384 protein-coding genes, 7 tRNA genes, 3 pseudogenes and 2 riboswitches (2 of these 396 only partly in view) are annotated in these 461,373 nt (G+C 71.5%); of the genes and pseudogenes, 227 read left to right on the top strand and 167 right to left on the bottom strand.

Translation table 11 applies throughout. The features are described 5' to 3' along the window. Positions 1-406, bottom strand: partial view of a fumarate hydratase gene (locus ACR68M_RS12045; RefSeq protein WP_441250457.1) — the 5' portion only. It extends 1,286 nt beyond the left edge of the window; only the first 406 of its 1,692 coding nucleotides appear in the window; its start codon is at positions 404-406; its stop codon lies off the left edge, out of view. 207 nt (positions 407-613) lie between these two features. On the opposite strand from ACR68M_RS12045, the gene ACR68M_RS12040 reads away from it, so the two are divergent. Continuing rightward, a complete protein-coding gene (locus ACR68M_RS12040) occupies positions 614-1,294 on the top strand; it encodes a DUF1707 SHOCT-like domain-containing protein (RefSeq protein ID WP_441251588.1) in 681 nt (226 codons plus the stop codon). 290 nt (positions 1,295-1,584) lie between these two features. Continuing rightward, complete coding sequence (locus ACR68M_RS12035) at positions 1,585-1,977, top strand: WhiB family transcriptional regulator (RefSeq protein ID WP_441250456.1); 393 nt, start codon at positions 1,585-1,587, stop codon at positions 1,975-1,977. Between the two features lie 130 nt (positions 1,978-2,107). Here the strand turns inward: ACR68M_RS12035 and glpX are convergent, their stop codons facing one another. Then, positions 2,108-3,148 (bottom strand): class II fructose-bisphosphatase, encoded by a 1,041-nt coding sequence (gene glpX / locus ACR68M_RS12030; RefSeq protein WP_441250455.1) that lies wholly within the window; start codon positions 3,146-3,148, stop codon positions 2,108-2,110. 259 nt (positions 3,149-3,407) lie between these two features. Between glpX and ACR68M_RS12025 the strand changes: the two genes are divergently transcribed. Beyond that, positions 3,408-3,887 carry a DUF4245 domain-containing protein gene (locus ACR68M_RS12025; protein WP_441250454.1) on the top strand — a complete coding sequence of 160 codons (480 nt, stop codon included), beginning with the start codon at positions 3,408-3,410 and terminating at the stop codon, positions 3,885-3,887. Between the two features lie 64 nt (positions 3,888-3,951). On the opposite strand, the gene ACR68M_RS12020 is transcribed toward ACR68M_RS12025, so the two are convergent. Together ACR68M_RS12020 and ACR68M_RS12015 are read right to left on the bottom strand one after the other, a co-directional pair. Then, positions 3,952-4,560, bottom strand: coding sequence for a malonic semialdehyde reductase (locus ACR68M_RS12020; protein ID WP_441250453.1), 609 nt, complete (start codon positions 4,558-4,560; stop codon positions 3,952-3,954). 119 nt (positions 4,561-4,679) lie between these two features. Continuing rightward, positions 4,680-4,922 (bottom strand): exodeoxyribonuclease VII small subunit, encoded by a 243-nt coding sequence (locus tag ACR68M_RS12015; protein WP_441250452.1) that lies wholly within the window; start codon positions 4,920-4,922, stop codon positions 4,680-4,682. A gap of 70 nt (positions 4,923-4,992) precedes the next feature. Between ACR68M_RS12015 and ACR68M_RS12010 the strand changes: the two genes are divergently transcribed. Beyond that, positions 4,993-5,499 carry a GNAT family N-acetyltransferase gene (locus ACR68M_RS12010; RefSeq protein ID WP_441250451.1) on the top strand — a complete coding sequence of 169 codons (507 nt, stop codon included), beginning with the start codon at positions 4,993-4,995 and terminating at the stop codon, positions 5,497-5,499. Positions 5,500-5,519: 20 nt separating this feature from the next. On the opposite strand, the gene xseA is transcribed toward ACR68M_RS12010, so the two are convergent. Together xseA and ACR68M_RS12000 are read right to left on the bottom strand one after the other, a co-directional pair. Beyond that, positions 5,520-6,728, bottom strand: a complete 1,209-nt coding sequence (gene xseA, locus ACR68M_RS12005; protein ID WP_441250450.1) for an exodeoxyribonuclease VII large subunit — start codon at positions 6,726-6,728, stop codon at positions 5,520-5,522. A 9-nt stretch (positions 6,729-6,737) separates the two neighbouring features. Continuing rightward, positions 6,738-8,090: an APC family permease gene (locus ACR68M_RS12000; protein WP_441250449.1), complete on the bottom strand. Its 1,353-nt coding sequence runs from the start codon at positions 8,088-8,090 to the stop codon at positions 6,738-6,740. A gap of 75 nt (positions 8,091-8,165) precedes the next feature. Between ACR68M_RS12000 and ACR68M_RS11995 the strand changes: the two genes are divergently transcribed. Further along, complete coding sequence (locus tag ACR68M_RS11995) at positions 8,166-9,140, top strand: 4-hydroxy-3-methylbut-2-enyl diphosphate reductase (protein WP_441250448.1); 975 nt, start codon at positions 8,166-8,168, stop codon at positions 9,138-9,140. A 131-nt stretch (positions 9,141-9,271) separates the two neighbouring features. Further along, a complete protein-coding gene (gene ppgK / locus ACR68M_RS11990; protein ID WP_441250447.1) occupies positions 9,272-10,030 on the top strand; it encodes a polyphosphate--glucose phosphotransferase in 759 nt (252 codons plus the stop codon). 16 nt (positions 10,031-10,046) lie between these two features. Here the strand turns inward: ppgK and ACR68M_RS11985 are convergent, their stop codons facing one another. Next, a complete protein-coding gene (locus ACR68M_RS11985; RefSeq protein ID WP_441250446.1) occupies positions 10,047-10,640 on the bottom strand; it encodes a DUF6542 domain-containing protein in 594 nt (197 codons plus the stop codon). Positions 10,641-10,769: 129 nt separating this feature from the next. On the opposite strand from ACR68M_RS11985, the gene ACR68M_RS11980 reads away from it, so the two are divergent. The 4 genes from ACR68M_RS11980 to ACR68M_RS11965 all read left to right on the top strand — a co-directional run bounded on the left by ACR68M_RS11980 (position 10,770) and on the right by ACR68M_RS11965 (position 12,984). Further along, a complete protein-coding gene (locus ACR68M_RS11980; RefSeq protein WP_441250445.1) occupies positions 10,770-11,156 on the top strand; it encodes a glyoxalase in 387 nt (128 codons plus the stop codon). Positions 11,157-11,230: 74 nt separating this feature from the next. Further along, on the top strand, positions 11,231-12,304 hold the full coding sequence (ychF, locus tag ACR68M_RS11975) for a redox-regulated ATPase YchF (protein WP_441250444.1): 1,074 nt from the start codon (positions 11,231-11,233) through the stop codon (positions 12,302-12,304). Positions 12,305-12,451: 147 nt separating this feature from the next. Then, positions 12,452-12,733, top strand: a complete 282-nt coding sequence (locus ACR68M_RS11970; RefSeq protein ID WP_441250443.1) for a type II toxin-antitoxin system Phd/YefM family antitoxin — start codon at positions 12,452-12,454, stop codon at positions 12,731-12,733. Next, positions 12,730-12,984, top strand: coding sequence for a Txe/YoeB family addiction module toxin (locus ACR68M_RS11965; RefSeq protein ID WP_441250442.1), 255 nt, complete (start codon positions 12,730-12,732; stop codon positions 12,982-12,984). The genes ACR68M_RS11970 and ACR68M_RS11965 overlap by 4 nt, the downstream gene beginning before the upstream one ends. 71 nt (positions 12,985-13,055) lie before the next feature. Here ACR68M_RS11965 and ACR68M_RS11960 read toward each other — a convergent pair whose 3' ends face one another. From ACR68M_RS11960 to sigJ, 5 genes are read right to left on the bottom strand one after another with little or no spacing between them, the layout of a single operon-like run. Then, positions 13,056-13,316 carry a Txe/YoeB family addiction module toxin gene (locus tag ACR68M_RS11960; protein WP_441250441.1) on the bottom strand — a complete coding sequence of 87 codons (261 nt, stop codon included), beginning with the start codon at positions 13,314-13,316 and terminating at the stop codon, positions 13,056-13,058. Further along, positions 13,313-13,570 (bottom strand): type II toxin-antitoxin system Phd/YefM family antitoxin, encoded by a 258-nt coding sequence (locus tag ACR68M_RS11955; protein WP_441250440.1) that lies wholly within the window; start codon positions 13,568-13,570, stop codon positions 13,313-13,315. The genes ACR68M_RS11960 and ACR68M_RS11955 overlap by 4 nt, the downstream gene beginning before the upstream one ends. A 55-nt stretch (positions 13,571-13,625) precedes the next feature. After that, complete coding sequence (locus ACR68M_RS11950) at positions 13,626-14,297, bottom strand: NAD(P)-dependent oxidoreductase (RefSeq protein ID WP_441250439.1); 672 nt, start codon at positions 14,295-14,297, stop codon at positions 13,626-13,628. A 23-nt stretch (positions 14,298-14,320) separates the two neighbouring features. Continuing rightward, positions 14,321-15,175 carry an NAD(P)H-binding protein gene (locus tag ACR68M_RS11945; RefSeq protein WP_441250438.1) on the bottom strand — a complete coding sequence of 285 codons (855 nt, stop codon included), beginning with the start codon at positions 15,173-15,175 and terminating at the stop codon, positions 14,321-14,323. A gap of 27 nt (positions 15,176-15,202) precedes the next feature. Then, the gene (gene sigJ / locus ACR68M_RS11940; protein ID WP_441250437.1) at positions 15,203-16,159 is read right to left on the bottom strand and encodes an RNA polymerase sigma factor SigJ; all 957 of its coding nucleotides are present in this window, start codon (positions 16,157-16,159) and stop codon (positions 15,203-15,205) included. A gap of 265 nt (positions 16,160-16,424) precedes the next feature. On the opposite strand from sigJ, the gene ACR68M_RS11935 reads away from it, so the two are divergent. Continuing rightward, positions 16,425-18,476 (top strand): phosphocholine-specific phospholipase C, encoded by a 2,052-nt coding sequence (locus tag ACR68M_RS11935; protein ID WP_441250436.1) that lies wholly within the window; start codon positions 16,425-16,427, stop codon positions 18,474-18,476. 36 nt (positions 18,477-18,512) lie between these two features. Here ACR68M_RS11935 and ACR68M_RS11930 read toward each other — a convergent pair whose 3' ends face one another. From ACR68M_RS11930 to ACR68M_RS11915, 4 genes are all read right to left on the bottom strand, one after another. Beyond that, positions 18,513-19,199, bottom strand: coding sequence for an HAD-IA family hydrolase (locus tag ACR68M_RS11930; protein WP_441250435.1), 687 nt, complete (start codon positions 19,197-19,199; stop codon positions 18,513-18,515). 58 nt (positions 19,200-19,257) lie between these two features. Beyond that, positions 19,258-19,704, bottom strand: a complete 447-nt coding sequence (locus ACR68M_RS11925; RefSeq protein WP_441250434.1) for a deaminase — start codon at positions 19,702-19,704, stop codon at positions 19,258-19,260. Then, complete coding sequence (locus ACR68M_RS11920) at positions 19,701-20,387, bottom strand: RibD family protein (RefSeq protein WP_441250433.1); 687 nt, start codon at positions 20,385-20,387, stop codon at positions 19,701-19,703. The genes ACR68M_RS11925 and ACR68M_RS11920 overlap by 4 nt, the downstream gene beginning before the upstream one ends. A 161-nt stretch (positions 20,388-20,548) precedes the next feature. Beyond that, a complete protein-coding gene (locus tag ACR68M_RS11915) occupies positions 20,549-21,133 on the bottom strand; it encodes a pyridoxamine 5'-phosphate oxidase family protein (protein WP_441250432.1) in 585 nt (194 codons plus the stop codon). 243 nt (positions 21,134-21,376) lie between these two features. Here ACR68M_RS11915 and ACR68M_RS11910 point away from each other — a divergent pair, with 243 nt between their 5' ends. From ACR68M_RS11910 to ACR68M_RS11900, 3 genes are all read left to right on the top strand, one after another. After that, positions 21,377-21,532: an SPOR domain-containing protein gene (locus tag ACR68M_RS11910; protein ID WP_441250431.1), complete on the top strand. Its 156-nt coding sequence runs from the start codon at positions 21,377-21,379 to the stop codon at positions 21,530-21,532. 22 nt (positions 21,533-21,554) lie between these two features. Further along, complete coding sequence (locus tag ACR68M_RS11905; RefSeq protein ID WP_441250430.1) at positions 21,555-22,040, top strand: (deoxy)nucleoside triphosphate pyrophosphohydrolase; 486 nt, start codon at positions 21,555-21,557, stop codon at positions 22,038-22,040. 247 nt (positions 22,041-22,287) lie between these two features. After that, complete coding sequence (locus ACR68M_RS11900; protein ID WP_441250429.1) at positions 22,288-25,020, top strand: SpoIIE family protein phosphatase; 2,733 nt, start codon at positions 22,288-22,290, stop codon at positions 25,018-25,020. On the opposite strand, the gene ACR68M_RS11895 is transcribed toward ACR68M_RS11900, so the two are convergent. Beyond that, positions 25,008-25,250 carry a hypothetical protein gene (locus tag ACR68M_RS11895; RefSeq protein ID WP_441250428.1) on the bottom strand — a complete coding sequence of 81 codons (243 nt, stop codon included), beginning with the start codon at positions 25,248-25,250 and terminating at the stop codon, positions 25,008-25,010. The two genes, ACR68M_RS11900 and ACR68M_RS11895, sit on opposite strands and share 13 nt — an antisense overlap. A gap of 225 nt (positions 25,251-25,475) precedes the next feature. Further along, positions 25,476-28,241: a PKD domain-containing protein gene (locus tag ACR68M_RS11890; protein WP_441250427.1), complete on the bottom strand. Its 2,766-nt coding sequence runs from the start codon at positions 28,239-28,241 to the stop codon at positions 25,476-25,478. A 468-nt stretch (positions 28,242-28,709) separates the two neighbouring features. On the opposite strand from ACR68M_RS11890, the gene ACR68M_RS11885 reads away from it, so the two are divergent. The 14 genes from ACR68M_RS11885 to ACR68M_RS11820 all read left to right on the top strand — a co-directional run bounded on the left by ACR68M_RS11885 (position 28,710) and on the right by ACR68M_RS11820 (position 49,574). Continuing rightward, complete coding sequence (locus tag ACR68M_RS11885) at positions 28,710-31,208, top strand: SpoIIE family protein phosphatase (RefSeq protein WP_441250426.1); 2,499 nt, start codon at positions 28,710-28,712, stop codon at positions 31,206-31,208. 132 nt (positions 31,209-31,340) lie between these two features. Beyond that, positions 31,341-33,080, top strand: coding sequence for an ABC transporter family substrate-binding protein (locus tag ACR68M_RS11880; protein ID WP_441250425.1), 1,740 nt, complete (start codon positions 31,341-31,343; stop codon positions 33,078-33,080). A 268-nt stretch (positions 33,081-33,348) separates the two neighbouring features. Beyond that, complete coding sequence (gene typA, locus ACR68M_RS11875; protein ID WP_441250424.1) at positions 33,349-35,217, top strand: translational GTPase TypA; 1,869 nt, start codon at positions 33,349-33,351, stop codon at positions 35,215-35,217. Positions 35,218-35,647: 430 nt separating this feature from the next. Continuing rightward, entirely contained in the window at positions 35,648-37,282 is a 1,635-nt protein-coding gene (locus ACR68M_RS11870) for a peptide ABC transporter substrate-binding protein (RefSeq protein WP_441250423.1), read from the top strand. 135 nt (positions 37,283-37,417) lie between these two features. Beyond that, a complete protein-coding gene (locus ACR68M_RS11865; protein ID WP_441250422.1) occupies positions 37,418-38,344 on the top strand; it encodes an ABC transporter permease in 927 nt (308 codons plus the stop codon). After that, positions 38,337-39,269 carry an ABC transporter permease gene (locus ACR68M_RS11860; protein ID WP_441250421.1) on the top strand — a complete coding sequence of 311 codons (933 nt, stop codon included), beginning with the start codon at positions 38,337-38,339 and terminating at the stop codon, positions 39,267-39,269. The genes ACR68M_RS11865 and ACR68M_RS11860 overlap by 8 nt, the downstream gene beginning before the upstream one ends. Positions 39,270-39,286: 17 nt before the next feature. Then, the gene (locus tag ACR68M_RS11855) at positions 39,287-40,336 is read left to right on the top strand and encodes an ABC transporter ATP-binding protein (protein ID WP_441250420.1); all 1,050 of its coding nucleotides are present in this window, start codon (positions 39,287-39,289) and stop codon (positions 40,334-40,336) included. Then, a complete protein-coding gene (locus ACR68M_RS11850; protein ID WP_441250419.1) occupies positions 40,329-41,375 on the top strand; it encodes an ABC transporter ATP-binding protein in 1,047 nt (348 codons plus the stop codon). Before ACR68M_RS11855 ends, ACR68M_RS11850 begins: the two co-directional genes overlap by 8 nt. A gap of 161 nt (positions 41,376-41,536) precedes the next feature. Beyond that, entirely contained in the window at positions 41,537-43,174 is a 1,638-nt protein-coding gene (locus ACR68M_RS11845) for a peptide ABC transporter substrate-binding protein (protein WP_441250418.1), read from the top strand. 66 nt (positions 43,175-43,240) lie between these two features. Further along, complete coding sequence (locus ACR68M_RS11840) at positions 43,241-44,164, top strand: ABC transporter permease (protein ID WP_441250417.1); 924 nt, start codon at positions 43,241-43,243, stop codon at positions 44,162-44,164. Next, positions 44,157-45,185: an ABC transporter permease gene (locus ACR68M_RS11835; RefSeq protein ID WP_441250416.1), complete on the top strand. Its 1,029-nt coding sequence runs from the start codon at positions 44,157-44,159 to the stop codon at positions 45,183-45,185. The genes ACR68M_RS11840 and ACR68M_RS11835 overlap by 8 nt, the downstream gene beginning before the upstream one ends. Before the next feature lie 15 nt (positions 45,186-45,200). Continuing rightward, complete coding sequence (locus ACR68M_RS11830; RefSeq protein ID WP_441250415.1) at positions 45,201-46,265, top strand: ABC transporter ATP-binding protein; 1,065 nt, start codon at positions 45,201-45,203, stop codon at positions 46,263-46,265. Then, positions 46,255-47,388 (top strand): ABC transporter ATP-binding protein, encoded by a 1,134-nt coding sequence (locus ACR68M_RS11825; protein ID WP_441250414.1) that lies wholly within the window; start codon positions 46,255-46,257, stop codon positions 47,386-47,388. Before ACR68M_RS11830 ends, ACR68M_RS11825 begins: the two co-directional genes overlap by 11 nt. Positions 47,389-47,609: 221 nt before the next feature. Continuing rightward, positions 47,610-49,574, top strand: a complete 1,965-nt coding sequence (locus tag ACR68M_RS11820) for a BTAD domain-containing putative transcriptional regulator (RefSeq protein WP_441250413.1) — start codon at positions 47,610-47,612, stop codon at positions 49,572-49,574. 49 nt (positions 49,575-49,623) lie between these two features. On the opposite strand, the gene ACR68M_RS11815 is transcribed toward ACR68M_RS11820, so the two are convergent. The 11 genes from ACR68M_RS11815 to ACR68M_RS11765 all read right to left on the bottom strand — a co-directional run bounded on the left by ACR68M_RS11815 (position 49,624) and on the right by ACR68M_RS11765 (position 63,155). Continuing rightward, complete coding sequence (locus tag ACR68M_RS11815; RefSeq protein ID WP_441250412.1) at positions 49,624-50,100, bottom strand: ricin-type beta-trefoil lectin domain protein; 477 nt, start codon at positions 50,098-50,100, stop codon at positions 49,624-49,626. 170 nt (positions 50,101-50,270) lie between these two features. Beyond that, positions 50,271-51,344, bottom strand: a complete 1,074-nt coding sequence (locus ACR68M_RS11810; protein ID WP_441250411.1) for an ABC transporter ATP-binding protein — start codon at positions 51,342-51,344, stop codon at positions 50,271-50,273. Positions 51,345-51,363: 19 nt separating this feature from the next. Next, positions 51,364-52,431, bottom strand: coding sequence for an ABC transporter ATP-binding protein (locus ACR68M_RS11805; RefSeq protein WP_441250410.1), 1,068 nt, complete (start codon positions 52,429-52,431; stop codon positions 51,364-51,366). 108 nt (positions 52,432-52,539) lie between these two features. Beyond that, positions 52,540-53,520, bottom strand: coding sequence for an ABC transporter permease (locus ACR68M_RS11800; protein WP_441250409.1), 981 nt, complete (start codon positions 53,518-53,520; stop codon positions 52,540-52,542). Between the two features lie 150 nt (positions 53,521-53,670). After that, positions 53,671-55,446, bottom strand: coding sequence for an ABC transporter substrate-binding protein (locus ACR68M_RS11795; RefSeq protein ID WP_441250408.1), 1,776 nt, complete (start codon positions 55,444-55,446; stop codon positions 53,671-53,673). Between the two features lie 114 nt (positions 55,447-55,560). Beyond that, positions 55,561-56,589: an ABC transporter permease gene (locus tag ACR68M_RS11790; protein WP_441250407.1), complete on the bottom strand. Its 1,029-nt coding sequence runs from the start codon at positions 56,587-56,589 to the stop codon at positions 55,561-55,563. Positions 56,590-57,078: 489 nt separating this feature from the next. Beyond that, positions 57,079-58,809 (bottom strand): ABC transporter family substrate-binding protein, encoded by a 1,731-nt coding sequence (locus ACR68M_RS11785; RefSeq protein WP_441250406.1) that lies wholly within the window; start codon positions 58,807-58,809, stop codon positions 57,079-57,081. A 237-nt stretch (positions 58,810-59,046) separates the two neighbouring features. Beyond that, positions 59,047-61,251, bottom strand: coding sequence for a peptidoglycan binding domain-containing protein (locus tag ACR68M_RS11780; RefSeq protein WP_441250405.1), 2,205 nt, complete (start codon positions 61,249-61,251; stop codon positions 59,047-59,049). 343 nt (positions 61,252-61,594) lie between these two features. Beyond that, positions 61,595-62,026, bottom strand: a complete 432-nt coding sequence (locus tag ACR68M_RS11775; RefSeq protein ID WP_441250404.1) for a DUF6113 family protein — start codon at positions 62,024-62,026, stop codon at positions 61,595-61,597. Continuing rightward, a complete protein-coding gene (gene mshB, locus ACR68M_RS11770) occupies positions 62,023-62,922 on the bottom strand; it encodes an N-acetyl-1-D-myo-inositol-2-amino-2-deoxy-alpha-D-glucopyranoside deacetylase (RefSeq protein ID WP_441250403.1) in 900 nt (299 codons plus the stop codon). The genes ACR68M_RS11775 and mshB overlap by 4 nt, the downstream gene beginning before the upstream one ends. A gap of 38 nt (positions 62,923-62,960) precedes the next feature. After that, positions 62,961-63,155 (bottom strand): DUF2304 family protein, encoded by a 195-nt coding sequence (locus ACR68M_RS11765; protein WP_104818165.1) that lies wholly within the window; start codon positions 63,153-63,155, stop codon positions 62,961-62,963. 295 nt (positions 63,156-63,450) lie between these two features. On the opposite strand from ACR68M_RS11765, the gene ACR68M_RS11760 reads away from it, so the two are divergent. The 5 genes from ACR68M_RS11760 (at position 63,451) to ACR68M_RS11740 (ending at position 69,365) form a co-directional block, all read left to right on the top strand. Beyond that, the gene (locus ACR68M_RS11760) at positions 63,451-65,559 is read left to right on the top strand and encodes an alpha/beta fold hydrolase (protein ID WP_441250402.1); all 2,109 of its coding nucleotides are present in this window, start codon (positions 63,451-63,453) and stop codon (positions 65,557-65,559) included. A 148-nt stretch (positions 65,560-65,707) separates the two neighbouring features. Then, positions 65,708-66,661 (top strand): ABC transporter ATP-binding protein, encoded by a 954-nt coding sequence (locus ACR68M_RS11755; protein WP_441250401.1) that lies wholly within the window; start codon positions 65,708-65,710, stop codon positions 66,659-66,661. Then, positions 66,658-67,380, top strand: coding sequence for an ABC transporter permease (locus ACR68M_RS11750; RefSeq protein WP_441250400.1), 723 nt, complete (start codon positions 66,658-66,660; stop codon positions 67,378-67,380). The genes ACR68M_RS11755 and ACR68M_RS11750 overlap by 4 nt, the downstream gene beginning before the upstream one ends. Before the next feature lie 8 nt (positions 67,381-67,388). Then, positions 67,389-68,615 carry a sensor histidine kinase gene (locus ACR68M_RS11745; RefSeq protein ID WP_441250399.1) on the top strand — a complete coding sequence of 409 codons (1,227 nt, stop codon included), beginning with the start codon at positions 67,389-67,391 and terminating at the stop codon, positions 68,613-68,615. 135 nt (positions 68,616-68,750) lie between these two features. Then, the gene (locus ACR68M_RS11740) at positions 68,751-69,365 is read left to right on the top strand and encodes a response regulator (RefSeq protein ID WP_441251587.1); all 615 of its coding nucleotides are present in this window, start codon (positions 68,751-68,753) and stop codon (positions 69,363-69,365) included. Between the two features lie 17 nt (positions 69,366-69,382). Here the strand turns inward: ACR68M_RS11740 and ACR68M_RS11735 are convergent, their stop codons facing one another. Together ACR68M_RS11735 and ACR68M_RS11730 are read right to left on the bottom strand one after the other, a co-directional pair. After that, positions 69,383-70,264: a transglutaminase family protein gene (locus ACR68M_RS11735; RefSeq protein WP_441250398.1), complete on the bottom strand. Its 882-nt coding sequence runs from the start codon at positions 70,262-70,264 to the stop codon at positions 69,383-69,385. 46 nt (positions 70,265-70,310) lie between these two features. Continuing rightward, the gene (locus tag ACR68M_RS11730; protein WP_441250397.1) at positions 70,311-71,309 is read right to left on the bottom strand and encodes a GNAT family N-acetyltransferase; all 999 of its coding nucleotides are present in this window, start codon (positions 71,307-71,309) and stop codon (positions 70,311-70,313) included. Positions 71,310-71,440: 131 nt separating this feature from the next. Between ACR68M_RS11730 and fdxA the strand changes: the two genes are divergently transcribed. Both fdxA and dapC read left to right on the top strand, forming a co-directional pair. Beyond that, the gene (fdxA, locus tag ACR68M_RS11725) at positions 71,441-71,767 is read left to right on the top strand and encodes a ferredoxin (protein WP_441250396.1); all 327 of its coding nucleotides are present in this window, start codon (positions 71,441-71,443) and stop codon (positions 71,765-71,767) included. Positions 71,768-71,850: 83 nt separating this feature from the next. Then, complete coding sequence (gene dapC, locus ACR68M_RS11720; RefSeq protein ID WP_441251586.1) at positions 71,851-72,948, top strand: succinyldiaminopimelate transaminase; 1,098 nt, start codon at positions 71,851-71,853, stop codon at positions 72,946-72,948. Positions 72,949-73,012: 64 nt separating this feature from the next. Here the strand turns inward: dapC and ACR68M_RS11715 are convergent, their stop codons facing one another. Next, positions 73,013-73,750 carry a hypothetical protein gene (locus ACR68M_RS11715; protein ID WP_441250395.1) on the bottom strand — a complete coding sequence of 246 codons (738 nt, stop codon included), beginning with the start codon at positions 73,748-73,750 and terminating at the stop codon, positions 73,013-73,015. Positions 73,751-74,131: 381 nt separating this feature from the next. Then, positions 74,132-75,160: a hypothetical protein gene (locus tag ACR68M_RS11710; protein ID WP_441250394.1), complete on the bottom strand. Its 1,029-nt coding sequence runs from the start codon at positions 75,158-75,160 to the stop codon at positions 74,132-74,134. Between the two features lie 169 nt (positions 75,161-75,329). Here ACR68M_RS11710 and dapE point away from each other — a divergent pair, with 169 nt between their 5' ends. Beyond that, positions 75,330-76,406, top strand: a complete 1,077-nt coding sequence (gene dapE, locus ACR68M_RS11705) for a succinyl-diaminopimelate desuccinylase (protein WP_441250393.1) — start codon at positions 75,330-75,332, stop codon at positions 76,404-76,406. A gap of 64 nt (positions 76,407-76,470) precedes the next feature. Then, complete coding sequence (locus ACR68M_RS11700; protein WP_441250392.1) at positions 76,471-77,283, top strand: TIGR00730 family Rossman fold protein; 813 nt, start codon at positions 76,471-76,473, stop codon at positions 77,281-77,283. Between the two features lie 42 nt (positions 77,284-77,325). On the opposite strand, the gene folP is transcribed toward ACR68M_RS11700, so the two are convergent. Continuing rightward, positions 77,326-78,138: a dihydropteroate synthase gene (gene folP / locus ACR68M_RS11695; protein ID WP_441251585.1), complete on the bottom strand. Its 813-nt coding sequence runs from the start codon at positions 78,136-78,138 to the stop codon at positions 77,326-77,328. A gap of 187 nt (positions 78,139-78,325) precedes the next feature. Here folP and ACR68M_RS11690 point away from each other — a divergent pair, with 187 nt between their 5' ends. Both ACR68M_RS11690 and ACR68M_RS11685 read left to right on the top strand, forming a co-directional pair. Next, on the top strand, positions 78,326-78,727 hold the full coding sequence (locus ACR68M_RS11690; protein ID WP_441250391.1) for a DivIVA domain-containing protein: 402 nt from the start codon (positions 78,326-78,328) through the stop codon (positions 78,725-78,727). Then, complete coding sequence (locus tag ACR68M_RS11685) at positions 78,724-79,302, top strand: DNA-3-methyladenine glycosylase I (RefSeq protein ID WP_441250390.1); 579 nt, start codon at positions 78,724-78,726, stop codon at positions 79,300-79,302. Before ACR68M_RS11690 ends, ACR68M_RS11685 begins: the two co-directional genes overlap by 4 nt. A 224-nt stretch (positions 79,303-79,526) precedes the next feature. Here the strand turns inward: ACR68M_RS11685 and ACR68M_RS11680 are convergent, their stop codons facing one another. Then, positions 79,527-80,327: an enoyl-CoA hydratase-related protein gene (locus tag ACR68M_RS11680; protein ID WP_441250389.1), complete on the bottom strand. Its 801-nt coding sequence runs from the start codon at positions 80,325-80,327 to the stop codon at positions 79,527-79,529. Between the two features lie 294 nt (positions 80,328-80,621). Here ACR68M_RS11680 and ACR68M_RS11675 point away from each other — a divergent pair, with 294 nt between their 5' ends. Further along, a complete protein-coding gene (locus tag ACR68M_RS11675) occupies positions 80,622-80,789 on the top strand; it encodes a DUF3117 domain-containing protein (RefSeq protein WP_014137929.1) in 168 nt (55 codons plus the stop codon). A 132-nt stretch (positions 80,790-80,921) separates the two neighbouring features. Here the strand turns inward: ACR68M_RS11675 and ACR68M_RS11670 are convergent, their stop codons facing one another. Continuing rightward, the gene (locus tag ACR68M_RS11670) at positions 80,922-81,611 is read right to left on the bottom strand and encodes an O-methyltransferase (protein ID WP_441251584.1); all 690 of its coding nucleotides are present in this window, start codon (positions 81,609-81,611) and stop codon (positions 80,922-80,924) included. A gap of 173 nt (positions 81,612-81,784) precedes the next feature. Between ACR68M_RS11670 and sigE the strand changes: the two genes are divergently transcribed. The 4 genes from sigE to ACR68M_RS11650 all read left to right on the top strand — a co-directional run bounded on the left by sigE (position 81,785) and on the right by ACR68M_RS11650 (position 85,091). Further along, positions 81,785-82,615 (top strand): RNA polymerase sigma factor SigE, encoded by an 831-nt coding sequence (gene sigE / locus ACR68M_RS11665; protein ID WP_441250388.1) that lies wholly within the window; start codon positions 81,785-81,787, stop codon positions 82,613-82,615. After that, positions 82,612-83,658, top strand: a complete 1,047-nt coding sequence (locus ACR68M_RS11660; protein ID WP_441250387.1) for a zf-HC2 domain-containing protein — start codon at positions 82,612-82,614, stop codon at positions 83,656-83,658. The genes sigE and ACR68M_RS11660 overlap by 4 nt, the downstream gene beginning before the upstream one ends. Before the next feature lie 153 nt (positions 83,659-83,811). After that, a complete protein-coding gene (locus ACR68M_RS11655; RefSeq protein WP_441250386.1) occupies positions 83,812-84,231 on the top strand; it encodes a sec-independent translocase in 420 nt (139 codons plus the stop codon). 173 nt (positions 84,232-84,404) lie between these two features. Next, positions 84,405-85,091, top strand: a complete 687-nt coding sequence (locus ACR68M_RS11650) for a hypothetical protein (protein ID WP_441250385.1) — start codon at positions 84,405-84,407, stop codon at positions 85,089-85,091. A 75-nt stretch (positions 85,092-85,166) separates the two neighbouring features. On the opposite strand, the gene ACR68M_RS11645 is transcribed toward ACR68M_RS11650, so the two are convergent. After that, on the bottom strand, positions 85,167-86,351 hold the full coding sequence (locus ACR68M_RS11645) for a tyrosine-type recombinase/integrase (protein WP_441250384.1): 1,185 nt from the start codon (positions 86,349-86,351) through the stop codon (positions 85,167-85,169). 596 nt (positions 86,352-86,947) lie between these two features. Here ACR68M_RS11645 and ACR68M_RS11640 point away from each other — a divergent pair. After that, a complete protein-coding gene (locus ACR68M_RS11640) occupies positions 86,948-87,253 on the top strand; it encodes a hypothetical protein (protein ID WP_441250383.1) in 306 nt (101 codons plus the stop codon). A 168-nt stretch (positions 87,254-87,421) separates the two neighbouring features. Here the strand turns inward: ACR68M_RS11640 and ACR68M_RS11635 are convergent, their stop codons facing one another. The 5 genes from ACR68M_RS11635 to ACR68M_RS11615 form a co-directional block, all read right to left on the bottom strand. Beyond that, positions 87,422-88,582, bottom strand: a complete 1,161-nt coding sequence (locus ACR68M_RS11635; RefSeq protein WP_441250382.1) for an Mrp/NBP35 family ATP-binding protein — start codon at positions 88,580-88,582, stop codon at positions 87,422-87,424. 56 nt (positions 88,583-88,638) lie between these two features. After that, positions 88,639-89,268 carry a DUF1003 domain-containing protein gene (locus tag ACR68M_RS11630; RefSeq protein WP_441250381.1) on the bottom strand — a complete coding sequence of 210 codons (630 nt, stop codon included), beginning with the start codon at positions 89,266-89,268 and terminating at the stop codon, positions 88,639-88,641. Further along, positions 89,258-90,550: a magnesium transporter MgtE N-terminal domain-containing protein gene (locus tag ACR68M_RS11625; RefSeq protein ID WP_441250380.1), complete on the bottom strand. Its 1,293-nt coding sequence runs from the start codon at positions 90,548-90,550 to the stop codon at positions 89,258-89,260. Before ACR68M_RS11625 ends, ACR68M_RS11630 begins: the two co-directional genes overlap by 11 nt. A gap of 63 nt (positions 90,551-90,613) precedes the next feature. Beyond that, complete coding sequence (locus ACR68M_RS11620) at positions 90,614-91,444, bottom strand: MerR family transcriptional regulator (RefSeq protein ID WP_441250379.1); 831 nt, start codon at positions 91,442-91,444, stop codon at positions 90,614-90,616. Between the two features lie 51 nt (positions 91,445-91,495). Continuing rightward, positions 91,496-92,053 (bottom strand): hypothetical protein, encoded by a 558-nt coding sequence (locus ACR68M_RS11615; protein ID WP_441250378.1) that lies wholly within the window; start codon positions 92,051-92,053, stop codon positions 91,496-91,498. A 137-nt stretch (positions 92,054-92,190) separates the two neighbouring features. Here ACR68M_RS11615 and ACR68M_RS11610 point away from each other — a divergent pair, with 137 nt between their 5' ends. Continuing rightward, positions 92,191-93,123 (top strand): DMT family transporter, encoded by a 933-nt coding sequence (locus ACR68M_RS11610; RefSeq protein ID WP_441250377.1) that lies wholly within the window; start codon positions 92,191-92,193, stop codon positions 93,121-93,123. A gap of 57 nt (positions 93,124-93,180) precedes the next feature. Here the strand turns inward: ACR68M_RS11610 and corA are convergent, their stop codons facing one another. Beyond that, on the bottom strand, positions 93,181-94,296 hold the full coding sequence (gene corA, locus ACR68M_RS11605) for a magnesium/cobalt transporter CorA (protein WP_441250376.1): 1,116 nt from the start codon (positions 94,294-94,296) through the stop codon (positions 93,181-93,183). A gap of 435 nt (positions 94,297-94,731) precedes the next feature. Here corA and ACR68M_RS11600 point away from each other — a divergent pair, with 435 nt between their 5' ends. Then, on the top strand, positions 94,732-95,382 hold the full coding sequence (locus tag ACR68M_RS11600) for a suppressor of fused domain protein (RefSeq protein ID WP_441250375.1): 651 nt from the start codon (positions 94,732-94,734) through the stop codon (positions 95,380-95,382). A 126-nt stretch (positions 95,383-95,508) separates the two neighbouring features. Here ACR68M_RS11600 and ACR68M_RS11595 read toward each other — a convergent pair whose 3' ends face one another. The 6 genes from ACR68M_RS11595 to ACR68M_RS11570 all read right to left on the bottom strand — a co-directional run bounded on the left by ACR68M_RS11595 (position 95,509) and on the right by ACR68M_RS11570 (position 101,639). Further along, positions 95,509-96,123 carry a MarC family protein gene (locus ACR68M_RS11595; RefSeq protein ID WP_441250374.1) on the bottom strand — a complete coding sequence of 205 codons (615 nt, stop codon included), beginning with the start codon at positions 96,121-96,123 and terminating at the stop codon, positions 95,509-95,511. A gap of 76 nt (positions 96,124-96,199) precedes the next feature. Beyond that, complete coding sequence (locus ACR68M_RS11590) at positions 96,200-97,060, bottom strand: PHP domain-containing protein (RefSeq protein ID WP_441250373.1); 861 nt, start codon at positions 97,058-97,060, stop codon at positions 96,200-96,202. Between the two features lie 102 nt (positions 97,061-97,162). Further along, on the bottom strand, positions 97,163-97,801 hold the full coding sequence (locus ACR68M_RS11585; RefSeq protein WP_441250372.1) for a DUF6758 family protein: 639 nt from the start codon (positions 97,799-97,801) through the stop codon (positions 97,163-97,165). A gap of 229 nt (positions 97,802-98,030) precedes the next feature. After that, positions 98,031-98,177: a hypothetical protein gene (locus ACR68M_RS11580; RefSeq protein WP_441250371.1), complete on the bottom strand. Its 147-nt coding sequence runs from the start codon at positions 98,175-98,177 to the stop codon at positions 98,031-98,033. Between the two features lie 256 nt (positions 98,178-98,433). Next, positions 98,434-99,309: an alpha/beta fold hydrolase gene (locus ACR68M_RS11575; protein ID WP_441250370.1), complete on the bottom strand. Its 876-nt coding sequence runs from the start codon at positions 99,307-99,309 to the stop codon at positions 98,434-98,436. 89 nt (positions 99,310-99,398) lie between these two features. After that, positions 99,399-101,639 (bottom strand): DEAD/DEAH box helicase, encoded by a 2,241-nt coding sequence (locus tag ACR68M_RS11570; protein ID WP_441250369.1) that lies wholly within the window; start codon positions 101,637-101,639, stop codon positions 99,399-99,401. Positions 101,640-102,264: 625 nt separating this feature from the next. Here ACR68M_RS11570 and ACR68M_RS11565 point away from each other — a divergent pair. Continuing rightward, complete coding sequence (locus tag ACR68M_RS11565; protein WP_441251583.1) at positions 102,265-102,969, top strand: ferritin-like fold-containing protein; 705 nt, start codon at positions 102,265-102,267, stop codon at positions 102,967-102,969. Between the two features lie 16 nt (positions 102,970-102,985). Here ACR68M_RS11565 and ACR68M_RS11560 read toward each other — a convergent pair whose 3' ends face one another. The 3 genes from ACR68M_RS11560 to ACR68M_RS11550 all read right to left on the bottom strand — a co-directional run bounded on the left by ACR68M_RS11560 (position 102,986) and on the right by ACR68M_RS11550 (position 104,400). Beyond that, positions 102,986-103,267 (bottom strand): hypothetical protein, encoded by a 282-nt coding sequence (locus tag ACR68M_RS11560; RefSeq protein WP_441250368.1) that lies wholly within the window; start codon positions 103,265-103,267, stop codon positions 102,986-102,988. A 119-nt stretch (positions 103,268-103,386) separates the two neighbouring features. Then, on the bottom strand, positions 103,387-103,614 hold the full coding sequence (locus ACR68M_RS11555) for a DUF3107 domain-containing protein (protein WP_441250367.1): 228 nt from the start codon (positions 103,612-103,614) through the stop codon (positions 103,387-103,389). Between the two features lie 129 nt (positions 103,615-103,743). Then, positions 103,744-104,400 carry a TetR/AcrR family transcriptional regulator gene (locus ACR68M_RS11550; RefSeq protein WP_441250366.1) on the bottom strand — a complete coding sequence of 219 codons (657 nt, stop codon included), beginning with the start codon at positions 104,398-104,400 and terminating at the stop codon, positions 103,744-103,746. A gap of 255 nt (positions 104,401-104,655) precedes the next feature. On the opposite strand from ACR68M_RS11550, the gene ACR68M_RS11545 reads away from it, so the two are divergent. The 5 genes from ACR68M_RS11545 to moeZ all read left to right on the top strand — a co-directional run bounded on the left by ACR68M_RS11545 (position 104,656) and on the right by moeZ (position 110,775). After that, positions 104,656-105,564 (top strand): alpha/beta fold hydrolase, encoded by a 909-nt coding sequence (locus ACR68M_RS11545; protein WP_441250365.1) that lies wholly within the window; start codon positions 104,656-104,658, stop codon positions 105,562-105,564. A gap of 302 nt (positions 105,565-105,866) precedes the next feature. Further along, positions 105,867-107,453, top strand: coding sequence for a DUF3492 domain-containing protein (locus tag ACR68M_RS11540; protein ID WP_441250364.1), 1,587 nt, complete (start codon positions 105,867-105,869; stop codon positions 107,451-107,453). Continuing rightward, on the top strand, positions 107,453-108,322 hold the full coding sequence (locus tag ACR68M_RS11535; protein ID WP_441250363.1) for a hypothetical protein: 870 nt from the start codon (positions 107,453-107,455) through the stop codon (positions 108,320-108,322). Before ACR68M_RS11540 ends, ACR68M_RS11535 begins: the two co-directional genes overlap by 1 nt. An 86-nt stretch (positions 108,323-108,408) precedes the next feature. Further along, entirely contained in the window at positions 108,409-109,368 is a 960-nt protein-coding gene (locus ACR68M_RS11530) for an NAD-dependent epimerase/dehydratase family protein (protein WP_441250362.1), read from the top strand. Positions 109,369-109,596: 228 nt separating this feature from the next. After that, positions 109,597-110,775, top strand: a complete 1,179-nt coding sequence (gene moeZ, locus ACR68M_RS11525) for an adenylyltransferase/sulfurtransferase MoeZ (protein ID WP_441250361.1) — start codon at positions 109,597-109,599, stop codon at positions 110,773-110,775. 76 nt (positions 110,776-110,851) lie between these two features. On the opposite strand, the gene ACR68M_RS11520 is transcribed toward moeZ, so the two are convergent. Next, the gene (locus tag ACR68M_RS11520) at positions 110,852-113,491 is read right to left on the bottom strand and encodes a flippase-like domain-containing protein (RefSeq protein ID WP_441250360.1); all 2,640 of its coding nucleotides are present in this window, start codon (positions 113,489-113,491) and stop codon (positions 110,852-110,854) included. A gap of 134 nt (positions 113,492-113,625) precedes the next feature. On the opposite strand from ACR68M_RS11520, the gene ACR68M_RS11515 reads away from it, so the two are divergent. The 4 genes from ACR68M_RS11515 (at position 113,626) to ACR68M_RS11500 (ending at position 122,230) form a co-directional block, all read left to right on the top strand. After that, entirely contained in the window at positions 113,626-113,958 is a 333-nt protein-coding gene (locus ACR68M_RS11515; protein WP_441250359.1) for an MGMT family protein, read from the top strand. A gap of 186 nt (positions 113,959-114,144) precedes the next feature. Then, the gene (locus ACR68M_RS11510; protein WP_441250358.1) at positions 114,145-117,504 is read left to right on the top strand and encodes an ATP-dependent helicase; all 3,360 of its coding nucleotides are present in this window, start codon (positions 114,145-114,147) and stop codon (positions 117,502-117,504) included. A 158-nt stretch (positions 117,505-117,662) separates the two neighbouring features. Next, complete coding sequence (locus tag ACR68M_RS11505; protein ID WP_441250357.1) at positions 117,663-120,848, top strand: UvrD-helicase domain-containing protein; 3,186 nt, start codon at positions 117,663-117,665, stop codon at positions 120,846-120,848. A 257-nt stretch (positions 120,849-121,105) separates the two neighbouring features. Then, positions 121,106-122,230, top strand: coding sequence for a PP2C family protein-serine/threonine phosphatase (locus tag ACR68M_RS11500; protein ID WP_441250356.1), 1,125 nt, complete (start codon positions 121,106-121,108; stop codon positions 122,228-122,230). A 4-nt stretch (positions 122,231-122,234) separates the two neighbouring features. Here the strand turns inward: ACR68M_RS11500 and ACR68M_RS11495 are convergent, their stop codons facing one another. Further along, complete coding sequence (locus ACR68M_RS11495; RefSeq protein ID WP_441250355.1) at positions 122,235-123,188, bottom strand: endonuclease/exonuclease/phosphatase family protein; 954 nt, start codon at positions 123,186-123,188, stop codon at positions 122,235-122,237. Between the two features lie 73 nt (positions 123,189-123,261). On the opposite strand from ACR68M_RS11495, the gene ACR68M_RS11490 reads away from it, so the two are divergent. The 5 genes from ACR68M_RS11490 (at position 123,262) to nudC (ending at position 130,105) form a co-directional block, all read left to right on the top strand. Continuing rightward, complete coding sequence (locus tag ACR68M_RS11490; RefSeq protein ID WP_441250354.1) at positions 123,262-123,861, top strand: PadR family transcriptional regulator; 600 nt, start codon at positions 123,262-123,264, stop codon at positions 123,859-123,861. A 54-nt stretch (positions 123,862-123,915) separates the two neighbouring features. After that, positions 123,916-124,689, top strand: a complete 774-nt coding sequence (locus ACR68M_RS11485; RefSeq protein ID WP_441250353.1) for an ABC transporter ATP-binding protein — start codon at positions 123,916-123,918, stop codon at positions 124,687-124,689. Next, the gene (locus ACR68M_RS11480) at positions 124,686-127,544 is read left to right on the top strand and encodes an FtsX-like permease family protein (RefSeq protein ID WP_441250352.1); all 2,859 of its coding nucleotides are present in this window, start codon (positions 124,686-124,688) and stop codon (positions 127,542-127,544) included. Before ACR68M_RS11485 ends, ACR68M_RS11480 begins: the two co-directional genes overlap by 4 nt. A gap of 115 nt (positions 127,545-127,659) precedes the next feature. After that, positions 127,660-129,060, top strand: coding sequence for a dipeptidase (locus ACR68M_RS11475; RefSeq protein ID WP_441250351.1), 1,401 nt, complete (start codon positions 127,660-127,662; stop codon positions 129,058-129,060). Positions 129,061-129,205: 145 nt separating this feature from the next. Further along, entirely contained in the window at positions 129,206-130,105 is a 900-nt protein-coding gene (gene nudC, locus ACR68M_RS11470) for an NAD(+) diphosphatase (protein WP_441251582.1), read from the top strand. Between the two features lie 119 nt (positions 130,106-130,224). Here nudC and ACR68M_RS11465 read toward each other — a convergent pair whose 3' ends face one another. Beyond that, on the bottom strand, positions 130,225-130,713 hold the full coding sequence (locus ACR68M_RS11465) for an ATP-binding protein (protein ID WP_441250350.1): 489 nt from the start codon (positions 130,711-130,713) through the stop codon (positions 130,225-130,227). A 161-nt stretch (positions 130,714-130,874) separates the two neighbouring features. Here ACR68M_RS11465 and ACR68M_RS11460 point away from each other — a divergent pair, with 161 nt between their 5' ends. Beyond that, the gene (locus ACR68M_RS11460; RefSeq protein ID WP_441250349.1) at positions 130,875-131,681 is read left to right on the top strand and encodes a GntR family transcriptional regulator; all 807 of its coding nucleotides are present in this window, start codon (positions 130,875-130,877) and stop codon (positions 131,679-131,681) included. Positions 131,682-131,782: 101 nt separating this feature from the next. On the opposite strand, the gene ACR68M_RS11455 is transcribed toward ACR68M_RS11460, so the two are convergent. Continuing rightward, positions 131,783-132,040 (bottom strand): mycoredoxin, encoded by a 258-nt coding sequence (locus ACR68M_RS11455; RefSeq protein ID WP_441250348.1) that lies wholly within the window; start codon positions 132,038-132,040, stop codon positions 131,783-131,785. Positions 132,041-132,292: 252 nt separating this feature from the next. On the opposite strand from ACR68M_RS11455, the gene ACR68M_RS11450 reads away from it, so the two are divergent. From ACR68M_RS11450 to ACR68M_RS11435, 4 genes are all read left to right on the top strand, one after another. Beyond that, positions 132,293-134,575, top strand: coding sequence for an ATP-dependent DNA helicase UvrD2 (locus ACR68M_RS11450; protein ID WP_441250347.1), 2,283 nt, complete (start codon positions 132,293-132,295; stop codon positions 134,573-134,575). A gap of 283 nt (positions 134,576-134,858) precedes the next feature. Further along, on the top strand, positions 134,859-135,314 hold the full coding sequence (locus tag ACR68M_RS11445) for a hypothetical protein (RefSeq protein ID WP_441250346.1): 456 nt from the start codon (positions 134,859-134,861) through the stop codon (positions 135,312-135,314). Between the two features lie 166 nt (positions 135,315-135,480). Further along, positions 135,481-135,843: a WhiB family transcriptional regulator gene (locus tag ACR68M_RS11440; RefSeq protein ID WP_441250345.1), complete on the top strand. Its 363-nt coding sequence runs from the start codon at positions 135,481-135,483 to the stop codon at positions 135,841-135,843. 149 nt (positions 135,844-135,992) lie between these two features. Continuing rightward, positions 135,993-136,241, top strand: coding sequence for a hypothetical protein (locus ACR68M_RS11435; RefSeq protein ID WP_441251581.1), 249 nt, complete (start codon positions 135,993-135,995; stop codon positions 136,239-136,241). A gap of 143 nt (positions 136,242-136,384) precedes the next feature. Here ACR68M_RS11435 and ACR68M_RS11430 read toward each other — a convergent pair whose 3' ends face one another. Both ACR68M_RS11430 and ACR68M_RS11425 read right to left on the bottom strand, forming a co-directional pair. Further along, a complete protein-coding gene (locus ACR68M_RS11430; RefSeq protein ID WP_441250344.1) occupies positions 136,385-137,722 on the bottom strand; it encodes an ABC1 kinase family protein in 1,338 nt (445 codons plus the stop codon). 197 nt (positions 137,723-137,919) lie between these two features. After that, entirely contained in the window at positions 137,920-139,002 is a 1,083-nt protein-coding gene (locus ACR68M_RS11425) for a ThiF family adenylyltransferase (RefSeq protein WP_441250343.1), read from the bottom strand. Positions 139,003-139,386: 384 nt separating this feature from the next. On the opposite strand from ACR68M_RS11425, the gene ACR68M_RS11420 reads away from it, so the two are divergent. After that, positions 139,387-139,917 (top strand): M48 metallopeptidase family protein, encoded by a 531-nt coding sequence (locus tag ACR68M_RS11420; RefSeq protein WP_441250342.1) that lies wholly within the window; start codon positions 139,387-139,389, stop codon positions 139,915-139,917. Positions 139,918-139,926: 9 nt separating this feature from the next. On the opposite strand, the gene ACR68M_RS11415 is transcribed toward ACR68M_RS11420, so the two are convergent. Both ACR68M_RS11415 and ACR68M_RS11410 read right to left on the bottom strand, forming a co-directional pair. Further along, on the bottom strand, positions 139,927-140,493 hold the full coding sequence (locus ACR68M_RS11415; RefSeq protein ID WP_441250341.1) for an NUDIX hydrolase: 567 nt from the start codon (positions 140,491-140,493) through the stop codon (positions 139,927-139,929). Next, positions 140,490-142,034 (bottom strand): zinc-dependent metalloprotease, encoded by a 1,545-nt coding sequence (locus tag ACR68M_RS11410; protein ID WP_441250340.1) that lies wholly within the window; start codon positions 142,032-142,034, stop codon positions 140,490-140,492. The genes ACR68M_RS11415 and ACR68M_RS11410 overlap by 4 nt, the downstream gene beginning before the upstream one ends. A 162-nt stretch (positions 142,035-142,196) precedes the next feature. On the opposite strand from ACR68M_RS11410, the gene ACR68M_RS11405 reads away from it, so the two are divergent. The 4 genes from ACR68M_RS11405 (at position 142,197) to ACR68M_RS11390 (ending at position 145,389) form a co-directional block, all read left to right on the top strand. Continuing rightward, positions 142,197-143,345 carry an NAD-dependent epimerase/dehydratase family protein gene (locus ACR68M_RS11405; protein WP_441250339.1) on the top strand — a complete coding sequence of 383 codons (1,149 nt, stop codon included), beginning with the start codon at positions 142,197-142,199 and terminating at the stop codon, positions 143,343-143,345. Positions 143,346-143,455: 110 nt separating this feature from the next. Then, complete coding sequence (locus ACR68M_RS11400) at positions 143,456-143,896, top strand: molybdenum cofactor biosynthesis protein MoaE (RefSeq protein ID WP_441250338.1); 441 nt, start codon at positions 143,456-143,458, stop codon at positions 143,894-143,896. 164 nt (positions 143,897-144,060) lie between these two features. Further along, positions 144,061-144,264 carry a hypothetical protein gene (locus ACR68M_RS11395; protein ID WP_441250337.1) on the top strand — a complete coding sequence of 68 codons (204 nt, stop codon included), beginning with the start codon at positions 144,061-144,063 and terminating at the stop codon, positions 144,262-144,264. Positions 144,265-144,306: 42 nt separating this feature from the next. Next, positions 144,307-145,389 carry a YlbL family protein gene (locus ACR68M_RS11390; protein ID WP_441250336.1) on the top strand — a complete coding sequence of 361 codons (1,083 nt, stop codon included), beginning with the start codon at positions 144,307-144,309 and terminating at the stop codon, positions 145,387-145,389. A gap of 64 nt (positions 145,390-145,453) precedes the next feature. Here the strand turns inward: ACR68M_RS11390 and ACR68M_RS11385 are convergent, their stop codons facing one another. Continuing rightward, on the bottom strand, positions 145,454-146,017 hold the full coding sequence (locus tag ACR68M_RS11385; protein ID WP_441250335.1) for a PPA1309 family protein: 564 nt from the start codon (positions 146,015-146,017) through the stop codon (positions 145,454-145,456). A gap of 178 nt (positions 146,018-146,195) precedes the next feature. On the opposite strand from ACR68M_RS11385, the gene ACR68M_RS11380 reads away from it, so the two are divergent. From ACR68M_RS11380 to ACR68M_RS11370, 3 genes are all read left to right on the top strand, one after another. After that, positions 146,196-149,102 (top strand): UPF0182 family membrane protein, encoded by a 2,907-nt coding sequence (locus ACR68M_RS11380; protein WP_441251580.1) that lies wholly within the window; start codon positions 146,196-146,198, stop codon positions 149,100-149,102. A 79-nt stretch (positions 149,103-149,181) separates the two neighbouring features. Then, positions 149,182-149,255 (top strand) — tRNA-Met (locus ACR68M_RS11375). A 388-nt stretch (positions 149,256-149,643) separates the two neighbouring features. Further along, positions 149,644-151,593 carry a tetratricopeptide repeat protein gene (locus ACR68M_RS11370; protein WP_441250334.1) on the top strand — a complete coding sequence of 650 codons (1,950 nt, stop codon included), beginning with the start codon at positions 149,644-149,646 and terminating at the stop codon, positions 151,591-151,593. A gap of 31 nt (positions 151,594-151,624) precedes the next feature. Here the strand turns inward: ACR68M_RS11370 and ACR68M_RS11365 are convergent, their stop codons facing one another. Next, positions 151,625-152,035, bottom strand: a complete 411-nt coding sequence (locus ACR68M_RS11365) for a Fur family transcriptional regulator (protein ID WP_441250333.1) — start codon at positions 152,033-152,035, stop codon at positions 151,625-151,627. Positions 152,036-152,141: 106 nt separating this feature from the next. Here ACR68M_RS11365 and ACR68M_RS11360 point away from each other — a divergent pair, with 106 nt between their 5' ends. After that, positions 152,142-153,623: a catalase gene (locus ACR68M_RS11360; RefSeq protein ID WP_441250332.1), complete on the top strand. Its 1,482-nt coding sequence runs from the start codon at positions 152,142-152,144 to the stop codon at positions 153,621-153,623. An 88-nt stretch (positions 153,624-153,711) separates the two neighbouring features. On the opposite strand, the gene hisN is transcribed toward ACR68M_RS11360, so the two are convergent. From hisN to ACR68M_RS11335, 5 genes are all read right to left on the bottom strand, one after another. Next, positions 153,712-154,509, bottom strand: a complete 798-nt coding sequence (gene hisN / locus ACR68M_RS11355) for a histidinol-phosphatase (protein ID WP_441250331.1) — start codon at positions 154,507-154,509, stop codon at positions 153,712-153,714. 71 nt (positions 154,510-154,580) lie between these two features. Then, the gene (locus ACR68M_RS11350; RefSeq protein ID WP_441250330.1) at positions 154,581-154,904 is read right to left on the bottom strand and encodes a DMT family transporter; all 324 of its coding nucleotides are present in this window, start codon (positions 154,902-154,904) and stop codon (positions 154,581-154,583) included. A 116-nt stretch (positions 154,905-155,020) separates the two neighbouring features. Further along, positions 155,021-156,076, bottom strand: a complete 1,056-nt coding sequence (gene rsgA / locus ACR68M_RS11345) for a ribosome small subunit-dependent GTPase A (protein ID WP_441250329.1) — start codon at positions 156,074-156,076, stop codon at positions 155,021-155,023. Positions 156,077-156,092: 16 nt separating this feature from the next. Continuing rightward, a complete protein-coding gene (aroA, locus tag ACR68M_RS11340) occupies positions 156,093-157,412 on the bottom strand; it encodes a 3-phosphoshikimate 1-carboxyvinyltransferase (protein WP_441250328.1) in 1,320 nt (439 codons plus the stop codon). 54 nt (positions 157,413-157,466) lie between these two features. Next, positions 157,467-158,174 carry a M50 family metallopeptidase gene (locus tag ACR68M_RS11335; protein WP_441250327.1) on the bottom strand — a complete coding sequence of 236 codons (708 nt, stop codon included), beginning with the start codon at positions 158,172-158,174 and terminating at the stop codon, positions 157,467-157,469. Between the two features lie 110 nt (positions 158,175-158,284). On the opposite strand from ACR68M_RS11335, the gene ACR68M_RS11330 reads away from it, so the two are divergent. From ACR68M_RS11330 to def, 8 genes are all read left to right on the top strand, one after another. Next, a complete protein-coding gene (locus ACR68M_RS11330) occupies positions 158,285-159,046 on the top strand; it encodes an SOS response-associated peptidase (RefSeq protein ID WP_441250326.1) in 762 nt (253 codons plus the stop codon). A 20-nt stretch (positions 159,047-159,066) separates the two neighbouring features. Beyond that, on the top strand, positions 159,067-159,720 hold the full coding sequence (locus ACR68M_RS11325; RefSeq protein ID WP_441250325.1) for an alpha/beta hydrolase family protein: 654 nt from the start codon (positions 159,067-159,069) through the stop codon (positions 159,718-159,720). A 277-nt stretch (positions 159,721-159,997) separates the two neighbouring features. After that, complete coding sequence (locus tag ACR68M_RS11320; protein WP_441251579.1) at positions 159,998-160,729, top strand: sigma-70 family RNA polymerase sigma factor; 732 nt, start codon at positions 159,998-160,000, stop codon at positions 160,727-160,729. Continuing rightward, positions 160,726-161,019: a mycothiol system anti-sigma-R factor gene (rsrA, locus tag ACR68M_RS11315; RefSeq protein ID WP_441250324.1), complete on the top strand. Its 294-nt coding sequence runs from the start codon at positions 160,726-160,728 to the stop codon at positions 161,017-161,019. The genes ACR68M_RS11320 and rsrA overlap by 4 nt, the downstream gene beginning before the upstream one ends. A gap of 204 nt (positions 161,020-161,223) precedes the next feature. Then, on the top strand, positions 161,224-162,660 hold the full coding sequence (locus ACR68M_RS11310) for an HD-GYP domain-containing protein (protein ID WP_441250323.1): 1,437 nt from the start codon (positions 161,224-161,226) through the stop codon (positions 162,658-162,660). Next, positions 162,657-163,949 carry an HD-GYP domain-containing protein gene (locus ACR68M_RS11305; protein ID WP_441250322.1) on the top strand — a complete coding sequence of 431 codons (1,293 nt, stop codon included), beginning with the start codon at positions 162,657-162,659 and terminating at the stop codon, positions 163,947-163,949. Before ACR68M_RS11310 ends, ACR68M_RS11305 begins: the two co-directional genes overlap by 4 nt. Positions 163,950-164,027: 78 nt before the next feature. After that, positions 164,028-165,008 carry a tetratricopeptide repeat protein gene (locus ACR68M_RS11300; protein ID WP_441250321.1) on the top strand — a complete coding sequence of 327 codons (981 nt, stop codon included), beginning with the start codon at positions 164,028-164,030 and terminating at the stop codon, positions 165,006-165,008. An 83-nt stretch (positions 165,009-165,091) separates the two neighbouring features. Beyond that, the gene (def, locus tag ACR68M_RS11295; protein WP_441250320.1) at positions 165,092-165,748 is read left to right on the top strand and encodes a peptide deformylase; all 657 of its coding nucleotides are present in this window, start codon (positions 165,092-165,094) and stop codon (positions 165,746-165,748) included. Positions 165,749-165,814: 66 nt separating this feature from the next. Here the strand turns inward: def and ACR68M_RS11290 are convergent, their stop codons facing one another. The 3 genes from ACR68M_RS11290 to ACR68M_RS11280 form a co-directional block, all read right to left on the bottom strand. Then, a complete protein-coding gene (locus ACR68M_RS11290; RefSeq protein ID WP_441251578.1) occupies positions 165,815-166,810 on the bottom strand; it encodes a ribonucleotide-diphosphate reductase subunit beta in 996 nt (331 codons plus the stop codon). A gap of 29 nt (positions 166,811-166,839) precedes the next feature. Continuing rightward, a complete protein-coding gene (locus ACR68M_RS11285; protein ID WP_441250319.1) occupies positions 166,840-169,242 on the bottom strand; it encodes a ribonucleoside-diphosphate reductase subunit alpha in 2,403 nt (800 codons plus the stop codon). Positions 169,243-169,403: 161 nt separating this feature from the next. Further along, positions 169,404-169,534, bottom strand: a riboswitch (cobalamin riboswitch). An 81-nt stretch (positions 169,535-169,615) separates the two neighbouring features. Continuing rightward, on the bottom strand, positions 169,616-170,107 hold the full coding sequence (locus ACR68M_RS11280; RefSeq protein WP_441250318.1) for a GNAT family N-acetyltransferase: 492 nt from the start codon (positions 170,105-170,107) through the stop codon (positions 169,616-169,618). A gap of 310 nt (positions 170,108-170,417) precedes the next feature. On the opposite strand from ACR68M_RS11280, the gene ACR68M_RS11275 reads away from it, so the two are divergent. Then, positions 170,418-171,416: a helix-turn-helix domain-containing protein gene (locus ACR68M_RS11275; protein ID WP_441250317.1), complete on the top strand. Its 999-nt coding sequence runs from the start codon at positions 170,418-170,420 to the stop codon at positions 171,414-171,416. On the opposite strand, the gene ACR68M_RS11270 is transcribed toward ACR68M_RS11275, so the two are convergent. The 6 genes from ACR68M_RS11270 to ACR68M_RS11245 all read right to left on the bottom strand — a co-directional run bounded on the left by ACR68M_RS11270 (position 171,380) and on the right by ACR68M_RS11245 (position 179,487). Next, on the bottom strand, positions 171,380-173,005 hold the full coding sequence (locus tag ACR68M_RS11270) for a LamG domain-containing protein (RefSeq protein ID WP_441250316.1): 1,626 nt from the start codon (positions 173,003-173,005) through the stop codon (positions 171,380-171,382). The genes ACR68M_RS11275 and ACR68M_RS11270 overlap by 37 nt on opposite strands. Positions 173,006-173,106: 101 nt before the next feature. Continuing rightward, positions 173,107-175,443 (bottom strand): family 20 glycosylhydrolase, encoded by a 2,337-nt coding sequence (locus ACR68M_RS11265; RefSeq protein WP_441250315.1) that lies wholly within the window; start codon positions 175,441-175,443, stop codon positions 173,107-173,109. Positions 175,444-175,578: 135 nt separating this feature from the next. Next, a complete protein-coding gene (locus ACR68M_RS11260; RefSeq protein ID WP_441250314.1) occupies positions 175,579-176,325 on the bottom strand; it encodes a histidine phosphatase family protein in 747 nt (248 codons plus the stop codon). Positions 176,326-176,524: 199 nt separating this feature from the next. Further along, positions 176,525-178,156, bottom strand: coding sequence for a monocarboxylate uptake permease MctP (gene mctP / locus ACR68M_RS11255; protein ID WP_441250313.1), 1,632 nt, complete (start codon positions 178,154-178,156; stop codon positions 176,525-176,527). Next, positions 178,153-178,452, bottom strand: coding sequence for a DUF3311 domain-containing protein (locus ACR68M_RS11250; protein WP_441250312.1), 300 nt, complete (start codon positions 178,450-178,452; stop codon positions 178,153-178,155). The genes mctP and ACR68M_RS11250 overlap by 4 nt, the downstream gene beginning before the upstream one ends. 240 nt (positions 178,453-178,692) lie before the next feature. After that, positions 178,693-179,487, bottom strand: coding sequence for a GntR family transcriptional regulator (locus ACR68M_RS11245; protein WP_441250311.1), 795 nt, complete (start codon positions 179,485-179,487; stop codon positions 178,693-178,695). A gap of 352 nt (positions 179,488-179,839) precedes the next feature. Between ACR68M_RS11245 and ACR68M_RS11240 the strand changes: the two genes are divergently transcribed. The 7 genes from ACR68M_RS11240 (at position 179,840) to ACR68M_RS11210 (ending at position 189,416) form a co-directional block, all read left to right on the top strand. Further along, on the top strand, positions 179,840-181,126 hold the full coding sequence (locus tag ACR68M_RS11240) for an extracellular solute-binding protein (protein WP_441250310.1): 1,287 nt from the start codon (positions 179,840-179,842) through the stop codon (positions 181,124-181,126). A 126-nt stretch (positions 181,127-181,252) separates the two neighbouring features. Next, entirely contained in the window at positions 181,253-182,251 is a 999-nt protein-coding gene (locus tag ACR68M_RS11235; RefSeq protein WP_441250309.1) for a carbohydrate ABC transporter permease, read from the top strand. Positions 182,252-182,331: 80 nt separating this feature from the next. Beyond that, the gene (locus ACR68M_RS11230) at positions 182,332-183,123 is read left to right on the top strand and encodes a carbohydrate ABC transporter permease (protein ID WP_441251577.1); all 792 of its coding nucleotides are present in this window, start codon (positions 182,332-182,334) and stop codon (positions 183,121-183,123) included. A gap of 7 nt (positions 183,124-183,130) precedes the next feature. Then, positions 183,131-184,678, top strand: coding sequence for a glycoside hydrolase family 3 protein (locus tag ACR68M_RS11225; RefSeq protein ID WP_441250308.1), 1,548 nt, complete (start codon positions 183,131-183,133; stop codon positions 184,676-184,678). Positions 184,679-184,975: 297 nt separating this feature from the next. Next, complete coding sequence (locus ACR68M_RS11220; protein WP_441250307.1) at positions 184,976-186,283, top strand: extracellular solute-binding protein; 1,308 nt, start codon at positions 184,976-184,978, stop codon at positions 186,281-186,283. Positions 186,284-186,420: 137 nt separating this feature from the next. Next, a complete protein-coding gene (locus ACR68M_RS11215; RefSeq protein ID WP_441250306.1) occupies positions 186,421-187,479 on the top strand; it encodes an SIS domain-containing protein in 1,059 nt (352 codons plus the stop codon). Between the two features lie 416 nt (positions 187,480-187,895). Continuing rightward, positions 187,896-189,416 (top strand): sensor histidine kinase, encoded by a 1,521-nt coding sequence (locus ACR68M_RS11210; protein ID WP_441250305.1) that lies wholly within the window; start codon positions 187,896-187,898, stop codon positions 189,414-189,416. Positions 189,417-189,772: 356 nt separating this feature from the next. On the opposite strand, the gene ACR68M_RS11205 is transcribed toward ACR68M_RS11210, so the two are convergent. Further along, on the bottom strand, positions 189,773-190,024 hold the full coding sequence (locus ACR68M_RS11205; RefSeq protein WP_014138019.1) for a WhiB family transcriptional regulator: 252 nt from the start codon (positions 190,022-190,024) through the stop codon (positions 189,773-189,775). A 375-nt stretch (positions 190,025-190,399) separates the two neighbouring features. Continuing rightward, positions 190,400-191,371: a diacylglycerol/lipid kinase family protein gene (locus tag ACR68M_RS11200; protein ID WP_441250304.1), complete on the bottom strand. Its 972-nt coding sequence runs from the start codon at positions 191,369-191,371 to the stop codon at positions 190,400-190,402. A gap of 82 nt (positions 191,372-191,453) precedes the next feature. On the opposite strand from ACR68M_RS11200, the gene ACR68M_RS11195 reads away from it, so the two are divergent. Continuing rightward, the gene (locus ACR68M_RS11195) at positions 191,454-191,855 is read left to right on the top strand and encodes a hypothetical protein (protein WP_441250303.1); all 402 of its coding nucleotides are present in this window, start codon (positions 191,454-191,456) and stop codon (positions 191,853-191,855) included. 65 nt (positions 191,856-191,920) lie between these two features. Here ACR68M_RS11195 and ACR68M_RS11190 read toward each other — a convergent pair whose 3' ends face one another. The 5 genes from ACR68M_RS11190 to sodN form a co-directional block, all read right to left on the bottom strand. After that, complete coding sequence (locus ACR68M_RS11190; RefSeq protein ID WP_441250302.1) at positions 191,921-192,964, bottom strand: RNA polymerase sigma factor SigF; 1,044 nt, start codon at positions 192,962-192,964, stop codon at positions 191,921-191,923. A 115-nt stretch (positions 192,965-193,079) separates the two neighbouring features. Beyond that, entirely contained in the window at positions 193,080-193,493 is a 414-nt protein-coding gene (locus tag ACR68M_RS11185) for an anti-sigma regulatory factor (protein WP_441250301.1), read from the bottom strand. Positions 193,494-193,734: 241 nt separating this feature from the next. After that, positions 193,735-194,208 (bottom strand): N-acetyltransferase family protein, encoded by a 474-nt coding sequence (locus ACR68M_RS11180; protein WP_441250300.1) that lies wholly within the window; start codon positions 194,206-194,208, stop codon positions 193,735-193,737. Positions 194,209-194,260: 52 nt separating this feature from the next. Next, on the bottom strand, positions 194,261-194,626 hold the full coding sequence (locus ACR68M_RS11175; RefSeq protein WP_441250299.1) for a nuclear transport factor 2 family protein: 366 nt from the start codon (positions 194,624-194,626) through the stop codon (positions 194,261-194,263). Positions 194,627-194,763: 137 nt separating this feature from the next. Then, positions 194,764-195,159 (bottom strand): superoxide dismutase, Ni, encoded by a 396-nt coding sequence (gene sodN / locus ACR68M_RS11170; protein ID WP_441250298.1) that lies wholly within the window; start codon positions 195,157-195,159, stop codon positions 194,764-194,766. A 197-nt stretch (positions 195,160-195,356) separates the two neighbouring features. Here sodN and sodX point away from each other — a divergent pair. Continuing rightward, positions 195,357-195,680, top strand: a pseudogene (gene sodX / locus ACR68M_RS11165) (nickel-type superoxide dismutase maturation protease); the annotation flags it as partial. A 46-nt stretch (positions 195,681-195,726) separates the two neighbouring features. Here sodX and ACR68M_RS11160 read toward each other — a convergent pair. The 4 genes from ACR68M_RS11160 to ACR68M_RS11145 all read right to left on the bottom strand — a co-directional run bounded on the left by ACR68M_RS11160 (position 195,727) and on the right by ACR68M_RS11145 (position 199,141). Next, positions 195,727-196,308, bottom strand: coding sequence for a CGNR zinc finger domain-containing protein (locus tag ACR68M_RS11160; protein WP_441250297.1), 582 nt, complete (start codon positions 196,306-196,308; stop codon positions 195,727-195,729). Positions 196,309-196,412: 104 nt separating this feature from the next. Further along, positions 196,413-197,213 (bottom strand): amino acid ABC transporter ATP-binding protein, encoded by an 801-nt coding sequence (locus ACR68M_RS11155; RefSeq protein ID WP_441250296.1) that lies wholly within the window; start codon positions 197,211-197,213, stop codon positions 196,413-196,415. Beyond that, positions 197,210-198,178: an amino acid ABC transporter permease gene (locus tag ACR68M_RS11150; protein WP_441250295.1), complete on the bottom strand. Its 969-nt coding sequence runs from the start codon at positions 198,176-198,178 to the stop codon at positions 197,210-197,212. The genes ACR68M_RS11155 and ACR68M_RS11150 overlap by 4 nt, the downstream gene beginning before the upstream one ends. Before the next feature lie 33 nt (positions 198,179-198,211). After that, the gene (locus ACR68M_RS11145; RefSeq protein WP_441250294.1) at positions 198,212-199,141 is read right to left on the bottom strand and encodes an ABC transporter substrate-binding protein; all 930 of its coding nucleotides are present in this window, start codon (positions 199,139-199,141) and stop codon (positions 198,212-198,214) included. 975 nt (positions 199,142-200,116) lie between these two features. On the opposite strand from ACR68M_RS11145, the gene ACR68M_RS11140 reads away from it, so the two are divergent. Together ACR68M_RS11140 and ACR68M_RS11135 are read left to right on the top strand one after the other, a co-directional pair. Continuing rightward, a complete protein-coding gene (locus tag ACR68M_RS11140) occupies positions 200,117-201,313 on the top strand; it encodes an NAD(P)-dependent malic enzyme (RefSeq protein ID WP_441250293.1) in 1,197 nt (398 codons plus the stop codon). Positions 201,314-201,418: 105 nt separating this feature from the next. Next, positions 201,419-202,381, top strand: coding sequence for a zinc-binding dehydrogenase (locus ACR68M_RS11135; protein ID WP_441250292.1), 963 nt, complete (start codon positions 201,419-201,421; stop codon positions 202,379-202,381). Positions 202,382-202,442: 61 nt separating this feature from the next. Here the strand turns inward: ACR68M_RS11135 and ACR68M_RS11130 are convergent, their stop codons facing one another. The 6 genes from ACR68M_RS11130 to ACR68M_RS11105 all read right to left on the bottom strand — a co-directional run bounded on the left by ACR68M_RS11130 (position 202,443) and on the right by ACR68M_RS11105 (position 210,871). Next, positions 202,443-203,459 carry a helix-turn-helix transcriptional regulator gene (locus ACR68M_RS11130; RefSeq protein ID WP_441250291.1) on the bottom strand — a complete coding sequence of 339 codons (1,017 nt, stop codon included), beginning with the start codon at positions 203,457-203,459 and terminating at the stop codon, positions 202,443-202,445. Between the two features lies 1 nt (position 203,460). Then, positions 203,461-204,357, bottom strand: coding sequence for a DUF4097 family beta strand repeat-containing protein (locus ACR68M_RS11125; protein ID WP_441250290.1), 897 nt, complete (start codon positions 204,355-204,357; stop codon positions 203,461-203,463). Positions 204,358-204,518: 161 nt separating this feature from the next. Further along, positions 204,519-204,698, bottom strand: a complete 180-nt coding sequence (locus ACR68M_RS11120; RefSeq protein WP_057226968.1) for a DUF6104 family protein — start codon at positions 204,696-204,698, stop codon at positions 204,519-204,521. 123 nt (positions 204,699-204,821) lie between these two features. Further along, the gene (locus tag ACR68M_RS11115; RefSeq protein ID WP_441250289.1) at positions 204,822-208,571 is read right to left on the bottom strand and encodes a multifunctional oxoglutarate decarboxylase/oxoglutarate dehydrogenase thiamine pyrophosphate-binding subunit/dihydrolipoyllysine-residue succinyltransferase subunit; all 3,750 of its coding nucleotides are present in this window, start codon (positions 208,569-208,571) and stop codon (positions 204,822-204,824) included. Positions 208,572-208,866: 295 nt separating this feature from the next. Next, on the bottom strand, positions 208,867-210,012 hold the full coding sequence (locus ACR68M_RS11110; RefSeq protein WP_441250288.1) for a HAMP domain-containing sensor histidine kinase: 1,146 nt from the start codon (positions 210,010-210,012) through the stop codon (positions 208,867-208,869). A 121-nt stretch (positions 210,013-210,133) separates the two neighbouring features. Next, positions 210,134-210,871: a response regulator transcription factor gene (locus ACR68M_RS11105; protein ID WP_441250287.1), complete on the bottom strand. Its 738-nt coding sequence runs from the start codon at positions 210,869-210,871 to the stop codon at positions 210,134-210,136. Positions 210,872-211,521: 650 nt separating this feature from the next. Here ACR68M_RS11105 and ACR68M_RS11100 point away from each other — a divergent pair. From ACR68M_RS11100 to ACR68M_RS11090, 3 genes are all read left to right on the top strand, one after another. Beyond that, complete coding sequence (locus ACR68M_RS11100; RefSeq protein ID WP_441250286.1) at positions 211,522-212,262, top strand: rhomboid-like protein; 741 nt, start codon at positions 211,522-211,524, stop codon at positions 212,260-212,262. Positions 212,263-212,415: 153 nt separating this feature from the next. Next, positions 212,416-214,812, top strand: coding sequence for an endopeptidase La (lon, locus tag ACR68M_RS11095; RefSeq protein ID WP_441250285.1), 2,397 nt, complete (start codon positions 212,416-212,418; stop codon positions 214,810-214,812). 115 nt (positions 214,813-214,927) lie between these two features. Then, positions 214,928-215,476, top strand: coding sequence for a GtrA family protein (locus ACR68M_RS11090; protein ID WP_441250284.1), 549 nt, complete (start codon positions 214,928-214,930; stop codon positions 215,474-215,476). Here the strand turns inward: ACR68M_RS11090 and ACR68M_RS11085 are convergent. Further along, a complete protein-coding gene (locus tag ACR68M_RS11085; RefSeq protein ID WP_441250283.1) occupies positions 215,466-216,494 on the bottom strand; it encodes an ABC transporter permease in 1,029 nt (342 codons plus the stop codon). The two genes, ACR68M_RS11090 and ACR68M_RS11085, sit on opposite strands and share 11 nt — an antisense overlap. 143 nt (positions 216,495-216,637) lie before the next feature. On the opposite strand from ACR68M_RS11085, the gene ACR68M_RS11080 reads away from it, so the two are divergent. Together ACR68M_RS11080 and ACR68M_RS11075 are read left to right on the top strand one after the other, a co-directional pair. Further along, a complete protein-coding gene (locus ACR68M_RS11080; RefSeq protein ID WP_441250282.1) occupies positions 216,638-217,111 on the top strand; it encodes a MarR family winged helix-turn-helix transcriptional regulator in 474 nt (157 codons plus the stop codon). 88 nt (positions 217,112-217,199) lie between these two features. Then, on the top strand, positions 217,200-218,750 hold the full coding sequence (locus tag ACR68M_RS11075; protein ID WP_441250281.1) for an MDR family MFS transporter: 1,551 nt from the start codon (positions 217,200-217,202) through the stop codon (positions 218,748-218,750). Between the two features lie 89 nt (positions 218,751-218,839). On the opposite strand, the gene ACR68M_RS11070 is transcribed toward ACR68M_RS11075, so the two are convergent. Together ACR68M_RS11070 and ACR68M_RS11065 are read right to left on the bottom strand one after the other, a co-directional pair. Further along, on the bottom strand, positions 218,840-219,079 hold the full coding sequence (locus tag ACR68M_RS11070; RefSeq protein WP_441250280.1) for a hypothetical protein: 240 nt from the start codon (positions 219,077-219,079) through the stop codon (positions 218,840-218,842). 19 nt (positions 219,080-219,098) lie between these two features. Then, a complete protein-coding gene (locus ACR68M_RS11065; protein ID WP_441250279.1) occupies positions 219,099-220,265 on the bottom strand; it encodes an anion permease in 1,167 nt (388 codons plus the stop codon). Between the two features lie 434 nt (positions 220,266-220,699). On the opposite strand from ACR68M_RS11065, the gene ACR68M_RS11060 reads away from it, so the two are divergent. Beyond that, positions 220,700-222,217 carry a C40 family peptidase gene (locus ACR68M_RS11060; protein ID WP_441250278.1) on the top strand — a complete coding sequence of 506 codons (1,518 nt, stop codon included), beginning with the start codon at positions 220,700-220,702 and terminating at the stop codon, positions 222,215-222,217. Positions 222,218-222,262: 45 nt separating this feature from the next. Here the strand turns inward: ACR68M_RS11060 and ACR68M_RS11055 are convergent, their stop codons facing one another. The 3 genes from ACR68M_RS11055 to ACR68M_RS11045 form a co-directional block, all read right to left on the bottom strand. Continuing rightward, positions 222,263-224,551, bottom strand: a complete 2,289-nt coding sequence (locus tag ACR68M_RS11055) for an FdhF/YdeP family oxidoreductase (RefSeq protein ID WP_441250277.1) — start codon at positions 224,549-224,551, stop codon at positions 222,263-222,265. An 83-nt stretch (positions 224,552-224,634) separates the two neighbouring features. Then, positions 224,635-226,608: an FAD/NAD(P)-binding protein gene (locus ACR68M_RS11050; RefSeq protein WP_441250276.1), complete on the bottom strand. Its 1,974-nt coding sequence runs from the start codon at positions 226,606-226,608 to the stop codon at positions 224,635-224,637. After that, entirely contained in the window at positions 226,605-227,531 is a 927-nt protein-coding gene (locus ACR68M_RS11045; RefSeq protein ID WP_441250275.1) for an amino acid ABC transporter permease, read from the bottom strand. The genes ACR68M_RS11050 and ACR68M_RS11045 overlap by 4 nt, the downstream gene beginning before the upstream one ends. A gap of 591 nt (positions 227,532-228,122) precedes the next feature. On the opposite strand from ACR68M_RS11045, the gene ACR68M_RS11040 reads away from it, so the two are divergent. The 3 genes from ACR68M_RS11040 (at position 228,123) to ACR68M_RS11030 (ending at position 230,863) form a co-directional block, all read left to right on the top strand. Next, positions 228,123-229,040: an ABC transporter substrate-binding protein gene (locus ACR68M_RS11040; RefSeq protein ID WP_441250274.1), complete on the top strand. Its 918-nt coding sequence runs from the start codon at positions 228,123-228,125 to the stop codon at positions 229,038-229,040. Then, complete coding sequence (locus ACR68M_RS11035) at positions 229,037-229,801, top strand: amino acid ABC transporter ATP-binding protein (RefSeq protein WP_441250273.1); 765 nt, start codon at positions 229,037-229,039, stop codon at positions 229,799-229,801. The genes ACR68M_RS11040 and ACR68M_RS11035 overlap by 4 nt, the downstream gene beginning before the upstream one ends. 210 nt (positions 229,802-230,011) lie before the next feature. Continuing rightward, the gene (locus ACR68M_RS11030) at positions 230,012-230,863 is read left to right on the top strand and encodes a fumarylacetoacetate hydrolase family protein (RefSeq protein WP_441250272.1); all 852 of its coding nucleotides are present in this window, start codon (positions 230,012-230,014) and stop codon (positions 230,861-230,863) included. A 94-nt stretch (positions 230,864-230,957) separates the two neighbouring features. Here the strand turns inward: ACR68M_RS11030 and ACR68M_RS11025 are convergent, their stop codons facing one another. After that, positions 230,958-231,725 (bottom strand): TetR/AcrR family transcriptional regulator, encoded by a 768-nt coding sequence (locus tag ACR68M_RS11025; protein WP_441250271.1) that lies wholly within the window; start codon positions 231,723-231,725, stop codon positions 230,958-230,960. A gap of 139 nt (positions 231,726-231,864) precedes the next feature. Between ACR68M_RS11025 and ACR68M_RS11020 the strand changes: the two genes are divergently transcribed. The 6 genes from ACR68M_RS11020 (at position 231,865) to ACR68M_RS10995 (ending at position 238,283) form a co-directional block, all read left to right on the top strand. After that, positions 231,865-233,574 (top strand): DUF885 domain-containing protein, encoded by a 1,710-nt coding sequence (locus tag ACR68M_RS11020; RefSeq protein ID WP_441250270.1) that lies wholly within the window; start codon positions 231,865-231,867, stop codon positions 233,572-233,574. 280 nt (positions 233,575-233,854) lie between these two features. Further along, positions 233,855-235,267 carry an MFS transporter gene (locus ACR68M_RS11015; RefSeq protein WP_441251576.1) on the top strand — a complete coding sequence of 471 codons (1,413 nt, stop codon included), beginning with the start codon at positions 233,855-233,857 and terminating at the stop codon, positions 235,265-235,267. A 65-nt stretch (positions 235,268-235,332) separates the two neighbouring features. Then, a complete protein-coding gene (locus tag ACR68M_RS11010; protein WP_441250269.1) occupies positions 235,333-236,262 on the top strand; it encodes a carbohydrate kinase family protein in 930 nt (309 codons plus the stop codon). Between the two features lie 193 nt (positions 236,263-236,455). Then, positions 236,456-237,397, top strand: a complete 942-nt coding sequence (locus ACR68M_RS11005) for a trypsin-like serine peptidase (RefSeq protein WP_441250268.1) — start codon at positions 236,456-236,458, stop codon at positions 237,395-237,397. A 34-nt stretch (positions 237,398-237,431) separates the two neighbouring features. Further along, positions 237,432-237,824: a helix-turn-helix domain-containing protein gene (locus ACR68M_RS11000; protein ID WP_441250267.1), complete on the top strand. Its 393-nt coding sequence runs from the start codon at positions 237,432-237,434 to the stop codon at positions 237,822-237,824. A gap of 48 nt (positions 237,825-237,872) precedes the next feature. Beyond that, a complete protein-coding gene (locus ACR68M_RS10995) occupies positions 237,873-238,283 on the top strand; it encodes a VOC family protein (protein ID WP_441250266.1) in 411 nt (136 codons plus the stop codon). Between the two features lie 14 nt (positions 238,284-238,297). Here ACR68M_RS10995 and ACR68M_RS10990 read toward each other — a convergent pair whose 3' ends face one another. Then, positions 238,298-238,813 (bottom strand): hypothetical protein, encoded by a 516-nt coding sequence (locus tag ACR68M_RS10990; RefSeq protein ID WP_441250265.1) that lies wholly within the window; start codon positions 238,811-238,813, stop codon positions 238,298-238,300. 123 nt (positions 238,814-238,936) lie between these two features. Between ACR68M_RS10990 and ACR68M_RS10985 the strand changes: the two are divergent. Beyond that, a pseudogene (locus tag ACR68M_RS10985) lies at positions 238,937-239,517 on the top strand (Uma2 family endonuclease). Positions 239,518-239,620: 103 nt separating this feature from the next. On the opposite strand, the gene ACR68M_RS10980 reads toward ACR68M_RS10985, so the two are convergent. The 3 genes from ACR68M_RS10980 to ACR68M_RS10970 all read right to left on the bottom strand — a co-directional run bounded on the left by ACR68M_RS10980 (position 239,621) and on the right by ACR68M_RS10970 (position 240,847). After that, entirely contained in the window at positions 239,621-239,815 is a 195-nt protein-coding gene (locus tag ACR68M_RS10980; RefSeq protein WP_441250264.1) for a hypothetical protein, read from the bottom strand. 589 nt (positions 239,816-240,404) lie between these two features. Continuing rightward, on the bottom strand, positions 240,405-240,641 hold the full coding sequence (locus tag ACR68M_RS10975) for a hypothetical protein (RefSeq protein WP_441250263.1): 237 nt from the start codon (positions 240,639-240,641) through the stop codon (positions 240,405-240,407). Between the two features lie 134 nt (positions 240,642-240,775). Next, a tRNA-Arg gene (locus ACR68M_RS10970) sits at positions 240,776-240,847 on the bottom strand. Between the two features lie 148 nt (positions 240,848-240,995). Between ACR68M_RS10970 and ACR68M_RS10965 the strand changes: the two genes are divergently transcribed. From ACR68M_RS10965 to ACR68M_RS10805, 33 genes are all read left to right on the top strand, one after another. Next, entirely contained in the window at positions 240,996-241,457 is a 462-nt protein-coding gene (locus tag ACR68M_RS10965) for a response regulator (RefSeq protein WP_441250262.1), read from the top strand. Positions 241,458-241,557: 100 nt separating this feature from the next. Further along, positions 241,558-243,219, top strand: coding sequence for an arginine--tRNA ligase (argS, locus tag ACR68M_RS10960; RefSeq protein WP_441250261.1), 1,662 nt, complete (start codon positions 241,558-241,560; stop codon positions 243,217-243,219). 184 nt (positions 243,220-243,403) lie between these two features. Continuing rightward, complete coding sequence (lysA, locus tag ACR68M_RS10955; protein WP_441250260.1) at positions 243,404-244,795, top strand: diaminopimelate decarboxylase; 1,392 nt, start codon at positions 243,404-243,406, stop codon at positions 244,793-244,795. Between the two features lie 130 nt (positions 244,796-244,925). Further along, positions 244,926-246,218: a homoserine dehydrogenase gene (locus ACR68M_RS10950; RefSeq protein ID WP_441250259.1), complete on the top strand. Its 1,293-nt coding sequence runs from the start codon at positions 244,926-244,928 to the stop codon at positions 246,216-246,218. A gap of 8 nt (positions 246,219-246,226) precedes the next feature. Next, positions 246,227-247,315: a threonine synthase gene (gene thrC / locus ACR68M_RS10945; protein ID WP_441250258.1), complete on the top strand. Its 1,089-nt coding sequence runs from the start codon at positions 246,227-246,229 to the stop codon at positions 247,313-247,315. Positions 247,316-247,653: 338 nt separating this feature from the next. Beyond that, the gene (gene thrB / locus ACR68M_RS10940; RefSeq protein WP_441250257.1) at positions 247,654-248,568 is read left to right on the top strand and encodes a homoserine kinase; all 915 of its coding nucleotides are present in this window, start codon (positions 247,654-247,656) and stop codon (positions 248,566-248,568) included. Between the two features lie 608 nt (positions 248,569-249,176). Next, positions 249,177-251,300, top strand: coding sequence for a transcription termination factor Rho (gene rho, locus ACR68M_RS10935; RefSeq protein WP_441250256.1), 2,124 nt, complete (start codon positions 249,177-249,179; stop codon positions 251,298-251,300). A 187-nt stretch (positions 251,301-251,487) separates the two neighbouring features. Continuing rightward, complete coding sequence (locus ACR68M_RS10930; RefSeq protein WP_441250255.1) at positions 251,488-252,726, top strand: LCP family protein; 1,239 nt, start codon at positions 251,488-251,490, stop codon at positions 252,724-252,726. A gap of 135 nt (positions 252,727-252,861) precedes the next feature. Next, positions 252,862-253,098, top strand: a complete 237-nt coding sequence (gene rpmE / locus ACR68M_RS10925) for a 50S ribosomal protein L31 (protein ID WP_441250254.1) — start codon at positions 252,862-252,864, stop codon at positions 253,096-253,098. A 157-nt stretch (positions 253,099-253,255) separates the two neighbouring features. Further along, positions 253,256-254,335, top strand: coding sequence for a peptide chain release factor 1 (gene prfA / locus ACR68M_RS10920; RefSeq protein WP_441250253.1), 1,080 nt, complete (start codon positions 253,256-253,258; stop codon positions 254,333-254,335). 24 nt (positions 254,336-254,359) lie between these two features. Beyond that, complete coding sequence (prmC, locus tag ACR68M_RS10915) at positions 254,360-255,226, top strand: peptide chain release factor N(5)-glutamine methyltransferase (protein WP_441250252.1); 867 nt, start codon at positions 254,360-254,362, stop codon at positions 255,224-255,226. Between the two features lie 55 nt (positions 255,227-255,281). Beyond that, complete coding sequence (locus tag ACR68M_RS10910) at positions 255,282-255,929, top strand: L-threonylcarbamoyladenylate synthase (protein WP_441250251.1); 648 nt, start codon at positions 255,282-255,284, stop codon at positions 255,927-255,929. A gap of 44 nt (positions 255,930-255,973) precedes the next feature. Beyond that, a complete protein-coding gene (locus tag ACR68M_RS10905) occupies positions 255,974-256,612 on the top strand; it encodes an arsenate reductase/protein-tyrosine-phosphatase family protein (protein WP_441251575.1) in 639 nt (212 codons plus the stop codon). A gap of 101 nt (positions 256,613-256,713) precedes the next feature. Next, positions 256,714-257,988, top strand: coding sequence for a serine hydroxymethyltransferase (glyA, locus tag ACR68M_RS10900; protein ID WP_441250250.1), 1,275 nt, complete (start codon positions 256,714-256,716; stop codon positions 257,986-257,988). A gap of 183 nt (positions 257,989-258,171) precedes the next feature. Continuing rightward, entirely contained in the window at positions 258,172-259,509 is a 1,338-nt protein-coding gene (locus ACR68M_RS10895) for an MraY family glycosyltransferase (RefSeq protein ID WP_441250249.1), read from the top strand. Positions 259,510-259,888: 379 nt separating this feature from the next. Next, entirely contained in the window at positions 259,889-260,233 is a 345-nt protein-coding gene (locus ACR68M_RS10890) for a hypothetical protein (RefSeq protein ID WP_441250248.1), read from the top strand. Positions 260,234-260,497: 264 nt separating this feature from the next. Next, entirely contained in the window at positions 260,498-261,328 is an 831-nt protein-coding gene (gene atpB, locus ACR68M_RS10885; RefSeq protein WP_441250247.1) for a F0F1 ATP synthase subunit A, read from the top strand. Between the two features lie 85 nt (positions 261,329-261,413). Then, positions 261,414-261,647, top strand: coding sequence for an ATP synthase F0 subunit C (gene atpE, locus ACR68M_RS10880; protein WP_345290108.1), 234 nt, complete (start codon positions 261,414-261,416; stop codon positions 261,645-261,647). A gap of 43 nt (positions 261,648-261,690) precedes the next feature. After that, on the top strand, positions 261,691-262,245 hold the full coding sequence (locus ACR68M_RS10875) for a F0F1 ATP synthase subunit B (protein ID WP_441250246.1): 555 nt from the start codon (positions 261,691-261,693) through the stop codon (positions 262,243-262,245). Beyond that, positions 262,242-263,057 carry a F0F1 ATP synthase subunit delta gene (locus ACR68M_RS10870; protein WP_441250245.1) on the top strand — a complete coding sequence of 272 codons (816 nt, stop codon included), beginning with the start codon at positions 262,242-262,244 and terminating at the stop codon, positions 263,055-263,057. The genes ACR68M_RS10875 and ACR68M_RS10870 overlap by 4 nt, the downstream gene beginning before the upstream one ends. Positions 263,058-263,210: 153 nt before the next feature. Further along, positions 263,211-264,785: a F0F1 ATP synthase subunit alpha gene (atpA, locus tag ACR68M_RS10865; RefSeq protein ID WP_441250244.1), complete on the top strand. Its 1,575-nt coding sequence runs from the start codon at positions 263,211-263,213 to the stop codon at positions 264,783-264,785. A gap of 32 nt (positions 264,786-264,817) precedes the next feature. After that, a complete protein-coding gene (locus ACR68M_RS10860) occupies positions 264,818-265,732 on the top strand; it encodes a F0F1 ATP synthase subunit gamma (protein WP_441250243.1) in 915 nt (304 codons plus the stop codon). 3 nt (positions 265,733-265,735) lie between these two features. Further along, positions 265,736-267,181: a F0F1 ATP synthase subunit beta gene (gene atpD, locus ACR68M_RS10855; RefSeq protein ID WP_441250242.1), complete on the top strand. Its 1,446-nt coding sequence runs from the start codon at positions 265,736-265,738 to the stop codon at positions 267,179-267,181. A gap of 187 nt (positions 267,182-267,368) precedes the next feature. Next, positions 267,369-267,749: a F0F1 ATP synthase subunit epsilon gene (locus ACR68M_RS10850; protein ID WP_104818316.1), complete on the top strand. Its 381-nt coding sequence runs from the start codon at positions 267,369-267,371 to the stop codon at positions 267,747-267,749. Positions 267,750-267,877: 128 nt separating this feature from the next. Next, positions 267,878-268,378 carry a DUF2550 domain-containing protein gene (locus ACR68M_RS10845; protein ID WP_441250241.1) on the top strand — a complete coding sequence of 167 codons (501 nt, stop codon included), beginning with the start codon at positions 267,878-267,880 and terminating at the stop codon, positions 268,376-268,378. Positions 268,379-268,423: 45 nt separating this feature from the next. Next, positions 268,424-268,801, top strand: a complete 378-nt coding sequence (locus ACR68M_RS10840) for a VOC family protein (protein ID WP_441250240.1) — start codon at positions 268,424-268,426, stop codon at positions 268,799-268,801. Positions 268,802-268,821: 20 nt separating this feature from the next. After that, positions 268,822-269,394: a cob(I)yrinic acid a,c-diamide adenosyltransferase gene (locus ACR68M_RS10835; RefSeq protein ID WP_441250239.1), complete on the top strand. Its 573-nt coding sequence runs from the start codon at positions 268,822-268,824 to the stop codon at positions 269,392-269,394. A 52-nt stretch (positions 269,395-269,446) separates the two neighbouring features. Next, positions 269,447-269,725 carry a hypothetical protein gene (locus ACR68M_RS10830; protein WP_441250238.1) on the top strand — a complete coding sequence of 93 codons (279 nt, stop codon included), beginning with the start codon at positions 269,447-269,449 and terminating at the stop codon, positions 269,723-269,725. A gap of 22 nt (positions 269,726-269,747) precedes the next feature. Beyond that, entirely contained in the window at positions 269,748-270,968 is a 1,221-nt protein-coding gene (locus ACR68M_RS10825) for a sensor histidine kinase (protein ID WP_441250237.1), read from the top strand. Then, positions 270,965-271,624 carry a response regulator gene (locus tag ACR68M_RS10820; protein ID WP_441250236.1) on the top strand — a complete coding sequence of 220 codons (660 nt, stop codon included), beginning with the start codon at positions 270,965-270,967 and terminating at the stop codon, positions 271,622-271,624. Before ACR68M_RS10825 ends, ACR68M_RS10820 begins: the two co-directional genes overlap by 4 nt. Before the next feature lie 155 nt (positions 271,625-271,779). Then, positions 271,780-272,646: a 3-hydroxyacyl-CoA dehydrogenase family protein gene (locus ACR68M_RS10815; protein ID WP_441250235.1), complete on the top strand. Its 867-nt coding sequence runs from the start codon at positions 271,780-271,782 to the stop codon at positions 272,644-272,646. A 286-nt stretch (positions 272,647-272,932) separates the two neighbouring features. Beyond that, positions 272,933-273,319, top strand: a complete 387-nt coding sequence (locus tag ACR68M_RS10810; RefSeq protein ID WP_441250234.1) for an STAS domain-containing protein — start codon at positions 272,933-272,935, stop codon at positions 273,317-273,319. A 77-nt stretch (positions 273,320-273,396) separates the two neighbouring features. Further along, complete coding sequence (locus tag ACR68M_RS10805; RefSeq protein WP_441250233.1) at positions 273,397-275,595, top strand: ATP-binding protein; 2,199 nt, start codon at positions 273,397-273,399, stop codon at positions 275,593-275,595. A 22-nt stretch (positions 275,596-275,617) separates the two neighbouring features. Here ACR68M_RS10805 and nucS read toward each other — a convergent pair whose 3' ends face one another. Then, on the bottom strand, positions 275,618-276,277 hold the full coding sequence (gene nucS, locus ACR68M_RS10800; RefSeq protein ID WP_441250232.1) for an endonuclease NucS: 660 nt from the start codon (positions 276,275-276,277) through the stop codon (positions 275,618-275,620). Positions 276,278-276,819: 542 nt separating this feature from the next. Here nucS and ACR68M_RS10795 point away from each other — a divergent pair. Continuing rightward, on the top strand, positions 276,820-277,212 hold the full coding sequence (locus tag ACR68M_RS10795) for an SCO5389 family protein (protein WP_441250231.1): 393 nt from the start codon (positions 276,820-276,822) through the stop codon (positions 277,210-277,212). An 87-nt stretch (positions 277,213-277,299) separates the two neighbouring features. On the opposite strand, the gene ACR68M_RS10790 is transcribed toward ACR68M_RS10795, so the two are convergent. Next, positions 277,300-278,427 carry an LLM class flavin-dependent oxidoreductase gene (locus ACR68M_RS10790; protein WP_441251574.1) on the bottom strand — a complete coding sequence of 376 codons (1,128 nt, stop codon included), beginning with the start codon at positions 278,425-278,427 and terminating at the stop codon, positions 277,300-277,302. Between the two features lie 327 nt (positions 278,428-278,754). Between ACR68M_RS10790 and ACR68M_RS10785 the strand changes: the two genes are divergently transcribed. Beyond that, the gene (locus tag ACR68M_RS10785; protein WP_441250230.1) at positions 278,755-279,096 is read left to right on the top strand and encodes an ATP/GTP-binding protein; all 342 of its coding nucleotides are present in this window, start codon (positions 278,755-278,757) and stop codon (positions 279,094-279,096) included. Positions 279,097-279,108: 12 nt separating this feature from the next. Here the strand turns inward: ACR68M_RS10785 and ACR68M_RS10780 are convergent, their stop codons facing one another. Together ACR68M_RS10780 and ACR68M_RS10775 are read right to left on the bottom strand one after the other, a co-directional pair. Then, positions 279,109-279,876, bottom strand: coding sequence for an ABC transporter permease subunit (locus tag ACR68M_RS10780; RefSeq protein WP_441250229.1), 768 nt, complete (start codon positions 279,874-279,876; stop codon positions 279,109-279,111). Between the two features lies 1 nt (position 279,877). Beyond that, positions 279,878-280,879, bottom strand: coding sequence for an ABC transporter ATP-binding protein (locus ACR68M_RS10775; RefSeq protein WP_441250228.1), 1,002 nt, complete (start codon positions 280,877-280,879; stop codon positions 279,878-279,880). Between the two features lie 92 nt (positions 280,880-280,971). On the opposite strand from ACR68M_RS10775, the gene ACR68M_RS10770 reads away from it, so the two are divergent. Next, on the top strand, positions 280,972-281,760 hold the full coding sequence (locus ACR68M_RS10770; RefSeq protein WP_441250227.1) for an alpha/beta fold hydrolase: 789 nt from the start codon (positions 280,972-280,974) through the stop codon (positions 281,758-281,760). 58 nt (positions 281,761-281,818) lie between these two features. Here the strand turns inward: ACR68M_RS10770 and ACR68M_RS10765 are convergent, their stop codons facing one another. From ACR68M_RS10765 to mce, 4 genes are all read right to left on the bottom strand, one after another. Then, positions 281,819-283,105, bottom strand: coding sequence for an esterase-like activity of phytase family protein (locus tag ACR68M_RS10765; protein WP_441250226.1), 1,287 nt, complete (start codon positions 283,103-283,105; stop codon positions 281,819-281,821). A 201-nt stretch (positions 283,106-283,306) separates the two neighbouring features. After that, positions 283,307-284,236 carry a cellulose-binding protein gene (locus tag ACR68M_RS10760; protein ID WP_441250225.1) on the bottom strand — a complete coding sequence of 310 codons (930 nt, stop codon included), beginning with the start codon at positions 284,234-284,236 and terminating at the stop codon, positions 283,307-283,309. A 108-nt stretch (positions 284,237-284,344) separates the two neighbouring features. After that, positions 284,345-288,670, bottom strand: a complete 4,326-nt coding sequence (locus tag ACR68M_RS10755; protein ID WP_441250224.1) for a hypothetical protein — start codon at positions 288,668-288,670, stop codon at positions 284,345-284,347. A 454-nt stretch (positions 288,671-289,124) separates the two neighbouring features. Further along, positions 289,125-289,556 (bottom strand): methylmalonyl-CoA epimerase, encoded by a 432-nt coding sequence (gene mce, locus ACR68M_RS10750; RefSeq protein WP_441250223.1) that lies wholly within the window; start codon positions 289,554-289,556, stop codon positions 289,125-289,127. Positions 289,557-289,842: 286 nt separating this feature from the next. On the opposite strand from mce, the gene ACR68M_RS10745 reads away from it, so the two are divergent. Both ACR68M_RS10745 and meaB read left to right on the top strand, forming a co-directional pair. Beyond that, positions 289,843-291,030 carry an acetyl-CoA C-acetyltransferase gene (locus ACR68M_RS10745; RefSeq protein WP_441250222.1) on the top strand — a complete coding sequence of 396 codons (1,188 nt, stop codon included), beginning with the start codon at positions 289,843-289,845 and terminating at the stop codon, positions 291,028-291,030. 76 nt (positions 291,031-291,106) lie between these two features. Next, complete coding sequence (gene meaB / locus ACR68M_RS10740) at positions 291,107-292,069, top strand: methylmalonyl Co-A mutase-associated GTPase MeaB (protein WP_441250221.1); 963 nt, start codon at positions 291,107-291,109, stop codon at positions 292,067-292,069. On the opposite strand, the gene ACR68M_RS10735 is transcribed toward meaB, so the two are convergent. Further along, the gene (locus ACR68M_RS10735) at positions 292,050-292,988 is read right to left on the bottom strand and encodes a helix-turn-helix transcriptional regulator (protein ID WP_441250220.1); all 939 of its coding nucleotides are present in this window, start codon (positions 292,986-292,988) and stop codon (positions 292,050-292,052) included. The two genes, meaB and ACR68M_RS10735, sit on opposite strands and share 20 nt — an antisense overlap. A 64-nt stretch (positions 292,989-293,052) precedes the next feature. Here ACR68M_RS10735 and ACR68M_RS10730 point away from each other — a divergent pair, with 64 nt between their 5' ends. Together ACR68M_RS10730 and ACR68M_RS10725 are read left to right on the top strand one after the other, a co-directional pair. Beyond that, entirely contained in the window at positions 293,053-293,538 is a 486-nt protein-coding gene (locus tag ACR68M_RS10730) for a hypothetical protein (RefSeq protein WP_441250219.1), read from the top strand. Continuing rightward, positions 293,535-294,095: an NIPSNAP family protein gene (locus ACR68M_RS10725; protein WP_441250218.1), complete on the top strand. Its 561-nt coding sequence runs from the start codon at positions 293,535-293,537 to the stop codon at positions 294,093-294,095. Before ACR68M_RS10730 ends, ACR68M_RS10725 begins: the two co-directional genes overlap by 4 nt. Positions 294,096-294,124: 29 nt before the next feature. Here the strand turns inward: ACR68M_RS10725 and ACR68M_RS10720 are convergent, their stop codons facing one another. From ACR68M_RS10720 to ACR68M_RS10700, 5 genes are all read right to left on the bottom strand, one after another. After that, entirely contained in the window at positions 294,125-294,646 is a 522-nt protein-coding gene (locus tag ACR68M_RS10720; protein ID WP_441250217.1) for a MarR family winged helix-turn-helix transcriptional regulator, read from the bottom strand. Positions 294,647-294,733: 87 nt separating this feature from the next. Further along, complete coding sequence (locus ACR68M_RS10715) at positions 294,734-295,555, bottom strand: AIM24 family protein (RefSeq protein WP_441250216.1); 822 nt, start codon at positions 295,553-295,555, stop codon at positions 294,734-294,736. Further along, entirely contained in the window at positions 295,555-296,205 is a 651-nt protein-coding gene (locus tag ACR68M_RS10710) for an AIM24 family protein (RefSeq protein WP_441250215.1), read from the bottom strand. The genes ACR68M_RS10715 and ACR68M_RS10710 overlap by 1 nt, the downstream gene beginning before the upstream one ends. Continuing rightward, positions 296,205-296,843, bottom strand: a complete 639-nt coding sequence (locus ACR68M_RS10705; protein ID WP_441250214.1) for an AIM24 family protein — start codon at positions 296,841-296,843, stop codon at positions 296,205-296,207. The genes ACR68M_RS10710 and ACR68M_RS10705 overlap by 1 nt, the downstream gene beginning before the upstream one ends. A gap of 72 nt (positions 296,844-296,915) precedes the next feature. Continuing rightward, entirely contained in the window at positions 296,916-297,692 is a 777-nt protein-coding gene (locus ACR68M_RS10700) for a DUF2127 domain-containing protein (RefSeq protein WP_441250213.1), read from the bottom strand. A 165-nt stretch (positions 297,693-297,857) separates the two neighbouring features. On the opposite strand from ACR68M_RS10700, the gene ACR68M_RS10695 reads away from it, so the two are divergent. After that, a complete protein-coding gene (locus tag ACR68M_RS10695; RefSeq protein ID WP_441250212.1) occupies positions 297,858-298,178 on the top strand; it encodes a DUF3817 domain-containing protein in 321 nt (106 codons plus the stop codon). 81 nt (positions 298,179-298,259) lie between these two features. On the opposite strand, the gene ACR68M_RS10690 is transcribed toward ACR68M_RS10695, so the two are convergent. Continuing rightward, complete coding sequence (locus ACR68M_RS10690; RefSeq protein WP_441250211.1) at positions 298,260-299,906, bottom strand: M4 family metallopeptidase; 1,647 nt, start codon at positions 299,904-299,906, stop codon at positions 298,260-298,262. A gap of 508 nt (positions 299,907-300,414) precedes the next feature. On the opposite strand from ACR68M_RS10690, the gene ACR68M_RS10685 reads away from it, so the two are divergent. Then, the gene (locus ACR68M_RS10685) at positions 300,415-300,933 is read left to right on the top strand and encodes a MarR family winged helix-turn-helix transcriptional regulator (RefSeq protein WP_441250210.1); all 519 of its coding nucleotides are present in this window, start codon (positions 300,415-300,417) and stop codon (positions 300,931-300,933) included. A 58-nt stretch (positions 300,934-300,991) separates the two neighbouring features. Next, entirely contained in the window at positions 300,992-301,324 is a 333-nt protein-coding gene (locus tag ACR68M_RS10680; protein WP_441250209.1) for a DUF3817 domain-containing protein, read from the top strand. A gap of 49 nt (positions 301,325-301,373) precedes the next feature. On the opposite strand, the gene ACR68M_RS10675 is transcribed toward ACR68M_RS10680, so the two are convergent. Then, a complete protein-coding gene (locus ACR68M_RS10675) occupies positions 301,374-302,342 on the bottom strand; it encodes a hypothetical protein (protein ID WP_441250208.1) in 969 nt (322 codons plus the stop codon). Between the two features lie 209 nt (positions 302,343-302,551). Here ACR68M_RS10675 and ACR68M_RS10670 point away from each other — a divergent pair, with 209 nt between their 5' ends. Beyond that, a complete protein-coding gene (locus ACR68M_RS10670; protein ID WP_441250207.1) occupies positions 302,552-304,237 on the top strand; it encodes an acyl-CoA mutase large subunit family protein in 1,686 nt (561 codons plus the stop codon). 140 nt (positions 304,238-304,377) lie between these two features. On the opposite strand, the gene ACR68M_RS10665 is transcribed toward ACR68M_RS10670, so the two are convergent. Together ACR68M_RS10665 and ACR68M_RS10660 are read right to left on the bottom strand one after the other, a co-directional pair. After that, positions 304,378-305,730, bottom strand: coding sequence for a sensor histidine kinase (locus tag ACR68M_RS10665; protein ID WP_441250206.1), 1,353 nt, complete (start codon positions 305,728-305,730; stop codon positions 304,378-304,380). Then, positions 305,727-306,413 (bottom strand): response regulator transcription factor, encoded by a 687-nt coding sequence (locus ACR68M_RS10660; RefSeq protein WP_441250205.1) that lies wholly within the window; start codon positions 306,411-306,413, stop codon positions 305,727-305,729. Before ACR68M_RS10660 ends, ACR68M_RS10665 begins: the two co-directional genes overlap by 4 nt. 64 nt (positions 306,414-306,477) lie before the next feature. Between ACR68M_RS10660 and ACR68M_RS10655 the strand changes: the two genes are divergently transcribed. The 3 genes from ACR68M_RS10655 to ACR68M_RS10645 all read left to right on the top strand — a co-directional run bounded on the left by ACR68M_RS10655 (position 306,478) and on the right by ACR68M_RS10645 (position 309,028). Continuing rightward, a complete protein-coding gene (locus tag ACR68M_RS10655; protein ID WP_441250204.1) occupies positions 306,478-307,638 on the top strand; it encodes a UDP-N-acetylglucosamine--N-acetylmuramyl-(pentapeptide) pyrophosphoryl-undecaprenol N-acetylglucosamine transferase in 1,161 nt (386 codons plus the stop codon). Continuing rightward, on the top strand, positions 307,635-308,633 hold the full coding sequence (locus tag ACR68M_RS10650; protein WP_441250203.1) for an SDR family NAD(P)-dependent oxidoreductase: 999 nt from the start codon (positions 307,635-307,637) through the stop codon (positions 308,631-308,633). The genes ACR68M_RS10655 and ACR68M_RS10650 overlap by 4 nt, the downstream gene beginning before the upstream one ends. A gap of 152 nt (positions 308,634-308,785) precedes the next feature. Next, positions 308,786-309,028, top strand: coding sequence for a hypothetical protein (locus tag ACR68M_RS10645; RefSeq protein WP_441250202.1), 243 nt, complete (start codon positions 308,786-308,788; stop codon positions 309,026-309,028). 21 nt (positions 309,029-309,049) lie between these two features. Here the strand turns inward: ACR68M_RS10645 and ACR68M_RS10640 are convergent, their stop codons facing one another. Beyond that, on the bottom strand, positions 309,050-309,715 hold the full coding sequence (locus ACR68M_RS10640; protein ID WP_441250201.1) for a TetR/AcrR family transcriptional regulator: 666 nt from the start codon (positions 309,713-309,715) through the stop codon (positions 309,050-309,052). A gap of 420 nt (positions 309,716-310,135) precedes the next feature. On the opposite strand from ACR68M_RS10640, the gene ACR68M_RS10635 reads away from it, so the two are divergent. From ACR68M_RS10635 to ACR68M_RS10625, 3 genes are all read left to right on the top strand, one after another. Continuing rightward, complete coding sequence (locus ACR68M_RS10635) at positions 310,136-311,149, top strand: tetratricopeptide repeat protein (protein ID WP_441250200.1); 1,014 nt, start codon at positions 310,136-310,138, stop codon at positions 311,147-311,149. Positions 311,150-311,825: 676 nt separating this feature from the next. Beyond that, a complete protein-coding gene (locus ACR68M_RS10630; protein ID WP_441250199.1) occupies positions 311,826-312,500 on the top strand; it encodes a DUF6230 family protein in 675 nt (224 codons plus the stop codon). A 186-nt stretch (positions 312,501-312,686) separates the two neighbouring features. Beyond that, positions 312,687-313,196 (top strand): DUF6114 domain-containing protein, encoded by a 510-nt coding sequence (locus ACR68M_RS10625; RefSeq protein ID WP_441251573.1) that lies wholly within the window; start codon positions 312,687-312,689, stop codon positions 313,194-313,196. Positions 313,197-313,626: 430 nt separating this feature from the next. Here ACR68M_RS10625 and ACR68M_RS10620 read toward each other — a convergent pair whose 3' ends face one another. Continuing rightward, positions 313,627-314,157, bottom strand: a complete 531-nt coding sequence (locus ACR68M_RS10620; protein WP_441250198.1) for a hypothetical protein — start codon at positions 314,155-314,157, stop codon at positions 313,627-313,629. On the opposite strand from ACR68M_RS10620, the gene ACR68M_RS10615 reads away from it, so the two are divergent. Next, positions 314,156-314,689 carry a hypothetical protein gene (locus ACR68M_RS10615; protein ID WP_441250197.1) on the top strand — a complete coding sequence of 178 codons (534 nt, stop codon included), beginning with the start codon at positions 314,156-314,158 and terminating at the stop codon, positions 314,687-314,689. The two genes, ACR68M_RS10620 and ACR68M_RS10615, sit on opposite strands and share 2 nt — an antisense overlap. A gap of 78 nt (positions 314,690-314,767) precedes the next feature. Here ACR68M_RS10615 and pyk read toward each other — a convergent pair whose 3' ends face one another. The 7 genes from pyk to ACR68M_RS10580 form a co-directional block, all read right to left on the bottom strand. Beyond that, positions 314,768-316,198 carry a pyruvate kinase gene (gene pyk / locus ACR68M_RS10610; RefSeq protein WP_441250196.1) on the bottom strand — a complete coding sequence of 477 codons (1,431 nt, stop codon included), beginning with the start codon at positions 316,196-316,198 and terminating at the stop codon, positions 314,768-314,770. 107 nt (positions 316,199-316,305) lie between these two features. Continuing rightward, a complete protein-coding gene (locus tag ACR68M_RS10605; RefSeq protein WP_441250195.1) occupies positions 316,306-317,514 on the bottom strand; it encodes an acetate kinase in 1,209 nt (402 codons plus the stop codon). Next, on the bottom strand, positions 317,511-319,637 hold the full coding sequence (pta, locus tag ACR68M_RS10600) for a phosphate acetyltransferase (RefSeq protein WP_441251572.1): 2,127 nt from the start codon (positions 319,635-319,637) through the stop codon (positions 317,511-317,513). Before pta ends, ACR68M_RS10605 begins: the two co-directional genes overlap by 4 nt. 180 nt (positions 319,638-319,817) lie before the next feature. Further along, positions 319,818-322,238 (bottom strand): 1,4-alpha-glucan branching protein GlgB, encoded by a 2,421-nt coding sequence (glgB, locus tag ACR68M_RS10595; protein ID WP_441250194.1) that lies wholly within the window; start codon positions 322,236-322,238, stop codon positions 319,818-319,820. Between the two features lie 33 nt (positions 322,239-322,271). Beyond that, entirely contained in the window at positions 322,272-323,747 is a 1,476-nt protein-coding gene (locus ACR68M_RS10590; RefSeq protein ID WP_441250193.1) for a maltokinase N-terminal cap-like domain-containing protein, read from the bottom strand. Positions 323,748-324,004: 257 nt separating this feature from the next. After that, the gene (treS, locus tag ACR68M_RS10585) at positions 324,005-325,708 is read right to left on the bottom strand and encodes a maltose alpha-D-glucosyltransferase (protein WP_441250192.1); all 1,704 of its coding nucleotides are present in this window, start codon (positions 325,706-325,708) and stop codon (positions 324,005-324,007) included. Beyond that, complete coding sequence (locus tag ACR68M_RS10580) at positions 325,705-327,660, bottom strand: alpha-1,4-glucan--maltose-1-phosphate maltosyltransferase (protein WP_441251571.1); 1,956 nt, start codon at positions 327,658-327,660, stop codon at positions 325,705-325,707. Before ACR68M_RS10580 ends, treS begins: the two co-directional genes overlap by 4 nt. 916 nt (positions 327,661-328,576) lie before the next feature. Between ACR68M_RS10580 and glgP the strand changes: the two genes are divergently transcribed. Then, a complete protein-coding gene (gene glgP, locus ACR68M_RS10575; RefSeq protein ID WP_441250191.1) occupies positions 328,577-331,276 on the top strand; it encodes an alpha-glucan family phosphorylase in 2,700 nt (899 codons plus the stop codon). A 63-nt stretch (positions 331,277-331,339) separates the two neighbouring features. On the opposite strand, the gene ACR68M_RS10570 is transcribed toward glgP, so the two are convergent. Together ACR68M_RS10570 and ACR68M_RS10565 are read right to left on the bottom strand one after the other, a co-directional pair. Then, the gene (locus ACR68M_RS10570; RefSeq protein WP_441250190.1) at positions 331,340-333,172 is read right to left on the bottom strand and encodes an ABC transporter ATP-binding protein; all 1,833 of its coding nucleotides are present in this window, start codon (positions 333,170-333,172) and stop codon (positions 331,340-331,342) included. After that, a complete protein-coding gene (locus tag ACR68M_RS10565; RefSeq protein ID WP_441250189.1) occupies positions 333,169-334,971 on the bottom strand; it encodes an ABC transporter ATP-binding protein in 1,803 nt (600 codons plus the stop codon). The genes ACR68M_RS10570 and ACR68M_RS10565 overlap by 4 nt, the downstream gene beginning before the upstream one ends. A 264-nt stretch (positions 334,972-335,235) precedes the next feature. Here ACR68M_RS10565 and ACR68M_RS10560 point away from each other — a divergent pair, with 264 nt between their 5' ends. The 3 genes from ACR68M_RS10560 to ACR68M_RS10550 are packed head-to-tail and all read left to right on the top strand — an operon-like array spanning position 335,236 to position 338,784. Beyond that, the gene (locus ACR68M_RS10560) at positions 335,236-336,654 is read left to right on the top strand and encodes a family 2B encapsulin nanocompartment shell protein (protein WP_441250188.1); all 1,419 of its coding nucleotides are present in this window, start codon (positions 335,236-335,238) and stop codon (positions 336,652-336,654) included. Positions 336,655-336,689: 35 nt separating this feature from the next. Beyond that, positions 336,690-337,883 (top strand): family 2 encapsulin nanocompartment cargo protein terpene cyclase, encoded by a 1,194-nt coding sequence (locus ACR68M_RS10555; protein WP_441250187.1) that lies wholly within the window; start codon positions 336,690-336,692, stop codon positions 337,881-337,883. Between the two features lie 46 nt (positions 337,884-337,929). After that, on the top strand, positions 337,930-338,784 hold the full coding sequence (locus tag ACR68M_RS10550; protein ID WP_441250186.1) for a geranyl diphosphate 2-C-methyltransferase: 855 nt from the start codon (positions 337,930-337,932) through the stop codon (positions 338,782-338,784). 43 nt (positions 338,785-338,827) lie between these two features. Here ACR68M_RS10550 and glgX read toward each other — a convergent pair whose 3' ends face one another. Further along, positions 338,828-341,032 (bottom strand): glycogen debranching protein GlgX, encoded by a 2,205-nt coding sequence (glgX, locus tag ACR68M_RS10545; RefSeq protein ID WP_441250185.1) that lies wholly within the window; start codon positions 341,030-341,032, stop codon positions 338,828-338,830. Positions 341,033-341,278: 246 nt separating this feature from the next. On the opposite strand from glgX, the gene ACR68M_RS10540 reads away from it, so the two are divergent. The 6 genes from ACR68M_RS10540 (at position 341,279) to ACR68M_RS10515 (ending at position 348,126) form a co-directional block, all read left to right on the top strand. Continuing rightward, the gene (locus tag ACR68M_RS10540; protein WP_441250184.1) at positions 341,279-342,466 is read left to right on the top strand and encodes a L,D-transpeptidase; all 1,188 of its coding nucleotides are present in this window, start codon (positions 341,279-341,281) and stop codon (positions 342,464-342,466) included. Positions 342,467-342,640: 174 nt separating this feature from the next. Continuing rightward, positions 342,641-343,900 (top strand): L,D-transpeptidase, encoded by a 1,260-nt coding sequence (locus tag ACR68M_RS10535; RefSeq protein ID WP_441250183.1) that lies wholly within the window; start codon positions 342,641-342,643, stop codon positions 343,898-343,900. Positions 343,901-344,042: 142 nt separating this feature from the next. Next, the gene (locus ACR68M_RS10530) at positions 344,043-345,257 is read left to right on the top strand and encodes a L,D-transpeptidase (protein WP_441250182.1); all 1,215 of its coding nucleotides are present in this window, start codon (positions 344,043-344,045) and stop codon (positions 345,255-345,257) included. A gap of 47 nt (positions 345,258-345,304) precedes the next feature. Beyond that, positions 345,305-346,540, top strand: coding sequence for an Ig-like domain-containing protein (locus ACR68M_RS10525; RefSeq protein ID WP_441250181.1), 1,236 nt, complete (start codon positions 345,305-345,307; stop codon positions 346,538-346,540). Between the two features lie 187 nt (positions 346,541-346,727). Beyond that, positions 346,728-347,195 (top strand): ATP-binding protein, encoded by a 468-nt coding sequence (locus ACR68M_RS10520; RefSeq protein WP_441250180.1) that lies wholly within the window; start codon positions 346,728-346,730, stop codon positions 347,193-347,195. A 280-nt stretch (positions 347,196-347,475) separates the two neighbouring features. Continuing rightward, complete coding sequence (locus ACR68M_RS10515) at positions 347,476-348,126, top strand: histidine phosphatase family protein (RefSeq protein ID WP_441250179.1); 651 nt, start codon at positions 347,476-347,478, stop codon at positions 348,124-348,126. A gap of 535 nt (positions 348,127-348,661) precedes the next feature. Here ACR68M_RS10515 and ACR68M_RS10510 read toward each other — a convergent pair. From ACR68M_RS10510 to gcvT, 8 genes and pseudogenes are all read right to left on the bottom strand, one after another. Beyond that, the gene (locus tag ACR68M_RS10510) at positions 348,662-349,657 is read right to left on the bottom strand and encodes a threonine ammonia-lyase (protein ID WP_441250178.1); all 996 of its coding nucleotides are present in this window, start codon (positions 349,655-349,657) and stop codon (positions 348,662-348,664) included. Further along, positions 349,654-350,364 (bottom strand): D-alanine--D-alanine ligase family protein, encoded by a 711-nt coding sequence (locus ACR68M_RS10505; protein WP_441250177.1) that lies wholly within the window; start codon positions 350,362-350,364, stop codon positions 349,654-349,656. Before ACR68M_RS10505 ends, ACR68M_RS10510 begins: the two co-directional genes overlap by 4 nt. Positions 350,365-351,155: 791 nt before the next feature. Further along, on the bottom strand, positions 351,156-351,404 hold the full coding sequence (locus ACR68M_RS10500) for a hypothetical protein (protein ID WP_441250176.1): 249 nt from the start codon (positions 351,402-351,404) through the stop codon (positions 351,156-351,158). 263 nt (positions 351,405-351,667) lie between these two features. Beyond that, positions 351,668-351,916 (bottom strand): annotated as a pseudogene (locus ACR68M_RS10495) (transposase); the annotation flags it as partial. A gap of 113 nt (positions 351,917-352,029) precedes the next feature. After that, on the bottom strand, positions 352,030-353,397 hold the full coding sequence (locus ACR68M_RS10490; RefSeq protein ID WP_441250175.1) for an L-serine ammonia-lyase: 1,368 nt from the start codon (positions 353,395-353,397) through the stop codon (positions 352,030-352,032). Positions 353,398-353,565: 168 nt separating this feature from the next. After that, entirely contained in the window at positions 353,566-354,834 is a 1,269-nt protein-coding gene (gene glyA / locus ACR68M_RS10485) for a serine hydroxymethyltransferase (protein WP_441250174.1), read from the bottom strand. A gap of 139 nt (positions 354,835-354,973) precedes the next feature. Further along, positions 354,974-355,351 (bottom strand): glycine cleavage system protein GcvH, encoded by a 378-nt coding sequence (gene gcvH / locus ACR68M_RS10480; protein ID WP_441250173.1) that lies wholly within the window; start codon positions 355,349-355,351, stop codon positions 354,974-354,976. A gap of 107 nt (positions 355,352-355,458) precedes the next feature. Continuing rightward, positions 355,459-356,592, bottom strand: coding sequence for a glycine cleavage system aminomethyltransferase GcvT (gene gcvT / locus ACR68M_RS10475; RefSeq protein ID WP_441250172.1), 1,134 nt, complete (start codon positions 356,590-356,592; stop codon positions 355,459-355,461). Positions 356,593-356,791: 199 nt separating this feature from the next. Further along, positions 356,792-356,896, bottom strand: a riboswitch (glycine riboswitch). Positions 356,897-357,060: 164 nt separating this feature from the next. Between gcvT and ACR68M_RS10470 the strand changes: the two genes are divergently transcribed. From ACR68M_RS10470 to ACR68M_RS10395, 16 genes are all read left to right on the top strand, one after another. After that, entirely contained in the window at positions 357,061-357,840 is a 780-nt protein-coding gene (locus ACR68M_RS10470; RefSeq protein WP_441250171.1) for an enhanced serine sensitivity protein SseB, read from the top strand. A gap of 142 nt (positions 357,841-357,982) precedes the next feature. After that, positions 357,983-358,708: an enhanced serine sensitivity protein SseB C-terminal domain-containing protein gene (locus ACR68M_RS10465; RefSeq protein ID WP_441251570.1), complete on the top strand. Its 726-nt coding sequence runs from the start codon at positions 357,983-357,985 to the stop codon at positions 358,706-358,708. A 626-nt stretch (positions 358,709-359,334) separates the two neighbouring features. After that, entirely contained in the window at positions 359,335-360,330 is a 996-nt protein-coding gene (locus tag ACR68M_RS10460; RefSeq protein ID WP_441250170.1) for an ABC transporter permease, read from the top strand. 110 nt (positions 360,331-360,440) lie between these two features. Beyond that, a complete protein-coding gene (locus ACR68M_RS10455) occupies positions 360,441-362,210 on the top strand; it encodes an ABC transporter substrate-binding protein (RefSeq protein WP_441250169.1) in 1,770 nt (589 codons plus the stop codon). Between the two features lie 119 nt (positions 362,211-362,329). Next, complete coding sequence (locus ACR68M_RS10450) at positions 362,330-363,328, top strand: ABC transporter permease (protein ID WP_441250168.1); 999 nt, start codon at positions 362,330-362,332, stop codon at positions 363,326-363,328. Next, on the top strand, positions 363,325-364,410 hold the full coding sequence (locus tag ACR68M_RS10445; RefSeq protein WP_441250167.1) for an ABC transporter ATP-binding protein: 1,086 nt from the start codon (positions 363,325-363,327) through the stop codon (positions 364,408-364,410). The genes ACR68M_RS10450 and ACR68M_RS10445 overlap by 4 nt, the downstream gene beginning before the upstream one ends. Before the next feature lie 58 nt (positions 364,411-364,468). Then, entirely contained in the window at positions 364,469-365,503 is a 1,035-nt protein-coding gene (locus ACR68M_RS10440) for an ABC transporter ATP-binding protein (RefSeq protein ID WP_441250166.1), read from the top strand. Between the two features lie 157 nt (positions 365,504-365,660). Further along, complete coding sequence (locus tag ACR68M_RS10435) at positions 365,661-368,477, top strand: PKD domain-containing protein (RefSeq protein ID WP_441250165.1); 2,817 nt, start codon at positions 365,661-365,663, stop codon at positions 368,475-368,477. Positions 368,478-368,607: 130 nt separating this feature from the next. Further along, positions 368,608-370,071, top strand: a complete 1,464-nt coding sequence (locus ACR68M_RS10430) for a PKD domain-containing protein (RefSeq protein WP_441250164.1) — start codon at positions 368,608-368,610, stop codon at positions 370,069-370,071. A 31-nt stretch (positions 370,072-370,102) separates the two neighbouring features. Next, positions 370,103-372,910, top strand: coding sequence for a PKD domain-containing protein (locus ACR68M_RS10425; RefSeq protein ID WP_441250163.1), 2,808 nt, complete (start codon positions 370,103-370,105; stop codon positions 372,908-372,910). A gap of 130 nt (positions 372,911-373,040) precedes the next feature. Further along, positions 373,041-375,572 (top strand): right-handed parallel beta-helix repeat-containing protein, encoded by a 2,532-nt coding sequence (locus tag ACR68M_RS10420; protein ID WP_441250162.1) that lies wholly within the window; start codon positions 373,041-373,043, stop codon positions 375,570-375,572. Between the two features lie 92 nt (positions 375,573-375,664). Beyond that, positions 375,665-378,499: a PKD domain-containing protein gene (locus tag ACR68M_RS10415; RefSeq protein WP_441250161.1), complete on the top strand. Its 2,835-nt coding sequence runs from the start codon at positions 375,665-375,667 to the stop codon at positions 378,497-378,499. Positions 378,500-378,588: 89 nt separating this feature from the next. Further along, a complete protein-coding gene (locus tag ACR68M_RS10410; protein WP_441250160.1) occupies positions 378,589-381,360 on the top strand; it encodes a PKD domain-containing protein in 2,772 nt (923 codons plus the stop codon). An 80-nt stretch (positions 381,361-381,440) separates the two neighbouring features. After that, positions 381,441-382,301 (top strand): methyltransferase domain-containing protein, encoded by an 861-nt coding sequence (locus ACR68M_RS10405; protein WP_441250159.1) that lies wholly within the window; start codon positions 381,441-381,443, stop codon positions 382,299-382,301. Between the two features lie 177 nt (positions 382,302-382,478). Then, positions 382,479-383,270 (top strand): hypothetical protein, encoded by a 792-nt coding sequence (locus ACR68M_RS10400; RefSeq protein WP_441250158.1) that lies wholly within the window; start codon positions 382,479-382,481, stop codon positions 383,268-383,270. A gap of 69 nt (positions 383,271-383,339) precedes the next feature. Continuing rightward, complete coding sequence (locus ACR68M_RS10395) at positions 383,340-383,999, top strand: trimeric intracellular cation channel family protein (RefSeq protein ID WP_441250157.1); 660 nt, start codon at positions 383,340-383,342, stop codon at positions 383,997-383,999. Here the strand turns inward: ACR68M_RS10395 and ACR68M_RS10390 are convergent. Then, on the bottom strand, positions 383,935-384,756 hold the full coding sequence (locus ACR68M_RS10390; protein ID WP_441250156.1) for an IclR family transcriptional regulator: 822 nt from the start codon (positions 384,754-384,756) through the stop codon (positions 383,935-383,937). The genes ACR68M_RS10395 and ACR68M_RS10390 overlap by 65 nt on opposite strands. 111 nt (positions 384,757-384,867) lie before the next feature. On the opposite strand from ACR68M_RS10390, the gene ACR68M_RS10385 reads away from it, so the two are divergent. The 19 genes from ACR68M_RS10385 (at position 384,868) to ACR68M_RS10295 (ending at position 410,611) form a co-directional block, all read left to right on the top strand. Continuing rightward, positions 384,868-386,052 carry a cysteine desulfurase family protein gene (locus tag ACR68M_RS10385; RefSeq protein WP_441250155.1) on the top strand — a complete coding sequence of 395 codons (1,185 nt, stop codon included), beginning with the start codon at positions 384,868-384,870 and terminating at the stop codon, positions 386,050-386,052. Between the two features lie 40 nt (positions 386,053-386,092). Beyond that, complete coding sequence (gene mnmA, locus ACR68M_RS10380) at positions 386,093-387,229, top strand: tRNA 2-thiouridine(34) synthase MnmA (protein WP_441250154.1); 1,137 nt, start codon at positions 386,093-386,095, stop codon at positions 387,227-387,229. Positions 387,230-387,266: 37 nt separating this feature from the next. Further along, positions 387,267-387,794: a TIGR00730 family Rossman fold protein gene (locus ACR68M_RS10375; RefSeq protein ID WP_441250153.1), complete on the top strand. Its 528-nt coding sequence runs from the start codon at positions 387,267-387,269 to the stop codon at positions 387,792-387,794. A gap of 2 nt (positions 387,795-387,796) precedes the next feature. Further along, positions 387,797-388,486, top strand: coding sequence for an SDR family oxidoreductase (locus ACR68M_RS10370; RefSeq protein WP_441250152.1), 690 nt, complete (start codon positions 387,797-387,799; stop codon positions 388,484-388,486). A gap of 24 nt (positions 388,487-388,510) precedes the next feature. Next, positions 388,511-389,521 (top strand): methionine synthase, encoded by a 1,011-nt coding sequence (locus tag ACR68M_RS10365; protein WP_441250151.1) that lies wholly within the window; start codon positions 388,511-388,513, stop codon positions 389,519-389,521. 63 nt (positions 389,522-389,584) lie between these two features. Continuing rightward, positions 389,585-391,837: an NAD-dependent DNA ligase LigA gene (ligA, locus tag ACR68M_RS10360; RefSeq protein ID WP_441250150.1), complete on the top strand. Its 2,253-nt coding sequence runs from the start codon at positions 389,585-389,587 to the stop codon at positions 391,835-391,837. Between the two features lie 305 nt (positions 391,838-392,142). Then, on the top strand, positions 392,143-393,774 hold the full coding sequence (locus tag ACR68M_RS10355) for a putative bifunctional diguanylate cyclase/phosphodiesterase (protein ID WP_441250149.1): 1,632 nt from the start codon (positions 392,143-392,145) through the stop codon (positions 393,772-393,774). 117 nt (positions 393,775-393,891) lie between these two features. Continuing rightward, positions 393,892-394,188 (top strand): Asp-tRNA(Asn)/Glu-tRNA(Gln) amidotransferase subunit GatC, encoded by a 297-nt coding sequence (gene gatC / locus ACR68M_RS10350; protein ID WP_035845952.1) that lies wholly within the window; start codon positions 393,892-393,894, stop codon positions 394,186-394,188. A 5-nt stretch (positions 394,189-394,193) separates the two neighbouring features. After that, a complete protein-coding gene (gene gatA / locus ACR68M_RS10345; RefSeq protein ID WP_441250148.1) occupies positions 394,194-395,687 on the top strand; it encodes an Asp-tRNA(Asn)/Glu-tRNA(Gln) amidotransferase subunit GatA in 1,494 nt (497 codons plus the stop codon). After that, on the top strand, positions 395,684-395,923 hold the full coding sequence (locus ACR68M_RS10340; protein WP_441250147.1) for a hypothetical protein: 240 nt from the start codon (positions 395,684-395,686) through the stop codon (positions 395,921-395,923). The genes gatA and ACR68M_RS10340 overlap by 4 nt, the downstream gene beginning before the upstream one ends. Positions 395,924-395,999: 76 nt before the next feature. Next, positions 396,000-397,511 (top strand): Asp-tRNA(Asn)/Glu-tRNA(Gln) amidotransferase subunit GatB, encoded by a 1,512-nt coding sequence (gene gatB / locus ACR68M_RS10335; protein ID WP_441250146.1) that lies wholly within the window; start codon positions 396,000-396,002, stop codon positions 397,509-397,511. A gap of 254 nt (positions 397,512-397,765) precedes the next feature. Next, positions 397,766-397,954 (top strand): hypothetical protein, encoded by a 189-nt coding sequence (locus tag ACR68M_RS10330; RefSeq protein ID WP_441250145.1) that lies wholly within the window; start codon positions 397,766-397,768, stop codon positions 397,952-397,954. Positions 397,955-398,082: 128 nt separating this feature from the next. Further along, positions 398,083-401,148, top strand: coding sequence for a helix-turn-helix transcriptional regulator (locus ACR68M_RS10325; RefSeq protein WP_441250144.1), 3,066 nt, complete (start codon positions 398,083-398,085; stop codon positions 401,146-401,148). Between the two features lie 246 nt (positions 401,149-401,394). Continuing rightward, complete coding sequence (locus ACR68M_RS10320) at positions 401,395-404,496, top strand: putative bifunctional diguanylate cyclase/phosphodiesterase (RefSeq protein ID WP_441250143.1); 3,102 nt, start codon at positions 401,395-401,397, stop codon at positions 404,494-404,496. A gap of 311 nt (positions 404,497-404,807) precedes the next feature. Next, positions 404,808-406,661: an acetolactate synthase large subunit gene (locus ACR68M_RS10315; protein WP_441250142.1), complete on the top strand. Its 1,854-nt coding sequence runs from the start codon at positions 404,808-404,810 to the stop codon at positions 406,659-406,661. Positions 406,662-406,748: 87 nt separating this feature from the next. Beyond that, on the top strand, positions 406,749-407,273 hold the full coding sequence (gene ilvN, locus ACR68M_RS10310; RefSeq protein WP_441251569.1) for an acetolactate synthase small subunit: 525 nt from the start codon (positions 406,749-406,751) through the stop codon (positions 407,271-407,273). 107 nt (positions 407,274-407,380) lie between these two features. Then, positions 407,381-408,379, top strand: a complete 999-nt coding sequence (ilvC, locus tag ACR68M_RS10305; protein ID WP_441250141.1) for a ketol-acid reductoisomerase — start codon at positions 407,381-407,383, stop codon at positions 408,377-408,379. A gap of 216 nt (positions 408,380-408,595) precedes the next feature. Continuing rightward, a complete protein-coding gene (serA, locus tag ACR68M_RS10300; RefSeq protein ID WP_441250140.1) occupies positions 408,596-410,176 on the top strand; it encodes a phosphoglycerate dehydrogenase in 1,581 nt (526 codons plus the stop codon). A 255-nt stretch (positions 410,177-410,431) separates the two neighbouring features. Next, entirely contained in the window at positions 410,432-410,611 is a 180-nt protein-coding gene (locus ACR68M_RS10295) for a hypothetical protein (protein ID WP_441250139.1), read from the top strand. Positions 410,612-410,707: 96 nt separating this feature from the next. Here ACR68M_RS10295 and ACR68M_RS10290 read toward each other — a convergent pair whose 3' ends face one another. Beyond that, positions 410,708-411,967, bottom strand: coding sequence for an MFS transporter (locus ACR68M_RS10290; protein ID WP_441250138.1), 1,260 nt, complete (start codon positions 411,965-411,967; stop codon positions 410,708-410,710). Positions 411,968-412,141: 174 nt separating this feature from the next. After that, positions 412,142-412,798: an NAD(P)-dependent oxidoreductase gene (locus tag ACR68M_RS10285; RefSeq protein ID WP_441250137.1), complete on the bottom strand. Its 657-nt coding sequence runs from the start codon at positions 412,796-412,798 to the stop codon at positions 412,142-412,144. 193 nt (positions 412,799-412,991) lie between these two features. Here ACR68M_RS10285 and ACR68M_RS10280 point away from each other — a divergent pair, with 193 nt between their 5' ends. Next, complete coding sequence (locus tag ACR68M_RS10280; RefSeq protein WP_441250136.1) at positions 412,992-413,351, top strand: winged helix-turn-helix transcriptional regulator; 360 nt, start codon at positions 412,992-412,994, stop codon at positions 413,349-413,351. Positions 413,352-413,435: 84 nt separating this feature from the next. Here the strand turns inward: ACR68M_RS10280 and ACR68M_RS10275 are convergent, their stop codons facing one another. The 5 genes from ACR68M_RS10275 to ACR68M_RS10255 all read right to left on the bottom strand — a co-directional run bounded on the left by ACR68M_RS10275 (position 413,436) and on the right by ACR68M_RS10255 (position 418,964). Next, positions 413,436-414,770: a class II 3-deoxy-7-phosphoheptulonate synthase gene (locus ACR68M_RS10275; protein ID WP_441250135.1), complete on the bottom strand. Its 1,335-nt coding sequence runs from the start codon at positions 414,768-414,770 to the stop codon at positions 413,436-413,438. Between the two features lie 111 nt (positions 414,771-414,881). Continuing rightward, positions 414,882-415,820, bottom strand: coding sequence for a prephenate dehydratase (gene pheA, locus ACR68M_RS10270; protein WP_441250134.1), 939 nt, complete (start codon positions 415,818-415,820; stop codon positions 414,882-414,884). Between the two features lie 42 nt (positions 415,821-415,862). Next, positions 415,863-417,035 (bottom strand): LeuA family protein, encoded by a 1,173-nt coding sequence (locus ACR68M_RS10265; protein ID WP_441250133.1) that lies wholly within the window; start codon positions 417,033-417,035, stop codon positions 415,863-415,865. A gap of 112 nt (positions 417,036-417,147) precedes the next feature. Beyond that, a complete protein-coding gene (locus tag ACR68M_RS10260; RefSeq protein WP_441250132.1) occupies positions 417,148-418,326 on the bottom strand; it encodes a pyridoxal phosphate-dependent aminotransferase in 1,179 nt (392 codons plus the stop codon). A 50-nt stretch (positions 418,327-418,376) separates the two neighbouring features. Then, positions 418,377-418,964, bottom strand: a complete 588-nt coding sequence (locus ACR68M_RS10255; protein WP_441250131.1) for a cysteine hydrolase family protein — start codon at positions 418,962-418,964, stop codon at positions 418,377-418,379. 342 nt (positions 418,965-419,306) lie between these two features. Between ACR68M_RS10255 and ACR68M_RS10250 the strand changes: the two genes are divergently transcribed. Continuing rightward, a complete protein-coding gene (locus ACR68M_RS10250; protein WP_441250130.1) occupies positions 419,307-421,208 on the top strand; it encodes an FAD/NAD(P)-binding protein in 1,902 nt (633 codons plus the stop codon). A gap of 59 nt (positions 421,209-421,267) precedes the next feature. Here the strand turns inward: ACR68M_RS10250 and ACR68M_RS10245 are convergent, their stop codons facing one another. From ACR68M_RS10245 to leuC (ACR68M_RS10235), 3 genes are all read right to left on the bottom strand, one after another. Next, positions 421,268-422,179 carry a LysR family transcriptional regulator gene (locus tag ACR68M_RS10245; protein ID WP_441250129.1) on the bottom strand — a complete coding sequence of 304 codons (912 nt, stop codon included), beginning with the start codon at positions 422,177-422,179 and terminating at the stop codon, positions 421,268-421,270. A 93-nt stretch (positions 422,180-422,272) separates the two neighbouring features. Beyond that, on the bottom strand, positions 422,273-422,857 hold the full coding sequence (gene leuD, locus ACR68M_RS10240) for a 3-isopropylmalate dehydratase small subunit (RefSeq protein ID WP_441250128.1): 585 nt from the start codon (positions 422,855-422,857) through the stop codon (positions 422,273-422,275). 14 nt (positions 422,858-422,871) lie between these two features. After that, positions 422,872-424,272 carry a 3-isopropylmalate dehydratase large subunit gene (gene leuC, locus ACR68M_RS10235; protein WP_441250127.1) on the bottom strand — a complete coding sequence of 467 codons (1,401 nt, stop codon included), beginning with the start codon at positions 424,270-424,272 and terminating at the stop codon, positions 422,872-422,874. A 525-nt stretch (positions 424,273-424,797) separates the two neighbouring features. Between leuC (ACR68M_RS10235) and ACR68M_RS10230 the strand changes: the two genes are divergently transcribed. Next, positions 424,798-425,355 (top strand): response regulator transcription factor, encoded by a 558-nt coding sequence (locus ACR68M_RS10230; RefSeq protein WP_441250126.1) that lies wholly within the window; start codon positions 424,798-424,800, stop codon positions 425,353-425,355. 58 nt (positions 425,356-425,413) lie between these two features. Here the strand turns inward: ACR68M_RS10230 and ACR68M_RS10225 are convergent, their stop codons facing one another. Then, a complete protein-coding gene (locus tag ACR68M_RS10225) occupies positions 425,414-426,421 on the bottom strand; it encodes a TauD/TfdA family dioxygenase (protein ID WP_441250125.1) in 1,008 nt (335 codons plus the stop codon). A gap of 636 nt (positions 426,422-427,057) precedes the next feature. Here ACR68M_RS10225 and ACR68M_RS10220 point away from each other — a divergent pair. Continuing rightward, the gene (locus ACR68M_RS10220; RefSeq protein WP_441250124.1) at positions 427,058-428,755 is read left to right on the top strand and encodes an FAD-dependent oxidoreductase; all 1,698 of its coding nucleotides are present in this window, start codon (positions 427,058-427,060) and stop codon (positions 428,753-428,755) included. 213 nt (positions 428,756-428,968) lie between these two features. Further along, on the top strand, positions 428,969-432,298 hold the full coding sequence (locus ACR68M_RS10215; RefSeq protein ID WP_441250123.1) for a S8 family serine peptidase: 3,330 nt from the start codon (positions 428,969-428,971) through the stop codon (positions 432,296-432,298). Here the strand turns inward: ACR68M_RS10215 and ACR68M_RS10210 are convergent. The 4 genes from ACR68M_RS10210 to ACR68M_RS10195 form a co-directional block, all read right to left on the bottom strand. Beyond that, complete coding sequence (locus tag ACR68M_RS10210) at positions 432,239-432,673, bottom strand: GtrA family protein (protein WP_441250122.1); 435 nt, start codon at positions 432,671-432,673, stop codon at positions 432,239-432,241. The genes ACR68M_RS10215 and ACR68M_RS10210 overlap by 60 nt on opposite strands. Further along, positions 432,670-433,641 (bottom strand): glycosyltransferase family 2 protein, encoded by a 972-nt coding sequence (locus tag ACR68M_RS10205; protein WP_441250121.1) that lies wholly within the window; start codon positions 433,639-433,641, stop codon positions 432,670-432,672. Before ACR68M_RS10205 ends, ACR68M_RS10210 begins: the two co-directional genes overlap by 4 nt. Positions 433,642-433,852: 211 nt before the next feature. After that, positions 433,853-436,360: a YfhO family protein gene (locus ACR68M_RS10200; protein ID WP_441250120.1), complete on the bottom strand. Its 2,508-nt coding sequence runs from the start codon at positions 436,358-436,360 to the stop codon at positions 433,853-433,855. A gap of 56 nt (positions 436,361-436,416) precedes the next feature. Continuing rightward, entirely contained in the window at positions 436,417-438,474 is a 2,058-nt protein-coding gene (locus tag ACR68M_RS10195) for a PIG-L family deacetylase (protein ID WP_441250119.1), read from the bottom strand. A 144-nt stretch (positions 438,475-438,618) separates the two neighbouring features. Between ACR68M_RS10195 and ACR68M_RS10190 the strand changes: the two genes are divergently transcribed. The 4 genes from ACR68M_RS10190 to cimA all read left to right on the top strand — a co-directional run bounded on the left by ACR68M_RS10190 (position 438,619) and on the right by cimA (position 443,516). After that, positions 438,619-439,656, top strand: coding sequence for a 3-isopropylmalate dehydrogenase (locus tag ACR68M_RS10190; RefSeq protein ID WP_441250118.1), 1,038 nt, complete (start codon positions 438,619-438,621; stop codon positions 439,654-439,656). A gap of 153 nt (positions 439,657-439,809) precedes the next feature. Beyond that, positions 439,810-440,922: a branched-chain amino acid aminotransferase gene (locus ACR68M_RS10185; RefSeq protein WP_441250117.1), complete on the top strand. Its 1,113-nt coding sequence runs from the start codon at positions 439,810-439,812 to the stop codon at positions 440,920-440,922. A gap of 92 nt (positions 440,923-441,014) precedes the next feature. After that, complete coding sequence (locus ACR68M_RS10180) at positions 441,015-441,581, top strand: Uma2 family endonuclease (RefSeq protein WP_441250116.1); 567 nt, start codon at positions 441,015-441,017, stop codon at positions 441,579-441,581. Between the two features lie 324 nt (positions 441,582-441,905). Beyond that, positions 441,906-443,516: a citramalate synthase gene (gene cimA, locus ACR68M_RS10175; protein ID WP_441250115.1), complete on the top strand. Its 1,611-nt coding sequence runs from the start codon at positions 441,906-441,908 to the stop codon at positions 443,514-443,516. Between the two features lie 110 nt (positions 443,517-443,626). Here cimA and ACR68M_RS10170 read toward each other — a convergent pair whose 3' ends face one another. The 8 genes from ACR68M_RS10170 to ACR68M_RS10135 all read right to left on the bottom strand — a co-directional run bounded on the left by ACR68M_RS10170 (position 443,627) and on the right by ACR68M_RS10135 (position 454,572). Next, on the bottom strand, positions 443,627-444,211 hold the full coding sequence (locus ACR68M_RS10170) for a GTP-binding protein (RefSeq protein ID WP_441250112.1): 585 nt from the start codon (positions 444,209-444,211) through the stop codon (positions 443,627-443,629). Continuing rightward, a complete protein-coding gene (locus tag ACR68M_RS10165) occupies positions 444,192-444,905 on the bottom strand; it encodes a DUF742 domain-containing protein (protein WP_441250114.1) in 714 nt (237 codons plus the stop codon). Before ACR68M_RS10165 ends, ACR68M_RS10170 begins: the two co-directional genes overlap by 20 nt. Before the next feature lie 161 nt (positions 444,906-445,066). Beyond that, positions 445,067-445,480: a roadblock/LC7 domain-containing protein gene (locus tag ACR68M_RS10160; RefSeq protein WP_057232378.1), complete on the bottom strand. Its 414-nt coding sequence runs from the start codon at positions 445,478-445,480 to the stop codon at positions 445,067-445,069. 10 nt (positions 445,481-445,490) lie between these two features. Then, a complete protein-coding gene (locus tag ACR68M_RS10155) occupies positions 445,491-449,012 on the bottom strand; it encodes a nitrate- and nitrite sensing domain-containing protein (protein ID WP_441250113.1) in 3,522 nt (1,173 codons plus the stop codon). Between the two features lie 366 nt (positions 449,013-449,378). Next, positions 449,379-449,963 carry a GTP-binding protein gene (locus ACR68M_RS10150; RefSeq protein WP_441250112.1) on the bottom strand — a complete coding sequence of 195 codons (585 nt, stop codon included), beginning with the start codon at positions 449,961-449,963 and terminating at the stop codon, positions 449,379-449,381. After that, positions 449,944-450,396 carry a DUF742 domain-containing protein gene (locus ACR68M_RS10145; RefSeq protein ID WP_441250111.1) on the bottom strand — a complete coding sequence of 151 codons (453 nt, stop codon included), beginning with the start codon at positions 450,394-450,396 and terminating at the stop codon, positions 449,944-449,946. The genes ACR68M_RS10150 and ACR68M_RS10145 overlap by 20 nt, the downstream gene beginning before the upstream one ends. A 152-nt stretch (positions 450,397-450,548) precedes the next feature. Then, on the bottom strand, positions 450,549-450,962 hold the full coding sequence (locus tag ACR68M_RS10140; RefSeq protein ID WP_057232378.1) for a roadblock/LC7 domain-containing protein: 414 nt from the start codon (positions 450,960-450,962) through the stop codon (positions 450,549-450,551). Between the two features lie 10 nt (positions 450,963-450,972). Continuing rightward, positions 450,973-454,572 carry a sensor histidine kinase gene (locus ACR68M_RS10135; RefSeq protein ID WP_441250110.1) on the bottom strand — a complete coding sequence of 1,200 codons (3,600 nt, stop codon included), beginning with the start codon at positions 454,570-454,572 and terminating at the stop codon, positions 450,973-450,975. Positions 454,573-455,222: 650 nt separating this feature from the next. Here ACR68M_RS10135 and ACR68M_RS10130 point away from each other — a divergent pair. The 8 genes from ACR68M_RS10130 to ACR68M_RS10095 all read left to right on the top strand — a co-directional run bounded on the left by ACR68M_RS10130 (position 455,223) and on the right by ACR68M_RS10095 (position 458,615). Continuing rightward, on the top strand, positions 455,223-455,447 hold the full coding sequence (locus tag ACR68M_RS10130) for a hypothetical protein (RefSeq protein WP_441250109.1): 225 nt from the start codon (positions 455,223-455,225) through the stop codon (positions 455,445-455,447). A gap of 128 nt (positions 455,448-455,575) precedes the next feature. Then, positions 455,576-456,376 carry a fumarylacetoacetate hydrolase family protein gene (locus tag ACR68M_RS10125; protein ID WP_441250108.1) on the top strand — a complete coding sequence of 267 codons (801 nt, stop codon included), beginning with the start codon at positions 455,576-455,578 and terminating at the stop codon, positions 456,374-456,376. Next, positions 456,369-457,883: a glutamate--tRNA ligase gene (gltX, locus tag ACR68M_RS10120; RefSeq protein WP_441250107.1), complete on the top strand. Its 1,515-nt coding sequence runs from the start codon at positions 456,369-456,371 to the stop codon at positions 457,881-457,883. The genes ACR68M_RS10125 and gltX overlap by 8 nt, the downstream gene beginning before the upstream one ends. A gap of 188 nt (positions 457,884-458,071) precedes the next feature. Continuing rightward, positions 458,072-458,143, top strand: a tRNA-Gln gene (locus ACR68M_RS10115). 30 nt (positions 458,144-458,173) lie between these two features. Then, positions 458,174-458,246 (top strand) — tRNA-Glu (locus ACR68M_RS10110). A 22-nt stretch (positions 458,247-458,268) separates the two neighbouring features. After that, positions 458,269-458,344, top strand: a tRNA-Glu gene (locus tag ACR68M_RS10105). Between the two features lie 72 nt (positions 458,345-458,416). Further along, positions 458,417-458,492 (top strand) — tRNA-Glu (locus tag ACR68M_RS10100). Positions 458,493-458,540: 48 nt separating this feature from the next. After that, a tRNA-Gln gene (locus tag ACR68M_RS10095) sits at positions 458,541-458,615 on the top strand. A 130-nt stretch (positions 458,616-458,745) separates the two neighbouring features. On the opposite strand, the gene ndgR is transcribed toward ACR68M_RS10095, so the two are convergent. Beyond that, on the bottom strand, positions 458,746-459,459 hold the full coding sequence (gene ndgR / locus ACR68M_RS10090; RefSeq protein WP_104818425.1) for an IclR family transcriptional regulator NdgR: 714 nt from the start codon (positions 459,457-459,459) through the stop codon (positions 458,746-458,748). Between the two features lie 227 nt (positions 459,460-459,686). Between ndgR and leuC (ACR68M_RS10085) the strand changes: the two genes are divergently transcribed. Next, positions 459,687-461,108: a 3-isopropylmalate dehydratase large subunit gene (leuC, locus tag ACR68M_RS10085; RefSeq protein ID WP_441250106.1), complete on the top strand. Its 1,422-nt coding sequence runs from the start codon at positions 459,687-459,689 to the stop codon at positions 461,106-461,108. Between the two features lie 6 nt (positions 461,109-461,114). Beyond that, positions 461,115-461,373, top strand: the beginning of a protein-coding gene (gene leuD, locus ACR68M_RS10080) for a 3-isopropylmalate dehydratase small subunit (RefSeq protein WP_441250105.1). It continues 338 nt past the right edge of the window; the window shows 259 of its 597 coding nt (coding positions 1-259); the start codon lies at positions 461,115-461,117; its stop codon lies beyond the right edge, outside the window.

Genomic DNA, 461,373 nt, shown 5'->3' with positions numbered 1-461,373 from the left:
CGCCGCGCGCGATCGCCGACTCGTCCGAGCCCTCGGTGAGCACGTTCTGCCCGCGCTTGCCCATCACGATCGCGGTGCCGGTGTCCTGGCACATCGGCAGGATGCCACCGGCCGAGATGTTGACGTTCTTCAGCAGGTCCAGCGCGACGAAGCGGTCGTTCGGGCTGGCCTCCGGGTCGTCCAGGATGCGCCGCAGCTGGGCCAGGTGCGCGGGGCGCAGGTAGTGCGAGATGTCGTGCATCGCCTCGGCGGTGAGCAGCCGCAGAGCCTCCGGCTCGACCTGGAGGAAGGTGCGGCCCCCGGCCTCGAAGGTGCTGACACCCTCGGAGGTCAGCTTCCGGTACGGGGTCGGGTCGGCCCCGAGGGGAAGAAGGTCGGAGTACGCGAACTCTGGCGTGGGAGCCATGGGGAGGTCCTTAACTGATCCGGCTGCGTCGACGAAGCACCCTCAAGGGTAGGCGGCGCCCGACGGCCGCAGGCGTACAGGTGGGCCTTCGTGACCGGGGTCACGCGCAACAGTGCCGAACGGCAGTTCGGGAAGGGGCTCGGTGGCTAGTCTTGTGACGTGGAGAACACGCCGTCGCAGGACGACCAGAGCCAGCCGCCCGTACCGATGACCAAGCCCGCGCCGACACCCGAGCCGGTGCCGGTCGCGAGGCCCGAGACGGCTCCGGTGGCCGAGGCCGATCTCCGGGCCTCCGACGCCGACCGCGAGCGCATCGCGGAGCTGCTCCGCGACGCCTACGCGGAGGGCCGGCTCACGGTCGAGGAGCACTCCGAGCGGATCGAGGCCGCGTACGGCGCCCGGACGCTCGGCGAACTTGCGCCGCTGACCCGGGACCTGCCCGCGCACCGGCCGATCTCGATGGCGAAGGCACCGCTCGCCGGGCCCGCGCCGCTGCCCCCGGCCCGCAGCGAGTCGCCGTCGATGCTGGCGATCTTCGGCGGCGCGAGCCGGAAGGGCCGCTGGCGGGTGGGTTCGCACCTGAAGGCGGTGGCGATCTTCGGCGGGGTGGAGATCGACCTCTCGGACGCGGTCTTCGAGTCCCCCGAGGTGGTGATCGAGGTGACGGCGGTGTTCGGTGGCGTCGACATCAAGGTCCCGGAGAACGTCAGCCTCCAGGGCTCGGGCGTGGGGATCTTCGGCGGCTTCGACGTCAAGGAGCAGACCTCCGCCGACCCGTACGCCCCGGTGGTGCGGATCAAGGGCATGGCGGTCTTCGGCGGGTGCGAGGCAAAGCCGCGCCGGGGCAAGAAGCTCAAGGAGTGGGTGCGCAAGCAGCTCGGGGAGTGACCCGGGAGTGACTGCGGAAGTGACGAAGAGCCGCTGGTCATCCGTCAACTGCCCGGTGGGCACTTGACTCCGGCGCGAGTGCACTCCGTAGTCAGTTGCGTGCGGTGTGCATGAATCGGGATACGGCGGGGTAGTTCCTGACGCACATCGTTTCTTGTACGGCTGTGACCCCGGGGACAGCCGACGCCGCTCCGGCCGAGGCCGCGGCGGGCGTCGTGGCGGGGTGCGCGCGGGGCAGCCGGGCAGATGCGAGCCTTCCCCCGAGTCTCGAGTCTCGTCAGGAGTAAGCCGTGCTGCATCCGATCGAGTCCAGCACCCGTAGTGCCAACGTGGCGGTCCGGCGCACGCCCGCCGCCCCGGCGGGCGGCGGGACGCAGCAGCTCGACCACCTGGACGACAACCCCTGGCACTCCGGCGCGGCCTGCCGCCGCGACGAGGCAGGGCTGTTCTTCGCCCCCTCGAAGGAGCCGACCGCCGCCCGGCTGGCCCGCGAGGAGCAGGCGAAGCAGGTCTGCGCACGCTGCCCGGTGCTGCTGGAGTGCAGGGAGCACGCACTCGCCCAGCCGGAGCCGTACGGCGTCTGGGGCGGGCTGACGGCCGCCGAACGCCGGGTGGTGCTGGCCCGGCGCCGCCGCCGCGAGTCCGAGCTGCGCGTCACCGCACCACGCCGCATAGCGGGCTGAAACCAGCGCCTGCGAGCTGCACGACCGGCGAAACCGGAGGGGCGCGGGGAACTGCGCGAGGCGGAAGGCACGGTGCTGTTGCCTTCCGACTTCGTGCAGTTCCCCGCGCCCCTCGTGGTGCCCGCTGCTGCTAGTTGGCGCGGTCGAAGTCGATCGCGCTGTACGCCCGGAGCTTGGACAGCCGGTGCGTGGCGTGGACCTCGCGGATGGTGCCGCTCTTGGAGCGCATCACCAGCGAGCTGGTGGTGGCGGTCTCCTGGCGGTAGTGGACACCGCGCAGCAGCTCGCCGTCGGTGATGCCGGTGGCGACGAAGAACACGTTCTCGCCGCTGACCAGGTCGTTGGTGGTGAGCACCCGGTCGAGGTCGTGGCCGGCGTCCAGCGCCTTCCGCTTCTCGGCCTCGTCCTTGGGCCACAGGCGGCCCTGGATCACGCCGCCCATGCACTTCATCGCGCAGGCCGCGATGATGCCCTCGGGGGTGCCGCCGACACCGAGCAGCAGGTCGACGCCGGTGCCCTCACGGGCGGTCATGATGGCGCCGGCCACGTCGCCGTCGGTGATGAACTTGATCCGGGCACCGGCCTCGCGGACCTCGCGGACGAGGTTCGCGTGCCGGGGGCGGTCGAGGATCATCACGGTGACGTCCTCGACGGCGCTGCCCTTGGCCTTGGCGACGCGGCGGATGTTGACGGCCGGGGGAGCGGTGATGTCGACGAACTCGGCGGCCTCGGGGCCCGCCACGAGCTTGTCCATGTAGAAGACGGCGCTCGGGTCGAACATCGTGCCGCGGTCGGCGACGGCCAGCACCGCGACGGCGTTGGCCATGCCCTTGGCGGTCAGCGTGGTGCCGTCGACCGGGTCGACGGCGACGTCGCACTCGGCGCCGGTGCCGTCGCCGACCCGCTCGCCGTTGTAGAGCATCGGGGCTTCGTCCTTCTCGCCCTCACCGATGACGACGATGCCGTTCATCGAGACGGTCGAGACGAGGGTGCGCATGGCCTTGACGGCTGCGCCGTCGGCGCCGTTCTTGTCGCCGCGGCCGACCCAGCGGCCGGCCGCCATGGCCGCCGCCTCGGTGACGCGGACGAGTTCGAGCGCGAGGTTCCGGTCCGGAGCCTCGGGGGCAACCTCAAGGGCGCTGGGAAGGTGGTGGGGGTACTGCGTGGTCATCGTCGATACCTCTCTGTACGCGACGGCCAGTGAGCGCCCGACTACTGCCTGGTCGAACGCCGTGCTGAGGGTCATGCGATCGTATCTGTCTCTGAGATGACTGTCTGTGGCGCATGTCCCCCTCACCTGCGATTGTGTGCCGGTATGCGCCCATTCACCCGTCCGGGAGGACCCGGGTGTCGGGTTCCCGACGGCGATGGGTCACCATGAAGGGGTGGCAGGCAAGAGCAGCATGAGAGGCCGGCAGACGGTACGGGACATGATCCTGTCGATGCTGGCGGTCGGCGCCGTGGGCGCCGGAGCGTACGTCTTCATCCCGCACGCGTCCTCGGGGGAGGGCATCCGCGCGGTCGACTACCGCTCGTCGCTCGCCTCGGCGAAGCGCGCGGCGCCGTATCCGCTGCTCGGCCCGGAGGGGCTGCCGGGCGGCTGGAAGGCGACCTCGGTCGAGTACCAGAAGGACCCGAAGGGCCACGCGGTCTGGCACCTGGGCTTCGTCACCCCGGCCGGCCAGTACGCCGCCGTGGAGCAGAGCGACGCGGCGCGCGACGAGGTGCTCAAGGCCGTGGTGCCCGGTAACCAGCCCGACGGCGACGCGACCGTCGGCGGCCGGGCGTGGCAGCGGCTCCAGGGCGAGCACTACCGGGCGCTGACCGTACAGAGCGGCACCGCGACGACCGTCGTCACCGGCACGGCCGGGTACGAGGAGCTCTCGGAGCTCGCGCAGTCCCTGAAGTAGACCGGAACGCGCGGAAGGCCCCCACCGCCCGGTGGGGGCCTTCCGCGCATCCAGCTCCAGCGGCTCAGACGGAGGTGACGACCTCGTCGTAGGCCAGGCGCTCGCCACGGGGGTAGAAGGCACCCTCGCCCGGCTTGCCGATGTTGACGACGGCGAGTGCCGAGTGCTTGCCGTCGGCGAAGAAGTCCTTGTTCAGGCCCTCGGCGTCGTAGCCGCCCATCGGGCCCGCGGCCAGGCCGGCGGCCCGGATGCCGATGAAGAAGTACGCCGCCTGGAGGGCGCCGTTCAGTCGGGCCGAGCCCTCGCGGGCGGGGCGCTCGGTGAAGAAGTCCTTCGCGTTCGGGTAGACCGGGAAGAGACGCGGCAGGTGCTCGTGGAACTCGTTGTCCACGGCCAGGATCGCGGTCAGCGGGGCACCGGCGGTCTTGGCCTTGTTGCCGTCGCTCATGTGCTGCACGAGACGCTCGCGGGCCTCGGGGGTGCGGACCAGGACGACGCGCAGCGGCGACTGGTTCATGGCGGTCGGAGCGAACTTGACCAGGTTGTAGATGGCCTCGATCTGCTCGTCGCTGACGGGCTCGTCGGTGAAGGCGTGAGCCGTGTGGGCCTCCCGGAAGAGGAGGTCCTGGGCGGCGGCGTCGAGGGCGATGTGGTCGTTGGCTACGGTCGTCATGGCTCTGCTACCTCAATGTCTGAATGCGTCTGCGTCTTCGGGGCGGCGGACCATGCCGTCGCACGAGTGACAACCGTAGGTGAAGCTTCAACTATTCCGCCGCCCCGGAGTGAGCCGCGTCACTCCCCGGGCTCGCCGCCCTCCGCCGCGATCGCCGCGTCCAGCCGGGCCCGCGCACCGTCCAGCCAGCGCTGGCAGACCTTCGCCAACTGCTCGCCGCGCTCCCACAGCGCCAGCGACTCCTCCAGCGACACCCCGCCCGCCTCCAGCTGCCGCACCACCTCCAGCAGGGCGTCCCGCGCCTGCTCGTAGCCGAGGCTGTCGTCGCCGCCGCTCTGCCGGTCCTTCTGCTGATCTGCCATGGCGCCAGCGTAGGGGCTGCACCCGACAAACCAGGTGTGCCCGGCGGCGGGGGCTCGGTAGCCTCCGGCCATGATCCTTGTGCGCCCAGCGACCCCCGACGACGCCCCTGAACTGGTCCGGCTCCGCGGCCTGATGTTCGCCGCGATGGCGGCGGCCGGCGGCCGACCGCCGGCCGATGAGACGGACGGCCCGGCGCCCTGGCGCGCGGTGGCCGAAGGCATCATCCGCGAACGCCTCGCGAGCGACCGGCTGACCATGCCTACCTTCGTCGTCGACGACCCGGCCCACCCCGGGCGGCTGGCCTCCTGCGCCGTCGGCGCCGTGGAGCAGCGCCTCCCCGGCCCCGGCCACCCCGACGGCCTGTTCGGCTTCGTCTTCAACATCTGCACCGACCCGGACAGCCGCCGCAAGGGCTACGGCCGCGCCTGCACCGAGGCCCTGATCGACTGGTTCGACGCCCACCGCGTCACCCGGATCGACCTGCACGCGACCAAGGACGGCCAACAGCTCTACCGCGACCTCGGCTTCCACGAACACTCCGTCGCGCTCTCAAGGGCTCGCACACTCACGAGCTGAGGTGGCGCCTGCCGGTCGGTCTAAGGCTTGACCGTCACCCCGAAGCCGCCCTCGGCGACCCGCGCGTGCAGCTCCTCGCCCGCCGTGAGCTGCGCCGGGTCGGTGACGACGTGCCCGTCGGCCCGCTGGAGCACGGCGTAGCCGCGCTCCAGCGTGGCCAGTGGCGAGAGCGCCACCACCCGGGCCAGCGTGTGTCCGAGGTCGGACTCGGCCGCGTCGAGCCGGTGGCCCAGGCAGCGGCGGGCGCGCTCGGCGAGGGCCGCGACCTCGCTCTCCGGCCCGTCCACCAGCCGGTGCGGAGCAGCCAGCACCGGGCGGCTGCGCAGGCTCGCCAGCCCGTGCTGCTCCCGCTCGACCCGGCCGAAGACGTGCCGCCGGGCCCGGTCGCGCAGCTGGTGCACCCGGGCCAGCTCCTCGCCGACGTCGGGCACCACGCGCTTGGCGGCGTCCGTCGGCGTCGAGGCCCGCAGGTCGGCGACGAAGTCCAGCAGCGGCTGGTCGGGCTCGTGCCCGATCGCGCTCACCACCGGCGTCCGGGCGGCGGCGACGGCCCGGATCAGCCCCTCGTCGGAGAACGGCAGCAGGTCCTCCACGCTGCCACCGCCCCGGGCCACCACGATCACGTCCACCTCGGGGTGCTCGTCCAGCTCCCGGACGGCGGCGGTGACCTGGGTGACGGCACTGACGCCCTGGACGGGGACGTTCCGGATCTCGAAGCGGACGGCGGGCCAGCGCCGCCGGGCGTTCTCCAGCACGTCCCGCTCGGCCGCCGAGCCCCGGCCGGTGACCAGCCCGATGCAGTGCGGGAGGAACGGCAGCGGCCGCTTCCGGTCGGCGGCGAACAGGCCCTCCGCCGCCAGCCGCCGCTTCAGGTGCTCCAGCTGGGCGAGCAGCTCGCCCAGCCCGACCAGCCGGATCTCGGAGGCCCGCAGCGAGAGCGTGCCCCGGGCGGCGTACCACTCGGGCTTCGCGTGGACGAGGATGCGTGAGCCCTCCTGCACGACGTCCGCCACGCGCTCGTACACGGCCCGGAAGCAGGTGACGGTCAGCGAGACGTCCCGCTCGGGGTCGCGCAGGGTCAGGAAGACCACCCCGGCGCCGGGCCGTCGGCTCAGCTGGGTGATCTGGCCCTCCACCCAGACCTCGCCGAGCCGGTCGATCCAGCTCCCGATCAGGGCGGAGACCTTGCCGACGGGGATCGGAGCTTCCGGTGAGCTGCTGTTCGCCATGCGACGAGGCTAGCGGGCGGGGCTGACGGGCCGCCCGCGCTGCACCAGCAGCACCATCAGCCCGACGGCCAGCCACCCGGCGCCGACCAGCTGCGCGGTGCCCGAGGCCTCGACGATCACCGCGACGGTCACCGCCACCCCCAGCGCCGGGACGACCACGTGCCGCAGCACGTCCCGCGAGCCCTGCCGCACCGCGTACCAGCCGATCACCGAGGCGTGCAGCAGTACGAACGCGCAGAGCGCGCCGACGTTGACCACCGAGGTCAGCTGGTCCAGCCCGTCGTCCCGGCGGGCCGCCCACACCGCCGCGACCAGCGTCACGGACGCCGCCGTGAGCAGGGCGAGCCGGGGCACCCCCGAGCGCCGGTCGACGCCGGCCAGGGCGCGGGGCAGCCGCCCCTCGCGGCCCATCGCGAAGAGCAGCCTCCCGGCCGCCGCCTGCCCGGCGAGCGCGGCGAAGGCCGCCCCGACCGCCTTGCTGAGCGCGACGAGGGTGTGCAGCCAGTGCCCGATCGAGACGTCGACCGTCCGGTAGAAGGCGGAGCCCTGCGCGGCCGGGTCGGCGGCCAGCTGCTGCGGGGTCGACGGCTCCAGCAGCGCGGCCAGGTAGGTCTGCGCGACGAACAGCAGCCCGGCCAGCGCCAGGCACCACAGCACCGCGCGGGCGACCGCCTCCGAGGCGCCGACGGCCTCCTCCACGAACGACGCGATCGCGTCGAAGCCCAGGTACGAGAGCACCGCGACCGACACCGCCGAGACCACCGCCGTCAGCGAGAAGCCCCCCATGCCTGTCAGCGGCGTCCACCACCCGCGCACCGCGCCGCCCCGGGCCAGCACCACCACGGCCGACACCACGAAGACCGCCAGCACCACGATCTCCAGCGCCAGCACGGCGAAGCCGACCGCCGCCGCCGTCCGAACCCCGAGCAGGTTGAGCGCCGTGGTGACCAGTACCGCCGCCACCGTCCACACCCACCGCGACACGCTCGGCACCAGCGAGTTCAACGCGATCCCGGAGAACAGGTAGGCGACGGCCGGGATGAGCAGGTAGTCGAGCAGCGCCATCCACCCCGCGATGAAGCCGGGCCCCTCGCCCAGACCGGCCCGTGCGTAGGCGAACACCGAACCGGCCTGCGGCACCGCCCGCACCATCTGCGCGTACGAGAACGCGGTGAAGCCCATCGCGACCGTCGCCACCAGGTAGACCGCCGCGACGGCGCCGTGGCTCTTGGCGTCGAGCACGCCGAACACCCCGACGGGCGCCATCGGGGCGATGAACAGCAGCCCGTACACCATGAGGTCGCGCACGCCGAGGCTGCGCCTGAGGCCGGCCGGCCCGCTCTGCTCGTTCAGCTCACTCATGGCCCAAGTCTGATCACTTCCGACCACTCCCGCCGCGCTGTCCTGCGCACGCACGACAGTCCGTACCATGGGCGCATGTCCAACACTGCTCAGCGCCGCGTCCTGCTCGCCGCTCCCCGGGGCTACTGCGCGGGTGTCGACCGCGCCGTCATCGCCGTCGAGAAGGCCCTGGAGCAGTACGGGGCGCCGATCTACGTCCGCAAGCAGATCGTCCACAACAAGTACGTCGTGCAGACCCTGGAGAAGCAGGGCGCGATCTTCGTCGACGAGACGGAGGAGGTGCCCGAGGGCTCGATCGTGGTCTTCTCGGCGCACGGCGTCGCCCCGGCCGTCCACGACGAGGCGGAGGCGGGCAAGCTCGCCACCATCGACGCCACCTGCCCGCTGGTGACGAAGGTCCACAAGGAGGCCGTCCGCTTCGCCGACGAGGACTTCGACATCCTGCTGGTCGGCCACGAGGGCCACGAAGAGGTCGTCGGCACGATGGGCGAGGCCCCGGACCGCATCCACCTGGTGGACGGGCCCGAGGACGTCGCCAACGTGAAGGTCCGCGACGAGAGCAAGGTCGTCTGGCTCTCCCAGACCACCCTGTCCGTCGACGAGACGATGGCCACCGTCGGCGAGCTCAAGAAGCGCTTCCCGCTGCTGGTCAGCCCGCCCAGCGACGACATCTGCTACGCCACCCAGAACCGCCAGGTCGTGGTCAAGCAGATCGCCCCCGAGACCGACCTGCTGATCGTCGTCGGCTCCAAGAACTCCTCCAACTCCGTCCGCCTGGTCGAGGTCGGCCTGGAGTACGGCGCCAAGGCCGCCCACCTGGTCGACTTCGCGGACGAGATCGACGAGAGCTGGCTCGACGGCGTCACCACCGTCGGCCTGACCAGCGGCGCCTCGGTGCCGGAGATCCTGGTCGAGGGCGTCCTCGCCTACCTCGCCGAGCGCGGCTACGGCGATGTCGAGACCGTCAAGACGGCCGAGGAGCACCTGATCTTCTCGCTGCCCAAGGAGCTCCGCCGCGACCTGCGCGCCGAGGCCGCCGGCAAGCTCTGACCGACCGCTCCGCCGGATGCCCGGGGTTCACGCCGAACCCCGGGCATCCGGCTTTCCCGATCGGCGGGCGAGGTCGCCCCCGCGCCCGTACTTTTGTGCACAGGCTGTGGACGACGGAGGGCGGCAGGGCAGTGACCGAAACATCGGCGGCTTCAGTGTTCGGGGTGGACATCGGCGGCTCCGGCATCAAGGGCGCACCCGTCGACCTCGCCCGCGGCGTCCTTGCCCAGGAGCGCCACAAGGTGCTGACCCCGCACCCCGCCTCCCCGGAGGCCGTCGTCGCCGCCGTCCGCGAGGTCGTCCAGCACTTCGACCACCACGGGCCGGTCGGCCTCACCTTCCCCGGCGTGGTGGTCGGCGGCCACACCCGGACGGCCGCCAACGTCGACAAGGGCTGGATCGGCCTCGACGCGGCCGGGCTCTTCCGCGAGTCCCTCGACCTGCCCGCCGTCGTGCTCAACGACGCCGACGCGGCCGGACTCGCCGAAATCACCCACGGCGCCGGACGCGGCCGCGACGGCGTCGTCCTGGTTCTCACCTTCGGCACCGGCATCGGCAGCGCCCTCTTCGTGGACGGCGCCCTCGTACCAAACACCGAACTCGGCCACCTTGAGATGCGCGGCAAGGACGCCGAACGCCGCGCCTCCGCAGCCGCCCGGGAGCGCCACGAACTCACCTGGGCCGAATGGGCCGTCCGGGTCGACGAGTACCTCGACCTGGTCGAGCGGCTGTTCTCGCCGCAGCTGATCGTCATCGGCGGCGGCGCCAGCCGCAAGCACGACAAGTTCCTCCCGCTGCTCAGCCCCCGGGAAGCCGAGGTCGTCCCGGCGGTGCTGCGCAACGACGCGGGGATCGTCGGCGCGGCGATGGCCGCGGCGGCGGCCCGCTGATCTACGGCCCGCTGGCCTACCTGCTCCGCCGGAAGCGCCGCTGCGCCAGATACCGGGCCGCCACGATCAGGGCCGCCAGGGACGTGCCGGTGAACAGCCAGCCGGCCCGCAGCGCGAGGCCGCTCGCCAGTGCCACCACCTGGGCGGTCACGCCGGGGGCGGAGACCGGGCCGAGCAGCAGCAGGGCGGCGGCGAAGGCGATCGGGCCGCTGATCGGGGCGGCCGGGAGGTCGGCGAGCCGGACGCGTACGGCGAGCTGGAAGCAGACCACCAGGTAGCCCAGCCCGAAGAACACGCCCAGCCCGCCGAAGACCACCCGGTCGACCAGCGCGAACGCCACCGTCCCGGCCACCGCGAGCACACCCGTCCCGACGGCGGTCAGCCGGGCCGGCGGGCCGCCGCGCGGCCGGCCCCGGGCCCCGAGCCCCGGCGGCAGCCGGAGCCGCAACCGGAGCCGCACTCGGGAGGCGGCCGCACCGGCGGGCGGCCGGTACCGGGCCGGGGGCCCCTGCTCGGGGGGCGAGGCCGGCCCCGGTACGGCGGCCTCGGCGGCGCCGGTCGGCGGTCGGCGTCTGGGCCCGGGGGGCTGGGTACGGATGCTCTGCTCCACCCACCCAACGTACGGTCCGATCATCGCCACACTGTGTAATGGCCGCATTCGGGCGTACTTCGTGTCTCCGAACGGAGTACCGTACGGGCCGTACCAGCCGATCAACTGACGATCCTTCAGGGGGCTGCCGTGGCCGAGAGCGCGTACTCCTTCGCCGGTCTGCACCACGTCCAGCTGGACATCCCGGTGGGGGCCGAGGAGCTGTGCCGGGAGTTCTGGTCCGGCGTGCTGGGGATGGTCGAGGTCGAGAAGCCGCCGGTGCTCGCGGCACGCGGCGGATGCTGGTTCCGCGGCGGCGGGGTCGAGATCCACCTCGGCGTGGTCGTCGACTTCACCCCGGCGCTGAAATCCCACCCGGGCATCCTGGTCGCCTCCCTCGACGCGCTGGCCGACCGGCTGGCCGCGCACGGCCTCCCGGTTCACTGGGACGACAACTTCCCGGGGTACCGCCGCTTCCACTCCGCCGACCGGCTGGGCAACCGCCTGGAGTTCCTGGAGCCCACGGCCGCCGTTTAGACCCGTGCCCGTAGACTGGGTGACCGGCCCGTACGGTGCCGCTCGACTCCTCCAAGCCCACGGGACTGCGCTTCATGTCGCTCACGATCGGAATCGTCGGCCTGCCGAACGTCGGCAAGTCGACCCTTTTCAACGCCCTGACCAAGAACGACGTGCTGGCGGCCAACTACCCGTTCGCCACCATCGAGCCCAACGTCGGCGTGGTCGGCGTCCCGGACGCGCGGCTGAACAAGCTCGCGGAGATCTTCGGTTCGCAGCGCATCCTCCCGGCGACGGTCGACTTCGTCGACATCGCGGGCATCGTCCGCGGCGCCAGCGTCGGCGAGGGCCTGGGCAACAAGTTCCTCGCGAACATCCGTGAGTCGGACGCCATCTGCCAGGTCATCCGCGCCTTCGTCGACCCCGACGTGGTCCACGTCGACGGCAAGGTCTCGCCCAAGGACGACATCGAGACCATCAACACCGAGCTGATCCTCGCCGACCTCCAGTCGATCGAGAAGGTGCTCCCGCGGCTCCAGAAGGAGTCCCGCCTCAAGAAGGAGTCGGCCGCCACCCTGGCCGCCGCCGAGGCCGCCCAGAAGATCCTGGAGAGCGGCAAGACCCTCTTCGAGGCCGGCTTCGACGCCTCCTCCGTCCGCGAGCTGCACCTGCTCACCACCAAGCCCTTCCTCTACGTCTTCAACGTCGACGAGGACGAGCTGACCGACGAGGACTTCAAGAACGAGCAGCGCGCCCTGGTCGCCCCCGCCGAGGCCATCTTCCTCAACGCGAAGATCGAGTCCGAGCTCATCGGCATGGACGAGGACGAGGCCCTCGAACTCCTCCAGTCCATGGGCCAGGAGGAGACCGGCATGGCCACCCTCGGCCGCGTCGGCTACGAGACCCTCGGCCTCCAGAGCTACCTCACCGCAGGCCCCAAGGAGACCCGCGCCTGGACGATCAAGAAGGGCGCCACCGCCCCCGAGGCCGCCGGCGTGATCCACACCGACTTCCAGAAGGGCTTCATCAAGGCCGAGGTCATCTCCTTCGACGACCTCGTCACCTGCGGCTCCATCGCCGAGGCCCGCAGCAAGGGCAAGGCCCGCATCGAGGGCAAGGAATACATCATGCAGGATGGCGACGTGGTGGAGTTCCGCTTCAACGTGTGATCGATTGCGTGCTTTCTGTTGAATGACCTGTCGAACGTGCAGGTCACATGGGGCCCACCTCCTCCGGGGGTGGGCCCCAGCGCTTTACCGTGCTGACTGCCGTTATGAGTGGTACGTTATCCGGTACCACTTATAAGGGGGTGCGTCGTGTCCATCACCGCGAGCGAGGCCCGCAAGGACCTCTTCCCGCTCATCAAGAAGGTCAACGACGATCACGACGCCATCGAGATCGTCTCCAAGCACGGGAATGCCGTGCTCATCTCGGCTGATGACTATGCCGCTCTGCGTGAAGGCTCCTACCTGCTGCGGTCGCCGGCGAACGCTCGCCGTCTGCTCAAGGCGTACGAGAACGCATTGGGTCGCGTCAACCTCGCCGAGCATGAGCTGATCGATCCTGACGCTGCAGAGATGGAGCAGGGCACAGCGTGAGGGTCGTCTTCGAGGAGCAGGGCTGGGAGGACTACACGTCCTGGCTCAAGAACGACCGCAAGATGCTCCTTCGGCTCAACAGGCTCATCGAGGACACGCTCCGCGATCCATTCGCCGGGATCGGCAAGCCCGAGCCGCTGAAGTACCACCTGCCGGGCGCCTGGTCGCGACGGATCGATGACGAGCACCGCCTCGTCTATCTCGTCATGGATGAGGAGATCATCGTCTTGGCCGCTCGCTACCACTACTGACCACCGTCTTACCGTCAGCTTCTGACCGTGTGTGTGCTGACTTGGGCCTCGAAAAACGGTGTTTCCCCAGGTCAACTCTCGTAGTGGTAGCGGCACTGGGCGATCAGGACCGAGTCGTCGGTGACCTTGTAGATCAAGCGGTGCTCGTCGTTGATCCGTCGTGACCAGTAGCCCTGGAACCCGTGCTTGAGCGGCTCCGGTTTGCCGATCCCCTCGTTGCCGTTGCGTGCGATATCGGCGATGAGTGTGTTGATCCGCTTGAGGATCCGGCGATCCTGGACCTGCCACCACAGGTAGTCCTCCCAGGCGCGGGAGGCGAAGGTGATCTTCACTCCGGATTCGCCAGCTCACGTACCGTCCCGCCGCCGCTCTCCAGTTCCTCGATGGAAGCCAGGAGGCGTCGCGCGTTCGCGGGGCTGCGCAGCAGGTAAGCGGTTTCCTTCAGCGACTCGTAGTCCTCCAGTGAGACGATGACGACCGGCTCGTGTCCGGCGCGGGTGATCACTATCTCCTCGCGGTCGTCCGTGACGGCGTTCAGCACCTCGGCATACCGTGCGCGTGACTCCGAGTAGGTCATCGTCTTCATGGTCCACCTTTCTGAGTACAGGAAACTGTACGTCCGTACCTGCGCTTCAACAAGCTCAGTCGGCGATGCCCAGGGTGCGGCCGATCGTGTCGGGGTCGTGGAGGGTGTGCAGCATGCAGTGGGCGACGTCGGCCCGGGAGATCTTCGAGCCGCCGCGCAGGTTCTGCTCGTAGGCGATGCGGTAGTCGCGGGTCAGTGGCTTGTCGGTGAGCTGTGGAGGGCGGATGACGGTCCAGTCCAGGCTGCTTGCGTGCAGGACGTCCTCCATCAGGGCCAGGTCGGCGTAGTGGGCGCGGAGGACGGTCTTCACCATCGGGCTGAGCAGGTGCCGCATGACGAACCCGTCGCCGGGGTCGTGGCGGGGCGGCCTCGGGCGGGCGGGTGAGGGCACTGTCCCGATCGGTGCGGCGCTGACCACGACGATGCGTCGTACGTCGGTGGCCGCCATCGCGCCGACGATGGCCCGGGTGCCGTGTTCGGCGACCCCGACTCCCGACTTCCCCACTGCGCCGAGCCCCGACAGGACGGCGTCGGCCCCTTCGACGGCCGAGCGCAGGGTCGCCGCGTCGGCAGTCGACAGGTCGGCCTGGACGACCCGGGCTGCGGTCCGGCCGGTGAGCTTCGCGGGGTTGCGCACCACCGCTGTGACGTCGTGGCCCTCGGCCAGTGCCTGGTCGAGGAGTTGGCGGCCGATTCCTCCGGTGGCCGCGAAGACGGTGAGCTTCATCTGTCCTTACCTCCTACGGGCGTTCAGCCGCGGAATGCGGCTGCGTGGTCGGCTGCCCAGTCGGCGAAGGTGCGCGCCGGGCGGCCGAGGATCTTCGCCACCTCGCCGGTGGCGGGGTGCTGGGGGCGGTCTAGGTGCCGGGCGTACCGGGCCATCAGCGCCGCGACGAACGGCGCGGGCAGGCCGTAGCGGATCATGCCCTGGGCGGCGGTCTCCGGCGGGACTTCCTGGAGGCGCAGCGGTCGGCCGAGCGCGTGGCCGATGATGCCGACCGTCTGCTCGTGTGTGAGCGTCTCGGGGCCGGTCAACTCCACGCGCCGACCCACCAGTTGATCGGTCAGGAGGGCGCAGGCGCCGGCCTCGGCGAGGTCCCGCTCGTCGAGCAGCGACTCCTGGAACCGCGCGTACGGGTAGCGGACGATGTCGCCGCCCCGGATCTGTTGGCCCCAGGCCTGGAGCGTGTTGCCGGCGAAGGAGCTCGCCCGCAGGCTGGTCCACTCCAGGCCGCTGCCGACGGCGGCGTCCTCGGCCTCCTTGTTGAAGTCCCCCCGGAAACGGGAGGGTTGTTCGTCGAGCGGGTCGTCGACGTTCAGCGCGGTCAGCGCCACGATCTTCCGTACGCCCCGCTCCCGGGCCCGCGCGACGAGCGCGGCCGAGGCTGCGCCGACCGCGCGCGGGTGCAGGAACAGCGCGGTGACGCCGTCCAATGCGGAGTCGAGGGCGGGGTTGGCCTGGGCGACCTCGACCCCGCCGGGCAGGCCGAGGGCCCGCGCGGGCCCGGGGTTGCGGGTGACGGCCCGGACGGCCGCGCCCCGGGTCAGGAGGAGATCTACGAGCCGGCGTCCGACGGTGCCCGTTGCTCCGGTTACCAGGATCATCTCGCTGCCTCTCGGCCCACGCGGCTCTCAGCTCACGTGGGTCAGCTTGTCGGGGTTGGTCACGAAGTAGATGCCGCTGACCTGTTCGCCGTCCGGCGCCAGGTCGAGGACGAGCACGGCGAACGGCACGTCGCTGGCGAACAGCAGGGCCGAGGGGTCGCCGTTGACCAGCCCCCAGCGGACCTGCACGCCGTCGGGTGCGCGGTTCGCGCCACCGGCCAGCAGCCGGGCGACCTTGTCGCGGCCGTGGACCGGCCGGGGCCCGGCGGCCGTCGCCTTCCCGCCGCCGTCGGCCCAGAGGGTCACGTCCGGTGCCAGCAGCCGGAGCAGCACCTCCAGGTCACCACCGGCGACGGCGGCGGCGAAGTGCTCGGTCACCTGCTGCCGCACCTGCGGATCGGTCCGGAACCGGGGCCGGCGGGCCTGGACGTGCTCGCGGGCGCGGTGGGCGGTCTGCCGTACGGCGGCCGGGCTGCGGCCGAGGATGGCCGCCGTCTCGGTGTGGGCGTAGCCGAAGACCTCGTGCAACACGAACACCGCCCGTTCCAGCGGGGTGAGCGTCTCCAGGACGACCATCAGCGCCATCGACACCGAGTCGGCGTGCTCGGTCGCATCGACCGGGTCGGCCGCGTCGGGGGCGGGTGCTGCGAGGCCCGCGGGTGCGAGGGCGGTGACCAGGGGTTCGGGCAGCCACGGGCCGAAGTAGCTCTCCCGTCGGCGGCTGATCTCGGCCTGGCGGGCGAGCGCCCGGTTCACCGCCATCCGGACCAGGTAGGCGCGCGGATGCTCGATCGGCCCCGCGTCCGGGCTCTCGACCTGGGAGACCCGGGAGACCCAGGAGAGCCAGGTCTCCTGGAGGACGTCCTCGGTGTCGGCGACCGTGCCGAGCAGGTTGTAGACCATCGAGAACAGCAGCTCCCGGTGGTCGGTGAAGACGTGCGTCGCGGCGTCGATGCCGCGCGGCGCGGTGTCGGACTCGGACATCGTGGGTCTCCTCTCGCGTCCGGATCCTGAGAGTCGCAGGAGCCGGAGAGTGTGACATCGGCGTGAGGAGCGTGATCCACGCCTCGTGACGCGCCCGCGATCCGGTCGCGGGCGGGCCGTCGTCACTGACGGACGGTCATCGACGTTCCCGGTTCACGGAGGGTTCGCCGCCCGGCTCACCTGGGGGCGCGGGTCGTTCGCGCGGGCGTGGCGACACTGGCCCGGCAGTCGCCGCGTACCGGATGAGCAGGAGAGACGTACCCTCATGACCGATCTCAACCGTCGAAGGTTCATGCAGCTGGCGGGCGGCACGGCCGCCGCCTCGCTGCTGTCCACCAGCATCGCCCGTGCTGCCGAGATCCCGGCGAACCGCCGTACCGGGAGCCTGCAGGACGTGGAGCACATCGTCGTCCTGATGCAGGAGAACCGTTCCTTCGACCACTACTTCGGGGCGCTGCGCGGTGTCCGTGGGTTCGGTGACCCGCGGCCGGTGGTGCTGCCGAGTGGGAAGTCGGTCTGGTACCAGTCGGACGGTACGAAGGACGTGCTGCCGTTCCGGCCGCAGGCGGACAACCTCGGGATGCAGTTCCTGGAGGACCTCAACCACGACTGGAACGGCGGCCACAAGGCCTGGAACCAGGGCAAGTACGACAAGTGGGTACCGGCCAAGACCGCGACCACGATGGCGTACCTGACGCGTGAGGACATTCCGTTCCACTACGCGCTGGCCGACGCGTTCACGATCTGCGACGCGTACCACTGCTCGCTGGTCGGTCCCACCGACCCGAACCGGTACTACATGTGGACCGGCTGGACCGGGAACGACGGCACCGGCGGCGGCCCGGTCATCACCAACGCCGAGGCCGGGTACTCCTGGACGACCTACCCCGAGCGGCTGGAGCAGGCCGGGGTGAGCTGGAAGATCTACCAGGACGTGGGCGACGGCCTGGACGCCGCGGGCGGCTGGGGCTGGATCGGCGACGCCTACCGGGGCAACTACGGCGACAACTCGCTGCTGTACTTCGACAACTACCGCAACGCCAAGCCGGGCGACCCGCTCTACGACAAGGCCCGGACGGGTACGGACGCGAAGGCCGGGGAGGGGTACTTCGACATCCTGAAGGCGGACGTCAAGGCGGGCAAGCTGCCGCAGGTCTCCTGGATCGTCGCCCCCGAGGCGTTCACCGAGCACCCCAACTGGCCCGTCAACTACGGCGCCTGGTACATCGCGCAGGTGCTGGACGCGCTGACCGCCGACCCCGAGGTGTGGGCGAAGACGGCGCTGGTCATCACGTACGACGAGAACGACGGCTTCTTCGACCACGTCGTGCCGCCGTACCCGCCGGCCTCGCGGGCGCAGGGGCAGACCACGGCCGACTCCACCCTGGAGATCTACCGGCCGAAGTCGCCCACGGACCGGAACGTCGCGGGTCCGTACGGCCTCGGGCAGCGGGTGCCGACCTTCGTCGTCTCGCCGTGGAGCAAGGGCGGGTACGTCTGCTCCCAGACCTTCGACCACACCTCGATCATCCAGCTGATCGAGCGGCGCTTCGGCGTGCACGAGCCGAACATCTCGCCGTGGCGCCGCGCGGTGTGCGGTGACCTGACGGCGGCCTTCGACTTCGGACGCACGGACGCCACCGTCCCGGCGCTGCCGGACACCCGTGGCTACCTCCCGCCGGACCGCGACCGGCACGCCGACTACGTCCCGACGCCCCCGGCCAACCCGGCGCTGCCCAAGCAGGAGCCCGGACTGCGCCGGGCCCGCCCGCTGCCGTACGACCTGCTGGTCGACGGCCACCTCGGCGCGGACGGCCGGCTGCGGACCGACTTCGCCAGCCACGGCGCGGCCGGTGCGAGCTTCTACGTGACCTCGGCGACCAACCCGGACGGCCCGTGGAGCTACACCGTCGGCGCCGGGCAGCAGCTGTCGGACAGCTGGAGCGTCAGCGGCGCGTACGACTTCACGGTCTACGGCCCGAACGGCTTCCACCGGCAGTTCAAGGGGCGGGCGCGCGGCCCCGAGGTGGTGACGCGTCAGGACCCGGAGAGCGGGCAGCTCCGGCTGACGCTCACCAACGAGGGCACCGAGCCGGTCCGCCTGACCGTCCGGGACGCGTACGGCGCGAAGCCGCCCGTGCCGTACCAGCTCCGGCCCGGCGGGCGGGTCGTGCACCTGGCGCCGACCGGGAACAGCCACGGCTGGTACGACCTGTCGGTCGTCTCGGACCGGGACGGCGACTTCCTGCGCCGGCTGGCCGGCCACGCCGAGACGGGCCGCGCGAGCACGAGCGACCCAGCGATCGCAACGCACTGAGAGGCCCGCTGAGAGGGCCCGGCAGGAGACGTGCGGTCACGGTCGCAGGGTGACCGTGACCGTGCCGTCGGGCCCCGGGGTGATCCGGACCTGGTCGAGGGTGTCGACGTGCGCCGTCGGGTGGTGGGCGGCGGCGCGCGGGCCGACCCCGACGACCGGCATCCCGGCGGCGAGCGCGGCGGCGATGCCGGCCTCGGAGTCCTCGAAGGCCAGGCAGTCGGCGGGGGCGAAGCCCAGCTCGGCGGCGCCCTTGAGGAAGCCCTCCGGGTCGGGCTTGCTCGCGCTGACCGACTCGGCGGTCACGGTGACGGGCGGCATCGGGAGCCCGGCGGCGGCCATCCGGGTGCGGGCGAGGGCGGCGTCGGCCGAGGTGACCAGGGCGTGCGGGTGGCCCACGAGGGCGGCCAGGAAGGCGGCGGCGCCGGGGATCGGCACGACGCCCTCGGTGTCGGCGGTCTCCTCGGCGAGCATCAGCCGGTTCTCGGCGAGGTTCTGCTCCATCGGGCGGTCGGGCAGCAGGATGGCCATGCTGAGGTGGCCCTGGCGGCCGTGCACGACGCGCATCGTGGCGTCAGGGTCGAGCCCTTGCCGCTCGGCCCAGCGGCGCCAGCAGCGTTCGACGACCGCGTCGGAGTTGACGAGCGTGCCGTCCATGTCGAGCAGGAGAGCACGGGGCCGGAGGCTGATGGTCCGGGGGACGGCCGGGGGGACGGTCTCGGGCATGCTGGCTCCTCGGGATCGTTTAGTTTGTTCCTCCACCATACAAAACGATGGGGGAGAACTACCCCAGAAGATGCGCATTGACGGCCCGCGCGGCCTCGGCCAGCTCGGCCAGCTCGACCACCTCGACCCCGGCGGCCGTCAGCAGCGCTGTCCCCTGGCAGGCGGCGACGAAGAGCTCCGGCTCCCGCCAGCCGACCACGACCCGGGGCACGCCGGCCGCGACGATCAGCTCGGCGCAGGTGCGTGGCCGGGAGGCCCGCTGCCCGCACGGCTCCAGCGAGCTGTAGACCGTCGCGGTGCGCAGCCGTGGGTCGCCGGTCGGCAGCTTGCCGAGCGCGGTCTCCTCGGCGTGGCCCACCGCGTCGAGCTCCCGGCTGTACCCCTCGCTGAGCACGGTGCCGTCGGCGCCGACGATCACCGCGCCGACCGAGAACGCCGTCGCGGACGGCGGGCAGAGCCGGGACAGCTCGACGGCGCGGGCCAGCCACTGCAGGTCTGAGCTCACGAGGCGGACTCCTTGGGGGCGTACCGGAGCAGGACGACGTCTCCCACAGTACGTGCCCCCAGCAGCCGCATCCGCCGCCCCGGACCGCCGGGGAAGGCCGCCGGGCCGACGAACCTCGGGGCCGTCGGCTGCCCGACCAGCAGCGGTGCGACGGCCAGCTGGAGTTCGTCGGCCAGGCTCTCGGCGAGGAACTGGGTGTGCACGCCGCTCCCGCCCTCCACCATCAGCCGCCCGATGCCGCGCCGGCCCAGGTCGTCCAGCACCGCGCCCAGCTCCACCCGCTGCCCGGTGGCCACCACCTCGGCCGTCGCGCCGAGCCGCGTGCGCAGCGAGGGTGCGGCGGCGGCCGTCGTGTAGACCACCTTCGCCCCGCCGGTGTGCCAGAAGTTCAGCCCCGGGTCGAGCTCGCCGCTCCCGCTCAGGGTGACCTTCAGCGGGTACTCCGGCTCTCCCTCCGCGACCCTGGCGGCCCGCCGCCCGGGGGAGTTGACCAGCAGCCGGGGGTTGTCGACCCGCAGGGTGTTGCCGCCGACCAGCAGCGCGTCGCAGGAGGCCCGCACCTCGTCGACCCGGTCGAAGTCCTCCGGGTTGGAGAGCAGCAGCCGCTCCGCCGACGCGTCGTCGAGGTATCCGTCGACCGACATGGCGGCGCTCAGCAGGACGTACGGGCGGGCGGCTGCCATCGCGGGGTTCCGTTCACTCGGGGTCGGACTGCCACCGTACGGGCCGCGCATACGGGTCGCGCGTACGGGAGCTGTTCGCCCGAAGACACGGCGGCGTACGGTCGTTGTTCGCTGGTTCGCCCTGAACTGACCTTCCGGCAGACCGAGTTCGCTGCCCGGGGTCAGTTGGCCCGGGGCGGCACCGGCAGTGGCAGTGCGGGCAGCCCGTCGATGCTGGTGCCCACGTACTCCTTGCCCTCGCAGTAGGTCGAGAAGTTCTCCTCACCCTTGCGGTCGAAGTACTCCGCGTGCATGTCGCGGTCCTCGCGGTAGTCCATGATCGGGACGGCGAACCCGCAGGAGTCGCTGACCCGCTCGGCCCGCACGAGCACCACGGCCCGCAGCCCGGAGCCGTCCACCGACGGGTCGAAGTGCCGCATCAGACCGTCGAACCGAGGGTCGTCCCGGAAGACCGGCTCGCCCCGGCCGTGCACCCGCACCACCGTCGGCGGCCCGGTGAACGCGCACCACATCAGGGTGATCCGCCCGTTCTCCCGCAGGTGCGCGATGGTCTCGGCGGTGCTGCCGCCGAAGTCCAGGTACGCCAGGGTGAGTTCGTCCAGCACGACCAGCGTGCCCGAACGGCCCTTGGGGGACACGTTGACGTGGCCGTCCTCCGTCAGCGGCGCGGTGGCCGTGAAGAAGACGGGCTGGCTCTCGATGAACTTCCGCAGACGTCCTTCAATGCACTTGTAAGTCTTTCCCATGGGACCGATTGTGGCCGCCGAACCAGCCCGACAGGGAGGGGATTTGCCGGTTGTCCCGAATGGCGATACGTCAGTTCTCATACTTCGAGACGCCATGGACGGGCCGGGCGCTCTGCCCTTACCTCCCGTTAACAGGTTGCGTACCCGTCGGTAGCAACCCGGTCGTACTGTCTGACCCGCGCCGGAGGCCCGGTCCGCCCCCCACCGGGCCGGGCCCACCGCCCCGGCGGCTACGGTCAAGGCATGACCACCACGTACCGGGTGATGCGGCAGGACGACAACGGCAACCGCTACCTGCTCGCGAAGGGCCTGACCCGCGCGGCGGCGGAGGCCCTCGCGGCCGAGTACGAGGCACGCGGCCACAAGCAGCTCTACTGGGTCGAGCCCGAGGACGGCTAGCGGCCGCATAGGGTCGTCCACCATGAGCGCGATGAACCCGATGAACCCGATGAACCCGATGAACCCGATGAAGCCGATGAAGCCGGTAGACGCCACCGGCCCGACTGCGGACGCGACGGAGAACCGGATCGTCGTCGGCGGCGCCCTCGTCCACCACGGCCGGGTGCTGGCCGCCCGCCGCAGTGCGCCGCCGGAGGTCGCGGGGTACTGGGAGTTCCCCGGCGGGAAGGCCGAGCCGGGGGAGACGCAGGAGCAGGCGCTGGAGCGCGAGCTGCACGAGGAGCTGGGGGTCAGGGCGCGGGCGCTGAGCCGGCTGCCCGGGGCGTGGGTCGTCCGCCCGGGGCTGGAGCTGCGGATCTGGGCGGCCGAGCTGGTCGAGGGTGAGCCGCAGCCGCTCCAGGACCACTCGGAGGTCCGCTGGCTCGGTCTGGACGAACTCACCGAGGTCGACTGGCTCGCCCATGACCGCGAGGTGCTCCCGTACGTTGCCGAGCTCCTGGCGGGCTGAGCTCCCGGCAGGCTGAGCTGCGGGCTGAGCGGCGCTGCGTACGGCGGGGGGCTACTCCAGGTAGGTCAATCGGAAAAGATGACCCAGAATGCCGGGATATCCAGTCATTCCACGGGGTATGTCACTGTTCGACAGCGTTCGTCACCATTGGTGAGGCGGGGCCCGGCCGTCGCAGCGAGGGTGTGGAGCGCCCCGGGCCCCGGCACCTCCGCCGGGGCTCGCAGCCCGAGAGCCGGAGGCCCCGTAGGTGTCGAGTACGGGTAGCAACAAGGGCGGCGCCCCCGCCCGCGCCCGCCTGCGGCGTCGCACGCCCGCGCCCGATGCGGTCCAGGGCGCCCGCAGCTCCCCGCAGCCGATGCTCCGCCGCCGCAAGGAGGCCCCCCTCACGCCGCCCACGGCCGAGGCGGCGGCGTACTCCGCGCCGACCGTCCGGGGCCGCCCGGCGGCGCCCTTCCCCGGCAGCAGCGCCCCGCACGCCCAGCGCTTCGGCGAGCACACCCAGGGCAGCCTGCTCGACGTCGTCAAGGTCGCCATCGGCATCCTCGACACCGCCGGGCGGGTGGTGCTCTGGAGCCCGGCCGCCGAGCAGCTGCTCGGCTGGCCGAGCGAGCTGCTGGTCGGCCGCCGGATCGACGAGCTGATCGGCAGCGAGACGCTGGTCGGGCAGATCCGCACCGCCATCCAGGACACCCTGCGCAACGGCAGCTGGCACGGCCTCACCGAGCTGCACCACCGTGAGGGCCCGCTGGTCGCCGTCGAGGCCCGGATCTCGATGCTGGTCGACGGTGACGGCACCCCCTTCCTCCAGGTCGCCCTCGCCGAGGCCGCCACCCTCCAGGCCGTCGAGCGCGACCTCGCCGTCCGGGACGCGCTCTTCGAGCAGTCCCCGCTCGGCATCGCCGTCCTCGACACCGAGCTGCGCTACACCGCCGTCAACCGCACCCTCGCCGAGATGAACGGCCTGCCCGCCGAGGACCACGTCGGCCGGACCACCGGCGAGACCCTCCCCGAGCGCGCCGCCGACGAGATCACCGCCATCCAGCGCCAGGTGCTGGCGACCGGCGAGCCCGTCATCGACGTCACCCTCGCCTCCCCGAGCACCGCCCGCTCCGGCTTCCGATCGATCTCGTACAGCCGGATGACCGACCGGGCCGGCAAGGTGCTCGGCATCTCCGGCACCGTCATGGACGTCACCGACCGGTACCGCGCCATCGCCAAGGTCGAGCACGCCCGGCGGCGGCTCTCGCTGCTCAACGAGTTCGGCTCCAGGGTCGGCGACCTGCTCGACGCGACCCGGATCGCCCAGGAGCTGGCGGGGGCCGTGGTGCCCAGGCTCGCGGACTTCGCCGCCGTCATCCTGCTCCAGGCCGTCGCCCACGGCGACGACCTGCCCCGGCACGGCCACGACCGCCGCACCTCCCTGCTCCAGCTCGGCGTCGCCTCCGTGCAGGACGGCGCCGAGGTCGAGGTGATGCTCCGGCGCGGCGCCCGGATCACCTTCGCCGAGGACTCCTCCTTCGGCCGGGTGCTGCGCACCGGCGTGCCCGAGCTGCTCTCCGGCCCGGCCGAGCTCAGCGATCTCACCTACCCCGGCGACCCGAAGGTGCAGGCCGCCCACGAGCTCGGCGTGCACTCCCGGCTGGTCGTGCCGCTGCGGGCCCGGGGCATCGTGATCGGCCTGCTGGTGGTCAGCCGCTCCGGCTACCGCGAGGGCTTCGACCGCGACGACCTGGCCTTCACCGTCGAGCTCGCCGACCGCGCGGGCAGCTCCCTCGACAACGCCCGGCTCTACGCCCGCGAACGCACCGCCGCACTCACCCTCCAGCGCACCCTGCTGCCCCAGCAGGTCCCGCAGCCGCACGGCGTCGAGGTCGCCTACCGGTACGTCCCCGGCAGCAGCGGCACCGAGGTCGGCGGCGACTGGTTCGACGTCATCCCGCTGCCCGGCGACCGCACCGCGCTGGTGGTCGGCGACGTGATGGGCCACGGCCTGCGCGCCGCCGCGACGATGGGGCGGCTGCGCACCGCCGTCCGCACCCTGGCCGGGCTCGACCTGGAGCCCGAGATCCTGCTGCGGCACGTCCACGAGCTGGCCGACGACCTCGCCCAGGGCCCGGACGAGGCGCTGCTCGCCACCTGCGTGTACGTCGTCTTCGACCCCGCCACGCGCAAGCTCATCGCGACCAAGGCGGGCCACATCCCGCCCGTCCTGATCGTCCCGAAGGAGCCGGTCGAGGAGGCCAGCCGGATCGGTAGCGCGCTGACCGGCGGTGTCGGCCAGATCCTCGACCTGCCCTCGGGCGCGCCGCTCGGCGTCGGCGGGGTGCCGTTCGAGTCGATCGAGCTGGAGATCCCGGAGGGCAGTCTGCTGGCGCTGTGCACCGACGGGCTGGTCGAATCCCGGGACAAGGACCTCGACGTCGGGCTCGGGCGGCTGCTGACGGTGCTGGAGCAGCCGCACGCCTCGATCCAGCAGGCCTGTGAGGCGGTGCTGGAGACGATGGAGCAGGGCCGCGAGCCGGACGACGTGGCGCTGCTGCTGGCCCGGCTCGGCCGGGGCCAATCGGGCATCCCCACCGCCGGGTGGACGCTGCCCGCCGAGCCGACGGCCGTCTCCCGGGCTCGCCGCCTGGTGCGCGGGACGCTGGCCGAGTGGGAGGTCGAGCGGCTGACCGACACCGCCGAACTCCTGGTCAGCGAGCTGGTCACCAACTCGGTCCGCTACGCCAGCGCCCCGATCGGCGTCCGCCTGAATCTCGGTGACACCCTGCTGGTGGAGATCTCCGACCCGCTGCCCGACCCTCCGCGCGAGCGCCACGCCGCCGAGGCGGACGAGGGCGGCCGGGGCCTGGAGCTCGTCCGCCGGCTGGCGCTGCGCTGGGGCACCCGCGCGGAGGGGATGGGCAAGGTCGTCTGGTTCGAGCTGTCCGTCGACGGCGTCGAACCGGACGGGTCACTCCCGGACGATCACCTGGTGTAGCCCTGGACGTCCACCAGGACGTCGGTGCTGCCACCGAAGTTGTGGACCGCGATGTAGCTGTCGGCGGAGACGGGCACCCACGCGAGGTTGGGCACGGTCTGCCCGGCGGCGAAGTTGAGCGTTGAGGTGCCCGGCCGGGCCTGGTCCGCCGCGTACGCGGTCAGGTAGCCGCCGCCGGTCGGGCGGGTGGCGGTCAGGTTGACCAGGACGGCCGCCGTGCCGTCCGGCACCCCGGCGGTGCCGGTGACCTTCAGGCGGGCGGTGCCGCCGTGACCGAGAGCACGAGCGAGGTCAGCGCCACGGTGCGTTGGTGACGCAAGAGTTGATCCCCCATGGATGCGACGACCGGGCGCTCCGCCCGGTCCGGTGGGCCAACTGGGAGTTGGCCCACCGGAGTTGATCATCCGTGGCTGACGAACCGGTGTACGGGGGCCGGCCTGCCCCCGAGCATCGGCTTAGTTCTCGTAGCCCTGGATGTCGACCAGGACGTCGGTGTTCCCGCTGTGGTTGTAGACCTCGATGTAGCCGTCGGAGGAGACCGGGACGAACGCGAGGTTCGGGACGGTCTGGCCGGGGGCGAAGTTGAGGATCGACGTCAGGGGGCGGGGCGAACCGGCCGCGTAGGCGGTCAGGAAGCCGGCGGCCGTCGGGTTGGTGGCCGTCAGGTTGACCAGGACGCCGGTCGCGTGCTCCGACACCCCGGCGACGCCGGTGACCTTGACGCGGACGGTGCCTCCGGCGCCGAGCGTGCTGTGGTTGACGCGGGTGTCGAGCAGGCGGGTCGGGGTGACGGTCTGCAGCGGGCCGGTGGCGGAGACCGGGGCCGAGTAGAAGGCCTGGATGTCGGCGATCAGGTGGACGCTGCCGTTGTGGTTGTAGAGCGTGACGGTGCCGTCGGCGTCGATCGGCACCGTGACCTGGTTGGCGATGGTCTGGTTGGCCGCGAAGTTGAGGCTGGAGCTGCTCGGCGGGTTGCCGTCGGGGGCAGCGGTGACGTACCCGCCCTGGGTGGGCTGGGTGGCCGTCAGGTTCAGCACCACCGCGCGGGCCACGTCCGGGAGCAGGCCCGCGCCTCCCCGGACCTTGACCTTGATGGTGTCGCCACCGCCGAGCGGGCCGTGGGTCGCCCGGGTGTCGAGCACCCGGGTCGGGGTGACGGACCCGATGAAGTTCCCGGCGCCGACGGTCGGCACCTGCAGGCCGTAGTAACCGGCGATGTCGGCGACGAGGTCCACGCTGCCGTTGAAGTTGTAGAGCGAGACCTTCCCGTCCGGCCCGACCGGGACGACGACGGCGTTGGCCACGGTCTGCCCGGCGGTGAAGTTCAGGCTGGAGACGGTCGGGCGGACGGATCCGCTCGGGAAGGCGGTGACGAAGCTGCCCGCCGTCGGCCGGGTCGCCGTCAGGTTGAGCAGTACGGCCGACACCTTGCCGGCCTCCGGGAGACCGGCGACACCGGCGACCTGTAGCTTCAGCACCTGGCCACCGCTGACCGGCGCCCCGCTGCCCGGCAGCCCACTGCCCGCACGGGTGTCGAGCACCCGGGTGGGCCGCATCGGGACGAACTGGTCGGTGATCGTCACGACCTGGCCGAACGACCCCTGGCGGCCCTGGGTGTCGGTGACGGTGGTGAGCACCATGTACTGGCCGGACTTGGCGTAGGTGTGGGTGTCCTGCGTGGTGGCCGGGGTGCCGTCGCCGTAGTCGAAGGTGGTGGTCGCCACCGGCCACGGGCTGGTGGTGCCGGTGGTGTCGGCGCGCACGTGCCTCAGGTCGGTGCTGTCCTGGGTGACCTTCAGCATCGGGTGCACCGGCGCCGGGCCGGTGATGGTGACCACCTGGGTCTGCTTGGCGGTCTGCCCCAGGCTGTCGGTGCCGGTGGCCGTGACGGTGTAGCTGCCGGCCTTCGGGAAGGCGTGGGTGAGCGGCGAGACCGCGCCCGTGACGACCGTGCTCTTGTCGCCGAAGTCGACGGAGACCTTGGTGTCGGTCGACCAGGCGGAGTTGGCGGTGAACTCGACCAGGGCGTCCAGCGGGTGGCTGATGTCGGGCTGCGGGGTGACGGCGAGCCGGAGGTGCAGGGCCGGGGCCTGGAACTCGGTGGCACCGCGGTCGTGGGTGCCGGTGCCCTTCACCAGCGGGTCGTGCACCCGGGCCAGGCCCAGCAGGTCGGTGTCCTGCTCGCCGGGCGCGCTCGGGTCGGCGGAGTCGATCAGCACCGAGCCCTCGGTGTTGCCCAGCAGCGTCTTGGCGGGCGCGGCGAGGTCGTGTGCGCCCTGGCCGCTGGCCTTCTGGAAGTCCTCGGCGTTGGCGTAGAGCGTGCTGCCCCACTTGTACGGCGACGGCTGCTGGGTGCTGACGACGTTGTAGTCCGCCTTGGTGCCGGCGGTCGAGTCGGCCGCGACCGCCAGGCCCACGGGGGTGGCGCCGCCGCCGCCGTCGGCGTCCTGCTCGGCGAAGACGTTGTTCTCGACGGTGGTCGCCGACGCGGCGCCCGAGATCTCGACGGCGGGGCCGTTGGAGTGGTTCACCGTGTTGCCGGTGATCACCGTGCCGGTGGCGCCCTTGACCGAAATCCCGTCACCCTGCGCGCGGTTGACGAGGTTGGTGGTGATCACGGCCCCGGTCACACCCTGGGCGACGGCCACGGCATCGCCCGTCGTGTAGCTGAGCTGACTGTGGCTCAGCGTCACGTCGCTGCTAGCCCCGGTGATCAGCACACCGGGGTGGGTGCCCTTGTCGCCGCCGTCCTGCGCGACGGAGACGTCGTCCAGGGTGATCTTGCTGGACCCGGTCACGACCACGGCGCCCTCGGTGCCCTTGGTGACGAGGTGCCGCACGGCGACGTCGTGCACGCCGTCCAGCGTCAGGCCGTGCACCCCGCTCAGGTCGGCGTACGGGGTCAGGTAGTTCGGACGCTGGTCCGGCCCCTCGAAGGTGATCGGCGCGCCCGGCGTACCCGAGCGCGTCAGGTGGACGTCCCCGGCGTAGAAGCCCGGGGCGATGTGCACGGTCTGGCCCGCCTGGGCCACGGCCGCGGCGGCCGAGACGGTGCAGAACGGAGTCGCCTTGCTGCCCGCCACGGCGTTGTCGGAGCAGGTGGCGGCGGCCTTGTCGACGTACAGGTCGAGCGTGTCGGCGTGGGCGACACCGACGAGCGGCAGCCCGGTGGTGACCGAGACGACGAGAGCCGCTATGGCGGCGGTGCGGTTGTGACGCACGGAGGATCCCCCTGAGGACGTGGAAGCACGGGTCAGCAAACAGGACTGCTGAGTGGCGGCTCAGGTTGTACTGGCGGAAGAGAAGAATTGCGGCGGGCGGTGCGGCCGGACACTCCTCGGCCGCACGACACCCGCCAAGTCGGGTACGTCGTGCGCCGACCGCCCGGCTTCTCCGGGTCCGATCTCCCCTCGCACGACAGGCCGATCTTGCCAGATCCGTGCGTGGTTCGAACAGGCGGGACCGGGTAAGGACCTCCGGAGGGACAGCCCGATTCGATGTTGTGATGTAAGGGACGTGTGCGCCTGCGCTCCGATGATGAATACTCGGTCTTCTCGACATCCGGATGGGCGCGGGTTGGAGGGGTCGGTCCGTTGAACAGCATCCCGGCGTGGAGTGTGCCGAACGGCAGCGGTCATGCCGCCGTACCCGGGCAACCTGGGCCGGCACAGCCACAGCCAGACTTCGCCGTGCCGGGCCCCGCGCGGGCGCCGCAGGCCGACGGTGACCTCCCCGGCGGCTGGGGGTACGGGCAGCCCGGTTCGATCTACGACTACATCCGGGTCGCCACCTTCGCGCTCGGCTCCGACGGGCTGATCAGCCAGTGGAGCAGCCGGGCCGCCGAGTTCTTCGGCGTGCCCGCGACCGAGGCGGTCGGCGCCGACCCGGTCACCGCCTTCGTGCCGCGCGAGCTCTGGCAGCGCGGCCGGGCCCGGCTGGAGCGCATCCTCGCGGGCGAGGAGTGGATCGGCACCGCGCCCTACCGCGACGCCGAGGGCGCCGAGGGCCTCGCCGAGCTGTACGCCATGCCGGACACCGGCACCCCGGGCGCCGCCGGCGCGACCTGCCTCGCCGTCGACCTCGGGCGGCTGCGCCGGATCGAGACCGACCTCGCCGCCTCGGAGGCCGTCTTCGGGCAGACCCCGACCGGCTTCTTCCTCTTCGACCTCGACCTGCGGCTGCAGCGGGTCAACGACGCGTTCGCCGTCGGAATGGGCCTGCCCAGGGCCGAGTTCGAGGGCCTGACGCCGTACGACCTCTTCCTGACCGGCGAGGCCGAGCGGCTCAGCCTCGCCCTGCGCAAGGTGCTCGCGAGCGGCGAGCCGATGCTCGACCTGCGCTTCACCGGCGCCGTCCCCCGGCCCGTCGGCGGGCTCGCCCCCGGCCGGGGCGAGCCGCTGCGCGAGGGCGTCCGCCGCTGGGCGATCTCGCTCTACCGGCTGAACAGCTCGGCCGGGCACCCGATGGGCGTCGCCGGCCAGGTGCTGGACGTCACCAGCCGCCACGTCGCCGAGCGCGAGGCGGCGGGGGTGCGGCGCAGCCTGGCCCTGCTCAACGAGGCCAGCACGCACATCGGCTCCACCCTCGACCTGGAGACCACCGCCAAGGAGCTGCTCGACGTCATCGTCCCGCAGTTCTGCGACGTCGCGACGGTCGACCTCTACAGCGCCCTGCTCAGCGGCGACTCCGGCCCGATGTCGGCCGCGCCCGGCCAGGGCGACGGCTCCGGCGAGCTGCGCCGCGTCGCCGTCTCCAGCGTGGTCGGCGGTGCCTCCAGCGTGCTTGCGGCCGAGGGGTCCGTACCCGTCGCCGAGGCCGGTGGCACGCTCTGCTATCCGCGCCGCTCCCCGCACGCCCGCGCGCTGCGCACCGGCCGCAGCGTCGTCCCGCAGCCGGGCCCCGACCCGCTGCTGCGCTCGACCCTGGTGGTGCCGCTGGTCGCCCGCGACCAGGTGCTCGGGCTCGTCCAGCTCTCCCGGGCGATCGGCAGCGAGCCGTTCGACGCGCGGGACGTCGCGATCGCCGAGGAGCTCGTCGCCCGCGCCGCCGTCTGCGTCGACAACGCCCGGCTCTACCGCCGCGAGCACGAGCGCGCCCTGATCCTCCAGCGCAGCCTGCTGCCCCCGGGCAACCCGGCCGCCACCGGCCTGGAGATCGCCCGCCGCTACCTGCCCAGCAACAACAACACCGAGGTCGGCGGCGACTGGTTCGACGTCATCCCGCTGCCCGGCAGCCGTACCGCGCTGGTGATCGGCGACGTGATGGGCCGCGGCCTGCGCGCCGCCGTCGCGATGGGCCAGCTGCGCACCGCCGTCCGCACCCTCGCCATGCTCGAACTCGACCCGGCCGAGGTGCTCACCGCCCTCGACGAGATCGCCCGGGGCCTCGGCGGCGACACCAACTCGCCCGGCGAGGAGTACGAGCTCTACCTCGCGACCTGCGTGTACGCCGTCTACGACGCCGTCACCCAGCGCTGCGTCTTCGCCAACGCGGGCCACCTGCCGCCCGCCCTGCTCGGCCCCGGCGAGCCCGCCCGGATGCTCGACGTGCCGCCGGGCCTGCCGCTCGGCGTCGGCGGCGAGCCCTTCGAGGAGGTCGAGATCGAGCTCCCGGACGACGCGGTGCTCGCCCTCTACACCGACGGCCTGGTCGAATCCCGCAAGCACCAGCTGGACGACGGCCTGCGGGCCTTCCGGACGGCCCTCTCGAACGGCTCCAAGCAGCTGGAGCAGCTCTGCGACGAGGTGCTCGACGAGCTCATCCCGCACCACGGCGAGGACGACATCGCCCTGCTGATGGCCAAGGTCCAGCCCCTCCCCGAGGACGCGGTGGGGGACTGGCGCCTGCCGTCCGAGCCCACCTCCGTCTCCAAGGCCCGCGAGCTCGCCTGCGGCTGGCTCCTGGTACGCGGGCTGGACGAACTGGTCGACACCACCGAACTCCTGGTCAGCGAGCTGGTCACCAACGCCCTCCGGCACGGCCACGGCGAGATCCGGCTCCGCCTCCTGCGCGACCGCACGATGGTCTGCGAGGTCTGGGACGACGGCTACGCCCAGCCCAGACAGCGCCGCGCCCAGGAGACCGACGAAGGCGGCCGGGGCCTCCAGCTCGTCAGCCTGCTGGCCGAACGCTGGGGCAGCCGCCGCACCCCCAACGGCAAGATCGTCTGGTTCGAACTCACCCTCTGACGCCGGTTGCTCCGGGTGGGTAGTCCTGTGGCCGCTGCCCGCCGTGTCACCCCCGGTGGGCAGCTGCGGTGGCGTTCAGTGGTCAACCGGCCCTATTTTCGGGTCGGCTGACCAACCGACGGAGGACAGCGCATGCGCGCCAGCCAGGTCACCGCCGCGGCCCTCGCCCTGCTGCTCGCGGGTGCTCTCACCGCCTGTTCGGAGCAGGCCGCCCCCACTCGGGCGGCCTCCGACATCACCGCCGCCGACCGCTCCGGGATGCAGGACGGCGGCACCCTCCGCTGGGCCCTCGACACCGTCCCCACCACCCTCAACGTCTTCCAGCCCGAGGCCACCGCCGACTCCGAGCTGCTCGCCGAGGCCGTCCTGCCGGTGCTGTTCCGGAGGGACGAGCACGCCCACCCGGACGCCGACCCCGCGTACCTGGCCGCCGCCGAGTCGACCCCGGACGGCCGGAGCCCGCAGACCGTCACCTACCGGCTCAACCCGTCGGCGGTCTGGAGCGACGGCACCCCCCTCTCGGCCGCCGACTTCGTGGCCCAGTGGCACGCCCTCTCCGGCGCAGACCCGGCCTTCCACGGCGAGCACCCCGCCGGGTACGCGGCGATCGCGGCCGTCGCCCAGGGAGCCGACCCGCACCAGGTCAAGGTCACCTTCAAGCAGCCGTACGCCGACTGGCAGGCCCTCTTCAGCCCGCTCTACCCGGCCGCCGTGACGAGCACCCCGGCCGCCTTCAACCAGCCGCTGGCCGCCGCCTTCCACACCTCGGCCGGCCCGTTCGCCGTCCGGGCGTACGACGCGGCGAGCGGCAGGGTGAGCCTCGCCCGCAACCCCCGCTGGTGGGGCGACCGCGCGAAGGCCGAGGCGATCGACTTCCTGGCCACCCCGGCCGCCGCCCGGCTCGACGCGCTGGAGCACGGCAAGCTCGACATCGCGGCCCTCACCACCGCCGTCGACCGCGCGCAGGCCGCGGCGGGCGGCGCAGCCGCCGCCCCGCCGGACGCCGCCGCGCTGGCCCAGGCCTCCGCCCAGGCGCTCAAGCGCGCGGAGTCCCTCCCGGGGCTCACCCTGCACCGGGCCCCCGCCGCCGCCTTCACCCAGCTGACCCTGAACGCCGACCGGGGCCCGCTCGCCGACCTCGCCGTCCGCCAGGCCGTCGCCCACGCGGTCGACCGGGGCAAGGCGGCGGCCGCCGCGCTCGGCCCGCTCGGCCTCCCGGCCGAACCGCTCGGCAACCACCTGCTGATGGCGGGGCAGGAGGGCTACCGGGACAACAGCGCCGCCGCCGGGGCGGACTCCGCCGCCACCCTGCTCGACCGGGCCGGCTGGCGGCAGAGCGGGAGCACCCGGAGCAAGGACGGCAAGGAGCTCACCCTCGGCCTGCTGGTGCCGGATGGCTCCGTCACCGCCGAGCGCACCGCCGAGGCCCTGACCGCGAGCCTGGCCGCCGTCGGCGTCACGCTGCGCCCGCAGGCCGTCCCCTTCGAGGCCTTCGTCAACGACCACCTCGCGACCGGCGACTACGACCTGGCCCTGTTCTCCTGGCCGGCCGCCACCCATCCGGCCGACGAGGAGCGCCCCCGCTATGCCAAGCCCCGGCCGGGCACCGACGGCATCCCGGTGGTCGGCCGCAACTACGCCCGGACGGGCACCGAGGAGATCGACCAGCTCTTCGACCGCGCCGCCGCCACCCTCGACCCGGCCGCCCGGCTGGCGCTGCTCCAGCAGGCCGACGCCCGGATCTGGCAGCTGGCGCACTCCGTCCCGCTCTACCAGCGCCCTGATCTGGTGGCCGTCCGCAGCACGGTGGCGGGGGCCGGGGCCTTCGGTTTCACGACCCCGCGATTCGCCGACATCGGCTTCCGCAGCTAGCCGGGCCGGGGGGCTCCGCCGACCCCGCAAAATTGTGATCTTGAGCGCACCCGCCCGTCCGGACCTGCCCGTTTCTGCCCCTCTGGGATGTTCCCCGTACGATAGGAGGAAGCCGTGGCATGTAGTGCCCGGCGGGTGGACCGGTAGTAGCAGGCGGAACGGGTGGTGGCGATCAACACGGATCGCAAGTCGCCCGCGGCGAAGACGCTGATCAACGCTGAACGCAGCCGGGCGCCGAAACCCACGATTCCGGGAGAGTCCGCTCAGCATGCCCACGCGCAATGACATCCGCAACGTTGCCATCGTCGCCCACGTCGACCACGGCAAGACCACTCTGGTCGACGCCATGCTGAAGCAGGCCGGCGCCTTCGCTGCCCACCAGCACCTCGACGACCGAATGATGGACTCGAACGACCTGGAGCGCGAGAAGGGCATCACCATTCTCGCGAAGAACACGGCCGTCAAGTACCACCCGAAGGAGGGTGGCGCTCCGATCACGATCAACATCATCGACACCCCCGGCCACGCCGACTTCGGTGGCGAGGTCGAGCGCGGTCTCTCGATGGTGGACGCGGTCGTCCTCCTCGTCGACGCCTCCGAGGGTCCGCTGCCGCAGACCCGCTTCGTGCTCCGCAAGGCCCTGACCGCCAAGCTGCCGGTCATCCTCTGCATCAACAAGACCGACCGTCCGGACTCCCGGATCGACGAGGTCATCAACGAGACGTACGACCTCTTCCTGGACCTGGACGCCACCGAGGACCAGATCGAGTTCCCGATCGTCTACGCCTGTGCGCGTGACGGCGTCGCCTCGATGACCAAGCCCGAGAACGGCACCGTGCCGCCGGACAGCGACTCGCTGGAGCCGTTCTTCTCGACGATCCTCGCGCACGTCCCGGCCCCGACCTACGAGGAGGACGCGCCGCTCCAGGCCCACGTCACCAACCTCGACGCCGACAACTTCCTCGGCCGCATCGCGCTCTGCCGTGTCGAGCAGGGCGAGCTGCGCAAGGGCCAGCAGGTCGCGTGGATGAAGCGTGACGGTTCGGTCCAGCAGGTCAAGATCACCGAGCTGCTGATGACCGAGGCGCTCACCCGCAAGCCGGCCGAGGTCGCGGGCCCCGGTGACATCTGTGCCGTCGCCGGTATCCCCGACATCATGATCGGTGAGACCCTCGCCGACCTCGAGAACCCGATCGCGCTGCCGCTGATCACGGTCGACGAGCCGGCCATCTCCATGGTCATCGGCACCAACACCTCGCCGCTGGTCGGCAAGGGCGGCAAGGGCCACAAGGTCACCGCCCGCATGGTGAAGGACCGCCTGGACCGCGAGCTGGTCGGTAACGTCTCGCTCCGCGTGCTGCCGACCGAGCGTCCGGACGCCTGGGAGGTCCAGGGCCGTGGCGAGCTGGCGCTGGCCATCCTGGTCGAGACCATGCGCCGGGAGCTCTTCGAGCTGACCGTCGGCAAGCCGCAGGTCGTCACCAAGGTCATCAACGGCAAGACCCACGAGCCGGTCGAGCGGATGACCATCGACAGCCCCGAGGAGTACCTCGGCGCCATCACCCAGCTGATGGCGACCCGCAAGGGCCGCATGGAGACCATGACGAACCACGGCTCCGGCTGGGTCCGCATGGAGTTCATCGTCCCGTCGCGTGGCCTGATCGGCTTCCGTACGCAGTTCCTGACCGACACCCGTGGCACGGGTATCGCGCACTCCATCTTCGAGGGCCACGAGCCGTGGTTCGGCGAGCTCCGGATGCGCAACAACGGCTCGCTGGTGGCCGACCGCGCCGGTGTCGTGACGCCGTTCGCGATGATGGGGATCCAGGAGCGCGGCACGCTCTTCGTGGAGCCCACCACCGAGGTGTACGAGGGCATGATCGTCGGCGAGAACTCGCGCCAGGACGACATGGACATCAACATCACCAAGGAGAAGAAGCTCACCAACATGCGTGCCGCTTCCTCCGACACCACCGAGAACCTGGTGCCGCCGCGCAAGCTCTCGCTCGAGCAGAGCCTCGAGTTCTGCCGCGAGGACGAGTGCATCGAGGTGACCCCGGAGACGGTGCGCATCCGCAAGCTCGTCCTGGACCAGAAGGAGCGCGGCCGCACGGCCTCGCGCGCCAAGAAGAACTGACGCAGCACCCTTCGGCGCCGGCCGGCGTCCCTCCCCTTCGGGAGGGCGCCGGCCGGCGCTTTTTCGTGGGCGACGCACGTCACGCTCCGCTGTCAACGCGCGTAGTGAGCTGACGGGCCGTTGTCCGGTTATCGGACGTGACCGCCCGTCATGCATGGCAACTGTCCGTTTAGTACCTGTCTGCGTATGTCTTGAATGTCCGTTTTCTGGCATCCGAGTGTCTTTCATGTGACCAAATTGAGATCGGTAATGGTCGGGTTCGTATCCGAGAGTGACCGATAGTGGGTGAAGTCGAGCTCGGGTCAAGGGTTACGCGCAGGGGTGCGCGCCGGAACCTCGGGCGAGGAAGCACCGGCAGGTCTCGGCGCCGACGCCGGCCACACAGCACGGTGCTCTCCACGTTTGCAACACGGATTCAGGAGGCACACCCATGCGCGGTGCCAGCCAGGCCAAGTGGGTCGTCGCAGCAGTTGCGGTCGCCCTCGCCGCTACCGCCTGCGGGAGCAGCACGTCCAGCAGCGGTGGTTCGAGTGGCGGCGCGGTCAACGCGCAGGGCACGTTCAGCTACCAGAGCGCCGAGCCGCAGAACCCGCTGCAGCCCGCCAACGCCATGGAGAACCAGGGCGGCCGCGTCATCAAGCAGCTCTTCAAGGGCCTGGTCGACTACGACCCCACCACCTCGAAGCTGCGCAACCAGGTCGCCGACAAGATCGAGACGACCGACGCCCAGCACTACACGGTCACGCTGAAGACCGGCTGGACCTTCCACGACGGCACGCCCGTCACCGCGAAGTCCTTCGTCGACGCGTGGAACTGGTCGGCGAACGTCAAGAACAACCAGATCAACTCCGACTGGTTCTCCGACATCGCGGGCTACGACGCCGTCCACCCGGACAAGGGCGAGCCGACCGCGAAGGAGATGTCCGGCCTCAAGGTCGTCGACGACACCCACTTCACCATCGCGCTGACCGGCCCGGTCTCGTACTTCCAGTACAAGCTCGGCTACACGGCCTTCTCGCCGCTCCCGACCGCGTTCTACACGGACCCGGCGAAGTTCGGCCAGAACCCGATCGGCAACGGCCCGTACAAGTTCGTCTCCTGGGAGCACAACAAGGCCATCACGCTGGCCGCCTACGACAAGTACACGGGTGTCGACAAGGCGAAGAACGGCGGGATCGTCTTCAAGAACTACACCCAGGCCGAGGCCGCCTACAAGGACCTGGTCTCCGACAACCTGGACGTGCTGGACCAGGTCGACCCGAGCGACCTGGCCTCCTACAAGTCCGACCTGGGCGACCGCGCCGTCGACCAGGCCCAGGGCGCCATCCAGAACATCTCCTTCGCGATGTACCAGCCGCAGTGGCAGGGCGTCGACAAGGCGAAGGTCCGTCAGGGCCTCTCGATGGCGATCGACCGCGCCACCATCACCAAGACGGTGCTGAACGGCTCGCGCCAGGCGGCCGACTCCTGGGTCGCCCCGGGTGCCATGGGCTACAAGGCGAACTCCTGCGGTGAGTTCTGCACCTACGACCCGGCCAAGGCCAAGCAGCTCGTGACCGAGGGCGGCGGCGTCCCGAACAACAAGCTGACCATCGTCTACAACTCGGACGGCGGCCACAAGGAGTGGGTGGACGCGGTCTGCAACTCCATCCGCCAGGCCACCGGCGTGGAGTGCGTCGGCGACCCGAAGCCGGACTTCAAGACCGCGCGCGACATCATCAAGAAGAAGCAGGTCAGCAGCATGATGCGGACCGGCTGGGTGCAGGACTACCCCCTGAACGCCAACTTCCTGCGTGACGTCTACGGCACCGGCGCCGCCGCCAACGACGCGGGCTACTCCAACCCGGAGTTCGACAAGCTCGCCGCCGAGGCGGACAAGGCGACCTCGGTCGAGAAGACCGCGGACCTCTACCAGCAGGCCGAGGCCCAGCTGGCCAAGGACATGCCGGCCATCCCGCTCTGGTACTACAAGACCACCGCGGGCTACTCGAACAACGTCCAGAGCGTGAAGTACGACTCGTTCGGCGACCCGGTGTTCTCGCAGGTCGAGGTCAAGCAGAAGTAATCAGGTCGGCACCGCACGGCTTGAACCGATACGGCCGGTGCCCCTCCCCGCCTCACGAGGGCGGGGCAGGCACCGGCCGTTGTCACGCCCTCTGACTCGGGATCACAGCCCGTCAGAGCTTTGGATGGAGGCACGATGGGGCGCTTTGTCGCGAGGCGACTGCTCCAAATGATCCCGGTCTTCCTGGGAACGGTCACCCTGATCTTCTTCATGGTGCACGTCCTGCCGGGCGACCCGGTCGCCGCGATGTGGGGCGACAAGGCAGCGGACCCGGCGCAGATCGCTGCGTTCAAGCACGAGCGGGGCCTGGACCAGCCGCTGATCCAGCAGTACTTCACGTACCTGGGCCACCTGTTCACCGGTGACTTCGGCAAGGCGATGGACGGCCGCCCGGTCCTCGACAAGATCGAGGCCGCCTTCCCGGTGACGATGCGCCTCGCCATGATGGCCTTCGCCATCGAGGTGGTGCTCGGTGTGACGATCGGTCTGTTCGCCGGCCTGCGCCGCGGCAAGACCTTCGACAAGTCGACCCTGGTGCTGACGCTGCTGCTGATCTCCATCCCGGTGCCGGTGCTGGGCTTCATCTTCCAGAACGTCTTCGCCATCCAGCTGAAGTGGGTCACGCCCACCGTGCAGGACTCGATGGACATGAGCCAGCTGATCCTGCCCGCCTTCGTGCTGGGCTCGCTGTCGCTCGCGTACGTCGCCCGGCTCACCCGGACCTCGATAGCCGAGAACATCAAGGCCGACTACATGCGCACGGCCGTCGCCAAGGGCCTGCCGAAGCGCAAGGTCATCGGCACGCACCTGCTGCGCAACTCGATGATCCCGGTGGTCACCTTCCTCGGCACCGACCTGGGCGCCCTGATGGGCGGCGCGATCGTCACCGAGGGCATCTTCAACGTCAAGGGCGTCGGCTTCGAGCTCTACCACGCCATCAACCTGAAGGAAGGCGCCACCGTCTCCGGCTTCGTTGTCGTGCTGGTGCTCGTCTACCTCGCCGCCAGCCTGATCGTCGACCTGCTCTACGCGGTCCTGGACCCGAGGATTCGGTATGCCTGACGTGCTCGAGAAGACCCCCGCGGCCCCGGCCGCCCTCGCGGCCAAGTCGGAGACGCCGGAGAAGCCCCGCAGCCTCGGCTCGGACGCCTGGCAGGACCTGCGCACCCGCCCGATCTTCATCCTGTCCTCGCTGCTGATCCTGCTGCTGATCGCCTTCGCGATCGTGCCGAGCCTGTTCACCTCGGTCGACCCGCGCGCCGGTGACCTCCAGCACCACTTCCTGACCAAGCCGAACTACACGCACCTCTTCCAGGCGGACTGGTTCGGCTACGACGGCCAGGGCCGCTCGATCTACGCCCGGATCATCTACGGCGCCCGCGCCTCGGTCGTCGTCGGCATCTGCGTCACGGCCGGCGTGACGATCCTCGGCGGCATCACCGGCATGGTGGCCGGCTACTTCGGCGGCTGGGTCGACACCCTGATCTCCCGGGTGACCGACATCTTCTTCGGCATCCCGCTGCTGCTCGGCGCCCTGGTGGTGCTCAACGCCTTCAGCTCGCGCACCGTCTGGAGCGTCGTCTTCGCGCTGGTCGTGCTCGGCTGGACGCAGATGACCCGCGTGATGCGTGGCTCGGTCATCACCGTCAAGCAGGCCGACTACGTCACCGCCGCCAAGGCGCTGGGCGCGGGCACCGGCCGGATCATGCTCAAGCACATCCTGCCGAACGCGATCGCCCCGGTGATCGTCGTCGCGACCATCGCGCTGGGCGGCTACATCGCCACCGAGGCGACGCTGAGCTTCCTCGGCATCGGTCTCCAGGACCCGACCATCTCCTGGGGCATCGACATCAACTCGGCCCAGAAGGTCATCCGCACCGCGCCGTTCGCGCTGTTCTTCCCGGCGGGGGCGCTCAGCCTCACGGTGCTGGCCTTCATCATGCTCGGCGACGCCGTGCGTGACGCCCTCGACCCGAAGCTGCGCTGAGAGAGAGGCGACGCACCATGACCACAGTGACCGAGAAGCCCGTACAGACCGACCGCCTCACCCCCGGCACCCCGCTGCTGGAGGTCCGGGACCTGCACGTCGAGTTCAAGACCCGGGACGGCATCGCCAAGGCCGTCAACGGCGTCAACTACTCCGTCAGCGCCGGTGAGACGCTCGCCGTGCTCGGCGAGTCCGGCTCCGGCAAGTCCGTCACCGCGCAGACCATCATGGGCATCCTGGACATGCCCCCGGGCCGGATCGCCTCGGGCGAGATCCTCTTCCGGGGCCAGGACATGCTCAAGATGTCCAACGAGGAGCGCCGGCAGATCCGTGGCCGGAAGATCGCGATGATCTTCCAGGACGCGCTCTCCTCCCTCAACCCGGTGCTCAGCGTGGGCTACCAGCTCGGCGAGATGTTCCGGGTGCACCAGGGCGCTTCCCGCAAGGAGGCGAAGGCCAAGGCGATCGAGCTGATGGACCGGGTGCGCATCCCGGCCGCCGCGCAGCGGGTGGGGGACTACCCGCACCAGTTCTCGGGCGGTATGCGTCAGCGGATCATGATCGCGATGGCGCTGGCCCTGGAGCCGGATCTGATCATCGCGGACGAGCCCACCACGGCTCTGGACGTCACCGTCCAGGCGCAGGTGATGGATCTGCTGGCGGAGCTCCAGGCCGAGTACCACATGGGTCTGATCCTGATCACCCACGACCTCGGCGTGGTCGCCGACGTCGCGGACAAGATCGCCGTCATGTACGCCGGCCGGATCGTCGAGACCGCCCCCGTGCACGAGCTCTACGCCAACCCGGCGCACCCGTACACCAAGGGCCTGCTCCGCTCGATCCCGCGCCTGGACCAGAAGGGCGAGGAGCTCTACGCGATCAAGGGCCTGCCGCCGAACCTCCTGAAGGTCCCGGCCGGCTGCGCCTTCAACCCGCGCTGCGACTTCGCCACCGACCTGTGCCGCACCGAGATCCCCGCACTGCACCAGGTCACCGACAAGGACGGCGCCGAGCGCGCCGGCCGCCGCAGTGCCTGCCACCTCTGGAAGGAGACCCTCCATGGCTGAGCAGCCCATCCTTGAGGTCAAGGACCTGGTCAAGCACTACCCGCTGAGCCAGGGCGTCCTCTTCAAGAAGCAGATCGGCGCCGTCAAGGCCGTCGACGGCATCAGCTTCGAGCTGATGAAGGGCGAGACCCTCGGCATCGTCGGCGAGTCCGGCTGCGGCAAGTCGACGCTCGCCAAGGTGCTGATGAACCTGGAGCGCGCCACCTCCGGCCAGGTGCTCTACAAGGGCGAGGACATCTCCAAGCTCTCGGGCGCCGCGCTGAAGGCCGTCCGCCGCAACATCCAGATGGTCTTCCAGGACCCGTACACCTCGCTCAACCCCCGCATGACGGTGGGTGACATCATCGGCGAGCCGTACGAGATCCACCCCGAGGTCGCGCCGAAGGGCGACCGCCGCAAGGCGGTGCAGGACCTGCTGGACGTCGTGGGCCTCAACCCGGAGTACATCAACCGGTACCCGCACCAGTTCTCCGGCGGCCAGCGCCAGCGGATCGGCATCGCCCGGGGCCTGGCGCTCAAGCCCGAGGTCATCATCTGCGACGAGCCCGTCTCGGCCCTGGACGTCTCCGTCCAGGCGCAGGTGATCAACCTGCTGGAGCAGCTCCAGACGGACTTCGAGCTGTCGTACATGTTCATCGCGCACGACCTCTCCATCGTCCGCCACATCTCCGACCGGGTCGGCGTGATGTACCTCGGCAAGATGGTCGAGATCGGCACCGACGAGCAGATCTACGAGCACGCCACCCACCCGTACACCCAGGCACTGCTCTCCGCCGTGCCGGTGCCGGACCCGACGGCGCGCGAGACCCGCGACCGGATCGTCCTCTCCGGGGACATCCCCTCGCCCGCCAACCCGCCGTCCGGCTGCCGCTTCCGCACCCGCTGCTGGAAGGCCGAGGCGCGCTGCTCGGAGGAGCTGCCGCTGCTCGCGGTGCCCTCGCTGCTGAGTGGCCCGGCCGCGCACGAGTCGGCGTGTCATTTCGCGGCGGAGCGCGAGATCGGGCAGAGCGCCGAGGTGCGGGTTCCGGCCACGGCCTGACCCTCCCTCAACCAGTCGGAAACCTGTCGGACCCACAGCTGACGAGCTGTGGGTCCGATGGCGTTTCAGCGGACACCCATCCGGCGGTACAGCGGTCGCGCCGCCGTGGTGGGGCGCTTCTCATGGGGTGTGATGCGTTACACATCCCGAGGAGGAGTTCCATGCCTGCAGCCGTCCGAGTGCGCTGGGCCGTGATCGTGGCGACATCCGTGGCCCTGGTGGCCACCGGGTGCAGCAGTAGTAAGAGCAGCAGCGGCGGTGGCGGCGGGAATGCCGGCGGCATTGTCCAGGCATGGTGGGGTGATCCGCAGAACCCGCTCGAGCCCGTGAACACCAACGAGGTGAACGGTGGGGCGGTGCTCAACATGATCTTCACGGGCCTGGTCGCCTACGACCCCAAGACCAGCAAGCCCAGCAACGCCAACGCCGACTCGATCACCTCGGCCGACCAGCAGAACTGGACGGTCAAGCTGAAGCCGGGCTGGAAGTTCAGCGACGGCACGGTGGTGACCGCGAACTCCTACGTGGACGCCTGGAACTACGGCGCGCTCTCCACCAACAAGCAGCTCAACAGCAGCTTCTTCCAGTACATCCAGGGCTACACCGACGTCGCGCCGTCCTCGGGCAGCCCCAAGGCCCAGACCATGTCGGGCCTCAAGGTCGTCGACGACAACACCTTCACCGTCGCGCTGACCCAGAAGTTCTCCACCTGGCCGGCGACGCTGGGCTACTCGTCGTACTACCCGGTGCCCAAGTCCTTCTTCTCCGACCACGCGGCCTACCTCAACAAGCCGGTCGGCAACGGGCCGTACGAGATCACCTCCTGGACGCGCAGCCAGAAGATGCAGCTGCGGCCGTTCGCGGACTACAGCGGCGACCAGAAGGCCAAGAACGGCGGCGTCGACCTCAAGGTCTACACCGACACCAACGCCGCCTACGCCGACCTCCAGGCGGGCAACCTGGACGTCGACAACGGCATCCCGAACAGCGCCCTGAAGACCATCCAGACCGACCTCAACAACCGGTACCTGAACACCCCCGCCGGCATCATCCAGACCATCTCCTTCCCGCTGTACCAGCCGCAGTGGAGCACCGACGGCGCCAAGCTCGTCCGCCAGGGGCTCTCGATGGCGATCGACCGGCCCACCATCACCAAGGTCGTCTTCAACGACACCCGCACCCCGGCCACGGACTGGACCTCGCCGGTGCTCGGCGCGTCCGGCGGTTACAAGGAGGGCCTCTGCGGTGCGGAGTGCACCTTCAACGCGGACAAGGCCAAGCAGCTGATCCAGCAGGGCGGCGGGATCCCCGGCGGGCAGCTGACCATCAGCTACAACGCCGACGGCCCGCACAAGGAGTGGGTCGACGCGGCCTGCAACAGCATCAACAACGTCATGGGTGACACCAAGGCGTGCGTCGGCCGCCCGGTGGGCACCTTCGCGGACTTCCGCAACCAGGTCACCTCCAAGCAGATGACCGGCGCCTTCCGTACCGGCTGGCAGATGGACTACCCGCTGATCCAGGACTTCCTGCAGCCGCTGTACTTCACCAACGCCTCGTCGAACGACTCGCACTACAGCAACCCGCAGTTCGACGACCTGGTGAGCAAGGCCAACGCCAACCCCGACCAGGCGGCTGCCGTCGGCCAGTTCCAGGACGCCGAGAAGCTGCTGGTCACCGACATGCCGGTGATCCCGCTCTGGTACCAGAACGGCACCGTCGGCTGGTCCTCGAAGGTCTCGAACGTGCTGCTCAACCCGTTCAGCGTCCCGGTCTACAACGAGATCACCGTCAAGTAGTCGGCGGCGGCGGCTGGGCCCGGCGGGTCCGGCCGCCGCCCTTCCGGCGGCCCCCTGGAGGTTCGCATGGGACGCTACGTCATCAGACGCCTGCTCCAGATGATCCCGGTGTTCATCGGGAGCACCTTCCTCATCTTCGTCATGGTCCACGCGCTCGGTGACCCGGTGAACGCGCTCTTCGGGGACAAGGCCCCGGACCCGGTCATCGCGGCGCAGATCCGCGAACAGTACAACCTGAACGACCCGCTCTGGCTCCAGTACCTCAAGTACATGGGCAAGCTGTTCACCTGGGACTTCGGAAACACCTTCAGCGGCCAGTCGGTCACCTCGCTGCTGGCCATCGCCTACCCGGCGACGATCAAGCTCACCGCGGTCGCCTTCGCCATCGAGGTGGTCTTCGGCATCGGGTTCGGCCTGATCAGCGGGCTTCGCCGCGGCGGGATCTCGGACAACAGCGTGCTGATCCTCACCCTGATCGTCATCTCCATCCCGACCTTCGTCACCGGCTACGTCCTCCAGTACCTGCTGGGGGTGAAGTGGGGCTGGTTCCCCGCGACGGCCGGCGAGGACCTGACCATCGACTCGCTGATCATGCCGGGCGTGGTGCTGGCCTCGGTCTCGCTCGCGTACGTCGCCCGGCTCACCCGGACGACCGTCGCTGAGAACTCGAAGGCCGACTACGTGCGCACGGCCACGGCCAAGGGTCTGCCGCGCCGCCGGGTCGTGATCAACCACCTGCTGCGCAACTCGCTGATCCCGGTCGTCACCTTCCTCGGTACCGACCTGGGCGCCCTGATGGGCGGTGCGCTGGTCACCGAGCGGATCTTCAACATCCACGGCGTGGGGTTCTACCTCTACCAGGGGATCGTCCGTCAGAACACCAACACCGTGGTCGGGTTCGTGACCATCCTGGTCATCGTCTACCTGGCGGCCAACCTGCTCGTCGACCTGCTCTACGCGGTCCTGGACCCGAGGATCCGGTATGCCTGACCAGGAAAGATACAACGAGTCGGACCCACTGGCGGAGGCCGGCACCGGTGACGAGGAGATGCCGAGTGCCGTCGAGAACCGCACCATGGACCTCGGCACCATGGAAGCCCAGACTTTAATCAAGTCGGAGCGGTTGCAGGACCACCCGGAGACCCCGGCCGTGGACGAGCGGGTCGAGGCGCGCAGCCTCTGGCAGGACGCGTGGCGTGACCTGCGCCGCAACCCGATCTTCATCATCTCCGGGCTGCTGATCATCTTCCTGGTCGTCATGTCGATCTGGCCCGGCCTGTTCACCTCGACGGACCCGCTCAAGTGCGATCTGTCGAAGGCCCAGCAGGGCGCCGAGTCGGGGCATCCGTTCGGCTTCGACAACCAGGGCTGCGACGTCTACTCCCGTACGGTCCACGGCGCGCGTGCCTCCATCACCGTGGGCGTCTGTGCCACGGCCGGCGCCGCCCTGACCGGCACCGTGCTGGGCGGCCTGGCGGGGTTCTTCGGCGGCTGGGCCGACTCGGTCATCTCGCGGGTCGCGGATGTCTTCTTCGGCATCCCGATCCTGCTGGGCGGTCTGGTCTTCCTCTCGGTGATCCCGAGCCGGTCGATCTGGATCGTGGTGGCGTTCATCGTGGTGCTCGGCTGGCCGCAGCTCGCCCGTATCGGCAGAGGCGCCGTCATCACGGCCAAACAGCAGGACTACGTCACGGCGGCGCGGGCGCTCGGCGCCGGCAACCCCAGGCTGATGCTGCGGCACATCCTGCCCAACGCGGTCGCGCCGATCATCGTCGTCGCCACCATCGCGCTCGGCACGTACATCTCCCTGGAGGCCACGCTGAGCTTCCTCGGGGTGGGGCTCAAGCCGCCGACGGTCTCCTGGGGCATCGACATCTCCTCGGCCGCCGGCACCTTCCGCAACGCGCCCCACATGCTGCTCTACCCGGCAGGGGCGCTCAGCATCACCGTGCTGGCGTTCATCATGCTCGGCGACGCCGTCCGCGACGCCCTCGACCCCAAGCTGCGCTGAGAGAGGGCCAACGACATGAGTACCAGTCTGAGCAGCGCATCGGCCGGCCATCGGGAGGCCACCGCCGACTCCCAGGACGCGCCGCTGCTCGAAGTCCGTGACCTGCACGTGGAGTTCCGCACCCGGGACGGCATCGCCAAGGCTGTCAACGGGGTCGACTACTCCGTCCGGGCCGGTGAGACGCTCGCCGTGCTCGGCGAGTCCGGCTCGGGGAAGTCCGTCACGGCGCAGGCGATCATGGGCATCCTGGACAGCCCGCCCGGCCACATCACCGGGGGGGAGATCGTCTTCAAGGGGCGCGACCTGCTCAAGCTGGGCACCGAGGAGCGGCGGAAGGTCCGCGGCGCCCAGATGGCGATGATCTTCCAGGACGCGCTCTCCTCCCTCAACCCCGTGCACAGCGTCGGCACGCAGCTCGGCGAGATGTTCCGGGTGCACAAGGGTGCCTCCCGCAAGGAGGCGAAGGCCAAGGCGATCGAGCTGATGGACCGGGTGCGCATCCCGGCGGCCGCGCAGCGGGTGGGGGACTACCCGCACCAGTTCTCGGGCGGTATGCGTCAGCGGATCATGATCGCGATGGCGCTGGCCCTGGAGCCGGATCTGATCATCGCGGACGAGCCCACCACGGCTCTGGACGTCACTGTCCAGGCGCAGGTGATGGATCTGCTGGCGGAGCTCCAGGCCGAGTACCACATGGGTCTGATCCTGATCACCCACGACCTCGGCGTGGTCGCCGACGTCGCGGACAAGATCGCCGTCATGTACGCCGGCCGAATCGTCGAGACCGCCCCCGTGCACGAGCTCTACGCCCGCCCCGCGCACCCGTACACCCGAGGGCTGCTGGACTCCATCCCCCGCCTGGACCAGAAGGGCGAGGAGCTCTACGCGATCAAGGGCCTGCCGCCCAACCTGCTGCGGATCCCGCCGGGTTGTGCCTTCAACCCCCGCTGCCCGCGGGCCCAGGACATCTGCCGGCAGGAGATCCCCCAGCTCTTCAAGGTCAGCGAGGCCGACGGGGCCGAGCTGCCTGGGCGGGGCAGCGCCTGCTTCTTCTGGAAGGAGACCCTCCATGGCGAGTAACGGAGCCAGCCCGCTGGGCGCCGCCGTGCCGGAGGAGACCGCGTTCGCGAAGGAGGTGGCGCGCGGTGAGCCGATTCTCGAAGTCCGCGACCTGGTCAAGCACTTCCCGCTGACGCAGGGGATCGTCTTCAGGAAGCAGGTCGGTGCGGTCAAGGCCGTGGACGGTGTCTCCTTCGACCTCGTCCAGGGGGAGACGCTCGGCATCGTCGGCGAGTCCGGCTGCGGCAAGTCGACGCTCGCCAAGGTGCTGATGAACCTGGAGCCGGCGACGAGCGGCTCGGTGAGGTACAAGGGCGAGGAGATCTCGAAGCTGTCGGGTGCTGCGCTGAAGGCCGTCCGCCGCAACATCCAGATGGTCTTCCAGGACCCGTACACCTCGCTCAACCCCCGCATGACGGTGGGCGACATCATCGGCGAGCCGTACGAGATCCACCCCGAGGTCGCGCCGAAGGGCGAGCGCCGCAAGGCGGTGCAGGACCTGCTCGATGTGGTCGGGCTGAACCCGGAGTACATCAACCGGTACCCGCACCAGTTCTCCGGCGGCCAGCGCCAGCGCATCGGCATCGCCCGCGGCCTGGCGCTCAAGCCGGAGATCATCATCTGCGACGAGCCCGTCTCGGCCCTGGACGTCTCGGTGCAGGCCCAGGTGATCAACCTGCTGGAGCAGCTGCAGAACGAGTTCAACCTCTCGTACATGTTCATCGCGCACGACCTCTCCATCGTCCGCCACATCTCCGACCGGGTCGGCGTGATGTACCTCGGCAAGATGGTCGAGATCGGTACCGACCTGGAGATCTACGAGCACGCCACCCACCCGTACACCCAGGCACTGCTCTCCGCCGTGCCCGTCCCGGACCCGAGGGCGCGCGACGCCAGGGACCGGATCGTGCTGGAGGGTGACGTACCCTCGCCCGCCAAGCCGCCGTCCGGCTGCCGCTTCCGCACCCGCTGCTGGAAGGCCCAGGAGAAGTGCGCAGCGGAGGAGCCCTTGCTGACCATCCGTTCGTGGGTGCAGGGGCTGGCGGCGCACGACTCGGCGTGCCACTTCGCGGAGGAGCGCGAGATCGAGCTGACCGCCGAGCAGCGCGCCGCCCAGGCCGAGGCCCAGCGCGAGAAGGAGTAGAGCGAGGGCGGTAGGAAGCCGAGCATGTACATGGAGGGGGAGTGGGGAAATGCCCGACTCTCCCTCCATTTGGCTGACGAAATCCCATGTGTCGTATCAATGGATCGTGGCCAAGCGGATATTGGAAACGACTGACGGGGCGAGGGTCGATGTGAGTACCATCCTCCAGTCGTATCGCCGACAAACTATTAGTTGCGGGCGTTTCGCTGGGGGGAATCCAGATGCGTTTCGGCGTGCTCGGGCCTGTGGAGATACGTGATGACAAGGGCGAGCGGCCCGTCCGGGGGGCGAAAGGCCGGGCGCTGCTGGCCGCCCTGCTGTGCCGGCCGAACCAGCCGATCTCGCTCGGCTTTCTGCACCAGGCCTTGTGGGGCCACGCGCCACCCCCGACTGCAGCGGCTTCGCTGCAGAACCATGTAGGACGGCTCCGGCGGGCTCTGGGCGAGGAAGGGGAGCACCGTCTCCGCGCCACCGCCTGCGGGTACGTGCTCAAGGTCCATGACGGTGAGTTGGACAGCCAGAACTTCGCAGTGCTGCTGGAAGCAGCCCGAACGGCCAGGGCTACCGAGGATTGGCAGAACGTCAGTCTTCGTACCGCATCGGCATTGCGGTTGTGGCGGGGCGAGCCGCTGGCGGACCTACCGGATGCCATCGCGCTGCGCGCAGAGGTGGAGCACCTGTCCCAGGGGCGCCTTCAGGCGGTGGAGTGGCATTTCGAGGCCGAGCTGCATCAGGGGCGGCACGGCGAGCTGGCGCCCGACCTCAGCCGTTGGATCGCCAGATACCCTTTCCATGAGGGTCTTCACGCCTGTCTGATCACGGCCCTCTATCGCGGCGGGCGGGAGGCTGAGGCACTCCGTGCGTGCGAGGACGTCAGGGTCCGCCTGGGAGAGGAGCTGGGAGCAGCTCCAGGGGCCTTGCTGAGCGAACTCCATCAGCGGGTGCTGGCCGGTGACCCGGCGCTGCGTTGGCAGGCGGAGGAGGGCCCTCCCCGCCGGAGGGCGAGCTCGGAGGTGCGCGGACGGAGTGCCGCGGTGGCCGAGCACCGACCTGCCCAGCTTCCCCATGACATCCAGGATTTCACCGGGCGTCGGAGAGAGGTCGGGAGGCTTGCCGAACTGCTCGCCACATCTGTCGAAGGTGCTCCGCAGGTGGTGGTCATCACGGGGATGGGCGGCGTCGGCAAGACCGTCCTGGCCGTCCACGTGGCACAGCGAGTACGTCACCTCTTTCCCGACGGCCAGCTCTTCGCGAACCTGCACGGCTACAGCGACAGCTGCCCGCGTGATCCTCATGACCTTCTCCCTGTGTTCCTCGCCAGTCTGAGTGGCGAGACCGGCCCGGCGACCGGCCGGTCGCTCCCGGAACACCCGGATGATCGGGCGACTTCGCTGCGGAGTGCGTTGGACGGCCGCCGGGTACTGATGGTGCTCGACAACGCCCGGGATGCCCGTCAGGTCCTGTCGCTGCTCCCGGGGACGAGTGGGTGCGCAGTGATCGTGACCAGCCGTCGCACACTCACCGATCTGTCGGCCGGCGAGCAGATGCCACTCGCGCCATTGGACCGAACCGACCAGCACGCCCTGCTCGAGGTGTTCTGCGGACGGGACCGGGTCCAACAGGACCAGGACGGTGCCAGGGAACTGCTGATCGCCTGCGGAGGCCTCCCGCTTGCCATGAGGATCGCTGCTGTCAGGCTCGCGACCCGCCCGACCTGGACGCTGACTACGATGGCGCGGCAGTTCCGTGTCGGCTCCGGCCGACTCCGTGCGCTGGCCACCGGACGGCTCGACCTTGAGACTGCGTTCTCCTCCAGTTACCAGGTCCTGCGTGAGAGCGAACAGCAGACGGAGCAGGGGGCCGCCCGTGCCTTCCGGCTGCTTGCACTGCTGCCGGACGAGCGCTTCGGGGTTGGGCAGGTGGCCGCGCTTCTCGATTGTCAGCCGGGCCGTGCGCTGGAGCTCCTGGAAATCCTGGTGGACGTACACCTGGTGGAGAGCCCCGCGGCGCTGTCGTACCAGCTGCACAGCCTGCTGCGTGAGTACGCGGTCGGGCGCCTGATGGCGGAGGAAAGACCCGAGTTGCTGGACCTGGCCCGGCTACGGCTCGTGGTAGCCGGGGAGCGGGAACGGACAGGTGCAGGAGGGGTCCGTTCGCACCGGGCTCCGGTGGTTGCCGGAGGCTGACGGGCCGCCAGGACTCCTGGCGGCCCGTCAGCCGTCACTCACTGCGTGATCACCAGTAGAGCACGCGCCACTGCTGGCTGGACGCGTTGTTGCGACCCACGCAGGCGGCCGACTTGGAGTAGGCGGTCAGGTAGCAGCCCTTGCTGCTGTAGATGACCGTCCAGGCGCCCTGAATCGAGGTGTAGCTCCAGTCCTGCCCGTACCCGGTGCCGTTGGTGTTGCCGCATCCCGTCGTGAAGGCGTCGGAGTAGTTGTCCGTTGTCAGACAGAGGTTGACAGATCCGCTGCTGAGGCTGATCAACTTCGACTGCTGGTTGGCCCAGTACTCATTCTTGCTGGCCCCACAAGTTGCCTGTCCGATGTCCTCGACATTTCCCCAGGAGTCGACAGTGGCGGAAAGGCAGAGGCCTGTCGCCTGATTCTGGATTTCGATACCCGTCGCTGCCGAGGCAGGGGAGGAGGCGTAACCGACGGCGGCGAGAGAGAGGGCGGAGACGACCGAGGCGGCCTTCGCGAATCGGGACATGACGAGCCCTTCGTTGGCGGAGAGGGAGCGCCGGGATCACTGACGCGATCTCGGCTCAGCCATCGTCTGAGGAACCGCCAACAGGTCACCAACACGAAGCCAACGGCGGTGATCTGCCTCGGGAACGACAATGGGCCCCGGAGCGATGCTCCGGGGCCCATTCTCTTGGATCAGCTGTTGGCGTCCCGGGGCTCCGGGATGGTGGCCAGGCCGCCGTCCTCGGGGAAGTGGCAGGCCGTCAGGTGGCCGTCCAGGTTGCCGGAGAGCTGGACGAGCGGGGGCTCCTCCGTGGCGCACTTGTCCTGCGCCTTCCAGCAGCGGGTGCGGAAGCGGCAGCCCGACGGCGGGTTGATCGGCGACGGGACGTCACCGGTCAGGCGGATGCGCTCGCGGTTGTCGTCCGGGTCGGCCTCGGGGACGGCGGAGAGCAGCGCGTGGGTGTACGGGTGCCGGGGGCTCTCGTACAGCGACTTGCGGTCGGCGATCTCGACGATCTTGCCGAGGTACATGACCGCGACGCGCTCCGAGAAGTGCCGGACGACGGCGAGGTCGTGGGCGATGAAGAGGAAGGCGATGCCCAGGTCCCGCTGGAGCTCCTGGAGCAGGTTGACGACCTGCGCCTGGATGGAGACGTCCAGCGCGGAGACCGGCTCGTCGGCCACGATCAGCTTCGGGCTGAGCGAGAGCGCGCGGGCGACGCCGATGCGCTGACGCTGGCCGCCGGAGAACTCGTGCGGGAAGCGGTTGTAGTGCTCGGGGTTGAGACCGACGGTCTCCAGCAGCTCCTGCACCCGCTTCTGGATGCCACCGGCCGGGTTGATGCCGTTGATCTCCATCGGGGCGCCGATGATCGCGCCGACGGTCTGGCGCGGGTTCAGCGAGGAGTACGGGTCCTGGAAGATCATCTGGATCTCGGACCGGATCGGCGCCAGCTGCTTGCGGTTGGCGTGCGAGATGTCCTGGCCCGCGTACGTGATGGTGCCGGCGGTGGGCTCGTAGAGCCGGGTCACCAGGCGGCCGAGGGTCGACTTGCCGCAGCCGGACTCGCCGACCAGGCCGACCGACTCGTTGGCGTTCACGGTGAGGTCGACGCCGTCCACCGCGTGCACCGCGCCGACCTGGCGCTTGAAGAGGAAGCCGTCCATCACCGGGAAGTGCTTCTGCAGCCCGGAGAGCTCAAGCAGGGGGGCACCGGTGGCGGGGGTCTTGCCGCTGGCCTTGTCGAGGGTCACTTCGTTGCTCATGATCGGTAACCGGTCCCTCTCAGCCGAGCCGCGGCTGGATCTGGTCGATGAAGATGTCCTGCTTCTGCCCGGCGGACAGGTGGCAGGCGGTGGCGTGGCCGGTCTCCGGGGAGAGCGGGGGGCGGTCGGTGGTGCACCTGCCGCCGACCACGAGCTCGCGGTGGTCGCAGCGCGGGTTGAACGGGCAGCCCGTCGGCAGGTTGATCAGGCTCGGCGGGGTGCCGCGCACCGGCCGCAGCGGTACGTCGACCGGGCCGGTCAGGTTGGGCATCGAGGAGAGCAGGCCCCAGGTGTAGGGGTGCTGGGGGGCCTTCAGGACCTCGCGGACGGTGCCGCGCTCGACCGCGCGCCCCGCGTACATGACCATGATGTCCTGGGCGGTGCGGGCGACCACGCCGAGGTCGTGGGTGATCAGGATGATCGCGGTGCCCATGTCCTGCTGCAGGTCCTTGAGCAGGTCGAGGATCTGCGCCTGGACGGTGACGTCCAGCGCGGTGGTGGGCTCGTCCGCGATGACCAGGGCGGGGTCGCAGACCAGCGACATGGCGATCATCGCGCGCTGGCGCATGCCGCCGGAGAACTGGTGCGGGTAGTCGTCGACCCGGGTCTTGGGCTGCGGGATGCCGACCTTCGTCAGCATCTCGATCGAGCGGTCCCGCGCTTCCTTCTTGCTCGCACCGGTGTGCTTGCGGTACGTCTCGCCGATCTGCTGGCCGATGGTGTGGAACGGCGACAGCGCGGTCAGCGGGTCCTGGAAGATCATCGCCATGGTCTGGCCGCGGAGCTTCTCCAGCTCCCGGTTCGGCGCGCCGACGAGCTCCTGGCCGGACAGCTTGATCGAGCCGGTGATCTCGGTGTTGACCGGGTTGTGCAGGCCGAGGATCGCCAGGTTGGTGACCGACTTGCCGGAGCCGGACTCACCGACGATGCCGAGCGTGGTGCCACGCTCGACCTCGAAGGAGAGGTTGTCCACGGCCCGGACCACGCCGTCCTCGGTACTGAAGCGGACCGAGAGGTCGCGGACTGAGAGGAAGGACGAGCTGCCGCCGGGGGCGGCCGTCTCCTCGGGCTTGGCCTGGGTGGTCATGGACAGGGCTCCTCGGTGTGGTACGTGAGGTCGGAACGGCGGGGCGGCCAGGGGTGTCGGCCTGTCGGGCCAGGACGGTCAGGCCATGACGGGGCAGGCCGGGACGGGTCAGGCCAGGCGGATGCGCGGGTCGATCATGGCGTAGGCGGCGTCCACGAGGATGTTGAAGAACACGATCAGCGCGGCGGCCACCATTGTCACACCGACCAGCAGCGACAGGTCGGACGAGCCGTAGGCGTCGATCGCGAGGTTGCCGAGGCCGTGCAGGTTGAAGGTGGTCTCGGTGATGATCGCGCCGCCGAGCAGCACACCGAGGTCGATGCCGAAGACGGTCACGATGGTGCCCATGGCGCCGCGCCAGGCGTAGCGGAGGAAGACCGTGCGGCCCGACATGCCCTTGGCGCGAGCCGTCCGGACGAAGTCCTCGGAGAGCTGCTCGACCATCGAGGAGCGCGTCATACGGGTGTAGTTGGCCGTCCAGATCAGCGAGAGCACGATCCACGGGACGAGCAGGCCGGTGAACCAGGCGACCGGGTCCTCGGTGATCGGGGTGTAGCTGGGCTGGGCCAGCCAGTCGGTCTGGTAGACCAGGAGTGCGAGGGCCAGCGGGCCGGCGACGTAGATCTGCATCGAGGAGGCGATCAGCGAGGCGGAGCTGGCGATCTTGTCGGAGGCGGTGCCCTGCTTGTGGGCGGCGAGCATGCCGGTGCCGATACCGAAGATCAGGAAGACGACCACGGAGCCGAGCGTCAGCGAGAGCGTGGTCGGGAAGCGGTCCAGCAGGATGTTGGTGATCATGTCCTGCTTGACGAACGAGTACCCGAAGCAGGGGGCGTCGCAGTGGCCGTTGCCGCCGAAGTCCCTGCCGGTGAAGATGCCGCTGAGCCAGTCCCAGAACTGCAGCGGTACCGGCTTGTCGAGGTTCATGCTGTGCCGGATGAGGGCCAGGTTCTCGGGGGTGCAGACCTTGCCGCAGGAGAGGCGCGCCGGGTCCGCCGGGATGGCGAAGAAGAGCGCGAAGGTGACCATGCTGATGATCAGCAGGATGACGAGTGCGCCGAGGGAACGGCGGACGAGGAAACGGAGCATGGGTCGGGCTCTCCTGGTCGGGGCGCCGGCTGCGAGTGCGGTGGGCGGGAGCAGGGCGGGTGGGGCAGATGGGCCGGGTCGGCGGGGCCCGCCGCTCCAGGGGTGTGGAGCGGCGGGCCCCGACCGGGGGTTACCGCTGGGTGATCAGGGTCACTTGACCCAGATGTTCAGCGGGTACTGCAGGCCCTGCTGGGTGTCGAAGCTGACGCCGCCGAGGCCCGAGCCGTAGAGGCTGAGCGAGCGCTGGTAGACGTCCGGGATGGAGACGGCCTTCTTCTGCAGGTCCTGGTCGATCTTGGCCCAGGCCTTGCCCGCCGCGTCCGGGTCGGCGATCTTCGCAGCGGCGTCGATCGCGGCGTTGATGTCCTTGTCGTCCAGGTGGGCGTAGTTGGACTGGCCCTCACCGATGGCGCTGCCCTGCCAGACCGGCTGCAGGGAGGTGTAACCGGTCGGCCAGTCGGCGCCCCAGCCGCCCCAGTACAGGTCGAACTCGTTCTTGACCTGGCCGATGGAGTCGTAGTACGTCTTCGCCGGCAGCGGCTTCGGGACGAACTTGAAGCCGGCCTGCTCGAGCGCGATACGGATCGCCTCGGTGATCTTCTGCTGCAGCGGGGTGTCGTTGTACGCGTAGACGATGGTCTGGCCGACCGCGTTCGCGTCGGTGAGCAGCTTCTTGGCGGCCACCGGGTCACCCTGCGGCTTCTTCAGGGTGTCGAACGGGTCGCTCGGCTCGTAGCCGAGGACGGTCGGGCTCATGTACGTGGTGGCGTAGTCGCCGTAGCTCGTGCCGCCCGAGAGCTGACGCGTCTGCTGGTGCGGGAACGCGCGGACCAGCGCCTCGCGGACCTTCGGGTCCGTGATGCGGGTGTTGTTGATGAAGTAGTAGTCCACGTACGGCGTGAGGCCGTTGAGGGTACGGTCCTTCAGCTTCGCGTCGTTCTTGACCTGGTCGACGAACTCCGGCGCCACGGTGTTGTGGAACGAGAAGGCGTTCTTGTCGGCGCCGTTGTCGGCCATGAAGCGCTGGGTGGAGTCCTTCGGCTGGACGCCGAAGGTCATGTGCCACTTGTCCGGGTACGCGTTGCGGATCGGGTCCGTGGCCGGGTCCCAGTTGGGGTTGCGCTCGAGGTCGAGCGACTTGTCGGTGACGTGCTCGACGACCTGGTACGGGCCCGAGGAGAACGGCTTCTTGTCGTACGCCTCCTTGGTGTCGTGCGCCTTGGGCACGATCGCGTAGCCAGCCATCGCCAGGGTGAAGTTGGCGTCGGCGTGCGCGTCCTTGAAGGTGTAGATGACCGTCTTGGCGTCCGGGGTCTGGACGGCGTCCAGCTCCTTGCCGTCGTACGGGCCCGGGTAGGCGTCGCGGTACTTGTCCGGGCTACCGGTCAGCCAGCCCTGGATGTAGATCGGGCCGGACTTGATGAACGGCGCGAAGGTGCGCTCGATCGAGTACTTGACGTCAGCCGAGGTGATCGGGCTGCCGTCCTGCCACTTGATGCCGTCCTTGAGCGTGAACTTCCAGGTCTTGCCACCGTCGGTGGTGGTGCCGGTGTCGGTGGCGAGGTCACCGACCAGCTTCTGCGAGCCGTCGGCAGCGACCTTGTAGCCCGTCAGGCCACGGGAGAACAGCAGCGCCGCCTCGGCGTTGTAGTTCAGGTAGATCTGACCCGGGTCCAGGTGCGAGAAGTCGTCGCGGTCGATCATGTCGACCGTGCCGCCCTTCTTCGCGCCGGCCTGGGCGACGGCCGGGCCGACCGAGTCGGCGGCGGTGCCGATGGCGACCTTGGAGGTCTCGACCTTCGACGCGCTGGGCGCAGCGCCGCTGCCACCGGTGGAGCCGTTGCCCGAGGAGCAGGCCGTCGTGACGGTGAGTGCCCCGACAACCATGACGGCGGCTGCGAGCCTCCGCGACTTGCTTGCGTTCATGTTCATCCTGCCTAAGTGGAAGATGCCTGGTTATTCGGTGGGTTGCCCGGGGCGGGCGTGCCGGTCCCCCCGGAGTCTGTGGGTGCCGCGAGGTGCGGCGCCGTCAGCGCTCGGTCAGCGCTTGGTCTTCGGGTCGAAGGCGTCTCGCACGGAGTCGCCCAGGAGGTTGAAGGCCAGTACGAAGATCACCATTGCGATGCCGGGGACCAGCAGGAAGGCCAGGTCGCTGCGCAGGTAGGTGGCGGCGTCAGCGAGCATCCGGCCCCAGTCCGGGGTCGGCTCGTGAACGCCGACGCCCAGGTAGGACAGGCCGGCCTCGGCGGTCACGAAGGCCGGAAGTGCCAGGGTGGACTGCACCAGGATCGGCGTCCACAGGTTGGGCAGCAGCTCCTTGAAGATGATCCGGGCCGGCGAGGCGCCGGTCACCTTCGCGGCCTCGACGAACTCGCGCTCACGCAGCGACAGCGTGGTGGCGCGCAGGATGCGGGCCAGCGACATCCAGCCGAGCAGGGACAGCACGATCGTCACGGCGACGAACGGCAGCCAGGTCGGGATGTCCTCCTCCGGGGCCACGAACAGGCCGGTGACGATCGGCATGGTCGCGACCAGGAAGATCTGGGAGGGGAACGACATCAGGATGTCGATCACGCGGCCGATGAGGTAGTCGGTCTTGCCGCCGATGTAGCCCGCCGCGATGCCGAAGCAGATGCCCAGCGCGGTGGTCAGGATCGTGGTGGCGAACGCGATGATCAGCGAGGTCCGGATGCCGTAGACGAGCTGCATGAACACGTCGCGGCCGAGACCGGGCTCCAGACCGAGCCAGAAGTCACCGCTGATACCGCCGTTGGCCCCGACGGGCAGAGCGGAGTCCGTCAGCAGGGTCGGGTCGTTCTGGCCGTACGGCGTGGTGGCGTCCTTGCCGTACATCATCGAGATCAGCGGCGCGGCGATGGCGATCAGGATGAAGACCAGCACGATCACGGCACTGATGACGCCCGTGCGGTCGCGCTTGAAGCGGCGCCACATGAGCTGGCCAGGGGACAGCCCCCGGAAGACCGGGCCGTTGGCGGCCTCGGTCTGGCTGGGGGTGTCGGCCGTCCCGAGGGTGTCGGCCTCGGTCGGGGCCTGAGTGGGGTTAGTCATGGTGCTGGAGCTCCCGCCCGGGGTGTAGCGGCTGCAAAAAAGGTGATCGCACGGACTCTTGCAAGTCGTTTATCGAACGTCAAGAGTTCCTCAGTTGCTGGCCACGCATTTCTTGCTTTGTGTTGGAATGTCAACCACTTCGTAGTTCCAGACATCTTGACAAGCGCTGACCGAGACGGACATAAGCGGACATACCGCCATCAATGCAGTTCACGCGTCCGTAACGCGACTCGGTCAACTCCGTTATCAGGACACAGGCTTCTCGTGGCAGGCCATGCAACGCGCGTAGATCGCATGTCCGATTTGAGCGGTACGAACTATTTGTGCGTTGCATTTGGGTGTCCGATTATCGGACACTACTGTTTTTGGGTGCGTCGGTGGAATATCCGGCCCCCCTTGTTTGGCAATTTCACGCCACTGGCGAGTATTCGCCTCATATTGCAGTCCCGGTGAGCCCCTCCCGCGCCCCCGGTCCTGCTTGTAGCGGTGCTACTTCAGGAAGCCGATGTTCTCGTAGACGAAGTCCGACAGCCCCGGCGCCCCGAGGTTCGCGATGTTCCGGCGGATTCCGTAGACGGACGGGCGTTGGTAGAGCGGGACGATCCCCGCGACCTGCCAGGCCTCGGCGTCAGCCCGGTTGAGGGCCTCCGCCTCCGTCTCGGGGGTGTCGGCCATCGCGGCGTCGGCCATCGCCTTGTCGAGGGCCTCGCTGCCGGTCTGGGCGTAGTTGGAGCTGGAGCCCTGTTGGAAGGTCGCGGTCGAGCTGCTGGCCGGGAAGGGTGTGCCCAGCAGGGCGAAGGCCGTCAGGTCGAAGTTGCGCTTGTTGACGTACTGGCTGAAGAAGTCCCCCGCGACCACCGGCGTGACGTTGACCTTCACGCCGATCTTCTCCAGCATCCCGGTGATCAGGGTGCCCTCGTTGGCGGCCAGCGAGTTGCCCGCCGGGATGATGAAGTTGAGCTCCAGCTCCCGGCCGTCCTTGCTCCGGGTGGTGCTGCCGGTCAGCCGCCAGCCCGCGTTCTGGAGGGCGACCGCGGCGGCCGAGGAGTCGTAGCGGCTCAGGCCGGCGGAGTTGTCCCGGTAGCCGTTCTGGCCGGGCACCAGGAAGTGGTTGTTCATCGGCGTGTAGGGCCAGTCCAGCCCGTCCAGGTCGGAGCGGGTGATCACCTCGCGGTCGATCGCCTGGAAGATCGCCCGGCGGACGTTGGCGTCGTCCAGCGGCGGGCGCTGGGCGTTCAGCACCAGCTGACGCAGGTTCGGCCCGCCCGCCCGGCGCACCTCGCCGCCCGGGGTGGCCAGGATCTGGCGGTAGCCCGCCGCGTTCGGGCCGTTGTTGAAGAAGTCGAGCTTCCCCTTGGCGAAGGCGGCCGGCATGTCGCCGGTGTTGACGGCCTTGAAGACGATCCGGTCCAGCATCGGGCGGTCGCCCCACCACGCCGGGTCGGCCACCACCGTGACGGTCTGGGCCGTCCGGTCGATCGTGCCGACCTTGAACGGGCCCCCGGAGACCGGGATGGCGCCCGCGAAGGCGGTGTTGAACAGCTCGGGCGTGCCGATCCAGGCGGCCGGGAGCAGCGGCGAGTTGGCGGCGTTGTTGAACATCGACTGCCACTCGGAGAACGGCGTCCGGAAGGTCATCACGGCCTGGAAGTCGTCCCGGCCGCGCTCGACGCTGTCGACCTGGTCGAAGCCGGTGGTGGAGCCCGCCTTGAAGGCCTTGTCCTTGCCGTTCTGGGCCTGCCAGGTGGCCTGGAGGTCGCGCCAGCTGATCGGCTTGCCGTCGGACCAGTGCGCCAGCGGGTTCAGCGTCCAGGTGACGACCTGCCTGCCCTGCACGGTGGTGGCCTCGGCGCTCACCAGGTAAGCCTTGTCGGGCGTCTGGGTGCCACCGGCGTCGGAGTGCCAGAAGCTCGGCAGCAGGGCCTTCATGACGTCACCGGTGGACGTCTCGGAGCCGTCCGCGTGCAGCGGGTTCCACTGGGTGGAGAACTGGTCGATGGCCCAGTTGAGGGTGCCGCCCTGGCGCAGCTCGGCGCGCGGGTGCCCGTTCATGTCGAGCTGGGTCATCCGGGGGGCGTCGTCGCCGCCGGAGAACGCCGTGCCGCGGCCGGCCGGTGCGCTGTCGCCCCCGCTGTCGACGGCGCACGAGCAGAGCGTCAGCGAGAGGGCCAGGGCCGATGCGGCGGCGGTGAGGGCGTGCGTGAGCCGGGACTTGGACAACGGGGGTTCTCCCTGCGGAGCGGGCGGGCCGGGCTCGGCTGGCCGGCCAGGGTCGCTGGCTTGGTGGCACATCCTGCTGACGGGGGAACAGCTTGTCGACCAGGAGGGGATCAAGTCTTGGTAACGCGGGCCGCCGGGGGAGCTTTGCCCGGTTATGGTCCGCCAGTGGCGAGGACTGGCCAGCCGGGCCGCGCCGCGGGGCGGCGGGGCCCGGCGGAAGGGGTCAGACGGGAGGGGTCAGGCGGGGAACTTGAAGCTCCGCTCCTTGACCGGCTTGTCGAGGACGGAGGTGATGCCGTCGGCGACGTCCTGCGGGGTGATCGCCTTGCCCTTGGTCTTCGACTTGTCGAAGACGCCCTTCAGCGCGCCGCCCAGCTTGTCGTAGTCCCAGGTGAGGGCCAGCTTGCCGGAGGCGTCCGGCGCGATGGTCAGCACGTCGGCGGCGACGGCCTTGGTGAACTCGAACTTCTTCGTCCCGGCCGTGACCGTCACGGGGCCCGTCAGCACCGGCTTGCCGAGGGTGTCGGCGGCGGCCTTCAGGGCGTCCGCGGAGATCTTCGGCTGAGCGGCCGTCACCGGCACCGTCAGCACGGTGTCGTCCTTGCCCGCCGCGCGGTCGCGGTAGGCCTGCTCGACCTGGTCGAGCGCGGCGGCGGCGTCCACGGTCTGGCCCGCCTTGCCGGGGACGATCTCGGTCTGCCCGTCCGGGGTGAAGCGGACGAAGCCCTCCTGGAGGCCCTGGCCGGACTTGGCACCGACGGCGTCCAGGGCGGCCTTCAGCTTGGCCCGGTCGACCTTGACCTCGGGGGCTACGGCCTTGCTGGAGCCGCTCAGCGAGCTGATCACGTCGACGGGGTTGTAGCTGTGCGAGGTGAGGGCGTCCACCGTCGCGGTGGTGTCGAAGCTGAGCCCGGCGGCGGTCGGGTCGAGGTCGACCGTCTGCGCGCCGATCTTGAGCTTGACCGCCCGCTGGCCCGCCTTGCCGACGCTGCCGTCGAGCAGGCTGAGCGCCTGGTCACGGGCGTCGCCGCCGATGTCGGTGCCGAGCACGGTGGTGCCCTCGGGGATGTCCGCCTGGTTGAGCATCAGGCCGGTGCCGTAGGCGGCGGCGCCCGCGAAGAGCAGGCCGCCGACGGCGTACGCGGCGAGCTTGGGCGCGCGGCTGCGGCGCCGGGGCGCGGCTGCGGGCTCGTCGTCGACGTCCGGCTCGGGCTCGGGCACGATCTCGACCGGCGGCACCGGGCCCTGCGGGGCGGCGCTGCCGAGGTTGCCGGGGAAGGGCGGCGCAGGCTCGTACGAGACGTCGGCGAAGCGGCCCTGCGGCGCCTTGGGGGCGGCGGTGGCGAAGGGGTCGGCGGTGCCGAACGGGTCGGCGGGGGCGGCCGGGCCGGGGCGGCGGGTGCCGGTCGCGAACGGGTCGGCCGGGGCCTGCCGGGCCGAGCCGAAGCTGTTCGCGGTGGGCAGGCCGGGTATGGCGCCCTGCGGGGGGAAGTCGTCCTGGATCGGCTCGAAGCCGCCGATCTGGGTGTCCTCCGGCTCGCCCTGCCCCTGCGGCGGGCGCGGCATCCGCAGCGCCCGGGTGGCGTCCACCCCGGCGGCGGCCGGCCGGTCGGCGAAGGGGTTGCCGCCGTTGCCGTTGTTACTGCCGTTGTTGCCGCCCTGGGTGGGGCGGGTGGCGAACGGGTCGTTGCCGTACGGGTCGGCGCCGCGGCCCGCACCGCCCTGGCTGTCGGCCGGGCCCGCGAACGGGTTGGCCCCCCGGCCGGGCCGGCCCTCGCGCTGCGGCGCGGCCGCGTACGGGTCGCCGGGCAGCGGCATGCTGCCGGTGTCGCCGAACGGCGTGGCGGGCGCGCCCGTCGGCACCGGCGCGGCGGGCTGCTGAGGCTGCTGGGGCTGGGCGGCGGCCGGGCGCTGGGCGCCTGCGGCAGCCGGTACGGGGGCCGGGCCGCCCTGGGTCCTCTGCCGGGGCTTGAACCACTCGCCGGTGGACTCGGAGGAGGACGGCGTGGCGGGCTCCGCCTGCTCCCACTCCTTGGGCAGGTTCGGCGGCGTCGCCGTGCGGGCGGCCGGGTCGACCATGCCGAGCACGGGGGAGGAGGCTGCCGCCGAGCGGTGCCGGGGGCCGGACGGCTCGGCCGGCGGCTCCTCGTTCCGCACCGTCGAGCGCACCACGACGGGCGGGATCGGCCGCGAACCGGGGATGTTGATCCGCACCCGGGTCGTCAGCGTGGTCTCCGTCCGGGGCACGTCCTCGTCCGCGCCACCGAGCGCCGAGCCCTGCGGGCCGTCCTCGGGGAGGCCGGGCGCGCCGAAGCCGTTCGGCAGCCCGGTGCCGTACGGCGGGGTGCCCGACGGGTACGCGTCAGGGCTGCCCTCGGGCCTGCGGCCGGGGCCGCCCTGGCGGGGCGACGGGTACGGGCTGTCAGATTCGCGGCTGCTCAATGCTGCTCTGCTCCGGGTTCGCGGCCGCACCGTGGACGGGCGACCGCGGGTTGTGGGGCGCCAGACCGCATCGGCGGCGACTGCCGCCGCGTGACGAACCTGACCGACCCCTCCGACACCAGCTCTTCTTCGTGTGGGCCTGCGGCACGCCGCCCGCCTCGCGATTGGGCTGAAGGTACCTGCTGTTCCTTCCTCCGCGCCCGCCGGGGCCGACCTGTCGCGGCACCACAATACTGGGAAGACCAGGAAGGCGAACTGGTTCGGACAGATCCTGATACGTCCGGTTCCTCCGGTATGCCCCCGTGGGAGCCGTCTCCTGACTGCCCGTCGCGGCGGCCCGCGCTCAGCGCCCCGCGCCCGGAGCGCCGAACCCGAAGCCGGAGCGGGTCGGCAGCGTGGCGCAGATCACCCCGGAGATCGCCCCGAGGAAGAGGAAGCCGTACGAGGTCAGGCCCGCCGAGAGCACGAAATCGCCCTCCGGCCTGGGCGCCATCATGACCAGCAGCACCAGGAACCAGCCCGTCATCGGCGCCCCCGCGCCCAGCTTGGTGCCCGTGAAGCGCAGCCCGCCGTAGAAGACGGCCACGGTCGCCGCCAGCGCCAGCAGCATCCCGCCAGGCGCCCACAGTGCCTGCACGAAACATCCGCAGAGCGAGACCGCCGCACCCAGCAGGAACAGCACCACGTACGCCACGATCCGGGCCCCGCGCTGCGGTTGCGGCTCGGCGAGCCGCTCGGCGCGGGTGCCCAGCAGTGCGATCAGCGGGTTCGTCACCGCAGGGCCTCCGCGTCCAGCCCGGCGAAGAGGTCGGTCTCCGGGTGCTCCGGGCCGGGCCGGCCGCGCACCAACTGGTAGTACTCGGTGGCGAGCAGCGGCTGCCCGAGGTCGTTGCTGAGGGCGAAGAACTCGCCGTCCACGGTGACCTGGGTGGCGTGCGCCGCCATCGCGGCGGCCTTCGCCCCGGCGTACGCCGTGCCGTCCACCACCGTGGTCACCACCTCCGGCTCGACCACCCCGGGCACGTCCGCGAGCGTCGCCACCCCGGGGAAGGCCGCCTTCAGTGCGGCGGCCCGCAGCCCGGCCTCCACGACCGGGCGCGGCACCCGGTTGTAGTAGACCTTGGCGACCTGCCAGGCGGCCCCCAGCTCGGGCCGGTGCGCCGGGTCGGCCGCCAGCTCGTACGCCCGCAGCGCGACGCGGTGGGTCTGGATGTGGTCCGGGTGGCCGTACCCGCCCTCCTCGTCGTACGTCACCAGGACCTGCGGGCGGGTCTCGCGGACCACCGCGACCAGGTGGTCGGCGGCCTCGTCGAGATCGGCCCGCCAGAAGCAGCCGGGTACGTCGTTCTCCGGCACGCCCATCATCCCGGAGTCCCGGTACCGGCCCTGGCCGCCGAGGAAGCGGTGGTCGGTGACGCCGACCAGCCGCATCGCGGCTGCCAGCTCGCCGACCCGGTACGCGCCGAGGGTGTCCTCCCGATCGGCCGTCAGGTGGGCCAGCTCGGGCGGGATCACCTCACCGCCCTCGCCGAGCGTGCAGGTCACCAGCGTGACCGAGGCACCCTCGGCGGCGTACCGGGCCATCGTGGCGCCGTTGTTGATCGACTCGTCGTCGGGGTGGGCGTGCACCAGGAGCAGGCGGCGGTGCGGCTGGTCGGTGGCAGCGGTCATGGCAGCAGCCTAGCGACCAGCCCGGCGGCCGGCCCCGGTCAGAGCTTCAGGCCATTGATCATCCCCGCGACGTTGCTGGTCACCTGCTGGATCGACGGGGCGATCGAGCTGGACGCGAGGTAGAAGCCGAGCAGCGCGCAGACGATCGCGTGCGAGAGCTTCAGGCCGGAGCGGCGGATCATCACCACCACGATGACCAGCATCAGCATGGCTGCGGAGATGGACAAAGCCATGACGGCTCACACCCCTTCTCGGGTGCGCCGACCCGGTGGGGGCGGCGGTCGGGACGAGCGGGACAAGCTGTCGATCCGTCAGCCGGGTGAACGGGACGCTCCGGCTCCGCATCGATCACCCAAGGAATACCCGATCGGTGAGGATTGCATTACTTACCGTGAGGCCGCACGGGCCGGAGCACGGGAGCGTCCGGGGGCGCATGCCCCGGTGGGAGGCCGTATGGGGGCCCGGCAGGGTGACTTCCCGCATTTGCTCCGAACGAGTGAGCGGTGTCGCCCCATAAGGTCTGATGCCATGAGCACCGATACCTCCGCTGCCACCTTCCCCCGCCAGTACGCGCGCACGCTGCACTACTCCGTCGGCGCGCCCCGTTCGTTCGCCGTCGCACCCGACGGCTCGCGGGTCACCTTCCTGCGGTCCCGCGCCGGTGACCGTGCCAACCTGCTCTGGACCCTCGACCCCGCCACCGGCGAGGAGCGCGCCGCCGCCGACCCGGCGGTGCTGCTCGGCGGCGGCGAGGAGGACCTCTCGCCCGCCGAGAAGGCCCGCCGCGAGCGCAGCCGCGAGGGGTCGGCCGGCATCGTCGGCTACGCCCTCGACGGCTCCGGCGCGCTGGCCGCCTTCGCCCTCTCCGGCCGGCTCTTCGCCGCGGACCTGACCACCGGCACCACCCGTGAGCTGCCCGCCGCCGGGCCCCTCGTCGACCCGCGCCCGGCCCCCGACGGCTCCTGCGTCGCGTACGCCAACACCGCCGGCGAGCTGCGCGTCAGCCGCACCGACGGCAGTGGCGACCGCGCGCTCGTCACGCCCGAGCGGGACGGCGTGACGTGGGGGCAGGCCGAGTTCATCGCCCAGGAGGAGATGGACCGGGACCGGGGCTACTGGTGGTCGCCCGCGAGCGACCGGCTGCTCGTCGCCCGCGCCGACGACGCGGCCGTCCAGCGCTGGTGGATCGCCGACCCGGCCAACCCCGGCAGCACCCCGGCCGAGGTCGCCTACCCGGCGGCCGGGACGGCCAACGCCGAGGTCGGCCTCTGGGTGGTCGGGCTCGACGGCGAGCGGGTCGAGGTCGTCTGGGACCGCGAGGCCTTCCCGTACCTGGCCCGGGTGCACTGGTCGTCGAACGGCGCCCCGCTGCTGCTCGTCCAGGCCCGGGACCAGCGCAGCCAGCAGTACCGCACCGTCGACGTCGTGACCGGCGCGACCGAGCTCGCCCTCGCCGAGCAGGACGACATCTGGCTGGAGCTCTTCGGCGGCGTGCCCGCCTGGACGCCCGCCGGGGAGCTCGTCCGGATCAGCGACGAGACCGGCCCGCGCACGCTCGTCGTCGGGGAGAAGCACCTCACCGACGACACCCTGCACGTCCGCTCGGTGCTCGCCGTCACCGACGACGCCGTGTACTTCAGCGCCGCCGCCGGCGCCGCGGACACCGAGCGGGCGCCCGGCTGGTTCGGCCTGTTCCGGGCCGGGGCCGACGGCGTCACCCCCTTCGGCACCGACGCCGCGCGCTCGGCCGTCCACGCCGGGGGCGTCACCGTGCTCTCCAGCAGCTACCTCGACCGGCCCGGCGCCGTCGTCACGGTGGAGCGCGACGGCGCGGAGACCGTCACCATCGCCTCGTACGCCGAGACGCCGCTGATCACCGCCCGCCCGCAGTTCCGCTTCGCGGGGGAGCGCCGCATCCCCTGCGCGGTGCTGCTGCCCACCGGGTACGACCGGGACCGCGACGGCCTGCTGCCCGTCCTGATGGACCCGTACGGCGGCCCGCACGGCCAGCGGGTGGTGCAGGCGCACAACCCGCACCTCACCTCGCAGTGGTTCGCCGACCAGGGCTTCGCGGTGGTCGTCGCCGACGGGCGCGGCACCCCCGGCGGCAGCCCCGCCTGGGAGAAGTCCATCGCCTTCGACTTCGCCGGGGCCACCCTGGACGACCAGGTCGACGCGCTGCAGGCGCTCGCCGGGGAGTTCCCGCTCGACCTCGGCCGGGTCGGCATCCGCGGCTGGTCGTACGGCGGCTACCTCGCCGCGCTCGCCGTGCTCCGCCGCCCCGACGTCTTCCACGCGGCCGTCTCCGGCGCCCCCGTGACGGACTTCGCGCTCTACGACACCCACTACACCGAGCGCTACCTCGGCCACCCGGCCGAGCGGCCCGAGGTGTACGAGGCGAACTCGCTCATCCCGCTCGCGCCCGGCCTGGAGCGCCCGCTGATGATCGTGCACGGCCTCGCCGACGACAACGTCGTCGCCGCGCACACCCTGCGGCTCTCCTCCGCGCTGCTGGCCGCCGGGCGCGCGCACACCGTGCTGCCGCTCAGCGGGGTCACCCACATGACCCCGCAGGAGCAGGTCGCGGAGAACCTGCTGCTGCTCCAGGTGAAGTTCCTCAAGGACTCGCTGGCGTAGTCGAACGGGGGTGCGGGGCACCGCCCCGCACCCCCGTTTCTGACATCCGTCATACCGAGGACACGACACCGCACACTGCCGACGGGCACCCCGCTCGCGGGAATCTTGGGAGGTCAGCCTTTCAAGGCCTTCGGGAGAGGACGCGGGGATGAGTACAGGGATCAACGGAGGCGGTGAGGTCGCCGCCTTCCGCAACGTCAGCAAGAGCTACGGCCGGGTCAAGGCGGTGAACGGCCTCGACCTGGTGCTGCGCCCCGGCGAGACGGTGGCGCTGCTCGGCCCCAACGGCGCGGGGAAGTCCAGCAGCCTCGACATGCTGCTCGGCCTGCGCGAGCCAGACCAGGGCAGCGTCTCGATCTTCGGCGGCTCGCCCCGGGCGGCGATCGAGGCCGGCCGGGTCGGCGCGATGCTGCAGAGCGGCGGCCTGATGGCCGACGTCAAGGTCCGCGAGCTGGTGAAGTTCGCCTGCGACGTCCACCCGCGCGGCCACCGGCCGGAGGAGGTGCTGCGCAGCGCGGGCATCAGCGAGCTGGCCGACCGCCGGGTCGACAAGCTCTCCGGCGGCCAGGAGCAGCGCGTCCGCTTCGCCCTCGCGGTCGCCGGGGCCAACGACCTGATCGTGCTGGACGAGCCCACCACCGGCATGGACGTCTCCGTCCGCCAGCAGTTCTGGGCCGCCATGCGGGCCCAGGCCGACGCCGGGCGCACGGTGCTCTTCGCCACCCACTACCTGGAGGAGGCGGACTCGATCGCCGACCGCGTCCTCGTCCTGCACAAGGGCCGCCTGATCGCCGACGGCACCTCCGCCGAGATCAAGGCCAAGGCGGGCGCCCGCCGCATCACCTTCGAGCTCCACAGCTCCGACGGCCCGGCCGACGAGGCCGCCCTGCGGGCGCTGCCCGGCACGGTCAGCCTGGACGTCACCGGCCGCGCCGACGGCGTCCGCACCGTCCGGATCCGCAGCACCGACGCCGACGCGGGCGTCGCGGGCCTCTACAAGGCCGGGTTCTACCCGCACGGCCTGGAGGTCACCAGCCTGGGCCTGGAGCAGGCCTTCCTGACCATCACCGGCGAGGCCGACGACCTGGAGAGTGCCCAGTGACCACCCTGATCCAGCTGGAGATCCTGCGGACCCTGCGCAACAAGCGCTACCTGCTCTTCACCGTCCTCTACCCGGCGCTGCTGTACGTCTTCTTCATCAGCGCCTACAGCGGCGGCAGCGTCGCCGGGGGCATCCCCGCGAAGTCGTACTTCATGGTCTCGATGGCCACCTTCGGCGCGGTCGGCGCCGTGCTGACCGGCAGCGCGCAGCGGATCTCGCTGGAGCGCAAGACCGGCTGGGTGCGGCAGCTGCGGCTCACCGCGCTGCCCGGCCGGGCGTACACCTTCTCCAAGATCGCCGCCTGCGCCGTCACCACGCTGCCCGCCATCCTGGTCGTCTTCGTGATCGGCGCCTTCGAGGGCGTCTCGCTCGGCGGCGCGCAGTGGCTCGGCCTCGGGCTGGCGCTCTGGCTCGGCAGCTTCGTCTTCGCGGCGCTCGGGGTGGCCCTCGGGTACGCGGCCCAGCCGGACGCGGTGCAGCCGATCGTGATGATCACGTACATGCTGATGGCGCTCTTCGGCGGCACCTGGTTCCCCGTCGGCGACTCGCTCAAGACGTACGCCCGCTTCAACCCGGTCTACCTCTACAACCAGCTCGCGAGCTTCGTGCAGCCGGGCCACTCGCTGGACCTCGGTGTCGTCGCCGGGCTGGCCGGCTTCCTGGCGCTCTTCGTCGGCGCCGCGGCCTACCTGTACCGCAGGGACACCAAGCAGGCATGATGACCGTCATGCCCGAGACGCCCCTGACCAGCCGCCCCGACGACACCGGAGCGCAGCGGCGGGGGCGCCTCTACGTCTCCCCGGGCCAGCCGATCGAGAACCGCCGCCAGTTGGTGGTCAAGCTCTCGTGGATGTCCATCTGGATGATCTACCTGCTCTACCCCGTCACCGATCTGACGAGCGGTGGCCACACCACCGCCGGGCAGGTCGCCGGCTGGCTGGCGCTGGCGGTCTTCCTGGGCGGGTACCTCACGCTGATCGGCCTCCGGTCCGTCCGGCCGGGCCACAAGGAGCGGGACTACCTGATCGTCGGGCTGCTGCTGGCGATCGCGCTGGTGACGCCCTTCGCGCTCGGCGAGCCGTGGCTGACGCTGTTCACGTACGGGTCGGTCTGCGTCGGTGCGGTGCTGCCGCCCCGGTACGGGCTGCCCGGGGTGGCCGGTGTGACCGTGGCGGCGCTGGTCGTCTCGCTGCTCGTCCACGCGCACCCCGACACGATGGTCGCGATCCTGCTGCCGTGCTTCCTCAGCGGCCTCGCCCAGACCGGCCTGCAACGGCTCATCGGCACCATGAAGGAGCTGCGGGAGGCCCGCGCCGCCGTGGCCCACCTGGCGGCCGCCGAGGAGCGGCTGCGCCTCGCCCGTGACCTGCACGACCTGCTCGGCCACTCCCTCTCACTGATCACCCTCAAGAGCGAGCTCGCCGGGCGGCTGATGGACCAGAGCCAGGACGCCGCCGCCCGCGCCCAGGTCGCCGACATCGAGCAGGTCGCCCGGCAGTCCCTGATCGACGTCCGGGAGGCCGTCGGCGGCTACCGCAGGCCGACCCTGCCGGTCGAACTGGCCGCCGCCCGGACGGCCCTGACGGCGGCCCAGGTCGCCCTGGAGGCCGACCCGGAGGTGGCCGAGGGCCGCCCCGGGCTCGGCGGCGAGGAGGCCGGGGCACTGGCCTGGGCCCTGCGCGAGGCCGTCACCAACATCGTCCGGCACGGCGAGGGCGCGACCCTCTGCACCGTCACCGTCGACGAGACCTGGGAGGGCGAGGGCGACCACTACGCCGTCCTGGAGGTCACCGACAACGGCCGGGGCCCCGGCAAGTCCGCGCCGGGCAACGGGCTGTCGGGCCTGGAGGAGCGGCTAGCCCTGGTCGACGGCCGCCTGGAGACGGGCCCCGGGCCCCGCGGCAGGGGCTTCCGGCTGCGGGCGCTGGTGCCGCTGCGGCGGGTGTCCGCCTGACACATCCGGCTGGCCCCCCAGAGGCGCGGGGAACGCCGAAGAACGGGAGTGACGGTGGTGCACGGTTGATCGCGCAGTTCCCCGCGCCCCTGTTCGGCTTGCCCTGTTGCCTAGGCTGGCTGCATGACTGACGAGATGCCACGGAGTGTGCGGGTCCTGCTTGCCGAGGACCAGGGGATGGTGCGGGAGGCGCTCGCGGCGTTGCTCGGGCTCGAAGGGGACATCGACGTGGTCGCGCAGGTGGCCCGGGGGGACGAGGTCGTCGACGCGGCGATCGCGCACGGCGTGGACGTCGCCGTGCTGGACATCGAGATGCCCGGGATGACCGGGATCGACGCGGCGGCCGAGCTGCGCCGCCGCAGCCCCGGCACGAAGGTCGTGATCGCCACCACCTTCGGGCGGCCCGGCTACCTGCGGCGGGCGATGGAGGCCGGGGCGGACGGCTTCCTGGTCAAGGACGCCCCCGCGTCGGAGCTCGCGCAGGCGATCCGCCGCGTCCTGCGCGGCGAGCGGGTGATCGACCCGACCCTGGCGGCTGCGGCCCTCGCCGAGGGCGCCAACCCGCTGACCACGCGCGAGCGCGACGTGCTCGCGGCGGCGGCCGACGGCGCGGTGAACGCGGAGATCGCCCGGCGGCTGCACCTCTCGGAGGGCACCGTCCGCAACTACCTCTCGATGGCCATCCAGAAGACCTCCGCCCGCAACCGCGCCGAGGCCGTCCGTGTCGCCCGCGAGAAGGGCTGGCTGTAAGGCCTGCGGCGGGCGGCTCAGTTGAGCCGGTGACGGGCTGCGCGGGCCTCGTGGCGGACGCGGGCGGCCGCTTCGGGGTCGAAGGCGTCCAGGATCTCCGCGTAGGCGTCCATCTCGGTCGCACCGGCGAGGAAGTCGCCGGTGCGGACGAGGAGTTCGGCGCGCTCGAGGCGGAGCTGGGCGGGGTGGCGGGGGAGCAGCAGGGAGAGCTCGGTGGCCCAGAGCTGGGTGCGGGCGTGCTCGGGGCGCTCGGTGGCCCAGCTGCGGATGTTGCCGAGCACCCGTAGTACGACGTCCAACGGGGCTGCGGGCGTGAGGAGTTCGGGCGAGAAGTGGTGCCCGGTGCTGAGCGTCAGCTGCGCGGCGTCGTCCAGGTCGAGCAGCCGCCCGCCGTGGTACGGGTCGGCGAGCACGTACTCGTTGCCGCCGCCCGGACCGCCGACCGCGACGATGAAGTGGCCGGGCAGGGCGACCCCGTGGACGGTCAGCCCGGCGCGGGCGGCGACGGCCGTCCAGACCAGCGAGAGCATGATCGGCAGGCCGCGCCGCCGCCGCAGCACGTCCGGCAGCAGTGAGGACTCCAGCCGCCGGTAGTCCGCCGGGCGGCCGTGGAAGCGCTCCCGCCCGCCCAGCACGGCGGCCAGCAGGGCGGCCGTCTCCTCGGGCGTGGCGGGCGCCCGCTCGGCGACGACCAGCCTGACCGCCGCGGCGTGCCGGTCGATCGCCGCCTGGCAGGCCGCCAGCAGGGCCTCCAGGGTGGGCGGCTCCTCCGCCAGCACGTCGGCCGGGTTCGGCGGCGCGAGGGTGTGCTCGGCGGCGGCGAGCAGGCAGAGCAGCACCGCGTCCGGGTGCTCGGCCCTCGCCTCGGTACGGAAACGTGCTCTGCTCTGCTCGGTCACAGCAGCCTTCAGTTTTCAGTCAGTGTCCGGTGGGTCGGTGCTGCCGCTACCGCTGGGGAAGGCGGGCGTAGTGGTAAGTGTGACTGGTCGTGAAGCCGAGCCTGTCATACAGGGCGACGGCTCCGGCGTTGTCCGCCTCGACCTGGAGGTACGCGCCGGTGGCGCCCTCCTCGGCGGCGCGGGAGGCGAGCACGGCCGTCAGGGCGGTGGCCAGGCCGGTGCGGCGGGCCTCGGGGGCGGTCTCCAAGGCGCTGAAGTGCGCCCACGGCCCGTCCACCACGCAGCGCCCGATCGCCAGCGGGGCGCCGCCCGCCGGGTCCGGGGCGGTGGCGAACCAGACCGACGGGCCGCCGTGCAGCACCTGACGGGCCGCCGCCTCGGCGGCCGGGCCGCCGCCGACCCGGTGGTAGCGGGACATCCAGTCCGGGCCGGCGGTCCGCGCCAGCCGTACGCGTTCGTACCCGCCGCCGGCCCGGACCAGCGGCGCGAGCGGGGCGGTCTGCACCAGCGCGGGGGTGAACGGGGCGCCGAGGCCGTCGATCGCGGGGGAGCCGGGAGTGGTGATCTCGATGACGCCTGGCAGGCCGCGCGCGGCGTACCAGCGCTCGACGGCGGCCAGCGCCTCGGGCAGCGGCAGGCCGGGATCACCGAGCGCCTGGCAGGAGTTGGCCCGGCTGGTGAAACCGGCGGCGGCCCGCAGCGTCCACTCGCCGAGCTGCTCCCGTTCGACGGCCGGCCAGCTGCGGGTGGCGAGTCGCTGAAGGGCCGTCGGATCGGCTTCCGGAAGGGCGGCCCGACGGCCCGGGAAGAGAGGTACGGTCTTTGCGGCGATCATCAGCTGCTCGGGGAAGGAGACCGGCTCGCGATCACGGGGGATCACCGTCACGACCTGGCCGTCCCAGGATGCGAGCACGCCGACCACATCGCGGAACACCGGACGCCCCTGAACGACCTCCGAAACGCGTCGTACGGACACCCGTCGTCCCACGTCAGAGCGGTCTATCCGGACCTCTGCGCGGCCGCCTCCGGGGGCTTCGCCGATCATCTGGGGCACCTCCTGTGCAATTGCGGTCTCTGACCCGCGATACTAGGGGCGGGCATCGACGACGCCGCGCGCACCCGCGCACGCAAGCAAACAGTTTGGGCACCACAGCCCTTCCGAGGAGGAACGACAGCGTGACCTACGTCATCGCGCAGCCTTGTGTCGACGTCAAGGACAAGGCGTGCATCGAAGAGTGCCCGGTCGACTGCATCTACGAGGGGGCGCGCTCTCTCTACATCCACCCGGATGAGTGTGTCGACTGTGGTGCATGCGAGCCGGTCTGCCCGGTCGAGGCGATTTTCTACGAGGACGACACTCCTGAGGAGTGGAAGGACTACTACAAGGCGAACGTCGAGTTCTTCGACGACCTCGGTTCGCCCGGTGGGGCCTCCAAGCTCGGCATGATCGACAAGGACCACCCGTTCATCGCGGCCCTCGAGCCGCAGAACGCCGAACACTGATCGGTGGCAGCTGAGCTGTGAGCACCAACAACGCTCCGCACGCGCCGCTCCCGGGCCACCCGGGGGCGGCGCGGCGCCCGTTTTTGAGTTCTAAGGTGTCGGACCTTCTGCCGGTCTTCCCGTGGGACAAGCTGGAGCCGTACAAGGCCACCGCCCTGGCGCACCCGGGCGGGCTCTGCGACTTCTCCGTCGGCACCCCGGTGGACCCCGTCCCGGAGGTGATCCAGAAGGCGCTGGCCGCCTCGACGGACACCCCCGGCTACCCGACGGTCTGGGGCCCGGTCGAACTCCGCCGGGCGATCGCCGACTGGATGCACCGCCGGCTCGGTGCGTCGATCGGTGTCGAGGCGATCCTGCCGACCATCGGCTCCAAGGAACTCGTCGCCTGGCTGCCGACCCACCTCGGCCTCGGGGCGGGCGACCAGGTCGCGTACCCGCGGCTGGCCTACCCCACGTACGAGGTCGGGGCGCGGCTGTGCGGCGCCGAGCCGGTCGAGTACGACGACGTCTCGGAGCTGGACCCGGCGCGGGTCCGGCTGCTCTGGCTGAACTCGCCCTCCAACCCGACCGGCCGGGTGCTGGCGCCCGCCGAGCTGCGGCGGGCCGTCGAGTGGGCGCGGGAGCACCGGGTGCTGCTGGTCAGCGACGAGTGCTACCTCGAACTCGGGTGGGAGGCCGAGCCGGTCTCGGTGCTGCACCCCGAGGTCTGCGGCGGCGACCACGAGGGCCTGCTCGTGGTGCACTCGCTCTCCAAGCGCTCCAACCTGGCGGGCTACCGGGCCTCCTTCGTCGCGGGCGACGCGGTCGTCGTCCGCGAGCTGCTGGAGATCCGCAAGCACGGCGGGATGATCGTGCCGGCGCCGGTGCAGGCCGCGACGATCGCGGCGCTCGGGGACGACGCGCACGTGGCCGAGCAGCGGGAGCGCTACGCGGCGCGGCGGGCCGCCCTGCGGGGTGCGCTGGAGGCGTACGGCTTCCGGATCGAGCACTCGGAGGCCAGCCTCTATCTGTGGGCCACCCAGGACCGTCCCTGCTGGGACACCGTGGCCGAGCTGGCCGGGCTGGGCGTCCTGGTCGCCCCGGGCGACTTCTACGGGCCTGCGGGCGCGCAGTTCGTGCGGGTCGCCTTCACGGCGACCGACGAGCGCGTCCAGGCCGCGGTGGAGCGCCTCCGGGCCTGACGCATCCGGTGGTGAAGCCCCCAGGGGCGCGGGGAACTTCCCCGCGCCCCTGTTCCGGTTGCTGTCAGCCGCCCAGGCCCGGGACGGGGAGCGCGCCGCCGAGCAGGTGGGTGATGGCGTCGGTCGGGTTGGAGCCGAGCGGGAGCGAGCCGCCGCCGAGGCGGTGGCCGTCCTGGCCGCCCGTCAGGGAGTCCAGCGGCAGGGCCTTGGTGAGGCCGGAGGTGGGCAGGCCGGAGGTGGGCAGGCCCGAGGTGGGCAGGCCGCTGGTGAGCGGGCCGGTGGGGAGGCCCTGGGTCAGACCGGCGGTGGGCAGGCCGTGGGTCAGGCTGCCGAGCGGGTTGGTCGCGGTGGCGGACCGCTGCGGGCCGGCGACGGGGTTGAGCTTGCCGGTGAGGGCCGGGCCGGCCCGGTCGAGGAGCTTGGGCGCGACGGTGGTCGCGATGTTGGCCAGGGTGCCGGTGGTCGCGGCGGTCTTGGCGGCGGGGGCGGTGATGTTGCCGAGGGCCTTGTCGGCACTGGGCAGGGCGGCGGCCACGGTGTGACCGGTGGCGTCGGCGGTGGCCGGTACGCCTGCCGCGACGGTGGCCGCACCGGTGGTGCCCGCAGACTGCCCCAGCTCGTGGGTCGCTCCCTGCACCGTGGCGGACGGGTCCGGCGCGTCGGCCTGGGTGATGCCGGACGTGAGATCGCCCTTCGGCACCAGGTCGAGGGCGGAGGCGGACCCGGCCGCGACCAGGGGGGTCGCTCCGGCCGCGACGAGCAGCGCGGCCTGGGCGATCCGGCGCGAGAGGGGGAGGGACATGGTGCTCCTAAGAGGTGAGGTTGCCCCGTCTGGTCGGGCACGGGGGTCGTCCGCACTGGCGGACGACGTGTTTACCGCTGGAGGAGCCAGAAGGTTTCGGCCGGAAAAGGTAAAGCACAACTAAAGATCTGACGATCCTTTTTCCGGCATCACGGACATTTCCCTCGCTCGGCCGAAGGCTGAGGAAACGTCACTCCCCTTGGCGTGCAAGGGGAGTGGGAGGGGTACGGACAGCCGGGTGGAGCGCGCGCCCCGGAGTCTCCCGCCGTCCACCTGGATTGACAGGAATCACCCGTCGGGCGGTAACTCGATCACCAGTCCGTCAACGGCCGATCCGCCCCGAACAGGTTCAGCTCTCCGCCGGTTCGGCCCTTCGCCGGCTCAGCTCTTGGAGGCCGGTGCGCCGAGCGTGACCAGCACCTGCTGGGCGGAGGCACCGCCGGCCTGCGCCTGCCAGCCGTCGCGGGGCTTCTCGAAGCGCCAGACCTTGCCGTCGTACGCCACCGCGCCGATGCCCAGCTCCTGGGCGTGCGCCACGGCCCACTGCGCGACCGCCCAGCCGCCCTGCCGCTGCGCGTCCGGGCCGCCGTCCGAGCCGGTGGCCGGCTGTGGGGTGACGGCCAGCACCGCGCGCGGGTCCTTGTCGGCCTTCGCGGCGGGCGCCGCCGAGACCGCCTTGCCGAACTCGCGCCGCACCCGGTCGGAGACGTCCTGCGGCTGGTGCGCGGCGACGGCCGCAGCCGGGGTCGCGGCCGGGGTCGCCGCTGGGGCCGCCGCGTCACCGGGCGCCGCGCTGCCGGAGGCGTCCGGCGGGGCGTAGAAGGCGTGCACCACGCAGTTGAGCGCGGCCGGCTCCCGGCCGCTGAAGACGGAGGCCAGCAGGGTCGCGTTGGTCTCGTGCTTGGCGTACGCCTGCGGGTAGCCGCTCTTCTGCACCTGCTGGGCCGCGTCGGTCAGCGGCAGCCGGGCGTAGCCGGGCACCTTCACCAGGCTGTCGAGGAACTTGTTGGTGGCGTAGACCGGGTCCTTGATCTGCTCGACGGTGCCCCAGCCCTGCGAGGGCCGCTGCTGGAAGAGCCCGACCGAGTCGCGGTCGCCGCCGTCCAGATTGCGCAGCTTGGACTCCTGCATCGAGGTCGCGAGCGCGATCGTCGCCGCCCGCTCGGGCAGGCCGCGGGCGAGGGTGACAGCCGTGATGGTGGCGGCGTTCGAGGCCTGGGCCAGATCCAGCGAGCCCTGGCCGGCCGCAGCGTTGATCTTGCAGCCCTCCGGCGGCGTGACGAAGTCGCCCCGCTTCAGGTAGTACACCCCGGCGCCCATGGCGACCGCGACGACGACCACACCGACCAGCACCGCGCGCAGCGGCCGACGCCGACGCCCGGCCCCGCCATCCTCCGCCTTGTCGGCCACCGCCACTCCCTCTCGCCTGCAGTTCTGTCCCGGACCTCGCCCGCCTGTCGCCCGCACCCTACCTACTCGGACGGTTGTACGGGGAGCGCGGTTGCGGGTGCGCTCCGACACGTCGGCCCGCACTGACCCGGGCGGGTGACGCGAGGGTGCACCGATAGGCTGGGCGACCATGAGCAGCCTCGACACGCCCCTGGACCTGACCCTCGACGGCGGCGCGCTGACCGCCCGCCTGGTCGACTTCCCCTCCGTCAGCGGCGACGAGCAGGCGCTCGCCGACGCCGTCGAGACCGCGCTGCGCGCCTACCCGCACCTCACCGTCGACCGGTACGGCAACAACGTCGTCGCCCGGACGAACTTCGGCCGCGCCGAGCGGGTGCTGATCGCCGGCCACCTGGACACCGTGCCGATCGCCGACAACGTGCCCAGCCACGTCGAGGGCGACCTGCTCTACGGCTGCGGCACCTCGGACATGAAGTCCGGCGTGGCGGTGCAGCTGCGCCTCGCCGCGACCCTGACCGACGCCAACCACGACCTGACGTACGTCTTCTACGACTGCGAGGAGATCGAGGCCGCCCGCAACGGGCTGGGCCACCTCGCCAAGCACCACCCCGACTGGCTGACCGCCGACTTCGCCGTCCTGATGGAGCCCAGCGGCGCGATGGTCGAGGGCGGCTGCCAGGGCACCATGCGGGCGCAGATCACCCTCACCGGCACCCGCGCGCACGCCGCCCGCAGCTGGCTCGGCGACAACGCCATCCACCACGCCGCCGAGGTGCTCGGGCGGCTCGCCGCGTACGAGCCGCGCCGGGTCGAGATCGACGGCCTGGAGTACCGGGAGGGCCTCAACGCCGTCCGGATCGACGGCGGCGTCGCGGGCAACGTCATCCCCGACGAGTGCGTCGTCACCGTCAACTTCCGCTTCGCCCCGGACCGTACGGAGGCCGACGCCGAGGCGCACATCCGCGAGGTCTTCGACGGCTACAAGATCGATGTCACCGACTCCGCCCCCGGCGCCCTGCCGGGCCTCGGCGGGCCCGCCGCCCAGGCCTTCCTGGCCGCGACCGGCGGCCAGGCCCGCGCGAAGTTCGGTTGGACGGACGTCGCCCGTTTCAGCGCCCTCGGCGTACCGGCCGTCAACTACGGCCCCGGCGACCCGAACCTGGCCCACAAGCGCGAGGAGCACTGCTCGCTCTCGGCCATCGCCGAGGTCGAGGACCGCCTGCGCGCCTGGCTCACCAGCTCCTGACCGTCACTTCTCGTTCGCCCGCTTATTGCCTGAATTCGGCCCGTCCCAGGAGTACGGTTCCGTCATGACAGGCACTGGAGACGAGAAGCACGACGACCCTGCCCAGAACCCGTACGGGGTCGAGCCGGAGCGGAAGAAGGCCTGGCCGGAGAAGCAGAAGGGCCCGGTGCTGCTCCGGCGCGACCAGGTCGGCACCAGCACCACGGACCAGCGGCTGCTGGACACCACCGGCCCGACCGACTGGCTGCACACCGACCCGTGGCGGGTCTGGCGGATCACCTCCGAGTTCGTCGAAGGCTTCGGCGCGCTGGCCGAACTGCCCACCGCGATCAGCGTCTTCGGCTCGGCCCGGACGCCGGTCGACTCCACCGACTACGCGGCCGGGGTGGCCATCGGCCGGGCCCTCGCCGAGGCCGGGTACGCGGTGATCACCGGGGGCGGCCCCGGCGCGATGGAGGCCGCCAACCGGGGCGCCTCGGACGCCGGCGGCCTCTCCGTCGGCCTCGGCATCGAGCTGCCCTTCGAGCAGGGCCTCAACGAGTTCGTCGACCTCGGGCTGAACTTCCGCTACTTCTTCGTGCGGAAGACGATGTTCGTGAAGTACTCGCAGGGCTTCGTGGTGCTGCCGGGCGGCCTCGGCACCCTGGACGAGCTCTTCGAGGCGCTCACCCTCGTCCAGACCAAGAAGGTCACCCGCTTCCCGGTGATCCTCTTCGGCACGGCCTACTGGGGCGGCCTGGTCGAGTGGCTGAAGAACACCCTGGTCGCCGAGGGCAAGGCCTCCCCGGCCGACCTGGAGCTCTTCCACGTCACCGACGACATCGACGAGGTGCTCGCCGTCCTGGAGCGGAGCCGCCGCCCCAACGGCGACATCTGAGACCGGTCGGTCCGATCCCTCCGGGCGCGCGGCGCCCAGCCGTTACGCCAGCCCGCGACGGGCGACGGCCGGCGGCCGGGTGCCGCGGATCGAGGCGACCATGTCGAGCACTTGCCGGGTCTCGGCGACCTGGTGCACCCGGTAGACCTGGGCGCCCAGCCAGGCCGAGACGGCCGTGGTGGCCAGCGTGCCGAGCAGCCGCTCGTCCACCGGCTTGTCGAGGGTCTCCCCGACGAAGTCCTTGTTGGAGAGCGAGACCAGCACCGGGAAGCCCGTCGCGGTCATCTCCGGCAGGCGGCGGGTGGCCTCCAGTGAGTGCCGGGTGTTCTTGCCGAAGTCGTGCCCCGGGTCGATGATCAGCGCGTCCCGCCGGACGCCCAGTGCGGCGGCCCGCTCGGCCAGCCCGACGGTCACGTCCAGGATGTCCGCCATCACGTCCGGGTACCCGACCCGGTGCGGCCTGGTCCGGGGCTGCACGCCGCCCGCGTGGGTGCAGACCAGCCCGGCGTCGTACCGGGCGGCGACCTCGGCCAGCCGCGGGTCGACCCCGCCCCACGCGTCGTTGAGCAGGTCGGCCCCGACCTCGCAGACCGCCTCGCCGACCTCGTGCCGCCAGGTGTCGACGCTGATCACCACCTCGGGGTGCCGCTTGCGCAGCTCGGCGACGAACGGCACCGTCCGGCGCAGCTCCTCCTCGACGGTGACCTCCTCGCCGGGCCCGGCCTTGACGCCGCCGATGTCCAGGATGGCCGCACCCTCCGCGACGGCGCGGTCGGCCGCGGCGAAGGCGGGTTCGTCGGCGAAGGTCGCGCCCCGGTCGAAGAACGAGTCGGGCGTGCGGTTGACGATGGCCATGATCACCAGCTCGTCGTCGCCGAACTCCAGCGGGCCCAGGCGCAGTGCCACCGGTCTCTCCTCCACAGCTCCACCGGGTGCAATGATGGGCCCCGGCCTTATGCAGGCTCCATGCTCGCATCATCCGGGCCGGGGCCCGAGGACCGGGCCGACCGGGCGGGACCGGGAGCTATCGGGAGGACTGCACGTGTTCTGGGTGATCGTGGCGGCGATGGTGGTGGTGGTCGGCGGCACCGCGCTGGTGGCCCTCGGCGGAGGCGGCTCGCTGCCGGAGGCGGAGCACGACCGGATCGCCGCCCGGCTCCCGCAGGACCGCCCGCTCGCCAAGGCCGACGTCGACGGCATCCGCCTGCCGATGGCCCTGCGCGGCTACCGGATGGACGAGGTCGACGACGTGCTCGACCGCCTCGGCGCCGAGATCGCCCTCCGGGACGAGCGGATCGCCGAGCTGGAGGCCGGCGGAGCCGTCCGCGGCGCCGTCGAGGCCACCGCGCAGGGCGGCACCGAGCCGCTGCCCGGCCTGGAGGACTTCGCCAAGGTCGTCAGCGTCGAGAAGCACACCGCGCCCTCCGGCCCGGACCACCGGTGAGCACCCCGTCCGGCGCCGTCCGGGGCGCCGACGGCCTGCTGCGGTGCCCCTGGGGCGACTCGGCCGACGACTACCGCGAGTACCACGACACCGAGTGGGGCCGGCCCGTCCACGGCGACCGGGCCCTGTTCGAACGGATCTCGCTGGAGGCCTTCCAGTCCGGCCTCTCCTGGATCACCATCCTGCGCAGGCGGGAGGGCTTCCGGGCGGCCTTCGCCGGCTTCGACCCCGCCAAGGTCGCCGCGTACGGCCCCGAGGACGCCGAGCGGCTGCTCCAGGACACCGGGATCATCCGCAACCGGGCCAAGATCGCGGCCACCATCGCCAACGCCCGCGCCGCCCTGGAGCTCCAGGACGGCGGCCTGGACGAGCTGATCTGGCGCTTCGCCGCCGACCCGGACCGCCCGGCCCCCCGCACCCTGGCGGACGTACCGGCCGTCACGCCCGAGTCGACGGCGCTGGCGAAGGAGCTGAAGAAGCACGGCTTCCGCTTCGTCGGCCCCACCACCGCCTACGCCCTGATGCAGGCCTGCGGCCTGGTCGACGACCACCTGGCCGACTGCCACGCCCGGTAGCCGCCGCAGAGCGGCCCCAGGGCGCACGCAACCGGTGAACCCAGGGCGCGGGGAACTGCGCGAAGGCGGAAGGGACGGCGCTGTCGTTTCGAAGCATCGCCGCACTTGCACCTCCCGGGGGCGCGGGGAACTGCGCGAAATCGGGAGTGACGGACCTGCGCCTTCCGCCCTCGCGCAGTTCCCCGCGCCCCTTGGCCCTGCATGGCCGAGGTCCTGGCGAGGCCTTAGCGGCCGAGGTACTTCGGCTGCTCCTTGGCGATGAACGCCTGCACCGCGATCCGGTGGTCCTCGCTGTCGCCGGCCAGCGTCTGCAGCTCGTCCTCCTTGTCGAGCAGCTCGCTCAGCGAGTGCGAGGCGCCGTACGCCAGCGACTCCTTGATCGCGCCGTACGCGACCGTCGGACCGTCGGCCAGGCGGCGGGCGAACTCGCGGGCGGTGTCGGCGAGTTCGGCGGCCGGGACGACCTGGGTGGCCAGGCCGAGGGCGAGTGCCTCGGGGGCCTTGACGGTGCGCGGCAGCATCAGCAGCTCGGTCGCCCTGGCGTGCCCGACGAGCCGGGGCAGCGTCCACGACGCGCCCGAGTCCGAAGTGAGTGCGATCCCGGCGAAGGCGGTGTTGAAACCGGCCGTGTCGGCGACGATCCGGAAGTCGCAGGCGAAGGCCAGCGAGGCGCCCGCGCCCGCCGCCACACCGCCGACGGCGGCCACCGTCGGCTTGCGCATCCCGGCGAGCGCCCGGACCAACGGGTTGTAGTGCTCCGCCACGGTCCGCAGAGCCCCCTCCCCGGTCTTCGCGGCGCGCTCCAGCTGGCCGAGGTGCTCCTTGAGGTCCTGGCCCACGCAGAAGGCCTTGGAGCCGCTCGCGGTGAGCAGCACGGCCCGCACCGCGCTGTCCCCGGCGGCGGCGACGACGGCGTCCCGCAGGGCGACCTTCGTCGGGACGTCCAGGGCGTTCATCGCGTCGGGCCGGTTGATGGTGATGACGGCCAGGCCGCCGTCGAGTTCGTACAGCACGGAGTCGGACATCGGCGAGGGCTCCCAGGGGGTTCGTGGGCAGGGACGCCTCAGCATGCCCGAGCCCGGCGGGCGGTGGGGAGTGTGAGCTGCGGCACCTTCACGCGGCGGCTCAAATCCGGTGCGGGCGGGGCTTCCGGTGGGTAGGAGGCTGCTGGAGAGGGGGCCTGTGGAGGCGGCCGGGAGCGTGACGTTGGTCATCGGGCCGCCGCATGCGGGATAATGGCTTCCGATCAATGCGTTCGATACCGGCGGTGGACGGACTTGCCGGTACGTAGCTTTGCAGTTGCAGGAAGGGGAACGAGCATGGCGGCCATGAAGCCGCGGACGGGTGACGGCCCGCTCGAGGTCACCAAAGAGGGGCGGGGCATCATCATGCGCGTTCCGCTCGAAGGCGGCGGGCGCCTCGTTGTGGAGCTCACGCCCGATGAGGCGGACGCCTTGGGTGAGGCCCTGAAGAAGGCCTGCGGCTGACGCAGCGGGTGCTCTCTCATCTCCTGGAGATGCGTGCGGAGCCCGGTCCGGTACCCACCGGACCGGGCTCCGTGCTTTTCCGGGGCCGGGAGCACGGGCCACGAGCACGGGCCAGGAGCACGGCTCAGTGGCTCAGTGGCGCTTGACTGCGCAGAGCAGCCCGTCGCTGACCGGCAGCAGGGCCGGCAGCAGCAGCTCGCTCTCCCGCACCTCGCGGACCAGCTCGCGGACGGCGTGGGTCTGCGGGTCGCGGTGGTCGGGCGCGGCGAGGCGGCCCTCCTGGAAGACGCCCTCGAAGCAGACCATCCCGCCGGGGCGCAGCAGCCGCAACGATTCTGCAAGGTACGCCGCCGATTCGGCCGGGTCACCGTCGCAGAAGACGAGGTCGTACTGGCCGTCGGCGAGCCGCGGCAGCACGTCCAGGGCCCGCCCGGGGATGAAGCGTGAGCGGTTCGGGGCGAAACCGGCCGCGTGGTACGCCTCGCGGGCGAACTGCTGGCGCACCGGCTCGGCGTCGACGGTGGTGAGTACGCCGTCCGGCCGCATGCCGCGCAGCAGGTAGACGCCGGAGACGCCGGTGCCGGTGCCGATCTCGGCGACGGCCTTGGCGTCCAGTGCGGCGGCGAGCAGCCGGAGGCAGGCACCGCCGCTCGGCCCGATCGCCCGGATGCCGGTCCGTGCGGAGAGGGCTCGGGCGTAGGTCAGCACCGCGTCCTCACCGACGTAGGTGTCGGCGAGCGCCGCATGCGCGGACCCGTACTCGGTGATGGCTGCCTCTCCTGGAGCTCTGACGGGCGGTCGGCCGGCCTCGGGGTGCCGGATGTCGATATTTCCTGGCACAGATTACTGGCCGGGCGGGAACCGCGTTCGATGACCGGCCGTTGGTCCTGAAGGAAAGGGGTGATCGGCCCACGCACGATCGCCGGAGACCCCCCGGGGCCGGGCGGTGGGCGGCGGTCGAGCGCTTTTATCCAGATCCGACGGGTGAGGTGGATATGGTGGTGGCCCTGCTGGGCAGAAGAGCCGACCGAGGAGGTGTGGCTGAGGGCGACGCCCCTGTGCTGCGGCCTCTCCGCGGCCTTGCGTCGGTCCGTACGCCGAAGCCCGTGATGAACAAGTCCGCGCAAACCCCCCTGGACAAGTCGACCGCAGCCGACGACGCGGTGATTGTCGCTCCCGCCCCGCATGTCGCCTTCGCCGAGGGCCCCGACGCGCAGACGTGGACGCCTCCCAGCTGGGAGGAGATCGTCGAGGCGCACAGTGCCCGGGTCTACCGGCTGGCCTACCGCCTGACGGGCAATCAGCACGACGCCGAGGACTTGACCCAGGAGGTCTTCGTCCGGGTGTTCCGCTCGCTCTCCACGTACACGCCGGGCACCTTCGAGGGCTGGCTGCACCGGATCACCACCAATCTCTTCCTCGACATGGTCCGCCGACGCCAGCGGATCCGCTTCGACGCCCTCGGCGACGACGCGGCCGAGCGGCTGCCGAGCCGCGAGCCGAGCCCGGCGCAGCACTTCAGTGACACCCACTTCGACGCCGACGTCCAGCAGGCGCTGGACACCCTCGCGCCCGAGTTCCGGGCCGCGGTGGTGCTCTGCGACATCGAGGGCCTCTCGTACGAGGAGATCGCCGCGACGCTCGGGGTGAAGCTCGGCACCGTGCGCAGCCGCATCCACCGTGGCCGCTCGCACCTGCGGGCCGCTCTCAAGCACCGCGCACCCGGTGCCGCTCCCGGCCGTGTCCGCCGCGGTGGCACGGCCGAGCCGGTCGCCGTCGGCGCCGAGGCGGGCCCCTCCGGCGGTGGTGAACGGGGGCGCTCGTGACCAGCGCCAACCCGTCCGGCCCGACGGGCCTCGAACCCTCCGGGCGCTCCCGGCGCGGCTCGGGCTGGGCGCAGCTCGGGCGCCGTGGCGAGGCCGTGGACCAGGCCGCCGCCATGCGCGGGCTGCCGGTGCAGCCCGCCGATCCGCTGCCCGACGAGCACCACCTGGGCGAGCGGCTCTCGGCCTTCGTCGACGGTGAGCTCGGCCACGACTCGCGCGAGCGTGTCCAGTCCCACCTGGCGACCTGCCCCGAGTGCCTCTCCGAGGCGGACGAGGGCCGGGCCGTCAAGCACCTGCTGACGCACACCGGCACCCCCGGCCCGTCCGCGACGCTGATGTCCCGCCTGATGGCCGTCGCGGCCCTGCCGGACGACGAGCCGGGCGGCTCCGGGCCCGGCGGATCAGGTTCGGGCAGCTCCGGTTCCGGTGGCTCGGCCACCGCCGCGCTCGGCGCGGCGGGCACGATAGGCGGCAGCCGACTGACCGGCGGGTCGTTCGGCCGTGGCGCCGGCGCCTCCTTCGGCGCGGGCGCGCTCGGCGCGCAGTCGCCGCTGCCCGGCGTCGACCCCCGGGCCGGCCGCAGGCCGCAGCAGCCCGGCTACGGCCAGGCGGAGCAGCGCGGCCAGGCCGATCAGCACGCCCAGCGCCAGGCGGCGCCCAGGCCCGCCCCGGCCCGCTCCGAGCGGCGTGGGCCCGGCGGGCTGGGCTCGCTGATGCCCGCCGCGGTGGCCCGTCCGGCCGCGCCGCGCGCCCGGCGGTTCGTCTTCGCCGCCGCCGGGGCCTTCTCGGTCGCGGCCGTCACGCTCGGCGGGGTCGGCGGCGTCTCCGGCCTGCTGGCGGGCGACGACCAGCAGCACGGTTCGGCGGTGAACCCGGCCCGGGTCGGCGGCGGCGCACCCGTCGTCCCCATCACGGGTGAACTCTCGGTCGACTTCCCGGTCTACCCCGTACGGGCGTCGCACGGCGCGGGCGCCGTCCCGCAGGCGCCGTACGGCGGCCAGGCCGACGCCGACCACGTCATCCCGCAGCACCTGCTGCGCTGAGCCCGGCCCACGGTGACCTGGGATCGGCCACCGGTTGAACTTTGCCCCGGCTTCATCAACTCGGGGGCCAAAGTCCGGCCGGTGGCCATTACGCTGTAGAGACCGCTGACCTTCGAGCTCATCGGGTTCGTCCATCAGGAGCTGGGAGCTTACGTGTTCTCCGACATAGGCCCACTCGAGGTCGTGACGCTCGTCATCATGGCCGTCGTCATCTTCGGGCCGGACAAGCTGCCCAAGCTGATCCAGGACACGATGGGCTTCATCCGGAAGATCCGGTCCTTCGCGGACAGCGCCAAGGAGGACATCCGCTCCGAGCTCGGCCCGGAGTTCAAGGACTTCGACTTCGAGGACCTGCACCCGAAGACCTTCGTCCGCAAGCAGCTGCTCGGCGGCAACGAGGACCCGCTCGGGTTCAAGGAGATCCGCGACGGGCTGGACTTCAAGTCCGTCCTCAACGACGAGCCGCCGAAGGCCGCGCCCGCCGACCTCACCAAGAGCCCCTCCCCGGCCCCGGCGACGGGCGACCCGCTGGTGAAGGGCGAGCGCCCGCCGTTCGACCTCGACGCCACCTGAGAGCCCTCGCGTACGGCTGCGCCGGGCTTTCCGGTGCGCGCCGCTATTGTGCTTACGTCTCCCGGTGTGGGCCAGGTCACGGCTGTTCCGGCCGCGATCTCCCGGGCGGGAGCGTCGGCGTGCGCCACCATGGAGCCCGCTGCGCAGGGAACAGGTGTCGAGGAGGCCCGGGGATGGACGCGAGGAGCAGTGCGAGCAGCACGGCCACGGCGGGGGAGCAGGGCGCGGCGGTGGTCGGCGCCCAGGCCGGTCCGCCGGCCGATCCGATGGCGCCCTACCTGGCCGCGGACTTCCCCTGGTACGGCCTGGACGACGGCTGGACGGGCCGCCGCTGGCTGATGCAGGCCGGTGCGGGCACCGCCCGGGGCGGGCAGCGCACCGGCGTCGACTACGGCACGCTCGGCCACGGCGAGGAGCCGGCCAAGAGCTACGAGGCCCGGGACGTCCGCCGGTTCGCGGTGGTGGTCACGATGGGCCGCCGCGACGTCCGGCGCAGCGCCGACAACACCGGCACCCTGGAGGCGACCTCGGCCTCCTCCGCCGCCTGGCTGGCCGGCTCCGGCCTGCTCGCCGCGACCTGGCCGGGCCAGCTCGACCGGGCCCTGCGGCAGGACTGGCTCGACCAGCAGACCGCCCTCGCCTGGGACCTCGCCGACGACCTCGACGGCCCCGGCTGGTCCACCCTCACCCTCCCCGTCAACGGCCTCCCGCAGCCCTTCCGCTACCGCGAGTCCGAATACGGCTGGGTCCTGGCCGGCGAGGCTCCCGGAGTCCTCCTGGGCGCCTACGGCCGAGGCATCAGCGCCTACGGTGCCGGCTTCGGCACCGTCACCGACCTGACGGCCTACACGGCCCGCTGACCTGCTCGCGCAGGCACCGGAGCGTCATCCCCAGGGGGGTGACGCTCCGGTGCGTCTCAGCGGGTCAGAACTTGTTCAACTCAGCTCATCGGGCCTCTGATCAGCTGACTTATCGTCAGCATTGGGCCCCGGGGCCGTCGCTGGGCCGTCAGCCGGGTCGGGGCCGCCGAGGGCCTGGTCGATCGCGGCCTTCGGGCGGTTCTCGGCGTCGGGCATCAGGTGGGTGTACGAGCGCAGGGTGAACCCGGGATCGCGGTGCCCCAGGTACACGCTCAGGGCCTTGATGCTCTCCCCGAAGCGCAGCAGGACCGAGGCGTAGAAGTGCCGCAGCGCATGCATTCCGTTCTCGCGGCCAGCCGGGATGCCGGCGGATTTGAGAGCCGGGCGCCAGATCTCGACGTTGAAGCGATTGCGGTTCAGGTTGCGCTTGTTGGCGTCCACGAAGAGCAGGTCCGCCGAGACGGGCCGACCGTCCACGCTCCGCCAGGGCAGGGAGATGGTGACCGGCGGGTGCACCGCGAGGTGGGCCCGGAGAGATGCTGCCACCGAGTCGGGGAGCGGGACGGACCGGGTCTTCCCGCCCTTCGGCAAGGAGAAGACCGGGCGGTTCCTGATCAGTCGGACCTGTCGGACGACGTTCACGACGCCCTTGGTGAAGTCGATATCGTCCGCCGCCAAGCCGAAGATCTCCCCCTGACGCAGGCCGCAACCTGCCCCCAGGTCCACCATGGGCCTGAGCCTGGCCGGGACGGCAGCCCGTACACCGAGGACCCACTCACGGGACCAGGGCACGAGGCGCCGAGGAGCAAGCTTCGGCGGACGCACGGAAGTTGAGCGACACGGGTTGCTCGGGATGAGCCGGTCCTCGACCGCAGCGGTGAGCATCGTGCTCAGGTTAGCGAAGATCACCCGCTGCGAAGCCGGAGCGAGCCCGCCAGCGGCCAGCTTCACCAGCCACTCGCGGATGTCGGATGGCCGAAGCGCACTGAGCGGCCGGGTGCCGAGGTGCGGCACCACGTGAAGCCGGATGCGCTGCTCGGTACTGACGTACGACTGCGGGTCCATGGTCAGCGAGGCCAGCCACTTTTCGGCGTGCTGCCTCACGGTGATCCGTCCGGCGTTGGGGTCGATGTACTGGCCGCGTGCCATGTCGGCTTCGAGCTGCGCGAGCCACTGATCGGCCTGCCGCTTCTGGCGGTCGGGGAAGCTCTTGGACTTCTCGGTGCCGTCGGGGCCGATGTACCGGGCGCGGTAGCGCATGCCGGTGCCGTGGCGGTCGGTCTTGACCCTGACGGGCTTGCCGTTGGGGCCGGGACTTCCGGGGCAAGCGCCATGACGACGTGACGGCCGTGATCGGTCGATTCGCCTTGATGTAAGAGCAGTGAGTTGGGAAGGGCAGAGAGGAGGAGTGGAGGTGGGAGGGGTGTTACGAGTTTCGCTACTTAATCAAGGCTCGCTGCGCTCGCGGCGCTGGCCCGCCGCTCGCCGTCGCTCCTGTCTTCGCCCCGCTTCGGCGGCGCCGGCCGCGCCAGCTGCTGGCGCCTTGTGCCGAGTGGATGTTCAGACCCCGCCGTGGCCGGGGGCGGGCGGCTCCACGGTTTTACCCACCTGCCAGGACCGGTACCCGCACTGAGCAAGAACGGGGGGCCACTCGGCCAAATTGCGGTCAGGCCCAGAAGCCCCTGACCGAGTCGCAACAGCTTACGGCCCCCCGATCATGCTCGGACCCAGACCAGACAGGACACCGGCCAAAACCGCTCCACCACCCGCGAGGCCAAGGGCCGGAGGGCCTTCTAAGCTGGACACAGGGTCTGGTTTTTCGTCGTACGTGGGCGGTAAGTGGCTCGGAGGTCTCCATGCCAGAGCAAGCAGGTCGTTTCGAACGGTTCGGGGTTTCGATCATCAGATCCCCTGTAACGCTTCTGCTCGCTGCGTTAGGCGTACTTGTGACGGTATTGGCACTGAGCGGGGCACTTGTCGCGAGCGTCCTGGCCGTGGCGTTGACGCCGCTAGTAGTGCTGTATGCCGCTATGCGTCGCGACTACAGCGCACGGATTCACGGGATCCCCAAGATGTGGACTAAACCGTGGCGTTGGAGCGGTGACGAGATTTCCCAGGGCTGGCGCGAATGGGCAGGTTTCGCAACTTCGGCGCAAAGCTGAGCCCTTGTCCACCTAAACGCACTAGACGGCCCCGGGAGGCGAGTCCCGGGGCCGTCTCTGGGCCGTATGGGGTCAACCAGTGCCAATCAACGTTGACAACTAGCGACGGTATAGATGCTGGTCAGAGAGCCGAAGCGGTGTTCGGTCGCTGGTCAGCCGAGTGCCTGATCAGAACTTGTTCTTCGGGGTCAGCCCCAGGGACAAGCCGGAGAGGCCGCGCTGGCGGCCGCTGAGCTTGCCGGCGACGGCGCGGAGGGCGGCGCCGGCCGGGGAGTCGGGGGCGGCCAGGACGACGGGGGTGCCGTCGTCGCCGCCCTCGCGGAGGCGGACGTCGATCGGGATGGAGCCGAGGACGGGGACGGTCGCGCCGACCGAGCGGGTCAGGGCTTCGGCGACGATCTGGCCGCCGCCGGTGCCGAAGACGTCGACGATCTCGTCGCAGTGCGGGCACGGCATGCCGGCCATGTTCTCGATCACGCCCACGATCTTCTGGTGGGTCTGCAGCGCGATGGTGCCCGCGCGCTCGGCGACCTCCGCGGCGGCCATCTGCGGGGTGGTGACGATCAGGATCTCGGCGTTCGGCACCAGCTGGGCGACGGAGATGGCGATGTCACCGGTGCCCGGCGGGAGGTCGAGCAGCAGCACGTCCAGGTCGCCCCAGTAGACGTCCGCGAGGAACTGCTGGAGGGCGCGGTGCAGCATCGGCCCGCGCCAGACGACCGGCGTGTTGCCCGGGGTGAACATGCCGATCGAGATGACCTTCACGCCGTGCGAGGACGGCGGCATGATCATGTCCTGGACCTGGGTCGGGCGGCCCTCGACACCCAGCATCCGGGGCACGCTGTGCCCGTAGATGTCGGCGTCCACCACGGCGACCTTCATACCGTCGGCGGCCATCGCGGCGGCCAGGTTGACCGTCACCGAGGACTTGCCGACGCCGCCCTTGCCGGAGGCGACCGCGTAGACCCGGGTCAGCGTGCCGGGCTTGGCGAACGGGATCTCCCGCTCGGGCGCCCCGCCGCGCAGCAGGGTGGAGAGCTCCTTGCGCTGCTCGTCGCTCATCACGTCGAGCTCGACCTCGACGGCCGTGACGCCCGCGACGGCGGTGACGGCCTCGGTCACCCGGCTGGTGATCGTCTCGCGCATCGGACAGCCGGACACGGTCAGGTAGACCGCGACGCGGACGGTGCCGTCGTCGTCGATCTCGACCGATTTCACCATCCCGATCTCGGTGATCGGACGGTTGATCTCCGGGTCGTTGACGGTCGCGAGTGCCTCGCGTACGGACTCCTCCGTCACGCCGACCGCAACCTCTGTCTCGTTGGCCATGCCTTGATGGTACGGCTCGCCGGATGGCGGATAACTCGGCAGTAGGGTGCTGCCGGTCACAGCATCTCGGACGCGTCCCGCCGCTCGTCGATCTCCTTGAGCAGTGACTGCAGCTCGGAGCGGATGAAGTCCCGGGTGGCGACCTCGCCGAGGCCCTGCCGCAGTGCGGCGACCTCGCGGGTCAGGTACTCGGTGTCGGCGATGTTGCGGTCGCTGCGGGCCCGGTCCTGCTCCATGTTGACGCGGTCCCGGTTGTCCTGCCGGTTCTGCGCGAGCAGGATCAGCGGCGCCGCGTACGAGGCCTGGAGGGAGAGCACCAGGGTGAGGAAGATGAAGGGGTAGTTGTCGAACCGCCAGTCGCTGGGCAGCGTGGTGTTCCACAGCACCCAGATGACGATGATGATCGTCATCCAGACGATGAACCGCCCGGTGCCGAGGAAGCGGGCGATCCGCTCGGAGAGCTTGGCGAAGGACTCCGGGTCGTACGTCGGCAGCGTCAGCAGGCCGGGGCGCGAGGTGCGCGGCTGGTCGAGCCTGGCGCGGGCCGAGCCGCCGGACTGCTCGGCCCGGGGCGTGCTCTTGCCCTCGCGGACGCGCAGCTCCCGCAGCTCACGCAACTCCCGCAGCTCACCCTGGAGGCGCTGGCGCGGGCTCTCCTCCCGACGCCCCTTGCGATCAGCGTCCACCGACTTCCTCGCTCTCGTGCCTGTGGTCGTTGTCGCCGTGCAGTGCGGCCTCGCGCCAGTCCTCGGGCAGCAGGTGGTCCAGCACGTCGTCGACGGTGACGGCGCCGAGCAGGTGGTCGGACTCGTCCACCACCGGCGCCGCGACCATGTTGTACGTCGCGAGGTAGCTGGTGATCAGCGGCAGCGGGGTGTCCGGCGGCAGCGGGTCGAGGTCGTCGTCGACCAGCGAGCCGACCAGCGTGTACGGGGGCTCGCGCAGCAGCCGCTGGAAGTGCACGGTGCCCAGGTACTTGCCGGTCGGCGTCTCGTTCGGCGGCCGGCAGACGTACACCTGGGCGGCGAGCGCGGGCTTGTTGTCGGCGATCCGGACGCGGGCCAGTGCCTCGGCGACGGTTGCGTCCGGCTCCAGCACGATCGGCTCGGTGGTCATCAGACCACCGGCGGTGTCCTCCTCGTACGAGAGCAGCCGGCGCATCTCGGCGGCGTCCTCGGGCTCCATCAGGCGCAGCAGCCGCTCGGCGTCCTCCTCGGGGAGGTCGGAGAGCAGGTCGGCGGCGTCGTCCGGGTCCATCGCCTCCAGGACGTCGGCGGCGCGCTCCTCCTTGAGCTTGCCGATGATCTCGATCTGGTCGTCCTCGGGCAGCTCCTCCAGGACGTCGGCGAGCCGGTCGTCGTCGAGGGCGGCGGCGACCTCGGCGCGGCGCTTGGCGGACAGGTGGTGCATGACGTTGGCGAGGTCGGCCGGGCGCAGTTGCTCGAAGGTGGCCAGCAGGTTGGCCGCGCCCTGGCCCTCCTCGGCGAGCGCGAAGCCGGTCACCGCCGACCAGTCCAGCGTCAGGGTCTCGCCCTTGGCCTTCCGCAGCCGGCTGACCTTGCCGGTCTGGACGAAGACCTTGGTGATCTCCCACTCGCGGACGCGGGTCTGCACCATCGCGACGTCGAGGACGGTGACCTCTTCGTGCGTCTTGGTGCGGGTGACGGTGCGGTCGAGCAGCTCGGCCAGCACGAGCGTCTCGGAGGGGCGCTGTTCGAAGCGCCGCATGTTGATCACACCGGTGGTGAGCACCTGGCCGGATTCGAGACTGGTCACCCGGGTCATCGGCAGGAAGATCCGCCGTCGGGCGACCACTTCGACCACCAGCCCGAGCACGCGTGGCGGTCGGCCGCCGATCCGCAGTGACACCACGACGTCGCGGACCCGGCCGACCTGGTCACCGTTCGGGTCGAAGACGGCGACTCCGGAGAGATGCGAGATGAAGACCCGGCTGCCTGGCCCTGCCATGGACTCCCTCGTCTCTCCGGTTGTTCCGCGCCTAGGCTACCTGGGCCGGAACCCGTCAGCCCGTCAGCTCCCGCCCTGGGCGGCCGTGACCGGCGTCTGGAGTTCGGTGACCCAGGTGGACGGATCGCCCTCGCACTCCAGGTACAGCTCACGGGCGTAGCCGGTCGGGCGGTGGCCGGTGGCGTCGATCCACCGGGCGAGGGTCTGCGAGGTGGGCAGCACGCCGTCGAGCGAACCCCGGTGGACGATGGTCGCGGCCTGCTCGATCGCGGGCAGGTCGACCACCGCGAAGCCGGGGTCGCCGGCCGGTGCCGAGCCGACCGGCTCGGCGACGTGGACGGTGACGGCGCCGTCGGCGGCGTCCTGGTAGTACGCGATGCTGGGCCCGACCGGGGTGAGACCGGCCTCGGCGACCCGACGGCACAGCTCCCCGAAGAGCGGCCCGATCACGGGGGTGATGTCCTCGGGCTCGTAACTCGCGGCGGTGGCGCTGAGCTCGGCGACCCGGACACCGGGGATGCGCTTGAGCACGACGTCGTCGGTGGGCATCCGGCCCTCACTCTCGATCGTCCGGAGCCTCGCCTCGACCCTGGTGAGCCGGGTGGCCGTCTCGGCCACCACCGCCTCCAGCTCGGCCTGCCGCAGCCTGAGCATGCCGCGCAGCTCCTCCGCGCCGACCTGCTCGTCGAGGATCGACCGCACCTGCTGGAGCGTGAAGCCGAGGTCCTTCAGGGCGATGACGCGGTTGAGCTGAGCCAGCTGGGCGGCCTCGTAACAGCGGTAGCCGTTGACGGGGTCGACCCGGGCGGGCCGCAGCAGCCCGATGGCGTCGTAGTGCCGGAGCATCCGGACGGATACCCGGCCGTGCTTGGCGAAGTCTCCGATGGTGAACATGGTGAGTCCGAGTGAAGGGCCTGACACGGTGTCATGGTCAAGCGGCGTGAACTAGCGGGAGCGCAGCCGCTTGAGGACCAGCTTCGGCAGCCCGGCCGGGATCGGCCGGCGGGTGGTGACGGGCGACTCCATCGGGGCGGCGGCGTGCGAGGCCTCCGACATCGCGCCGGGCTGCTCGCTGAGCGGGCCGGACGGCGCCAGCCGCAGGACGCGGCACTCGCGGGCCCAGCGGTCGCCGATGGTGTCGGTGTCGGGGGCGTTCAGGCGCTTGCCCTTCAGCTCCTCGACCGCACCGAGCCAGCCCTCGCTCTGCGGCGTGAGTTCGCTCACCTCGGCGGGCCAGGCGGTGAGCCGCCCCCACTTGTCCTTGCTGCGGACGGTCACCGTCGCGGTCGCACCGGCGGTCAGCCCGTGCAGCGGCTGCTCGGCGCCGTCGCCGACCACCACCACGGCCCCGTCGTGCCAGGCGTGCCACAGGGCCCGGCTCTGTGACTGGCCCTCGGCCAGCACCCAGAGCAGCCCGGACTTCTTCGCGGCCTCCTCCAGGAGGGCCCGGTCGTGCAGCGCGCGCTCGTCGGGGGAGGGGGCGGCGGTCGTCGTAGGCTCCATGACGCACCAGGTTACGGCGTCCGGCCCACCCTGTCCGGAGGGTGTCTCACGGCTCAGGATGACAGTGTCATGACTCGTTGATACCCCTTACCTTTGTACTGTCCCCGCCGCCCCGCCCGACCCCCAGGAGGAGAGCTGTGCCCACCGCCGCCCGGCCTGACACCGCAGCTCAAGCCCCCTCCCAGGTCGAAGCCGCCGCTCACGCCCCGCTCCCCAAGGCGGACCTGCTGCTGCTGGCCGTGTCGATCGGCGGGATCTCGCTCTCCGCACCCCTGATCAGTGCCACGGCGGCCCCCGCGCTCGCCATCGCTTTCTGGCGCAATGTCATGTCGGTCGGCGTGCTCGGCCCGTACGCGCTGCTGCGGCACCGCGCCGAGCTGCGCGGCATCGGCCGCCGCCCGCTGCTGCTCGCGATCGCCGCCGGGGTGCTGCTGGCGGTGCACTTCGCGCTCTGGATGCCGAGCCTGCGGCTGACCTCGGTCGCCTCGGCGACGGCACTGGTCACCACCACCCCGCTGTGGACGATCCTGCTGATGCGGCTCTTCGGCACCAGAGCACCACGGCTGGTCTGGGCGGGCATGTGCGTGGCCTTCGCGGGCGTCCTGGTGCTGACCGGCGTCGACCTCTCGCTCTCCTCCAAGGCCCTGGTCGGCGACGCGCTGGCGCTCGGGGCCGGGCTGGCGGCGGCGGGCTACATGCTGCTCGGCGCCGAAGTCCGACGGACCGTCAGCACCACGGCGTACACGCTGGTCTGCTACACGACCACCGCCGTCGTGCTGCTCGGCGTCTGCCTCGTGACGGGCACCGGGCTCTCCGGCTGGTCCGCCGGGGTGTGGTGGCAGATCGCCCTGCTGATGGTCACTGCCCAGCTGCTCGGCCACTCGCTGAGCAACCGCGTCGTCCGCACCCTCGGCCCGTCCGTCACCTCGACGGCGATCCTGCTGGAGACCCCCGGCGCAGCCCTGATCGCCGCCGTCTGGCTCGGCCAGTGGCCCCCGGCGGCGGCCTACCCGGCCGTCGCCGTCATCCTGCTCGGCCTCGTCCTGGTGGCCAGGGGCGGCCGCCGCTGACGCCTGGCCCAGCCACGCAAATGCCCCTGGGTCAGCCAGGTGCGTGGAGGTGCTGCGTCAGAGCCAGCCGTTGCGGCGGAAGCCCCGGTACATGCCGATGCAGATGACCGTGATGGCGCCGAGCACGATCGGGTAGCCGTAGCGGTGGTGCAGCTCGGGCATGTAGTCGAAGTTCATCCCGTACACGCCGGTGATCATGGTGGGCACCGCGAAGATCGCCGCCCAGGCGGTGATCTTCCGCATGTCCTCGTTCTGCGCGACGGAGACCTGCGCCAGGTTCGCCTGCAGCAGCGAGTTGAGCAGCTCGTCGAAGCCGTGCACCTGCTCGGTGACGCGGGCCAGGTGGTCGGCGACGTCCCGGAAGTACTTGCGGATGTCCGGGTCGACCGGGCCCTGCACCGACTCGGAGAGCTGCTGCATCGGCCGCAGCATCGGCGTCACGGCCCGCTTGAACTCCAGCACCTCGCGCTTGAGCTGGTAGACCCGCCCGACGTCCGCCCCGCGACCGCCACGGTTGGCGAAGACGTCGATCTCGATCTCGTCCACGTCGTTCTGCAGCCGCTCGGCCACCAGCAGGTAGTCGTCGACCACCTGGTCGGCGATCGCGTGCAGCACCGCCGACGGGCCCTTGGTGAGCAGCGCGGCGCCGTCGAGGTCGCCTTCGAGGCGGTGGCGCAGCTCCTTGAGCGAGCTGTGCGCGCCGTGCCGGACGGTGATCACGAAGTCCGCGCCGACGAAGACCATCAGCTCGCCGGTGTCGACCACCTCGCTGGTCGGGGTGAGCTGGGCGTGCTCCACGTACCGGACGGTCTTGAAGACGGCGAACAGCACGTCGTCGTACCGCTCGACCTTGGGCCGCTGGTGCGCGTGCACCGCGTCCTCGACGGCCAGCGGGTGCAGGCCGAAGCGCTTGGCGATGCCCTCGAACTCGGCCTCGGTGGGCTCGTGCAGACCGATCCAGCTGAACGATTCGGCTTGCTGCTGCTTGGCGAGCCGGACCCGCTGGACGGCCTCGCGCGGGCTGCAACTCTCGCCGGCCCGTCGGCCCTCCTGGTACACGGCGCAGTCGACGACGGCGGATTCGCCGTGGCCGGGGCGCAGGAGGTCGAAGGGCTCGTCGGTCCGGCGGCGCTGGGGACGGACGGCGGCACGCAGGTTGTTGATCATCGACATGGCTGGCTCCTCAGGGCAGGAGTCGTCGCACGGTGGCGCGCGGTGGCAGTCATGGTGCGACGGCGGGGGTACACCGACGGGAAGGGCCGGTGCCCACGCTCAGTCCTGTGCCTTGCTGGGGCGCGATGTGGACGGCGGGGCTCCGGCGAGGGCGCTCTCCCGGCCTGCACTGCGACGCCTTGTCGGATCAGCCTGATCGGTCGGACGGACTGGTGACGGACCGTCGGATCAGCGGTACGAGCGGCGAGGACGATGCGGCCGGGCAGAGCTGCCGGTACTGCATGGTCGGCTGGTATCCACCACAACCACCTCCTTCGAGCCGCTTGCCCTGGAGATGAGCATCCCCGGTGCCAAGTGGCCCACACTAACAGTTGGCCCCCCGCCGCTGCTGGGGTGTTCTCGGGCCGGGCCGCCCGAAGGTCTAGGGTCGGGTCCATGGCGCACGACTTCCCCCTCTTCGGTGACTTCTCGGACGGCTCCGGCTCCGGCCCCGACGAGCTCTCACGCGAGTCCGTCCTGGCCGCCGTCGAGGCCCGGCTGCTCAGCACCTTCGGCGAACCCACAGGTCGGGCGGGTGTCACCTTCCTCGGCGCCGACCGGATCGAGGTGCTGCGGTTCGGCCCGGACGCCGACGGTCTGGTCCGGTACGCGACCCTCGGCATGGCGGCCGCACCGATGGCCGACCCGTCGGCGATGCTGGCCGATCCGGTGCAGGGGCCGCGCGCGGAGTTGGTGCTCACCGTCCGTGGGGGGCGTGACGACGTCGTCCGCACGCTGGCGACGTTCGCGGCCACTCCGCAGGTGGAGGGCCTGGTCGTGGCCCCCGGCGGCTCGCTCGACCTCGGCCGGCCGCTCTGGGAGGGGGCACCCTTCACCTCCGTGCTGGCCGCCGAGCCGGGCGGTCTCGTCCCCGACCTGGAGCTCGCCGCCCCGGCCGCCCCCGTCCACTTCCTCCCCCTGCTGCCGATGACCCCCAACGAGGCCGCCTTCAAACGCGTCCAGGGCGCCGCCGCCCTCGAAGAACGCTGGCTCAGCCACGGCACAGACCTCCGTGACCCGCAGCGGCGCGGCGTCCCCTTGGACTAACGCAACTGGCTGGCCCCAGGGGCGCGGGGAACTGCGCGAAATCGGGAGTAATGGTCCGGTGCCTTCCGCCCTCGCGCAGTTCCTCGCGCCCCTGGAGGTGCATGGTCGGTCCAGGTGCGAAGCCCGTCAGGGGTGGGTCTCGATGAAGCCGAAGACGCCGCTGGCGACCAGCTGGACGGCGATGGCCGAGAGCAGCAGCCCGGAGAGCCGGGTGATCAGGACGACGCCGCCCTCCTTGATGATCCGGATGATCACGAGCGAGAAGCGCATGGTCAGCCACATGACGATGTGCATCGCGACGATCGCCGTCCAGACCGCGAAGTCCTGGGCGCCGCCGTGGGCGCCCTGGACGGCGAGGATCACCGCGACGATCGCGCCGGGCCCGGCGAGCAGCGGGGTGCCGAGCGGGACGAGGGCGACGTTGACGTCCTTGGTCTGGGTCGGCTCCTCGATCTTGCCGGTGAGCAGGTCGAGGGCGATGAGCAGCAACAGGATGCCGCCGGAGATCTGCAGTGCGGGGATGGAGACGTGCAGGTAGTCGAGGATCTGCTGGCCGAAGAGGCCGAAGGTGGTGATCACGCCGAGCGCCACGGCCGCCGCCTGCCAGGCCATCTTGCGCTGCACCTTGTGCGCCCGCCCGGAGGTGAGGGCGAGGAAGATCGGGATGGTGCCCGGCGGGTCCATGATCACGAAGAGGGTGACGAAGAGCGACCCGAAGGTCGTCAGGTCGAAGAAGCTCATGGGGCGGTGCTCGGATCTGCCGGGGGTGCGTCGCTCATGTCACGTATTGTCCGATCGCGCCACGGGTGACGCACCCTCAGCGGGTGATCGGCTCGGCGCCGGTGGCCTGGGCGAGCAGCTGCTCGTACGCCGCTGGGTCGGTGGTGTGCTCGCCGAGCCGGACGGTCTTCCGGCTGCCGTGGTAGTCGCTGGAGCCGGTGGTGAAGAGGCCCAGCTCGGCGGCGAGGCCGGTCAGGTGGGTGCGGGCCTGCTCGTCGTGGTCGACGTGGTCGACCTCCAGCCCGGCCAGCCCGGCCGCCGCGAGGTCGGCGATCACCTGGTCGGAGACGGTGTGCCCGCGCTTGACCGCCCCGGGGTGGGCGAAGACCGGCACGCCCCCGGCGGCCCGGACCCGCCGGACGGCCGCCGCCGGGTCGGTCTCGTGCTTGCGCACGTCGGCCCGGCCGCCGTTGGCGAGCCACTCGGCGGTGAAGGCGTCCGAGACCGTCTCGACCACGCCCGCCTCGACCAGGGCGCTGGCGATGTGCGGGCGGCCGACCGAACCGTCGCCGGCGATCCGCTGCACCTGTTCCCAGCTGATCTCCGCCCCCAGCTCGCGGCAGCGCTCGACGATCGCCCGGCCGCGCCGGAAGCGGTCCGTCCGGACGAGCTCGCGCTCGGCGGCGAAGGCCGGCTCGGCGGGGTCGAAGAGGTACGCCAGCAGGTGCATGCTGATGCCCCCGACCTGGCAGGACAGCTCGGCGCCGGGCACCAGGGTGAGCCTGCTGCCGCTCGGGAGGGCGTGCACGGCCTCGGCCGCCTCGACGTGACCGGAGACCGTGTCGTGGTCGGTCAGGGCGACCACGTCCAGCCCGGCGGCCACGGCTGCCGCGACCAGCTCGGCGGGGGTGTCGGTACCGTCGGAGGCGTTGCTGTGGGCGTGCAGGTCGATGCGCACTGGCTCTGGACTCCTGGGGTGGGCTGGCAGCTCAGCCCAGGATAGAGGCCGCCTTGATCCGCCCGGAATCCGTCCGGACGCGCCTGGTCAGGTCGGGTCGGCTCAGGTCAGCAGGCGCGGCGAGAGCGCACCGCAGGGGAGCAGTTCGAGCTCGGCCCCCGCGTCCCGCAGGTCGGTGAGCACCAACTCGTCGTACATCATCAGCCCGGACTGCTCGGGCCAGACGATCGCCCAGAGCCAGAGCCCGCGTGCCTCGCCGACGAAGACGGCGCGGTCGGACGCTGCGTCCGGCACGTGGAACATCGGCGTCGGCCGCCCGGCGGCGAGCAGCTTGGCGTCGGCGGGCTTGTAGAGCGAGACGGACTCGCCCGGGTCGGGCCCGGGGAGCCCCGCGTACCGGGCGCCGAGGCCGACCCCGAGCTCCTCCGCGACGAGCACCAGCTCGCCGAAGCCGCCCAGCGGGGCGGGCCCGGAGCAGGCGACGGCGGTGGCGCGGGCGCCGGAGAGGTCGTCCCCCGCGTGGGCGATGCCGGTGTAGAGCCAGCCGACGGGCAGCGGCCAGGGCAGCCAGACGGGGATCTGCGACCGCGTGACGGCCACACCGAGGGCCTCGATGCTCGGGGGCAGCACCGGCTGCATCGGGTGCACGGCGCCGTGCTGGTCACACTGCCAGGTGTCGGAGAAGAGTCCGGGCGCCCGGACCCGGCCGGCGCACCTCGGGCAGCTTGGCTCGCCCCTCATAACCGACAACGGTCCTCCCTCCGGAGCGCCGCGTCAAGGACGATCACCCGTATGGGGCGCGTCGCGGTGCCGTGCAGTCCTAAGGGGATGTCCCGTGACGCGTACCGGCAAACCCGCCCGGTGCCGGGCCCGAACACACTGACGCCCCGTCATCCTCCGATGGGTCGGATGACGGGGCGTCAGTGGGGTATCGGAGGCTCGGACGGGGCGTCGGCCCGTCCGGCGCCGGTCAGACCGCCTTGCACGGGCGGATCAGGAGGCGCTCGCCGGTACGGGCGGCGGCATCCACGAGCTCGCGTACGGTCGCGGCGTCGGCGATCTGGGTGTCGGTGGCGGAGCCCTGGATGTCATCCAGGCGGAGGATCTCGAAACGCATGGGCCTCTCCTTCTCTGACCTCGGTGGCTCCCGAGGCTCGTTCGGTTCGGTCGTTGTTGCTGGTGCCTCAGCAACCAAGGTGCCGGGCTGCGGCTAACGGGCGATTGCCTGCCCGTTAAGTCCCGGTTTCGACGTCAGTGTCAACGGGGCAGCGTGGATCAATGATTCCCGGACAGAATCAAATATTACCCGAGCTAAAGACTTTTGTCCTGTGCTATGTCAACTCGGCGTGATGTGGATCACAGTGCGAGTGGGTCTACCGCCAGAAACCGGCCAGTGCGGCGGCGGTCTCGGCGGGCTGCTCGGCGTTGGGCGAGTGCGCCGCGTCGACGATCACGACCCGGTCGGCGCCGAGGCGCTCGGCCATCGCGGACTGCTCCTCGACCGGCCAGGCGTAGTCGCGGATGCCGGAGAGCACCAGCTTGGGCAGCGGCACGGCGGCCAGCTCACCGACCCGGTCGGGGGCGGAGATCAGGTGGCTTCCCATGGCGATCAGAGCCTCGGGGAGGTTGGCCAGCCAGCGGCGGTGCAGGAAGTCGGCGATCTCCGGGCGCAGCGCCGGGGCACCCTCGTCCATCTGCTGCATGATCTGCCAGATCGACTCCAGATCCATCGAGGCCAGGGCGTCCACCAGCAGCTTCGTGCGGGCGGCCTCGCTCGGGTCGATCGCGCCGGGGCCGGTGGAGAGCAGCGTCAGCGAGCTCCAGGGCAGCTCCCCGCCCGCCCGCAGGACGGCCTCGCGGACGACCTGGCCGCCGAACGAGTGCCCGAGCAGGTGCAGCAGGCCGTCGCCGCCCAGCTCGCCCGGCCCGCCCGGCCCGCGCAGGGCGGCGGTCAGGGCGAGCACGTCCTCGGCCAGCTCGCCGACGGCGTACGCGGCCTGGTCGGCCGGGCCGCCGGTCTCGTACTGCCCGCGCTGGTCGACCGCGACGACGCGGTAGCCCGCCAGGGCCAGCGGCTCCAGGAGGGCGATGAAGTCCTCCTTGCTGCCGGTGAAGCCGGGCACCAGCAGGGCGGTGCCCTTGGCGGGCCCGGCGGGCTCGGCCAGGTGGGCGGCGAAGCTGCCCCGGGCGGTGCTCAGCCGCAGGGCCTGGGCGCAGGAGGGGAGGACGAGGAACGGCGGGGTGCTCATCGGGGCGGGCTCCTTGCGGGGCGAAGGGCGCGAAACGGGCGGGTCGGATCGTATCGATCCGGCCCGCCCGTCCGTGATGGACCGCTCGGTCAGCTCTCCGGCGTCGCCTCGGTGGCGGCCGGACGGCGGGCACGGGTGCGGCGCTTCGGGGCCTCACCCTCGGCCGGAGCCTCCGCCGGAGCGGTTGCGGCGGCCTTGCGGGTGCGGGTCGCCTTCTTGGCCGGCGCGGCGGGTGCCTCGGGAGCCTCCGCCGCGACCTCGACGACCTCGACCGCCTTGACGGCTGCGGTCTTCTTGGCAGCGGTCTTGCGGGCGGCGGTCTTCTTCGCCGGGGCCTTGGGGGCCTCGGCCACCTCGACCGGCTCGACGGCCTCGACAACCGCGACCGCCTCAGCGACTGCGGTCTTCTTGACGGCGGTCTTGCGGGTGCGGGTCGCCTTCTTGACCGGCGCCTCGACCACCTCGGCCACCACGGCCACCTCGACGACCGCGACCGGCTCGACGGCTGCGGTCTTCTTGGCAGCGGTCTTGCGGGTGCGGGTCGCCTTCTTGACCGGCGCCTCGACCACCTCGGCCACCACGGCCGGCTCGACGGCCTCGACGACCGCGACCGCCTCGGCGGCCGGGGAAGCCACTGCGGCCTTGCGGGTGCGGGTCCGCTTGGCCGGAGCCTTGGCGGGGGCCTCGACGACCGGTGCCTCGACGACCGGTGCCTCGACGACCGGTGCCTCGACCACGGGGGCCTCGACGACCGCGACCGGCGCCTCGACCACGGGAGCCTCGACCACGGCGGTCTCGGTCACCACGGCCGCGGGGGCGGCGTTGCCACGGGAGCGGCGGCGACGGCGACGCGGTGCGTCGCCCTCGGCCGGAGCCTCGGCGGGGATGCCCACCACGGCCGACGTCTCGACGACGGCGGCGGCAGCGGAGCCCGCGCCGCCCCGCGTCCGGCGACGCTCACGCGGCTGCCGGGCCGCGCGCTCGGCGGGCTGCTCCGCAGCCGGCGCCGCCGCCGGGGCGGAACCGCCACGGCCGCCGCGCTCGCCGCTGCGCTCGCCGCCGCGCTCACCGCCGCGCTCGCCACGGCCGCCACGGTCGCCGCGCCCACCGGCACCGCCGGAGCGCGAACCGCGCCCGCCGGTCTCGCCCAGGTCCTCGACGGCCTCCGCGCCGAGCCCGGCGCGGGTGCGCTCGGAGCGCGGCAGGATGCCCTTGGTGCCCGGGGCGATCTTCAGCAGCTCGTACAGGTGCGCCGAGGTGGAGTAGGTCTCCTCCGGCGCGTTGAAGTTGAGGTCCAGCGCCTTGTTGATCAGCTGCCAGCGCGGGATGTCGTCCCAGTCGACGAGCGTCACGGCGGTGCCGGAGGCCCCGGCGCGGCCGGTGCGGCCGATCCGGTGGAGGTAGGTCTTCTCGTCCTCGGGGCACTGGTAGTTGATGACGTGCGTGACGCCCTCGACGTCGATGCCACGGGCCGCGACGTCGGTGCAGACCAGCACGTCGACCTTGCCCGCACGGAAGGCGCGCAGGGCCTGCTCGCGGGCGCCCTGGCCGAGGTCTCCGTGCACGGCCCCGGCGGCGAAGCCACGCTGGGTCAGCTCGTCGGAGACGTTGGCGGCGGTGCGCTTGGTGCGGCAGAAGACCATCGCCAGCCCGCGGCCCTCGGCCTGCAGGATGCGCGAGACCATCTCCACCTTGTCGAGCGAGTGCGCCCGGAAGATGTGCTGGGTGGTGTTGGCCACGGTGTGGCCGGTGTCGTCCGGCGCGGCGGCACGGATGTGCGTCGGCTGGCTCATGTAGCGGCGGGCGAGGCTGATGACCTGGCCCGGCATGGTGGCCGAGAACAGCAGGGTCTGCCGCTTGGCGGGCAGCATGGTGATGATCTTCTCGACGTCGGGCAGGAAGCCCAGGTCGAGCATCTCGTCGGCCTCGTCGAGGACGAGCGCGCGGACCTTCGACAGGTCGAGCTTGCGCTGCCCGGCGAGGTCGAGCAGACGGCCCGGGGTGCCGACGATGATGTCGACGCCCTTCTTGAGCGCCTCGACCTGCGGCTCGTACGCGCGGCCGCCGTAGATCGCGAGAACGCGGACGTTGCGGACCTTGCCGGCCGTCTGGAGGTCGTTGGTGACCTGGGTGCACAGCTCGCGGGTCGGGACGACGATCAGCGCCTGCGGGCTGTCGCTGAGCTGGTCCTCGGTGGCGCGGCCGGCGTCGACGTCCGCGCGGACGATCGCACGCTCGATCAGCGGGAGGCCGAAGCCGAGGGTCTTGCCGGTGCCGGTCTTGGCCTGGCCGATGACGTCGTGACCGGTCATCGCGACCGGCAGCGTCATCTCCTGGATCGGGAAGGGGTGGACGATGCCGACGGCCTCCAGGGCCTCGGCGGTCTCCGGGAGGATCCCGAGCTCTCGGAAGGTGGTCTTGGTGGGTTCAGCGGTGGTGGACAGGGTGCTGCCTCTTCCATGTGGTGGGGCCGAGAGCGAGAGGGCGGCGGGCAGCCTGCGGCTGCGTACGGGCCTTCCGGCCCTGTCGCAGTTGCTGGTCGCACAACCGCGCCGGCCCCTGCGGCCTGCCCGTCACGGACGGCCTGTCAGAAGGCTCGTCGTGCGGCGGCGTGGGGGAGGATTCCCTGCGGGGCCATGCGCGGGACCTTCGCCGAGCGGCGCGGTCCGCGGCGACCCTCGCTCGGCCACTGATGCGGTGCCAAGGCTTGAGGTCCAAGCCGAGGTCGGAGCCGATCGGGTCTCCGACCGGGCATCCGCGTACATGAGGCCGGTGTCCGTACGGAGCACTCACGTGCTGCCTGGGTACATCGGGCCTCCCTACCACCATACAGTCAGGCGGCGACTCGAACACGTGACGCGTCTTACTCCGTCCGTGGCCGTCGGCGCACACGGGCGCGCCGGGCGCGAGGGTCTAGGGTGGCGAGCCATGGAGACTCAGCAGGACGGGACCTCGATGGCAGGCGGCACCTCGCTCGGTGCGTGGACGAGCTGTGCGGCCGACCCGGGCTACCGGGCGGCGGTGCTGGACCTGCTCGGTGCCCTCGCGTACGGCGAGCTGAGCGCCTTCGAGCGGCTCGCGGAGGACGCCAAGCTCGCCCCCGGCCTGCCCGACAAGGCGGCGCTGGCCCGGATGGCCTCGGCCGAGTTCCAGCACTACCAGCTGCTGCACGACCGGCTCGCCGAGGTCGGCGCGGACCCGACCGAGGTGATGACGCCCTTCGTCGAGCCGCTGGAGTCCTTCCACCGGATGACGGCGCCCTCGGACTGGCTGGAGGGCCTGGTCAAGGCGTACGTCGGCGACGCGATCGCCACCGACTTCTACCGCGAGGTGGCCGTCCGGCTGGACGACGACACCCGGGAGCTGGTGCTGCGGGTGATGTCCGACACCGGGCACGCCCAGTTCGCCGTCGACCGCCTGCGGCAGGCGATCAAGGAGGACCCCCGGGTCGGCGGCCGGCTGGCGCTCTGGGGCCGACGGCTGATGGGCGAGGCGCTCAGCCAGGCGCAGCGGGTCGTCGCCGAGCGCGACGCCCTCTCCAACCTGCTGGTCGGCGGGGCCCAGGTGCAGGGCTTCGACCTGGTCGAGGTCGGCAAGATGTTCAACCGGATCACCGAGGCCCACACCAAGCGGATGGCCGTCCTCGGGCTCGCGTCCTAGTCAGGCTTCAGCAGGTCTAGGCGTGCCGGTGGCGGCCTCGGGGGCGGGGCTCGGCGAGGTCAGGGCGGGCCAGTACGGAGACCAGCAGCGCCGAGCCGATCGCCGCCAGGGCAAGTGACAGGCCGGGCAGGCGCCCGTCCAGGGCGTAGCGGGAGATCACGCCGCCGAGCAGGGCGGCGACCACGCCGGTGGTGAGGGTCAGACTGCGCGGGCCCGGATACCAGCCGGGCAGCAGCACCACGGCGCCGATGCCCACGGCGAGGCCGATGAGGGCGAACACGGTCGACTCGACGTACACGGGCTGCCTCCCTGGGTGGTCCCTTGCGGAGCCCTTACCCAGCTGTCACCCGGATACGCCGGTGGATACGCCAGTGCCCCGGCCCCCTGGTGCGGGGGCCGGGGCACTGGACGGGTGCATCAGAGGGTGCCGAAGCCCACCTTGCGCACGCTGGGCTCGCCGATCTCCACGTACGCCAGGCGCTCGGCCGGGACGATGACGCGGCGGCCGTGCTCGTCGGTCAGCGTGAAGAGCTTCGCGGTGCCCTCCAGTGCCTTGGCGACCGCGCTCTCGATCTCTTCGGCAGTCTGCGTGCTGTCGAGAACGATCTCTCGAGGCGCGTGCTGCACGCCGATCTTGACCTCCACGGCTTCCGTCCCTCCGGGGTTGCAGGCATCCATGCGCAGAAGCCTCCGAACTGCTGTTCGTGGACCTTGCGCCGTACGGCTTCACCTTAGAGCACCAGCTTCGCCCGGAGGCGAAGCTCCGCTGATCGGCTACTCGGCGGTGCCCTCCGGCAGCTGGTCGACCGGGTGCATCGGGAAGCCCTTCAGACCGCGCCAGGCCAGGCTCGCGACCAGCCGCACGGCCTCGTCGCGCGGGATCTCCAGACCCTGCGAGAGCCAGTAGCGGGCGGTGATCTGGGCCATCCCGCAGACACCGGCGGCCAGCAGCTTGGACTCGTGCTCGGGGAGGTCGGTGTCCTCGGCGATGACCTTGCTGACCAGTGTGGCGCTGGCGTCCGAGGCCCGTTCGACCCGCTCGCGGACGGCGGGCTCGTTCGTCAGGTCGGACTCGAAGACCAGGCGGAAGGCACCGGACTCGCTGGAGACGTAGTTGAAGTACGCGTCCATCGTCGCCGCGACGCGCATCTTGTTGTCGGCGGTCGCCGAGAGCGCGTTGCGGACCGCGTCGACGAGGGCGTCGCAGTGCTTGTCGAGCAGCGCGAGGTAGAGCTCCAGTTTGCCGGGGAAGTGCTGGTAGAGCACGGGCTTGCTGACGCCGGCGCGGTCGGCGATGTCGTCCATGGCCGCAGCGTGGTAGCCCTGGGCGACGAACACCTCCTGCGCGGCCCCGAGCAGTTGTTCCCGGCGGGCGCTTCGCGGCAGGCGGGCACCGCGCGGGCGCTCCTGCGCCTCCTGGATGGCCGTCACGGGCGCTCCTCACTTCACGGTCTGCGGCAGCGCGCCCACGGATTGGACGGTGTGCCGTGCATAGCTGGCAAGGTGGTCGATTCTACTTTTCAGTAACTGGATCTGTGCCGGTCGAAGCCGAGAAAACCGCGAGACACCCTTGTCGGGAGCCCACAATACGGGCCTGACCTGTGCCGTCCAGGGGTTGAGACCGTGCAGTACGAGACCCTCCGGGGGCAGCGGCGGCGCGAGGGCTCCTCATTACCATCGTGCTCCATGAGTACTGAGCAGCAGGTGACGGCCCCGGCCGAGCCTCCCCGTACCGTCGCCGTCCCCGGAGCCGTGCTGGCCGTGACCGGGCCGCCCGCCGGGAGCGATCAGCTGCCCCCGGCGCTCTTCGTGCACGGGCTCGGCGGATCGACGGACAACTGGACGGAGCTGATGGCCGAGCTCGCCGACGTGGTCTCGGGCGAGGCCGTCGACCTGCCAGGCTTCGGCTGGTCGGAGCCCCCGCTGGACGGCGACCTCTCGCTGTCCGGGCACGTCCGCGCGGTGATCGGGTACCTGGAGGCCTCCGGCCGGGGCCCGGTGCACGTCTTCGGCAACTCGCTCGGCGGCGCGGTGGCCGTCCGGCTCGCCGCGCTCCGCCCCGACCTGGTGCGCAGCCTGACGTTGATCTCCCCCGCCCTGCCCGAGCTGCCGCCGCAGCGCACCGCCTGGCCGACCGGCCTGCTCGCCGTCCCCGGCATGCCCGCGCTGCTCCAGCGCGCCCAGCGCAGTGCCCCGGACGCGGAGCAGGCGACCGACCGCCTGCTCCGGCTGGTGTACGGCGACGCCCCGGGCGTACCGGCCGAGCGGCGGGCTCGCGCGGTCGCCGAGTACCGCCGCCGGGCGCAGCTGCCGCACGCGCTCCAGGCACTGGTCGGCAGTGCGCGCGGCATCGTCTCGGCCTACACCCAGCGCGGCGAGCAGTCGCTCTGGCGACAGGCCGAGCAGGTGCGGGTGCCGGTGCTGCTGGTCTACGGCCTCAAGGACAAGCTCGTCTCGTACCGCTCCGCCCGGCGGGCCTGCGGCGCGTTCGCCGACGCCCGGCTGCTGGTGCTCCCCGACTCGGGGCACGTCGCGATGATGGAGCACCCGGAGCAGGTCGCCCGCGCGGCGAGGGAGCTGCTGGCGCGCAGCTGAGGCGCCTCGCGGGGCCGCCGGCAGGTGGCCGAACGCGGGCCGGAGCGTGAGGTAACGCGGGTTCACTCGATCAGGTGGCAACCAGGCACGTGACCGATGGGTGGGTGGGCCCGCGCTCTACCTTCGTGGTGTCGGACCGAACAGGTGTGGGGGAGAGGCAGCCGTCGAGCGTCCTGGGGGCGGCTGCACAGGGGCGTCGAGCGTACGTCCCGGGTTGCCGTGGCCGTGGGGAGCGGCGGCGGGCCCGTGGCCCTCCTTCTGAGTGCCGGCGTCATCGAAACCGCTCTGCTCTGGAGGTCGTCGTGCGCATTGCTCTGATCACCGAGGGCGCCCACCCGTACGCACAGCGTGCCGGTGAGGGCTGGTGCAGGCGCCTGGTGGAAGGGCTCTCCGAGCACGAGTTCCAGGTGCACCTGCTCGCCACCGACGCCCAGCCCGAGCCCGAGGCTGAGCGCACTCCGGGCCGGTCGCCCGCCGTGCACGAGCTGCCGATGTGGGGGCGGCGACCCGCCGGCCGGGGCCCGTCCGCCCCGGCCCGGCGCCGGTACGGCCGCGCGTACCGGGCCTTCGTCCGGGCACTCGTGCTGCCCGGCGAGCGCGGCTCCTTCGCCACCGGGCTGTACCAGCTCGCGGCGCTCGCCCGGCAGGACGGCGCCCTGCCCGCCTTCCTCGCCTCCGGGCACGCCCGGCGCATCCTCGAGCGCGAGTGGCGCGCCCCCGGCGCGGACACCGCCGCCGGGCAGCCGCTGGTCCGGGACGTGCTCGTCGCCGGTGACCTGCTGGAGCAGTGCCTGCGCCCGCTCGCCGCCCCCTGGTACGGCATCGAGGAGGGCCGCCTCGGCGCCGTCGACCTCTGCCACGTCGTCGGCGGCGGCCCGGCCGCCCTGCCCGCCCTCGTCGCCAAGCACCTGCACGGGGTGCCGTTCGTCGTCACCGAGCACGGCCTCCACCTGCGCGAGCAGTACCGCAGCTACCGCACCGCGCCGTACCGCTGGCCCGTCCGGGCCCTGCTGCTCGCCTTCTTCCGGCTGCTCACCGAGGAGACCTACCGGCAGGCCGCCGTGCTCACCCCCGGCAGCAGCTACGACCAGCGGTGGCAGCAGCGCTGCGGGGCCGACCCGGCCCGTACCCGGGTGGTGCACGAGGGCACCGAGGCCGTCGGCCGCAAGCCCGCCGGGCCCGAACCGGAGCTGCCCACCCTGGTCTGGGCGGGCGCACTGGAGCCCGGCCGCGACCCCGAGCTGATGCTGCACGCCTTCGCCCGCATCCGGGCCGAGGCGCCCGAGGCCCGGCTGCGGATGTACGGCGAGGAGGGGGTGCCCGGCTACCTCGCGCACTGCCGGGCGATCGCCGAGCGGCTCGGCCTCGGCACGGCCGTCAGCTTCGACGGGCGGCCCGCGTCGACCGCGGCTGCCTGGGAGGCGGGCAGCGTGCTGGTCTTCTCCGCACTCACCCAGCGCAGCCCCCGGCTGCTGGCGGACGCCATGCTGAGCGGGCGGGCGGTGGTCACCACCGAGGTCGGCGTCGCCCGCGAGGTGGTCGGGCCCACCGGGCTGCTGGTGCCGCCGCGCAGCCCGCAGCCGCTGGCCGGAGCCTGCCTGGCGCTGCTGCGGGACGAGGAGCGGCGGGCCCGGCTCGGCCTGGCCGGCCGCCTGCGTGCGCAGGAGCGTTTCGCCGTGGAACCGGTGGTCACCGCCTTCCGCGAGATCTACCTGGAGCTGGTCTCGCACTGGCCCGCCTTCCCGGCCGGTGACGGCTCGGAGGGCGATCCCGTCCGGCCCTTCGCCCGGCCCGCCGAGTACTGGATCGCCGGAGCCCGGCCCACCGCCGCCCCCGACGCTGCCTCGGACGCCGCCCCCGAGCCAGGAGCGTTGGCGGAGGCAGTCTGATGGCCCGCCCCCCTGAACCCGCCGACCCCGTACGCGAGCTCATGGCCCGCCACCGGGCCCTCTGCGAACAGGCCGTCGACCCCCTGGAGATCGCCGCCGCACTCGAGGACTCCGGCTTCGGCCCGGCGGAGGCCGCCGCCTACCGCCACGCGGACGTCTTCAGCCTCGCGGAGGAGCTCTACGCCCGCGTCCCACGCTGCGTGGGCATTGCCTCGGAGCAACGGGAGCCCCGCTCGCTCAAGCGCCTCCGCGTGACCAGGAGCCGTAGCGGAGCGGTGATCGCGACGGTGCCCTCCGTTTCGCGCACGCAGTTGATGAGCAGTTCCTCGCGCCCCTGGACGCTTCGCGTCCTCGCAGCTCTGCTGGCCGTTCCCCTGATCGTGGCGAAGCCGGGGGTCGGGGTGGCTGGGTTGGCCGGGGTGGGGTTGGCCGAGGGGGTGGCGGGGTGGCTGCGGCATGCGGCTCGGGGGCATCTCGGGTCGGCGGTGACTCTGGCGGAGTTCCGGGCTGGGATGCGGCCGGTGCTGCCGGTGGCGGTACTGCTCCAGCTCGCGGTGGTGCTGCTGATCGGCTTCGCCGCGCTGGCCGTGCTCGCCGCCCCCGGCCCGGGAGGGCCGCTGCGCCAGGCGGCGGTGGGGGCGACGCCGGTGCAGTGGGGCACGCTCGCGGCCCTCGCGCTGCTGCAGCTGCTGACCGTGACGCTGTCCCGGATCCGCCCCGCCGTCGCGTTCGCCGCGCTCGTACCGGCCGGGGCGGGCTTCGCCGTGTCGGCCTCTCCCACTGCCGGGCTGCTCGCCTGCGGCGCGGTCGCCGCACTACTGCTCCCGTACGTCTGGGCGCTGCTCGGGCGGCCCGAGAACTGCGGCTGAACACTGCCCGACGCGCGCTCCCCGACGCGCTCCCCGACTTACTCCCCGACCCCGACTTCACTTCACCGACTGGAAGGACACCCGCGATGAGGGTGCTGCTACTGGGTGCCGACGGCTTCATCGGCCGTCGGGTCGCCGACCGGCTGCTGGCCGATCAGGATCTGACGGTCACGGTGCTCGGCCGACGCGACTCGGCCGACATCCGCTTCGACCTGACGGCGGGCAGCCCGGGGGCGCTGGCCAGGTTCCTGGACGCGGCGGCCCCCCAGGTGGTGATCAACTGCGCCGGGGTCACATACGGGACGTCCCGCTCGCTGATCAAGGCGAACACGCTGGCCGTCGCGACGGTCTGCGAGGCGATCCGGCGCAGCCGGGAGCCGGCCCGGCTGGTGCACGTCGGGTCGGCGGCCGAGTACGGGCCGATGCCGGCGGGGGTGCCGATCCCGGAGACGGCCGAGCCGAGGCCGGTCGGGCCGTACGGGGTGTCGAAGCTGGCCGGGACGGAGCTGGTGCTGACCTCGGGGTTGGACGCGGCGGTGCTGCGGGTCTTCGACGTGGTGGGGCCCGGTTCGCCGACGGCCTCGCTGTTCGGGCGGCTGGCGGAGGGGCTGCGGCGGGCGCTGGAGCAGGGCGAGAAGGTGGTGCGGATGCCGGACCTGTCCGGATACCGGGATTTCGTCGACGTACGGGACGTGGCGCGGGCGATCCAGGCGGCGGCGGTCTCGGCCGCGACCGGGTTGATCAACGTCGGCAGCGGCCACGCCGTCCGGGCCCGGGATGCGGCTCAGCTGCTCGTCCGCGCCTCCGGCTTCGAGGGCACCATCAGCGAGGATGCCCGTCAGGTGCTGCTGCCCAGCCAGTCGCCGCACCCGGGGCCGCCGGGCCCGGACGCGCACCGGCCGCTGGAGCCGCGGGCCGTGGTGGAGCCCGTGCAGTGGCGGCAGGCGGACGTCAGGACCGCTCGGGACCGTCTCGGATGGCGGACACAGGTGCCGTTGGAGGAGTCGCTCGGGGACATCTGGCTCGAAACGGCCTGCCGGGTCTGACTCCGGCCCGACGGGGTGTCCGGCCCCGCGCAGCCGCTCTACCAGGGGTTTGCCCAGGTGGCCGACGTTCTTCGTCAGAATCCCAGCATCCGACGCCAGGTGTCTTGGCATTCGGACATGCTGTCTCGGAATAGCGAGGCCGAGTGACACTGTTGGCTTAGCTGAATCGAAGCTCTTGCTAGATCTTCCGATCTGATGACCACCTGACTGACGACCATCGGAGTCCCCGTGTCGCTGCCACCCCTGGTCGAGCCGGCCGCCGAGCTCACCATCGACGAGGTCCGCCGGTACTCACGCCACCTGATCATCCCCGACGTCGGGATGGCCGGGCAGAAGCGGCTGAAGAACGCCAAGGTGCTGTGCGTCGGCGCCGGCGGCCTCGGCTCGCCGGCCCTGATGTACCTGGCCGCCGCCGGTGTGGGCACGCTCGGCATCGTCGAGTTCGACGTCGTCGACGAGTCCAACCTGCAGCGTCAGATCATCCACGGCCACTCGGACATCGGCCGTTCCAAGGCCGAGTCGGCGCGGGACTCGGTCAAGGAGATCAACCCGTACGTCGACGTGGTGCTGCACGAGGAGCGCCTCGACAACTCCAACGTGATGGAGATCTTCTCCGGCTACGACCTGATCGTCGACGGCACGGACAACTTCGCCACCCGTTACCTGGTGAACGACGCCGCGGTGCTGCTCGGCAAGCCGTACGTCTGGGGCTCGATCTACCGCTTCGACGGCCAGGCGAGCGTCTTCTGGGCCGAGCACGGCCCGTGCTACCGCTGCCTCTACCCCGAGGCGCCGCCGGCGGGCATGGTGCCGTCCTGCGCCGAGGGTGGCGTGCTGGGCGTGCTGTGCGCGTCCATCGGGTCGATCCAGGTGACCGAGGCGATCAAGCTGCTGGCCGGTGTCGGCGAGCCGCTGGTCGGCCGGCTGATGATCTACGACGCGCTGGAGATGACGTACCGCCAGGTCAAGGTCCGCAAGGACCCGAACTGCGCGCTCTGCGGCGAGAACCCGACCGTCACCGAGCTGATCGACTACGAGGCCTTCTGCGGCGTCGTCTCCGAGGAGGCCCAGGCGGCCGCCGCGGGCTCGACGATCACCTCGAAGCAGCTCAAGGCGTGGATGGACGAGGACGAGGACATCTTCCTCATCGACGTCCGCGAGCCGAACGAGTACGAGATCGTCAACATCCCGGGCGCCGTGCTCATCCCGAAGGACCAGTTCCTGATGGGCAACGCGCTGGAGCGGATGCCGCAGGACAAGAAGATCGTGCTGCACTGCAAGACCGGCGTGCGCTCGGCCGAGGTGCTGGCCGTCCTCAAGGCGGCGGGCTTCTCCGACGCCGTCCACCTGGGCGGCGGCGTGGTCGGCTGGGTCAACCAGATCGAGCCGCACAAGCCGATCTACTAGCCGTACGAGCTGGGCCGTTGATGCGTGAGGGGCCGGTCGCCAGGGTGGCGACCGGCCCCTCACGCATCTGCCGGTCCTACAGCGCGCCCCGGCGCTGCAGCATGTTGTACGAGATCCAGCCCGGGATCACCGGCAGCCAGAAGGTGAGCGCCCGGTAGAGGAAGACGGCCGGGGTGGCGACGGTCGGCGGCAGGCCGGAGAAGGTCAGGGCGCCGACCAGGGCGAGCTCGACCGGGCCGATGCCGCCGGGGGTGGGGATGGCGGAGCCAGCCGCGTTGGCGGTCAGGAAGACCACCGCGACGGCCGAGAAGCTCATCGAGCCGCCGAAGGCCTGGATCGAGGCGTCCAGGCAGGCGGTGAAGCTCAGCGTCAGCAGGATGATCCCGCCGAAGCCGGTGACCAGCTTGCGCGGGGTCTGCATCAGATCGAGCATCCGGGGCACGACGCCGAAGAAGAGCGAGCGCACCCGCGTCACGACGAAGCGCCGCAGCGGGCCGACGGCGGCCACGACCAGCGCCATCACGGCGGCGGTCAGCACCCCGATGATCACCGCCCGGGAGGCGCCGAGATCACCGCTGGTCTGGCTGCCGGTGATCAGGCCGAAGCCGAACAGCAGCAGCAGGTGCCCGGCGAGCCCGGCCAGCTGCGAGGCGCCGACGCTGGCGACCGCCTGGCCGGAGCGGATGCCCGCCTTCTGGAGGTAGCGGGTGTTGAGCGCGATGCCGCCGATCGCGGCGGGCGCGACCAGCTTCACGAACGAGCCGGCGACCTGCGCGGCCACCGTCCGCCGGAAGGGCAGCCGCTCGGGCACGAAGCCGGTCAGGCTCATCGACGCGGCGATGTACGTCAGCGCGGCGGCGGCCAGTGCGGCGGCGGCCCAGGCCCAGTTCATGTGGGAGAGCCTGAGCTGGGCCGGTTTGATCGTGGTCAGTGCCAGGTAGGCGGCGAAGGCCAGCGCGATCACCATGATCAGCGCCTTCGGCCGAAGCCGCTCCAGCTTCGCCGGCTCCAGCGGAGCCTCCGGGGCGATCTGCAGGATCTGCCCGCGGATGCGGCTCAGCAGGTCCTCCCCGGCGGTCGCGATGTCCTCCTCCGCCTGCTGCTGGGTGCGCTCGCCCGAGGCGACCTGCTCCAGGGCCAGGGCCTGCGCGGCGGCCTTGCGCTCCTTGCCCAGCCGGGAGAGGTCGATCCTGGTCTGCCGGCTCAGTCCGACCGGCTGGAGCAGCGGCAGCGAGGCGGCCACGCGGTCGGCGCCGAGCACGGCGTTGGCCGTGGCGACGGCCCGCTCGGGGCCGATCCGCAGCGCGAAGGTGGTGAGCAGCTGGGCGATGTCGATCCGCAGGGTCAGGTCGCCCGCCGCGATGTCGCCGCCTGAGAGGTTGACCAGGCAACCCGTCACGTCGTCGACGACCAGCAGGGATTCGCCGGTGAGCCGCCGGTGGGCGATCCGCCGCTCGTGCAGCCTGCCGACGGACTCCCAGAGCGAGGCCATCACCTGGTCGGTGATCTCCTCCTCCGGCAGTTCGTCGAGGGTGCGGCCGGGCACCTGCTCGTAGACCAGGATGGCGGCGTCCGGCCCGAGCTCGGAGGTGGCGACCAGCTGCGGGGCGCGGGCCCCGGAGGCGGCGGCCGCGTACGCGATCAGTGCCTCCTGCTCCAGCGCCTGCCGCAGCGACTGTGGGCTGCGGCGGACGGCGACGGAGCGCAGCCGCAGGCGGCGCCAGGCGCGGTAGAAGAAGCCGGAGGCCTGCTGCTCGCGGTCGATGATGTGGACGTCGAGCGGTGGGCCGTCCTGCTGCTCGACGTAGTAGCGGCGGGTGCCGCCGGGGGCGTCGGGCGCGCGGTGGGCGCCGGCGGGGGAGAAGCCGACCTTCCGCAGGCCGATCATCAGATGGTTGCCGGTCGGCCGGATGTTCGGCGAGCCGATCGCGTACAGCGTGCCGTACGCCACCGACCAGCCGATCAGCACGGTGAGGATCAGTGAGAGCAGCGTCGTGTAGCCGCTGACCAGCTCGGTCATCCCGCTGAGGATGACCACCACCCAGAGGGCGACCCGCCAGCGCGGACGGCTCGACATGCCGACGGCTGTCATGTACGCGATCACCGGGGCGAGATAGCCGTGCACCGGGTCGGTCAGCGTCTGCCCGCCGTCCGGCGGGAGCTGCGTCAGCGCCTCCCGGATCGCCGAGGGCGCGCCCGCCGCGACCCACCAGTCGACGCCGAGCGAGACGCCGTACGCCAGCACCGAGGCGAGCACGCCGTCGGCGACCCGCAGCCCGTCACGCTTTATCAACCGCTCGACCGCGAAGGCCAGCGGCACCGCGAGCACCGCGACGCTGGAGACCAGCGCGGCGACGGTGCTCAGCACACCGGGGATGCGGTGGGCGTTGGTGGAGATGTCGTTCTCCAGGCCCGAGGTCGTGGAGACCGCGAACCTGGCGACCAGGAACAGCGCGATGATGCCGAGCAGCCCGGCCAGCAGCCGGATCAGGTCCGAGGGCCGGTGCGCGCGGGCCGCGAGCAGCGGTTCGTCCACGGCGAGGTCGTCGCCGGTCGGTGGCACGTACTCCCCCTCGTGCGGTCCCTGGTGCTCCGCCTCCTCGTGCGGTTCCGGGTGCTCCGCGTCGGCCGGATCGACCTGGTCAGGGCCCTCGGACGGGTCGCCGAGGGGGGCCTGTGAGCCCTCGTCCGCGTCCACGTCTGCCGTCCCGGTCATCTGGTCTTGTCCTCGTATCACCACTCACCGCCCCGAAGATGGTGGCATGCTCCGGGCGCCTGCGCTGGACAGGGGGCGTATCGGGCGCGGCGAATCCCCCGCACGGCGCCCTCGGATCGACCGGATGAGGAACAATGCCGCAGATGACGGACAGTACAGGCGAGACCCCGCCGCCCTACGTCGAATCGGTGCTCGACCTCACCGAGCGCATCCCGGTGGGCCGGGTGATGACCTACGGCGACGTCGCCGAGTACCTCGGCCACGGCGGCCCCCGGCAGGTCGGGCGGGTCATGGCGCTGTACGGCGCCGCCGTGCCGTGGTGGCGGGTGATCCGCGCCGACGGCCGGCCGCTGCCCGGCCACGAGGACCGGGCGCTCGCCAACTACCGGGTGGAGGGCACCCCGCTGCGGACGGTCGCGGGCGAACCCCGGGTCGATCTCCGCCAGGCCCGCTGGGACGGCAAGTAGCACCGCCGGTACAAGTAGCACCCCCGGTATCTGCACCGCCCGCAGCACTCCCACGCGTGCCGTCGGGCGCACCCGCAGGCGGGCGCGCCCCCTGCTGCCCGGAGTCGGGTGCGATGCGGGCTCGGGCGCGGCAGGATCGTAGGCTCGGTGCTTGGCGGACGCTCCGCCCCGATCCCGAGGACGTCGTTGAGTTCCCCCTTCCGTCTGGTGCGCAGCCCCCTCGCGCAGCCCGAACCGCCCGTGCTGGACGCGTACCAGCAGGCGGTGGCCGAGCACGCGGGCGGGCCGCTGCTGGTGCTCGCGGGCCCAGGTACGGGCAAGACCACCACGCTGGTCGAGTCCGTCGTCCGGCGGATCGAGCGCGGCACCGACCCGGAGCGGGTCCTCGTGCTGACCTTCAGCCGCAAGGCCGCGATGGAGCTGCGCGACCGGATGACCGCCCGGCTCGGCAGCACCGGGGCCCCGCCGCAGGCCACCACCTTCCACTCCTTCTGCTACGCCCTGCTGCGCGCCCACCAGACCCCCGAGGCGTACGCCGAACCGCTGCGGCTGCTCTCCGGCCCCGAGCAGGACGTGATGGTCCGCGAGCTGCTCGCCGGGGGCGCCGAGGACGCCCGCGACGGCATCGGCCGGATCCGCTGGCCGCTCGACCTGCGGGCCTGCCTCACCACCCGGGGCTTCGCCGACGAGGTCCGCGCCGTGCTGGCCCGCAGCCGCGAGCTCGGCCTCGGCGAGGCCGAGCTGAGCCGGTTCGCCGAGGGCGTCCAGCGCCCGGACTGGGCCGCCGCCGCGCACTTCCTCGCCGAGTACCTCGACGTCCTCGATCTGCGCGGCGTGCTCGACTACGCCGAGCTGGTGCACCGCGCGGTGCTGCTCGCCGAACGCGCCGAGATCGGCGCCGCCCTGCGCGAGCGGTACGAGGTCGTCTTCGTCGACGAGTACCAGGACACCGACCCGTCCCAGGTCCGCCTGCTGCGGGCGATCGCGGGCGGTGGCCGCGACCTCGTCGCCGTCGGCGACCCCGACCAGTCGATCTACGCCTTCCGCGGCGCCGACATCAACGGCATCCTCGACTTCCCGCACGCCTTCCCGACGGCCGACGGCAGCCCGGCGGAGGTCAAGGTGCTGCGGGTCGCCCGGCGCTCCGGCGCCGTGCTGCTCGCCGCCACCCGGGAGCTGGCCCGCCGGATGCCGATGGGCCGGCTGCCCGCCGACAAGCTCGCCCAGCACCGGGCCCTGCTGCCCGCCCGCGAGGGCGGCCGGGCCGAGGTCTACACCTACCCCACCCCCGGCGCCGAACTCGACAGCATCGCCGACCTGCTCCGCCGCGCCCACCTGGAGGACGGCGTCCCCTGGGGCGAGATGGCCGTCCTGGTCCGCGCCGGCGCCCGCTCGATCCCCGGCGTCCGCCGCGCCCTCGGCGCGGCCGGCGTCCCGCTGGAGATCGACGGCGACGACCTCCCCCTCCGCGAGGAGCCCGGCGTCGCCCCCCTGCTGCTCGCCCTCCGCATCTGCGCCGAACCGGTCGAGGCCTGCACGGCCGAGCTCGCACGCACCCTCCTCACCGGCCCCCTCGGCGGCCTCGACGGCTCCGACCTGCGGCGGCTCGGGCGAGCGCTCCGCGAGGAAGAACGTAGAACGCTTCGCCGCGAGGTGCAGTTGCACCTCCAGGGGCGCGAGGAACTGCGCGGAGGGGGCACCCCCGGCCGAAGGCTGGGGGAGGAAGAGACGGCGCCGCAGTCGGCAACTGTGCGTGCTGCGGATGAGTTGATCCGAGAAGCGTTGGCAGAGCCCGAGCAGCTGGTCGCGATGGACGGCACGCCCGCCCGGCGGGCCCGGGATCTCGGGATGCTGCTGCGGAAGGTGCGGGAGCTGCTCGCGGGCGGCGGCGGTGCCGAGGAGGCGCTCTGGGAGCTGTGGGACGGCAGCCGCCGGTGGCGGGAGCGGCTGGAGCGCGCCGCCCTTCGCGGCGGGACGGCCGGGCGCAACGCCGACCGGGACCTGGACGCGCTCTGCGCGCTGTTCGAGACCGCCGCGCGGGCGGAGGAGCAGCTGGCCGGCCACCGGAGCGCGCTGGACTTCCTCGCGGAGCTGGAGGCGCAGGACATCGCCGCCGACACCCTCACCGTGCGGGCCGTCCGCCCGGAGGCCGTCCGGCTGATGACCGCCCACCGCTCGAAGGGGCTGGAGTGGCGGGTCGTCGTGGTCGCCGGGGTGCAGGACGGCCTCTGGCCGGACCTGCGCCGCCGTGGCTCGCTGCTGGAGGCGGACCGGATCGGCCGGGACGGGCTCGCCGAGCCGCTCTCCCCGGCGGCGCTGCTCGGCGAGGAGCGGCGGCTGTTCTACACCGCCGCGACGCGGGCCAAGGACCGGCTGATCGTCACGGCGGTGAAGGCCCCGGCCGAGGACGGTGACGAGCCGTCCCGCTTCCTGCGCGAGCTCTACCGCGAGGAGATCGACCCCCGTACCGGCAAGGTCCGCAGCCGTACGCCGCAGGTCACCGTCGAGGACGTCACCCAGCGGCCGCGCCGCCCGCTCGCGGTGGCCGCGCTGGTCGCCGAGCTGCGGGCCGTCACCGTCGACCCGGGCCGCAGCCCGGAGCTGCGGCGGGCTGCCGCCGAGCGGCTGGCTCAGCTGGCCGGGGCACTGGACGAGGACGGCGCCCCGCTCGTCCCGGCCGCCCACCCCGACCGCTGGTGGGGGCTGACGGACCGCACCGAGGCGCCCGACCCGCTGCGGGAGACGGGGGTGCCCGTGCGGCTCTCCGGCAGCGGGCTGGAGCAGTTGGAGAGCTGCTCGCTCCAGTGGTTCCTGGACAAGGACGTGAAGGCGGCGGGCACCACCACGGCCGCCCAGGGCTTCGGCAACGTGGTGCACGCACTGGCCGACGAGGTCGGCTCCGGGCGGACCCCGGCCGATCTCGCCGTCCTGATGGAGCGGCTGGACACCGTCTGGGACGCGCTCGCCTTCGACGCGCCGTGGAAGTCCCGGCAGGAGAAGGACCAGGCGCGGGCCGCCCTGGAACGCTTCCTGCACTGGCACGTCCTGGAGCGCGGCCGCACCACCGTCGCCACCGAGCACGGCTTCGACCTCACGCTGCCCGTCGGCGGTATCGAGATCCGCATCCGGGGCTCGATGGACCGGGTGGAGCGGGACGAGGCCGGGCAGGCGTACGTGGTCGACTTCAAGACCGGCAAGCAGATCCCCACCGACAAGTCCCTGCCCGACCACAAGCAGCTCGCCGTCTACCAGCTGGCCGTCGAGGGCGGCGCCCTGGCCGACCTCCCCGGCTTCGAGGACGGAGCCCGCTCCGGCGGCGCCGAACTCGTCCACCTGCGGGAGCCCGCGAAGGGCGACGCCGGGTCGCCCAAGGTGCAGCAGCAGGCGGCGCCGGACGGCGAGCCGTGGGTCGCCGACCTGCTCGCGGACGCGGCGGGCCGGGTGCTGGCCGAGCGCTTCGTCCCCACCACGGGGGAGGGCTGCGCGCGGTGCTCGTTCCGCAGCAGCTGCTCGGCGCAGCGCGACGGGCGTCAGCTCATCGACTGACGTCACGCAGCGGGCCAGCCACAGACAGGGGCGCGGGGAAATGCGCGAAGCCGGACGGCACCGGACCGTTACTCCCGATTTCGCGCAGTTCCCCGCGCCCCTGGGTCGGCCGGCTGGGTAGGAAGGTGATGTCTGCGGGACCGGTTAGGTTTGGCGTTGTGGCTCCCGTACTGACCGACCCCGAGCAGCTCAAGGAGCTGTTGGGCATCCCGTTCAACCCCGAGCAGGTCAAGGCGATCGGGGCGCCGATGGAGCCGGCGGTGATCGTGGCGGGGGCCGGGTCGGGGAAGACCACGGTGATGGCGGCCCGGGTGGTGTGGTTGGTGGGGTCGGGGGCGGTCGGGCCGGAGGAGGTGCTCGGGCTCACGTTCACCAACAAGGCGGCGGGGGAGCTGGCCGAGCGGGTGCGGACGGCACTGCTGCGGGCCCGCGTGCTGGACCCGAACGAGGAGACGCTCGGCGAGCCGGAGATCTCGACGTACCACGCGTTCGCCGGGCGGCTGCTCAAGGAGCACGGCCTGCGGATCGGCATCGAGCCGGACACCCGGCTGCTCGCGGACGCCACCCGCTTCCAGCTCGCGGCGAAGGTGCTGCGTTCCGCGAAGGGCCCGTACCCGGCGCTGACCGGCGCGTTCTCGGGGCTGGTCGCCGATCTGACGGCGCTGGACAGCGAGCTGGCCGAGCACCTCGTGGAGCCGGCCCGGCTGCGGGCGTTCGACACCGCGCTGCTGGACGAGCTCGCGCTCGCCAAGCTCAGCAACGACGACCTGCGGGCCCTGCCGGTGACCTCGCGGGCCCGGCTGGAGCTGCTGGAGCTGGTCGAGGAGTACCGGCGGCGCAAGCAGGCGGCGGGGCTGATGGACTTCGGCGACCAGATCGCCGCCTCCGCCCGGCTCGCCCAGGGGCGGCCGGAGGTCGGGGCGCTGCTGCGGGCGCAGTACCGGGTGGTGCTGCTGGACGAGTACCAGGACACCTCCGTCGCCCAGCGGCTGATGCTCGCGGGGCTGTTCGGCGAGGGCCACGCGGTGACGGCCGTCGGTGACCCGTGCCAGGCGATCTACGGCTGGCGCGGCGCCTCGGTGGCGAACCTGGACGACTTCCCCCGGCACTTCCCGCGCAGCGGCGGCGCCCCCGCCCCCCGGTACGCGCTGAGCGAGAACCGCCGCAGCGGTGGCCGTCTGCTGGCCTTCGCCAACCACCTCGCGGCGCCGCTGCGGGCCATGCACGCGGGCGTCGAGGCGCTGCGCCCGGCCCCGGACGCGGAGCAGGAGGGGTTCGTCCGCTGCGCCCTGCTGCCTACCCACGCGGAGGAGATCGACTGGCTGGCGGATTCGATCGCGCACCTCGTCCGGACCGGCACCGCGCCGGGCCGGGTGGCCGTGCTCTGCCGGGGCGGGGTGGCATTCCCCGACATCCACGCGGCGCTGGTCGCCCGGGAGGTGCCGGTCGAGGTGGTCGGGCTCGGCGGGCTGCTGCAGCTGCCGGAGGTCGCGGATCTGGTCTCGGTCTGCGAGGTGCTGCACGACCCGACGGCCAATGCCGCGCTGGTGCGCCTGCTGATCGGCCCGCGCTGGCGGATCGGGCCGCGCGATCTCGCCCTGCTCGGCCGCCGTGCCACCGAGCTGGTCCGGACGGCCCGCCCGGACGGGGTGGACGCGCTGGCGGCCGCCGTCGCCTCGACCGACCCGACCGAGATCGTCTCGCTGGCGGACGCGCTGGAGGCCTTCCTGGACGCGGAGCAGCCCGACGAGCTGCCGTTCTCGCCGGAGGCGAAGGTGCGGTTCGCCCGCCTCGCGCTGGAGATCCGGGAGCTGCGCCGGGTGCTGGCCGAGCCGCTGATGGACGTGCTGCACCGGGTGCTCGCGGTGACCGGCCTGGAGGTCGAGCTCTCCGCCTCCCCGCTCGCGCTGGCCGCCCGCCGCCGGGAGACGCTGCACAGCTTCCTGGACGTCGCCGCCTCCTTCGCCGACCTGGACGGCGACCCGGGCCTCTCCGCCTTCCTGGCCTTCCTGCGCGCGGCGCAGGAGTACGAGCGCGGCCTCGACAACAGCCTGCCCGGCGGCGAGGACACCGTGAAGGTGCTCACCGCGCACAAGTCCAAGGGCCTGGAGTGGGACGTGGTGGCCGTCCCGGGCCTGGTCAGGGACGGCTTCCCGAGCAGCAAGGGCCGCGAGCGCTGGACGAGTACCAAGCGGGTGCTCCCGCACGCCCTGCGCGGTGACGCCGCGACGCTGCCCGATCTCGACACCTGGAAGCCGAAGGAGATGACGGCCTTCAAGAAGGAGATGGCCGAGCACTCGAAGACGGAGGAACTGCGGCTCGGGTACGTCGCGTTCACCCGCCCCCGCTCGCTGCTGCTGGCCTCCGGGCACTGGTGGGGGCCGAGCCAGAAGCGCCGCCGCGGCCCGTCCGCCTTCCTGGACGAGTTGCGCGCGCACTGCGAGCTGCCGGGCTGCGGCGAGGTCGAGCACTGGGCCGAGCCGCCGCTGCCGGACGCCGAGAACCCCGCCCTCTCGACGTCCGTAGAGACGCCCTGGCCGCTGCCGCTTGACCCGGCCGCGCAGACCGCCCGGCGCCGCGTCGCCGAGGTGGTGCACCGTCGGCTGGCGGGCGAGCCGGCCCCCGAGCCGGAGCGGCTGGCCCCCGAGGACGAGCGGCAGGTCGCCTCCTGGGACCGTGATCTGACCGCCCTGCTCGGCGAGTTGGCCCGCTCCCGGCGCGCCGTCCGCGAGGTGCCGCTGCCGCCCTCGCTCTCCGCCACCCAACTCCTGCGGGTCGCGGCCGACCCGGACGGCTTCGCCCGGGAGCTGGCCCGCCCGATGCCGCGCCCCCCGCAGCCCGCCGCCCGCCGGGGCACCCGCTTCCACGCCTGGGTGCAGGCGCAGATCGAGCCGCTGATGCTGATCGAGCCGGGCGCCCTGCCGGGCGTGGACGACGACGGCGTCGAGGACGAGCGCGATCTCGAGCGGCTGAAGGAGGCTTTCCTGCGCAGCCCGTACGCGGGGCGGCGGCCGCACCGGGTCGAGGCGCCGTTCCAGCTGATGCTCGGGGGGCGGGTGGTGCGCGGCCGGATCGATGCGGTGTACCGGGAGCGTGACGGTGGCTCAGGGTCACCGGATTCGGTGCGTTACGAGGTGGTCGACTGGAAGACCCACCGCGAGGAGACGGCGGACGCGCTGCAACTGGCCGTCTACCGCCTGGCCTGGGCCGAGCAGGCGGGCGTGCCGCTGGAGCAGGTCACGGCTTCCTTCCTCTACGTGCGCAGCGGCCGGGTCGAAACTCCGTCAGGACTTCCTGGCCGGAAAGAGTTGACCGGGCTCCTGATCGGGAATAGTGAAGAATGAGTCACTGAGAGCATCCAAGTCGTCACAGCATCGTGCGAAACCTGTGCACAGTGCACTTTTCGCGCCTATTGTGGGGTCGGTAACCGGTCACCCCCGTACTCCGGCCGCCAGCGAGGCCCGTAGTCCCTAACCCTCAGTCATCACCGCAGGTGTCCCCTGGCACCGGCCACCTTCTGCTGGAGAGACCGAAGTTGAGTGCGACCGGATGGATCAGAGCGCGGCTCGGGGGGCCGACCCCGGGAGCCGTACCAGGCGCCGTGACCGGCACCTGGCCCAGGACCGCCCTAGCGCTGCCGTACATCGGCATGCTGCTGGTGGTCTCCCTCGACTACCTCAGCAACACCGAAGTGACGGTCGAACCGGCCCTCACCGCCGTCCCCGCGCTGGCCGCCGTGGTCAGCCGGCGTACCTGGTACCCGCTGCTGATCGGGCTCTGCACCGAGGCCGCGGCCTTCCTGATGGCCTTCTACGACGACGTGCTGGGCGAGTCCGTGCACAGTGCCACCGTCTTCGCGATCGCCCTGGTCGCCGGGATCGGCTGGGTCAGCGTCACCCTGCGGCTGCGCCAGGAGCGGGCGCTCGCCGACGCGCAGGTGGTGGCCGAGATCGCCCGCCGGGTGCTGCTGCGCTCCGTCCCCGACCGGGTCGGCAGCGTGCGGGCCGCCGTCCACTACGCCGCCGCCGCCGCGCACGCGTCGATCGGCGGTGACCTGTACGAGATCGTCAACACCCGGCACGGCGTCCGGGCGGTGGTCGGCGACGTCCGGGGCAAGGGGCTCAACGCCGTCGAGACGGCGGCCGCCGTGCTCGGCGCCTTCCGCGAGGCCGCGCACCAGGAGCCGGCCCTGGAGAAGGTGGCCGGCTGGCTGGCCGTCAGCCTCGACCGGGCCCTGCACGAGAACGACCACCCGGGCGTGGAGGAGGAGTTCGTCACCCTCGTCCTGATCGGCGTCGGCCCCGACGGCGCCGCCGAGATCGTGAACTGCGGCCACCCCGCACCGCTGCTGCTCCGGGCCGGGGAGCCCGTCCGCGCCCTGGAGCTGGCCGAGACCGTCCCGCCGCTCGGCGTCCTCGACCCGGCCGACGTCCACCCGCCCGTCCAGCGGATCGCCATCCGGCCCGGCGACCGCGTCCTCCTCTTCACCGACGGCGTGATCGAGGCCCGCAACCGCCAGGGCACCTTCTACCCCCTCGCCGAACGCCTCCCGCACTGCGCCACCGGCGGCCCCGTCGAAGTCCTCCACCGCCTCCACGAGGACGTCGTCCGCCACGTCGGCCGCACCCTCGGCGACGACGCCGCGATGCTCCTCCTCCAGTACGAGCCGCACCCTCTCCCGCACCAGGCCGGGCAGCTGGCGGCGGAACTTCACGCAGCCGGCTAGCAGGTCAGAGCGAGACCTGTACGACCAGGGGCCGGTGGTCCGAAACGCCGGTCCGGGGGGCCTCGGCGGAGCCGACCGAGCTTCGGGGGACGCCCATCGCCAGGACGTGGTCGAACTGGACCGCCGGGCGGTGGGAGGGGTAGGTCGGGGTCTTCGCCAGGTCGTACCAGCCGTGCAGGCGCGGGCGAGGCTCGCGGACGCGCCGCCGCCGGGGGCCGGGCTGGAGGATGCGGGCCTGCCGTGCGGCGCGGGCGTCCCGGACGCGGTCGCGGGCGCCGGTGCTGCCGAGCACGGTGCGCGGCACCGCGCCGATCAGGTTGAAGTCGCCGAGCACCAGGCAGGGCCTCGGCAGATCCGCGACCCACCGGCGGATCGCGGCGAGCTGCGCCATGTTCCAGCCCGGCACGAACGACAGGTGCGTCGCGACGACGGTGAACTGCCCGCGCTCGCCCTGGAGTACGGCGGCGAGCGCCGCCCGGGGCTCGTCCGGCACGGGAGTGAGGCCGCGCCGCCCGGCGACCCGCAGCGGCAGCCCGAACGGCGCGGGGGCGAACCGGCGGGCGCGCCAGTGGTGCACCGGCAGCCGGGTCAGCAACGCGGTGCCGTACGAGGGGAGTTCGGTGGCGGTGCCGACCTCGGACGGGCCGTAGACCGTCAGGCCCGGCCGGGCCGGGTCGGTCAGCCAGCCGGCCAGCGGGGCCGGGCGGCCGTGCAGGGCGGCGGCGAACCGCCAGTCCGCGGCGCCCATCGCCTTCGCGGCGACGGCGGCCTGGTCGGTGAAGCCGGAGCGTTCCTGGTGGCGGTCGACCTCCTGGAGCGCGAGCACGTCCGCGTCCAGGGCGGCGATCGCCTCGCTCAACGGCTCTCCCGGCTCGGCGGTCAGCGGCAGCGGGGTGCCGTCCGGGGCGAGGGGTTGACCGTGCAGCAGGTTGAAGGTGGCGATACGCAGCTGGGTCACCGTACGACCGTACCGGTTCGCGAGCGCACCGGTGGCTTGAGTCCGGGGCACATACCGGGTATACATACTCGGTATGTCCATCCGTCACGGTCTGCTCGCCCTGCTCGACCAGGGCCCGCGCTACGGCTATCAGCTGCGCACCGAATTCGAGGCCCGCACCGGCGCCACCTGGCCGCTGAACGTCGGCCAGGTCTACACCACGCTGGGCCGCCTGGAACGGGACGGCCTCGTCGCACCGCACGGTGAGGACGAGGAGGGGCACGTCTACTACGCCGTCACCGATGCAGGACGCACGGAACTGCGCTCCTGGTTCGACAGCCCGGTGCTCCGGACCACTCCGCCGCGCGACGAGCTGGCGATAAAGCTCGCGATGGCCGTCACCGTGCCCGGGGTCGACGTCACCGGCGTCGTCCAGGGCCAGCGCAGGCACAGCATGAAGGCGCTCCAGGACTACACCCGGCTGAAGGGCCAGGCGATCGCCGCCGACGCGGGCAGACAGGAGGACCTCGCCTGGCTGCTGGTGCTGGAGCAGCTCATCTTCCAGACCGAGGCCGAGATCCGCTGGCTCGACCACTGCGAGAGCCGCCTCGTCCAGCGGGCCGCCGAGCCGCCCGAGCCGCCCGGGGCGACCGAAGCCCCGGCCAAGCCCAAGCGCCGCCGCAGCCTCCTCTAGAACGCGCACGTCACCAGTTCGCCCGAACCGCAACGAACAACCGCAGGGGGAAAGTTGACCACCTCACAAGCCGAAGGCAACGCCGCGCCGGTGCTCTACCTGGAGGGCGTCACCCGCGTCCACGGGCATGGCACGACCGAGGTGCACGCGCTGCGTGGAGTCGATCTCAAGGTGCACCCGGGGGAGTTCGTCGCCGTGATGGGCCCCTCCGGCTCCGGCAAGTCCACCCTGCTGACCCTGGCGGGCGGGCTGGACAGCCCGACGGCCGGCCAGGTGCTGGTCGAGGGCGTCGCCCTGGGCTCGCTCAACCGCAAGCGGCTGGCCCAGGTCCGCCGCCGGTCCATCGGGTACGTCTTCCAGGACTACAACCTCATCCCCGCGCTGACGGCCGCCGAGAACATCGCGCTGCCCCGCGAGCTGGACGGCATATCCAGCCGTGCCGCCCGCCGGGAGGCCCTCGCCGCGCTGACCGAGCTCGGCATCGAGGAGCTGGCCGACCGCTTCCCCGACAACATGTCCGGCGGCCAGCAGCAGCGCGTTGCCATCGCCCGCGCCCTGATCGGCGACCGCCGCCTGGTGCTCGCGGACGAGCCGACCGGCGCCCTCGACTCGACCACCGGCGAGGCGGTGCTCGCCGTGCTGCGGGCCCGCTGCGACGCCGGGGCCGCCGCCATGATGGTCACCCACGAGGCCCGGCACGCTGCCTGGGCCGACCGCGTGGTCTTCCTGCGGGACGGCCTGATGGTCGACCAGAGCGTCAGTCGGGACGCCGCCAGTCTGCTGGTCTCCGCCGCGACCAACAGCATCAACGGGCCGGTGGCCGAGTGAAGCTCACCGCCTGGCGGGTCGCCCTCCGCATCGCCCGCCGCGACGCCCTGCGGGCCAAGGGTCGCAGCGCGCTCGTCCTCGCCATGATCGCTCTGCCCGTCCTCGGGGTGACGGGCGCCGACGTGTTCTACCGCAGCGGGCAGCTGACGCCGAGCGAGACGGCCGTCCGCACGCTGGGCGGCGCCGACGCCCTGGTCTCCGTCCTCAGCCCGGGGATCATCGCGACCCAGGCCCCGAACGCCGACGAGGGCCGCAGCGGCCGGAGCCCCGTCCCGGGCACGGTCGCCACCCCCGAGCAGCAGAAGAGCCTCAGCACCGACGCGACGGTGCTGGTCAAGCAGCTGCTGCCGACCGGCAGCGTGCTCATCCCGGTGGCCGTCGGCAACGGTGGTGTCACCAGCACCAAGGACGGCCAGCTCCGGGTCAGCACCGCCGAGGCCGACCTCACCGACCCGGTCTGGCGCGGCAAGCTCAACCTGACCGGCGGCCGCGCCCCCGCAGCGCCGCAGGAGATCGCCGCCACCCAGCACTTCCTCGACGAGGCCGGTCTGAAGGTCGGTGACACCACCACGGTGCGCGGCCTCGAAGGCAAGCCCTTCACCATCACCGCTGCCGTCGAGTACCCCGGCTCCCTCAAGAACGACGCGCTGATCGGCCGCCCCGGCAGCCTGCTCGCCCCACTCGCCGACAAGCGCGGCGACACCGGCGACCGGGCAGTCGGCAAGGCCGACGACTGGCTGGTCAAGCTGCCCGCCGGCGCCGTCCTGGACTGGCCGAAGGTGCTGGAGCTCAACAAGTACGGCTTCACCGCGACTTCGCGCACCGTCCTGTTCGACCCGCCCGCCCGCTCGCAGGTGCCGTACTTCGTCGATCAGGACAGGTACCAGGGCGAGAACGGGATGAGCAACACCGTCGTGGTGGCGCTCGGCACCGTCGCCGGCATGGCGCTGCTGGAGATCGTCCTGCTGGCCGGCCCGGCCTTCGCCGTCGGCGCCCGCCGCTCGCGCCGCCAGCTCGGGCTGCTGGCCGCCGGTGGCGGTGACCGCTCGCACGTCCGGGCCGTGGTGCTCGGCGGCGGCGTGGTGCTCGGCCTCGCCGGGGCCGTCACCGGGGTGGTGCTCGCGATCGTCTCGGTCGCGGCCGTCCGCCCGCTGGCCGAGATGTACTCCGGGTCGCGCTTCGGCCACTTCGGCCTGGAGCCGCTCGACCTGCTCGGCATCGCCGCGATCGGCCTGGTCACCGGCCTGCTGGCGGCGATCGTCCCGGCCGTCCAGGCCTCCCGGCAGGACGTCGTCGAGGCGCTCACCGGCCGGGGCTCGGTCAAGCCCGCGAGCCGCAAGCTCGCCCTGCTGGGCCTGCTCATGGTGGTCGGCGGCGCCGCGCTCGCCCTCGGCGGCCAGGCCTTCGGCCACCGCACCACGGCCGTCCTCGGCGGCTCGATGATCGCCGAGCTGGGCATGGTCGCCTGCACACCCGTCCTGGTCGGCCTCTTCGGCCGCCTCGGCCGCTGGCTGCCGCTCAGCCCCCGGCTCGCCCTGCGCGACTCCGTGCGCCACCGCGGCCGCACCGCCCCCGCCGTGGCCGCCGTGATGGCGGCGGTCGCCGGCACCGTCGCCGTCGGCATCTACAGCGCCAGCAACGACCAGCAGAACCGCGAGCACTACGAGGCGAGGCTGCCCAGCGGCGGCGTGGCCATCTCGCTCGGCTGGTCGCGCGACGTCGACACCAGGACGCTGTCGCAGCAGGCCGACGCCGTCGAGCGGTCCATCCCCGCCCTCGGGGCCCGGGGCGACATCTTCCAGACCCACTACAAGGGTGACTGCCGTACGTCGCGCGAGTGCGGGAGCGTCGACATCGTGCTCCCCAAGGAGCGCCGCTGCCCGGCCAACGACCCGGACGTGACCCAGCAGCTGAGCCCGGCCGACTTCAACCGGCTGAGCCAGGACCCCCGCTGCCGCAACCAGACCTACTACAGCGGCGGCTACGGCTCCGTCCCCTCCGGCGACGCGACGGTGCTGCGCAACCTGTTCGGGGTGAAGGACCCGGCGGCCGAGCAGGCGCTCGCCCAGGGCAAGGCGGTCGTCTTCGACGCCAAGTACCTCAAGGACGGCAAGGTCACCATCGGCCTCCAGGACCCGTGGAAGGCGACCGCCACCGGTGCCTCGGTCGGCCCCGGCGGGGTCGTCGCAGAGAGCAGCAAGCCGCAGACGCACCTGGTCACGGTCGACGCGGTGCTCACCACCGCACAGGTCCAGGCCGGTGCCGCGCTGATCACGCCCGAGACGGCCCAGCGGCTGGGCATGACCACCAGCCCGAGCGGCGCCGTCTGGCTGCCCACCGCGGCGCCCTCCAGCTCCTCCGAGCAGAAGGCCATCGCGGCCGCTAGCAAGATCAGCTCCGAGGGCGAGGTCCAGGTCGAACGCGGCTACCGCTCCCAGCAGACGCTGACCATGATCGGCCTGAGCGGCTTCGCCGCCGTCGTCGCACTCGGCGCCGCCGGCATAGCCACCGGTCTCGCGGCCGCCGACTCGCAGCGGGACCTCGCCACCCTGGCGGCGGTCGGCGCGACCGGAGGCATCCGACGCAGGCTCTCCGGCTTCCAGTGCGGGGTGATCGCCGCGATGGGCGCCGTCCTCGGCACCATCTCCGGAGTCGTCCCGGCGGTCGCCCTGCGCAAGGTCGAGGCCCTCGCGTCGGGCGCCTCGGGGATGCAGAGCGACCTGCACAGCCGGGTGGTCATCGCCATCCCGTGGCAGACCCTGGGCCTCACCCTGATCGGGCTGCCCACCGTGGCCGTCCTGCTCGCGATGCTCTTCACCCGCTCCCGGCTGACCCTGGGCCGCCGCAGCGAGTGACACCTCGCGGCCAGTGACACCGCACGCAGCCGGCCGGTCCCCAGGGGCCGGCCGGCCGCGGTCAGTTCCCGGCCCTAGCGCAGCGCCCCCGCACGGGCGAACTAAAGTCGTCCGTATGACGAAAACCCCGGACAGCGCCGTCCGCTCCTTCATCGACCAGCACCAGAGCGCCTTCCTCGCCGATCTGGCCGACTGGCTGCGCATCCCGTCCGTCTCGGCCGACCCGGCGCGGGCCGGCGAGGTCCGCCGCTCGGCGGAGTGGCTGGCCGCGAAGCTGGGCGAGACCGGCTTCCCGGTGGCCGAGGTCTGGGAGACGGACGGCCTGCCCGCGGTCTTCGCCGAGTGGCCCTCCGGTGACGCCGCGGCGCCGACCGTGCTGGTCTACGGCCACCACGACGTGCAGCCGGCCGCGAAGGAGGACGGCTGGGCCACCGACCCGTTCGAACCGACGGTCGTCGGCAAGCAGCTGTTCGCCCGGGGCGCGGCGGACGACAAGGGCCAGGTCTTCTTCCACACCCTCGGAGTCCGGGCCCACCTGGCGGCCACCGGCCGCACGGCGCCCGCCGTCAACCTCAAGCTGCTGATCGAGGGCGAGGAGGAGTCCGGCTCGCCGAGCTTCGCCGCGCTGGTGCGCCGCGAGGCCGAGCGGCTGGCCGCCGATGTCGTGATCATCTCCGACACCGGCATGTGGTCCGAGACCACACCGACCGTCTGCACCGGCATGCGCGGCCTGATGGACGCCCAGATCGACTTCTTCGGGCCGGACACCGACATCCACTCCGGCTCCTTCGGCGGCGCCGTCCCCAACCCGGCGACGGTCGCAGCCGAGCTGGCGGCCGCGCTGCACGACGCGGACCGCAGGGTCTCCGTCCCCGGCTTCTACGACGGCATCGTCGAGCTGACCGAGCGCGAGCGCGAACTCTTCGCCGCGCTGCCCTTCGACGAGCAGCAGTGGCTGCGCGTCGCCAAGTCGTACGGCACCGAGGGTGAGGCCGGGTACAGCACGCTGGAGCGCATCTGGGCTCGTCCGACGGCCGAGGTCAACGGCATCTGGGGCGGCTACACCGGCCCTGGCGGCAAGACCATCGTGCCCGCCGAGGCGCACCTCAAGCTCTCCTTCCGGCTGGTCGCCGGGCAGGAGCCCGAGAAGGTCCGGGAGGCCGTCCGGGCCTGGGTCGCCACCCGGGTGCCCGAGGGCATCCGGTACGAGCTGGTCTTCCCCGGCTCGACCCGGCCCTGCCTGACGCCGCTCGACCACCCGGCGCTGCAGTCCACCGTCCGGGCGATGGGCCGGGCCTTCCAGCAGGAGATCCTCTTCACCCGCGAGGGCGGTTCGGGGCCGGCCGCCGACCTCCAGGACGTGCTCGGCGCGCCGGTGCTCTTCCTCGGCATCTCGGTGCCCTCGGACGGCTGGCACTCCGTCAACGAGAAGGTCGAGCTCGACCTGCTCGTCAAGGGCGTCGAGACCGCCGCCTACCTGTGGGGCGATCTGGCCGAGAACTGGCCGCAGGCGTGAACCGCCCGCACGACTGTCACCACTACTCGCACGACCAGCCGCACGACTGTCTGCACGATGACCCGAACGGGGATGGACCGAGTTGAGCACCGTGCCTGAAACCGCTGCCAAGCCCGCCGGCGCCGAGCCGGAGAGGGGGCTCGCGCTGGCCCGCGCCGGTGTCGACCGCGCTGCGCAGCACCGCTTCGACGAGCCCTGGCTGGCGGCGGCCTGGAGCCACCCGACCACCAAGGTGCTGCCGATCTCCGGTGGCGAGGCCTTCGTGGTCGACACCGACGAGGGCACCGAGCTGGTGCTGATGCCCTCCTTCGAGGCGCCGCAGACGGGGGACCGTTACTTCCTCGGCACCGACGAGGACGGCATCTCGTACTTCGCGCTGGCGGACGACAGCCTGCCGGGCCGGCTGGACGGCGACGCCCGTCCGGCCGGGCTGCGTGAGGTCGGGGCGCAGCTCAGCGGCCGGGACGCGGGGCTGCTGGTGCACGCCGTCGCCCTGGAGCACTGGCACCGGCTGCACAGCTTCTGCTCCCGCTGTGGCCACCCGACCGAGAAGGCCGGAGCCGGCCACGTCCGCCGCTGCACCTCCTGCGCGGCGGAGCACTACCCGCGCACCGACCCGGCGGTGATCATGCTGATCACCGACGAGCAGGACCGCTGCCTGCTGGGCCGTCAGGCGATCTGGCCGGAGGGCCGCTGGTCCACGCTCGCCGGGTTCGTCGAGCCGGGCGAGTCGCTGGAGCAGGCGGTGGCCCGCGAGGTGCTGGAGGAGGCCGGGGTGCGGGTGGCCCAGGTCGAGTACGTGGCGAGCCAGCCGTGGCCCTTCCCGGCCAGCCTGATGCTCGGCTTCATGGGCAAGGCGGACCCGGCCGGCACCGCGATCACGGTGGACGGCGAGGAGCTGGCGGAGGCGCGCTGGGTCTCCCGCGAGGAGCTGCGGGCCGGAATGGCGGCGGGGGAGCTGCTGCCGCCGTCCGGAATTTCGATCGCCCGTCATCTGGTCGAACTCTGGTACGGGGAACCGCTGCCTTCTTCGGCCCGCTGGTAAGTGTACGGATTCTGATCGGCGGAGAATCAAACCGAAAGGGGGCGTGCGGTGAATGGCCGCGCGCCCCCTTTCTGCTTCTTCTGCCGCTATTCGAAAGCCACTCGAAAACTGCTCGGCGACTACTCGACTTCCAGCCAGCAGTTGACGGTCTTGCCGCTCAGTCTGGTGGTCACCGTCCACCGGCTGCAGAGCGCGGAGACGATCGCCAGGCCCCGGCCGTGGGAGTCCTCCGGGGCGGCCTCGCGGGCCTGCGGCAGGCCGCGCCCGAAGTCCGCCACGGAGATCTGCAACGCGGTGTCGGTGAGCGCCAGGGTGATCGAGATGGCCCCCTGCCCGTAGCGCAGGGCGTTGGTGACCAGCTCGGACACCAGCAGCTCGGCGCTGTCGGCGAGCTCCGGGCTGCCCCAGGCGGCCAGGGCCGTCCTGGTCAGCCGCCTGGAGCGGCCGACGTTGCCGGGGCGGGGTGGGAAGGTGGCCGTCGCGGACCACGCGCCGTGCTCGGCGGCTGCGAGAGCCCGTCCGGGTCGGCGCTCGGCCCCGGACGGGGAGGTGCTGTGCTGCTCGGACTGCCGCGCGTCGGGTTGGCGCGCCGCTCTGGTTTCGGGCATGGTTCCGCCCCCGGGAGTGCTGGTGGGAGTTCCTGCGGACTGGCGGACTGGCGGGCTGAGCCGGGGCAGAGTTGGGTAGGTCGGCCTCGGAATCCCCAATCCCGGCCAATAGTGGCGGGTTTGGCTGAAATGGCGCAAGCCCAATCGCTACATTCACTCGGGTGACAATTCCCCGGGGCAGTGCCCAATCCCCCAAGTACCAGCGGCTGGCCGCAGATCTGCGCCGCCGCATCGCGGCCGGCGAGTGGCGCGGCGACGTCGCACTGCCGGTCGAGACCGAGCTGGAGCAGCACTACGGCGTGGCCCGCAACACCGTGCGGCTCGCAGTGGACGTGCTGGTCAACGAGGGGAGGCTGATCCGCCTCCAGGGCAAGGGCACCTATCTGAAGGACCATCCGGTGCTCGACCACCGCGCGTACGGGCCCACCCTCGTGCCGGGCCAGCGCGACTGCCTGGCCGGGCCGACCGAGGTCTACACGAAAGAGGCACGCTCGGCGGGCCGTGAGTTGACGGTCGACTTCGAGATGCTCATCGTCCGGGCCCGGGTGGACATCGCCGAACGGCTCGGGATGCGGCCCGGCGAGGCGGTGGTCGTCCGGCGCCAGCTGCGGCTGATCGACCGTGAGCCGTACTCGATCGAGGAGAGCCACTACCGGGCCGGCCTGGCGGCGGGCACACCGCTGATGGAGCCGGACGCCGTGCCCGGCGGCGACGAGGAGGTGCTGAACGCGCTCGGGCGGACCGAGATCGGCGGCGTCGACCACCTGGTCTCGCGGATGCCGGGGCCGGAGGAGTCGGCCTGGTTCCAGGGCGGCCCCGGAGTGCCGCTGCTGGTGCAGACCCGGGTCACGTACGACACCCGGGGGCCGGTCCGGGTGATCGAGACGCGCTACTCGGCGGACCGCTGCCGCCTGGTCTACGGGCTCGGCGAACTGGGAGCCCGGGTCGAGCTGGGGGCCCGGGTCTGAGTGCGCCCGGGTCTGGGCGTGCCCGGGTCTGAGTGCGCCCGGGTCTGGGCGTGCCCGGGTCCGGGTGGCCGTGGCTGGCCGCCCCGACCCGGGCTCGGGGCTCAGGCGGCCAGTGCCTTCTTCACCTGGATCAGGCTCGGGTTGGTCATCACGACCCGCTCGCCACCGGCGGCGGGCTCGACGATGACGGTCGGGACGACCTGGTTGCCGTTGTTGACCGACTCGACGTAGGCGGCCGAGGCCGGGTCCTCCTCGATGTTGATCACGTTGTAGCCGATGCCCTCGCGGTCCAGCTGGCTCTTGAGGCGGTTGCAGTAGCCGCACCAGGTCGTGCTGTACATCGTCACGCTGCCGGACATCGCGGGGGCTCCTTCGAGAGAGGGCGTACGGTCGGAGGGGAGAACGTGTCGCGGGCGCCGGGCATTCCGCGTACGCGAGGGGCGTGTGCGCGGCCGCGCGCGCCTGCCGGTGTGGTGATTGTCAGCTGATCCGGCCGGGGCTGTGGACAACTCTCGGCAGAATCTCGGTCGAGCCTGTAAGGATCACCGGACAAGGTGATCCGAGACCCGGGGCAGGCAGAGCGGCTCCGGCGGGCTGAGAGGATGGTCGGCATGCAGGAAGAGCTCCCGGGCGGTTACGACCGTGGCCCGTACCACCCCTCCGCCGGTGCCGCGCCGATCGGTGCCGACGCCGTGCTCGCGGGCCTCGACCCCGAGCAGCGGGCGGTCGCCACCGCCCTGCACGGGCCCGTCTGCGTCCTGGCCGGCGCCGGGACGGGCAAGACCCGCGCCATCACCCACCGGATCGCCTACGGCGTGCGCAGCGGCGTCTTCCAGCCGCAGCAGGTGCTCGCCGTGACGTTCACCGCCCGAGCGGCGGGGGAGATGCGCGGGCGGCTGCGCCAGCTCGGCGCCGAGGGCGTGCAGGCCCGCACCTTCCACTCCGCCGCGCTGCGCCAGCTCCAGTACTTCTGGCCGCGCGCCGTCGGCGGCGAGGTGCCCCGGCTGCTGGAGCGCAAGGTGCAGCTGGTCGCCGAGGCCGCCGGGCGCAGCGGCCTGCGCGTCCAGCGCACCGAGCTGCGCGACCTCACCGCCGAGATCGAGTGGGCCAAGGTCACCCAGATCGTGCCCGACGACTACCCGGCCGCCGTCGTCAAGACCGGCCGCGACGCCCCGCGCGACCCGGCCGAGATCGCCAAGGTCTACGCCACCTACGAGCAGACCAAGCGCGACCGCGGCGTGATCGACTTCGAGGACGTGCTGCTGCTCACCGCCGCCATCCTGGAGGACCGGCCGGAGATCGCCGAGCGGGTCCGCGCCCAGTACCGGCACTTCACGGTCGACGAGTACCAGGACGTCTCCCCGCTCCAGCAGCGCCTGCTCGACCAGTGGACGCAGGGCGGCGCCAGCCTCTGCGTGGTCGGTGACGCCAGCCAGACCATCTACTCCTTCACCGGCGCGACGCCCGACTACCTGCTGAACTTCCGCACCCGGCACCCGGAGGCGACGGTCGTCAAGCTGGTCCGGGACTACCGCTCCACCCCGCAGGTGGTGCACCTGGCCAACGGCCTGCTCGCCAAGGCCCGGGGCCAGGCCGCCCAGCACCGGCTGGAGTTGGTCTCCCAGCGCGAGGCCGGGCCCGAGCCGGTCTACGTCGAGTACGCCGACGAGCCGACCGAGGCCGAGTCCACCGCGCACCGGATCAAGGACCTGCTCGGCAAGGGCGTCCGCGCCAGTGAGATCGCGGTGCTCTTCCGCACCAACGGCCAGTCCGAGGTCTACGAGCAGGCGCTCGCCGACCTGGGCGTGGCGTACCAGCTCAAGGGCGCCGAGCGGTTCTTCGAGCGCCCCGAGGTCCGGGACGCCGTGATGCTGCTGCGCGGCGCCGCCAGGGCCGGCTCCGACCCGCTCACGGCGGGCGCGCCCGATCTCGCCGGGCAGACCCGCGCGGTGCTGGCCAGCCGGGGCTTCACGCCGGAGCCCCCGGCCGGCTCGGGCACCGTCCGCGAGCGCTGGGAGTCGTTGGCGGCCCTGGTGCGCCTCGCCGAGGAGTTCGAGGCCGCCCGCACCCTGGCGGGCGAGGGCACCGACCTGGCCGCGTACGTCACCGAGCTGGACGCCCGCGCCGCCGCCCAGCACGCCCCCGCCGTCGAGGGCGTCACGCTGGCCTCGCTGCACGCCGCCAAGGGCCTGGAGTGGGACGCGGTCTTCCTGGTCGGCCTCACCGAGGGCACCCTGCCGATCATCTACGCCAAGACCGACGAGCAGATCGAGGAGGAGCGCCGGCTGCTCTACGTCGGGGCGACGCGCGCCCGGGTGCACCTCTCGCTCTCCTGGGCGCTCTCCCGCTCCCCGGGCGGGCGCGCGAGCCGCAAGCCGACCCGCTTCCTGGACGGCCTGCGCCCCGGCTCCAACGCCCCCGGCCCGCGCACCCGGGGCGGGCAGGGCGGCGTCGAGTTCGGCGCCGACCGCCCGGCGGCCCGGAAGGCGCGCGGCCCGGTCAAGTGCCGGGTCTGCGACCGCACGCTCATCGAGGCCGTCGAGCGCAAGCTGCGCCGCTGCGAGACCTGCCCGTCCTCGATGGACGAGGCGCTCTTCGAGCGGCTCCGGGGCTGGCGCGCCGAGCAGGCCCGCAAGCAGGGCGCCCCGGCGTACGTGGTGTTCACCGACGCGACGCTGATGGCGATCGCCGAGGACGTCCCCAAGACCGAGCGTGAACTGGCGGTGATCTCGGGCGTCGGTGCGATGAAGCTGGACAAGTACGGGGCCGACGTGCTCTCGTTGTGTTCGGGGGAAGAACCAGTGGACGCCTTGATCGAGCCGGAAGACGCGATCGAGCCGCCTGCCGACGACACCCCTGAGGACGTTCCGGGGGAGTTCGACGAGTCGGCCTGAGCCGCTCGCGATGATCACTTCGGGCAACACCTCGAAACTCGCCGGAAAAATAGTTTGCGCGCCGCACATCACGCGCAATAGCCTGCCGGAGCGGTCAAGGAGACGAGATCGCAAGCTGTACGGGGTCACTCCTGTCACAGCATCCCCATGCGCACCATCAGCTGTGCCGTTCGACTGCATCACCGCTCGACTGCTTCACCCGCTTGACCTGACAGACATCCGAACACCGGAGCCCGGGGGACTGGGATCCGCGAGACGCCGAGAGGAGGCGAAGACAGTGTCGATGACCACGATCACCAAAATGACTGGCCAGACCGTTTTTGCCATGCCCTCGTGCGCCTCGGCGCTGTTCGGCACCACCGGCGCCTCGTCCGCAGCTTCGCTCACGCGTGGCGTGGTCGTCCTCGCCGGGAATGGTCTGGGTCTCGACGCCACCGGTGTCGTCGCTGTTGTCAGTGGTCTTGGCAACACTGATGCAACCTTCGTCGAGTCTGGTCTGTCCATTGACTGGGCGACGTTCGAAGGCAGCCGTGAGCTGCGCAGCGAGCGAGGAATCCAGGCACCGAAGGCCGCAGTAGCCGCCGCCAAGCATGGCGACTATGCGCGGGTCATCGGTGCCGGAGCACCCCAGCAGCAGGACGCGAAGCAGATCGACCAGGCCAAGGCCGCCCTCCCGGGCGCCATGGCCGTCCGGATGCGGGCCTTCCGCGGGCCTCAACCCTGGAGAGAACGAACCTGAGTCAGCCTCAGGTCGGCGCCTCCAGGGCCGCGGAACCCGTACACCGGGTACCGCGGCCCTTCTGTTTTGTCCGGTACGTCAGACCCCCCTGGCCCTTCGGGGCCTCCGAGCCGGCCCCACCAGCCAGCCGGTTCGGAACCACAGAGAAGAAGACGAGGAACACCAAGTGCCAACGGTCATCACGCCGCCACTCCCGTCCGTACCGACAGACACGCTCACCAAGGCCGACCAGGCCGACCCCCCGGAGGTATCCCGCATGCAGCTCACCGTGAACGACGCCGAGGCGCTCGGCCTGCCCATCCCGTGCCGCGCCTTCGACCCCGAGGTCTTCTTCGCCGAGACCCCGGCGGACGTCGAGTACGCCAAGACCCTCTGCGGGACCTGCCCGGTGAAGGACGCCTGCCTGACGGGCGCGCTCGAGCGGCGTGAGCCGTGGGGCGTCTGGGGCGGCGAGCTCTTCGTCCAGGGTGTCGTCGTGGCCCGCAAGCGGCCGCGTGGCCGCCCGCGCAAGACCGAGGTCGCGGCGTGAGCCCCGCCGCCTCCGCAGGCGCCGTCCGCCGGGGAGAGCAGCCCCCGCTGGACACCGCACTGCGTCGTTCGATCCGCATCGCCGCTGCCAAGGCCGATGCAGCCCACTCCCGTCCGTTCCCGAGCATGCACCCCGAGCAGGACCACCACATGAACCCCGTCGCCATCGATCCGACCGTCCGCCGCGCCGAGCAGGCCACCGAACTTCAGACCAGGAACAGGACCCTCGAGATGCATCTTCTGCAAGAAAACCTGGCCCGTGCCCATATGCAACAACGCCTCCAGGAGGCCGAGCACGAACGGACGGCCGTCCGCCTCGCCCGCGCCACCCGGCTGGCCCGCCGGGCCGAGCGGGCCTCGATGCGGGCCCGCCGGGCGCTCGCCCTCGTGGTGATGTAGGTCCGCCCGAGGCCGGTCCGCACCACCTCACCCCCGTGACGCCGATGGCCGCTCCCCCTTGCGGAAGGGAAGCGGCCATCGGCGCGTTCGTGCGCAGGCGTTGGGGCAGGCGCGTTTTGGGGCAGCGGCGTCGGGGCAGCCGGTCAGCCCGCGTCGGCCGCGAAGCCCGGCAGCCACTCCGTCAGCTCGTCGTGCAGCCGGACGGTCGCGCCGAGCTGGCAGAGCACCCCGATCGTGCTGAGCGTCACCCGGTGGATCAACAGGTACGAGGGCGGCAGGTTCAGCTGCTTGCCGAGGTCGTAGGCCGGCGAGCGGGGGTCGGCGATCCGGGCCGCCTGGGCGCGCATCCACTCCCGCGAGAAGGTGAACTCCTCGGCCCGGGTCGGTTCGATGATCGGGCGCAGGTAGGCCAGCACGGCGTCCGGGTCCAGCGTGATGGTCGGCCGGACGAAGCCCTCCTGACGGAGCATCCGGTAGACCGCGCCGGCGTCGCCCGCCAGGGCCAGCCGCAGCGAGTCGCCGATCGGCGTCGGCAGGCCGCCCGGCAGCCGGTCCACCGTCCCGAAGTCCAGCACCCCCAGCTTCCAGGTGTCCGAGGGCCCGGAGGTGCGCAGCAGCCGGAAGTTGCCCGGGTGCGGGTCGGCGTGCAGCAGGCCCGTCCGGGCCGGTCCGGCGAAGAGGAAGCGGGAGAGCAGCTGCCCCGCCCGGTCCCGCTCCTCGCGGGTGCCCGAGGAGATGATCCGGGAGAGCGGGGTGCCCTCCATCCACTCCGTCACCAGCACGTGCCCGGCCTGCGAGACGACCCCGGGGACGGTGATGTCCGGGTCGTCGGCGAACTCCTCCGCGTGCACCTGCTGCGCCTCGGCCTCCAGCTCGTAGTCGAGCTCCTCGGTGACGCGCTCGCGCAGCTCGGCGATCAGCGGCTTGATGTCCATCCCCGGGATCAGCGGCCCGAGCACCTTGGCCAGCCGGGCCAGCTGCGCGAGGTCGGTCAGCAGCGCGTCCCCCGCCCCCGGGTACTGGATCTTCACGGCGACCACCCGGCCGTCGTGCCAGACCGCCCGGTGCACCTGCCCGATCGAGGCCGCCGCCGCCGGGGTGTCGTCGAACTCCCGGAAGAGCGAGCGCCAGTCGGCGCCGAGGTGCTCGGCGAGCACGGTGTGGACGGTCCTGGTCGGCATCGCCGGGGCGGAGTCCTGGAGCTTCGTCAGCGCCGCCCGGTACGGGCCCGCGACGTCCTCCGGGAGGGCGGACTCGAAGACCGACATGGCCTGCCCGAACTTCATCGCACCGCCCTTCAGCCGACCGAGGGTCGAGAAGAGCTGCTCCGCCGTCTGCTGCTGCAACTCCGCCGCGACCACGTCGGCGGGCCGGCCGCCGAGGCGCTTGCCCAGCCCGAGCGTCGCCCGCCCGGCGAAGCTCAGCGGTAGGGCGGCCAGGCGCGCCGTCCGGGAGACGGCCTTGCGCGGCATGTCGGACATGGGCCACCCCCGGGGTGTTCGGTCGGATGTCCGAACCGGCCGGAAGGCCGGGGGACGGTCGTCACTACGCCATTGTGCCCGCTCGCCCGAGCGGCCCGGCCGAATAAGTCGGATGGGCCGTGCCAGCAGGTGAACTTCACACGCCGGGCCGGCCCCGGGGCGCGATGCCTGCCGTGGGGGGCGCGCGGGCGGGCCCGTCACCCCGACTGCCAGAGGCAGCCGCAGTCCGGGTGGGTGCGCAGCCGCAGCCGCCGGGCCATCCCGTCGGCGCCGGAGATCTCGCACCAGCCGTCCACGCTCGGTGGCCGCCCGCCGTCCAGGTGGAGCTGGACGTGCAGGGCCGCCAGCCCCGCCACGGCGGTGGCCAGGGCGCTGTCGCAGGCGGGTGAGCGCGGCCGGCCGGGGGCGCCGTCGGCGAGCTGGGCCAGCAGCCTGGGCCAGCACTCGTCCTCGTCCCGCCGGGTCAGCGTGGCGCAACTGCCGCAGGCGGAGGTGCCGGGCAGGACGAGCGGCCCGACCACGCCCAGGTGCTCCAGCACGCCGACGTAGAGGTGCGGCACCCCGGCTCGCATCAGCCGCTGGGATTCGGTGGCGAGGCCGGTGAAGGCGGCGCTGCCGTCCCGGGGGGCCAGCACGACCAGGGCGGGCGGGGGCGCGCTGCTCGCCGGGCGGCGGTGCCGCTCGCCGGGGGCCGCCCCGGCGGCCCGCTGCACGGCCTCCCGGGCGGCGGTGGTGCGCAGCCGTCCGATCTCGGTCGGCGGCAGCCCGGCCGGGGAGCAGTCCCGGGCCGCGACCCGCCCCTGGTCGGTGAGCTGGACGGAGCCGACGCCCCCGGCGGCGAGGACGGCGCCGATCGCCGCGCCCACCCGCCCGGCGCCCCGGATCTCGACCCGGGCGAGTGCTCGGGCGCGGAGCACGGCGGGGGCTTCGCCCGGCGCCGGGTGGACGAGCGAGAGTGAGGCGAAGTCCGGGCCGAGCAGCTCCTGCCGTGGCCGGGGGTAGTGCGCGAGGGCCTCCCCGGCGGCCGCGGCGTCGTCCAGCAGCCCGCCCTGCTCCAGCGAGCCGAGCAGCTGCTCGGCGGGCCCGGCGCCGAGGCCGAGGCGCTCCCCGGCCGCGAGCAGGTCGGGGCGCTCCCGGGTGCCGTCGAGCAGCTCCAGGAAGGCGGCGACGGGCCCGCCGGCGGCCTCGACCACCCGGGCGTGCTGGCGCAGGGTGCCGAACTGCAGGGTGTCCTCGTCCCGCCAGACCCGGGAGAGTGCGGGCTTGAGGCTCGGGCGCATGGGCGGTCCTCCGGTCGGTCGGGCACCTTCCGGGCGTCTGCAGCCGGGTGCCTGAGGGAAGAATGCCCGATTTCGCCGGTGGCCCGTGCGCGCCCGTCCACAGGCCCGGTGTGGTGGTCCGACGATCGTTCTGCACAGCCTGTGGACAACCCACGGGTGGCGGCTTTCGTTCACGATCACAGTGGAAAGAATTCGGCCACGGCAGCGGACTTCTGTCAGATGCACCGGGTAACGTCCTGTGGCATGGCAGCCGAACGGGACTCCCGTCCTTCGGTGTCGCGTCGGCGTGCCCGTGCAGCCTCCGGGGCAGGAGTCGCGACGCCGGGCACGCGGGCGCACCCGAAGACCTCAGACGCCCCGCCCGACCAGGCCGTGGAACGGCCGGTGCCCGAGCCCGTCAGGTCGGCGGCGGTTGAGGTCCGCCGCAGCGCCCGGCGCAGCCGCACCGTGTCGGCCTACCGCGAGGGCGACCGGACGATCGTGCTGATCCCGGCGCGGATGTCGCACGCCGAGGAGCAGCGCTGGGTGGCCCAGATGCTCGACCGGCTGGCTGCCCAGGAGAGCCGCCGCATCCTGGGCGACGACGCACTCGCCGTCCGGGCCCGGGAGCTCTCGGCCGGCTACCTGGGCGGGCGGGCCGAGGCCGAGCACGTCCGCTGGGTGACCAACCAGAACTCCCGCTGGGGCTCCTGCACCCCCAGCGAGCGGACGATCCGGCTCTCCCACCGCCTCCAGGGAATGCCCGAGTACGTGGTCGACTACGTCCTCCTGCACGAGCTGGCCCACCTGCTCGTCCCCGACCACGGCCCGAGCTTCTGGGCCCTGCTGGAGGCGTACCCGCGCACCGAACGCGCCCGCGGCTACCTGGAGGGCGTCGCCTCGGCGTCCCGCCTCCCGCACGCCCGCCGGCCGTGACGAGCACCCCTAGGCAGTGAGCTTCTCGCCCAGGGCGACGAGGTCGCGGACGGAGACGTCCGTCAGCTCCGGCAGGCTGTCGTAGGCGAACCAGCGGAGGTCCAGCGACTCCTCGCTGATCATCTCCTCCGCCCCGGCGGGGGCGAGGGCGATGTACTGGACGTCGAGGTGGGTGTTCTCCGGCTGGTCCTTGCCGGTGCAGCGGACCTGGTGCCGGTCGAGCTTGACCGGGACGGGCCGGCCGTCGACGGTGAGCAGCCGCAGACCGGCGATGCCGGACTCCTCGGTCGCCTCGCGCAGGGCGGCCTCGGCCAGCGTCCGGTCGCCCGGCTCGCAGTGGCCGCCCATCTGGAGCCAGATGCCGACCTTGGGGTGCAGGGTGAGCAGCACCCGCCCGGCCGCCGGGTCGACCACCAGCGCGCTGGCGGTGATGTGGGCGGGCAGACAGGAGCGCCAGAGGCCCTCGGGCTGCTCGGCCAGGTGGGCCAGGTAGTCGAGCCGCAGCTGCGCCTGGTCGGCGTCGGAGACCGTCCAGCCCCGGAGGGCCTGGACGGCGTCGTCGTGCAGGGTGGTCATGCCTTGGGCTCGCCCTCTCCGTCGTCCTTGCGGTCCTTGTCCTGCTCGGCCGCCTTGTCCTTCTCAGCGGCCTTGCCCTTCTCGGCGGCCTCGCCGAGCAGCTTGTCCAGGGCGTCGAAGTCGAAGCCGCCCTCGCCCTCGTCGGCGGAGCGGTGCACGAAGCCGTCGGGGTCGTCCAGGTCGGCGGCGGTGGGCAGCATGTCGGGGTGCTGCCAGAGCGCGTCCCGGCCCTCGACGCCGCGGGCGTCGGCGAGCGAGGCCCAGAGGCGGGAGGCGTCCCGGAGGCGGCGCGGGCGCAGCTCCAGGCCGACCAGGGTGGCGAAGGTCTGCTCGGCGGGGCCACCGGCGGCGCGGCGGCGGCGGACGGTCTCGCGGAGCGCGTCGGCCTGCGGCAGGTGCGGCTCGGCGGCGGCGTGCACGACCGCGTCGACCCAGCCCTCGACGAGGGCGAGGGCGGTCTCCAGCCGGGCCAGCGCGGCCTTCTGGGCGGGCGTGTCCTCGGGCTGGAGCAGGCCGCCCGCGAGGGCCTCCTGGAGCGCCTCGGGGTTGGACGGGTCGAGCTGGCCGACCAGCTCCTCCATCCGCGTGGTGTCGACCTTGATGCCGCGCGCGTACGCCTCGACGGCGCCGAAGAGGTGGGCCCGCAGCCACGGCACGTGGGCGAAGAGGCGTTGGTGGGCGGCCTCGCGCAGGGCCAGGTAGAGCCGGACCTCCTCGGCGGGGACGCTGAGGCCCTCGCCGAACTCGGCGACGTTCTGCGGCAGCAGCGCGGCCTTCCCGGCCGGGGCGAGCGGCAGGCCGACGTCGGTCGAGCCGACCACCTCGGCGGCGAGCGCGCCGAGCGCCTGGCCGATCTGGGTGCCGAACATCGCGCCGCCCATCGAGCGCATCACGCCCATCAGCGGGCCCGCCATGGCCTGCATCTCCTCGGGCAGCACGCCGCCCATGGCGTTGCCGACCCGCTCGGCGACCGGGTCGACGAGGTCCTTCCAGACCGGCAGGGTCGCCTCGACCCACTCGGCCCGGCTCCACGCGACGGCGGTGCCGGCGCCGGAGGGGAACTCGGTGACGGAGTCGAGCCAGAGGTCGGCCAGCCGGACGGCCTCGGCGACGGCGGAGCGCTCGGTGGCGCTCACCGAACGGTCCTTGCTCCGGCCCTCGACGGGCTCGGCGACGACCGTCTGCCGGGCGATGTCCTTGGCCAGCTCCCAGTTCACCGGGCCGCCGTCGAAGGAGAGCATCTGCCCGAGCTGCTGGAAGGCGGCGCCGAGGTCGTTCGGGTTGAGCCCGCCGAGCATCGCCCCGAAGGGGTTGTCTCCGCCGGCGCCCGGCGCGCCCGGACCGCCCATGCCGAAGAGCGCCCCGAAGGGGTTGGCTCCGCCGAAGCCGAAGGGCGACGGCGCGGGTGTCTCACCGCCGGGCTCGGAGGGCTTGTCGTCCTTGTCCCGCTTGGCCTTGCTGTCCTCGGGCTCCTCCGGCGGAACGCCGAATCCGAAGGGGAGGTCGTCGCTCACGGGGTCCTCGATCTGGTCGGCCGTCACGCGGGGCTGTGGCGGGCAGTGTGCAGGCCCGGGGCGGCGGGCGGGCGATGACCGGGGCGACCCGGCCCGCGCCGGGTGCACCACTGGGCCCGCGCCTCGGGCAGGATGGTCGGTACGTGACACTCGTACGTACGCACATAAGCTAACCGTGGAGGATGGCCGGTGAGTTCCCCGCCTTCGGACGTTCGCTCTGGGCTGACCGGAGGTGAGGACGCCCCTGCTGCCGCGGGTTCGCCGTCTCCAGCCTACGGCGGCAAGCCCCTGACCGTGGCGGTCACGGGCGCCGCAAGCCCGATCGGCGAACGCCTCGCGGCCCGCCTGGTCGCCTCACCCGGCGTACGGAAGGTGCTGGCCCTCGACGACCGGCGCGGTGACGTGCCCGGCGCGCAGTGGCGGGTGCTGGACGTCCGCGACCCGGCGGTGGCCGAGCGGCTGGCGGGGGTCGACGTGGTCGTCCACCTCGCGATGGACCTCGGCATGGAGACCGACCCGCGCGTCCGCAGCGCCTACAACGTCCGGGGTGCCCAGACGGTGCTGACGGCGGGCGCGGCGGCGGGGGTGAGCCGGGTGGTGCTCTGCACCTCGGCGATGGTCTACGGCGCGCTGGCCGACAACGAGGTGCCGCTCGCGGAGGACGCCGAGCTGCTGGCCACCGAGGAGGCCTCCCTGGTCGGTGACCTGCTGGAGATCGAGCGGCTGGCGCGGCGCGCGCCCCGGGCCCACCCCGGGCTCCAGGTGACGGTGCTGCGGCCCGCCGTGGTGGTCGGCCCCGGCGTGGACACCGTGCTGACCAGGCACTTCGAGGCCCCCCGGCTGCTGGTGGTGGCCGGCTCCCGGCCGTGCTGGCAGTTCTGCCACATCGACGACCTCGCCTCGGCGCTGGAGTACGCGGCGCTCGGTCTGGTCGAGGGCGAGGTGACGGTCGGCTGCGACGGCTGGCTGGAGCAGGAGGACGTCGAGTCGCTCTCCGGCATCCGGCGGATGGAGCTGCCCGCCGCGCTGGCCCTGGGCACCGCGGCCCGGCTGCACCGGCTCGGCCTCACCCCCGCCCCGGCGGGCGACCTGGCGTACACCATGTACCCGTGGGTGGTCTCCGGCAGCCGGCTGCACGAGGCGGGCTGGCGCCCTTCCCGGACGAACGAGCAGGTGCTCGGCGAGCTGCTGGCGCAGGTCTCGGGCAAGCACGCCGTGGCGGGCCGCCGGCTCGGCGGAAAGGAGGCCGCCACCAGCCTCGGTGCGGCGGGCGCGACGGTGGCCCTGGTCGGCACCGCGGCGCTGGTGCGGCGGGCCCGCAAGCGGCGCCGCTTCTAGTCGTCTCCCCTGGCCGTCTACTCGGCCGCCTTTCTCGTATCGTGAAATTTCGAAATCGTGATGCGGAAGCCACTGCTCACGACGGCCCTCGATGGGGAATCATGGTGAACATGTCCGAGAACCACGACCCCATCCGTCTCCTCGCCGTCCGCGAGACCCCGCTCTCGCTGGACGAGGTGTACGAAGCCGTCGGCGACGACGCGGCCGGTGGCACCACCGTCTTCGTGGGGACGGTGCGTGACCACGACGGCGGGAAGTCGGTCGCCGCGCTGGAGTACAGCGCCCACCCCTCCGCCGAGCGGGAGATGCGGCGGATCGCCGAGAAGATCTGCGCCGACTTCCCCGTCCGGGCCCTCGCGGCCGTGCACCGGATCGGCCGGCTGGAGATCACCGACAAGGCCGTGATCGTCGCGGTCTCCTGCGCCCACCGGGGCGAGGCCTTCGCCGCGGCCCGGCGGCTGATCGACGACCTCAAGCACGAGGTGCCGATCTGGAAGCACCAGGTCTTCGCCGACGGCGAGGAGGAGTGGGTCGGCGCGGGCAACTGCTGAGCCGCCCCGCCCGACCCGGTGATCACCCGCGTGGCGGGGCCCGGTGCTACGAATACTCCCTGCTGGTGACCGGAATCCCCGGGCCGTAACCCGTATGGCGCCGCAACCGTTGTCTGTCCGGGTGGTTAATCTGCTCATAGACACGACGAGCTGGGAGTACGGACATGGCAGCGCTCGCCTGGTTGATCATCCCCGTCATCGCCGCCCTGGTCGCCATGCTCTGGGCGGGCTGGGCGGCCCGGACCCCCAGGGCGACCGGAGACCCGGCCTCGCTGGCCGACCACCAGCGTTTCCTGGCCGCGATGGAACGCAGTACCGCGACCGGCGGCAGCACTGCCTCCAAGGCCGGTGAGCAGGCCCGGACGTAGCCCGAGCGGCGCGCGGGCGCACTCGTCCCGTACTGTCGACCCATGCCACGCCGCTCTGCGACGATGCTCGCCGCAACCCTGCTGCTCATAGCACTGCTCTGTGTCTCGGTGATGATGAAGGTGCCGTACACCGAGATGAGCCCCGGCCCCACGTACAACACGCTCGGGGTGCAGGACAGCAGCGACAAGCCGGTGATCTCGATCTCCGGCCGTCAGACGTACCCGACCACCGGGAACCTGAACATGACGACGGTGCAGGTGACGGGCGCGAAGTACGAGCCGAGCCTGGTCTCCACCGTGATCGGCTGGCTGCGGGGCGACGTGCTGGTGGTGCCGCACGACAACGTCTACCCGCAGGGCCAGACCGACAAGGAGGCCCAGCAGCAGAACGCGGAGGAGTTCGCCTCCTCCGAGGACAGCGCCAAGACGGCCGCGCTGAGCCAGCTGGGCATCCCCGTCGGCACCGAGGTGATCGTCCGGTCGGTGGTGGCGGGCGGCCCGGCCGAGGGCAAGCTGCACGCGGGCGACCAGATCGTCGCGGTGGACGGCGTGCCGATCACCAAGTACCCGCAGGTCGCGGCGCAGATCGTCACCCACAAGCCCGGCGACACGGTGGTCTTCACGGTCGTCCCGCACGGCAAGGACAGCCCGACGCCCTCGGCGGCGGACGAGGTCAAGGTCTCGGTGGTGACCACCAAGGCGGACGACGAGAACCGCGCGGTCGTCGGCATCCGGCCGGACGTGACGCACACCTACCCGTTCCAGATCGACATCGGGCTGCAGGACGTCGGCGGGCCCAGCGCCGGCCTGATGTTCTCGCTCGGCATCGTCGACAAGCTGACGCCGACCGACATCACCGGCGGCAAGTTCATCGCCGGGACGGGCACGATCGACGACGACGGCAAGGTCGGCCCGATCGGTGGCATCGCGATGAAGCTGATCGCGGCCCGGGACAAGGGCGCCGAGTACTTCTTCACCCCGGCCGACAACTGCACCGAGGCGGCCGCCAACACCCCGAGCGGCCTGCGGCTGATCAAGGTCGAGACGCTGGACGGCGCCCTCAAGGCCCTCGACCAGGTCCGGGCCGGCCAGACGGCCGCGCTGCCCGCCTGCACCGTCAAGTAGCAGCTCGGCCACTCAGCGACGAACCCCGGGAGCGCGAGGCGCCCCCGGGGTTCGTCGCTGTTGTTCAGGCGAAGGTGGCCAGCAGGGCCTCGGTGAGGCCCGGGACGAGGTCGGGGCCGGTCAGGACCTCGCGGGCGATGTCCTTGGAGCGCAGCCGCAGGGCCGTCTCCTTCTTGCCGTCGCGCAGGACGGCGGCCGTGATCCGGACCTCCTCGCGGGCCGGGTGGTTGGCCACCCAGTCGGCGAGCTGGGCCTCGGTGGCGTTCTTCGGGCGGGTCTGCTCGGCGCCCGGCGGGAGCATCAGCCGCTCGACCACCAGCGCGCAGCCGACCACCATGTCGGGCCAGGCGATGGTGCCGAGGAACTTGTCGAGCTCCATCCCGGCGGGCAGCTCGTCCTGCTCGATCGGGGTCAGGCCGGCGGCCTCATCCTCCTCCAGGCCGAGCTTGGAGGCGAGCTTCGGGTCGCTCCGCCGCAGCTGCGCGCTGTCGACCAGGGCGAACAGGCGGGCCGGGAGATCCCAGCCGAGGCCGGAGGCGTACTCGTCGATCTCCAGCGCGGCGCGGGTGAGCGGAGTCGCGGCCGGCGGGCGGGCGTCGCCGCCGACGGTGTTCGGTGCATCGGACATGACCCAATCCTCACACGCGACGCCCGCTGAGCCGTACCGGAAGGCCGTACCCCCGCGCACCGCCGCCCGAAGTGGGACCAAACCGTGGGAACTCGACTGAACACCGATTAAGTTGCACTGAGGACTGTCCCGACAACGCAACACGACACACAGCAGAGGTGCCACCTTGGTGTTCCAGATGCCCGACCGCCCAGCGCCGGGGTTCCGCGGCAGAGTGGGCCCGCCGTCGCGGCGGGCGAAGGTGCTGCTGCTGACGGTCGGTGTGCTGGCGCTGCTGTTCCTGCTGTTCGTCATGTTCGCCGGGGTGTGGACGGACTGGCTGTGGTTCAGGTCCGTCCGGTACTCCTCGGTCTACAGCTCCCAGCTCTGGACGAAGCTCGCCCTGTTCGGGGTCTTCGGCCTGCTGATGGCGCTGGTCGTCGGCTTCAACCTCTGGCTGGCGCACCGGCTGCGCCCGCCGCTGTCGGCGATGTCCGTCGAGCAGCAGAGCCTGGACCGCTACCGGATGGGCGTCGCGCCGTACAAGCGCTGGCTGCTGATCGGCCTCTCGCTGCTGGTCGGTCTGATCGCCGGCGCGGCGGCGTCCGGCCAGTGGCGGACGTGGATGCTGTGGACCAACCAGACGCAGTTCGGGGTGAAGGACAGCCAGTTCCACATGGATGTCTCGTTCTACGCCTTCTCGCTGCCCTGGTACGAGTTCCTGCTCGGCTTCGCGTTCAGCGCGGTGATCGTCTCGGTGCTCGCCGCGGTGCTGGTGCACTACCTGTACGGCGGCCTGCGGCTGCAGGGGCCGGGGCGCCGGGCGAGTGCCGGGGCGCAGGGCCATCTGGCGGTGCTGCTGGGCGTGTTCGTGCTGCTGAAGGCGGTGGCGTACTGGCTGGACAGGTACGGGCTGGCGGTGAAGTCCGGCTCGTACAAGGGCGTGGACAGCTGGACGGGCCTGCGGTACGTCGACGCGAACGCCTTCCTGCCCGCGAAGACGATCCTGTTCTTCGTCGCGATCATCTGCGCGGTGCTCTTCTTCCTGACCCCGGTGCGGCGCACCTGGGCCCCGGCGCTGATCGGCTTCGGGCTGATGGCGCTCTCGGCGGTGCTGATCGGCGGGGTGTACCCGGCGCTGGTGCAGCAGTTCCAGGTCAAGCCGAACGAGCAGGCCAAGGAGACGCCGTACATCCAGAAGAACATCGACGCGACCCGGCAGGCCTACGGCATCGCCGACAGCGTGAGCGAGCCGTACACGCCGAAGGACGCGACCACCCAGGACGCGCTCAAGCCGGACGCGCAGACCATCAAGGACATCCGGCTGCTGGACCCGAACGTCGTCTCCCCGGCGTTCCAGCAGATCGAGCAGCAGCGTTCGTACTACGCCTTCCCGAAGACGCTGAACGTCGACCGCTACGGCACCGGCACGGACGCGCAGGACACCGTCATCGGTGTGCGTGAGCTGGACCTGAACGGGGTGCAGCAGCGGAACTGGATCAACGACCACTTCAAGTACACCCACGGCTACGGCGTCGTCGCGGCCAAGGGCAACCAGGTCAACGGCCAGGGCCAGCCGGTCTTCACCGAGTCGGGCCTGCCCGCCTCGGGCACGCTGGGCGACTACCAGCAGCGGGTCTACTACGGCGAGAAGAGCCCCGACTACTCGATCGTCGGCGGCACCAACCAGGAGATCGACTACACCACCGACGCGGGCGGCGACCAGCAGTACCAGTACACCGGCAGCAGCGGTGTCTCGCTGGACAACCCGATCACCCGGGCCGCGTACGCGGTGAAGTTCGCCGAGCCGCAGATCCTCTACTCCGGGGCGATCGCCAGCGGCGCCAAGGTCATCTACGACCGGACGCCCAAGGAGCGGGTCGAGAAGGTCGCGCCCTGGCTCTCGATCGACGCCGACCCGTACCCGGTGGTGCAGGACGGCAAGCTGGTCTGGGTGCTGGACGGCTACACCACCTCGGACGGGTACCCGTTCTCCTCGAAGACGACCCTCGGCGACGTCACCAAGGACTCGCTGACGGGCCAGCGCGGCCAGACGCTGACGGCCGCCAACAAGGTGAACTACATCCGCAACTCGGTGAAGGCCACCGTCGACGCCTACACCGGTGACGTGACGCTCTACCAGTGGGACGACGCCGACCCGGTGCTGAAGACCTGGATGAAGGCCTTCCCCGGCACGGTCAAGCCCCGCGCGGACATCCCGGCGACGCTGGTGCCGCACCTGCGCTACCCGCAGGACATGTTCAAGGTGCAGCGCGACCTGCTCGGCCAGTACCACATGACGGACGCCAACTCCTTCTTCAACGGCACCGACATCTGGCAGGTCCCGGTGGACCCGACCACCGGCACGGGCGAGGTCCAGCCGCCGTACTACCTGACGGTCCGGATGCCCGAGGCGGCGGCGGCCAGCTTCTCGCTGACCACCTCCTTCGTGCCGAGCAAGCGGGACAACCTGGCCGCCTTCATGGCGATCAGCGCCGACCCGGGCCCCGAGTACGGGAAGATCCGCATCCTCAAGGTGCCCGGTGACACCGGCACGCTCGGCCCGAACCTGGCGCAGGCCAAGTTCAACTCCGACCCGGAGGTGGCCCGCCAGCTCAACATCCTGAAGAACGGCGGCGATTCGGACGTCGAGTACGGCAACCTGCTGACCCTCCCGGTCGGCGGCGGCCTGCTCAACGTCGAACCGGTGTACGTGCGCGGCAAGACCGCCAAGTACCCGGTGCTGCAGAAGGTGCTCGCCGTGTACGGCAAGGACAACGTCGCCTTCGAGAACACCCTGGAGGACGCGCTGAAGAAGGTCTTCGGCGCCGCCACCGCCGGGACGACGCCGACCGCGCCCACCAGCCCGACCACGCCGACCAACCCGACGACGCCGACCACGCCCACGACCGGCGGCAGCCCGGCGCTGCAGAAGGCGCTGCAGGACGCCCAGAAGGCGTTCACCGACGGGCAGAACGCCCTGAAGAGCGGCGACTGGGCGGCGTACGGCACCGCGCAGAAGGCGCTCCAGGACGCGCTCAACGCGGCTGCCGACGCGCAGAAGGCGGCGGGCGGCGCAAGCCCCTCGCCGTCGCCCAGCCCCTGAGCCGGGGCTGAGCTGCGGCTGAGCTGCGGTGACTGATTAGGGACCACCCCGCGTCCGTGCTACGGTTAGGGCACAACGACGCGGGGTGGAGCAGCTCGGTAGCTCGCTGGGCTCATAACCCAGAGGTCGCAGGTTCAAATCCTGTCCCCGCTACTTTGAACCGAAGGCCCGGAGATTCTTCTCCGGGCCTTCGGTGTTGCTCGGTCCGGGCGGCTCGGCGGGGGTCCGCTCCGGTACTATCGACCGTCGCCAACGGTGCCGGCGGCGTAACCCTCACCCGTCCGGGCGGGTTCGGGGTTTGTGGGGCGCAGGTGTCGGGAAATCGACAAAGCGCCGAAGCAATTCTCGCCGGGCTTCGGCCAGCTCCGCCAATTACGGCCGAGCAGGTGTACGCGGGTTGCGGGTGATGCAACGATGGACCACACGGGGGACGACGTACCGCAGTTGACGGGCCGTCGAGTCCGGCACGTCTCCCAGCGGGTCCCTCTGGCCGAAGGCCGGGGGAGGGTGCCGCAGCACTCTGGGGGGAGGGGGAGTCGGCATGAAGCTGATCGGTAGGAACGGATCGGGGGCCGGGCCCGAGCAGACCGGCGCCCACGACACCGAGACCTGGGCGCAGAGCCCCGACGACACCCAGAGCGCCCTGCCCGCCCAGCGCACCAGCGGGCTGACGGTGCCTCGGTCGGTGCCCGGCTACGGGCCCGACAGTCTCGTCCGGCTCTCCGCCAGTGACTTCGCCGCCGCCGTGGGCCCGTACACCCCGGCCCGCCGGACCGAGCCCGGCTCCGACGACCTGGACGACCTCGACGGCGCCAGCTTCGAGACGGCGCTCGCCGCCCGCGAGCAGGCCGCCCTGGAGGGCCGGCACCGCGAGGCCGCCGACGGGGGCGACCCGGGTGCGGCCAGCCAACTCGGTGCGCTGCTGCTGCGCCGGGGTGACCTGGCGGACGCCGAACCGTATCTGCGCGCCGCCGCCGCGGCCGGGCAGCGGGCCGCCGCCAACAACCTCGGCGTGCTGCTGCACCAGCAGGGCCACCGTGCGGAGGCCGCGCAGTGGTGGCGCCAGGCGGCCGTCGCGGGGAGTGCGCCCGCCGCGCACGCCCTCGGGCTGCAACTCCGTGACCAGGGCGAGGAGGAGGCCGCCGAGTACTGGCTGCACTTCGCCGCCGACCACGGCCACCCGCTCGGGGCCTACGCCCTGGGCGATCTGATGGAGCACCGGCGCGACGTACGGGCCGAGCGCTGGTTCAAGGTGTCCGCCGACGCGGGGCACCGCGAGGCCGCGTACCGGCTGGCCCGGATGCGGGAGGCGGCGGGGGACAAGGAGACCGCCGAGACCTGGTACCGCACCGCCGCCGCCCGCAGCCACGCCCGCGCCGCGCTGCGGCTCGGCGTCCTGCTGGAGGAGCGGCAGGACCACGAGGAGGCGGCCCGCTGGTACCGGCAGTCCGCCCAGAACGGCGAGGCGCGGGCGGCCTGTGCGTTGGGCTTCCTGCTGCGCGACGCCGGAGACCCGACGGCCGCCGCCGAGTGGTGGCAGGAGGCCGCCGAGGCGGGGGACGGCAACGCCGCCAACGCGCTCGGCGCGCTGCACGCCGGTCGGGGCGAGTCCGCCGAGGCCGAGCACTGGTACCGCGTCGCGATGGAGGCGGGCGACCACAACGGCGCCTTCAACCTCGGCCTGCTCTGCGCCGGTCTCGGCCGTGGGACCCAGGCCGAGCAGTGGTACCGCCGGGCCGCGTACGCCGGGCACCGGGAGGCGTGCAACGCGCTGGCCGTGGTGCTGCTCCAGCGCGGTGACGAATCCGGTGCCGAGCCGTGGTTCTCCAAGGCCGCCGAGGCGGGCAGCGTGGACGGCGCCTTCAACCTGGGCGTCCTGCACGCCGGGCGCGGGGAGCAGCAGCAGGCGCACGAGTGGTACGCGCGCGCCGCCGCGGAGGGGCACGGCGAGGCCGCGCTCCAACTGGCGGTCGCGCAGGAGCAGCGGGGCCACCTCGGTGCCGCGCTGGACCGCTACCGCCAGGCCGCGATGGGCGGTTCGGCAGAGGGCGCCTTCCGGCTGGCCTCGCTGTTGGACCGACGCGGTGACGCCGACGCGGAGGCCGAGCACTGGTACGCGGTGGCGGCCGACGCCGGGCACCGCCGGGCGCAGGTCCGGATGGGTGTCCGGGCCGCCGAGCGCGGCGCGCTGGAGATCGCCGAGAGCTGGTACCGGCGGGCGGCGGAGTCCGGTTCGCGCAGCGCCGCCTTCAACCTGGGGCTGCTGCTGGCCCGTCAGGACAGCGAGACCGAGGCGGTGCTCTGGTACACCCGGGCGGCCGACGCCGGGCACGGCCGGGCGGCGCTGCGGCTCGCGCTGCTGGCCCTTCGGCGCGGCGAGCCCGTCCAGGCCGAGAACTGGTGCCGCCGCGCGGCGGACTCCGGCCCGGCGGAGGTCGCGGAGCGGGCCTCGCGGCTGCTCGGTGCGTTGCACGCCGAGCTCAGCGCCTAGCCCTCCTGCGGGCTGATCCGCTCACGAAGCGTCAGGCACACGCTGGGCAGAGACCACGGTAAGTGATCTCCGCGCCCGAGATGACGAAGCCGAAGCGCTCGTTGGCGGGCAGGGCGGCGATCGGGTCACCCTGGGGGTGGACGTCACGGATCGCGCCGCAGCCGGAGCAGATCAGGTGCTGGTGGGCGTGGTGGGCGTTGGGGTCGTACCGCTTGGCACGGCCGTCGGTCGAGACCTCCAGGACCTCGCCGAGGGTGACGAGTTCGCCGAGGGTGTTGTAGACCGTCGCGCGGCTGATCTCGGGGAGCCGGCCGACGGCACGGGCGTGCACCTCGTCGGCGGTGAGGTGCACGTGCTCGCCGTCGAGGACTTCGGCGACCACTCGCCGCTGCGAGGTCAGCCGCCAACCGCGTCCGCGGAGCCGTTCAAGCAGGTCACTCATGGGGTCAGGGTAGCAAGTTTCTCAAGTTGGTGTGAGTGTTGACTTAGACAAAGTCCAAGCTAGGATCAGTCTTAATCACGACCGGATAACGCGGAGGTGCTCCCTTATGACTGCCCAGGACGAGCTGCGGCCCACGCTGACCACGGAGGCCGGCGCGCCTGTCGCCGACAACCAGAACACGGAGACAGCGGGCATAGGCGGCCCCGCCCTGATCCAGGATCAGCTGCTCTTCGAGAAGCTCGCGCACTTCAACCGCGAGCGCATCCCGGAGCGCGTGGTGCACGCCCGCGGCGCCGGCGCGTACGGCACCTTCACGGTGACCGCCGACGTGACCCCGTACACCCGGGCGAACTTCCTCGGCGAGATCGGCAAGCAGACCGAGACCTTCCTGCGCTTCTCGACCGTCGCGGGCAACCTCGGCTCGGCCGACGCCGTCCGTGACCCGCGCGGCTTCGCGCTGAAGTTCTACACCGAGGAGGGGAACTACGACCTCGTCGGCAACAACACCCCGGTGTTCTTCATCAAGGACGCCATCAAGTTCCCCGACTTCATCCACACCCAGAAGCGCGACCCGTACACCGGCTCGCAGGAGGCGGACAACGTCTGGGACTTCTGGGGCCTCTCGCCCGAGTCGACCCACCAGGTGACGTGGCTCTTCGGTGACCGCGGCATCCCGGCGACGCTGCGCCACATGAACGGCTACGGCTCGCACACCTACCAGTGGCAGAACGAGGCCGGCGAGTACTTCTGGGTGAAGTACCACTTCAAGACCGACCAGGGCATCAAGAACCTCACCCAGGACGAGGCCAACAAGCTCGCCGGTGAGGACCCGGACAGCCACCAGCGCGACCTGCGCGCGTCGATCGAGAACGGCGACTTCCCGAGCTGGACGGTGCAGGTGCAGATCATGCCCGCCGCCGACGCCGCGAACTACCGCTTCAACCCGTTCGACCTGACCAAGGTCTGGCCGCACGCGGACTACCCGCCGATCGAGATCGGCAAGCTCGAGCTCAACCGCAACCCGGAGAACGTCTTCGCCGAGGTCGAGCAGTCGATCTTCTCCCCGTCGCACTTCGTCCCGGGCATCGGGCCGTCCCCCGACAAGATGCTCCAGGGCCGCCTGTTCGCGTACGCGGACGCCCACCGCTACCGCGTCGGCATCAACGCCGACCACCTGCCGGTGAACCGCCCGCACGCCACCGAGGCGCGCACCAACAGCCGCGACGGCTACCTGTACGACGGCCGCCACGGCAAGGCGAAGAACTACGAGCCCAACAGCTTCGGCGGCCCGGTGCAGACCAACCGCCCGCTCTGGTCGTCGGTGCCGCTGGTCACCGGTGCGACCGGCAACCACGAGGCCCCCTCGCACGCCGAGGACACCGACTTCGTGCAGGCCGGCAACCTCTACCGCCTCTACTCGGAGGACGAGAAGGCCCGCCTGGTCGCCAACCTGGCCGGCTTCATCGCCAAGGTCTCCGCCGACCGCGAGGACATCGTCGAGCGCGCGATCGACAACTTCCGCCAGGCCGACGCCGACTACGGTCAGCGCCTGGAGGCGGCCGTCCGCGAGCTGCGCAAGCAGCAGTAGCAGGCAGCAGTAGGCGGCACCCCGAAAGCAGCGGGCCCCGAGGTCGGATCAACCGACTTCGGGGCCCGCACCCATTCCGCTGCCGCGGCTACACGCTCAGCAGCCGCAGCGCGTCCTCGTGCAGCAGCCCGTTCGAGGCCACCGCGTCCGCGCCGCCGGGGCCGGGCACGCCGTCCAGCCCGGTGAACCGGCCGCCGGCCTCCTGGACGATCACGGCCGGGGCGGCCATGTCCCACAGGCTCAGCTCGGGCTCGGCGGCGATGTCGACGGCGCCCTCGGCGAGCATCATGTACGACCAGAAGTCCCCGTACGCCCGGGTCCGCCAGCAGGCGCGGGTCAGGTCGAGCAGGGCGTCGAGGCGCCCGCGCTCCTCCCAGCCGGAGAGCGAGGAGTACGAGAACGAGGCGTCCTCCAGCCGGGAGACGCCGGAGACGTGGATGCGGCTCGCCTTGGCGAGGCTGCGCCCGGCGTACGCGCCGAGGCCGTCGGCCGCCCACCAGCGGCGGTTCAGCGCGGGGGCGGAGACGATGCCGACGACCGGCCGCTCCTCGCCACCCGGCCCGACCTCCAGCAGCGCGATCAGGGTGGCCCAGACCGGCACGCCCCGGATGTAGTTCTTGGTGCCGTCGATCGGGTCGATCACCCAGCGGCGCGGGCCGGTGCCCTGGAGGCCGAACTCCTCGCCCATCACGGCGTCGCGCGGGCGGGCCCGCTGGAGCACGCTGCGGACGAGCTCCTCGGCGGCCTTGTCGGCGTCGCTGACCGGGGTGAGGTCGGGCTTGGTCTCGACGCGGAGGTCCAGCGCCTTGAAGCGCTCCATGGTGATCGAGTCGGCCGAGTCGGCGAGGACGTGGGCGAGTCGGAGATCGTCGTGGTAGTCGGCCATGCTCGAAACCCTAGCGAGCCGCCCGCCTTCCCGACAGCCGGGCTCGCAGGGCGGGACGGCCCGAGTGCGACTCAGTGGCCGGAGCCGCTGAGTTGCAGCCCGACCACCCCGGCGATCACCAGGCTGATCGAGACCAGTTTGAGCACCGAGGTCGACTCGTCGAGCCAGATCATCCCGTAGATCGCCGTGCCGGCCGCGCCGATGCCCGTCCACACCGCGTAGGCGCTGCCGACCGGCAGGGTCTTGAGCGAGAGCGTCAGCAGACCGAAGCTGCCGAGCGCGAAACAGGCGAAGCCGACCGTCGGCCAGAGCTTGGTGAAGCCCTCGCTCAGCTTGAGGTTGATCGCGAAGCCGGTCTCCAGCAGGCCCGCGAGGACCACCATGGCCCATGCCATCAGCCTGACTCCCTCTCCGCCGGGAGGGCCGGTGGTCCGACCGTCCTATCCACTGATCTTCCTATTCTGGCCAGGACGGAGCGGTCCGACACTTCTGACGGTCCGAAAGAGAGCGATCAGTCGCCCTCGCGGGCTTCCTTGGAGGAGAGCAGGCGGCGCAGCGAGTAGAGCCGGGCCTGTTCGGCGTGGCCGTCGGCGACCCAGGCGTCGAGGGCGCAGTCGGGCTCGTCGTGGCTGCAGGCGCGCGGGCAGCCCTCGGTGCCGGGCTCCAGGTCGGGGAAGGCGAGGATGACCCGGGAGGGGTCGATGTGGGAGAGGCCGAAGGAGCGGAAGCCGGGGGTGTCGATGACCCAGCCCGGGTCGAGCGCCTTCTTCGAGCCGGGCTTGACGCCGGGCGGCGGCGGGAGCCGCAGGGCGAGCGCCGAGACGGTGGTGTGCCGCCCGCGCCCGGTCACCGCGTTGACCACGCCGGTGGTCCGCTGGTGCAGCGGCACCAGCGCGTTGACCAGGGTGGTCTTGCCGACGCCGGAGTGCCCGATGAAGACGGTCGAACGCCCGCGCAGGTACTCGCGGACGGCCTCCGCGCCCTCGGTGGCCAGCTCGTCCCGCCGGGTCACGACGTACTGGATGCCCAGCGGCGCGTACGCCTCCAGCAGCGGTTCGGCCGGGGCGAGGTCGGCCTTGGTGAGCACCAGCAGCGGCTCCATGCCCGCGTCGTAGGCGGCGACCAGGCAGCGGTCGATCAGCCGGGGCCGGGGCTCCGGGTCGGCGAGCGCCGTGACGATGGCCAACTGCTGGGCGTTGGCGACGACGATCCGCTCGTACGGGTCGTCGTCGTCGGCCGTGCGGCGCAGGACGGAGCTGCGCTCCTCGACCCGGACGATCCGGGCCAGCGTGTCCGGGTCCCCCGAGAGATCACCGACGATGTTGACGACGTCACCCACGACGACGCCCTTGCGGCCCAGCTCGCGGGCCTTCATTGCGATGACCTCGCGCTCGTTCTTGGTGCCGACGTCGACCAGGCAGGTCAGTCGGCCCCGGTCCACGGTGAGGATCATGCCGTCGGCGGCGTCCTCGTGCTTGGGCCGGATCCGCGTCCGGGGCCGGGATCCCTTGCGGGCCGGGCGGTTGCGGATGTCGTCCTCGTCGGCGTCCTTGCCGTAACGGCGCATGGTGCTCGTCCCCCCGTCAGACCTGGCCGAGGAGGTCGGCCCACATCCGGGGGAAGTCCGGCAGGGTCTTCGCGGTCGTCGCGACGTTCTCCACCTCGACGCCCTCGACCACCAGGCCGAGCACGGCGGCGGCGGTGGCGAGCCGGTGGTCCTCGTAGGTGTGGAAGACACCGCCGTGCAGCTTGCGCGGGCGGATCCGCAGACCGTCCTCGGTCTCGGTGACGTCGCCGCCGAGGTCGTTGATCTCCTTGGCGAGCGCGGCCAGGCGGTCCGTCTCGTGCAGGCGCAGGTGCGCGATGCCGTAGAGGTGGGACTCGGAGTCGGCCAGCGCCGCCACGGCGGCGATCACCGGGGTCAGCTCGCCGACGTCGTGCAGGTCGGCCTCGATGCCGGTGACCCTGCCGGTGCCGGTGAACTCCAGGCCGTCCTCGGTGAAGCGGCAGGAGCCGCCCATCGCGGTGTAGATCTCGCGCAGCTGGTCGCCCGGCTGGTAGGTGTGCTTCGGCCAGTCCCGGACGGTGACCTTGCCGCCGGTCACCAGCGCGGCGGCGAAGAACGGCGCGGCGTTGGAGAGGTCGGGCTCGACCACCACGTCCCGGCCGATCAGCGCGCCGGGGGTGACCCGCCAGACGTCCTTCTCGCCGCCGTCCTCCGGCGCGTCGACCTGGGCACCGGCCTTGCGGACCATGTCGACCGTCATCCGGATGTGCGGCAGGGAGGGGACGGAGCCGCCGACGTTGCGGATCTCCACGCCGTTGTTGTAGCGGGCGCCGGAGAGCAGCAGGGCGGAGACGAACTGCGAGGAGGACGAGGCGTCCAGCTCGACCGGGCCGCCGTCCAGCGAGCCCGCGCCGTGCACGGTGAGCGGGAAGCCGCCGCGGCCGCCGTCGTCGATCCGGGCGCCGAGCGCGCGCAGGGCGTTGATCACGCCGTGCTGCGGCCGCTCGTACGAGCGCGGGTCGCCGTCGAAGTGCACCGGGCCGTCGGCCAGCACCGCGACGGGGGGCAGGAAGCGCATGACGGTGCCCGCGTTGCCCACGTCCACCTGGGCCGGGCCGCGCAGCCGGCCGGCCGGGATGACCCGCCAGGCCTCGCCGCCGCCGGTGCCGCCGGTCGCGGCGTTGACCGTCTCCTCGATGGTGACGCCCAGGGCGCGCAGGCCGTCCGCCATCAGCTGCGAGTCGCGGCTGCGGAGCGGGTGGCGCACCCAGCCCGGCCCGTCGGCGAGCGCCGCAAGCACCAGCGCACGGTTGGTCGCCGACTTCGAGCCGGGGATGGTGACGGTCGCGTCGACGGCAGCGGTCGCGACGGGGGCGGGCCACAGGGCTTCAGTCATGCGGCTAAGTCTAGGGGCCGGGCCTCGCGGCCCCGGGAGCGCGGCCCTCCGGGGTCACCCCTGGTTGACCAGCCAGCTGCCGCCGGCCAGCAGGCTGGCGAGGGCGACGACGAGGAAGAGGGTGACCCAGAGCGCGGCGCCGACACCGGTGAGGCGGGCCAGCTGGTCGGCGTCGGAGTCGCGGGCCCCGCCCCGGCGGCGCTTGCTCTGGAGCTCGACCACGGGCCGGACCCCGGCGAGCAGCAGGAACCAGCAGCCGAGGTAGGCGAAGGCCGCCTGGAGCTGGCTGCCGCCGTACCAGGAGATCAGGAAGAAGGCGGCGCCGGTCAGCACGACGGACAGCACGCCGAAGGCGTTGCGGATCATCACCAGCAGCCCGGCGAGCAGCGCGATCGAGATCCACAGCAGGGCGGTGACGTGGTGGGCGGAGAGCAGGGCCGCGCCGCCGAGGCCGAGCAGCGGCGGGGCGGTGTACCCGGCGGCGGCGGTGAGGATCATGCCGGGGCCGGTGGGCCGGCCGGAGGAGATCGTCAGGCCGGAGGTGTCGGAGTGCAGGCGGATGCCGGAGAGCCGCCGCCTGGTCAGCAGCGCGGCGAGGCCGTGGCCGCCCTCGTGCGCGATCGTCACCACGTTGCGGCTGAGGCGCCAGACGGGGTGCGGCAGGATCGCCAGCAGGGCTAGTGCGCCGGCGCCGAGCACGAGCCAGCGCGGCGGGTCGGGCTGGGTGCCGATGACCCGGTGCCACACGTCCGCGGTGTCCATACCCCTACCTCCTTGGTGGTGCCGATCCGGCAGCCTCCCATGCCAGGACGGTCCGGCGGTACTGTCCGGTTCTGGCCCGCTGTGGGTGAGGGCCTGGCTACGCTGGTCGTATGTGCGGTCGATTCGCCTCAACCACCAAACCCGAGGACCTGGTCGAGATCTTCGGCGTCGAGCAGTGGGACACCACCGAGACCATCGCCCCGAGCTGGAACGTCGCGCCGACCGACCCGGCGTACGTGGTGCTGGAGCGCGCGCCGAAGGGCGGGCCGGAGCCCGTCCGGCAGCTGCGGGTGCTGCGCTGGGGGCTCGTCCCGGCCTGGTCGAGGACGGCCGAGACGGCGGTGAAGATGATCAACGCCAGGGCCGACACCGTGCACGAGAAGCCCGCCTACCGGCAGGCCTTCGCCGCCCGTCGCTGCCTGATCCCGATCGACGGCTACTACGAGTGGCAGACCATACCGACGGGCAAGGGCAAGCCCCGCAAGCAGCCGTACTTCGTGAGCCGCGCCGACGGCGGCGTGCTGGCGCTGGCCGGGCTGTACGAGTTCTGGCGCGACCGCACCCGGCCCACCGACGACCCCGGCGCCTGGCTGGTCACCTGCACCGTGGTCACCACCGAGGCCGAACCGCTGCTGGCGCCGATCCACGAGCGGATGCCGCTCTTCCTCGACCGGGGCGCCCACGACGCCTGGCTCGACCCGGCCCGCACCGAGCCGGAGGAGCTGCGGTCGCTGCTGGCGGCGCCCCCGCCCGGCGCGCTGCAGGCCGTCCCGGTCTCCCCGGCGGTCGGGAACATCCGCAACAACGGGCCGGAGTTGCTGCGCCCGCTGGCTCCGGAGGCCGTGGACACTGGGGACTTCACCCTGTTCTAGGAGTTCCAGGAGGCACCCCCGTGCAGCAGCAGACCGTCGCCACCCCGGCCGGGGACGCCCGCACCACCCGGTACCCGGCCGTCGGCCCGGCGAAGGCGCTGCTGGTGCTCGGGCACGGCGCGGGCGGCGGGGTCGAGGCGCGGGACCTCCAGGCGCTGGCCGGCGCGCTGCCGCCGCGCGGCATCGCCGTCGCGCTGGTCGAGCAGCCCTGGCGGGTGGCGGGGAGGAAGGTCGCGCCCGCGCCGAAGACGCTGGACGCGGGCTGGCTGCCGGTGCTGGCCGCGCTGACCGCCGAGTGCGCCGCCGACGGCGTGCCGGTGGTGGTCGGGGGCCGCAGCGCCGGGGCCCGGGTCGCCTGCCGGACGGCGCTGGAGACGGGCGCGGCGGCGGTGCTGGCGCTGTCCTTCCCGCTGCACCCGCCGGGCCGCCCCGACCGCAGCCGGGCGGCGGAACTGACAGAGTCCGGGCGGCCGACCCTCGTCCTCCAGGGCGCCCAGGACACCTTCGGCACGCCGGAGGAATTCCCCGAACTCCCTTCCGGGCACCGCTTGGTGGCCGTTCCGTACGGGAACCACTCGTTCGCGGTGCCCAAGCGCGCGCCGTACGGGCAGGAGGAGGCACTGGAGTTGATCACCGGCGCGGCGGGCGACTGGCTGCTTGAGCTATTCGGCTGAAGCGCCCGGGAATTGGGACTCCTCCTGGGGTATCTCGCCGATTGCGGGAATGTCCGTGGGGGCAACCGGGTTTACACCTACCGTCAGCAGGTGTTCCGGTGGAAAGGCAGGGCAGATGGGTTCGATCGCGTGCCCCGAGCGATCCGGCAGGCGTGAGGCGGCAGCCGCCCTCACCCCCGTCTGGTCGGACTGGCTTGTCGCGGGCGAGAAGCCCGTCAGCCCGATATCCTCGCTCTCGGGTGGGCCCGCCGTGGGCTTCATCCGCCATGCCGAGGAGGTGGGTCCGGTCGTCGGGACCGAGGACGAGGCCGAGTCGGGCAGGGTCGTGCCGGTGAGCGAGGTGCTCACGGGTGACGAGCTGGCCGAGGCGATCGGCGAGGACACCTTCCGGGTGTCGGCCCAGGAGACCGAGGAGGCCCGGCGGGAGCGCTTCGAGCGCGACGCCCTGGGCTACCTGGACCCGATGTACTCCGCCGCGCTGCGGATGACGCGAAACCCGGCCGACGCCGAGGATCTGCTCCAGGAGGCGTTCGCCAAGGCGTACGCGTCCTTCCACCAGTTCCGTGAGGGCACGAACCTCAAGGCGTGGCTGTACCGCATCCTCACCAACACCTTCATCAACTCGTACCGCAAGAAGCAGCGCGAGCCGCAGCGGACGGCCGCCGAGGAGATCGAGGACTGGCAGCTGGCCCGCGCCGAGTCGCACATGTCGACAGGTCTGCGCTCGGCCGAGGCCCAGGCACTCGACCACCTGCCGGACAGCGACGTGAAGGACGCCCTCCAGGCGATCCCGGAGGAATTCCGGATCGCGGTCTATCTTGCCGACGTAGAGGGCTTTGCGTACAAGGAGATCGCGGACATCATGGGAACACCCATCGGTACGGTGATGTCCCGGCTGCACCGTGGCCGCAGGCAGTTGCGCGGCATGCTGGAGGATTACGCCCGCGAGCGTGGGCTCGTCCCGGCAGGCAGCGGGGCAGGGCAGGAAGCGAAGGGCGCGGGCTCATGAGCTGCGGCGATCCGCACGACACCGAGTGCGGAGAGGTGCTCGACCACCTCTACGAATTTCTCGACAACGAGATGAACGAAGGCGACTGCGTCAAGCTGCGCGTGCACTTCGAGGAGTGCTCGCCCTGCCTGGAGAAGTACGGCCTCGAACAGGCGATCAAGGCATTGATCAAGCGTTCCTGCGGCTGTGACGACACCCCGGCCGATCTGCGCGGCAAGGTGCTGGCCCGGATCGACGCGATCCGGTCCGGACAGCGCAGCCGGGCCGCCGAGGCGACCGTCACCGAGTAGCGGCTGTCACGGAGTGGCCGGACGGGCCCCTGCCCCGACTCGTACAGGGGTACGAGGAGCGGCCCAATCTCACTCGTTCGGGTGAGCTGTGGCCGTGTCGGCCGGGCCGATCCACGATGAAGGGCTCAGGGCGGTCGGGCGAGCCCTATCCTCCTGACGGGCCCTCATGGTGAGGCGCCCCAAGGGCACTGGGGTCGTGGCGCGGTGGCGGAGATCGCTGGCGGAGGCGAGGGCGCGGCGCTGCCGAGGGCGGCCGTGCGGTACGCGGTGGTGGTGCTGCTCGCCGCCGCCGTCTGCCTGCTGAGCCCGGCCGTCGTGCCGGGCCTGCGCGGCGCGGTCGACTGGCCCCGGGTCGGGCTGCTGGTCTTCCTGCACGCCTGTTGGGACGCGCTCGCCCAGGGCCTGCCCACCCCCTGCTTCCGCCTCGCACGCCGGATCGCGCGCCGCCCGGTCGCCTGCGCGGAGCCCGCGCCCCGCCCCGGCGTCGCCTTCTTCCCGGTGCTCTTCGCCGGAGCGCTGATGCTGCCGCCCGCCGCCGCCGCGCTGATCGCCGTACCCGCCGCCCTCTCCGCCCACGCACCCGAGCCCTGGCGCCGGCTGCGCCGCTGCTGGAACGCGGCGCAGCTCGCCCTCGCCGCCTTCGCCGCCGCCGTCGTCTTCCGGCTGCTCGGCGGCCCGCAGCTGCTGCTCGGCTCGCGCTTCCCCGGCGCGGTACTGCCCGTACTGGCCGCCGTCGCGGTGTTCTGCCTGGTCAACGCCGGTCTGGTGGCCGGGATGCGGCGGCTCGCCGAGCCCTGCCGACGGCAGGTGCTGCGCCCCGGGGTGCTGCTGCCCGTACTCGTGCACGGGGCCGGCGGGCTGATGGTCGCGGTGCTGTGGCAGGGCCCGTACGGTGCGTTCGCCGCGGTGCTCGCGCTGCTGCCGCTGTCGATCTCCGCCTGGGTCTTCGCCGAGGGGCACCGCGAGCGGACGGCCCATCAGGCGGCCGTCCAGGCGCTGGTGCAGGCGGTGGAGATCAAGGACGCGTACACCAGGGGGCACAGTGAACGCGTCGGCCGGGCCGCCGTGCTGATCGCCCGGCAGCTCGGGATGGCCGAGGACCGGCTGCGGACGCTGCACTTCGCCGGGACGCTGCACGACGTCGGCAAGCTCGGCGTCGCCACCGAGCTGCTGCGCCGCAACGGGCCGCTCACCGAGGCCGAGCGGCGGGCGGTCGAGACGCACCCCGTCTTCGGGCACGAGCTCGTCCGGGAGATCGCCTTCCTCGGCGAGGCCCGCGCGGGCATCCTGCACCACCACGAGCGGCTCGACGGGCGCGGCTACCCCGCTGGGCTGGCGGGCGAGAGCATCCCCGAGTTCGCCCGGATCATCTCCGTCGCCGACGCCTTCGACTCGATGACCTCCACCCGCTCCTACCGGCGCGGTCGGCCCGTGCCGGAGGCCGTCGCCGAGCTGGAGCGCTGCGCCGGGAGCCAGTTCGACCCGGCGATGGTGCACGCGCTGGTCGCCGCCGTCGCCGAGCACGGCTGGGAGCCCGCGCTGCCGCCGCCCGGCGGCTGGGACGGCGAGGTGCCGGACATCCCGCTCGGCGTCCCCGAACCCGCCCGGCGCCGCGCCGTGCGCTCCGGCGGTCCGGCGTGAGCTCGGTGCGGGTGGTGCACCTGGCGGCGGCGGCGCTGCTGTTCACCGCCGTCGGCTCGGTCGTGCGGTCGGGCGTCCGCGAGCCCGCGGTGGCGTCGGCGTTCACGGTGGTGATCGCGCTCGGCGAGCTCGCCCGGATCCGGCTGCCGGGCGGCCGGGAGCAGGCGCCGATCGGCGCGGCCGTCGCCCTCGCGTACGCGCTGCTCGGGCCGCTGCGGGGGCTGCCGACCACGCACGGCGTGCTCCAGGCCGTCGTGGTGACGGCGGCGGGGATGCTGCTCGGCTCCTTCGGCCGGCGGGCCCGGCGGGCGGACGCGCTGGCCCGGCGGCTGCTCGTGGTCGGCTTCGCCGCCACGCTCTTCCAGCCGCTCTACAACAGCGGCGCCCTCGACCGGGTGCCGCTCTCCGGGCCCGCGTACGGGGCGTTCCTCACCGGGGTGGCGGCACTCACCGCGCTCTGCGACGCGACGCTCGGCGCCCTGCTGCACCGGGCCAGGACGGGCCTGCGGTTCACCGCCGCGCTGGAGGACGAGCTGCACTCGCTGCTCGGCATCGGCTCGGCGATCGTCGCCACCGGGATGCTGATCAGCCTGCTGGCCGGGGAGGTCGGGCTCTGGGCGCTGCCGGTCTTCTGCACACCCCTGCTGCTCGCCCAGGCCTCCTTCCGCCGGGCCGCCGCCGTCCGGGCCACCACCGGGCAGACCATCGAGACGCTGTCCAGAGCCACAGAGATCGCCGGGTACACCCCCGTCGGCCACGCCCGCCGGGTCGCCGACACCGCCTGCGCACTCGGCCGCGAGCTGGGCCTCGGCACCCGCGAACTCGCCCTGTTGGAGTACGCCGCGCTGATGCACGACATCGGCCAGCTGTCCCTGGTCGAGCCGGTGCCCGACGGCGCGACGGCGCTGCTCGGGCAGCCCGAGCAGCAGCGGATCGCCCGGCTCGGCAGCGAGGTCATCCAACGGACGGGCGTGCCCCGGCAGGTCTCCCGGCAGGTCGCCAGGCTGGCCGACCCCTACCGCCGCCCGGACGGCAGCCACGACCGCTCACTGCCGCTGGCCGCCCGGATCATCCGGGTCGCCAACGCCCACGACGACCTGCTGACCGCCGCCCTCGGCCGGGGGCTGACCGGCGCCACCGCGCGGCGCGCGGCCCTGGAGCAGCTGCGCCGGGACACCACGGCCGGGTACGACCCCCGGGTCGTCGAGCTGCTCGCGAAGGGCGGCGGGGAGCCGAAAACCCGCGTGGGGAGCGCGGCCCGGGGGCGCCGTGGTTGGATGCGGTCATAGCGTGGAACACCGGAGGCGGGGCAGCTCCCCGACCCTCGCAGGCAGCTACCGGCGGACGACAGACGGCAAGGACGGAACGTGAGGATCTTCCACCGCACACGGCACCGGCCGTCGGCCACCTGGCGGCAGACGACCGACCGGGCCTTCACGCTGATCGGCGACGGCCGGTACGAGGACGCCGGGGCGCTGCTGGTGATGGCGGCCGACCTGGAGCCGTGGCTCTCCGACTCCTGGTTCAACCTCGCCCTGCTGCACAAGTTCCGCCGCGACTGGGACCAGGCACGCACCGCCGGGCTGCGCGCCGTCGCCCTGCTCGACCGCGAGCACGGCGCACCGGACTGGTGGAACCTCGGCATCACCGCCACCGCCCTCCAGGACTGGTCGCTCGCCCGGCGCTCCTGGCAGGCCTTCGGGCTGCGGCTGCCCGCCACCGCCGCACCGGCCGGCCCGGTCGAGCTGGACCTCGGCACCACGCCGGTGCGGCTCTCGCCGGACGGCGAGTCCGAGGTGGTCTGGGGCCGCCGGCTGGACCCGGCCCGGATCGAGGTGCTCTCCATCCCGCTGCCCTCCTCCGGCCGCCGCTGGGGCGAGGTGGTGCTGCACGACGGCGCCCCGCACGGCGAGCGCGTCACCGACGGGGTGGCGTACCCCGTCTTCGACGAGATCGAGCTCTGGGCGCCCTCGCCGGTGCCGACGTACGTGGTGCTGCTGCAGGCCGCCACGGCCGCCGACCGGGACGCGCTGGAGCGGCTCGTCGCCGACGCCGGGTACGCCGCCGAGGACTGGACGGCCTCCGTCCGGCTGCTCTGCCGGGCATGTTCGGAGAGCCGGATGGCCACCGACGACGGCAACAGCACGCACCACGACCCGCACGACGACGGCGACGCGGCGCACCCCGGCCACCTCAGCCACCTCAGCGGCAGCAGCGGGCTCTCCTGGCTGGCCGAGCGCGAGTGCGGCATCGCCGCCCCGGCCGGGCTGGTCCGGACGCTGCTCGACCGCTGGGTCGCGGCCTCGCCGGTGACGCGGGCCTACCGGGACCTCGAAGAGGTCTGCTGACCGGCGAAAGTAAGGGCTACCGGGTGGGGCGGGGCCGTACTCTTGAGCGGTACAGCCGGAGACGTCAGGAAAGCGAAGCAGCGATGGCCGAGCAGCACGACCACGACCATGACCACGACCATGGTCACGAGCACGACCACGAGCACGGCGAGGCCGCCCCGGAGATGAAGGTGGTCGGCGAGGAGCATGACCGCTCCAAGGGCACGGCCCGCCCGATCACCGTGGTCGGGAACCCCGTCCTGCACCACGAGTGCAAGGACGTCACGGTCTTCGACGAGGCGCTCTCCGCGCTGATCGACGACATGTTCATGTCGATGTACGCGGCCGAGGGCGTGGGCCTGGCGGCCAACCAGATCGGCGTCGACACCAAGGTGTTCGTCTACGACTGCCCGGACGACGACAACACCCGGCACATCGGCCACGTCGTCAACCCGGTGCTGGAGCCCTTCCCGGCCGACCGCCGCCGCGCGCTCGACGACGGCAACGAGGGCTGCCTCTCCGTACCCACCGCGTACGCCGAGCTGCCCCGCCCGGACTACGCCGCCGTCACCGGCCAGGACAAGCACGGCAACCCGATCCGGGTCGAGGGCACCGGCTTCTTCGCCCGCTGCCTCCAGCACGAGACCGACCACCTGTACGGCTTCCTCTACATCGACAAGCTGTCGAAGCGCGACCGCAAGGACGCCCTCAAGCAGATGGCCGAGGGCACTGCGAAGTACGCGACGGTGTCGAACGACTGACGCACCGTCGGTGAACGACGGAAGGGCCGGCGCTCACCAGCGCCGGCCCTTTGTCATGCGTGGGGCCTAGAAGTCGTCGTCGAAGGAGACCGAGCCCTCGACCGCGACCTGGTAGGCCGAGACGCGGCGCTCGAAGAAGTTGGTCAGCTCCTGGACGTTCTGCAGCTCCATGAACCCGAAGGGGTTGGTGGAGCCGTAGCGGATCGGCATGCCGAGGCGGGCGAGCCGCTGGTCGGCGACGGCCTGGAGGTACTCGCGCATGGACGCGGTGTTCATGCCGGGGAGGCCCTCGCCGCAGAGGTCCTGGGCGAACTGGAGCTCGGCCTCGACGGCCTCCTCCAGCATCTCGGTGACCTGCTTGGCCATCTGCTCGTCGAAGAGCTCGGGCTCCTCCGCGCGGACGGTGTCGACCACGGAGAAGGCGAAGTCCATGTGCATGGACTCGTCCCGGAAGACCCAGTTGGTGCCGGTGGCCAGGCCGTGCAGCAGGCCCCGGCTGCGGAACCAGTACACGTACGCGAAGGCGCCGTAGAAGAACAGGCCCTCGACGCAGGCCGCGAAGCAGATCAGGTTGAGCAGGAAGGCCCGGCGGTCGTCCTGGGTCTGCAGCGAGTCGATGTGGTCGACCGCGTTCATGTACTTGAAGCAGAACTGGGCCTTCTGGTGGATGGAGGGGATGCTCTCCACCGCGTCGAAGGCGGCCGCGCGGTCTTCCGGGTCGGGCAGGTAGGTGTCGAGCAGCGTCAGGTAGAACTGGACGTGCACGGCCTCCTCGAACAGCTGCCGGGACAGGTAGAGCCGGGCCTCGGGGGAGTTGATGTGCTTGTAGAGGCTCAGCACCACGTTGTTGGAGACGATCGAGTCACCCGTCGCGAAGAAGGCGACCAGGCGGCCGATCATGTGCCGCTCGCCGTCGCTGAGCTTGGCGAGGTCGGCGACGTCGGAGTGCAGGTCCACCTCCTCGACCGTCCAGGTGTTCTTGATCGCGTCCCGGTACCGGTCGTAGAACGACGGGTACCGCATCGGACGCAGCGTCAGCTCGAAGCCCGGGTCGAGCAGCATCTTCTCGCGAGCGGGCGTCTCGGGGGTGGTCACTGGCAGGCCTCGCAGGACTCGGGGTTCTCCAGGGAGCAGGCGAGCGCTGCCTCCTCCTCGGGGGAGAGGGTCGGGGACGGCACCGGGACGGCCGCACGGACGCTGCTGGACGCGGCCTGGGCGATCCGGGTGGCCGGGCGCGAGCGCAGGTAGTAGGTGGTCTTCAGACCGACCTTCCAGGCGTACGCGTACATCGAGCTGAGCTTGCCGATGGTCGGCGCGGCCATGAAGAGGTTCAGCGACTGGCTCTGGTCGATGTACGGCTGCCGGGCGGCGGCCAGGTCGATCAGCGCGCGCTGCGGCAGCTCCCACGCGGTGCGGTAGAGCGAACGGACCTCGGCGGGCAGCCAGTTGAGCTCCTGGACGGAGCCGTTGGCCTCGCGCAGCGCGTCCCGGGTCTGCGTGTCCCAGACGCCCAGCTCCTTGAGCTCGCTGACCAGGTACGGGTTGACCTGGAGGAACTCGCCGGAGAGGGTCTCGCGCTTGAACAGGTTGGACACCTGCGGCTCGATGCACTCGTACACGCCGGCGATCGAGGCGATCGTCGCCGTCGGCGCGATGGCCAGCAGGAGCGAGTTGCGCAGGCCGGTCTCGGCGATGCGCGCCCGAAGGGCCGTCCAACGCTCCGCCCAATGGGGGGCGGTGTCGAAGTGGTCGATGTGCAGCTGGCCACGGGCGGCGCGGGTCTCGGCGTACGCCTCGTGGCGGCCGAGCTGCTCGGCGAGCTCGCTGGAGCGCTCGTAGGCGACCAGCATGATGCGCTCGGCGATCAGGGTGGAGAGCTGCTTGGCCTCGGCGGAGTCGAAGTCGAGCCGGAGCTTGAAGAAGACGTCCTGGAGGCCCATCACGCCGAGGCCGACCGGGCGCCAGCGGGAGTTGGAGGCGCCGGCCTCGGGGGTCGGGTAGAAGTTGATGTCCACCACGCGGTCGAGGAAGGTGACGGCGGTGCGGACGGTCGAGTCCAGCCGCGCCCAGTCCATCGCGTTCAGCAGGTCCGCTGGGGTGGCACCGGCGGCGACGTGGGCGCCGAGGTTGACCGAGCCGAGGTTGCAGACGGCCGTCTCGGAGTCGTCCGTGACCTCGAGGATCTCGGTGCAGAGGTTCGAGGAGTGCACGGTGCGGCCGGGCACGGCGGTCTGGTTGGCGGCGCGGTTGGAGGCGTCCTTGAAGGTCATCCAGCCGTTGCCGGTCTGCGCCAGGGTGCGCATCATCCGGGCGTAGAGGGTCTGCGCGGGGATGGTGCGGACGGCCTTGCCCTCGGCCTCGGCCTTCAGGTACGCGGCGTCGAAGTCGGCGCCCCAGAGGTCGACTAGCTCGGGGGTGTCGGCGGGGGAGAAGAGTGACCAGTCGGTGCCGGCGTTGACGCGGCGCATGAACTCGTCCGGGATCCAGTGGGCGAGGTTCAGGTTGTGCGTACGCCGGGCCTCCTCACCGGTGTTGTCGCGAAGCTCCAGGAACTCCTCGATGTCCGCGTGCCAGGTCTCCAGGTAGACGCAGGCCGCGCCCTTACGGCGGCCGCCCTGGTTGACGGCCGCGACGGAGGAGTCGAGGGTGCGCAGGAACGGCACGATGCCGTTGGACTTGCCGTTGGTGCCCCGGATCAGCGAGCCGCGCGAGCGGATGCGGGAGTACGAGAGGCCGATGCCGCCGGCGTGCTTGGACAGCCGGGCGATCTGCGCGTAGCGCGAGTAGATCGAGTCCAGGTTGTCGAGCGGCGAGTCCAGCAGGTAGCAGCTGGACATCTGCGGGTGCTTGGTGCCGGAGTTGAAGAGCGTGGGCGAGGAGGGCAGGTAGGAGAGCGCGCTCATCAGCGCGTACAGCTCGGCGACCTCGCGGACGGACTGCTCGCTGTCGCCGACCGCCAGGCCGCAGGCGACACGGAGCAGGAAGTGCTGCGGGGTCTCGATGACCTTGCGGGTGATCGGGTGGCGCAGCAGGTACCGGGACTGCACGGTGCGCAGGCCGAAGTACTCGAAGCGGTCGTCGCCCCGCTGGTCGATCAGCTCGTCCAGGCTGTCGGAGTGCTTGGCGACGAAGGCCGCGGTGGTGTCGCCGATCAGGCCCTCGGCGTGGCCGACCTGGATCGAGGCGGAGAAGTTCAGCGCGCCCTGGCCGACGGCCTCGTCGGAGATCTCCAGTGCGAGCAGGCGGGCGGCGAGCTTCGAGTACTGCGGGTCCTCGGCGATCATCGAGGCGGCGGCCTCGACGGCCAGGCCGCGCAGCTCGGCGAAGTCGGAGCCGGCGTTGCGGCCGCGCAGGGCGGCGGCGGCGACGTGGCCCGGGTCCACCTGCGGGAGGTCGACGCTGCGGTCGGTGAGGAGCCGGAGGAGCGCAGCACCGGGGTCGGTCTGGGCGTGGTCGGCGGAACCCTGGGACGGCAGGGCAACTGCGATGGTCAAGGCGCTCTCTCCTGGCGGCGGCGGAACGACGAGGGGTGTCGTCGGGCCGGTCTGGGCGCAGGGGAATGGCGCGCGACGCACCTCGGGTGCGCGCGTTTCGACCCCCCGGCCCGCCCGCGAGGCCCGGACGTGTAGCTGTGCTGCAAGGCGTCTGCGGGGAAGCCGTGTGCACACCGTCGGCAGGTCATCGGACTCGCGGGGGCGTCTCGGGAGACGGCCGCTCACCGCTGCGGGGCAGTCTCAGATTCTCACTGAGTTCCCCTGCTTCGACAGCGAGAGCGAGCATACATGTTGTGGCGGAGGGAGGATGCGACCCCAGATGTAGTGCCGCGTGTCGTGGTCGGGTGGTAGCGGGGAGCCACCGTACGACCCGTCAGAAGCTGATCGCGTACGTCAGGAGGTCGATCCCCGGGCGCGGCGCCCAGTCCCGCTCGGGGGTACGGACGAAGCCCACCCGCTCGTAGATCCGGTGCGCCGCCTTCATCGAGGGGCGGGTGGAGAAGGCCATCCCGGCGAGCCCGAGCTCCCGGCTGCGGGCCATCGCGGCCCGGACGAGAGCCTCTCCGACACCCCGACCCTGGGCCGCCGAGGCGACCGCGAGCATCCGGATCTCGCCCTCGTGCGGCTGGGCGATGTCGGCCCATTCGGTGCCGCCGGTTGCGAACGTCACACAGCCGAGGACGCGGCCGTCGGCGTCGGCAGCGACGAGCAGCTCGGCCTCGTCGGCGCGGCGGCGGGGGTCGCGCAGGAGTTCGACGTACGGGCTCGCGGGGTCGGTGTGGCCGCCGCCGACGAAGGCCTCGACGGTGACGGCTCCGGCTGCTTCGAGGTCCTCTTCGCGGGCTCGGCGGATGACGATGTCCATCGGACAAGTGTGCCCGAAGAGATGTTCGAAGCGGCGGGCAGGGTGCCGCGCAGGCGGTCCGGCAGGGCCGGGTCGACGGGGTAGCCGGTGGGGCGGTGCCAGTTGTCGCGGCCGGTGCGGGCATGGCGGTCGACGTCCCGGCCGATCAGGGTGCCGAGCAGGCCGAAGCCGCCGACCGCGCCGAGCAGGCCGAGTGCGTTCGCGAAGGTCTCCGAGGTCATGCCCACCAGCCTTCCGGCCGCGGGCGGGCGTCACGAGTGGCAGGAACGACCTATTGCATCGAAATCCTGCCACTGGCACGCTGGGGTGCATGCTGAAGAACGTCGTCGCCGTGGTGCTGGAGCCCGTCCACCCCTTCGAGCTGGGCGTCGCCTGCGAGGTCTTCGGCCTCGACCGCAGCGACGACGGCCTGCCGGTCTACGACTTCGCGCTCGCCTCCGACCGCCCCGGGGCGCTGCGCACGCACGCTGGGTTCACCGTCGACGTGCCGCACGGCGTCGAGCGCCTCGCCGAGGCCGACCTGATCATCGCGGCGGCCACCGGCGTCCGGGACGAGTACCCGGAGCCGCTGCTCGACGCCCTGCGGGCCGCCGTCGCGCGCGGCGCCCGGGTGCTCTCGATCTGCAACGGCACGTACCTGCTCGGCGCCGCCGGGCTGCTCGACGGCCGCAGCAGCACCACCCACTGGCGGCACACCGACCGGCTCGCCGAGCGCTTCCCGCTCACCCGGGTCGAGCCGGACGTGCTCTACGTGGACGAGGACCCGGTCATCACCTCGGCCGGCACGGCCGCCGGGATCGACGCCTGCCTGCACCTCGTCCGCAAGCTCCAGGGCGCCGAGGTGGCCCGGGGGATCGCCCGCCGGATGGTCGTCGCCCCGCACCGGGACGGCGGCCAGGCGCAGTTCGTCGCCCGGCCGCTGCCCGAGTGCGACAGCGAGTCGCTCGGCGGCCTGCTGGACTGGCTGCGCCACCACCTCGACCAGGAGCTGACTGTCGACCAGCTCGCCGCCCGCGCCCACATGTCGCCGCGCACCTTCGCCCGCCGCTTCCAGCAGGAGACCGGCACCACCCCCCACCGCTGGCTCACCAACCAACGCCTGCTCCAGGCCCAGCGCCTCCTGGAGGGCACCACCGAGCCGGTCGACGCCGTCGCGGCCCGCTGTGGCTTCGGCAACGGCGCGACCCTGCGCCACCACTTCGGCCGCTGGCTCGGCACGACGCCGCAGGCCTACCGGCGGATGTTCGGCAACTCAGCTGCCGGGCTGGTCGCTCAGAGCGCGGCGACCTGGCCGGGGGTCAGGGCGTAGTCGAACAGCTTGACGCTGCCGATACCGCCCTTGAAGTAGGCCCTGTTGGCTCCCACCAGGTCGGTGCCGACGACCAGGGGACTGGTGGACGCCCAGGTGTCCGCGTGCGGCGTGCTGACGGGAGCGGCGCCGCTCACATAGAGGGTGAGCAGCTTCGACTGGTAGTCGTAGGTGCCGACCAACTTGGTCCAGACACCAGGCTGGGCTTGCGGGACGCTGACCACGTCGAGGTCCCACTGGTCGGAGTCCGTCTTCGGCATGCCGAAGCGCCACCTTTGGGTGTCCTGCTCGTACCAGAGCAGGAACTTGCTGATGTGCTGCCCGTCCTGGCTCACCACGGCTCCGGTCTGGGGCTTGGTGCCGTCAGCCTTGGCCGAGACGGCCACGGAGAAGCTCCGCCCTGTCAGTGAGACCGGAGCGCCGTTCGCGAAGGTGGTGGCGCCGTCGAAGCTCGTGGAGCTCAGGTCCAGTGACTGGACGGGGGCGCCCCGGGTGTAGCCGTAGAGCGGGGCGTGGTCGGAGATGCCCAGGACGGCGTCGGGCGTCAGCACCTTCGGCGCGTACGAGCTCGGCGGCGTGGGCACCACCGGCTCGCGAAGGGCCGGGTCGGGCTGCATGTAGCGGGAGTACTCGGTGCTGTCAGCCTTTTCCTGGGCGGAGTCACACCCGGTGAACCCGGCCGAGCTGAACAGATAGTCCAGCTTGGAGTGGTTGTAGTAATCGGTCGGAGTGTTGTCCGAGGCCGCCGCGGGGTGGTGGGTGAGGTGGGTCGGCTCGTCCGAAGCGTCGCCGTCACGGTAGGAGACCGCATCGCACTCGGAGTACTTGGCGTACAGCGGCGAGAGGGCACCGGCCTTCGTGCCGCCCTCGGCGTTGAAGTCCCCGCCGAAGACGACGTTCGGGTGGGCGCCGACAGCACTCAGGAGGCCGGTCACCTCGGCGCCGTAGTACGGGTAGTTGCGCTCGGGGTCGTCGGTCAGGTGGGTCGAGCAGATGGTCGTCTGCCAATCCACGACGTCGGAGCAGAGCACCTGGGTCTGTTCCCACCGCTTGTCCTGGTCCTCCAGCAGCCACTTGTGGGTGGTGTTGACAAGCAGGCCCTTCGCACCCAGGGCTATGCCGTACCGACCAGGGAGGCCGTTGCGGCAGGTGGAGCCCGTGTCGCGGGCGTCCCCCGGGCGGGTGCTGGGGACCCAGGTGAGGTGCCAGCCGCCGGGGAGGGCGTGGGCGAGCTCGTCGAGCTCGCTGCCGGCCGGGACGGCCCCGTCGGGGCCGCCGCAGATCTCCTGGACCATGATGGCGTTCAGGTTGTGCTCGGCCACCATGTCCGCGACGGCCGTTGCCTTGACCCGGTGGTCGTTGCGGTGCGGGCAGTAGCCGGGGTCGTAGCCGCTGATGTGGTCGACGCCGTCGGTGTGGTCGGGCGTGGGGGCGAGGCCCCCCGCCTCGCCGCAGATGTTCCACGTCATCGCCCGCACCGATTCGGTGGCCGCCGCCGCGTCAGGCGCCGCTGCCGAGGTGTTGGTTGTCGGTAGCAGCAGCGCTCCGGCCATGGCCAGCAGACCGATCCGCCATCTCGTTCTCTGCACAGGAACTCCCCTCGAAATTCAGGCGCCGTCCGCGTACGCATGGACGGCGCCCGGACTCTAGCGGGGCTGACGATTGTTCACGACCGATTTATCTGCGCACGTCAGGACGCCTCCGCCAGCTGCCACTGCTGGTAGGCCGCGCCGGTGGCGGCGGACTGGACGATCGGGGTGGAGTCGGTGGGGGAGCCGGAGTTCGCGATGGTGAGGAGCTTGCCGGAGTGGGCGGCGGTCAGGGTGCCGGTGGGGGAGAGGGCCCAGAGCTGGTTCGGGGTGCCGGTGCAGGTCCACTGGATGACGGCGGCGCCGTCGGTGGTGGCGGAGCCGGTGACGTCGAGGCAGAGGCCGCTGCGGACGGAGACGAGCTGGTAGGCGCCGGTGCCGGTGTCCTGGAAGGTCCACTGCTGGTTGGTGCCGCCGGTGGGGTGGTACTCGATGACGGCTGCGCCGGGGGCGGTGGAGGAGCCCGCGACGTCGAGGGCGCTGCCGGTGGCGGCGGAGGTGAGGGCGTAGGTGTGCCCGGAGCGGCCGGCGGAGGTGGCGTACGCCTCGACCTCCCAGAGGGAGTAGCCGTAGCTGGTGGCCCGCTGGGTCAGCCAGACCCGCAGGTAGCGGCCGGAGGCGTGCAGGCCGGTGAGGTCCTGGAGGCCGCCGGTGCCGGTACCGGTGGTGTAGGCGGTGCGCCAGGTGGTGCCGTCGTCGGAGAACTGGAGCTGGAAGGACTTCGCGTACGCCGCCTCCCAGTCGAGTCGGACGCGGTCGACCTGCTGGGTGCTGCCGAGGTCGATCCGGAGCCACTGCGGGTCGGCGTAGGCGCTGGACCACCGGGTGCCGTAGCTGCCGTCCACCGCGCCGGAGGCCGGGAAGGCGGGCGTCTCGGTGCTGGAGGCGGTGACGGGGTGGCCGAGCGCCAGATCGCCGGGGAGGGTGTCGGTGGGCAGCCCGGGGGCGCGGCCGACGGCGCCTATCAGGGCCTGGAAGGCCGCGTAGGTGCTCACCGGCTTCGGCGACCCCCACGTCTGCTGGGCGAGGGTGCGCAGCGGCGCCAGGATGCCCGCCGCCGTCTGGGTCTCCGTCTCGGCGCCGGGGTTGTCGCACCAGACGTGCAGCGCGGAGCCCCGGTTGCGCGAGGGGTCGGTGAGGGCGGCGCCGCCCTGGAACAGGCCTGGCTGCCAACTCTCGTACATGTAGCGGGTGTCGGGCTTGTCGCCGCCGTAGACGTAGTAGGTCGGCGTCCAGCTGGAGTTCATCACGGTGTGCCCGGCGGCGGTCAGCTGCTGCGGGGTGAGCCCGTAGTCGTACCAGTAGTCGACGGTTATGTCGGCGTTCGGGGCGATGGTGCCGTCGCCCGCCTTGATGCCGTCGTTCCACATCCGCATGGTCTTCCCGCCGGCCCGGACGATCGCGTCGGCCCAGTTGACGAAGCCGTAGAAGACGTCCTTGGCGGTGGCGTTCGCGCCGTAGTGGGCGCGGGCGTAGCTGAGCAGCTGCGGGTAGCTCGAGTAGTCGGTGATGTACTCGTCGGCGCCCAGGTGCCAGTACCCGGCGGGGAACAGCGGCAGGTACTCGGTGATCAGGTCCTTCATCAGGGTGTAGGAGGCGGGGTTGGCGAGGTCGATGAAGTCGTTGTTCGGCGTGCCCGAGCTGTTGACCAGGCGCAGTTCGGGGTGGGCGGCGAGCACCGCGTCCAGGTGGCCCGGCAGGTCCAGCTCGGGGACGACCGTGACGTGGTAGCGGGCGCCGAGCGCGATCAGGTCGGTGATCTGCTGCTTGGTGTAGTGCTGGGCCGAGGTGATCTCGGGGTGGGTGCTGCTCTCCAGCCGGAAGCCGAAGGTGTCGGAGAGGTGCAGGTGGAGGTAGTTCAACTTGGCGTACGCCATGTCCTTGATCTGCTGCTGGAGCCAGGGGACGGTGAAGTACTTCCGCCCGGCGTCGACCATCAGCCCGCGCTCCGGGTACGCCGACCAGTCCTGCGCGCTGCCGGCCGGGATGCTGCGGGCCTGGTGCAGCAGCTGGAGCAGCGTACGGGTGCCGTAGAAGGCGCCCGCGTCGGTGGCGGCTCGGACGGTGACGGACTGGCCGACCGCCAGGGTGTAGGCGTCGGGGCGGGTGTCGGTGCCGCCCAGGGTGAGCAGCAGGTCGCCGGGCTGGGCGGCCGCGCTGTTCGCCAACGGCACGGTGGTGCCGGTGAGTTGGCTCAGATCTTCGGCGAACACCTGGCCGGTGGTGGTGAGTTCGGCCGCGTAGGCCGGGTCGACCAGCACCCGGGAGGAGGCGGTGAAGCCGTACGCGCCGGTGCCCGCCGTCCACTGCTGGAGGGCGGGCACCACGGTGGGGGGCGCGGCGGTGGCCGCATGGGCGCTCTGGGCGGCCGGGGGCAGCAGGGAGAGGGCGGGGAGGGCGAGCAGGAGGAGGAGGTGGCGGAGGCGGGGCGTACGCACGTCGGACTCCTTCCGGGCAGGCCGCAGCGGGGGCGTGCGGTGTAGACCAGTGCACTGCCCGTGCTCGTACGTGTCAATAACCTCGCCAGAATGAGCAGAAATGCTCAAGCTAATCGGTTTCAGGGCCGGCCGACGTCAGGCCAGATGGCCCGTCTCGTTCCACAGCTCCGGCCGCAGCCGCTCGCCGTCCGAGCGCCAGAGCGAGGCCGAGCAGTTCCGCACCTGGTCGAGCGCCAGCATCTCGGGCTCGGAGAGCCGCTCCAGCACGTAGCGCACGGCCAGCACCGGGCAGTCGTGCGCGATCAGCAGCACCGGGTGGCCCGCCTCCTCCTCGCAGAGGTCGCGCAGGCAACTGCGCACCCGCAGGGCCACGTCGAGAAACGATTCTCCGCCGGGCGGGCGGTAGTAGAGCTCGCCCATCTTGTGGCGGCGGGCCGCCTCGGCGGGGTGCTCCTTCTCGATCGCGGCGGCGGTGAGCATCTCCAGGATGCCCAGCTCTCTGTCCCGCAGCCGTTCGTCGAAGCGGATCTGCAGCCCGACCGGCACCGCACCCAGCCCCGAGGCCTGGGCCAGCGCCGTGCGGGCCGTCTCGGCGGTGCGGACGTACGGGGAGCACCAGACGGCCCGCGGGCGGTCTGCGGGCGGCAGGGCGGCCCACCAGCGGCCCAACTCCTGGGCCTGGCTGCGGCCGTGCAGCGAGAGCGGGATGTCGGCGTCCCGGCAGGTGATCGGCACCGTCAGCGCGCCGGTGTCGGCGGCCAGCTGGAACTCCACGTTCGCGGTGGACTCGCCGTGCCGGGTGGCGATCAGCACCGACGGCTGCCGTGCGGCGGTGCGGTGGCCGTTCAGGCCGGAGGTGAGCGCGGATTTGAGCTCTGCCATGACTGGATTCTCCCCGTTGTCGACACCGGTCGCCCTGTGGGCGGTACACCAGTGTTGAGGGAAGCGACGGCGCGATCACAGGGCGCGCGAAGCGCAGAGCCGTGCGCCGGGGCTTCACCACCTACGGACACAGGGGCGCGGGGCTCAGCTCACCGTTGATGAGCTGAGCCCCGCGCCCCTGGGGGCTGCCTGGCAGGCGTCAGTGCGCTATGGCCGGCTCCGGGGCGTTGTCGACGGCTTCGTCGCCCGCGTCGGCGTTGTAGTCCGAGGGGCTGGTCTCGTCGACGCCCTCGGGCGTCTTCGCGGCCCGCAGGATCACCGTCAGGACGACGGCGACGATCAGGTTGAGCACGAAGGCGGTGACGCCGATGAAACCGATCTCACCGATCCCGGGGATGGGTGCGGTGTTGCCGCCGAAGTGCTTGGTGGCGGGCGAGGCGATGCCGTACGTCTTCCAGGTGCCGTAGACCATGCCCGCAGCCCAGCCGGCCAGCAGCGCCCAGCGGTGGAACCACCGGGTGAAGAGGCCGCTGACGATGGAGACGAAGGTCTGCAGGATCCAGAGGCCGCCGAGCAGTTGGAGGTTGATCGCGAACTGCTTGTCCATGGTGAGGACGAAGGCCAGCGCGCCGACCTTCACCAGCAGCGAGGCGATCTTGGCGACCTTCGTTTCCTGGGCCGGGGTGGCGTCCGGCTTCACGAACTCCTTGTAGATGTTGCGGGTGAAGAGGTTCGCCGCCGCGATGGACATGATCGCGGCGGGCACCAGCGCGCCGATCCCGATCGCCGCGAAGGCCACGCCGGTGAACCAGTCCGGGAAGATGCTCGCGAACAGCTGCGGCACCGCGAGCTGCGCGTTGTAGCCCGTGACGCCCTTGCCCATCCCGGCCGCGATCGCCATGAAGCCGAGCAGCGCCAGCAGCCCGAGCATCAGCGAGTAGGCGGGCAGGATCGCCATGTTCCGGCGGATCGTGTTGCGGCTCTTGGCGGCCAGCACGCCGGTCACGGTGTGCGGGTACATGAACAGCGCCAGCGCGGAGCCGAGGCCCAGCGTCGCGTACGCCCACTGCGCCTTGGGCCCGGTCACCAGGGAGCCGACGGGCAGCCCGGTCTTCGGGTTCTTCGCGCTGAACTTCTGCGCGGCCTGGTCGAAGATGTGGCCGTAGCCGCCGAGCCGCATCGGGATGTAGATCACCGCGACGATGATCACGATGTAGACCAGGGTGTCCTTGACGAAGGCGATCAGCGCGGGCGCCCGCAGGCCGGAGGAGTACGTGTACGCCGCCAGCACCGCGAAGGCCAGGAAGAGCGGCAGGTCCTTCATGAACCAGTTGCCGCTGGTGCCGCCGCCGACCCCGAGGGTGTCCAGCACCGCCTGGATGCCGACCAGTTGGAGCGCGATGTACGGCATGGTGGCCAGGATGCCGGTCAGTGCGATCGCCAGCGAGAGGCTCTTGGAGCCGTACCGCCCGCGGATGAAGTCGGCCGGGGTGACGTACCCGTGCACCCGCGCCACCGACCAGAGCCGGGGCAGGAAGAGGAAGACCAGCGGGTACGCGATGATCGTGTACGGCACCGCGAAGAAGCCCGCCGCGCCGGCGCCGAAGACCGCCGCCGGGACGGCGATGAAGGTGTACGCGGTGTAGAGGTCGCCGCCGAGCAGGAACCAGGTGATCCAGGTGCCGAAGCTGCGGCCGCCGAGGCCCCACTCGTCCAGGTGCTGGGCGTCGCCCGCCCGGCGCCAGCGCGAGGCCAGGAAGCCCATCACGGTGACGAGTGCGAAGAAGAGGACGAACACCACGAGGGCGGTGACGTTGACGCCGTGGTTCACAGCTGCTCACCCGCCTTCGACAGCGCGTCGGCGGAGGCGGCGACGGCCTTGCGGTGCTTGGTGTCGCGGTTCAGCAGGACGTACGCGGCCGAGGTGAAGACGGCCGACAGCGGGATCCAGAGGATCTGGTACCAGTAGAAGAACGGCACCCCGCCGAGCTTGGGGGTGATCTTGGCGTACGAGGACACCCAGAGCAGGGCGACCACCGGTACGGCCAGGCTGAGCCCGGCCAGGACCCGTTCCGGTGTGACCACCGGGACGGTGGCGCTCTCGGGTGGTGGGGTCTGCGACGACATCGTGTGCGGCTCCGGCTGGTGAGGGCTCAGCCAGTCGGCGCCGCCTTGCGCGGGCCGGTGCCCGTCTTCCCCGCCGAGCAGCACCACTGGTGACCAATGGTCAGTACGGAGGCGAAAATATGGCACGGAGTGACGCGTGTCACTAGATCCGGCCGAATTTCCCGGATACCGGATGGTGCGGTGTCAGGTCGGGCCGTCCGCAGACCTACTGCCGGGCCTGTTGCTGGGCGGGCTGCCGGCCTACTGCTCGGGCCGCTGGAGGCGGGTGATGAACTTGTAGCGGTCGCCCCGGTAGATGGAGCGCACCCACTCGACGGGCGCCCCCTCTGCGTCGAACGAGTGCCGGGAGAGCTGGAGCATCGGCAGCCCGAGGTCGGAGCCGAGCAGGCCGGCCTCGCGCGGGTTGGCCAGCGTGGTCTCGATGGTCTCCTCGGCCTCGGCGACCGTCACCCCGTACACCTCGCGCAGCGCGGTGTAGAGGGAGTTGTGCTTGGCGAGGTTGCGGCGCAGTGCGGGGAAGCGCTTGGCGGAGAGGTGCGCGACCTCGATGGCCATCGGGTCGCCGTTGGCGAGGCGCAGGCGCTCGATCCGCAGCACCCGGCTGCCGGTCTTGATGTCGAGCAGCGGGGCGAGCCGGTCGTCGGCGGTGATGTAGCCGATCTCGATCAGGCGGGAGGTGGGCTCCAGGCCCTGGGCGCGCATGTCCTCGGTGTAGGAGGTCAGCTGGAGCGCCTGGGCGACCTTGGGCTTGGCGACGAAGGTGCCCTTGCCCTGGATGCGCTCCAGCCGGCCCTCGACCACCAGCTCCTGGAGCGCCTGCCGGACGGTGGTGCGGGAGGTGTCGAACTGGGCGGCCAGCGCGCGCTCCGGCGGCACGGGGGTGCCGGCGGGCTGGGTCTCGGTGAGCGTCAGCAGATGCCGCTTGAGGCCGTAGTACTTGGGCACCCGGGCCGTGTGGTCGGCTGCGGCCTGCGTCGGCAGGCTTTTCGCCTGGGCGTCGCTCACCTGGGCAGTGCTGCCCCCGTCGCTGGTCATCCGGCGTATCTCCCGCTACTCGCAAAGCCCTCCGCGGGCTCCGCAGCCTCGTCAACGGCACACATCGTTGCACGTATGTCAGGTGAACGGGGAGCTCATCACGCGATGAACGACGAGCGGTGTCGGCTTCATAACGGGTGCTGCGGATCATCCCAGGACCGTTGACACGTCCATTGGTCTAGGCCAAGCTCCAGGCATCTGGTCTACACCTCTGTGGACCGCAACATGAATCCCAACCCCGTCCCATGGCTTCGCGATGCCCATTCCTGCCGGTTTGCAGGGGTCTGTCGCTCCCGCCGATGGGGGGCTGTGTTGAATTCTCAAAACACCGGGCATCCCTCAGGAGGATGGCGTGAAGCGTCAGCTCATCGCGGCGGTCGGCGTCGCAGCTATGGTCGTCGGTCTCGCAGCTTGTGGTTCGGACGCCAAGAAGGACGGCGCCAAGTCGGAGGCTGCCCCCACCAGCCTGACCGTCTGGCTCACCGTCGACGCCCAGAAGAACTGGCCCGACCTGGTCAAGTCCGCGGATGACGCGCTGACCGCCAAGTACCCGGGCATCAAGATCAACCACGAGTACTACGGGTGGAAGGACAAGAACCCGAAGCTCGACTCGGTGCTCGCCACCGACGCGGTGCCGGACGTGGTCGAGATGGGCAACACCGAGATGCTGCCCTACATGATCAAGGGTGCGCTCGCGCCTCTTGACGCCTCGAAGTTCGAGAACAGCGGTGCCTGGCTGGACGGGCTCAAGGGCTCGGTCCAGTACAACGGCAAGACCTACGGTGTCCCCTACTACGCCGGTGCCCGCGTGGCCACCTGGCGCAAGGACATCGCCGCCGACGCCGGTGTCACGGCCGTCCCCACCACCTGGGCCGACCTGACCGCCGACCTGGACAAGATCCAGGCCAAGCAGGGCGACAAGTTCTCCGCCTGGTACAACCCGAGCCGTGACTGGTACGCCGCGATGTCCTTCGTCGCGGACTCCGGCGGCGCGATCGCCAAGCAGGACGGCGACAAGTGGAAGGCCAGCCTGGAGAGCCCCGAGGCGATCAAGGGTCTGACCGCCTGGAAGGACGCCATCGGCAAGTACATGAAGGGCGACCTGACCAAGGACGACGCCGACCGTTACATCGTCTACGGTCTGGGCACCTCGGCCATGATCTACGGCGCCGGCTGGGAGGGTGGCTCCGCCGCCGACCCGAAGATCGACAAGACCGGTGGCAAGCTCAAGGACAACCTGGTCTCCTTCGTGATGCCCGGCCCGTCCGGCAAGACCCTCTCCACCTTCCTCGGTGGCTCGGACCTCGCCGTCCCGGTCAAGTCGAAGGCCCAGGGCGCGGCCGCCGAGTGGATCAACGCCTTCACCAACACGAAGGCGCAGGAGGCCCTCATCAAGGCCGGCAACCTGCCGAACAACAAGACCCAGCTGGCCCCGCTGAAGAGCGACCCGAAGGTCGGCCCCTCGGCCACCGCCGCCGAGCTCAGCTGGTTCGTCCCGACCGCGCCGGGCTGGCTCCAGGTCGAGAAGGCGAACATCCTGCAGAACGCCCTCCAGGACATCGCCCAGGGCAAGAAGACCGTCGAGGCTGCCGCCAAGGACGCCGACACCGCGATCGACGCCGTGATCAACAACGCCTGATCCGGCACCCGAGCCCGTCGGCCCCCTCCACCCCCATGGAGCGGGCCGGCGGGCCACCGGCCGTGAGGCCATCGGCTGAGAGGCCACAGAAGTATGCAAGCGCCAGGCGTAGCTGAGGAGCACGTGATGAGTGCCGAGACATCCACCGCGAAGGTGCCGCCGCAGCGGCCCTCTTCAGCAACGGCGGGAGAACAGACCCCCGGCAGAGCATCGGGTCTGCCGCGAGGCAAGCGCTTCTCCGGCATGGCCGTGCCGTGGCTGCTGCTGGCCCCGACCATGCTGGTGCTGGCCGTCGTGCTGGGCTACCCGCTGGTCCGCCTGGCGACCCTGTCCTTCCAGAAGTTCGGCCAGTCCCAGCTCTGGGGCTTCCAGCCCACCGAGTGGGTCGGCTTCGACAACTTCACCAAGGTGCTGGGTGACGGCGTGTTCTGGCGGGTCGTGCTGCGCACGATCGTCTTCGCCGGTGGCGCGGTCGCCTTCACCATGGTCTTCGGCATGCTCATCGCGATGCTGCTGATCCGCGTCTCCGGCTGGGTCAAGACGCTGATGAACATCGCGCTGGTGGCGAGCTGGGCGATGCCGATCGTGGTCGCCGTGACGGTCTTCAAGTGGATGTTCGACACCGACTACGGCGTCGCGAACTGGCTGCTCAGCCGCATCCCCGGGGTCGACTTCGACCGCCACAACTGGTTCATCAGCTCCACCCAGGGCTTCACCATCATCATGGCGCTGGTCGTCTGGGGGGCCGTCCCGTTCGTCGCGATCACCCTGCACGCCGGTCTCACCCAGGTCCCCAAGGAGCTGGAGGAGGCCGCGCGGATGGACGGCGCCGGTGCCTTCAAGGTCTTCCGGTACGTCACCCTGCCGGTGCTCAAGCCGATCATCGTCATGCTGGCGACCCTCTCCGTCATCTGGGACATGGGTGTCTTCCCCCAGGTCTTCCTGATGCGCGGCGGCCACCCCGAGCCCGAGTACCAGCTGCTGACCACGTACTCGTACGACAAGGCCTTCGTGGTCAACGACTACTCGATGGGCTCGGCCATCGCCCTGCTGACCGTGCTGCTGCTGCTCGGCGTGATCGCCGTCTACATGCGCCAGATGCTGAAGATCGGAGAGGTGGAGTGACGACCTCGGTCCAGAACCCCAAGGCCCCCAAGGTCTCGAAGGTCAAGCAGCCGAAGCCCAAGGGCCGCGGCGTCTACAACCTGATCGGCCTGCTGGTCGCCGCCGTCATCGGCTTCCCGGTGTACTGGATGGTCAACACCGCGCTGAAGCCGGAGCGGGAGTCGATCTCGCCGAGCCCGAAGTTCCTGCCCTTCCCGCTCACGATGGACAACTTCCACCGGGCGCTGGAGGTCTCCGACTTCTGGGGCCCGGTCGGCCGCAGTGTGATCATCGCGGGCTCGACCGTCGCGATCGGCCTGGTGGTCGGCCTGCTGGCCGCGCTGGCCATCTCGCGGTTCGCCTTCCGCGGCCGCAAGGTCGTCATCGTGGGCATCCTGACGGTGCAGATGGTCCCGCTGGTCGCGATGATCATCCCGGTCTTCCTGCTGCTCAACGACCTCGGCCAGTACGACAAGCTGTCCGGGATCATCCTGACGTACCTCACCTTCGTGCTCCCCTTCACGATCTGGACGCTGCGCGGCTTCATCGTGAACATCCCGAAGGAGCTGGAGGAGTCCGCGATGGTCGACGGGTGCACCCGCACCGGCGCCTTCATCCGGGTGGTCTTCCCGCTGCTCGCCCCCGGCATGGTCGCCACCGCGATCTACGGCTTCATCCAGGCCTGGAACGAGTACCTGTACGCACTCCAGCTGCTCAGCCAGCACAACACCACCGCCACCGTCTGGCTCGGCAACTTCACCACCACCCGCGGCACCGAGTACGCGCCGATGATGGCCGGCTCGACGCTGATGGCCATCCCCGTGGTGATCTTCTTCCTGCTCGTCCAGCGACGCATCGCCTCCGGCCTCACCGCCGGAGCCGTCAAGGGGTGAGGCGCGCATGAGCATTCTGGTACCCGCAGTCACCGACAGCGACCAACTGCACCGCGACGCCCTGACCGTCCTCCAGCCGGGCTTCGTCGGCACCACCCCGCCCGAGTGGGTCCGCCGCCACCTGGCGGCCGGGCTCGGCTCGGTGGCGCTCTTCGGCCGCAACGTCACCGACCCCGTCCAGCTCGCCGCGCTGACCGCCGCGCTGCGCTCCGAGAACCCGGACGTGCTGGTCGCCATCGACGAGGAGGGCGGCGACGTCACCCGGCTGGAGGCGGGCTCCGGCTCGTCCTGGCCCGGCAACCTCGCCCTCGGCGCGATCGACGACCCGGCGCTCACCCGGGACGTCGCCCGTGAGCTCGGCCGGGCGCTGGCCGAGTGCGGCGTCAACTACAACTGGGCGCCCTCGGCGGACGTCAACTCCAACCCGCGCAACCCGGTGATCGGCGTCCGCTCGTTCGGCGCCGACCCGGAGCTGTGCGCCCGGCACACCGCCGCCTGGGTCGAGGGGCTGCAGTCCGTCGGCGTGGCCGCGTGCGCCAAGCATTTCCCCGGCCACGGGGACACCGCCGTCGACTCGCACCTCGGCCTGCCGGTGGTCGACGTCGACGTGGACCTGCTGCGCTCCCGTGATCTCGTCCCGTTCAAGGCCGCGATCGCGGCCGGGGCCAAGGCCGTGATGACCGCCCACATCATGATCCCGGCCCTGGACCAGCGGCTGCCCGCGACGCTCAGCCCCGCCGTGCTGAGCGACCTGCTGCGCGCCGCGCCCGCCGACGGGGGCCTGGGCTACCAGGGCCTGATCGTCACCGACGGCATCGAGATGGGTGCCATCGCCGACACCTTCGGGATGGGCGAGGGCACCGTGCTCGCGCTGTCCGCCGGGGCCGACGCGATCTGCGTCGGCGGCGGGCTGGCCGACGAGGAGATCGTCCTGCACCTGCGGGACGCCATCGTCGAGGCCGTCCGCTCGGGCCGGCTCGGCGAGGAGCGGCTGGCCGCAGCCGCCGAGCGGGTCCGCTCGCTGGGCAGCTGGGCCCGGATCGAGGCCCAGGGCGAGCTCGTCGAGCCCGACCTCTCGATCGGTCTCCAGGCCGCCCGCCGCGCCCTGCGCGTGGTCCGCGCCCCGGGTGGCCCCGTCGCGCCGGTGACGGAACGCCCGTACGTCGCCTCGTTCTCCCCGCAGGCCAACATCGCGGTCGGGGACGAGACGCCCTGGGGCGTGGCGGGCATGCTCGCCGCCCGCCTGCCGGGTACCCGGACGGCGAGCTTCGGCCCGGACGCCGCCGACCCGGCGCGGCTCGACGAGCTGACGGCCAAGGTGCTCGCCGGAGCATCGGGCCGTCGCCTCGTCGTGGTCGTCCGCGACACCCACCGGCACAGCTGGATGGCCGCCGCGCTGGACCGGCTGGTGACGGCCCGTCCGGACGCGCTGGTGGTCGAGATGGGTGTCCCGCAGGCGGTGCCGGTCGGCGCCCTGCACGTCGCCACCCACGGCGCGGCCCGGGTCTGCGGGCTCGCCGCCGTCGAGGTGCTGACGGGGCAGTACCTCGGCTGACGGTACGTCAAGTATCAGCTGGCCCGGGGCCGTTGGAGGAGACTCCAGCGGCCCCGGGCCATTTCCTTTGCCGTCCGGCTCTCTTGATGCTGTTCCCTCAAGAGAGCCTTAAGTACGCCTTAAGGGAACCGTAGGTGATGGAGTCACGACAGATCGCTCACAACTCACAACAGGTCTGCAACGACCAGCACTTGATGTTCAAACTTCCGTTGACACCGGGAGTGGTCTAGGCCAGGCTCGCGCAATCTGGTCTGTACCACTGCGCAGACCTGCCTGCCTGCAATGACGGAGGTCTGCGTGAAGAGACAGCTCTCGGCCGCGATCGGTGCGACTGCCCTGCTGGCGTCCCTGGCGGGGTGCGGCTCCGGCGCCGCCCCCGGGAAGGGCGCCGCCGCCTCGGCCGACCCGAAGGCCGCCACCGGGACGGTCACCATCTGGCTGATGAACGACGCGCAGACCAACTGGCCCGAGCTCGTCCAGCAGGTCAACGACGAGTTCGCCGCGAAGTACCCCAAGGTCGACCTCAAGCTCAGCTACCAGGGCTGGAGCGACAAGATCGGCAAGCTGGACGCCGCGCTCACGGCCGGCAACGCCCCCGATGTCGTCGAGCTCGGCAACACCGAGACGATGAAGTACATCCTCAACGGCTCGCTCGCCCCGGTCGACCGGTCGACCTTCGAGAACTCCGACAGCTGGATCAGGGGCCTGGTCAACACCTGCAGCTACCAGGACAAGCTGTTCTGCGTGCCGTACTACGCGGGCGCCCGGGTCGGCATCTACAACTCGGCGATGTTCCAGGACGCCACCGGCAGCCCCGACTTCCCGAAGACCGAGGACGAGCTGCGCGCCGCCCTCGACAAGGTGCAGGCCAAGCACAAGGGCGATCGCACCTTCTCCGCGCTCTACCTGCCCGGCCCGTACTGGTACGCGGCGATGTCGTACGTCGCGGCGGCCGGCGGCGCCATCGCCCGCTTCGACAGCGCGGGCCGCTGGCACGGCGCGCTGAACGACGCCAAGTCCCAGCAGGGCATCAGCCACTTCGTCGACCTGGTGAAGACGTACAACCACGGCGACCTGACCGTCAACGAGGCCGGTCAGGCCGCCGTGCTCGGCAAGTCGAAGGCCGCCGTGCTCTACGGCAACAGCTGGGAGGCCGGCAGCGCTGTCGCCCCGGTCACCGGCGACCCCAAGCTCACCGACGCGCTCAAGGTGACGGGCATGCCCGGCCCCGGCGGCAAGCCGCTGCCCTCCTTCATCGGCGGCTCCGACCTCGCCGTCACCGCGAAGTCGGCCGGCGCCGAGCTGGCCGCCGACTGGATCAGGATGTTCACCAGCACCAAGTCGGAGCAGGTGCTCGCCGACAAGGACACCCTGCCGAACAACCTCACCCAGCTCGCCCCGCTGCGCTCCAAGCCGGCCACCGCCGCCGCGGCCAACGCGGTGCCGGACGCCTGGTTCACCCCGCTCGCCCCCGGCTGGGGTGCGATCGAGAAGCAGAACGTCCTGGTGACGATGCTGAACGACATCTTCAAGGGCACCTCGGTCGACGCGGCTACCAGGACGGCCGACGCGGCGATCGACCAGCTGATCAACAACCCGTCCTGAATGTGCTCAGGTCCGTGGCTCCCCGTAGGATCGTCGGAGTAACACCGCAGCGAGTGTGCGGACTCGCCGCCGTAGAGGTCCCCGACCGGGCAGCCGCCCGGGAAGGGTGCAGAACCATCTCATCGGAGGCACATCAGATGTCCGACACGCAGACCAGCTCCACCCCCGGACGGATCATGGCGGCGGAGATGGCCGAGCAGCCGGCCGTCCTGCAGCGCATCCTCGACGAGGGCGCTCCCAAGATCCGCGAGATCGCGACCGAGATCGCCGCCCGCAGCCCCCGCTTCGTGCTGCTGACGGCCCGCGGCACGTCCGACAACGCGGCGCTGTACGCGAAGTACCTGATCGAGGTGCTGCTCGGCAAGCCCGCCGGCCTCACCTCGATGTCCACCACCACGGCCTACGGCGCCAAGCCGGACCTCACCGACTGCCTGGTGATCACCGTCAGCCAGTCCGGCGGCTCGCCGGACCTGGTGGCCTCCACCAAGGCGGCCCGCGAGGCCGGTGCGATCACCCTCGCGGTGACGAACAACGCCGGCTCGCCGCTGGCCGAGGTCTCCGAGTTCCACATCGACGTGCTCGCGGGCCCGGAGAAGGCGCTCCCGGCGACCAAGACCTACACCGCCGAGCTGCTCGCCCTCTACCTGCTGGTCGAGGGCCTGCGCGGCGGCGACGGCTCGGCCGCCAAGGTGCTGCCGGAGCTGGCCGCCGGCATCCTCGGCCGCCAGGCCGAGGTCAAGGCCCTGGCGGAGCGCTACCGCTTCGCCCAGCGCCTGGTGCTCACCTCGCGCGGCTACGGCTACCCGACGGCCCGCGAGGCCGCGCTGAAGCTGATGGAGACCACCTACATCCCGGCCTCCCCGTTCTCCGGCGCCGACCTGCTGCACGGCCCGCTGGCCATGGTCGACAACGTCTCCCCGGTCATCGCCATCGTCCCCGAGGGCAAGGGCGGCGAGGCCCTGCAGCCCGTCCTGGACCGCCTGCGCGGCCGTGGTGCGGACCTGGTGGTCATCGGCCAGCAGGAGCAGGTGGACGCCGCCTCCGCAGGCTTCGCGCTCCCCGCCGGGGTGCCCGAGGAGGTCCAGCCGATCCTGGAGATCCTCCCCCTCCAGCAGCTCGCCTACGAGGTCACCATCGCCCGCGGCCAGGACCCGGACGCCCCGCGAGCCCTCGCCAAGGTCACCGAGACCCACTGACCCCTGGGCTGCGCACGGTGAACGACTGAGGCCCCGTCCGGGTGGACGGGGCCTCAGTCGTTGAGCGGCCGGGGTGGTGGTCCGAGCCGGGGGGAGCCGGGAAAGCACTACGGGCCACGGCGCCGACACAGGACCCTCAACCTGTGCGGCACCGCAGCCCGGAGCTGTCGTCGGGCGCCGCTGCCGGCCGGGAGCTGTGCGGGGCTCCCCGTCGGCGGGCGACCGACCTCGGAGCGACCTCGCGCGGGTCAGGGCAGTTGCGCGGGGGGCCTCTCCTTGGTGCTCTTTCATTGTGGACTAGACCAATCCTGGTTGTCCAGAGCCGTTCACGGATTGGTCTGGACAACCCCCGGGCAACCCCTGGCCGGGCCCCGGACCGGGTCGGCGGAGGCTCTGATCGGGGTTACGCTCGCCCTGTGCCCTCGCTGAACGATCTGGTCCGCCGCCACACCACCCTCACCGGTGCCGACGTGGAGTGGCTTCACATGCTGGTCTCGGAGTGGCAGCTGCTCTCCGACCTCTCCTTCGCCGACCTGGTGCTGTGGATCCCGACCTGGGACGGCATCCGGTACGTCTCGGTCGCCCAGATGCGCCCGAACACCGGCCCGACCTCCTACCAGGACGACATGGTCGGCCACCTGGTGCCGCGCGGCCGCCGCCCGCTGCTGGACGCGGCCTTCGACGAGGGCCGGATCGTCCGCGAGGGTGACCCGGAGTGGCGCGAGGAGGTGCCGGTACGGGTCGAGTCGATCCCCGTCCGGCGCGAGGGCAAGGTGCTCGGGGTGATCGCCCGGAACACCAACCTGCTGACGGTGCGGACGCCCAGCCGGCTGGAGCTCACCTATCTGCAGAGCGCCTCCGACCTGGCCCAGATGATCGCGGCAGGAACGTTTCCGTACCCCGGCGTCGAACAGGCCGACATGGACGCGGCGCCCCGGGTCGGCGACGGGCTGATCCGGCTCGACGCCGACGGCATCGTCACGTACGCCAGCCCCAACGCGCTCTCCGCCTACCATCGGCTCGGCCTCACCACCGATCTGGTGGGCAGTCACCTCGGCCGCAGCACCGCCGAGTTGGCGCCGCCGTCGCGCGGGGCCGTGCACGAGGCGCTGGTGAAGCTGGCCAGCGGCTGGGCACCCCGGCAGACCGAGGTGGAGGCCCAGGGGGGTGTGGTCACGCTGCGGGCCATCCCGCTCAAGCCCAAGGGCGTGCTCACCGGATCGCTGGTGCTGGCCCGGGACGTCACCGAGCTGCGCCGCCGTGACCGCGAGCTGATGACCAAGGACGCGACCATCCGGGAGATCCACCACCGGGTGAAGAACAACCTGCAGACCGTCGCCGCGCTGCTGCGCCTGCAGTCCCGCCGGATGGACTCGCCGGCCGGGCGGGCCGCGCTGGACGAGGCCGTGCGCCGGGTCGGCTCGATCGCGATCGTGCACGAGACGCTGTCGCAGACCCTGGACGAGCAGGTCGCCTTCGACGAGGTCGCCGACCGGGTGCTCGCGATGGTGATGGAGCTGTCCCACGACGGCAAGGTCGCGACCAGGCGCAGCGGCAGCTTCGGCATCCTGGCGGCCGAGGTGGCGACTCCGCTGGCGATGGTGCTGACCGAGCTGCTGCAGAACGCGTTGGAGCACGCCTTCGGCGCGAAGGACTCGGGCCGGGTGGAGGTCAGCGCGTTGCGCGGGCGGGCCCCGGCCAGCGGCATGGGCTGGTCGGACAGCTGGAACGGCGGGGCCAAGCCGGAGGAGTACCTGCTGATCACCGTGCAGGACGACGGGCAGGGGATGCCGGAGGGCTTCGACCCGCAGCAGGCGGGCAATCTCGGCCTGCAGATCGTCCGGACGCTGGCGACCAACGAGCTCGGCGGCACCTTCGACATGGTCGCGGCGCCGGGTGGCGGCACCAAGGTGATCCTGGAGATTCCCGTGCCGTAGACGGGAGTTGAGGAGGTCTCACACGCACCCGAACACGCACCGGAGAGAGAAACGAGGCCCTGCCGACCGGGGGGGGTGGGTCGGCAGGGCCTCTCAACCCGTTCCGGCCGTCGGGGGGAGTCGGCCGGAACGGGGGCTCATGGTGGTGCTGTGGCGCCCGGTGCATTGCACACGGTGAGCGCCCTAGGTCCACAATATTGCTCTAAGTGAACAGTATCAAGTGCCAGGGCCGCATCGCGCGCCGTCGGATCTCACCAGGGTGCGATCCGCTCTGCGGAAGGCTTCGACCGGAAGAGCGGCGAAGCCCTTGATCATGGGTTGATCGGGTGGTGCGGGTACAGCGGTGAGGCGGTGTGTCAGGCGGTGCGCGCGCGGTTGCGGGCGGCGCGGCGCTTCATCGCACGACGCTCGTCCTCGCTCATGCCGCCCCAGACGCCTGCGTCCTGGCCGGTCTCGAGCGCCCACTGCAGGCACTGCTCCATGACGGGGCAGCGGCGGCACACGGCCTTGGCTTCCTCGATCTGCAGCAGAGCAGGACCGGTGTTCCCGATCGGGAAGAACAGCTCCGGGTCCTCTTCGCGGCAGACAGCGCGGTGGCGCCAGTCCATGTTCGTCCAACTCCTCCGGTCGGTAGGGCTGTGGCCCCGGCCGACGCAATCGTGGTGGCTTGTGAATGTGAACGCTTTCACGAATCCCGTAACAGCAAAAGGGACCAAAGGCCCAAAGGGCCTGGGTGGTCTGTGCTGGGAGGGGGTTCGGGCAGATCAAGGGATGTACCGCAGCCGTGCCCCTGGGGGCAGGTGTTGAACTGTTGCTGCGACGTGTCCCGATCGCCATGTAGAGGTTCGCAAACCTCGGGCTCGGATACAACCCCCTTCGGTGAGGAATTTTTGATTCTTCGGTGTCGCATAGCTCACAGCCCGTACTTCTATGGGGTGAAGGGGGCTTGTGCGTTCGAGAAGAAGGGGGATACCCCCTTCTGGTCACACAATCACACGCAGTGCCCGCCGAACGCCTGTGAAACTGACGCGACTCCTGTCTCCAAGGTGGTCCCCGTCGACCTGAAACGGGGCCGGTTCCTGTGAAACCAAGGTGAAGTGTCGGACGTCGTGATAGGAGACGACGTGTTTGCCCCTAGGGCCGACTGGCTCTCTCTCGTCTTCCGCAGGTGTGTGCGAGCGCAGAATCTGACGCACCGTTCGAGCCGTGCCGAACGCGGTCATTCGAGTGATGCCGAAGACGTCGAGGTCCGTGTCGAAGGAAGCGGAGGGCGAGGGGAGCACCGGCCGGCTGCCCAGGAACGTCCACGGAGAGGTGTTGGAAACTATGGTCATCACCAGCCCCGGCACCGGGTCCTGCCCGTTCATCTCAAGGGTGATGGGGCCGTTCTTGCGATGTTCACGCTCAGTCACGTAGTGCCGGAGTGCCTGGTTGACGTACAGCGCGTGAGTTGACTTCCGCCCGGCCTTGCGCATCTCCTCCACCCGGCCCACCACGCCCGCGTCGAAGCCCAGACCGGCCGTGAAGGTGAACCAGCGGTCGGGGAGGCCCTCCGTCATCGCCTTGCCGAGGCTGATCGCGCGCTCGCGCTGGTGGTCCAGCGCGTCGAGCAGCGCACCCGTCGCCTCCACCGGGTCGTTCGGCAGGCCGAGCGCGCGGGCGAAGACGTTCGTGCTGCCGCCCGGCACGACCGCCAGCCGGGGCACCCGCTCGGACGGGCCGTGCGCGAGCAGGCCGTTGACGACCTCGTTGACGGTGCCGTCGCCGCCCAGCGCCACCACCAGGTCGACCGTGCCGTAGGTGGCCGCGTCGCAGGCCAGGTCCCGGGCGTGGCCGCGGTACTCGGTGTGCGCGACCTCCAGCTTCAGGTCGCTCCGCAGGGCGTGGGTGAGCACGTCTCGGGTCCGGCCACTGGTGGTGGTCGCCTTCGGGTTCACGACCAGGAGAGCGCGCATGGCGATCAGCCTACGGGGCGGCGCGGCGCGTTCGGGTGTCCACCCGGCTCGGTGTCGTGGAGGCGGCGGCTACCCTGCTGGGGTGACCGCAGAGACCACCTCCCCCGCCCCCGCCCGCACCCGGCCCACCCCGCTGCTCGTCGGCGCCGCGACGACCCTGCTGGAGGGCGCCGCGCTGGCCGGCTGGGGCCTCTTCGACATGATCAGCGGCTTCACCGGCGACTCGGCCGCGCTCGGCCGCAGCGAGTTCGGCGGCGCCGTCCTGCTGCTGATGGGCGTGCTGCCGCTGCTCGCCGGGTGGGCCCTGCTCGGGCTGCGCCGGTGGGGCCGCAGCCCGGCCCTGCTGACCAACTCGATCTGCCTGCCGGTCGCGTACTACATGTGGCAGGGGCTCCCGGCCGGTGCGGTCGTCGTCGGCCTGCTCGGGCTGGCGGGGATCGTCGGCCTGCTCAACCCCCGGGTGACCGAGGCGCTGTACAGCTGACGCTGCCGAGCTGACGCACGTGTGGCCCCCGGGGACGCCCCGGGGGCCACACGCATGTACTGGGGTCACTCCTCGACGAGCAGCTTCTCGCGGAGCTGGGCGAGGGTGCGGGCCAGCAGGCGCGAGACGTGCATCTGCGAGATGCCGACCTCGGTGGCGATCTGGGACTGGGTCATGTTCCGGAAGAACCGCAGCACCAGGATCTTCTGCTCGCGCGGCGGCAGCTGGGCCAGCAGCGGCTTGAGCGACTCGCGGTACTCGACGCCCTCCAGCGCCTCGTCCGTCGTCCCGAGGGTGTCCGCGACGGCCGGCGACTCGTCGTCGCTGTCCGGCACGTCCAGCGAGAGCGTCGAGTACGCGTTGGCGGACTCCAAGCCCTCCAGCACCTCCTCCTCCGAGATCCCCAGGTGCTCGGCCAGCTCGTGCACCGTGGGGGAGCGGCCGTGCCGCTGGGAGAGCTCGCTCGTCGCCGTGGTCAGCGAGAGCCGCAGCTCCTGGAGCCGGCGCGGGACGCGGACGGCCCAGCCCTTGTCCCGGAAGTGCCGCTTGATCTCGCCGACGATCGTCGGGGTGGCGTAGGTGGAGAACTCGACCCCGCGCTCGTGGTCGAAGCGGTCCACCGACTTGATCAGGCCGATGGTGGCGACCTGGGTCAGGTCGTCCAGCGGCTCGCCTCGGTTGCGGAACCGCCGTGCCAGGTGCTCGACCAGCGGGATGTGCATCCGGACCAGCTGGTTGCGCAGTTCGACCCGCTCGGGCGAGCCCTCGGCCAGCCCCGCGAGCCGGACGAAGAGCGCGCGGGCGGCCTCGCGGTCCGGCGCACCGGAGCGGTGCGTCTGCGTGGGCAGCATCGGCGTGACCGGTTCGTCGGCCACCACCTCCTCGACCACCACGACCACCTCCTCGGTGGCGGGCTCAGGGGTGCCGGCGGATTGCGGCTCCGGCGTCGGATCGGTCGGCTGGGTCATCCGATGGCTGTCCTTCGGGTGCACGTCATCTGCGGTGGATCGGGCGTCGTGCGGGATGGCGGCCCGTGCCTGGGTCGGCACGGCCGGCTCGGCGGTGACCACCGGGCTACCGGCGGCACCTGTGCGGTTCAGCTCACTCACGGCGATCACCCGTTCCGTTCCGGGAGCACTTCACTTGGGGTGTACCGCTGCGCGGTACGGGGGAGCCGTACGCGCGGCGCTCGGGCGCCGCGCGTACGGCTTCACGGGTGCGGCCTCAGAACTGGGCGGGGGTACCGCCGCGCTTCTTGTGGAGGCTGATGACGACCGTGTTGTCCGGGCTCACGGAGGACTCCACCTCGCCGGCCAGTGCGGAGAGCACCGTCCAGGCGAAGGTGTCCCGCTCCGGGGCGCGGCCGTCGGTCGTCGGTGCGGAGACCGTCACTCTGAGCGAGTCGCCGACCAGCCGGAACTCACACGCCAGTACGGAGCCCGGCACCGCCTGCTGGAGCAGGATGGCGCAGGCCTCGTCCACCGCGATCCGGAGATCCTCGATCTCGTCCAGGGTGAAGTCCAACCGGGCCGCGAGGCCGGCCGTCGCCGTCCGCAGCACCGAGAGGTAGGCCCCCGCTGCGGGCAGCCGGACTTCCACGAAGTCCTTCACTCCGGGCTCGCCGTCGATCTGGGACACCCTCACCTCCTGGGTGACGCGCGGTGCTTGCGGCGGCAGCGCTTGTTGCGACGCTGCCGCGGCACTTCCTGTTGCATTGCTCAACTGCTTCGCCCCAACTGTCCAGAGGGGTGGTGCGGTACGTACCGGTCATACCCACGTGGGGAGGCCGGAACGCCGCGCATCCGCCCGAGACGTTACCGCGATACCCGTGCCCGTGTCCCGATCTGGGACCGTCGTCACGGGAACGAGCGAAAGACCGTCAGGAGCCGAGGGCGGTGAGCGCCTCGTCGGTGAGCCGGTAGACCGTCCATCCGTCCATCGGAACGGCACCGAGTGACTTGTAGAAACCGATCGAAGGAGTGTTCCAGTCGAGCACGGACCACTCCATCCGCGAGTACCCGCGCTCCACGCAGATCCGCGCCAGCTCGGTCAGCAGCGCCTTGCCGTGACCGCCGCCGCGCTCGCTCGGGCGGACGTACAGATCCTCCAGGTACACGCCGTGGGTGCCGCGCCAGGTCGAGAAGTTCTTGAACCAGAGGGCGAAGCCGACCGTCTCACCGGTGGTGTCGTCCTCGGCGACCAGGCCGAACAGGGCGGGGTGCGGGCCGAACAGCGCGTCCTGCAGCTGCGCCTCGGTGGCCTGGGCCGCCTGCGGCTCCTTCTCGTACTCCGCGAGCTCGCGGATCATGGTGTGGATGGCGGGGACGTCGGTGGTGGCGGCGGTGCGGATCATACTGGCGAGGGTACTCGGGGGCACCGCCCGGGTGACGTGCCCCCGGGAGCGGTCAGGAGCCCGCCTCGTCCCAGGCCTGGATGGCGGTCTGGTCGACGATCTTGCCGTCCTTCAGGTCGGCCATCGCGCTGCACAGCACCTTCGTGCCGTCCGGGTACTCGCAGGACTCCATCCAAGCGACGTGGCCGTCGCCGACGACGACCTGTTCGAGCTTGTGGGTCATGTCCCGGCTGTAGACGTCGGCCAGGATCGGCTCGATCTCGGTGCGCCCGTGCGCGACCATCGGGTGGCTGGGCTGGCTGCGGTGGTCGATCATCCGCATCTCCGCGTCGTCCGCGTAGAGGGACAACAGGGTCGACGCCTTGCGCTGCTCGATGCCCTCCCGCAGGGCCTCGGTGTCGAAGGCGGTGGTGCCCATGGCGGTCTCCTTCGCTCGCATACGACGAGCCGGACCGGGGCGGTTCGACCCGTATTCCGAGCGTACGCCGCCGGGAACGCCGACGCCCCCGGCCGCGTGCTGCGGACGGGGGCGACGGTGTCAGGTCTGAGCGGGGCTCAGGCCTTCTTGGTCTCCCAGAAGATCGCGTCGATCTGGGCGATCAGGTCGAGCAGGGCCTGGCCGGTGGCCGGGTCGTTCGAGCCCTTGGCAGCCGAGGCGGCCTTGCCGGCGTTGTTGAACAGCTCGTGCAGCTGCGGGTACTTCTCGAAGTGCGGGGCCTTGAAGTAGTCGGTGTGCAGCACCGAGAGGTGGTGCTTGACCAGCTCGGCCCGCTCCTCCTTGATGACGATGGCGCGGGTACGGAACGCCGCGTCCTCGTTGGCCTGGTACTTCTCCTGAGTGGCCTTCACGGACTCGGCCTCGATCCGGGCCTGGGCCGGGTCGTAGACACCGCAGGGCAGGTCACAGTGGGCGTGCGCGGTGGCTCGCGGAGCAAACAGACTAGAGAACATGGGAGTCCTTCCTTAGATCGTCTTCCCGCGCTGAGATTACCCTTACGACCGCCGGGTTTCGCGGCTGGGGAGGGGAACCTAGGGCGAAAGGCGGACCCCGAACCGGGCGATATCGGGCGGGGTCGGCCGTTCGGCGGACACCGGAGCCGCCGGTGACGGACGAGTGGTCAGCAGGACGGGCGGTCGGAGTGGGCGAGATGGGTTCAGAGGCACGGAGTGCCGGGCTGCTGCCGCTCGGCGTGGTCGACGTGGCGGGGCCCTCGATGGTGCCGACCCTCTACGACGGCGATCTGGTGCTGGTCCGCTACGGCGCCCGGATCACGCCGGGCGCGGTGGTGCTCTGCCGCCACCCGCTGCGGCAGGACCTGTTGGTGGTGAAGCGGGCCCACGGGCGCCGGGGGCGCGGCTGGTGGCTGCTCTCCGACAACCGCTTCGTGGAGAGCGACAGCCGGGAGTACGGCGCGGTGCCGGACGAGCTGGTGCTCGGGCGCGTCCTGCTGCGGCTCCGGCCGCGCATCGGCTGGATCGCCCGCCGGCCCGGAGGCCTGCCCGGCTAGACCTGCCCGGCTAGGCCTGCTGGGCCGCCGCGGCTTCGAGCCGCTTGCGGGCGCGGTAGGCCGCGACGTTGGCCCGGGTCGCGCAGCGGTCCGAGCAGTAGCGGCGGGAGCGGTTGGTGGAGGTGTCGAGGTAGGCGTTGCGGCAGGGCGCGGCCTGGCAGATGCCGAGGCGGTCGGCGCCCAGCGCGGTGAGGTGTATGGCCAGGCCCATGCACGCGACGGCGGTGAAGTTCGCGGTGGCGGTGGGGGCGTTGTCGGCCAGGTGCAGGTGCCAGCGGGGGCGCCCGGCCTCGTCCAGGTAGTCGTGGCCGGAGACCAGCGGGCTGACGGGGTACTCGACCAGCAGGCTGTTGAGCAGGTCGACCCCGCGCACCTCGTCGCCCTCCGCCGCCGCCTCGAAGACCCCGCGCAGCCGGACCCGGACGGCCCGCAGCCTCGGCAGGTCGGATTCGTCGGCGATCGCGGAGGCCCGGCTCGGCTCACCGAAGAGATCCCGGACGGCCTCGACCGAGGTCAGTGCGTCGGTGCCGCGACCGGGCTCCTCGCTGTTGACCAGCCGGACGGCGAAGTCGGCGTACGAGGCGAGCTCCACGGGGGTCCTTCCCAGAGGTGGTAACGGGTGAGCTGCCACCAGGGTATTACCAAACGCGTCGGCGCCCGCCACGATTCGTGGCGGGCGCCGAGCAGGAGGACGTGTCAGAGCACCTTGGAGAGGAAGGCCCTGGTCCGCTCGTGCTGCGGGTTGGTGAGCACCTCGCGCGGGTGGCCGGACTCGACCACCACGCCGCCGTCCATGAAGACCAGTGCGTCGCCGACCTCGCGGGCGAAGCCCATCTCGTGGGTGACGACGATCATCGTCATGCCCTCCTCGGCCAGGCCGCGCATGACGTCGAGGACGTCACCGACCAGCTCCGGGTCGAGCGCCGACGTCGGCTCGTCGAAGAGCATCAGCTTCGGCTTCATGGCCAGCGCACGCGCGATCGCGACGCGCTGCTGCTGTCCGCCGGAGAGCTGCGACGGGTAGCTGGCGGCCTTGTCGGCCAGGCCGACCCGCTCCAGCAGGGCCATCGCCCGCTCCTTGGCGGCGGACTTGCCCTCGCCCTTGACCTGGACGGGCGCCTCGATCACGTTCTCCAGCGCCGTCATGTGGGGGAAGAGGTTGAAGCGCTGGAAGACCATGCCGATGTCGCGGCGCTTCACCGCCACCTCGCGGTCCTTCAGCTCGTACAGCCGGTCGCCCTTCTGGCGGTAGCCGACCAGCTCGCCGTCGACGGAGAGGAAACCGCCGTTGATCTTCTCCAGGTGGTTGATGCACCGGAGGAAGGTCGACTTGCCGGAGCCGGACGGGCCGATCAGGCAGAACACCTCGCCCTGCCGCACTTCGAGGTCGATGCCCTTGAGCACCTCGACCAGGCCGTACGACTTGCGCACGCCCTCGGCCCGGACCATCGGGTGACCGCTGCTCTGCGGAGTCATCAGGTCGGTCGGCTCGGTCATGACATCCCCCCACTGTGCGGGGTGCCCGCAGCGGCCGTCGGCGGCAGCGGCTTGCCCTTGAAGAGAGCGCGCACGCGCTCCAGCGGTGTCGGCGGCAGCGCCCGGTTGGCGCCGCGTGCGTAGTACCGCTCGACGTAGTACTGGCCGACGGTCAGCACGGAGGTCAGGAAGAGGTACCAGATGCTGACGGCGATCAGCACGGGGATGGTCTGGAAGGTGCGGGAGTAGATGTTGTGGCCGGCCTGGAAGAGCTCCTCCAGGGCGATCACGGTGACCAGCGAGGTGGTCTTGAGCATCGAGATGGTCTCGTTGCCGCTCGGCGGGATGATCACCCGCATGGCCTGCGGGAGGACGATCCGGCGCATGGTGTCGAAGCGGCTCATGCCGAGGGCCTGGGCGGCCTCGGTCTGGCCCTCGTCCACCGACTGGATGCCGCCACGGACGATCTCCGCCATGTAGGCGGCCTCGTTGAGGCCGAGGCCCAGCAGGGCCGCGACGAAGACCGGCACGAGCTTGTTGGTCGACTCGGACCAGAACTCGGGGCCGAACGGGACGCCGATGGAGAGGTTCGCCCAGAGGGCGCCGAGGAAGTTCCAGAACACCAGCTGGACGAGGACGGGAGTGCCCCGGAAGACCCAGATGTAGAACCAGGCCGTGGTGGAGAGCAGCGGGTTCGGCGAGAGCCGCATCACCGCGAGGATGATGCCGCCGACCATGCCCATCACCATCGCCAGGGCGGTCAGTTCGAGCGTCTTCACCAGACCGCGGAGGATCTGCGGGTCGAACAGGGTCGAGCCGACGATGTTCCACTCGAAGGCGGGGTTGTAGATCAGGGCATGGAGCAGCATCGCCGCCAGGACGATGACGACGAGGGCTCCGGCCCAGCGTCCGGGGTGGCGGACCGGCACGGCCTTGATCTGCTCAGGCCGCGCCGGCTTCACCTCCCCCTGGTCGGAATGATTCACAGTGGTGGCCTCAGGGGGTGTTGTGGTGCGGGATCAGCTGGTGGCGCCGTTGATGACGGACTTGTCGATCGCGCCGGACTCGACGCCCCACTTCGCCAGGATCGCCTTGTAGGTGCCGTCGGCGATCAGCGACTGGATCGCCCCCTGAACGGCCTTGGCCAGGTCGGAGCCCTTGGCGACGACGACGCCGTACGGGGCGCTGTCGGTGGTCGAGCCGATCTTCTCCAGCTGACCGTTGGTCTGCTTGAGGGCGTAGTCGATCACGGGGGAGTCGGCCAGCATGACCTGGTCGCGGTTCGAGATCAGGGCCGTGGTGACGTCCGTCTGGAGGGTGAACTTGTCACCGTCGTTCGGGATGGTCGGCTTGCCGGCCTTGGTGCAGGCGGGGTTGAGGGTGTCGTGGATCAGGTCGGCCTGGGTGGTGCCGGTCTGGACGGCGACCTTCTTGCCGCACAGGTCGTCGGCCGAGATCTTGTCCGGGTTGCCCTTCTTGACCGCCTGGGAGGTGCCCGCGGTGAAGTAGGTGACCATGTCGACCGTCTTCTCGCGCTCCTTGTTGTCGGTGAAGGAGCTCATACCGAGCTGGTACTTCTTCGCCGCGATGCCCGGGATGATCGAGGTGAAGTCCGCGTTCTGGACGTCCGCCGTCAGACCCAGCTTCTGCGCGATCGCCGCGGCGAGGTCGACGTCCATGCCGACGATGGCGCCCTTGTCGTCCTTGAACTCGTTCGGCGCGTACGAGGCGTCGGCGGCCACGACCAGCTTGCCGGAGGACTTCACGTCGGCCGGGACGAGGGCCGCCAGCGAGGCGTCGGCCGTGGGGGCCTTGACCGAGGCACTGGCACTCGGCGCGCCGGAGCTGCCGGAGGAGCTGCCGGAGCTGCTGCAGGCGGTGAGCAGGAGGGAGCCCGTCACGAGGACGGTGGCGGCGAGCAGGCGGGGGCGCTGGGTACGGGCGGTCATTGGGGGGATCTCCTCCTGGGAGGTCGGGCGGAGCACGCCGCGGGGGCGGCGCACCAGGGCCGACGGGCCCGCACCGCACTGTGCGGGGCCTTCGGGTGCTGCTGGTCCTGCCGGTGTTGCCGTGCCACCCTCCGCCGAGGTGGACAAGCGATCGCTGCCTCGACCCGGGGCCCCTGCCTGGGAGGCCGGGGTGGCTGTCGCGATCCGAGATGGGGGGAATCCTGCCACCCTGTGTCGCCGAACGGGCCCATCTTCAGATCAAAATCGGATAACAAGGGGTCAGAGTGTCCGCTATCCGGAGTAATTCGGTGACCCTGTCACCCTGCGGATAAGTATGCAGACCGAAGCGCGCCACGCCCGGAGGCCCGTCCGTGGGTGGGCGGGACTATGCGGCGTACGGGTGAGTGGCGACCGTCATGCCGGGCCGGGCGGCGGGTGTGTCAGAATCTGGTATCGGGTGACCCCCGATACCAGAACGCCAGACCCGCCGAGTCGCGACAGGCTCGGGGCGCGTAGGACCGGAAGCCGAAGACAGAGGCTCTGGATCCGAAGTGCCAGCTCCCCTCCGAGTCTGCGTTCACTCCTGCGAGTGTGCGTGTCCGATCGTCGTTGCCAGCACGAGCCCCAGTACTTCCGAAACTGGAGGCGGTCAAGTGGTGAGCGGGGCGTGAACGGCACGTCAAGAGGACAAAAAGGCATAGGTGCGATGCCTTTGTCCGACCTAGGCTGACCCGATCCGGACTTGTCCGGACGTGTCGGGCACCTTTCGGCAGGCCGGGAGGCCGGCAGGTCGCAGGCACAGCACAGCAACCCAAAACCCTCACTCGAGGGCGCCGCCCGACGGCCGCGCCCCGACCCACCTCCGGGTACGCATCGGCGTACCCGGGCTTTGCGCACTCCGCCTCCGGCGCGTGCGGGCCGGGTCGTAAGCCCGTCGGCCCGTGCGCTCTCGCCGAACATGACGAAGAGGTCATCGTGGCAGCGGAGATCATCCACCCGAACACCGAGGACACCGTCGACCCGGTCGACGCCGTCTTCGCACTCCACCGCGGCGGCAAGATGGAGGTCCGCGCGACGGTGCCGGTGCGCGACGCGGACGACCTGTCCCTCGCGTACACCCCCGGCGTGGCCCGGGTCTGCACCGCGATCGCCGAGCAGCCCGAGCTGGTCAACGACTACACCTGGAAGTCGAACGTCGTCGCCGTCGTCACCGACGGCACCGCCGTGCTCGGCCTCGGCGACATCGGCCCCGAGGCCTCGCTGCCGGTCATGGAGGGCAAGGCGATCCTCTTCAAGCAGTTCGGCGGCGTCGACGCCGTGCCGATCGCGCTGGCCTGCACCGGCGTGGACGAGATCGTCGAGACCGTCGTCCGGCTCGCCCCGTCCTTCGGCGGCGTCAACCTGGAGGACATCTCCGCCCCCCGCTGCTTCGAGATCGAGCGGCGCCTCCAGGAGGCCCTGGACATCCCGATCTTCCACGACGACCAGCACGGCACCGCGATCGTCTCCACCGCCGCGCTGTGGAACGCCGCCAAGGTCACCGGCCGCGAGATCGGCGACCTGCGGGCCGTCATCTCCGGCGCGGGCGCTGCGGGCATCGCGATCGCCAAGATGCTGGTCGCGGCGGGCATCGGCGACGTCTCGGTCTGCGACCGGCGCGGCGTGGTGTACGAGGGCCGGGGCGACCTGACTGACGTCAAGGCCGAGATCGCCGCCGTCACCAACAAGGCCGGGCTGAAGGGCTCGCTGGCCGACGCGCTCGCCGGGGCGGACGTCTTCATCGGCGTCTCCGGCGGCACCGTGCCGGAGGAGGCCGTCGCCACCATGGCCGAGGGCTGCTTCATCTTCGCGATGGCCAACCCCAACCCGGAGATCCACCCCGAGATCGCGCACAAGTACGCGTCCGTGGTGGCCACCGGCCGTTCGGACTTCCCGAACCAGATCAACAACGTGCTGGCCTTCCCCGGCATCTTCGCCGGGGCCCTCCAGGTCCGGGCCACCCGGATCACCGAGGGCATGAAGCTCGCCGCGGCCCAGGCCCTCGCGGCCGTCGTCGCCGACGAGCTGACGCCGCAGAAGGTCATCCCGTCGCCCTTCGACGAGCGGGTCGCTCCGGCCGTCACCAAGGCCGTCGCCGAGGCCGCCCGCCGTGAGGGCGTCGCCAAGCTGTAAGCGGTCGTCTCACGCGGTTCGCCACACACGGGCCCGGGACACGCGGTGGAGGTCACACTCCTGCGTGGTTCCGGGCCCCGGCCGTTCGCCGCTAGTGTCCGGGACATGTACGCCGCCTACGCCGCACGCATCGACGCCGACGACCCGCTGAGCGCCCTGGAGTTGGGCGAGCTCCCGGAGCCCGAGGCCCGCCCGGGATGGAGCGTGGTCACGGTCCGGGCCGCCACGCTCAACCACCACGACCTCTGGTCGCTGCGCGGCGTGGGCCTGCCCGCCGAGCGGCTGCCGATGATCCTCGGCTGCGACGCCGCCGGGGTCGACGAGCACGGCAACGAGGTGGTCATCCACTCGGTGATCGGCCAGAGCGGCCACGGCGTCGGCCCGGACGAGCCCCGCTCGATCCTGACCGAGCGTTACCAGGGCACCTTCGCCCAGCGCGTCGCCGTACCCACCTGGAACCTGCTGCCCAAGCCCGCCGAACTGTCCTTCGCCGAGGCCGCCTGCCTCCCCACCGCCTGGCTGACGGCGTACCGGATGCTCTTCACCAAGGCGGGCGTGAAGCCCGGTGACACCGTCCTGGTGCAGGGCGCCGGCGGCGGCGTCTCGACGGCACTCGTGGTGCTCGCGAAGGCGGCCGGCCTGCGGGTCTGGGTCACCGGCCGGGACGAGGCCAAGCGCGCCCGCGCGGTCGAGCTCGGGGCCGACGCCGCCTTCGAGAGCGGCGCCCGGCTGCCCGAGCGGGTGGACGCGGTGATGGAGACCGTCGGCGCCGCGACCTGGAGCCACTCCGTCAAGGCGCTCAAGCCCGGCGGCGCCATCGTCATCTCCGGCGCCACCTCCGGCCCGCACCCCAAGGCCGCCGAGCTGAACCGGATCTTCTTCCTCGAACTCCGCGTCCTCGGCTCCACGATGGGCACCAAGGACGAACTCGCCGGCCTTCTCGCCCTCTGCGCCAACACCGGCATCCGCCCGGTCGTCGACTCCACCTACCCCCTCACCGAGGCCCGCGACGCCTTCGCCCGCCTCGCCAAGGGCGACGTCTTCGGCAAGCTCGTCCTGACGCCGTGACTTCCTGACTTTGTGACAGCCAGAGGCGGCCCGGCGCGGACACCGGGCCGCCTCTTCGGGGTCAGCTCAGGGTGGTGCGGATGTGGGCTGCGGCTGCGGCCAGGGCGGCCTGGGCGGCCCCCAGCTGGGCCGGGGTCACGCCGGTGTCGCGGGCGGTGTCGCGGATCTGGTCGCGGAAGCGGTCCAGAAGGCGTTCCAGTTCGCGGGCCGGGTCGGCGGTGGGGTCGGTGGCGGCCCACGGCGGCAGGTCGGTGACGGGCTGCTTGTCGAGGTCGATCCGGTCGACCCGGATCTCCTCGTCGGCGGGCGGCGCCGCGGGTGTGCCCCACTTGGCGGCGTCGGCCAGCCCGGCCAGGCCCTTGGTCAGCTCGGAGAGGCCCTCGGCCAGGCCGGTGGACCAGTCGCCGCGGGCGGCGGCCTCGCGGACCTGCTGCTCGACCCGGCGCTTGATCCGCAGGGCCTCCTGCTGCGCCGCACTGCGGGCTGCCTTGGACTGCTCGCGCAGCCGGCGGGCCTCCTCCTCGGCGGCCTTGGCCTGGGCCTTGGCCGCGCGCTCCTGCTCCTTGGCGCGGGCGGCCTGCTCCTTGGCCTGCGCCTTGAACTGGGCGAACTCCTCCTTGGCCCGCTTCCAGGACTCCTTCTCGCCCCAGGGCCCGGCCCACGGGTCGCCGCCCGAGCCGCCGCCCGGCCGGGGGGCCTGCTTCGCCGCGTTCCACAGCTCCTCGCGGAGGTCCTTCGCGCTGTCCCGGACGTCCTCCCGGATCGCCCCGGCGAGCTGCGCGACGGAGTCGCGGATCTCGGCCTCCAGCTCGTCCAGCTCGCCCTGCCGGGCGGCCAGCTCGGTGCGGCCCGCCTCGGTGAGCCGGTAGACCTTGCGGCCGCCCTCGGTGCTCTGGGTGACCAGGCCCTCCTTCTCCAGCTTCGCCAGCCGGGGGTAGACGGTGCCCGCCGAGGGCGCGTACGTGCCCTCGAAGCGCTCCTCCAGGAGGCGGATCACCTCGTACCCGTGGCGGGGCGACTCGTCGAGCAGCTTGAGCAGGTACAGGCGCAGGCGGCCGTGCCCGAAGACGGGGGTCATCTCAGATCTCCTCGGTGGTGTCGGCGGCGCTGGGCAGCTCCTTGACGAAGCTCGGCCGGTCGTCCTCCGGCTCGGGGCGGCGCAGCACCGTCACCGCGCCGGAGACGGTGGTGACCTGGAGCTTGCCGCTGCCCGAGCCGATCTCGCCGGAGAGCCGCTTGGCGCCCCAGGTGCCGTTGACGGTGAGCTCCTCGAAGGTGCTGGAGAGGTCGCCGCTGGTGGTGCCCAGCTCGACCTTGGTGTCGGCCAGCGAGGGCAGCCGGATGCCGACCGCGCCGCTGACGGTGGTGACGTTGATGTCGGCGGCCGTCCGGACGTCCAGGTCCAGGGTGACGTTGCCGCTGACCGACTTGGCGGAGACCCGGTCCGCCCGCCCGGCGACCACCGTCAGGTCGCCGGAGATGGACTTGGCCCGGAGTTCGCCGGAGACCGCCTGGGCGTCGATGTTGCCGGAGACGGTGTTGGCGTCGGTGCGGCCGGAGAGCCCGACCAGCGTGGTCTCGCCGCTGGCGCCGTGCACCGAGACCCGGCCGGAGATGCCGGAGACGGTGGCGTCGGCGGAGACCGTGCCGACCTTGACCTCCGCGCCGGCCGGGACGGCCAGCGAGACCACCGCGCGGTTGTGCCTGCGCAGGGTGGCGAAGAGCGACTTCACGGACTCCATCGACTTCAGGGCCTCGGAGAAGCGGTTCACGTTGAGCTCCGGGTAGGAGACGGTGAGCACGCCGTCCTCCAGGCTGACCCGCAGCGGGTCGCCCTCCAGCTCGGTGACCTCCAGCCGGGCCGGGCCGTCGGCCGCGACGACGTTCACCGCGCCGGCCACGATCCGTACCTGGAGCGTGCCGACCGGCTCGTCGATGGTGATCTTCTCAGGTCCGCTGACAACCCACTGGCTCATGACTGGTCCCGCCTCCCGTTGCGATTCGCGATGTATCGCGTCTCCCTGTAGAACACGATATATCGCGTGCCGTGAATGTCAAGCACGCCCGGGAAGGGCGCCCGGAGAGACACGAAGGGCCCGGGAGGTGAAACCTCCCGGGCCCTTCCGACGGCGCTGCGTCAGTCCTCGTCCTCGTCGTCCAGCCTGGCCAGCCAGGTGGCGAGCCGCTCGACCGGGATCTCGAAGTCCGGGTTGAGGTCGACGAACTCGCGCAGCCGCTCGGCCAGCCACTCGAAGGTGACCTCCTCGTCGCCGCGCCGGCTCGCCAGCTCCTCGATGCCTCGATCGGTGAAGTACACGGTGCTCTCCGGTCCGGTGGGGTGTGACAGACGCCAGATTAGTACGCGCCGTCACGACCGAGGCCCGGCCCCCGCTGCGGGCGGGAACCGGGCCTCGGTCGTACAGGCGTCGTACGGGCGGTACTACAGGGTGAAGATCTCCTCCAGCAGCGCCGCCTGCTCGGCGCCGTGCCGCTTGGCCGAGCCGACCGCCGGGGCGGACGAGGCGGTGCGGGCGACGCGACGCAGGCGGGAGCCGTTGGCGCTGCGGCCGACGACGACCTGGAGGTGGTCGACCAGGTTCATCGCGATGAACGGCCAGGCACCCTGGTTGGCCGGCTCCTCCTGCGCCCAGACGAACTGGACGTCGTCGCCGTACTTGGCCAGCTCCTCCTGGAGCTCGGCCACCGGCAGCGGGTAGAGCCGCTCGACCCGGACGATCGCCGTGTCGGTGACACCGCGCTCGGTGCGGGCCGCCGCGACGTCGTAGTAGAACTTGCCGGCCGTGATGACGACCTTGCGCACGTTCGCCGGGTCGACGGTGGTGTCGCCGATGACCGGACGGAACGAGCCGGAGGTGAACTCCGCCGCCGCACTCGCCGCCGCCTTCAGACGCAGCATCGACTTCGGGGTGAAGACGACCAGCGGCTTGTGGTGAGGGTTGTGCGCCTGCCAGCGCAGCAGGTGGAAGTAGTTCGACGGCAGCGTCGGCATCGCGACCGTCATGTTGTTCTGCGCGCACAGCGCGAGGAAGCGCTCCGGGCGGGCGGACGAGTGGTCCGGGCCCTGGCCCTCGTAGCCGTGCGGCAGCAGCAGGGTGACGCCGGAGTGCTGGCCCCACTTCTGCTCGGCGGACGAGATGTACTCGTCGACGATGGTCTGCGCGCCGTTGACGAAGTCACCGAACTGCGCCTCCCACATGACCAGCGCGTTCGGGCGGGTCAGCGAGTAGCCGTACTCGAAGCCCATTGCCGCGTACTCCGACAGCAGGCTGTCGTAGACGGTGTAGCGGGCCTGGTCCTCGGTCAGGTACAGCAGCGGGGTGTAGTCCTCGCCGCTGACCCGGTCGATCAGCACCGCGTGGCGCTGGCCGAAGGTGCCACGGCGGCTGTCCTGGCCGGCCAGGCGGACGGGGTGGCCCTCCATCAGCAGCGAGCCGATGGCGAGCGTCTCGCCCATGGCCCAGTCGATGGTGTTGTCCTCGACCGAGGCGGCGCGGCGCTGCAGCTGCGGCAGCAGACGCGGGTGGACGGTCAGCCACTCCGGCAGGTTGACCTGCGAGGCGGCGATCCGCTTCACCATCTCCTCGGAGATGCCGGTCCGGATGTTCACCGGGAAGTCCGCCTGCGGCTTGCCGTTGGCGGCCGGGGCGGGCGTCTGGGTGGCCTCGCGGACCTCGGAGAAGACCTTCTCCAGCTGGCCCTGGAAGTCCTGGAGCGCCTGCTCCGCCTCTTCCATCGTGATGTCGCCACGGCCGATCAGGCCCTCGGTGTAGAGCTTGCGCACCGAGCGCTTCTTGTCGATCAGGTCGTACATCAGCGGCTGGGTGAACGACGGGTTGTCGGCCTCGTTGTGACCGCGACGGCGGTAGCAGATGAGGTCGATCACGACGTCCTTGTGGAACGCCTGGCGGAACTCGAAGGCGAGCCGCGCGACGCGGACCACGGCCTCCGGGTCGTCGCCGTTCACGTGGAAGATCGGGGCCTCGATCATCCGCGCGACGTCGGTGCAGTACATCGACGAGCGGGAGGACGCCGGGGCGGCGGTGAAGCCGACCTGGTTGTTGACCACGATGTGCACGGTGCCGCCGGTGCGGTAGCCCCGCAGCTGCGACATGTTCAGCGTCTCCGCGACGACGCCCTGGCCGGCGAAGGCCGCGTCGCCGTGGACCTGGATCGGCAGCACCGGGAAGGTCGTGCCGCCCTGGTCCAGGATGTCCTGCTTGGCGCGGGCGATGCCCTCGACGACCGGGTCGACCGTCTCCAGGTGGGAGGGGTTCGCGGCCAGCGAGACCTTGATGGTCTCGCCGTCCAGGCCGGTGAAGGTGCCCTCGGACCCCAGGTGGTACTTGACGTCGCCGGAGCCGTGCATCGACTTCGGGTCGAGGTTGCCCTCGAACTCGCCGAAGATCTTCGCGTACGGCTTGCCGACGATGTTCGCCAGCACGTTCAGCCGGCCGCGGTGGGCCATGCCGATGACGGCCTCGTCCAGCCGGTGCTCGGCCGCCGAGTCGATGGTCGCGTCCAGCAGCGGGATGAGCGACTCGCCGCCCTCCAGCGAGAAACGCTTCTGCCCGACGTACTTGGTCTGCAGGAACGTCTCGAAGGCCTCCGCCGAGTTCAGCCGGCGCAGGATGCGCAGCTGCTCCTCGCGCTCCGGCTTCGAGTACGGCTTCTCCAGGCGCCCCTGCAGCCACTTGCGCTGCTTCGGGTCCTGGATGTGCATGTACTCGATGCCGACGGTGCGGCAGTACGTGTTGCGGAGCAGGCCGAGGATGTCGCGGAGCTTCATCATCTTCTGGCCGCCGAAGCCGCCGACGGCGAACTCGCGCTCCAGGTCCCACAGCGTCAGCCCGTGCTCGACGACGTCGAGGTCCGGGTGGCGGCGCTGCTTGTACTCCAGCGGGTCGGTGTCCGCCATCAGGTGGCCGCGCACGCGGTAGGCGTGGATCAGCTCCATCACGCGGGCGGTCTTGTTGACCTCGTCCTCGTGGGTGGCGGCGACATCGGTGGCCCAGCGGACCGGCTCGTACGGGATGCGCAGCGAGGCGAACACATCGTCGTAGAAGCTGTGGTCGCCGAGCAGCAGCTGGTGGATCGTGCGCAGGAACTCGCCCGACGCCGCACCCTGGATGACCCGGTGGTCGTAGGTCGAGGTGAGCGTCATGATCTTGGAGATGCCCAGCTTGGCCAGGGTGTCCGGGGACGAGCCCTGGAACTCGGCCGGGTACTCCATGGCGCCGACGCCGACGATGGTGCCCTGGTTCTGCATCAGGCGCGGCACGGAGTGCACGGTGCCGATGCCGCCGGGGTTGGTCAGCGAGACGGTGACGCCGGTGAAGTCGTCCATCGTCAGCTTGTTGGCGCGGGCCCGGCGGACGATGTCCTCGTAGGCCTGCAGGAAGCCGACGAAGTCGAGCGTCTCGGCCTTCTTGATGGCCGCGACGACCAGCTGGCGGTCGCCGTTCGGCTTCACCAGGTCGATGGCCAGGCCGAGGTTGATGTGCTCCGGCTTCACCAGGAAGGACTTGCCGTCCTTGACCACGTAGCTGTGGTTCATCCCCGGGCTGGCCTTGATGGCCTGGACCAGGGCGTAACCGATCAGGTGCGTGAAGGAGACCTTGCCGCCACGGGCACGCTGCAGGTGGTTGTTGATGACAATCCGGTTGTCGATCAGCAACTTCGCCGGAACGGCGCGGACCGACGTGGCGGTCGGCACCTCCAGCGAGGCGTCCATGTTGGTGGCGACGGCCTTGGCCGGGCCACGCAGCGGGATCAGCTCGGGGCCCTCGGCGGCCGGGGCGGACACCGCAGCAGCGGTGGCCTTCGGCGCCGGGGGAGCGGCCGGGGCTGCGGCGAGCGGCGCGGGCGCCGGCTGTACCGGAGCCGGAGCGGCCGGTGCAGCGGGTGCGGGCGCCACCGGAGCAGCCTGAACGGCAGCAGTCGGGGCAGGGGCGGCAACGGCGGTCGGCGTGGGGCCGACCTGGGTCGCGGCCTGGGTCACTGGAGTCACCTCGGTACCGGGCTTGTAGTCGGCGAAAAAGTCCCACCAGGCTCGGTCAACCGAGTTGGGATCCTGGAGGTACTGCTGGTAGATCTCGTCGACGAGCCACTCGTTGGGGCCGAAGCCAGTGGAGCTTGCCGAGCTGACGGGGGTTTCGGGGTGTGGCGACACGGGGCAACCGCCCTCTTCCGCTTCCTTTTGGGATGGTGGACAGCGGGGATTAAGGCTACGCCTCCCACGAGTGATCGCGCAGTCCCCAGCGGGCAGGCGTCGCCCAGATCACAGTGTCGACCTGCAATTTGGCCGAAAACGAGCGTTAGAAATCTCCACTGACGGGGAAGCTGGCGCCTCCCCGTCAGTGTCGAACCTATCCAAAATCGGGCAAAAGTGCAGGTCCGGACCCGAATAACTGATCTGACGGAGTCCCCGACCGCCTTCTGTCCCAGTTGTGTGACAACTGTGCAGGTTACGGGCGGACCGGGATCTCACCCGGCAGAGCGACCTCGATCCGGCAGCCCCTGGCAGCCTCCGCCACCCGGATCTGCCCGCCGTGCAGATCGACCGCCCAGCGGGCGATCGCCAGGCCCAGCCCGGTGCCGCCGTCGGAGCCCGGCCCCTGGGACGTCGCGGTGCCGCTGCGCCCGAAGCGCTCGAAGACCTGCGACCTGTCCTGCACCGGGATGCCGGGCCCCTCGTCCGCGACCTCCAGCACCAGCGCCCCGGGCCGCTCGCCCGGTCTGGCCAGCACCGTCACGGTGCCGCCGGCGGGGGAGTGCTTGCAGGCGTTGTCGACCAGGTTGGCGACCACCTGGTGCAGCCGCTCCGGGTCTGCGACGCCGGTCAGGCCCGGCGGCTCGACGTCAAGCCGCAGCCGGACGTCGTCCCGCCGGGCGTACGCGCCGCCCGCCGTCGCGCCGTCCACCGTCACGCCGCGCAGCACGCCGTCCAGGAAGGGCCGCACCTCGAAGGAGCGGGCGTCCAGCGGCACCACGCCGCCGTCCAGCTTGGAGAGGTCGAGCAGGTGGGTGACGAGGCGCCCGAGCCGTTCGGTCTGCTCCAGCGCGGCGCCCAGCGTGCGCGGGTTGGGCTGCACGACGCCGTCCACCACGTTCTCCAGGACGGCGCGCAGTGCGGCGATCGGGGTGCGCAGTTCGTGCGAGACGTTGGCGATCAGCTCCCGGCGGTGCCGGTCGGACGCCTCCAGATCACCGGCCATCCGGTTGAAGGTCTCGGCCAGCTCACCGATCTCGTCCCGCGAGGAGACCTCGACGCGGCGGCTGTAGTCGCCGCCCGCCATCGCGTGTGCGGCGGCCGTCATCTCGCGCAGCGGGGCGGTCAGCCCGTGGGCGAGGAACTGCATGAAGAGCAGGGAGGCGATCATCGAGAAGACCATGATGACCCGGATCTCGGTCCGCGAACGGACGGCGACCTCCATCATGCCGGTGGCCAGGAACACCGAGACGATCACCAGCAGGGCGAGCTTGCCCTTGATCGAGCGGACCGGGTCGAGCGGCCTGATGTCGGCCCAGACGCGGCTTGCGGCGCGCGCGGCCAGCCCTCGGCGCGGGTTGTCGCCCGCGCGTGCCCCGTTGCGTTGCTGTGGAAAGGTCATGTCGCCTCTGAGTCATCCCCCCGCGAATGCTCCGACGTGACACGTGGGACGTAGGGCCCCCCGGAGGCCCGAACGCCCGGTGTCACCTGCCCTCCGCCGTGGCTGACGCCTGGCGGAGGGGTCACTGCGAGAGGGGTGCCTCCAGGGCGTACCCGACGCCGTGCACCGTACGGATCCAGCTCGCGCCGATCTTCCGGCGCAGTGCCTTGACGTGGCTGTCGACCGTGCGGGTGCCGGAGGCGTCCGTCCAGTCCCAGACCTCCGCCAGCAGCTGCTCGCGGGTCAGTACCGCGCGCGGCTGCGCCGCCAGGCAGGCGAGCAGGTCGAACTCGGTCGGCGTCAGGTGGACGTCGCCCGAGCCGAGCCGGACTCTGCGCTGGACGTGGTCGATCTCCAGTTCGCCGAACCGGAGGCTGCCGAGCGCGGGAGTGCGGGCGGCCTGCTGGGCCCGCTCGACCCGGCGCAGCAGCACGTTCACCCGCGCCGCCAGCTCGCGCATCGAGAACGGCTTGGTCATGTAGTCGTCCGCACCGACCCCGAGACCGACCAGCAGGTCCGTCTCGTCGTCGCGGGCGGTCAGCATCAGGACGGGTACCGGGCGCTGTGCCTGGATGCGCCGGCACACCTCCAGGCCGTCGAAACCGGGCAGCATCACGTCGAGCACGACGAGATCGGGTTGCCAGGTGTGGAAGCCGTCCACCGCGCCGGGCCCGTCGTGGGCCACGGCGACCTTGAAGCCCTCCGCTCCGAGCCGGGCGGCGATCGACTCGGCGATCGTCGGCTCGTCCTCCACCACGAGCACGCGTCGTTGCGTACTCACCGCTCCGTTGCTGCTGCTGTCCTGCTGAATCTCTGTCACGGTCACGCCACCGCCCCCAGGGCTGCGGGCCGGCTGCCTGTGGGGACAGCGGGCTCCGCTCGTAGTCGTCTTGTTCCGTCGTGGGCTGTGCCCCGCAGGCGGGCTCCGTACCGTGCCGTCCGCCGTCGGCACCGGAGTGGAGAGCCCGTGGTTCCTGCCACCGGTCTCTCCGCACTTTCCGCACTGTTCGCAGCGTACGGACACTGCGAGTGTCCCGGCAGGTCAACCGGACATATCCGGCCTGTGGGCCGGTGCCGACCCTGGTCAGGACGGGGCACGGGGCGATACCTTACCCGGCAAAAATATCGCCCGTAACGGTGCGTATGCACCCGAGGTGATGACAGACTCGCCCCCGGAGCTGCTACTTGTCCGTAAACAAAGGGCAGCGCCGTGCCAGGGCGGGCGAGCTGCTGACAGATCTTCACAGCTCATCCTCAGCAAGCTCTCAGAAGTGCAACGTATCGTGGGCACGACAAGTTTTGAGTAACGATGTTGTGTGCGGTTCAGGGGGCGGAACGACAGGTGCGGCGGCCGAGTGTGCCGCCGGTGCGGCGGCCGGTACCGACGGCCGGACTGGAGGCGACATGGCGGACTCGCGACGAGACACGACGCTGCCCCGCGAGCCCCTGCAGACGCTCATGTCAGTGCCCGTGTCAGCACCCCTCGCGCTGACCCCCGTGCCGTACGGCGCACTCCGGTACGGGCTGCGCGGCTGGCTGCTCGCCGGGGTCGGGCGGCTGCTGCCGACTCCCCGGCAGAACCGCTTCGCGCTCGGCTACCTCGCGGTCCTGCTCGGCACCACCGTCTTCTCCCGCCTCGCCGACCCGCAGCTCGTCCACCGGCTGCAGGAGTTCTCCAGCACCGACGGGCACAACCTGCTGCACCGGCCGGTGCTCGCGCTGCTCTTCAGCGGCGTCTGGGTGGCCGGCCCGGTCTGGATGCCGTACCTCTGGGCCTTCGCCCTCACCGTCGCCCCGCTGGAGCGGCGGGTCGGCCCCTGGCGGGCGGCCGGCGTCTTCGCTGCCGGACACGTGGCGGCCACCCTGCTCTCGCAGGCCGTCGTCGCCGTCGGCGTCGCGACCGGGCGGGTGCAGCCGAGCGCCCTCGACGCCCTGGACATCGGCATCAGCTACGGCGTCCTCGCCAGCCTCGGCGCACTCGCGGGCCTGCTCCGGCCCCCGGGCCGCCTGCTGGCCCTCGGGGCGGCCGGCGCCCTGATCGCCCATCAGTACCTGAACGACCAGGACCTCGTCACCGGCGTCGGCCACCCGGCGGCCCTGCTGATCGGCATCAGCCTCTGGAGCCGCCTGCGCGGTGGCCCCGGCGCGGGCCGGCGGTTCCGGATGCGGCTGCGTCTTCGCCGCCCCGAGCTCGTCGCCGCCAACGGCTGACCTCTCCTCTTTCTTACGCAACCCGCGCGGCCGTTCCTGCTGGTCGGTCGCGTCTGTCGGCGTGCTCGCTCAGAGCGAACACCGCCGTGGGAACAATCCGCGTCCGCCAACCCTTAGTCAGGTCAACTCAACTTCGCTGACTGGGGAGAGATCATGGCATCGACGTCCACTCCGCTCACTCTGCCCGTGCTGCCGCTCGACGACGAGGTCGTGCTGCCCGGCATGGTCGTCCCGCTCGACCTCAAGGACACCGAGGTGCGCGCCGCCGTGGAGGCGGCCAGGAGCGCCGCCACGGGCGGGGCGAAGCCGCAGGTGCTGCTGGTGCCCCGGCTCGACGGCTCGTACGCGGCGGTCGGCACCCTGGCGACCGTCGAACAGGTGGGGCGGCTGGCGGACGGCGACCCCGCGGCGCTCGTCCGCGGCATCCGCCGGGTGCGGATCGGCACCGGCACCACCGGCCCCGGCGCCGCGCTCTGGGTCGAGACCAGCAGCTTCCGTGAATCCGACGCCGGGCTGCCGGTCGCCGGGCGGGCCGCAGAGCTGGTCCGCGAGTACAAGGCGCTCTCCACCCAGTGGCTGCGCAAGCGCGGCGCCTGGCAGATCGTCGACCGCGTCGCCCAGATCGAGGGCGTCGGCGAGCTCGCCGACAACATCGGCTACGCCCCCTTCGCGACCGCCGAGCAGAAGCTGAAGGCGCTGCTGGAGGCCGACCAGGTGGCCCGCCTGGAGTACGCGCTGACGCTGCTGCGCGACCACCTCGCCGAGGAGGAGGTCAACGACACCATCCGCAAGGACGTGGAGGAGGGGGTCGCCAAGCAGCAGAAGGAGTTCCTGCTCCGCCGCCAGCTGGAGGCCGTCCGCAAGGAGCTGGCCGAGTTGAACGGCGAGGCCGCCGACGAGGAGGGCGACTACCGCGCCCGGGTCGAGGCGGCGGACCTGCCGGAGAAGGTGCGGGAGGCCGCGCTCAAGGAGGTCGACAAGCTGGAGCGCTCCTCCGACCAGTCGCCCGAGGGCTCCTGGATCCGTACCTGGCTGGACACGGTGCTGGAGCTGCCGTGGAACGAGCGCACCGGCGACGCGTACGACATCGCGGGCGCGCGGGCCGTGCTGGATGCCGACCATGCGGGCCTGGCCGACGTGAAGGACCGGATCGTCGAGTACCTGGCCGTGCGCAAGCGGCGCGAGGACCAGGGGCTCGGGCTGGTCGGCGGCCGTCGCGGGGGAGCGGTGCTGGCGCTGGTCGGGCCGCCCGGGGTCGGCAAGACCTCGCTCGGCGAGTCGGTGGCGCGCGCGATGGGGCGCAAGTTCGTGCGGGTCGCGCTCGGCGGCGTCCGGGACGAGGCCGAGATCCGGGGCCACCGGCGCACCTACGTCGGCGCGCTGCCCGGCCGGATCGTCCGCGCGGTCAAGGAGGCCGGCTCGATGAACCCGGTCGTGCTGCTGGACGAGATCGACAAGGTCGGCTCCGACTACCGGGGCGACCCGGCGGCGGCCCTGCTCGAGGTGCTCGACCCGGCGCAGAACCACACCTTCCGCGACCACTACCTGGAGGTCGAGCTCGACCTCTCCGACGTGGTCTTCCTGGCGACCGCCAACGTGCTGGAAGCCATCCCGGAGGCACTGCTCGACCGGATGGAGCTCGTCCGGCTGGACGGCTACACCGAGGACGAGAAGGTCGTCATCGCCCGCGACCACCTGCTGCCGCGCCAACTGGAGCGGGCCGGGCTGAAGCCCGAGGAGGTGACCGTCGCCGAGGGCGCCCTGCGCAGGCTCGCGGGGGAGTACACCCGCGAGGCGGGCGTCCGGAACCTGGAGCGCTCGGTCGCCCGCATCCTGCGGAAGATCACCGCGCAGAGCGCGCTCGGCGAGCGCGAGCTGCCCGTCGAGATCGGCCCCGACGACCTGCGGGCGCTGATCGGCCGGCCGCACCACACCCCCGAGGCGGCCCAGGAGCCCGCCGAGCGGCGCACCGCCGTCCCCGGCGTCGCCACCGGCCTGGCCGTGACCGGCGCGGGCGGTGACGTCCTCTACATCGAGGCCTCGCTCGCCGACGCCGAGACCGGCGGCACCGGGCTGACCCTGACCGGCCAGCTGGGCGACGTGATGAAGGAGTCCGCCCACATCGCGCTCTCCTACCTCCGCTCGCGCGGCGCCGAGCTGGAGCTGCCCGTCACCGGCCTGCGGGAGCGCGGCATCCACCTGCACGTCCCCGCCGGAGCCGTCCCCAAGGACGGCCCCAGCGCCGGCATCACCATGACCACGGCCCTGGCCTCGCTGCTCTCCGGCCGCAAGGTCCGCACCGACGTGGCAATGACGGGCGAGGTCTCGCTGACCGGCCGCGTCCTGCCGATCGGCGGCGTCAAGCAGAAGCTGCTCGCCGCCGACCGGGCCGGGCTCACCACCGTGATCATCCCCAAGCGCAACGAGCCCGACCTCGACGACGTCCCCGCCGAGGTCCTCGACCGCCTCACCGTCCACCCGGTGGCCGACGTCCGCGAGGTGCTGGCGCTGGCCCTGGAGCCGGCGGAGATCCTGGTGGCCGCCGCCTGACGCACCCGGCCGAACCTCAGGGGCGCGGGGTCCTCCCCGCGCCCCTGTTCGGTTGCCCCGAGCCGTCCGGTGCTGCCGGTACGCGGGGTGGAGCCCGCCGTGCGAGACTGCCAAAATGCCGTCACCCACTCAGCGGGCCCTGGCCCGGGTACCCGACCGGCTGCGTCCCTTCCTGGTGCGGCACCGCAAGCTGGTGAAGTTCCTGCTGGTGGGCGGCAGCTGCTTCGTGCTGACCATGGTCGTCAACTTCACGCTCAAGCTCACCGTGCTGCACGAGAAGCCGGTCGTCTCGTTGACCATCGCCACGGTGCTGGCCACCGTGGTGTCGTACGTGCTCAACCGGCAGTGGTCGTTCCGGACCAACGGGAGGCAGCGCGAGGCGGCGCTGTTCTTCGTGGTGAGCGGGCTCGCGGTGCTCGTCAACGACGCGCCGCTGATCGTCTCCCGGTACGTCTTCGACCTGCGTGAGCCCGCCGTCAGCTACTCCGGCCAGGAGATCGCCGACTTCGTGAGCGGGATGATCCTCGGCACGCTGCTGGCGATGGTCTTCCGCTACTGGGCGATGAAGCGCTGGGTCTTCGTGCGGTACGACACCGACACCGACACGGCGGCCCCGGCCGGGCGGCCGGAGCCGGAGACGGAGCCGCAGGGCGTCAGGCCGTGACCTCCCGGCCGGCGCCGGGCCTGCGGAGCACGGTGACCATCGTGACGAGCAGCCCGAGCAGCGCCCAGACGAACAGCACCAGCAGCGGCACGCCGATGTTGGTGGCGCCGAAGTAGGCGATCGAGCGGGCGGTGTCGGTGCCCGCGCCGTTGGGCATCCAGGCACCGATCGCCCGCCAGAACGGCGGCAGCATCGGCGGCGGGTAGACGCCGCCCGCGCTGGGGTTGCCGAGCACCACGAAGATCAGCACGGCCAGGCCGATCCCGACGACGTCGAAGAGGCACTGCAGGGCCATCGTCGTGGTGCCGACCGCGAAGACCACCAGGCTGCCCAGGCCGATCAGGCCCCAGAGCGAGCCCGGCAGCGCGTTCAGGATCGGGCCGATGATCAGCGCGCCGCCGATGCCCGCCGCGATCGAGTAGACCGCCAGGGCGCCGAGCCGGATCACCGCCCGGTTGGAGTTGGCGGGCCGGGCGCCGGAGCTGATGGCGAGGATCGAGGCGACGAGGTAGCCGCCGACGCACCAGCCGATCACCAGGTAGAAGGAGGAGAGCCCGCTGGCGTCGCCCTTGGCGAGTGGCGCGACGTCCTGGGTCTTCACGGTGCGGCCCTGGGCCGAGTCCAGCGCGGTGACGATCGTCTGTGCGGCCTTCACCGCGGCCGGGCCGCGGGCTCCGCCGACGAGCAGGGTGTCCTCGGTGCCGGCCGGGTCGAAGACCAGTGCGGCGTAGATCTTCTGGTCCCTGATCCGCGCGGTGGCTTCGGCCGGGTCGGTGGCTGTGCTCGCCTTCACCGCGTCGTCCGGCACGGACTCCAGTGCGCCCACCAGCTTCGGGCTGACCTGCGGCGGGGCGACGACGGCGATCGACAGCTCGTGCGGGGCCGGGTGGTGCAGGGCGCCGACGTAGGAGGTGATGAAGCCGAGCTGGAGCAGCAGGACGCCGATCACCAGCAGCGCTGCGCGTGGGGTGACGGCGTCCTTCAGTTCGGCGAGGAATCCCCGGGCCGGCGTGTCCATCGGCTGCGCTCCTTAAGAGAGGCGAAGAGCGGGGAAAACCCTGCTTATCGCTACCAAACGGCCAAAACCGATACTTCATATCATGAAACAGTTGGCGGTCCGGGGAGGCCCGGCCGGGCAGGGCCTACGGGATACTGGGCGCCATGAGTGACGAGGCGGCAGCCGAGGAGGCGTTCCTGGCGGTGGAGCGGGAGGTCGCTCTGCTGTTCCGGCGGGGCCGGTCGCGGGCGGCCGACATGTCCCGCCGGGTGCACCCGGCCCTGGAGGGCGTCGCGTACAGCCTGCTGGGCTTCATCGAGGAGTCGGCGCCGGTGCGGCTGACCGACATCGGGCTGCACTTCGGGGTCGGCAAGGCGACCATCAGCCGGCAGATCAAGGTGCTGGAGGGGCTGGGCCTGGTCGCCCGCGAGGCCGATCCGCTGGACCGCCGCTCCTCGCTGGTCTCGCTCACCGAGGACGGCGCGGTGCGTTACCTGCGCGCCCGGGGCGGGCGGATGGCGCGCTTCAGGGAGCTGATGGCGACCTGGGAGACGGTGGACGTCGAGCAGTTCGCCGACCTGCTCCAGCGCTTCAACGACCTGACCGGCGAGCCCGGGATCGACGCCGAACGCAGCTGATGCTTTGACCCGAAGAATGTTGCCCAAGTCAACCATCTCTGCTTATGGTTGCCTCAGGCAACGACTTTCTCGTCGAAGGACACCGCAGATGACAGACTCCCCGCCCGCCCCCATGAGCCATCGCCAGGTGCTCGAAGCCATGTCAGGGCTGCTGCTCGGCCTCTTCGTGGCCGTGCTGTCCTCGACCGTCGTCTCCAACGCCCTGCCGCGCATCCTCACCGACCTGCACGGCGGCGAGTCCGCGTACACCTGGGTCATCACCGCCGCGCTGCTCTCGCTCACCGCCTCCACCCCGATCTGGGGCAAGCTCTCCGACCTGGTCAGCAAGAAGCTGCTGGTGCAGATAGCACTGGTGATCTACATCGTCTCCTCGGCGCTCGCCGGGCTCTCGCAGAACACCGGCGAGCTGATCGCCTGCCGCATCCTCCAGGGGGTCGGCGCGGGCGGTGTCACCGCGCTCGCCCAGATCTGCCTGGCCTCGATGGTGCCGCCGCGCGAGCGTGGCCGGTACAGCGGCTACTTCGGCGCGGTCTTCGCCCTCGCCACCATCGGTGGCCCGCTGATCGGCGGCGTCATCGTCGACACCAGCTGGCTCGGCTGGCGCTGGTGCTTCTACGTCGGCATCCCGTTCTCGCTGGTCGCGATCTTCGTCCTCCAGCGCACGCTGAACCTGCCGGTGGTGAAGCGGAAGGCCAAGATCGACTACCTCGGCGCGCTGCTCATCACCGGCGCCGTCAGCCTGCTGATGATCTGGATCAGCCTGGCGGGCAAGAACTACGCCTGGCTCTCCTGGCAGACCGCCGCGATGGTCGGCGGCGGGCTCGTGCTGGCGGCCCTGTTCGTCCGGGTCGAGCAGCGGGCCGCCGAGCCGATCGTGCCGCTGGATCTCTTCCGCCACCGCACCGTCACGCTCGCCGTCATCGCCAGCGCGTTCGTCGGGATCGGCATGTACGGCGCGACGACCTTCCTCAGCCAGTACTTCCAGCTGGCCAAGGAGAAGTCGCCGACGATGGCCGGCATCCTGACCCTGCCGATGATCATCGGCCTGGCCCTCTCCTCGACGGTCGCCGGGAAGCTGATCACCCGGTACGGCCGGTGGAAGGTCTTCCTCGTCGCCGGGACCTTCCTGCTGACCGTCGGCTTCGCCCTGCTCGGCACCGTCCGGGCCGACACCTCGTACGGCGTCCTCTCGGTCTACATGGCCGCCGCCGGTGTCGGGCTCGGGCTGACCATGCAGAACCTCGTCCTCGCCGTCCAGAACACCGTGCCGCGCCACGAGCTCGGCGCGGCCAGCTCCACCGTCACCTTCTTCCGGACGATGGGCGGCGCGATGGGCGTCTCGGCCCTCGGCGCGCTGCTCGCCAACCGGGTCGGCCACTACCTGACCGCCAACCTCGCGGCCGCCCACCTCCCGGCGGCCGGGGCCGTCGGCGGCGGTGAGATCCCCGACCTGCACCGCCTGCCCGCACCGCTCGTCCCGCTGGTGACGGACGCGTTCGGCCACGGCGTCGGCACGGTCTTCCTGGTCGCCGCGCCCTTCGCGCTGGTCGCCTTCCTGGTCGTCCTGCTGATCCGCGAGGTGCCGCTGCGGACCGTCGAGGCGCCCTCGACGGAGACTGAGCCGGCGCTCGCGCGCTAGCCGCAGATGCAGAGAGGGGCACGGGGCGAAAGCCCCGTGCCCCTCTCTGTTCGTGCGTGTCTGTCTGTGCGTGCCTGTTCGTGCGTGGCTCAGGCTGCGATCAGCGAGAGGCCGTACAGGACGACTGCCGCGCAGGCGGCGAAGCAGACCGAGGCGGTGGCCAGCGCGAGGTTGGCCTTCGGGCTGCTCGGGGTGTCGCCCGCGAGGGCGGCCTCGCGGCGGGAGAGGGCCGTGATGCCGACGGCGAAGACGGCCACGACCGCGACCGTGACGACGACGCTGATGCCTGCGGTCTGGGCCAGGGCGGCCCACTTGATGCTCATGCTCATGGGGTTCTTCCTCTCCCTCTCAGGCCGCGACGGTGGTCGTGGCGGGGGTCGGGGTGGCCTGGGCGGGCGCGACCTCGACGGGGGTGACCTCGTTGACGTTGCCCGAGGTGACGGGCTGGCGGCGGGAGAGGACCCACATGGCGGCCGAGCCGGCCACCAGCACGACGCCGACGACCAGGACGCCCCAGGTGCCCTTGTCCGCGACGAAGGCGGCCGCGCCGGAGACGATCGCGGCGGCGGGCAGGGTCAGGCCCCAGGTGTAGACCATGCGGCGGGCCATGCTCCAGTGCACCTGGGCCTTCGGGCCGCCGAGGCCCGCGCCCATGATGCCGCCGGAGCAGACCTGGGTGGTGGAGAGGCCGTAGCCCATGTGCGAGGACGTCAGGATGACGGTGGCGGCCGCCGACTCCGACGCGAAGCCCTGCGGGGCCTGGATGTCCGTGAGGCCCTTGCCCATCGAGCGGATGATGCGCCAGCCGCCCATGTAGGTGCCGAGCGCGATCGCCGCACCGGCGCTGACGATGACCCAGGTGGGCGGCAGCGCGTGCTGGGGCAGGGCGCCGACGGAGACCAGGGTCAGCGTGATGATGCCCATGGTCTTCTGCGCGTCGTTGGTGCCGTGGGCCAGCGAGATCAGCGAGGCGGAGAAGATCTGCCCCTTGCGGAAGCCCTTGTTGGTGGCCTCCTCGCCGTTCTTGCGGGTGATCCGGTACGCCAGCTTGGTGGCGGCCCAGGCGGCCGCACCGGCGACGATCGGGGAGGCGACGGCGGGGATGATGATCTTCGAGAGGACGACGGCGAAGTTCACGCCGTGCATCCCGACACCGACGACCGTCGCGCCGATCAGCCCGCCGTAGAGGGCGTGCGAGGAGCTGGAGGGGAGGCCGCGCAGCCAGGTCAGCAGGTTCCACAGGATGGCGCCTGCCAGGGCCGCGAAGATGATCGACGGCTGGATGCCGGCCTTCTCACTGACGATGCCACCCGAGATGGTGGTGGCGACCTTCACCGAGAGGAACGCTCCAGCGAAGTTGAGGACTGCGGCGATGGTGACCGCGACCTTGGGCTTCAGGGCCCCCGTCGCGATGGAGGTGGCCATCGCGTTGGCGGTGTCGTGGAAGCCGTTCGTGAAGTCGAAGGCGAGCGCCGTGATGATCACAACGGCCACCAGGAACGTGATGTGTTCCATACCCAAACAATCGTCGTAGTTGTCGTACTGACGCTGATGTCACGGGCGACGGTAGGGATGGTGGGTGAACGGAAGGTGAACTGGATCGGGAATCGTGGTTCGGATGGTTGCGCAGGGATGGCGCGCAGGCTGACAGTGAGTGGAGAAGCAGCCCCTGACGTGCGGGTTTGTCCGTGGAAGTCCACTTTGGTCCGGGTATGTTGAGACCTGTCTCACAGCGGGCCCCGCCGTTGTCTGAGAATTCCCTCAGACCGTACGGATACCCCCTGTCTCGACCGGTCGGGCCCGTGACAGGATCAGGCGGTACGGCGGGAGTGAGAGTCCGGCAGGATCGTCCGGCAGCAGCCGGATCTCAGGGGGAGGCAGGGCCGATGGGGGCTGGACAGCGCGTGGGGGCAGACGGCGGGCGTCCGGCGGTCGGTGTACGCCCCTGGGTGCGCGCCGCACTCCGGTGCGGGGCCGTCCTCGCCATGGCCGCCCTGGCGCTGCCGCTCGCGGGCGCCGCGTACGCCGCCCCCGCCCCGCAGCCCACCTTCACCGTCGCCGCCGGGGCCGACCCGCTGGCCGACGCCAAGGCGACCCTCGGCCCGATGCTCGACCGCCTGCACCAGCTCTACCAGGACGCCGAGGCCGCCACCGAGAAGTACAACGGCACCGTCGCCCAGCTCGCCAAGCAGAAGTCCGCCGTCGCCGACCTGCACGACCGGGTCGCCCGGCAGGAAGTCGCCGTCGACGCGGGCACCGACCTCGCCTCGCAGCTCGCCGCCGCGCAGTACCGCAACGGCAACGCCTCCGAGTACGCCGACCTGCTGCTCGCCAAGAACCCGTACGAGGCCGTCACCATCGCCGAGCTGCTGGCCGCCGCCGGCCGCTCGCAGTCGGCCTTCCTGGACAAGCTCAAGGGCGACCGCGAGGCGCTGAACGGCCTCCAGAAGCAGGCCGAGCTGGCCCTCGCCCAGGTGCAGTTGCTGGCCACCCAGCAGGAGCAGGGCAAGAACGACGTCGCCAAGCGGCTCGCCGAGGTCGAGCAGATGGTCGGCTCGCTCACCGGCGCCCAGCGGGGCGAGCTCGAGCAGCTGGAGAAGCAGCAGGCCGACCAGTCGCAGCTGGCCTTCCTCGCCTCCGGCGCCCTCGGCAAGGGCGAGCGCACCCCGTCCGAGGCCGGGCGCAAGGCCGTCGCGTTCGCGATGGCGCAGCTCGGCAAGGACTACGAGTGGGGCGGCGCCGGGCCGGACACCTTCGACTGCTCCGGCCTGACCTCGCAGGCATGGCTGCACGCCGGCCTGCCCATCCCGCGCACCAGCCAGGAGCAGTGGGCCGAGCTGACCCACGTCCCCCTCAACCAGCTGCGCGCCGGTGACCTGGTGCTCTACCACAACGACGCCTCGCACGTCGCGATGTACATCGGTGGCGGGCTGGTCGTCCAGGCGCCGCACACCGGAGCGGTGATCAAGGTCTCGCCGATCGGGATGAGCCCGATCCTGGGCGCCGTCCGGCCGGACCCGACGGCCGGGGCCGACGACAAGGGCGGCCAGTGGACGGTGCCGCCGATCCCGAAGGGCGCGGACGGTGTGACGCCGATCGCCCCCTCGAAGCCGACCACCCTGCCGACGCTCCCGGCCCCGACGCAGCCGCCGGTCACGACCACGCCGCCGACCACCAAGCCGCCGGTGACGACGCCGACCTCGCCGACCGCCCCCGTCTCACCGACCGCACCTGTCAGCCCGACGACGCCGACGACGCCGACGAACCCGACCACGCCGACGACTCCGGGCACGCCGACGGTGCCCACCACGCCGACCGTGCCCACGTCGCCGAGCGACTCCCCGAGCGGTTCGACCGCCGGCTCGCCTTCGGCCTCGGCGCTGGTGTCGAGCTCGGCTTCGAGCTCGGTCTCGGCGTCAGGGTCGGCATCCGCCTCCGTCTCGGTGAGCCCGTCGACCGTGCAGTAAGCACCTACGAACCCAGGGGCGCGAGCGCCCCTGGGGGTGCAGGCTTTAGCGGGTCGGGCCGGAGTCGGCCTCGAAGCGGATCACCACGGCCTTGGAGGTCGGGGTGTTGCTGATGTCGGCGGTGGAGTCGAGCGGCACCAGGACGTTCGTCTCCGGGTAGTACGCGGCCGCGCCGCCTCGGGCGACGGGGTAGTGGACCACCTTGAAGTGCGGGGCCCGGCGCTCGATGCCGTCCTTCCACTCGCCGACCAGGTCGACGTACGCGCCCTCGGTGAGCCCCAGCTCGGCCGCGTCGGCCGGGTTGACCAGTACGACGCGGCGGCCGCCGGTGATGCCCCGGTAGCGGTCGTCGAGGCCGTAGATCGTGGTGTTGTACTGGTCGTGCGAGCGCAGCGTCTGGAGCAGCAGCCGCCCGGTCGGGACCTCGGGGGCGGTCAGCTCGTTGACGGTGAAGTTGGCCTTCCCGGTGTGGGTGGGGAAGGTGCGGCTGTCGCGCGGGCCGTGCGGCAGGGCGAAGCCGCCGGGGGCGCGGACCTTGGTGTTGAAGTCGGCGAAGCCGGGGACGACCCGGGCGATCCGGTCGCGGATGGTGTCGTAGGAGTCGGCGAAGTCCTCCCAGGGCACCGGGTTTTCCGGGCCGAGGGCGGCACGGGCCAGGCGGCAGACGATCGCCACCTCGGAGAGCAGCTCGGCGCTCGGCGGGCGCAGGCCGCCGCGCGAGGAGTGCACCATGCCCATCGAGTCCTCGACGGTGACGAACTGCTCGCCGGTGGCGGAGCGGTCGCGGTCGGTGCGGCCGAGGGTGGGCAGGATCAGCGCGCGGGAGCCGGTCACGACGTGCGAGCGGTTGAGCTTGGTGGAGACGTGCACGGTGAGGCGGCAGCGCCGCATCGCGGCCTCGGTGACGGCAGTGTCGGGGGAGGCGTGGACGAAGTTGCCGCCCATCGCGAAGAAGACCTTCACCTTGCCGTCGCGCATCGCGCGGATGGTGTCGACGGCGTCGAAGCCGTGCTCGCGCGGCGGCTCGAAGTCGAACTCGGCGCCCAGCGCGTCCAGGAAGGCGGTGCTGGGGCGTTCGAAGATGCCCATCGTCCGGTCGCCCTGGACGTTGCTGTGCCCGCGCACCGGGCAGACCCCGGCGCCGGGGCGGCCGACGTTGCCGCGCAGCAGGAGGAAGTTGACCACCTCGCGGATGGTCGGCACGGCGTGCTTGTGCTGGGTCAGGCCCATCGCCCAGCAGACGATGATCTTCTGGGAGCCGAGCACCAGCCGGGCCAGCTCCTCGATCTGCTCCTCCGGCAGGCCGGTCGCGGCGAGCACCTCCGCGCGGTCGGTGGAGGCGGCCTCGGCGGCGAACTTCTCGAAGCCCAGGCAGTGTTCGGCGATGAACTCGTGGTCGACCGCGCCCTCGGTGGCCAGCAGCAGCTGGTTGAGCGCGCGGAACAGCGCGAGGTCGCCGCCGAGCCGGATCTGCAGGAACAGGTCGGTGAGCTTGGTGCCGTGCCCGGCCAGGCCGCGCGCGTTCTGCGGGTTCTTGAAGCGTTCGAGCCCGGCCTCCGGCAGCGGGTTGACGCTGACGATCTTCGCGCCCGCCCGCTTGGCCCGCTCCAGGGCGGAGAGCATCCGGGGGTGGTTGGTGCCCGGGTTCTGGCCCGCGACGATGATCAGATCGGCCTGGTAGAGGTCCTTGAGGCTGACGCTCCCCTTGCCGACGCCCAGCGTCTCGGTCAGCGCCGAGCCCGAGGACTCGTGGCACATGTTCGAGCAGTCCGGCAGGTTGTTGGTGCCGAGCTGCCGGGCGAAGAGCTGGTACGCGAACGCGGCCTCGTTGCTGGTGCGGCCGGAGGTGTAGAAGGCGGCGCCGTCGGGGGTGTCCAGCGCCTTGAGCTCCTCCGCGACGATGGCGAAGGCGCTCTCCCAGGAGACCGGCACGTAGTGCGTCGCGCCCTCGTCCAGCAGCATCGGCTCGGTGAGCCGGCCCTGCTGGCCCAGCCAGTAGCCGGAGCGCTCGGCCAGCTCGGCCACCGAGTGCTCGGCGAAGAACGCGCTGGTGATGCGGCGCTCGGTGGCCTCCTCGGCCACGGCCTTCGCGCCGTTCTCGCAGAATTCGGCGGCGTGCGTCTTGCCGGGCTCCGGCCAGGCGCAGCCCGGACAGTCGAAGCCGTCCGGCTGGTTGACCTTGCTGAGGGTGGCCAGCGTGCGGAGCGGGCCCATCTGCTCCGTGGCCATCCGCAGGCTGTGTCCGACGGCGGGCAGCCCGGCGGCCGCGTGCTGGGGCGCCGAGACCCGGGGCGCGTCCTGCGCCGGGTCACTCTGCGGGGCCTGCTTGGCCATGACTGCCCACCTCCTGCTCAGTGGGCAGGCTCCTTCGCCTGCCCACTGCCAATCCTGTCACCTGGGGCTCGCCGACCAGGTACCTAGGGGGCGGGAGGGGCAGCGCGCAGCGGAAGGTGCGGCGCGGTCTCCTCCAATTCGGCGCGGTGCTGCGCGTCCCTGGCCACCGTGTCGCTCAGCGCGCGGAGCAGGCTGCGGGCGGTGGCGTCATTCTGGCGGAAGGACGGTGAGTTGGTGCGTGGGCGGGCGAAGGCGGCGAAGGTGCGGGCTGTGGTCGGGGCGCCGATAGCCGTCCGGCGGGGGTGTCGGGTGCTGCCGAGCGAGGGGTCGATCACCCGGCTGTCGGACGGGTCGACGACGAGCAGGCCCGAGCGGTGGGTGTGGTCGGCGTCCGTGAGGATCTCCTCCAGCAGCTGCCCGGAGAGGTGCAGCTCGCGCAGCAGCGCCGAGCCGGTGCGGGCCAGGTTGTGCTTGGGCAGGAAGCTGTCGACCAGGGCGGTGGCGTGGACGGTGTGGCCGGGCACGGTCGGGCTGCTCGCGAGGTAGCTGCCGGTGCGCTCGTCCGGCTCCACCCGCAGGTCGGCTCCGAGGAAGTGCAGCAGGCCGGCCTCGGCGAGCGCGGTCAGCTCGCGCAGTCGGAAGCCGGGCGGGCCGGAGGCGAGCAGGTTGAAGAAGCCGAACCACCAGCCGTCCAGCTCCTTGCCGGCCGAGCGGGCGGTCAGCCGCCGGGAGTCCGCCAGCCGGGGCAGCTGGCCGAAGAGCGAGAGAAGGGCGACGAAGGCGCCCAGGTCGGCGCTGTGGGCCGGGTCGGCCCGCCGGGCGGTGTCGGCGCCGATCCGGGTGAGCAGGTGGTGCTGGAGCTTGGCGGGGGAGTCGAAGGTCAGCCCGGCGAGCGGCCGGTCCACGGCTTCCAGGTCGAGCCGGTCGGCCGGGTCGGGCACCGCGTCGATGACCAGCCGGGTCAGCTCGGGGGAGTACCAGTCGAGGAGGTCGTACCGGGCGAGGAAGTCGGCCCAGGGCAGGGCGGTGCGCTCCGGGTGGCCGTGGAACAGCTCGTGGTAGTGGCCGAAGCCGATCTCCTTGGCCATCAACGGCCAGACGTCGCGCCGGAGTTCGAGCGGGCCGGAGCGGGCGGTCAGGGCGTCCACCGCCGCCGCGTCGAAGTAGCGGGGCAGCGGCGGCGGTGGCCCCTGGAGGCGGTAGCCGGTCTTCGGGTAGTACGGCACCCCGCGCCGCGAACCGGCGTGGATCACCGGCTCCCGGCCCGACGGGCGGTAGACCAGGCCCGCCGGGGTCTCCTCGTACCGGCCGCCCCTGCCCTCGGTCAGCAGCGTCACCAGGTCGACGAAGGCCAGGCCCAGGCCGCGGACGACCAGCGTCTCGCCCGGCGCGATGCCGGAGAGGTCGGCCTCGGAGGTGAACTCCGGCGGCAGGTGGAAGAGCCCGTGCCGGGCGGCGAAGTCCGCGGTCGGGCAGGTGGTCGGGTCGGGGGTGTTGCCGAGGTGGCCGAGGGCCAGCACGACGTGGTCGGCCCGCAGCAACTTGTCGGTCAGCTCGACGAGTTGCGTCCCGTCGGGCGGCCCGCTGAGGCGGCGGGCGGTGTCCCGGTGGGTGGTCAGCGTGATGTGCGGCGGCAGCTCGGCGACGGTACGGCGGAACACCCAGTCCAGGTACGCGCTCTGGGCCCGCCGGGTGGCGAAGTCGGCCGGGCCGAGTGCACGCAGCTCGGCCCGGACGGCCGGGTCGCGGACGGGCTCGTACGGCTCGAACTGCTCGGGTGCGGACGCCCATTCGTACAGCGAGGGGCCGGGGCGGATCGGGCCCTCGACGGTGCTGGATGCGTCGGTGAACATCGTGACGTCCTCGGCCATCGAGTTCATCCGCAGCAGCGCGGGCTGGTCCGGCCGCCAGACCCGGCCGCCGCCGGGCGGGTGCGGGTCCACCAGGTGGATCTCCAACGGGTGGTCGGCGGGCAGCAGTTCGGCCGCGTTGGCGGCCAGCCGCTCCACCAGGCCGACCGCGCGCGGGCCGCCACCGACGATCACGAGTACGCTCAACTGCTGCTCCCGGTAAGAGTGTTGCGAAGGCGCTGGAGCAGGGTCGGCGGCAGGCCGCCCCGGGTGCTGCCACGGGCGAAGTACCGCTCCAGGTAGTACTGGCCGACGGAGAGCAGGCTCGTCACGGCGATGTACCAGAGCGTGGCGACCAGCAGCAGCGGGATGACCTGGTAGGTCTGGTTGTAGATCACCTGGGCAGAGAAGAGCAGGTCCTGCACGGCCAGCACGCTGACGATGCTGGTGCCCTTCAGGGTGCCGATCAGCATGTTCCCGGCGGCCGGCAGGATCGAGCGCATCGCCTGCGGCACCACGATCCGGCGGAGCACCCTGACCGGGCCCAGCCCGAGGGCCTGCGCGGCCTCCAACTGCCCCTGGTCGACGGAGGCGACACCCCCGCGCACCACCTCGGCGGCGTACGCGGCCTCGTGCAGCGTCAGGCCGATCACGGCCGTCAGCGTCGGGCCGAGCAGGTTGACCGTCCGGATGCTGAGGAACTCCGGGCCGAACGGCAGGCCGAGCCTGGGGTAGAGCGCGCCGATGTTGAACCAGAGCAGCAGCTGGACGAGCAGCGGGGTGGCCCGGAAGATCCAGACGTAACCCCAACTGAGCGTCCGGAGCAGCTGGTTGTCCGAGAGCCGGAGCACGGCGAGGAAGGTGCCGAGCAGGAAGCCGAGCACCATCACGACGGCCGTCAGCCAGAGCGTGAGCAGCAGGCCGTGCAGGATCGCCGTCGTGGTCAGGTACTGCCCGACCACTGCCCACTGGAAGGCCGGGTTGCGGGCCACCGAGACGGTGACCAGGGCGAGGGCGAGCAGCGCGAGCACGGTGGCGGCCAGCCGCCCGGGGCGGCGGCGCGGGACGATCCGGAGGTCGTCGGTCAGCGGTGGCGAGTGAGTCGGTGGCAGGTCGTGCGTCATGGCCATGTGCGGGCTCCAGGGCGGGGTGTGCGGGTGGGCAGACCCGTCACGCACGCGGTTCCGCGCCCCTCAACGCGGCCCGGCCTGCACCGAGTTCGGCGGGCCGGGGTGACACTCTCGCTCCGTCCACGATCGTACGCGTATCCGAATCCGACCTGTCAAGGAGCGAGATCGGTGGTTGACGGATCGACAGGTCCGCTGGTCCACTGTCGGCATGTACGCCAGTCAGCACTTGGTCACCCGCGACCACATCGACTTCGGTCGAGTGTGGTCGGCGGCGTGTCCCGGCTGACTCGGCAGCGGGCCCTCTGACCTGCTCTTCCGCTCCCTCCGCCGCGCTGCGCGGGCCCTCCCTCGGCCCGCCCCCGGCCGGGAGCCGGTGCGCTGCCGTCCGCGCATCCGCCCGTCGTAACGGCTCTCTCCGCTCGCTTCGCACCCGCTGACGCTCCGTCACGCACGCACCGAACTTCCCCAGGCTCTGTCACCTTCCGGCGCACCTGCCGGCGCACCTGCCGGCGTACCTGCCGGCGTACCTCGCGTGCGCCGCCGTGCCCTGCTGCCCGCGCTCGTCGATCTTCCCGAAAGGCTCTGCCCACCGTGAGACGTCTCCTGCTCGTCAGCACCGCCCTGCTCCCCGCGCTGGCCGTCGTCGCGGCGTGCTCCGCCCCTCCGGCCGGTCTCACCACGGCCGCCGCCACCGCCTCCCAGGACGTCGTCTCGGGGGAGCAGAAGGTGGAGGAGGTGGCCGCCCTGCTGCCGCCGGAGGTGCGGCAGGCGGGGGTGCTGCGGCTGGGGGCGGCGCTCGGGACGCCGCCGTCCTCGTTCTACCCGGACCCGGCGACGAAGAAGGCGGCCGGGCTGGACGTGGACCTCGCCGACGCTGTCGGCCGGGTGCTGGGCGTCACCGTCCAGCGGGAGGAGGCGTCGTTCGAGACGATCCTGCCGGCGCTGGGCAGTGGGAAGTTCGACCTCGGCACCGGAAACTTCGGCGTCACCGCCGCCCGTCTGAGGACCATCGACTTCGTGACGTACATCGACGACGGCCAGGGGTTCGCCGTGCGGGCCGACAACCCGCTGAAGGCGGTCACCGAGCTGACCCAGCTCTGCGGGCTGACCATCGGCACGGGGGTCGGCACGACCTTCGAGAGCACGCTCAACGCCAAGAAGGGCGTCTGCGCGGCGGCGGGCCGCAAGCCGTACGAGGTGAAGGCGTTCGCCGACACCGGGGCCGTCCTCACCGGGCTCCAGCAGGGCCGGATCGACGCGGTGATGTCGACCATCAACGGCCTGCGCTACCAGGCGGCGCAGCCCGCCGCGAACACGAAGTTCGTCGGCGAGTACCACCGCCTCGACGTCGGCTTCGCGTTCAGGAAGGGCTCGCCGCTGACCCCGGCCTTCCAGGCGGCCGTCAACCAGCTGATCAAGGACGGCACGTACGGCCGCATCCTGCGCAAGTGGGGCACGGAGGGCTCGGCCGTCACCGAATCCCGGACGAACCCGCCGGAGCACCCGTGAGCGGGGCGGCGGTCGAGATCCGCGGTCTGCACAAGAGCTTCGGTCGCCACCATGTGCTGCGCGGCGTCGAGTTGAGTGTCCCGGCGGGGTCGGTGGCGGCCCTGGTCGGCCCGTCCGGCTCGGGCAAGTCGACGCTGCTGCGGGCGGTCAACCACCTGGAGAAGCCCGACCGGGGCTCGGTCACCGTCGGCGGTGAGCTGATCGGGTACCGCCGCTCCGGCGGTCGGCTGTACGAGCTGGCGGCCCGCGAGGTGCGGCGGCGCCGGACCAGGATCGGGTTCGTCTTCCAGCACTTCAACCTCTTTCCGCATCTCACGGTGCTGGAGAACGTCACGGAGGCGCCGGTGCACGTGCTCGGGCGGCCGAAGGCCGAGGCCCGGGAGGAGGCGCTCGCCCTGCTGGAGCGGGTCGGGCTGGGTGGCCGGGCCGCCGCACACCCACGGCAGCTGTCCGGCGGCCAGCAGCAACGGGTGGCGATCGCACGGGCGTTGGCACTGCGCCCCGAGGTGCTGCTGCTCGACGAGCCGACGTCGGCGCTCGATCCGGAGCTGGTCGGCGAGGTGCTCGACGTCGTCCGGGAGCTGGCTCGGGCGGGGACCACGATGATCGTGGTCACCCATGAGATCGGCTTCGCCCGGGAGGTCGCGGACTCGGTGGTGTTCATGGCCGACGGCGTGGTGGTCGAGCAGGGGCCTGCGGCCGCCGTGCTGGACCGTCCGCAGCACGCCCGGACCCGCGCCTTCCTCGCCAGGGTGCTCTGACTCACCGGGTCCGGGCGCACGGTTGGGGGAGGCTGTCAAGAGTAGGGCAGCCCGATTCGTCAGGTCTCCAGCTTGGATGAATTGATAGGAACTGGCCGAGGCGCACCCCCTGGTTCGCAGGTGGAAGAGGTTGATATACCTCGGATGCATAAGACGGGAGAGGTGTGCGGCCTCCCCGGCGAGATGCGACGAACCAGGTGGTGATGGGCAGTGAAGCTCCAACGCGTTGGCCCTCAGGGCGCCGAGCGCCCGGTGGTACTGGGCCAGGACGGCACCGCGTACGACCTCTCGGGTCTGACCGCCGACATCGACGGGCGGTTCCTCGCGGGCCTGGACCCGGTCGAGCTGGCCCGGTCGGTGGAGGCCGGGGAGCTGCCGCCGGTGGAGATCGCCGGGCAGCGCGTCGGCGCACCGGTCGCCCGCCCCGGGAAGGTGGTCGGGATCGGTCTCAACTACCGGGACCACGCCGAGGAGGCGGGTGCCCAGCTGCCCGCCGAGCCGGTGATCTTCCTCAAGCCGAGCTACACCGTCGTCGGCCCGGACGACGAGGTGCTGGTGCCGCGCGGCGGCGAGAAGACCGACTACGAGGTCGAGCTCGCCATCGTGATCGGCCGCACCGGCCGGTACCTGGAGAGCCACGAGGCGGCAGCGGCGGTGATCGCCGGGTACGCGGCAGTCAACGACGTCACCGAGCGGGCCTTCCAGCTCGACCGCGGCGGCCAGTGGGACAAGGGCAAGTCGGCGGAGACCTTCACCCCGCTCGGCCCCTGGCTGGTGACGCCGGACGAGGTCGGCGACCCGCAGCAGCTGAGCCTGAAGCTCTGGGTCAACGGCGAGCTGCGGCAGAGCGGCAGCACCTCGAAGATGATCTTCCCGGTGCTCGAACTCGTCCGCTACGCCAGCCAGTTCATGGTCCTGGAGCCCGGTGACGTGATCATCACCGGCACCCCGGCCGGCGTCACCCTCGGCCACCCCGGCAAGCCCTTCCTCCGCCCCACGGACGTGGTCGAGGTCGAGGTCCAGCACCTCGGCCGCCAGCGGCAGGTCTTCGGCAAGGCATAACCCCCTACGGAGTCAGGGGCGCGGGGAACTGCGCGAGATCGGGAGCAGAGCACCGGTGCTTCCCGCAGAGCGCAGTTCCCCGCGCCCCTGGTGGTTACCGCCCGAGCAGCTGTTGCAGCTGCGCCAGCATCGCCGCCGCCGGCCCGTCCGCCGTCTCCAGCGCGAGCAGCCCGGCCAGCACCTCCGCCGTCTGCGGGTCGTGCAGCGCGGTCGCCGCCGTCATCGCGACGAACTCGTCCACCAGCCAGTCCCGCAGGGCGGTGGGCGTGATCTGCTGCCCCTCGTCCAGCCAGGTCAGTGAGGACGCCTCGACCACCGAGATCCAAGAGCGGACCAGCAGCGTCAGCCGTGGCCCGGCGTCCCGGACCCCGAGGTGCCGCAGGGTCCGCCGCAGCGCGACCCGCCGCACCTCGTCGACGATCGCCGACGTACGCGCCGTCGCCACCACCGAACCGCCGCGCAGCAGGGCGCCGTACCCGGTGTCGTGCTCGGCGACGAAGGAGAAGTAGCTGTCCAGCACGGCGGCCAGCTGGGCGGTCGGCGTGCCTGCGGTGGTGATCGAGAAGCGGCTGGTCAGCTCCTCGGCGGCGCTGCGCAGCGCCGCCTCGTACAGCTGCTGTTTCCCGCCGCTGAAGTAGCGGTAGACCAGCGGCCGGGAGGCGCCGGCGGCCTCGGCGACGTCGTCGAGGGTGACCTCCTCCGGTGGGCGGGAGCTGAAGAGCTCCAGGGCGACGGCGATCAGCTGCTCGCGTCGCTGCTGCACCGGCAGCCGCCGGTAGCCGGACCGCCGGGTGCGTGGCTCGCCACCCTGCGGAGCTGCGGGGGCGGGGGAGTCCGGGGTGAGCGCTGCGCTGGCTGCCATGGCCGTCAGCGTAATGGCCATGGGCCGCTCTGACGCGTGTCGCGCAGGCACGAGCTCCGGACGGGACGGCGAGGATCCGACCCGGCCGAGCCTGGCCAAAGGGGCTTGCAAACCGGCCAACCTGCGAAAAGATGGCCGGATGGTTGAAGAACTGATCAACTCGAACGCCGACGGCACCACCCCTCGCCGCATCGCCGACGCCTACGTCCACGCTCTCGCCGAGCTCGACCCGCTGACCTCGGTCTACCTCGGACTGAACCCGCAGGACGACCGCCTGCCCGACCTCTCCCCGGAGGGGCGCGAGGCGCTGGCCGAGCTCGCCCGCCGTACGCTCACCCAGCTCGACGCGGTCGAGGCCGCCGGCGTCGAGGACGAGGCCGAGCGCCGCTGCGCCCGGCTGCTCCGCGAGCGGCTCACCGCCGAGCTGGCCGTCCACGACGACGGCGAGAACTTCCGCGCGATCCGCAACCTCGGCTCGCCGGTGCACAACGTCCGCGAGGTGTTCACCCTGATGGGCACCGAGACGGACGAGGAGTGGGGCCTCATCGGCCGCCGCCTGGCCCGCGTCCCGCTCGCGCTGGAGCAGTACCGCGCGCTGCTCGCCGAGGGCGTCGAGCGGGGTCTGCTGGCCGGTCCCCGGCAGGTCAGCACGGTGATCGGGCAGATCGCCGAGTGGCTGGAGGGCGAGATGCCGGGCGGCTGGTTCGGCAGCTTCGTCCAGGACGCGCCGGAGGCGCTGCGGGACGGCCTGACGGACACCGCCGTCGCCGCCTCGGCCGCGCTCGCGTCGCTCCGCGACTGGATGCGGGACGTCTACGGCCCGGCCGCCACCGGGACGCCGGACGTGATCGGCCGGGAGCGCTACACCCGCTGGGTCCGCTACTGGACGGGCTCCGACCTGGACATCGACGAGGCATACGGCTGGGCCTGGGAGCAGTTCCGCGAGCTGGACGCCCAGATGCGCGCCGAGGCCGAGAAGGTGCTGCCCGGCAGCACCCCGATGCAGGCCATGAAGTGGCTGGAGACCGACGGCCCGGCGATCAAGGGCGAGGAGAACGCCCGCGAGTACCTCCAGGGCCTGATGGACGGTGCCATCGCCGATCTGCAGGGCGTGCACTTCGACCTCGCCGAGCCGTTGCTCAGGGTCGAGTCCCGCCTCGCGCCGGTGGGCAGCGCGGCCGCGCCGTACTACACGCAGCCCTCGCTCGACTTCTCCCGCCCCGGCCGCACCTGGCTGCCGACGCTCGGCCGGGAGTCCTTCCCGACCTGGGACCTGGTCTCCACCTGGTACCACGAGGGTGTGCCCGGCCATCACCTCCAGCTCGCGCAGTGGACGTACGTCGCCGACCGGCTCTCCACCTACCAGGTCACCCTGGGCGCCGTCAGCGCCAACCTGGAGGGCTGGGCGCTGTACGCCGAGCGCCTGATGGACGAGCTGGGCTACCTCACCGACGCCGGGGCCCGGCTCGGGTACCTGAACGCGCAGATGATGCGCGCGCTGCGGGTGATCGTCGACATCGGCATGCACGCCGAGCTGCACTTCCCCGCCGACTCGCCCTACCGGCCCGGCGAGTTGATGCTGCCGGACGCCGCCCGCGAGTTCTTCGGGCAGTACTGCGGGCTGGCCCCGGAGTTCCTGGACAGCGAGCTGATCCGCTACCTCGGCATGCCCGGCCAGGCCATCGGCTACAAGCTCGGCGAGCGCGCCTGGCTGCTCGGCCGGGCCGGGGCCAAGGCCGCGGCGGCGGCGCGCGGCGAGGAGTTCGACCTGAAGGCCTGGCACATGGCGGCGCTCTCGCAGGGCTCGCTCGGCCTGGACGACCTGGTCGCCGAGCTCAGCGCGCTCTGACCGGAGCGGAGCCCGCGTCCCGTCCCTCGTTCCATGGGGGTGGGACGCGGGTCCTCCTCAGGTCCCAGGCCACTGGTTCTTCTGTCCCAGTTCGTGACATTTTGCACCAAAATGCCTTGCCCATCGCCGCCGAGCGAGCTTCCCTGGAAGAAGTGCTGCGTACGCCAAGCCCAGCTCCTTCGGAAGGCGGCCCCCGGTGTCCACCACGCTTGCTCCCGACGGCTCCAAGGCCGACAGCCACAGGTGGTGGGCCCTCGCGGTCATCGCCATCGCCCAGCTGATGATCGTGCTCGACGCGACGATCGTGAACATCGCACTCCCATCCGCCCAGCACGACCTGGGCATCTCCGACGGCAACCGGCAGTGGGTCATCACCGCCTACACCCTCGCCTTCGGCGGTCTGCTGCTCCTCGGCGGACGGATCGGCGACCTCTTCGGCCGCAAGCGCACTTTCACCGTCGGCCTGCTGGGCTTCGCCGCCGCCTCCGCCCTCGGCGGCTTCGCGGCCGACCCGGCGATGCTGTTCGCGGCCCGCGCCCTCCAGGGCGCCTTCGGTGCCGTGCTCGCGCCCTCCGCCCTCGGGCTCCTCTCCAACACCTTCACCGACCCGAAGGAGCGGGCCACCGCCTTCGGCATCTTCGGTGCCATCGCGGGCGGCGGCGCGGCCATCGGCTTCATCGCCGGCGGGCTGCTCACCGAGTACCTGGACTGGCGCTGGTGCCTGTTCGTCAACGTGCCGATCGCCATCGGCGCCGCCATCGGCGCGTTCTACCTGCTCAAGCGCGACCACATCGACAAGAGCCACCGCGTCAAGCTCGACCTGCCCGGCGCGCTGCTCGGCTGCGGCGGCCTGCTCGCCATCGTGTACGGCACCTCCGAGGCCTCCTCGCGCAGTTGGGGCGACTGGCTGGTGCTCACCTTCCTGCTCCTCGGCGTGGCCCTGCTGGCCGTCTTCGTCCTGGTCGAACGCCGCACCACGCACGCCCTGCTGCCGCTGCACATCGTCGCCGACCGCAACCGTGGCGGCGCGGCCCTCGCGGTCGGGATGGCCGTGGTCGGGATGTTCGGCCTGTTCCTCTTCCTCACCTTCTACCTCCAGGTGGTGAAGGGCTTCACGCCGGTGATGGCCGGAGTCTCCTACCTGCCGATGACCGCCGCGATCATCCTCGGCTCGACCACCATCGCCGCCCGCCTGATGACCCGGGTCCCCTCGCGGAACCTGATCGTCCCCGGCCTGCTGCTGGCCGCCTCCGGCATGGCCTGGCTGACGCAGATGAAGGTCGACAGCTCGTACGCGACCATGGTGCTGCCCGCCGAGGTGCTGCTCGGCTTCGGCATGGGCCTGGTCTTCATGCCCTCGATGAGCCTGGCGACCCTCGGAGTCGCCCCGCACGAGGTCGGCGCCGCCTCCGCGACCATCAACAGCGCCCAGCAGGTCGGCGGCTCGATCGGCACCGCCCTCCTCAACACCATCGCCGCGACCGTCACCACCAGCTACCTCGCCACCCGGGACGCCCAGAACGTCCTGGTCCAGCACCAGGGCGCGGTGCACGGCTACGCCGTCGCCACCACCGTCGCGATGGGCATCCTGCTGGTGGCCGCCGTCATCGCCTTCCTGATGATCAACCACCGCCCGGCCCCCGGCGAAGCGACCGGTGCGGACGCCGAGGCCACCGCCCAGGTCCTCGCCTGACACCACCCGACGCGATCGCGAGCAAACCCTTGCGGAAACTTTCCGCAAGGGTTTGACTCGCCCTCATGCGCGCCCTCATGCACGAGCAGCCACCGCAGTACCAGGTCCTCGTCGTCGGCGGCGCGGGCGTCGACACCGTCGTCCGCGTCGACCACCTCGAAGTGCCCCCGGGCGACTCGCAGGGCGTCCCGCCCATCCGCGACTACCCCGCCCACACCGGCAACGGCGTCGCACTCGGCTGCCACCGGCTCGGGCTGCGCACCAAGTTCATCGACTACCTGGGCGTCGACCCGCAGGCCGAGCTGATCCTCGCCGAGTATGCCCGCCGGGGCCTCTCCTTCAGCCACCTCGTCTCCCCGGCCGGCACCCCACGCTCGGTCAACCTGGTCGACGCCGAGGGCCGCCGCTTCTCCTTCTACGACGGCCGCCACCCGGCCGACCTGCGCCTGCCGCCCGAGTTCTACCTCCCGTACCTGCGCCGCACCGAACACGTCCACCTCTCGATCACCGGGCCGGGCCGCGACCTGTACGAGGACATCCGGCGCCTCGGCCTCACCAGCTCCACCGACCTGCACGACTGGGACGGCGCCAACCCGCACCACCGCCACTACGCCCTCGGCGCCGACCTGGTCTTCCTCTCGGTGGCCGGCTGCCGGGGGCGGCACGAGCAGGTCATGCGGCAGATCCTCGCCGAGGGCCGCGCCCGCCTGGTCGTCGCCACCGCCGGAGCCGACGGCAGCCACCTGCTGACCCGGGACGAACCGCAGCTGCGCCACATCCCGGCGGCCGACCCGGGCCTGCCGGTCGTCGACACCAACGGCGCGGGGGATTCGTACGTGGCCGGCTTCCTGCACGCCTGGCTCGCCGGGCGCAGCGCCGTCGACTGCGCGCGCTCGGGCGCCGTCGCGGGGGCGTACGCCTGCACCACCGCCGGTACGCACACGGACTTCATCGCGGCCGACGCGTTGGCGGCGGCGCTTGTGAAGACCAGGTGAGAGCTACGGCACAGGTCCGGCCAGGCGATTCTCACTCTGCTCACAGCATAGGATCACGGGATTTCCAGTTGATCCGCACATAGTCGGAGCGTGCTCGTAGCATCGGGCGCGTACCGGGACCGCATGGTGGGCAGGAGTCACGTACCTGATGAGCCGTCATCGAAAGGCACGCCGGCGAATGTACGGTCGACCCGTGGCGCTGACCTCCGCGCTCGCGCTCAGCCTCGCCGCCGCGATAGCGGGCGTCGGGTTCCTCACCAGCGAGGCCACCGCCTCCAGCCACACCGCCCCGGTCGCGGACGTCGCCGCCTCCTCCTCTGCACCGTCGGCTTCCCCCTCCCCCTCCCCCTCCCCGCCCGCCTTTTCCCCCTCGCCGGCGCCCGCCTCGCCGTCGCCCACCGCGACCGAGCCGAGCACCGAGCCCACCGAGGCGGGCGCCGCCCCGACCGTCGGCACCTCCCAGGTCGTCGCCCCGGCCGCCCTCGGCACCACGGCCACCGCCCCGGCCAACGCGGAGTCGTCCCGGGTCGGCGCGCTCTTCACCGGCACCGTCTCGGCGGGCAACCACTCCTGCACCGCGAGCGTGCTGCACAGCACCACCAAGAACCTCGTCCTGACCGCCGCGCACTGCGTCTCCGCCACCCCGGACGGTCTGCTCTTCGCCCCGGGCTACCGCGACGGCAAGACCCCGTACGGCAGTTGGCGGATCACCAAGGTCTACACCACCTCCGGCTGGAGCCAGGGCGCCGACCCGGACCAGGACTTCGCGATCCTCCAGACCGCGCCCAACGGCAGCACCAACGTCGAGGACGCGGTCGGCGCCAACACCCTCGGCCTCGACGCCCCCTTCACCGACGTCGTCCGGCTCTACGGCTACCCCGACAGCAGCGAGGTCCCGCTCCTCTGCACCAACGCCACCACCCGCCAGGACACCTACCAGCGCCAGATCGACTGCCCGTCCTACTCGGGCGGCACCAGCGGCGGGCCGTTCATCGACACCGACACCAACCAGGTCATCGGTCTGATCGGCGGCTACCAGCAGGGTGGCGACAGCGACGACACCTCGTACAGCGCCTACTTCGACCACACCATCGGCACCCTCTACCAGCAGGCCGTCGCCGACTCCTCCTCCTGACCCGTGGTGTGACGGCTCGTGGTGTGATTAGGCCGTGAGCCGCGCCGCCGAAGAGAGCAACCGCCGCATGCTGCGGGCCCGGGACGTGATGGACCGCGCCTACGCCCAGCCGCTGGACGTCCCCGCGCTGGCCCGGATCGCCCATGTCTCCGAGGCGCACTTCAACCGCACCTTCCGGGCGACCTTCGGCGAGACGCCGCACCGCTACCTCCAGCGACGCCGGGTCGAGCGGGCGATGTTCCTGCTGCGGGAGACCGACCACAGCGTCACCGACATCTGCTTCGAGGTCGGCTTCGGCAGCCCGGGGACTTTCAGCCGCACCTTCAGCGACATCGTCGGCCGCTCGCCCAGGGCCTACCGCAAGGAAGCGGTCTCCGCCCGGGTGCCGACCTGCTTCACCATGGCGTGGACCCGCCCCAGCGAATGAGCAGTTTCGGATAAGTTTTCCGCCCGCCCGCGCCGTAGCGTGGTGCACATGTTCACCGCCATCACGCAGTCACAGATCTACGTCCTCGACCAGAACGAGGCCCTCGACTTCTACGTCGGCAAGCTCGGCCTGGAGGTCACCGCCGACGTCGAACTCGGCTTCATGCGCTGGCTGACCGTCAGCGTCCCCGGCCACCCCGAGCGCCAGATCCTGCTGGAGAAGCCGGGCGCCCCGGCGATGTCCGAGGAGACGGCCGAGCAGGTCCGCGAGCTGGTCACCAAGGGCGCCATGGGCGGCTGGCTGATCTTCCACACGGACGACTGCCGCAAGACGTACGAGACCCTGCTCGCCAAGGGCGTCGACTTCACCGAGGAGCCCACCGAGCGCCCGTACGGCACCGACTGCGGCCTCCGCGACCCCTTCGGCAACCGCATCCGCTTCACCCAGCCGAAGGTCTGACCACCCGTGGCCGCCTAGCTGTCGTCCCCGGTACTCTGCCGCTTCGACCTGCCCCAACGGGCCATGCCGAGCGCGTCGTACAGCAGGGCGCCCACCGAGACCGCGAACCGCACGTAGGGCCCCAGCCTGCGGCCGACCCCCACCTTGCGCGGGCGGGGCAGGTCGGCCGCAGGCTCGGGACCGCTCGACGAAGTACTCACCGTGTCCATCGCCCCATCCTGCCGCACCCGCTGCCGCAGCAGCCCGCGCACCGCCAGCATCCCCGCCGCCCGCACCACCATGAAGTACGCCGTCGTCCCGACCGCCCGCCCCAGGGTGTCCGTGAACAGCAGCACCTCCGCCGAAGCCCCCACCGCCCTCGGCAGCGCCCCCACCACCCCCACCACCCCGAACATGAACGGCACCCACTCCCAGTGCGTCCGTCCACCCCACCGGTGCACCCCACCCACCCCGACCCACCGGCTGACCCCCCAACTCCCCACCATCGCCCCGACTCCGACCCCGACCGTCACCCACTCCCCGGCAGCCACCCAGACACTCTCCCCACCCCGGGCGGTCGGCATCCCTCGCCACACCCACGAGACGTGGCCACCGTCCGCTATCGTCGGAGCCAGACGGCGGGTGCTCAGCCACCGGTGAAGAGAGGACAGTCCATGACTGCGATCTCCGACCGTCCGCAGATGCTGCCCGAGGAGTTCGAGGAACTCGCCCGCCTTGCAGCCCGCACCGCCGAGGGCGTCCGGCTGGAGTTCATCAACGGGAAGTTGGGGGCAAGCCGGCGCCGGACGGCGACCATGGCCGCACCATCCAGTGGCTGACGCGGATCTGCATCCAGGCCCGGCCCGACCTGTGGCTCCACGATCAGGGTCTGAGAGTGCAGACCCACCGGACCGGCCACGCCCGTCCGGACGGCGCCCTCGCCCTTGCCGACGCGTTCGTCGGCCAGGGCGAATGGGCCGCCACCGACCAGGTGCTCATGGTCGTGGAGGTCACCTCCTACGACTGCGACACCGACCGGCGCGACCAGGTCGAGAAGCCCTGCGCCTACGCCGAGACCGACATCCCGGTCCACCTCCTGATCGACCGGAACAGCGGCGAACCCACCGTCCACAGCGAGCCCGACGGCACCCGCTACGAGCTGACCCGGACGGTCCCCTTCGGCAAGCCCGTCACGCTCCCCGCGCCGGTCGCGATCACCCTCGACACCGAGCCCCTGAAGCGCTGGGTCCACTGAGACCGGACCCACCCTGTGGGGGCCTTGGACCATGTCTGAGCCGCAGGAACATGCCGACCGTCAACTCCGGATGCTCGGCTTCTGGGGGACGCCCGACAACGATTCACTGCCGGGGCACCACCCCGACATGACCGCCGGGTAACTCACTGCCCAGCCGGGCGGTTCCGTCCGGCTCGGACATGGCGTGGGCCGTGCCTCGGCCGGGCTCGACGATGAGGCAGAGCGGGATGCCCATTGCCGAGTAGTTCGCGATCTGGTCGCGGTAGTCGCTCTCCGGGTTGGACTCCGCGACGGGCAAATCCTGCTTGAACAGGGCGGTGAACTGGCCCCCCGGTGACCCGTCATGACCGTGACGTGCCGCTCGATCTGGCCTGGTGGCCAAGGGCCACCGCACGGCAACGGCGAGGCCGCGCTGGGTCGACCATGACGGCTAGGAGTGCCTGCCCCGACAGCGCCGGCGGCCAGCTGCCGGGGCTGCCACCGGAAGTTCGGGGGCAAGCCGCCCCGTCTCGCCTCGGGCAACGCACACCATCACGTGCCCTGTGCGCAGCGCGCCAAGTAGGAAGCTCACGCTCAGCCAGTAGAAGAAGGCTGATGCAGCACCGGATCCAGATATCGCCTGGTACAGGGGACTTGCGGCAAAAAGCACGAACAAGGACAAGTTGGCTACGAGGAGAGGCCAACCCGAGTCTGTCTTGGCCTTGTTGAACCGTTGCCAAGGAGTGCGCGGAACACTCATCGGATGCGGGCTGAATCGACGTCTGAACACGACTGCTAAGGGTTGATGTTCCATGGTCGGTCATGGAACAGGTGAGATCGACATTCACGCAAGCTGTGCAGAGTGGGAGCCGCCCGCCCCGGCCACCCTGCTGCCCCTGTTCTGGCGGTCATGTCGGGACCGGGCGCCAGCCCGCACGCCCGGCGTCGGCCGCCGCGGACGGGGGCAGGGCGATCGTCCCGTGGTCCCGGATGAGCTTGAGGGCGTCGGTCCAGTCGGCGAGGTGGAAGTGGTCGACCAGGCGGTACGCGCCGTCGCTGAGTGAGCGTGGAGCCGGCCAGTACCAGGTGGCCCGGTCGGGCTGGTGGCCACGTGGCGAGCGAGCTGACGTCGAGTCAGGCGGCATCGTGCTCGTAGCCAGATGTGGCCGACGCACCCGGAGCAATCTGGCGCGGCCCCGAGAACGCCCCGAGCATGACGAAGGCCCAGCTTCGCGGCAACTAGCCGCTTGGCTGGGCCTTATCTGCACTTCTTGCGAAGTGCCCCCGGCAGGATTCGAACCTGCGCACCCGCCTCCGGAGGGCGGTGCTCTATCCCCTGAGCTACGGGGGCCTGCTGGTTGTCGGCCGGTGGTGCTGGCGACGTGGAGAACATTACCAGGCCGGTGGTGCTGTCCGTGCACGGGTTTCGGTGGGGTGGGGGTGATGGAGTGTGGGGAAAGGCCGGACGGCCGCCCGGGGGCGCGGCTACCCTCGGTGATGTGTCCGGTGCGTCCGGGCGGGTCCTCGTGGTGGACGACAGCGAGGTGATCCGCCAGCTGATCAGGGTCAACCTGGAGCTCGAAGGGTTCCAGGTGGTGACGGCTGCCGACGGTGCGGAGTGCCTGGAGGTGGTGCGCCGGGTGCGGCCCGACGTGGTGACGCTGGATGTGGTGATGCCCCGGCTGGACGGGCTGCGGACGGCGGCCCGGCTGCGGGCGGTGCCGGAGACGAGCCGGCTGCCGATCGGGATAGTGAGTGCGTGCACGCCGGCCGATCTGGAGCGTGGGGCCTCGGTGGGTGTCGACGGGTATCTGGGGAAGCCGTTCGACCCGGCGGATCTGGTGGCGCTGGTGTGGCGGTTGATGGCGCTGCGTGACGCGGGCGGCCCGGACCGCAGGGACGGCTTCGCGTACGGCTTCGGTGACGGCTCCGCCGGATTTCGCTCTCAGCGAACGGAGTAGTGGAAAGGGGACCGGCGAGACCCGGCCGGGCAGGAGACGCCACGTCTCAACCGGTAAACCAGGTGCGGGCCAGGCCCCCCTCTCGCCTAGGCTTGGCGTCGTGACACCCGCAGAGCTTTCCCAGGCAGTCCAGGCCGCAGTTCGCAACGCCGTCGAGGCGGGCGAGCTGGCCGTCGCCGTGCCCGAGCACGTGACGGTCGAGCGGCCCAAGAACAGGGACCACGGCGACTACGCGACGAACGTGGCCCTCCAGCTCGCGAAGGCGGCCTCGAAGCCGCCGCGAGCCGTGGCCGAGCTGGTGGCGGCCCGCCTGCGAGAGCTGCCCGGCGTCGCCAAGGTCGACATCGCCGGGCCGGGCTTCCTGAACATCACGCTGGACGCCGCCACCCAGGGCGAGCTGGCCCGCTCGATCGTCGAGGCGGGCGCCGCGTACGGCCGCAACGACGCGCTCAAGGGCCTGAAGATCAACCTGGAGTTCGTCTCGGCGAACCCGACCGGCCCGATCCACATCGGTGGCGTCCGCTGGGCGGCCGTCGGCGACTCGCTCGCCCGGGTGCTCAAGGCCACCGGCGCGGACGTCTCCACCGAGTACTACCTGAACGACGCCGGCGTGCAGATCGGCAAGTTCGCCGGCTCGCTCCAGGCCGCCGCGAACGGCCGGCCCGTCCCGGCGGACGGCTACGTCGGCGAGTACATCGTCGACATCGCCAAGGCGATCACCGACGCCGTCCCGGGCGTGCTCGACCTCCCCGAGGCCGAGCAGCTGGAGGCCTTCCGCACCGAGGGCCTCGCGCTCATGGTGACCGAGATCCAGCGCTCGATGAACGAGTTCGGGGTGCACTTCGACACCTGGTTCTCGGAGAAGTCGCTGCACGACTCCGGCGCCGTCGAGCAGGCGATCGTACGGCTGCGCGAGCAGGGCCACGTCTTCGACCAGGACGGCGCGATCTGGCTGCGCACCACCGACTTCGGTGACGACAAGGACCGCGTCCTGATCAAGGCCGACGGCGAGACGACGTACTTCGCCGCCGACGCCGCGTACTACCTGAGCAAGCGCGACCGTGGCTCCGAGGTCTCGGTCTACATGCTCGGCGCCGACCACCACGGGTACGTGAACCGCCTCCGGGCCATCGCCGCCTGCGCGGGCGACGACATGGACCGCAACATCGAGGTGAAGATCGGCCAGTTCGTGAAGATGCTTCGCGACGGCGAAGAGGTCCGGATGTCCAAGCGGGCCGGCAACATCATCACGATCGACGACGTCGTCGACTGGATCGGCGTGGACGCGGCCCGGTACACGCTGGCGCGCTCCTCCACCGACTCGACGATCACGCTCGACATCAACGTGCTGACCAGCCAGACCAACGAGAACCCGGTCTTCTACGTCCAGTACGCGCACACCCGGATGTGCGGCGTCGCCCGCAAGGCGAAGGAGCTGGGCGTCGACAAGGGCACGGCCGAGGCGTTCAAACCCGAGCTGCTCGCCACGCAGTGGGAGAACGACATGCTCGGCGCGCTGGGCGAGTTCCCCCGCATCCTGGCCAAGGCCGGGCAGCTGCGCGAGCCGCACCACGTCGCCCGGTACCTGGAGGACGTGGCGGGGGTCTACCACCGCCTGTACGACAACTGCATGTTCCTCCCCAAGGGGGACGAGGAGATGACGGACACCCACCGCGCCCGGCTCTGGCTGGTCGAGGCGGCCCGTACGGTCATCGCGAACGGCCTCGCCCTCCTGGGTGTCTCCGCCCCCGAGCGGATGTAGCAGCACTCTGCACACGCGCCAGGGGCGGTGACGGCCGATCGGGTCGTCACCGCCCCTTGCCATAACCCCAAAAACCCATAACCCCATAACCACAGCGCCGTCATAGGGCATCGATAGGCCCGGCCGGAAGCATCGGCCCGGCGGTACGAGAGCCCAGCACCGCAGCCCAGGAAGAGACCAGCACATGAGCCGCTCCGCACACCCCGCAGGCCCCCGCCACGGCGACGTGCTGCCGGAGGGCCACTACCTGGCCCCGCCGACCGACCTGAACGCGCTCGACCCGAAGGTGTGGTCCCGCACGGTCGGCCGCAACGACGAGGGCGTGGCCACCGTCGGCGGCATCGACGTGCTGGCGCTGGCGGCGGAGTTCGGCACCCCGGCGTACGTGATGGACGAGCAGGACTTCCGGGCCCGCGCCCGCGCCTGGCGCGAGGCGTTCGGCGACGGGGCGGACGTGTTCTACGCGGGCAAGGCGTTCCTCTCCAAGGCGATCGTGCGCTGGCTGCGCGAGGAGGGTCTGAACCTCGACGTGTGCAGCGCGGGCGAGCTCGCGGTGGCGCTGGCGGCCGGGATGCCGGGGGACCGGATCGCCCTGCACGGCAACAACAAGTCCGCCACCGAGCTGGAGGAGGCGGTGAAGGCGGGGGTCGGGCACATCGTGGTCGACTCCTACCGCGAGATAGAGCTGCTGGGCGGCATCGCCGAGCGGCTCGGCGTCCGGCAGCAGGTGCTGATCCGCGTGACCGTCGGGGTCGAGGCGCACACCCACGAGTTCATCGCGACCGCGCACGAGGACCAGAAGTTCGGCCTCTCGCTGAGCGGAGGTGCCGCCGCCGAGGGCGTCCGCCGGGCGCTCGCCCAGCCGGGCCTGGAGCTGCGCGGCATCCACTCGCACATCGGCTCGCAGATCTTCGACACGGCCGGCTTCGAGGTCGCGGCCCGCCGCCTGGTCGGCCTGCTGGCCGAGATCCGGGACGAGCACGGCGTCGAGCTGCCGGAGATCGACCTCGGCGGCGGCCTCGGCATCGCGTACACCAGCGAGGACGACCCCAAGCAGCCCGCCGAGATCGCCGTCTCGCTGGCGGAGATCGTCCGCCGGGAGTGCGCGGCGGCCGGCCTGGCCGTGCCGCGCCTGAGCGTGGAGCCGGGCCGGGCGATCGTCGGCCCGACGGCGTTCACGCTGTACGAGGTCGGCACCGTCAAGCAGCTGCCCGGCCTGCGGACGTACGTGAGCGTCGACGGCGGGATGTCGGACAACATCCGCACCGCGCTGTACGACGCCGAGTACTCCGTCGCGCTGGTCTCGCGCACCTCCGAGGCCGAGCCGATGCTGGTGCGGGTGGTCGGCAAGCACTGCGAGTCGGGCGACATCGTCGTCCGGGACGCCTTCCTGCCCGCCGACCTGGCGCCCGGCGACCTGATCGCGGTGCCCGCGACGGGGGCCTACTGCCGCTCGATGGCGAGCAACTACAACCACGCGCTGCGGCCGCCGGTGGTGGCCGTGAGCGAGGACGGTGCACGCGTGATCGTGCGCCGCGAGACGGAGGAGGATCTCCTGCGTCTCGATATCGGATGACGAAATTCTTGTCTCAGATCCTGGAACGCCCGTAGTTTCACACGGAAAGTCCCGGAGACTGGTACGGACCGAATCCCGGCGGGCAGTCGAACACGACCCCCCGGAAACCAAGAATGCAGAGCGGAGTCGGATGATGCGTACGCGCCCGCTGAAGGTGGCGTTGCTGGGCTGTGGTGTGGTGGGCTCCGAGGTCGCGCGCATCATGACGACGGACGCCGCCGACCTCGCCGCCCGGATCGGCGCGCCGGTGGAGCTGGCCGGGATCGCCGTCCGCCGGGCCGGCCGGGCCAGGCCGGGGGTGCCCGAGCACCTGCTCACCACTGACGCCCTGGCACTGGTCAGCCGTGAGGACATCGACGTGGTCGTCGAGGTGGTCGGCGGGATCGAGCCGTCCAAACAGCTGATCCTCACCGCCTTCAAGCACGGCGCCTCGGTGGTCAGCGCCAACAAGGCGCTGCTCGCCAAGGACGGCGCCGAGCTGCACCAGGCGGCCGCCGCCGCCGGGGTCGACCTCTACTACGAGGCCGCCGTCGCCGGTGCCATCCCGCTGGTCCGCCCGCTGAAGGAGTCGCTCGCGGGCGACAAGGTCAACCGGGTGCTCGGCATCGTCAACGGCACCACGAACTTCATCCTCGACAAGATGGACACCACCGGCGCCGGGTACTCGGAGGCGCTGGAGGAGGCCACCGCGCTCGGCTACGCCGAGGCCGACCCGACGGCCGACGTCGAGGGCTTCGACGCCGCCGCGAAGGCCGCCATCCTGGCCGGCATCGCCTTCCACACCAAGGTCACCGCCGCCGACGTCTACCGCGAGGGCCTGACCGAGGTCACCGCCGCCGACATCGCCTCGGCCAAGGCGATGGGCTGCGTCGTCAAGCTGCTGGCGATCTGCGAGCGCGCGGCCGACGGCGAGTCCGTCACGGCCCGGGTGCACCCCGCGATGATCCCGCTCAGCCACCCGCTGGCCTCCGTCCGCGAGGCGTACAACGCGGTCTTCGTCGAGGCCGAGGCGGCCGGCCGGCTGATGTTCTACGGCCCGGGTGCCGGTGGCGCGCCGACCGCCTCGGCGGTGCTCGGCGACCTCGTCGCGGTCTGCCGCAACAAGGTGAACGGCACCACCGGCCCCGGCGCCTCGGACTACACCCAGCTGCCCGCCAAGCCGATGGACCAGGTCATCACCCGGTACCACGTCAGCCTGGACGTGGACGACCGCGCGGGCGTGCTCGCCCAGGTGGCGTCCGTCTTCGCCGAGCACGGCGTGTCCATCGACACCGTGCGCCAGCAGGGCCGCGACGGCGACGCCTCGCTCGTCGTGGTCACCCACCGCGCCACCGACGCCGCCCTGTCGGCGACGGTGGACAAGCTCCGCGCGCTCGACAGCGTGCGGGACGTGGCCAGCATCATGCGGGTTGAAGGGGAGTAGGAAGCACCATGAACGCCGTGACCGACAGAGCAGCCCAGACCCACCAGTGGCGGGGTCTCATCGAGGAGTACCGCGACCGCCTGCCGGTCAGCGCGACGACCCCGGTGGTCACCCTGCTGGAGGGCGGCACGCCCCTCGTCCCCGCGCAGGTGCTCTCCGAGCGCACCGGCTGCGAGGTCTACCTCAAGGTCGAGGGCGCCAACCCGACCGGGTCCTTCAAGGACCGCGGCATGACGATGGCGATCTCCAAGGCCAAGGAGGACGGCGCCCAGGCCGTCATCTGCGCCTCCACCGGCAACACCTCGGCCTCCGCCGCGGCGTACGCGGTGCGGGCCGGGATGGTCTCGGCCGTGCTGGTGCCGCAGGGCAAGATCGCGCTCGGCAAGATGGGCCAGGCCCTGGTGCACGGCGCGAAGATCCTCCAGGTGGACGGAAACTTCGACGACTGCCTCACCCTTGCGCGTGAACTGTCCGAGAAGTACCCCGTCGCGCTGGTCAACTCGGTGAACCCGGTCCGGATCGAGGGCCAGAAGACCGCCGCATTCGAGATCGTCGACATGCTCGGCGACGCCCCGGACATCCACGTCCTCCCGGTCGGCAACGCGGGCAACATCACCGCGTACTGGAAGGGCTACCGCGAGTACGCCGCCGACGGTCTGGCGACCCGTAAGCCGCGCATGTTCGGCTTCCAGGCGTCCGGTTCGGCCCCGATCGTCGACGGCGCCCCGGTGCTGAAGCCGCAGACCATCGCCACCGCGATCCGGATCGGCAACCCGGCCTCCTGGGACTACGCGCTGGCCGCCCGGGACGAGTCGGGCGGGATCATCGACAAGGTGACCGACCGTCAGATCCTGTCTGCCTACCGGCTGTTGGCCTCCCAGGAGGGCGTCTTCGTCGAGCCCGCCTCGGCCGCCAGCGTGGCCGGTCTGCTCCAGGCGCTGGAGCAGGGTCTGATCGACCCGGGTCAGCGGATCGTCTGCACCGTGACCGGCAACGGCCTCAAGGACCCGGACTGGGCGGTGGCCGGTGCGCCGCAGCCGCAGATCGTCCCGATCGATGCCGAGGCCGCCGCCGTGCGGCTCGGCCTGCTCGACTGACGGCCGCGTCGGGCTGACGGATTGTCAACAGTGGGCCGGCTCCCCGGGGGGGCCGGCCCACTGGCGATGGTGAAGATGACACGTAAGTGTCAATTCATTGGCGGTAATCGGCGTCGATTTCGCGCGATTTCCGGCCAGAAAGCGCAACACGACCGATCGAAGAGTGGCGGGGTGTACCGCTGTGGAACCTCTCTTCGATAGTCTGACCCCCAGCGGGCCGCTCCATGGCCATGATCGCCCGCTTCGCCGGGGCGCCGTCGTGCACCCCGCCCCCTGTGTCACCGCGGGTCCGAGGGCCAACCGGGCCGCACCGCCAATCCCCAGGAGAGTCCCACCACATGGCTGGTCCTGCGTTCCGTGCCGCCGCCGTCCGGGTCCGGGTCCCCGCGACCAGTGCCAACCTCGGTCCCGGCTTCGACGCCTTCGGACTCGCCCTGGGCCTCTACGACGACGTGGTCGTCCGCGTCGCCGAATCCGGCCTGTCGGTGGACATCGCAGGTCAGGGCGCCGAGACCCTCCCGCGAGACGAGCGCCACCTGCTGGTCCGCTCGATGCGCGCCGCCTTCGACCGGCTCGGCGGGCAGCCGCGCGGCCTGGAGGTCGTCTGCGCCAATCGGATACCGCACGGTCGCGGCCTCGGCTCCTCCTCCGCCGCGATCTGCGCCGGCATCGTCGCCGCCCGCGCCGTCACCATCGGCGGCGCCTCCGTACTCGACGACGACGCCCTGCTGGAGCTCGCCAACGAGCTCGAGGGCCACCCCGACAACGTCGCCGCCTGTCTGCGCGGCGGTTTCACCGTCGCCTGGACGGAGGAGGACGCCGCTCGGGCCATCACCCTGGAGCCCTCCGAGCAGGTCGTACCCGTCGTCTTCGTGCCCGCCGACGAGGTGCTCACCGAGGCCGCCCGGGGCCTGCTGCCCAAGACCGTGCCGCTCGCCGACGCCGCGGCCAACGCCGGCCGCTCGGCCCTGCTCGTCGAGGCGCTCACCCGGCGCCCCGAGCTGCTGCTCGCGGCTACCGAGGACCGGCTGCACCAGGACTACCGCGCCTCCGCGATGCCCGACAGCGCCGCGCTGGTCGCCGCCCTGCGCGCCGAGGGCGTCCCCGCCGTCATCTCCGGGGCCGGCCCCACGGTGCTGGCCCTCGCCGACGAGGCGAACGCCGAGAAGCTGCTGCACTTCGCGGGGCCGGCCTTCGCCGCGCACCGGCTCCGGCTGGACCGCACCGGCACGGTGGTGCTCCCGCTCGAGTAGCGACGCTTGCAGTGGCACGTGAAAGTGACACGTGTAAGGGCGCTGGCCAGGGGGAACGCAGCCTCGGGGGATAGGCCGCGCAGAGACGATTGACAGGAACAGGGCTGGGGAATGTGTCAGGGGGTCGGTAGTGTTAACCTCATTGCTGCACCAGATGCCCTCCGGGGTCCGGTGCGACGCGTCCCGATCCCGACACCCCATCCGAGCGGCCAGCCCGCCCAGTGGGACATGCGGAAGTACGGGGCGACGATTCTCCGGGAGCCCTCCACAGCGCGTACGCAGCCTGCCTGCGCGATTGCGGCCGCATCCCGAAGCCGTGACGGCACCTGACTCCCACCCGCAGCCTCCCACCTGAGGCCAGGCCGGGCGGAGCACGGCGTACGCCACGCGACGGGGGCCCGGGTATCGCCAGGCAGCAGGGGTCGGCACGAGACCGTCACCCGCGCCACTTCGCACCACAGTGCACCGCACATCGCAGCTTCCCTCCGAATGGTTACGCCATCCGGGGGGCCACCGCCTCGGACCGACGCAGACGAGCGTTGGTCAGGACAGCACAACCGGTCGCCGAGCCAGACAGGGCCGACGTCCGCTCCAGGGAAGGACCCTTAGTGAGCGACACCACCGATCTGATGGGCGCGCGCCCGGACGCCGAAGCGTCGGACGCCGCCGCTCCCGCGGCACCGGCGCGACGCCGTCGCACCGCCGCCGCGGGCTTGGACGGGCTGGTCCTGGCCGAGCTCCAGAAGCTCGCCTCGACCCTCGGTATCAGCGGTACCGGGCGGCTGCGCAAGAGCCAGCTGATCGACGCCATCAAGGAGAAGAGCGGCGGCGACCCGCTGCTGGCCGGCTCCGCCCCGGCCGCCCCCGCCAAGCGGGCCGCCAAGGCCGCTGCGGCTGCTCCGGCCGCCGAGGCTGCCGAGGCCGCTCCCGCCGCCGAGACCGAGCGGCCCGCCCGCCGCTCGCGGGCCGCCGCCGCGGCCCCCGAGGCGCAGGCCCAGATCGACATCCCGGTCCAGGCCGCAGCCGAGACCAGCAGCGCCCCGGCCCAGGCCGGGCGTGCCCGCCGCCGCGCCACCTCGGCGGGCGGCAGCCCGACGGGCGACGTCGTCGCCGCGGCCGAGTCGACGACCGCCGTCGTCGCGGAGGCCAAGGCCGAGACCAAGCAGGTCGAGTCGCGCACCGCCGAGCAGCGCACCTCCTCCGAGGGTGACGCCCGCACCGAGACCCGCCGTGACCGCCGCGACCGCCGCGACCGCCGCGAGGCCGGCGCGGAGGGCACCGACGGCCAGCAGCAGGCCGCGCAGGACGGCGAGTCGCGGGAGTCGCGCCGCGACCGCCGCAACCGCCGTGACCGGGCCGACCGCCCGGAGCGCGGCGAGCGCCAGGGCGGCCAGCAGCAGGGCCAGCAGACCCAGGCCCCGGTGCAGGAGCGCCAGCCCGTCGCCCAGCAGCAGCCGCAGGGCGGTGGCTACGACGACGACGAGTTCGGCGACGGCCGCCGTGGCCGCCGTGGCCGCTACCGCGACCGCCGGGGCCGTGGCACCCGGGGCGAGCGCTTCGAGGGCGTCGGTCAGCCGGACGTGCAGGTCAACGACGACGACGTCCTGATCCCCGTCGCGGGCATCCTGGACATCCTCGACAACTACGCCTTCGTCCGGACTTCGGGCTACCTGCCCGGCTCCAACGACGTGTACGTCTCGCTCGCCCAGGTCCGCAAGAACGGCCTGCGCAAGGGTGACGCCATCACCGGCGCCGTGCGCCAGCCCAAGGACGGCGAGCGCCGCGAGAAGTTCAACGCCATGGTGCGGCTGGACTCCGTCAACGGCATGGACCCGGAGAGCGGCCGCAACCGCCCCGAGTTCGGCAAGCTGACCCCCCTCTACCCGCAGGAGCGCCTGCGGCTGGAGACCGACCCCGGCGTGCTGACCACCCGCATCATCGACCTCGTGTCGCCGATCGGTAAGGGCCAGCGTGGTCTGATCGTCGCCCCGCCGAAGACCGGCAAGACGATGATCATGCAGGCGATCGCCAATGCGATCACCACCAACAACCCCGAGTGCCACCTGATGGTCGTCCTGGTCGACGAGCGTCCGGAAGAGGTCACCGACATGCAGCGGTCGGTGAAGGGCGAGGTCATCTCCTCGACCTTCGACCGCCCGGCCGAGGACCACACCGTGGTCGCCGAGCTGGCCATCGAGCGCGCCAAGCGCCTGGTGGAGCTGGGCCACGACGTGGTGATCCTGCTCGACTCGATCACCCGCCTGGGCCGTGCCTACAACCTGGCGGCGCCGGCCTCCGGCCGCATCCTCTCCGGTGGTGTCGACTCGACCGCGCTCTACCCGCCGAAGAAGTTCTTCGGTGCCGCGCGCAACATCGAGAACGGCGGCTCGCTGACCATCCTCGCCACCGCGCTGGTGGAGACCGGCTCCCGGGCCGACGAGGTCGTCTTCGAGGAGTTCAAGGGCACCGGCAACATGGAGCTCAGGCTCGACCGCAGGCTCTCCGACAAGCGGATCTTCCCGTCGGTGGACGTCGACGCCTCCAGCACCCGCAAGGAGGAGCTGCTGCTCGCCAAGGACGAGCTGGCGATCACCTGGAAGCTCCGCCGGGTGCTGCACGCGCTCGACTCGCAGCAGGCGATGGAGCTGCTGCTGGACAAGATGAAGCAGACCAAGAGCAACGGCGAGTTCCTGATGCAGATCGCCAAGACGACGCCGGGCTCCGGCGACTGACGACCTGTCTGTATGAGTGACCGATGAAGCCCCGGATCGCAGCCGCGATCCGGGGCTTCATGCTGTTACAAGGCTGTGTTAAGAACCGGACTTATCGTGATCTGCTTCGCTTATCCTCGAAATGACGGTCATACCGACCAGAACGAGCAGATGTGACCCAGGTCGCAGAGCGCAGGATGACGAGGATATGACCGAGGAACCGTACGAGAAGCAGCGCCGACGGGCGCGACGAACCGAGCAGCCGGGCGAGCAGCCCGGTGCGCAGGCGGGTGCACAGCCGGGCGAGCAGCCCGGCGGTCACCGCAAGGTCCGCAGCCGCCGCAGCAAGGTGCTGAGGGCCGCCGCGTTCACGCTGGCGGGGCTGCTGGTGCTCGGCGCCGGGGCCGGCGGGTACGCGTACTGGAAGCTCAACGGCAACATCAAGAGCGTCGACATCAACGCCCAGCTGGGCTCCGCACGGCCGCCCGCCTCGGCGGGCGGGGCCTTCAACGTCCTGGTGCTCGGCTCCGACTCGCGGGACGGCAACAACGGCAACCTGGCCGGGGGTGACACCGGCGGCACCGCGCGCTCGGACACCGCGATGGTGATCCACGTCAACCAGGACCACAGCCACGCGAGTGTGGTCAGCATCCCGCGCGACACCCTGGTGGCGCGGCCCGATTGCACCGACGCGTCCGGCAAGAAGACCGCCGGGGCGCGCAGCGCGATGTACAACAGTGCGTTCGAGGTCGGCGGGCCGGCCTGTGCGGTGAAGACCACCGAGGCGCTCACCGGGCTGCGGATGGACCACTTCGTCCAGATCGACTTCTCGGGCTTCGCGGGGTTCATCGACGCCATCGGCGGGGTCGACGTGACCACCACGGTGAACATCCACGACAAGGACAGCGGTCTCGACCTCAAGGCCGGCACCCACCACCTGAACGGCGACCAGTCGCTCGCCTTCGTCCGGACCCGGCACGGCGTCGGCGACGGCAGTGACCTGGGCCGGATCGAGCTGCAGAAGCAGATGGTGAAGTCGATCATGGCGCAGGTCGGCGACATAGGGCTGACCTCCAACCCGGCCAAGCTCTTCTCCGTCGCGGACAAGCTCACCAGGAGCATGACCACCGACTCCGACCTGGCCTCCGTCAGTGCGCTGATGGGCACCGCCAACACCCTCAAGGGGATCGGCCCGGACGACATGACGATGATCACCCTGCCGGTGGTCACCGCGCCGTCCGACCCGAACCGGGTGGTGGCGAAGAAGCCGCAGGCGGACCAGCTCTGGGCCGCCCTCAAGGGCGACCAGGCCGTCCCGCAGTCGATCGTCGCCTCCCAGCCGGCCAACCCGGCCGACTCGCCGAGCGCGAAGCCGGGCAGCGGCTCGAGCACCGGCTCGAGTACCGGCACGAGCACCGGCACGAGCACGCCCCCGGCCGCCGGCTGAGTCTGCGGAATACCGGAGCCCGCCTCCCGGTTTGGGAAGAAGCGGGCAGTCCTGGCAGACTGGTCCGTCGGTCCCGGTTCACGTGCAGCTTCCTGCTGCCGACCCGGTACCCTCCCGAATCACTAGGAGAATCCCTTGAAGCCCGACGTTCACCCCCAGTACGTGGTCACCAACGTGACCTGCACCTGCGGTGCCGAGTTCACCACCCGCTCGACCGAGACCAGCGGCATCATCCGTGCCGAGGTCTGCTCGCAGTGCCACCCGTTCTACACCGGCAAGCAGAAGATCCTCGACACCGGCGGCCGCGTCGCCCGCTTCGAGGCCCGCTTCGGCAAGGGCCACAGCACGAAGCAGGCTGAAGAGCAGGCCTAGCGCTCTTACGGCGCCGGTCTCTGGCGTCCCCGCGTTTCGACGCGGGGCGTCCGGGCCGGCGCCGTTCGCGTCCCACCACAGTTCGTCCCCCCGCAGTTCGTCCGCCCGCAGCGCGAGCGCCGCACGGTTCACATCTCACGGGAAGTAGGCCCACCCCATGTTCGAGGCAGTCGAAGAGCTCCTCACCGAGCACGCCGACCTCGAGAAGAGGCTGGCCGACCCGTCGGTCCACGCGGACCAGAACAACGCCCGCAAGCTCGCCAAGCGCTACGCCGAGCTGACGCCGATCACCGCGACGTACCGCGCCTGGAAGCAGGCCGTCGAGGACATCGCGGCCGCCCGCGAGTTCGCCGCCGAGGACCCGGACTTCATCTCCGAGGTGAAGGCCGGCGAGGCCCGGCGCGAGGAGCTGACGGAGGAGCTGCGGCTGCTGCTCGTGCCGCGTGACCCCAACGACGAGAAGGACGTCATCCTGGAGGTCAAGGCGGGTGAGGGCGGCGAGGAGTCCGCGCTGTTCGCCGGTGACCTGCTCCGGATGTACCTGCGCTTCGCCGAGCGGGTGGGCTGGAAGACCGAGCTGATCGACGCCAACGAGTCCGACCTCGGCGGCTACAAGGACGTCTCGGTCGCCGTGAAGACCAAGGGCAGCACCGAGCCCGGCCAGGGCGTCTGGGCCCGGCTGAAGTACGAGGGCGGCGTGCACCGCGTGCAGCGCGTCCCGGCGACGGAGTCCCAGGGCCGCATCCACACCTCGGCGGCGGGCGTGCTCGTCACCCCCGAGGCCGAGGAGGTCGAGGTCGAGATCGTCGCCAACGAGCTGCGGATCGACGTCTACCGCTCCTCCGGCCCCGGCGGGCAGTCCGTCAACACCACCGACTCAGCCGTCCGGATCACCCACCTGCCGACCGGTATCGTGGCGTCCTGCCAGAACGAGAAGAGCCAGCTGCAGAACAAGGAGCAGGCGATGCGTATCCTGCGTTCGCGGCTGCTCGCCGCCGCGCAGGAGGCCGCCGAGCAGGAGGCGTCGGACGCGCGCCGCAGCCAGGTCCGCACGGTGGACCGTTCGGAGCGCATCCGGACGTACAACTTCCCGGAGAACCGCATCTCGGACCACCGCACCGGCTTCAAGTCGTACAACCTGGACCAGGTCCTGGACGGCGACCTCAACGCGGTTATCCAGTCCTGCGTGGACGCCGACGCCGCGGCCAAGCTGGCCGCGGCGTCCCAGGAGAACTGACCCGAGCGACAAGGGGACTTCTCGATGAACCTGCTGCTCGCCGAGGTGGCCCAGGCCACCCAGCGGTTGGCCGCGGCCGGTGTGCCGTCGCCGCGCTTCGACGCGGAGGAGCTCGCCGCTCACATCCACAACGTCAAGCGCAGCCAGCTGCACACGGTGAAGGACGCCGACTTCGACGCCCGGTACTGGGAGGCCATCTCGCGCCGCGAGGCGCGGGAGCCGCTCCAGCACATCACCGGGCGGGCGTTCTTCCGGTACCTGGAGCTGGAGGTCGGGCCGGGCGTGTTCGTGCCCCGCCCGGAGACCGAGTCGGTGGTCGAGTGGGCCATAGACGCCGTCCGCGACATGGACGTGGCCGAGCCGCTGGTGGTCGACCTCTGCACCGGCTCCGGCGCGATCGCACTGGCACTGGCCCAGGAGCTGCCGCGCTCCACCGTGCACGCCTTCGAGCTGGACGAGGGCGCGATGCAGTACACCCGGCGCAACATCGCCAACAGCGGCGACCGGGCCCGCGTCACCCTGCACGCCGGGGACGCCACCCGCGCCTTCGAGGACGACCGCTCCTGGGACGGCCGCTTCGACCTGGTGATCAGCAACCCGCCGTACATCCCGCTCACCGAGTGGGAGTACGTCGCGCCCGAGGCCCGGGACCACGACCCGCAGATGTCGCTGTTCTCCGGCGAGGACGGCCTCGACACCATCCGCGGCATCGAGCGGGTCGCCGCCCGGCTGCTGCGCCCGGGGGGTGCGGTGGTCATCGAGCACGCCGACACCCAGGGCGGCCAGGTGCCGTGGATCTTCAACGAGGAGGGCGGCTGGACGGACGCGGCCGACCACCGCGATCTGAACAACCGGCCGCGCTTCACCACAGCTCGTAAGGCTTCGCTGTGAACCGCGTCGCCGTGAGCAGGACCGTCATGAGCCATCTCGGAAGGGGACCGTACCGATGAGCCGCCGCTACGACTGTGCAGACGCAGGGGAGCGCGCCACGGGGCTGCGCGAAGCCGCTTCGGCGATCCGCCGGGGCGAGCTGGTGGTGCTGCCCACCGACACGCTGTACGGGCTCGGTGCGGACGCCTTCAACACCGAGGGCGTGGCCGGGCTGCTGGCCGCCAAGGGCCGGGGCCGGAACATGCCCTCGCCGGTGCTGGTCGGCTCGCCGACCACGCTGCACGGGCTGGTCACCGACTTCTCCGAGCAGGCCTGGGAGCTCGTCGACGCGTTCTGGCCCGGCGGGCTGACCCTCGTCGCCAAGCACCAGCCCTCGCTGCGCTGGGACTTGGGCGAGACCAGGGGCACCGTCGCCGTCCGGATGCCGCTGCACCCCGTCGCGATCGAGCTGCTGAACACCACCGGCCCGCTCGCCGTCTCCAGCGCCAACAAGACCGGCGGGCCCTCGCCCGCCACCTGTGACGACGCCTTCGAGCAGCTCGGCGAGTCGGTCTCGGTGTACCTCGACGGCGGGGTCGCGAACTTCTCGCAGGCGTCCAGCATCGTCGACGTCACCGGCAAGATCCCGGTCCTGCTGCGGGCCGGCGCGGTCAGCGTCGAGCAGCTGAGGGAGGTCGTCCCGGACCTGGAGGCCGGCAGTTGACAGCGGCCTCGTTGCACGGGGTGGGCTCCGGCCCGCTCCCCGGCATACCCCGGTACATCGCCGTGACGCCCCGGCCCGTCGACAGCTTCCGGATCCTCTTCGTCTGCACCGGCAACGTCTGCCGCTCGCCGATCGCCGAGCGGCTGACCAGGCATGAGCTGCAGGCCCGCCTGACCGGTACGCAGGCCGGGCGGATCGTGGTGGAGAGCGCCGGCACCTGGGGCCACGAGGGCGCGCCGATGGAGGCGCACGCCGCCACCGTGCTCGGCGAGTACGGCGTCGACAGCGCCGGTTTCGTCGGCCGGGAGCTGCTGGACGAGCACGTGGTCGGCGCCGACCTGGTGCTGACCGCGACGCTCGACCACCGGGCGCAGGTCATCTCGATGGGCCACGCGGCCGGCCTGCGGACCTTCACGCTCAAGGAGTTCACCCGCCTCGTCCGCCGGATCGACCCGAGCACCCTCCCCGACCCGCGCGGCGGCGCCCACGTCACCGAGCGGGCCCGCGCGCTGGTCCGCGCCGCGGCCGCCCTGCGCGGCTGGCTGCTCGCCTCCTCCCCGGAGTCCGACGAGGTCGACGACCCGTACGGCGCGCCGATCGGGATGTTCCGCAACTGCGGCGAGGAGATATTCGACGCCCTCGACCCCGTGGTGACGGCCCTGACGGGAATACCGGGACACTGAGCCACGCCCGAGTCCCTGACGGCGTATCACGGAGAGGCTTCGGCGTGACGGCGGTCATACGCTGGAGGTGATCCTGCCCGTTGCTGCCCGGGAGTCTCGCCATGACCGTCACCGATGCCGCTGTGGAAGCCGTCCAGGCCGGGTGGGAGGCCCCGGAGGCGCTGTTGCGCGCCGACCCGCAGGTGGCGGACCTGCTGGCGGGGGAGGCCGTCCGGCGGGCCGAGAGCCTCCAGCTGCTGGCGGGGGAGAACCTGACCAGCCCGGCGGTGCTGGCCGCCCTCGCGGGGCCGCTGGTCGACAAGTACGCGGAGGGGTACCCGGGCCGTCGGCACCACACCGGCTGCGCGCTGGCGGATGCGGCGGAGCTGCTGGCCGTCGACCGGGCGAAGCAGCTGTTCGCCGCCGACCACGCCAACGTCCAGCCCCGGTCGGCGACTTCGGCGATGCTGGCGACGTACGCGGCGCTGCTGAAGCCCGGTGACGGGGTGCTCGCGATGTCGCTGGAGCACGGCGGACACCTCAGCTGCGGGTCGCGGGCGAACTTCTCCGGGCGGTGGTTCGACTTCATCGGGTACGGGGTGCACGAGAAGGACGGGCTGATCGATCTCGACCAGGTGCACGAGCTGGCGAAGCTGCACCGGCCGAAGGCGATCATCGCGGGCGGCATCTCCTACCCGCGGCAGATCGACTGGGAGGGCTTCCGCCGGATCGCCGACGAGGTGGACGCCTACCTGATCGCCTCGGCGGCGCAGATCACCGGGCTCGTCGCGGCCGGACAGGCGGTCTCGCCGGTGCCGTACGCGGACGTCACCGTCGCCGCCACCCACAAGCTGCTGCGCGGGCCGCGCGGCGGGCTGCTGCTCTGCACGGCGGAGCTGGCGGACCGGATGGACCGCGCGGTGTTCCCGTTCTCGCAGGGCGGGGCGGCGATGAACGAGGTCGCGGGGAAGGCGGTCGCGTTCGCCGAAGCGGGTACGCCGGAGTTCGGCGCGTACGTCCGGCGTGCGGTCGAGGGTGCGCGCTCCCTGGCGGCCGCGCTCGGCGAGGCCGGGGCCCGGCCGCTGACCGGCGGCACCGACACCCACCTCGTCACCGCCGACGTCAGCCCGCTCGGTCTCACCGGTCTCGAAGCCGAGCGGCGCTGCGCGTCCGCCGGGCTGATGCTCGGAAAATGCGCACTCCCGTACGACCCGGCCCCCGCGACCGAATGCTCGGGGATCCGGCTCGGCACCGGGGCGCTCGCCGCCCAGGGGATGGGGCAGGAGCAGTTCGCGGAGCTCGGCGAACTGCTGAAGTCGCTGCTCAGCGGTGGTGACGCGGGCCTGATCGGCGGCCGGGTGCGAGCCCTGGCGCAGGCCTTCGCGGGGCGTCGCTGACCCTTCGCCGACCCCTTCGCCGATCCCGGCGGGCGGATCGGGTGGCCGCAGGGTGAACCGCGGTGCGCGGAGGACGCGTCCAACTCAATAAGGTGTGCAGCGTGGCGACGCACCTCGAACCCCGGACAGACACGGGAGTACCCTCCGTACTCACCCGTCGGACCGTGACACAGGAGGCCAGCCGTGCGTGAATACCTGCTGGTGCTCTTCACCACGGCGGCTGTGACCTACCTGCTCACCGGACCGGTCCGGAAGTTCGCCATCGCGGCGGGCGCGATGCCGCCCGTCCGGGCGCGCGACGTGCACCGTGAGCCGACCCCCCGCCTCGGCGGGATCGCGATGTTCGGCGGGCTCTGCGCCGGGCTGCTGGTCGCCTCCCAACTCACCCACCTCGGGCGGCTGTTCATCCAGAGCGCGGACGTCAAGGCGCTGCTCTCCGGGGCCGGCATCATGTGGGTGCTGGGCGTGCTGGACGACAAGTGGGGCGTCGACGCGCTGGTGAAGCTCGGCGGTCAGATGATCGCCGCCGGTGTGATGGTCTGGCAGGGCGTCACGGTGATCACCATCCCGGTGCCCGGCTTCGAGAACGTCACCGTCACGCCGACCCAGGGGATGATCATCTCCGTCACGCTGGTCGTCGTCATGGTCAACGCGGTGAACTTCATCGACGGCCTGGACGGCCTGGCCGCCGGCATGGTCTGCATCGCGGCGGGCGCGTTCTTCCTCTACTCCTACCGGCTCTGGTACGGCTACGGCATCAGCGACGCGGCGCCCGCCGTGCTGTTCAGTGCCCTGCTGATCGGCATGTGCCTGGGATTCCTGCCGCACAACCTGCACCCGGCGCGGATCTTCATGGGCGACTCCGGCTCGATGATGCTCGGGCTGATGCTCGCCGTCTCGGCGATCTCGATCACCGGCCGGGTCGACCCCGACCTCATCACCGCGCAGACCGGCGGCTCGCAGACCACCGCGATCCACGTCCTGGTGCCGATCTACATCCCGCTGCTGCTGCCGCTGACGGTGATCGCGCTGCCGCTGGCCGACCTGCTGCTCGCCGTCGTCCGGCGCACCTGGGCGGGCAAGTCGCCGTTCGCGGCCGACAAGCAGCACCTGCACCACCGCCTGCTGGAGGTCGGCCACTCGCACAGCCGGGCTGTGCTGATCATGTACTTCTGGGCCGCGCTGATCGCGTTCGGCGCCGTGGCCGTCTCGATCACCAACACCGCGCGGGCCGTGGTGCTGGCCTTCGTCGGGCTCTGCCTGGTCGGGATCGTCGTGCTGCTGATGCCGCGCTTCCGCCCGCACGCGCCGCGCGCCGTGCAGGCGTTCGTCCCGCCGCGCTACCGCAAGGCGGGCACGCCCGCCGAGGCGGAAGCCCTGGCGGCGGCCTCGGCGGAGACCCCGGCGGAAATCCCGGCAGAGACCCCGGCGATGGCCGAGCTGTCGGCCGAGGACAAGGAGCTGCTCGGCCGCTTCGGCACCGGGGCCTCGGCGGTCGGCCACCGGGAGAACGCGAGCTGACCGGTCGTCAACTCGCCACGCCGGTAAGGCTGCACTCTTGGGCCATCGGTGTGACAGGTACCACACCTGGATGGTAAAGCTCTAATCAAATAGTTTGTGATACCGTTCACGAGTACCGAGAACACGCCGAAAGACCTGACAGGTGAAGGACTTCCGTCCCTGGTCGGTCTCCATCGACGGGCTCGCCAGCAGGCGGCCGCCCGTGGCAGAGGTTCTCGGTGCGGTGTCATCACCGCGCACCTGTGCCGTCCCCCCGTTTCATCGACATGCCGCCGGAGTTGCCGACATGCCGTCCCACGACGCCCGGATTCCCCTCCGAGGCGCCGCAATCCCCACTGCGGTCGCCGGAGTTACCGCCATTGCGATCTCTGGAGCAGTGGTGGGGGCCAAGGGGTCGATCGGCGCGGCGTTCGCCGCCCTGGTGGTGCTCGCGTTCTTCTCCTTCGGCCAGGTCGCCCTCGACCGGCTGACCAGGAACAACCCGCAGATGATGATGGCCGCGGGCCTGCTCGTGTACACCACGCAGATCCTGCTGATCGCGGTCGTGCTGGCGCTCTTCAAACACACGACGCTCTTCGACACCAAGACCTTCGGTTTCACCGTGCTCGGCTGCGCGTTGATCTGGACCGGCTTCCAGGTGCGGATGGGCATGAAGGCCAAGATCTACTACGTGCAACCCGACTCCTCGGACGAGAAGGACTCGAAGCCGGGGCGTCAACCGTGACGCCTGGTGGCTGTCCCTCGCGCGAGGGGGCCGGTGTTTATACGGTCCTGACGGGCTGCTATCGTCCGTCGCAACAACGAAGTACGGGAAGTGGCCAGGTCCCTCCGCCAGTCGGACGGATCGCCCCCCGAGCTCGTGCAGTCTTCGAAGATCCCGCGGCCGTCAGTGAAGCCGCGCCGGGTCAGCGAGAATCCCAACAAGTTCCAGTGCCGCACCGTGGCCGCAGGCCACGCCGACACACCGAGGTTGCCGTAACCATGCGTCATGACGAAGGAGTCTGTGGTGGGTGCTGACGTAAACGTGCAGCTCGCCGAGGCCGGGTGCCACCTGAACTCCGGCTGCGGCTTCCCGGCCCCTGGCCTGAACGAGTTCGACTTCAAGCCGATCTTCACGGTCGGTAGCGTCGACTTCACCAAGCCGATGCTGCTGTCGATCATCTGCGCCCTGCTGGTCGTGGGCTTCTTCTGGGCGGCCTTCGCCAAGCCGAAGCTGCTCCCCGGCAAGCTCCAGCTCGTCGGCGAGATCGGCTACGACTTCGTCAAGCGCAGCATCGTGCTGGAGACGATCGGCAAAAAGGGCGAGAAGTACGTCCCGATGCTGGTCTCGATGTTCTTCTTCGTGTGGATCATGAACATCATGTCCATCATCCCGTTCGCCCAGTTCCCGGTGATGTCGCGGATCGCGTTCCCGGCCGGGCTCGCGCTGGTCGTGTGGATCACCTACATGACGCTGACGTTCAAGAAGCACGGCTTCGTCGGCGGGCTGAAGAACCTCTGCTGGCCGTCGGGCATCCCCGGCTGGGTCATGTTCATCCTGGTGCCGATCGAGTTCTTCTCGAACATCTTCGTGCGCCCGTTCACGCTCGCGGTCCGAGCCTTCGCGAACATGTTCGCCGGCCACCTGCTGATCGTGATGTTCTCCATTGCCTCCTGGTACCTGCTCAGCCCGTCTCTCGGCGCGCTCTACGGCTCGGTCTCCTTCGTGGTGGCCGCTGCGCTGACCGCCTTCGAGCTGCTGGTCCAGTTCCTGCAGGCCTACATCTTCGTGATGCTGGCCAGCAGCTACATCGCCGGTGCCCTCGAAGAGGCGCACTGAGCCCTGCGGCCGCTCGGCTGCACACCTCCCCACGAACGCCCGGTGGCCAACCACCACCGGCTCACCACCCCGCAAAGGACATGAAATGTCGCAGCTCGCTGAGGTCTACGGTTCCGTCGCCTCCATCGGTTACGGCCTCGCCGCGATCGGCCCTGGCATCGGCGTCGGTCTCATCTTCGGTAACGGTGTGCAGGCCATGGCCCGCCAGCCCGAGGCTGCCGGTCTCATCCGCTCCAACATGTTCATCGGCTTCGCGCTGACCGAGGCGCTCGCCCTCATCGGCATCGTCATGCCGTTCGTCTTCGGCGCCGGCAAGTAATTTCTCGGCACACCGATAGCCCTTTTCGACGAAAGGTTCTGATATGAACCCGGTCGCTCTTGCGGCGGAGGAGAAGATGAACCCTCTTCTCCCTGCATGGCCCGAGATCATCATCGGCCTGCTCTGCTTCTTCATCGTCTTCGGCCTTCTCGGCAAGAAGCTCCTGCCCAGCATCGAGAAGGTGCTGTCGGAGCGCCGCGACGCCATCGAGGGCGGCATGGAGCGTGCGGAGACCGCTCAGGCTGAGGCCCAGGCCCTGCTTGAGCAGTACCGCGCCGAGCTGGCCGAGGCCCGCCACGAGGCCGCTCGGATCACCGAGCACGCCCGTGAGCAGGGTGCTGCCCTGATCGGTGAGATGCGCGAGGAAGGCCAGCGTCAGCGCGAGGCCATCGTCGCTGCCGGTCACGCCCAGATCGAGGCCGACAAGAAGCAGGCGACTGCCGCCCTGCGCCAGGACGTGGGTTCGCTCGCTTCGCAGCTTGCGTCCCGCATCGTGGGCGAGTCCCTCGAGGACTCCGCCCGGCAGAGCGGCGTGATCGACCGCTTCCTGGAGGACCTGGAGGCCAAGGCCGCCGCGTCCACGGCGGTTGCCAAGTGATCGGCGCCAGCCGTGAGGCTCTGGCCGCCGGCCGGCAGAACCTCGACAGCCTGACCGACGACACCTCGGTGGACGTCGTCAAGCTGGCCGAGGAGCTCACCGCCGTCACCGCCCTGCTGGACCGCGAGGTCTCGCTGCGCCGCGTCCTGACCGACCCCTCGCGGTCCGGCCAGGACAAGGCCCAGCTGGTCGGCTCGCTGCTCGCCGGTCAGGTCTCCGGCGAAACGGTCGACCTGGTCTCCGGCCTGGTCCGCTCCCGCTGGTCGGGTGGCCGTGACCTGGTCGACACGGTCGAGGAGCTCTCGGCGTACGCCGAGATCATCGCGGCCGAGAAGGCCGGGACGCTGGACGACGTCGAGGACGAGCTGTTCCGCTTCGGCCGGATCGTCAGCGGCTCGCACGAGCTGCGCAGCGCCCTCACGGAGCCGAAGGCGGGCAAGGCCGACAAGGCCGCGCTGATCGCCAAGCTGCTCGGCGGCCGCGCCAACGCGGCCACCGGCCGCCTGGTCACCGCCCTGGTCACCAACCCGCGTGGCCGTAGCCTGGAGCAGGGCCTGGAGTCCTACTCCAAGCTCGCCGCCGCCCGGCGGGACCGCGTGGTGGCTCGCGTCACCACCGCTGTTCCGCTGTCCGACAGCCAGAAGGAGCGCCTGAGCGGCGCTCTGGGCCGGCTCTACGGCCGCCAGGTGCACCTGAACATCGACATCGACCCTCAGGTCCGTGGCGGCGTCCGGGTGCAGATCGGTGACGAGATCATCGACGGCACCGTGTCGAGCCGCCTGGAAGGCGCTCGTCAGGCCCTCGAAGGCTGACATCAGCAACATCCGACCCTCGGTCGGGACCCGGCTCCACGCAGGAGCCGGCAAATCGTACGGCCGGTTCGGGAACGACCCGGCCGAGAGTCGAATACTTGCGGCCCTCAATGGCGGGCCGAGGATCGCAAACTAGGAGAGCAGGGAAGCCTGATGGCGGAGCTTACGATCCGTCCGGAGGAGATCCGGGACGCGCTGGCCGACTTTGTCCAGTCGTACCAGCCGGACGCCGCCTCGCGTGAAGAGGTCGGTACGGTCACCGAGGCCATGGACGGTATTGCCAAGGTCGAGGGCCTTCCCTCGGTCATGGCCAACGAGCTGCTGAAGTTCGAGGACGGTACCCTCGGCCTCGCGCTGAACCTCGACACCCGCGAGATCGGTGTCGTCATCCTCGGCGAGTTCAGCGGTATCGAGGAGGGTCAGACGGTGCACCGCACCGGCGAGGTCCTCTCCGTCCCGGTCGGCGAGGGCTACCTCGGCCGCGTCGTGGACCCGCTGGGCAACCCGATCGACGGTCTGGGTGAGATCGCCTCCTCCGGCCGTCGTGCCCTGGAGCTGCAGGCCCCGGGCGTCATGGTCCGCAAGTCGGTCCACGAGCCGATGCAGACCGGTATCAAGGCCATCGACGCGATGACCCCGATCGGCCGCGGCCAGCGTCAGCTGATCATCGGCGACCGCCAGACCGGCAAGACCGCGGTGGCGATCGACACGATCATCAACCAGCGTGACAACTGGCGCTCGGGCGACCCGAAGAAGCAGGTCCGCTGCATCTACGTCGCCGTGGGTCAGAAGGGCTCCACCATCGCGTCCGTCCGTGGCGCGCTGGAGGAGGCCGGCGCGCTGGAGTACACCACCATCGTGGCTGCTCCCGCCTCCGACCCGGCCGGCTTCAAGTACCTCGCCCCGTACACCGGTTCGGCCATCGGCCAGGAGTGGATGTACGACGGCAAGCACGTCCTCATCATCTTCGACGACCTGTCGAAGCAGGCCGAGGCGTACCGCTCCGTGTCGCTGCTGCTGCGCCGTCCGCCGGGCCGCGAGGCCTACCCGGGCGACGTCTTCTACCTGCACTCCCGCCTGCTGGAGCGCTGCGCGAAGCTCTCCGACGAGCTGGGCGCGGGCTCGATGACCGGTCTGCCGATCATCGAGACCAAGGCGAACGACGTCTCGGCGTACATCCCGACCAACGTCATCTCCATCACCGACGGCCAGTGCTTCCTGGAGTCCGACCTGTTCAACGCCGGCATCCGCCCGGCCGTGAACGTCGGTATCTCGGTCTCCCGCGTCGGTGGCTCGGCCCAGATCAAGGCGATGAAGTCGGTCGCCGGCCGTCTGCGCCTGGACCTCGCCCAGTACCGTGAGCTGGAGGCGTTCGCCGCTTTCGGTTCCGACCTGGACGCGGCCTCGAAGGCCCAGCTGGAGCGCGGTGCGCGCATGGTCGAGCTGCTGAAGCAGGGTCAGTACCAGCCGTTCCCCGTCGAGGAGCAGGTCGTCTCCATCTGGGCCGGCACCACCGGCAAGCTGGACGACGTCCCGGTCGCGGACATCCGTCGCTTCGAGCGCGAGTTCCTGGACCACCTGCGGATCGAGCACAAGAACCTGCTGGCCGCGATCGTCGAGACCTCGAAGCTCGAGGACGGCACGATCGACGCGCTGACCGAGGCGATCAAGTCCTTCAAGCTGGGCTTCACCACCGCCGACGGCAAGCTGCTCGGCGAGCAGGCCTGAGTCCGGTAGCGAGGGAAAGGACGTAACGACCCATGGGAGCACAGCTTCGGGTCTACAAGCGCCGGATCCGCTCTGTCACCGCGACGAAGAAGATCACCAAGGCGATGGAGATGATCTCCGCGTCGCGCATCGTCAAGGCGCAGCGCGCGGTGGCCGCCTCCACTCCGTACGCCGACGAGCTCACCCGGGCGGTGACGGCGGTGGCCACCCGGTCCAACGCCAAGCACCCGCTCACCACCGAGAACCCGCAGGCCAAGACGGCTGCGGTCCTGCTGATCACGGCGGACCGCGGTCTGGCGGGCGGCTACTCGACCAACGCCATCAAGCAGGCGGCCGCGCTCAACGCGCGACTGCGGGCCGAGGGCAAGGACGTGGTGACGTACATCGTCGGTCGTAAGGGCGTCTCGTACTACAACTTCCGCAACCAGCTGGTGGCGGAGTCGTGGACGGGCTTCTCCGACAAGCCGACGTACGGTGACGCCAAGGCCGTCGCGAGCGACCTCATCGAGGCGTTCACGGCGGAGACCGGCGGGGTCGACGAGCTGCACCTGGTCTCCACCAGGTTCGACTCGATGCTGACCCAGACCGCTGTCGACGCCCGGCTGCTGCCGCTGAAGCTGGACGAGGTCCAGCGATCCGACGGCGCGCCCGCCAAGAACGAGATCTTCCCGCTGTACGACTTCGAGCCGTCGGCGGAGGGCGTCCTGGACGCGCTCCTGCCGCGGTACGTCGAGAGCCGGATCTACAACGCGCTGCTGCAGTCGGCCGCTTCGGAGCACGCCGCCCGCCGGCGCGCGATGAAGTCCGCGACCGACAACGCGGGAGAGCTCATCAAGTCGCTCACGCGGCTCGCCAACTCGGCCCGACAGGCCGAGATCACCCAGGAAATCAGCGAGATCATCGGCGGAGCCAATGCCCTCGCCGACGCTAACGCGGGGAGTGAATAAGACATGACCACCACTGTTGAGCCGACCACGGCGACGGGCCGCGTCGCGCGGGTCATCGGCCCGGTCGTCGACGTGGAGTTCCCCGTCGACGCGATCCCGCACATGTACAACGCCCTGAAGCTCGAGGTCGAGTCGACCGACGGCTCCGGCGCGAAGACCCTCACCCTCGAGGTCGCCCAGCACCTCGGCGACGGTCTGATCCGCGGCATCTCGATGCAGCAGACCGACGGCGTCGTCCGTGGCACCCCGGTGCGCGACACCGGCAAGGCCATCGAGGTCCCGGTCGGCCAGATCACCAAGGGCAAGGTCTTCAACGCCCTCGGTGAGGTGCTGAACGTCGACAAGGACGAGTTCGAGTCCCAGGTCGAGGTCCGCTGGCCGATCCACCGCAAGGCTCCTGAGTTCAAGGACCTTGAGTCGAAGACCGAGATGTTCGAGACCGGCATCAAGGTCATCGACCTGCTCACCCCGTACGTGACCGGTGGAAAGATCGGTCTGTTCGGTGGTGCCGGTGTCGGTAAGACCGTCCTCATCCAGGAGATGATCTACCGCGTCGCCGAGAACTTCGGTGGTGTGTCGGTCTTCGCCGGTGTCGGCGAGCGCACCCGTGAGGGCAACGACCTCATCCACGAGATGGTCGACTCGGGCGTTCTGGACAAGACCGCGCTGGTCTTCGGCCAGATGGACGAGCCGCCGGGCACCCGCCTGCGCGTCGCCCTGTCCGCTCTGACGATGGCGGAGTACTTCCGTGACGTCGAGCAGCAGGACGTTCTGCTCTTCATCGACAACATCTTCCGGTTCACCCAGGCCGGTTCCGAGGTGTCGACCCTGCTCGGCCGGATGCCCTCCGCGGTGGGTTACCAGCCGAACCTGGCCGACGAGATGGGCCTCCTCCAGGAGCGCATCACCTCGACCCGCGGTCACTCGATCACCTCGATGCAGGCGATCTACGTCCCCGCGGACGACCTGACCGACCCGGCCCCGGCCACCACGTTCGCCCACCTCGACGCGACGACGGTTCTCTCCCGTCCGATCTCCGAGAAGGGCATCTACCCGGCCGTCGACCCGCTGGACTCCACGTCCCGCATCCTGGACCCGCGTTACATCGCGCAGGACCACTACGACACGGCCATCCGCGTCAAGGGCATCCTGCAGAAGTACAAGGACCTCCAGGACATCATCGCGATCCTCGGCATCGACGAGCTGTCCGAGGACGACAAGGTCACGGTCCACCGTGCCCGTCGGATCGAGCGCTTCCTCTCGCAGAACACCTACGTGGCGAAGCAGTTCACCGGTGTCGAGGGCTCGACCGTGCCGCTGTCCGAGACGATCGAGGCCTTCAACGCGATCGCCGACGGCAAGTACGACGCCGTCCCGGAGCAGGCCTTCTTCATGTGCGGTGGCATCGAGGACCTCGAGAAGAACGCCGCCGAGCTGGCCAAGAAGTAACCAGACCGGTAGTCAACGTCTGTGTCCGTGAGGGGTGGACCCCGTCCCTGGGGGCCACCCCTCACGGCGCAGTCGGCTGTGATCCCGGTCATCTCCGTGTCCTTGGTTTCATCCCAGGGGCGCGGGCCCGTTATTCTTACCGCAACTGCCGAGTCATCCGGTGGTTGCAAGAGCCTAGGAGCCCACGTTGGCTGAGCTGCACGTCGAGCTGGTCGCAGCCGACCGCAAGGTGTGGTCCGGTGCGGCCACCATCGTTGTCGCCCGTACGGCCTCCGGTGACACCGGCATCATGCCCGGTCACACCCCGGTGCTGAGCGTGCTGGAGTCCGGCCCGGTCACCATCCGCACCACCGACGGCGGCACCGTGATCGCCGCCGTGCACGGTGGCTTCATCTCCTTCGCCGACAACAAGCTGTCTCTGCTCGCGGAGATCGCCGAGCTGGCGGACGAGATCGACGTCGCCCGTGCAGAGCGCGCACTCGAGACCGCGAAGAGCGAGCTCGACGCGCACGCCGAGCGTCGCGCCGAGGTCCGCCTCGTCGCGGCCGGGCGCCGCAAGGCCGCCTGAGCACAGAACGACCGACGGTCCCGGGGCGCGAGAGCGTGACCCCGGGACTGTCGTATCAGTTGGTAGGACAGCGCGGTCGTTCGATACGACCGATACGGGGACGCAGGTCAGCGAGGAGGTCGGTGAGCATGGTCCTCGCCCTTGTGGTGTGTGCCGCGGTCGTGGCACTCGGCGTGTTGGGGCTGGTGGCCTTCGCGGTACGCCGGCGGGTGATCCAGCGCGTCGGCGGCACGTTCGACTGCAGCTACCGGCTCAAAATGCCGGCCGACGCCTCCACGCAGCCAGATCTCGACGAGAACGGCAGACCCACCTCCGCCCCGGTCCCGGTGACCGACGGCAAGGGGTGGGTTTTTGGTATCGGCCGCTACAGCGGTGACTCGATCGAGTGGTTCCGGGTCTTCTCGTACGCCCCCCGCCCGCGCCGGGTCCTCCCGCGCCGGGAGATCGAGGTGCTGGGCCGCCGCTACCCCGAGGGGCAGGAGGAGCTCGCGCTGCTCTCCGGCTCGGTCGTGCTGCGCTGCCTCCACAACGGAGTCCCGCTGGAGCTCGCCATGAGCGACGACGCCCTCACCGGCTTCCTCGCCTGGCTGGAGGCAGCGCCTCCCGGGCAGCGCGTCAACGTCGCCTGAGCGCAGACTGGATGGCAGGGGCCCTTCGTCGGAGGAGACCGTGCCATGCTGTCGCAGGCCAGAGCACAGACCACGCTGCCCGTCGCCGACCTGGCGGTGGCAGGTGAGTGGTACCGGGAGAAGCTGGGGCTGGAGCCCGTCGAGCTGCACCCCGACGCGGCGATCTACGAGATCGCCGAGGGGACGCGGTTCGCCCTGTTCCCGACGCCCAACCCGGACCGCGGCGGGCACACCCAGATGGGGTTCATGGTCCCGGACGTCCGGGCCGAGGTCACCGCGCTGCGCGAGCGCGGGGTGGTCTTCGAGGAGTACGACCTGCCGGGGCTGCGGACGGAGGACGCCGTCGCCGAGATGGACGGTCGGTCGGCCGCCTGGTTCAAGGACTGCGCGGGGAACCTGCTGGGCCTGGTCCACTTCAGCTGAGCACGGCTAGGCTGCCGCTCATGGTCAACCTCACGCGCATCTACACCCGTACCGGCGACGACGGCACCACTGCGCTCGGTGACATGAGCCGCACCACCAAGACGGACCCGCGGCTGATCGCCTACGCCGACACCAACGAGGCGAACGCGGCGATCGGCGTCGCGATCGCCGCCGGGGCGCTGCCCGAGGACGTCTCCGCCGTCCTGACGCGGATTCAGAACGACCTCTTCGACGTGGGCGCCGACCTGGCCACGCCGGTGGTCGAGGACCCGAAGTACCCGCCGCTGCGGGTGCTCCAGGGGTACATCGACCGGCTGGAGGGCGACTGCGACCACTACCTGGAGCAGTTGGAGAAGCTGCGCAGCTTCATCCTCCCCGGCGGCACGGCGGGCGCCGCGTACCTGCACCTGGCGTGCACCGTGGTGCGGCGGGCCGAGCGGGCGACCTGGGCGGCGATCGAGGTGCACGGCGACAGCGTCAACCCGCTGACCGCGAAGTACCTCAACCGGCTGTCGGACCTGCTCTTCATCCTGGCGCGGGCCGCCAACAAGGAGCGCGGCGACGTGCTCTGGGTGCCGGGCGAGAACCGCTGACCGGTCGGAGAATGGAAGGCACCGACCCCCGCAGCTGATGGAGGCGATCGCGGTGGAGCTCCGACAGAACCCTTCCGGTCCGAACCCGTCCGGCCCGAACCCTCCCGGCCCGAGCCTGCGCGGCCTGATGACCGGGCTGCTCAACGTCTCGCGTCCCGTCCTGGTGACGCTGTTGGCCACCTCGATCGGGCTGTACGTGATCGCCTCCCAGGGGATGCCACTGCTCGCCTGGATCATCTTCAGCGTGGTCTGGGGGGCGACGCTGGTCGCGGTGCTCGGCGTGGTGGCTGAGAAGATGACCGAGCGCAGACACCGCACGTACGCGCACTGAGACGGACCCAGGGGGGGCGCAGGTGCAGAAGATCAGGCTCGGCCCGCGCCAGGAGGACCGCACCATCGCCCTGGCCGGGCTGGGCGCCGGGCTGCTGCTGACCGCGTTCGGGGCCTACACCAAGGGCAGCGCCCCGGTCTGGCTGGAGGTGCTGCCGCTGGTCGGGGTGGCCGGGCTGGAGCTGCTCCGGCGCACCCGCACCATCTGGACGGTGACGGTCGGCGGGCTGCTCTTCGCGGCGAACCTGTTCGTCGGGTCGAATCTCGCCACCATGGTGATGTACACCGACCTGCTCTACGCCGGGGTGCTCTACGGCCCCCGGCGGATGTCCACGGTGCTGCACCTCACCGGCGGCGCCACCACGCTGGTGCTCAGCACCCTCACGCTGATGTACGCCAGCGTCGCGCAGGCGCTGCTGGTGGCCGGCTTCGCCGCGCTGGTCTTCATCGCGCCGGTCTGGACGGCCGACCTGCTGCGCGAGCACCGCGAGCGGGCCGACACCGAGCGGCTGCGGGCCGAGCAGACGGCGCTGCTGGCCGAGCTCGACCGCCGCGAGGCGGTCGTCGCCGAGCGGGCGCGGATGGCCCGCGAACTGCACGACGTGGTCGCCAACCACCTCTCCGCGATCGCCATCCACGCCACCGGCGCGCAGTCGCTGGCCCGCCGTCAGGAGCGCGACCCGGCGGACCCACTGCTCGCGGCGATGGCGGTGATCCGGGAGAACAGCGTGCAGGGGCTGGCCGAGATGCGCCGCATGATCGGCCTGCTCCGGGCCCGGGACGAGAGCTCGTACGAGGCCCCCGGGCTGGACGCGCTCGACGCCCTGCTCGCCCAGGCGACGGCGGCGGGCGAGGAGGTCGGGCTTAGCTTCGAGGCGGCCGAGGAGGGGGAGCGCGGCGACCTGCCCGCGCCGGTCGAGCTGGCGGCGTACCGGATCGTGCAGGAGTCGCTGACCAACGCGCTCAAGCACGCCGCCCCCGGGCTCTGCCGGCTGAGGGTGACGTACCACCCGGAGCGGGTGGAGATCGCGGTGGACAACCCCCGCCGCGACTGCGGCAGCACCGGGCTGCCCGGTGCGCGGGCCGGGCTGGTCGGCATGGGGGAGCGGGCGGAGCTGCTCGGCGGCCGCTTCGAGGCGGGCGCGGACGGCGAGTGGTGGCGGGTGCGCGCGGAGCTGCCGCGCGAGCCGAAGGAGACAGGGCCGAAGCCGATGAGCTTCGCACGGGAGGGGGAACGGGCATGACGACGGTCAGGGTGCTGGTGGCGGAGGACCAGGCGGCGGTGCGGGCCGCGCTGGTGATGATCCTGCGGTCCGAGCCGGGGCTCGACGTGGTCGGCGAGGCCGGGGACGGCGAGCAGGCCGTCCGGCTGGCGGCCGAGCTGCAGCCGGACGTGGTGCTGATGGACGTTCAGATGCCCCGGATGGACGGGGTGTCGGCGGCCCGGCAGATCGTCGCCGAGGGCACCTCGCAGGTGCTGATGCTCACCACCTTCGACCACGACGAGTACGTCTACGGCGCACTCCGGGCCGGTGCGGCGGGCTTCCTGCTCAAGGACCTGGAGGCGGACGCCCTGATCGAGGGCATCCGCACCGTCGCCCGGGGCGAGGGCATGCTCGCCCCGTCCGTCACCCGGCGCCTGATCAACACCTTCGCCCGCCCCGAGCGCCCGGACCAGCCCAAGGCACGCGCGGCGGCCGACGCCCTGACGCCCCGTGAGCGCGAAGTCCTCGCCTGCCTGGGCGCCGGCCTCAGCAACGGTCAGATCGCCGACCGGCTGGAGATGGCGGAGACCACCACGAAGACCCACGTGAGCCGCATCCTGGCGAAGCTGGAGCTGCGCAGCCGCGTCCAGGCCGCGATCCTCGCCCAGGACCTGGGGCTGGTCGCACACGAGTGAGCTGGCTGCGCCTAGGCAGGGCCGGGCGCAGATCACACCGCACAATCACACCACGGAGCGCTGCTGGGCGTTAGAGTCCGGCGCGTGAGCGGCGCGGCTCCGGGGGGTGATCCCTGCCCTGAGCCGCCTTCAGGACGGCTACGGGAGACAAGGCCATGAGCAACTCGAACACCCAGCGGATCGCCGTGATCGGCGCGGGCCTGATGGGCGCAGGCATCGCCCAGGTCTCGGCGCAGGCCGGTCACCCGGTGATCCTGCGCGACGTCACCGACGCCGCGCTCCAGCGCGGTCTGGACGGCATCCGGGCGTCGTACGAGAAGTTCGTCTCGAAGGGCAGGCTGACGGCCGAGGACGCCGAGGCTGCGCTCGGCCGGATCACCACCACCACCGACCTGGGCGCCGTCGCCGAGGCCGACATCGTGGTCGAGGCGGTCTTCGAGCAGCTGGAGGTCAAGGAGAGCGTCTTCCGCGAGCTCGACAAGCTGGCCAAGGACGGCGCGGTGCTCGCCTCCAACACCTCCGCCATCCCGATCACCCGGATCGCCGCCGCCACTTCGCGGCCCGAGTCCGTCGTCGGCGTGCACTTCTTCTCGCCCGTCCCGCTGATGAAGCTGGTCGAGCTGGTGCGCGGCTACAAGACCAGCGACGCGACGCTGGCCACCGTCCGCGCGTACGCCGAGGGCGTCGGCAAGGAGGTCGTGGTCGTCAACCGTGACGTCGCGGGCTTCGTCACCACCCGCCTGATCACCGCGCTGGTCGTCGAGGCCGCCAAGCTCTACGAGACCGGCGTCGCAAGCGCCGAGGACATCGACACCGCCTGCCGCCTCGGCTTCGGCCACCCGATGGGCCCGCTGGAGACCGCCGACCTGACCGGCGTCGACATCCTGCTGCACGCCGCGCGCAACATCTACGCCGAGACGCAGGACGAGAAGTTCGCCGCCCCCGAGATCATGGCCCGGATGGTCACCGCGGGCGACCTCGGCCGGAAGAGCGGGCAGGGCTTCTACCCGTACGGGAAGTAACCCCCACGCCCGCTGCGGGCAGCCTGGTGAGCTTGCTCACGATGCTGCCCGCAGACGGGTGATTTGGGCGGTAATCGAGCATAGATACAGGGACCGACTGCGTATATTCCCTCGGACGAGTGAAGTTGCTTCAGATCTGCCGGGGAACAGCAACCTGCACAGCTGGTCCACCGTCAGACGTAGGGGGAGACGCCCGGTGTGGCCCCCGGAGCGCGGCGCGGACGCGCCCGCCCGGGACGGAGCCCCGGCCGCCCGCCCCTGTCACCCGCAAGCGGAGGAGGAGAGCATGCGCATCACCGGCGATCACGGTGGTCTGGCCATCCAGGGTCGCCTCGACGTGCGCACCGCCGCCGACGCGCGCACCACGCTGCACCGCGCCGTCGACGGCGGCCAGGGCGATCTGGTGCTCGACCTCACGGCCCTCGAGTCCTGGGACGCCACCGGCCTCGGCGTCATCATGGGCACCCACCGCCGGGCCGGCCGCCTCGGCCGCCGCCTCGTCCTGCGGGCCGTCCCCGCCCAGCTGCAGCGCCTGCTGGTCGCCACCCGCCTGCACCGCATCCTCGCCGTCGAGGGCACCGTCCCCGACGCGTACGGGACGAGCCTGCCCGACGCGTACGGCGCGAGCCTGCCGGACGCATACGGAACGACCCTGCCGCTCGTCGCCGGGTAACCCCTGCTGCACGGCGTTCCCCCGGGTGTGCGAGAGTCTGCGCTCAGGAATCGGCGCACGCACGGGCGGAGCGGACCATGGGACAGCCATCCGGGGACTTCCGGCAGGAGGGCACTCGCCCGCGCACCGGCGAGACGGTCGTGGGCGAACTGCTGCTCGCCGTCGGCGGCCCCGAGGGCTCCGAGGCACGGCCCTGCCCCGACGAGTGGCGGCCCCGGCCGCGCCGTTCGGACGGCGGACCGGCCGGGTACAGGTCGGGCGCCCCGGCGCTGCTGGACCGTGAGGCCGACATCGCCCAGGTGCTCGGACTGCTCGCCGAGGGCCGCTCCGTCAGGCTGGTCGGGCAGGCCGGATCGGGCCGCAGCGCCCTGCTCACCGCCGTCGCCGAGGCCGCCGGAGAGCTGACCCGGGACGGCGTCGTCCGGCTGGGCGGGCACCGGCGGACGGCCGCCGACCTGCTCCAGGACCTCTTCGCCGCCACCCACCACGCCCCCGGCCTGCGCCCCGACCGGCAGGACCTGCCCGGCCTGCTCGCCGACCTCGCCGCCGTCGTCGCCATCGACGACACCGAACCCGTCGGGCCCGAGCTGGACGAACTGCTCGCCACCGCCCCCCGCTGCGTCTTTCTGCTCGCCGTCGCCCCCGACAGCCCGCAGCTCGCGCTCGGCTCCCGGCTGACGGACCACCCGGTCGCCGGGCTCTCCCGCCCCGCCTGCCTCGCCCTGACCGCCCGCCTGGCGGGCCGTCAGCTCGACCCGGCGGAGCGGGCCTGGGCGGTCGACCTCTGGTTCGAGTCCGAGGGGCTGCCGCTGCGCTTCGTCCAGGCGGCGGCGCTGCTGCGGCACCGCGACATCGCGGTGGACGCCCTCGTCGCCGCCCAGGAGGACCGCACCAGCGTCTTCGGCCTCGCCCGGGAGATCGAGATGCCCGAGGACCCGGCGGTGCTGGAGGGCGAGCTGCGCCGCTCCGTGCCGCTGCCCACGGTCGCCGAGAGCGCCGCCCCCGCCAGGCGCCTCGCCGAGGGCCTCAGCGAGCCCGCCCAGGCGGTGCTGCGCCTCGCCCTGGCACTCGGCGGCGAGTGCCCCACGGCCCCGCACCTGCCCGCGCTGATCGACGTCGGCCACGGCGAGAGCGCCCTCCAGGAGCTCGCCGACTGCGGCCTCGCCGTCTCCGACGGCGGGCACCACCGCCTCACCGCCGGTGTCCTCGAACTCCTCGCCCCGCACTGGCCGACCGGCGAGATCGCGTACGGCGCGGCGCAGCACCTCTCCTGGTGGGTCGGCCACGCCTCGGTCGGCATCGAGCAGGTCGCGGCGGAGGCGGAGGTCGTCGTCGGTGCGCTGCTCGCCGACCGGGCCGCCGGGCGCCCGGCCGCCGTGCTGCGGCTGGCCCGTGCGGCGGCGCCCGCGCTGGCCCTCTCGCTGCGCTGGGGGGCCTGGGAGCGGACGCTGCGCCTCGGGCTGGCGGCCGCCCGGTCGGTCGGCTCGGCCGCCGACGAGGCGTGGTTCCGGCACGAGCTGGGCGTCCTGGCGCTCTGCCTGCGCAACCCCGAGGCGGCCACCGCCGAGCTGGAGGCCGCCATCGCCCTGCGGGTCGCCGAGGGGGAGGAGCGAGGTGTCGCGGCGGCGCGGCGGATGCTGGAGCTGGCCGGTGCCCGCGCGGGCCGCCCCGCCGTCCTGGAGCTGCCGCCGGCCGGCCGACGGCCCGTCATACGGGCCATCGCGCAGGCCTCGTGGCGCTACCGGGCCACTCCCGGGCCGGTAAGGGGCCGGAAGGCCGCCCTGGCCGCCGTAGGGGCCGTGCTGGCCCTCGGCGTGCTCGCCACGGCCGTCGGTCTGAGCGTCGCCGGGCCGTCCCAGGGCGGCGTCGTCCCGGTGCGGCCGGGCGGCAGTGCGGAGCCCGTCGGCGACAGTGGCCTCGGCCTGTCCACGCCCTCGTACGGCACGTCCGCCCCCGCGCCGGGCCCGTCGTCGTCCGCCTCGGCCTCGGAGAGTGCGACGGACGGCGCCACGGTCGACGACCCGACCTCGACCCGGCCCGCCACGCGGCGCCCGACGCCGTCGGACTCGGCCTCCGAGCCGACCTCCGGGCCGTCCACGCCGCCGGTGCAGTCCTCGCAGCCCCCGGCTCCCAGGCCGACCCCCACACCCACGCACACGCCGACCACGAAGCCGACCCCGACGGTCACCCCGACACCGACCCCGACACCCACGCCGACGCCCACGGCGGACCCGACCCCGACCACGGAGCCGCCCTCCTCGCCGCCGGCCTCCTAGGGCTGGCCGCTGCCGGACGGGCCTAGAACAGCTTGAGCTTGTCGTCGTCGATGCCGCGCAGCTCGTCGTAGTCGAGGACGACGCAGCCGATGCCACGGTCGGTGGCGAGGACGCGCGCCTGCGGCTTGATCTCCTGGGCGGCGAAGACGCCCTTGACCGGGGCCAGCAGCGGGTCGCGGTTGAGGAGTTCGAGGTAGCGGGTGAGCTGCTCGACGCCGTCGATCTCGCCACGGCGCTTGATCTCCACGGCGACGGTGGCGCCGTCCGCGTCCCGGCCGAGGATGTCGACCGGCCCGATCGCGGTCGGGTACTCGCGGCGGATCAGCGACCAGCCGGTGCCGAGCACCTCCATGCGGTCGGCGAGCAGCTCCTGGAGGTGTGCCTCGACGCCGTCCTTGACCAGACCCGGGTCGACCCCGAGCTCGTGGGAGGAGTCGTGCAGCACCTCCTCCAGCGTGATGATCAGCTTCTCGCCGGCCTTGTTGGTGACCGTCCAGGTGCCGTCCGCCTGCTTGAGCGTGCAGGGCGGCGACATCCAGTTGAGCGGCTTGTAGGCGCGGTCGTCGGCGTGGATGCTGACGCTCCCGTCGGCCTTCACCAGGATGAGCCGGGTGGCGGAGGGGAGATGGGCGGAGAGCCGACCGGCATAGTCGACGGAGCAACGGGCAACTACGAGACGCATGGTCGACCACGCTAGCCCACCGGGGCCAGTTGATGCGATTCCGCGACAGCCGGGTGAAGAACCCGGGGAGGCGGCGAACCATGGTGGACGGTGACCCGCTCTCCCGCCCGCCGCACCTCGGCCCGCCGGAGCGGCGGTGCCACCCTACGGGGATGGGGAGCTGAGATGAACGATCCGATGAGATCCGGCCAATCTGGCGGTTCGGCCCGTGAATCCGGTGTGAACCGGGGGATTCTCCAGCCGGGCTGAGGATCGCCTGTCACGCTGTGGTGAGCGGTCGTCGCTCCACCCGCGACCACCGCCGTGTCTGCCGCGAGGCAGCTCCCCTGCGTCTCTCCACCACGGCCCCGCCCACCCTCGGTGTCGTGGATTTCACCTCGTACGGCGTCGCACCACTCGTATGCCGGCACTGTTCAGGCTTCGGATTCCAGAGCCTCAGAGCCCCGCACAAGACGGCTTTGAGCATGGCACGGCACCATCCGCACCGAACCGCACGACCACCCCGGCGGGCCGCGCCGGGGTGGACCGCGAGAGGAGAACCCATGTCGCTCGACGTCTCACCGGCCCTGCTGGAGAAGGCCGAGAGAGGAGAGGTCGACGAGAGGGAGTTCGTCGACTGCGTCCGCACCTCCCTGCCCTACGCCTGGGAGCTGGTCAGCTCCCTCGTCGCCCAGCTCAAGGTCGACGGCACCGATTTCGCCGACAACCAGGTACCGCCGCCCAGCGAGCAGGCCCGTGGCCAGCTGCTGCGCGCGATGGCCAGCGACGCGATCCGGGGTGCCCTGCAGCGGCACTTCGGCGTCCGGCTGGCGTTCCAGAACTGCCACCGGGTCGCCGTGTTCACGCCCTCCGAGGTGACCGACGACCACTACCGCCGCTTCACGTCCGTCCGGGCCCAGCTGCTGAACCAGTCGGACGAGCTGCGGGACTGCTGACGCAGCCACGTACGGTCCAGGGGCGCGGGGCTCACAAGCCCCGCGCCCCTGGCTGTGTGTCAGGAGAGCTGTGTCAGGAGAGCTGCGTCAGGACAGCTGGGGGAGCACCTCGCCGCCGAGCCGGGCGATGTTGTGCATCGTCGTCGCGTGGTCGCCGGAGCCCTCGGGGAGCAGCGCGAACCGGCGGATGCCGGTCCGCTCGGCGGTGGCCAGCAGGCGGTCGGCGCACTGCTTCGGGGTGCCGACGGGGTGCAGGTCGCAGAGCAGCTCGGTGTACTCGTGCGGGTCGCGCATCCGCCGCTCCCGGCCGTCGACCGTGCGGTGGGCGCCGAGCCCGTACTCGAACCAGCCCGGCATCGCCCGCAGCAGCGCCGAGCGCGCGTCCGACCGGCAGTCCTCCACCTGGGCCACCCCGGCGGCGACGTGCAGCCGCTCGGTCTGCGCGAGCTGCTCCTCGCCGCGCCCGCAGGCCCGCCAGGCGGTGCGGTAGGCGGCCAGCATCTGCTGTTTGTCCTCGTCCCCCGAGTGCATGCCGAGCAGCATCGGGAGGCCGCGCTCGGCGGCCAGCCGCACGCCGCCGGGGGAGGTGCAGGCGACGACCATCGGCGGGCCGCCCCGGTCGGGCTGCGGGGAGTCGTCCCGCCGCTGGCGGGGGAAGCGCAGGGTGGTGCCGGGCTCGCGCTCCAGGCCGAGCCAGCCGGTCAGGTCGCTGCGCCGGGCGGGTTCGGTGGCCCTCGGCACCACGGCGACCTCGGGGAAGCTGAACTGTGGGCCCTGGGCGCCGACCCGGGAGCCGCGCAGCCAGCGCAGCAGCAGGTCGAGCCGCTCGGGGAAGCCCTCGTCGTACGCGGCCGCCCCGCCGCCGAACACCGCGAGGTCGACCCACGGCCCGCCCCGGCCGACGCCGAGGGTGAACCGGCCGCCCGAGGTCAGGTGCAGCAGCGCGGCCTGCTCGCCGAGGGTGACGGGGTGCGCGCTGGAGAGCACGCTCACCGCCGTGCCGACGCCGATCCGCCGGGTGCGGCCGAGCAGCAGTGCGGCGAGCGTCGCGGCGTTGGGGCAGACCCCGTACGGGACGAAGTGGTGCTCCGCGAGCCAGACGCTGTCCAGGCCGGAGCGTTCGGCCGTGTCGGCGGCCCCGACGGTGCGCTCCAGGGCCTCGGCGTGGCTCTGCCCGGGGAACTGGGCGGACAGCAGGAAGGCCCCGACCCGGATCGTGTCGGTGGCCGAGGGCCGGCCGACGAGGGGTTCGGGGGAGGTTCTGCGGGCAGCTCCGACCGGCAGTTGGGTGCCGGGCGGGGGGCTGGTCTTGGTCATCGGGTGGCCTCCTCGGGTGCCGCAGGGTCTGCGAGCCCCGCCTTGTCACCTCGTGAGTAACCGATGTCATGTGCCAATGGCACGCGGATTGCCGAAACTCGTCGAAGATCGGGTGGATCTCGGGGGAAACCACCGACCCCTCGGCACACCTGTGGTAGCGGCACCGGTTCCGACTGTACGCGCCGTACCCTGAGGAGACCGCCCGCCCGCCGAAAGGTAGTTGACGTGTCGCCCCGCCGTAACCAGAGCCGTAACCAGAGCCCGGATCGAGGCAGCAGCGCCGACCAGCGGGAGAGCCCGACCACGCCGCTGGGCGGGTCGCTGCGGCGGACGGAGGACTACCGGGGCGAGGAGTGGGTCGTCCAGACGGTGGCCGGCACCGGGGGCCGCCACTACCGCTGCCCCGGCTGCGACCAGGAGATCCCGCCCGGCGTCGGCCACCTCGTCGCCTGGCCCAGCCACGGCGCGGGCGTCGACGACCGGCGGCACTGGCACCGCGCCTGCTGGGCGGCGCGGGAGCGCCGTGGCTCGAACATCCAGCGGGGGCGCGGCGCACCGCGCTACTGACGCCCGCTGGGTCTAGGCGTCGCGCTTGCGCAGGATGGCTGCTCCGCCCGCGAGGGCGGCCAGCGTCCAGGCGAGGCAGATGAGGAGGCCCTGCCAGGGGCCGTACGGCTGGTTGGACTGCTCGTAGACGAGGAGCATCCGGGAGCCGGCGTAGTCGGGGAAGTAGTGGGCCAGGGTCTTGACCTTCGGCACCGCCGAGAGGATCGGCGAGAGCAGGAAGAAGAACGGGACGAGCACGCCGAGCGCGAGCGTCTGGTTGTGCAGCATCGCCGTCACGCCCGCCGAGAAGAGGCAGAGCAGGGTCAGGTAGAGCGCGGCTCCGAAGACCGCCCGCAGGACGTTCGGCGAGCCGATGGTGGTGGAGTGGTCGCCGAGCAGCGACTGGCCGACGAAGAACGTCACGAACGCGGTCACCAGCGAGACGGCCAGCGCCAGCGCGCCGAGCACGACGGCCTTGCCCGCGAGCAGGGTGGTGCGCTGCGGGACGGCGGCGAGCGAGACCCGGATCATGCCGGTGCTGTACTCGTTGCCGACCGCCAGCACGCCGAAGACGATGATGGCCAGCTCGCCGAGCATGATGCCGGAGAAGGCCGTGCCGGTCGCGTCGAACGGCGTCGCGCGGTCGCCGGCGAAGTCCTTGAAGTTGTTGTTGGTCAGCAGCGAGAGCAGGGCGCCGAGGCCGAGCGTCACCACGAAGGTGAGGGCGAGCGTCCAGATCGTGGAGCGGACGCTGCGGACCTTCGTCCACTCGGACTGGAGGACTGCGGGGAAGGACGCCATCTCAGTTCTCCTCGCTCTGGCCGGCCTGGTGCGGGGCGTGGTGCGCGGCCTGGGGGTGCCAGGCCGCGCCCCAGGCCCCGGCCGCGTCGCGGCCCTCGCCGTCCCCGGCGTGGTACTCCACCGAGTCGGCCGTCATCTGCATGAACGCCTCCTCCAGCGAGGCCTGCTGGGGGCTCAGCTCGTGCAGCGTGATGCCGTGCTGGGCGGCCAGCTCGCCGATGTGGACGAGGTCGCCGTCCTCGATCTCGTAGCTGCCGTCCGGGCCCGGATCGCCGCGCAGGCCGACGCCGTGCAGGGCGGTGAGCAGCTGTTCGACGTGCGGGGTGCGGACGCGGACGGCGGAGCGCGAGTTCTGCTTGATGAATTCGGCCATCGGCAGGTTGGAGAGCAACCGGCCCTTGCCGATCACGACCAGGTGGTCGGCGGTCAGCGCCATCTCGCTCATCAGGTGCGAGGAGACGAAGACGGTGCGGCCCTCGGAGGCCAGACCCTTCATCAGGTTGCGGATCCACAGGATGCCCTCGGGGTCGAGCCCGTTGACGGGCTCGTCGAACATCAGGATCTCGGGGTCGCCGAGCAGGGCGGAGGCGATGCCGAGGCGCTGGCCCATGCCGAGCGAGAAGCCGCGCGAGCGTTTGCGGGCGACGGAGGTGAGCCCGACCAGGGAGAGCACCTCGTCGACCCGGCGGCGGGGGATGCGGTTGCTCTGGGCGAGCCAGAGCAGGTGGTCGTAGGCGGTGCGGCCCGGGTGGACGGCCTTGGCCTCCAGCAGTGCGCCGATGTACTTGAGCGGCTCGCTGAGCTGCCCGTACCGTCTGCCGTCGATGGTGACGCGGCCGCTGGTGGGCCGGTCGAGGTCGAGGATCATGCGCATGGTGGTGGACTTGCCGGCGCCGTTCGGCCCGAGGAAGCCTGTCACCACGCCCTGGGGCACCTGGAAGCTCAGCCCGTCGACGGCCAGCGTGTCGCCGTAGCGTTTGGTCAGCTCGTGCAGCTCGATCATCTGGTCTCCCTCACTCTCCGTCAGATTATGACAAGTCAGACATAAGGGCGCGCTGGTTACGACCGGCGGGCGTGCCGCTCTACGGTTGTCGCATGACCTTCCCCCCTGCGCCGGGCCTTCGCGAGAGTGGCTCCGGCACCCCGCTCGTCCTGCTGCACGCCTTTCCGCTCTCGTCCCGGATGTGGGACGCCCAACGGGAGGTGATCCCCGGGGCGGCAGGCCACGAAGCCCGGGTGATCACGCCCGACCAGCGCGGCTTCGGCTTGGCGGCGCTCGGCGGCGAGGAGCCCTCGCTCGATCTCGTCGCCGACGACCTGGCCCGGCTGCTGGACGGGCTGGAGCTGGAACGGGCGGTGATCGGCGGCCTGTCGATGGGCGGGTACGTGGCGATGGCCTTCGCCCGCCGCCACCCCGAGCGGATCGCCGGGCTGCTGCTGGCCAGCACCAAGGCCACCGCCGACCTGGAGCCGGCACGCGCCAACCGGGAGCGGATCGCCGCTGCGGTGCTGGCCCGCAGCAGCGTGGCGCTGCTGCGGGAGGAGAAGCTCGCGGAGGCCCTGCTCGGCCCGGCCACCATGCCGGAGCTGACGGCGTACGTCCGCGAGCTGATCGGCGAGGCCACCCCGGAGGCGGTCGCCTGGGCGCAGCGCGCGATGGCTCTCCGGCCGGATTCGCTGGACGTCCTGGCCGGGCTCGACGTGCCCGCTGCGGTCGTCGTCGGCGAGGCCGACTCGGTCACCCCGCTGAGCGAGGCCGTGCTGATGGCCGACGCCCTGCAGGACGCCGAACTCACCGTCATCCCGAGCGTGGGCCACCTGAGCTCGTTGGAGGCGCCGGAGAGCTTCAACGCGGCGGTCAGGGCGCTGCTGCGGCGGGTCTGACGCACACCGGCGGGGGTGCGGGGAGGGCCCCCGCCGGTGCAAGTGGGGCGAGCTCGGATCAGTGGCGGTCGAGGGTGACCGTGCCGGCCGGGAGGGTGTACTGGTCGATGCGGGTCGGGGCGTTGTTGGGGACGACGGCGCCGTTCGCGAAGCCGTCGACGCCGAAGTCGTTGTCGTTGACCAGCGTCAGCTGGACCTGGCCGTGCTTGGCGTTGCGGACGGCGAGGCCCTCGACCTTGCCGTTCGACAGGCCTGCGGCGGCCGCGTCGAAGACCAGCCGCTTGGCGCCGGGGGTGACGGCGGAGGCGTCCTGCTCCAGGGTCGGGGAGGTGGCCGGGTCGTCCCACTTGGTGCCGAGCAGGTTGGTCGCCTTGTGCAGGTCGACCTCGAAGAACTGCGTGTGCGCGGTCGGCCTGGCGGCGTCCCGCTCCTCGACCAGCAGGCGGTCGGTGCCCAGCCAGCTGATCGTCGAGGTGCTCCACCCGCCGTCGGTGGCCGAGTCGGCCTCCCGGATGCCGGCGAACTCGCCGGTCACGGCGGGCGTGCGGCTGATGTCGATCCGGAAGATCCGCTGCACCCGGGACTTCTTGGCGGTCTTGGAGTCCGGGTTGGCGAGCGAGGTCTGCTGGGCGGCGTAGAGGGTGCGGCCGTCGGCCGAGATGGTCAGGCCCTCCAGGCCCTTGTTGTTCTTCTGCTTGCTCTCGATCGCGGGCAGGATCTTCAGCACCTGGGCGCCCGGCGCGTCGAAGGTGGACCCGGCCGGGACGAGCACCGTCTTCAGCACGCCCTGCGCGGAGAAGTGCAGCACCGAGGAGCCGTACTCGCTGCTCACCCAGAACGAGCCGTCGGGCGCCCGCACCAGGCCCTCGCTGTCGACCCCGTACGGGTCGTTCGGCAGCACCTTGCCCGTGCTGTCCACCGGGCGCTCGCCGGTCAGCGAGGCGGGCGGCAGGCCGGTCAGGTAGCGGGTGCCGGTGACCGGGTCCTGCTGCCCCTTGGGGACGCGCAGCGGCAGGCGCTTGAGCACCTCGACGGCGCCGCCCTTGCCGAGGCGGATCTTGAGGATCTGCGGGGTGTAGTCGGGCTTCAGGAAGATCTTGTCATTGTCAGTCGGCGCGTCGGCGTTCGGGCCGCGGTCGGTGATGGTCCAGAAGACCTTGCCGGAGTCGTCGGCCGGGTAGAGGTCGCTGAAGCCGCCGAGCGCGAGGCCGCCCCCGATCGGGGCCGGGTTCGCGTACGTCCAGGAGCCGTCGTGCTGCGGGGCGTCAGCAGCCATGGCGGTCGGGGCGGCGAGGGCGGTGAGCGCTGCAACGGCGGCGAGCGCGGTCAGACGGGAGAGTCGCATGGGCACACAGCCTCGACCCTGGGGGTCGGGCAGTGGGCGGCTTCGGACTGAAGAGCAGTGAACTGTCCGGTGAACAGAGTGGGTTGCAGCAGCAAGGGGCGCGGGGAACTGCGCGAGCGCGGAAGGTGCGGGCCTGCACTCTTCCGGTTTCGCGCAGTTCCCCGCGCCCCTGGTGTCTTACCTAGCGGTTCAGCCGGCGGTTCAGCGGGACTGCTGCGCCGGGACACCCATGGTGTCGTCGGTCGGCAGCGAGGCGGCGGCCACGGCCGCGCCGGTGAGCGTCGCCAGCATCTCGCGGACGTTGGTGAGCTGGGCGTTGATCGAGTCGCGGCGGTTGGTCAGCGCCGCCAGCTCGCGCTCGGACTCGCTGCGGATCCGGTCGGCCTTGGCGTTGGCGTCCGCCACGATGTCCTCGGACTGGCGCTGGGCCGTCTCGACCGTCTGGCGGGCGCGGCGCTCGGCGTCCGTGCGGAGCTTCTCGGCCTCCAGACGGAGCTGCTCGGCGCGGTGCTCGATCTCGGCGAGGCGCTTCTCGGCCTTGGCCTGACGGGCGGCCAGATCACGCTCGGACTGCTCGCGGCGCTTGGCGAGGTTGGTCTCGAACTCCAGCGCGGCCTGGGCGGCCTTGGTGCGGGTCTCCTCGAAGAGGGCGTCCGCCTCCTCGCGCTTGGTCTGGGCGTCCTTGTTGGCCTCGGCGCGCAGCTGGGCGCTGTCGCTCTTCGCCTTGTCGACGATCCGCAGACCCTCGTCCTCGGCCTTGGCCTTGCGGTCCTTGGCGTAGTTCTCCGCCTCGGTGCGGACCTGCTGCGAGGCCGCCTCGGCCAGCTCGCGGTGCTGCTCGGCGGCGCGGTGCGCCTCGTTGCGCAGGTCGGCGGCCTCCTCCTCGGCAAGCCGGAGGATCTTCTCCACCCGGGCACCGAGACCGGCGTACGAGGGCTCGGACTCGGTGACCTGCGCCTGGGCGCTCTGGGTCTCCAGGTGCAGCTCCTCGATGCGCTTCTCCAGCGCACCGATCCGGGACAACGCGCTGTCACGGTCGGCCACCAGCTTGGTGATCCGCTCGTCGACCTGGGCACGCTCGTACCCACGGCGCACCAGGTCGAAGCCGTGAATGGAGTGACTGTCGCTCATGGGGTTCTGGGCTTCCTGTCGTCAGACCGCTTGGGGTGGTTGAGGGAATCCTGACACGTTACCGGAGTGTCATCGGCGAAATGCCGATGCTTCGCGGACAATGTCCGCTCAATCGGGTGGTGCGCCACCGGAGCGATTACCACCCGATCGTGGTGAGCCCGCCCCGGCTCCGGCCTTCGGCGCATTCGCCCTGCTGTTTCCCCCGTTGGTCTGCGCGGCCGGTGACGGCGCCTCGAAGGCCTCCAGGGCGGACAGGACGTCCTGCACCCGGGAGATCTCCGTGTTGATGTCCTTGCGCCGGCGGACCAGTTCGTCCAACTCCCGACGGCCCTCGTCGGTCACGCGCTGCGCCTCGGCCTTGGCCTCGGCGAGCAACCGCTCGGCCTCCTCCTCGGCCAGCCGCAGCTGCTCCCGCGCACCGTCGTCGGCCTTGCCCAGCCGCTTCGCGGCCTCCTCGGCCGCCGCCTCGATCTGCTCCTCGGCCTCGTCCTGCGCGGCCTTCAGCGCGGCCTCGGCCTCCCCCTGCAGCTGCTCGGCCTTGGCCGTCGAGTCGGCGAGCTTCTGCTCGGCGCCCTTGAGCAGCCCCTCGGCCTTGCGCACGGCCGAGATCCGGACCTTGCTCGCCTCCGCCGAAGCCTCCGACGTCAGCTCGTTCGCCCGCTCCTGAGCCGCCGTGACCAGCGCCTCGGCCCGCTCCTCGGCCTCCGTGACAGCAGCGAGCGCCTGCGTCTCGGCCTCGGTGAGCTGCTCCTGAGCGGCCGTCACCAGCGTGTCGACGCGCTCGCCGGCCGACTTCATGGCCTGCGCGTTCTCCTTGCGGGCCCGCTCGTGCAGCGCCTCGATCTCGGCGTCCGTCCGCTCCCGCAGCTCCTCCGCGCGCTCCCGCACGGCCGTCGCGTCCCGGCGGGCCTCGGAGAGCAGCGCGTCCGCGTCCGCACGGGCCCGCTCGACCTCGGCCTGCCCGGCGGCCTCGCCCGCCGCGACCAGCCGCTCGGCCTCCTTGCGGGCCGCCGACACCATCGCGTCGGCCTGCTCCTCGGCCGCGGCCGTGGTGGCCAGCGCCGTCGTCTGGGCGTCCTCGCCGAGCGACTCGGCGTCCGCGAACGCCTTCTCCAGCACCGACTTGGCCTGCTCGCGGGTCGCCTTGTCGAACTGCTCGGCGGCCTCGCGGGTCTCCCGGTCGAACGCGTCGGCCCGGCCACGGGCGTCGGCCTCGTACTCCTCGGCGAGGTGCCGGGTGGCGAGCGCGTACTCCTCCGCCTCGGCGCGCAGCGCGGCGGCGAACTCCTCCGCCTCCGCGACCGTGGCCGATGCCCGTTCGTCCGCCTCCGCGACGGCCTGCCGGGCCTGCGCCTGTGCCTGGGCACGCAGCTGCTCGGCGGCCTCCTGGGCACCCAGCAGCTCCGCCTCGGCGCCGGCCCGCAGCTCGGCGTCGTACGCCTGGGCCTCGGCCCGCTGCTGCGCGATCTCGGCGGCAGCGCTCTCCCGGTCGGCGGCCAGCTCGGCGTCCGTCCGCTCACGCAGCTCGGCGGTCTCCGCCTCGACGGCGGCCCGCTGCTCGGCCGTCTCCCGGTCGGTCAGGGCCCGCAGCTCGGTGTCGTACGCCTGCGCGGCGGCCCGCAGCTCGGCGGTCTCGGTCTCGGCCAGGGCCCGCAGCTCGGCCGTCTCGCGGTCGGCGGTGGCCCGCAGCTCGGCGATCTGCTGGGAGGCGGCCTCGTGCAGCCCGGCGACGGACTGGCGGGTCTCGGCGGCCTCGTCCTCGGCAGCGGCCAGCAGCTCGGCCGCGCGGCGCTCGGCCAGCTCACCGGCCTCGGCGGCAGCCAGCTCGGCGGTGGCGCGCAGCTCGGTGTCGTACGCCTGCGCCTCGGCCCGCAGCCCGGCGGTCTCCGCCTCGGCGGCGGCCCGCAGCTCGGTGCTCTCCCGCAGGGTCTCGGCGGCCAGCTCCTGGGCCTGTGCCAGCTCCTGCGCGCCCTCGGCCCGCAGCGCCTCGGCGGCCTCCGCCGCCTCGGTCAGCTGCGCCTCGGCGCTCGTCCGGGCGGTCTCCAGGGCCTGGTCGGCCTCGGCCCGCACGGCGGCGGTCTCGGCCGCCGTACGCTCCGTCAGCTCGGCGGCCTGCGCCTCGGCGCTCTCCTGGGCGGCCTTGGCGGCGGCGAGCAGCTCGGTGGTCTCGGTGCGCTCGCGGAGCAGCCCGGCGGCGGCCTCCTCGTGCTCGCGGCGGCTCTCCTCGCGCAGGGCGACGGCGGCGGTCTCGGCCTCGCCGCGTTCGCGGCGGGCCCACTCCTCTGCCTCGGTGCGGTGGGCGGCGGCCCAGTTCTGGGCCTCCGCCGCGACGGCGCGGGCGGCGGTCTCGGCCTCCGCCAGGAGTGCCTCGGCGTCCTGCTCGGCCTGGAGTGCGGCGGCCTCGGCGGCGGCCTGGGCCTCGGCCCGGACGCGCTGGTCGAAGTCGGTGGCCTCGCGGCGCAGCTCGGCGGTCTCGCGCTCGGCGGCGGCGCGGTTCTCGGCGGCTGCCGCCTTGGCGGCGGCCAGCGCCTCCTGGCCCTGCCGTTCGGCGGTGCCGGTGAGCTTCTCGGCCTCGGTGCGGGCCCGGGTGAGGGTCTGCTCGGCCCGGCCCTGGACCTCGACGGCCTGGGCCTTGGCGTGCTGGCGCAGCCGCTCGACCTCGGCGGAGGCGCCGGCCCGCAGCTCGTCCGCGTCGGACTTGGCCTTGGTGAGCAGCTCCTCGGCGTTCTTCGCCGACTCCTCGATCTGGGCGACGGCCTGGCGGCGGGCCTCGCTGCGGACGCGCTCGGCGTCGGCGGCGGCCTGGGCGCGCAGCTCCTCGGCCTCGGCGCGCAGCTGGGCGGCCTCGTCCTGCATCCGCTCGACCTGTGCGCGGATGCCCGCGGCGTCGTCCAGGGCGGCGTTCTGGGCCTGCTCGACGGCAGCCTGGGCCTGCTCGCGCAGCCGCTCGACCTCGGCGGTGGCCTCGGCGCGGATGCGCTCGGCCTCGGCGGCGGCGCCGACGACGGTGCTGGTGGCGTCCTGGTCGGCCCGGCCGAGCACCTCCTCGGCCTGCTTGGCGGCCTTGGCGAGGTGCACGGTGGCGTCCTTGGCGCCCTCGGCCCGGCCGTGCTCGCGGGCCTCCGTACGGAGCGACTCGGCGGCGGCCTCGGCCTGGGCGCGCAGCTCGGCCAGCTCGCGTTCGGTCTCGGCGCGCAGCTCGGCGATCGCCGTCTCGGCCTCGGTGCGCAGCTGGGTGGCGACGCTCTCGGCAGCGCTGCGCAGACGCTCGCTCTCCTCGGCGGCGGCGGCGCGGGCGGCGTCCGCCTCGGCCTTGGCGTTGGCGGCCTCGCCCTTGATCCGCTCGGTCTCCTTGGTCGCGGCGGCGACCATCTTGGCGATCTCGGCGCGGGCGGTCTGCGAGCGCTGGTCGCTGGCGGCCGCGCCGTCGGCGACCAGGCGCTCGACGGCGGCCTCCGCGTCGGCCTGGAGCTGCTCGGCGGCGGCCTCGGCCTGGGCGCGCAGCTCGGCGGCCTCCTGCCGGGCCCGCTCGGCCTCGGCCAGCGCCTCGGCGCGCAGCCGGTCTATCTCGGCCTGGGCGCGGGCGAGGGCCTCGGCGGCGCGGGCCTGGTCCTCGGCGGCCTGCTGCTTGACGTGGTCGATCTCGGCGCGGGCGGCGGCGAGCTGCTGCTCGGCGGCGGCCTGGGCGCCCGCGAGCTGCTGCTGGGCCTCGTTGGCGGCGGTGCCGCGCAGTTCCTCGGCCTGGCCCACGGCCTGCTGGGCCTGCTCGCTGGCGGCGCGCAGCAGGCGCTCGGCGTCGTTCTGGGCGCGCTGGAGGGCGGCCTCGGCCTGGGCGTGCGCCTCGCCGCGGGCGGCGTCGACGTCGGCGGCGGTCTGGGCGCGGGCCTGGTCGGCGAGGGCGACGGCCTCGGCGCGGGCGGCGGCGATCAGCCGGTCGGCCTCGGCGCGGGAGTCCTGGAGGAGGCGCTGGGCCTCCTGTTCGGTGCCAGCCCGGGTCTGCTCGGCCCAGGAGACGTTCTCGTTGACGTGCCGTTCGGCGTTGCGGCGCAGCTCGGCGAGCTCGTCGTCGAGCTGGCGGCGGCGGGCGGCGAACTCGCTCTCCAGCCGGGCGGTGCGTTCGGCGGCCTCGGCGAGGATGCGCTGAGTGGCGGCCTGCGAGTCGCGGAGCTGGCGTTCGGCGTCGGCGCGCAGCGCCTCGGCCTGCATCTCGGCGTTGCGGAGCACCTGCTCGGCCTGGCCGGAGACGGAGTCGAAGGCGCGCGGCTGGGCGAGCTGCCGACGGGATTCGTGCAGCTTGGCCCGGAGCACCTCCACCTGGTAGGCGAGGTCCTCGGCATGCTCGACGGACTTGTCCCGCTCCTTGCGAGTCCGATCGAGCTCGGCCTCGAACTGGGAGAGGTGGTCTTCACCCTCGTAGCGGTCGTTGCCCCGCACTCCGCGGTCCCATCCATCTCCTGGTCGCGTCCTCGACCACGCCGCCCGGCACCCCGTACTGCTCTGGGCCGGACCGGCTGGTCCTTGCATCCGCAGCGGGTGCCACGGTCGGAGTCCGGGGGCCGGTGGTGCGCGGTGTGCCGCGCTCCGCCGTCCGGGTGGACTCCTGAGCGATCTCTTGCCTCGTGGAGAATGGTGACAGATCCGTACTGCGACTGTTCAGCCGTGCCCGCGTAGTGGACTCCCCTGGGCAGGGCCCACCGGTTTCACCCCGGTTGTTCCCGCCCTCGGCCGTGCCCCGCCGGGTCCGTTTCGGTCGGAGCGGTTGCGCACCTGGGCATTGTAGTGTGCGCGGCTTCCAGGGGAATGGCCGCGTGGTGCTTTTCGAAGGTTACTGACGAGTCGTGACCTGCTGGAGCCGGGCGGGGGCCGGGCACCCGGCCCCCCCGGGGCGTCAGTGCTGGGCGCTCGCCGAGGTGACCAGCTCGGTCAGCACGCCGCCGCAGTCCTTCGGGTGCAGGAAGGTGATCCGGGAGCCCATCGAGCCGATCCGCGGCTCGTCGTAGAGCACCCGGACGCCCTTGGACTTGATGTCGGCCGCGTCGCCGTCCACGTCGGCGGTGCCGAAGGCGATGTGGTGCACGCCCTCGCCGTTCTTGGCGAGCCACTTGGCGACGGTCGAGTCCTCCCGGGTGGGCTCCAGCAGCTGGAGGTAGGAGGCGCCGCCGTCCCCGGTGTCGTTGATCTTGAGCATGGCCTCGCGGACGCCCTGCTCCTCGTTGGTCTCGCTGTGGAAGACCTCGAAGCCGTACGTGGCGCGGTAGAACTCGACGGTCTTGTCGAGGTCGAAGCAGGCGATGCCGATGTGGTCGATGCGGGTCAGCACGGCGGGACCTCCGGTGGAGTTGTAAGGGTGGAGACAGTGCAGCGCATCCGGCCGGGCCCGCGCCACAGCGCGGGGTGCGAGCCTGCTCACACCCCGTACAGGGGCCCGGCGGGGGCCCGGCGCGGGCAGAAACTTCACCCAGCGCGTGTTGACACGGTGTTGACTGGTGGGTGCCAGTGCTGCTGATCACACCTGTGCTCCGGTGACGGACGGGTTACGGGTCAGTACATTGAGCCGCATCCCCACCCCACCCTCCTGGCCTTTGACGCGCGAAGGGGCTCGTCTCATGACTACTTCAGTGATCGTCGCTGGTGCCCGAACTCCGATGGGCCGCCTGCTGGGCTCGCTCAAGGGCTTCTCCGGTGCCGACCTCGGCGGCTTCGCGATCAAGGCCGCCGTCGAGCGGGCCGGGATCACCGGTGAGCAGGTCCAGTACGTGATCATGGGCCAGGTGCTGCAGGCCGGCGCCGGCCAGATCCCCGCCCGCCAGGCCGCGGTCAAGGCCGGCATCCCGATGAACGTCCCCGCGCTGACCATCAACAAGGTCTGCCTCTCCGGCCTGGACGCCATCGCGCTCGCCGACCAGCTGATCCGGGCCGGCGAGTTCGACATCGTGGTGGCCGGTGGCCAGGAGTCGATGACCAACGCCCCGCACCTGCTGCCGAAGTCCCGCGAGGGCTTCAAGTACGGCGCGATCGAGATGCTCGACGCGATGGCGTACGACGGTCTGACCGACGCCTACGAGAACATCCCGATGGGCGAGTCCACCGAGAAGCACAACGGCCGTCTGGGCATCCAGCGCGACGTGCAGGACGCGATCGCCGCCGCCTCGCACCAGCGGGCCGCCAAGGCGCAGCAGAACGGCGTCTTCGACGCCGAGATCGTGCCGGTCGAGATCCCGCAGCGCAAGGGCGAGCCGGTCGTCTTCAGCCAGGACGAGGGCATCCGCGCCGAGACCACGGTGGAGACCCTCGGCAAGCTGCGCCCGGCCTTCACCAAGGACGGCACCATCACGGCCGGCACCGCCTCGCAGATCTCGGACGGCGCCGCCGCCGTGGTCGTGATGAGCAAGGCCAAGGCCGAGGAGCTGGGCCTGAGCTGGATCGCCGAGATCGGCGCCCACGGCAACGTCGCGGGCCCGGACAACTCGCTCCAGTCGCAGCCGTCCAACGCGATTCTGCACGCGCTCTCCAAGGAGGGCCTGGAGGTCGCCGACCTCGACCTGATCGAGATCAACGAGGCCTTCGCCGCCGTCGCCCACCAGTCCATGAAGGACCTGGGCGTCACCGACGAGATCGTCAACGTCAACGGCGGCGCGATCGCCCTGGGCCACCCGATCGGCATGTCCGGCGCCCGCGTGGTGCTGCACCTGGCGCTGGAGCTCCAGCGCCGCGGCGGCGGCGTCGGTGCGGCGGCCCTGTGCGGTGGCGGCGGCCAGGGCGATGCCCTGATCGTGAAGGTTCCCCGGGCCTGATCATCTGACGTACGGTCGGGGCTGTCACTGCCACAAGCGGTGGCGGCCCCGTCGTTCCGCACCGAGGAGCACGCTGATGATCGACGTCCGTACGCTGGTCGAGCAGGCCCGGGAGGGCCGCCCGCGCGCGGTGGCCCGGCTGATCTCGCTGGTCGAGAACGCCTCGCCGCAGCTGCGGGAGGTGATGGCGGAGCTGGCGCCGTACACCGGCCAGGCCTACACCGTCGGGCTCACCGGCTCGCCCGGCGTCGGCAAGTCGACCTCGACCTCCGCGCTGGTCACCGCCTATCGCAAGCTCGGCAAGCGGGTCGCCGTGCTCGCCGTCGACCCCTCCTCGCCGTTCTCCGGCGGGGCGCTGCTCGGTGACCGGGTGCGGATGCAGGACCACGCCACCGACCCCGAGGTCTTCATCCGCTCGATGGCCACCCGTGGCCACCTCGGCGGGCTCTCCTGGGCCGCGCCGCAGGCCCTGCGGGTGCTCGACGCGGCCGGCTGCGAGGTGATCCTGGTGGAGACCGTCGGCGTCGGGCAGTCCGAGGTCGAGATCGCGGCGCAGGCGGACACCACCGTCGTGCTGCTCGCGCCCGGCATGGGGGACGGCATCCAGGCCGCGAAGGCGGGCATCCTGGAGATCGGCGACGTCTTCGTCGTCAACAAGGCCGACCGGGACGGCGCCGACGCCACCGCCCGCGAGCTCAACCACATGCTCGGCCTCGGCGAGGCCCGGCAGCCCGGCGACTGGCGTCAGCCGATCGTCAAGACCGTCGCCGCCCGCAGCGAGGGCGTCGACGAGGTCGTCGACGCCCTGGAGAAGCACCGCGCCTGGCTGGCCGAGACCGGCGAACTCGCCGTGCGGCGCCGCCGCCGCGCCGCCGACGAGATCGAGGCCATCGCCCTCGCCACCCTCCGCTCCCGGATCGGCGACCTGCACGGCGACAGCCACCTCCAGGCCCTCGCCGAACGCGTCGCCGCCGGGCAGCTCGACCCCTACGGCGCTGCCGACGAGCTCGTCGCGGGCGTCACGAATAACGGGAGCTGAGCTCACGTACCGTCTCGGCGATCCGGGCCCGTAGCTCCGGGGGTTCGAGGACTTCGACGTCTGTGCCGAGCCTCAGGAGCTCGCCGTGGGCGTGGTCGACCGACTCGATCGGGATGCGGGCGGTCGTCCAGCCCTCCGAGGTCGGGTCGACGATGTGGCCGAGCTGTTCGCGGATGCGGGTGATGCCGCGCGGCGAGAGGCGGACGACGGCCTCGCCGGTGTGCAGGCGGGCCTGGAAGCCCGAGACGTGGGCCCGCCAGTGAGCGGCCAGCTCGAAGCCGGGCGGGGGCTCGAACGGCTCGTCCAGGGCGGTGAGTTCGAGGATCTGGTCGACCCGGTAGGTGCGCGGTCCGGGCCCGGCGACGACGTACCAGTGGCCCGCCTTGAGGACCAGCCCGTACGGCTCCAGGCGGCGTTCGACCTCGGTGGGTGCGGCCCAGCGGCGGTAGCGGACGCGGACGGCGCGGCGCTGCCAGACGGCCGCCGCGACGGCGGCCAGGTGCGGGGTCTCGTCGGCGTTGCCGTACCAGCCGGGGGCGTCGAGGTGGAAACGCTCCTCGACCAGCCCGGCGTGCCGCCGCAGTTCGGGCGGCAGGGCGGCCCGCAGCTTGAGCTGGGCGGTGGCCAGCACCTCGCCGAGGCCGAGCTCGGCGGCCGGGCCGGGCAGCGCCGCGAGGAAGGCGGCCTGCGCCTCCTCGGCGGTCAGGCCGGTCAGCCGGGTGCGGTAGCCGTCGAGCAGTTGGTAGCCCCCGGCGTGCCCGGCCTCCCCGTACAGCGGGATGCCCGCCGCGCTGAGCGCCTCGACGTCCCGGTAGACCGTCCGGACAGAGACCGAGAGCTCCTCGGCGAGTTGGGCGGCCGTCATCCGGCCACGGTTCTGGAGCAGCAGCAGGGTCGAGATCAGTCGGGCAGCGCGCATGGCCGAATTGTCGCCGGTATCCACTGACAGGAGGTGTCAGTGGAGTCTCCGTACGCTCCTCGACATGGACGACGGCATGAACGACGGCATGAACGACTTCGACTTTCTCCACGGCACCTGGACGGGCGCCAACCGCAAGATCGAGGAGCCGCTGACCGGCAGCGACAGCTGGGTGGAGTTCCCGAGCAGCCTCGTCGTGCAGTCCCTCTTCGGGGGCGCGGGCAACATCGACGAGGTCACCTTCCCGACGCTCGGCCGTCGGGGGGCGACGCTGCGGCTCCACGACCGGGAGAGCGGGCAGTGGTCGATCCACTGGGCCGACAGTCGCACCGGGCGGCTGGACCCGCCGGTGGTCGGCGGGTTCGTCGGCGACCGGGGCGACTTCTACGGCGAGGACACCCTCCGGGGCCGCCCGATCCGGGTGCAGTTCACCTGGTACCGGCTGACGCCGGACACCGCCCGATGGGAGCAGCGCTTCTCGCCGGACGACGGCGCGACCTGGGAGCTCAACTGGGTCATGGACTTCACCCGCACCGGGGCGGCCGGGTGAGCATCGTCGAACTGCGGCAGTACACCCTGCACCCCGGGGCGCGGGACACCCTGATCGAGCTGTTCGAGGGGGAGTTCGTGGCCGGGCAGGAGGCCGTCGGGATCGGCCTGGGCGGGCGGTTCCGGGATCTGGACGACCCGGACCGGTTCGTCTGGCTGCGGAGCTTTCCCGATCTGGCCTCGCGCGCCCCGATGCTGGGGGCGTTCTACTCCGGCCCGGTCTGGCAGGCGCACCGCGAGGCGGCCAACGCGACTATGGCCGACTCGGACGACGTGCTGCTGCTGCGCGGGCCCGGGTTCGCGGCGCAGGCGGGCGAGGTGGTGACGCTGACGATCTGCCACCTTGCGGACTCGGTGGCCGCCGCCCATGTCGAGCGGACGCTCGCCGACGGAGCTCTCGGTGTCCACCGGACGGAGCACGCGGAGAACACCTTCCCGGCGTTGCCCGTCCGGGAGGACGCGGAGGTCGTCCTCTGGTTCACGCCGGGTGACCACCGGCCGGAGCACGCGGGCCGGCCGGTCGAGCGGGTGGAGGTGCTGCGCCTGGAGCACGTGTAGGCGCCGCCGGGGTGGCGCCGGGGCAGCGTCTAGGCGCGGCCGCGCAGGGTGCGGAGGTGCTCGGCGATCGGGGCGAGGGCTGCGTACATGGCGTCGATCTGGGCGGGGGTCAGGCGGTCGACGAAGTGCTCCCGGACGCTGCGGACGTGGTCGGGGGCGACCTTCTGCATGGTCTGCCAGCCGTGCTCGGTGAGGTGGGCGAAAAGGCCCCGGCGGTCGCCCGGACACTCCTGGCGGAGCACCAGGCCCGCCGTCTCCATGCGGGTGATCTGGTGCGAGAGACGGCTCTTGGACTGGAGGGTGGCGGTGGCGAGGTCGGTCATCCGCATCCGGCGGTCCGGAGCTTCGGAGAGCACGACGAGGATCTCGTAGTCGTTGCTCGCCAGGCAGTGCGGCTGGAGTTCACGGCCCAGCTGGTAGTCGAGGAGTTTGCTGACCTCCAGATGGGCACGCCAGAACTGCTGCTCCTTGGCGGTGAGCCAGGGGGTCTCCTCCTCTGCCACGGGGGGAGAGGAGGAGACTGCCGCTTCGTCGGTGGTGTGCGTGTCCATGGGGCAAGCATAACCGAGATAGTTAAATGTTGTACTAGTAGACTTACTTACGAGTAGAAAATGTCAGAGTCTTCGGACTCTGAATCCTCAGAGGCCGAAGCGGCGCCCGAGATCGCCCAGGTTGCCGATGCCGGGGACGTTGATGTTGGGCAGCTGCTGCTGCCCGCCATACCCGCCCTGCTGCGCCGGCATCCCGCCACCCGGTACGCCGGGCTCGGCGGCGACCTGGCCGACCGAGCGCTCGGCCATCAGCTTCTCCGAGGACTGCAGCAGCACCTGCCCGGCCCCGATGAACTCGAACTGGTGCTCCTCGCCCGAGGCGCCGCCCAGCCCGGTCAGGCGCCGGACGCCGCCGAGGACCCCATGCAGGTACTGGTGATCGTAGTGGTGGCACGGCGCCGGGCAGTCCGCCCAGCCGACCAGGGCCTGCGGGTCCACCCGGACGGGCGGTTCGACGAAGTGCACCGGGCCGTTCGAGGCCGCCACGAACTTGCCCGTCCCGATCAGGGTCAGGAAGCCCGGGATGATCGACTGCTTCAGGGCGAGGCTGGGCTCGAAGGCCAGCAGATTGCCCGAACGCACCGTCAGGTTGCCGTTGTCCAGGTCGTAGCTGTTCAGGTCGAAGGCCCGGTCGGCGAGCAGCAGCTTGCCCTGCCCCTGCGCGACCACCCAGTCGGCCGCGTGCAGCGGGGAGTTGAAGTTGCGCTCCAGGAGCCGGTCGAGACCGCCGCGCCCGATCCCGGAGAAGCGGATGTCGCCGTAGTAGGCGATCATCTTCCCCTTCTGGAGGTAGTACGGGCCGTTCAGGTCGACCGAGAAGGCGTACGGGTTGACGTTGTCGTTGACGGGCAGCGTGTACGGGTCGTACACCACCGGGCCGCCGCCCGCGGGCTGCTGCGGGATGGACATCAGAGCTTCTCCTCGCTCGCCTGCACGTACACCACACCGTGCCCGGACAGCTCCAGCTGGAACGCCTCGCCCGAGCCCCGGCCGATCATGTCGCGCCAGCCGAGCGCGCTGGACAGCTTGTTGCGGACGTCGCCGCGGTGCGCGACGTACGCCTGCGGGTCGACGTGCACCGGCTGGTTCGGCTGGATCGGCAGCTCGACCACACCGCCGTGCGCCATCACCGCGACGGAGCCCTTGCCGCTCAGCTGGGTGGTGAACAGGCCCTGGCCGGTGACCTGGCCGCGCACCATCCCCATCACGCCGCCCTGTGAGCCCATGAACATCGTCGACTGCTGGAGCGAGCCGTCGAAGGCCAGCAGCCGGTCGGCCTCGACGTACAGGGTGTCGTTGCCCAGCTCGATCACGTGCACGTGGTGCCCGCCGTGGCCGAACATCACGGTGCCCTGGCCCTCGACCGTCATCAGAGGGGTGTCCTCGTTCGCCACCCGGCGTCCGATCATCGACATCACACCGCCCTGGCCGCCCATCACGTTGGGCGTGAAGCTGATCTCGCCGGTGTAGGCGAGCATCGCGCCGCGCTGGCTGAACACCCGCTGCCCGGGGACGATCTGCGCCTGGACCATCTTCTGGTTGACCGCTTGGAACGGCATCAGACGTCACCCCCGAAGGTCTGCTTCTCGGACGGCTGGACGTAGACCAGGCCCTCGCCGGTGAACTCCACCTGCATCGCCTCGCCGCCGCCCTCGCCCATCAGCGTCGTCCAGCCCGCGCCCGACTTCAGGCTCCGGTTCAGGTTCCCGGTGTGCGCGATGTACGCGCCCGGGTCGACCCGCAGAGGGGTGCCCTGGGAGACCCGCAGCACGATCGCCGGGCCGTTGGAGACGAGCGCCGCCCAACCGCTGCCCTCCACCTTGGTGGTGAACAGGCCGTTGCCCGAGGCCATGCCGTTCAGACCGGTGAAGGTCGTGCCGGTGTGCAGGCCGGCCTCGGTGCAGAGCAGGTTGTCCGACTCGACGAACAGTGCCTCGCCGTTCAACCGCACGAGGTTGACCTGATGGGCCCGTTCGGCGAAGAAGCAGGTGCCCTGCCCCCTCACCTCCATGACCGTCATCTGCTCGCCGGTGAGCCTGCGCGTGACCATGCCGCGCAGGCCGTCACCGCCGCCGGAGAGCTTCTTGAAGTTCATCTGGCCGGTGTACGCGACCATGCTGCCGTTGCGGGCCTTGACCGAATCCCCCGCCAGGTCCACGGCGAGGACTTTGGAGCCCTGGAGTCGAAACTGTGCCACCCGGCGAATGTAGCGGGCCCGGCCGACCCCGGGGGAGACCCGGACGGGTACTGGTACCCATCCGGGACAAACTCAGCGCGCGGCCACCGGCACGTGCGCCGACTGCTCGACCTCCAGCAGCGAGGCCGAGTGCCGCTCCGCCTCGAACGCGACCACGCCGCCGCGCAGCCCGAACAGCCGCTTGGAGAGCAGGATCCAGACCACCGCCGCGATGTTCAGCAGCAACGTGCAGACCTTCACCGCGCTGACGTGCTCGGAGAGCTCGTACCCCTCCAGCGGCAGGAAGGCCGCCGTCGCGACCACCGTGAGGTACTCCGCCCAGCGGCGGCCGTACCAGAGGCCGTACGCCTCGACGATCTCGATCAGCGCGTACGCCAGCAGGGCGACCGCGACGATCAGCAGGGTGCTGTGCTTGTAGTCGAAGGTCTTCCGGATGGTGTCGACGATGGGGGAGTGCTCGAGATCCCAGTGGAAGTGCTCCGTCACCGGCTTGAAGACGGTGAGGTTGGAGTCGAAGAACTCCCGCACCGCGTCCTGGCTGTTGGAGAACTTCCAGACCGCCCAGGCGACCAGCACGATCAGCACACCGCGCAGCAGCCGCTCGACGGCCAGGAAGCGCAGGATGAAGATGTCCCGCAGCGCCTTGCCCCGGGGCACCAGCGGAGCCTCCTCGGCCGGGCCCTCGCCGTGCGGGCTGCCGAGCGCGAAGTCACCGCAGCGCAGGCAGCGCCAGGCCTCGCCCAGCTCGGTCTGCGCCCGCAGCCGGGCCCGCAGCTCCGGCTCGGCCGGGGCGTAGGTGGTGTGGCCCCTCTTGGCACACGTCCGGCGATCCCAGTCCCTCTTGAACACGCTGCTCCCCCGTCGGGTCGATCGGTGCACGCCTGACGGTCAGACCGTGCGGCAGCAGGATAAGGGTGCCGCCCCGGGGAGGGAGAGTCTGTTCGATCAGCGATAATGAACAACGGCTTGTGAGCCGGTTCACAAGTGTGTCGACAGTCGATTGAGGTAGCGATCGTGAAGAGCAGCAGCGCCGTCCACCGCCTGCGCCTGGTGTCCGGGCCCGAGGGCCTCTCCTTCATCCTGCTGCTGGTCTGCTCGGTGCTGAAGCGCACCACCAGCTTCGACGCCGTGCCGGTGATGGGCATGGTGCACGGCGTCCTGTTCATCCTGTACGTGGTCTTCCTGGCGCTGGCCTGGCAGCAGCAGCGCTGGGAGCCCAAGCGCGGCATCCTGCTGTTCGTCCTGTCGGTGCTGCCGACCGGCGGCTTCTTCGCCGAGCGGATGCTCGCCAAGGAGGAGCGCGGCGAGATCGTGGCGCAGCCCGCCACGGCCTGAACCGCATGACGGCCTGAGTCTCATGACTGTGCCGGGCCCTCCCCAGCGGGAGGGCCCGGCACAGTCATGTCCGGCGGGAGATCAGCTGACGCTGACCCCGGCCCAGGTCGCGGCGACGGTCTTGTACTCGGTGCTGGTGGCACCGTAGAGGTCGGCCGTGGCGCTCAGGGTGGCGGTGCGGGCGCCGTGGTAGTTGGTGGTGGAGATCATGTAGGTGGTCAGGGCGCGGTACCAGATCTTCAGCGCCTTGTCCCGGCCGATGCTGGTGATGCTGGTGCCGTTGCAGGTCGAGCTGTTGTAGCTCACGCCGTTGACGGTCTTCGCGCCGCTGCCCTCGGACAGCAGGTAGAAGAAGTGGTTGGCGACACCGGACGAGTAGTGCACGTCCAGGTTGCCGACGCCGTTGTACCAGCAGTCGGCCGAGCCGCCGTCCTTGGAGGGCTTGTCCATGTAACGGAGCGGCGTGCCGTTGCCGTTGAGGTTGATCAGCTCGCCGATCAGGTAGTCGCCCTTGTCGGCGGCCAGGTTAGCGTAGAACTCGACGCCGGTGCCCATGATGTCGGAGGTGGCCTCGTTGAGGCCGCCGGACTCACCGGAGTAGTTCAGGTTCGCGGTGTTGGCGGTGACGCCGTGGCTCATCTCGTGGCCCGAGACGTCCAGTTCGGTCAGCGGGTGGGTGTTGCTGGCGCCGTCGCCGTACGTCATGCAGAAGCAGGAGTCGTCCCAGAACGCGTTGACGTAGTTCTTGCCGTAGTGGACGCGGCTGTAGGCGCCGACTCCGTCGTTGCGGATGCCGTTGCGGCCGAAGGTGTTCTTGTAGAAGTCCCAGGTGACGGCTGCGCCGTACTGGGCGTCCACGGCGGCGGACTGGGTGTTGGAGGCCAGGCCGGTGCCCCAGGCGTTGTCGGCGTCCGTGTAGAGGGTGCCGTTGCCGGAGGTCCGGCCGCTGAGGTTGGTGGTGTACTGGTTGCCGCGGCTCGCGTCCTTCAGCTGGTACGTGCTGCCCGTGTAGTTGGTGGTCAGCGGCACGGAGCCGACGAACACGCCCTTGCCGGTGCCCGCGGCGGCGGCGGTCTGGATCTCCTCGTGCGTGGAGATGACCGCGCCGGTGGCGGCGTCGGTGACGAGGATCTGGCGGCTCGGGGTGCCGTCGGCGCGCATGCCCTCGACGGTCGTCCGGTAGGCCAGCCGCGGGGTGCCGGAGGCGGCCCAGACGACCAGGCCGGCCGCGCCGGTCTTGTCGACGGAGCTGAGCGCGGCGTTGTCGGCGTCCTTGACCTGGCCCAGGTCGGCCTTGACGGACCCGGTGGCCTGCGCGGCCGCGGCGGCGGCGGACAGCTTCGGCGTCAGGCTCGGCAGCGTGAGCTGCTGCTCGGTGGCGCGGTCGACGGACTGCACCGTGCCGTTGGCGTTCTGGTGCACGACCAGGTCGCCGCCGATCACCGGCAGGCCGCCGTAGGTGCGCTCGTAGCGCAGGTGGCGGGTGCCGTTCGCGTCGATGGTGGCGTCCTTGGCGACCAGCTGCTCCTGGCTGCCGAGGCCGATGGCGCGCGCGGTGGTCGCGGCCTGGTTGCCGAGATCGGCGATCAGGGCTGCGTGCTGGCGGCCGGCCGCACTGTCCGAGACGGGGCTGGGGATGGCCTGTGCCGTGCCGGCGCTGACCTGGATGGCGCCCGCCAGAATGGCCGAGGCGGAGAGAACGGCTCCGACTGTCAGCTTGCGCTTCATGTACGGATTCCTTCCGGTACAACCGCGTGTGCGCGGTCGCGTCTCGTTCCGGGGCACCGGAGTTGGCACCTGCTGGGGCGGAACGGTCGCTGACGTGCTGCTCCGTGCGGTCACGCGACGGCGGCCTGTGGGGTGGGGAGGCCACTGTCGAACGGGGCTGGCCAGAAGCATGACAATCCAGCTGATGAAATGACAGGTCTGAGGCAAGGATTGGCAAAATCCCGCCAGCAGAAGGTCAGCGGGGGCGGGTTGATCGACCGTCAAAATATCGGGCAATTCCGGACAAACCACCTGGGCGGTCAAGGGTTTCTGTCCGAACGGAGGCTGAATTGTCGTTGAATTCGTGCAACGAAGGCCGCTGGTCAGGACATTGCCGGAACATTGCGCCCGTACAGCATCCGTATGTGACCGGGGAGCGGCAGTGGCGGGACCTCGCCACAGTCCCCCGCTTGTCCAGCATCGTGGACACCTGCTACCCGTATCCGGCCCCGCCGGTACGGTGGGCGGCGTGGCAAAGCCCCTCGCACTCGACTTCGACCCGATCGCCCGCGCCGACGAACTGTGGACCAACAGGTGGGGCGGCGTACCGGCCATGTCCGCGATCACCTCGGTGATGCGGGCCCACCAGATCCTGCTGTCCCGGGTGGACGCGGTGGTCAAGCCGTACGGGCTGACATTCGCCCGCTACGAGGCGCTGGTGCTGCTCACCTTCAGCCGCACCGGCGAGCTCTCGCTCTCCAAGATCGGCGAGCGGCTGATGGTGCACCCGACCAGCGTCACCAACACCATCGACCGGCTGGTCCGGGCCGGGCTGGTCGCCCGCCGCCCCAACCCGCTCGACGGCAGGGGTGTGCTCGCCGCCATCACCGACCAGGGCCGCGAGGTGGTCGAGCAGGCCACCCGTGAGCTGATGGCGGTGGACTTCGGCATGGAGGGCTACAGCGCCGCGCAGTGCCACGAGGTCTTCGAGCTGCTCCGCCCGCTGCGGGTGGACGCCGGGGACTTCACGCCGCCTGCGGGGGAGTAGGGGTCGGCGGGGAGGGGTGCGGCAAAAGCACCCGAAGCGGACGGTTACCCTCGTTGGCATGAAGCAGAGTGTGCTGACCCGCTACCGGGCCATGGCGTATGTCACGGGTGTCCTCCTGATCCTGCTGACCCTGGGCGTGATCGCCAAGTACGCGCTCGACGTCTCGGGTGCGGCCGGCTTCACCACCGCCGTCGGCATCGCGCACGGCTGGCTGTACGTGATCTACCTGGTGTTCGCCTTCGACCTGGGCACCAAAGCGAAGTGGCCGATGGGCAAGCTCGCCTGGGTGCTGCTCGCCGGGACGATCCCGACCGCCGTGTTCTTCGTCGAGCGCAAGGTCTCCCGCGAGGTCTCCGGCCTGGTCGAGACCCCGGAGGCGGTCGGCGCCTGACCGCTCCCGCTCTCCCGGCGCCCTCTCCGTCCTCGGAGGGGGCGCTTTTTCATGCCCTCGGCCACTGCGGTCGAGTCCGAAGCCAGTACGACCGGGCGGCGGCGATCAGGGCGATCCCGTACCCGGCGAATGCGGTCATGCCGATCCAGGCCGCCAGCAGGACGTCGTGCGTGGAGTGGAAGTCCCCGCTTCGCATCGTCACCACCCCGGCCGTGGCGAGCGCCGTGTAGCCGACCCCGATCACGCCGTACGGGGCGAGGGTGGCGGCACCGACCAGCGCCGGAGCCAGTGGGAGCCAGCGCGGGACGCGTCGGCCGCGCAGGAACACCGTCCAGCGCGGGAAGACCATCCCCCAGGGGCGGACCAGCCCCCACAGCAGGAACACGCCGAGAGCGGCCAGCAGCGTCGTGCCGTCCAGCCCCCAGGACTCCAGGGTCAGCCAGATCCCGGAAGCACCGTTCCGCTTGGATATCGCCGTCCCCTCCTGTCCGGAGACTCCGGCGAAGGTGCCACCGGTTGCCCAGATCAGCTTCATCACCGTGTAGGGAATGAAGGCCGCCGTCCCGGCGCAGGCGGCGAATTGGATCGGCCGGGAAGCCGCCGAGGGCGCCGGGAGAGCCGCCGTGCCCGATGGGCGGTGGTCGGACCGGGCGGTGGCCGCGATCAGGACAACCCCTGCCGCAGCCAGTGCATGGTTGGCGGCCGCTGCCCAACTGTCCACCCCTTGGCCGAAGATCAGCGTGATCACGTCCATCAGCAGGCTGAACGCCGCGATCGCCACCAGCCCGCAGACCACCCAGAGCAGGGCCCGCAACGCCGGTCGCAACCCGAAGCGAGCAACCGCTCCGCCGGCCAGCGCCGCCAGCGCGCCGACCGCTGAAACGGCCCAGCCGAGCGCGGAGGGTCCGGCGATGCTCCCGTGGACCAGCAGCCGGGTCCCGCTCAGTGCGCAGGCCAGACCGAAAGTGCCGTACGCCACGGCCCAGCACATCATCGTCTTCCGTACCGCGTTGGTCATGTCCTGAGCGTCGCACCGTGGACGACGGCCCGGCGTCGACCGCCTGAACGATGCCTCCTCCCTCTGCGGGGGGAGAGTCGCATGCTGTCCTCCGACGCGCTGCCTGCGGCCATCGACATTTACTAGGACGTCCGAGTAAATTGGTAGGACGTCCTACTAGCTGTGCCGTCTCACGCCGTGGCGGCCGTACGGAGTGGAGTGCGGAGTCGATGGACGCCGACGAGATCGAGGCCGGCCGCCAGCGCTGGCAGCAGCGGTACGACCGGGCCCGCAAGCGGGACGCGGACTTCACCACCCTGAGCGGCGACGACGTCGCCCCCGTTTACGGCCCGCCCGCCGGGCAGCCGGTCGAGGGCTTCGAGCGGATCGGCTGGCCCGGCGAGTACCCGTACACCCGCGGCCTGCACGCCACCGGCTACCGGGGACGGACGTGGACCATCCGGCAGTTCGCCGGCTTCGGCAACGCCCAACAGACCAACGAGCGCTACAAGATGATCCTGGAGGCGGGCGGCGGCGGCCTCTCCGTCGCCTTCGACATGCCGACGCTGATGGGCTACGACTCCGACGACGCCAAGGCGCTCGGCGAGGTCGGCCACTGCGGCGTCGCGATCGACTCCGCCGCCGACATGGAGGTGCTGTTCGACGACATCCCACTCGGCGGTGTCACCACCTCGATGACGATCAGCGGCCCGGCCGTGCCGATCTTCTGCATGTACCTCGTCGCCGCCGAGCGCCAGGGCGTCGACCCGGGCGTGCTCAACGGCACTCTCCAGACCGACATCTTCAAGGAGTACATCGCCCAGAAGGAGTGGCTCTTCGCCCCCGAGCCGCACCTGCGCCTGATCGGCGACCTGATGGAGCACTGCGCCGAGGGCATCCCCGCCTACAAGCCGCTCTCCGTCTCCGGCTACCACATCCGCGAGGCCGGGGCGACGGCCGCGCAGGAGCTCGCCTATACGCTCGCGGACGGCTTCGCGTACGTCGAGCTGGGCCTCTCGCGCGGCCTCGACGTGGACGTCTTCGCGCCCGGCCTGTCGTTCTTCTTCGACGCGCACCTGGACTTCTTCGAGGAGATCGCCAAGTTCCGCGCGGCCCGCCGGATCTGGGCCCGCTGGATGAAGGAGCGCTACGGCGCCAAGACCGACAAGGCGCAGTGGCTGCGCTTCCACACCCAGACGGCCGGCGTCTCGCTGACCGCGCAGCAGCCGTACAACAACGTGGTGCGTACGGCGGTGGAGGCCCTGTCCGCCGTGCTCGGCGGCACCAACTCGCTGCACACCAACGCCCTGGACGAGACGCTCGCACTGCCCTCCGAGCAGGCCGCCGAGATCGCGCTGCGCACCCAGCAGGTGCTGATGGAGGAGACCGGCGTCGCCAACGTCGCCGACCCGCTGGGCGGCTCCTGGTACGTCGAGGCGCTGACCGACCGGATCGAGGCGCAGGCCGAGGAGATCTTCCAGCGCATCCTCGACAAGGGCCGCGAGGACCACCCGATCGGCCCGATCACCTCCGGCATCCTGCGCGGCATCGAGGAGGGCTACTTCACCGGGGAGATCGCCGAGGCGGCCTTCCAGTACCAGCAGTCCCTGGAGAAGGGCGAGAAGCGGGTCGTCGGCGTCAACTGCCACCCCCGCTCCGTCACCCCCGAGCTGGAGATCCTCCGGGTCAGCCACGAGGTCGAGAAGGAGCAGGTCCGCGTCCTCGCCGCCCGCAAGGCCGCCCGCGACGAGACCGCCGTCCAGGCCGGGCTCACCGCCATGCTCGACGCTGCCCGCTCCGGCGACAACATGATCCCGCCGATGCTCGCCGCCGTCCGCGCGGAGGCCACCCTCGGGGAGATCTGCAACGCGCTCCGCGACGAGTGGGGCATCTACCGCGAGATCCCGTCCTTCTAGGCACCCGGCCTACCGGGTAGGGGCGCGGGGAACTGCGCGATCAAGCACCCACGAAGGTGCACGGTTGATCGCGCAGTTCCCCGCGCCCCTGTTGTGGTTGCCCTGAGCTCGCACAGTTCCCGCCCCTGTTGTGGCTGCTCTCAGCCGAACATGACCCGGAATGCTGTGCCGCCACCCGCTGCGGCTTCGGCCGTCAGGCCGAAACCGTGGGCGTGGGCGATCTGCCGCGCCATCGCCAGGCCGAGCCCCGAGCCCGGGAGGGCCCGTGCGGTGGAGGAGCGGTAGAACCGGTCGAAGACGTACGGCAGGTCCTCGGCCGCGATCCCGGGGCCGTGGTCCCGGACGGTCAACTCGTGGGCGGTGAGCGTCACTTCGACGGCGCCGCCGGGTGGGCTGAACTTCGCCGCGTTGTCGAGCAGGTTGGCGACCAGCCGGGTCAGCCGGGCCGGGACTCCGGGCATGGTCGGGTCGCCGACCGCCGCGTACGAGAAGGTGACCGCCGGCCAGTGGCCCCGGGCGGTGTCCACGCAGTGCTCCACCAGCCCGTCCAGCCGGACGGGTTCGACCAGTGGCTGCGGTTCCTCGTCCCGGGCCAGCTCGATCAGGTCGTTGACCAGGCCGGTCACCTCGCGGAGCTGCCGCTGCAGCCCGGCCGTCGCCCGAGCCCGCTGCTCCTCGGTCAGCCGCTCCGAGCGGGCCAGCAGTTCGGCGTTGGTCCGCAGGGCCGTCAGCGGCGTCCGCAGCTCGTGCGAGGCGTCCGCGACCAGCCGCCGCTGCGCGGTGACGGACTGTTCGAGGGCGCCGAGCATGGTGTTGAACGTCCTTGCCAGCCTGGTGAGTTCGTCCTCGCCCCGGCCTGGCGGCAGGTCGATCCGGACGCCTGCGTCCCGGGTCGCCGCGATCCGCTCGGCGGTCGAGGTCAGCCGGGCGACGGGAGCCAGGCCCGTCCGGGCGACGGCGTAGCCGAGGCCGCCCGCGAGCAGGATGCCGGCGCCCGCCACCACCGCCATCAGCTCCCCGGCCTGGGTGATGCCCTTCTGGACGGCGTCCGACCGCAGCGCGACCTGCACCGCCTGGCCGCTGCCGAACGGCGTGGTGAGCATCCGTGCGGGGTGCCCGCTGACGGTGACCTGGCTGTAGTAGCCGCCGCGCTCGCCCGCCGCGACCTGCCGGGTCGCCGCCGTGACAGGCAGTAGGTACGGCATGGGCGGGTCGGCGGAGGGGCTGGCCGGCACGATCTGGGTGCAGGCGGGTGCGGCGAGGTAGCCGCACTCGCCGTACACCACCTGCGGGCCCTGGCCCCGGTACTGCTGCTGGACGAGTGTCGCGTGCTGGGTCAGCGTCAGGTCGAGCTGATGCACCAACTCGTAACGGATGATGGTGAATCCGGCTGCGCAGACCCCGAGTGTGACGACCGCGACGGCCGACGAGGTGACCAGTGCCAGCCGCGTCCGCAGCGGCCGTCGTCGCCGCCACCCGGCATGCGCCCTCACTCCGTGCCCAGCCGGTAGCCGACGCCGTGCACGGTGTGCACCAGCCTTGATTCGCCGCCGGCCTCCAGCTTGCGGCGCAGGTAGCCGATGTACACCGCAAGCGAGTTGGAGCCCGGACCGAAGTCCGCACCCCAGACCCGCTCCATGATCAGCTCGCGCGGCAGGGCCTGCTCCGGGTTGAGCAGCAGCAGTTCGAGCAGGGCGAACTCGGTGCGGGAGAACTCCAGTGCCCGTCCGCCCCGACGGCCCGTCCGGCCGGCCGGGTCGATGGTCAAGTCGCCGTAGCTGTAGGCCTGTTCGCTGTCGGCCGGGGCGGCGCGGCGGAGCAGGGCCCGCAGCCGGGCGGTCAGCTCGTCCAGGGCGAAGGGCTTCACCAGGTAGTCGTCGGCGCCCGCATCCAGCCCGTCCACCCGGTCGCTGACGGAATCCCGGGCGGTCAGCACCAGGATCGGCACCCGGTCGCCCACCGCCCGCACCCGGCGGCAGAAGGCCAGGCCGTCCAGCGTGGGCATCATCACGTCCAGCACGACGGCATCCGGCTGCCAGGCCGTCAGCTCACCCAGCCCGGCCAGCCCGTCGGGCGCACCCCGCACCGCGTACCCCTCGACGGCCAGGCCGTCCTCGACGGCGGCCCGCACCTCGGGGTCGTCGTCCACCACCAGCACCTTCGGCGCACCACTCATGCGGACAACCTTCTCAAACCGCGCTATTAGAACTCTCTTACCTCGCCCGGCCAGGCTCCTCGGCATGACAGAGAACAGCTTGTCCGTGGTGATCGGGGCAGGTGGCACCGGCGGCCACATCTACCCCGGCCTGGCACTCGCCGAGGCGCTGCGCCGTGCCGACCCGACGGCCGTGATCTCCTTCGTCGGCACCGACCGGGGCCTGGAGACCACGCTGATCCCGGCGGCCGGGTACCGGCTGCACCTCGTCGACATGATCCCCTTCGACGCCTCGCTCGGCCTGAAGCGGTACCTGCTGCCCGCCGCGCTGCTGCGCTCCGGCGCCCAGTGCCGGGAGATCCTGCGGGCCCAGGGCGCGCAGATCGCGGTCGGCATGGGTGGCTACCCGAGCGCGCCGGTGATCGTCGGCGCCCGGCTGGCCGGGCTGCCGAGCGTGGTGCACGAGTCCAACGCCGTGCCGGGCCGGGCGAACCGCTTCGCCGCTCGCCTCACCCCGCACCTGGCGCTGGCCTTCGACCGCACCCGGGCGCACCTCCCGGCGGGTGCCGCCGGCGCCGCCGAGACGGTCGGCATGCCGATGGTCGGCGCTGTCGCCGGGCTCGACCGGGCGGCGCTGCGGCCGGAGGCGCGCGCCCGGCTCGGGGTGGCACCCGGCGAGCGGCTGGTGCTCTTCAACGGCGGCAGCCTGGGGGCGGCCCGGCTGACCGAGGCAGCCGTCGGCCTTGCCGAACGCTGGTGCGGGCGCAGCGACGTCCGGCTGCTGGTCAAGACCGGCCCGGCGGCACTCGCCGAGGTGCAGGCCCGGCTGGCGGGCTCGCCCGTCGCCCGAGCCGTGCCCTACCTCGACCGGATGGACCTCGCGTACGCCGCCGCCGACCTGGTCGTCTGCCGGGCGGGCTCGGCGACCGTCGCGGAGCTGGCCAGCACCGGCGTGCCCGCCGTGCTGGTGCCCTACCCGCACGCCCCGCACGACCACCAGACCCACAACGCGCGCGTCCTCTCCGAGGCGGGCGCCGGGCTGCTGCTCCCGGACGGCGAGTGCACCACCGCCCGGCTCGCCGCCCTGGTCGAGCCGCTGCTCGCCGACCCGCTCCGGCTCGCCCTGATGAGCCGCGCGGCCGACCCGGGCACCCACGCCCACGCGGCGGACCTGCTCGCGGCCAAGGTGCTGCGAACGGCCGGGCGTACCAACCGACTTCACCACGAGCCCAGGAGGGCCGCATGAACACGCATCCGAACGACTGGCACGGCCGACGCGTCCTCGTCACCGGCGCCGAGGGCTTCATCGGCTCGACGCTGGTCGACCTGTTGGTCGAGCGCGGCGCGCGGGTGCGGGCGCTGGTGCACTACAAGCCGTACGCCGAACGCGGCTACCTCGCCCGGTACTTGGCGAGCGGCGAGGTCGAGATGCAGGCCGGTGACGTCCGCGACGCCGGGCGGGTGCAGGACGCCGTCGAGGGCTGCGACACGGTCTTCCACCTCGCCGCGCTGATCGGCATCCCGTACAGCTACCTCTCGCCCGAGGCGTACGTGCAGACCAACGTCGTCGGCACCCAGAATGTCGCCGCGGCCTGCCTGCGGCACGGCGCCCGGCTCGTCCACACCTCCACCAGCGAGGTCTACGGCACCGCGATCACCGCGCCGATCACCGAGCACCACCCGCTCCAGCCGCAGTCCCCGTACTCCGCCTCCAAGATCGGCGCCGACATGGCGGCCCTCGCGTACTGGCACTCCTTCGAGCTGCCGGTGACGGTCGTCCGCCCGTTCAACACCTACGGCCCCCGCCAGTCGGCCCGCGCCGTCATCCCGACCATCCTGGCCCAACTCCACTCCGGGGCCCGGGAGATCAGGCTCGGCTCGCTCACCCCGACCCGGGACTTCACCTACGTCACCGACACGGCCGAGGGCTTCCTCGCGGCGGCCGCCGCCGAGCGCGCGTACGGCGAGGTGCTCAACCTCGGCACCGGCACCGAGATCTCGATCGGCGCCCTGGCCGCCTCCCTGATCGCCGCCACCAACTCCGACGCCGAGGTCGTCGTCGACCCCACCCGCCTGCGCCCCGGCGGCAGCGAGGTCGAGCGCCTCCTCTCCGACAACACCAAGGCCCGCAACCTCACCGGCTGGCACCCCCGCACCCCCCTGCCGGAGGGCCTGCACCGCACCTCCACCTGGGTCGCCGCGAACCTCGAAGCCTTCGCCCCGGGCCGCTACCAGGTCTGAGTGGGCGGTGACCGTGGTGCGCCCTCGGGCAGACTGAGCTGGACGGCAAGGTTCTCGGGGGGATTCTGATGGGTCTGTACAGCCGCTTGAGAGTGCCCCGGCCGGCACCGTGCCCGCAGTGCGAGGGCGGTGCCGAGGTTGGGGGCGATCTCGTGATCCAGTTCCACTTCGGCAGTACGCGCTTGGACGTGTACTCGGTCGGCTCCGCGATCGACTGGGCGGGGAACAACAAGGGATCGCCCCGAGTGGGTCGGTTCGACGTCATCGGGTATCCCGAGCCCTGTGCCTCCTGCCGCTACGACGAGGAGGGGCTCTACCTCGTGGAATTCGACGGGGATGTGATCGCCGGCTTCCGTCCGGCGACCGAGGCGGACATGGCAGAGCTCGAATGGTGAGCCCCCGGCGGGGCGCCGGCGTCACCCCTCCGAGAGGGCGCCTGCCAGGTCGCGGAGGGGGTGGAGGAGGAGGGCGGTGAAGCGGTGGACCCACTCCGGGGTGACGGGCTCGCCGATGACGAGCATGCGGTGTTCGACGGTGCCGGCGATGGTGTCGAAGATGATGTCGATCTCGGCGCAGGCGGCGGTGTCGTCGCTGTCGGGGCGGAGTTCGCCGCGCTGCTGGGCCTGGGCGCGGCCCTGCTGGACGAGGTACTTCTGCGGGTCGACGATGCGTTCGCGGATGCGCTGCCGGAGTTCCGGGTCGCGGGAGCCCTCGGCGAAGAGGGCGAGCAGGGCCGCCTGGGTCTCGGGGCGGGCGAGCAGCCCGGCGAAGCGGGTGACGACGGATTCGATGTCGGCCTGCAGGCTGCCCTGGTCGGTCATCTCCAGGTCGTCGAAGAGGCTGGCGACGGCTTCGACCACCAACTCGTTCTTGGAGGGCCAGCGGCGGTAGAGGGTGGTCTTGGCGACCCCGGCCCTGGCGGCGACGTGGCCCATGGTCAGGCCGCCCCAGCCGAGCTCGGCGAGGGCGTCGCGGGTGGCGTCGAGGATGGCGCGGTCGGCGGTGGCGCTGCGCGGCCGGCCCTTGCCGCGTGGGGGTGCGGTGGAAGCCGTGGCGCCCGGCTGCCGGGTGGTGGGGGCCACCGTGCCTCCTTGCGGTTTACTTGCCGGTAACTTGCCTGAGGTTCGCAACGGTAGCGACATGTCGTCCTCCACGGCAGCCGGGCGGGTCGGGAAAGTGGGGCAGCTCACGTCCCCGGATGGCGAGACGGGCTTGCGACGGGGGGCCCCGATACAGTTACGCTACGACTCGTAGCGAAAGAGCGGCAACCGCGCGGGCAGGCCCAAGGGATCGGGCCGACGCGGGGCGCGGGTGGGGACTCGCGTCGGAGCTTGCGAACTACGTGAGGGGACGACGGCCACGCGGCCCGTACGGGGTGGAGAGCCCGCGCGGCAGGCGGCCGGACGGGAAAGAACGGGAAAGAAGTGCCCGGGGGCCAATCCGGTACGACCTTTCCCGGCGGTTGGCGCCCGTCACCCGCGCAAACGGGGGAGGATAGTGCCATGCAGCCACGGAATTCGCGTCTCAACAGCTCCGCCCTGCGCGGTGCGGTCGACCTCGCCGCAGTCAAGGCGGCCGGTGAGGCCGCCCAGAAGGCCGAGCAGGCCAGGGCCGAGCGGGCCCGGCAGGCCGCCGCCGCGGAAGCGGACGGAATCGCCCCGGCGGGGGCCCAGTACCCGCTCGTCCTCGATGTCACCGAGGACACCTTCGAGGTCGAGGTCGTGCAGCGGTCGGCCGAGGTGCCGGTCGTCGTCGACTTCTGGGCCGAGTGGTGCGGCCCCTGCAAGCAGCTCAGCCCGATCCTGGAGCGGCTGGCCGAGGAGTACTCCGGCCGGATCGTGCTCGCCAAGATCGACGTGGACGCCAACCAGCTGATCGCCCAGCAGTTCGGCATCCAGGGCATCCCGGCCGTGATGGCCGTCGTCGCAGGCCAGCTCGTCCCGCTGTTCCAGGGGGCCGAGAAGGAGGCCAACGTCCGCAAGATCCTCGACCAGCTGATCGCCGTCGCCGAGCAGCGCTTCGGGATCGTCGGCGGCACCGGCGCCCCGGCGGCCCCGGCCGGCGAGAGTGACCAGGACGGCTCGTACGCCCCCTACGCTCCGGAGGACCCGGCGCTCGCCGCGGCCCACGACGCCCTCGACCGGGGCGACCTCGGCGGGGCCGTCCAGGCGTACCAGAACGTGCTGGCCGACCAGCCCGGCAACGCCGAGGCCAAGCTCGGCCTCGCGCAGGCCCAACTGCTGCGCCGGGTCGAGGCGTTGGACCCGCAGAAGGTCCGCGCGGCGGCTGCCTCCGATCCGAAGGACGTCGCTGCGCAGCTGGATGCGGCGGATCTGGATCTCGTCGGCGGCCATGTCGAGGACGCCTTCGGCCGCCTGGTCGACACCGTCGGTCGGACGTTCGGCGAGGACCGGGACACGGCCAGGCTCCGGCTGCTGGAGCTGTTCGAGGTGATCGGCCCGGAGGACCCGCGCGTGACGGCTGCCCGGGGCGCCCTGGCGCGGGTGCTCTTCTAGGCGTTCCGAGAAGGCCAGGAGCGGCCCCGGTGGCACGGCGGATGACCTGCGGTGCCGCTGGTGATTTGGCGACAAAGCGGGCTTTAAGGCCGAGGTTTACCAAATCTTGACAACACCTCTTGGCGGTCACGTGAAGTGACCGCCAAGAGGTGTTTCGCCCCTGTTTCCAAGGAGTTTCGCGGGCACGAAATCTCCATTGTGTCACTCTGGGTAGTCGTGCCTCTGATTCCATGATCAACGACGTCTGTTGTTGGATTACCCGTCAGTAACGAACCCCTTGTGCTTCGCCCGGGATTCAAGCACGATCGGCGACGCCCGGTCCCCTCGCTGAGGGGGTCCCCACCGGGCGAGCCGAAGGCCCCGGCCGGAGGCAGGAGGGACAGGGGGGTATCCGCAGATCCCACATGCGGTTCCTGTACCTCGTAGCGGTCGCGCAGCCCGCGCGGTCGCTTGGTTGTCGCTCGGGGGTGATCGCCGGTGTCGTCGGTCGTACCCGCTGCCGTGGAGGCAGCCGGTGCACGGAGGGGGAGTGCCGCATGCGCGGCCGCTCCCGCATCCACCGATGCCCGAGGCGCTCTCCGCTACCGAGGACGTAGCTCTCTCCCATCCCAGGCGCGTACCCGTGCGACCAGCACCGGGGACGGCCGGAGATGTACGTCCTAGAAGGAGGACTCGCATGTCCAAGACTTACGGCAAGACCAGCTGGAAGCGCTTCGCCCTGGTGATGGTGCCCAGCCTCGCCGCGACCGCCGCGATCGGCGTCAGCCTCGCGAACAACGCGCTCGCCGCGTCGTTCGACGTTTCGGGCCAGAGCTTCAAGGTCACCACGGACACTCTGCACGGCACGCACTTCGCGCAGTTCGGCGCGGTCGACGTCGAGACCAACGGCACCCCGCACGTGGTTGCCGTCTCGGCTTTCGACACTGCCACGATCCACAACCTGTGCCAGTCGGTCGTCACCGACCTGGGCCCGCTCGGCAAGTGGACCCTGGTGCTGCGCGCCGGCCAGTCCGACGACCCGAAGAAGCAGGTCGAGGCCACCAACCTGCTGATCGACCTGAACCAGCTGAACGCCGACGCCGAGTTCAAGAACATCGACATCGGCCGGGACGCCACCTCCCTCACCGGTGACGCGACCAAGGGCTGGAAGGGTCACCCCCTCCCGGGCAACCCGAACCCGGGCCTGCCGACCGGCAGCCGCGGCTTCGCCCAGGCGGCCGACGAGGCCAACCTCAGTGGTGTCCAGCAGACCGCGTACGCCACCTCGGCCGGCACGTTCAAGCTCAACGGCCTGAACCTGAACATCGCCCACGGCGATGGCGCGGGCGTCGAGTGCTACATGCCCAAGTAGCCCTGACGGGGCGCTGACCCGGCTCCGGCCGGGTGAAGAACCAGAGGGACAGCCAGGTCGGCGGGAGCCGACCACGGCGGGTGGGGGCGGCTCGGACGAGCCGTCCCCTGCTCGCAGACCAGGACGTCTTCACCCTCGGACCCATTATCGAGGAGTTCCATCGTGACCAGTACAACTGCCCACGCCATGCCCGACGCCGAAGGCGCTTTCACCCGACTGCGGCTGGGGTTCCGCGCCTGGCGCCGTACGCGGCCGTTCTGGGGCGGCCTGCTGGCCGTGATCGCCGGGCTCCCGATCCTGTACTTCCCTTACGCGCACCTCACGGTCGGCGGGCTGACGGTCGCGATGTCGACCACCGCGGGCGCGGGCTCGCTGATCATCGGCCTGCTGATGATCGTGCTGGGCTTCACCGCGTGGTTCCAGCCGCTGGTGCGGATCTTCTGCGGTGTCGCCGTCACCATCCTCTCGCTGATCTCCATCCCGGTCTCCAACCTGGGCGGCTTCGGGATGGGCCTGATCCTCGGTCTCCTGGCCGGCGGGTTGCTGGTCGCCTGGGCGCCGCTGAAGGCCCAGTCGACGGGCCTGGCCGAGTCGGTGGCGCACGCGCCGGAGGCTGCCGCCGAGAACGTCGCAGAGCACCAGGCCGCAGAGCACCAGGCCGTCGAAGCGGCCACCGATCTTGGGGAGCAGAGGTGACCGACAGCGACGACCGGGCCGCAGTGCCGGGGCCCCGGCATGCCGCGCCGAGGATCAGTACCCGTAGCCGCCTGCGCGGACGGGCTCTGGCGATCGCGGCGGTGCCGACCGCGCTGCTGATGGGGACGATCCCCACTCTGGCGATGGCGGACACCCAGAAGAGCCATGCCTGCGCGAGCTCGCCGGACACGGTGCTCGAGGAGACCCCGGTACCGAAGAGCGAGCTCACCCCGGTGCCCAACCCGGTCGCTACGGGCGTCCCGAAGCAACTGCCGACCCCGTACCCGAGCGCGTCCGCCCCGAGTGCGTCCGCCCCGAGCGTTCCGGTGACCCCGGTGACGCCGACGGCGAACCCGGTGGTCTCGCACCCGGTGGTCGCGCCGCGTGCGGTGACGCCCCAGCAGGTTGCGGCCCCGCAGGTTGCGGCCCCTCAGGCGGTCTCGCCGAGTGCGTCGGCGGCGTCGGCAGCGTCGTCCCCGACGGCGATCCCGAGCCCCAGCAGCGTGTCCCCGAGCCCCAGCGCGTCCCCGAGCGCGGCTCGCGCGGGCGTGAAGGCGAACGACATCTTCGGCGACATCCTCGACATCCTCCACCTGGGCCCGAAGCCCACCCCGACTCCGACCCCCACGCCGACCGCGAAGCCGCCTGCCGGCCCCGCCCCTGCCCCGGCGAAGCCGTCGGTGCCGTCGGTGCCGACGACGCCGCCCGCCCCGGTACCGTCCTCGCCCAGCAGGGCCACGTCGCCCAGTGCGGGTACGAGCACCGCGCCTGCGGCGCCGCCCGCCGCCCCGGCCGCCGACACGGGTGCCGGTACGGGCGCGAGCGCGCCCGCCGCGGTGCCGAGCGCGAGCCCGAGCGGGTCGGCCGCCACCGGAGCCGGCCAGAGCGCCCCGGTGAGTGCGAAGCCCACGAGCGGTACCGCCGCGAAGTCGGACTCGCCCGTCAAGAACCCGAACTGCATGGTGGACACCCGCGCGCTGGCGGCCCGCCCGACCGACGGAGCGCACGTCGTCCCGGAGCAGAACTGGACGCTCCGCTCCACCCGGCTCGCCCTGCACGGATCGGTCTTCAACGGCGTGTACGACGTCAGGACCCCGAGCGGGACCAAGCGGGTGCTGAAGTTCACCACGGCGAGCGTCGACATCGGTGATCTCGACATGTCGACCATCGAGGTCCCCGGGAAGACCTTCCACGTCAAGAGCGCGCCGGGTTCGACCTCGACGATGCGCAACGGCCCGGTCACCATGTACGTGGAGAGCCTCTCCGGTCACCTGGCGGAGGTCCTCGGACTTCCCATCCCGATCGACCTCGGCGAGATCACCCTCACGCCGGACACCCTGCCGGAGTGGCTGTACGACCTGATCAGCACGGTGCCGATCCCGCTCGACCTCACATTGACCGGGGCCAAGGCCGTCCAGGCGGGTCAGTTCGGCGGAACTCTCAAGATCCCCGGCATGCGCCTCTTCAACGACGACACCCCCTACGAGCAGTAGTCGTCACCCCCAGGACAACGCCCGCGGGCGCCCCCTCCGTGCCGGGAGGGAGCGCCCGCGGGCGTTTTTGGCGTGCGTCTAGAGACCCGTGCGGGCGCCCAGGTGGTGGACCTGGACCATGTTGGTGTTGCCGGGGATGCCGGGGGGCGAGCCGGCGGTGACGATGACGGTGTTGCCCTCGTTCAGGCGGTTCAGCGCGAGCAGCTCGCGGTCGACCTGGACGACCATCTCGTCGGTGGTCTCGACCTGCTCGGTGACGTAGGCCTCGACGCCCCAGCTCAGCGAGAGCTGGTTGCGGGTGGCGGCGTCGGGGGTGAAGGCGATCACCGGGATCGGCGAGCGGTAGCGGGAGAGGCGGCGGGCGGTGTCGCCCGACTTGGTGAAGGCGACCAGGGCCTCGGCGTCGAGGAAGTCGCCCAGCTCGCACGCGGCGCGGGCGATCGAGCCGCCCTGGGTGCGCGGCTTGCGGCCCGGGTTGAGCGGCTGGAGGCCCTGGGCGAGCAGCTCGCCCTCGGCCTCCTCGGCGATCCGGCTCATGGTCTTGACCGTCTCGACCGGGTACTTGCCGACGCTGGACTCGGCGGAGAGCATCACCGCGTCGGCGCCGTCGAGGATGGCGTTGGCGACGTCGGAGACCTCGGCGCGGGTCGGCCGCGAGGCGTGGATCATCGACTCCATCATCTGGGTGGCGACGATGACCGGCTTGGCGTTGCGGCGGGAGAGCGTGATCAGCTGCTTCTGGACCAGCGGGACCTTCTCCAGCGGGTACTCGACCGCGAGGTCGCCACGGGCGACCATGATCGCGTCGAAGGCGAGGACGATCTCCTCCATCGCCTCGACGGCCTGCGGCTTCTCGATCTTCGCGATGACCGGGACGCGGATGCCGACCTCGTCCATCACCTTGTGCACGTCGTCGATGTCGGCGGCGTTGCGGACGAAGGAGAGGGCGACCATGTCGACACCCAGACGCAGCGCGAAGCGCAGGTCGTCCTTGTCCTTCTCGGAGAGGGCGGGGACGTTGACGGCCGCACCGGGCAGGTTGATGCCCTTGTTGTTGGAGAGCACGCCGCCCTCGACGACCACGGTCTTCACGCGGGGGCCGTCGACGCTGACGACCTCCAGTGCGATGACACCGTCGTTGATCAGCACCGGGTCGCCGGGCTTCACGTCGCCGGGCAGGCCCTTGTAGGTGGTGCCGCAGATGTGCTGGTCACCGGGGACGTCCTCGGTGGTGATGGTGAACTCGTCGCCGTTGTCGACGGTCACCGGTCCGTTGGCGAAGGTCGCCAGCCGGATCTTGGGGCCCTGGAGGTCGGCCAGGATACCGATGGTGCGGCCGGTGTCCCCGGCCACCTGGCGGACCTTCTGGTACCGGTCCTCGTGCTCCGCGTGGGAGCCGTGGCTCATGTTGAGTCGGGCGACGTTCATGCCCGCTTCGACGATGGCCTTCAGCTGTTCGTAGGAGTCCGTCGCCGGACCCAGGGTGCAGACAATTTTCGCTCGGCGCATATCCGTCAGTCTATCCGTTCGTGTTATAGGTGCATTCCGTTCGAAAGTACAGAAATCGCCGACGAACCATTCCGAGGCGTGGGACAGACAGCTGACATGTGGTCAGATCAGCTGCTCGTGTGGACGAGCGCGAAGGCCTGCCGGGCGATCTCCAGCTCCTCGTCGGTCGGTACCACCGCCACGGTGACCCGCGCGTACCCGGGCGAGATCACCCGGGCCTCACCGGACCGGACGGAGTTCAGCTCGGCGTCCACCGCGATGCCCAGTTCCTCCAACCCCGCCGTCGCGGCCGCCCGCACCGGCGCGGCGTTCTCGCCGACCCCGGCCGTGAACGCGATCGCGTCCACCCGGCCGAGCACCGCGTAGTACGCGCCGATGTACTTGCGCAGCCGGTGGACGTACGTGTCGAAGGCGAGCTTCGCGTCGGCGTCGCCCTGCTCGGCGCGGCGCAGGATCTCGCGCATGTCGTTGTCGCCGCACAGGCCCAGCAGCCCGCTGCGGCGGTTCAGCAGCGAGTCGATCTCATCGATCGTCAGCCCGCCGACGCGGTGCAGGTGGAAGACCACTCCGGGGTCGACGTCACCCGAGCGGGTGCCCATCACCAGGCCCTCCAGCGGGGTCAGGCCCATCGAGGTGTCCACGCAGACGCCGCCCGCCACCGCCGAGGCGGAGCCGCCGTTGCCCAGGTGCAGCACGATCACGTTGATCTCGGCCGGGTCCTTGCCGAGCAGCGCGGCCGTCGCCCGCGAGACGTACTGGTGCGAGGTGCCGTGGAAGCCGTAGCGACGCACCCGGTGCTCGTCCGCCACCGCCTTGTCGATCGCGTACCGGGCGGCGTGCTCCGGCATGGTCGCGTGGAAGGCGGTGTCGAAGACGGCGACCTGCGGCAGGTCCGGGCGCAGCGAGCGGGCGACCTCGATGCCGGTGATGTTGGCCGGGTTGTGCAGCGGGGCGACGGGGACGAGCCGGCGGACCTCGGCGAGCACCTCCTCGGTGACCAGCGTCGGCGCGGTGAAGCGCAGCCCGCCGTGCACCACCCGGTGCCCGATCACGGCCAGCTCGGGCGAGTCCAGGCCGACGCCGTCGGCGGCGAGCTCCTCGGCCACCGACTTGAGCGCGGCGGCGTGGTCGGGGAAGACCTCCAGGCTCTCCCGCTTCGACCCGCTGCGCGGCGTGTGCACCAGGCGGCCGTTGGCCTCGCCGATCCGCTCCACCAGCCCGGAGGCCAGCCGGGAGCCGTCGAGCATGTCGATCAACTGGTACTTGACCGACGACGAGCCGGCGTTGAGGACGAGGACCCGGGTGCCTGAGCTCACTGGGCGATTCCTTGGTTCTGGGCCTGGATGGCGGTGATGGCGACGGTGTTGACGATGTCCTCGACCAGCGCCCCCCGGGAGAGGTCGTTGACGGGCTTGCGCAGGCCCTGGAGGACGGGGCCGACGGCGACGGCGCCGGCCGAGCGCTGGACGGCCTTGTAGGTGTTGTTGCCGGTGTTCAGGTCCGGGAAGATCAGCACCGTCGCCCGCCCGGCCACCGCCGAGCCCGGCAGCTTGGTGGCGGCGACGTGGGCGTCGACCGCCGCGTCGTACTGGATCGGGCCCTCGACCAGCAGGTCCGGGCGGAGCGAGCGGACGATCTCGGTCGCCTTGCGGACCTTCTCGACGTCGGCGCCGGAGCCGGAGGTGCCGGTCGAGTACGAGAGCATCGCGACCCGGGGTTCGACGCCGAACTGGGCGGCGGTGGCGGCGGACTGGATGGCGATGTCGGCGAGCTGCTGGGCGTCCGGGTCGGGGTTGACGGCGCAGTCGCCGTAGACCAGGACCTTGTCGGCCAGGCACATGAAGAAGACCGAGGAGACGATCGAGGCGCCCGGCGAGGTCTTGATGATCTCGAAGGCGGGCCGGATGGTCGCGGCGGTGGAGTGCACCGCGCCGGAGACCATGCCGTCGGCGATGCCCTCCTGCACCATCAGGGTGCCGAAGTACGAGACGTCGGTGACGACGTCGAGGGCCAGCTCCACCGTCATGCCCTTGTGGGCGCGCAACTTGGCGTAGAGCTCGGCGAACTGGCGGCGCAGCGGGCTGGTCGCGGGGTCGACGATCTGCACCTGGGCCCGGTCGGCGGCCGGGTCGTGGGCGGGCAGCGTGATGCCGAGCCCGGCGGCCTTGCGGCGGACGGCCTCGGGCTCGCCGAGCACGGTGAGGTCGCAGATGTTGCGGCGCAGCAGCACCTCGGCGGCTCGCAGCACCCGCTCCTCGGTGCCCTCGGGCAGGACGACGTGCCGCCGGGCGGACCGGGCGCGCTCCAGCAGGTCGTGCTCGAACATCATCGGGGTGACCCGCTCCGAGCGGCCCAGCTCGATACGGCTCGTCAACTCGGCGGTGTCGACGTGAAGTTCGAAGAGTCCGAGGGCGATCTCGGCCTTCCGGGGGCTGGCCGAGCTGAGCTTGCTCTCCAGGTGGGTCAGGGCGGCGGCGGTGAGCCAGCTGCCCTCGGGGACGACGGCGACAGGTGTGCCGGGGGCGAGCCGGGCGGCCAGTGCCATCACGTTCGGGCCGGGGTGCTGGCCGAGGGTCAGCAGGACTCCCGCTATCGGCGGCGCCCCGGCGGCGTGCGCGGCGAGCGAGCCGATCACCAGGTCGGCCCGGTCACCCGGGGTCACCACCAGGGCGCCTTCGGTCAGCGCGTCGAGGAAGGTCGGCAGCATCGCACCGCCGAAGACGAAGCCCCGGACGTCCCGGGCCAGCCCGGCCGCGTCGCCGAGCAGCACCTCGGCGCCGGTCGCCTCGACCAGCTGGGCGACGGTCGGCGCCGCGAGCGCGACGTCCTCGGGGATGACGTACGCCGGGATGGGCAGCTTCGCGGCCAGGCCCTGCAGCACCTGCTGCTTGGCGGCCGGGTCGACCCGGTTGGCGATCATGGCGAGGGTCGAGCAGCCGAGGTCGCGGTACGCCCGGTGGGCGTTGCGTACCTCCGCGATCACCGCGAGCGGGTCCTCGTCGTGGCCGCCGACCACCGGCAGCACCCAGGCGCCGAACTCGTTCGCCAGCCGGGCGTTGAAGGCCAGCTCGTCGGGGATGTTGGTGTCGGCGAAGTCCGTGCCGAGCACCAGCACCGCCTGGCACTTCTTCTCCAGCGCGCGGAAGCGGTCGACCAGGGTGGAGACCAGCTCGTCCTGCCCCTGGGCGGCCTGGAGGGCGGCGGCCTCCTCGTAGGTGAGCCCGTAGAGCTCGGCCGAGGGGAGGTCGAGCCGGTACCGGGCCCGCAGCAGCTCGACGACGTGGTCGGAGCCGGCCTCGCCGGGTGCGTGGGCGTGCACCAGCGGGCGGAAGACACCGACCCGGTCGACCTGGCGGGTGAGCAGTTCCATGACCCCGAGCTCGACGGCCTGGCGGCCGTCCCCCCGGTCGATGCCGGTCACGTACACGCTGCGCGCCACCTGGGTCACTCCGTCTCCGTCGTCAGCCATCGGTCACATCGACCATACATTCGCATTCGGGGGTGGCTGTCGCACTCGGACGGCGCCGAAAGGGGCCAGGGGCGAAAGTCCTCCGCGCAGAGGACGTTGGACGGTGCCGGGAGCCCGGTGGACCGGCCCCCGGGAGGGCCGGTCGGGGGGTCAGGTGCGGGCCGGGCGGAGCCAGACGGTGGCCAGCGGAGGGAGGATCAGTTCCGCGCTACGAGGTTGACCGTTCCACGCGGTGGTGTCGGCCTTGACCGGCCGGGAGTTGCCGGTGCCGCTGCCGCCGTACTCGGCTGCGTCGGTGTTGAGCGCCTCCTCCCAGAGCTGCTCGGGCGTGTCGAGCTTCGGCAGGCCGACCCGGTAGGCGTGCCGGACGACGGGGGAGAAGTTGCTGACGGCGACGAGCGCGGTGCCGTCGGCGGCGTACCGGACGAAGGAGAGGACGTTGTCCTCGGCCGCGCCGCCGTCGAGCCAGCGGAAGCCGTCGGGGGTGGTGTCCTGCTCCCACAGTGCCGGGGTGGCGAGGTAGACGCCGTTCAGGTCGCCGACCAGGCGCTGGACGCCGCGGTGCTCCTCGGCGGCGGGCCAGTCGTCGGCGAGCACCCACCACTGCGGGCCCTGCTCGTGGTCCCACTCGGCGCCCTGGGCGAACTCCTGCCCCATGAAGAGGAGTTGCTTGCCCGGGTGGGCCCACATGAAGCCGAGGTAGGCCCGGTGGTTGGCCCGCTGCTGCCACCAGTCGCCGGGCATCTTGGCGACCAGCGACTGCTTGCCGTGGACGACCTCGTCGTGCGAGATGGGCAGGACGTAGTTCTCCGAGTACGCGTACACCATCGAGAAGGTGATCTCGTTGTGGTGGTACTTGCGGTGCACCGGCTCCTTGGAGATGTACACCAGCGAGTCGTGCATCCAGCCCATGTTCCACTTCAGGCCGAAGCCGAGGCCGCCGCTGTCGGTCGGTCGGGTGACGCCGGCCCAGGCGGTGGACTCCTCGGCGATCGTCACCACGCCGGGGCAGCGGCGGTAGACGGTGGCGTTCATCTCCTGGAGGAAGGCGGCGGCGTCCAGGTTCTCCCGCCCGCCGTACTGGTTCGGGGTCCACTCGCCGCCCTCGCGGGAGTAGTCGAGGTAGAGCATCGAGGCGACGGCGTCCACCCGCAGGCCGTCGACGTGGTACTCCTCGCACCAGTAGACCGCGTTGGCGACCAGGAAGTTGCGCACCTCGGTGCGGCCGTAGTCGAACTCCAGGGTGCCCCAGTCCGGGTGCTCGGCGCGCAGCGGGTCGGCCGGCTCGTAGAGCGGCTCGCCGTCGAAGCGGGCGAGGGCGAAGTCGTCCTTGGGGAAGTGCGCGGGCACCCAGTCGACGATCACGCCGATGCCGTGCCGGTGCAGGGTGTCGACCAGGTACTTGAAGTCGTCGGGGGTGCCGAGGCGGGCGGTCGGGGCGTAGAAGCCGGTGACCTGGTAGCCCCAGGAGCCGCCGAAGGGGTGCTCCATGACGGGCATGAACTCCACATGGGTGAAGTTCAACGACTTGAGGTAGCCGGGGAGTTCGGCGGCGATCTCCCGGTAGCTGGTCAACTCCGGCCGCCAGGAGGCGAGATGGAGCTCGTAGACCGACATCGGCGCGCGGTGGTGCTTGACCCGGGCCCGGCGGGTCAGCCAGTCGGCGTCCTGCCACTCGTACCGGGAGGTGTGCACGACGGAGGCCGTCTCCGGCGGGCACTGGGTGGCGCGGGCCATCGGGTCGGCCTTCTGCAGCACCCCGCCCTGACGGGTGTGCACCTCGTACTTGTACTGGGCGCCCTCGGCGAGGCCCGGCACGAACAGCTCCCAGATGCCGGAGGAGCCGAGCGAGCGCATCGGGTGGCCGGTGCCGTCCCAGTGGTTGAAGCCGCCGACCAGCCGGACGCCTGCCGCGTTCGGCGCCCAGACCGCGAAGGCCGTGCCGCTGACGCCGTCCACCTGCCGGACGTGTGCGCCGAGGGCCTGCCAGAGCTGCTCGTGCCGGCCCTCGGAGATCAGGTGCAGATCCAGCTCGCCGAGCGTCGGCGCGGCGCGGTAGCCGTCGTCCTGGAGCAGTGGCTCGCCGCCCGGGTACGTCACCCGGAGCCGGTACGCGGGGATGTGGCGGCCCGCCAGCAGGCCGGTGAACAGCCCGGAGCGCAGGTGCGTCAGCTCGACCGGGCCCTGCTCGGTCTCCACCACCACCCGCTCGGCGAAGGGCCGGAGCACCCGGATCGCGACGCCCTCGGAGGTCAGGTGCGCGCCGAGCAGCGCGTGCGGGTCGTGGTGGCGGCCGGAGAGCAGCCACTCGACCTCGGCCGGGGGCAGCGGTGCCTCCGGCAGCCGGAGGGCGGCGTGCGCGGGAGCGGCCGCCCCCGGCGCGCGCTCCGGCTCGTGCTCCTGCACCGGCTCCCGCCGGGGTGCGGGCCCGGAGGCCCGCCGTGCCGCGCCCGACCGGCCTTGGGGTGCCTGGCCGCCGGCCTTGGCCCGTCCGCCGGGCTGTGAGCCCGCGGCGAGGAAGGTGGCGGGCACGGCGGGCGTCGGGCGGTCGGCCGAACGGGAGTTGTGCACGGCGGGATCCTCCTGCGGGGTCGGTGCGGGGCTTCAGACGGTGAGGGCCAGGCGGTTGATGGCGGCCAGCGGGATGGGCAGCCAGCTGGGCCGGTGTCTGGCCTCGTAGACCACCTCGTAGACCGCCTTGTCGATCTCCAGCGCCCGCATCAGCTCCGGTGAGGCGCCCGGGTCGGCGCCGCCCCCGGCGCTGTAGCCCGCGCAGTAGGCCGTGCGGTTGCGGGCCGCCCAGGCCGCCGCGAGGTGGGCCAGCTCGGGGTTGTGCGGGGCCCCGGCGAGCAGGTGGGCGGCGGCGTAGTCGAAGGAGCGCAGCATCGCGGCGACGTCCCGCAGGGCGGGCTGCGGGAGGCGGCGCTCGGCGAGCGGCTTGGCGGGCTCGCCCTCGAAGTCGAGCAGCACCCAGCCGTGCGGGGTGCGCATCGCCTGCCCGAGGTGCAGGTCGCCGTGGATGCGCTGGACGGGCACGCCCTCCAGGTGGTCGGCCGTCAGTGCCCGGAAGGCGGTGCGCAGTGCGCTGCGGTAGCGCAGCAGGCCGGGCACGGCCGTCACCGCGCTGTCCAGGCGGTCGGCCATGGCGCCTGCGAGCAGGGTGAGTTGGGCGCGGTCGAGGCGGTCGACGGGCATCGAGCGGGCCAGTACGCGGTGCACCTCGGCGGTGGCCCGGCCGAGCCGGTGCGCCTCGATGGCGAAGTTGCCGGGCGAGGGGTCGCCCTTGAGCCGGCCGACCTGGTCGAGGGCGATCTCCCAGCCGTCCTCGGCGTCCGGCAGGTAGCGCTGGAGAAGGCCGAGAGTGGCTGGTTCCGATCGCTCCAGACGGCTCTCGAACCACGCGGCGACCCGGGGGATGCGGGTGGACCCGGCCCGGGAGAGGGCGAGCGAGAGCTCCAGGTCGGGGTTGGTGCCGGGGCTGATGCGGCGGAAGAGCTTGAGGATGAACGCGGTGCCGTAGATCACCGAGCTGTTGCTCTGCTCGGCGGTGGAGGCGCGGCCGGGGAGGTTGCTGGGCAGGCCGGGGCCGGGGGTGCGGCGGAAGGCGAGCGAGCCGAAGCGGTCCCCGGTGGCCAGGTGCTCCAGCAGACGGCCGGTCAGCTCGGGGTCGTGCAGCGCGTCGTAGAGCGCCGCGCCGTCGTACGGGCCGCCGGTGAGCCGCCCGAGCACGGTGTTCGGCGGCAGGCCGGTGGGCTGGCCGGAGCGGGTGCCGAGGAGCAGCTGGTAGACGTCGCTGCCGCCGGAGTGCTCGACCCGCAGCAGCAGGTGCAGCAGGGCGGGGTCGCCGACCTGCAGCGGGGTGGCCAGGACCGGCGTGAGGCCGGTGATCGCGCGCCCCTTGCCGGCGTACCAGCGCTGGCTCGGCAGCCAGGCGGAGATCAGCGGCAGCGCGGCCTGCACCAGTTCGCTGACCCCGGGGGCGGTTCTCCGAACCCCGGCGCCGCGAGTGCCGACGGGCGCGGGGGCGCCGTCGGCGGTCTCGTGGTGCACACGGGCTTGAGAACGGGAGGTTTCGGACATGACTCCCTTTCCCCGGAAGCGGGCCGACTGCCCGACGGGTCTGGCCGGGTCCGTCAGTCTTCCGGATTTCGGCGGCGCGGCGGCGACGGCACGCGAGCCGGGCTCGGGTGTCACGCCATAGTGTGGGTGGCCGTTGGGCTGTTCTCCGTACGCGGTGGTGCAGAGAGCTCCGGGGGCGCGAGCCTTGGCTCTCGCGCCCCCGGGGAGGTGCCGACCCTGATGGATCGTTACTGCATTGATCGTTGTTGCATGGAGTGTTACTGCGCGTGCGGCTTGCGCAGCTGGAACCAGTAGAAGCCGTGCCCGGCCAGGGTGAGCAGGTACGGCCACTCACCGATGGACGGGAAGCGCACGCCGCCGATCAGCTCCACCGGGTACCGCCCGCCGTAGCGCCGCAGGTCCAGCTCGGTCGGCTGCGCGAACCGCGAGAAGTTGTTCACGCACATGACCAGATCTCCCTCGTACTCGCGTACGAAGGCCAGCACTGCGGGGTTGCTGGAGGGCAGCTCGGTGTAGCTGCCGAGGCCGAACGCGGGGTTGAGCTTGCGGATCTCGATCATGCGCCGCGTCCAGTGCAGCAGTGAACTCGAACTGCTCTGCTGTGCTTCGACGTTGGTCACCTGGAAGCCGTACACCGGGTCCATGATGGGCGGCAGACTGAGCCTGCCCGGGTCGGCCGAGGAGAAACCCGCGTTGCGGTCGGGCGTCCACTGCATCGGCGTCCGGACGCCGTCCCGGTCGCCCAGCCAGATGTTGTCGCCCATGCCGATCTCGTCGCCGTAGTAGAGCACCGGCGAGCCGGGCAGCGAGAGCAGCAGGGCGGTGAACAGCTCGATCTGGTTCCGGTCGTTCTCCAGCAGCGGCGCGAGCCGGCGCCGGATGCCGACGTTGGCACGCATCCGCGGGTCCTTGGCGTACTCCGCGTACATGTAGTCGCGCTCCTCGTCGGTGACCATCTCCAGGGTCAGCTCGTCGTGGTTGCGCAGGAAGATGCCCCACTGGCAGTTGCCGGGGATGGTCGGCGTCTTGGCGAGGATCTCGGAGACCGGGTAGCGGGACTCCCGGCGCACCGCCATGAAGATCCGCGGCATCACCGGGAAGTGGAAGGCCATGTGGCACTCGTCGCCGCCGGAGGCGAAGTCGCCGAAGTAGTCGACCACGTCCTCGGGCCACTGGTTGGCCTCCGCCAGCAGCACGGTGTCCGGGTAGTCCGCGTCGATCTCCTTGCGGACCCGGCGCAGGAACTCGTGCGTCTCGGGGAGGTTCTCGCAGTTGGTGCCCTCGCGGGCGAAGAGGTACGGCACCGCATCGAGCCGGAAGCCGTCGATGCCGAGGTCCAGCCAGAACCGCAGGCCCGCGATCATCTCCTCCTGCACCCGCGGGTTGTCGTAGTTCAGGTCGGGCTGGTGCGAGAAGAAGCGGTGCCAGAAGTACTGCTTGCGGACGGGGTCGTACGTCCAGTTGGAGGACTCGGTGTCGACGAAGATGATCCGCGCGTCCGGGTACTGCTTGTCGTCGTCGGCCCACATGTAGAAGTCGCCGTACGGGCCGTCAGGGTCCTTGCGGGACTCCTGGAACCACGGGTGCTGGTCACTCGTGTGGTTCATCACGAAGTCGATGATCACCCGCATGCCGCGCGCGTGCGCGGCGTCGGTGAACTCCACGAAGTCGGCCAGGTCGCCGAACTCGGGCAGCACTGACTTGTAGTCCGCCACGTCGTACCCGCCGTCGCGCAGCGGCGAGGCGAAGAACGGCGGGATCCAGAGGCAGTCCACGCCCAGCCACTGGAGGTAGTCCAGCTTGGAGGTGAGGCCCTTGAGGTCCCCGATGCCGTCGCCGTTGCTGTCCTGGAAGGACCGCACCAGGACCTCGTAGAAGACCGCGCGTTTGAACCACTCCGGGTCCAGGTTCTTCGGCGGCGTCTCGGCGAAGGTGTCATGGACGGGCTCGTTGACTGTCACAGCTGGTTCCTCCGAACCGTGAGGAGGTGGGCCGGCCCGGACGCCGGGTCGAGGCGGACGTAGTTGTGCCGGCCCCAGGTGTAGGTGGCCCCGGTGAGCTCGTCGTGCACGGTGACCGGGCCGTCGGAGTCGAGCGTGACGGTCGCTTCCTGGGGGTGGTGCGGGTCGAGGTTGACCACCGTGATCACCCGGTCGGTCAGGCCGTCCTCGGTGGTGGCGGTCTTGCTGTAGGCGAGGACGTGCTCGTTGTCCGTCGGGTGGAACCGCAGGTCCCGGAGCTGCTGGAGGGCCGGGTGCCTGCGCCGGAGCCGGTTCAGGGTGGTGATCAGCGGCGCGAGGGTGTCGGGGGTGGTCCAGTCGCGCGGGCGCAGCTCGTACTTCTCGGAGCGGGCGTACTCCTCCGAGCCCGGGTGGACGGCCTCGTTCTCGCACAGCTCGTAGCCCGCGTAGATGCCGTAGCTGGGCGCGAGGGTGGCCGCCAGCACCGCCCGCAGGGCGAAGGCCGCCCGGCCGCCCGTCCGCAGGTGCTCGGGCAGGATGTCCGGGGTGTTGGCGAAGAAGTTCGGCCGCATGTACGCGGCGGCCTCGCCGGTCAGCTCGGTCAGGTACTCGGTGAGCTCGGCCTTGGTGACGCGCCAGGTGAAGTAGGTGTACGACTGGTGGAAGCCGATCTTCCCGAGGGTGTGCATCATCGCCGGGCGGGTGAACGCCTCGGCCAGGAAGACCACGTCCGGGTCGGTGCGGGCGATGTCGCCGAGCACCTTCTCCCAGAAGACCACCGGCTTGGTGTGCGGGTTGTCGACCCGGAAGATCCGGACGCCGTGCCCCATCCAGAACCGCAGGATCCGCAGCGTCTCCTTGACCAGGCCGTCCATGTCCTGGTCGAAGTTGACGGGGTGGATGTCCTGGTACTTCTTCGGCGGGTTCTCGGCGTAGGCGATGGTGCCGTCGGCCCGGTGGGTGAACCACTCGGGGTGCTTGTTCACCCACGGGTGGTCCGGGGAGCACTGGAGGGCGAAGTCGAGGGCGATCTCCAGGCCGAGGGCGGTGGCCTCCGAGACGAAGTGGTCGAAGTCCTCGATGGTGCCCAGATCCGGGTGGACGGCATCGTGGCCGCCCTCCGGCGAGCCGATCGCCCACGGCGAGCCGACGTCGTGCGGGCCCGCCGTCAGGGAGTTGTCCGGGCCCTTGCGCCAGGCCCGGCCGATCGGGTGCACCGGCGGCAGGTAGACCACGTCGAAGCCCATCGCGGCCACGGCGGGCAGCCGCCCGGCGGCCGTCCGGAAGGTGCCGGAGACCGGGGGCGCGTTGCCGTCCGGGTCGACGACGGCGCCCTCCGAACGCGGGAAGAACTCGTACCAGGCCCCGTACAGCGCCCGTCGCCGGTCGACCTGGAGCGGCAGCGGGCGGGTGCTGGTGACCAACTCCCGCAGCGGGTAGCGCTCCAGCAGGCGCGTCACCTCCGGGGCGAGCGCCGCCGCCAGCCGGCTGAGCGGCGGCAGCGCCGGGTCGCGCAGCGCGTCCACGGCCGCCAGCACGAAGGCCCGGCCCTCCTTCTTCGGCACCCCGGCGGCGGCGCGCTCCAGCAGCTGCGCGCCCTCCTCGAGGACGAGCGCCGTGTCCACGCCGGCGGGCAGCTTGACGGCGGCGGCCTTGCGCCAGCCCGCCACCGGGTCACCCCAGGCCTCGACCAGGTACGACCAGCGCCCCTCGGCCGGCGGGGTGACGTACGCGCCCCAGCGGTCGGTGCCGGGGGCCAGCTCCCGCATCGGCGTCCACGGGCCGCTGCGGCCGCGCGGGTCGCGCAGCACCACGTTGGCGTTGACCGCCTCGTGGCCCTCGCGGAACACCGTGGCGGTGACGAGGAAGCGCTCGCCGGCCACGGCCTTGGCCGGGCGCCGCCCGGCGTCGATCAGTGGGTTCACGTCCAGGACGGGGATGCGGCCGATCACGGTGTCGCTCTCTGTCTTCTTGCGGGCGGTCGTACCGGCAGTCGCACCGGTGGCCTTGCGTGCCCTGGTGGCAGGGGCTTTGGTCGCAGTCTGCGGGCTTGCGGTGGCGGCGGCCTTGCGTGGCGCGGCGGCCGGCCGGGGAGCGGCCGTCTTGCGGGCGGCGCTCGCCTTGCGGGGCGTGCGCGGGGCCGGTAGGGGAGGCTCGTCGCCCGACGGGATGTCAGGGCGGTCGGTCGCCGAGGTGGACGTGTCCCGCGTGTCGCCGTGCATGCCAAACTCCTGCCCGAGATCGGCGGCAGCTCCCGCCGGCCGGTGCGGGGCCAGGGGAGTACCGGGAGGACTGCTGGGTGAGAGAGGACGTGCGACCGGAAGCCTGTCCCCGCCGCCGCGCCCGGCCACCGGCCCGCATCCGGCCCAGGACCCCGGGAGTTCGCGCGCGTCCCGGCGCGCGGCTCTCGGGGTGCGCCCCGGAGTGACCCAACCCACTCGAAAACGATCGGTCGAGGGATGAGGACACGCCTGACGGGCACCGCTGTGGCCGAATGGGCTAAAGGGGCCTAGGAAATGAGGGTGCGTCGAGGTGAAGAGGAATCCGGGCGCGGGGCGGTGGGGGGCACCATCCGGATCGCACTCCCCACAGCTCCAACGACCTTTGTGCATCCTCGCATCACCGGCAAGACCTACGGGACAGTAAGCGCGTGATTTCGGACGGTGTCCGGGGGCATATCGGCCAGTGGAAATGTGGATGTCCCGGGCTGTTCACACGCCGGGAGCGCGTGTTTGCCGGGGAATGCGCCCCTTCGCGCCCCGTGCGCCCTGAAGTGCGCCGACTGTGATCTCATCAATGGCCCGAACGGGTGCACCGGAGCAGAGTTGACGCCCCATCACGCCGGTGGCCGGGTCTAGGCTGCACGCCGTGAAGGCAATCCGCAGATTCACCGTGCGCACCGTCCTGCCCGAACAACTCCAGCCGTTGCACGAGCTCGCCCTGAATCTCCGCTGGTCCTGGCACCCCGAGACGAGGGAGCTGTTCCGCTCCGTCGACCCCGAGGTGTGGGCCGCGGTCGGGGAGGACCCGGTGCGGCTGCTCGGCGAGGTACCGGCGGGAAGACTGGCGGCCCTGGCCGCCGACCGCCGCTTCCTCCGCAGACTGGGCGATCTCTCCGACGACCTGCGCGACTACCTGACCGGACCGCGCTGGTACCAGACAGCGCTCCCACCCGGTGACGGCAGCAGCCCCCTGCCCGCCGCCATCGCCTACTTCTCCCCCGAGTACGGCATCGCCGCCGCGCTGCCCCAGTACTCCGGCGGCCTCGGCATCCTCGCCGGGGACCACCTCAAGGCCGCCAGCGACCTCGGCGTACCGATCATCGGCGTCGGGCTCTTCTACCGGCACGGCTACTTCCGCCAGTCGCTCTCCCGCGACGGCTGGCAGCAGGAGCGCTACCCCCTGCTCGACCCCGACGAACTGGCCGTCAGCCTGCTCCGGGAGAACGACTCCACCCCCTGCCGGGTCGACCTCGCCCTCCCGGGCGGCCGCACCCTCGCCGCCCACGTCTGGAAGGCCCAGGTCGGGCGGGTACCGCTGCTGCTGCTCGACTCCGACATCGAGGCAAACACCGCCGCCGACCGCAACGTCACCGACCGCCTCTACGGCGGCGGCAGCGAGCACCGGCTGCTCCAGGAGATGCTGCTCGGCATCGGCGGCGTCCGCGCGGTGCGCACCTACTGCCGGCTCACCGGCCACGCCGCACCCGAGGTCTTCCACACCAACGAGGGCCACGCCGGCTTCCTCGGCGTCGAGCGGATCCGCGAGCTCGTCGCCGACGGGCCGGGCGCCCTCCCCTCGGACCGTCTGGCTTTCGGCGCCGCCCTGGAGGCCGTCCGGGCCGGGACGCTGTTCACCACCCACACCCCCGTCCCCGCCGGGATCGACCGCTTCGACCGCGAGCTCGTCGCCCGGCACTTCAGCGGCGACGCCGCCCTACCCGGCGTCCCCGCCGACCAGGTGCTCGCGCTCGGCGCCGAGAACTGGCTCGGCGGCGACCCGAAGCTCTTCAACATGGCCGCGATGGGCCTGCGCCTGGCCCAGCGCGCCAACGGCGTCTCCACCCTGCACGGGGAGGTCAGCCGGGGCATGTTCAGCGGCCTCTGGCCGGGCTTCGACGCCGCCGAGGTGCCCATCACCTCCGTCACCAACGGCGTCCACGCCCCGACCTGGATCGACCCGGCGGTCGTCCGGCTCGGCGCCGCCGAACTCGGCCTCGAACGCGCCGAGAACGCCATGATGACCGGCGAGGCCAAGCGCTGGACCGGCCTGGAGAAGATCGCCAACGGCGAGATCTGGGAGCTCCGCCGCAGCCTGCGCTCCCAGCTCGTCGACGAGGCCCGGCGGCGGCTGCGCGAATCCTGGCGCCAGCGCGGCGCGGGCGACGCCGAACTCGGCTGGGTCGGCTCCGTCCTCGACCCGGACGTGCTCACCATCGGCTTCGCCCGGCGCGTCCCCTCGTACAAGCGGCTCACCCTGATGCTGCGTGACCCCGACCGGCTGCGGGCCCTGCTGCTGCACCCGACCAACCCGATCCAGATCGTCGTCGCGGGCAAGGCCCACCCGGCCGACGACGGCGGCAAGCGGCTCATCCAGCAGCTGGTCGCCTTCGCCGACGACCCCGCCGTCCGGCACCGGATCGTCTTCCTGCCCGACTACGACATGGCCATGGCCCAGCATCTCTACCCCGGCTGCGACGTCTGGCTGAACAACCCGCTGCGCCCGTTGGAGGCGTGCGGCACGTCCGGCATGAAGGCCGCCCTGAACGGGTGCCTCAACCTCTCCGTCCTCGACGGCTGGTGGGACGAGTGGTACGACGGCCAGAACGGTTGGGCCATCCCGACCGCCGACGGCGTCGGCTCCACGATGGACCCGGAGAGCAGCGAGGCCGTCCGGCGGGACGACATCGAATCCGCCGCGCTCTACGACCTGATCGAGCACCAGGTCGCGGCCCGGTTCTACGACCGGGCCTCGGACGGGCTGCCGCACCGCTGGATCGCGATGGTCCGGCACACCCTCGTCACCCTCGGCCCCAAGGTGCTGGCCGGACGCATGGTCCGGGAGTACGTGGAGCGGCTGTACGCCCCGGCGGCCACCGCCCAGCGGGAGCTGGTCGCGGCCTGCCCCGCCGGGGGAGTGGTCGGGGCCCGTGCACTGGCCGAGTGGAAGGCCAAGGTCCGGCAGGCCTGGCCCGCCGTCCGGGTCGAGCACGTCGAGGCCGAGGGCTCGCTGGAGGCCCAGGAGCTGGGCAGCACGCTGACGCTGCGGGTCTCGGTCTCGCTCGGGGCGCTGGAACCCTCGGACGTCGAGGTCCAGGTCGTCTCCGGCCGGGTCGACGAGACGGACCGGCTCTCCGACGCGGTGGCGCTGGCGCTCAAGCCCGTCGGCGGGCCCGATCTCGACAGCAGGCACCGCTACGAGGGCTCGCTCGAGCTCTCGCGCACCGGGCCGTTCGGGTACACCGTCCGGGTGCTGCCGACGCACCACCTGCTGGCGTCCCCGGCGGAGCTCGGGCTCGTCGCGCTGCCGGCGGAGTCCGGCGGGATGGACGCAGGGCTGCTGCGCTAGCCGCCCACGGTAGCCAGCGGGGGCGCGCGGTTGCGCGCGCCCCCGCTGGGCCGGCCGGTCACGTCAGACCAGGCTGTCGCGCCAGGCCTGGTGGAGGCCCGCGAAGTGGCCCTCGCCGGAGATGAGTGCGGCGGGGGTGCCGTCCTCGACGATGCGGCCCTGGTCCATGACGAGGACGCGGTCGGCGATCTCGACGGTGGAGAGGCGGTGGGCGATGATCACTGCCGTCCGTCCGGCCAGGACGGTCTGCATGGCGTGCTGCACGGCCTGCTCGCCGGGGACGTCCAGGGAGGACGTCGCCTCGTCGAGGATCAGGACGGCCGGGTCGGCGAGCAGGGCGCGGGCGAAGGCGACCAGCTGGCGCTGGCCGGCCGAGATCCGGCCGCCGCGCTTGCGGACGTCGGTGTCGAAGCCGTCCGGCAGGGCGGCGATGAACTCGTACGCGCCGATCTCGCGGGCGGCCTGCTCGATCTCGGCCCGGGTGGCGTCGGGGCGGCCGACGCCGATGTTCTCCGCGACGGTGCCGGAGAACAGGAAGGACTCCTGGGTGACCATCACCACGCCGCGCCGCAGCTCGGCGCCGGAGAGCTCCCGCAGGTCGACGCCGTCCAGCAGGATGCGCCCGCTGGTCGGGTCGTAGAAGCGGGCGAGCAGCTTGGCCAGCGTCGACTTGCCCGCGCCGGTGGCGCCCACCACGGCGGTGGTGCGCCCGGCGGGGAGCCGCAGGTCGAAGGTGGGCAGCACCTCCTTGCCCGTCCGGTAGGCGAAGCGGACGCCCTCGAAGGAGACCTCGCGGCCCTGGCCGGTGGCGGCGGGCAGCTCGGCGGGCCGCTCGGGCTCGCCGACGGTCGGCTCGTGGGCCATCAGCCCGGCGATCTTCTCCAGGGCGGCGGCGGCCGACTGGTAGCTGTTCAGGAACATCGCCAGGTGGTCGATCGGGTCGTACAGGCGGCGCAGGTAGAGCACGAAGGCGGTCATCACGCCGAGCGCCATGCCGCCCTCGATGACCAGCACGGCGCCGAGGACGACCACGCCGGCGATCCAGACGTTGGCGGCGGCCCGGGAGAGGAACACGTACCGGGCCATCTCCAGCAGGCCGTCGGCGGTGGCCGTGGCGGAGGACCGGTTGGCGGTGTCGAAGGCGGCCTCGTTGGCGGCCTCGCGGCGGAAGGCCTGGACCGGCCGGATGCCGTTCATGGTCTCGGTGAAGCGGACGATCACCGAGGCGACGGCCGTCCGGGAGCGCCGGTAGACCTTCAGCGAGCGGCGCCGGAACGACCGGATGATCAGGTACATCGGCAGGAACGAGACCAGCGCGGCCAGCCCGAGCCGCCAGTCCATCACCAGCAGCACGACGCTGATGTAACAGACCGACAGGCAGACCGTCAGGATCTCCTGGAGGCCCTCGTTGAGCAGCTCGCGCAGGGCGTCCACGTCGCTGGTCGCGCGGGAGATGATCCGGCCCGAGGTGTAGCGCTCGTGGAAGTCCAGGCTGAGCCGCTGGGCGTGCCGGAAGATCCGGCCGCGCAGGGTCAGCAGGATGTCCTGGTTGATCCGGCCGCTGAGCCGGATGAAGGACCGCTGCAGGACGGTGCTCAGTGCCGCGCAGGCCAGGTAGGCGCCGATCACCGCGACCAGCGGGCCCGCGCGGTGCTCGCGCAGTGCCGGGATGCCCTGGTCCATGGCGATGGCGACCAGCAGCGGGCCGGACTGCTGGGCGGCCTGCTGGAGCAGGATCGCCAGCATGGCGATCGAGATCCGCCGCCGGTGCGGGCCGAGCAGCTCGCCGAGCAGGCGGCGGGCGGAGCCGGGGGGTACGGGGATGTCCTCGTCCTCGGTGGCGGCCTGCGGCGGCAGCTCCTCGGTCTCGGCGGGTGGTTCCAGCGTGGTGGTCATCGGGCGGGGCTCCCTTCGAGCGCGGGGGCATCGACGCCGACGGCGGCCTGGCCCGTCATCAGTTCGCGGTAGGTGGCGGAGCTCTGCAGCAGGTCGTGGTGGGTGCCGACGGCGGTGATCCGGCCGTCCTCCAGCACCGCGACGCGGTCGGCCAGCATGACGGTGCTCGGGCGGTGGGCGACGACCAGTGCGGTGGTCGAGCCGAGCACCTGGCGCAGCGCCTGCTCGACCAGCGCCTCGGTGTGCACGTCCAACGCGGAGAGCGGGTCGTCCAGCACCAGGAAGCCGGGCTCGCCGACGACCGCGCGGGCCAGCGCGAGCCGCTGCCGCTGACCGCCGGAGAGGCTCAGGCCCTGCTCGCCGACCTCCGTCGCGACGCCGTCGGGGAGCTTCTCGACGAAGTGCGCCTGCGCGGTGCGCAGGGCGGCGGAGAGCTGCTCCTCGCTCGCACCGGGGGTGCCCATGAGCACGTTCTCCCGGACGGTGGCGGAGAAGAGCGTCGGGTCCTCGAAGGCGACCGAGACCAGCTCGCGCAGCCGGGGCCGGGGGATGTCCCGGACGTCGCGGCCGTCCAGCGTGATCGAGCCGCCGGTGGCCTCGTACAGCCGGGGCAGCAGTGCGGTGAGGGTGGTCTTGCCGCTGCCGGTCGCGCCGACCAGGGCCATCGTCTCGCCGGGGCGGATGTGCAGGTCGATGCCGCAGAGCAGGTCGGGGGTGTCGTCGGGCGCGTCCGGGTAGCGGAAGCGGACGTCGGTGAAGCGGATGCCCCGGTCGGCGGTGGCGGGGAGGCCGGAGCCGGGCTCGGTGGGCTCCGGCTCGTCCATCACCTCGAAGTAGCGGTCCGTCGCGGTGGCGGCCTCGTTGGCGTACGCGAGCAGCCAGCCGAGCGACTCGACGGGCCAGCGCAGCGCCATCGCGGTGGACAGGAAGGCGACCAGGGTGCCGGCCGTCAGCTCGTCGTGGGCGACCTGGACGGCGCCGAGCGCGAGCGCGCAGCCGAGTGCGAGTTCGGGCAGGCCGACGATGACGGCCCACAGGTTGGCCAGCATCCCGGCCTTGGCGATCTCGGTCTCGCGCAGCGCGGCGCTCTGCTGCCGGAAGCGCTCGGCCATCGTGCGGTGGCGGCCGAAGGCCTTCAGGATGCGGATGCCGAGGACGGACTCCTCGACCAGGGTGGCGAGGTCGCCGTTCTGGTCCTGGGAGCGGCGGGCGGCCAGCGAGTACCGGCTCTCGAAGTACCGGGTGAGGAAGAGCAGCGGCACGGCGGGGGTGAGGGTGATCAGCCCGAGCCGCCAGTCGAGGACGAACATCATCGCCGTACCGGTCAGGAAGACCGTCGTGTTGACGATCAGGAAGACCAGCGGGAAGGCCAGGAACAGCCGCATGGTGAACATGTCGGAGGTCGCCCGGGAGAGCAGCTGGCCGGAGGGCCAACGGTCGTGGAAGGCCACCGGCAGGCGCTGGAGCTTGGCGAAGAGATCGCCGCGCATGGTGCTCTCGACCCGGGCCAGCGGGCGGGCCACGATCACCCGGCGGACGCCGAACAGCGCGGCCTCCACCAGGCCGAGCAGCAGGAGCAGCCCGGCGAGCGGCCAGAGGCCGGCGTAGTCGTGGTGGGCGACCGGCCCGTCGACGATCCGGCCGAGCACCAGCGGCACCAGCAGCACGCTGCCGGAGGCGATCGCGGCGGCGGCGGTCGAGCCGGCGATGTGCCAGCGGGCCGTGCGCGCGTACGGCCACAGCCGCAGCAGGGAGCGGACGGTGGACCGGCGGGGCTGGGGGATCGGGTTCTCGGCCATCGCGGAGAGGGTAGGCCGCCGGGCCGACATTTCTCATCTCATTTTTTGCACCTGACACGGTGTGCGGTTCGGAACCGGCCATGGTCCAGGCATGGCCCGGTCGCGCGCCCAGGGGTACGCCCAGGGGTACGCCCAGGGGGCGCGTACGTGACAAGGGGGGCGTGCGTGAAACGAGTGCTTCCGCCAATGGTTGTGACGCGAAGTCACCCTGCGCTTGCATGAGAGCGCAAGGGGTGATCAGCAGTGCGAGAGGTGGGGAAGCCGATGTCGGTGGAGACCGGTCCGGCCGCCGGGGCCCAGGCCGAGTTGCAGGAGCAGCTCAGCCTCAGCACCGTGGCGGCGCGCAATCTCGCCACCACCACCAAGACCGAGCCGCAGATGCAGGGCATCAGCTCGCGCTGGGTCAGCCGGATGCTGCCCTGGGTCGAGGTCTCCGGCGGGTCCTACCGGGTGAACCGGCGGCTCAGCTACGCCGTCGGCCGGGGGCGGGTCAGCTTCGTGAAGGCCGGCGGCCGGGTCGACGTGGTGGCACCCACGCTCCGCGAGCTGCCGGTGCTGCGCGGCTTCGAGGACGACGCCGTGCTCACGGACCTGGCGAGCCGGTTCGTCCAGCGCGAGCTGGCCGCCGGTGAGGTGCTGGTCGAGCGTGGCCGCCCGATCGAGGAGGTCTTCCTGATCGCGCACGGCAAGGTGAACCGGATGGGCACCGGCAAGTACGGCGACACCGTCGTGGTCGGCTCGCTGGCCGACGGCGACCACCTCGGCGACGAGGCGCTGACGGCCGCCGACGGCCGCTGGCCCTACACCGTCAAGGCCGCCACCGCCGGCACCGTGCTCTCCCTGCCCTGGCCCGCCTTCCAGGAGCTGGTCGACCGCTCCGAGGTACTCCGCGACCAGATCCTCGGCTTCCTCGCCGACACCCGGCAGTCGCAGGACCAGCACGGCGAGGCCGCGATCGAGCTGGCCGCCGGGCACGTCGGCGAGGCCGTGCTGCCCACCACGTACGTGGACTACGAGCTCCACCCGCGCGAGTACGAGCTGAGCGTGGCGCAGACGGTGCTGCGGGTGCACAGCCGCGTCGCGGACCTCTACAGCGACCCGATGAACCAGACCGAGCAGCAGCTCAAGCTCACCATCGAGGCGCTGCGCGAGCGCCAGGAGTTCGAGCTCGTCAACAACGCCGACTTCGGCCTGCTGGCCGCCGCCGAGTACGACCAGCGCATCCAGACCCACTCCGGCCCGCCCACCCCGGACGACCTGGACGAGCTGCTCTCGATGCGCCGCGACACCAGCTACCTCTTCGCCCACCCCCGGGCCATCGCCGCCTTCGGCCGGGAGTGCAACAGGCGCGGCCTTTACTTCGGCGGCGTGGAGGTCATGGGCCACCGGCTGCCCGCCTGGCGGGGGGTGCCGCTGCTGCCCTGCGGCAAGATCCCGGTGCTCGGCGGGCAAAGCACCTCGATCATCGCGGTGCGCACCGGCGAGGACGACCAGGGCGTCGTCGGGCTGTGGCAGACCGGCATCCCGGACGAGTACGAGCCGGGGCTGAACGTGCGCTTCATGGGCGTCGACGAGAAGGCCGTCATCTCCTACCTCGTCAGTGCCTACTACTCCGCGGCCGTGCTGGTGCCGGACGCGATCGGTCTGCTGGAGAACGTCGAGGTGGCCCGGCCCCGGGGCTGACCGGGCCGAGCACCGACCGAAGGAGAGATGACACCGTGTCACTGCTGACCCGGATGTTCGCACCGGCCGCCGCCGACGAGGTGGCGGGCCTGGTCCGCGCCCTGCTGGCCGGGGCGGAGCGGCCCGCCCGGCCCGAGCTGGCCTGGCACGCCCCCGGCCCGAGCGGCCTGGGCACCACGGCGTCGAGCCTCCTGCTCGCCGGTCCGGCCGGGCGGTCCGTACCCGCCCGGCCGGTCGGCCCGCCCGCTCCGGCGGACCCCGGCCCGAAGGGGGGTGTCCCCGCGCTGCACTGCCCGCCCGCCTTCCGGGACGACCCGGCGCTCGGCGAGCTGGTCAACGAGCGGCTGATCGACTGGGCCGCCGAGGTCGGCATCTACCCGGGCCGTCTCGACCGCGTCCGGGAGGCGGACTTCGGTCGGCTGCTGATGCTCGCCCACCCCGACACCGAGGACCCGGACCGGCTGCTCGCCGCCGCCAAGTGCGCGCTCGCCGAGTGGGCCAGCGACGACTACTACTGCGCAGACGTCGGCCACGACGGCGTCGGCCCGATGCTCGGCTCCCGGCTGATGGTCGCCGACGCGGCCGTCGCCCCCGCCAACCTGACGCCCAAGTATGCCGAGGGCCTGCGCCGGGGCATCGACGCGGACCCGGTGCTGGTCGCCTTCCGCTCGGCCACCGAGCACCTCGCGGTGTACGCGAGCCCGGCGCAGCTGGCCCGCTTCCGGCAGGAGATCGCCCTGCTCTTCACGGGCTACAGCGCGGAGGCGTCCTGGCGCAGCTCCGCCTACCGGCCCCCGGTCTGGGAGTACCTGGCGGGCCGTCAGGTCAACAGCTTCCTGCCGTGCATCACGCTGACCGACGCCGTCGGCGGCTACGACCTGCCCCCGGCCGAGTACGCAGACCCGAGGGTGCGCCGGGCCCTGACCATGGCGGCCACCGCCAGCACCCTCGTCAACGACCTCTACTCGCTGGCCAAGGAGGCCCACCCCTCGGGCCTGGACCACAACCTGCCCGCGCTGATCGCGGCGGAGGAGAAGTGCTCGATGGAGGAGGCCGTCGAGCGCAGCGTCGAAGTGCACGACGAACTGGTGACGACCTTCGAGTCGGAGGCCGCGGCCCTCGCCGTCACCGGCTCCCCGGCCCTGCGCCGCTTCCTGATCGGCGTCTGGGCCTGGCTCGGCGGCAGTCGCGAGTGGCACGCCGGATCCGCCCGCTACCGGGCCAACTGACCTTTCTCGCCGTCTTGTCCGCGACAGCACCGGGAGTGATCCAGACATGACCACGACTGCACCCAACGTCCTGCGCACGGCCTTCCAGAAGTCCGTCGCCAACTACTGGAACACCAACCAGCAGGACCCGGTGAACCTCCGGCTCGGCGAGGTCGACGGCCTCTACCACCACCACTACGGCCTGGGCGACTACGACCCGGCCGTGCTGGAGGGCCCGGAGGCCACCCGGGAGGAGCGGATCACCAGGGAGCTGCACCGGCTGGAGACCGCCCAGGCCGACGTCCTGCTCGACCACCTGGGTGCGATCGCGCCGACCGACCGGCTGCTCGACGCCGGCTCCGGCCGGGGCGGCTCCAGCATCATGGCCAACCACCGCTTCGGCTGCGAGGTCGACGGCATCTCGATCTCCGAGTACCAGGTCGGCTTCGCCAACGAGCAGGCCCAGCAGCGGGGGGTCGCCGACCGCGTCCGCTTCCACTTCCGCAACATGCTCGACACCGGTCTGGAGACCGGCTCGCGCCGGGCGGTCTGGACCAACGAGACGACGATGTACGTCGACCTCTTCGAGGCCTTCGCCGAGTTCTCCCGGCTGCTGGAGACGGGCGGCCGGTACGTCTGCATCACCGGCTGCTCCAACGACGTGATGGGCCTGCGCAGCAAGGCCGTCAGCCGGATCGACGAGCACTACATCTGCAACATCCACCCGCGCAGCCAGTACTTCAAGGCGCTGGCGGCCAACAACCTCGTCCCGATCAGCGTCGTCGACCTGACCGCCGCGACCATCCCCTACTGGGAGCTGCGCGCCAAGTCCGCCCTCGCCACCGGCATCGAGGACCCGTTCCTCACCGCCTACAAGGAGGGCAGCTTCCACTACCTCCTGATCGCGGCCGACAAGATCTGACGCGAGCAGCAGTGACTGCGGGGGCGTGGGCAGCCACGCCCCCTCAGGGTCTGCAGGGCGCGCGCAGCAGTTGCAGCGACCGCCCTTCGACCACGGCCGAGTCCCGCACCTCCGCGGTCTCGGCGCAGCCGCGGGCGGTGTCGACCAGCAGCTCGTAGCGGGTGGCCCACGGCTCGCCGGGGAGGGTGAAGCGGGCCGGCCGCTCGGCGGCGTTGAGCAGCAGCAGGAAGCTGTCGTCGGTCAACGGGCAGCCGTGCTGGTCGCGTTCGGACATCGCGGTGCCCGAGAGCAGCATGCCGACCGCCGCGGTGGGGGCGAACCAGTCGGCCTCGGTCATCTCCCGCCCCCGGGTGGTGAACCAGGCCAGATCCCGCTGCCCGCCGGGCACGGCGGCCCGGCCGGAGAAGAAGGCCCGCTGGCGCAGCACCGGGTGCTCCCGGCGGAGCCGGATCAGCTGCGCCGTCAGCGCGTGCAGGCCGCGCCACTCGGGCAGCTCCAGTAGCGACCAGTCGAGCCAACTGACCTCGTTGTCCTGGCAGTAGGCGTTGTTGTTGCCACCCTGGGTGCGGCCGAGTTCGTCCCCGGCGGTGATCATCGGCACCCCGGTGGAGAGCAGCAGGGTGGTCATCAGGTTGCGCAGTTGACGTACCCTCAGCTCGTGGGTGCCCGGCTCGGCCGGCTCGCCCTCGGTGCCGCAGTTCCACGAGCGGTTGTCGTCGGTGCCGTCCCGGTTCTGCTCGCCGTTGGCCTCGTTGTGCTTGCCGTTGTAGGAGACCAGGTCGCGCAGGGTGAAGCCGTCGTGCGCGGTGACGAAGTTGACGGAGGCGTACGGGCGCCGCCCGCCGCGCGCGTAGAGGTCGGAGGAGCCGGAGAGCCGGTAGCCGAGCTCGCGGACGTCCGGCCGGGCGCCGCGCCAGAAGTCCCGGACGGTGTCCCGGTACTTGTCGTTCCACTCGGCCCAGAGCGGCGGGAAGCCGCCGACCTGGTAGCCGCCGGGGCCGACGTCCCAGGGCTCGGCGATCAGCTTGACGCGGCTGAGCAGCGGGTCCTGGGAGACGGCGCCGAGGAAGGGGTGGTGCATCTCCACGGCGTCGCTGCCCCGGGCGAGCGCCGCCGCGAGGTCGAAGCGGAAGCCGTCCACGCCCATCTCGGTGACCCAGTAGCGCAGCGAGTCGGTGATCAGCCGGACGGTGTGCGGCTGGCGGGTGTCCAGGGTGTTGCCGCAGCCGGTGTAGTCGGCGTAGCCGCGGCGGCTGCGGTCGAGCCGGTAGTAGCCGCCGTTGTCGATGCCGCGCAGGCTGAGCGCGGGCCCGGTGACGCCGCTCTCGGCGGTGTGGTTGTAGACCACGTCGAGGATCACCTCGATGCCCGCCGCGTGCAGCGCGCGGACCATCCGCTTGAACTCGCCGACCTGCTGCCCCCGGGTGCCGGAGGCGGAGTACCCGGCGTGCGGGGCGAAGAAGCCGAGCGTGTTGTAGCCCCAGTAGTTGGTCAGCCCGCGTAGTTGGAGGTGGTCCTCGCTGACGTGGTGGTGCACCGGCAGCAGCTCGACGGCGGTGACGCCGAGCCCGGTGAGGTGCTCGATCGCGGCAGGGTGCGCCAGGCCCGCGTACGTGCCGCGCAGGGCGGGCGGGATGTCGGGGTGGCGCATGGTGAAGCCGCGGACGTGCAGCTCGTAGAGCACCGTCTCGGCCCAGGGGGTCTTCGGGCGCTGGTCGTCGTACCAGTCGTCGTCGTCGTGGACGACCACGGCCTTCGGCACGTACGGCGCCGAGTCCCGGTTGTCCCGGACGGTGTCGGCGGCCTCCGGCTCGGGCCAGTGCCGGACGGAGGCGCAGACGGCGTCGTGGGTGGTGTAACTGCCGTCCACGGCACGGGCGTACGGGTCGAGCAGCAGTTTGGCCGGATTCCACCGGGCGCCCGTCCACGGGTCCCACCGGCCGTGCACGCGGTAGCCGTACCGGGTGCCGGGGAGCACGCCGGGGAGGAAGCCGTGCCAGGTCTGGAAGTTCTGTTCGGTGAGGGGGTGCCTGCTCTCCCGGCCCTCCTCGTCGAAGAGGCACAGGTCGACGGCCTCGGCGGCGGGTGCCCAGAGGGCGAAGTTGGTGCCCTGCACCCCCTCACGGGCGGTCCGGAACCGGGCCCCGAGCGGCTGCCAGCTCCCCGGCCACGGCGTGTCCGGGCCCTGGTGCCCAGGTGCCGGCGCGCCGGGGCCCGCCTCCCGTTGCAGTTCCTGCCACGCCGTCATCGACCGCACCCCTCCCAGCGCGAGGAGTCCCTTTCCCCGCTCTCCTCTTGTTCCCTGATCGGGTGCCGCTGTCACGCGATCGATCGTCCTGTGACGGTGTGTGAATGATTCTGTCCGCCCGGGGGGCCTTCCGGCGCACGCCGGGTGAATTCGTTTCCTCGTGTCCCGCCGGGGCCTGCCGTCGTTAGCACCGGGGTCGGGCGGCTTTACGGGCGACTGACGGGCGACTGAGAACGGAGAGCCGGAATGCGGGGCTGGTGGCGGCGCGCGGGGGGCCTCGGGCTCTGTCTCCTCACCGCGTGCTCCGGCGGCACGCCCCCGAGCGGCGACGCGGCGGCCCCCAGCCCGCCGGTCTCGCTCGCGGTGATCAGCGCCTCGCCCAAGGACGCCGCCCAGGAGGTGCCTGCCGACACCCCCGTCCGGGTCTCCGTCGCCCAGGGCCGGCTGCTCTCCGTCCGGCTGGCCGACGCCGCCGGGACGGCCCTCACCGGCACCCTCGGCGCGGACGGCACCAGCTGGGCGTACGACGGCCACCTCGCGCTGGCCACCCCCTACACCCTGGACACCGTCGCGGAAGACGCCACCGGCCTGCGCGCCGCGCAGCACTCCGCCTTCACCACCCTCACCCCCGCCCACACCTTCGCCGCCCTCTTCACTCCCGAGGACGGCAGCACCGTCGGCGTCGGCATGCCCGTCTCGCTGCGCTTCACCCGCCCGATCACCGACCGGGCCACCGTCGAGAAGGCCGTCACCGTCACCGCCGACCCGCCGGTGCCCGTCGCCGCCCACTGGTACGGCAACCAGCGGCTCGACTTCCGCCCCGAGAAGTACTGGGCGGCCGGCACCAAGGTCTCGCTCGCCCTGCGCCTGCGCGACGTCCAGGGCACCCCCGGCGAGTACGGCACCCAGGCCAAGGACGTGCACTTCACCGTCGGCCGGGCGCAGGTCAGCGTGGTCGACCTGGAGGCCCACACGATGACCGTCCGGCAGGACGGCAGGCTGCTGCGCACCCTAAAGATCTCCGGCGGCAGCCCCGAGCACACCACCTACCTCGGCGCGCTGGTGATCTCCGAGAAGTACGAGGTCACCCGGATGAACTCGCAGACCGTCGGGATGGGCGACGAGTACGACATCAAGGACGTCCCGCACGCGATGCGGCTCACCGCCTCCGGCACCTTCGTCCACGGCAACTACTGGGCCGACCACTCGGTCTTCGGCTCGGCCAACACCAGCCACGGCTGCATCGGCCTGGCCGACGCCAAGGGCGGCTCACCGGACACCCCCGCCGGCTGGTTCTACAACAGCTCGATCGTCGGCGACGTGATCGAGGTCAAGGGTGAGGACGGTGACACCGTGCCGCCGGACAACGGCCTGAACGACTGGAACCTCGCCTGGTCGCAGTGGGTCAGGGGCACTGCGCTGGGAGTTCACTGAGCCTTCACGCCCCTCCCGCCGAAGATCCATCCAATGTCCCCGGTTATCCTGGCGACCCGCGCCGTCCCGGGCCCCGCCTGTCGAGTCCGCGTGGAAGCCATCTGCGGCCCCGGTGCAACTGTTCCGGGCGCCGACGCGTGTATTCACCGTGGATACCGGGAGGGGAGCGGACCTGTGAAGCCCGTCAAGGCGGCCGACGCCGCACTGTGGAGTACCAAGCCCGGCCGGCGGGCAGGTGTCGCGCTGCTCATGGGGAGCGTGCTGCTGCTCAGTGCAGCCTGCAGTTCCGGCGCCTCCGGCGGCGGCAGCGCGAGCGGCGGCTCCAAGGACAGCGCTGGCGGCGACAAGCCCGCGGCCGCGGCGAGCTCCGAGGCCCCGAAGACCTCGGCGGCGGTGCTCACCGTCACGCCGAAGGACGGCGCCGAGGACGTGACGCCCAAGGACGGCCTCCAGGTCGCGGTGGCCAGCGGCACGCTGACCACCGTCGAGGTGACGGACAAGAACGGCACCGCCGTACCCGGCGCGATCGCCGCCGACGGCCTCAGCTGGAAGCCGAGCGCCGCGCTGGCCGTGGGCATGGCGTACAAGGTGAGCGCCCAGGCGAAGGACTCGGCCGGCCTGGTGTCGGCCTCGACCAGCAGCTTCACCACGCTGACCCCGGCCAAGCTCGCCTCCGCCAACGACAACATCGCCGACAACGGCACGTACGGCGTCGGCATGATCGTCTCGGTGGCCTTCAACCGGCCGGTCAAGAACAAGGACGCGGTGGCCAAGGGCATCACGTTCGAGAGCAGCAACGGCACCGTGGTCAAGGGCCACTGGTTCGGCAGCCAGCGGCTCGACTTCCGCCCGGAGAACTACTGGGCGGCCGGCACCAAGGTCACCGTGCACTACAAGCTGAAGAGCGTCGAGGTCTCGCCCGGCGTCTACGGCGACGTCGACCGGGACGAGCCGTTCACCATCGGCCGCTCCAAGGTCAGCACCGCCGACCTCTCGACCGACATGATGACGGTCAAGAAGGGCAACTCGACCACCACCATCCCGATCACCGGCGGCAACGACGACAACCCGTCGTGGAAGGGCACGATGGTGATCTCCAGCAAGGAGAAGGTGACGCGGATGAACTCCGCGACCGTCTCCAACATCGTCGGCTCCGAGTACGACGTGCCGGACGTGCCGCACGCCATGCGCCTCACCGCCAGCGGCACCTACGTGCACGGCAACTACTGGGGCGACGCCTTCGGCAAGTCCAACGCCAGCCACGGCTGCATCTCGCTGAAGGACGGCAAGGGCGGCGACGACGGCTCCGCGGCGGGCAGGTTCTTCGCCGACTCGATGGTCGGCGACGTCGTCAAGGTCGTGAACTCCAAGGGCAAGACGGTGGCCGCCGACAACGGCCTCAGCGGGTGGACGCTCCCCTGGAGCGCCTGGTAGCCCGGCCGGTGGACACGGCCCGGCTGCTCCTTCGAGCAGTCGGGCCGTTGTCCGTTCGTGACCGGAAAAGCGGCGTCGGCGGCGCAACTTATCGGGCAGGTACGAGCGTGTATACGGCTGGAACCAGGATCGGGGAGTACAGATGAGGTCATTCGGCAGAGCCCTGACGGCAGCAGCCGTCGGCGGAGCACTCGTGCTCACGGCGGCCTGCAGCAGCAGTGGCGGTGGCGGTGGCACCTCCACCGACGGCGGCGGCAAGCCGGCGGCCTCCAAGTCGACACCCGTCTCGGCGGCGGTGGTGAGCATCGCACCCGCCAACGGCGCGACGGACGTCAAGCCGAGCGGCGTGCTCAAGGTGTCGGTGGCGAGCGGCAAGCTGAGCTCCGTCAAGGTCACCGGCAAGGACGGCAAGGAGATCGCCGGCGCGATCACCGCCGACGGCTCCGGCTGGGCGCCGACGGGCGCCCTCGCGATCTCCACCACGTACCAGGTCAGCGCCCAGGCGACCGACGCGGCCGGGCTGGTCTCCGCCGCCACCAGCAGCTTCACCACGCTCACCCCGGCGAAGGAGGCGAGCGCGCACGACAACATCGAGAGCAGCGCCACCTACGGCGTCGGGATGATCGTCTCGCTCACCTTCGACCGGGACGTGAAGGACAAGAAGGCCGTCGAGCAGGGCGTCATCTTCGAGGCCTCGGACGGCACGGTCGTCAAGGGCCACTGGTTCGGCAGCCGCCGGGTCGACTTCCGCCCGGAGAAGTACTGGGCGACCGGCACCAAGGTGACGATCCACTACCGCCTGAAGAGCGTCGAGATCTCGCCCGGCGTGTACGGCGGGGTGGACAGCGACGAGCCGTTCACCGTCGGCCGCTCGCAGATCAGCACGGTGGACGCCGCGACCCACCAGATGGTCGTCGTCCGGGACGGCAAGCCGTACAAGACCATCCCGATCAGCACCGGCGCCACCGAGCCGAAGAGCTGGAACGCCTACAACGGCACGATGGTCATCGAGGCGAAGGAGGGGACGGCCACCATGGACTCCTCCACCGTCCCCGGCCTGGAGGGCGCGGCGTACAAGGAGAAGGTGCCGCACTCGCTGCGCCTCACCGACAGCGGCACCTACGTGCACGGCAACAACTGGTCGTCGGCGGACGTCTTCGGCCGCACCAACGTCAGCCACGGCTGCGTCGGCCTCCAGGACGCCCCCGGCGACGCGGGGGACGACAGCTCCTCCGCCGGGCGCTACTACGCGGACGCGATCGTCGGTGACGTGGTGACCATCAAGAACTCCGTCGGCGACGCCGTCAGCCCGGACAACGGCCTCAGCGGCTGGAACATGAACTGGACGACCTGGTAGGCCCACCGGCCTGCGGTGATGTGGGGGGACCGATGCTGGGTGGAACGATGCTGGGGGGAACGTACGTGAAGTCGAAGCGCAGAGGCCTGGCCGCCGGGGTGCTCGGGGGTGCGCTGCTGCTGTCGACCGCCGCCTGCGGCGGGTCGGGGGCGGCCTCGGCCGGGAGCACGCCGTCGGGTGCGCCGGGTGCGGCGAGCACTCCGGCGGCGGCTCCCAAGCCGACGGTCTCGGCGGCCGTGGTGAGCATCGAGCCCGCCGACGGTGCGAAGGACGTGAAGCCGAGCGGCGTGCTCAAGGTGTCGGTCGCGAGCGGCAGGCTGAGCTCCGTCAAGGTCACCGACAAGGACGGCAAGGAGGTCGCCGGGGCGATCACCACCGACGGCGCCGGCTGGGCGCCGAAGGGGGCGCTCGCGGTCGGCGCGCAGTACACCGTGAGCGCCGCCGCCGCCGACGCGAGCGGGCTCGCCACGACGGCGCGCAGCAGCTTCAGCACGCTCACCCCGGAGGACGAGGCCAGCCCGCACGACAACGTCGACAGCGGCAGCACGTACGGCACCGGCATGATCGTCTCGCTCGAGTTCGACCGGGACGTGCAGGACAAGAAGGCCGTCGAGCAGGGCGTCACCTTCGACGCCCCGGGCGGCGTGGCCGTGAAGGGGCACTGGTTCGGCAGCCGCCGGGTCGACTTCCGGCCGGAGAAGTACTGGACGCCGGACAGCAAGGTGACGGTGCACTACCGCCTGAAGGGCGTCGAGATAGCCCCCGGCGTGTACGGCGGGGTCGACCGGGACGAGCCGTTCAGCATCGGCCGCTCGCAGGTCACCACGGTGGACGCGGGCGCGCACGAGATGAAGGTCGAGCGCGGCGGGCAGGTCGAGACGGTCGCCGTGACGACCGGCAAGTCGGGCTTCGCGACCTGGAGCGGCGTCATGGTCATCGAGGAGAAGGCCGAGCACACCCGGATGACCTCGCAGGGCGTCAGCGGCGTCGCCAAGGGCGACGAGTACGACCTCGCGAGCGTCCCGCACGCGATGCGGCTGACCACCTCGGGCACCTATGTCCACGGCAACTCCTGGGCGCTGGACGCGATGGGCTCCTACAACGCCAGCCACGGCTGCATCGGCGTCGCCGACTCGCCGTCGGGCAGCGCGAGTTCGGATGCCGGGAAGTTCTTCGACAGTTCACTGATCGGCGACGTGGTGAAGGTGGTCAACTCCAAGGGGGCCACCGTGGACGCCGACAACGGCCTGAGCGGCTGGAACGTCGGCTGGGGCGACTGGTAGCCGGTGGGTGACGCCCCGGCTTGCTCCTGTCATATGCCAGAAGAATAGTGATCGTTTCGTCATTGTCCGTACGCGGCCGCTTGCGTTCCGCGATGATGGGCGCATGGCGGGATGGGGCGAAGCAGAGTGGGCATCACTTCCGGGCGCCGGAGCCGGTGCTGACGGGTCGTCACGTGGCAGTTCGCTCGTGCTCGAATCGCTGGAGCGGCTCACCCCCGAGGAGCTGGAGGCGCAGCACTTCGACCGCCTCTGCGCGGGGCTGGCCGCCGAGCAGGAGGTCTTCCTGCCCTCCCGGCCCGAACTCGTCGGCCTGGCCCGGCGGGTGGTGCTCACCGTGCTGCAGTCCCTCCAACTGCACCAGCAGTTGGAGGCGGGCGAGCTGCTCGGCGGTGAACTGCTCGCCAACGCCGTGCGCCACGCCGGCGGCCGGACGATCGGCCTCCGGCTGACCAGGGCGCCCGGCCGGGTCCGGATCGAGGTCCGCGACTCCTCCCGGGCCCTGCCCTGTCGGATCGTCGCCGAGCCCGGCAACGAGAACGGCTACGGGCTCGTCCTGGTCGAGGCCGTCGCCGAACGCTGGGGGGCCGACCTGCTGCCCCGGGGCAAGGGCGTCTGGTTCGAGCTGAAGGTCCGCGAGCGAGCCACCCAGGGCTGACCGGCTTTCGGTCTTCGGCTTTCGGCAGGGAGAAACGATGCGGGCCCCCCGGCCGCCAGTGGTGTGGCGATGGGGGGCCCTGCAGGTTCACCGCGCAGGCCATGGGGGTGCGTGCCGCGCAGTGTGACGGCCGAGCCGGGTCGGGGATTGGCCGTGGATCGCGTCCGGGCGCGGTGCGCTCGGACTTCCCCGACTATCGCATGGTCTAAACATGTGGGCAAAACGGATTAGAAGGTATGTAACCTACTTCACCATGGGTATCGCCCAGGATGTGACCTCTGTGCCTCTGAAACCCTTGATCTCCGCCCGTGTCCGAACTCCGGCGCTGACCCGCCGCGGCCTGCTGGCGGGCCTGCTGCTCGCCTCGACCGGCTGCGGCCCGAGCGCGAAGGCGGCCCCCGCGGCGCCGGTGGTTCCGACGGCGGACACGACCGTGATCATCATCCGGCACGGCGAGAAGCCCGACGCCGCCCACCCCGGCCACGACGAGACCGGCCACCCCGACCCCAAGTCCCTGACCGACCGCGGCTGGGCCCGCGCCCAGGCCCTCCCCGGGCTCTTCGGCACCGCCCTGCCCCGCCCCGCGAGCATCTTCGCCGCCGCCGACCAGGGCCCGCACGCCGGCGCCCACCGCATGCGCCAGACCGTCACCCCCCTCTCCCAGCACCTCGGTCTCCCCCTCGACACCACCCACCCCGAAGGCCAGGAAGCCGAGTTGGCCCGCGCCGCCCTCGCCGCGCCGGCCCCCGTCCTGATCTGCTGGGAGCACTCCCGCATCCCCGCCATCGTCCAGGCCCTCGGCGCCACCACCGCCCCCGGCACCCCGAAGACCTGGCCCGACCGCTTCGACCTGGCCTGGGTCCTCACCTCGACAGCCGGCGTCTGGTCCTTCCACGAGACCCACCAGCACCTGCTGCCGGGCGACGCCTGACGGCCCTCGCGGGTCGAGTCAGTGGTTCTGGCACACCGTGGGGTGGGTGACCGGGACCACGGTGCCTGCGCCGCCGCAGCGGCACGAACTCCCCGATCTGGTGCCCGTCGCGGGTGACGGTGAACGACTGCCCGGCCTCGACGTCGCTCCCGCCCGTTCCTCCCGCCCGTTCCTCCCGCATGCGACTGTCCCCCGGCGACCGGGCGCGGGGCGGCCGGGGCGCCGAGTCTTCTTGTGCACCGAGGTAATCACCAGGTGCCCTGCCGCGGACTCGGCGGCGAGCCGGTCCGGTGTCAGGTCGGTGACCACCTCAGCAGTGAGCTGGTGGACATCGGAGGTGTACTCGGTGAACTGCCGGTAGAACATGCCGCCCACGGTGCCGTCCGGCTCTTGGGTGTACGCGCCGTACTTGAGTGCGCCTTGCAGCAGCTCGTACATCGTGGGGGGCGTCCCCCGTAGGCCATCAACGCAATCAGGGCCGGACGGACTGGCGTACTGCGTGACGATCGGGATCGGATGGCGCCTCGCTGGCCCGTCAGACACGGTCGGATTCCTTCTGGTTGGGCAGGTCGGTCATGAAGCGGTGGAAGGAACCTATGCCGACCGATCCACCGGAGATGACAACACCCACCGCGCCCGGGTCGAGATCCAGCCTTTCGAGGGCGGCGAGCGCAACGGCCCCGGACGGCTCCGCCACCACCTTCAGGTGCTGGAACGCCGTCGCCATCGCCCGAATGACCTGGGTGTCCGTCACCGTCACGATGTCGTCGAGCATCACTCGGTTGATTTCCCACGGGAGCGGGGCAGGGCTGGTGTGTCGAAGGCCGTCGGCGATGGTGTCAGGGACGCTCGGAAGCTCGGCGAGCGTGCCCGTCCGCAGCGACATGGCAGTGTCTGCACCAGCCTCCGGCTCCACGCCGATGATCCTGATCCGGGGGTTGACGTGCTTCGCGGCGACAGCGGTACCGGCCGCGAGCCCACCACCACCGACCGGAACCAGGACTGCTGTCAGGTGTGGCACCTGACATAGTAATTCCAGTGCGACGGTTCCGGCTCCGGCCATCACGTGTGGCGAGTTCGCCGACGGCACCACTGCGTACCCGTGCTCGTCGGCGAGCGCGGCCGTCACCTGGTCCCGGTCGTCCCGCTCCCGGTGGTAGGTGACGATCCGTGCGCCGTAGGTGCGCGCTCCGTCGATCTTGCCCTTCGGAGCGTCATGGGGAACGACGACGGTCACCGGGACGCCGAGTAACTGGCCGGCGAGCGCCAGGGCCTGGGCGTGGTTGCCGGAGGACGCGCCGACCACCCCGCGCCGTCGGGCGACCGGGTCGAGGACAGCGAGGGCGTTGTACGCGCCCCGGAATTTGAACGACCCGGCCCGCTGCAACGCCTCGACCTTGACGACCACGGATCGCCCGGCGGAATCGTCGAGCTCAGGGTGGGACAGAGCCGGGGTGATCGCCGCGATGCCTTGCAGGCGGCGTTGGGCGTCGAACACGTCGGCCGCGATCAGCGGCAGGCGGCCCGTCACGGCCGGTACCCGTCGTGGTGGGCGGCGTCCAGGATGAGGGCGATCAGTTGGTCGTAACTGATGCCCGCCGCGCCGGCCATAGTGGCGAGGTTTCCGTGCGGGGACAGACCCGGCAGGGTGTTCACCTCCAGCCAGAGCACCTCACCCCCTGCCGTGACCGTGAAGTCCGAGTGTGAGTGGCTGTGGCAGCCCAGCGCCCGGTGCGCGTCAAGCGCGGCCCGCTGGACGGCGGCGGCGACCAGGGGTGGGAGCCCGGCTGGGTACCGGTACTCGTGGCCGTTCGGGTCGCGCTTGGCGGCGTAGTCGTGGAACTCGGCGGTCGTCGGCAGGGTCTCCAGGTCCTCACTGGCTCGGAGCAGGACGTGCGGCAGGTCGTTTACCCCGGCCGCCTGGACGACGCTCTTTGCAGTGGGCTTGTACATTCCGATCGCGGACGCCATGACTACGCAACCGGTGTACGGGAATCCGAGGCTGTCGAGCATGCCCTGGAGCTTGCCGTCCTCGGACCACTGCCCGGCGATAGCGAGGAACGCGACGTCGACGGCACGGACATGCTCAGTGAATTCGGCGTCGGTGGGGTCGAGTGCGACCTGTAACAGGCCCTGACGGGGCAGCGACTGATGGACGGCATTGCCGGAAAGAAGCGAGCGGTCGGGCTCGCCCGACCGGCCGCCGGTGATGACGGCGATACTGCGACTGGAAGACATGATCGTTGTCCTTCACTGCGAGGGCATGGCGGCACCGGCTGCCTGTGGCGGATATGTCGTGGCGGCCGATGCGGTGTCGGGCGGTACCTATGGCAGGCTGCTACGTGGCGGCAGAGGTAGTTCGGTGGCCATGCACCAGGTAGGTGGTGCGACCCGTGCTGAGGCCGTCCAACGCTTCGCCGACGCGGCAGCCGGGCGGGCATGCGAAGTAGTCGTCATCGTGGGTCATGAACTTCCCCTCGGGTCGCCCTGCCCGGGGTCCGGGAGGCGGGTGGTATTCGTATTGCGGCGTTGGTGACGAGCTCAGTGACAATCAGCTCTGCATCGTCGACGAGCTGGGGCACTCCCTACTCTCTGAGCTTGTCGCGGACCAGGCCACGCGCAGCCCTGGCGGACTGCGGCTCGCAGGAGAGCCGTCGCCGGGCACACGGCCCGGATCTCCAGATCTACGATCATCGACGGCTCCTCGCCTGGGAGTTGGACGGCGGCCCCACCCCGGCAGGGATACAGGAAGGGGACGCCTGGATGCCGCCCGGGTTGGCTCCCGGCAGCACCAGTTCGACGGTTGGTCTCCCCGGGCGGCTGACCTTCAGTCAACGCGGTTATGGGCCTGACGAGAACAGCGCATGCTGGTACCGCTGTCGAACGCGTCGAATTCCCGGGAGGCCGCGATGACACGCACGCCGAACACAGCCCTCGCCGGGCTGATGGCTGAGGCCGACTGGGGAAACGGGCAGCTCGCCAGGGCAGTCAACTGAGGCGGCGGCCGCAGTTGACGGGGACGGGTTCGGTCAGTCATCAAGCCCGAGAAAGAGGACGGTGGCCCAGTCGCTGGTGACCAACAGCAGGCTGCGCGACCATACGGTGCCCATGCCCATGCCCATGCCCACGCGCGGGCCGTCGACGTCGCCGGAGCTTCGGACGGGCCCCAGATGTGCTTCGATGAGATCGGCGAGTTCGCCTGCCTGCCGGATCTCGGCGGGCGTGCGCAGGTTGGCATCCGGCCACCTCTTGGCGGGCTGCATGATGCCGTCGGTCACCTGTCGGCGGAGGATGTCCCGCCAGGCTCGCGGTGACTCGAACGGGGCGACCGACGTTCCTCCCTGGTGTCCACTGACCCCCGCGTCGTACACAGCCTGAGCGAGGCCCGTCATCCAGTCATGACCGGGTGTCGTCCCGGCCACTGGGACTACATGGGACAGCTCTATGGACGACACAAACGGGTTGCAGTCGTCGAGCAGGTCCTCGAGCAGTTCGGCTGCGGCTGACTCTGCGGCTGGAGCGTCGAGTGGGTTCAGCAGTTCGTCCGCAGCTTGACCGTGGAGAACGTCGACTCGATGGGATTCGTGGTCCGCAGGTGGACCCAGTGCTCGGCCGGGAAGTCATAGAACGCCAGTAGCTCGTCACGGTCGTCGGTGATCCTCGCGACGGCCTTGGGCCACGCTGTGCCGTAGGTGCGGGCGAACTCCTCGGTCGCCTTCTCCGCGTGGGCGCCGTCCTCTGCGTTGTAGACCTCCCGCATCGCCTTCGTCGCGCCCGGCTGCGCGGACTGCGCTCTGGGAGGTGCGCCGCGTCCTGTCGCCCCAGTCGCCGCCCCGGACCGGCCATTCGGCGGGCACGGGGCGGCTTTACGTGGGGAATCCCGGGGTGTTCAGGCCAGCTGTCTCAGCACTCGATGACGTTGACCGCGAGCCCGCCGCGGGAGGTCTCCTTGTACTTGACCTTCATGTCGGCGCCGGTCTCCTTCATGGTCTTGATGGCCTTGTCGAGGGAGACGTGGTGGCGGCCGTCGCCGCGCAGGGCCATCCGGGCGGCGGTGATCGCCTTGACCGAGGCCATGCCGTTCCGCTCGATGCACGGGATCTGGACCAGGCCGCCGACGGGGTCGCAGGTGAGGCCGAGGTTGTGCTCGATGCCGATCTCGGCGGCGTTCTCGACCTGCTCGGGCGAGCCCCCGAGCACCTCGGCGAGGCCGCCGGCCGCCATCGAGCAGGCCGAGCCGACCTCGCCCTGGCAGCCGACCTCGGCGCCGGAGATGGAGGCGTTCTCCTTGAAGAGCATGCCGATCGCGCCGGCCGCCAGCATGAAGCGGACGATGCCGTCGTCGTCGGCGCCCGGGATGAAGTTCAGGAAGTAGTGCAGGACGGCCGGGATGATGCCCGCCGCGCCGTTGGTGGGGGCGGTGACCACGCGCTGGCCGGAGGCGTTCTCCTCGTTCACCGCCATCGCGTAGAGGGTGACCCACTCCATCGCGTTGGCCGGCCCGATGCCCTCGGCGCGCAGGGCGCGGGCGCCGGAGGCGGCCCGGCGCCGCACCTTCAGCCCGCCCGGCAGGATGCCCTCGCGGGCCATGCCGGCGCTCACGCACTCCTGCATCACGCCCCAGATCTCCAGCAGCCCGGCCCGGATCTCGGCCTCGCTGCGCCAGGCCTTCTCGTTCTCCAGCATCAGGCCGGAGATCGACAGCCCGGTCTCCCGGGTGAGCCGGAGCAGCTCCTCGCCGGTGCGGAAGGGGTAGCGCAGCTGGGCGTCGTCGGGCACCACGCGGTCGGCGCCGAGCGCGTCCTCGTCGACCACGAAGCCGCCGCCGACGGAGTAGTACGTCTTCTCCAGGACGGGCACGCCGGCCGGGTCGTAGGCGAAGAGCGTCATGCCGTTCGCGTGGTAGGGCAGCGAGCGGCGGCGGTGCAGGATCAGCTGGGTGTCGGCGTCGAAGGCGATCTCGTGCAGGCCGAGCAGGTTGATCCGCTTGTCGGCCTTGATCCGCTCGACGTCCACGTCGGCCTGGTCGACGTCGACGGTGCGGGGGGAGTTGCCCTCGAGCCCGAGCAGGACGGCCTTCGGGGTGCCGTGGCCGTGGCCGGTGGCGCCGAGCGAGCCGAAGAGCTCGGCGCGGACGGTGGCGGTCTGGGTCAGCAGTCCTTCCGACTTCAGGCGCCGGGCGAACATCCGGGCGGCTCGCATCGGGCCGACGGTGTGGGAGCTGGAAGGCCCGATGCCGATGGAGAAGAGGTCGAACACGCTGAGCGCCACGGGGGGACGTCCTTGTCGGGTCTCGTGGGAGGGATGGAGCTGAAGGCCGCTGAGGGCATGGGACGGGGCACCACGCTTACGTTCCAGTGTGCGCGGCGCCCCGAGGTTTCGGAAGGCGCGGCATGGGTCGGGCCGCGCCTTCCAAAAAAAGACTTACCGAAGCCCGGGTTACAGGTTCGGGTACAGCGGGTGCTTGTCTGCGAGCGCCGTGACGCGGGCCTTGAGCGCGACGGCCTTGGTCTCGTCGAAGCCCGGCAGCAGGGCCTCGGCGATGATGTCGGCGACCTCGCGGAAGTCGTCGGCCTGGAAGCCGCGGGTGGCGAGCGCCGGGGTGCCGATCCGCAGGCCGGAGGTGACCATCGGCGGGCGCGGGTCGTTCGGGACGGCGTTGCGGTTCACCGTGATGCCGACCTCGTGCAGGCGGTCCTCGGCCTGCTGGCCGTCCAGCTCGCTGTTGCGCAGGTCGACCAGGACGAGGTGCACGTCGGTGCCGCCGGAGAGCACGGAGACCCCGGCCGCGGTGGCGTCGTCCTGGAGCAGGCGCTCGGCGAGGATCTTGGCGCCGTCCAGGGTGCGCTGCTGGCGCTCCTTGAACTCCTCGGAGGCGGCGACCTTGAAGGCCACGGCCTTGCCGGCGATGACGTGCTCCAGCGGGCCGCCCTGCTGGCCGGGGAAGACCGCGGAGTTGATCTTCTTGGCCCACTCGGCCTTGCAGAGGATGACGCCGCCGCGCGGGCCGCCCAGGGTCTTGTGGGTGGTGGTGGTGACCACGTCCGCGTACGGCACGGGGGAGGGGTGCAGGCCAGCCGCGACCAGACCGGCGAAGTGCGCCATGTCGACCATCAGCAGGGCGCCGACCTCGTCCGCGATCCGGCGGAACTCGGGGAAGTCCAGCTGGCGCGGGTAGGCGGACCAGCCGGCGATGATCAGCTTGGGCTGGTGCTCCTTGGCGAGGCGCTCGACCTCGGCCATGTCGACCAGGCCGGTCTTGTCGTCGACGTGGTACGCGGCCACGTTGTAGAGCTTGCCGGAGAAGTTGATCTTCATGCCGTGGGTCAGGTGGCCGCCGTGGGCCAGGCTGAGGCCCAGGATGGTGTCGCCCGGCTTGATCATGGCGAACATCGCCGCGGCGTTGGCCTGCGCGCCGGAGTGCGGCTGCACGTTGGCGTGCTCGGCGCCGAACAGCTCCTTGATGCGGTCGATGGCGATCTGCTCGACCACGTCGACGTGCTCGCAGCCGCCGTAGTAGCGCTTGCCGGGGTAGCCCTCGGCGTACTTGTTGGTCAGCACCGAGCCCTGGGCCTCCATGACCGCCACGGGGGCGAAGTTCTCGGAGGCGATCATCTCGAGGGTGGTCTGCTGGCGGTGCAGCTCGGCGTCGACCGCGGCCGCGATCTCGGGGTCGAGCGCGTGCAGGGACTGGTTCAGAACCGTCATGGTGGGTCTTCCCGTCATGGGGCTTCCCCGCGCAGCGCGACCGACTGGGTGGTGGCCGGGCGGGCGGGAGGGCAGTGGACCGAGGGGAGGGGCGGCCGCCGCGCTGCGGCCGCCCCCGTCACGCTTGGGGGGAGCTGAGTCAGCCGCCGATGAAGGCGGTGTACTCGTCGGCGGAGAGCAGCTCGTCCTGGACGGACGTGACCTCGACCTTGAACAGCCAGGCGTCGCCGAACGGGTCAGTGTTCACCGAGGCCGGCTCGTCCACGACGGAGTCGTTGATCTCGACGACCTTGCCGGTGACCGGCGAGAAGAGGTCGCTGACCGACTTGGTCGACTCCAGCTCGCCACAGGTCTCGCCCGCGACGACGTCGTCGCCGACGGCCGGGAGCTGGACGTAGACGATGTCACCGAGCGCGTCGGCCGCGTGCTTGGTGATGCCGATGGTCGACACACCGCCCTCGACGGCCGTCAGCCACTCGTGCTCCTTGCTGTACTGCAGGTGTGTGGGGTTGCTCATGACGTCATTCTCCAGGATCGCAAGAGGGTAGGGCGAAGCCGTCCGCTGAACGGACCGGACATCCGGGGGTTCGGGTGGCAGAGAGTCAGGTGGTCCGACAAGCGGAGTTACTTGGCGCGCTTGTAGAACGGGAGGGCGACGACCTCGACCGGCTCGTGCTTGCCACGGACGTCCACGGCGACGGCGGTGCCGGGGGTGGCGTGCGCCGCGTCCACGTACGCGATGGCGATCGGCTTGCCCAGGGTGGGGGAGGGGGCGCCGGAGGTGATCCGCCCGATCGGGGTGCCGTCGGTGCTGACGACGCCGTACTCGGCGCGCGGGACGCGCTTGCCCTCGGAGACCAGGCCGACCAGCTTGCGCGGCGGGTTGGACTCGGCCTGGGCGGCGGCGGCCTCCAGGGCCTTGCGGCCGACGAACTCGCCGTTGTTGGTGGTCTTGTCGAAGCGGACGACCCGGCCCAGACCGGCGTCGAACGGCGTCAGGTCGGTGTTCAGCTCGTGCCCGTACAGCGGCATGCCCGCCTCCAGGCGCAGCGTGTCACGGCAGGAGAGGCCGCACGGGACGAGGCCGACACCGGCGCCCGCCTCGGTCAGCGCGTTCCAGATGTGCTCGGCGTCGGCCGGGGCGCAGAAGATCTCGAAGCCGTCCTCGCCGGTGTAGCCGGTGCGGGCCAGCTGGACGTCCTTGCCGGCGACGACGGCGGGCAGGATCGCGTAGTACTTCAGGCCGGGCAGGTCGGCGTCGGTCTGCGAGGCGAGGATGCCGTTCGCCTCCGGGCCCTGGACGGCGAGCAGCGCGTACGCATCGCGGTCGTCGCGGACGACGGCGTCGAAGCCGGCCGAGCGCTCGGTCAGCGCGTCCAGCACGACCTGGGCGTTGGAGGCGTTGGCGACGACCATGAACTCGGTCTCACCGGTGCGGTAGACGATCAGGTCGTCCAGGATGCCGCCGTCCTCGCGGCAGATCATCGTGTAGCGGGCGCGCAGCTCGCCGAGCGCGGAGATGAAGCCGACCAGCGCGTGGTCGAGCAGCTCGCCGGCCTGCGGGCCGGTCACGGTGATCTCGCCCATGTGCGAGAGGTCGAAGAGCCCGGCCTTGGTACGGACGGCGAGGTGCTCCTCCCGCTCGCTGCCGTAGCGCAGCGGCATGTCCCACCCCGCGAAGTCGGTCATGGTGGCGCCGAGCGTGCGGTGCAGCGCGTCGAGCGCGGTGAGGCGGGGGCTGGCCTGGTCGGAGGACATGGCGGATTGGCTCCTTGGCTGGGCACTCAGGGACTGCACGCAGAGCGTGGACCTGCGTACGGGCATACGGGGGCGGTGTCTCCCCATCTGTCGTCGCAACCTGAGAGCTTCACCGCGCCCCTTGCCGTAGACAACAAGGATGGCGGCTTGCACCGTGGGTGGGCGCACGGCGCGGCCGTGTTCCACTTTCCAGATGTGCCTCGCCCGTGCGGTAGGGGGGCCTGAGAGATTCCGGGGAGGACTTGCTCCTTCGGCGCCGGCCCTGCCCTGGTCGGGGCACTCCGGACTCTCCCGCACGGGTTCGAGCGGCCGTTGTTAAGTTGACGCCCCCCGGGGAGGACGCGCCCATCATGGCATGCCGGGCGGCGCGCGGGGGAGAGGGGCCCGGCGCCGCTGTCAGGTCACAGTGTCGGCGGGGACCGATAGGCTCTCCCCGAGCTACGGGCAGAGGGGCGGTGCTGGACGCGGATGGGCTACCCGGCGGGTGGGACTCAGGCGCAGGGGTGGGCGGCCGAGGGCAGCGGTTGGCCCGCGAACGAGCTGGAGCAGGTGCTCACCGCCGCCCTCGGCGACCCGGGCGCGACGCCCCGGGTGATCGAGGTGCTGGCGCGCAGCCAGGTGTGGATCCCGCTGCCCGCCGGGGCCGACCCGCAGGGCCAGGCGCTGGACCTGCCGACGATCGAGCTCGCGGGCTCACCGTACGTACCCGTCTTCTCCTCGCAGGAGCAGTTCCTGCGGCACGCCCCCGGGGTGCCGTTCGCGATCGCCCCGGCCTGGGAGTTCGCCCGTGGGCTGCCGCTCGGGGTCGGCATCGCCGTCAACCCCGAGGCGCCGGTCGGCATCCCGGTGCCGCCGGAGGGGGTCGGCGAGCTGCGGCGCGGCCCGCAGGGCGACCGCTGGCAGCAGCAGCCGGACGGCGCCCGGGTCGCCCTGCGCGAGCCCGCCCCGCACGAGGAGCCGTACGCCTTCCTGGCCGCGGCGATCACCGAACTCAGTCAGCTGCCCGGCGTGCTGACGGCCCGTAGGGCACTGGCCAGCGTCGAGGGCGAGACCCCGGCACTGTACGTGGGCGTCCAGTTCGACGCCGCCTGGCAGGCCGACCCGGTGCAGGTCAACGAGGCGCTCGGCCGGGCCCTGGGAACCGCGCCGCCCGCGTGGGGCGTCCACCTGGTGCTGCTCGACGCGGTCGCCGACCCGGTGGTCGAGTGGCTGCTCACCAGGGTGAGACCCTTCTACGCTCGGGCATGAGCCCCGAGGGGCGCGGGGAACTGCGCGACTCGGGAGGTACGGTCCGGTGCCTACCGCCCTCGCGCAGTTCCCCGCGCCCCTGGATAGTGCAACTTTATGACGTGAGGGAAGAGGGTCCGAGGTGAGTACGTTGGAGCGCGCGATGCGCGACGTCGCCCCCGGGCAGTACGAGGCGTACGAACAGCTGCTGCGGGCCCTCGCCGAGGGTGAGGTGTGGATGCTGCTCTGGCACGGGCAGCCCGGCAGCCCGGACGCGCAGTACGGGAACATGGACAGCGGCGGGCACGGCTACGCCCCCGCCGTGACCTCCGCCGAGCAGCTGGCCGCCAGTGGCTGGGGCCGTGCGCACGAGGTGATCTCCGGGGCGGAGATCGCGAACGCGCTCTACCGGACGCGCTGGGGCCTGTGGCTGAATCCGCACGCACCGGGCGGCGGTGTCGGCATCCCCTGGGCCGACCTGCGCCGGGTCGCCGGCGGGCTGGACCGGCTGCCCGCCGGTCCGCTCCAGCTGGGCGAGCCGCAGTTGGCCGCCCCGCAGTTCTATGCCGTGCTGGAGCAGCAGGCCGCCGAGCTGCGGCCCGTCCGCGCACTGCGCCGGGCCTGGGTGCGCCCGGTGCTCGGTGAGCCGTACCTGGCGATCGGGCTGGATCTGTACGACGCCTCGCCGCCCGCGGTCGAGGCCGTTCGGGCACTGGTCCAGCGTGCGTTGGTACACGCACCGGAGGGCCTCGCGGTCTCGACGGTGCTGCTCGCCGACGACTACGACCCGGTGGCCGTCTGGATGCGCGCGCATGCCCGGCCGTTCTTCGACCGGGAGGCCCGGCAGGGCGGTTACGGCTGGCCGCAGGCGGGCTGGCCGACCCGCTGAACTGCGGGCGCAACTCCGTTTGCACACCATCGGAGTGAGTCTCTGTCAGGTAGGTCGTGGGCGTCTGGACACACGCGTAACACCCGTGTGAAGAGCGTTATGCGACAAGATCACCGATGCATGTCGACAGATCACAGTTGGGCATCCTTCGGCGGCCAGGTCTGGCGTTAGCCCGCTCGGATGACGGAGAGTCTGCGCAGTGCAGTGCGCGGAACCGGCCCCACAAGGGCCGGCGCGCTACCTGGACGCAAGACACCGCGCGACGTGCACATCCGCGCGGCAGCACCTCGGTGCGCCCTGCTCCGCCCTGCAAGTGCACCACCCGCAATTTGCGCCATCGCAAGTGCACCACCTCGCACAACATCTCGCACCACCTTTTCGCAATACCCCCCGTCGGACCGACGACGCGCCCCCACAGAGCGCGGCGGCCCTGCGGGTACCCCTGACAACGATTTCTGCACCGTCGCGGCCGCACGGCCCGCGGCGACACCGCACCGACGCACCGCACCGCACAGTCGCGAACAACCGGACCGTCCTCGGCTCCGGGCCCGGACCGGGCCCGGCGTACCGCGTACGTCCAGGACACCGTGGGCCGGCCACCGTCGGCGAGGGGAACGAACTGACTCATGACCACACCCACCGAGACCACCGGCTCCGCCCCCGAGGCGGCGCCCGAGGCCGCGCCCGCCGCTGAGCCGAAGAAGATCGAGGGCCGCTCGCCCGGCAAGATCGCCTGGGCCCGCCTGAAGCGGGACAAGATCGCCCTCATCGGCGGTGCCGTGGTGCTCCTGCTGATCCTGGTGGCGGTCTTCGCCCCGGTGATCATCTCGCTGATCGGTCACCCGGTCGACGAGCCGCACCCGGACCAGATCAACCCGGACCTCGGTCTGCCGAAGGGCGCCTACGGCGGCGTCAGCAGCGACTTCCTGCTGGGGATCGACCCGAAGTTCGGTCGCGACGTCCTCAGCCGGATCGTCTACGGCGCCCGCGTCTCGCTCGGCGTGGCCTTCTCCGCCGCCGCGCTCTCGACCGTCATCGGTGTCCTGATGGGCATGGCCGCCGGGTTCTTCGGTGGCTGGATCGACTCCGTCATCAGCCGGGTCATGGACGTGCTGCTGGCCTTCCCGCAGCTGCTGTTCTCCATCGCGCTGATCTCCGTGATGCCCAACGACCTGCTGGGTTTCAGCGGCTCGTTCCTCCGGATGGTCGTCCTGGTCGTCGTCATCGGCCTCTTCGGCTGGCCCTACATCGGCCGGATCGTCCGAGGCCAGGTGATGTCGCTGCGTGAGCGCGAGTACATCGACGCCGCGCGCAGCCTCGGCGCGGGCAGCGGCCACATCCTGATCCGCGAGCTGCTGCCCAACCTGGTCGCGCCGATCTTGGTCTACATGACGCTGATCATCCCGACCAACATCCTCAGCGAGGCGGCCCTCAGCTTCCTCGGTGCGGGCGTCAAGCCGCCGACCCCCTCCTGGGGGCAGATGCTCAACGACGCCATCGGGATCTACCAGTCCGACCCGACGTACATGGTCATCCCGGGTCTGGCGATCTTCGTCACCGTCCTCGCCTTCAACCTCTTCGGCGACGGCCTGCGTGACGCGCTCGACCCCAAGGGCAACTGAGCCCGCATCACGGCACCCCCGATCGGCTCGGCCGATCCCACTGTCTCGGGGGTTTCACCACCCCCGGCGGACCGTTCAGGCCCGCACTTCTCCAGGAGGAATCAGTACCCATGACGCGAAACCGGACGCTCGCGGCCGCCGCCCTGGTGGCGACGCTGGCTCTCACCACCTCGGCCTGTGGCGGCTCCAAGGGCACCGGCTCCACCGGCGGGGCCTCCACCTCGGCGGCGGGCGGCTTCAACGCCGCTGTCGACAAGGTGCTGAACCCCTCCGACAAGAAGGGCGGCACGCTCAACCTCTGGACGAGCACCGACGCCGACTCGATGGACCCGGGCCGCGCCTACTACGCCTCGGTGTGGAACTTCGAGCGCTACTACGCCCGCACCCTGCTCGCCTTCGACGGCAAGCCGGGCAAGGACGGCCTGGCCCTCGTCCCCGACCTGGCCACCGCCAAGCCGGAGATCTCCGCCGACGGCAAGACCTACACCTTCAAGCTGAAGAGCGGCCTGAAGTTCGAGGACGGCTCCGCCATCACCTCGAAGGACATCAAGTACGGCATCGAGCGCATCTTCGCGCAGGACGTCATCTCCGGCGGCCCGACGTACCTGATCAACTCGCTGGACCAGGGCCAGAACTACAAGGGCCCGTACACGGACACCGCCCCGGACAAGCTGGGCCTCAAGTCCGTCGCGACCCCGGACGACTCCACCATCGTCTTCTCGCTCAAGACGGCGGACTCCTCCTTCCCGTACCTGCTCGCGATGGGCAGCGCCGCGCCCGTGCCGCAGAAGCTGGACACCGGCTCCAAGTACGGTGACCACCCGGTCTCCTCGGGCCCGTACAAGTTCAAGACCGCGCAGGCGGGCAAGTCCTACGAGCTCGTCCGCAACGAGAACTGGGACCCGGCCTCCGACCCGTTCCGCAAGGCCCTGCCGGACGTCGTCAAGCTGACCGTCACCACCAACGCCGACGACATGGACCAGCGCGAGCTGGACGGCACCGCCGACCTCGACTGGTCGCAGACCGGTCTCTCGCAGGCCGCCCAGATCAAGGTCCTCCAGAACCCGGATCTCAAGGCCCGCACGGACGACCCGTACAACGGCTTCATCCGCTTCATCGCGATCTCCCAGAAGGTCGCGCCGTTCGACAACATCCACTGCCGCAACGCCGTCCTGTTCGCGGCCGACACCACCGCGCTGCAGACCGCGCGTGGCGGCGCCACGGCCGGTTCGCTGTTCGGCTCGATGCTGCCCCCGAACATCCTGGGCTCGGACGACTACGACCCGTTCAACCTGACCAAGGGCAAGCCGGACGTGGCCAAGGCCAAGTCCGAGCTCGCCGCCTGTGGCAAGGCTGACGGCTTCAAGACCACCATCGCGGTGCGTGGCAACAAGAAGAAGGAGGTCGACTCCGCCGTCGCCCTCCAGACCGCCCTCAAGGCGATCAACGTGGATGTCACCGTCGACCAGTACGACGGCAAGCTGCTGCCCTCCGTCATCGGTGCGCCGGACGTCGTGCACAGCAAGGGCTACGGCCTGATGGTCGCCGGCTGGGGCGCCGACTACCCGAACGGCTCCGGCTACATGCAGCCGCTCATGGACGGCCGCTTCATCGAGAAGAACGGCAACAGCAACTACCCGGAGATCGACGACCCGGCGATCAACGCGCTGTTCGACAAGGCCGCCGTCGAGACGGACGCCACCAAGGCTGCCGACATCTACAAGCAGATCAACCACAAGGTCACCGACATGGCGGTCTGGCTGCCGATCGTGGCCGACAAGGCGCTTAACTACCGCAACCCGCGCCTGACCAACGTGTACGTCACCGACGCCTTCGGCGAGGTGGACTTCCAGGCCCTCGGCGTCTCCGACGGCAAGTAAGTACCACCGCCCGCTTCCGTAGTTTCGCTCAGCTAGTCCGAAGGGCAGGTGAGGGCTTCGCCGGGGCCGGCCGGGACTCCCACAGGAGGACCGGCCGGCGCCCGGCGGCGCCGACCGCAATGCTCGTGTATTTCATTCGACGGCTTGTCAACGTCGTCGCCATGCTGCTGGTGGTCTCGATGGTCACCTTCGGCATCTTCTTCATGGTGCCGAAGCTCACCGGGACGGACCCGGCCCTGCTCTACGTCGGCAAGATCGCCGACAAGGTCGCGGTCGAGGGAATCCGGCACAAGATGGGTCTCGACAAGTCGATCGTCGAGCAGTACCTGCTCTTCCTCAAGGGCCTGTTCGTCGGGCGTGACTACAGCACCGGTGTGGACGTCACCCACTGCTCCGCACCGTGCTTCGGTTACTCCTTCAAGACCGAGCAGGAAGTCTGGCCGGTCCTGCTGGACCGCCTGGGCGTCACCGCTTCGCTCGCCTCCGGCGCGTCGGTCCTCTGGCTCATCCTCGGTGTCGGCACCGGCGTGATCTCCGCCCTCAAGCGGCGCACCGCGCTGGACCGCATCACGATGACCACCGCGCTCGCCGGTGTGTCGCTGCCGATGTACTTCACCGGTCTGGTCGCCCTGGCGATCTTCGTGCACCAACTCGGCTGGTTCCCCAACAGCTACGTGAACTTCAGCGACGACCCCGTCATGTGGTTCGAGAACCTGGTGCTCCCCTGGATCACCCTCGCCTTCCTCTTCTCGGCGACGTACGCCCGGCTCACCCGGGCCACGCTGCTGGACGTCCTCGGCGAGGACTACATCCGCACCGCACGGGCCAAGGGCCTCGGCGAGCGGACGGTCATCGGCAAGCACGCCATGCGCTCGACCCTCACCCCGATCCTCACCGTCTTCGGTATGGACCTCGGCGGCCTGATCGGCGGCGCGGTGCTCACCGAGACCACCTTCAACTTCCGTGGCCTCGGCTACGAGGCGGTCGCCGCGATCAGCTCCAGCGACCTCCCGGTGATCATGGGTGTCACACTCTTCGCCGGTTTCTTCATCATCCTGGCGAACCTCGTGGTTGACGTGTTGTACGCCGTTGTCGATCCTCGGGTGAGGCTGTCATGAGCAAGACCGAGTCCACCTCCGCACTCAGCACGGCCAAGGCCGACGGTCCGGGCAGCTTCCTCTCCGTCCGCGACCTGCGGGTGCACTTCCCCACCGACGACGGCCTGGTCAAGTCCGTCGACGGGCTGAGCTTCAACCTGGAGAAGGGCAAGACCCTCGGCATCGTCGGCGAGTCCGGCTCCGGGAAGTCGGTCACCTCGCTCTCGATCATGGGTCTGCACCGCACCGGCACCAAGCGCGGCGCCCCGAAGATCACCGGCGAGGTCTGGCTGGACGGCGAGGAGCTCGTCTCCGCCGACCCGGACCACGTGCGCAAGCTGCGCGGCCAGAAGATGGCGATGATCTTCCAGGACCCGCTGACCGCGATGCACCCGTACTACTCGGTCGGCGCCCAGATCATGGAGGGCTACCGCGCCCACCACTCGGGCGTCAACAAGAAGCAGGCCCGCGCCCGCGCGATCGAGATGCTCGACCGCGTCGGAATCCCGCAGCCCGACAAGCGCGTGGACGCCTACCCGCACGAGTTCTCCGGCGGCATGCGCCAGCGCGCCATGATCGCGATGGCCCTGGTCAACGACCCCTCGCTGCTGATCGCCGACGAGCCGACCACCGCCCTGGACGTCACCGTCCAGGCGCAGATCCTCGACCTCATCCGGGATCTGCAGAAGGAGTTCGGCTCCGCCGTCATCATCATCACCCACGACCTGGGCGTCGTCGCCGAGCTGGCCGACGACATCCTGGTGATGTACGGCGGCAAGTCCGTCGAGCGCGGCCCGGCCGCCCAGGTCTTCGAGGCCCCCGAGCACCCGTACACCTGGGGCCTGCTCGGCTCGATGCCGCGCCTGGACCGTGAGCTGCAGGACCGGCTCATCCCCGTCAAGGGCACCCCGCCCAGCCTGATCAACGTGCCCTCGGGCTGCGCCTTCCACCCGCGCTGCCCGTACGCGGAGCTGACCGAAGGCCGCTCCAGCAGCGAGCTCCCGGTGCTCGCGGAGGCGGCCCCCGGCCACTTCGCGTCCTGCCACCTCCCGGTGGCCGACCGGCACCGGATCTTCGCCGACGAGATCGCGCCCCGGCTGTGACCGCCGCAGTCGAGCACGACCTGGCTGTGACTGTGCACCACCTGTTTGGAGAAACCTCATGACGGACAGTCAGACGGCGACCATCCCCTCGCCCTCCCCGGCCGCCGATCGCGAGCCGCTGCTCCGGGTGACCGGCCTGACCAGGCACTTCCCGATCACCAAGGGCCTGCTGCGCCGGCAGTCCGGCGCGATCCGGGCCGTCGACGGCATCGACTTCACGGTCAACGCCGGCGAGACCCTCGGCGTGGTCGGCGAGTCGGGCTGTGGCAAGTCCACCATGGGCCGTCTCGTCACCCGACTCGACGAGCCGACCGCCGGGAAGATCGAGTTCGACGGCAACGACATCACCCACCTGGGTGTCTCGGCCATGCGCCCGCTGCGCCGCGACATCCAGATGATCTTCCAGGACCCGTACTCCTCGCTCAACCCCCGGCACACCGTCGGCACCATCGTCGGCGCGCCGTTCCGGCTGCAGAAGGTGGCGACCGAGGGCGGCATCAAGAAGACCGTCCAGGAGCTGCTGGAGCTCTGCGGCCTGAGCCCCGAGCACTACAACCGCTACCCGCACGAGTTCTCCGGCGGCCAGCGCCAGCGCATCGGCATCGCCCGCGCGCTCGCGCTCAAGCCGAAGATGATCGTCGCGGACGAGCCGGTCTCGGCACTGGACGTCTCGATCCAGGCCCAGGTGGTGAACCTGCTGGACGACCTCCAGAAGGAGCTCGGCCTCACCTACCTGATCATCGCGCACGACCTCTCGGTCGTCCGGCACGTCTCGGACCGCGTCGCCGTCATGTACCTGGGCAAGGTCGTCGAGATCGCCGACCGCGACTCGCTGTACAAGACGCCGATGCACCCGTACACCAACGCGCTGATGTCCGCCGTGCCGACGCCGGACCCGCGCCGCAAGGAGGCGCGCGAGCGCATCCTGCTGACCGGTGACGTGCCGTCGCCGATCAACCCGCCCAGCGGCTGCCGCTTCCGCACCCGCTGCTGGAAGGCGCAGGACATCTGCGCCTCCGACGAGCCGCCGCTGGTCGTGGCCAAGGCCGGGCACCAGGTCGCCTGCCACTTCCCGGAGAACGCTCCCGAGTAGCCCGCAGTCGCCGTACGAGGGCGGGCGGGGCGTCGCAACAGACGCCCCGCCCGCCTTTTCGTGCGCATACCCCCGCCCTGTCGGGTCCGCTGACCTGCTGCTAAACCTGTCACCGCACCGCCGGTCGTGCTCCGTACCGCTCCTCGGGGGAACTCTCGTGTCATCCATACGCCGCCGCCGTCAGCTGGCCGCCGCAGTCGTCGTCGCCTCCACCGGGCTCGCCGGGATGGGCTGGACGCTGCCCGCCGTCGCCGTGGGCTCGGCCGCCTCTACGCTGTACGTCTCCGACGATCCGGCCGCGCACTGCTCCGACGCTGGCCAGGGCACCGAGGTGCAGCCGTACTGCACCATCCAGGCCGGCGTCGACGCGGCCACGGCCGGGCAGACCGTACTGGTCGACTTCGGCGCGGGCGACTACGTCGAGCAGGTCGACGTCAAGCACTCCGGCGAGCCCGGCAAGCCGATCGTCATCAAGGGCCGGCCCGACCCGCGTCACGAGGACCTCCCGGCCGTCACCGCCCCATTCGGGGGAGGCAGTCAGAAGCACGCCTTCTCGCTCGACGGGGTCCACGACGTGACGGTGCAGGGCTTCTACCTGGCCGACCAGCCGCAGGAGTCGATCCTGGTCACCGACTCGGCGCGGGTCACCCTGGACGGCAACACGGTGCTGGGCGGCTGGGGCACCTCCCCGGCCGTCCGCCTCACCGGTACCACCAGTGCGACCACCGTGAGCCGCAACGCCGTCGGCGGCGCCGGGGGCGGCGGCATCGTGGTCGACCCCGGAGTGACCGGCACCGTCGTCACCACCAACGCCGTCACGGCCAACAGCCCGGCCGGCATCCTGGTCAAGGACGCCCCCGGCACGGTGGTGACCAGCAACACGGTGGTCTGCAGCCACGGCACCGGCATCTCCCTGGCGGGCAACTCCGACCACGCGACGGTCGAGAACAACATCGTCGCGGCCTCGGACAACCCCGTGCTCGTCGACGCGGCGCACTCCGTGGAGCTCGCCGTCTCGGCGGGCTCGGTCACCGGCACCAAGGCCGACTACAACACGCTCCACCCGTTGGGCAAGGGCTCGGCGTACTCCTGGGGCGGCACCACCTACCAGCAGCCCGCCGACTTCACCGCCGCCTCCACGCAGGGCGCCCACGACCTGCGCGAGGCCCCGAAGTTCCTCCTCGACGGCTCCGCCAACGCCTCCGTCGTCCCGACCGCCGCCTCCGGCTCCACCGACTCGGCCGACGCTTCGGCCCCCGGCGAGCTGGCGACCGACCTCTACGGCCATGCCCGGGTCGACGACCCGCAGGTGGACAACTCGCCGGGCGGCTTCCACGACCGCGGCGCGGTCGAGCTCCAGCCGTTCAGCGGGCTGCGCCTGAGCGTGCCCTACCTTCGGGGCCCGTACCCGCTGGCCATGACGGCGACCGCGACGGTCCAGTGGAACTGGACCACCCCCGCCACCTACACCTTCGACTTCGGGGACGGCAGCGCGCCGGTCGTCTCCACCTCGCCGAAGGCTGAGCACGTCTACCAGAACAAGGGCAGGTACCGGGTCAAGGTGACGGTCGCGGACACCAAGTCCGATGCCACCCTCTCCGCCGACGTCGCGTCCGACATCACGGTCAACGAGCCGGGCGACCTCGTGCCCGACGCCAAGATCACCCTCGACGACCGGGGGATGGGCGGTGGGCCGCTCGGGTACCTCTTCGACGCCACGGGCACCACCAGCCCCTGGTACGTCGACCACTACGAGATCGACTTCGGCGACGGCTCCCCGGTGAACACCTACGGCTACGCCCACCACAGCTATGCGCGGCCCGGCGACTACACCGTCACCGTGAAGGTCTCCGACCAGGGCGGCCGTGCGGCGACGCTCACCAAGCAGCTGCACGTGGCCTACGCGCAGCTCGGCTTCACCCCGATCACGCCGACCCGGGTGCTCGACACCCGGCAGCCCGGCATGAACGGGATCCGCCGGATCGGCCCCGGCGAGTCCGTCGACGTCTACCTCCCGACCACCTCCGGCCACGCCGACGCCGCCGTCCTGAACGTCACGGCGGTCAACCCCTCGCAGGGCGGCTACCTGAGCGTCTACCCGACGGGTGCCCCCCGCCCGACGACCTCGAACGTCAACTTCACGGCCGGTCAGGTCGTCCCGAACCTGGTGACCGTCCCGACCGGCCAGGGCGACCACGTGACGGTCTACAACTTCTCCGGCGCCACGGACGTCGTGGTCGACGTGATGGGCTACTACCAGTCCGGCACCGGCAGCCGCTTCACGGCTCTGGCGCCGTCCCGCCTGCTCGACACCCGCCACACCACGGCTCTGGGCCCGGATGCGACCACGTCGGTGCAGGTGCGGGGTGTCGGTGGCGTGCCGGCGGACGCGACGGCCGCGGTGCTCAACCTGACCAGCACGGATGCTGATGCGGGCGGGTACCTCACCGCCTTCGCGAGTGGCACCACCCGCCCGGGGACGTCCAACCTGAACTTCACGGCCGGTCAGACGGTGGCGAACCAGGTGGTGGTGCCGATCGGCGCGGACGGCAAGGTCAGCATCTACAACAAGTTCGGACACACGCAGGTCGTCGCGGACCTCTTCGGGTACTACAGCCCGACCGGCTCCTCGCTCTTCACCCCCGTCGTCCCGACCCGCCTGGTGGACACCCGTACGGCGGGTCAGCACGCGCTGGGCCAGGGCGGGACGCTGCCGGTCGCGAGCGGCGCCCCGGCGGGTGCGACGGGTGCGGTCCTGAACGTGACCAGTACGGCTTCTACAGCGGGTGGTTACCTGACGGTGTGGGCGGACGGCGCGGCGAAGCCGGGCACGTCGAACGTCAACTTCCTCGCGGGGAAGACGGTGCCGAACCACGTGACGACGCCGCTCGGGGCGAACGGGTCCTTCGACGTCTACAACTTCCTCGGCCAGACCCAGGTCGTCGCGGACCTCTTCGGCTACTTCAGCAAGTAAGCCCTGCTGGTGCCGCCTTCCCCGCTTCGGCGGGGGAGGCGGCAATTTTTTCCGTGCACGCGTACAACCTTCTGGCAGGGGTGCGGGTCAGACGTTCGGAACCATCCGAACCGTCACCCGGGGGCCTTGCATGTCATCGATCCGCCGTCGTCAGAAGCTTGCCGCCACTGCTGTCGTCCTCGCCGCGACCGGACTGGTCGGGGCGGTCGCCGCGCCCCCGGCCTTCGCCGACGCCGCGCCGACGCCGGTGTTCACCGTGGACAGGGCTGACCGGAAGCTCGATCTGGGCCCGCTCGGATATGTCGTCAACACCAAGGGCACCGCTCAGTCGTCCATCACCAAGCAGGAGATCGACTTCGGCGACGGCACCCCCGTGGCCGTCGTCAGCCCCAGCTACGACGACCGGGCGCATCACACCTTCCCTCGGCCGGGCGACTTCCAGATCACCGTCAAGGCCACCGACTCGGCAGGGCACACGGCCAGCGCCACCAAGCCGGTGCACGTGGCGTACGAGGCGATGGGCTACGTCCCGCTCGACCCGAGGCGCCTGTACGACAGCCGCTACTCCGGCGGCGACTACCGGACGGACCCGATCGGGTCGGGCCAGTCGATCGACCTGGCCGTCGGTGACGGCTACGACCTGAACCACCCGGATGCGGTGGTGCTCAACCTCACCGCCGCCGACCCGACCAAGGGCGGGTTCCTCACGGTCTACCCGACGGGCAGCCCCCGCCCGGCGACCTCGAACGTCAACTTCGCGCCGGGGCAGACGGTGCCGAACCTGGTGACGGTGCCGGTCGGCGCCAACGACGGAGTGACGATCTACAACAACTCCGGTGACACCGACGTGGTGGTCGACCTGATGGGCGTCTACAAGCCGGGGCACGGCAGCCGCTTCGCCGCTCTGCCGCCCGCACGGCTGCTCGACACCCGCCAGAGCGGCGGGCCGGTCGGCCCGGAGGGCGTGGTCGGCATTCAGGTGCGCGGCGCCGGCGGCGTCCCGGCCGACGCGACCGTGGCGGTGCTCAACCTGACCAGCACCGGTTCGGACGCGCCGAGCTTCCTCGCCGCCTTCGCGAGCGGCAAGCGCTGGCTCGGCACCAGCAACCTCAACTTCACGGCGGGTCAGACGGTGGCGAACCAGGTGATCGTGCCGATCGGTGCCGACGGCCGGGTCTTCGTCTACAACAAGGCCGGTCACACCCAGGTCGTCGCCGACATCGTCGGCTACTACGGCGACTCGGGCACGACGCTGTTCCACCCGGTCGTCCCGACCCGCCTGGTCGACACCCGCACCCCCGGCCAGAGCGCCCTCACCCCGGGCGGCACGCTCCCGGTCGCCGGCCACGTCCCGGCGGGTGCTACGGGTGCGGTCCTCAACGTGACCAGCACAGCCTCGACGGACGGCGGCTACCTGACGGTGTGGGCGGACGGTGCTCGCCGCCCCGGCACCTCGAGCCTCAACTTCCCGGCGGGGAAGACCGTTCCGAACCACGTCACGACGCCGCTCGGGGCCAACGGCGCCTTCGACGTCTTCAACTTCATGGGCCGCACCCACGTGGTCGCCGACCTCTTCGGCTACTTCACCAAGTAACCACCCACCCACAGTCTTCGGGGGAACTCCCTTGTCACACGCACGCCGCCGCCGCAACCTGGCCGCCGCTGTCGTCGTCGCCTCCACCGGTCTCGCCGGGGTCGGCTGGTCCCTGCCCGCCGTCGCCGCGACCGCCTCGACGCTGTACGTCGATTCGGGTTCGCACGCCTGCTCGGACACCGGGCCGGGCACCGAGGCACAGCCGTTCTGCACCATCCAGGCGGGCGCCGACGCCGCGAAGCCCGGCCAGACCGTGCTGGTCGGGACGGGCCACGGTGGCTACTCGGCGCCCGTACACCTCACCCACTCCGGTGAGCCGGGCAAGCCGATCGTCATCAAGGGCGTGCCCTCGGGCGACAGCCCCCGGGTGTTCGTCGGTCCCAGCTACGCCGGGGGCGGGTCCGTTCCAGCGCACATCTTCGAGCTGAGCCACGTCCACGATGTGACGCTGCAGAACTTCGCCACGGGGGCCTCGAGCCAGGAGGCCGTCCTGGTCTCGGATTCGGCACGGGTCGTCATCGACAGCGACGGCGTGAACGCGATATCGAAGTCCGGTTCGTCGCCAGCCGTCCGCCTCACCGGGACCACCAGCGACACAACGTTGAGCCGCAGCCGTATCGACGGTGGCGGGGGAGGCGGCTTGGTGGTCGACAAGGGTGTGAGCGGCACTGTCGTCACCACCAACCACATCTTCGGTTACATGGCCGACGCCGTCCGGGTGCAGGATGCGCCTGGCACCGTGATCACGAGCAACACGGTGACCGCTGTGGAAAGCGCCGTGATCGCGCTCGCCGGTGATTCGGGCAAGGCGACGGTCGAGAACAACCTCGTCGTCGCACGTGAGGACACCGGCACCCCCGGGCCCGCGATCGGGCTGTCCGTCTCGGCGGGCTCCGTCGCCGGGACGAAGGCGGACTACAACTCGTTCCACACCGACGGAGAGAGCTTGGCCTACTCGTGGAACAGCAAGCAGTATCAGCGGCAGCCGGACTTCACCGCCGCCACCACCCAAGGTGCCCATGACGTCCTCGGAATCCCGTCGGCCGACTCAGCGCCAGGCCCGGAGGCCGTCGTCGGCGTCACCGACGCGGCCGATTCCTCGGCTCCGGGTGAGCTGGACACGGACATCAACGGCCGCCCCCGGGCCGACGATCCGCAGGTGGCCGACACCGGCACCGGCTATTTCGACCGGGGTGCGGAGGAGCTCCAGGCCTACAGCGGGCTGGACGTACAGGTCGACAAGAACTTGGGCCCGTACCCGCTGAAGACCACGGCGTCGGCGACGGTCTCGCAGAACTGGCCGGGCACGACGACGTACACCTTCGACTTCGGTGACGGCAGTACGCCTGTCGTCTCCACCTCGCCGAAGGCCGAGCACACGTATCTGACCAAGGGCCAGTTCACGGTAACTGTGACCGCCCGGGGCACGAGTGCCGGCGCCGTCATCAGCACGCAGAGCGATGTCGTGACCGTCAACGAGCCCGGCGACCTGGTGCCCGATCTCAAGATCGGCCCGGCACCCAGGACGTACGACCTCGGCCTGCTCGCCTACTCTTTCGACTACGGCGGCTCCACCAGCCCGTACCGCCTCAACGGTTCAAGCGTTGACTACGGCGATGGCAACGAGGGGAACAGCGTCTGGATCGGTTCGGTGCGGTACCACGCCTACCAGCGTCCGGGTGACTACACGGTCACCCTGCGGCTCACCGACGAGGGTGGCAGGCTGGCGACCCTCACCAAGACGGTGCACGTGGCGTACGGTGCGCAGGGTTTCACCCCGGTCAAGCCGACCCGCCTGCTGGACACCCGGCTGCCGAACACCACCGGCATCACGCGCCTCGGCCCCGGTGAGTCGATCGACGTCCACATCCCGGGGAAGTCGGTCGGCCGGGAGTACCCCGACGCGGCTGTTCTGAACGTCACGGCGGTCAACGGCTCGCAGGGTGGATACCTGAGTGTCTATCCGAAGGGCACGCCTCGTCCGGCGACCTCGAACGTCAACTTCACGGCCGGTCAGGTCGTCCCGAACCTGGTCACCGTCCCGACCGGGATGAAGGACGACGTGACCATCTACAACTTCTCCGGCACCACGGATGTCGTGGTGGACTGGATGGGTACGTACCAGGTGGGCAGTGGTGACCGGTTCACTGCTCTGGCGCCGTCGCGGCTGCTCGACACCCGCCACACCGCTGCGCTCGGGCCGGATGCGACCACGTCCGTTCAGGTCCGGGGAGTCGGCGGGGTGCCGGCGGATGCGACGTCGGTGGTGCTGAACCTGACCAGTACGGATGCGGATGCGGGTGGCTACCTCACCGCCTATGCGAGTGGCACGGAGCGTCCGGGGACCAGCAACCTGAACTTCGCGGCGCGTCAGACGGTGGCGAACCAGGTGGTGGTGCCGATCGGTGCCGACGGCAAGGTCAGCATCTACAACAAGTTTGGCCACACCCAGGTCGTCGCGGACGTCTTCGGGTACTACAGCCCGACCGGCTCCTCCCTCTTCACCCCGGTTGCCCCGACGCGGCTGGTGGACACGCGGACGGCGGGTCAGCACGCGCTGGGCCAGGGCGGCACGCTGCCGGTCGCCACCCACGTCCCGGCGGGTGCGACGGGTGCCGTGCTCAACGTGACCAGCACCGCTTCGACGGCTGGCGGTTACCTGACGGTGTGGGCGGACGGCGCTGCGAAGCCCGGTACCTCCAACCTCAACTTCGCTGCCGGGAAGACGGTGCCGAACCACGTGACGACGCCGCTCGGAGCGAACGGCTCCTTCGATGTCTACAACTTCCTCGGCCAGACCCAGGTCGTCGCGGACCTCTTCGGCTACTTCACCAAGTAAGCCCCTCCTACTGCCGCCTCCCCAGCCGCTCGGGGAGGCGGCAACTTTTTTCTTATCTGCGTACAACCATCAGGCGGTGGTGCGGGTCAGACGTTCGAAAACCATCCGAGCCGTCACCCGGGGGCCCTGAATGCCATCGATCCACCGTCGTCGCCAGCTGGCCACCGCTGTCGTCGTCGCCTCCACCGGCCTTGTCGGTGCGGGGTGGGCGCTTCCTGCCGCCGCCGAGACCGGCTCGACGCTGTACGTCTCCAAGTCCGCCGCCTGCTCGGACACCGGGCCGGGCAGCCAGGCGCAGCCGTTCTGCACCATCCAGGCGGGCGCCGACGCCGCGAAGCCCGGCCAGACCGTGCTGGTCGAGCCGACCACCGGTGGCTACCCGGAATCGGTGCGCATCACCCACTCCGGCGAGCCGGGCAAGCCGATCGTCATCAGGGGCATCAGCGAGGACAAGACGGGCAAGCGTCCGGAGGTCCGCACGTACGGACCCGACTCGACCATCCCGTTCCGGCTGACCGGTGTCCACGACGTGACGGTGCAGAACTTCTACGTCATGGGGAGGACCGACGGTATCCAGGTCTCCGACTCCGCACGGGTCGTCCTCGACCGCAACGAGGCGTACTGGTCGGGGTGGGGCCTGTCGGGGGCGAACATCCACCTGACCGGCAGCACCAGGGACACCACGGTGAGCCGCAACCAGATCGAGGCCTCCGGCCTCGGTGGCATCGCCGTCGACAAGGGCGTGACCGGCACCGTCATCACCACCAATCTGGTGACCAGAAACGAGTATGCGGGGATCTGGGTGACGGACGCGCCCGGCACGGTCATCACGGGCAACTCCGTTGTCAGTAATTACGGTACGGGAATCCGGCTGGACGGGAACTCCGGCGGCGCGACGATCGAGAACAACGTCGTCGCCGGATCGGACGGCCCGTCGAGCTCGGCCCCCGGGACGCAGCCGCCGGACCCGTCGCTCGACGTCGAGCTCCGGGTGTCGGCCGGGTCCGTCGCCGGGACGAAGACCGACTACAACGTGCTCCACCCGGTCAGTACGGGTTCGGCCTACTCCTGGGGTGGCACGACCTACCAGCAGCCGGCCGCCTTCACCGCCGCGACCACCCAGGGAGCACACGATCTGCGGGAGGACCCGCCGTTCCCCGAGATGCCCTGGTCGGCCGCGGCCGATCCGACCGGCCCGTCCGGTCTCACCGACTCGGCGGACGCCTCGGCCCCGGGCGAGCTGGACACCGACCTGCACGGCAACCCGCGGGTCGACGACCCGAAGGCGCCCAACTCCGGTGGTGGCTACCACGACCGGGGTGCCGTCGAACTGCAGGCGTATGGCAGCCTCGACCTGAAGCTCGCCGTCGTCGGGGGGAGGGCGACGGCGACCGCGACGGCCGGGCAGTACTGGTCCGACACCACCACGTACACCTTCGACTTCGGCGACGGCAGCAAGCCGGTGGTCACCACCTCGCCGACCGCCGACCACGCCTACCGGGCTGCGGGCAGCTACACCGTCACCGTGACGGCGAACGGCACGGGTGCCAACAGCACCGCCCACACCACCTCCACCGCCACGGTCGCGGCCGCCGCCGCGATGGGCTTCGTCCCGACGACCCCGTACCGGGTGCTCGACACTCGGCCCGGTGCCGGCCACCCCGGTTCGCTGCGGCTCGGGCCGGGCGCGACGACCCGGGTGCACGTCTCCGGGCAGTCCGACGCCGTGGTGCTGAACGTGACCGCCGTCAACCCCTCCGCCGCCGGCTACCTGAGCGTCTACCCGGCGGGCGGCCCCCGTCCGGCGACCTCGAACGTCAACTTCGTGCCGGGGCAGACCGTGCCGAACCTGGTGACGACGTCGCTCGGCGGCAGTGACGAGGTGGAGATCTTCAACCACTCCGGCGACACCGACGTCGTCGTCGACGTGGTGGGCAGCTACCAGGCCGGGGCCGGTGACCGCTTCACCGCCCTCGCACCGTCCCGCCTCCTCGACACCCGGCGCGCCGGTGGCGCGGTCGGGCCGGAGAGCGTCACCCAGCTCCAGGTGCGGGGTGTCGGCGGTGTCCCGGCGGACGCCACGTCGGTGGTGCTCAACCTGACCAGCACGGACGGGGACGCGGGCGGTTACCTCGCCGTCTACCCCAGCGGCACCCGGTGGGCGGGCACGAGCAACCTGAACTTCGCGGCGCGTCAGACGGTGGCGAACCAGGTGGTGGTGCCGATCGGCGCGGACGGCAAGGTCAGCATCTACAACAAGTTCGGGCACACGCAGGTCGTCGCGGACGTCTTCGGGTACTACGGCCCGACCGGCACCTCGCTCTTCACCCCCGTCGCTCCGACCCGCCTGGTCGACACTCGTACGGCAGGTCACTCCGCGCTTGGCCAGGGCGGGACGCTGCGAGTCGCCAGCGGTGCTCCGGCTGGTGCGACGGGTGCGGTCCTGAACGTGACCAGTACGGCTGCCACGGCCGGTGGGTACCTGACGGTGTGGGCGGACGGTGCTGCGAAGCCGGGCACGTCGAACGTCAACTTCCTCGCGGGGAAGACGGTGCCGAACCATGTGACGACGCCGCTCGGGGCAAACGGGTCCTTCGACGTCTACAACTTCCTGGGTCAGACCCAGGTCGTCGCCGACCTCTTCGGATACTTCTCGAAGTAGTCGTACGAGCGTTTGGTATAGATACGGTTGGCGGGGCAGTGGCCCCGCCGATCTCAGCACTTCCTTGCCCTTGGGGGGCTCCCTTGTCATCCATGCGCCGCCGCCGTCAGGTTGCCGCCGCTCTCGTGGTCGCCTCCACCGGCTTGGTGAGCGCGGGCGTAGCCCCGCCCGCCGTCGCCGACTCCGCCGCGACCCTGTACGTGGACGGCAAGGGGAACGGCTGCTCCGACTCCGGCCCGGGTAGCCAGGCGCAGCCGTTCTGCACCATTCAGGCGGGTGCCGACGCAGCCCAGCCGGGCCAGACGGTGCTGGTCACGCTCGGCACCTACCCGGAACAGGTCACCGTCCACCACTCGGGAACGCCGGACAAGCCGATCACCATCAGGGCGGCGGGCCAGGTTCGTTCATCGGTGGGGGTACAGCCGGTGGACGCCCAGCCCGCGACCGCGCACGCCTTCGTCCTGGACCATGTGCACGATGTGACGGTGCAGCACTTCGGAGTCGCGACTTCCTCGGCGGAGGCCTTCCTGGTGAAGGACTCCTCGGGGATCACCCTCGACGGGAACGAGGTGATCCGGGCAGGCTTCGGCAGCTACAGCTCGCCCACCCATCCGCCGGCCGTCCCGAGCGGCAGCCCGGCCGTCCGGGTGACCGGCGCGAGTAGCGGTGTGGTGCTCAGCCGCAACCTCGTGGGCGGCGGGTACGGCGGTGGCATCGTGGTGGATCCCGGTGTGTCGGGCACGGTCATCAGCACCAACGCCGTGACCCACGCCGCCCACCTGGCCGGCATCAGCGTCACGGACGCCCCGCAGACGGTGATCACCAGTAACACGGTGATCTCCAACGGGGACGCGGGCATCGCCCTGGCGGGCAACTCCGACCACGCCGTGCTGGAGAACAACGTCGTCGGTTACTCCGATCGGTACGCGGCCCAGGCAGTCGAACTCTCGGTCTCGGCGGGCTCGGTGCCCGGCACCAAGGCCGACTACAACCTGCTCGGCCCGTCCGGTCCGGGCACGGCCTACCGCTGGGCGGGCACCTCCTACCAGCAGCCCGCCGACTTCATGGCGGCGACCGGCCAGGGTGCACATGACCTCCGGGAGAAGCTGGACACTCCGCTGGGGGAGGCGGCCAAATGCGTCAACTGCTCGGTCCAGCCGACCGCCGCCTTCGGCGCCACCGACTCCGCCGACGCCTCGGCGCCCGGCGAGCTGACCACCGACGTCTACGGCCACCGGCGGGTGGACGCCCCGGTGCGGGACAACTCCGGTACCGGGGTTGGCTACTACGACCGTGGCGCGGCCGAGCTGGAGGAGTACGCCGACAGGGTGAATCTTGACGCCTCCCCGGCCGTGGGTCCGTACCCGCTGCCGGTGACCGTCACGGCGAAGGCCACGCAGTACTGGCCGGGCGCCACCACCTACACCTACGACTTCGGCGACGGCAGCGATCCGCTGGTCACCACGGACGCCGAGGTGCAGCACGTCTACCGGTCGAAGGGGACGTACGGGGTCTCGGTCACCGTGCACGGCACGGACCCGGCCAACACCGCCTCCGGAAAGCTCTGGTCCTCGGTGGTCGTCGACGAGCCCGGTGACATCCGCCCGGACGTGAGGCTCGTGCCCGCGCCGGGGACCAGTAACGGCCCGCTGTCCTATTCCGTCGACATCAGTCACACCGTCAGCCCGTGGCCCATCAAATCCACGGTGTACGACTTCGGCGACGGCACGCCGAGTGGGGGTGGTTACGTCCACACCTACAGCCACCCCGGCGACTACACCGTGACCGCGACCATGACGGACACGATCGGCCGAACGGCCACCGCCCGGACGCAGGTCCACGCCGCGTACGGCCCGCTGGGCTTCACCCCAGTGATGCCGACCCGCCTGTACGACACCCGGACGCCGGACTACTACGGAATCCACCACCTCGGCCCCGGCCAGTCGATAGACGTGTACATCCCGAGCGCGCCAGGGCATCCGTACCCGGCAGCGGCGGTGCTCAACGTGACGGCGGTCAGCCCGTCGCAGGGCGGGTACCTGAGCGTCTACCCGGCGGGGTCGCCGCGGCCCTCGACGTCGAACGTGAACTTCACGGCGGGGCAGACGGTGCCCAACCTGGTCACCGTCCCGGTCGGCGAGTCGGACAGGGTCACCGTCTACAACTTCTCGGGCACCACGGACGTGGTGGTCGACCTGATGGGCGTCTACGAGTCGGGCGGGGGAGCCAGGTTCACGGCGCTGGCGCCGTCGCGGCTGCTGGACACCCGGCAGAGCACGGCGGTCGGGCCGGACGCGAGCACGTCCGTGCAGGTGCGGGGAGTCGGCGGGGTGCCGGCCGACGCGACGTCGGTGGTGCTGAACGTGACCAGCACGGGTTCGGACGCGGGTGGTTACCTCACGGCGTACGCGAGTGGCACGGAACGCCCGGGGACGTCGAACCTGAACTTCACGGCCGGGCAGACGGTGGCCAACCAGGTCGTCGTCCCGATCGGCGCCGACGGCAAGGTGTCGGTCTACAACAAGTTCGGGCACACGCACGTGGTGGCGGATGTCTTCGGCTACTACGGCCCGTCGGGGGCGTCGTTGTTCACGCCGGTCTCCCCGACGCGGCTGGTGGACACTCGTACGCCGGGCCGGCACGCGCTGGGCCAGGGTGGGACGCTGCCGGTCGCCAGCGGCGCTCCGGTCGGTGCTACGGGTGCGGTCCTGAACGTGACCAGTACGGCTTCGACGGCTGGTGGTTACCTGACGGTGTGGGCGGACGGCGCTGCCAAGCCCGGCACGTCGAACCTCAACTTCCTCGCCGGGAAGACCGTCCCGAACCACGTCACGACACCGCTCGGAGCGAACGGCTCCTTCGACGTCTACAACTTCCTGGGCCAGACCCAGGTCGTCGCCGACCTCTTCGGATACTTCACCAAGTAAGCCCCTTTCTGGATGCAGGCGTACAACCTTCGGGCGGTGGTGCGGGTCAGACGTTTGGAAACCATCCGAGCCGTCACCCGGGGACCTGTATGTCATCGATCCGTCGTCGCCGTCAGCTGGCCATCGCTGTCGTCCTTGCCTCCACCGGCCTCGCGGGGGGTGGCTGGACGTTGCCCGCGGTCGCGGAGACCACCTCGACGCTGTACGTCTCGGGGGACAAGGCCGTCTGCTCCGACTCCGGAGCGGGGACCGAGGCCCGGCCGTTCTGCACCGTCCAGGCGGGGGCCGACGCTGCCGAGCCCGGTCAGACGGTGCTGGTCGACGCGGCTTACCGCTACACGGAATCGGTGCACATCACCCACTCCGGTGAGCCGGGCAAGCCCGTCACCCTCAAGGGACGGCCTGCGAAGTACCACCCCCGCGTGGCGATCGGACCCAACGACTACAACCGGAACGTCTTCGTGCTGAGCAACGTCCACGATGTGACGCTGCAGGGCTTCGTCGTGGACGGGACCACCAAGGAGGCTGTTCTCGTCGCGGACTCGGCGCGGGTGGTCCTCGACGGCGACGACCTGCAGGGGGTGAACGAGTTCCTCGGCACCCCGGCAGCTGTGTCCGTCCGTCTCACTGGAGCCACCGAGGACACGGTGGTGAGCCACAGCCAGCTCGGAGGCCCTTTCCACGGCAGCAGTCTCGTGGTCGAGAAAGGCGTGACCGGCACGGTCGTCACCACGAACAACATGCTCAGTGGGACGGCCGAGAGCATCCGGGTGACGGACGCGCCCGGCACGGTGATCACGGGCAACACGCTGGCCGGAGTGGATGCCCCCGCGATCGCGCTGAACGGAGATTCGGCCGGGGCGACGATCGAGAACAACGTCGTCAGCCTGCAGAAGAGGACATATGGCAACAATTCGAGTGTCGTCGGGCTGTCCGTCTCGGCCGGTTCCGTGGCCGGGACGAAGGCCGACTACAACCTGTTCAGCATCGACGGCGGTAGCCCGGCCTACTCCTGGGACGGCACGGCTTACCGCGAGCAGCGTGATTTCACCGCCGCGAGCGCTCAGGGTGCCCACGACATCGTCGGAGACTGGTCGCAACCGGGCTTGATGTCCGGCGCGATCGACTCGGCCGACGCGTCGGCGCCTGGAGAGTCGGACACCGACCTCGACGGCCGTCCCCGGGTCGACGACCCGCAGGCGCCCAACACCGGCGGCGGCTTCCACGACCGTGGCGCGACCGAGCTCCAGGCGTACAGCAGCGTGTCGGTGAGCGTGAACATCAATCAGGGGGCGTTCCCGCTGCCCGTGACGGCGACTGCCAAGGCTGTCCAGAACTGGCCCGGCAGCACCACGTACAGCTTCGACTTCGGCGACGGCTCCGCCCCGGTCGTCACCAGCTCGCCCACAGTCCAGCACGTCTACCGGACCGAGGGTTCCCGCCCGATCTCGGTGACGGCCACCGAAGCGAGCTCCCACAGCAGTGTCACCTCGGGCCCGGATGCCTGGGTCTTCGTCAACGACCCGAGCGATCTCGTGCCCGCCTTGGCGATCACCCCCGACCGCCGGTACGAGGAGGGGCCGTTCGGCTACCGGTACGACTTCGCGGGCACCACCAGCCCGTCGCACATCGACGGGTACGAGATCGACTTCGGTGACGGCTCCCCGAAGGCGGCCGGAGTCTCCGGCCGTCACGTCTACGGGCGGTCGGGTGACTACACGGTCACCGCCAGGGTCTTCGACCAGGGCGGCCGGACGGTGACCGTCACCCGGCAGTTGCACGTCGCCTACTCCGCGCTCGGCTTCGCCCCGATCACGCCGACCCGGGTGCTCGACACCCGGCAGCCCGGGAGCAGGCGCCTGGGCCCCGGCGAGTCCGTCGACGTCTTCGTACCCACCGCCGCGAGCGTCAAGGTGCGCCCGGACGCGGCCGTCCTGAACGTCACCGCCGTCAACCCGTCCCAGGGCGGCTACCTGAGCGTCTACCCGGCCGGCAGCCCCCGCCCGGCGACCTCGAACGTCAATTTCACGGCCGGGCAGGTCGTCCCGAACCTGGTGACCGTCCCGACGGGCGCGAACGGCAAGGTGACGGTCTACAACTTCTCCGGCACCACCGATGTTGTGGTCGACGTGATGGGCTCCTACCTGCCGGGTAGTGGTGACCGGTTCACTGCTCTGGCGCCGTCGCGGCTGTTCGACACCCGCCACACCACGGCTCTGGGCCCGGATGCGACTACGTCGGTCCAGGTGCGGGGTGTCAACGGCGTGCCGGCGGACGCGACGGCCGCGGTGCTCAACCTGACCAGCACGGATGCGGACGCGGGCGGGTACCTCACCGCCTTTGCGAGTGGCACCACCCGCCCGGGGACGTCCAACCTGAACTTCGGTGTCCGTCAGACGGTGGCGAACCAGGTGGTCGTGCCGATCGGCGCGGACGGCAAGGTCAGCATCTACAACAAGTTCGGGCACACGCAGGTCGTCGCGGACGTCTTCGGGTACTACAGCCCGACCGGTTCTTCGCTGTTCACCCCGGTCTCGCCGACGCGGCTGGTGGACACGCGGACGGCGGGTCAGCACGCGCTGGGCCAGGGCGGGACGCTGCCGGTCGCGAGCGGCGCCCCGGCGGGTGCGACGGGCGCGGTGCTCAATGTGACCAGCACCGCTTCGACCGCTGGCGGTTACCTGACGGTGTGGGCGGACGGCGCTGCCAAGCCCGGCACGTCCAACCTCAACTTCCTCGCCGGGAAGACGGTCCCGAACCACGTCACGACGCCGCTCGGGGCGAACGGGTCCTTCGACGTCTACAACTTCCTGGGCCAGACCCAGGTCGTCGCGGACCTCTTCGGGTACTTCTCGAAGTAGGAGGGCCGAGCGCCGCCGTGCCATAGTGGCGGCGGCGCGGCCGGGCTACGGATCACGTGGAACGGCGCAGGAGTAGAGACATGAGCGGGACGGATTTCGCGGAGTTCGAGCGCAGCGGATGGGCGCGGCGCAGCGGGACGTACGACGACGGGTTCGGCGCGATGACGGCCCGGCTGCACGAGCGGCTGCTCGATGCGGCGGGTGTGACGCGCGGGACGCGGGTGCTGGAGGTCGGCTGCGGGACGGGCCGGCTGGGGGCGGCGGCGTTGGCGCGGGGGGCCGTGGTGACGGCCACCGACGCGGTGCAGCAGATGGTGGAGGTCGCGGCCGAGGCGTTGCCGGGGGCCCGGGTGCTGCGGGCGGAGCTGCCGGGGCTGCCGTTCGGGGTGGGGGAGTTCGACGCGGTGGTGGGTGCGTTCGTGATCAACCACGTGCCGGACCCGGCTGCAGCGGTGGCCGAGCTGTGCGAGGCCGTCCGTCCGGGCGGTCGGGTGGTGCTGTCCTGCTGGGACACGCTGGCCGGGAACCGCGCGCAGGGCGTGTTCTTCGACGCGGTACGTGCCGTCGGCGTGACCCCGCCGGCTGATCTGCCCGGCAGCTCGCCGTTTGCCCGGTACGCCGCTCCGGCGGACTTCGCCGCGCTGCTGGAGGAGGCCGGGCTGCGGGAGGTGCAGGTCGAGCCGGTCGGCTGGACGCACCGGGTCGACCCGGCCCGCTGGTGGCAGGACGTGCTCGGCGGCACCGTGCTGACTTCCTCGCTGATCGAGGGTCAGGACGCCCCGACCGTCGAGAAGATCCGCGCGGCGTACGACGACCTGGTCGGGACGTACCGGGACGGGGACGAAGTCGCCCTCCCGGTGGCGGCTCTGCTCGCGTTGGGCACCCGGGTCGTGGCGGGCGAGGATGCGGTGGAGCACGTGACCAACCAAGAACCCCGGTAGAGAACTCTTCCCACCTACCCTCCCGTTTCAACCCGTCACTCCTACGGGTGACTTGGGCGCGCTGACGGGTCGGATGCCGGTACGCTCGCCGCCAGCACCCCAGAAACGAAGTCGGCCCCCGGCGGGACTCGCAATCCCGGCCGGGGGCCTAACACCTAGGAAGACGAAACCTTCCCGATGACTGTTGCCAAGTCTAACGCGCCCACGTCCGGCGTGCTCCACGTTCGGACCCGGCTCACCGCCAACTTCACCGTCATCTCCAACCGGCTCGCGCAGCTCGCCGGGAGCGCCGTCACGGTGGGAGTCGCGGTGTACATCCTCTCGCTGCCCGACGGCGCGCCCGTGAGCATCCGGGCCCTCTGCGGGCACTTCAGCGAGGGCGAGATCCTCATCGCGAGGGCCCTCAACGAGCTTGAGGCGGCCGGTTTTCTGGAGCGCCGCCGCGAGCGCGGCGCCGACGGCTGCATCCGCACCCGCACGCTCGCCCACGACGTGCCGCCCACCGGCGAGCCGCGCGTCCCCCGGCCCCGGCCCCGGCCCCGGCTGCCGAAGACGGCGGCCGAGGAGCCCCCAGCGCCTGCCCCGGCCGCCGACCCGCAGGCCGCCGCCGTCCTGGGCTCGCTCCGGCTCCGTGACCCGCGCCTGCTGCTCTCCGAGCAGGAGATCGGCCAACTCGCCCCCGCCGTACGGGAATGGCTCGACCGTGGCGTCGAACCGCAGCAGATCGCCGACACGCTGGCCGTCGGCCTGCCCGCCCGCATCATGCGGCGGGCCTCCCGTCTGCTGGCGTACCGCCTGGCAGCCCTGCGCCCGCCTGCCGCCCCAGGCCCGTCCGGCCCGCCCAGAGCGGTGCTCCCGCTCCAGACCTGCGACGGCTGCGAGCGCGCCTTCCGCGCCCCGGAGCCGTCCCTCTGCCACGACTGCCGTGACTGCGGTGACTGCCACGAGCTCACCGCCGCGGCCGCCTGACGGCGCGCGGCCGGGCCCGGTCCGGGCGCCGATTCGTTGGATGACCGATTTGCGGTGGAAACTGACCGGGTGACCTCGCAGATCTTCTCGCCCGGGGTCCAGCAGACGCTGGACCTGATCGGTATTTTCGTCTTCGCCCTGTCGGGCGGCCTGATGGCCGTGCGCAAGAACATGGACATCTTCGGCATCTGTGTGCTGGCCGAGGTGACTGCGCTGGGCGGCGGGGTGATGCGGGATCTGGTGATCGGGGCGACGCCGGTGGTGGCCTTCACCAACATGGGGTACTTCTCGACGCCGCTGCTCGCGGGGCTGGTGGTCTACTTCCTGCACCCGGAGGTGGAGCGGATCAACCGCGCGGTGCAGACGCTGGACGCGATGGGGCTCGGGCTGTTCTGCGTCACCGGCACGGCCAAGGCGCACGACTACGGCCTCGGCTCGGTGGCCTCCGTCGCCTGCGGGATGCTCACGGCGGCGGGGGGCGGTGTCATCCGTGACGTCCTGGCGCACGAGAGCCCCTCGCTGCTGCGCTGGGACCGCGAGATCTACGCCGTGCCCGCGCTGGTCGGCGCGACCCTCGTCACGGTGCTGATCGCCGAACGGCACCTGGACGCCTGGACGGGCACGCTCGCGGCGGCGGCGGCCTTCGGGATGCGGATGCTGGCGCTCAAGTACGGTTGGCGCGCGCCACGTGCTTGGCACCGCAACGGTTCTCGCACCAGCGAGGAGTAGGCGACCCGCCGTACGCGAGCGAGATCGCCTCGACGGTGCAGAGCAGCTCGGGCAGCAGCCGGCTCAGCTCGGTGAGCGGGGCGAGCTGCACGGGGGCGGAGATCGAGCAGGCCGCGATGGCGGTGCCGTCGGTGCCGACGATCGGGGCGGCGATGCAGTTGACGTTCTCCTGGTACTCGGCCTGGTCGGCGGCCCAGCCGTGCCGCCGGACGCCGACCAGCTCGGCCTGGAACTGTTCGGCGGAGCGGATGCTGTTGCGCGTTCGGGCAGCGAAATCCTGCCCGGCGAGAAAGACCGTCAGCTGATCCTCCGGCAGGTCGGCGAGCAGCACCTTGCCGACCGCCGTGGCCACGGCGGGCACCCGGCGCCCGATCCGCCCGACCGGGTCGGGCCAGGCCCCGGGCCGGTCCGGGTAGCGGCCGTCCACCTTGTCCAGGTAGAGCACCTCGTCGCCCTCCAGTACCGCGAGCTGCACGGCGTGGCCGTACCGCTCGTTGAGCGAGGCCAGGTAGGGCGCGGCGACCTGGCGTACGTCGATGCTCTCCAGGGCCTGCTGGGCCAGCGAGAAGAGCCGCCCGCCGAGTTGGTAGCGGTGGTCGGGGCGGCGCTGGACGAAGCCGTGCTCCTGGAGGGTGCGCAGCAGCCGAAGGGCCGTGGACTTGTGCACGCCGACCCGGGCGGCGGCCTGCTCCAACGAGGTGGGGCCGTCCCCGAGGGAGGCCAGGATGGTGAGTGCCCGGTCGACCGACTGCGACATCGTGTCCGTCCCCTCCACGCCCCGCCCAGTGAGGCAGGAGGCTAACGGCGCGTTTGTGGTGGGTGCAATGGCCAAATCGTGACCCTGGCGGCGCCTACACTAGGAGCCGCCATGCCATATCTGGATCACGCCGCCACCACTCCGATGCTGCCCGAGGCGATCGCCGCCATGAGTGCGCACCTCGGGGTCGTAGGCAACGCCTCCTCGCTGCACGCGGCCGGGCGCCGGGCGCGCCGGGTGGTGGAGGAGGCCCGGGAGTCGCTGGCGCAGTCGATGGGGGCCCGCCCGAGCGAGATCGTGCTCACCGCCGGTGGCACCGAGTCGGACAACCTCGCGGTCAAGGGCCTCTACTGGGCCCGCCGGGACGCCGACCAGGCCCGCCGCCGGGTGCTGTGCAGCCCCGTCGAGCACCACGCGGTGCTGGACGCGGTGCACTGGCTGGCCGAGCACGAGGGCGCGTTGGTCGAGTACCTGCCCGTCGACGAGTACGGCAGGGTGCACCCCGAGGCGCTGCGGGAGGCCGTCGAGCGTGACCCGGCGACCGTCGCGCTGATCACCGTGATGTGGGCCAACAACGAGGTCGGCACCATCCAGCCGATCACCGAACTCTCAGCAGTGGCACGGGAGTTCGGCATCCCGATGCACGCCGACGCGGTGCAGGCGCTCGGCCAGGCCGAGGTCTCCTTCGCCGACTCCGGCCTGGACGCGCTGACCGTCACCGGCCACAAGATCGGCGGCCCGTACGGGATCGGCGCCCTGCTGCTGGCCCGCAGCGCGACGCCCGTCCCGCTGCTGCACGGCGGTGGCCAGGAGCGCGACGTCCGCTCCGGCACCCTCGACGTGCCCGCCGCCGCCGGCTTCGCCGCCGCAGCGGCGCTCGCCGTCGAGCGCCGGGTCGGGCACGCGGCCGAGCTCGGCGCCCTGCGCGACGAGCTCGTCGCCGAGGTGATCGCCGCCGTCCCCGACGCCCAGCTCAACGGCGACCCGTCGACGGGCGGACGGCTGGCCGCCAACGCGCACTTCTCCTTCCCCGGCTGCGAGGGCGACGCCCTGCTGATGCTGCTCGACGCCCAGGGCATCGAGTGCTCCACCGGCTCCGCGTGCTCTGCGGGGGTGCCGCAGCCCAGCCACGTCCTGCTCGCGATGGGCGCCGACCCGCTGCTGGCCCGCGCCTCGCTCCGCTTCTCGCTCGGCCACACCTCCACCCGCAGCGACGTCGACGCCCTGGCGAAGGCGATCGGGCCCGCCGTCCAGCGCGCCCGCAACGCCGGCCTGGCCGCGGCCGCCCGCCGGTAGTCCCTGGGAGATATCAGCCTCACGTAGGCTGGTCGGCATCATGACTGAATTCCCCGGTGCCCCGACCGCCGCAAGCAACGGCCGCCTGCGAGTGCTGGCCGCGATGTCCGGCGGGGTGGACTCCGCCGTTGCCGCCGCCCGTGCCGCCGAGGCGGGGCACGAGGTGACCGGTGTGCACCTCGCGCTGTCGTCGAACCCGCAGTCGTTCCGGACGGGCGCCCGGGGCTGTTGCACGATCGAGGACTCCCGGGACGCCCGCCGGGCGGCCGACGTGATCGGCATCCCGTTCTACGTGTGGGACCTGGCCGAGCGCTTCCGCGAGGACGTGATCGACGACTTCGTCGCGGAGTACGCGGCGGGCCGCACCCCGAACCCCTGCCTGCGCTGCAACGAGAAGATCAAGTTCGCCGCGCTGCTGGACAAGGCGATCGCGCTGGGCTTCGACGCGGTCTGCACCGGCCACTACGCCCGGATCGTCGATCTCCCCACCGGTGAGCGGCAGTTGCACCGCGCGGTGGACGCCGCCAAGGACCAGTCGTACGTGCTCGGCGTGCTCGACGCCGACCAGCTCGCGCACTCGCTCTTCCCGCTCGGCGACACCACCAAGGACGTCATCCGCGAGGAGGCCGAGCGCCGCGGCCTGGCCGTCGCGAAGAAGCCCGACAGTCACGACATCTGCTTCATCGCCGACGGCGACACCCAGGGCTTCCTGGCCAAGCACCTGGGTACCGCGACCGGTGACATCGTCGACGCCGACGGCACCAAGCTCGGCGAGCACGACGGTGCGTACGGCTTCACCATCGGCCAGCGCAAGGGCCTGCGGATCGGCCGCCCGGCGGCCGACGGCAAGCCGCGCTATGTGCTCGACATCTCGCCGGTGGACAACACCGTCACGGTCGGCCCGGCCGAGGGCCTCGACGTGCTGGCGCTCACCGCGATCCGCCCCCGCTGGTGCGGCACCACGCCCCCGGCGGACGGCGCGTACACCGCGCAGCTGCGCGCCCACGGCGAGGAGGTGCCCGTCACCGCCGCCGTGCTCGACGGCGAGCTGCACGTGCGCCTCGCCACCCCGGCCCGTGGCATCGCCCCCGGTCAGGCCGTGGTGCTGTACGAGGGCACCCGGGTGGTCGGCTCGGCGACCATCGCCACTACCGAGCGGCGCCCGGTAATCGCGTAGGGCCTGCGGCCGGTGCCGTGGTAGATCTTTGGGCACTATGAACATCACCGTCTTCTGTTCCGCGTACTCGCTCGACGAGCGGTACACCGCACCGGCCGCCGACTTCGCCCGCCTGCTCGGCGAGCGCGGCCACACCCTGGTCTGGGGCGGCTCGCACGCCGGGCTGATGGGCCTGCTCGCCGACGGCGTCAAGGACGCGGGCGGGCGGCTGGTCGGGATATCGGTCGAGATGCTCGCCCACAAGACGTACGAGGGCGCCGACGAGCTGGTCATGACCAAGGACCTGGCCGAGCGCAAGGCGCAGCTGCTGGCCCGCGCGGACGCCGTCGTGGTCCTGGTCGGCGGGCTCGGGACGCTCGACGAGGTCACCGAGGTGCTGGAGCTGAAGAAGCACGCGCTGCACGACAAGCCGGTCGTGGTGCTCGACACCGAGGGCTTCTACGCCGGTCTGCGGACGCAGCTGGAGCGGATGGACGCGGAGGGCTTCCTGCCCCGGCCGCTGACCGAACTGATCACCTTCGCGGCCACCCCGGCGGAGGCCCTCGACCACCTCCAGGAGAACTGACCATGGGCACCCACCTGATCACCGGCGCCGGTTCGGGCATCGGCGCGGCCGTCGCCGAGCGGCTGGCCGAGCGCGGCGAGGACCTCTGGCTGCTGGCCCGCAACGCCGGCCGGGCGGCCGCGCTGCGCGAGCGCTTCCCCGCTGCCCGCACCCTGATCGGCGACCTCGCCGACCCGGCGAAGCTCTCCTGGGCGCTCGGGCACCAGGAGCAGCCCGTCGGGCTGGACTCGGTGCTGCACATCGCCGGGGTCGTCCAGCTCGGCGAGATCGGCGACCTCCCGGTCAAGGCCTGGCACGAGCAGCTGAACGCGAACCTCGTCGCCCCCGCCGAGCTGACCCGCCTGATGCTCCCGTCGATCCGCCTGAACCGGGGCCACGTGGTCTTCGTCAACTCCGGCGCCGGTCTGAACGCCCACGCGACCTGGGGCGCGTACGCGGCGAGCAAGTTCGGCCTGCGCGCGCTCGCCGACTCGCTGCGGCTGGAGGAGCACGGCAACGGCGTCCGGGTCACCACCGTCTACCCGGGCCGGACCGCCACCGCGATGCAGGTGAAGGTGCACCAGCAGGAGGGCAAGGAGTACGACCCGACCCGCTGGATCGACCCGGCCTCCGTCGCCACCGCCGTCATCACCGCCCTCGACCTCCCGCGCGACGCCGAGATCACCGACATCACCGTCCGCCCGGGGCACTGACGGGAGCCCGATAGGCTCGGCCGAGTGACTACTGAACACCCCTTCCCCGAGCTGGCCGGCGCCGCGACCGGCGTCGGTTCGCTGCCCGGTACGGACGCCCGTGAGGCCGCGAAGACGGCGGTCGGCGCGCTGGAGCTGCTGCCGCACCTGCCGGAGCTGCCTGCCCGGGGCCCGGGGGCCGACATGATCGGCCGGGGCGCCGGGCTGCTGGTCGAGCTGTTCGCGCAGGTCGAGCCCAGCGGCTGGCGCTTCGCCGACCGGCCGGGCCGGGACACGAAGCGGGCGCACTCCTGGCTCGGCGAGGACCTGGACGCGCTGGAGGAGTTCACCCAGGGGTACCAGGGTGCGCTGAAGGTCCAGGCCGTCGGGCCGTGGACGCTGGCCGCCTCGATCGAGCTGCGGAACGGCGAGAAGGCGGTCAAGGACCCGGGCGCCTGCCGCTCGATCGCCGAGTCCCTCACCGAGGGGCTGGCCCGGCACCTCGACGACCTGCGCCGCCGGGTGCCCGGCGCGCAGCTCGTCCTCCAGCTGGACGAGCCCTCGCTCCCGGCCGTGCTGGCCGGGCAGTTGAAGAGCGCCAGTGGCTTCTCCCGGCTGCGCCCGGTGGACCGTCAGGTCGCCGAGGAGGTGCTGCGCGGGGTGGTCACCAAGGCCGGTGTGCCGGTGGTGGTGCACTGCTGCGCGCCGGGTGTGCCGATCCCGCTGCTGCGCCGGGCGGGTGTCGCCGGGGTCTCGCTGGACTTCCAACTCCTCACGGAGCGTGACGACGACGACCTCGGTGAGGCGATCGAGGCCGGCACCCGCATCCTGGCCGGTGTGGTGCCCTCGACCGACGAAGGATTGTCGGACCCTGCCGGTAGTGTCCATGGTGTCAGGACGTTGTGGCGCAGGTTGGGGCTCTCCCCGGAGCTGCTGGGCAGCCGCGTGCTGGTGACGCCGACCTGCGGTCTGGCGGGGGCGAGCCCCGCGTACGCCCGCAAGGCGTTGTCACTCAGCGCACAGGCGGCCCGGAGTCTGGTGGACAACCCGGAGTAGCCACGACCCGGAGTAGTGGAGGACGCGTTGTCGGTCGAGGGCTGGGGAGAGATTCCGGCGGAGGTGCGCAGACGGCACGCCGAGCTGGCGGCGGAGCTGGAGGAGCACCGCGCCCGGTACTACGAGCAGGACGCACCGATCGTCAGTGACGCCGAGTTCGACGTGCTGATGCGCGAGTTGGAGGCGATCGAGGCCGGGCACCCGGCCCTGGTCACGCCCGACTCGCCCACCCAGAAGGTCGGCGGTGGCGCCGCCGAGGGCTTCGCCAAGGTCGAGCACCGCGAGCGGCTGCTGAGCCTGGACAACGCGATGGACGACGAGGAGCTCGCCGCCTGGGCCGAGCGCGTCGCCAAGGAGCTCGACGGGCTGGAGTACCACTACCTCTGCGAGTTGAAGGTGGACGGCCTGGCCGTCAACCTCACCTACGAGCACGGCCGCCTGGTGCTGGCGGCCACCCGTGGCACCGGCCGGGTGGGGGAGGACATCACCGCCAACGTCCGCACCATTAAGGAGATCCCGCACCAGCTCAAGGGTGACAACATCCCCGAGCTGGTCGAGATCCGCGGCGAGGTCTACCTCCCCACCGAGGCGTTCGCCGAGCTGAACGCCTCCTTCGCGGCCGAGAACGACCGCCGCCGCGCCGAGAACGAGGAGCGTGCGAAGGAGGGCCGGCGCCCGCACGCGCTGGTGAAGCTGTTCGCCAACCCGCGCAACGCCGCCGCCGGTTCGCTCCGGATGAAGGACCCACTGGTCACCGCCTCGCGCCCGCTGCACATGGTGGTGCACGGCATCGGCGCCCGGGTCGGCTTCGAGATCGACTGCCAGTCGCACGCGTACCAGCTGCTGCACGACTGGGGCCTGCCCACCGCCCGGCACAACCGGGTGGTCGGCAGCCTGGACGAGGTCCGTGCGTTCATCAAGCAGTTCGGCGAGCAGCGGCACTCCGTCGAGCACGAGATCGACGGCGTGGTCGTCAAGGTCGACGAGATCCCGCTCCAGGGCCGCCTCGGCGCGACCTCCAAGTCGCCGCGCTGGGCGATCGCCTGGAAGTACCCGCCGGAGGAGGTCAACGCCAAGCTGGCCCGCATCCAGGTCGGCATCGGCCGCACCGGCCGGGCCACGCCGTTCGCGGTGCTGGCCGAGCCGGTGAAGGTGGCCGGCTCGATGGTCCAGTACGCGACGCTGCACAACCAGCAGATCGTCAAGGCCAAGGGCGTGCTGCTGGGCGACACGGTGGTGCTCCGCAAGGCGGGCGACGTCATCCCAGAGATCCTCGGCCCGGTCGAGGACTTGCGGGACGGCACCGAGACCGAGTTCGTGATGCCGACGCACTGCCACGAGTGCGGCACCGAGCTGCGCCCGATGTCCGAGGGCGACATCGACGTGCGCTGCCCCAACGCCCAGTACTGCCCGGCCCAGGTGCGCGAGCGGGTCGCGTACCTCGGCGGCCGGGAGTCCCTCGACATCGACGGCCTGGGGTACGTCGCGGCGACGGCGCTGACCCAGCCGCTGGAGCCGGCCGATCCGCCGGTCAAGAACGAGGGCGACATCTTCGGTCTGACGCTGGAGCAGTTGCTGCCCATCAAGGTCGTGGTGCGCGACCAGAAGTCGGGCATGCCGAAGCTGGACGACCGGACGGGCGAGGAGAAGACCGTCACGTTCTTCGCCAATCTCAAGGGCGAGCCGAAGAAGACGGCCGGTCTGCTGCTGGAGAACCTGGACAAGGCCAAGGACCGTCCGCTGTGGCGTTATGTCAACGGTCTCTCCATCCGGCACGTCGGCCCGGTCGCCGCGCAGGCGCTGGCCCGGGAGTTCCGCGACCTGGACCGGATCTTCGCGGCCACCGAGGAGGAGCTGGCGTCGGCCGAGGGCGTCGGCCCGACGATCGCCCGCTCGATCAAGGAGTGGTACGAGGAGGAGTGGCACCGGGAGATCCTCGACAAGTGGCGCGCGGCGGGCGTCCGCTTCGTGGAGGAGGCGGCCGAGGAGGCGGGTGACCGCCCACTGGAGGGTCTCACCGTCGTGGTCACCGGCACGCTCGCCGGGCACACCCGGGACGGCGCCAAGGAGGCCCTGACCTCGCGCGGAGCGAAGGTGACGGGTTCGGTGTCGAAGAAGACCGACTTCGTGGTCGCCGGTGACAACCCCGGGTCCAAGTACGACAAGGCTGTACAACTCGGCCTGGCCGTCCTCGACGACGCGGGCTTCACCGTCCTGCTGGAGCAGGGCCCGGAGGCCGCCCGCGCCGCGCTGGGGCTCGCGGAGCCCGTCGAGCCGGAGAGCCCGGCGGAGGCTGGGGCGCCGGAGAAGTCCTGAGACTCGTTACCTTCCTGATGCCGCGTCATCAGGGTCCGGTCGGGAATAAGCGGGCATTCTGTCACTGTGCGGCCGCGATTTCACGGATGTTCCGTCGGTGCGGCGCTCATGGTTGTCCGAAAGTCCGCCCTCCCGGCGGACACCGGCTTACCCTTGAGCGCAACAGCGTGTCAGCAAGGGTGATCGGTACCGGTCTTGTTCGTCCGGGTCCGTAGGGGACACCCGTCACTGGCGCCCGTCGGCACCATCGAGGTGCCGCACCGAAAGGCGGCCTGACGGGGCGGGCCCGACGGAGGACAGGGCATATGGATCGTTCGACCGGCGGCGCGCCCACACGCCCGCCGCAGGGGGTGGCGGGTGCGGTCCTGCTGCTCGGCGTGCTGCTGGCCGGCGCCGCGCCGCTCATCCCGTTGGCCGTCCTGGTCTACCGGCACGAGCCCGAGCTGCTGCCGCTCTTCGCGGTGCCGCTGGCCGTCCTGGTCGCCGCCTGGCGGATCGCCCGGGACCGCGCCCGTGACCAGCTCACCGACCCGCTCACCGACCTGCCGAATCGTCACGCCTTGCTGCTGGCGGCCCAGGAGGCGATCGCGGACAACGAGGAGGACGAGGAGTACAGCGTCGGGCTGATCCTGCTCGACCTCGACCGGTTCCGGTCACTCAACGACGCGCTCGGGCACACCGCGGGCGACAGGCTGCTGGTGCACATCTCCCGCCGCCTGCACCGGGCGCTGCGCTCCGGCACCCACAACCCGGCCCTCAGCGACCCGGACGACGTGTTAGCGGGGCTGCCCGACGCCCACGGGCGGCCGGTGGTCGCCCGGATGGGCGGCGACGAGTTCGCCGTCCTGCTGCCCGGCGTCGGCTGCCCCGACACGCTGGAGCGCGTCGCCAAGGCACTGATCGCCGAGCTCGCCGCACCGATCCGGCTCGACGGCCTGCTGCTCGTCCTGGAGGCCAGCGCGGGCGTCTGCGTCTACCCCCGGCACGCCCAGGACGCCGAGGCACTGATCCGGCGCGCCGACGTCGCGATGGGCCACGCCCAGCGCCGCCGCAGCGGCGTCGAGCAGTACGACGAGGCCCGCGACATCGACACGCCGTACCGGATCGGCCTGCTCGGCGACCTCCGGCGGGCCCTGGAGACCGGCGAGGTGCAGCTGCACTACCAGCCGAAGGTCGCCTTCGACGGCCGGGTGGTCGGCCTGGAGGCCCTGCTCCGCTGGGAGCGCCCCGGCCGTGGCCGGGTCGGCCCGGACGAGTTCATCGGCCTCGCCGAGTCCAGCGGCCTGATGCCCCGGCTGACCGACTACGTCCTGGAGGCGGCCGTCGGCCAGCTCTCCGCCTGGCGCCGCCAGGGCCTCGAAGTCCAGGTCGCCGTCAACGTCTCCCCGCGCGACGTGCTCAACCCCGGCTTCGCCGGCCGGGTCGCCGACCACCTCGCCCGGCACGGCGTGCCCGCGCACGCGCTCCAGCTGGAGATCACCGAACGCCTGCTGCTGGACGACTCCCGGCTCGCCGCCGACACCCTCGCCGAGCTGCGGCGCAGCGGCGTCGGCATGTCCCTGGACGACTTCGGCACCGGCCACTCCTCGCTCGTCCGGCTGCGCAGCCTGCCGGTCGGCGAGCTCAAGATCGACCGCTCCTTCGTCTCCCGTATGGTCGCCGACCACCACGACGCCGCCGTCGTCCGCTGCTCCGTCGAACTCGCCCACTCGCTCGGCCTCACCGTCGTCGCGGAGGGCGTGGAGGACGACGAGACCTGGGAGCGGCTGCACAGCATGGGCGTCGACGCGGTGCAGGGCTGGCTGGTCTCGGCGGCCCTCCCCGCGGACCAGGCCACCGCCTGGCTGATGGTGCACCGGACCGCCGCCCCCACCGTCGAGTGGCTGACGCCGCGCCCGGCCCTGCCCCCGGCCCAGGCACCCGGCGCAACCGGCTAGCCCCCGTTGTGGTTTCCGTAAGCGGTCCAGGTGCCCCATAGGATGGTCCCCTAGACCATGAGAACGCCGGGCGCGCAGGTGCCCGGACTCACCAGAACTCACCTTGAGGATCGCTGCATGCCTGGCATCACGCGCGAGGAGGTCGCCCACCTCGCCCGGCTGTCGCGTCTTGAGTTGCAGGCCGAAGAGCTGGACCACTTCGCCGAGCAGCTCGACGTGATCATCGGCGCGGTCGCCCGCGTTTCCGAGGTCGCCGGACAGGACGTCCCGCCGACCTCCCACCCGCTGCCGCTGACCAACGTCATGCGCGCGGACGAGGTGCGGCCCTCGCTGACCCCGGAGCAGGCCCTGGCCGGTGCCCCGGCCGCCGAGGAGCAGCGTTTCCGCGTCCCGCAGATCCTCGGGGAGGACTAACACCCATGGCTGACCTCATTCACTTCACCGCCGCCGCGACGGCCTCGGCCATCGCCAGCGGCGAGGTCTCCGCCGTCGAGGTCGCGCAGGCCCACCTGGACCGCATCGACGCCGTCGACAAGAAGGTCAACGCCTTCCTGCACGTCGACACCGAGGGCGCGCTGAGCGCCGCCCGCGCCGTCGATGCCAAGCGCGCCAAGGGCGAGGAGCTCGGCCCGCTGGCCGGCGTCCCGCTCGCGCTCAAGGACGTCTTCACCACCAAGGGCGTCCCGACGACCTGCGGCTCGAAGATCCTCGAGGGCTGGGTGCCGCCGTACGACGCCACCCTGACGGCGCGTCTCAAGGACGCGGGCGTGGTCATCCTCGGCAAGACCAACATGGACGAGTTCGCGATGGGCTCCTCCACCGAGAACTCCGCCTACGGCACGACCGGCAACCCGTGGGACCTCTCCCGCATCCCCGGCGGCTCCGGCGGCGGTTCGGCCGCCGCGCTGGCCGCCTTCGAGGCCCCGCTCGCGATCGGCACCGACACCGGCGGCTCGATCCGCCAGCCCGGCGCCGTCACCGGCACGGTCGGCGTCAAGCCGACCTACGGCGCGGTCTCCCGCTACGGCCTGATCGCCTTCTCCTCCTCGCTGGACCAGGGCGGGCCCTGCGCCCGTACGGTGCTCGACGCGGCCCTGCTGCACGAGGCCATCGCCGGGTACGACCCGCTGGACTCCACCTCGATCAACGCGCCCGTCCCGGCCGTCGTCGAGGCCGCCAAGCTGCGCGACGTGCGCGGCATGCGGATCGGCGTGGTCAAGGAGTTCGCCGGCGAGGGCTACCAGGCCGGCGTGATGCAGCGCTTCAACGAGTCGGTGGAGCTGCTCCGCGAGCTGGGCGCCGAGGTCGTCGAGGTCTCCTGCCCGTCGTTCACCCTCGCGCTGCCCGCGTACTACCTGATCGCGCCGAGCGAGGCCTCCTCCAACCTGGCCCGCTTCGACGCCATGCGTTACGGCCTGCGGGTCGGCGACGACGGCACCCGCTCGGCCGAGGACGTCACCGCCCTCACCCGTGAGGCCGGCTTCGGCGACGAGGTCAAGCGCCGCATCATCCTCGGCACGTACGCGCTCTCCTCGGGCTACTACGACGCCTACTACGGCTCGGCCCAGAAGGTCCGCACCCTGATCTCCCGCGACTTCGACGCCGCCTTCGCCGGTGTCGACGTGCTGATCTCGCCGACCACCCCGACCACCGCCTTCCCGATCGGCGAGCGCGCCGACGACCCGATGGCGATGTACCTGGCCGACCTCTGCACGATTCCGTCCAACCTCGCGGGCAATGCGGCCATGTCGCTGCCCTGCGGCCTGGCCCCGGAGGACAATCTCCCGGTCGGCCTGCAGATCATCGCACCCGCGATGGCGGACGACCGCCTCTACCGAGTGGGCGGCGCCGTGGAGGCCGCACTCAACGACAAGTGGGGGCACACCCTGCTGGAGGAGGCACCGGCACTGTGAGCAAGATTGCCAAGGCAAAGGGCTTCAAGCACTCGAAGGCCGGGCTGTGGCTGTCCATCGGGACGAGCGCCTTCGGCGCGATCTCGGTCGTCAAGGACGTCAAGAAGGCCCGCGGCGAGCAGGACACCCTCAAGCTGATCAACGCCGTCGTCGGCGCGGTGGCCCTGGTCACCGGCACCGCCCTGCTGCTCCGCGAGCTGAAGCAGCTCGGGGACGACGACGTACTGCTCGGCTGAGTGCACGTCAGGCCCGGCCCCCGCGTGCGGGGCCGGGCCCGTACCTCCCAAGACTTTTTTTAGCGAAGGGGACGCTGTGAGCGTCATGAACCTGGTCTCCTACGAGGACGCTCTCGCGTCGTACGACCCGGTGATGGGCCTTGAGGTCCACGTCGAGCTGGGCACCAAGACCAAGATGTTCTGCGGTTGTTCGACCGAGCTCGGGGCCGAGCCGAACACCCAGACCTGCCCGACCTGCCTGGGCCTGCCCGGCTCGCTGCCGGTGGTCAACGCGATCGGCGTGGAGTCGGCCGTCAAGATCGGGCTGGCGCTGAACTGCGAGATCGCCGAGTGGTGCCGGTTCGCGCGGAAGAACTACTTCTACCCGGACATGCCGAAGAACTTCCAGACCTCGCAGTACGACGAGCCGATCGCCTTCAACGGCTACCTCGACGTGCAGCTGGAGGACGGCGAGATCTTCCGGGTCGAGATCGAGCGCGCCCACATGGAGGAGGACACCGGCAAGTCCACCCACGTCGGTGGCGCGACCGGCCGCATCCACGGCGCCTCGCACTCGCTGCTCGACTACAACCGGGCCGGCATCCCGCTGATCGAGATCGTCACCAAGCCGATCGAGGGTGCGGGCGTCCGCGCCCCCGAGGTCGCCAAGGCGTACGTCGCCGAGCTGCGTGAGCTGATCAAGGCGCTGGGCGTCTCCGAGGCCCGGATGGACAAGGGTCAGATGCGCTGCGACGTCAACCTGTCGCTGCGCCCGCACGGCCGCGAGAAGTTCGGCACCCGCAGCGAGACCAAGAACGTCAACTCGCTGCGCAGCGTCGAGCGGGCCGCCCGCTTCGAGATCATGCGGCACGCCACCGTGCTCGACGACGGCGGCACGATCATCCAGGAGACCCGGCACTTCCACGAGGAGGACGGCTCCACCACCTCCGGCCGGATCAAGGACAACGCCGAGGACTACCGCTACTTCCCCGAGCCGGACCTGGTGCCGATCGCGCCGAGCCGCGAGTGGGTCGAGGAGCTGCGCGCCGAGCTGCCCGAGCTGCCGCGCCTGCGCCGGGCCCGTCTCCAGGGCGAGTGGGGCCTCTCCGACAAGGACATGCAGTCGGTGCTGAACGCCGGCGCCGTCCAGCCGATCCTGGAGACCATCGCGGCCGGTGCCCCCGCCGACCAGGCCCGCAAGTGGTGGATGGGCGAGCTGGCCCGCCGTGCCAACGAGACCGGCACCGACCTGGCCGAGCAGCCGATCACCCCGGCCCAGGTCGCCCGGGTCTGCGCGCTGGTCGCCGAGGGCAAGCTCAACGACAAGCTGGCCCGTCAGGTCATCGAGGCCGTCCTCGCGGGCGAGGGCGAGCCGGACGCGGTCGTCGAGCAGCGCGGCCTGGCCGTCGTCTCGGACGACTCCGCGCTCGGCGCGGCCGTCGACCAGGCGATCGCGGAGAACGCCGGCGTCGCCGACAAGATCCGCGACGGCAAGATCGCCGCCGTCGGCGCGCTGGTCGGCGCGGTCATGAAGACCACCCGCGGCCAGGCCGACGCGGCCCGCGTCAAGGACCTGATCCTGGAGCGGCTTGCCGCGGAAGGACAGTAGGCACAGCCTGGAGAAGCTGGGTGTACAGGCAGGCTGACACTTAGCCGAATAAGGCGTTGCCGGTAAGGCACCTTAGGTGCAGTGCACGATGCCCACCCCCACCCGGGGGTGGGCATCGCCGCGTCTAAGGACCCCCACCCCCGGAAGATGCGGCATGCGCCCGATGCCCGGCAGGGGCCTGGGGGAGGAGGCTCTTACCAGGACGACGGACCGACCACGGGGGCCGGGAAGCGTCCGGTACGAGGGGACCTCAGATGTTCGAGTACGAGCTCATCAAGCAGCGGAACGCCGAGCTCCAGCAGGCCGCCCAGCGCGACCGGCTGGTCCGCGAGGCGCTCGCCGGGCGGAGCGGCAGCCGGGTCGGTCTGCTGAGCCGGATCGCCCGCAGTGTCCGGCCGGTGGCCCCGGCGGGCCACCGCGTGCCGCGCCTCAGCGAGTGCTGACGGACCGGCACCCGAGGGGTGCCGAGCGCAACGAAGGGGAGGCCGCCACCAGCGCCTCCCCTTCTCCACGTCCGGCCGGTGGGATAACCAGTGCACCCGCTGCCTGGGGGTATGGCATGCTCTCGCGCGTGCAGCAGATATCGGTCAGCCCTGTCTTCGTCGGTCGTGGCACCGAGACCACCGCGCTCACCCAGGCGCTGGAACGCGCCGCGGCGGGCCAGCCGAAGGCGGTGCTGATCGGCGGGGAGGCCGGGGTCGGCAAGACCCGCCTGGTCGAGGAGTTCCTGGAGAGCGTCTGCGGCGACAGCGTCGTCACGACGGTCGGCGGGTGCCTGGAGGTCGGCGCCGAGGGCCTGCCGTTCGCGCCGATGACGACCGCCCTGCGCCGGCTGCACCGCCAGCTCGGCCCCGAGCTGGAGCGGGCCGCCGAGGGGATGGAGGGCCATCTCGCCCGCCTGCTGCCGGACTTCGGCGAGACCGACGGCGAGCCGAACGACGAGTTCAGCCGGGCCCGGCTGTTCGAGCACACCGCCCGCCTCTTCGAGCGCCTCAGCGCCGAGCGCACCCTCGTCCTCGCCGTCGAGGACCTGCACTGGTCCGACCGCTCCACCCGCGAACTGCTGGCCTACCTGATCCGTACGCTGCACCGCTCGCGCGTCCTGATCATCGCCACCTACCGCGCCGACGACCTGCACCGCCGGCACCCGCTGCGGCCCTTCCTGGCCGAGCTCGACCGGCTGCGCACCGTGCAGCGGCTGGAGCTGGCCCGCTTCGAGCACGGCGAGACCGCCGCCCAGCTGGCCGGGATCTTCGGCACCAAGGCCCTCGACCGTGACCTGGTCGATCTCATCCACCGCCGCTCCGAGGGCAACCCGTTCTTCGTCGAGGAGCTCGCCACCGCGCACCAGGACGGCTGTCCGGCCGGGATGACGGACTCGCTCCGCGACATCCTGCTGGTCCGCGTCGAGGCGCTCCCGGACGAGACCCAGCGGGTGCTGCGGATCGCCGCCGAGGGCGGCAGCTACGTCGAGCACGCGCTGCTGGCCGCCGTGCTGGACGAGGGCGAGGGGGAGCCCGAGGAGATGCTGATCGAGGCGCTGCGCACCGCCGTCGGCGCCAACGTGCTCCGCCCCGACACCGACGGCGAGGGGTACCGCTTCCGCCACGCGCTGGTCCGCGAGGCGGTCTCCGACGACCTGCTGCCGGGGGAGCGCTACCGGATCAACCGGCGGTACGCGACCGTGCTGGAGGCCAACGACGCACTCGTCTGCACCGACACCCGCCCGGCCCGGCTGGCCAACTACTGGTACCACGCGCACGACCCCGCCCGCGCGCTGCCGAGCGCCTTGGACGCTGCCCGCGCGGCTCGCCGCCGCAACGCCTTCGCCGAGCAGCTGAAGATGCTGGAGCGCGCGCTCGGCCTCTGGGACGAGGTCTCGGAGGAGGTGCTCGCGACCACCCTGCGCCCGTACGACTGGGCCGAGACGTACCCGCCGTGCAGCTGCGACCCGGGCACCCACACCGAGGCTTGCGACCGCCTCCAGCTGATCGACGTGCTGGCCGAGGCCGTGGTCGCCTCCCGCCGCAGCGGTGAGCCGGAGCGCGGGCTGAGCCTCTCCAAGCGGGCGCTGAAGCTGGTGGACGAGAGCCTGCACCCCGAGCGCGCCGCCTGGTTCCGGATGCACCGCTCGCGGATGCTCGGCAACCTGCTGCGGGCCGGCCGCGAGGAGGAGATCGCGCACGCCCAACGGCTGGTCGCGGGGCTGCGCCCGTCCGCCGTGCAGGCCGAGGTGTTCGCGCTGACGGCGGCGAACGCGATGCTGCTGCTGCCGACCCACGAGGACGTCGCGCTCGCCGAGCGGGCCGTCGAGATCGCCCGCGAGGTCGGCGCCGAGACGGTCGAGCAGCACGCCCGGATGACCCTCGGCACCTACTACACCCTGCTCGGCGACCCGGAGCGGGGCGTCGCGCTGCTGCGGGACGCCGTCGAGCGGGCCGGCGAGCTCTGCGCCCCCGACCTGCACTGCCGGGGGCTGAACAACCTGGCCAGCCTGCTCTGCATGATCGGCCGCCCGGCCGAGGCCGAGGTGCTGGCCCGCCATGGCCTGGACAAGGCCGGTCGGACGGGCCTGCTGGCCAACACCGGCGCGATTCTGGCCGGGAACCTCGCCGAGGCGCTGGTCGCGCTCGGCCGCCCGGCCGAGGCCGTCGAGGTGCTCGCCGAGTGGGACACCGATCTCGGGCCCGGCTCGTACCACGAGTTCCTCGACCGGCTGCGCGGCGAACTCGCCCTCGACCGGGGTGATGCGGCCGTCGCCGCCGCCTGTCTCGCCAGGGCCAGATCGGTCGGCCGGACGGCCCAGCTCCAGTACCGGCTGCCCACCGTACGGCTGGCGATGCGGCTCGCCGCTCGCGAGGGCCGCCCGCTCGACGCCCGCGCCGAGCTGCTCGCCGTGCTCGACCAGCGGGTCGAACACACCGCCCTGTGCGAGGGGTTGCTGCCAGACAACGGCACCGGCTGGCTGCTGCCGGTGCTCACCGAGGCGGCCGGCATCGAGGCGGACGTCCGGGGGCTGCCCGCCGCCGCCCCGGGCCGGGAGGCCGCGCTCCGGCGGATCGCCGCCGCGGCGGCCGAGCCGCGCCCGGCCACCCGGCTGGACGTCGGCTGGCTGCGGCTGCTGGAGGGGGAGTTGGCCCGCGCGGAGGGTGCCGACACCCCGGCGCACTGGGCCGCCGCCGTCGCCGTCCTGCGCGAGGTCGAGCCGAGCCGGCCGCTGCTGCTCGCGCTCTACCGGCAGGGCGAGGCTGCTGCCGCCGCCGGGCAGCGGGAGGCCGCGACGGCCCTGCTGCGGGAGGCCCGCGAGCTCGCCACGGCCCGCGACGAGCAGCACCTCGGCCGGGAGATCGCCCACCTCGCCGAGCGCGCCGGGCTCGCCCTGGACGCCCGCCGGCCCGAGCCGCCCGCCCCCGCCGCGGAGCCCGCGCTCGGCCTGACCCCGCGCGAGCGGGACGTGCTCCAACTCCTCACCCAGGGCCGCACCAACCGCCAGATCGCCGAGGCCCTCTACATCTCGCCGAAGACCGCCAGCGTGCACGTCTCCAACATCCTCGCCAAGCTCGCCGTGGGCACCCGCGGCGAGGCCGCCGCCCTGGCCCACCACCTGCGGATCTTCCCGGAGCCCGAACTGGTGTAGCTGGGCCGCCTGGCGCGCGCCGCAGGCTTCACGCTCCCCCGCGTACGCTCCGCCCAACCGGGCTGATCCGGTTGAAGCGGGTGCAAACCCCACCAGGCTGACCATTACTCTAAGTTGAGTGTATGTGTCATTGAGTGACCAGAGTGGTGTAGTGTCCCGAGTGGGAACACCGGTACGGCGCTTCGCGTGGTGGCACAGCCGAGGCCCGGGTGCAGCAAGGCCCCGCGCCGGAGGGGGAGATGTCGAGTGAACTCCACCGAATCGGTGCTGCCTGCCAACCCGCCCCCGGCGCCACCGCGCTCCCGCCTGACGGCCCGGTCCGCCGCACTCAGAGCCTGGTGGGGCAGCCCCTGGTACCTCACACCCTGGGTCGCCACCACCCGCACCGCAGCCCGCTTCGGCACCCTCCCCGGCGCCGCCCTCGCACTGCTCTGCCTCGGCTACGCACTGGGCGCCTCCCTCGACTGGGGATCTCCCGAAGTCGCCGCCTTCATGGGCGACTTCGGCCTCGCCGGGGCCGCCCTGGCGGCCGCCGTCTCCTGTCTGCTGCGCGGCTGCACCACGGGCGGCCCGGCCAGGCCGGCCTGGCTGCTCTTCGGCCTCTCCTCCTCCGTGGTCGCCTTCGGCAACGGCGTCTGGGGGTGGTACGAGGTGGTGCTGCGCACCGAACCGCCGCCCGCCTCGCCCGCCGCGTACGCCTTCCTGTTCTTCGCGCCGCTCGCCATCACCGGCCTGCTGGTGCTCGCCCAGCGCCCCCGGACCCCGGCCGGCTGGCTCTGCCTGCTGCTCGACGGCTGGCTCGTCGCGGGCTCGCTCTTCACCCTCAGCTGGAGCCTCGCGCTCGGCCGCGTCGCCGCGGGCGAGACCGACGACCCGCTCCGGCTGGCACTCGGCCTGGCCTACCCGGTGCTGGACATCCTGCTGGTCAGCCTGGTGGTCGGGCTGCGGTTCCGGGGCCGGGACGGCAACCGGGCGGCCGTGCACACCGCGATGGTCGGCCTGGCCGTCACGGTGGTCTGCGACGCCCTCTTCACCACCCCCGAGCTGCGCAGCAGCTACCACTCCGGCGAGCTGCTGGACGCGGGCTGGTTCGCCGGCAGCGTGCTGCTCGCCTGGGCGCCGTGGTCGCCGCGCCGCCGCCCGAGCCGAGAGCACCCCTCCGCCGGGGGCGCCCCGCGCCGCCGGGTCGCGTCGGTCTTCAGCGCGCTCACGCCGTACGTGGCGGCGGCCGTCTGCACCGCCGGCATCCTCTACACCACCCTCGGCGGCCGCCCGCTGGACCGGGTGGTGCTGACCTCGGCCTGCACCGTCGGGCTGGCCCTGATCGTCCGTCAGGGCGTGATGCTGCTCGACAACCTCAAGCTCGCCCAGGCGCTGGCCCACAAGGAGGCGCACTTCCGCTCCCTGGTGCAGGGCTCCAGCGACGTCATCATGATCGCCGGTGCGAACGGCGTGCTCAGCTACGTCAGCCCGGCGGCCCTCGGCGTCTACGGGCGCGACCCGGAGGAGCTGGTCGGCGGCAACCTGCTCAACCTGGTGCACCCCGAGGACGTCGACCGGATGCTGGCCGAGATGCGCCGCCTGCTGACCAGCGGGCCGGAGGGCACCGGCGAGCCCTCCGCCCGGGTCGAGTGCCGGATCCGCTCGGGCGGCGGCGAGTGGCTGCACGTCGAGTCGACGGTCAACCGCTACCGGGACGGGCTGATCCTCAACAGCCGGGACGTCACCGAGCGCGTCCGGCTCCAGGCGCAGCTGCAGCACAACGCCTTCCACGACCCGCTCACCGACCTCCCCAACCGGGCGCTCTTCACCCAGCGCGTCCGGGCGGCGCTCGCCGCGCCCCCGCGCCCGGCCCAGCTGCCCTGCCCGGCCGCCGACCCGGACGCCAGCGTCTACACCACCGACGGCCCGCGCGAGCAGCCCGACGAGTCCGCCGTCGCCGTGCTCTTCCTCGACCTGGACGGCTTCAAGGCCGTCAACGACACCGCCGGGCACCAGGTCGGTGACGAGCTGCTCGTCCAGGCCGCCCGCCGGCTCCAAGGCGCCGTCCGCTCGGCCGACACCGTCGCCCGCTTCGGCGGCGACGAGTTCGCCGCCCTGGTCTGCGGCCGCCTGGGCCGCACCCAGGTGCACGAGCTCGCCGAGAGGGTCCGCACCGCGCTCTCCGAGCCGTACTGGATCGGCGGCGCGGAGCTCGGCGTCGCCGCCAGCATCGGCATCGCCTTCGGGGCGCGGGCGGGCGCCGAGCAGCCGGACCCGAAGACCGCCACCGACGAGCTGATGCGCAACGCCGACCTCGCGATGTACCAGGCGAAGTCCCAGGGCAAGGGCCGGGTGGTGCTCTACACCCCCGCGATGCGCGCCGAGCTGGACCGCCGGGCCGAGCTGGAGGGCAGGCTCCGGCACGCCGTCCGGGAGGGCGGCTTCACCCTGCTGCACCAGCCGGTGGTCGACCTGCGCAACGGCGCCGTCACCGCCGTCGAGGCGCAGGCCCGCTGGCGCTCGGCGCAGGGGCTGCTGCTCACCCCGGCCGAGTTCCTGCGCACCGGCGAGCGCGGCGACGCGGCGACGCGCTTCGCCCGCTGGATGCTCCAGGAGGCCGTCACGGCCGCCGCCACCCGGCACGCCCTCGCGCTGCCGCGCTCCGTGCCCGTCCCGGTCTCCGTCCGGCTGACGGCCGAGCGGATCTGCGCGCCGGGCATGTACGAGACGGTCGTCGCGGTGCTCCGTGAGACCGGCCTGCCCGCCGAGCTGCTGGTGGTCGAGCTGGCCCGGACGGGCCCGGACGCGGGCGCCGACGAGCTGGGGCGGCGGCTGGCGGCGCTGCGGCGGCTCGGGGTCTCCACCGCCGTCGCCGGCTTCGGCGCGGGCAGCGGCTCGCTCGGCGCGCTCGCCCGGCTGCCCTTCGACGCGCTCAAGCTCGACCGCAGCCTCGTCCAGGACATCGGCGACTCCTCCGTGACGCGGGCGCTGGCCGGGCACGCCCTGCGGCTGGCCCGTGAGCTCGGCCTGGTGACGCTCGCCGAGGGCGTCGACCATGCCCGGCAGGTGGCCGTGCTCCAGGAGCTGGGCTGCCGGCACGGCCAGGGCCTGGCCTTCGCCCAGCCGCTGGACGAGTACCGGCTGCGCCGCGCGCTGGCCCGCCGGGTCTACCCGCTGCCGAGGCCGTTCGGGGTGCTCTCGACCCGCCGCGCGTACCTGGCGGCCGACACCCGTTCGGGTGCCCACCCGGACGGTTCGCAGGGCCGCGTGGTGCACCATCATTCGGCCCCCGACCTGCCCGAACGCCGTGCGGCGGCCGGTCCGCTGACAGGTCCGCATGGTGAGACCCCCGTCCCACCCGCTTGACACTCCCCACCGCCTGGGAGGAGGGTCTGTGCCATGCGCACCCGAATTCTCGTACTTGGCGGGCGCGTCGGCTGAGTGGGCCACCGAGTCCACTTGTGACAGACCGACGCGCCACCCCTCGCATGCCCTTGGCACGAGGGGTTTTTTGTTGCACTGGAACTGTTCAACCACCGCAGTACCCCTGGCCCCAACCGTCCGGACCGCTCCTTTTCGGGGTGATGGGCGGACGATTGAGGCAGAGCCGGAATCCGGCCCACCACAGGCGGACCCTCATCCGTCCGGGCCGGCAGAACCCGAGAAGAGACAGGCAGATGACTGAGCACGCCGCAACCCCCCGTCGTGGGGACAACCCGGCCGCCCACACGCCGGGCTCCAGCACCGTCGTCGAGACGATGACCGGCGCGCAGTCGCTCATCCGCTCGCTGGAGGCCGTAGGCGCGGACACCGTCTTCGGTATCCCGGGCGGGGCCATCCTTCCCGCGTACGACCCGCTGATGGACTCCGCGAAGGTCCGGCACATCCTCGTCCGGCACGAGCAGGGCGCCGGGCACGCGGCCACCGGGTACGCGCAGGCGACGGGCAAGGTCGGCGTCTGCATGGCGACCTCGGGCCCGGGGGCGACGAACCTGGTGACGCCGATCGCCGACGCGTACATGGACTCGGTGCCGATGGTCGCGATCACCGGCCAGGTCGCCTCCAAGGCGATCGGCACGGACGCCTTCCAGGAGGCCGACATCTGCGGCATCACGATGCCGATCACCAAGCACAACTTCCTGGTCACCGACCCCGCCGAGATCCCCCGGGTGATCGCGGAGGCCTTCCACATCGCGGGCACCGGCCGCCCCGGCCCGGTGCTGGTCGACATCGCCAAGGACGCCCTCCAGGCGACCACCGTCTTCCGCTGGCCCGCCGAGATGTCGCTGCCCGGTTACCGCCCGGTGACCAAGCCGCACGCCAAGCAGATCCGCGAGGCCGCCCGGATGCTGGTCTCGGCGAAGAAGCCGGTGCTGTACGTCGGCGGCGGCGTGCTGAAGGCCAACGCCTCGGCCGAGCTGCGGATCCTGGCCGAGCTGACGGGTGCTCCGGTCGTCACCACGCTGATGGCGCTGGGCGTCTTCCCCGACAGCCACCCGCAGCACCTGGGCATGCCCGGCATGCACGGCTCCGTCCCGGCGGTGACGGCCTTTCAGAAGACCGACCTGCTCTTCACCCTGGGCGCCCGCTTCGACGACCGGGTGACCGGCAAGCTCGACTCCTTCGCACCGTTCGCGAAGGTCGTGCACGCCGACATCGACCCGGCCGAGATCGGCAAGAACCGCCCGGCGGACGTCCCGATCGTCGGTGACGCCCGCGAGGTGCTGGCCGACCTGATCGTCGCAGTCCAGGCCGAGTTCGACGCCGGTCACAAGACCGACTACGCCGACTGGTGGGCCAAGCTCAACGAGTGGAAGAAGACCTACCCGCTCGGCTACGAGGCTGCCCCCGCAGGCGAGCTGTCGCCGCAGCAGGTGATCGAGCGGATCGGACAGATCGTCGGGTCGGACGCCATCTACGCGGCCGGTGTCGGCCAGCACCAGATGTGGGCCTCGCAGTTCATCAACTACGAGAAGCCTGCCACCTGGCTGAACTCCGGCGGCGCCGGGACGATGGGCTACGCCGTCCCGGCGGCGATGGGCGCCAAGGCCGGCATGCCGGACACCGTGGTCTGGGCGATCGACGGTGACGGCTGCTTCCAGATGACCAACCAGGAGCTGGTCACCTGCGCGCTGAACAACATCCCGATCAAGGTCGCCGTCATCAACAACGGCTCGCTCGGCATGGTCCGCCAGTGGCAGACGCTCTTCTACAACCAGCGGTACTCCAACACCGTGCTGCACTCCGGCCCCGAGCACGACGGCATCGCCGCCCCCACCCAGGGCACCCGCATCCCGGACTTCGTGCTGCTCGCGGAGGCGATGGGCTGCGTCGGCCTGCGCTGCGAGCGCCCCGAGGACCTCGACGCGGTGATCGAGCAGGCGATGGCGATCAACGACCGCCCGGTCGTGATCGACTTCATCGTCCACCAGGACGCCATGGTCTGGCCCATGGTCGCCGCCGGTACCAGCAACGACGAGATCCTCGCCGCCCGGGACGTGCGCCCGGACTTCGGCGACGACCTCGACTAGCCCGCCCGTCGCCCACCGCCACCCTTCTTGGGACCGGCTTCGCCGGACCCCTCTCTCTGACCAACCGATAGAGAGCTCATGACCACCATGTCCAAGCACACCCTCTCCGTCCTGGTCGAGAACAAGCCCGGCGTGCTCGCCCGCATCGCCGCCCTGTTCTCCCGTCGGGGCTTCAACATCGACTCCCTCGCCGTCGGCCCGACCGAGCACCCGGACATCTCCCGGATGACGATCGTGGTCAACGTCGAGGACCTCCCGCTGGAGCAGGTCACGAAGCAGCTGAACAAGCTGGTCAACGTGATAAAGATCGTCGAACTCGACCAGGCCGCTGCGATCCAGCGTGAGCTCGTCCTGGTCAAGGTCCGCGCCGACGCCGAGACCCGGTCGCAGGTGGTGGAGATCGTCCAGTTGTTCCGTGCCAAGACCGTCGACGTCTCACCGGACGCCGTCACGATCGAGGCGACCGGCAGCTCCGACAAGCTGGAGGCGATGCTCAAGATGCTGGAGCCGTACGGCATCAAGGAGCTCGTCCAGTCCGGTCTGGTGGCCATCGGGCGAGGCGCCCGTTCGATCACCGACCGTTCGCTGCGCGCCCTCGACCGCTCTGCCTGACCGCAGGCTGTCTCACCCCCTGAAGCACTGCCCCACACCCCGCCGCCTGCACGTACGGTAGGTACGAAGCACCCCGGCACCACCACCACGCAAGGAGATGTGCCCCCGTGGCCGAGCTGTTCTACGAAGACGATGCCGATCTGTCCATCATCCAGGGCCGCAAGGTCGCGGTCATCGGCTACGGCAGCCAGGGCCACGCCCACGCGCTGTCGCTGCGTGACTCGGGCGTGGACGTCCGGGTCGGCCTCCTGGAGGGCTCCAAGTCCCGTGCGAAGGCCGAGGAGGCGGGCCTGCGGGTGACCGACCCGTCGACCGCCGCCGCCGAGGCGGACGTCATCATGATCCTGGTGCCGGACCCGATCCAGGCCGACGTGTACGAGGAGTCGATCAAGGCGAACCTGAAGGCGGGCGACGCGCTCTTCTTCGGCCACGGCCTGAACATCCGCTTCGGTTTCATCAAGCCGCCGGCCGACGTGGACGTCTGCATGGTCGCGCCGAAGGGCCCGGGGCACCTGGTGCGTCGTCAGTACCAGGAGGGTCGCGGCGTGCCGGCGATCGTCGCGGTCGAGCAGGACGCCACGGGCAAGGGCTTCGAGCTGGCGCTGTCGTACGCCAAGGGCATCGGCGCGACCAAGGCGGGCGTCATCAAGACGACGTTCACCGAGGAGACCGAGACCGACCTGTTCGGTGAGCAGGCCGTCCTCTGCGGTGGCACCGCCGCCCTGGTGAAGGCCGGTTTCGAGACGCTGGTCGAGGCCGGGTACCAGCCGGAGATCGCGTACTTCGAGTGCCTCCACGAGCTGAAGCTCATCGTCGACCTGATGTACGAGGGCGGCCTGGAGAAGATGCGCTGGTCGATCTCGGAGACCGCCGAGTGGGGCGACTACGTCACCGGCCCGCGCATCATCACCGCCGACACCAAGGCCGAGATGAAGAAGGTCCTCACGGAGATCCAGGACGGCACCTTCGCCAACACCTGGATCGCCGAGTACAAGGCGGGCCTGCCCAAGTACAACGCGTACAAGAACGCCGACTCCGAGCACCTGCTGGAGACCACCGGCAAGAAGCTCCGCAAGCTGATGAGCTGGGTCGACGAGGAGGCCTGAGCCTCCCGGGAGCCAACTCCCTTGTACAACTAGGCTGCTCCCGTCCGGGTGATTTCGCCGGACGGGAGCAGCCCGGTACCCAGCCCGTCGATACACTTCCGAGTGCGCGTCAGGCCCACAGCGTCGTGCGTCTACCTACGCGGCATGCCACCTTCTTCCCGCCCACCACGCCATCAATGCGTCGGGAAGAACCGGACAGTCTAAGGACAAACTGTCGTGAGCAAATCCGTTGTACTCATCGCCGAAGAGCTGTCTCCCGCCACCGTCGACGCGCTGGGCCCGGACTTCGAGATCCGGCACTGCAACGGTGCGGACCGCACCGAGCTGCTGACCGCGATCGCGGACGTGGACGCCATCCTGATCCGCTCCGCCACCAAGGTGGACGCGGAGGCGCTGGCCGCCGCCAAGAAGCTGAAGGTCGTCGCCCGCGCCGGTGTCGGCCTGGACAACGTCGATGTCGCCGCCTCCACCAAGGCCGGCGTGATGGTCGTGAACGCGCCGACCTCCAACATCGTCACCGCCGCCGAGCTGGCCTGCGGCCTGCTGATCTCCGTCGCCCGCAACATCGCGCCGGCCAACGCCGCGCTCAAGCAGGGCGAGTGGAAGCGCAACAAGTACACCGGTGTCGAGCTCAGCGAGAAGGTGCTCGGCGTCGTCGGCCTGGGCCGGATCGGCGTGCTCGTCGCCCAGCGGATGTCCGCCTTCGGCATGAAGATCGTCGCGTACGACCCCTACATCCAGGCCGCCCGCGCGGCCCAGATGGGCGTCAAGCTGGTCACGCTGGAGGAGCTGCTGGAGGCGGCGGACTTCATCACCGTGCACCTCCCGAAGACCCCGGAGACGATCGGCCTGATCGGCGACGAGGCGCTGCACAAGGTCAAGCCCTCGGTGCGGATCGTCAACGCCGCCCGTGGCGGCATCGTCGACGAGGCCGCGCTCGCCAGCGCCCTGCGGGACGGCCGGGTGGCCGGTGCGGGCCTGGACGTCTACGCCAAGGAGCCGTGCACCGACTCGCCGCTCTTCGGCTTCGACAACGTGGTGGCCACCCCGCACCTGGGCGCCTCCACCGACGAGGCGCAGGAGAAGGCCGGTATCGCCGTCGCCAAGTCCGTCCGCCTCGCGCTGGCCGGTGAGCTCGTACCGGACGCCGTGAACGTCCAGGGCGGCGTGATCGCCGAGGACGTCAAGCCGGGCCTGCCGCTGGCCGAGAAGCTCGGCCGGATCTTCACCGCGCTGGCCGGCGAGGTCGCCGTCCGGCTCGATGTCGAGGTCCGTGGCGAGATCACCCAGCACGACGTGAAGGTGCTCGAACTCTCGGCCCTCAAGGGCGTGTTCGAGGATGTCGTGGCCGAGACGGTGTCCTACGTCAACGCCCCGCTGTTCGCCCAGGAGCGCGGCGTCGAGGTCCGTCTGACGACCTCCAGCGAGAGCCCCGAGCACCGCAACGTCATCACCGTGCGCGGCACCCTGGCCGACGGCGGCGAGATCGCCATCTCCGGCACGCTCTCCGGCCCGAAGCAGACCCAGAAGATCGTCGGCGTGGACGCCTTCGAGGTCGACGTGGCGCTCACCGACCACATGGCCTTCTTCAAGTACGAGGACCGCCCCGGCGTGGTCGGCACCCTCGGCCGCATCCTCGGCGACGCGGGCATCAACATCGCGGGCATGCAGGTCGCCCGGGACGGCGGCAGCGCGCTCGCCTCGATCACCGTCGACACCGAGGTCTCGCAGGAGGTGCTGGCCGAGATCGCGGGTGCGATCGGCGCCCACTTCTCCCGCAGCGTGAACCTGGGCTGACACCCGGTCAGCAGTGAGGCCCGGACCGCTACGGCGGTCCGGGCCTCACTGCGTTGGGGTGGTTCCCGTCTCAGATACTAGGAAATCCAACTATCCGTGCAGACAGCACCCGCCTGTCGTCGTACGGTGGAGGAGCCATACGGTGAGCCACCCCTGAAGCCAGGGTGTGTGGCCCGTGTGTGCCGTACGCACCATGGCAGGCGACCCTTGCCGGCGTATCCCACCCTCCCCACGCACGCTCTCAAGGAGACCGGTATGCCCCCCGTCGCAGACCGTCACGCTTCCACCGCCACCTCGACCAAGGCCCCGCGCGCCCGCCGTCGCCGCACCGAGCTCGACCCTTCCCCAGCCTTCGGCCGGGGAGGCCCCTTTGCGGCCGCCGCCCTGCAGCGCGCCCTCGACCGCCGCGACAACGGCGGCGCGACCGGCCACTGACGCGACCGGCCGCTGAGCGGGCCCGAACACTGAGCGGGCCCGAACACTGTTAGGGGGCGCGGGGCAGAGCCCCGCGCCCCCTATGTCCGTTACCGGTTACCGCAGTGCGTGGCTGGGCCCCGTCCGCGTCCGCTGGGCGCGGCCGACCCGGGAGTGCTTGCCCCTCCCGACCGCGCGCCCGGCGGCGATCGCCACCACGGCCCCGGCGACGAGCAGGACCGCCGCCGAGCGGATGATCCCGCCGAAGCCGGAGCTGCCGACGGCGGCCGCGAACTGCGGGCCGATGCTGGCACCGATGAAGAGGATGAACGCGTACAGCGTCACCGAGGCGCCCTTGGCGGGCCCGGCCAGCGAGGCGATCATCTCGACCAGCCCCGGCGTGGCGATGGCGACGGCGGTGACGAACAGGAAGAGCGCGACGACCAGCGCGATCGTGTGGTCCTTCAGGAAGGAGGCCGCGACGATGCTGGTGGCGCCCAGGACGAACGCGGCCGGCACCCGGACGGCCGTAGTGACGCGGGCCAGCGGCCCGGCGAAGACCGGGACGAGCAGCATCGCGGGCAGCGCGCTGGCCCGCAGGGCGAGCAGCGCCTGCGGGTGGCCGACCATGCTCGGTGGCCCGGCGACCTGGACGGCCGTGTAGGTGGCGACGAAGCCCGCCAGGATGGTGAGCGTCGCGGCGTAGGCGAGCAGCAGGGTGGGGTTGGTGAGCAGCCTGCCCATGCTGTTGAAGGTCTGCCCGATGGTCGCGGTCGGCACTGCCGACTGGGCCGTCCCGCCCCGGGTGGTGACCAGGACGAGCAGCGCGGCGAGCGCCAGCAGCGGCGCCGAGCCGAAGAACACCCACCGCCACCCCTGGGCGCCGTTCACGCTCTGCGAGCTGACCTGGGAGATGACGGCGGAGGCGAGGAAGGAGCTGGTCAGGTAGGTGAGGGCGACCGGCCGCCGCGCGGGGGCGACGTTGGCGCTGATGTAGGCGAAGGCGGCGGGCGCGAAGGAGGATGCGGTCAGCCCCTGGAGGGCGCGCAGGGCGCAGCCGGTGGTGAGGTCGTGCGCGGTGCCGACGGCGCCGGTGGTCGCGGCGGTGACCAGCAGCCCGATGACGAGCACCTGCCGGGCCCCGAAGCGTTCGGAGAGCGGGCCGCTGACCAGGAAGCCGACGGCGTAGGCGAGACCGAAGGCGGTCATCATCCAGGCAGTGGAGGTGACCGGGACGTGCCACTCGTGGCTGATCGGGCCGAACAGCGGAATGACGCTGTAGAGCTGGCCGACGACCAGGACGCCGATGAGACACAGCACCCCGACGGTACGCCCGAAGGGGGAGTAGTCGGACGTGCCTGGCAGGCTGGCGGACATGCGGTTCTCCCCCGAGATCGTGCGGCCGGCATCGTGGGCCGGGTCAGGCGTTGAGGGTGGCTCGGTGGGGCTCACCGCCGGGCCGCTGCCGCCTGTGATGTGGAGCGGCAGCGGCCCGTGCGGAGTTGACGCCACGTCAGGAGACGTGTTCCGACTGGTTGTTGATCAGTTTGATCAGTAGCCGACGGTGAAGCGCTTCTGGATGTGCTTCGGGGTCTCGATCTCGTCGACGAACGCGACGGCGTAGTCCTCGGCGCTGATGCGGCTCTGGCCGTCCTCGCCGATGACCAGGTCGTCGAGGCCGAGGCGGTAGGAGCCGGTGCGCTCGCCGGGCTCGATCTGGGCGGCGGGGGCGAAGTGGGTCCACTTCACGTCGGTGACGGTGGTGAGGTACTCGTACGCGTCGCCCTGGCCGTGCATGACCTGGGTGACGAGCTCCGGCAGGCCGGGGGTGTCCCAGACGCGGTTGCCGTCGGGGGTGCGCAGCGAGCCGGCGCCACCGATGGAGATGAAGCGCGGGGCGTCGGCGCCGACCAGGCGCAGGCCGCCGACCAGGGACTCGGCCGCGGCGCGGACGAACTTGGCGTGGGCGACACCGTCGGTGTAGCCACCGCCGACGGCGCTGGCGACGGTGTCGACCTTGCCGGCGATCTCGGCGACGCTCTTCTCGTCCAGGATGTTGCCCTCGGAGATGGTCAGGTTCGCGTGCGCCTCAAGCTTGTCGGCGTCACCATAAACAATCGCGGTGACCTCGTGGCCGCGCGAGAGCGCCTCCTTGAGGATGCGGCTGCCGAAGGTGCCGGTGGCGCCGAAGAGGGCAATCTTAGCCATGGTGGGATAACACCAATCTTCAATGAGCGGGCCCCCGTTGGGGCTCCTTTGTGGCTCTGTACCTATTCAACTACCTCTGCGGAGTGATTGTTTCCATCGGATAATAAGCACTTTAAAGTGCTAAAGTTTCCTGGTGGATACTCAGGCAACTCGCGCGGTTACTGGATCAGGTTCGGGAGCCAATGGCTTCTCGATGACGGGGGCACCGGACTGCCGGGCCCGGGATCTGCTCGATCGGCTCGGCAGCAAGTGGAGCGTGCCGATCATCCTCACCCTCGCCGGAGGCACTCGGCGCTTCAGTGAGCTCCGTGACGACGTGGGTGGCATCACCTCGAAGGTACTGACTGCCAACCTACGCGAGTTGGAGCGCGACGGTCTGGTGGTTCGACAGGTGTACGCCGAGGTGCCGCCGCGCACCGAGTACACCCTGACGCCGCTCGGCGAGACGCTGATCGGCACCTACCGGGTGCTCCAGTCCTGGACGGAGCTCCATCTGGACGAGGTGATCCGCAACCGGGAGAGCTACGACCTGACCCGGAAGAGCAGGTCCTGAGCGGATCGGCGGGGGGCACGAAGAAGGGCGGCACGCGGGCGAGTTACGCCGCGTGCCGCCCTGTCTCGTACTCGGTGGTCGTGATCAGTAGTCCCGGTACATCTCGGCGACCTGGAACGCCAGGTCGAGCGACTGGCTGCGGTTGAGCCGCGGGTCGCAGGCCGACTCGTACCGCTGGTGCAGGTGGTCGACGAGCACCTCGTCGCCGCCGCCGACGCACTCGGTGACGTCGTCGCCGGTGAGTTCCACGTGGATGCCGCCCGGGTGGGTGCCGAGCGCGTGGTGCACCTCGAAGAAGCCCTTGACCTCGTCGAGGATGTCGTCGAAGCGGCGGGTCTTGTGGCCGCTGGAGGCGGAGAAGGTGTTGCCGTGCATCGGGTCGCAGATCCACACCGGCCGGGCGCCGCTCGCCGTGACCTTCTCCACCAACTCGGGCAGCCTGTCCCGGATTTGGCCGGTTCCCATCCGGGTGATGAAGGTGAGCCGGCCGGGTTCGCGGCCCGGGTCGATCCGGTCGATCAGCGCGAGCGCCTCGTCGGCGGTCGTGGTCGGGCCGAGCTTGACGCCGATCGGGTTGCGCACCTTCGAGGCGAACTCGACGTGTGCGCCGTCCAGCTGACGGGTCCGCTCGCCGATCCAGACCATGTGGCCGGAGACGTCGTAGAGGTCGCCGGTGCGTGAGTCGACGCGGGTCAGCGCCGTCTCGTAGTCGAGCACCAGGGCCTCGTGCGAGGAGAAGAACTCGACGGAGTGGAAGGCGTCGGGGTTGACCCCGCAGGCCTTCATGAAGGCCAGGGCGTCGTCGATCTCCCGGGCCAGCTGCTCGTACCGCTGCCCGGCGGGGGAGTTGGCGACGAAGTCCTGGTTCCAGGCGTGCACCTGGCGCAGGTCGGCGTAGCCGCCGGTGGTGAAGGCCCGGACGAGGTTGAGCGTCGCGGCGGAGGCGTGGTACATCCGCTTCAGCCGCTCGGGATCGGGCCGCCGGGATTCCGGCGTGAAGGCCAGCCCGTTCACCGAATCGCCCCGGTACACCGGGAGTTCGAGCCCGTCGCGGGTCTCGGTCGGGTTGGAGCGGGGCTTGGAGTACTGCCCGGCGATCCGGCCGACCTTGACCACCGGCACGGAGGCGGCGTACGTGAGCACGGCCGCCATCTGCAGCAGGGTCTTCAGCTTGTTGTCGATCTGGGCGGCGGAGACCCCGTCGAAGGTCTCGGCGCAGTCACCGCCCTGGAGGAGGAAGGCCTCGCCGCGCGCCACGGCGGCGAGCCGGTCGCGCAGTTGGTCGCACTCGCCGGCGAAGACGAGCGGAGGGAAGGCGGACAGCTCGTCGACGGCGGCGCGCAGCGCCTCCGGGTCGGGCCAGCTGGGCTGTTGGGCGGCCGGGAGCGACTGCCAGGAGTACTTACCGCTAGCGTTCATGATCGGAAGATCCGGCGGCTGTGCGGCCGCCGTTCCCTTTCTCTAGACGTCGGCACGGTAGAACGGGTTCGACGGTGGAACGGTACGGGTGTCGGGTGTCGGGCGCGGGTGTCAGACGCCCATCGGGACGCCGGTGCGCAGCGATTCGAGCCAGTCCTCGGCGCTGGCTGCGTCGAGGTCGCTGCGGTCGGCCGGGGCGGGCTCCGTCGAGGGCTCCCCGGCGCGCGGGTAGCTGCCGAGGAAGTCGGCGGCGACGCCCCGGCGGTGCAGGGCCATCACCACCTCGCCGACGGCGTCGTCCTCGATGTGACCGTCGATGTCGAGGAAGGTGTGGTAGCTGCCGAGGCGGGTGCCCGACGGCCAGGACTGGATCCAGGTCGGGGTGATGCCCTGCGCGGAGAAGTCGGTGAGGATCTCCGCGATGGTGCCCGGGTCGGCGCCGTCGGCGCGGACCAGGAAGGAGGTGCGGTCCCGGCCGGTGCGGGTGGGGGCCGTACCGGCGGTGCGCAGTGCGACGAACCGGGTGACGGCGTCGGCGCGCTCGCCGATGCCGCTGGCGAGCACGGTCAGGCCGTAGCGCTCGGCGGCGACGGGCGCCGCGATCGCGGCGTCGCCGCCGAGCGTCGACTCCGCGACCTCCCGGGCGGCGCCCGCCGTGGAGGCGGAGAGCAGCACCTGCGCCTGCGGCAGCCGCTCGCCCAGCCAGTCGCGGCACTGGCCGTGGGCGTGCGGGTGGCTCAGCACGCGTCTGATGTCGGCCAGTTCGGTGCCCGGCCGGGCCATCAGGGCGAAGAGCACCGGGATCTCGATCTCCGCGGTGATGTGCAGTGAGTTGTCGTCGGAGGCCAGCTCGTCGAGCGTCGCCGGTACGACGCCGCGCACCGAGTTCTCCAGCGGCACCACAGCGGTGTCGCAGACGCCGTCACGGACGGCCTGGAGAGCCTCGGCGACGGTCGAGTACGGCGTCCACCGTGCTGCGGAGGCAGCGGGCAGCATCCGCAGGGCCGCCTCCGCGAACGTGCCCTGCGGGCCCAGATATGCGTAGCTCATGATGCGTGAACAACTTCCTTGCTAGGACCGGAAGCCGTCGGTTCAGCTGCCGGCCAGGACGGGGACGCGGTTGCCCAGCTCCCGGGTCAGGCGCTCCTTCACGACCTCCAGGTCCTCGCAGTCGCCGCCGGTGCGCTCGGCGATGTGCACCCGGTAGAGCTCGGCGAGCTCGACGTCGTCGACCTCGACACCGATCTGGTCGAGCAGGTGCCGCAGCACCGCCCGGCCCGAGTGCCGGGCGATCAGCAGCGAGCGCTGGCGGCCGAAGCGGGCGGGCTCGACGTACTCGTACGTCTCCGGGTTGGCGAGGATGCCCTGCTGGTGGATGCCGGCGGCGGTGCCGAAGGCGTACGTGCCGAAGATGGCCTTGTTGCGGGGCTCCGGCATCCGGATGACCTCGCGCAGGGCGGTGTACGCCTCGTACATCCCGGCGATGTCGATGTCGGTGTAGAAGCCGAGGTGCTCCTGCTTGTAGGCGAGCAGCCCGGCCAGCTCCTCCAGCGGGGTGTTGCCCGCGCGCTCGCCGATGCCGCCGAGGGTGGCCTGCACCTCGTCGGCCCCGGCCTGGAGGCCGGCCAGGGCGTTGGCGAGGGAGAGCCCGAAGTCGTCGTGGCAGTGCGTCGAGACCTTGATCGGGCGGGGCGCCCAGCCACGGATCTTGGCGATGATCTCGCCGTACTGGTCGGGGGTGGTGCAGCCGGAGGTGTCGGCGATGATGATGCAGGTCGCACCCGCCTCGACGGCGCTCTCGGTGAGCCCCTGGAGGAGGTAGTCGTTGCTGCGACTGGCGTCCTCGATGCCGACCGAGACGTGTTCGATGCCGAGCGACTTGGCGAACGCGACGGTGTCGGTGACCTCGTGGATCGCCTGCTCGGCGGTGATGCCGCGCTTGTACTTCAGGTGCAGGTCGCTGCCGGTGGCGACCATCTGCACCTCGTGGTTGTGGGTGCCGCCGGCCTCGACCGCGATCTCCACGTCCCGTCGGACGGTCCGGGAGAAGGTCGCGAAGCGGGCCTTGCTGAGGTTCTTGGAGATGAGCTGCGTCGCCTCGAAGTCGCTCGGCGAGGAAGCCGGGAAGCCGGCCTCCACCGCGTCGACGCCCAGGGCCTCGATACGCAGGGCGAGATCGAGCTTCTGCTCCGGGTTCATCGCGTTGCCCGGGGCCTGCTCGCCGTCGCGGAGGGTGGTGTCGAATACGGAAATCCTTCGTGCCATGAGTGGTTCCCCCTACGGATTCAAGATCGCATGCTGACGATTGAGTTCGAAGTCAACTCCCGTGGAACGGGAGGGAAATACCGTGGTCTCGGTCCGGCCCGGTCGCTCGGGCTCAGCGGCTCGCGAGGGCGGCGGCCATCTTGCCGATCGCCTCCTCGATCACCGTCCGCGAGTTCGCGAAGGCGAGTCGGACGTGCCCCTCGCCGCCGGGCCCGAAGGCCGAGCCGGGCGTCAGGGCGACGCCGGCCTCGCGCAGCATCCACTCGCTGAACTCGGCGGAGCTGCCGAAGCCGGTGCCGCGGATGTCGGCGAAGGCGTAGAACGCACCCTCCGGCGTCGAGCAGGTCACCCCGGGAAGGGAGTTGAGGCCGTCGACGATCAACTTGCGCCGTGCGGAGTACTCCTCGACCATCTCCTGGACGTGCTCCTGCGGCCCGGTCAGCGCGGCCACCCCGCCGCGCTGGACGAAGGACCCGCTGCAACCGACCGTGTGCTCCTGGGCCTTGAGCACCTGGGCGATCACCTCGGCCGGCCCGCTGACCCAGCCGAGGCGCCAGCCCGTCATGGCGTAGCCCTTGGAGAAGCCGTTGACGGTGAGCGTGCGCTCGGCGCAGCCCGGCAGGCTCGCCAGGCTGATGTGCTCGTGGCCGTCGTAGCGGATCAGCTCGTAGATCTCGTCGGCGACGATGAAGAGGTCGTGCTCGATCGCGACCGCGGCGACCGCCTCGGCCTCCTCGCGGCTGAGGGTGCGACCGGTCGGGTTGTTGGGCGAGTTGACCAGGATGGCCTTGGTGCGGGGCGAGACGTGCCGCTCCAGCAGCTCGCGGGTGAGCCGGAAGCCGTTGTCCGGGCTCAGCTCGGCCTGCACGGTGACGGCGCCCGCCAGGTGGGCCATCGAGGTGTAGCTGACCCAGCTCGGAGTCGGGACGATGATCTCGTCCAGCGGGTCGAGGATGGCCAGCAGCGAGATGAAGAGCGCGTGCTTGGCCGACGGGGTCACGATGATCTCGGTGCGCGGGTCGACCTCGATGCCGTTGTCCCGGGCGAGCTTCTCGGCGATCGCCGTCCGCAGCTCCGGCAGGCCCCGGCTCGGGGTGTAGTGGGTGAAGCCCGCCCGCACCGCGTCGGCGGCCTCGGCCGCGATGTGCTCGGCGGTGTCGAAGTCCGGCTCCCCGCCGCCGAGGTCGAGCACCGGCAGGCCCTCGGCGCGCATGGTCTGCACCAGGTCGAGCAGGGCGACGGTCGCCGATCTCTGGAGGCCCGCGAACCTGCGTGCCGTACGGTCTTTCACCTGTGCCGCCTTTCAGCTGGATGTGGGGGAGTTACGGGCCTGATGTGGGGTCAGGCGGCCGGGAGGGCCTGGTCGACGGTGGTGACGAGGGCGGTCCGGGCGATGAGCTTGAGCGCCGCGTCCTGCGTCTCCTGGTCGGAGGTCGCGGTGGCGTCCTCCAGGACCTCGATCGCGTAGTCCCGGTCGTGGCCCTCGCGGGCGGTGGAGAGGACGACCAGGTCGGTGGTGACGCCGGTCAGCAGCAGGGTGTTGACGTCCAGGTTGCGCAGCAGCAGGTCCAGGTGGGTGCCGAGGAAGGGGTTGACCCGGCGCTTGGCCACGATCGGCTCGCCGTCGGCGGGCTTGAGCGCGTCGTGCACCTCGGTGCCCCAGGTGCCGAGCACCAGGCGCTCGCCGTGCTTGGCCTCGGCGAGCAGCGGCGACCCGAGCGGCAGGTCGGCGTAGCCGGGGGAGAAGCCGACCACCACGTAGACCACCGGCACGCCGGCCAGCCGGGCCCGCTCGATGGCGGTCGCGGCCCGCTCCAGCACGCCGCGTCGCTCGACCTGCTCGCAGAAGCCCTCGGCGGCGTATTTGCCGTCCGGGTGCACGAGCTCGTTGATGAGATCGAGGATGAGAAGTGCTGGGCGACGGTCCATTGTTGTACCCCCGTTTGTGTGCGACTGGCTGAGTCCGTGCGTTTCTGATCTGCTCTTGCAGCGTACCCCAGTAGTTTGGGCGCCTAATGACTGTCCGGCTATTTCTAAAACGGACTTATCGGGATCTCTCGACCCGTCATACGGCATCGAATCGGACATCTCACCCACCCTGTGTCATGCATGAGTTGCGCTCATGGAATGCATGAATTAATCGGCATTGAAAGCGGCGCCGAGCGTGCCTAGTGTCGTCCGTGCAACGGTCGAATTGACCACCGGGTCGACAGGTTGAATTCATGTTTCATTCACCCGCCCCGAGGGCTCACGAATTAAGAGGTGTTCGAGGTGGAGTTCGGGACAGAGGTAGGGCAGCAGGCCCACCGCATCGCGGTGGTCGGGGGCGGCCCGCGCGGTGTCAGCGTGATCGAGCGGCTGGCCGCGCGGTTGGCCGAGGCCCCGGACGGGCGGCCGGTCGAGCTCTACCTGATCGACTCCGTGGAGGTCGGCAGCGGCCGGGTCTGGCGCTCCGACCAGCCCGAGTGGTTCATGATGAACACCGTCGCCGACGAGATCTCCGCCTTCTCCGGCAACCCGGACGGCGGCCCTTCCCGGGCCGGGGCCGGGCCCTCCTTCGGCCAGTGGTGGCGGATCGCCGAACCGGCCACCGCCCAGCGCAACGGCTACGCCCCGCGCGCCGCCTACGGCCGCTACCTGCGCTTCCTGGTGGACACGGTCGAGGCCAACCTGCCCACCGGCGCCCGGCTGCACCGCCTGAACGCCACCGTCGAGGACCTCGCCCGCCACGACGGCGGCTACCTGCTGACCTTCGCCGACGGCGCCACACTGGCCGCCGACCGCGTCGTGCTGACCACCGGCCACGCCCGGCCCGGCCCGTCCGGCCGCTTCGCCGAGCTCGCCGCGTTCGCCGCCGAGCACCCCGCCGCCCGCTACATCCACGGGGACTCGGCCGCCGACATGCCGCTCGACGAGATCGCCCCCGGCGACACCGTCGGCATGCTCGGCCTCGGCCTCTCCTTCTACGACGTGATGTCCGCCTTCACCATCGGCCGCGGCGGACGCTTCGTCACCACCGCCGACGGCGGGCTGCGGTACGAGCCGAGCGGCCGCGAGCCGTTCATGGTCGCCGGCTCCCGCAGCGGCATGCTGCTCCCGGCCCGTGGCAAGAACCAGAAGTCCGCGCTGATCCCGTACCACCCGGTGCTCTTCACCCCCGAGCGGATCCGCCACGACCGCCCCACCGGCCCGTACGACTACGCCGGTGACATCCTGCCCTGGCTGCTCGCAGAGGTCGAACTCGTCTACTACGCAACCGAGTTGCGCAACCGCAGCGGCGCCGAGGCAGCCGCCCGGCTGACCGAGGAGCTGACGCTTCCGGTCGGCGCGAAGGTGCCCGACCTGCCCGCCGTCGCGGCCCGGCACGGGCTGGCCGACCTGCCCCGGCTCGACCTCGACAAGCTGGCCCGCCCCTTCGAGGGCAAGCACTTCGCCGACCCGGAGCTGTTCGGCAAGGAGCTCGCCGCCGTCCTCGCGGACGACCTCGCGCACGCCGAGCAGGGCAACGTCGACTCCCCGCTGAAGGCCGCGCTGGACGTGCTGCGCGACACCCGCTGGGTGATCCGCCAGTTCGTGGACTTCGCCGGCCTCACCCCCGCCTCGCACCGGATCGACTTCCTCGCCTGGTACGTGCCCCGCGCCAGCTTCCTCGCGGCCGGGCCGCCGATGGTCCGCCTCCAGCAGGCCGCCGCGCTGATCGAGCAGGGCCTGCTGCGGATCGTCGGCCCCGACACCCGCTTCGAGGGCGACGCCGAGAGCGGCCGCTTCCACGCCGAGTCCCCCCGGGTGGACGGCTCCCGCGTCACCGTCGACTGCGTGATCGACGCCCGCATCCCCAAGCCCGACGTGCGCAGCGACCCGGCGCCGCTCACCCGCAGCCTGCGCGAGCAGGGCATCCTGACCAGCTTCGTCAACCGGCACGGCGAGGAGCACTTCAACACCGGCGGCGTCGCCGTCACAACCTCCCCGTACCACCCGGTCGGCGCCGACGGCACCCCCGACCCCGGCCTGTACGTCCTCGGCATCCCCGCCGAGCACACCCGCTGGTTCACCCAGGTGGGCAGCAGCCGCCCCGGCCTGTGGAGCGACTTCGTCATCGACGCCGACGCGATCGCCGGCGACGCGCTGGCCGGCCGCACGGCCGACGTCCGCGAGAAGGCCCTCGCGCTCTGAGCAACCACCGCAGGGGCGCGGGTGACCGCGCCCCCAAGTGGTTCGTCGTAAGCGGAGGTTCACCATCGGCTCGACGCTCCTACCGGCTGGAGCTCGCTCTGCTGCTCCCGCGCCAGCGCCTGGGCGGCCGTCACGAAGGCCGCGACGGTGGGCGAGTTCCGTGCCACCGTCCGGATGCCGATGCCGAGGTGGCGGTAGACCCGGGGGCCGAACGGGATCACCCGGAGCGAGTCCGGGGTGACGGCGGGCAGCGCGAGCTCCGGGACGACCGTCACCCCGTGCCCCTCGGCGACCATCGCCAGCAGCGCGTTGACGTCGTGCACCCGGTAGGAGACCACCGGCTCCCGGCCGACGGTGCGGAAGACGGTCCGCAGGATCGGCTCGATCGCGCCGACCGGCATCACGAACTCCTCGTCCAGCAGCTCGTGCACCCCGAGGACGGTGCTGCCCGCCAGCGGGTGGCTGTCCGGCAGCACCGCGAACATCTCGTCCCGCATCAGCGGGATGGTGGTGAGGTTCTCCTTCGGCAGCGTGACGATGCCGACGTCGATCGAGTAGCTCCGCAGCCACTCGGTGATCTGCTTGTCGGTGCCCTCCCGCAGGGAGATCTCCACGTGCGGCAGCCGGCTCCGGTAGTCGGTCATCAGCCGGGGCAGCAGCCGCGCCGCGAAGCTCTGGCTGGTGCCGATCCGGATGGTGCCGCCGAGGTCGGTGAGCAGCCCGCCCGCCTCCTGCCGCATCTGCTCGGCGTGCAGCAGCACCGCCCGCGCGTGGGTCAGCACCCGTCTCCCCACCTCGGTGAGTTCGACGCCGCCCCGGTCACGCTTCATCAGGGCGACGCCGAGGGTGGCCTCCAGCCCGGCGATCGAGTGACTCACCGCCGACTGACTGATCATCAGCGCCTTGGCGGCGTTGGTGAAGCTGCCGGTGTCGGCGATCGCCACGAAGACGGAGCACTGCGAGAGCTTCATCTCTCGATCCCTTCCGCTGGCTGGGGTACGGCGGACCGGCCTCCCCGCGTACGGAGGAAGCCGGTCCGGGTGGTGCTGCGGGCGACGGGCCGGTCAGGTGGTGGGCAGCGCCACGCGCCGGGTTCGCTCGAAGGCGGCGATCTCGTCGGCGTGCTCCAGGGTGGCGGAGATCGCGTCGACACCGGTGAGCAGCCGCTGCCGGATGTCCGGGTCGAGCTCGAAGGGCTGGACGAGTTCGCCGCAGCGCACCTCGAGCTGCTCCAGGTCGACGGTGATCTCGACCGCCGGGTCGGCCTCGACGAGCTGCCAGAGCTGCTCGATCACCTCGGCCGGGACGGTCACCGACAGTAGGCCGCGCATCAGCGAGTTGCCCCGGAAGATGTCGCCGAAGCGCGGCGAGATCACGGTCTTGAAGCCGAACCGCTGGATCGCCCAGACGGCCGACTCGCGGGACGAGCCGGTGGCGAAGTCGTTGCCCGCGAGCAGCACCGTGGAGCCCTGGTACTGCGGCAGGTTGAGCACGAACTCGGGGTCGTCCCGCCAGTCGGCGAAGAGCGCGTTGGCGTGGCCCTTCCAGCTGAAGTAGGGGACGAAGCGGGCGGGGATGATCTGGTCGGTGTCGACGTTGCTGCGGCGCAGCGGCATCCCGGTGCCGGTGTGGACGGTGAACTGTTCCATGGTGTTCGGGGACCTCACAGATCGGTGGGGGCGGCGAGCCGGCCGGCCACGGCGGTGGCGGCGGCGACGGCGGGGGAGACGAGGTGGGTGCGCGACCCCTTGCCCTGCCGGCCCTCGAAGTTGCGGTTGCTGGTGGAGGCGGCGCGCTGGCCGGGCTTCAGCCGGTCCTCGTTGAGGGCGCAGCAGAGCGAGCACCCGGCGACGGGGCGGAAGTCGGCGCCCGCCTCCTCGAAGATGCCGTCCAGCCCCTCGGCGGCGGCCTGGATCCGGACGGAGGCCGAGCCGGGCACGATCATCAGGTGTACGCCGTCGGCGACCTTGCGGCCCTTGAGCACCTCGGCGGCGGCCCGCAGGTCCTCGATCCGGCCGTTGGTGCAGGAGCCGAGGAAGACGGTGTCGACGGAGAGGTCGCGCATCGCCGTGCCGGGCTTCAGGTCCATGTAGGTGAGCGCCCGCTCGGCGGCGACCCGCTCCTGCGGGTCGGCGAACTCCTCGACACCGGGCACCACCGCGCCGAGCGGGATGCTCTGGCCGGGGTTGTTGCCCCAGGAGACGTACGGCGTGAGGGTGCTCGCGTCGATCACCACCTCCTTGTCGTACACCGCGTCCTCGTCGCTCACCAGGGTCTTCCAGTACGCCACCTCGGCGTCCCAGTCGGCCCCCTGGGGCATGTTCGGGCGGGTCCGGAGGTACGCGAAGGTGGTCTCGTCGGGCGCGATCAGCCCGGCCCGGGAGCCTGCCTCGACGGTCATGTTGCAGAGGGTCATCCGGCCCTCCATCGAGAGGCCGGTGACGGCGGCGCCGCGGTACTCGACGATGTAGCCCTGGCCGCCGCCGGTGCCGATCTTCGCGATGATCGCGAGGATCAGGTCCTTGGCGGTGACGCCGGGCGGCAGCTCGCCCTCGACCGTGACGGCCATGTCCTTGGGGCGGCGCATCTGGAGGGTCTGGGTGGCGAGCACGTGCTCGACCTGGCTGGTGCCGATGCCGAAGGCGATCGCCCCGAAGGCGCCCAGGGTGGTGGTGTGCGAGTCGCAGCAGACGATCGTCATCCCGGGCCGGGTGAGGCCGAGTTCGGGGCCGATCACGTGCACGATGCCCTGCCCGGCGTCGCCGAGGCGGTGCAGCGGGATGCCGAACTCCTCGCAGTTCGCGCGCATCAGCGAGCACTGGCGGCGCCCGGCCGGGTCGGTGATGCCACGGTCGAGGGCGACGGTCGGGGTGTTGTGGTCCTCGGTGCCGACGGTCAGGTCGGGCCGGCGGACGCTGCGCCCGGCCGCCCGCAGGTCGTCGAACGCCTGAGGGGTGTTCACCTCGTGCAGAAGGTGCAGGTCGACGTAGAGGAGGTCGTCGCCGCCCTCGCTCCGCCGCACCACATGTGCGTCCCAGGTCTTCTGTGCCAATGTCGAACCCATGTGACTACGAACCCCTTGGTGCCAGTTGCGGTCGGTTGTGGTGGTTGGGAGAGTGCGATCGGCGTGCCGGTGAATTCCCGGGGGCTTTCCGGCCGTTCGCCGTGCTATTCGATCAACGGCTTTTGTCGGCAGGAGGGTTGGGCCCGAAGGGATTCGCGCCGGGGTTTTGTCGCCAACTTACCTGTGCGTACACCGAGGTGCATCTGAGACCTGGGTCACAGAAGTGGCGACCGAGGAAACTCGGCAGGCTTCGCCAGTGGGTCGCCCCGACCTGACTGACTCGGGCGTGGGCTGTTGCCCATTGCCGTGGCCCGGTGAATTGTAGTTTCCTGATCTTCCGTCACCTGGGCAGCGGGGAGCGAGGGGGAGCCGGTGGAGACGCACATCGACCAGGACGAGTGGTTTGCCAACGGGAGCGTGTCGGAGCCCGAACCGAGAGTTCTGCTGGCCGATCACGATCCGATATCCCGTCATGTACTCGGAAGTGTGCTCCGTGGTACCGGGCAGTTACAGTTCGTAGCCAGCGTGGACATCCGCCGGCCGGTCCGGGAGTGGCCGTTGGACCAGGTGGACGTGGCCGTGCTGGCCATCGGGCACCAGGAGGATCACTCCCGTACGGTGCACGAACTGGCGTTGAGCAAGATCCAGGTCCTGCTGATCGGGGTCGGCTGGACGCGCGCCCGGCTGGAGGCGGCCGTCTCGGCCGGAGCGGCCGGCTGCCTGGTCAAGGACACCCGGATCGGCGGCCTGGCGACCGCCGTCCGCTCGGTGGCCTCCGGCCATGCCGTGCTCTCGCCCGAACTCCTGGGCCTCTACCGGTCCCCGGCCCGCCGTGAGCCGAGCTCCGCCGCTCCGCCGGTCCTGAGCGGCGACGCCGTCCGGCGCCTGATCCGCTCCCTGACCGACCGCGAGCAGCAGGTCCTCACCCTCCTCGCCGAGGGCAGCTCCACCGTCGAGGCGGCCGAGGCGCTCTCGGTCTCCCCGGCCACGGTCAAGAGCCACATCTCGCACGCCCTGGGCAAGTTGGGTGTCCGCAACCGCCTGGAGGCGGTCCTCCTGATGCAGCGCCTCAACGGCGAGTAGCGCGCACGGATCAGGGGCGCGGGGCGCTGCCCCGCGCCCCTGGGGGCCGTCAGGGGCGTCAGTCGCCCACGCGACCCCGGACGCCGTCGATCCACTTGTCGGCGTGGCGGTCGGCCGCGGCCTCGTCGCGGAAGGCGTACGTCTTCAGCAGCCAGCGCGAGCGCGCCCGCGCCGGGTCGTTGACCTCGACCTTGTCGCGGCTGTGCAGGCCGTCCTGGTTGGCGAAGGAGAAGAGGTCGCCGGTGAGGATGCGGTGGCGCTTCTTCTCGGCCCGGACGAGGGCGTTCTTGAGCGCGATGAGCGCGTCCTTGGCCTCCGGCGGGCTGTCGGGGGCGACGGTGGTGTGGGTGTCCAGGTAGCGGATGCTGTGGCTGCGCTCGACGATCGCGTGCGCCTCGGAGACCGTCAGGCTGCTGTTGTTGTCCCGCGAGAACACGTCGAACGGCGTGATGAAGTACGGCTTGCGCAGGATCTCCTGCTCCTCGGCGGTGAGGTGCGCGAGCAGGCTGCGGCCCTCGACGAAGCCGGTGTAGATGTAGTCGCCGTCCGGGCTGCGCATGCCGACGAGCGAGATGAAGTCGGCCCGGACGGGGTGCGCGGTGCGGTCGTTGTGGAAGACCAGCTCGCCGTCGCTGAAGCCGGTCTGCTTGCCGCTGTAGCGGTTGATGGCGACCACGTCGGTGAAGAAGTCACCGTTGAAGCGGGTGTCGTAGGCGAGCAGCGGGGTGCCGGTGAGCTGCGCGAACAGCTCCAGCAGGGCCTCGCCGACGAAGGTCTTCTTCTTCGCGTACTTGTCCGCCAGCGGGTCGTCGTGGTTCAGCACGGGGATCTCGGGGTCCATCGGGCAGTTGCGCAGCACGTGCGCGTCGGAGACGCCGCTCTCGCGCTCGGCGCGGATCTCGCCGGTGACCTTGGTGAAGAACTCGGGCACCTCGCCACGCTCGACCAGGGCCGCGACGCCGCGGGAGAAGGCGGGGTAGTCCCCGTACGGCTTCTCCTCGACCCGGGCCAGTACGGTGCCGAGCTCGTCACGCTCGGTGTCGCTGAGTTCGTAGAAGGGCTGCATGACTCTGTGTTCTCCCAGGGCAGTGGGCCGTCGGACCGTCAGGTACACAAACGACTCTCGGCTGCCCGGCCCTGGATGTCATCGGCCTAGGGAGGAAGAATTGACGGACCGGTACCCCGTGGGATGGGTCGGCCCCTCCCAAAGTGGAGAAGCGGCCGGCACCCGCACCGAAAGATGCGGGCCATTCGGATCGGTTCTTCTTCCCCGTCGTACCTTTCCGTCCGTTCCCGGTGAACTCCCGGTGAACCGTACTGCGGAAATACCGGAAGCGGATGCGGGTTTCGGAGGTACTGTCAGGTCGGAGAGCGAGTTCCGGCCGTCTGACAGTCTGTCCGGTGAGCTGTTGACAAAACCTCTCGAGTTGTTGTTCGATCTCGCCGAGCGGGGGAGAGCGGTCCACCGGAGGATGAACTTCCCCTCCGGGTGCCGCTTCTGAGAAGAATTCAGATCTCAGGCAGACCTCCCGCACAATCCGAGGCCCGGGTGAGGGCCGTTCCGGCTTTTTCTGTCACCCAGCGGCTGTCGGGCAGCAGGTCTGTCACGGGGGCGGAGTGCATGGCGGCCCGGCGAGCGACGACTCGGCCGGAGATCCGCCCCTCCAATTTTCTAGAGAGGGTCGAAGACCTCATGGGCATGATGAACAGGCGTACCGTCCTGGCAGGGGCGGCGGCGGTCGCAGGCGCGACGGTCGTCGAGGTCGGCCTCGGCGCCGACGTGGCGTCCGCGGACACCACCTCGGTGGACTCCACCAGCACCACGACGACCAGCACGGCCAGCCAGTCGAGCCAGCCGGCCGTCACCGTCCTGCCCGCCGACGCGCGCTACCAGGAGGTCACCGTCGGCCACAACACCCGGTGGGTCGGCACCCCCGAGTCGGTCACGGTGGTGCACACCGTCAACCAGGTCATCGCCGCCGTCCAGGACGCGGTGAACTACAACAAGCGGATATCCGTGCGTGGCGGCGGCCACTGCTACGCCGACTTCGTCTACAACCCGGCCGTCCAGCGCGTCATCGACATGACGCAGATGAACGCCGTCTACTTCGACCCGACCTACAACGCCTTCGCCGTCGAGGGCGGTTCGACCCTGCTCAACGTCTACCAGAGCCTCTACAAGGGCTGGGGCGTCGCCCTGCCCGGCGGCCTGTGCTACTCGGTCGGCGTCGGCGGCCACGTCGCCGGCGGCGGGTTCGGTCTGCTCTCCCGGCAGTACGGCCTCACCGTCGACCACCTGTACGCCGTCGAGGTCGTCACGGTGGACTCCACCGGCTGCGTCAAGCGCATCGTCGCGACCCGTGAGACCACCGACCCGAACCGCGACCTCTACTGGGCCCACACCGGCGCCGGCGGCGGCAACTTCGGTGTCGTGACGAAGTACTGGTTCCGCTCGCCGGGCGCCACCGGCAGCAACCCCCAGCAGCAGCTGATGAACCCGCCGAAGAACGTCCTGCTCAGCGCCGTCATGCTGCCGTGGTCCGGCTTCGACCAGACCAGCTTCGGCAACCTGGTCCGCGCCTACGGCACCTGGCACGAGCAGAACAGCACCACCAGCTCCCCGAGTTCGGCGCTCACCAGCCTGCTGGTGATGAACCACAAGTCGAACGGCAACATCGGCATCATCACCCAGATCGACGCCTCGGTGCCGAACGCCGCCCAGCTGGTCTCCGACTACCTCTGGACGATCACCAACACCACCGGCGTGCAGACCCAGCCGCTGACCGCCCCGGTCGGCGAGCACGGCCCGCTGCCCGCCTTCTTCACCCCGAAGCAGCTGCCCTGGCTGACCTCCGTCCGCCTGCTCGGCACCAACAACCCGTCGCTGACCAACCCGACGCTGCGCTCGGCGAACAAGTCCGCGTACATGCGCAAGGGCTTCACCGACGACCAGATCAACACGCTGTTCCAGCAGCTCACCCGCACCGACTTCACCAACCCGGTCGCGAACGTGATGCTCTTCGGCTACGGCTCGAAGGTCAACACCGTGGGGGCCGCCGACACCGCCTCGGCGCAGCGTGACTCCGTCTTCAAGGCGCTGTTCGCCACCCAGTGGTCCAGCCCGGCCGACGACGCGACCAACGTTGCCTGGCTGCGCGACATCTACGGCGGGGTCTTCGCCACGGCCGGTGGCTACCCCGTCCCGAACGCGCAGACGGACGGCTGCTACATCAACTACCCGGACAGCGACATCATCGACCCGACGGTGAACAAGTCCGGCGTCGCCTGGCAGAACCTCTACTACAAGGACGCCTACCCGCGTCTCCAGTCGATCAAGGCCAAGTACGACCCGCGGAACATCTTCCGCCACTCGCAGTCGATCAGCCTGCCCGGCCAGTAGCAGCACCGCCGGGGGCGCGGGGCAGTCCGCCCCGCGCCCCTGGCACACCCACTTCCAGAACCGCCCGTACGCCGAACGCCTGACGCCATGTCACCCACAGGAGTGCAACCTCTCCCCGGACGAGCGAAGGCGCTGGCGAGCCGCCCGCCGCCGAACCTAGCTTGGGGGCTCCGGAGCGGGGACCTGTCGACCCCAGCCGGGGGAGGCAGACCAGTGCGCAACCACGCCCGGCCCCGGGCCCGCAGGCTGACCAGCATCGGGATCGGCCTCGCGCTGCTCGCCGGCTCCGCCCTGCTCGCCGCCGCACCACCCACCGGCGCGGCCGCCGAGCCGGACCGACTGCCGCCCGCGCAGCGGGGCGAGCAGCAGAGCGTGCTGCTCGAACTCGACACCGAGGCCGCCGCCCCCGCCTGGCAGCGGGCCGGCACCGACGCCCGCCGGGCCCAGCGCACCCCGGAGGCCGTGCACCGCGCGGCCGCCCGAGCCGGCGCCGAGCAGCGCGGCCGGGCCGACCAGGCGCTGGACCGCCTCGCCGGGGCCGTCCGCCGGGCGGTGCCGGACGCCCAGGAGCTCTACCGCACCCGCACCCTGCTCACCGGCCTCGCCGTCACCGCCCCCGCCGACCGGCTGCCCGCCCTGCGCACCCTGCCCGGGGTCCGCGCCGTGCACCCGATCAGCCGCAAGCAGCGCGGCAACTCGTACTCCGTGCCGCTCACCGGTGCCCCCGAGGTCTGGGCCGGTCTGCCCGGGAACACCGGCGAGAAGACCCGGATCGGCATCATCGACTCCGGCATCGACTACACCCACGCCGACTTCGGCGGCCCTGGCACCGAGGAGGCCTTCCGCTCCGTCGACGGCGCCAAGCCGGCCCCGGCGGCCCTCTTCCCGAACGCCAAGGTGATCGGCGGCAAGGACCTCGTCGGTGACGACTACAACCCGGACCCGTCCTCCGCGCACTACCAGCCGGTACCGCACCCGGACGCCAACCCGATCGACTGCGCCCTCAACGGTCACGGCACGCACGTCGCTGGCACCGCAGCCGGGTTCGGCGTCACCAGCGCGGGCAAGCCGTACCCCGGCCCGTACCGCCCCGGGCTCGACCCGGCCGGGTTCAAGGTCGGCCCCGGCGCGGCCCCCGGCGCCCAGCTGTACGCGATCCGGGTCTTCGGCTGCGACGGCTCCACCGACCAGCTCGGCCAGGCGCTCGACCTCGCCGCCGACCCGGACGGCGACGGCGACCCCTCCGACCACCTGGACGTCGTCAACCTCTCGCTCGGCAGCCGCTTCGGCAGCCCGGACGACGCCGACGCGGTGACGGCAGACCACCTCGCCGAGCTCGGCACCGTGGTGGTCGCCGCCGCCGGGAACGAGGGCGACCTCTACGGCATCGGCGGCAGCCCCGGCACCTCCCCGCGCGCCCTCGCCGTCGCCGCCTCCGTCGACGCGCACGGCGACGCCGACGGCATCCGGGTGCTCGCCCCGGCCGCCCTGGCCGGTCTCGTCCCCGCGCACTGGAGCGCCAAGTACCAGGGCTGGGGGAGCAAGGACGTCAGCGGCGAACTCGCCCTGCCCGCCGACCAGTCGGACGGCTGCAGGGCGTTCTCCGGGGCGGACGCCCAGCGCCTCAAGGGCAAGGTCGCGGTGCTCTCCTGGAGTACCAAGGACCCGGACCGGGCCTGCGGCTCCGGCTCCCGGGCCGACCACGCCGCCGACGCGGGCGCGGTGGGGGTGCTCTACGCCGCCGACGGCGACCACCTCGGCGAGATCGCCGGCGACGACCGCATCCCTGCCGCGATCCTCGCCAGGGCCGACGGCGAGCGGCTGACCACGGCGGCCGCCGCCGGGCCGGTGCAGGTCCAGCTGGCTTTCCCGAAGAACACCCTGCACGGCGCGGTGCCGCAGGACCAGCCGCAACGCGTCGACACCCTGGCCGGCTTCACCTCGCGCGGCATCGGCGTCCCCGGCATCGTCAAGCCGGATCTCGCGGCCCCCGGCGAGACCATCTGGTCGGCCAGGGTCGGCACCGGCAGCGGCGGCATGCGCGAGGACGGCACCTCGATGGCCACCCCGCACGTCACCGGCCTGGTCGCCCTCGTGCGCGCCGCCCACCCGCAGTGGACGCCCGCCGAGGTCAAGGCCGCCCTGATGGACACGGCGGCCGACACCTGGCTCGGCGACGGCCGCACCGGGCCGGTCTACGGCCCCGAGCGCGCCGGGGCCGGTCGGGCCCAGGTCGACGCGGCGGTCCGCACCCCGGTGCTCGCCTACGCGGCCGGCCCCGGCGCGGTCGACGGCGCCGTCGGCGTCTCCTTCGGCCCCGTCCCGGTCAGCGGCCCGACCGAGCTGAGCCGGGAGGTCGAGCTGCGCAACTACGCCGACCGCCCGCTCGACTACACCACCGGCTACCAGTCGTCGACCGAGACGCCCGGCGTCGGCTACCGGATGAGCCCGGCCCGGGTCACCGTCCCGGCGGGCGGCACCGCCCGGGTGGTCGTCACCCTCGTCGCCCCCGGCCGGGTCGGCCGCGCGGCGGACCCGACGATCGACCTGCTCCAGGCGGGCCGGGCCCGCAGCTACCGGTCCGAGCTCTCCGGCCGGCTGGTGCTCACCCCGGTGACGGCGGACGTGCCCGTGCTGCGCGTCCCGGTCTTCGCCGCCCCGCGCCCGGCCTCCGAGCTGACGGCGGGCCCGCAGGCCCGCGCCACCCGGACGAGCACCCTGCTGACCCTCACCGGCACCGGCGCCCCCGGCCCGGTCGGCGGCCTGGTCAGCGCCTTCGCCCTGGGCGGCGAGGCCGCCCGCTGGCCGGACTGCCCGGTCGGCCAGCGGGACGGTGACCCGAAGGACGACGCCCTGTGCGTCACCCGGCCCGGTGACCGCGCGGGCAACCTCCGCTGGGCCGGCGCCGCCAGCGACGCCCCGGCGGTCGGCGGTGACCCGCTCGACCAGGGCACCCTCTACCTGGCCGCCGCGCTCTACGCCCCCGCCGCCACCCCCGTCGGCAGCTTCGCCGTCCGGGCCTCGCTCGACACCGACGGGGACGGCGTCACCGACGTCGTCGTCTCCGCCGACCGGCTGACCAACAGCGACGTCCTGGTCGCCCGCACGCTGGACGCCCGCACCGGCGAGGAGCTCGACGTCCAGCCCCTCAACGCCCGCTGGGGCGACACCGACACCGGGCTGCTCGACAGCGACGTCGTGGTCCTCCCCGTCCGCCTCGCCGCGCTGCCGGGCCTGCGCCAGAGCACCGCCCTCATCCACTACGCGCTCTGGACGGGCTACGCCCAGCCGGGCCTGCCCAGCGCGAAGGAGGCACTCGGCCGGATCGGCCTGGAGGGCGAACGCCCCACCCTGGCCTTCGACGTGCTGCACCCGGCGCTCGATGTCCGCAGCGGCGTCGGCGGCCCGGCGGCCGTGCTCACCCCCGCCCAGCCCGGCACCGTCCTGGAGGTCCGCCGGGCCGAAGGCGACACCGGCAAGCTGCTACTGATCCACCATCTGGGCCCGGACGGGCGCCGTGCCGAGCTCGTCACCCTGCGCTGAGCCGGCTCGGCCGGTCAGCACCAGCTTGGAGAGCACGAAGGTGATCGGGATGGCGATCACCGAGGCGACCAGCGGCGCGATCTTGTCGTTCACGTGCAGCCACTGGACGAGCGCGATCACGCCGCCGCTCTGCACCGCGTAGTTGGTGATGTTCGGGATCGGGAAGAGCAGGAACTTCTTCCACGTCGGCCTGGTCCGGTACGTGAAGTAGGTGTTCATGAAGAACGACCCGACCATGCTCAGCAGGAACGCGATGGTGAACGCCGCGAAGTACGCCAGGTACGGGTGGAGTATCAGGTACAGCACGTAGAAGGTCGCGGTGTTCACCACCCCGACCAGCCCGAACCTGACGAGCTGCCAGAACTGGGGCTTCAACGTGTCTCCTCGGCGCCTCGGTAGCCTTCCGAGCGGAAGGTAGCACGGGGGGTGTTGGTCTCCTTGACCAGGAAGTGCGGCCGCCGTTTGGTCTCGTAGTAGATCCGGCCGATGTACTCGCCGATCAGCCCGAGCATCACCATCTGGAGACCGCCCAGCCCCACGATCGCGACGATCAGCGTCACGTACCCGGGGGAGTCGATGCCGTCCACCAGCGCCACCCCGGTGATCCAGGCCGCGTACAGCGCGGCGACGCCGACCAGCGCCAGCCCGAGGTAGATGGCGATCCGCAGCGGGCGGTTGTTGAACGAGATCAGCCCGTCCATGCCGTAGTTCAGCAGGGCGCCGAAACGCCACTTCGTCTCCCCGGCGCCACGGGCGGCGTTCTGGTAGTCGAAGGTGACGGTGTCGAAGCCGATCCAGGAGAACAGCCCCTTCGAGAAGCGGTTGTACTCGGGGAGCGAGAGCAGCGCGTCCACCGCACGGCGGGACAGCAGCCGGAAGTCACCGACGCCGTCCTTCAGCTCGACGTCCACCCACTTGTTGACCAGCCGGTAGTAGAGCCTGCTGACGGCGCTGCGCACCGCCTTGTCGCCCTCCCGGCTCCGCCGGGCGATGACCTGGTCGTGCCCCCGGTCGTAGAGCTCCAGCATCCGCTCGACCAGCTCCGGCGGGTGCTGCAGATCCGCGTCCATCAGCACCACGGCGTCGCCGGTCGCCTCCCGCAGCCCGGCCAGCATGCCGGCCTCCTTGCCGAAGTTCCGGCTGAAGGAGACGTACCGGGTGTTGCCGGGGTGCTTGGCCGCGAGCTCCCGCAGCTGCTCCAGCGTGCCGTCACTGCTGCCGTCGTCGACGTAGCAGAGCTCGTAGTCGAGCGGCAGCCCGTCGAGGTTCTGGCGGATCTCCGCGTCGAAGAGGCCGATCACGGCCTCCTCGTCGTAACAGGGCACAACGATGGAAAGGAGCACCAGTTCACCTCCGGTCGGGGACGCAGAAGGCTCCTGGTCGCTCTACCACGTATCACCACTTATCCCCACGATCGTACCGGTGCTCACGCACTGGGGCGTCGACCCCAGGGGCGCGGGGAACTGCGCGAAACGGGAGAGACGGCGCCGCACCTACCGCCTCGCGCAGTTCCTCGCGCCCCTGGGGTCGGCCGATTGCGTGCGCTCCTTGGGCTCAGCGCCCCCGCGCGCCGCGCCGGAGCCGGGTGACCAACGCGACACCCACCAGCGCGGCCGCCGCCGCGCCGCCGACGGCCAGCCCCGGGGTCAGCCCGGGGGTCCGGTAGGTGCAGGAGAAGCGCGAGGCGCCGCCGCCCAGCGGCAGTCCGATCATGCCGAGCACCGACTGCGGAGCCGCCCAGGCGCCGCCGTCCACCGAGCACTCCCAGCCCTGCGCGGCGGGCACCGACAGCAGTGCCGTGCCGCGCGACCCGGCGGGCAGCGTGCCGCTGATCCCGTGCCCGCTGCTGTCGACCGAGGTCGCGCCCGTCAGCCCGCCGAGGGCGGTGGCGAGCGCGCCGGGGGCGAGGCACCCGACCGGCTCCGCCGGGACCTGCGCCGCCGCCCCCGCCTGGAGGGCGACCTGCACCTTGCCGTCGGCGGGCACGGTGCCCAGCTCCCGGATCGGCATCGCCGTCATCGGCTGCTTGCCGTAGCTGGTGAACTTCGCGCCCAGGCCGAGCACGGTGCCGTTGAACCACGGCCCGTAGAAGTACGCGGTGCTGCCGGGGGCGCAGGAGCCGCCGAAGGTCGTCCAGGTGCCGCCCTTGGGGGTGGCGGGGATCGACCAGCCGCTGCTGCCGTGCAGGGTGGGGGCGGGCCCGGCGGTCGGGGCCAGCGCCGGGACTTCGTAGACCTTGCTGCCGAGCAGCGACTCCTGCCGGGTCCAGACCGAGGAGGTGTCGGGCTTGCCGGTGCTCGGGTGCACGGTGACCAGCGGTGCGGCGGCGGCGTGCTTGGCGGTGAAGCCCTCCGGCGCCGAGCTGCTGTCCAGGTAGGTGGTGACGCCGAAGAGCGCCTTGCCGACCGGGTCGGCGGGGCTCAGGGTGTGCCGCCCCTCGATGTACCAGCCCGCGCCGATGTCGTGCAGCAGCTGCGCGGTGACCTTCGGCAGGTAGCTGCTGTAGTACGCGCCGCCCTCGCCGCCGAGCAGCAGCGGGTCGTTGCTGGCGAACTCGTGCGGGCCCGGGTCGGTCCGCTTCGCCGGCCAGTCGTCGGCCTGCTGGATCAGGTCGTACGCGGCCAGCGACCGGTCGCTGATCGTCTCCCGGGGCTTGAAGAAGTCCAGCCGGTCGCGGATCACCGTCGCCCAGTAGGCGGAGTACGTCGACCCGGCCAGCACCCCGAGCGTCAGCGCCACGCCGACGGCCCGCCGCACCCGCCGGTCGCCCCGCCGGTGCTGGAGCGCCCAGAGCGCGCCGACGGCCAGCGCGCCCCCGGCGATCACCAGCACGTACGTGGAGGAGCGGACGGAGCTGTGGCCGCTGCCGAGCACCAGCACCAGGGCGGTCAGCCCGGCGCCGCCGAGCAGCGCGAGCGGGTCGGGGCGGCGGGAGAGCGAGACCCAGGCGGCCATCGTGAGCAGCCCGCTGAGCACGAAGGCGGCGCGGTAGGGGCTGCCGTTCGGGATGGCCAGGCCGTGCCAGAGCAGGATGGTCGGCGTCCAGACGAAGCTGAGTGCGACGAGCACCAGCAGCACGTACCAGCCGATCCGCTCGCGGGCCCGGACCTTGCGGTTGAAGGGCAGCGAGGCGACGAGCAGCAGGCCGAGCACGCCGACGAAGATGTTCGGCATCGAGTGGTCCGAGCGGCCGCCGGGCAGCAGCTGGGCGAGGTAGTCGGTGAGGCCGGGCGGGCCGTCGTAGTGGGCGACGGGCGCGGGCTGGGAGGCCTTGCTGGCCTTGAGGCTGACGAGGATGACGGGCGCGGTGAGCAGCACCCCGACGGTGACCATGCTCGCCGCCCGCCCGAGCACCCGCAGCCGCTCCCGGACGGCGGTGCGGGCCAGCAGCAGGCGCAGCAGCAGCACCAGCCCGGCGCCGATGGTGGCCATCGCGCCGGTGTAGAAGTTGCCCGCCCAGGCGACGGCGACGGCGAGCGTGCCGAGCACCCAGTGCTTCTCCCGCAGGCACCAGTCGCAGGCGAGCGAGACGAGCGGGAGGGAGACCAGGCCCCACATCCACATCGGGTCCGGCGAGCCGTCGTTGAGCACCCAGGCGCAGAGCCCGTACCCGGCGGCGAGCAGCGCCCGCAGCCAGGGCGAGCCCCGGTGCAGGCGGCCGAGGAAGACCGTCATCACGGCGGAGCCGAGGCCGATGCTGAGCAGCGTGACCAGGAAGACGGGGAAGTTCACGGCGTCGCGCGGGAAGAGCCCGACCAGCCAGGAGAACGGGTTCATCAGGTACGCCATGAAGTCCGCGAGGAAGGGCGCGCCGTAACCGCTGTTCCAGTTGAACAGCAGGTCACCCGTCGTGTTCCCGTGCATCAGGTCCCACAGGTGCGCGTGGTACGGGACGAACTGGTTGCCCAGGTCGTTCACCGCGCGCGAGCGGGAGCCGAAGGGGTACGTCCCGTGGATGGCCAGTGCCAGGCAGTAGGCGCCCATCGAGAGCACGGCCGCCAGCCCCGACGCCCCCGCCCCGGGGCCGGTCAGTCGTCGTCGGAGGGCGGCGGTGTTACGCACGGGGCGGGGCTCCTGGTGGGTCGGCGGCACTGGATCTGAGCATAGGTGGGGCCTGGTCAGCCCACCTCGGCCCATGCTCCGAACGGTCCGCCGGGGGTGTTCTGCCGGGCGGAGTACAGCAGGCCGTCGCAGCCGAGGGCGACGGCGACTGCGCAGCCCTTGGCATCGGTGCGGACGGTGGGGGTGTGGGCGAGCAGTGGGCCGCCGTGCTGCCACGCCTTGCCGGTGTGGAGGCCGACGTGCCCCTCGCCGTCGCGGACGGCGAGGGTGCCCTCGGTGGCGGAGACGCGGCCGAAACCACCCGGTGGGGTGGTTTCGGCGACGATCTTCCAGACCTCCGAGCCGGCGGCGCGCTCGGCGGTCAGCACCTTGGCGGACTTCGGCTCGCGGTAGTGCAGGCGCAGCGCGCCGCTCGCGGTGAGCAGGGCGCTGACCGGGCCGCCGGGCGTCGGCAGGCCGGTCGGCCGGGCCGGGCGGAGCGGGCCGCCGGGCTCGGTCGAGGCCCAGTGCACGACGGTCCGGGCGGGGGCGAAGACGTGCGTCAGCCCGTCCGCGTCGACGACGGCGCTCAGCCCGTCCTGGACGGCGGGCCCGGCCTCGGGCGGCAGCGGCAGGGTCGTCCAGTCGTCGTCGAGGGTGCGGACGGCGACCGAGCCGGACCAGCCGCGGGCGAAGACCTGCACAGTCCCGTCGGCCAGCGGCAACCCGGTCGGGTACCCGGACTCCATCGACTTCGCCGGTTCGTCGCCGTCCGGGGTTCCGAGGGCGGTCCACTCGCCGAAGCCGTCGCCGAGCTGCTCGCAGGTGACGATCTCGCGCCGGTGCTTGGCGGCCTGGTACTCCAGCACCGTCCGGACGCCGAACAGCCGCAGTTTGCCGTCCGGCTGCACCACGGCCTGGAGCTGGCCCTCCAGGCCGTCGCCGTCGATCCGGCGCGGGGTGCCCCAACCGGTGCCGGTGTCGGTCCAGCAGCTCGCCGCGCCGCCGAGCAGGGTGAAGGCGGTCAGCCGGCCGTCGGGCTGCCTGGCCAGCCACTCGCCGCTGCCGGGGGCGCGGTAGCGGGTGCTCTGCGCCCAGCCGTTGCGCAGGGCGCCGCCGCCGACCTTGCGGTCGCCGCAGCCCGCCGGATCGCCGCAGTCGCGGTCGTCCGTCCAGCCGTAGACGTCGAGCAGCTTGGCCTTGCGGGCGACGGCAGGGCCGTCCAGGTTGTGCGGGAGCCCGGCGTTGACGTAGCCGAGGTAGCTCTCCACCGAGGTCGACCGGCCCTTGCCGGCGGCGAAGTGCCGGGCCAGCGCGGCCTGCGCGAAGTAGGCCGAGTAGGTGTGGTCCTGGTGGTCGAGGGAGACCGGCCCGCCGGGGTGCCCGGGGGGCGGCGGCTGGAGCGAGTGCTCCGGGTTCGGGTCGAGCGTCCGGACGACGGTCGGGTGGTAGTGGTCCAGCACGGCGGTGAGCGTCGCGGTGAGCTCCTCGCGGCTGTACGCGCCGGGCAGCAGCCTGCTGCGGGCCGGGGGCAGCGTGGCGAGCCGCTCCGTCTCGCCGAGCCAGAGACCGCGCAGGCTCTCCGGCCGGGGCAGGCTGACGGCCCGCGCCTCGACCAGGGCGGGGAAGAGCAGCTGGATGTGCGGGGCGGCGCGCAGCGTGTGCTGCTCGATCTGGAGGCCGGGCAGGTAGGAGACCAGCTCGACGTCCCAGGGGCTGTTCTCGTCGCCGGTGGCCATCGCGCCGTACGAGGCGGCGAGCCCGTTGATCCGGGCCCTGGTGTAGCCGGGGCGGTCGGCGGGGACGCGGTCGCGCTCGCTGTGCAGCACGTTGCGGCCGTCGGACTCGCCGTCGGTGAGGCAGACCGTCACGCAGGCGGCGCCGGAGGCGACGGCCTGGTCGAGGTCCGGGTTCATGAAGTAGAGGTTGTCGTCCGGGTGCGCGATGACGTGCACGAAGGAGAAGCTGGTCGTGCCCCCCGCCAGCCCCGCCCCCACCACCGTCGGCTGTCCGAAGACCGTCCGCCCCCCGGGGGTCTCCCGGGTCGCCTCCCAGATGCCGTAACCGGCGGCCGGGGCCGCCAGCAGGCCGCCGGTCAGCCAGAGCGCACGGCGTCTGCTGATCGGTTCGCGCATTTTCTTGATCCCCCGTGAAGAAAGCATGAATACCGATCGATATTACCGAATGGTCCGGCTTCGCTCGAACCTCCCCGGTTCCCCGAATGTCCGAATGGCGGACACCGGGTGTCAGTCAATGGGACGCGGAGTAGTGTCCCAGACATGTCTCGTAGCCTTCGTCTCGCAGTGATCCCCGGTGACGGCATCGGCCAGGAAGTCGTGGCCGAGGGCCTCAAGGTGCTTGCCGCCGCCCTCCCCGCCGACGTCAAGGTGGAGACCACCGAGTACGACCTCGGCGCCCGCCTCTACAACCGCACCGGCGAGACCCTGCCGGACGGCGTGCTCGCCGAGCTGAAGACCCACGACGCCATCCTGCTCGGCGCCATCGGCGACCCGAGCGTGCCCTCCGGCGTCCTGGAGCGCGGCCTGCTGCTCAAGCTGAGGTTCGCCTTCGACCACTACCTCAACCTGCGTCCGGGCAAGCTCTTCCCCGGCGTCCAGGGCCCGCTGGCGGGCAACCCCCAGATCGACTTCGTGGTCGTCCGCGAGGGCACCGAGGGCCCGTACGTCGGCAACGGCGGCACGCTGCGCGCCGGCACCGAGCACGAGGTCGCCACCGAGGTGAGCCTCAACACGGCGTACGGCATCGAGCGGGTCGTCCGCGACGCCTACCGCCGGGCCGCCGCCCGCCCGCGCAAGAAGCTCACCCTCGTCCACAAGAACAACGTGCTGGTGCACGCCGGCCACCTCTGGGCGCGGATCTTCGCCGAGGTCGGCCAGGAATTCCCCGAGGTCACCACCGACTACCTGCACGTGGACGCGGCGACGATCTTCTTCGTCACCCAGCCCGAGCGCTTCGACGTGATCGTCACCGACAACCTCTTCGGCGACATCCTCACCGACCTCGCCGCGGCCGTCACCGGCGGCATCGGCCTCGCCGCCTCCGGCAACATCAACCCGACCGGCGAGTTCCCGTCGATGTTCGAGCCCGTGCACGGCTCGGCGCCCGACATCGCCGGCCAGGGCAAGGCCGACCCGACGGCCACCGTGCTCTCCGTCGCCATGCTGCTGGAGCACCTCGGCTTCACCGCCGAGGCCGCCAGGGTCGAGGCCGCCGTCGCCGCCGACCTCGCCGCCCGCACCGGCACCCGCTCCACCACCGAGGTCGGCGACGCGCTCGCCGCCCGAGTATCCGGCTGACGGGGCCGGGACAACACCTCTCGTACACGGCAGCCCTCCGGCTGTTCGGCACGGCCCTTGAGATGCGACTATCGACAGTGGGCCGTGCCTTCGTGTGTTCTCTCACCGACTGGCCCGCGCCCGGACCAACCCCACGGTGAAGGACAGACAGTCATGAGTACGCCCACCCAGGCGCCCATCACGTTCGACCTCAAGCCCTCCGCGACGCCGCTCTCGGACGCGGAGCGCCAGGCCCGGCTGGCGAACCCCGGTTTCGGCCGAGTCTTCACCGACCACATGGTCACCATCCGCTGGACGGAGGGCCGCGGCTGGCACGACGCCCAGCTCACGCCGTACGCGCCGCTGGAGATAGACCCGGCCAACATGACGCTGCACTACGGCCAGGCGATCTTCGAGGGCCTCAAGGCCTACCGCCAGGCCGACGGCTCGATCGCGACCTTCCGCCCGACGGCCAACGCCGCGCGGCTGCAGGCCTCCGCCCGCCGCCTGGCGATGCCCGAGCTGCCGACCGAGACCTTCGTCGAGGCCGTCGAGCTGCTCGTCCAGCACGACCAGGCGTGGGTGCCGAGCGAGCCGGAGCAGAGCCTCTACCTGCGCCCGTTCATGTTCGCCACCGAGGTCGGCCTGGGCGTCCGCCCGGCGAACGAGTACCTCTTCATGATCATCGCCTCCCCGGCCGGCGCCTACTTCCCCGGTGGCGTCAAGCCCGTCTCGGTCTGGCTCTCCGAGGACTACGTCCGCGCCGCCCCCGGCGGCACCGGCGCCGCCAAGTGCGCGGGCAACTACGCCGCCTCCCTCGTCGCCCAGGCCGAGGCCGCCGCCAAGGGCTGCGACCAGGTCGTCTGGCTCGACGCCGCCGAGCACCGGTGGATCGAGGAGATGGGCGGCATGAACCTCTACTTCGTCTTCGGCGAGGGCAAGGACGCCAAGGTCGTCACCCCCGAGCTCTCCGGCGCGCTGCTCCCCGGCATCACCCGCGACTCGCTGCTGACCATGGCCGCCGACCTGGGCTACGCCACCGAGGAGCGCCGCATCTCCACCGACGAGTGGAAGCAGGGCAACGCCGACGGCACCCTCACCGAGGTCTTCGCCTGCGGCACCGCCGCCGTCATCACCCCCGTCGGCTCCGTCAAGTCCAAGGGCGGCGACTGGACGGTCGGCGACGCCACCCCCGGCCCGGTCACCATGGAGCTCCGCAAGGCCCTCCTCGCCCTCCAGGGCGGCCAGAACCCCGACACCCACGGCTGGCTCCACAAGATCGTCTGACCCACACCGGCCGGGCGCTTCTTGTGGGGCGCCCGGCTGAGTAACCTCGGAGCAATCGACTCGTTGAGTGGTGAGGATCGGAGGGCGGCCCAATGAGTGCTGCGACGCACGACTGCACGGAGCCCCGGCAGGAGTCGGGCGACGACCTCCTCGAAGCCTTCCTGGCCCTTGACACCCCTGAGGGGTTCAAGGCGGAACTCATCGAGGGAGAGATCGTCGTGACTCCACCGCCGGACGGGGACCACGAGGGTGCGATCGGTTGGGTCATCAAAAGGATCATGCGGTTGTGTGGCGACGACATCCACGTGGCCGGCACCAAGGGCCTCGCACTGGCGTCCGACCGCTACATCCCGGACCTGACCTTCTATCGGGAGGGTGCATTCGAAGGCCAGCCCTCCTGGATGGTCCCGAACGGCGTCGTGATGGTCGTCGAGGTCACGTCCGGCCGCGCGCAGAAGGATCGCGAGGCCAAGCGCAAGGGCTACGCCTCCGCCGAGATCCCGCTCTACCTCCTGGTGGACCGCCAGCGCGACGAAGTTGTCCTGCACAGCGAGCCCCGCCACGGTGACTACCTCACCACCACCCGGGTCCCCGTCGGTGACCCGCTCCCGCTCCCCGCGCCGTTCGGGTTCGAGCTCTCCACCGACCGGCTGACCTGAGGCGTTTCGGATCGCGAGACGCCCCGGCCGGGATGCGGATGGTGTGCGAGACTCCGAGGGTGTCCTCGCTTTCGCTGATTATTAGCAGCAGGCGCGCCGGTCCGCAGTGACCGCTCCGCAGTGACCAATCTGTCCGGAGCATCACCAGCGTCCAGACCCGCGCGCAGACCTCTCGCACCCGCGAGGGGTTTTTTTGTTTCCCCGGACCGGCCGGAGCCCCTCACGAGGGGGCTCAGGGACACCGGGAGGCGCGCGGGATGCTGGACAGTGGAGCCGGAGAAATCCCGGCAACAGCAGTACTCCCCGAAACGGAGACCCAGGGCCATGACCGAGGTCAACAGCCGACCAGGCGACAGCTTCCACGTGTTCGACACCACGCTGCGCGACGGTGCGCAGCGCGAGGGCATCAACCTCACCGTCGCCGACAAGCTGACCATCGCCCGCCACCTCGACGAGTTCGGCGTCGGCTTCATCGAGGGCGGCTGGCCCGGCGCCAACCCCCGCGACACCGAGTTCTTTGCCCGCGCGGCCGCCGAACTCGACCTGAAGCACGCGCAGCTGGTGGCCTTCGGGGCCACCCGCCGGGCGGGCGGCAAGGCCGCCGAGGACCCGCAGCTCGCCGCCCTGGTCAACTCCGGCGCACCCGTCATCACCCTGGTCGCCAAGGCCCACGACCGGCACGTCGAGCTGGCCCTGCGCACCACCCTCGACGAGAACCTGGAGATGGTCCGCGACAGCGTCGAGCACCTCCGCGCCCAGGGCCGCCGGGTGTTCATCGACTGCGAGCACTTCTTCGACGGCTACCTCGCGAACCGCGAGTACGCCCTCGCGGTGGTCCGCACCGCCCACCAGGCCGGGGCCGACGTCGTCGTCCTCTGCGACACCAACGGCGGCATGCTGCCCGCCGGCGTCCGCGAGATCGTCGCCGACGTGCTGGCGAAGACCGGCGCGCGGCTGGGCATCCACGCCCAGGACGACACCGGCTGCGCCGTCGCCAACTCGCTGGCGGCGGTGGACGCGGGCGCCACCCACGTCCAGTGCACCGCCAACGGCTACGGCGAGCGGGTCGGCAACGCCAACCTCTTCCCGGTCGTCGGCGCGCTGGAGCTCAAGTACGACCGGCGCGTCCTCCCCGAGGGCCGGCTCGCCGAGATGACCCGGATCTCGCACGCCGTCGCCGAGGTCGTCAACCTCGCGCCCTCCACCCACCAGCCGTACGTGGGCTTCTCCGCCTTCGCCCACAAGGCGGGGCTGCACGCCTCCGCGATCAAGGTCGACCCGGACCTCTACCAGCACATCGACCCCGAACTCGTCGGCAACACCATGCGGATGCTGGTCTCCGACATGGCCGGCCGCGCCTCGATCGAGCTCAAGGGCAAGGAGCTCGGCTACGACCTCTCCGCCGACCGTGACCTGCTCGGCCGGGTCGTCGCCAAGGTCAAGGAGCAGGAGAACCTCGGCTACACCTACGAGGCCGCCGACGCCTCCTTCGAGCTGCTGCTCCGGGACGAGGTCCGCGCCAGCCGGGACCGCTTCTTCGTGCTGGAGTCCTGGCGGACCATCAGCGAGCAGGGCCCGAGCGGACTTGCGGGCAACGAGGCGACGGTCAAGCTCTGGGCCGAGGGCGAGCGCCGGATCGCCACCGGCGAGGGCAACGGCCCGGTCGACGCCCTCGACAAGGCGCTGCGGACGGCGCTGGGGGGGATCTACCCCCAGCTCGCCGGCCTCGAACTGGTCGACTACAAGGTCCGCATCCTGGAGGGCGAGCACGGCACGAGCTCCAAGACCCGCGTCCTGATCGAGTCCACCGACGGCAGCACCACCTGGTCCACCGTCGGCGTCGCCGACAACGTCATCGCCGCGTCCTGGCTCGCCCTCGACGACGCGTACACCTACGGTCTGCTCCGGGCCGGCGTCGAGCCCGCGGGCAGCTGAGGCCTACGGCCGACCACAGGGGCGCGGGGAACTGCGCGAAGCGGAAGGTGCGGCGAAGTACCTTCCGATTTCGCGCAGTTCCCCGCGCCCCTATCGGCTTGCCGAGTGCGTCAGCGCAGTCGTGCGAGGAGTGCGTGTTCGACGAGGGTGATGAGGGCGCTTTTGGCGCTGTCCCGGCGTCGGGCGTCGAGGGCGATGACGGGGGTGTCGGGGCCGAGTTGGAGTGCTTCGCGGACTTCGTCGGCGGTGTGGGGTTGGTGTCCGTCGAAGCCGTTGAGGGCGACGACGAAGGGGAGTCCTGAGTTTTCGAAGTAGTCGAGTGCGGGGAAGCAGTCGGCGAGGCGGCGGGTGTCGACGAGGACGACGGCGCCGATGGCGCCGCGGACGAGGTCGTCCCACATGAACCAGAAGCGGTCCTGTCCGGGGGTGCCGAAGAGGTAGAGGATGAGGTCTTCGTCGAGGGTGATGCGGCCGAAGTCCATGGCGACTGTGGTGGTGGTTTTGCCTTGGACGTGGCTGAGGTCGTCGATGCCTGCCGAAGCGGACGTCATGACGGCTTCGGTGCGCAGGGGGTTGATCTCGGAGACGGCGCCGACGAGGGTGGTTTTGCCGACGCCGAAGCCGCCTGCGACGACGATCTTCGCGGAGGTGGTGGCGCGGCTGGGGGCGGCCGCGTTAGAGCTTGCGAAGTCCACTGAGGACCCTTTCGAGCAGCGTGACGTCGGGCTGGTTGCCGGATTCGCCTCCGGCGGCGGGCTGGTGGATGGCGACGAGACCGGCCTCGGCCAGGTCGGCGACCAGGATTCGGGCGACCCCCAGCGGGATGTTGAGCAGCGCCGAGACCTCGGCGACGGACTTCACCTCGGTGCACAGCGTGCAGATCCGCTGGTGCTCCGGCAGCATCGTGGCGAGCCGCTCGGGGGCGACGTTCGCCGAGACCAGGGCCTCCAGCGCGAGTTCGTAGCGCGGGCGGGTCCGGCCACCGGTCATCGCGAACGGGCGGATCAGCGGGCCGGACTCCTCCTCGTCGTCGTACTCCTCGGCGTAGCCGGGGTCTTCGACGTGGCCGGGGTACTGGACCGGGTGCTGACCAGGATGCTGGCCGTGCTGCTGCCGGCCGTGCTGGGACTGCATCTGCTGCGAGCGCTGCACCTGTTCAGGGAAGCCCTCGCGCGACACCCGGTGATCGGGTGCGGAGGGAGCGTACTGCTGGTCCGTGAACGGGTTGAACTGCTGCTGCTGGTGCTGCTGTTGGCCGTAGTCGTACTGCTGGCCGTACTGCTGCTCGTACTGCTGACCGTGGCCGACGCCGGGGGCTCCGAAGGCGTCATGGCCGGTGCCAGGGTACGGAACGCCGTACTGGCCGCTGCGGTCGTCGGGCGGGGTCACGGTTCCTCTCCTCACATGGTGCGGCGGTGCGGTGCGAGCTCAGGTCCGAAGGCCTGGGCCGGTGGTGCGAAAGCCGTACAACGCCGATCCCGAGCCCGCATCAGCGGGCCCGGGAAGGGCAATGAGGTCTTTCGAATACCAGGACGGTATCCGACGAACCGTCAGTGGAGCAGGCTGCCCTGGAGTTCTGCACGAAGTGCGGGGGTGAGGACGGCGCCTGCGCGGTCGACGAGGAGGGCCATTTCGTAGCCGACGAGTCCGATGTCGGAGTCGGGGGCGGCGAGGACGGCGAGGGAGGATCCGTCGCTGACGGCCATGAGGAAGAGGAAGCCGCGCTCCATTTCGACGACGGTCTGGTTGACGTCGCCGCCCTCGAAGATCCGGCTTGCGCCGGAGGTCAGGGAGGTGAGGCCGGAGGCGACGGCGGCGAGCTGGTCGGCGCGGTCGCGGGGGAAGCCCTCGGACATGGCCAAGAGAAGACCGTCGGCGGAGACCACCACTGTGTGGGACACCCCGGGGGTGTTGTCCACGAAATTGGTGATCAGCCAGTTCAGGTTCTGTGCGGCCTGGCTCATCTGACTCAACTCAACGCTCCTGGTGGTTCGAGCCGCCGAAGAGATCGGTGCTGTTCTGCTGTCCGTTGCCGGACGGCCCCTGGTCGGGGTCGATCCGGAAGCTCCCGGTGGAGCCGGTGTCGCCGCTCGCGTTGCGGCCCTGCTCGACGCCACGACGCAGGTTGGTCAGGCGGCCGCGGACCTCCTCGGGGCTGCGGGAGACCTGCGGGCCTTCCTGCGGCGTGGGCTTCGCGTTGCCCGCGACGAGGTTCTGCTTGGGCACCCGGCGAGGCAGGCCGGAGGGGGTGGTGCCCCCGGCGGCGGGCTCGCGCAGCTGCTCGGCCCGCTGCCAGTCGCCGTCGTTGGCCGACTGCCACTCGCGGGCACTGTTCTGGCCGGTCGGGCCGGTCGGGCCGTAACCGCCGAGCGCCGACACCTCGTGGCTCTGCGGCTCGGCCGTCTCGGAGGTGTCCTTGGCGCCGGTGAACCAGTTCGGGGTCTCGCCGGTCTGCTCGCTCTGGCTGCCGGTCGCCCGGCCCGCCCCGAAGCCGTCGCCCGTCCGCCCGCCGGCCAGCTGCTGGCCGGGGCGCCGCTGCGGCAGGCCCGAGCTGAGCGTGTCGGACGAGGACGGTGCCGGCGGGAGCTCCGGCGGGTACGGGTGCCCGGCCGGCTCGTCGGCGCCGTACTGGTTGCCCTGGTACTGGCTGTCGGCGTACTGGTTGTCGGCGTACGGGCCGTCGGAGGAGTACCGGTTGTCGGTGTACTGGTCGTCCGCGTACTCCTGGTACCCGCCCTGGTGGCCCTGCTGGGCGTAGGAGGAGTCCTGGTAGCCGAAGGCGTCCGCCGACTGCGGCTGCGGGCGCCCGTACGGGTCCTGGTAGCCGCTGTCCTCGGCGTAGCCGTACTCGTCGGTGTACGGCTGCTGGGGCTGCCGGTAGCCGCCCTGGTACGCGTCCTGCCCGTACGGCTGCTGCTGGGGTGCCTGGTAGCCGTTCTGCCGGTCCTGATAGCCCGGGGGCTCCTCGGCGGCGACGGGCTCCTCGGCCGGCTCGTAGGCGGCTGCGGGCTCGAAGCCGTCGGCCTGGTAGCCGGACGTGAACTCGGTGTCGGCGCCCGGACCGGCCTCCAGCGCCGCGCGGCGGTGCTGGTCGAGCCGCTGGGCACGCTGCATGGCCTCCAGCGCGGGGCTGAAGCCACTACCGCCACCGGTGCCGGTGAGGTGGTCGTCGAAGCCGAGCTCGGCGGCGCTGCGGCCGCCGTCGGGCGCCCAGGAGTCCTGCTGCGGCTCCTGCTCGAAGATCCGGGAGACGGTGAACTGCTCCTCGGGCTCCGGCATGGCACGCATCTCGGTGACGTGCTGCGGGAGCATGACGAGCGAGGTCGTACCGGCCGACTCGCCCGAGGGGCGCAGCTGGACGCGGATGTCGTGCCGCTGCGAGAGGCGGCCGACCACGAAGAGGCCCATCCGGCGCGAGACGGTGACGTCCACCGTCGGCGGCTCGGCCAGCTTCTCGTTGATCTCGGCGAAGTCCTCGGCGGTGAGGCCGATGCCCTTGTCGTGGATCTCGACCAGCACCCGGCCGTCGGGCAGCCGGGTGGCGTTGACCAGCACCCGGGTCTGCGGGCTGGAGAACGTGGTGGCGTTCTCCAGCAGCTCGGCGAGCAGGTGGACGAGGTCGGTCACGGCGGCGCCGACGACCTCGGCCTCGGGGATGCCGGCCAGCTCGACGCGCTCGTACTGCTCCACCTCGGAGGCGGCGGCGCGCAGCACGTCGACCAGCGGGACGGGCGTGTTCCAGCGGCGGCCGCCCTCCTCGCCCGCGAGGACGAGGAGGTTCTCACCGTTGCGGCGCATACGGGTCGCGAGGTGGTCCAGCTTGAAGAGGCTCTCCAGCTGGTCCGGGTCGGCCTCGTTGTTCTCCAGCTCGGTGATCAGCGCCAGCTGCCGCTGGATCAGGCCCTGGCTGCGGCGCGAGAGGTTGGTGAAGATCGCGTTGACGTTGCCTCGGAGCAGGGCCTGCTCGGCGGCCAGCGAGACCGCCTGCTGGTGGACCTGGTCGAAGGCGCGGGCGACCTCGCCGATCTCGTCCTTGCCCCAGAGCGGGATCTGCTCGACGTGGGTGTCCACGCGCTCCGGGTCGGTCTTGGAGAGCTTCTCGACCAGGTCGGGCAGACGGTGGTTGGCGATCTCCAGCGCGGCGGTGTTGAGGACGCGCATGCCGAGGATCATCGAGCGGGCGATGAACCCGGTGAGCAGACCGGCCAGTGCGAGCGCGGCGATCACGATCGCCGAGTTCAGGATCGCGTCGGTCTGGGCGTTGGACTTGATGTCGGCGGCGTCGGCGACGACCTGGTCGAGCAGCGTCGACTCGGTGGTGCGCAGCGCGCTGAGGTGGCTGGCGGTGGCCTGCAGCCAGTTCTGCGGGATCAGACCCGCTTCCTGGGCGCTCCGGGAGGCGGCCGCGGCGACCTCGGGGCCGTCCCGCATGCCGTCGGAGGCGGCCTGCTGGTAGGCGAGGCCGATGTTCATCAGGCCCTGCATGGTCGGCACGGTGTGGCCGTCGGGCATCCGCAGCGGGGCACGGGCCTCGGACTGCGCCTCGGTGACGAGCGAGTTGGCGTAGACGCCGATGTCCGCGGCCGTCGAGCCGGTGTTGAACTCGTTGAGCGAGACCTGCTCCAGCTTGGCCGAAACCAGCAGCGACTCGATCAGGTCGACGTTCTCGTACCGGGTGGTGGCGCCCTGCGAGATGCCGACCAGCAGGCCGAGCATCAGCGAGCGCTGGGTCGAGGCGGAGGCCTTCGCGAGCGACATGGCGTAGATGGCGCGGCCACGGCTCGTGACGGAGGTCGAACCGAAGCCGACCGAGTTGTCGTAGGCCATCAGCGGCGCGATCAGCTGGGAGTACGCGGCCTGCGTCGCGGTGGCGAACAGCTCACGGCCGTACGCGCTGGCGCGCAGGTGCGGCAGCGAGCCGGCCATCTGCATGAAGGCGTCGTTGCGGCGGGCGAGCTGCGCGTCGTCGGCGACCTTGCTGAAGGCCGTCTTGTACGCGGCGAGGGCCTCGTCGCTCTTGGCGCGGAGCTTGGGGACGGTGCCCTGCGGGTCCTGGCCGATGAGCAGCGGTATCGCGCTGAGGTCACGCTCGGACTCCAGCGCGTCCGCGAGCTCGGTGGCGGCGCGGGCCAGCTGGGCGGTCTTCTCGGCGTGGTCGGCGGTGTTGAACTCGTCGATGGACGAGTTGACGCGCAGACCGCCGAAGACCAGGCCGATGACGACCGGGATCAGCAGGATCGCGACGAGTCGGGTCGGCACGCGCCAGTTGCGCGGTGCCAGGAACTCGTACCGGCCGGCGCTCGCGCCGCCGTTCTCGGGGCGCTTGGCCGCGCCGTCCGGCATCCCGGTGGGGGCCTGCGGCGCCGCTGCCACGGCAGTCCGGTCCTCGACCGGGCTGAACGCCGAGAACCCGGTGGGGCTTTGGCTGCTACCGCCCGGCTCGTTCTGGCGGGGCTCGGAGCGCCGCTGCGGGGTGACTGGCTGCTTACGCCTCACTCGACAACAACCTCTCGGCCGACTCGCGGCCATGGATCAATCCAGCGGCTGTCCCCCGCTTGCCGCAGCCCGCTGCTGGGTGGAACTGCCTATGAAGACGACGGGGTAGCTGGAATTTCAACACGTGGGCGGATGGGGGACAAACAGCCGTTCTTGCCCTATCCGACGGGGATAATTAGGACATTCAGTAACAGGTCGGGCAAAATTCTTGCCCGATGGTGCAAGCTGCTGAAGATCCGTCACGCTAGGTTATTTTCGATCTTTAAATGCCTACCGAACTGTTACCCGTGTCCGCGAACCTCCACGGACACGCCCGCCTCCACACCCGGACGGGCGAGGAGGCGGGGTGACGAGCGGCACGTCGAGTCAGCGCAGTCGTGCGAGGAGTGCGTGTTCGACGAGGGTGATGAGGGCGCTTTTGGCGCTGTCCCGGCGTCGGGCGTCGAGGGCGATGACGGGGGTGTCGGGGCCGAGTTGGAGTGCTTCGCGGACTTCGTCGGCGGTGTGGGGTTGGTGTCCGTCGAAGCCGTTGAGGGCGACGACGAAGGGGAGTCCTGAGTTTTCGAAGTAGTCGAGTGCGGGGAAGCAGTCGGCGAGGCGGCGGGTGTCGACGAGGACGACGGCGCCGATGGCGCCGCGGACGAGGTCGTCCCACATGAACCAGAAGCGGTCCTGTCCGGGGGTGCCGAAGAGGTAGAGGATGAGGTCTTCGTCGAGGGTGATGCGGCCGAAGTCCATGGCGACTGTGGTGGTGGTTTTGCCTTGGACGTGGCTGAGGTCGTCGATGCCTGCCGAAGCGGACGTCATGACGGCTTCGGTGCGCAGGGGGTTGATCTCGGAGACGGCGCCGACGAGGGTGGTTTTGCCGACGCCGAAGCCGCCTGCGACGACGATCTTCGCGGAGGTGGTGGCGCGGCTGGGGGCGGCCGCGTTAGAGCTTGCGAAGTCCACTGAGGACCCTTTCGAGCAGCGTGACGTCAGGCGTTCCGCCCGACTCGCCCGCAGCAGCGGGCTGGTGGATGGCGACGAGACCGGCCTCGGCAAGGTCGGCGACGAGAATGCGGGCGACCCCGAGCGGCACCCCGGCGAGTGCCGAGATCTCGGCGACGGACTTGACCTCCCGGCAGAGCGAGACGATCCGCTGGTGCTCCGGCAGCAGCCCGCCGGTGCGGTCCGCCGTCCCCGTGGTGGAGATCAGCGCCTCGATCGCCAGCTGGTAGCGCGGGCGCGTCCGGCCACCGGTCATCGCGTACGGACGGACCAGCGGCTGCTGCTCGTAGCCGTCGGACTGCTGGCCACCGTAGCCACCACCGGCCTGCTGGCCGCCGTAGCCACTGCCGTACCCGTTGCCGTACGAGCCGGCGGGTGTCGGGGGCGGGGTCATTGGTCCTCCTTGTGCTGCAGCCGTTCGCAGCCGGTTCCAGCTGGGGGTGTGCCAGCCGAGGCGGGTTCAGCCGCCCGGGGGCGACTGGAGACGGGGCGCCGGGTGGGACGGGATCACCCGGCGCTTACGGGTCGGCCGGAGCCGACGGATGGTCAGTGGAGCAGGCTGCCCTGGAGTTCTGCACGAAGTGCGGGGGTGAGGACGGCGCCTGCGCGGTCGACGAGGAGGGCCATTTCGTAGCCGACGAGTCCGATGTCGGAGTCGGGGGCGGCGAGGACGGCGAGGGAGGATCCGTCGCTGACGGCCATGAGGAAGAGGAAGCCGCGCTCCATTTCGACGACGGTCTGGTTGACGTCGCCGCCCTCGAAGATCCGGCTTGCGCCGGAGGTCAGGGAGGTGAGGCCGGAGGCGACGGCGGCGAGCTGGTCGGCGCGGTCGCGGGGGAAGCCCTCGGACATGGCCAAGAGAAGACCGTCGGCGGAGACCACCACTGTGTGGGACACCCCGGGGGTGTTGTCCACGAAATTGGTGATCAGCCAGTTCAGGTTCTGTGCGGCCTGGCTCATCTGACTCAACTCAACGCTCCTGGTGATCTGGGCCGAAACCGCCGTTGTCACGGGGCCGGCCGAAGCCGTCGAAGCGCTGCTGCGGCTGACCCTGCTGGTCGGCCCTGGCAGCCTGCTGCGTCGTTTCTGCACCGGTGTTGCCACCGGCTCCCGCGCCTGCCTGGCGACCCTGCTGGATGCCACGGCGCAGGTTGGTCAGCCGACCCCGGACCTCCTCAGGTGCCCGGGAGACCTGCGGACCGGTCAGCGGAGCGGCCTCGGCCGTCCCGGAGACCAGGTTGGCCTGCGGCGTACGCCGGGGGAGACCCGACATCGTGATCCCGTTGGTGGAGGGCTCACGGACCTGCTCGGCCCGGCGCCAGCGCTCGTCGTTGGCGGACAGCCGCCACGGAGCGTCGGCCGCCTGGCCGTCGGGACGCGGGCGCTCGCCCTGCGCGGGCTGCTGCGGCTGGGCGGGACGCTGCTGGGCCTGCTGGGGTGCCGGGCGGCCCTGCGGCTGCTCGGTGAAGCCCGGCGCCGTGGTGCCCGGACGCTGCGGCTGGTACGACCGGGCCCGCTCCTGCTCGTCCGCGGCGGACTGCTGCGGGCGGGCCTGGGCCCGCTCGGCGCCGCCACGGCTCCACTGGCTGTCCTCGGCGGGGCCGGTCGGCAGTGCCATCGGCTGCTGCGGGGCCTGCTGCGGCGGCGTCTGCCGGGTGGGCATCTGCTGCTGCGGGGCCTGCGGCTGCTGGACGCCCGGGTTGGGCATGGCCGGCAGCACCGGCTCGACCAGACCGAGACCGAGCGGGTCACGGGGGTCGATCTCGCTCGCCTCGAAACGCGGGCGGGCGAAGGGCATGGTGCTCTCGACCGGCGCCGCGGGCGGGGTCGCCGGCCGGCCCTGCTGGGCCTGCGGCAACTCCTGGGCGTACGGCTGGTGCTGGGCGGGCGCGTCCTGCGGGTTGCGGGCCGGACGGCGCTGGCCGGGGCCCTGACCCTGGCCGGGCATCTGCTGGCCCGGCCGCTGCTGCGGCTGGCCGAAGCCCTGCGGGGCCTGGCCGGGCGGACCGGCGGGCGGCTGCTCGGCGCGGCTGTGCTGCGGGCGCTCCTGGCCGGGGCGGGTCGGCAGCCCCTGACCCGGACCCTGCTGGCCGGGGCCCTGCTGGCTCGGACCCTGCTGACCCGGGCCCTGCTGACCCGGGCCCTGCTGCTGGCGGCCACGGCGCGGCAGGCCGCCGCCGGGGCCGGCCGGTGCGCCGGAGGCGCCGGGCACCCGCCGGGGCGGCAGCCCGTTCTGGCCGTTCTGGGTGGGCTGGCTGTTCTGCGCGGGCTGGCCGGGCTGCATCGGCTGGTTGGCCTGGCCGCCCGGGTTCTCGCGCAGCGACTGACCGGCCTCGCGGGTCGGCAGGCCGCCGCCCGGCGCACCGGTCGGACGGCCGCCACGGCCGCCCTGCGGGGCCTGGCCCTGGCCGAGCTGCGGACGGGGGCCGCCGCCGAGGGCGCCGGCGGGGCCGCCCTGCTGGCCACGCTGCGGCAGCGCCTGCTCGGCGTTGCCGGCCCGCACCTGCTGGCGCGGGGTCGGTCCGGCGCCACGCTGCTGCTTGGCCTGTGCGGGGCCGGGGCGAGCGGCACCACGGCGCTCGGCCGAGGTGGTGACGTCGAGCGGGAGCATGACGAGCGCGGTGGTGCCGCCCGAGTCGCTGGGGCGCAGCTGGATGCGGATGCCGTGTCGCAGCGACAGGCGGCCGACCACGAAGAGGCCCATCCGGCGGGAGACGGAGACGTCGACCGTCGGCGGGTTGGCGAGCCGCTCGTTGATGTCCGCGAGGTCGTCGGGGCTGAGGCCGATGCCGGTGTCGTGGATCTCGATCAGCACCCGGCCGTCGGGCAGCGCGTGCCCGGTGACGCGGACGCGGGTCTGCGGGCTGGAGAACGAGGTCGCGTTCTCCAGCAGCTCGGCCAGCAGGTGGACGAGGTCGTTGACGACGCGGCCGGCGACCTCGGTCGACGGCACCGAGGCCAGCTCGATGCGCTCGTACTGCTCCACCTCGGAGGCGGCGGCACGGAGCACGTCGACCAGCGGGACGGGGCGGGTCCACCGGCGGCCCGGGTCCTCGCCGGCGAGGACGAGGAGGTTTTCGCCGTTGCGGCGCATACGGGTCGCGAGGTGGTCGAGCTTGAAGAGGTTGGCGAGCTGGTCCGGGTCGGCCTCGCGGCTCTCCAGTTCGGAGATCAGCGAGAGCTGACGCTGGATCAGGCCCTGGCTACGGCGCGAGAGGTTGGTGAACATCGCGTTGATGTTGCCTCGGAGCAGGGCCTGCTCGGCGGCGAGGCGGACGGCCTCGCTGTGCACCATGTCGAAGGCGTGCGCCACGTGGCCGATCTCGTCCGCCGAGTCGACGCCGACGGGTTCGACGGTGACGTCGACGTCGTGCGGGTCGCTCTCGGAGAGCGTCTTGACCAGCTCGGGCAGCCGCCGCTCGGCGACGTCCTCGGCGGCGGTCTGCAGACGCGTCAGCGAGCGCACCATCGAGCGGGCCACCAGGGCGGCGCCGGCGATGGCGACGATGAGCACGACGGCGATCAGCGCGCCGTTGATCAGCGCCTCGGTGTCGGCGTCGGACTGCAGCTGGCCGGCCTTGCCGTCGAGCGTCTCCAGCAGGCTGGTCTCGATCGTCCGCTCGCCGTTGATCTTCGCGGAGGCGGCGTCGTACCAGTCCTTGTAGCTGCGGGGCTCGGCCTGGTGGATGCCGTTCGACGCCAGCACGGTCTTGGAGTACCGGTCGGCGTCGGTGATGACCTGGCTGTAGCTGAGCCGGGAGCGCAGCGCCTTGGCCTCGCCGTCACCGTAGATGGCGTTGAAGTTGAGGAGCGCGTTGTCCTCGGAGACGCCGAGCCGGACACCGAAGGTCTCGTCCGAGTCGTTCATGTCGGGCGCGGGCAGCCGGGCGAGCGCGGCGCTGATCAGCGCGCGCTGCATCGAGGCGTTCTCCTTGGCGAGCGAGAACTGCTGGAGGGCGCGGGTGATCCGGACCAGCTCGGTGCTGTTCGACGCGATCGCGATGTCCTGCGAGACACCCAGCAGGTCCTTGATGATCACGTCGTAGTTCGTGATCGTGGCCTGGATGTTGTCATGCGCCTTGTACGCGCTGCTACGCGCGTCGGCCAGCTGGTTGAGGTCCTTGCGGACCTGCAGCAGCAGCGCCTTGCCACCGGCGAGGTCGAGCTCGTCGAAGTTCTCGGAGCTCGCGGTGAAGGCCTTGCTGAACTGGTCGGTCTTCTTCTGCGCGTTCACCACGTCGTCGAGCTGGTTGCTCGACTGGGTGAGCGGGCCGGCGCTGATGTCGCGCTCGGTCTGCAGCGCGTCCGCCAGGTCGGTGGCCTTCTTGGCGAGGTCGGCGAGCCCGGTCATCTGGGCCAGCTGCTTGGAGTTCTGCAGCGAGGTCTGGACGCGCAGCCCACCGAGGACGAGGGCGACCACCACGGGGAGCAGCAGCAGCGCGATCAGACGGGTCCGAATCCGCCAGTTCTTCATGGCGAACCGGCTGAGACCGGTGGCCCGGCGTCGGTTCAGCGTGCCGCGCAGGCGGGAGCGACCGCTGCGCTTCTCGGGCTGCTCAGCGTTCTCCACGGTGTCCCGCTCGGCGGAGGCACCGGGTGCCTGCTCTCCGGGGCCCGTGATCGGCGTTGCCTGGTGGGGGCCTGGCGCGGGCTTAACCGACTCCGGGTCACCCACGGCGCCGCTGCCCCTCTTGAAACGTCCCTGCACTGGCGTCGCAACCTCTGGACCGGGCGCCCCTACCCGCTTGACGCGGATGGAGCGGTGTCGAGTTTTTCCGTGGCATTCCAGCACAGCGGGAGAAGTCCAACAAGGGGCGTTACCCGTCGGTGTCCTGGGCTACCGAGCGCGTGCATGACCTTACGGACTGTGCGGTAGCCCCGCAGAAATACGGCCCTTTTCGGACACTCGCCTGATACATGCCAACTGGACCATGCGTGCGGAAGAGTCGCAGACCTTCCTGAATGTCCGGAAAGCGGTATATGCCGGAGTTTTCTGACACTGTGAAATGTCCCGACATGGGCGAATTCTCAGCCAATTTGTGAGCAAAATCACAGCTGAATGTATAGCCTTGATCACGGCGCCTGTGGAAAGAGATCCCTAATCTGGCAGGTACGGTGCACAGGCGCGGGGCGGAGCCTCTTCATGCCTGCCCCCGAACAGCCCCGAACACTCCCGTCGATTCGGCCGAATCGGCACCGATCCCCAAGGTGTGACTCCTCATGTCCCAGCCGGCTCAGCAGGCCACGCAGTCGACGCTCATTCCTCGCCCCACGGCGAACCCGCGGCGTACGACGCTGGCCTCGATCGAGGACTTCAGCCGGCTGCCGGGCGCCCTCGCCTCGCAGGAGCCCGTCGAGTACGCCACCCAGCTCCCCGGCAACACCGCGAACCCGCGCCGGACGATCCTGATGGTCGCCCCGGCGCCCCGCACCCCCCAGGACTGACGCGCACCGCTCGGCCCGAGGCCGCTCGGCCTTGCTCGAACCGGCACGCAGCAGCCCACGCGATAGCCTGGGTGGCGTTCGAGCAGGGCCCGGCGCGGCCGGAGCCCACTGACCGAGAGGCTCCCCAAGTGCGCATTGCCAGGTTCTCCGTCAAAGAGGGGAGCCCTGCCGCCGGCAGCGTCTCCTTCGGCGTGGTCGAGGGCGATCCCTCCCAGCCCGACTCCCTGGTGGTGCACGCGCTCGCGGGCCACCCGATCGTCTCGCTGCAGCTCAGCGGCGAGAGCTACCGGATGCAGGACATCCGCCTGCTCTCCCCGATCCTGCCCAACAAGATCGTCGCGGCCGGGCGCAACTACGCCGCCCACGCGGCCGAGCTGGGCAACGAGGTCCCCGACGTCCCGCTGACGTTCTTCAAGCCCTCCACCGCCGTGATCGGCCCCACCGAGTCCATCGCGTACCCGCCGTTCTCCTCGGACGTGTCGTTCGAGGGCGAGCTGGCCGTGGTCATCGGCCGGATGGGCCGCGAGGTGCCGCTGGAGCGCGTCCCCGAGATCATCTTCGGCTACACCTGCGCCAACGACGTCACCGCGCGCGACATCCAGCAGCGCGAGGGCCAGTGGGCCCGCGCCAAGGGCTTCGACACCTCCTGCCCGCTCGGCCCGTGGATCGAGACCGAGCTCGACCCGAGCGACCTGGCGATCACCACGACGCTCAACGGCGAGCTCAAGCAGGCCGGCCGGACGTCCCTGATGGTCCGTTCGATCGCCGAGCTGATCGTGCACATCTCCGAGGCGATGACCCTGCTCCCGGGCGACGTCATCCTCACCGGCACCCCGGCGGGTGTCGGCCCCCTGAACGTCGGCGACGAGGTCGCCGTCTCCATCGAAGGCATCGGCACTCTCACCAACAAGGTGATCAAGCGTGGTTAACACCTCTGCTGACCTGGACCCGACGGTCCGCGTCCGCTTCTGTCCCTCCCCGACCGGCAACCCGCACGTCGGCCTCGTCCGGACGGCCCTCTTCAACTGGGCCTTCGCCCGCCACCACGGCGGCAAGCTCGTCTTCCGGATCGAGGACACCGACGCGGCCCGCGACTCCGAGGACTCGTACCACCAGCTGCTCGACGCCATGCGCTGGCTGGGCTTCGACTGGGACGAGGGCCCCGAGGTCGGCGGCCCGCACGAGCCGTACCGGCAGTCGCAGCGGATGAGCACCTACGCCGACGTCGCGGCGAAGCTGCACGAGGCCGGTCACGCGTACCACTGCTACTGCTCGACCGAGGAGCTGGACGCCCGCCGCGAGGCGGCTCGCGCCGCCGGCAAGCCCTCCGGCTACGACGGCCACTGCCGCGAGCTGACGGGCGAGCAGGTCGCCGTGTACGAGCAGGAGGGCCGCAAGCCGATCCTGCGCTTCCGGATGCCCGACGAGACGATCGTCTTCGACGACCTCGTCCGGGGGAAGCTCAGCTTCGAGCCCAAGGACGTGCCCGACTACGGCATCGTCCGGGCCAACGGCGCCCCGCTCTACACCCTGGTCAACCCGGTGGACGACGCCCTGATGGGCATCACCCACGTGCTGCGCGGCGAGGACCTGCTCTCCTCCACCCCGCGTCAGGTCGCCCTCTACGCGGCGCTCGCGCAGATCGGTGTCGGCAACGGCACCACCCCGCGCTTCGGCCACCTGCCGTACGTGATGGGCGAGGGCAACAAGAAGCTCTCCAAGCGTGACCCGCAGGCCTCGCTCAACCTCTACCGCGAGCGCGGCTTTATCCCCGAGGGCCTGCTCAACTACCTTGCGCTGCTGGGCTGGTCGCTCTCCGAGGACCAGGACCGCTTCTCGATGGCCGAGCTGGTCGCCGCCTTCGACATCTCGAAGGTCAACGCCAACCCGGCCCGCTTCGACCTGAAGAAGTGCGAGGCGATCAACGCCGAGCACCTGCGCGCGCTGAGCCCGGAGGACTTCTGCCGCCGCCTGGTGCCGTACCTCCAGGCCCCCGGCCTGCTCCCGGCGGAGCCGACGGCCGAGCAGCTCGACCTGCTCGCCAAGGTGGCGCCGCTCACCCAGGAGCGGATGGTCGTGCTGAGCGAGATCGTCGCGATGGCCGGCTTCCTCTTCGTCGACCCGGCCGACTTCCAGGTCGACCCGGACGACGCGGCCAAGGCCCTGGGCGCCGACTCCCGCCCGGTGCTGGAGGCCAGCATCACGGCCCTGACCGAGCTCGCGGACTTCACCCCCGAGCCGATCCAGGCCGCGCTGCGCGAGGCCCTGGTGGACGGCCTGGGCATCAAGCCCAAGTTCGCTTTCACCCCGCTGCGGGTCGCCGTGACCGGCCGTCGGGTCTCCCCGCCGCTGTTCGAGTCGATGGAGCTGCTCGGCCGCGAGGAGACGCTGCGCCGCCTGACGGCCGCTCTGGAGCTCGTCCCGGCGTCCTCCTGAGCCTCTCCCCGGGCGGTCGGACGGCCGTCCGGGGAGGCCCCGGCGCTTATCGATTTTGGAGCGGGGCCCGGCGTCGGGTAATGTTCTTTCTGCGCCGCCCGGGAGGGAACGGCGAGGGACCAGAAACCTCGTCAGCACAGACCGGTCGGAGCAAGCACCGAGCAAGGCCCGCAGGGGTTGAACTCTGGTGGGGTATGGTGTAATTGGCAGCACGAGTGATTCTGGTTCATTTAGTCTAGGTTCGAGTCCTGGTACCCCAGCGCAGTACAGTGTTCCACTGAGCAGTACAAGCCCCCGTTGTGTAGCGGCCTAGCACGCTGCCCTCTCACGGCAGTAGCGCCGGTTCGAATCCGGTCGGGGGTACGCAACAACTGAAGAAGATCAAGCCCCCGTTGTGTAGCGGCCTAGCACGCTGCCCTCTCACGGCAGTAGCGCCGGTTCGAATCCGGTCGGGGGTACCAGATCCTTTCCACTGTCACCATCCGGATGTGTTCGCAACCCCGGAGGCGACGAAGCTCAGGATCACCAAGTTTGCCCCCGTTGTGTAGCGGCCTAGCACGCTGCCCTCTCACGGCAGTAGCGCCGGTTCGAATCCGGTCGGGGGTACCAAGGCACGAAGGCCGGTGGGTTCTCGGACTCACTGGCCCAGTGCTTTGTTGGGGTATGGTGTAATTGGCAGCACGAGTGATTCTGGTTCATTTAGTCTAGGTTCGAGTCCTGGTACCCCAGCCAGTAGGTAGAAGCCCCGGTCCCCGGGGCTTTTTGCATTTCCCGGCGAATCTCCGCGAAGCCCGGCGAAAAAGCCAGAAACGTAGGACGGCCCGCCCCGGAATTCCGGGGCGGGCCTTCTGGTGATTTGGTCTCAGCCGCGGCGGAGGGCCTCGGTGAGGCGGTTGGCGGCCTCGATGATGGCCTGGGCGTGCATCCGGCCCGGGTGGCGGGTCAGACGCTCGATCGGGCCGGAGACGGAGACGGCGGCCACCACGCGGTTGGAGGGGCCGCGGACGGGCGCGGAGACGGACGCGACGCCCGGCTCCCGCTCGCCGATCGACTGGGCCCAGCCACGGCGCCGTACGCCGCTCAGGGCGGTGGCGGTGAAGCGGGCGCCCTGGAGGCCCCGGTGGAGGCGCTCGGGCTCCTCCCAGGCCAGCAGGACCTGGGCGGCGGAGCCGGCCTTCATCGGCAGGGTGGAGCCGACCGGGACGGTGTCCCGCAGGCCGGAGAGGCGCTCGGCGGCGGCGACGCAGATGCGCATCTCGCCCTGCCGGCGGTAGAGCTGTGCGCTCTCGCCGGTGACATCGCGCAGATGGGTCAGGACGGGGCCCGCGGTGGCGAGCAGCCTGTCCTCGCCGGCTGCGGCGGAGAGCTCGGAGAGTCGGGGGCCGAGGATGAACCGGCCCTGCATGTCCCTGGTGACCAGGCGGTGGTGTTCGAGTGCGACGGCGAGTCGGTGGGCCGTGGGCCGCGCCAGACCGGTGGCGGCGACCAGCCCCGCCAACGTGGCGGGGCCCGACTCCAGTGCGCTCAGCACCAGAGCGGCCTTGTCGAGAACGCCGACGCCGCTAGAGTTGTCCATGCGCTGATACTGCAGTCTCATTCCGCGAGACGCAAGTTCAATCTTCCGGGAAAAGCGCCACTCTGGATGAAGCAGCCCGGGAGACACCCAGGATGGGGCACTCAACCAGTGTCCACATTATGGACACGATCCGGCGTTGCAGGCTTCCCGTAGCGGCCCTCAACCCGGGCGCTCGGGGCCTCGACCACACGAGAAGGCCGGCAGAGCGGCCGGCTGGAGGGAATCCGATGGGACGGACACTGGCGGAGAAGGTCTGGGACGACCACGTCGTCCGGCGCGCCGAGGGCGAGCCCGACCTGCTCTACATCGACCTGCACCTGCTGCACGAGGTGACCAGCCCGCAGGCGTTCGACGGCCTCCGGCTGGCGGGCCGACCGGTCCGCCGGACCGATCTCACGATCGCGACCGAGGACCACAACACCCCCACCCTCGACATCGACAAGCCCATCGCCGACCCGGTCTCCCGGGTGCAGCTGGAGACGCTCCGCAGGAACGCCGCCGAGTTCGGCGTCCGCATCCACTCGCTGGGCGACGTCGAGCAGGGCGTCGTGCACGTGGTCGGCCCGCAGCTCGGCCTGACCCAGCCCGGCACCACCGTGGTCTGTGGCGACTCTCACACCTCCACCCACGGCGCGTTCGGCGCCCTGGCGTTCGGCATCGGCACCAGCCAGGTCGAGCACGTGCTGGCGACCCAGACGCTGCCGCTGGCGCCTTTCAAGACGATGGCCATCACCGTCGAGGGCGAGCTGGGCGAGGGCGTCACCGCCAAGGACCTGATCCTGGCGATCATCGCGAAGATCGGCACCGGCGGCGGCCAGGGCTACGTCCTGGAGTACCGCGGCTCGGCGATCCGCGGCCTCTCGATGGAGGCCCGGATGACCGTCTGCAACATGTCCATCGAGGCAGGCGCCCGCGCCGGCATGATCGCCCCGGACCGGACCACCTTCGACTACCTGCAGGGCCGCCCGCACGCCCCCCAGGGCGAGGACTGGGACGCCGCCGTCGCGTACTGGGAGACCCTCGGCACCGACGAGGACGCCGTCTTCGACCACGAGATCTTCATCGACGCGAGCGAGCTGACGCCGTTCGTCACCTGGGGCACCAACCCCGGCCAGGGCGCGCCGCTCGGCGCCTCCGTCCCGGACCCGGCCTCCTTCGCCGACCCGCAGGAGCGGATCGCCGCCGAGAACGCGCTCAAGTACATGGGCCTGGTGGCCGGTACGCCGCTGCGCGAGGTCGCCGTCGACGCGGTCTTCGTCGGCTCCTGCACCAACGGGCGGATCGAGGACCTGCGGGCCGCCGCCGCGATCGTCGAGGGCCGCAAGGTCGCCGACGGCGTGCGGATGCTGGTCGTCCCCGGCTCCGTCCGGGTCGCCCTGCAGGCGATCGAGGAGGGCCTGGACAAGGTCTTCACCGCCGCGGGCGCCGAATGGCGGCACGCGGGCTGCTCGATGTGCCTGGGCATGAACCCGGACCAGCTGGCCCCGGGCGAGCGCTGCGCCTCCACCTCGAACCGCAACTTCGAGGGCCGGCAGGGCAAGGGGGGCCGCACCCACCTGGTGTCCCCTCAGGTCGCCGCCGCCACCGCCGTGCTGGGCCGTCTGGCCTCCCCGTCCGACCTGTCCGCCGACGCCGCTGTGGAGGTCTGAGCAGCCATGGAGAAGTTCACCACGCACACCGGTCGGGCCGTCCCGCTGCGCCGCAGCAATGTCGACACCGACCAGATCATCCCGGCCCACTGGCTGAAGAAGGTCACCCGATCCGGGTTCGAGGACGGCCTGTTCGAGGCCTGGCGCAAGGACGAGTCCTTCGTCCTGAACCAGCCCGAGCGCGCGGGCGCCAGCGTCCTGGTGACGGGCCCGGAGTTCGGCACCGGCTCCTCGCGCGAGCACGCGGTCTGGGCGCTCCAGAACT

The sequence above is a fragment of the Kitasatospora sp. McL0602 genome (assembly GCF_052076145.1).
Taxonomy (GTDB): Bacteria; Actinomycetota; Actinomycetes; order Streptomycetales; family Streptomycetaceae; genus Kitasatospora.
This window is presented reverse-complemented; position numbering and strand designations above follow the sequence as displayed.

What these genes read in the sequence shown, in the direction of transcription:
- ACR68M_RS10760 (WP_441250225.1), bottom strand. Translation starts at nt 284,236, where the DNA reads ATGAGCGACAGTCACTCCATTCACGGCTTCGACCTGGTGCGCCGTGGG.
- ACR68M_RS11370 (WP_441250334.1), top strand. Translation starts at nt 149,644, where the DNA reads ATGAAGCTGATCGGTAGGAACGGATCGGGGGCCGGGCCCGAGCAGACC.
- ACR68M_RS10255 (WP_441250131.1), bottom strand. Translation starts at nt 418,964, where the DNA reads ATGGACCGTCGCCCAGCACTTCTCATCCTCGATCTCATCAACGAGCTC.
- ACR68M_RS10860 (WP_441250243.1), top strand. Translation starts at nt 264,818, where the DNA reads ATGGGAGCACAGCTTCGGGTCTACAAGCGCCGGATCCGCTCTGTCACC.
- ACR68M_RS11055 (WP_441250277.1), bottom strand. Translation starts at nt 224,551, where the DNA reads ATGGCCAAGCAGGCCCCGCAGAGTGACCCGGCGCAGGACGCGCCCCGG.
- ACR68M_RS11635 (WP_441250382.1), bottom strand. Translation starts at nt 88,582, where the DNA reads ATGGCCAACGAGACAGAGGTTGCGGTCGGCGTGACGGAGGAGTCCGTA.
- ACR68M_RS10835 (WP_441250239.1), top strand. Translation starts at nt 268,822, where the DNA reads ATGGTCAACCTCACGCGCATCTACACCCGTACCGGCGACGACGGCACC.
- ACR68M_RS10280 (WP_441250136.1), top strand. Translation starts at nt 412,992, where the DNA reads ATGACGGGGGCACCGGACTGCCGGGCCCGGGATCTGCTCGATCGGCTC.
- ACR68M_RS10295 (WP_441250139.1), top strand. Translation starts at nt 410,432, where the DNA reads ATGCCCCCCGTCGCAGACCGTCACGCTTCCACCGCCACCTCGACCAAG.
- ACR68M_RS11415 (WP_441250341.1), bottom strand. Translation starts at nt 140,493, where the DNA reads ATGACCACCCTGCACGACGACGCCGTCCAGGCCCTCCGGGGCTGGACG.
- glgX (WP_441250185.1), bottom strand. Translation starts at nt 341,032, where the DNA reads ATGACGGCGTGGCAGGAACTGCAACGGGAGGCGGGCCCCGGCGCGCCG.
- ACR68M_RS11740 (WP_441251587.1), top strand. Translation starts at nt 68,751, where the DNA reads ATGCCACGGAGTGTGCGGGTCCTGCTTGCCGAGGACCAGGGGATGGTG.
- ACR68M_RS11365 (WP_441250333.1), bottom strand. Translation starts at nt 152,035, where the DNA reads ATGAGTGACCTGCTTGAACGGCTCCGCGGACGCGGTTGGCGGCTGACC.
- atpE (WP_345290108.1), top strand. Translation starts at nt 261,414, where the DNA reads ATGTCGCAGCTCGCTGAGGTCTACGGTTCCGTCGCCTCCATCGGTTAC.
- ACR68M_RS10160 (WP_057232378.1), bottom strand. Translation starts at nt 445,480, where the DNA reads ATGAGCCAGGCCGCACAGAACCTGAACTGGCTGATCACCAATTTCGTG.
- ACR68M_RS11795 (WP_441250408.1), bottom strand. Translation starts at nt 55,446, where the DNA reads ATGAACGCAAGCAAGTCGCGGAGGCTCGCAGCCGCCGTCATGGTTGTC.
- ACR68M_RS10410 (WP_441250160.1), top strand. Translation starts at nt 378,589, where the DNA reads ATGTCATCGATCCGTCGTCGCCGTCAGCTGGCCATCGCTGTCGTCCTT.
- ACR68M_RS11930 (WP_441250435.1), bottom strand. Translation starts at nt 19,199, where the DNA reads ATGCCCGAGACCGTCCCCCCGGCCGTCCCCCGGACCATCAGCCTCCGG.
- gcvH (WP_441250173.1), bottom strand. Translation starts at nt 355,351, where the DNA reads ATGAGCAACCCCACACACCTGCAGTACAGCAAGGAGCACGAGTGGCTG.
- ACR68M_RS10655 (WP_441250204.1), top strand. Translation starts at nt 306,478, where the DNA reads ATGACAGAGAACAGCTTGTCCGTGGTGATCGGGGCAGGTGGCACCGGC.
- ACR68M_RS12000 (WP_441250449.1), bottom strand. Translation starts at nt 8,090, where the DNA reads ATGAGTGAGCTGAACGAGCAGAGCGGGCCGGCCGGCCTCAGGCGCAGC.
- atpB (WP_441250247.1), top strand. Translation starts at nt 260,498, where the DNA reads ATGACGAAGGAGTCTGTGGTGGGTGCTGACGTAAACGTGCAGCTCGCC.
- corA (WP_441250376.1), bottom strand. Translation starts at nt 94,296, where the DNA reads ATGTCGATGATCAACAACCTGCGTGCCGCCGTCCGTCCCCAGCGCCGC.
- ACR68M_RS11280 (WP_441250318.1), bottom strand. Translation starts at nt 170,107, where the DNA reads ATGGACATCGTCATCCGCCGAGCCCGCGAAGAGGACCTCGAAGCAGCC.
- ACR68M_RS10265 (WP_441250133.1), bottom strand. Translation starts at nt 417,035, where the DNA reads ATGGCACGAAGGATTTCCGTATTCGACACCACCCTCCGCGACGGCGAG.
- atpD (WP_441250242.1), top strand. Translation starts at nt 265,736, where the DNA reads ATGACCACCACTGTTGAGCCGACCACGGCGACGGGCCGCGTCGCGCGG.
- ACR68M_RS11350 (WP_441250330.1), bottom strand. Translation starts at nt 154,904, where the DNA reads ATGGCATGGGCCATGGTGGTCCTCGCGGGCCTGCTGGAGACCGGCTTC.
- ACR68M_RS11080 (WP_441250282.1), top strand. Translation starts at nt 216,638, where the DNA reads ATGAGTGACGAGGCGGCAGCCGAGGAGGCGTTCCTGGCGGTGGAGCGG.
- ACR68M_RS11075 (WP_441250281.1), top strand. Translation starts at nt 217,200, where the DNA reads ATGACAGACTCCCCGCCCGCCCCCATGAGCCATCGCCAGGTGCTCGAA.
- ACR68M_RS11385 (WP_441250335.1), bottom strand. Translation starts at nt 146,017, where the DNA reads ATGTCCGATGCACCGAACACCGTCGGCGGCGACGCCCGCCCGCCGGCC.
- def (WP_441250320.1), top strand. Translation starts at nt 165,092, where the DNA reads ATGGCCGAGCAGCACGACCACGACCATGACCACGACCATGGTCACGAG.
- ACR68M_RS11200 (WP_441250304.1), bottom strand. Translation starts at nt 191,371, where the DNA reads ATGCGCGCTCTCCTGGTCGTGAACCCGAAGGCGACCACCACCAGTGGC.
- ACR68M_RS10455 (WP_441250169.1), top strand. Translation starts at nt 360,441, where the DNA reads ATGACGCGAAACCGGACGCTCGCGGCCGCCGCCCTGGTGGCGACGCTG.
- ACR68M_RS10550 (WP_441250186.1), top strand. Translation starts at nt 337,930, where the DNA reads ATGACCACGACTGCACCCAACGTCCTGCGCACGGCCTTCCAGAAGTCC.
- ACR68M_RS11870 (WP_441250423.1), top strand. Translation starts at nt 35,648, where the DNA reads ATGCGCGGTGCCAGCCAGGCCAAGTGGGTCGTCGCAGCAGTTGCGGTC.
- ACR68M_RS11380 (WP_441251580.1), top strand. Translation starts at nt 146,196, where the DNA reads ATGCCCGACCGCCCAGCGCCGGGGTTCCGCGGCAGAGTGGGCCCGCCG.
- ACR68M_RS10710 (WP_441250215.1), bottom strand. Translation starts at nt 296,205, where the DNA reads ATGCCGTTCCAAGCGGTCAACCAGAAGATGGTCCAGGCGCAGATCGTC.
- ACR68M_RS10525 (WP_441250181.1), top strand. Translation starts at nt 345,305, where the DNA reads ATGCTGGGGGGAACGTACGTGAAGTCGAAGCGCAGAGGCCTGGCCGCC.
- ACR68M_RS11135 (WP_441250292.1), top strand. Translation starts at nt 201,419, where the DNA reads ATGTACGCCGCCTACGCCGCACGCATCGACGCCGACGACCCGCTGAGC.
- ACR68M_RS10460 (WP_441250170.1), top strand. Translation starts at nt 359,335, where the DNA reads ATGACCACACCCACCGAGACCACCGGCTCCGCCCCCGAGGCGGCGCCC.
- ACR68M_RS11910 (WP_441250431.1), top strand. Translation starts at nt 21,377, where the DNA reads ATGACCACCACGTACCGGGTGATGCGGCAGGACGACAACGGCAACCGC.
- ACR68M_RS12040 (WP_441251588.1), top strand. Translation starts at nt 614, where the DNA reads ATGACCAAGCCCGCGCCGACACCCGAGCCGGTGCCGGTCGCGAGGCCC.
- ACR68M_RS11175 (WP_441250299.1), bottom strand. Translation starts at nt 194,626, where the DNA reads ATGGGCACCACCGCCTTCGACACCGAGGCCCTGCGGGAGGGCATCGAG.
- ACR68M_RS11760 (WP_441250402.1), top strand. Translation starts at nt 63,451, where the DNA reads ATGAGCACCGATACCTCCGCTGCCACCTTCCCCCGCCAGTACGCGCGC.
- ACR68M_RS11600 (WP_441250375.1), top strand. Translation starts at nt 94,732, where the DNA reads ATGGCGCACGACTTCCCCCTCTTCGGTGACTTCTCGGACGGCTCCGGC.
- ACR68M_RS10930 (WP_441250255.1), top strand. Translation starts at nt 251,488, where the DNA reads ATGACCGAGGAACCGTACGAGAAGCAGCGCCGACGGGCGCGACGAACC.
- ACR68M_RS11515 (WP_441250359.1), top strand. Translation starts at nt 113,626, where the DNA reads ATGCCGCAGATGACGGACAGTACAGGCGAGACCCCGCCGCCCTACGTC.
- ACR68M_RS10505 (WP_441250177.1), bottom strand. Translation starts at nt 350,364, where the DNA reads ATGTCTTCCAGTCGCAGTATCGCCGTCATCACCGGCGGCCGGTCGGGC.
- ACR68M_RS10420 (WP_441250162.1), top strand. Translation starts at nt 373,041, where the DNA reads ATGCCATCGATCCACCGTCGTCGCCAGCTGGCCACCGCTGTCGTCGTC.
- ACR68M_RS10775 (WP_441250228.1), bottom strand. Translation starts at nt 280,879, where the DNA reads ATGATCGAGCTGCACGAGCTGACCAAACGCTACGGCGACACGCTGGCC.
- ACR68M_RS10225 (WP_441250125.1), bottom strand. Translation starts at nt 426,421, where the DNA reads ATGCAGCCCTTCTACGAACTCAGCGACACCGAGCGTGACGAGCTCGGC.
- ACR68M_RS11045 (WP_441250275.1), bottom strand. Translation starts at nt 227,531, where the DNA reads ATGGCCATGACGCACGACCTGCCACCGACTCACTCGCCACCGCTGACC.
- ACR68M_RS11465 (WP_441250350.1), bottom strand. Translation starts at nt 130,713, where the DNA reads ATGCCCGAAACCAGAGCGGCGCGCCAACCCGACGCGCGGCAGTCCGAG.
- ACR68M_RS11800 (WP_441250409.1), bottom strand. Translation starts at nt 53,520, where the DNA reads ATGCTCCGTTTCCTCGTCCGCCGTTCCCTCGGCGCACTCGTCATCCTG.
- rsrA (WP_441250324.1), top strand. Translation starts at nt 160,726, where the DNA reads ATGAGCTGCGGCGATCCGCACGACACCGAGTGCGGAGAGGTGCTCGAC.
- ACR68M_RS11360 (WP_441250332.1), top strand. Translation starts at nt 152,142, where the DNA reads ATGACTGCCCAGGACGAGCTGCGGCCCACGCTGACCACGGAGGCCGGC.
- pheA (WP_441250134.1), bottom strand. Translation starts at nt 415,820, where the DNA reads ATGAGCTACGCATATCTGGGCCCGCAGGGCACGTTCGCGGAGGCGGCC.
- ACR68M_RS11865 (WP_441250422.1), top strand. Translation starts at nt 37,418, where the DNA reads ATGGGGCGCTTTGTCGCGAGGCGACTGCTCCAAATGATCCCGGTCTTC.
- ACR68M_RS11530 (WP_441250362.1), top strand. Translation starts at nt 108,409, where the DNA reads ATGAGGGTGCTGCTACTGGGTGCCGACGGCTTCATCGGCCGTCGGGTC.
- sigE (WP_441250388.1), top strand. Translation starts at nt 81,785, where the DNA reads ATGGTGGTGGCCCTGCTGGGCAGAAGAGCCGACCGAGGAGGTGTGGCT.
- ACR68M_RS11955 (WP_441250440.1), bottom strand. Translation starts at nt 13,570, where the DNA reads ATGAAGACGATGACCTACTCGGAGTCACGCGCACGGTATGCCGAGGTG.
- lysA (WP_441250260.1), top strand. Translation starts at nt 243,404, where the DNA reads ATGAGCCGCTCCGCACACCCCGCAGGCCCCCGCCACGGCGACGTGCTG.
- ACR68M_RS10615 (WP_441250197.1), top strand. Translation starts at nt 314,156, where the DNA reads ATGGTGGACACCCGCGCGCTGGCGGCCCGCCCGACCGACGGAGCGCAC.
- ACR68M_RS10730 (WP_441250219.1), top strand. Translation starts at nt 293,053, where the DNA reads ATGGACGACGGCATGAACGACGGCATGAACGACTTCGACTTTCTCCAC.
- ACR68M_RS10690 (WP_441250211.1), bottom strand. Translation starts at nt 299,906, where the DNA reads ATGAAGCGCAAGCTGACAGTCGGAGCCGTTCTCTCCGCCTCGGCCATT.
- ACR68M_RS10770 (WP_441250227.1), top strand. Translation starts at nt 280,972, where the DNA reads ATGACCTTCCCCCCTGCGCCGGGCCTTCGCGAGAGTGGCTCCGGCACC.
- ACR68M_RS11155 (WP_441250296.1), bottom strand. Translation starts at nt 197,213, where the DNA reads ATGACCGAGCCGACCGACCTGATGACTCCGCAGAGCAGCGGTCACCCG.
- ACR68M_RS10660 (WP_441250205.1), bottom strand. Translation starts at nt 306,413, where the DNA reads ATGAGTGGTGCGCCGAAGGTGCTGGTGGTGGACGACGACCCCGAGGTG.
- ACR68M_RS11935 (WP_441250436.1), top strand. Translation starts at nt 16,425, where the DNA reads ATGACCGATCTCAACCGTCGAAGGTTCATGCAGCTGGCGGGCGGCACG.
- ACR68M_RS11535 (WP_441250363.1), top strand. Translation starts at nt 107,453, where the DNA reads ATGGCCCGCCCCCCTGAACCCGCCGACCCCGTACGCGAGCTCATGGCC.
- prmC (WP_441250252.1), top strand. Translation starts at nt 254,360, where the DNA reads ATGAACCTGCTGCTCGCCGAGGTGGCCCAGGCCACCCAGCGGTTGGCC.
- ACR68M_RS10815 (WP_441250235.1), top strand. Translation starts at nt 271,780, where the DNA reads ATGAGCAACTCGAACACCCAGCGGATCGCCGTGATCGGCGCGGGCCTG.
- ACR68M_RS11455 (WP_441250348.1), bottom strand. Translation starts at nt 132,040, where the DNA reads ATGTCCGGCAGCGTGACGATGTACAGCACGACCTGGTGCGGCTACTGC.
- ACR68M_RS11945 (WP_441250438.1), bottom strand. Translation starts at nt 15,175, where the DNA reads ATGATCCTGGTAACCGGAGCAACGGGCACCGTCGGACGCCGGCTCGTA.
- ACR68M_RS11020 (WP_441250270.1), top strand. Translation starts at nt 231,865, where the DNA reads ATGGTTGAAGAACTGATCAACTCGAACGCCGACGGCACCACCCCTCGC.
- ACR68M_RS11830 (WP_441250415.1), top strand. Translation starts at nt 45,201, where the DNA reads ATGAGTACCAGTCTGAGCAGCGCATCGGCCGGCCATCGGGAGGCCACC.
- ACR68M_RS11070 (WP_441250280.1), bottom strand. Translation starts at nt 219,079, where the DNA reads ATGAGCATGAGCATCAAGTGGGCCGCCCTGGCCCAGACCGCAGGCATC.
- ACR68M_RS11815 (WP_441250412.1), bottom strand. Translation starts at nt 50,100, where the DNA reads ATGTCCCGATTCGCGAAGGCCGCCTCGGTCGTCTCCGCCCTCTCTCTC.
- gcvT (WP_441250172.1), bottom strand. Translation starts at nt 356,592, where the DNA reads ATGTCCTCCGACCAGGCCAGCCCCCGCCTCACCGCGCTCGACGCGCTG.
- ACR68M_RS11855 (WP_441250420.1), top strand. Translation starts at nt 39,287, where the DNA reads ATGACCACAGTGACCGAGAAGCCCGTACAGACCGACCGCCTCACCCCC.
- ACR68M_RS10715 (WP_441250216.1), bottom strand. Translation starts at nt 295,555, where the DNA reads ATGTCCATCCCGCAGCAGCCCGCGGGCGGCGGCCCGGTGGTGTACGAC.
- ACR68M_RS11010 (WP_441250269.1), top strand. Translation starts at nt 235,333, where the DNA reads ATGCGCGCCCTCATGCACGAGCAGCCACCGCAGTACCAGGTCCTCGTC.
- ACR68M_RS10820 (WP_441250236.1), top strand. Translation starts at nt 270,965, where the DNA reads ATGACGACGGTCAGGGTGCTGGTGGCGGAGGACCAGGCGGCGGTGCGG.
- ACR68M_RS11390 (WP_441250336.1), top strand. Translation starts at nt 144,307, where the DNA reads ATGCCACGCCGCTCTGCGACGATGCTCGCCGCAACCCTGCTGCTCATA.
- ACR68M_RS11575 (WP_441250370.1), bottom strand. Translation starts at nt 99,309, where the DNA reads ATGAGCACCCCGCCGTTCCTCGTCCTCCCCTCCTGCGCCCAGGCCCTG.
- ACR68M_RS10845 (WP_441250241.1), top strand. Translation starts at nt 267,878, where the DNA reads ATGGTCCTCGCCCTTGTGGTGTGTGCCGCGGTCGTGGCACTCGGCGTG.
- ACR68M_RS11145 (WP_441250294.1), bottom strand. Translation starts at nt 199,141, where the DNA reads ATGACCGCCCGTACCCAGCGCCCCCGCCTGCTCGCCGCCACCGTCCTC.
- ACR68M_RS11130 (WP_441250291.1), bottom strand. Translation starts at nt 203,459, where the DNA reads ATGACCCCCGTCTTCGGGCACGGCCGCCTGCGCCTGTACCTGCTCAAG.
- ACR68M_RS11180 (WP_441250300.1), bottom strand. Translation starts at nt 194,208, where the DNA reads ATGATCCGCACCGCCGCCACCACCGACGTCCCCGCCATCCACACCATG.
- ACR68M_RS10765 (WP_441250226.1), bottom strand. Translation starts at nt 283,105, where the DNA reads ATGCGACTCTCCCGTCTGACCGCGCTCGCCGCCGTTGCAGCGCTCACC.
- ACR68M_RS11435 (WP_441251581.1), top strand. Translation starts at nt 135,993, where the DNA reads ATGAACCCCGTCGCCATCGATCCGACCGTCCGCCGCGCCGAGCAGGCC.
- ACR68M_RS10950 (WP_441250259.1), top strand. Translation starts at nt 244,926, where the DNA reads ATGATGCGTACGCGCCCGCTGAAGGTGGCGTTGCTGGGCTGTGGTGTG.
- ACR68M_RS10180 (WP_441250116.1), top strand. Translation starts at nt 441,015, where the DNA reads ATGAGTGCTGCGACGCACGACTGCACGGAGCCCCGGCAGGAGTCGGGC.
- ACR68M_RS12025 (WP_441250454.1), top strand. Translation starts at nt 3,408, where the DNA reads ATGATCCTGTCGATGCTGGCGGTCGGCGCCGTGGGCGCCGGAGCGTAC.
- ACR68M_RS11675 (WP_014137929.1), top strand. Translation starts at nt 80,622, where the DNA reads ATGGCGGCCATGAAGCCGCGGACGGGTGACGGCCCGCTCGAGGTCACC.
- ACR68M_RS10840 (WP_441250240.1), top strand. Translation starts at nt 268,424, where the DNA reads ATGCTGTCGCAGGCCAGAGCACAGACCACGCTGCCCGTCGCCGACCTG.
- ACR68M_RS10315 (WP_441250142.1), top strand. Translation starts at nt 404,808, where the DNA reads ATGACTGAGCACGCCGCAACCCCCCGTCGTGGGGACAACCCGGCCGCC.
- ACR68M_RS10415 (WP_441250161.1), top strand. Translation starts at nt 375,665, where the DNA reads ATGCGCCGCCGCCGTCAGGTTGCCGCCGCTCTCGTGGTCGCCTCCACC.
- ACR68M_RS11490 (WP_441250354.1), top strand. Translation starts at nt 123,262, where the DNA reads ATGTCCATCCGTCACGGTCTGCTCGCCCTGCTCGACCAGGGCCCGCGC.
- ACR68M_RS11950 (WP_441250439.1), bottom strand. Translation starts at nt 14,297, where the DNA reads ATGAAGCTCACCGTCTTCGCGGCCACCGGAGGAATCGGCCGCCAACTC.
- ACR68M_RS11275 (WP_441250317.1), top strand. Translation starts at nt 170,418, where the DNA reads ATGCTGAAGAACGTCGTCGCCGTGGTGCTGGAGCCCGTCCACCCCTTC.
- ACR68M_RS11085 (WP_441250283.1), bottom strand. Translation starts at nt 216,494, where the DNA reads ATGGACACGCCGGCCCGGGGATTCCTCGCCGAACTGAAGGACGCCGTC.
- ACR68M_RS10355 (WP_441250149.1), top strand. Translation starts at nt 392,143, where the DNA reads ATGGATCGTTCGACCGGCGGCGCGCCCACACGCCCGCCGCAGGGGGTG.
- ACR68M_RS10220 (WP_441250124.1), top strand. Translation starts at nt 427,058, where the DNA reads ATGAACAGGCGTACCGTCCTGGCAGGGGCGGCGGCGGTCGCAGGCGCG.
- ACR68M_RS11570 (WP_441250369.1), bottom strand. Translation starts at nt 101,639, where the DNA reads ATGACGCTGCCGGTCGCGATGACCGGTCACGACGTCATCGGCCAGGCC.
- ACR68M_RS12010 (WP_441250451.1), top strand. Translation starts at nt 4,993, where the DNA reads ATGATCCTTGTGCGCCCAGCGACCCCCGACGACGCCCCTGAACTGGTC.
- ACR68M_RS11225 (WP_441250308.1), top strand. Translation starts at nt 183,131, where the DNA reads ATGAGCATTCTGGTACCCGCAGTCACCGACAGCGACCAACTGCACCGC.
- ACR68M_RS10470 (WP_441250171.1), top strand. Translation starts at nt 357,061, where the DNA reads ATGGGCTACCCGGCGGGTGGGACTCAGGCGCAGGGGTGGGCGGCCGAG.
- dapE (WP_441250393.1), top strand. Translation starts at nt 75,330, where the DNA reads ATGAGCAGCCTCGACACGCCCCTGGACCTGACCCTCGACGGCGGCGCG.
- ACR68M_RS11810 (WP_441250411.1), bottom strand. Translation starts at nt 51,344, where the DNA reads ATGAGCAACGAAGTGACCCTCGACAAGGCCAGCGGCAAGACCCCCGCC.
- ACR68M_RS11520 (WP_441250360.1), bottom strand. Translation starts at nt 113,491, where the DNA reads ATGACCGGGACGGCAGACGTGGACGCGGACGAGGGCTCACAGGCCCCC.
- ACR68M_RS10570 (WP_441250190.1), bottom strand. Translation starts at nt 333,172, where the DNA reads ATGACCACCACGCTGGAACCACCCGCCGAGACCGAGGAGCTGCCGCCG.
- meaB (WP_441250221.1), top strand. Translation starts at nt 291,107, where the DNA reads ATGATCGACGTCCGTACGCTGGTCGAGCAGGCCCGGGAGGGCCGCCCG.
- gatC (WP_035845952.1), top strand. Translation starts at nt 393,892, where the DNA reads ATGCCTGGCATCACGCGCGAGGAGGTCGCCCACCTCGCCCGGCTGTCG.
- typA (WP_441250424.1), top strand. Translation starts at nt 33,349, where the DNA reads ATGCCCACGCGCAATGACATCCGCAACGTTGCCATCGTCGCCCACGTC.
- ychF (WP_441250444.1), top strand. Translation starts at nt 11,231, where the DNA reads ATGTCGCTCACGATCGGAATCGTCGGCCTGCCGAACGTCGGCAAGTCG.
- pyk (WP_441250196.1), bottom strand. Translation starts at nt 316,198, where the DNA reads ATGCGCCGAGCGAAAATTGTCTGCACCCTGGGTCCGGCGACGGACTCC.
- rsgA (WP_441250329.1), bottom strand. Translation starts at nt 156,076, where the DNA reads ATGCGCCGTTACGGCAAGGACGCCGACGAGGACGACATCCGCAACCGC.
- ACR68M_RS11745 (WP_441250399.1), top strand. Translation starts at nt 67,389, where the DNA reads ATGCCCGAGACGCCCCTGACCAGCCGCCCCGACGACACCGGAGCGCAG.
- ACR68M_RS10680 (WP_441250209.1), top strand. Translation starts at nt 300,992, where the DNA reads ATGAAGCAGAGTGTGCTGACCCGCTACCGGGCCATGGCGTATGTCACG.
- ACR68M_RS12020 (WP_441250453.1), bottom strand. Translation starts at nt 4,560, where the DNA reads ATGACGACCGTAGCCAACGACCACATCGCCCTCGACGCCGCCGCCCAG.
- ACR68M_RS11765 (WP_104818165.1), bottom strand. Translation starts at nt 63,155, where the DNA reads ATGGCTTTGTCCATCTCCGCAGCCATGCTGATGCTGGTCATCGTGGTG.
- ACR68M_RS10370 (WP_441250152.1), top strand. Translation starts at nt 387,797, where the DNA reads ATGGGCACCCACCTGATCACCGGCGCCGGTTCGGGCATCGGCGCGGCC.
- ACR68M_RS11820 (WP_441250413.1), top strand. Translation starts at nt 47,610, where the DNA reads ATGCGTTTCGGCGTGCTCGGGCCTGTGGAGATACGTGATGACAAGGGC.
- ACR68M_RS11545 (WP_441250365.1), top strand. Translation starts at nt 104,656, where the DNA reads ATGAGTACTGAGCAGCAGGTGACGGCCCCGGCCGAGCCTCCCCGTACC.
- ACR68M_RS11995 (WP_441250448.1), top strand. Translation starts at nt 8,166, where the DNA reads ATGTCCAACACTGCTCAGCGCCGCGTCCTGCTCGCCGCTCCCCGGGGC.
- glyA (WP_441250174.1), bottom strand. Translation starts at nt 354,834, where the DNA reads ATGACGGTTCTGAACCAGTCCCTGCACGCGCTCGACCCCGAGATCGCG.
- ACR68M_RS10465 (WP_441251570.1), top strand. Translation starts at nt 357,983, where the DNA reads ATGCGCGACGTCGCCCCCGGGCAGTACGAGGCGTACGAACAGCTGCTG.
- ACR68M_RS11845 (WP_441250418.1), top strand. Translation starts at nt 41,537, where the DNA reads ATGCCTGCAGCCGTCCGAGTGCGCTGGGCCGTGATCGTGGCGACATCC.
- ACR68M_RS11445 (WP_441250346.1), top strand. Translation starts at nt 134,859, where the DNA reads ATGACCACGATCACCAAAATGACTGGCCAGACCGTTTTTGCCATGCCC.
- ACR68M_RS11680 (WP_441250389.1), bottom strand. Translation starts at nt 80,327, where the DNA reads ATGTCCGACTCCGTGCTGTACGAACTCGACGGCGGCCTGGCCGTCATC.
- ACR68M_RS10620 (WP_441250198.1), bottom strand. Translation starts at nt 314,157, where the DNA reads ATGCAGTTCGGGTTCTTGACGGGCGAGTCCGACTTCGCGGCGGTACCG.
- ACR68M_RS10450 (WP_441250168.1), top strand. Translation starts at nt 362,330, where the DNA reads ATGCTCGTGTATTTCATTCGACGGCTTGTCAACGTCGTCGCCATGCTG.
- ACR68M_RS11450 (WP_441250347.1), top strand. Translation starts at nt 132,293, where the DNA reads ATGCAGGAAGAGCTCCCGGGCGGTTACGACCGTGGCCCGTACCACCCC.
- ACR68M_RS11920 (WP_441250433.1), bottom strand. Translation starts at nt 20,387, where the DNA reads ATGGCAGCCGCCCGCCCGTACGTCCTGCTGAGCGCCGCCATGTCGGTC.
- ACR68M_RS11650 (WP_441250385.1), top strand. Translation starts at nt 84,405, where the DNA reads ATGGACGCGAGGAGCAGTGCGAGCAGCACGGCCACGGCGGGGGAGCAG.
- ACR68M_RS10745 (WP_441250222.1), top strand. Translation starts at nt 289,843, where the DNA reads ATGACTACTTCAGTGATCGTCGCTGGTGCCCGAACTCCGATGGGCCGC.
- ACR68M_RS10975 (WP_441250263.1), bottom strand. Translation starts at nt 240,641, where the DNA reads ATGCCGCCTGACTCGACGTCAGCTCGCTCGCCACGTGGCCACCAGCCC.
- ACR68M_RS11905 (WP_441250430.1), top strand. Translation starts at nt 21,555, where the DNA reads ATGAGCGCGATGAACCCGATGAACCCGATGAACCCGATGAACCCGATG.
- thrC (WP_441250258.1), top strand. Translation starts at nt 246,227, where the DNA reads ATGAACGCCGTGACCGACAGAGCAGCCCAGACCCACCAGTGGCGGGGT.
- ACR68M_RS10145 (WP_441250111.1), bottom strand. Translation starts at nt 450,396, where the DNA reads ATGACCCCGCCCCCGACACCCGCCGGCTCGTACGGCAACGGGTACGGC.
- ACR68M_RS11640 (WP_441250383.1), top strand. Translation starts at nt 86,948, where the DNA reads ATGCCAGAGCAAGCAGGTCGTTTCGAACGGTTCGGGGTTTCGATCATC.
- ACR68M_RS10440 (WP_441250166.1), top strand. Translation starts at nt 364,469, where the DNA reads ATGACGGACAGTCAGACGGCGACCATCCCCTCGCCCTCCCCGGCCGCC.
- prfA (WP_441250253.1), top strand. Translation starts at nt 253,256, where the DNA reads ATGTTCGAGGCAGTCGAAGAGCTCCTCACCGAGCACGCCGACCTCGAG.
- ACR68M_RS11755 (WP_441250401.1), top strand. Translation starts at nt 65,708, where the DNA reads ATGAGTACAGGGATCAACGGAGGCGGTGAGGTCGCCGCCTTCCGCAAC.
- mnmA (WP_441250154.1), top strand. Translation starts at nt 386,093, where the DNA reads ATGACTGAATTCCCCGGTGCCCCGACCGCCGCAAGCAACGGCCGCCTG.
- ACR68M_RS11395 (WP_441250337.1), top strand. Translation starts at nt 144,061, where the DNA reads ATGGCAGCGCTCGCCTGGTTGATCATCCCCGTCATCGCCGCCCTGGTC.
- ACR68M_RS10805 (WP_441250233.1), top strand. Translation starts at nt 273,397, where the DNA reads ATGGGACAGCCATCCGGGGACTTCCGGCAGGAGGGCACTCGCCCGCGC.
- lon (WP_441250285.1), top strand. Translation starts at nt 212,416, where the DNA reads ATGGCATCGACGTCCACTCCGCTCACTCTGCCCGTGCTGCCGCTCGAC.
- ilvN (WP_441251569.1), top strand. Translation starts at nt 406,749, where the DNA reads ATGTCCAAGCACACCCTCTCCGTCCTGGTCGAGAACAAGCCCGGCGTG.
- sigJ (WP_441250437.1), bottom strand. Translation starts at nt 16,159, where the DNA reads ATGTCCGAGTCCGACACCGCGCCGCGCGGCATCGACGCCGCGACGCAC.
- ACR68M_RS11880 (WP_441250425.1), top strand. Translation starts at nt 31,341, where the DNA reads ATGCGCGCCAGCCAGGTCACCGCCGCGGCCCTCGCCCTGCTGCTCGCG.
- ACR68M_RS11090 (WP_441250284.1), top strand. Translation starts at nt 214,928, where the DNA reads ATGCCGTCACCCACTCAGCGGGCCCTGGCCCGGGTACCCGACCGGCTG.
- cimA (WP_441250115.1), top strand. Translation starts at nt 441,906, where the DNA reads ATGACCGAGGTCAACAGCCGACCAGGCGACAGCTTCCACGTGTTCGAC.
- hisN (WP_441250331.1), bottom strand. Translation starts at nt 154,509, where the DNA reads ATGGCCGACTACCACGACGATCTCCGACTCGCCCACGTCCTCGCCGAC.
- ACR68M_RS10810 (WP_441250234.1), top strand. Translation starts at nt 272,933, where the DNA reads ATGCGCATCACCGGCGATCACGGTGGTCTGGCCATCCAGGGTCGCCTC.
- aroA (WP_441250328.1), bottom strand. Translation starts at nt 157,412, where the DNA reads ATGACTGAAGCCCTGTGGCCCGCCCCCGTCGCGACCGCTGCCGTCGAC.
- ACR68M_RS10130 (WP_441250109.1), top strand. Translation starts at nt 455,223, where the DNA reads ATGTCCCAGCCGGCTCAGCAGGCCACGCAGTCGACGCTCATTCCTCGC.
- ACR68M_RS10910 (WP_441250251.1), top strand. Translation starts at nt 255,282, where the DNA reads ATGAGCCGCCGCTACGACTGTGCAGACGCAGGGGAGCGCGCCACGGGG.
- ACR68M_RS10445 (WP_441250167.1), top strand. Translation starts at nt 363,325, where the DNA reads ATGAGCAAGACCGAGTCCACCTCCGCACTCAGCACGGCCAAGGCCGAC.
- ACR68M_RS10780 (WP_441250229.1), bottom strand. Translation starts at nt 279,876, where the DNA reads ATGGCGTCCTTCCCCGCAGTCCTCCAGTCCGAGTGGACGAAGGTCCGC.
- ACR68M_RS11245 (WP_441250311.1), bottom strand. Translation starts at nt 179,487, where the DNA reads ATGACCAGCGACGGGGGCAGCACTGCCCAGGTGAGCGACGCCCAGGCG.
- ACR68M_RS11015 (WP_441251576.1), top strand. Translation starts at nt 233,855, where the DNA reads ATGATCGTGCTCGACGCGACGATCGTGAACATCGCACTCCCATCCGCC.
- ACR68M_RS10330 (WP_441250145.1), top strand. Translation starts at nt 397,766, where the DNA reads ATGTTCGAGTACGAGCTCATCAAGCAGCGGAACGCCGAGCTCCAGCAG.
- nucS (WP_441250232.1), bottom strand. Translation starts at nt 276,277, where the DNA reads ATGCGTCTCGTAGTTGCCCGTTGCTCCGTCGACTATGCCGGTCGGCTC.
- ACR68M_RS11475 (WP_441250351.1), top strand. Translation starts at nt 127,660, where the DNA reads ATGACGAAAACCCCGGACAGCGCCGTCCGCTCCTTCATCGACCAGCAC.
- ACR68M_RS11700 (WP_441250392.1), top strand. Translation starts at nt 76,471, where the DNA reads ATGACAGGCACTGGAGACGAGAAGCACGACGACCCTGCCCAGAACCCG.
- sodN (WP_441250298.1), bottom strand. Translation starts at nt 195,159, where the DNA reads ATGTTCTCTAGTCTGTTTGCTCCGCGAGCCACCGCGCACGCCCACTGT.
- thrB (WP_441250257.1), top strand. Translation starts at nt 247,654, where the DNA reads ATGGCTGGTCCTGCGTTCCGTGCCGCCGCCGTCCGGGTCCGGGTCCCC.
- ACR68M_RS10195 (WP_441250119.1), bottom strand. Translation starts at nt 438,474, where the DNA reads ATGCGCGAACCGATCAGCAGACGCCGTGCGCTCTGGCTGACCGGCGGC.
- ACR68M_RS10540 (WP_441250184.1), top strand. Translation starts at nt 341,279, where the DNA reads ATGCGGGGCTGGTGGCGGCGCGCGGGGGGCCTCGGGCTCTGTCTCCTC.
- atpA (WP_441250244.1), top strand. Translation starts at nt 263,211, where the DNA reads ATGGCGGAGCTTACGATCCGTCCGGAGGAGATCCGGGACGCGCTGGCC.
- ACR68M_RS11585 (WP_441250372.1), bottom strand. Translation starts at nt 97,801, where the DNA reads ATGAGGGGCGAGCCAAGCTGCCCGAGGTGCGCCGGCCGGGTCCGGGCG.
- ACR68M_RS10430 (WP_441250164.1), top strand. Translation starts at nt 368,608, where the DNA reads ATGTCATCGATCCGCCGTCGTCAGAAGCTTGCCGCCACTGCTGTCGTC.
- gatA (WP_441250148.1), top strand. Translation starts at nt 394,194, where the DNA reads ATGGCTGACCTCATTCACTTCACCGCCGCCGCGACGGCCTCGGCCATC.
- ACR68M_RS10385 (WP_441250155.1), top strand. Translation starts at nt 384,868, where the DNA reads ATGCCATATCTGGATCACGCCGCCACCACTCCGATGCTGCCCGAGGCG.
- ACR68M_RS11805 (WP_441250410.1), bottom strand. Translation starts at nt 52,431, where the DNA reads ATGACCACCCAGGCCAAGCCCGAGGAGACGGCCGCCCCCGGCGGCAGC.
- ACR68M_RS12015 (WP_441250452.1), bottom strand. Translation starts at nt 4,922, where the DNA reads ATGGCAGATCAGCAGAAGGACCGGCAGAGCGGCGGCGACGACAGCCTC.
- ACR68M_RS11400 (WP_441250338.1), top strand. Translation starts at nt 143,456, where the DNA reads ATGTCCGAGAACCACGACCCCATCCGTCTCCTCGCCGTCCGCGAGACC.
- ACR68M_RS11125 (WP_441250290.1), bottom strand. Translation starts at nt 204,357, where the DNA reads ATGAGCCAGTGGGTTGTCAGCGGACCTGAGAAGATCACCATCGACGAG.
- ACR68M_RS10720 (WP_441250217.1), bottom strand. Translation starts at nt 294,646, where the DNA reads ATGGACACGCACACCACCGACGAAGCGGCAGTCTCCTCCTCTCCCCCC.
- ACR68M_RS10140 (WP_057232378.1), bottom strand. Translation starts at nt 450,962, where the DNA reads ATGAGCCAGGCCGCACAGAACCTGAACTGGCTGATCACCAATTTCGTG.
- ACR68M_RS10650 (WP_441250203.1), top strand. Translation starts at nt 307,635, where the DNA reads ATGAACACGCATCCGAACGACTGGCACGGCCGACGCGTCCTCGTCACC.
- ACR68M_RS10675 (WP_441250208.1), bottom strand. Translation starts at nt 302,342, where the DNA reads ATGACCAACGCGGTACGGAAGACGATGATGTGCTGGGCCGTGGCGTAC.
- folP (WP_441251585.1), bottom strand. Translation starts at nt 78,138, where the DNA reads ATGGCCATCGTCAACCGCACGCCCGACTCGTTCTTCGACCGGGGCGCG.
- ACR68M_RS11850 (WP_441250419.1), top strand. Translation starts at nt 40,329, where the DNA reads ATGGCTGAGCAGCCCATCCTTGAGGTCAAGGACCTGGTCAAGCACTAC.
- ACR68M_RS11250 (WP_441250312.1), bottom strand. Translation starts at nt 178,452, where the DNA reads ATGTCGTCGCAGACCCCACCACCCGAGAGCGCCACCGTCCCGGTGGTC.
- ACR68M_RS10375 (WP_441250153.1), top strand. Translation starts at nt 387,267, where the DNA reads ATGAACATCACCGTCTTCTGTTCCGCGTACTCGCTCGACGAGCGGTAC.
- ACR68M_RS11425 (WP_441250343.1), bottom strand. Translation starts at nt 139,002, where the DNA reads ATGCGCCCGAGCCTCAAGCCCGCACTCTCCCGGGTCTGGCGGGACGAG.
- ACR68M_RS11915 (WP_441250432.1), bottom strand. Translation starts at nt 21,133, where the DNA reads ATGGGAAAGACTTACAAGTGCATTGAAGGACGTCTGCGGAAGTTCATC.
- ACR68M_RS11330 (WP_441250326.1), top strand. Translation starts at nt 158,285, where the DNA reads ATGTGCGGTCGATTCGCCTCAACCACCAAACCCGAGGACCTGGTCGAG.
- ACR68M_RS11335 (WP_441250327.1), bottom strand. Translation starts at nt 158,174, where the DNA reads ATGGACACCGCGGACGTGTGGCACCGGGTCATCGGCACCCAGCCCGAC.
- ACR68M_RS10995 (WP_441250266.1), top strand. Translation starts at nt 237,873, where the DNA reads ATGTTCACCGCCATCACGCAGTCACAGATCTACGTCCTCGACCAGAAC.
- glpX (WP_441250455.1), bottom strand. Translation starts at nt 3,148, where the DNA reads ATGACCACGCAGTACCCCCACCACCTTCCCAGCGCCCTTGAGGTTGCC.
- ACR68M_RS11620 (WP_441250379.1), bottom strand. Translation starts at nt 91,444, where the DNA reads ATGTTCACCATCGGAGACTTCGCCAAGCACGGCCGGGTATCCGTCCGG.
- ACR68M_RS10875 (WP_441250246.1), top strand. Translation starts at nt 261,691, where the DNA reads ATGAACCCGGTCGCTCTTGCGGCGGAGGAGAAGATGAACCCTCTTCTC.
- ACR68M_RS10185 (WP_441250117.1), top strand. Translation starts at nt 439,810, where the DNA reads ATGAGTACGCCCACCCAGGCGCCCATCACGTTCGACCTCAAGCCCTCC.
- ACR68M_RS11580 (WP_441250371.1), bottom strand. Translation starts at nt 98,177, where the DNA reads ATGCGTTTCGAGATCCTCCGCCTGGATGACATCCAGGGCTCCGCCACC.
- ACR68M_RS11065 (WP_441250279.1), bottom strand. Translation starts at nt 220,265, where the DNA reads ATGGAACACATCACGTTCCTGGTGGCCGTTGTGATCATCACGGCGCTC.
- xseA (WP_441250450.1), bottom strand. Translation starts at nt 6,728, where the DNA reads ATGGCGAACAGCAGCTCACCGGAAGCTCCGATCCCCGTCGGCAAGGTC.
- ACR68M_RS11205 (WP_014138019.1), bottom strand. Translation starts at nt 190,024, where the DNA reads ATGGACTGGCGCCACCGCGCTGTCTGCCGCGAAGAGGACCCGGAGCTG.
- ACR68M_RS11215 (WP_441250306.1), top strand. Translation starts at nt 186,421, where the DNA reads ATGTCCGACACGCAGACCAGCTCCACCCCCGGACGGATCATGGCGGCG.
- ACR68M_RS10625 (WP_441251573.1), top strand. Translation starts at nt 312,687, where the DNA reads ATGCCCGACGCCGAAGGCGCTTTCACCCGACTGCGGCTGGGGTTCCGC.
- ACR68M_RS11025 (WP_441250271.1), bottom strand. Translation starts at nt 231,725, where the DNA reads ATGGCAGCCAGCGCAGCGCTCACCCCGGACTCCCCCGCCCCCGCAGCT.
- leuD (WP_441250128.1), bottom strand. Translation starts at nt 422,857, where the DNA reads ATGGAACAGTTCACCGTCCACACCGGCACCGGGATGCCGCTGCGCCGC.
- ACR68M_RS10565 (WP_441250189.1), bottom strand. Translation starts at nt 334,971, where the DNA reads ATGGCCGAGAACCCGATCCCCCAGCCCCGCCGGTCCACCGTCCGCTCC.
- leuC (WP_441250106.1), top strand. Translation starts at nt 459,687, where the DNA reads ATGGGACGGACACTGGCGGAGAAGGTCTGGGACGACCACGTCGTCCGG.
- ACR68M_RS10405 (WP_441250159.1), top strand. Translation starts at nt 381,441, where the DNA reads ATGAGCGGGACGGATTTCGCGGAGTTCGAGCGCAGCGGATGGGCGCGG.
- ACR68M_RS11625 (WP_441250380.1), bottom strand. Translation starts at nt 90,550, where the DNA reads ATGGCAGGGCCAGGCAGCCGGGTCTTCATCTCGCATCTCTCCGGAGTC.
- ACR68M_RS10400 (WP_441250158.1), top strand. Translation starts at nt 382,479, where the DNA reads ATGACTGTTGCCAAGTCTAACGCGCCCACGTCCGGCGTGCTCCACGTT.
- ACR68M_RS11715 (WP_441250395.1), bottom strand. Translation starts at nt 73,750, where the DNA reads ATGTCCCTCCCCCTCTCGCGCCGGATCGCCCAGGCCGCGCTGCTCGTC.
- ACR68M_RS10290 (WP_441250138.1), bottom strand. Translation starts at nt 411,967, where the DNA reads ATGTCCGCCAGCCTGCCAGGCACGTCCGACTACTCCCCCTTCGGGCGT.
- ACR68M_RS10630 (WP_441250199.1), top strand. Translation starts at nt 311,826, where the DNA reads ATGTCCAAGACTTACGGCAAGACCAGCTGGAAGCGCTTCGCCCTGGTG.
- ACR68M_RS11260 (WP_441250314.1), bottom strand. Translation starts at nt 176,325, where the DNA reads ATGGCAGAGCTCAAATCCGCGCTCACCTCCGGCCTGAACGGCCACCGC.
- ACR68M_RS10390 (WP_441250156.1), bottom strand. Translation starts at nt 384,756, where the DNA reads ATGTCGCAGTCGGTCGACCGGGCACTCACCATCCTGGCCTCCCTCGGG.
- leuC (WP_441250127.1), bottom strand. Translation starts at nt 424,272, where the DNA reads ATGGGTTCGACATTGGCACAGAAGACCTGGGACGCACATGTGGTGCGG.
- ACR68M_RS11430 (WP_441250344.1), bottom strand. Translation starts at nt 137,722, where the DNA reads ATGTCCGACATGCCGCGCAAGGCCGTCTCCCGGACGGCGCGCCTGGCC.
- ACR68M_RS11110 (WP_441250288.1), bottom strand. Translation starts at nt 210,012, where the DNA reads ATGACCTTTCCACAGCAACGCAACGGGGCACGCGCGGGCGACAACCCG.
- ACR68M_RS11730 (WP_441250397.1), bottom strand. Translation starts at nt 71,309, where the DNA reads ATGATCGGCGAAGCCCCCGGAGGCGGCCGCGCAGAGGTCCGGATAGAC.
- ACR68M_RS10590 (WP_441250193.1), bottom strand. Translation starts at nt 323,747, where the DNA reads ATGTCCGAAACCTCCCGTTCTCAAGCCCGTGTGCACCACGAGACCGCC.
- ACR68M_RS11565 (WP_441251583.1), top strand. Translation starts at nt 102,265, where the DNA reads ATGGCAGGCGGCACCTCGCTCGGTGCGTGGACGAGCTGTGCGGCCGAC.
- ACR68M_RS10560 (WP_441250188.1), top strand. Translation starts at nt 335,236, where the DNA reads ATGTCGGTGGAGACCGGTCCGGCCGCCGGGGCCCAGGCCGAGTTGCAG.
- ACR68M_RS11840 (WP_441250417.1), top strand. Translation starts at nt 43,241, where the DNA reads ATGGGACGCTACGTCATCAGACGCCTGCTCCAGATGATCCCGGTGTTC.
- ACR68M_RS10735 (WP_441250220.1), bottom strand. Translation starts at nt 292,988, where the DNA reads ATGCGCGCTGCCCGACTGATCTCGACCCTGCTGCTGCTCCAGAACCGT.
- ACR68M_RS11835 (WP_441250416.1), top strand. Translation starts at nt 44,157, where the DNA reads ATGCCTGACCAGGAAAGATACAACGAGTCGGACCCACTGGCGGAGGCC.
- ACR68M_RS10245 (WP_441250129.1), bottom strand. Translation starts at nt 422,179, where the DNA reads ATGAAGCTCTCGCAGTGCTCCGTCTTCGTGGCGATCGCCGACACCGGC.
- ACR68M_RS11595 (WP_441250374.1), bottom strand. Translation starts at nt 96,123, where the DNA reads ATGAGCTTCTTCGACCTGACGACCTTCGGGTCGCTCTTCGTCACCCTC.
- ACR68M_RS11825 (WP_441250414.1), top strand. Translation starts at nt 46,255, where the DNA reads ATGGCGAGTAACGGAGCCAGCCCGCTGGGCGCCGCCGTGCCGGAGGAG.
- ACR68M_RS11645 (WP_441250384.1), bottom strand. Translation starts at nt 86,351, where the DNA reads ATGCGCTACCGCGCCCGGTACATCGGCCCCGACGGCACCGAGAAGTCC.
- ACR68M_RS11790 (WP_441250407.1), bottom strand. Translation starts at nt 56,589, where the DNA reads ATGACTAACCCCACTCAGGCCCCGACCGAGGCCGACACCCTCGGGACG.
- ACR68M_RS11290 (WP_441251578.1), bottom strand. Translation starts at nt 166,810, where the DNA reads ATGCTGCTCGACCCGGGCTTCGAGCTGACGCTGCGTCCGATGCGGTAC.
- ACR68M_RS10190 (WP_441250118.1), top strand. Translation starts at nt 438,619, where the DNA reads ATGTCTCGTAGCCTTCGTCTCGCAGTGATCCCCGGTGACGGCATCGGC.
- mshB (WP_441250403.1), bottom strand. Translation starts at nt 62,922, where the DNA reads ATGACCGCTGCCACCGACCAGCCGCACCGCCGCCTGCTCCTGGTGCAC.
- ACR68M_RS10275 (WP_441250135.1), bottom strand. Translation starts at nt 414,770, where the DNA reads ATGAACGCTAGCGGTAAGTACTCCTGGCAGTCGCTCCCGGCCGCCCAA.
- ACR68M_RS11615 (WP_441250378.1), bottom strand. Translation starts at nt 92,053, where the DNA reads ATGGAGCCTACGACGACCGCCGCCCCCTCCCCCGACGAGCGCGCGCTG.
- ACR68M_RS10795 (WP_441250231.1), top strand. Translation starts at nt 276,820, where the DNA reads ATGTCGCTCGACGTCTCACCGGCCCTGCTGGAGAAGGCCGAGAGAGGA.
- ACR68M_RS10670 (WP_441250207.1), top strand. Translation starts at nt 302,552, where the DNA reads ATGGACGCCGACGAGATCGAGGCCGGCCGCCAGCGCTGGCAGCAGCGG.
- ACR68M_RS10530 (WP_441250182.1), top strand. Translation starts at nt 344,043, where the DNA reads ATGAGGTCATTCGGCAGAGCCCTGACGGCAGCAGCCGTCGGCGGAGCA.
- ACR68M_RS11235 (WP_441250309.1), top strand. Translation starts at nt 181,253, where the DNA reads ATGAGTGCCGAGACATCCACCGCGAAGGTGCCGCCGCAGCGGCCCTCT.
- ACR68M_RS11860 (WP_441250421.1), top strand. Translation starts at nt 38,337, where the DNA reads ATGCCTGACGTGCTCGAGAAGACCCCCGCGGCCCCGGCCGCCCTCGCG.
- ACR68M_RS10285 (WP_441250137.1), bottom strand. Translation starts at nt 412,798, where the DNA reads ATGGCTAAGATTGCCCTCTTCGGCGCCACCGGCACCTTCGGCAGCCGC.
- glyA (WP_441250250.1), top strand. Translation starts at nt 256,714, where the DNA reads ATGACCGTCACCGATGCCGCTGTGGAAGCCGTCCAGGCCGGGTGGGAG.
- ndgR (WP_104818425.1), bottom strand. Translation starts at nt 459,459, where the DNA reads ATGGACAACTCTAGCGGCGTCGGCGTTCTCGACAAGGCCGCTCTGGTG.
- ACR68M_RS10635 (WP_441250200.1), top strand. Translation starts at nt 310,136, where the DNA reads ATGCAGCCACGGAATTCGCGTCTCAACAGCTCCGCCCTGCGCGGTGCG.